This window comes from Paraburkholderia sp. SEWSISQ10-3 4 (assembly GCF_030464785.1).
In the GTDB taxonomy this organism is placed as follows: domain Bacteria; phylum Pseudomonadota; class Gammaproteobacteria; order Burkholderiales; family Burkholderiaceae; genus Paraburkholderia; species Paraburkholderia aspalathi.
Genome location: NZ_JALPRI010000005.1, coordinates 1 through 335,657, shown reverse-complemented (window position 1 = coordinate 335,657; position 335,657 = coordinate 1). Strand labels below are relative to the sequence as shown.

Below are 335,657 nucleotides of genomic sequence, written 5' to 3'. Positions count from 1 at the left end.
CCGCACAGGGGCAACGCTAATAGACCACTAACAAAACAAGGAAAGGCCAAAGCCCTAAGAACACAGACAACAAGCGCCGCGCAGGCAAAAAACCCAAACTAAACGCCAACGCCGCAAGCAAACAACCCCGCAGCGAAGGCGCAAATCAACCCCTAATCCCGCGGCGAAGAAGCCGCCCCATGACTTAACCAATCAAGCACAGCAGTAGCATCATCATCCGCCCCCTGTCGCGCCTTAGCGACCGTCTCAGCCACATCCGCGCTAGGCACAGCGCGCCGAATCGCCACCCCAACGGCAAGAATATCAATCATGACGAGATGCAGAATCCGCGAAATCATCGACAACTGCGACTCGCGAATCTCAATGTGATCGGTCTCCAAAGCGACAGTAGCCCGCTTGGCCAGCGCCGTATTGCTCGACGTAATGGCAATTACCTTCGCCCCCGCCTGCATGGCGACATCCAGCACGCGCAGCAACTCAGGCGCACGTCCCGACTTGGACACGGCGACAATCACATCGCCCTTGCCCAGCAACGCAGCAGACGCCGCCTGCATATACAGATCACCGTAGGCAATCGTCGGAATGCCAAACCGGAAGAACTTGTAATGCGCGTCCTGCGCGACGATGTTCGAATTGCCGAGCCCATAAAACTCAATCCGCCGCGCACCGTTCAACAGATCGATTGCCCGCTCGACCTGGTCAAAATTCAAATGCTCGCGCAACTGCAAAATCGCCGACACGGTGTTGTCCAGCACCTTCGCGCCAAAGTCCGTCGCGGTATCGCCCAGATGCACCTGGCTATGACTCACCGGAATCGTGCCGGTCAAACCCGTCGCCAGCTTCAGCTTGAAATCCGACAAACCCTGGCAGCCAAGCGAGCGGCAAAAGCGGATCACCGTCGGCTGGCTCACGTCGGCCTTGCGTGCGATGTCCACGATCGGATCGTTGATGATCGAACGCGGATGATTCAACGCGAGATCGGCCACACGTCGCTCGGCCGGCGTCAACGCGTCGCGCATCTGGCGAATCCGCTCGAACACGGCCGATGAACTGCCGCCCGCGCGGTTCGACAACTGCTCCGCGAGAATTGCCGACACACCCAGAAACGCCGGGTATTCAGCGGTAATCACATAGGTCGGCACGTTCTGCAAATACGCCTCGAAGCGACCCTTCGCCTCGAACCGTTTGCGAAACGACGAACGCGCGAAGAACTCGCCAAGCCTCGGCACGACGCCGCCGCCAATGTAAATGCCGCCCAATGCGCCGAGCGTCACCGCGATATTGCCGGCGAAGGTGCCAAGAATGCCGCAGAACACGTCGACGGATTCGGCCGCGAGCGGCTCGCCTTCCATCGCGCGCTTGACGATCTCGATCGTGTCGACGTTCGCCGCCACGCGTTTCTTGTCGCGACCCGCGAGCGCGCGGTAGATCACTTCGAGGCCGGGACCCGCCGCCACACGTTCGAACGAGACGTGCGACCACTTTTTGCGTGCGTACTGCAGCACGATGTCTTCGCGTTCGTCGGCCGGCGCGAAGGTCGCATGGCCGCCTTCGCTGCCGAGCGCGATCCAGCGGTCGTCGGCGGGAATCAGGCCGGACACGCCCATGCCGGTGCCCGGGCCGAGCAGGCCGATCACGCTGTTCGGACGGCGCGCGCCGCCGCCTACCTGTACGCGCTGCGCGTCGGTCAGGCCCGGCAGCGCCATGGCCAGCGCGGTAAAGTCGTTCACCACCAGCAACGTGTCGAAGCCCAGCGCACGGCGCGTGGCTTCGATCGAAAAGCTCCAGTCGTGATTGGTCATGCTGACCTGATCGCCGTCGACCGGATTCGCAATCGCAATCGCCGCGTGATTTACACGGCCGATCTTGGTGTCTTTCAGATACTTCTTGATGACTTCGGCAACGCCCGGATAGTCCGCGCACGGATAGACCTGCACCGAGCCGATTTCGCCCGGGCTGTATTCGAGCGCGAAACGCGCATTGGTGCCGCCGATGTCGGCGAGCAGCCTCGGTCCATCGGCGTGCTGGCCCGCGCCCGGAACAGCCTTAGTTTGCACACCAGTAGACATCGAGTCTCACTCCCTTGTCGTTTGCCAACTGCGAGATGGCATTTTTTTGTAGCGCAGCGGTGGCGGCATTCAGCACGTCCATCTTGCGCGGTCCTGCGATCAGCAAGAACAGATGCTTCACTTCTTTCAGAGCGGAGAGCGACCAGCTCACACGCGCATGCGGCGCGCTGCCGGGATGCACGGCAACGAAGCGCTCGGGAGTGGTGATCGCGTAGTCCCATTCGGGCGCATCCGCGAAAATCGACGCGGTGTGGCCGTCTTCGCCCATGCCGAGAATCGCGACGTCCGGCACGGCGCTAAAGCGCGGGTCGGCGTTCAGCGCGGCAACGTGCGCGTTCAGGTCTTGCGTGGCGTCGACCAGCGGCCAGAAAGCGGCATTTTTCGCGGCGTTCTGCAACAGCGTGTCGTGCACGAGTTGCGAATTGCTCGCGCTGTCCGTTTCCGGCACCCAGCGGTCGTCGACCAGCGTCACGGCAATGCGCGCCCAGTCGAAGGATTGCGTGGACAACGTCTGCAGGAACGGACGCGGGCTGCTGCCGCCGGACACTGCAAGCATGGCCGGGCGTGCGTTGTTGGTTGACGTAGCCGTCTGTGCGGCGAGCGACGCATGTAACGCGTCGCCAACCGCCTTCGCCAACGCGTCGGATTGGGCGCGTTGATCGTCGAAAGCGTGAAGCTCGATCACTTCTCCTCCGTGCTGCTTTCTTGTTAGATCTGCGGAATGTGCCGTCCTGCTCTCACGCGATGCCTGCAAGTGGGATGACTTGCAGGCGCCTTCGTGATACCGGCGCCATTCCGTTCAGTTCGTCGGTGGGTCTCGCCGGCGCCGTGCCGTGCTTCGATCGGGATCGCGCATGGTACGACGCCGTAATTCAGTTGATTCAATTCTCTTCTTCGAGCCAGCAGGTGCCGTGCTGCGCCAACATCGCGCTCGCCGCTGCCGGCCCCCACGTACCTGCTGCATACGGCTTGGGCGGCTTGTTGGCAGTGGCCCATTCGTTGAGGATCGGTTCGACCCAACGCCATGCCGCTTCCTGCTCGTCGCGCCGCACAAACAGCGCGAGGCGGCCGTTGATGACGTCGAGCAGCAGACGTTGATACGCCTCCATTTGCCCTTCGCGGAAGAAGCGGTCGAACGCGAGATCGAGGTGGACGCTGGCGAGGTTCATGCCTTCGCCTGGCTGCTTCGCGAGACAGTAGAGGCGAATGGTTTCGTTTGGCTGCAAACGGATCACGAGACGGTTCGCACCACCGCGCAACGCGGACGCGCCCAGTGCCGAGTGCGGCACCGCACGAAAATTCACCACGATCTCAGCGACGCGATCCGCGAGACGCTTGCCCGTGCGCAGGAAGAACGGCACACCGGCCCAGCGCCAGTTTTCGATTTCCACCTTCACCGCAACGAAGGTTTCGGTGTTGCTGTCCTGCTTCACGCCGGGCTCGGTTGCATACGCCGGCACCGCGCTGCCGCGGATCACGCCCGCATGATACTGGCCGCGCACGGCGACCTTGCCGATATCACGCGGATCGATCGGCTTCAACGCGCGCAGCACGCGCAGCTTTTCGTCACGGACCGAGTCGGAATCCATTGAATGCGGCGGTTCCATCGCGACGATGGAAAGCAGTTGCAGCAAATGGTTCTGCACCATGTCGCGCAAGGCGCCGGTGTTGTCATAGAAGTCGCCGCGCGCTTCCACGCCGAGTTCTTCCGCAATCGTGATCTGAATGCTTTCCACCCATTCGCGGCGCCACAGCGGTTCGAATAGCACATTGCCGAAGCGCAGCGCGAGCAGGTTCTGCACCGGCTCCTTACCGAGGTAGTGGTCGATCCGGTAGATCTGTTCTTCAGCGAAGATTTCACCGACTGCATCATTAATTGCGTTGGACGACTTGAGGTCGTAGCCGAGCGGCTTTTCCAGCACGATGCGCGAATTTTCGTTGAGCCCCACCGACGCCAGCGCGCGGCAGATCGGCACGAACAGCGACGGGCCTGTGGCCAGATAGAACACCCGAATGCCGGGCCGGCCGCTCAAGGCGTCGCGCAGCAGCGTGAAGTCTTCAGGATTGCCGAGATCGATCTTCACGAACTCGATACGGTCGAGGAAGCTCGCCCATGCTGTTTCATCCACACCGTTCTTCGACACGTGCGGTTTGACGTGCTCATTGACCCAGTCAATGTAGGCCGCACGATCCGCTATATGCCGCGCCACCGCGACGATCTTGCCACTGTCGGCCAGCATGCCGCCTGCACGGTGCGCTTCATACAGTGCCGGCAGGATCTTGCGCATCGACAGGTCGCCGGTTCCGCCGAAGAGAACGAAGGTGAAGCTTGAATCGGTTTGCATGTGTCTCCGTCGATATCCTGGGGCCGCCGTGGGGACCGAAAAAGGGCGACCGTAGTCCGATAAAATATTTTTTGACACTGAATTGTAGTTTAACTACAATCCAAATCAAGAGGTAGCGCTAATTCGATGAAAAAAGCGTGCGCTGTGAGGCTAGATGCGCGTTTTCCCGAATCGGCAGGCGTCCCCTGCATGTTAACGGACATTGCGTGCGAGCACGTGCCAGCATGCCCCCGGCGGCCCTTACGGAAGGCCGGAAAGCTGATCTGGCGTCAGGGTTAACGTGCAAGGCACCTCGAGTCTGCCGCGCGCGACGCGGGCAGGCAAAAATCAAAAGAGGAGACAGTCAGTTGCATCCCGAACCACTCATCTCTTGAGCTTCCAGCGGCCGGATATCGGTCCGCCGGCACATGCCTTAACGCATGCGCCCGACCGTGCTCGATCGCCCAGTGTTTTGCCTGTTTGAACCAACCACAGCACCCTGGCGACATCAGGGGCCATTTGTTTTTTGTTCAGGTGTCTGGAGGAGATAAGCAATGAAATTTCGCGCGATCATGGGCGCTTTGTGCGCCGCAGGTCTGATGTGTGGCGTCTCGGCTGTGCAAGCTGCCGAGTCGATCGAAGTGTTGCACTGGTGGACTTCGGGCGGCGAATCGAAAGCCGTCGGCGTCCTCAAGGACGACATGACGAAACAGGGTTACACGTGGAAGGACTTCGCGGTTGCTGGCGGCGCGGGTGCGGCTGCCATGACGGCACTGAAGACGCAGGTGATCTCGGGCAACGCGCCGAGCGCTGCGCAGATCAAGGGTCCGCTGATCCAGGACTGGGCTTCGCAAGGCGTGCTGGTGCCGATCGACTCGGCCGCAGCCGACTGGAAGAAGAACCTGCCGCCGGAAATCGACAAGATCATGCACGCGGACGGTCACTATGTGGCAGCACCGTTCTCGGTGCACCGTGTGAACTGGCTGTACATCAACAAGGCAGCGCTGGACAAGGCGGGCGGCAAGGTGCCGACCACGTGGCCTGAGTTCTTCGCGGTGGCCGACAAGATGAAGGCCGCGGGCATCCAGCCGATCGCGATGGGCGGTCAGCCGTGGCAAGACCTGACGCTGTGGGAAGACGTGGTGCTGTCGCAAGGCGCGGGCTTCTACAAGAAGGCGCTGGTTGATCTCGACGAGAAGACGCTGACGTCGGATCAGATGGTCGGCGTGTTCGACACGGTCCGCAAGATCCAGGGTTACTTCGACGCGGGCCGCACGGGCCGTGACTGGAACCTGGCAACGGCGATGGTCATCAACGGCAAGGCCGGCATGCAGTTCATGGGCGACTGGGCGAAGGGCGAGTTCGCCAACGCCAACAAGAAGGCGGGTTCGGACTACGTCTGCGCTGCGGTTCCGGGCACGGAAAAGTCGTACACGTTCAACGTCGACTCGTTCGTGTTCTTCCAGCAGAAGGGCGAGAAGACTGCAACGCCGGGTCAACTGGCGCTGGCCAAGACGATCATGTCGCCGGAATTCCAGGAACAGTTCAGCCTGAACAAGGGTTCGATCCCGGTTCGTCTGGGCGTGTCGATGGCCAAGTTCGACGACTGCGCGAAGAAGTCGTACGCGGATGAACAAGTGGCGATCAAGTCGGGCGGCTATGTGCCTTCGCTGGCACACGGCATGGCGCAACCGGATGCAGCAGCCGGCGCGATCTCGGACGTGGTCACGAAGTTCATGAACTCGCAGCAGGATTCGAAGACCGCGGTTGCCGCGCTCGCGAAGGCTGCGAAGACCAAGTAAGTAGCGTCAAGCGAAGTAGTGCGCCTGGTCGTTCCCTTCGGGGGCGCTGGGCGCGTTCTTCGGAATGCTTGCAGCCGTTGCGTTACTTAGGGCGAGACACTTCACCCCTGGTTTCATCGAGTCACACCTATGCCGTTCCGGTCTCGCGTCTTTCGTGAGCGAGCGCCCCGGCGGTACAGTTTCAGCAGGAGTCGAGTAGTGACTGCTTCTATCAGCGGAAACGGGAAAACGTCCACCGTGACCCGCCGCACGTCGCCGATGGCGGCCCTTGCCGATCGCTGGATTCCGAAGCTGGTGCTCGCACCCAGCGTCGTGATCAGCCTGATCTTCGTATATGGTTTCATCGCTATTACCGGCTATCTGTCGCTGTCGAATTCGCGGCTGATGCCTCGTTATGAATTTGTCGGTCTCGACCGTTATCGTGAACTGTTCGATAACGATGTGTTCTGGACGTCGGCTGCCAACCTCGGCTGGTTCGGCATTCCGTTTATCGGTATCTGTATCGGCCTCGGCCTGTTCCTCGCGATCCTGCTCGATCAGCAGATCCGCAATGAAGGCGCGCTGCGCGCCGTGTTCCTGTACCCGATGGCGCTTTCGTTCATCGTGACGGGTACGGCGTGGCAATGGATCATGACGCCGAGCGTCGGCCTTGAAAAGGTGTTCCACGACTGGGGCTGGACGAGCTTCTCGTTTAGCTGGCTCGGCGACCCTGATAAGGCGATTTTCTGCGTCGTGATCGCGGCCGTGTGGCAATCCACCGGCTTCGTGATGGCGCTGTTCCTTGCGGGCCTGCGCGGTGTCGACGGTGAAATCTTCAAGGCTGCGCAAATGGACGGCGCGGGCTTGCCCACCATCTATCGCAAGATCGTGATTCCGAGCATGCGCCCGGTGTTCTTCTCCGTGCTGCTGATTCTCTGCCACATCACGATCAAGACCTTCGACCTGGTTGTCGCGTTGACCGCGGGTGGTCCGGGTACGTCTTCATCGTTGCCGGCTATTTTCATGTACACGTTTTCGTTCAATCGCGGGCAGCTGGGCGTCGGCGCGGCATCGTCGATGATGATGCTCGCCACCGTTGTGGCCGTGCTCGTGCCGCTGATGTATCTGGAATCGAGGAGCACCCGCAATGCAGCCTAAGATGACGATCAGCCGTGCCGTCATTTATGCGGCCTTGATTCTGTTCGCCCTGTATTTCCTGTTTCCGCTGTACGTGATGCTGTCCACGTCGTTCAAGGATGTCGACCAGCTGCGCACCGGCAACCTGCTCACGCCGCCGACGCACTGGACCATCGACCCCTGGATCAAGGCATGGAGCGGTGCGTGTACGGGTGTGCGCTGCGACGGCATGCAGCCGTTCTTCATGAACTCCGTGCGCATGGTCATTCCGGCCGTGCTGATCTCGTCGATCATCGGCGCGTTCAACGGTTATGTGCTCACGCACTGGCGCTTCCGCGGCGCGGATCCGATCTTCACGATGATCCTGGTCGGCTGCTTCATTCCGTTCCAGGCGATCCTGCTGCCGATGGCGCGTTTCGAAGGCCTGCTCGGCCTGTCGAATTCGATCACCGGTCTGGTGGTGGTGCACGTGATCTACGGTATCGCCTTCACCACGATGTTCTTCCGCAACTTCTACGTGAGCATTCCGGCTGAACTCGTGAAGGCCGCGCGGATCGATGGCGCTGGTTTCTTCACGATCTTCACGAAGATTCTGATGCCGGTGTCGCTGCCGATTTTCATGGTGTGCCTGATCTGGCAATTCACGCAGATATGGAATGACTTCCTGTTCGGGATTGTGTTCTCCGGTGTCGATTCGATGCCGATCACGGTGGCGCTGAACAACCTCGTGAACACCTCGACCGGCGTGAAGGAATACAACGTGGACATGGCCGGCGCGATCATCGCGGCATTGCCGACCTTGCTCGTCTACATCGTCGCCGGCCGCTATTTCGTGCGCGGTCTGACGGCGGGCGCAGTCAAGGGTTAAGCCCGGGCTAACCATACGCATCGCGGCGGCGCTTCTTCGATAGTGCGCCGCCGTCACCCGACCAGAGTTTTCAAGCAGTACCAGAGACAAGAGGATTCACAGCATGGCAAGCCTTTCCATCCGTGACGTGTACAAGACTTACCCGAACGGGGTACCGGTTCTGAAGGGTGTCAACATCGACATCGAAGACGGCCAGTTCCTGATTCTCGTTGGCGGCTCGGGCTGCGGGAAATCGACGCTGCTCAACATGATCGCCGGCCTCGAAACCGTGACCAAGGGCGAGATCCAGATCGACGGCAAGACGGTGAACAACCTCTCGCCGAAAGATCGCGACATCGCGATGGTGTTCCAGTCGTACGCGCTGTATCCGTCCATGACGGTGCGCGAGAACATCTCGTTCGGCCTGGGCATTCGCAAGGTGCCGAAGCAGGAGCAGGCGCAGATCGTCGACCGCGTGTCGAACACGCTGCAGATCACGCACTTGCTGGACCGCAAGCCGGGTCAGCTCTCCGGTGGCCAGCGTCAGCGCGTTGCCATGGGCCGTGCGCTCGCGCGCGATCCGGTGATGTTCCTGTTCGACGAACCGCTGTCGAACCTCGACGCGAAGCTGCGCATTGAAATGCGCTCGGAAATCAAGCTGCTGCATCAGCGCCTCGGCACGACGATCGTCTACGTGACGCACGATCAGATCGAAGCCATGACGCTCGGCGACCGCATCGCGGTCATGAAAGACGGCATCGTCCAGCAGTTCGGCGCACCGCAGGAAATCTACGACTCGCCGGCGAATCTGTTCGTGGCCGGCTTTATCGGCGCGCCGCCGATGAACTTCATCCAGGGCAAGCTGGTGGAGCAGGGTTCGGGCGTGGGCATCGAACTGGATACGGGCACGGCGCGCAATGTGTTGAATCTGCCGTTCGATTCGGCGAAGGTGAAGTCGCACGTTGGGCGCGAAGTGATTCTCGGCTTGCGCCCTGAGCGGATCACCGACGCACGCGGTGCGCATGGCGACCACGCGAACCTGCAGGCGATCGACGTGAAGGTCGATGTGATCGAGCCGACCGGTCCGGATACGCTGGTGTTTGCGCAGGTGAACGGCAAGCGCATTGTGAGCCGCGTGCACCCGGCTTCGAATCCGCAGCCTTTGTCGACTACGACATTGTTGTTCGATGCGTCGAAGGCGGTGTTGTTCGATCCGACTAATGAAGAGCGGATTGCCTGAGGCGAATTATTCGCTGAGCTATCCGAGTTGAAAAAAGCCCCATGCGTTGCAAGACGCATGGGGCTTTTCTTCATGTGCCGGGTGCTGTTTGCATCGGCTTGCAGCGGGTCCGCAACATGTCGCCCCTGCGACGCGACGTCAAGCGTCCTTGATGCGCAAATCCGGATTGTTCCGAGCGAGCTCGGTGACCCACTCGGTGAAGGCGCGCAGCCGTGAACTCAGATTGCGGCGATGTGCGTACAGGATCGAAAGCGGCGTGCTGGGGCTCGTGTAGTTCGTGAGAATTTCCTTGAGCGCGCCTTGCGCAATCAGATCCGCGACCATGAAGCGCGACGGCTGGATGATGCCGTGGCCGAGGGCGCTCGCGCTGATGTAGACGCTGCCGTCATTCACCGCAAGCACGCTTTTCAGCGTGACCTTGACGATCTCGCCGTCCACCTCGTACTCGAACGGAAAGGTCTTGCCGCTGCGCGCGGAAACGTAGTTGACCGCGCGATGCTCGCTGAGCTCCTCGAGCGTGGTCGGCGTGCCGTATTGCTCCAGATAGGCGGGCGACGCGCAGGTCACGATCCGCGCCTCGCCGATGCGCCGCGCGACGAGACTCGACTCTTCCGGCGTGCCCATGCGGATCACGCAATCCACCCCGTCCTGAATCAGATCGATGTTGCGATCCGCCAGCCCAAGCCGCACGTCGATCTCGGGGTATTGCCGGTAGAAGTCGTCGAGCGCGGGCAGCAGCAGCGCACGGGCGAGCGTGCCGGACGTATCGACGCGAATCGTGCCGCTCGGATGTTCGCGCTTGTTCGACAGCGACGATTCGGCATCGGCGACTTCGGCGAGGATGCGCACGCACCGGTCGTAGAACAGCGCGCCGTCTTCGGTGACGCTGACCTGCCGCGTCGAACGGTTCAGAAGCCGCACGCCGACGTGTTCTTCCAGAGCCTGAATGGTCCGGCTGACTTTGGCGCGGGGCAGGTCGAGCGACTCGGATACTTTGGTGAAGCTGTTCGCCTCGACCACACGCGTAAATATCTCCATCGCTTCGAAACGGTCCATGTTTTGCCTTATGAGTGATGGGCGGAAGTGGGTTTCGAAGTGAAGTGTATCGCTTGGAAATAGTGTTGGCGCGCTCTCGTGGTTAAGTTGGCCCGTGCGGGGTCCGTACGATCAATCCCGATCAGGCGCGCCAAGCGGGAACAGCGGGCGATACGGGCGTGCTTCGTCGACCGCGCGAGCGAACGATGGCCGGGCCAGCAGCCGCTTCCGGTAGGCGAGCACGTGCTCAAAAGCCGGGCCGATGCGATGCGTCCAGTCGGCGTAGAACAGGAACGGCGCGGCGCCGCAATCGGCGAGGCTGAAGGTATCGCCGGCCGCCCATTCGCGCCCGGCCATCACTTTGTCGAGCCAGCCGTAGGCCGTGTCCAGCATGCTGCGGGCCTCCGCCACGGCGCGCGGGTCATGCTCCCCCTCGGCGCGCATGCTGTCGTAGACGATCTTTTGTTGCGGCGTGGAGATGTAGTTGTCGAAGAAGCGATCCATGCTGCGCACTTCCAGCGCGGCGCGGGCATCGGCCGGCAAAAGCGGCACCGGCCCCGGGTGATACAGGCCGAGATACTCGATGATGATGCTCGCCTCCATCACGGTCCGGCTGCCGTCGACCAGCACGGGAAAGCGCTTGATCGGCCACAGCGCGGCGAACTCCGCCATGACCTGCGGGTCGTCGTACGCGAGGAGGCGCAGTTCGAACGGCGTGCCGTTTTCGTAAAGCGCGGTCAGCACCTTCTGGCAGTAGGAGGAGAAGGGGTGGGCATAGAGCTTCAGGGTCATCGGGGTCACCTATTGCGGGTTGCGAGGCGCGCTGTGGCGCGATGACGGCCGGAGGGGCCGTTTACCTGACGACGAACGAGAGCGGTGGGAATCGACAACCTCGAGACAACCTCACGACGACCCAGAAAATTTTAGCCGGAAGCCGAATGTCCATCCGCATCCGGCAAAGACCGGACGCTAGAAAAAGCTTATGCGCCGCGATTTGTTACGACAAAACGTCACAAACTTTCAAGAAAGATCGTGTAACATTTGAAAAAATTGTAAGAAATCGACGTGACCGCGACGTAGCCGGTTTGCCGCCGTAGTCAGAAAGACCACCGGGGCGTCGCGCAATAAATAACGAATAACTCGACGCACGGAGCCTCTGCATGTCAACGATCACCACGTCTGTGAACAGCGCGACTGCTAACGCGCAGAACCAGGTGCAGCAAGCGGCGCAATCGATTATCAGCGGCTCCACCGGCAACTCGACAATGGACGTGGCGACTCTGGTCTCGGCCCTCGTGAATGCGAAGACGGCCGGCCAGACGGCGGCGCTGAAGGCCAAACAGACGAGCGATACCACGACCTTATCCGCGTACGGCGCCCTGAGTTCCGCGTTGAACGCCTTGCAGGCAGCGATCAAGAATCTCTCGGACGGAACCACCCTGTCGACCTTCGGTGCCACCGCGAGCGGCAAAGGCATGGACCCCAAGGCGGGTCCCGGCGCGGTCGCCGGCAGCTACTCGATCGATGTCAAGCAGATCGCTGCGTCGCAAAGTCTCTCGTCGGCGGCGTTCGATTCCACCGCCAAATTGGGCACCGGCAAGTTGACCATCGCGGTCGGCGGCAAGTCGATGGATGTCACGATCGACGGCACCAACAACACGCTGAGCGGTATCGCCAATGCGATCAACAAGGCGGGCAACAATCCGGGTGTCACGGCCACCATCGTGACCGGCACGGGTGGTGCCCACCTGGTATTGCGCTCGACCACCACCGGCGCGGCCAACACCATCAACGTGTCCACCAGCGACGTTCAGAACGACACCGGCCTGTCGAGCCTCGGCGTAACCTCCACGCCGGGTGCGAACGGCGCGGCGTCCACGATCGTGTCCTCGGATACCAGCAAGGCCTGGCAACAAAGCGAGGCCGCTCAGGACGCGAAGTTCACCATCGGCGGGATTGAGGCGAGCAGCTCCACGAACGCGGTTACGGCAGCGATTTCCGGCGTCACGCTGAATCTGTCGAGCGCCGCCGTCGGCACCACGCAGACACTGACAATCGCACCGGATACCACCGCGCAGAACACCGCCATCACCAACTTCGCCAATCTTTACAACACCGTCGTCACGACCATCAACTCGCTGTCCTCGTTTGACAAGTCCTCGAAAACCGGCGGCGCGTTGCTTGGCGATTCGACGCTGACGACGATCAAGAATACGTTGGCGTCGATCGTCGGCGGGGGCGTCGGCACGGGGTCGTCAGCGGTGGGGCTCGCTTCGATCGGCATTACGCTGAAGGGCGATCCGGCGGACGGCACGCTGGTCATCGACAGCAAGAAGCTGAGTACGTCGCTCACCAGCAGCCCGGCGCAGGTTGCCGCGTTGTTCAATCCGACCAACGGGATCGGCGCCAAGCTGAACAAGAGCATTACCGACTTCGTGAAGACGGGCGGCATCATCGACACCCGCAGCACGGCGTTGAATGCCGACCTGAAGAGCATCACCACGCAGCAGACCACGCTCGCCAATTACAGCGCGCAGTTGACGAAGCAGTACCAGAGTCAGTTCACCGCGCTCAACACGCTGATGGCGACGATGAACAACAACTCGCAGTACCTGACGGCGCTGTTTGGCGGCTCGAAGAGTGCGGGGGCGTTGGCGACCAACAAGTAAGACTGCTTTGGAGCGCGCCGCCTGATTCCGGGCGGCGTGCTTTTTATCAGAGCAGTTTGATGAAGCAAACTTAGTGAGGTAGCCGGACGTTGAGCCTGAACGTCGCCAGCCTCGCGAGCAGGATGAAGGCGGTGGCGATCAACACGCTATAAACCGTATCGAAGTTCATATAGTCCAGCAGCACGTACAGCCAGCACCCCACAAAAGCGCATGTCGCGTACGGCCGGGAATCACGCAAAATCAGCGGCACTTCGTTGCACAGTACGTCGCGAATCACACCGCCGAATACGCCGGCCAACACCCCCATCATCACCGACGTGAACCACGGCATCTGCGCGTCGTGCGCGATCGACGTGCCTGAAATGCTGAACAAGCCCAGCCCGATCGCATCGGCCACCAGCAGAACCCGCTCGGAAAGCAGCCGCGACGTCATCTTCAGGAGCGTTGGCGCGAACAACGACATCACGAAGATCGCGATCAGATAGCCTTGATGCTCGACCCAGTAAAAGGGCCGCCGCTCCAGCAGCACGTCGCGCAAGGTGCCGCCGCCGAAGGCCGTCGCGACGGCCACGAGGAAGGTGCCCACGGCGTCGAGCCGGCGGGTCCTCGCTTCGATAAAACCGGAAATCGCGTACGCGAAAATAGCCAGCGCTTCCATGATGGTCAGCGCCAGCGTCAGCCTCGGATGGATCACCGGGACTCCGTCAGGACTTGGGGGAAGCCGGCAATGCGCCCGGCTGCAATAGGACAACCACGGCACCCGCGCCGCCGTCATGCGGACGCGCCTGGCAGAACGCGATCACCTCGGACTTCTGCACGAGCCACGCGCGCACTTTGCCCTTCAGTACGGGTTCTTTTCCAATCGACCCGAGGCCCTTGCCGTGAATCACGCGCAAACACCGCAGGCCACGTTTTACCGACTCGCGAATGAATTCGGCCAGCGCCTCGCGCGCTTCCTCGCGACGCATGCCGTGCAGATCGATTTGTGCCTGCACGATCCAATCGCCGCGCCGCAGTTTGCGGACGACTTCCTGACTCACACCGGGACGGCAATAGGAGAGCGTTTCGTCGGTTTCGAGCAGAACCTCGGGGTCGAATTCGTCGGAGATCGCTTCGTGCAGCACGGCTTCTTCGTCGAGTTTCGTTTGCACCGGCAGCGGCGGAGGCGGATTGCGCGGCAAGCTGGCGCGCGGCGGGACCGCCAGCGGCGCAACCGCGCCGATCTCGCGGCGGAACAGATCGGCGTCCGCCGACGCTTCGCGTTGCGCTGCTGCGGCGGCTGCACGCTCGCGTTCACGCCGTTGCGTGTCGCCCTTTAACGCATCACGCAACGCGCCGAGGCCGGCCAGACCCGCGGCCGGCTCAATCTTCGGTGTGACTGCGGGTGCGGATACCTCCGGCGCGGGCTTGGCAACAGCGCGGGCGCGCTTCGGTTCGCTGGGGTGGGGCTGATTCTTCGGCATATCGGTAATACACAGAAAAGTAGATCGATCGCGCGAATCCGACGCGAACAGGACGCAAAAAAGGCCGCTGGCTTCTCAGCCGCGGCCTTCTATCAAGCAGGCGGCCGGGCCACGCCCAGCCGCCATTTTACCGTTGCACCTGGTGTTTCTCAGATCAGCGGTCGGCTTCCGCGCTCATCACGTGCTCGCCGATCTCGTCGAGCGTTTCCAGATAACGCTGCGCGTCGAGCGCGGCCATACAGCCCGTGCCCGCGCTGGTGATCGCCTGACGATAGACATGGTCCTGCACGTCGCCTGCTGCGAACACGCCCGGCACGCTGGTCGCCGTTGCGAAACCGTTCAGACCGCCCTTGGTGATGATGTAGCCGTTCTTCATCTCCACTTGGCCGGCGAAAATGTCCGTGTTCGGCTTGTGGCCGATCGCGACGAAGATGCCTTGCAGCGCGATATCCGTGGTGTCGCCGGTTTGCGTGTTCTTGATACGCAGGCCGGTCACGCCGGACTGGTCGCCCGTCACTTCGTCGAGCGTGCTGTTCCACTTGATCTCGACCAGGCCTTCCTTTTCCTTCGCCAGCAAGCGGTCGATCAGGATCGGTTCGGCGCGGAACTTGTCGCGGCGATGGATCACCGTCACCTTCTTGGCGATGCCGGAAAGATAGAGGGCTTCCTCGACTGCGGTATTGCCGCCGCCGATCACGGCCACATGTTGTTGCTTGTAGAAGAAACCGTCGCAGGTGGCGCAAGCCGACACACCCTTGCCCATGAACAATTCTTCAGACGGCAGGCCGAGGTACTGCGCCGATGCCCCGGTCGAGATGATCAGCGAGTCGCAGGTGTACTCACCCGAGTCGCCGATCAGGCGGATCGGCTTCTCATCCAGCTTGGCCGTATGGATGTGGTCGAAGATGATTTCGGTGTTGAAGCGCTCTGCGTGTTCCAGGAAGCGCCCCATCAGTTCCGGGCCTTGCACGCCGTTCGCATCGGCCGGCCAGTTTTCGACGTCGGTCGTGGTCATCAGCTGGCCGCCTTGGGCGAGACCCGTGACGAGCACCGGCGACAGGTTGGCGCGTGCCGCGTAGACCGCTGCCGTGTAGCCGGCGGGACCGGAACCGAGAATCAGAACTTTGGCGTGTTTCGTGGAAGTAGCGGGCATGATCGAAATCCTTTTACGGCGCCCGGCTCGCCCATGCGAGGCCGCGCGACTTGAGCTGAAACTATAGATGGGTATCAGAGCGGCATTATAAAGGGCGGCACGCCGGCCTGCTCCATGAAGCTTTCCGATCGTGGCGATAGCGTTGCCGCGGGCTTCGGTGGCCTTTCGTGTGGTCGATCGGCTAAGTTACCGTCATTTACAGCCTCGCGTGAGGCACTGCGTTTACAATAGGCCGCATCGATGGATCCGGCAGCCGGGACCGGGTCTGGAGCCGCCTTAAGCGCCGCTTCGGGCCGCGACTCCAGCGGCAATCGGCCACACAAGCAACAGGATCAATGGCAAAAGCTCCCTATTCCGCGAGCGCGCAGGCATTGCCGCACCGCATGTCGCGCCTTTTCACCGAAATCCGCTGGATCTTGCAGGTCGCGCTCGGCGTGTTCCTGCTCATGGCGCTCGTCAGCTACAGCCGGCACGATCCGAGCTGGACGCACGCTGCGCAGGTCGACCATATCGCCAACTGGGCGGGCCGCGTCGGTGCGTGGACGTCCGACATCCTGCTGCTGCTTTTCGGGCTGTCCGCCTACTGGTGGATCGTGCTGCTCGGCCGCCATATCTCCGCCAATTACCGCCGTATCACCCGTCACGAGGAACTGCAGGAAGACGCGCCGCGCGATGCCGGCTGGCTCGCGGACGCGTTCGCGTTCATGCTGGTGTTGCTTGCCTGCGACGGTATCGAAGCGTTGCGCATGTGGTCGCTGAAAGTGCAGTTGCCGCGCGCGCCGGGCGGCGTGATCGGCGAAGCGGTCGCGCGCGGCATATCGCATGCGCTCGGCTTCACCGGCGGCACACTGGCCCTACTTATCGTGCTTGGCATCGGGTTGTCGCTGTATTTCCGTTTTTCGTGGCTGTCGGTGTCGGAAAAGGTCGGCGAGTCGATCATTTCGGCGGTCACGTTCGCCAAGCTGCGCCGCGAGGCGGGCCGCGACCGTAAATTGGGCGAAGCCGCCGCCGTGAAGCGTGAAGGCAAGGTCGAAAAGGGCCGCGTGCGGATCGAGGAACACGAGCCGGTCATGATCGTGCCGCCCATCGTCACGCCCGCCAAATCGGAGCGCGTCGAGAAAGAACGGCAAGTGCCGCTGTTCACGGACCTGCCGGGCGACTCCACCTTGCCGCCGATCTCGCTGCTCGACGCAGCGCCGGCCGCGCAGGAAACCATTTCCGCCGACACGCTCGAATTCACCTCGCGCCTGATCGAGAAGAAGCTCAAGGACTTCGGCGTCGAAGTAAGCGTGGTCGCCGCCTATCCGGGCCCCGTTGTCACGCGTTATGAAATCGAGCCGGCTACTGGCGTGAAGGGCAGCCAGATCGTCGGTCTGGCGAAAGATCTCGCGCGTTCGCTGTCGCTGGTGTCGATTCGCGTGGTCGAAACGATTCCCGGCAAGAATTTCATGGCGCTGGAGTTGCCGAATCAGCGCCGTCAGACCGTGAGTCTCTCGGAGATTCTCGGCTCGGCGGTTTATGCGGATGCGGCTTCGCCGCTTACCATGGGTCTGGGCAAGGATATCGGCGGCAAGCCGGTGTGCGCCGACCTCGCAAAAATGCCGCACTTGCTGGTGGCCGGTACGACCGGCTCGGGCAAGTCGGTGGGTATCAACGCGATGATCCTCTCGCTGCTCTACAAGGCGAGCGCCGACCAGGTCCGTATGATCCTGATCGATCCGAAGATGCTCGAAATGAGCGTCTACGAAGGCATTCCGCATCTGCTGTGTCCGGTGGTCACGGATATGCGCCAGGCGGGTCACGCGCTCAATTGGGCGGTGGCCGAAATGGAGCGCCGCTACAAGCTGATGAGCAAGCTCGGCGTGCGTAACCTCGCCGGCTATAACAACAAGATCGACGAAGCCGCCAAGCGCGACGAGAAGCTGCCGAATCCGTTCAGCCTGACGCCGGACGATCCGGAGCCGCTGTCGCGCCTGCCGAACATCGTCGTCGTGATCGACGAACTGGCCGACCTGATGATGGTGGTCGGCAAGAAGGTCGAAGAGCTGATCGCGCGGATCGCGCAGAAGGCGCGCGCGGCCGGCATCCATCTGATTCTGGCCACGCAGCGTCCGTCGGTCGACGTGATTACCGGCCTGATCAAGGCCAACGTGCCGACACGCATGGCCTTCCAGGTGTCGTCGAAGATCGACTCGCGCACGATTCTCGACCAGCAGGGCGCGGAATCGCTGCTCGGTATGGGCGACATGCTGTACCTGCCGCCGGGCAGCGGTTTGCCGGTGCGGGTACACGGCGCGTTCGTGTCGGACGAAGAAGTGCATCGCGTCGTCGACAAGCTCAAGGAGCAGGGCGAGCCGAACTATATCGAGGGCATTCTCGAAGGCGGCGTGACGGGCGAGGGCGACGAAGGCTCCGCAGGCGCCGGTGGATCGGGCTCGAGCGACGGCGAGGCCGACCCGTTATACGACCAGGCGGTCGACGTGGTGCTGAAGAACCGCCGTGCGTCGATCTCGCTGGTGCAGCGGCATTTGCGCATCGGCTATAACCGCGCGGCGCGCCTGCTCGAGCAGATGGAGAACTCGGGCGTGGTGTCGGCGATGTCGTCGAACGGCAATCGAGAGATTCTTGCGCCGGCGCGGGAAGCGGAATAGGCGATCTACGCGGCTGGTCCACCGAACCAGCCGCAAAGCGCAGCGCACAAATGCCGTATAAGCCCCGCTTAAGGCTTCTTGCTTAAGCTGTGACCCAAGGCTGAGGGCTCGTCCCCCGGCTGCGCGGTTCAAGCTAGCCGCCACGGTCACCCGGCCGCTGTCCTCAACACCCGCCGGCGTGACCGCCCAACAAATTCAATCAAGGGAGAAAACACCATGCAGCTATTCGCGCAGCAGCACGCTCGACAGAGTGCTCAACCCAACCGTGTTGGCCAACTCGCTCGCAAGATCGCACGCGGCGTCGGCAGTGTGGCAATTGGCGCGTCGATGCTCGTCGCGTCGCAGGCATTCGCGAGCGGCACCGAGCAACTGAAGGCCTTCGTCGCGCAAGTGCATTCCGCGCGCGGTACCTTCGTGCAGCAGGAAGTGCGCGCGCCGAGTAAGGCGCAGGGTGCAAGCGGCGCGAGCGGTGTGCTGTCCACCACTGGCAAGACCGGCACGTCGAGCGGCACGTTCACGTTCGCGCGCCCCGGCAAGTTCATCTGGCAATACGAGAAGCCCTACGCACAACTGCTGCAAGCCGACGGCGACAAGCTGTACGTGTACGACAAGGATCTGAACCAGGTGACGGTGCGCAGTCTTGGCGGCGCACTCGGTGCGAGCCCGGCGGCGATCCTGTTCGGCAGCAACGATCTGGACAAGAACTTCACGCTGCATGATGCAGGCGTGAAGGCCGGCATCGACTGGCTCGAACTGACGCCCAAGGCAAAAGACACACAGTTTCAGCGCGTTGGCATCGGCTTCAAGGACGGCAATCTTGAAGCGATGGAACTGCACGATGTGTTCGGCAACGTGACACTGCTGACGTTCTCGAACATTCAGAAGAACCCGCCGCTGCCGGCCGATGCGTTCAAATTCACGGTGCCGAAGGGCGCGGATGTGATCAACGGTTAAGCTGCCGCAGTTTGCCTATGCAAAGAAAAAGCCGCGCATCGTTTGCGCGGCTTTTTTCTTGGCGGCGCGTGCAACGCCGAACCGCTACTCATCCACTTCCAGCACCTGCACCGGGTGCGCGGCCTTCATATCGTCGATAAACGCTTCAACGATATCCGTTCGATGCTGCCGCGCCCGCGTGACCATATGGAACGCCACGCGGTACTTCATCTGTGCGGGATTCAACGCGGCCAACAGGCCCTGCTTCACGAACGGCGCCGCGAAATGCCCCGGCAAATAGCCGAGATGATGCCCCGACAACACCAGCATCGCGACCGCTTCCATGTTGTCCGCGAGGGCGGTGACATTTTGCGGCGTCGTCGAACTTTCGGCTTCGGGCAGCGGATAACTGCGCCACGCCCATTCGTGCGCCGCGGCTTCGACGGGCGGCACTTCGCCGGCAGAAGCGAACAGCGGATGCCCCTTTGCGCAATACGCGAACTGATCTTCGGCGAACACCTCGGTGTACTCGAGCGACGGCACGCGATGCCAGAAATAGCCGATGCCGATCTGAATCCGGCCGTTTAGCAGCAGTTCTTCGAGTTCGCCCGGCGAGCGCACCAGAATAGAAAACCGCACTGACTGATCGCGGGCACGAAACCGGCCGATTGCGTCGCTGATGCGCGCGCTCGCCGATACCGGTGTGTGGCCGATCATGCCAATATCGAGTGTGCCGACCAGTTTGCGGCCGACATTGCGCGCCTGCATGCCGAAAGTATCGACGGCGGACAGTAGGGCGCGGGCTGCGTCGATAAATTGCTCGCCGCGCGCGGTCAGGCTGAAGCCGCCGCGGCCGCGCTCGCACAGCCGGTAGCCGAGGCGCGTTTCCAGTGTGGCGAGTTGCGTGCTGATGGTCGACTGGCCGACGTTCAGCGTGGCCTGGGCCGGCGAGACGCCGCCGGCGTCGACGATGGCGAGGAAGACGCGGATCAGCCGCAGGTCGAGATCGGTGAGTTGGGAGAACATACGGCAGGATACATCGCTACGAATCAATGTGAAGTTTATTCTGTTCGTATTTTAACTTGCGGGAAACTGCTCAAGAATCGAGATTCGCCCGGCAAGGTGCGCTTTTTCTATTGATCCCTCGGCCGGTTGCACGTATTTGCTTACTGCCCCTCTTTTCATTGCCGAGACACGATGAATACTTCCTCTTTCATTTCCCCCGACGCCGGTGAACGGCCGCAGCCGCTGTCCGGCAACGCAATGCCCCGCTGCGGCGGCATTGCGACGATGATGCGGCTGCCGAACGTCGGCTCGGCCGAAGGGTTCGACGCCTGCTTCGTCGGCGTGCCGTTCGATCTCGGCACCTCGAACCGCACCGGCGCGCGTTTCGGGCCGCGCCAGATCCGCAGCGAATCGGTGCTGCTGCGCCCGTACAACATGGCGACACGCGCCGCGCCGTTCGATTCGCTGCGCGTGGCCGATCTCGGCGATGTCGCGATCAATCCATACAACCTGCACGATTCGATCAAACGCATCGAAACCGCCTACGACGAAATCCTCCAGCACAACTGCAAGCCGATCACATTGGGCGGCGATCACACGATCGCGCTGCCGATCCTGCGCGCGATTCATCGCAAGCACGGCAAGGTTGGTCTGATTCACGTGGACGCGCATGCTGACGTCAACGACACGATGATGGGCGAGAAGATCGCACACGGCACGCCGTTCCGCCGCGCGGTGGAAGAGGGCTTGCTGGATTGCGACCGCGTCGTGCAGATCGGTCTGCGTGGCACGGGTTACGCGGCTGAAGACTTCGACTGGTGCCGCGATCAGGGCTTCGAAGTCGTGCAGGCAGAGGCGTGCTGGAACCAGTCGCTGGCGCCGCTGATGGCACGTGTGCGGGAACGCATGGGCGACGGTCCGGTGTACATCACGTTCGATATCGACGGTATCGATCCGGCGTTTGCGCCGGGTACGGGCACGCCGGAAATCGCTGGTTTGACGGTGCCGCAAGCGCTGGAAATCATTCGTGGCTCGCATGGCCTGAACATCGTCGGCTGCGATCTGGTTGAGGTCGCGCCGCCGTACGATCCGTTCGGGACGACCGCGTTGCTTGGTGCGAATCTCGCGTTTGAATTGCTGTGCGTGCTGCCGGGTGTCGAGTATCGGGCGTCGAAGCGGTGAGCTGACCACGATTGATGGTGTATGAAGAGAAAAGGCCTGCAAATGCAGGCCTTTTCTTCATTGCAGTGATGCTTCAACGACTCAAGCGTAGGCAGTCTTCCGAGTCGATACCAGCGCCAGATAACACACCGCGCCGATCACCAACGCGGGCAGCGTAGCGCCCAGATTCGGCAGCCATTGATTGATCGCCTGATACGCCACGATCCCGATTGCCCACGAGATAAACGCGCTCAGATGCCAGCCGCCTGAGAAGCCGTAACGGCCACGCACATCGCCGAGCACGGCGGCTTCAATGCGACGCTTGCGCACGATGAAGTGATCCACCAGCACCACGCCGAACAGCGGCGCGAACACCGAGCCGATCAACAGCAGGAAGTTCTGATACTTCGCCATCGGCACGAGCAAGGCGATCGCTGTGCACAGCGCACCGAACGCCGCCGACAACAACGGCACGCTGCCGCGCGTCCAGAACGTGCCGGTCGAGACCGCTGCCGAGTGGATGTCGGCGAACGCGTTGTCCACTTCGTCGATCAGGATCAGCAGCAGGGCGAGGCCGCCGCCTGCTTGAGCCAGCGCGCCGGTCAGCAGCGCATCGCCGCCGCCGGCCGCGAGACCGTAGATCGCGCCGAGCGCGTAAAACCAAATGTTTGCGATGCCATAGCCGAGCAGCGTGCCGCGGAAGGTCTCGCCGGGGCGTCGGCCGAAACGCGTGTAGTCGGCGATCAGCGGCAGCCACGAGAGCGGCATCGCGACCACCAGATCGATTGCGCCACCGAACGACATCTCGCCGGTGCCCGGACGGCGCATCAATTCGGCCAGATCGTGCTTGGCGAGCAGATTCCACGAGAGCCACGCAGCGCCCGCCAGCAGCAGCCAGATGCCCCACGTGCGCAGAAACCGGCGCACGAACGACAACGGGCCGCTGATGGCCAGCAGCGTCGCGAGCAAACCGAAGATCACGGTCCAGATCAGCGGCATCGAGAAACCGAAGGCCTGCTTGGCGAGCGCATCGGCGGAATCGCGCATCACGATCACCTCGAACGCGCCCCAGCCGACCAGTTGCACCGCGTTGAGCACAGCAGGCACCGAGGCGCCGCGCACACCAAGCGTCGGCCGCAGCGACGACATCGCCGCGAGCCCCGTATCCGTGCCGATCACGCCTGCCAGCGCCAGCAATACGACGCCGATCACGCTGCCGATCACGATCGCCAGCAACGCATGCGGCAGCGACAGCCCCGGCACCAGCAGTGCGCCCGCCTGCGCGACCAGGAGGCCGATGCCGAGCGAGAACCAGAGCGCGAAAGCGTCGCCGGTGCGGAACGCGCGGCGCGCGTCGGGCACCGGCGTGAGCGGTGCGTAGGTGGAGCCGGCGTCGCCGGCGAGTGGATCTTGTGCCATCTAATCTTGTCCCTGTTGGTGTTGCTTGTGCGTTCGGTGCTGCTTGTATGTTCGCGTGCGATGCCCGTGTTGCCGGCCAATCCGCGCGCGATGTTAGCCTGTCAGGCTGTCGGCGAGATTACTGGCTAACCGGCGTGGTCATCGCCCGAGCGCCGTCACTGTCATAATGCAGGACGTTGCCCGCACTCTTGCGTGCCGGCTTTGTTCATCCGGCAGCACGCCGCCTTCACACGGACCGCGTCCGGAAAAGCCGAGATTATCCCCAAAACGTCATGTTTGAAGAAACCCGTGCCAATGTTCCGCTCGCCGAACGCCTGCGGCCCCGCAATATCGACGAAGTGATCGGCCAGAAGCACCTGCTCGGCCCGAACAAGCCGTTGCGGGTCGCTTTCGAATCCGGTGAAGCCCATTCGATGATCCTCTGGGGCCCGCCCGGCGTCGGCAAAACCACGCTCGCGCGGCTCATGGCCGACGCGTTTCATGCCGAGTTCATCGCGTTGTCCGCGGTGCTTTCGGGCGTGAAGGATATCCGCGAAGCCGTCGAGACCGCACAGATTCATCGCGCGAACGGGCATCAGACGCTCGTGTTCGTCGACGAAGTGCATCGCTTCAACAAGAGCCAGCAGGACGCGTTCTTGCCGCACGTCGAGTCGGGGCTGTTCGTGTTCGTCGGCGCGACGACCGAGAATCCGTCGTTCGAGGTGAATAGCGCGTTGCTCTCGCGAGCCGCCGTCTACGTGCTGAAAAGCCTGACCGACGAAGAACAGCGCGAACTGCTCGACCGCGCGCAGAAAGAACTCGGCGGCCTCACGTTCACCGACGAAGCCCGCGACGCCCTGATCGGTTCCGCCGATGGCGACGGCCGCAAGTTGCTGAACAACCTGGAAATCGTCGCGCGCGCGGCGGCCCAGCAGAAGAGCACCGAAATCGACGGCGCTCTGCTCGGCAGCGCGCTCGCCGAGAATTTGCGCCGCTTCGACAAAGGCGGCGACGCATTTTACGACCAGATCAGCGCGTTGCATAAATCGGTGCGCGGCAGCAGCCCGGACGGCGCGCTGTACTGGTTCTGCCGCATGCTCGACGGCGGCGCGGACCCGCGTTATCTCGCGCGACGCATCGTGCGGATGGCATGGGAAGACATCGGCCTCGCCGACCCGCGTGCGGCCCGCATCGCGCTCGACGCCTCCGAAACCTACGAGCGCCTCGGCACGCCCGAAGGCGAACTGGCGCTGGCGCAGGCGATCATCTATCTGGCGGTCGCACCGAAGTCGAACGCGGGTTACAACGCGTACAACGAGGCTCGGCGGTTCGTGAGCAAAGACCAGTCGCGCGGCGTGCCGGTGCATCTGCGTAACGCGCCGACCAAGCTGATGAAGGAACTCGGCTACGGTCACGAATACCGCTACGCGCATGACGAACCCGATGCCTACGCGGCCGGCGAGACCTATCTGCCGGACAACATGCGCGACCCGCATTGGTACGAGCCGACGCCGCGCGGTCTCGAAGGCAAGATCGGCGACAAGATGGCGCGTCTGGCCGAGCTCGACGCGCAGTGGCGTAGCGAGAACAAGCCGAAGAAGGGCTGAGCCTTTTCGCCTGGGCTTCTGCGGCCGTTGCAGATGCCGTGTCGCCATTCCGCACGCCTTGACCATCTAACGCACCGGCCGCCCGCGCCGGTGCGCTAAAATCGCTGCTTCATACAACGAACACCTGCCCCATCCCATGCTCGACATCCAGCTGCTGCGCAAAGACCTCGACGGCGTCGCCAAACGCCTCGCCGACCGCGGCTATACCCTCGACGTGGCGGCCTTTGCCGCCCTCGAAGCGGAACGCCGCGACACCCAGACCCGTACCGAAGAGATGCAGGCGCGCCGCAACACCCTGTCGAAGCAGATCGGCGGGATGAAAGGGCGGGGCGAGGATACGTCGGCGCTGATGGCCGAAGTGGGCGGGATTGGCGACGAGATGAAGGCGTCGGCGGCCAAGCTCGACGATATCCAGAAGCGTTTGTCCGACCTGCTGCTCGGCGTGCCGAACCTGGCGCACGAAAGCGTGCCCGCAGGCAAGGACGAAACGGAGAACGTCGAAGTGCGCCGCTGGGGCACGCCGCGCCAGTTCGATTTCGAGGTGAAGGATCACGTCGACGTCGGTACGCCGCTAGGCCTCGATTTCGAGACCGGCGCGAAACTGTCGGGCGCGCGTTTCACGTTGCTGCGTGGACAGATTGCTCGGCTGCATCGCGCGCTGGCGCAGTTCATGATCGACACGCACACGCTGCATCACGGCTATACCGAGGTGTACACGCCGTATATCGTGAATCCGGAGATTCTGTACGGCACCGGCCAACTGCCGAAATTCGCCGACGACATGTTCCGCGTCGAGAAGGGCGGTGACGAGAACACGGTCACGCAATATCTGATTTCGACTTCGGAAATTTCGCTGACGAACACGGTGCGCGACAGCATCGTCGAGGCGGACACGTTGCCGATCAAGCTGACCGCGCATTCGCCGTGCTTCCGCTCGGAAGCGGGTTCGTATGGCCGCGACACGCGTGGGCTGATCCGCCAGCATCAGTTCGACAAGGTCGAGATGGTGCAGATCGTCGCGCCGGAAACGTCGTATGACGCGCTGGAGCAGATGGTCGGCCATGCTGAGGCGATTTTGCAGAAGCTTGAGCTGCCGTACCGCGTGATTACGCTGTGCACGGGCGACATGGGCTTCTCGGCAGCCAAGACGTATGACCTGGAGGTGTGGGTGCCTGCGCAGAATACGTATCGCGAGATCTCGAGCTGCTCGAACACGGAGTCGTTCCAGGCTCGCCGGATGCAGGCGCGCTTCCGCAATGCGCAGGGCAAGCCGGAGCTGGTGCATACGCTGAACGGTTCGGGTCTGGCGGTTGGCCGCACGCTCGTGGCAGTGCTGGAGAATTTCCAGAACGCGGATGGTTCGGTGACGGTGCCGGTGGCGCTGCGTCCTTACCTCGGTGGGGTGGAACGGCTGGAAGTGCCGGCGGCTTGATTGGCGCCGGGCTGAGGCCGCTGCCGATTGCCAAGTCCCTTTGAAATTTTTTGGCCGAGGGGCTTGGAAATCGGTTTCAGCTGTTCTATAATCTTTCTCTCCCAAGCAACGACCCGCTTGGATCTGACGAAATGGCCTTGTTGCTGTGAGTTGGAAGACCCGGAAAGGTGGCAGAGTGGTCGAATGCGCTGGACTCGAAATCCAGTGTACCTTTAGGGGTACCGTGAGTTCGAATCTCACCCTTTCCGCCAAATTTAAAAACCCCCGCTGAACGAAAGTTCAGCGGGGGTTTTGCTTTTGGGTCGTTCGAATCGCGTGCCCGAATCAGAAGCCATGCCAAACAGAAAGCGTCGCACCCGTATCATGCGAATGGAAAACTGCCACACGCGCAGTTCCAGAAAAAACCCAGTCGTTGACGGTCAACGACAGCCTTCGCTGCGGTTGCGCACCGAGCGTTAAAGTCGTGTTCGGCAACTGGGCTATCGAGAGTTGCGGCGCCATCGACGGACCCAGATTGAGATAACTCGACGTCTGCTGCGGTGTCGCCTCAGGCGTTGGCGTGACGCTCCCAGCGCCAAATCGGAATTCGCGGATCGCCTGCGTACTATAGAAATTATCGACTTGCGCGTAAAACGGCTTTCCCTGGTCCGACTGATATTCCATTTCATAGCGATGCAAATACCGCTGCGGTTCCGGAATGGGTGGAACAACCGTCTCGGGCAGAGGCGCGATGTTCGCAACGGTCATCGCTTCGGGCAGGTCGGTGGCAAGGCCACCCGCGAACGCATATCCGTTCAGAACAAGGAATATTGCGCCGACAATCCTTTCGTTCAGGCAGGTCATGGCCGTGCCTCCAATGAAGGAATTGAAACGTCACGCTACCGACTGCTATGCCTGAATTGACCGCCGACCGCCCCTGCAATCTCGCTTTTATCAATACATTGTAGTCAGCCCTTCGCGTCTGGCTAGCAATGTATGCAGCATCACCGTGCTCCGGAGATTGATGAGGGGCACAGTACGGCCTGGCGCGCGAGCCAGCCACGCCGGCACCTTGAACACTTTGGATATGAAACGTTAATTTGAATCGATCGTCATTCGTTCTCTTTATCCCGGCTGTCGCTGGCCAGGGGATCATTTGATCGTTGCGCCCCCCGCATTGCCCGTTTGATTGCGCTGCGAGGCCTTCTTCACCACCCAACTTTGCTTCGTCCAAAACGATGCAAAAAACGCGAGCACAGCACCGAATTTATGCGATTCACATAATGGACATGTGCGTTTTCAGGTCGCAAGAAAAAATTCACTTACCGCGGACGCGCGAATTGAAAGCAATTAGAAAATAATCCGATGCTTGTTTGTCGTAAATATTTCCGCCTGAATTCGACATGCGCAGCCATTGCCCACTCGGCCAAATCGATTTCGTGACCCGTCGAATTATGGTGAAAAAGAAGTGGCACTTCCCGAGTCGCCTGAGTGCCTGTAAAGTCATACAGCGTTTTCGCGTCGAGTCCAAAAACACAGACGCCAAACACATAGCCACAACGATGTCCCGAACAGTTTGCAAGACCAGTTTTGTAAAACAGGCTTCAAAAGGGGATTCACATGTCAGTCGGCAATTCGGTCGTTGACACGACCAAAAGCAGCACGAAATACAAAGTCATCAAGTGGTCGATTATCGGGCTGTGCATCGCCATCGGCGCGCCGCTGGCCATCCTGCTGGTCAAAGGCCTGGTCGGCCTGATCCTCGCGGCGGTGATCGGGCTTGCGGCGATCAACTTCGGTCCCGTTCTCGCCATGAAGTTCGCGAATCAGAAGGTCAAGATGTTCGTGAACGAAGCAAAGTCGAACCCGATCGAGACGCTCTACAACGAACTGGCCGAAAAGCAGGAAGGGGCCGAGCGGTTCAAGAAGAGCATCACGGATTTCCGCACAGAAGTGAAAAACTTCGAAGATAAAACCGCGCAGTTTAAAAAGCAGTATCCGGAAGACGCGGCGCGTTTCGAGACCCAACTCGCGACGATGAGAAAACTGCTCGCGTTTCGCGAGGGGCGCTATAAGCAGGTTCAGGACGAACTCAAGCGATTCTCCGACGCGATCGACCGGGCCAAAGCGCTGTGGGATATGTCGCAATCCGCGCAACGCATGAACAAGATCGCCGGCATGCAATCGAGCGACACGTTCGCGCAAATCAAAACCGACGCCGCGCTCGATTCGGTGATGAACTCGGTCAACAAAGCATTTTCCGAAATGGAAACGTCGCTGATGGAAAGCGCGGAAGTGCAGCAAGCCAAGGCCGCTACCGAGATAGGCGCTATCAGTCAGCCCGCCCAGCAACTCGGCTCGCCCGCGGCGCCCAAATAATCTGGCGCGCACCGCTCGACTACTCAACTCGATCAAAAAATAATGAAGAAAATTCTGGGTTCGGTTCTTTTCCTGATCTTGCTCGCTGCCGGTTGGTATATCCACGAAGGCGGCCTGAAAAATCCGCTTAACAGCAGCCAGAGCGCCGACAAGGACACCGTCGCGGTGAATGGTGGGGTGAACGGCGTAGACACCGGCAACCCCAGCAGCGCCGACGTCAAAACGCCAGCTCCGAGCAATCCGGACGGTTTCGTGCCTAACAAGGACACGCTGAAGTCGATCCTGAGCAACGGTGTCGTGCGCGTCAGCGTCGAAAATCCATCGCGGCCGTTTTACTCGGAAGACAACGGCAAGCCGCAAGGCTTCAACGTCGACTTCGCCAATCTGTTGTTCGCGCAGAAAGAGTTCACCTCGGGCGATCATCCGACCATCGCCGTCGACACGCACCACGGCGTGGACACGTATCCGGCAGTCCCCGATCAGCTGACGAAAACCGACAAGCAGGGCAACGCGGTCGTCGACGTCGCCATGGACGGCCTGACGTTCCCCGACAACACCCCGAGCGGCGTCGTCTATTCGATTCCCTACGTCGAGGACTTCGGCTATTCGTTGATCGTCGCCAAGGGTTCGCCGGTCCGCTCCGCCTCCGATCTGGCGGGCAAAACGGTCGGTGTGCTGCAGGGTGATCCGGACGTGAAAGCGTATGTCCAGAAAGCGTTCCCGAATAGCAAGATCGTCGAACTGTCGGATGCGAGCATCGAAGGTCAGCGGTCGTGGATGTCGCACTTCCTGGACGAGCATCAGGTCGACGCCATCGTCTACGACTATCCGTTCGGCGTATCGGAAATCAAGGGCACTGACCTGACCTTCGCTGTCACGAAGCTGGACGGCTCCAATCTCGCGTACAAAATCGGCGTACGCAAGGAAGACAGCGCGCTCCTGATCTACCTGAACTCCGCGATCGCGAAGGTCAAGCAGTCGCCGGCCTATCTGGACCTGTTGCGTAAATACTTCATCAGCGACCAGGTGCTCACCACCGCTGCGACCGGCGGCGAGAAGACGTACGTGGTCCGCTCGGGCGACACGCTGAATGCCATTGCCGCGAGCCAGTTGGGAAGCGGTGCGCGATTTGTTGAAGTGCAGAAGCGCAATAACCTGCCGAACCCCAACCTCATCCTTATCGGTCAGCACCTGATCATTCCGGTGCGCTGACGCGGTAGATTTTTCTGCCGGGCCCTCGCGGCCCGGCATGAACAACTCTCCCCGATTGCCAATGTGAGCACGCCGCACGTCGGCTAGCCCTGTCTCGCCGGGTCGCGTGCCCGTGTCTGCCGTCCAAAATCCGCCAGATTTGCATCCGTTTCAACCCCCGCTGCGTAAATCCCTTCAAGGACGCGCCACCCCGCCATACCCAACTAACCGACCGCGCGCCCCTGAAACCAGGAGACGCGCCCATGACCCATTCCGCACCGACCTCACCACTACCGCGCGGCTCGCGGGTCGCGGTTATCGGCGCCGGTATCTCGGGTTTGGCCAGCGCCTATCTGCTGGCGCGCAACCATCAGGTCACGCTGTTTGAATCGGCCGGCTACGTGGGCGGCCACACCAACACCGTGGACGTCACCCTCGAGGGCCACACACATCCCGTCGACACGGGCTTCCTGGTTTTCAACGACCGCACCTATCCGAACCTGATCGCGCTGTTCGCCGAACTGGGCGTCGAGTCGCACCCGAGTGAAATGACCTTCTCGGTCTCGCTCGACGAAGGCCGCCTTGAATGGGCCGGCACCAGCCTGAACACCGTGTTCGCGCAACGTCGCAACCTGTTCTCGCCGACCTTCATCGGCATGCTGCGCGACATCATGCGTTTCAACAGCAGTGCGCAGAGCAATCTCGATCTCGCGATAGAAACGCGCGCCTCGATGGGCGAACTGTTGATGGCCGGTGGCTATGGCGGCGCGTTCCAGCGTCACTACCTGCTGCCGATGGCTGCGGCGATCTGGTCGAGCGCGACTGCAGACATTCTCGCGTTCCCGGCCACCACGTTCCTGCGCTTTTGTCTGAACCATGCGTTGCTTCAGGTGAACCGCCGGCCGCAGTGGAAAACGGTGGTCGGAGGAGGGCGCGAATATGTACGGCGTATCGTCGACACGCTCGACGACGTGCGCATCGGTACCGCAGTCAAAGGTGTGCGACGCGATGCTGACGGCGTCGATGTCTTCACGGACAAGGGCACGGAGCGCTTCGACGCGCTGGTGCTCGCCACCCACGCGCCGACCTCGCTGCGTCTGCTGGACAACGACGCCGATCAGGACGAGCGCAGCGTACTGGGCGCCGTGCGCTACCAACCGAACGTTGCGGTCCTGCATACGGATACGAATCTGCTGCCGCGTCGTCAGCGTGTGTGGTCGGCGTGGAATTATCTGGGGAGCCGCGCGGTCGACGGCACGCATCCGGTGTGTGTCAGCTATCTGGTCAATCAACTGCAGCCGCTGCCGTTCAGAACGCCGCTCGTCGTTACGCTCAATCCGGTTACGCAGCCGGCGCCGGGCACCGAGTTGCGCCGCTTCGTCTACGACCATCCGTTGTTCGATCTGGCCGCTATCGATGCGCAACACCGTCTGCAGTCGGTGCAAGGCAAGCGCCGTACCTGGTTCGCGGGCGCATGGACTGGCTACGGTTTCCATGAGGACGGTCTGAAATCGGCACTGCGCGTGGCCGTCGATTTCGACGCGTCGCCGGCGTGGGCCAAACTATGAATCCCGCTTATGTCGAAGCCAACGTTGATCCGGCTGCCTGGCTTTTGACGGGCCGGGTGATGCACGAGCGTCTGCGGCCGAAGCATCATCGCTTCACGTATCCGGTGTTTTGCGTGCGCTGCGATCTGGATCGTCTTGCGTTGCTCGATAGCGGATGGTTTGGCGTCGATCGCTGGCGGCCGCTCAGCTTGCACCAACGCGATCACGGCCCACGCGACGGCAGCGATCTCGCCACATGGATGCGCGCGCAACTATCGGCGGCGGGTATTGAAGCAGCGGACGGCAAGATCTTGCTGCAAGCGTTCCCGCGTGTGTTCGGCTATGCATTTAATCCGGTCAGTTTCTGGTTTTGCCACGATCGAGACAGTCATCTGCGCGCGTTGCTGGCCGAAGTGCGCAACACTTTTGGCGATCGCCATAGCTACCTCTTGAGCGCTGCGGGCAACGCTCCGATCACGTCCGAAACACAACTCAAATGCCGAAAAGTGCTACACGTGTCGCCATTTTGCCGCGTCGAGGGGAGCTACGAATTTCGCGTCAGGGAGGCGCCAAACAGCGCGTTGGTCTCTATCGACTACCACGACGTTGACGGTTTGCTGATCCGCACGGCACTGGGTGGGCGATTGAAACCCTTAACGCGCTCGACAGCGCTCGCCGCGTTGCTCCGTCAACCATTGCTGACCGTCGGCGTCGTCGTACGAATTCATTGGCAGGCGTTGCGCCTCGTCATCAAGAAAGCGCCGTTCTACGGCAAACATCCTGCGCCGAACCGCACCGCTGACGCACCCACCGACCACGCCGCAGCCGGCCAACCGTCCGCCGCTGCGCGCCCCATTTCGTCCGATTGAGGAGATTCAGCCATGGCGCTTTCAAGAACCCTGAGCGAGCACCGAACCGTCCCCGCTTCGGGCCGTTTGTTTCTCTCTCTGCTCGAACGAATTCAGGTTGGGCATCTGGTGCTGATCACGCCCGACGGTCAGCAGCGCGTGTTCGGCGATTCGCACGCGGCACCGGGCGCGCGTCTGGAGCTGCGCGACTGGCGTGCGTGCGGCGCGATTCTGCGCAAAGGCGATATCGGTTTCGCCGACGCATGGCGCGCGTTCTGGGTCGACACGCCTGATCTGGCCGCCTTGCTGCGCGTCGCGATTCGCAACGAGCGCGCGCTGCAACGCACGGTCTACGGCGGCTGGCTCGCGCAGCTCTGGTACGGGCTGCGTCATAAGCTCAGGCCCAATACGCGTGCGGGCAGTCAGCGCAATATTCATGCGCACTACGATATCGGCAATGCGTTCTACGCGCAGTGGCTGGATCCGACGTTCACCTATTCGAGCGCTATGTTCGATGGCAATTTCTACCAACCGCTCGAAGCCGCACAACATGCGAAGTATCAACGCATCATCGATACGCTCGGTTTGCGCGAATGCATGCACATTCTGGAAATAGGCTGCGGGTGGGGCGGTTTTGCGATGCACGCGGCGCGCCAGGGGATCCACGTGCACGGCATCACGATCTCGCAGGCGCAGCTTGAATTCGCCCAGCAGCGTGTGAGCGAAGCAGGCCTGAGTGATCGGGTGCATCTTGAACTACGCGACTACCGCACGCTGACTGGTCAGTACGACAGCATCGTATCGATCGAAATGTTCGAAGCGGTCGGCGAAAAATTCTGGCCGACGTATTTCCGCATCTTGCGCGAACGTCTCCTGCCTGGTGCACGCGCGCTCGTGCAAACCATCACGATCGACGATTCACACTTCACCGCCTATCGCGCGACCAGTGACTTCATCCGCGAATTCATTTTTCCGGGCGGCATGTTGCCGAGTCCGCAGCGTTTCATCGAAGCGGCGCGGCGTGGCAAGCTCACGGCACGTACGTCGTTGGCATTCGGACACGACTATGCCGAGACCCTGCGCCGCTGGCGCAGCGCGTTCGAAGCACAACTCGATACGATCCATACGCAAGGCTTCGATGAGATTTTCGTGCGGACGTGGCGGCTGTATCTGGCGTACTGCGAAGCTGGCTTCGACGAAGGACGCACGGACGTGATGCAGTTCCTGCTCACCTCGGCGGACTGATATGCGTGTGCTCGCGGCGATCGTGCTGGTGTTGTGGGCGACGGCCGCCTGCGCCGATTGGCGCGGCGACATGCAGTCCGCGACACTCGTGGGCGAGGGCGATTTCAGCGTGTTCGGCTTCAAGCTCTACCGTGCGCAGATGTGGAGCGAACGCGTACCCATCGACTATGACGAACGCTTCGCGCTGCACATCATTTACGCTCGCGGCATCAAGCGCGAGCGGTTCGTCGATGCGGGTATCAGCGAGATCAAGCGTCTTGCCAGCGCGCCGATTCCAGCCGATACGTTGGAGCGCTGGCGTGCGGATATGATGCAGGCGTTTGTCGATGTCGGTCCCGGCGACCAGTTAAGCGCGGTCTATCTGCCGGACAAGGGCGTGCGTTTTTATGCGGGTGACCGTATGACCGGCGAGTTCGACGATCCTACATTCGCACGGGCCTTCTTCGGCATCTGGCTCGATCCGTCGACGCGCGCGCCGACCTTGCGCAGACAGTTGCTCGGTACCGCGCAGTGAAGCGTGCATGATGCGCATGGCGATGATTGCGCATCACCATCACGCTGCACCTCACGGCTCGTCTGTGCGTCGATAAACGCGCTGGTATCGTCGAGGACTGGCGCAAAGCCCCGCAACGGCCCGGCGATGGCGCCGACCAGCAGCGCGTGCCCAATCCGCGGATAGTGTTTCACTTCAACCGTGTCGCCGGCGGCGCGCAGCCTGGCCGCGAACCGGTCGGTGTTGCCCGGATCGACTGTCGTATCGCGCTCGCCCGCTGCGAGGAACACCGGTGGTTCGTCGCCTTCGACGAAGTTGATCGGCTGGCTCGCCGCGCGCAATGCAGGCGGGAAAATTTCTTCAAGCGTCGCGTCGTGCAGCGGCAGAAAATCATACGGGCCGGCAAGGCCGATCACGCCGCTCAAGTCGCGCTTGCTCATCTGTTGCGCTGCGAGATAGCGACCGTCGGTGGCCTGCAGCATCACGATATGCGCACCGGCCGAATGACCCATCAGAAAGATCCGTGACGGGTCACCGCCGAACTCGGCCGCGTGATCGCGTGCCCAGCGCACGGCTGCGGCCGCGTCGTCGACAAAGCCAGGGAAGGTGGTTTCCGGCCACGTCCGATAGTCGGGCACCACGGCCACAAAGCCACGCGAAGCCAGCGCCGCACCGACGAACAGATAGCTGTCGCGCGAACCGCTCTGCCAGCTGCCGCCGTAAAAGAACACGACGATCGGACGGCCGTGCGAACCGCTTTGCGGTGAATTGGCGGCGGGCATGTAGACATCGAGCGTCTGCAGTGGCGAGCGGCCGTACGCGAGACTGTGCTCAACCTGGAAGTTCTTGTGCGATACGGTGGCGTTGAGTACGCCCGCGGCGCTACAGCCGCCCAGAGCGGCGAGCGCCAGCGCGGCGGTCAAGGTAAGCAGGCGTCGAGGCATGAAAGTCGGGTCCGTCGAAAATCGTTCGTGAATAAGCGTTCGAACAATGTACGCGCCAACCCGATAACCGGATGCAGAAAGCTGCTTTGCCACCTTATCCCGCGTGGAACGGCGGCCATGGAGAAATGCCGGCCACTTGCAGCAACAGAATGAGATTGAGCGCCAGCACGGCGAATGTGCCCGCCACCGCGGCGATCGTGGTCGAGCGGCGATTCCGGTAGCGGCCCATCAAGTCGCCACGCGAGGTGAACCACACCAGCGCGATCATCGGCACCGGTAGTGCGATGCTTAATACCACCTGGCTCAGCACCAGCGCGCGCGTCGCGTCCACTCCGCAGGCAACCACCACGAACGCCGGCGCCATCGTAATCAGCCGCCGCGCCCATACGGGGATATGAAAGCCGACAAAGCCCTGCATGATCATCTGCCCGGCCATCGTGCCGACGACCGAACTCGACACACCGGACGCAATCAGCGCCGCAAGAAAGAGACCCGCCGCGGCGCCACCAAGCAGCGGCGTGAGCGTGCGCCATGCTGTTTCGATGCTGGCCATATCGGCATGCCCCGCATGAAACGCGCTCGACGCCATGATCACCATCGCCATGTTGATGAGTCCGGCCACGCCGAGCGCAACCACCACCTCGATATTCGAAAAGCGCAGCAGTTTGGCGCGCTCACCTTCATTGCGCGGCTTGACGCGATTCTGCGTGAGTCCCGAATGCAGGAACAGCACATGCGGCATGACCGTTGCGCCGATAATGCCGACGGAAATCGTCAGCGCGTTGCTATCGGGAATGCCCGGCGTGAACGTATGCTTGACAACCGATGACCAATGCACCGGCGCAATCAGCAACTCGGCGAGATACGACAGCCCGATCACACCGACGAGGGCCGCGATCGCCAGTTCGAGCGGGCGGAAGCCGCGCTTCTCGAACTGCAGCAAACCGTAGGTGACGGCGGCGGTGATCAGCATGCTCGGCATCATCGGTAGATGCGTGAGCAACGAAACGCCAATCGCACCGCCGACGAATTCTGCCAGGTCGGTCGCCATCGCCGCGATTTCGCTGATGCCCCACATCGCGAGCACGCAACGGCGCGGCAGGACCGAGCGGCATAGTTCGGCGAGATTGCTGCCGGTCACGATCCCGAGCTTGGCGGATAACGTCTGAAATAACATCGCCACGATGTTCGCCAACGCGACCACCCAGAGCAGGGTGTAGCCGTAACCGGCGCCCGCCTGAATATTGGTGGCGAAGTTGCCCGGGTCCATATACGCGATCGAAGCGACGACCGCCGGTCCAACGAACGGCAGCATCGTCCGCAAGCCGCGACGCCGTCCTGCCAGCGTTTCGCGGATATCGAAACAGGTCTGCTCGGTGAGGGTTTGAGGCACGGCGGCTTGGCTGATCGCTTTGTTCATGACTGCTCCTGTCCGTCTTCAAGCGTTCAAGGCAATCCAGATGAAGGCCGGCCAACGGGTGAGCGCGATCGTCATCGCGGCGACCCGTTGCCGGTGCATCCGGCACAGTACGTTGCGTGCTTCAGGCGCTCATGTTGAGCGTGCCATTCACGCCGTTCGGGAAGAAACCACCCTTGGTCGCCATCGAACTCGTCAGGTAGACGATGTTGAGTACGTTGCCATAGCCGCGGCTGAAGGCGAGCCCGTTGCTGTCGAGCGGCACGATGTTCGACGATCCAGACGTCGCGCCCGTGATGCCCTGATCGTCGTGGCCGTTCTGGTCGAGGCTGGCGCGCGCGGCGGAGATGGCGTTGGCGGCGGTGTAGATACTCGCCGTGTCGACGCCTTTTGCAAACAGCACTGTACGCACGAGCCCGGCGTGATACGCCTCAGCCGCGAGAATGCCGGCAGCCGCTTCGAGGAAGGTCTTGTTGGTGATGAGCGGAGAGGCGCCCTTGTAGGCCGTCACGCCGACGTCTTCGAAGATGAACGCACCGAGCAGGAAGTTGTTGTCGTTCGCATACGGATTGAAGGCGACGCCTGCGCCGACCAGACCCGCAGCGCGCGCCGCGTTCGAGAACGCTCCGTTCGGATTGGTCCCGCCAATGTCGATCGAGGGCATCGCGACTGCCGCCGAGCCCAACGCGCTGCGCAGGAAGGTGACGTGCTCGCGTTCGTCGTTGGCGATTTCGTTCGCATAGGCCTGAACGACCGGATCCTGGAACGGCACCTGCTGCCCTGGAATTACCGTGCCCAGCGTACCCAGACCGGACGTCATGCTGGCCGCGAGGCCCGCACCTGTTGTCGCATACGTATAGAACTGCGACTCCAGGTATTCCAGATTCAGCGCGAAGTTGAGAATCTCCGGATCGGTCGGTGCGCTGGCGGCCGAGGCACTCGAGCCGGAGCCACCGCCGCACGCACTGATCAGCGTGCCGCCGACCAGACCTAGGCCGAGTCCGCCAGCGTTGCGGAAAAACTGTCTGCGCTGCAGGCGCCGTTCAACCCGGCGGTCGAATACGTCGATAAGCTCTGCTGATTTATTGCTGGATTCCGACATGGCTATGCTCCTCCGATGGTACGACGCCAATGCCGCGGACTCGCGACGCATACGCGCGGACAACTGCTATCCACGCGATGCTCAAACGCAAATCGCGGACGCAAAGAGGCCCCGTTCTTCTGAGAAGAACTAAACGATGTGGGGAAGAAATCGAGTCCTCAACTTCTTTACGACGCGAATGCGCGGCCAGATGCAAGCCTCACAAAAGATTTCTCTGCGCGCTCGCAGCATGGGGCAGGCTGACACGGTTTTTCCGACTCCAGAAAGCCGATCGGCGTCGTGCGGAAAAAACGCCCGGCTAGCAGGTCCCGTCCGGCTCGCGGAGGCCCTCCGGCGATCCTCTGTACAATTGGCCGATCGTCAACATCGTTTCAGCCCCACCGAATTCATGGCTATTACCTACAAGACTCCTGACGACATCGCCAAGCTGCGCATTTCCGGCCGCCTCGCGGCCGACGTGCTGGCGATGATCGGCGAGCACGTCAAGGCCGGTGTCTCCACCGACGAGCTCGACGCACTGTGCAACGACTACATTGTCAATACACAAAAGTCGATTCCGGCAAATGTTGGCTATTTGGGTTTTCCGAAGACGGTTTGCACGTCCGTCAACCAGGTGGTGTGCCACGGCATTCCTAACCGCAGCGAAATCCTGAAAGACGGCGACATCATTAATATCGACGTCGCGATTATCAAAGACGGCTATTTCGGCGACACGAGCCGCATGTATTGCGTCGGCCAGCCGAGCACGGTGGCGCGCCAGCTGATCGACACGACCTATGAAGCGATGCTGGCCGGCATTCGCGAGGTCAAGCCAGGCGCCACGCTCGGCGACGTCGGCTACGCGATCCAGAAGATCGCGCAGCGCGACGGTTTCTCGATCGTGCGCGACTATTGTGGGCATGGCATCGGCAAGGTTTATCACGAAGACCCGCAAGTGCTGCACTACGGTCAGCCGGGGCAGGGCGTGCGTCTGAAGCCGGGCATGGTCTTCACGATCGAACCGATGATCAACGCGGGCCGCGCCAGCACCGCGGTGCAGCGTGACGGCTGGACCGTGGTCACCAAAGACCGTTCGCTGTCGGCGCAATGGGAGCACATGATCGCCGTGACCGAAGAGGGCTACGAGCTGCTGACGCCATGGCCGGACGGCACCGGCAATTACGAAGCGCCTTGAACGCAGTGACCAGCGCGCCTGACGAACCGGCTATCCGGACGGTGGGCGGGCGAATTGCTGCGCAGCGGGCGCGCGGCGCCTGCACCAGGAACCGCGGCTAAAGTTCGATCCGGCAAATAAGGATTTGACTCGCGCGCCGGTTCGGTTAAAGCTATGCCTTAGGGTTTCAAGGGGTTTTCGTCTGCATGAGTCCGTCATTGACCGTTCGCCGTATCGCCGCTGATCAGGGCGCTGTTTTCCGCGAACTCCGTACTGCGTCGCTGCGGGAGGCACCCTATGCCTTCGGCGAGACGCTAGAGGACGCGTTGTCGGCGGATGCCGCCACCTTCGACGCCACCGCTGCTGAACACGCTGTTTCGTTTATCTTCACCAGTTTCATCCTCTATACCGAGGGCCATCCGGCAGGACTAGTCGAAGCCTATTTCGACGACTCCGAGGCGCGCCGCGCGTTCGTCTGCGAGTTGTGGGTGGCGCCGGCCGTGCGTCATCTGCGAGGCGGCGAGTTGCTGGTCGACACCGCCAGCGCCTGGCTCGCCGGCGAAGGCGCCATGGAAATCTACGCGTGGGTCGCCGACGCCAACCGCAATGCGATGCGCTTTTACGAGGCGCTCGGCTTCGGTCCCACCGGCGAGCATCGCCGCGTCGCGCGTGCGCCCGAGCAGGCAGAAAGCCTGCTGGTGCGGCACGTGCCGACCACATCGCAGGTATTTCAGCAGTGATCTCGCGAGCGGCGCGTCAGCCTGCCGCTCACATCCCATCCGCGTCGCTACAGCGTTCATGGCCAAATGACCGGCCTGGACGCGGCCTGTATGGCCGAGACGTGGCTACGTCATGGGTATTCAGGCCGCCGTGCCGCGTTCTGTCGGCAAAAAAACTCGCTCCCCGCCTGGACGCCTGTAAAATACGCAAAATTTTTTGCCGAACGCTATGTCGCCCAAGAAATCGCCCTTTTTCGAACTCCGCAGCGGCTCTGTCGACACGCTCCTGTTCGTGGTCAAGACAACCGACCTCGACGCGATGCGTGCCGAACTGACCCGGCGCTTCGAGGCGACCCCCGAATTTTTCGCTAACGACGTCGTCGCGATCGACGTGCGCCGGCTCGCCGAGACCGAACGCGTGCCGCTCGCCGACATCGCGCAACTGCTCGACAGCGTGCGCATGCGCCCCGTCGGCGTGGTGGCCAATGCGCAGCAGGCGTGGGCGGCGGAATCCGCGCTGCCCTTGCTCGAAGCGCGCGACCGTCGCGGCGCATCCGCTAAATCCGCTGACGAAGAAGTCGCCAATGCACCCGCTTCGGCACCGGCTGCCACCGCAGCGACGGCCACGCCGCCGGCCGACCTGTTTTCGGCAGTAGAAGGCACACCGGCCACGGCCGCCGCGGTCGACCCTGCGCCGGCTGCCGAACCCGTGCGTCTCGCCACCTCGTCGCAAACCATGGTGGTCGATAAGCCGTTGCGCTCGGGCCAGCGCATCTACGCAAAGGGCGATCTGGTCGTGCTCGGTCTGGTGAGCTACGGCGCGGAAGTGATCGCGGAAGGCAACATCCATATTTACGCGCCGCTGCGCGGCCGGGCGTTGGCCGGCGTGCAGGGCAATCACGACGCGCGCATTTTCTGCACGTGTCTCGAGCCGGAACTCATCTCGATCGCGGGCATCTATCGTACGACCGAGAACCCGCTGCCGGCCGACGTGCTCGGCAAGCCGGTGCAGATCTGGCTCGAAGAAGAAAAACTGATGATCGAACCGTTGCGGCTCACTTGATCGGCGTGAAGCGCGTGCCGCCCTGAATGGTCACGGCACGCAGCGTTCCACGGCAAATATGGCCGCACATAATTGACGAATTTGACGAACACAAGGTAAGGGTAATGGCAAAAATCATTGTGGTGACTTCGGGCAAGGGTGGCGTGGGCAAGACGACCACGAGCGCGAGTTTTGCATCGGCCCTCGCATTGCGTGGCAGCAAAACCGCCGTGATCGACTTCGACGTCGGCCTGCGTAACCTCGACCTCATCATGGGCTGCGAGCGCCGTGTGGTGTACGACCTGATCAACGTGATCCAGGGCGAAGCCAACCTGAACCAGGCGCTGATCAAGGACAAGAAGTGCGAGAACCTGTTCATCCTGCCGGCCTCGCAGACGCGTGACAAGGACGCGCTGACGCTGGAAGGCGTCGAGAAGATCATCAACGACCTGATCGCGATGGACTTCGAATACATCGTCTGCGATTCGCCGGCGGGTATCGAATCGGGCGCGCTGCTCGCCATGCACTTCGCCGACGAAGCGCTGATCGTGACCAATCCCGAAGTCTCCTCGGTCCGTGACTCGGACCGTATCCTCGGCATTCTGTCGTCGAAGACCAAGCGCGCAATCGAAAGCAAGGAGCCGATCAAGGAACACCTGCTGATCACCCGCTACAACCCGAAGCGCGTGAGCGAAGGCGAAATGCTGTCGCTGACCGACATCCAGGAAATTCTGCGCATCGATCTGATCGGCGTGATTCCGGAATCGGAAGCGGTGCTGCATGCATCGAACCAGGGGCTGCCGGCTGTGCACCTCGACGGTACCGACGTTGCTGAAGCCTATAAAGATGTCGTGTCGCGTTTCCTCGGCGAGCAGAAATCGCTTCGCTTTACCGATTACCAGAAGCCAGGGCTGCTGCAGCGCCTCTTCGGCACCAAGTAAGGGGAGCGCACGTAATGTCGATTCTTTCGTTTTTGCTGGGCGAGAAGAAGAAATCCGCGTCGGTAGCGAAGGAACGCCTGCAGTTGATCATCGCGCATGAGCGCGCCGGCGGCCATGCGCCTGCCGATTATCTGCCTGCGTTGCAACGCGAACTGGTGGCCGTGATTTCAAAGTACGTGAAAATCTCCGATGACGATATTCGTGTGAGCCTGGAACGTCAGGACGATCTCGAAGTGCTCGAGGTCAAGATCGAAATACCGCAGGTGGGTTCCGCGTAACGTGTTGCGCGCTCTGTTTCGTTCCGTCGATGTGACGTGACGAGGTGGGGCGCGTAAGCGCTTTTGTTGTTTTGTTCCCTCGTCGTTTCCCTCCGCTGTTTTTCTCGTTGTCGTCCCCGCTACTTCTGTGTTCATGTGCGCTCGCACAGGCCTTCTCACGCGTGCTTTCTGCGTGGCGAAATAATCCGTTGCACTTCGGGGTGTGCCGTTACACGCCCACAGTCAGCGCTTTCGTCCCCTAGCGCATTAAACGGATAACGCCGCATTCGGTGTCCATCCAAAGAGGGAAAACATGAACAAGACCTTTCGCTTGCTGATCGCCAACGCTGTTCTGATCGCTGCTGGTGCATCCGCTGTGGCCTCCGCTTCGGCCGAGGAAGTCGTCGTGATCGCGCCGTCCGCACCGCCGGCCGTGCGTTACGAAGCCGTGCCGGCTCCGCGTGTCGGCTATGTGTGGGATCACGGTCACTGGCGTTGGGATCACGGCCGCTATGTGTGGGACGCGGGCCACTGGCAGGCCGAGCGCGTCGGTTACCACTGGGTGCCGGGTCATTGGGTCGAACACGGTCCGAACTATCGCTGGGTCCAAGGCCACTGGGCGTAAGTCCACCAGCAACAACCGCGTGCGGCACGGCGGAATCGACATCGTGCGTGCCGCTCCCTCCAGTTTGACGACACAGGCGCCACTCATGCGTCCGGTGTAGCGCTCGCCTGTGTTTCTGAGGAACACGTGATGAAAAAGAATCTGTTTCTGATCGCCGTTCTGGCGGTCATGCTGGCCGGTTGCGTAGTGGTGCCGGCACGGCCGGTTTATATGCGCGCGCCGGCGGTTGTTGTTTACTGACGCGGGGCGCCGTCTTCAGCAGGCGCATCACCCGTGATCTCATCGACGGCCGCTGGTTCGGGCACGTCGACTTCGGGGACTTCCGGCACCGGCGCGGGTGCCGGCTGCGGTAGCGGCGCCATATAGCGCTGGGCCAGCGATTCATACAGCGGTGGAGCGAAGAGACGCGCCACGCGGCTTGCGATCAACGCGGTGGCCATCAGCGAAATCACCAGCGCATGACCATCGATCATCTCCATCACGATCACGAACGACGTAATCGGTGATTGCGTGACGGCGGCCAGATAGCCCACCATCGCGAGCGCGATCAGCATCGGCAACTGCATCGAATCAAACACCATGTGCAGCAGATTGCCGAAGCCCGCGCCGATCGATAGCGACGGTGCGAAGATGCCGCCCGGAATGCCCGGCAGGTACGAGCCGACCATCGAGATCATCTTCAGAAACGGATAGAACAGGGACAGGTGCTCGTGCCCGTCGAGTAGGCCACGCGCTTCCGCATAGCCGCTGCCGAAGGTCGTGCCGCCGGAGATGAGGCCGACGACCGCGATCACGAAACCGCACAACGCGGCGAACGCGACCGGCCGCTCGCCGTGCAACTGACGCAGCGGCGCCGGAATCCAGCGCGCCGTGTTCAGCAGCAGCCAGCCGAACACGCCGCCCGCAATACCGGTGACGATTGCCGTGAGCACGACGGCCACCGCCAGCAGATCGGGGAAGTGCGCGCCGATCTGGATGGTGCCGAAATAGGTGTAGTTGCCGTTCAGCCCCAGCGCGATCACCCCGGCGATGATGATCGCCGTAATCAGCACGCCGCTCGCGCGGGCCTCGAAGCTGCGCGTGAGTTCCTCGATCGCGAACACGATCCCCGCCAGCGGCGTATTGAACGCCGCGGACAAACCCGCTGCCGCGCCCGCCAGCACCAGCTGCCGTTCGATCTGCGCGTTCGAGCGTGGATACAGACGCCGCAGATTGAACATCAGCGCCGCGCCGACCTGCACGGTCGGCCCTTCGCGCCCGATCGTAAAGCCGCCGAGAATCGCCAGAAACGACACCGCGATCTTGCCGACCAGGATCCGCCACGACAACAGCCGTGCGCCGTATTCGCCGGGCTTGGCATGCAGGGTGGCGATGACTTGTGGAATGCCGCTGCCTTCGGCGCCGCGGAAGAACTTGCGCGTGAGCCAGACCGCGAGCGCCGCGACCGCGGGCGTGACGATCAGCGGCGCCCACACGTGGTGCTGCTGCATGGTGCGGAATTCGCCGTAGCCCCAATCGATCAGCCTGGCGTACAGCACCGCCACGAGGCCGACCGCGATCGCGCCGAGCCAGAAGATGCCGTATTGACGCCACAGGCGTCTCGCGCGACGCACGATGCCGGAAGAGAGGGGAGGAAATGCCCGGGACATGAGGATGTGCTGGCGCAAAGGGTGAATTATAAAGCGCGCGCTATCGCTTCAACCGTATGAAAGTTGTTTGAAATGTAGTAAAAGGGCTGTTCGTAAGGCGCGCAATGTAACGCCCTGTATTAATGCCGGGACGGCGCACTGGAGCGTTCGGCGATGGTTAATCCAATCGTCGGCTAGAATGTTTTGATGTTCGAACAATTAACAGGTCCTCAATGAAGCGAGTCCTTATCGTCAAGGTCACTTCGCTCGGCGATATTGTGGAGGCGTTGCCAGTCGTCGCCGATATCAAACGCGCGTATCCCGGCGTAGAAGTCGACTGGGCGGCCGACGAAGCATTCGCCGAAGTGGTGCATTGGAGCCAGAGTGTGGACCGCGTGCTTTGCGCACCGCTGCGACGCTTCAAGAAGGCGCGCAGCTGGGGCGATTTCAAGGCAATCTGGGCGTCGATCGCCGAATTGCGCGCCTACCGCTACGACTTCATCATCGACATTCACGGCGTGTACAAGAGCGCGATCATCGCGTTTCTGGCGCGTTCGTCGAAGCGTATTGGCTACCAGTCCAAGGATCTGGGCGAACGGGGCGCCGCATTTGCCTATACGGGGCGTTTCGGCCCGCGTCCGCAGTGCGATGCATGGCATGGCATGCGCATCAGTGCGAGCGAGGCGCTGGGCTATGAGGTCGAAGGCCCGCCTGTCTACAATCTGCGTCTGCCCGAGCCGGCCACCCCACTGTTCGCGGCTGACAACAGGCCGGTCGCGGCGCTGTTTCACGCCACCTCCAAAGACGACAAGAAGTGGCCGGTGCCCCATTGGGTCGCAGTCGGTCGCGAGTTGGCGCAGCGCGGTTTTCACGTGGTGCTGCCGTGGGGCTCAGAACGCGAGCGCACGGAGGCGGAGCAGATTGCGTCGCAGGTGCCGGGCTCGACCGTCCTGCCGAAGCTGAACGTGACCGAAATCGCGCAGATGATCGACGCGTGCGCGCTGGTGGTCGGTACCGATACGGGTTTCGTTCACGTGGCGCATGGATTGCAGAAGCGCACGGTCATGATTTTTGTGGCGACTTCGCCATCGCATTTCGGCATCCAGGCGCCGTTCCGCTCGATTTCGATCGGCGACGGCCACTCAGTGCCGTCGATCGCCGAGGCACTGGAGGCGATCGATTACGTGCATGGCGACGTACACAGCGAGCCACGCGTCGCAGCCATGCAGCACGGATCGGCCGCAGCCTGAGCGCAGCTTTGCAGCGCTTTCGCGCAATCGTTTGGCTAAAAGAAAAGAGGCGCGACGCGCAGTCGCCCAATCAAACGAGCGCTGCCACGGAACGCCTCCGAAAAACGCCCGCGTCGGGGAACTACGGGCGGAGAGGAATCACTGCAATGAACAAACTGACTCAAGCGCTGAGTGGCGACGTCGAGTAGCCGACTCAGTTCTACAGAGACCGCCGGCCGGCGGCCGAGTTCAATGGCGCATTCACCAAGACATGCCGTGCGTGCGTCGGCAGATTCGTGCGCCGCTCATTGGCGTCTCGCGGGCGGCTACCCGCGGCCGCTCGCAGCGTTTGAATAAGCGCCGCGCATTACATACCTGTTAAATCTGTCGCTTTTCGTTGAGTGCCTAATTGGCTACACGTGCGCGCTTTTGCGTGGCTATTGGCTCAGCCATGGCGCATGGAAACGCGTACCCAATGCCTATAATCGGCGCCCCGACTCGCGCACCCGCCACGGGCAGGACTTGCGCGGTTTGTACATGTTCAAAGCAGTATAGGCGGTGTTTTTGTCTGATGTGTGTCTGTCGTCGTCGCGCTTCGGGTGCCGTGGGTTTCGGGGTCCGAAGGTGTAACACCTCAGTGATTTTCCCTTACAAATCGCAACGTTCGCGCGAGGCAGGGTCGTGTTCAATCGAGTCATTCGGGGTTTCGGCTCGAATGAATCTGACTCGAAGGAGAACAATATGAAACGCTTAATCCTGACCCTGATCGCCGGCACGCTACTCGCAACGGCGCTCGGCGGCTGCATCGTTGCACCGGCGCCTGGCTATTACTACGGTGGCGGCGGTTATTACCATCACGGCGGGTACTACTACCGGTAACGGCTAGCGGCGCGCGTTCGGCTTGAACGCAGCGCGAGGCGCTGACGGCTGCCGCTTGCCTGCATAGGCACGGGCAGCCGCTCAACCGCTTCTTCGGATCAGGTCAGACCGCTTTCGTCAGCCGCGCCCAGCCGGGTATCGCGGCTCTCGCCCGCTCAGGCGAGCAGCATTTCGAAAGCAATCACCGCAGTGATGGCAGCCGCGTTGGCGGCCAATGCTTCCACGACAATGCCTTTCCACGTCGCGGGACGAAAGCGCAAAGCCAGCAGCAGCGAGCATAGCAATGCCAGCGCGATGATCATCACGATGTCCGCGTTGTGAAGATGAATACTCATCAGAGCCTCCCTGCTTGCCTTAGGGTTATTTGAATCGAGTATAGGCAAGTCAAAAAGACGCGCAAGGCAGGGGATTTACCAGCGCGTCTTTACCCTGATTACATCAGCTGCGAATCGCGGGTTTCGCGCATGCACAGCACACCGATCATGCTGACGGCCGCCGCAATCGAAACGTAAGCACCTACCCATGGCAGCCCGCCGTGCGCGGCCAGCACCTGCGCGATATACGGTGCGACTGACGCACCGAGAATCCCGCCGAGGTTATACGACACGCCTGCGCCGGTATAACGCACGTTGGTCGGAAACAGCTCAGGCAGCAGCGCGCCCATCGGTGCGAAGGTCACGCCCATCAGGAACAGTTCGATCACGAGGAACAGCAGCACCAGCGGCGTCTGACCACTGCCGAGCAACGGCGCCATCGTGAAGCCGGAGAGGATCGCAGCGATGATGCCGACGATCAGCACCGGCTTGCGGCCATAACGATCGCTCGCCCAGGCCGACAGCGGTGTGGCGAGCGCCATGAACACGACCGCGATGCACAGCATGCCGAGGAACGTCGGCCGCGGAATATGCAGGACCGACACGCCGTACGACAGCGAAAACGTCGTGGCGTTGTAGAACAGCGTGTAGCAGACCACCATTGCCAGCGCGCCGAGCAGGGTCGGCAGCCCGTGCTGCGAAAACAGCGTGGCGATTGGCACCTTCACGCGTTCCTTGCGTTCGATGGCCGCCTGGAAGGCCGGCGTTTCGGCGATCTTCAAGCGCACATACAAGCCGAGCGCGACCAGCACCGCGCTGACGAGGAACGGCACGCGCCAGCCCCAGCTGCGGAATTGCTCGTCGCTCAAAGACAAGGCCAACGCGAAGAACAGACCGTTGGATGCCAGAAAACCGATCGACGGCCCCAGTTGCGGGAACATCCCGAACCAGCCGCGTTTGCCGGCCGGTGCGTTCTCGGTGGCGAGCAGCGCCGCGCCGCCCCATTCGCCGCCAAGGCCGATACCCTGGCCGAAGCGCAGCACGCACAGCAGGATCGGCGCGAGGCTGCCGATCGAGTCGTAGCCGGGCACGAAACCGATCAGCGTGGTCGACACACCCATCACCAGCAGCGAAGCCACCAGCGTCGATTTACGGCCGATCCGGTCGCCGAAGTGGCCGAACAGGAACGAGCCGATCGGCCGCGCGACGAAGGCGATACCGAAGGTAACGAAAGCCGACAAAGCCTGGGCGGTCGCCGAGCCATGCGGGAAAAACACCGGTCCGATGACGAGCGCCGCAGCGGTCGCATAGACATAGAAATCGTAGAACTCGATCGCGGTGCCGATAAAGCTCGCGAAGATGATCCGCGCGCTGCTGGTCTGCCCGGCCGCATTGGGCTGGGCCGCGGAAATCGGCGAAGTGGACATGCAGGGTCTCCTTATGTCGCGATGCCGTCGGGCGCCGTACTTCGATGGGCGGGCGGCGCGTGGTCAGGCGGCATCTTTGTTTAAGTTCGTGCGCATCGCGCGTCTTGCTGGCGGTTGAAGCCTTCTTCGGCACGGACGATGAAGCGACAGCTTACAACGGCGGACGCCAGCCGTCAGCCGTCAACGCTCGCGCGCGAAAGCGGCCATGCCAGGGGAACAGGCAGGTGAGGGGGGAGGCGTTGCGTTCAGTCGATGGTCTGCGCTTGCGGCGAGGCGAATTCGCGCAGCTGGAATTTGCCGTTGTCGTTGAACAGCCAGTCTTCGAACAGTTCGAGCTGGCCATGGCCGTTGAGCAATTTACCGGGCGGTTGCGGCAGCGGCGAGGCGCGCCGCAAGGAGGCGAGCGCGGTGCTTTCGGCTTCGTCGTCGCCATTGGTGCGATACACCGACGACTGCAGCACCCGGCCATCGCGATCCACCGTGAACGACACCACCACCAGCGAGCGCAGCATCGCTTGCGGCGTGCCGCGCAACACATAGGAAGGGCTGCGTTCGACGATGCGTTGCGCGACCGCGCTGCGGTACTGGTCGAGCGTCGCACTGTTGACGGCCGCCGGCGGCGTGATGACAAGCGGGCGATCAGGTGGCGTGAACGTGCAGCCCGCGAGTGCTGCGAGCGCCAAAAGCGAAGCCGTTGTCAACGCGGAAGCCGCGCGATGCGCAGGCGAAAAGGATGCGCTCACGCGTGAAGCGAAGCGTCCAGTCAAGCGGGGAAGGTGACGTGTGCAGGTGGACATCGTCGAGGTAAGCACTGTGACAGGATCTAACTTGATGGTAGTCAAAAAACGCCAGGATGCAATTGTCGTTGACCCGCTCCTTTACGATTCGACCGCTTGTAATAGGCTGAAATATGGCCGGATTTCTCTTCGGCCAAAACACGCCTACACTTCGATGGCCTCTTTCGAGAGGCATCGGTGGAAGTCTTTCATTTAGCCCGCTTCGCGCAATCAATCCAGCCGCGAAAATAAAAAGGCGAACTCGTTGGTGAGTTCGCCTTTTGTTTTCATGCTGCTTCGTGCTTGCGGTGATGCCAATGCAAGCCGTCATGCACGCATTGGCTCGACGCGCACGTGCGCGCCGGGCCTTACCTTACTTCAACGCTTCCCGCGCAGCCTTGACCGCCGCGAGCACCTGCTCAGGCGCGGTACCGCCCGGATGGTTGCGGCTCGCCACCGAACCTTCGAGCGTCAGATACGAGAACACGTCTTCGCCGATCAGATGCGCGACGTTCGGTAGTTCCTTACGCATTTCTTCCAGCGTCAGGTCGGCCAGATCGCAGCCGCGATCGGCACACACGCGAACTGCCAGCGCCACCGCTTCGTGCGCGTCGCGGAACGGCAGGCCGCGCTTGACGAGGTAGTCGGCGAGATCGGTTGCCGTGGAGAAACCTTGCAATGCGGCGTCGCGCATGGCTTGCGGCTTCACCGAGATGCCGGCGACCATTTCTGCGAAGATGCGCAGCGTGTCCGCGACCGTATCAACGGTGTCGAACAGCGGTTCCTTGTCTTCCTGATTGTCCTTGTTGTACGCGAGCGGCTGGCCCTTCATCAACGTGAGTAGCGCGATCAGATGGCCGTTCACGCGGCCCGTCTTGCCGCGCGCGAGTTCAGGCACGTCCGGGTTCTTCTTCTGCGGCATGATCGACGAACCGGTGCAGAAACGGTCGGCCAGATCGATGAAGCCGACGCGCGGGCTCATCCACAGCACGAGTTCTTCGGAGAAGCGCGACACGTGCGTCATGATCAATGCCGACGCTGCCGTGAACTCGATCGCGAAGTCACGATCGGACACCGCGTCCAGCGAGTTCGCGCAGATGCCGTCGAAGCCGAGCGTTTTCGCCACGGCATGACGGTCGATCGGATAGCTGGTGCCGGCGAGAGCAGCTGCGCCGAGCGGCAGGCGATTCACGCGCTTGCGGCAATCGACCATGCGTTCGGCGTCGCGCGAAAACATTTCGACGTAGGCGAGCAGGTGATGGCCGAACGTGACCGGCTGCGCGACTTGCAGGTGCGTGAAGCCCGGCATGATGGTCGACGCGTTCTTCTCCGCCATGTCGAGCAGGGCCGTGCGCAATTCCGTCAGCAGGCCGCCGATGCGGTCGATTTCGCCGCGCAGCCACAGGCGGATATCCGTCGCCACCTGGTCGTTACGCGAGCGGCCCGTGTGCAGGCGCTTGCCGGCGTCGCCGATCAGCGCGGTCAGGCGCGCTTCGATGTTCAGGTGGACGTCTTCCAGATCGAGTTGCCACTCGAACTCGCCTCGCTCAATCTCGCCCTTGATCTGCGCCATGCCGCGTTGGATCGCGGCGAGGTCGTCGGCGGCGATGATCTTCTGCGCGGCCAGCATCGAGGCGTGCGCAAGCGACCCTTCGATATCGACGAGCGCCAGACGCTTGTCGAAGAAAACCGACGACGTGTAGCGTTTGACGAGCTCCGACATCGGCTCCGAGAAGCGAGCCGACCAGGCTTCGCCTTTTTTGTGCAGTTGGGACGTCATGGTGTTGGGCAGTTAAGCGGCAGTTGAGCGAGCGGTGAAGAAGGCTGACGGCGTTCGCGGACGGTGCAGGCGCCATCGAAACGGGCGAAAGACAGGGATTTTAACACTGGGCTATTCCCGCACCAGCACCACCAGCTTCAGATCCTCGCGATGAGCGGGCTTGAACGTGATCTGGTCGTAGACGAGGCGGCCGTCGCGCGGATGGTTAAATTCGCGCCTGCCGCCTTCGCGGCCGCCGACGTCCTGCGACGCCCAGAAACGGGCGAACGCGTCGCTGGCGGCGGTGAGCGAGTCGATCAGCCCGCGGGTGGGGGCGTCGTTCAGATGGCGGATCGAGTCGGCGCGGAATTCGGCGGCGAGGCGCCGTGCGCGCGTTTCCCAGTCGACGATCAACTCGCGCGCGGCCGGTTCGGTGAAGGTGTAGCGCAGCAGATTGCGGTCGTGCGTGCCGTCCAGCCAGCCGACGAACAGGTCGGCGGCGCGTTCGTTCCAGGCGAGCGCATTCCACTGCCGGTCGAGCACGTACGCCGGTGCGTTCACAAGTTGTACGGTTTCGAGCAGGGTGGCGGGCGCGTCGGCGGCGGCCGGATCAGGCTCGGCCGGGTCGCGCTGCGCGGCCAGTTCGAACAGATACGCCCGCTCGGCGCGCGACAGTTGTAGCGCGACGGCGATCCGCGCCAGCGCATCGGCGGAAGCGGAGACGGGGCGGCCCTGTTCGATCCACGTGTACCAGGTCGGGCTGACGCCGCACAGCTGTGCGACTTCCTCGCGGCGCAAGCCGGGTGTGCGGCGGCGCGGGCCCGGCGGCAGACCGAGCGCTTGCGGCGAGAGCCGTTCGCGATGCGCACGGATGAAGTCGCCAAGTGCACGCGCGGGCGTGGCTTCGAGCGGCGGCGGATTGTCGGCGGAGGACGGCGTGGTCATTCTGATCGGGCGGCGCTTGGCGGGGGTGGTGTTATTGATACCAGAATAATTGCTTAACTTGTACTGGTACACGGCGGGCTCTATTGTAACGACTGGAACGACGCAGCGCCGTCCAGAGAGACCCGGGCTCAAGCCCGGCGCAACCCCACGTACATAACCGGAGCCTCCCATGAAGCATCACGATCAGGTCGCCGACGCCTTCGGCTCGACCGCCGCCGCGTATTTGACGAGTCAGACGCATGCCACCGGCGCCGATCTGCAGACGCTGGCGGAATCGATCGCCGCGACGCCGGACGCGAAGGTGCTCGATATGGGCTGCGGCGCAGGTCACGCGAGTTTCGCGGTCGCGCCGCATGCGAAAGAAGTGGTCGCGTACGACATCGCGCCGCAGATGCTGGCGACCGTCGACGGCGCAGCCAAAGATCGCGGCTTGACCAACATCCGCACGCAACAGGGCGCCGCTGAAACGCTGCCGTTTGAAGACGATTCGTTCGACTGGATCATCAGCCGGATGAGTGCGCATCACTGGCACGACGTGCCGCTTGCGTTGGCCGAAGTGCGTCGCGTGTTGAAGCCGGGCGGCAAGGTGCTGTTCATCGACATCGCCGGCGCCGATCATCCGCTGCTCGACACGCATATCCAGGCGGTGGAATTGCTGCGAGACGGCTCGCATATCCGCGACTACCGCGCCGACGAATGGATTGCATTGTTCGAAGCGGCCGGTTTCACGGCATCGATTCGCGAGCGCTGGCGCATTGAGATTGAGTTCAGCTCGTGGGTGGCGCGCATGCGCACGCCGGAGCCGCGCGTGGTGGCGATTCGCTCGCTGTGGAGCAACTCGCCCGATGAGGTGCGTCAGTATTTCGACGTGCAGGAAGACGGCTCGTTCAAGCTCGACGCGCTGATGATCGCGGCGCAGTAGGTCCACGCGGTAAGTCGAATCAACCGGGTGGTACTACCCACCCGGTTGATGTGGCTTCGATCAGCCCGTATTACGCAGCCCCGCCGCAATCCCGTTGATGCTCAAATGAATCCCGCGCCGCACACGTGCGTTGGTATCGCCCGCGCGGTGACGCTTGAGCAACTCGACCTGCAAGTGATTCAACGGATCGAGATACGGGAAGCGGTTCTTGATCGAACGCGCGAGCAGCGGATTCTCAGCAAGCCGTTCGCTCTTGCCGGTGATCTCCGACAACACCTTCGACGTCCGCTCCCATTCCGCGACGATCCGCTCGAACACATGCTTGCGCAGCTTCTTGTCCGACACGAGCTGTGCGTAGCGCGAGGCCACCGCGAGGTCGGTCTTCGCCAGCACCATGTCCATGTTGGAGAGCAGGTTCGCGAAGAACGGCCACGTCTTGTGCATTTTCTTGAGCAGCGCAAGACGGCGGGTGCGCTCGGCATCGCTCGGCGCGCTGTCCAGATGCGCGGCCACTGCGCTGCCGAAACCGTACCAGCCGGTCAGCAGCAAACGGCATTGGCCCCATGAGAAGCCCCACGGAATCGCGCGCAGGTCTTCGATCTTCCGTTGCTTCGGGTCCTGCAATTTGCGCGAGGCCGGACGGCTGCCGATGTTCAACTCGGCGATCTCGGAGATCGGCGTCGACTCGAAGAAATACTCCTTGAAGCCCGGCGTTTCGTAGACCAGCGCGCGATACGAGGCCATCGCCGCGTCGGACAATTGCTGCATGGTTTCTTCGAAGGCGGGCAATTGCGCGGGCGCAATGCCGTGCGGCAACAACGAGGCTTCGAGCGTTGCGGCCACCACCGTCTCCAGATTGCGTCGGCCGATTTCCGGATTGCCGAACTTGCTGGCGATCACTTCGCCTTGCTCGGTCAAGCGGATCTGACCGTCGACGGTGCCCGGCGGCTGCGACAGAATCGCCTGATACGTCGGACCACCGCCACGGCCTACCGTGCCTCCGCGTCCATGGAACAGGCGCAGGGTCACGCCGCGTTCATTGAACAGCGACACGAGCGCCAGTTCGGCGCGGTACAGCTCCCAGTTCGACGTCAGGAAGCCGCCGTCCTTGTTGCTGTCCGAATAGCCGAGCATCACTTCCTGCTCGTTGCCCTGATGTTCGATCAGTGCGTCGACGCCCGGCAGCGCGATCAGATCGCGCATGATGTGCGGCGCGTTGCGCAAGTCGGGGATCGTTTCGAACAGCGGGATCACCATCAGCCCCGCGCGCGCCGGATCGTGCGCGTCGCCGAGGCGGCCGTGCAGCAGGCCGGTTTCCTTCTGCAGCAACATCACTTCGACCAGATCGCTGACGGTCTCCGTGTGCGAAATGATGTAGTTGCGCACCGCGCGCGCACCGAACTTCTCGCGCGTGACGCGGGCTTCTTCGAGCACACCGAGTTCGCTCTTCACGAGATCGGAGTACTCGGCGAAGGGCAGGCGCAGCGGGCGCGGCTGCGACAGTTCGGCGAGCAGCACCTTGAGTTTGTCTTCTTCGGAGAGCGACGCGTAGTCGTCCTCGACGCCCGCACGCTTCATCAACTCGGCGATCACCGCTTCATGGATGTCGGAGCTTTGACGCAAGTCGATGCTCGCCAGATGGAAGCCGAACACTTCGGCGGCGCGCGCGAGCGGCGACAGGCGGGGTGCCGCGAGCGGCGCGCCATGATGCTCGGCGAGCGAATCGATCAGCACGTGCAGATCGCGCACGAATTCGGCGGAGTCGTCGTACGGCTTGGCGCGGATCGGCGCCGCACCGCGGCCCGCGCTGCGCACCGGCACGCTGCCTTCACCGAGACGCACGCGCGCGCTCGCCGCGAGTCGCGTGTACATGCCGATCAAGGCACGGCGATACGGTTCGTCGGTGCGGTGCGGCGACTGGTCGGGCGAGATGTCCGCGAGGTCTTTCAACGCGTCGCTTGCACCGGCCAGCAGGTTCGACACCGACAACTCGGCGCCCAACTTGTGCACCTGTTCCATATAGTGTTCGAAGATCACCGCCGCTTGGCGGGTGATCGCGTGCTCGAGCGTTTCGGCCGTGACGTTCGGATTGCCGTCGCGATCGCCGCCGATCCAGCTACCCATCTGGAAGAACGGCGGCAGGCGCGCCTCGAGGCCGTGCTCGGCGAGCGCTTCCTCGATGTCGGCGTAGAGCGCCGGAATTTCTTCGAGGAAGGTCGCGCGGTAGTACGACAGCGCGTTTTCGATTTCATCGGCGACCGTCAGGCGCGAATCGCGCAGCATCCGCGTTTGCCAGAGCGACGTGACGCTCGCACGCAGCATCGCTTCGTTGTGCGCGCGTTCGCGGTTGGTCAACTGCTGATCGCGTTCGGCGAGGAGACGCGCGACGTCGTGCTGCGCGTCGAGAATGCTCTTGCGCTGCACCTCGGTAGGGTGCGCGGTCAGGACCGGCACGATCAACGCATCATTGAAGAACTGCTGCAGGACCGGCGTCGCGGCGGCGCCTGCCTCGACGAGCCGTTCGAGCGCGTGCGCCATGGTGCCCGGCTGCGAGGTCGAGCCGGCCAGCGCGTGAATCCGATGACGGCGATTGCGGTGGCGATCTTCCGCGATATTCGCAAGATGCGAAAAGTAGCTGAACGCGCGCACCACGCTGACCGTTTGCTCCGGGCTCAGCGAACGGAGTTTCTTATCGAGCGTTTGTGCGGCGGCACTATCGTCTTCGCGGCGAAAACGCACGGCGGTCTGGCGGATCGTCTCCACGACGTCGAACACCTCGTCGCCTTCCTGTTCGCGCAGCACGTCGCCGAGAAGGCGCCCGAGATAGCGGATGTCCTGGAACAGCGGATGGTCCTTGTCCTCACGCGTGCGGCCGCTGCTTTTCGAGGCGGGCATAACCGTGTCCGGCGAAACGGCTTGCAGCTTGGGCGCCTGAGTGGCTTCTGGCGCGGCAACGCTCGCGACGGCCTTGGTCTTCGGGGACTTCGCCTTGGCCGGTTTCAGCGTCTGGGCGGCGTTCGCGGCTTGCGTCGCCTTACCTGCCCTGACGGCCTTCACCGTCTTGTCCGCCTTGGCGGGCGTAGAGGCTTTGGCGGATTTGGAGGCTTTGGCGACGTTAGCGGCCTGGCTTGCCTTAGCAGATTTGCCGGCGCGTTGGGCCGGTGTGGACTGGGCAGCCGTTGCGGCGTCAGCCGCTTGAGCGTTGGGCGATGCAGTGTTGCGGCGGGCAGGGCGCGCCGATCCGGAAGACGTCACGATGGGTTTCCTCAGGGAAGCCAGGGTCTGTTGAGTGATGAACTGCTACTGCGGAACTGCACTAAGAGTTGCAACGGGAACTGCGCGAAACCTGGACAAACCGGTATGCGGCGATGGCAATACGCCGGAGAGGGGAGCCGCGTGCCCATTTGCATGGAGCGCACGAGGTGTGTGACGTGCATTGCATGCACGACAGCCACGTTGCGCCGCATTGCATCATCCCGCATGCCGCGCCCCGGTGCGCGAACGACCGTGCTTGAACAGGCTGGGATGAGGCAGGCGTGCGCTCTACGAGGCCCGTCTCCTCCATCGATACCGCGCTAGCGCGGCGCTCCGCTGTGCCTTGAGACACAAGGGCGCGTGCTAACATTGATTGTTATTACATCCCGTCATTCGATCAGCAAGCTAATGAACACCGAGACGTTTTCTACGCCACCCCACACGCTTGTGATTGCGTCGCGAGAAAGCCGCCTTGCCATGTGGCAGGCGGAGCATGTGCAATGTGCGCTGCACAAATTATATCCATCTTGTGACGTAAAAATCCTCGGAATGACGACACGTGGGGATCAAATTCTCGATCGCACTTTGTCGAAGGTTGGTGGTAAGGGCCTCTTCGTCAAGGAACTGGAAGCGGCGCTGGCCGACGGCCGCGCCGATCTGGCCGTGCACTCGCTCAAAGACGTGCCCATGGAGCTGCCCGCGGGCTTTGCGCTCTCCACCATCATGGAGCGCGAAGATCCGCGCGACGCGCTGGTGTCGAACGAGTACGACTCGCTTGCCGCGCTGCCGGCCGGTGCGGTGGTCGGCACCTCCAGCCTGCGCCGCGAGGCGATGCTGCGCATGCGTTATCCGCACCTGGTGGTGCGGCCGTTGCGCGGCAATCTGGACACCCGTCTGTCGAAACTCGATCGCGGCGACTATGCGGCGATCATTCTGGCGGCTGCCGGTTTGAAGCGTTTGGGTCTGGGCGAGCGCATCCGCGCGAATCTGGATCCGGAAGACAGCTTGCCCGCAGCCGGTCAGGGCGCGCTCGGCATCGAGATTCGCGCCGATCGCGCGGACCTCGCGGCATGGCTCGCACCGTTGCATCACGAACATACGGCAGCGGCCGTCGAAGCAGAGCGGATGGTCTCGCGCGCCTTGGGCGGCAGTTGCGAAGTGCCGCTCGCGGCCTATGCACACTGGCACGACGGCGCGCTGCATCTGCGCGGCATCGTCGCTACGCCTGATGGTCAGCGTGTGTTGAGCGCGCAGGCATCGGCGCCGGCGCCCACGGTCGAACGCGCTGTGGCGCTCGGCAAGGAAGTGGCGGACGCGCTCGAGCAGCAAGGTGCGATGGAAATCGTCCGCGCGTTGAGCACGGCCAGCGGCCCCGCCGCCGGGTCGGCGGACAGCGCGGCGACCGGCGAGTGATGGCGGCCGATATCCCGGGCAACGCATCCTCATCCGTCGACAAGGCGGCGTTCACGGTCGTGATTACGCGACCGGCCGGTCAGTCGAACGAATTAATCGCGCAACTCGCGGCAGCGGGCGTTGCCGTGCTCGACTTTCCGCTGATCGACATCGCGCCTGTCACTGACGAAGCGCCGTTGCGCGCAGCGCTGGCCTCTCTGGAACGCTATGCACTGGTGGTGTTCGTCTCGCCCAACGCGGTCGATCACGCGTTTGCCAGGAGCGATGCGATCTGGCCGCACGCGCTGCCGATCGGCGTAGTCGGACCAGGCAGCGTGCAGGCGCTGGCGCGCCACGGCGTCGCGGCGCCGGCTTACACGATCATCAGCCCGCCGTCCGTAGCCGAAGACGATACGGCGCGCTTCGATTCCGAAGGCCTGTTCGCGGCGATCGATACCGCGCTCGGCGCGACGAGCCTCGAAGGCAAGCGCGTCCTGATCGTGCGTGGCGACGGCGGCCGCGAATGGCTTGCTGACCGCTTGCGAGAGGCGGGCGCCGAAGTCGAAACGGTCGCGGCCTATCGCCGTCTCGTGCCGGAACCGTCGATCGGAGGCTGGGCGCGCGTACACGCGCTGCTGGCCGGCGCGCCGCACGCCTGGCTGCTCACCAGCTCGGAGGGCGTGCGCAACCTGCATGAACTCGCGCAGGAGCATCTGACCGCCGAGGAAATCACGCAACTGAAGCACGCCAATCTGGTCGCGCCGCATCCCCGTATCGCGCAGACCGCGCGGGCATTGGGTTTTGATAGCATTACGGTGTCCGGTGCGGGCGATGAGCGTATTGCCCGCGCCTTGCTTGCCGCCGTCCCGACCGTTGTTCAACCGGTACCGTCCAACCCGGCTCATTCACCGGCTAAATCACGCATGACTGAAACGAACGCATCCACGAACGCTTCACCCCAGCCGGCCGCAACCACTGCGTTGCCGCCGAATCCACCCTTCACGCCCTACGAAGCGCAGGAAAAGCGCCGCAGCGCGAGCGGACCGCTGCTGTGGTTTGTCGTCGTGATCATTGCTTGTGCGGCGGGGGTAGGCGGCTACGCGCTCAATCGTAAAGTAGAGCGCACCGAGCAGCAGCTCGTGCAACGCCAGCAGGCGAACGACGCGCAGACCAACGACTTGCGCGTCAAGACCGATCAGGCGCTGGCCACGGTGCATCAGTCCGACTCGCAGGTCGCGCAACTCGAAGGCAAGCTTGCGGATGCGCAGACCGCGCAGCAGGCGCTGCAACAGCAATACTCCGATCTCGCCCGCAATCGCGACGACTGGACGATGGCTGAAGTCGGCCAGATGCTGTCGGCCGCGAGCCAGCAATTGCAGCTCACCGGCAATACGCAGCTCGCGCTGTTCGCGCTGCAAAGCGCGGACACGCGTCTCGCCGCGTCGGATAGCCCGCAGGCCGTGACCGTACGCAAGGCAATCGCGCAAGACATCGACAAGCTCAAGGCCGCGCCCTCCACGGATCTGACCGGTATGGCGATCAAGCTCGACAACGCGATCGACCAGGTCGACAGCCTGCCGCTCTCCGGCGAAGCCCCGATTGCTCACGCCACGCCAAAGGCCGCCACGTGGGCCGACACGGCGAAGGTGGCCGCGGCCACCGGCGAGCCGCGCTGGAAAGTGTGGTGGCGTGAAGTCACGACCGGCATCGGCCAGCAGCTCACCAGCCTCGTGCAGGTGCGCCGCATCGACAACGCCGACGCCATGCTCGTCACGCCCGATCAAGGCTACTTCGTGCGCGAGAATCTGAAGCTGCGTTTGCTGTCGGCGCGGCTCGCGCTGCTCTCGCGCAACCAGACCACGCTGAAGTCCGACCTGCAGGCGGCGCAGGCTGCTCTCACGCGTTACTTCGACAACACCTCGAAGAAAACGCAGACCGTGGTCGATCTGGTCAAGCAGGTGGATGCGGGTTCGGCCGCGGTTGAACTGCCGACTTTGAACACCAGTCTGCAGGCCGTCAATCAATACCGGAGCCGAGGTTAATCATGGCAATCCGGGGACTTCTATGGCTCGCGCTGCTGTTCGCCATCGCGGTAGTGCTGGCGGTGGTTGGACGCTTCGACATGGGGCAGGTGCTGCTGGTCTATCCGCCGTACCGCGTCGACATCTCGCTGAATCTGTTCGTGGTCGGGCTGGTGGTGCTGTTCATCCTGATGTATGCGCTGCTGCGCATCGTGCGCAATATCTGGCGTATGCCGCAGCGCGTGGCGGCATACCGTGCGCGCTCGCGTGTCGCGAAGGCGCACGCCGCCCTGCGTGACGCGATCGGCAATCTGTACGCCGGGCGTTTCTCGCGCGCGGAAAAAGCCGCGAAAGATTCGCTCACGAATGGCGACAACAAGGGCGCGGCCGGTTTGATCGCGGCCACCGCGGCGCACCGCATGCATGAATATGCACGGCGCGACGAATGGCTCGCCCAGATCGACGAAGCCGACTGGCAGGACGCTCGCCTGATGGCCACCGCGGACATGCGTGCCGACGGGCGCGACGCGGACGGTGCACTCGCCGCGCTGACTGAAATGCAGTCGCAGGGCGCACGGCGGATCCACGCGCAGCAGATCACGTTGCGTGCGCAACAGCAATTGAAGAACTGGGGCGAAGTGCTCAAGCTCGTCAAGACACTGGAAAAACGCGAGGCGATCCATCCAGCTGTGGCGGTGCGTTTGCGCCAGCTCGCGGCGGAAAACCTGCTGCGCGACCGGCGTCATAACGCCGATGCGCTGCTGGAGTTGTGGAATTCGCTATCGGCTACGGAACGTCATTCGCCGCGTCTCGCCGATCTCGCCGCCGAACTGCTGGTAGCGCTGAATCGTCCGCAGGAAGCCCGCAAGATCGTGGAAGAAGCGCTGGCGCAGAACTGGGACGCGCGTCTGCTGCGCCGTTATCCGGACACGACCGGCGGCGACGCGTTGCCGCTGATCCAGAAGGCCGAAGGCTGGCAGAAGGATCGCCCGGAAGACGCGGACTTGATGTTCGCATTGGGCCGTTTGTGCCTGCATCAGCAGTTGTGGGGCAAGGCGCAATCGTTCCTCGAGCGCGCGCTGAAACTTGCCGACAACGAGACGCTGAAAATTCGTTCGCATCGCGCGTTGGCGCGTTTGCATGAACAGATTGGCGATTCCGCCAAGGCGAGCGAGCATTATCGCGAGAGTGCGCTGGCGATGAATATCGTTTGATGCGTTGAGCGCTGCAGCGAGCAGTTGAGACGCGCCGCAGTAGACGCACATGAAAAAGCCCCGGCATTGGAAGATGCCGGGGCTTTTTCTTTGAAGCGTGGCGCGTTACGCGTAACTCAACACTGTTGGCGGCGGTTGCTGCGTTACGTCGTCCGCGAGATCGCTGGTCGGCCGCGCTTACTTATTGACCATCTTCGCCGGCACACTGATCGCCAGCAGACCGCCGAGGATCATGAACGCCGCCAGCATATACATGCCGGAGTCATTCGCGGCAGTCGCCTGCTTCAGCCAGCCGACCGCATACGGGCTGAGAAAGCCTGCGAGATTGCCGATCGAATTGATCATCGCGATGCCGGCGGCCGCGCCGGTGCCGGCGAGGATCGCCGTCGGCAAACTCCAGAACAGCGGCAGCGTGGTGAGGATGCCCATGGTTGCGAGCGTGAGCGAGGCCATCGCCAGCACCGTGTTGTGCGCCCACACCACGGAGAGCACGAGGCCGATCGCCCCGGCGAAGGCCGGCAAGGCGATATGCCAGCGCCGCTCGCGTTTGCGGTCCGCGCTGCGCGACACAAATACCATCGCGACCACCGCCGCGGCAAACGGAATCGCCGACAGGATGCCGATCATGAACGCATCCGTCACGCCGGTCGCCTTGATGATGGTTGGCAGCCAGAAGCTCACGCCATAGAGGCCCATCACGAACGAGAAGTACGTGAGGCTCAGCATCAGCACGCGGCCGCTCGAGAGCACCTGGCGTATCGGCATATCGTGTTTGGTCGCTTCTTCAGCCGACACCTGGCGCTCGAGCAGTTCCTTCTCTTCCGCCGTGAGCCACTTCGCCTTCGCAACGCGGTCGTCGAGCATCACGAACACCAGAACTCCGACGATCACCGACGGAATCCCTTCGAGCAGAAACAGCCACTGCCAGCCGTGCCAGCCGTTCATGCCGTTGAAGCTCTTCAGGATATAGCCCGACACCGGGCCGCCGATCACGCCGGACAATGCGATTGCCGTCATGAACCAGGTGGTCATGCGGCCACGGCGGTGCGCCGGATACCAGTACGTGAGATACAGGATGATGCCGGGGAAGAAACCCGCTTCGGCGAGACCGAGCAGGAAGCGCATCACGTAGAACATGGCCGGCGTGGTGACGAACATGGTCAGCATTGAGATCACGCCCCAAGACACCATGATTCGCGCGATCCACACCCGCGCACCCACTTTGTGCAGGATCACGTTGCTCGGAATTTCGAAGATGAAATAGCCGACGAAGAAAATCCCCGCACCGAAACCATAGACCGCGTCGCTCAAGCCCAGGTCGGTAGTCATCTGCAGCTTGGCGAAGCCGACGTTGACGCGGTCGAGATACGCGACCACGTAGCAGAGCATCAGGAGCGGCGCGAGCCGCCAGCTGACCTTGCGGTAGGTCGCCTCCTCGAACGTGGAAGGTGGCGCCCCCGCGCCGGGATGGTGGAGCGGATTTGCAGGACTAGCCATGGTGTCTCCTTTTTTCTTGTGGAAATGAAGTACCGCCGTCGATCGCGATTCTAGCCGTGCTGGACGGTTTGCCTGACATGGCGTTTACACGCAGCGCCCGCCGTCCACTTCGAGGCACACACCAGTGATGAACTCGGCCTCGTCCGAAGCGAGATAGAGCGCCGCGTTGGCGATATCCTGCGGCGTCGAAAAACGCCCGAGCGGAATGCCGGCGAGAAAGCGCTTGCGATTCTCCGGCGTATCTTCGACGCCCATGAATTCGGTCAGCAGCGCTGTCTCGCCCATCACAGGATTCACGCAGTTCACCCGAATGCGGTCCGGGCCCAGTTCGACGGCGAGCGACTTGCTGGCGATGATCACCGCGCCCTTGCTGCCGTTGTACCAGATGAGGCCCGGCCGTGGCCGCACACCGGCCGTCGATGCGATATTGATGAAAACGCCTCCGCCTTGCTGGCGGAAATACGGCACGAATTCCTGCACGCTCCAGTAGATGCTTTTGACGTTCACCGCATAGACGCGGTCGAACTCGGCTTCCGTCACGTCGAGCACCGGTTTGTTGCGATGCGTGGTGCCGGCGTTGTTGACGACGATCTGCACGCTGCCGAAGTCTTCGAGCGCGGCCTCGCGCAGTTTTTGCCAGTCTTCCCGTTGCGTGACGTTGCCGGCCACCGCGATCGCCTTGCCGCCGGCGATGGCGATTTCGCTCGCCACACGTTCAGCCGCGGCGCCGTTCAGATCGTTGACCACCACGTTCGCGCCTTCGCGCGCGTAGGTCTTCGCGATGCCTTCGCCGAAACCCGAGCCGCCACCCGTGACGATGGCCGTTTTACCTGTCAACCGCATGATGTCTCCGTTGTTTTGTTGTGGATGGTGCTGCTTTGACTAACTTCGCTGCGAATTCAACCGCATTCACTCAACCTGCCTAGCCGTGACGAATCGCGATGGTTTTTAACACCGTGAAGCCATACAGCGCTTCGAAACCCTTTTCACGGCCATGGCCCGAATGCTTCACGCCGCCGAACGGCAATTCGACGCCGCCGCCCGCGCCATAGTTGTTGATGAACACCTGGCCGGAGCGCAGACGCCGCGCGAGGCGCATCTGCCGGGCGCCGTCGCGCGTCCAGATGCCTGCGACCAGGCCGTACTGCGTGCCATTGGCGAGCGAGAGCGCTTCGTCTTCGTCGGCGAACGACATCGCGGCGAGGACCGGGCCAAACACTTCGTCGCGCGCGAGACGGTGGCTTGCGGGCACGTCGCGCAGCAGGGTGGGCGCCTGATAGAAGCCGCTTTCGGGCGCTTCGGGGATGACCTCGCCGTGCGCCGCCATCGGGATGCCGTCGTGTTGTGCGTCGGAGAGGAAGTCCCACACGCGCTGTTGCTGCTTGGCATTGATCAGCGGACCGCAATCGAGATCGGCGTGCGACGGTCCGACCCGCAGCGCATGGAACGCGCTGCTCAGCCGGTCGAGCAAGGGCTCGTAAATCGCCCGGTCGATCAGCACGCGGCTGCCTGCCGAGCAGGTTTGCCCGGCGTTCTGCACGATCGCCGATACGAGCACGGGCAGCGCCGCGTCGAGATCCGCATCGGCGAACACGATTTGAGGCGATTTACCGCCCAGTTCCAGCGTGACCGGCACGTGGTTCTCCGCGGCCATTTGCGTGACGAGCTTCCCAGTTTCGGGCGAGCCGGTGAATGAGATGTGATCGATGCCGGGATGACGCGCGAGCGCCGCGCCCGCTTCATGCCCGTAACCGGTGACGATATTCAGCGCGCCCGCGGGCAAACCCGCCTCGGCCGCCAGTTCGGCGACGCGCAAGACCGAGAGGCACGCGTCTTCCGCTGGTTTGACGACGCACGCATTGCCGGTGGCGAGCGCCGCGCCGACGCTGCGGCCGAAGATCTGCATCGGGTAGTTCCAAGGCACGATGTGGCCGGTCACGCCATGCGGCTCGCGGATCGTCAGCACCGTGTAGCCGGCCTGATAGGGCAGCGTTTCGCCGTGCAGCTTGTCCGCCGCGCCGGCGTAAAACTCGAAATAGCGCGTGAGCGCAGCGGAATCGGCGCGCGCCTGTTTGAGCGGCTTGCCGGTGTCGCGGGCTTCGAGTTGGGCGAGTTCTTCCTGATGGACGGCCACCAGCATCGACAGCCGGTACAGCACGCGGCCGCGTTCCGCGGCGCTCGCTGCGCCCCATGCGCCTTCGAAGGCGCGGCGGGCGGCATGGGCGGCGGCGTCGATATCCGCCGCGGTGCCGCGGGCCAGCCGGGTGAACGGCTGGCCGTCCGAGGGATCGAGCACGGCGATCGTTTCGCCGCCTGATGCAGCGGACCATTCGCCGCCGATGAAATGCAGGGCTTCTTCCATGCATGCTCCTTGAGGTGTCACCCAGCCATGATTCAAGCCGTGATTCAGGCCGAGGTCAGATACGCGGTGTTCACAAACGAGAGGCACAATCGAGCGACGCCAGACGATTATCGCGCCGATCCAACCAGAGGTGCCATCGGCCGATTGGCTATAATGGCGTATTCCGTACTGTCCGGCCGTAGCGCCTTGGGCTGGCGAGTTTCGCGCCGCTCGAGATCACGCGCCGCACGCCGTGTTCCGAATTCCATCTGATCAGAGAGCGCTCATGAGCTTCAATAACGTCCCCGCAGGCAAAGACCTTCCGCAAGATTTCAACGTCATCATCGAAATCCCGGCGCAAAGCGATCCGGTGAAGTACGAAGCTGACAAGGAAACGGGTCTGCTGCACGTCGACCGTTTCATCGGCACGGGCATGCGCTATCCGGCGAACTACGGCTACATTCCGCAAACGCTGTCGGGCGATGGCGATCCGGTCGACGTGCTGGTGATCACGCCGTTCCCGCTGCTGGCTGGCTCGGTGGTCCGCGCCCGCGCACTCGGCATGCTGCAAATGACTGACGAATCGGGCGTCGACGCCAAGCTGGTTGCCGTCGCGCACGACAAGGTCTGCCCGATGACCGCTGATCTCAAGTCGATCGACGACGTTCCGGCGTACCTGAAAGACCAGATCAAGCACTTCTTCGAGCAATACAAGGCGCTGGAAAAGGGCAAGTGGGTGAAGGTCGAGGGTTGGGCGGGCATCGAAGCCGCGCACAAGGAAATCACCGAAGGCGTGGCGAACTACAAGAAGTAAGCTGCGTTACATCGGTGCTTGATGAAAAAACCGCGTGAGCCTGCAAGGGCCACGCGGTTTTTTCATGGGCGGCGTTTTCAGGGATTCCGCGCCATGCGCAGCCGGTCTTGCAGTTAGTGCGCCTGTCTGGCCGGGCGTTGCAGCGCATAGACACAACGCATCGAATGAATGAACCGAATGCATTTTTATATATGAGTGTTAACCCTTATCATTCGGCGGCCGCGGCAGGTTTTCCACCGTCGGCGTATTAATGCGCTGAGGTAGCGCCAACGTGCGTTTTTTGGAAGCCCACCGTCCGGATGCTGAATCGCAAGTCCAACCCTTCGTCGTTGCGCTGGCCGAGCCGCCTGTATGCGAGCCTGTATGCGCTCGTCACCGCGATCTACCGCAAACGGCCGATATGGATGGTGTCGTTTTCGACGAGCGAGGCCAATCTGTCGGAAGGGCTGAGAGCTGCTTGCGCATCCACCGCCATGCTGGTGCTCGGCAATCTGCTGCACGACCCGGTATTTGCATGGGCTGCGATCGGCGCTTTCTGGACCTGTCTCGCGGATGCAGCCGGCTCGAATCGCGCGCGCTTCGCCTCGATGATGGGCTTCGCGCTGCTGTCCACCGTGTGCGGCGGCGTGACCGCCTTCGCGTCAGGCGAGGGGACGGTGTTCGCGGCGCTCGCCATTCTGATATTCACGACGCTCGGCGCGTTCGGCAGGATCTGGGGCGCCGCGACATCGCAGGTGACGATTCTAGCGGCGACCGCCTGCGTGGTGATGGTCGACCGGCCGATGCACAACGTTCGCGAAGGTGTGGCCTTTCTCGGCGTCTATCTGGCCGGATGCCTGTTCGCCGTCGTGCTGAGCTTGACCGTCTGGCGCATTCATCCGTTCGGCACAAGCCGCGCTTCGCTGCGTGCGGTGTATCTGCGTCTGGCTGATATCGCCTTGGACAGCGCGCGCCTGCTCGAAGCGCGCGCAGCACCTGGCGAGTGGGCCACGCATGCCGCGAAATTTCGCGCCGATGCACGCGCTGCGCTGGAGCGCTCGCGCAAGGCGCTGGCGAACGTGCCTGGCTCACGAACGGCCGGCCGGGAAGACTACGACAATCTGCTCGCGCTCCTGACTGAGAGTGAAGCGCTCTTTGCGTACCTGATTGCGGTCACCGGCGCCTGCGAAAAAACCCCGCAAGACGCACGTCGCACCAGACGCGCGGCGCGGTTGCTGATCGGGCTGGGCGAGGTTCTGCGAAGAATCGGCGTGGCCAGCAACGAAGCCCAATGGAACCGTCTCGCCGACCTGCAACTCCGTTTGCGACGCCTGGCGCGGCGACTCGAATCCGCGCTGATGGAACCTGTGACATTGAAGTTCGATTTCGAACTGGTCGATTTCGCGCCGACAGCTGCTCATCCGCTCGGGTGGCAGGACAGTGCCGCCAGACTGCTGACGCGGACGTGGTCGACGCTCAAGGCAAACTTTTCCGTTCAGTCGGTTGGCTTGCGTCACGCCGCTCGCGTCGGCGTCACGACCACGGCGGGCTTTCTGGTCATCCGGGCGCTCGGGCTGCCCTTCGGCTATTGGGCAACCATGGCGACGCTGCTGATTCTGCAACCGTCTATTGCTGCGACCTGGCCACGGAGTATCGAGCGCGCTGCCGGGAGCATCGTCGGCGGCCTGCTGGCGGCCGTGATCGGCTATGCGATTCATTCGCCTCTCGGCATTTCACTGGCGGTGTTTCCGCTGGTGGTGGCCACCATGGCGCTGCGTCCCGTCAGCTACAGCCTCTTCGTACTTTTCCTGACCCCGACCTTCGTGCTCGTGGCCGACTTCGCGACGCCCGGCGCCAGCGAATTCGCCTTCGCGTTGACGCGGCTCGGCAACAATGTGCTCGGTTGTGTATTGGCGCTGCTGGCGACGTTCTATCTGTGGCCGACGCGGGAAAAGGTCGACTATCGTGCCTATCTGAGCGACGCGGTGCGGGCCAATCTTGCGTATCTGAGGGCAGCATTGGAGTCGCCGGACCGAAGCGAGAAGGACATGGAACGCCTGCGCCGGGCCGCGGGTTTGGGCAGCAATAACGCCGAGGAGGCCATCGGCCGCATTCGCCTCGAAAAACTCGAGGACTCGATGGTCGACACGGTGACGCTGACGGTGCTGAGCGTGTTGCGAAAGATGGCGGGAACGGCGACGCAACTGCGCTTGAGTACGAACCGGCGCAGCATGCACGATGAACTCGGCGCGTGGATTGACACCACGAGTGCCGACATCGAGGCGGCTTTGAACCGGACGTTGCGGCCGATCCGGCACGACCTTCCTCCACGGGAGCGGTTGACGTCGCTGGAGGCGGACGCCGTGGGTGAAATCGCGCTGATGCGTCGGCTGCTGACTGAGCGGATGCGTGAAGCGAGGGGTTAGGTGGAGGGCGGCTCGTCTGCGGCAACCGGCTCTGGCTCTGGCTCTGGTTCGGGCACGGGCAACACCGATTCGAGCGTACGCAGTCCCGCGCCTAGCGCACGCTTTTCGGCCGGCGGCAAACGCTTGACCCAATACTCGGCGCGCGAAGCGCTTGACCGGTCGGCCAACTCAAACGACACCAGCACCTGCACCGGTTTGCGCGAACGCGTATAGCGCGCGCCTTCACCGCTCACATGTTTGTCGAAGCGCGCCTGCACATCGGTGGCAATGCCGGTATAGACGCTGCCGTCCGAGCATTCGAGCAGATACAGAAACCACGCCATGGGTACGCTTCAACCTTTGAACGGATTGTGTTCGCGCAGCTCGTCCACATACGCGTGGATGCTGTTCTTTTCGTTGTCGAGGAAGTGGCCGACCGCATCGGCGAAGGCCGGATGCGCGAGCCAATGCGCCGAGCGCGTCACGGTCGGCAAAAAACCACGCGCCATTTTATGCTCGCCCTGGGCGCCGCCTTCGAACGCGCCGAGCTTTTCTTCGATGCAGAATTCGAGCGGCTGGTAGTAGGCGGTTTCGAAGTGCAGGCAGGGCACGTGTTCCAACGCGCCCCAGTAACGGCCATAAAGCGTGCCGCCGGTTTTCGCGTCGCGCTGATAGACCACGAGCGAACTGGCAATCGGCTTGCCTTCGTATTCGGCGATTACCAGCAGCAGATTTTCCGGCATCGACGCGCCGATCATCCGGAAGAAATCGAGGTTCAGATACGGACTCGAAAAGTGCTCGCGGTAGGTTTGCCGATAACACTTGCTGAAGAATCGCCAATCGGCGTCCTGGATATCTTCGCCGCGAATCCGGCGCATCGTTACGCCGGCCTCCTGAACCTTGCGACGCTCCGCGCGGATGTTCTTGCGCTTCTTCTGTTCGAGCGTGGAGAGGAAATCGTCGAAGTCGCGATAGCCGTCGTTCAGCCAGTGGAACTGCACGCCTTCGCGCTGCATCATGCCCATGTCGGTCAGCGCGCCTGCTTCTGTTTCGGTCGGAAACAGCACATGCAGCGACGACACGTCGGCCTGCTCGGCGAACGCCATCAGCGTCGCGGCCAGATGCCTGAGCGCATGCGTATCCGCCGATAACAGCCGGTTGCCCTGCACCGGTGTGAACGGCACGGCGCACAGCAGCTTCGGGTAATACGGCAGACCGTTGCGTTTGTACGCGTCGGCCCATGCCCAATCGAAGACATATTCGCCGTACGAGTGCCCCTTCAGATACACGGGCGCCGCGGCCGCGAGCTTGTCCGTGCGCGGGTCGGTGAGCGTGACGAATTGCGGCGCCCAGCCAGTATCGGCGACCGCGCAACGGGTCGCGTGCAGTGCGCTCAAGAACTCGTGCCGCAGAAACGGCGTGGGCTGCGCTTGCTGGGCGAGGAGGGCATTCCATTCCGCGGCGTCCACCTCGGAGGGCGACGCCAGAATGCCCGTGCGATAATCAAAGCGTTCCTGGTTCAATCTGTGTGACTGTTCCCAATGAGCGACGCGCAGCATGTAGCGGTGCGTCGTTCGTTTATCCGATTTGTCCGTTGCCGTCGAGCTAACCAGCCGCGGTACTCGCAAGCCGTCTGGCTTGCCTGTCGATCCTGCCATGAAGACCCGAATCGCTCTTGCTCAAATCAATGTCACCGTCGGCGACTTCGCTGGCAACCTCGCGAAGATTGTCGCTGCCGCGCGCGCCGCGCACAACGATGGTGCGAAGCTGCTGATTGCGCCAGAACTCGCGCTATCCGGCTATCCGCCCGAAGATCTGCTGCTGCGTCCTGCGTTCTACACCGCGAGTGCGGCGGCGCTTGCCGATCTGGCCGCGCAACTGAAGCCCTTCGCCGGCTTGCATGTGATCGTCGGCCATCCGCTGCGCGATGTAGCGCACGGCCATGGTAATGCAAACGCGCCGATCGAGCGCGGCGTGCCGCCGGTTGATACCTTCAACGCGGCCTCGCTGATCGTCGACGGGGAAGTGGTCGGTACCTATCGCAAGCAGGATTTGCCCAATACCGAGGTGTTCGACGAGAAGCGCTACTTCGCGTCCGACCCGCAGCCGTTCGTGTTCGAACTGGACGGCGTGAAGTACGGCGTGGTGATTTGCGAGGACGCGTGGCATGCATCGGCTGCGCAAATGGCGAAAGCGGCGGGCGCACAAGTGCTGCTGATTCCGAACGGCTCGCCCTATCACCTGAACAAGGAAGCGGTGCGCTTCGACATTCTGCGCGCGCGGATTCGCGAGACCGGCTTGCCCATGGTCTACGTGAACATGGTCGGCGCGCAGGACGAACTGGTGTTCGACGGCGGCTCGTTCGTACTCGATGAAAAGGGCGATCTGGTCGCGAAGATGGCGCAATTCGAGGAAGGCAACGCGATTGTCGAATTCGACGGCGGCAAGCCGGTGCCCACGGCGATCGCGCCGGAGCGCTCGCTCGAAGCGCAGGTGTATGCCGCGCTCGTGATGGGCGTGCGCGACTACATCAACAAGAACGGCTTTCCGGGCGCGCTGATCGGACTGTCGGGCGGCGTGGATTCGGCGCTGGTGCTGGCCGTTGCGTGCGACGCGCTGGGCGCGGACCGTGTGCGGGCGGTGATGATGCCGTCGCGCTACACCGCCGACATTTCAACCACCGACGCCGCCGAGATGGCGCGCCGCGTCGGCGTGCGCTACGACGAAATCGCGATCGCGCCGATGTTCGACGCGTTCCGCGGCTCGCTCGCCGAGGAGTTCGCCGGCCGCGCCGAAGACGCCACCGAAGAAAACATTCAGGCGCGCATTCGCGGCACCTTGCTGATGGCGCTGTCGAACAAGTTCGGCTCGATCGTGCTGACCACCGGCAACAAGAGCGAGATGGCCGTGGGCTACTGTACGTTGTACGGCGACATGGCCGGCGGCTTTGCGGTGATCAAGGACATCGCCAAGACGCTGGTCTACAAGCTGTGTCACTACCGCAATCAGGCCACCACGTTCAGCAAGCAGGATGTGATTCCCGAGCGGATTCTGACGCGCGCGCCGTCGGCCGAACTGCGCGACAACCAGACCGATCAGGACAGCTTGCCGCCGTACGAAGTGCTCGACGCGATCATGCGCATGTATATGGAAGAGGATCGCTCGCTCGCCGAAATCATCGCGGCGGGTTACGCGGTCGACGACGTGAAACGCGTCACGCGCCTCATCAAGATCAACGAATACAAACGCCGTCAGGCGCCGATCGGCATTCGCGTCACGCATCGCGCGTTCGGCCGCGACTGGCGTTATCCGATTACGTCGCGCTACACCGAGCCGGTGGAGTGAGTCTCAGGCGAAAGACTGCGGACTTACTGACTTACCCCATAGCAGACCAGAAGCACGCGCCGGATTGCCGCAACGCATCCGGCGCGGCGTAGAATAAAAATCATCCATTTCCCTTTCAACCTTCCAATCACGAGATGAGGTCCGCCATGAAGCGCATCACTGCAGTCATCAAACCGTTCAAACTCGACGAAGTGCGCGAGGCGCTTGCTGAAGTCGGCCTCACGGGGTTGACCGTGACGGAAGTCAAAGGCTTCGGTCGGCAAAAAGGCCACACCGAGCTCTATCGTGGTGCAGAGTACGTGGTCGACTTTCTGCCGAAAGTGAAGATCGAAGTGGTAGTCGCGGACAACCAGTGCGATCAGGTGATCGACGCGATCATCGGCGCGGCGCGCACCGGCAAGATCGGCGACGGCAAGATTTTCGTCGCGGACGTGGAGCGGGTGATCCGGATTCGCACGGGTGAGGAGAACGAAGCGGCGGTTTGAGCGGTTCGACTCGTACTGTTGAAACGCAGAGTTAAAGCGCCGGTATTGACATCCGTGGCACGCACGCACCGATCAGGTGCGTCGGGGCAGTGGCAAAACCGTGCGCGCAAATAAAAAACGGTGCGATACCCTTTCGGACATCGCACCGATACGCGCCTCTCGCAGCAGCGTGAAAAAGATTCTCTTGAAGAACTTCTGACTACACCCCGAAGGAAATCCCCTCGGGGCACACTGTTCGATTAGAACGAGTGTTGAATACCTGCGTACACACCAGTTTGGCTATGACCCGGCAGCGGGTTGTCCGTTGAGGTCGCCGTGCCCGAGTTATTCGCATTCAGGCCGTAGTTAGCCGTCTTGCTGTTTTGCGTTGTTGCGATCTGCAGATCCAGCAGCGTGCGCTTGGACAGGTTGTACGAGCCGCCGATCGTGTAGATCGTCGCATTGCCTGCGCCATTGTTGCCGTTCACGTGATAGACCGCTGCGATCAGTGCTGCAGCCGGCGTTGCTTGCCACGTCACACCACCCCATTCGTGGTCGAGCGTGGTCGGCGTGCCCGGCAGAACACCCGTCGCACCCGCCGAACGGATAGCCTGGTAAGCGGCCTGAATCTTGAACTGGCCGAGGAACACGTTCACGAGAGCCGAGTATTCACGCGATGCCGCGAACACGCCAGTTCCGATGTTGGCCGTATTGACGCCGGTGGCGGTCGGGCCGTACAGGCTGCCGTTAGCCGGGTTGCGGATTTCGTCGTACAGGCCGCGAACCTGGAACAGCGAGTTCGTGTAGGTGACCTGTGCGCCTGCTTCGCGACCTTGAGCCGTCGTGCCGTTACCGTTCCAGCTCGTTGCGTTCGACAGAGCGTATTGACCGTAGAAGTCAAAGCCTGCGATCTTCGGCGACTGGTACGCGAAGTTGTTGCTCGATTGCGGCCAGTTGCGGCCACGCACCAGCGATGCCGACGACCAGTTCGATTGACCGAACGGGTCAAAGTCCCACACGCCGTTCGAGATATAGAGCATGCGGCCCATCGTGAACGTACCGTACTGGTCGTTCGACAAACCGACAGTTGCCCAACGATTGAAGAGACCGCCGCCGCCAGGGCCTGCACCCGTCATGGTGTTGAAGGAGCCTTCCAACTGGAACAGGACCTTGTTGCCGCCACCGATGTCCTCAACGCCCTTCAAACCCCACAGGCTCGTACCCCAGTCGCCGCTTTCCGCGCGCCAACGGTTCGTGCTGCCAGTTGCCTGGCCGTTTGCACCCGTGCCTTGCGGAACACCCGTCATGTATTCCAGGCCGGCGTCAAGGCGGCCGTACAGCGTTACGCTGCTTTGGGCGTGCGCAACTACACCGGCTGTCATCAACGCAGCGGCGAGCAAAGCTTTCTTCATCTTCTCCTCCATACCCTGTCAAAAAGTGAAACCCAGTACTGCGAATGGTGTTCGGACGCAAGCGCGCCGAACAGAAATCGGTACCAGGGAGATTAGCGGGTGGATTGGGTCTCCTGTCGTGACGGATAGCCTCAGCGGGCTATTCTTCGCGCCATGCCGATCCCTCGCCGACCGGTTCTCCTCTGTTGCTTTGAAGTGAAACTACTTTTAATGAACTTTGTTTTGCTACTTTGGTTACTAATTTATCAAAAATACCCTGGAGTGGGAGAAGAAATTAGTACCGGCTTGGGCCGGTGTCTCCAAATTGCAATACGAATGTGTGCAAGGAATCGTTGCGATATCCCCCAAAAGGCGGGAAACCCTTATGCCATAAGGGAATCACGGATTGGGACGGACCACGTCAAGGATTGCCACTATTGACGCTTCAAATGCGGCAGAGTAAGGCGGAAAGAGGGCGGTTCGAGGCAGGTTCGTGCACAGTTTCGAGGCCAGAATGACCAGAATGCACAGGTGAGCGAAGTAAAAAAGGCGCTCGTAAGCGCCTTGTAATGCTACTTTGACTACAGCCCAAATACCAGGCTTTACGGCAGTCTTATTTGAGGCTGCCAGAGAGGAACTGCTTGAGCCGTTCGCTCTTCGTGTTCTTGAAGACTTCGTCCGGATGGCCTTCTTCTTCGACCCGGCCTTGATGCAGGAACATCACGTGATTCGACACGTTGCGCGCGAACGCCATTTCGTGCGTGACGACGATCATCGTGCGGCCTTCTTCGGCGAGCGTCTGCATGACCTTGAGCACTTCGCCGACCAGCTCGGGATCGAGCGCCGAAGTCGGTTCGTCGAACAGCATGACGTCAGGGTGCATGGCCAGCGCGCGCGCAATCGCGACGCGTTGCTGCTGACCGCCCGACAGATGCGACGGGTACTGTTTCTCGAGACGAGGTGCGAGGCCCACTTTCTCGAGATATTCACGCGCGCGCTCTTCGGCTTCTTTGCGCTTTAAGCCCAGCACGTTGACCGGCGCCTCAATGATGTTCTCGAGCACGTTCATATGCGCCCACAGATTGAAGTGCTGGAACACCATCGACAGCCTGGTGCGCACGCGCTGCAACTGCTTCGGATCGGATACGCGCAAAGCGCCGTTCTTCGCGATCTGCGTGCGGACTTCTTCGCCGTCGACGAAGATGCGTCCGGAGTTCGGCTGCTCGAGGAAGTTGATGCAGCGGAGCATCGTGCTCTTGCCCGAACCGGATGAGCCGATCACGCTGATCACGTCGCCGGCGTTGGCCTTCAGCGACACGCCCTTGAGGACTTCGTTGTCGCCGTACTGTTTGTGAAGCTCGTCGACGAAGAGCTTTTGCTTCTTGGTGTTCATCGGGATCCTTGGCGGGCTTACTTGCTTGGGGGCGTAGCGCCCATCTTGTTTACTTGCCTTGCGGCCGCAGGTAAGCGAGCCAGCGGCGCTCGGCGCGGCGGAACAGCCACACGAGCGCAAAAGAAATCAACAGATAGAGCAGGGCGGCGATACCGAACGCGTTGAACGATTGATACGTGGCCGAGTTCACGTCGCGGGCGATCTTGAGGATGTCCGGCACGGTCGCGGTGAACGCGACGGTGGTGGCGTGCAGCATCAGGATCACTTCATTGCTGTAGTACGGCAACGCGCGGCGCAGCGCCGACGGCAGAATCACTCGCCGGTACAGCGTGAACGAAGACATGCCATACGCACGCGCCGCTTCGATCTCGCCATACGGCGTCGCCTTGATCGCGCCTGCAAAAATCTCGGTGGTGTACGCGCAGGTGTTCAGCGTGAATGCGAGCAGCGTGCAATGCATGCCGTCGCGGAAGAACGCGTTGGTCAGCTCGTGGTTGCGGATGATTTCGAGGCTGTACAGGCCGGTGTAGCAGAGCAGCAGCTGCACGTAGAGCGGCGTGCCGCGGAAGACATACGTATACAGCCAGACGAGGCCGGCGAGCCATTTCTTCTTCGACACGCGCGCGACCGCGAGGGGAATCGACAGGCAGAAACCGAGTCCGATCGATACCACCAGCAGCCACAGCGTGATCACGACACCGGTGAGGCGGTAGCCGTCGGTATACAGATAGTTGCGCCAGTATTCCTGAATGATCTCGATCATAGATCCGCCTTTCGCACGCCGGTCGAGTAACGCTTTTCGAGGTACATCAGCACGAAGTTGGACACTGTGGTGATGACGAGATAGATCGCCCCTGCGAACAGGGTGAAGAAGAAGAACCGTAATGTGCCTTTGCCCGCGTCCTGCGAAGCCTTGACGACATCGGCGAGACCGATGATCGACACCAGCGCCGTGGCTTTCACCATCACCTGCCAGTTGTTGCCGATGCCAGGGAGCGCGAAGCGCATCATCTGCGGGAACATGATCCGCGAGAACACCTGCCAGCCGGTCATGCCGTAGGCCGCGCCTGCTTCGAGCTGGCCGCGCGGCACCGCGAGGAACGCGCCGCGGAAGGTCTCGGTGAAGTACGCGCCGTAGATGAAGCCCAGCACCGCGACGCCGGCCACGAATGGGTCGATGTCGATCTGGTCCCAGCCGAGCAGGTCGGTCAGGTTATTCAGCCAGATCTGGATGCTGTAGAACAGCAGCAGCATCAGCACCAGGTCGGGCACGCCCCGCACGAGGGTCGTGTAGACGGTGCCGGCGCCATAGGAGAAGCGGTTTTTCGACAGCTTCGCCGCCGCGCCGAGCAGGCCCAGCACGAAAGCGAACGCCAGCGACAACACCGCCAGTTTGACGGTTTGCCAGGTGCCGTTAAGAAGCAGCGGGCCGTAGCCTTGAAGGAACATATGGGGTCCTTGACGATGCGCTTGTGGCGCACCGCGAAAGACGCGGCCAGCTCTGCACCGCGTTTGCCGCGAGCCTGAGCTCGCCGTTTCCTGCGGCGCACAGCGCACCGCTGTGCAAATCATGACTGCATGGCCGTTGCCGGTCTTGCAGCGCGCTTTTCGATTCTTGTTGTGAATCGGGGTTGAAGCTGCTTCTGAAACTGCTTTTTGAGGCTATCAGCGACTGTATTACGAAGCCTCGGGAAAGCCCATGCGGGCGAGCCCCGAGTTCATGCTCCACTCAACGACCTGGATAGATATCGACGTCGAAGTACTGCTTTTCCAGCTTTTTGAACGTACCGTCCTCGCGCACTTGCGCCAACGCCTGGTCGAACATCGCTTTCAGCGCGACGTCATCCTTGCGCATGCCGATGGCCGTGCCTTCGCCGATCGTCTTTGGGTCTTTCACTTCCGGGCCGGCCCACGCGAAGCCTTTGCCGCGCGGCGTCTTCAGGAACCCGGCGTCGGCTTGCAATTCATCCTGCAACGCTGCGTCAAGACGCCCCGATGCGATGTCGGCGTACACCTGATCCTGATTCTGATAGGACACGACGGTCACGCCTTTGGGCTCCCAGTAGGCCTTGGCGTAGGCTTCCTGAGTCGAGCCCTGCTCGACGCCGACATGCTTGCCCTTCAGCGATTCGGCCGTGGGCAGCAGCGGCGAGCCGGCTTTGGCGATCATGCGGGCCGGCGCGTCGAACAGCGTGTCGGAGAAATCGATCTGCGCGCGGCGCTGGTCCGTGACGGTCAGCGACGACACGATCGCGTCGAACTTCTTGCCCTTCAACGCGGGGATGATCCCATCCAGGTCCTGCTCGACCCACACGCACTTGACGTTCATTCTTGTGCACAGCGCTTTCGTCAAATCGACGTCGAAGCCGACGACCTGGCCGCTGGCCGCCTTCGATTCGAACGGCGGGTAGCTGGCGTCCACCCCGATGCGCACGGTTTTCCACTCTTTCGCCATGGCGCCGGTGGCCATGACCGCAAGCGCCACGCACAGTGCGGCCTTCTTCATGTTTCTCCTGGATCAAACTGATCGTCGTGGTGTGCCGATCTCGACGACCGCCGGCTCGTGGCCGGCCGTCGCTATTCTAGGCGGTCAAAATTGTCGCGCCGCGTGCGAGTGTGGCTTCGGGCCCGCCCGGCGCGCCTTTGGCGCCCACGCGTCTTGAAAAGGGCGGTATTTTACCCGATCAGGGGCAGCGCGCCAGTGCGGGACGCCGCCGGCGGCCGGTGGGCGGCGGCATGCGTTGTGCATGCGCGACGGTGCTGGGCCGTGATTGCACGGATTTATGGAACGATCCAGTGCATCGTTGCCGATTGTTTAGTGCGCTTCGCGCCCATACATTCTGGGCATCGCTATTTACTCACCGGGAGATCCCCCATGATCGAGATTCGCCGTTCCGACGAACGTGGCCACGCCAATCACGGCTGGCTCGACTCGTATCACAGCTTCTCGTTTGCCGACTACCGCGACCCGCAACACGTGCATTTCGGCCCGTTGCGGGTAATCAACGAAGACCGCATCGCCGGCGGCCAGGGCTTTGGCACGCACAGCCATCGGGATATGGAAATCGTCACCTATGTGCTCGAAGGCGCGCTCGCGCACCGCGACAGCATGGGCAACGGCTCGACCATCCGTCCCGGCGACGTGCAGCGCATGAGCGCCGGCACGGGCGTGCAGCACAGCGAGTTCAATGCATCGCAGGACGAATCTGCGCACCTCCTGCAGATCTGGGTGATCCCGCAACGTGCGGGTGACCAGCCCGGCTACGAGGAAAAGCGCTTCGAGGACGCCGACAAGCGCGGGCGTCTGCGCGTGGTCGCCTCGCCCGACGGCCGCGACGGCTCAGTGACGATTCATGCGGATGCATCGATTTACGCGGCGTTGATCGATGGCGCGGAACAGGCCACGTTTGCGTTGCCGAAAGGCCGGCTGGCGTATGTGCACGTGGCGCGGGGCGCGCTGACGGTGAATGGCCAGGCGCTGCAGGCCGGCGACGCCGCCAAGCTCAGCGAGACCGATACGGTGACGCTCGAAAAGGGCGACAACGCCGAAGTGCTGCTGTTCGATCTGGGTCAGCTCAACGGGTAAGTGCGCGGGTAAGTGCGGATCACCGGACGTTCTCATCGCCTGATGACTGCTGGTTGAGGGGGCTGGTTGCAAGCGCAACGAGTCCCGCCCCTTGAAGCGTGCGCCGCACACAAACAAAAACGCCACGGAAGTTTTTCCGTGGCGTTTTTGCATTCGGACGACGGCCGCGCGAGCCGTCTTCCACCTGCTTCGACCCGCTTACTGATTCGCAGCCGGCGCCGACGCTGCACCCTTATTATGGTGTTCCCAGCGGTCGCGCATCTTTTCGTGACGCGCTTCCATCTTCGCAAAACGCTGCTTCAGCGCCGTGCTGACGGTTGTCTTCTGCTGGTCGTTCAAGCCGTTATAGAACTTGAGCCACGCGTCCGAGGTTTGCTGACGCAGTTGCGCGTCTTTCTGCTCGACCTGCTGGTGCGCGGCAGCCATGGCGTTCAGATCCAGAATCGGCTGTTGCTGCGCGGCCTTCATCTGGTTCTTGATCTGTTCATGGTTGGCGCGCATGGCCTCATGGTTCTGTTTCATGGTGTCGAGCGCGGCCTGCCATTGCTTTTCCTGATCCGCGTTCAGCTTCAACTGGTCGTGCAGTTGCGTCAGTTCTTTCATGAAGTGGCCATGCCAGCCGCCGGGGCCGCCGTGATCGGCGGGTTGGGCGGCATAGGCAGCGCCCGCGCCGATGGCGAGGGCAGTGGCGGCAACGGCGAGAACGCGCGACATTTTTTTGGTGGACATGTAAGACTCCCTGTAATGGAATAGCCGACGATGCAACCGATAATGTGGACGGCCTGCATTCGGTAAGTCACAGCGTAGAGAACTGCGCCGAGCGCTGTGTTACGTGGCTTGATGCGGCTGTTACGGGTCATTACGTACGGCTTTCACCGTAACACCCGGTAACCCTTGCGGGCCGTCTGAAATCGAAAACCCTTCCTGCTGCGCGTTAAACTTCATCCCATGGCTACTCAAATACTGGTTGTCGACGACGACGTCGAATTGCGCGATCTGCTGCGCGACTATCTGGCCCGTCAGGGCATCGAAGTTTCGGTGCTGCACGACGCGGGCACGCTCGAGCGCAGGCTCGAACGCGAGCGTCCGGATCTGATCGTGCTCGATCTGATGATGCCGGGCGTAGATGGGCTGACCGCGCTGCGCAAGCTGCGCGCGTCGGGCGACGACATCCCGGTGATCATGCTGACCGCACGTGCTGACGACGTGGACCGCATCGTCGGGCTCGAACTCGGCGCGGACGACTATCTCGGCAAGCCGTTCAACCCGCGCGAGCTGTTGGCGCGCGTGCAGGCGGTGCTGCGGCGCCGCCGCACGCTGCCGTCGGCGGCAGCGCCGGAGCAGCGCGAGCCGTTCAACTTCGGCCGCTTCACGCTGGATTTCCAGTCGCGCACGCTGCATCTCGAAGACAAGCCGCTCACGCTGTCGGGCAGCGAATTCGCGCTGCTGAAGATTTTCGTCAATCACCCCATGCGCACGCTCACACGTGAGCGTCTGCTCGAACTGCTGCATGGCCCGGAATACGACGGCACCGATCGCGGCATCGACGTACAGGTCTGGCGTTTGCGTCGCATTCTCGAAACCGACCCGTCCACGCCGCGCTTTATTCAAACGGTGCGCGGACGCGGCTACGTGTTCGTGCCGGATGGCGAACAGCATGCGCCGGCCCATTGATTCGCTGTTCGGGCGCCTCGCGCTGCTAGTGATTGCGGTGCTGCTGCTGTCGCATTTCGCGTGGTACGCGCTTATGCGGCTCGAGCGCAGCCAGCTGCAAGCGCGCTATGCAGTCGAGGAAGCCACCTTCCTTGTCGACGCGGTGCGCCAGCACGTCGCCCGTACGCCGGACCAGCCCTTGCCGTCACGCGTCAGGCTGGTCGATCCGGCGAGCGCCGATGTGCCGCCGGATAGCACGGATCTGCCGCCGCCGCTCGAACGTTTCATCGAGGACGTGCGCGATCGCATGCCCACCGGTACGCTGGTGCGGATCGGCCAGCCTGGCCGTCCGCCCACGCTGTGGGTGCGCGGCACCGCGGACCGAAGTTGGATCGTCGTGCCGGTGCAGCCACTGCGCACGCCGCGTTCCCTCGATCGCACGGTGCTATGGCTCGCGATTATCTTTTCGTTCGCGGTGATGGCAGCGCTCTTTGCCGCGTGGGCGCTACAACAGCCGTTGCGCTCGCTCGCCCAGGCGGTGGCGCGCTTTGGCCGCGGCTTGCCGGTGCCGCCGGTGCCTGAACGCGGTCCGCGTGAGTTGCGGCAGCTGACGCACGGCTTCAACCAGATGGTTCAGGAAGTGGCGCGCACCGAAAACGATCGGGCCGTCATGCTGGCCGGCGTCGCGCACGATCTGAAAACGCCGCTGGCTCGCTTGCGGCTGCGCGCCGAAATGATGGAAGAAGTGAAGATGCGTGACGGCGTCGTGCGCGACGTCGATTCGATGACGCATATCGTCGAGCAGTTTCTGGTGTTCGCACACGACGGCGCCGATCGCAGCGAAGCGGTCGAAGTGGACGGGCAGTGCGAGCGCGTGGTCCGTAGTTATCGTGCAGTCGCGGCCGGCGGGCCCACGGTGCGAACCGAACTCAACGCAGGCCCGGGTTTTCTGCTGCCGGCGGCAACGCTCGACCGGATCCTGTCGAACCTGTTGGACAACGCACATGCCTACGGCGCGCCGCCGATCGTCGTCGCTACGGCGCGCACGGCGCAAGGCTTCACGCTTTCGGTGAGCGACAACGGCAGCGGTATCGCCGCGCAGGACCTGATCAATGCCAGCCGGCCGTTCGTCCGGCTCGACCCGGCGCGTGGCGGCAATGGTCATAGCGGGCTGGGGCTTGCGATCGTCGAGCGTCTGGTGCGGCGTGCAGGCGGGGAGTGGGAGATCGGCAACCACGACGGCCGTGGCTTACGGGTCTTGATGAGCTTTCCGTTCGACGTGGTGCCGCGTGTCGCGGTGGCCTCGGAAAACGCCTGGGGGTGAGCGGGGCAAGGGCGGCAAGCGCCTGCCCCGCTATATATATGCCGCAACGTGATGTCCGAGCGCGAGGTTCGGAATGAGCGTCCGGCAAGCTTTGCGCTAGTCTGAAAACAGCGTGTTCAACGCATTGGCCGCGTCACCATCCACCGTATTCCACGTGACCGTTTCGGCTTCGAAGATGTAGTGCGTGGTGTATTTGCCGAGGCGCGTGAGTATCTCTTCCTGAATCAGTTCCGGTGCGACCTCGAGCTTCAGATACCACGCGGTCGACGACAAGCGCGTCTGGAACGCGCCATATTCGGCCAGCAGATGGTCGAATGCGTCAGCATCCTGATCGCGACAGACGATGACCAAATTTCCCTTCATGCGAATCTCCCGTTAGAGCGGTAGCGGCAACCTCAATGTCAGGGTTGATGATACCTGCTTCGTTGCGGGATGCCCGAGGCCGGGACTTGCTTTGCATCAGCGGCCGCACGCATTGGGGTGCGCGCGGCGCATCGGATTGGACGGATGGTCGGGTGCAGTCACCAGGCGTCACCAGGCGTTGACCACCGTCCGCGCGGGCGGCGCGGTGTCGTCGGGTGGAAGGGCTTCGGTGCGGTCGCGGCCGCCCGTCTTTGCCGCATAAAGCGCGGTGTCGGCGCGGCTCATGATGCGCTCGGGCAGATCGTCGGATGAGAGTTCGGTGATGCCGATGCTCACGCTCAAGCCCACCGAGGCCGGCAGCTTCGGCGAAGGAATTGCCTTCAGACGCAGGCGCAAGCGTTCGACAACTTCACGGCCGCCCGCCAGATCCGTGGCCGGCAGCAGCAGGCCGAACTCTTCTCCACCCAGCCTGCCGATCGCATCGGTGCCGCGCAACTCGGCCCGGCAAGTGTCGACGAAATGTTCGAGCGCGCGGTCGCCGGCGGCGTGGCCAAAGCGGTCGTTGATCTGCTTGAAGTGGTCGAGGTCGGCGATCGCCATGCACAGCGGCTCATTGCCCGCATGCGCGCGCTCGATCTCGTGGCGCAGCAGGTCGAGGAAGTAGCGCCGCGACAGCGCGCCGGTCAGCGCATCGTGGCGCGCCTCAGCCGAGAGCAGCGTATTGGCCGATTGCAACTGTTCTGCAAGGTCACGCGTGGCGCGATGGTGGCGCCGCTCGCGCACGTACGACACGGTGATGACCCATGCGAGCGCGACGGTGCCGGCCAGCGTCAGAAACACCAGCAGATGATCTCGCTTGTGATTGCGCAGCAGTTCCGGCCAGGCCGCGAGCGGATCGACCAGATGCGCCGAGAGCCCCGAGTTGAGACCGTTGCGTGCCTGGTACAGCGATGGCGCCGGCTGCTCGCTCATGCCGAACAACTGTTCGGCGACACCGGCTGGCACCCAGGGCGCCTGTTCGCGCACCCGCGTGTCGACCTGAATCTGGATGTCGGGGAGGATTTCGCGGCGATAGATGGTCAGGCGCTCGGCGGCGCTCATCTTCGTGACGTGCGAGTTCGGCAGCGCGTGGCCTTCGAGTGCGCTGTTGTGCGCCATGATGATGACGCCGTTTTCATCGGCGACAAAGGTACCGGCATGCGCGACCCAGTGGCGTAGCCGCGCGATCCCCACCTTGGCTACGACAACCCCCACCAGCAGACCGTCGGCGTACACCGGCGCCGCGATGAAGATGCCCGGCTCGCCGCTCTGGCGGCCGACGCCATAAGCTTCCGAAAATGCACCGAGCAAGGCATTCGTCAGGTAGCCGCGCATGCGCATATCCGCGCCGACGAAGGTGTGCTCCGCTGCAAGCGGTCGATTGACGGAGTTGCTCGAAGCGACGCAGATGCCGTTGGCATTGACGAGCCAGACCTGGTCGAGCCCGGAGAAGCCTTGCGCGTCGTGCAGGAAATTGCTCACGGTGCGCATTTGCGGGTCTTTTAACAACGCGTCGCGCAGGGCGGGTTCCGCCGCTTCGCCGTTCGCGGCATAATTCTGCGATTGCACCAGCGCGTGCTGGACCACGTCCATTTCGGCCATGGTTGCGGGGATGGCTCGAGACATGGCGAGGTCGCTGGCGATCACCTCGGCCATGTTATCGACGATCGACGTGGACATCTGGCGTTGCGTGCGCAAAGCCGCGTCCAGCTCTTGCTGTACCATCCGGTCCGCGACCATGCCGGCCACGAACCAGCAAACGAGCACGATCAGCGCGAAGCTGATCGGTCCGGTTGCCTGGCGCAAGGTTGTCCTGTTCATCGACCCTCTGATTCGTCTGGCTGTGACATGCAACTAGCTCATTCGTGGCAGCGCCCCGGCGCTGTGCCGCCCCTGTGGAAACGGCTGGCGATACGCCCTCGGTGTGGGCCGCGTTGTGGGACGGCAAAACCGCAAAAAGGCATGCCGTCTCTTGATTTTAACCGTCATGGGGCCAGACGCCACCCTTATTGCGGGAATGCGAAGTACATCCGCTTTGCCCATCAGGTTCTTAACGGCAGCGCATCAGCTTTCTGAATGGCTGCACGGGTTTTACAGGTGTTTGAAACCCGATCCGCGCAGTGATCGCGATTGCCGGGAAAGTGGTTGGCCGATAGTAGATGCTTCGCTCTACATGCTTTAGCGGCGCCGGCCGGAGGCGGTTGCCGGGGTGTTCGACTCTATTTATTGCTATTTGCCGTGAAAGGTTGTGCCTGAAACATAGGATGGTGTAGTGTCGTGCCGTCCAAAACAAGGAAAGCCCGCCAGCCTTCGGGCGGCGCCTGCGGCGACAGGGGCCTGGCTTGACGGTTGCGGTCCCGGGCGGCGTGCCCACGGACCCGTCCGCGGCCGGCCCGCGTGTCTCCAACGCTAACGATTTACCGCGCACATGCGTTTTGCCATGCCTGATTTCCTCTGTCTGGACCGATCTACAGACTGCCGCGCCGAAGCCGCGGCCCCCTGCGAGCGTTTGAATACCTGTATGAATAGGGAGAGCGTCTGATGGATTTCAGCTTCAATCTGAAGCGCACTGCCAATGCGTCTGCATGGCGGGTGTTGCCTAACCGTTGGGACTTCGTTGCCTTTCCGCTGATCATCTGCATCATTGCGATGGCGGCGATCGGCTTTCACGAGACCCTGGCGCCGATGTCGACGCTCAAGACTCAGGCGATCTCGCTCGACCCGACGAATCTGCCCGAGTACGCCATGCGCACCACACTGCGCATGCTGGCGGCAATGGTCGCCTCGCTGACCTTCACGCTGGTGTATGGCACGCTGGCTGCCAAGAGCCGCCGCGCCGGCATGGTGCTGGTGCCGATTCTCGACATCCTGCAGTCGGTGCCGGTGCTTGGCTACATTTCGTTTACGGTCACGTTCTTCCTCGCACTGTTCCCGGGCCGCGTGCTCGGCGCTGAACTGGCGGCGATCTTTGCGATCTTCACGAGCCAGGCGTGGAACATGACGTTCAGCTTCTATCAGTCGCTGCGCACGGTGCCGCGCGATCTGGACGAGGTGTCGCGCGGCTTTCATCTGACTTCATGGCAGCGCTTCTGGAAACTGGAAGTGCCGTTCTCGATGCCGGGCCTCATCTGGAACATGATGATGTCGATGTCGGGCGGCTGGTTCTTCGTGGTCGCTTCCGAAGCCATCACGGTCGGCAACAACACGATCACGTTGCCGGGGATCGGCGCTTATCTCGCGCAGGCGATTTCCGACAAGAATCTGCACGCTATCGGCTGGGTGATTCTTGCCATGACGGTCGTGATTCTTGCGTACGACCAGTTCATGTTCCGCCCGCTCGTCGCATGGGCCGATAAATTCCGCATGGAAACCACCAGCTCAGGCAATGCGCCGGAATCGTGGCTGCTCGACCTGATCCGCCGCACCCATCTGATTCACCGTCTGCTGGTGCCGCTCGGCTGGATGTTCGCCAAGGCCGCGCGCGTCAACTTCACGTTGCCTGCGTTTGGCGGCCCGCGTTTCCATATTCCGCAGCGCGAGAAGACTTCGCGCATCGGCGACATTGTCTGGGCAGCTCTGGTGCTGCTTGCCACGGTCTATGTCGTGTACCGCGTCGTTGCCTACGTGCGGACCGGCGTGTCGCTCGACGAAGTCTGGCACGTGCTCGTACTCGGGCTCATCACGTTGCTGCGGGTGGTGGTGCTGATCGCGATTGCTTCGGTGATCTGGGTGCCGATCGGGGTGCTGATCGGCCTGCGGCCGGCGCTGGCCGAGAAGGTGCAGCCGATTGCGCAGTTCCTCGCCGCGTTCCCGGCGAATCTGCTGTTCCCGGTGTTCGTTATCGCCATCGTGCGCTTTCATCTGAACCCGGACATCTGGCTGTCGCCGCTGATCGTGCTCGGCACACAGTGGTATATCCTGTTCAACGTGATTGCCGGTGCGAGTTCGTATCCGAACGACTACCGGGAAGCGGCCAAGAACTTCCATATTCGCGGCTGGCAATGGTGGCGTCAGGCGATGCTGCCGGGCATTTTCCCTTATTACGTGACTGGCGCGATCACCGCGTCGGGCGGTGCGTGGAACGCCAGTATCGTCGCGGAATTCGTTCAGTGGGGCGACACCAAGGTTGCCGCGCATGGCTTGGGCGCGTACATCGCGCAGACCACCGCAGCAGGCGACTATCCGAAGATCATTGTGGGCATCGCCGTGATGTCCCTGTTCGTGACCCTGTTCAACCGCCTGCTGTGGCGTCCGATGTTCGCCTACGCCGAAGCGAAGCTCCGGCTAGATTGAGAATTAAAGGCTAAACGCGATGCAAAATCCTAAAGCTGCTATGACTGCCGCGCCGATCCAGACCCCGCCGATGCCGCCGCGCCTCGGTGAGGAGATCTTGCGCGTCAAGGACGTGTGCCGCGGGTTCAACAAGTCGCAGGGCGAGCTGCTCGTCCTCGACGACGCGAATCTGTCGTTGCGCGAAGGGGAGATCGTCGGGTTGCTGGGCCGCTCGGGCTCGGGCAAATCGACGCTGTTGCGCATCATCGCCGGTCTGATCGAGCCGACCGACGGCGAAGTCACATATATGGGCAAGCCGCTCGACGGCCCGGCCAAGGGCGTGGCGATGGTATTCCAGACCTTCGCGCTGTTCCCGTGGCTGACCGTGCTGCAAAACGTGGAAGCGGGACTCGAAGCACAAGGCGTCGGCGCGAGTGATCGCCGTACGCGCGCGTTGGCGGCGATCGACCTGATCGGTCTCGACGGTTTTGAAAACGCGTATCCGCGCGAGTTGTCGGGCGGCATGCGTCAGCGCGTCGGCTTTGCGCGCGCGCTGGTGGTCGACCCCACGTTGCTGCTGATGGACGAGCCGTTCTCCGCGCTCGACGTGCTGACCGCCGAAACGCTGCGTACCGACCTGCTCGACCTGTGGACGCAAGGCCGCATGCCGATCAAGGCCGTGCTGATCGTCACGCACAACATCGAGGAAGCGGTGTTCATGTGCGACCGGATTCTGGTGCTGTCGTCGAATCCGGGCCGTGTGATCGCTGAGATCAAGGTACCGTTCAAGCATCCGCGTAACCGTCTGGACCCGGCATTCCGCCGGTTGGTCGACGACATTTACGCGAAGATGACCGCGCGCCAGACGGATGAAAAGACCAAGAAGGGCCTCGAGTTGCACAGCTGGCTGCCGCATGTGTCGACCAACCTGATGGCCGGTCTGATCGAAACGCTGGCCGCCGCGCCGTATCACGGCCGTGCCGACATGCCGGAAATCGCCCGTTCGCTGCATCTGGAGGTGGACGATCTGTTCCCGGTCGCCGAAGTGCTGCAGCACCTGGGCTTTGCCGACATCCGCGAAGGGGATATTTTCCTGACGCCGCCGGCACGCGTGTTCTCTGAATTCGGCACCCAGGAGCGCAAGATGATGTTCGCGGAACATCTGCTGCGCCACGTGCCGCTCGCCGCGCGGATCAAGAAGGTGTTGAACGAACGGCCGGGGCATCGTGCGCCGCGCGTGCGTTTCGAGCAGGAGCTGGAGGATTTTCTGTCGGACAGCGCCGCGGAAGAGACGCTCGACGCAGTGATCAACTGGGGCCGTTATGGCGAGATCTTCTCGTACAACGACCAGACGGAAATTTTCAGTCTGGAAGACGTGGAGTCATAAACCCGGTTGAGTCGATTAAGACGCTTCAGGCAAAAAGCGGCAGGGAGCCCCTGCCGCTTTTTTTATTGCAGAGCGCCCCAGCGCTCGACTGCCGGTTCCGCCGACGCCCACTTCCAGCCCTTGTCCTGCCGGCATGCGCTCGCCGTGTACCAGTCTTCGTGCGCGTTCGGGCCGTCGCCGTCCTGAACCGAGAACACGAAATCCTTGCACAGCGCGAGCGCCGAGCTGAACGCGCGGGTCACGCGCACCTGGCCGTGGCCGTTCTCGATCGGCAGCGTGTGTTTGACCGCCCAGGGCCGCGTCTCGCCGACCGGCATGGCGCCCGCCAGCGCGGCGATCAAGTTCTGCTGATCGGTGTGCATGACGCGCATGTAATGGCCGACGGCTTCATCGGTCGCGGCCTGTACGGCGATGCCGACGCCGATACCGATTGCCGGGTTGGATGTGACGAGGCCTGACGCGACGCCGGCAGCGGCGCCGCTCGCCGCGCCGACCGACGAGCAGCCGCTTGTCAGCAGGCTGGCGCCGACGCAGAGCGCACCAGCCAGCATGAGCCGCAGCCGGTTGCCGGAGAGCGCCGCCGCAGGCGTGCTTGGAACCAAGGCAGTACTCGTGCCGTTGATGAGCCGCTGCTCAGTCAGCGCGTGTTCTTTCCGTGGACGTGGAAGCGTCAGCGCCTTCATTGCAGCGCGCCCCAGCGTTCAGTAGCGGGTTCGGCCGACGCCCATTTCCAGTTGTCGCCGTCGCGGCAGATCGACGCGACGTAGAATGCGCTGCTCGCCGGCACATTCTTGGTGGCGGTCTGATCGACCGAGAAGACGATTTCCTTGCAGTCGAGCGCGCCGGCGCTGATCGTGCGGCTGACGGTGACACGGCCGTGTTCGTCGTCTTCGATCGGCACCGAGTGGGTCACGCTCCACGGTGCGATTGCGCCGACGTCGAGCGGCCCGGCGATTTTGGCGATGCCGTCCTGCGTATTCTTGTGGACTACGCGTTCCGAGTACTGCACGCCGGCTCGGGCCGCGGCCACTGCGCCAAGACCGATGCCGGTGGCGACTGCCGCATTGCTGGTGACCTTGGCCGCGAGCGCTGCGCCCGCGATACCGGCGCCGGCGGTGGCGCCTTCCGAGTAGACCGAACTACAGCCGCTCAACGCCGACGTGATCGCCACGGCTAGTGCGACGAGCGCCGTTGTATTCGGACGTCCGCGCTTAGCTGCGTTGGACGCGTTGGCGGTTCGTTTCGCCCATTCGACCCACACCATACTTTTTTGCATTTCCCTGTCTCTGCTCCTGCAAGTGCCTTTCGCTCAAGCACTGTTCACACATGTGTTTCGCGTGTGTCGACGGTGTGTGAGCGAAAGGCACGTCTTCCTTATCGTTGCGCCGTACGCTGCCGCATTTTGCAGGATGCCATTTGTAATTGGCAGTGGGAAAGTGCAAGCAATTGCAAAAGATGGTGCGAGTCCGATCGGTTTCTGGTGAGAAAAGGCCGATTTACCTGGCGGTGCGAAGGGATTAATTATGAGATGAAAGGCCTGCGAAAAGGACCGTTTCAGTAGAGAGGGGATGCAAAGCAAGCACACAAGGAGCGTGCAAAAGAAGACAGCAAGCACGCAGAAAACACCGGCTCACGCGAACGAACCGCGTGAGCGCCTAGCACGGCTTATTGCTCGGTTTCTTCGTCCGAACCTTCTTCACCGCCGTATGCGCTCAGGCGGTTGTAGAGCGTTTTCAGACTCACGCCGAGCGCTTTGGCCGCGCGCCGTTTGTCGCCGCCGCAATACTTGAGCGTGCCGAGAATGATCTGCTTTTGCGCATCTGCGAGCGGCGTGCCGATCCACACGCTCATCGCATCGCCCTGCGTCACGGGCTTTTTCACGCGCGAGGCGAGATGCGGATGCGGCAGCTCGACTGTCTTCTCCGCGAGAATGAACGCGCGATACACCGCGTTCTTCAACTCGCGCACGTTGCCCGGCCACGACCAGGTTCGCAGTGTTTCGATCGACCGTTTGCTGAAGCTCTTGCTCGCGCTTTCCTGCTGATTGAGCAAGGCAAGGAAGTGTTGCGCGAGCAGTTCGCGATCGTTTTCACGCTCGCGCAAGGGCGGCGCGCGCAACGGGAAAACCGCGAGCCGGTACATCAGGTCTTCACGCAGACCGTTTTCCTTCACCGCTACCGCGGGGTCGCGATTCGTCGCTGCAATCACGCGTACGTCGCCACTAATCAGTTCGTTGCCACCGACCCGAAAAAACGTGCCGGTCTCGAGCGCGCGCAGGAGTTTGACCTGGCGCACCGGCGCCATTTCAGTGATTTCGTCGAGAAACAGCGTGCCGCCGTTCGCATGTTCGAAGTAGCCGACGCGGGCCTGGACCGCGCCGGTGAAGCTGCCTTTTTCGTGGCCGAACAATTCGGCTTCGATGAGTTCGTCCGGAATCGCGCCGCAGTTCACGGCGACGAACGGTGCGTCCTTGCGGCTGCTTTGATCGTGAATCGTGCGGGCGATCAGTTCCTTGCCCGTGCCGGATTCGCCGATGATCAGCGCGGTCGCGTCGGTGCTGGCGACGCGTTCGATCTGTTCGTACAGATCGAGCATCACCGGCGACGAGCCATATAGCAGCCCGTACGATTTCAGTCCCGCGATGCCGTCCGCGACGCGCTGCTTCGCCTGGGCCGAAGCGTTGCCGCCGGCGGAGACGGTGGGCGAGTCCAGCTCGATTGACGCCATAAACGGAAAGTCCTGTGCAAATTGGGGTTCGGTGTTGCGGCGCGCAGGCCTTGTAGCAAGACGGACCCGTGCGGCCACTATCTCACAGAAATTCGATTTAACCACTTTGACGCCGCTTCCGGCAATCCATGTGACGGTCGGCGAAATAGGCCGGCGCAGGCCCGGTCGAAAGTGCCTGAGCTCAGGTCTGTACCGAATGACAGCGGCAAATTTACCGGGCACGGCGTTTGCGCCGTGAATCCGATATGCGTGTGCTTTTGAGCGATTCTGTTCGACGCGCGCCGGCGGCGGATGCGGCTCTCCGATTGTCCGCGACGTGCCGGAAACAAGATGCAAACGCCGAATTCAGACATAGGAGTGAATGATGACTGACACCACGCAACAGCTTGCACTCGGCAAGCAGAAGATTGTCGATGATCTGAGAGTGCTGCTGACGGACTCGGAAGAGATGCTGCGGCTCGCTGCCACCGTGCCGGGCGAAGGCGTCGATGCGCTGCGCGAGCGGCTAGGCGCGCATGTCGAAACGCTGCAATCGGCGCTCGGCGATGCGCAGGAGAGCGCCCAACGGCGCTACCGGGTCGCGACCGTCAATGCGGAGCGCTACGTGCGGCGCAACCCGTGGCGCTCGATCGGCATTGCCGCGGGCGCCGGCTTCCTGCTTGGCGTCCTCAGCACGCGCTAACGCGGAGCGCCCGACGCCGATCCGCTTGACGACAACAAGGAGTTCACGATGGGACGACCCAAAATTGGTATCTTCGGCGCGCTGATGGCCCTTGGCGGTTTTCTGGCTGTGCGCTACGTGCAGCGAAACCGCGCCGCGCAGGTTCCTGCGGCGCGTGAACTGAGCCGCTGGGAAGGCGAGGGCGGCACAGTCGCCACGCCCTCGGTTGCGCCGTCCGGCAGCGTGACGGCGGCGATTGCCGGCCCGTCCACGCCAGATACCGCGCATGGCGCAAACGGCTCGGCGCATCCAAATGGCAAAGACGGCGCATGGCCGTTTCCGCGCAGTTGAGGGGCAAAAACAGGGCCTTGCGGACGCGGCGCGTCAGCGTGCAGCTTCCGCAAGCGGCACCCGGCGTACATTACAAACTTGTCCCGATAAAGCCGTATAATAGGTTTACAGACAACAATGCCGCACTTTCCTAGGTGTTTTTCCTATTGATTGTTGCGATATTGAGTCAAGTCAGAGGTCCGGCGCTGCTGCGAAACGTTAGCGTGTGCTCACATTCGGACGCACTCGCGGCGCGGCGGCAAGCTGCCGGCCGGCTTCCTATCATGCGGTTTTGCATGTCCCCCATTCACGCTTTCGGGCTTTCGAGACGCGATGCCACACGTACTGATTGTCGATGACGATGCCGGTACCCGCGAGGCGCTTTCCGCCATCATCGGGGAAGACGGTTTGACTACCGCCACTGCGGGCGATTTGCGCGAAGCGCGCATTCAACTGGTCCGGCAGATGCCGGACGTCGTCTTTACCGACCTGAAGCTGCCCGACGGCAGCGGAGTCGATCTGTTTGAAGATCTCGATCCGCGCTCCGGTGTGGAGGTGATCGTGATTACCGGTCACGCCACGGTGGAGTCGGCGGTCAACGCGCTGAAGATGGGCGCCACCGACTACCTGGTGAAGCCGATCAACATGCAGCGCGTGAAGGCGATCCTGTCGCGCTTGCCGCGCGCGGGCGACCTGAAGGCGGAAATCGGCACGTTGCGCGGCGAGTTGCGCCGCATGGGCCGCTTTGGTTTGATGCTCGGCAATTCGCCGGCTATGCAGGAGGTTTACGACCAGATCGGCCGGGTTGCGCCGACGGCGGCCTCGGTCATGCTGGTGGGCGAGTCGGGCACCGGCAAGGAAGTTGCCGCTCAAACGCTGCACCAGCTCAGCTTGCGCCGTAAGCATGCGTTCCTCGCGGTGAACTGCGGTGCGATCTCGCCGAACCTGATCGAATCGGAAATGTTCGGCCACGAGCGTGGCTCGTTTACCGGTGCGGACCGTCAGCACAAAGGCTATTTCGAACGTGCGAACGGCGGCACGCTGTTCCTCGATGAAATCACCGAAATGCCGATCGAGTTGCAGGTGAAGTTGCTGCGCGTGCTGGAAACCGGCATGTTCATGCGGGTTGGGACGACTAAGGAAATCGAAACGGATGTGCGGTTGATTGCGGCTACTAATCGGGATCCTGAGCAGGCTGTGCTGGAAGGTAAGTTGCGGCTCGATTTGTACCATCGTCTGAACGTGTTTCCGATCAGTCTGCCGCCGCTGCGCGATCGCGGTAAGGATGTTGATTTGCTTGCGCAGGCATTCCTCGATGAGCTCAATGAGCGGCACAGCACGAAGAAGCATTTTCCGGCTGCTGTGAAGGATATGTTGATGTCTTACCCGTGGCCGGGCAATGTGCGCGAGTTGAAGAACTATGTGCAGCGGGCGCACATTATGTCTGGTTCCGATTCGGATAGTACGGCTACCGTGCCGTTGCAGATTACTTTGTCCAAGCCTGCGGCTGGTACGGCGATTACGATTCCTTTTGGAACCTCGCTTGCTGAGGCTGATCGGCAGTTGATTCTGGCTACGCTTGAGCAATGTGGTGGTGTTAAGACGCGGGCCGCTGAGATTCTTGGGATTAGTTTGAAGACGCTTTATAACCGGCTTGTTGAGTATGGGAATGATGCTCGGGATGAGGGGGATGTTGCCGATGAGTCTCGAGTTGTTGGGGGCGCTGGCGCTTAAGGTTTGTCAGTGTTCTTGAGGTGTTGGCCTTTCCTTGTTTTGTTAGTGGTCTATTAGCGTTGCCCCTGTGCGGGGCGGCACCTACTTTTCTTTGCCGCCGCAAAGAAAAGTAGGCAAAAGAAAGCGGCTCACACCACGCCTGCTAAGTGGGCACCGTGGTTTACATAGGGTAGTGGTGCATCTGGAATCTGGGTTCGTGCCGCTGCATGCGCCAGTGACAAGGGTGTCATTCTTCCGGCGGCGCTGCGCGCGCCGAAGCGTAGGTCTTCGAACCATTTGTTGGTTTCTCTCTCCTTCCTTTTATTCGGCACGGGCCTTGCTGCGGTTCTCTTGAACGCAAAACGAGGTAACCGATATGCCGGAATACGCCGCCGCTTCTTCACTTCCCCTTCCGCAGTACGCTCATCGTCCTGAGCCTAACGAGCCGCCGAATCCTGCGGAGCCTGACACCGTTCCGAGTCCGACTCCGGATCCTATCGAACCGGTTGCGCCGCCCATTGGCGATCCGCCTTCGCAGCCCACGCAAACGCCACAAGCCAGTCGGTGTCCGCCGTTGCGAGCCTCCAGCATGCAACTCTGACGTGTTCTGTGCGCTGGACCGCAGTCCAGCGCATTGATTTTATGTACTTGTTACAAAGCCGGCGCATCTTTTACCGGCAATTTACCGTCGTGAACCCTACACTGAATTGACGCCGCTCCCGATGGCGGCGGGCTTCCCCGGAGGCATCAATCATGAGACACCCAGCACTGCGGCGTTCCGCGCGCCACTCGAAGCGCGACTCCCGGCCAAGCAGCAAGAACGCCCCAGAGGAGTCGCCGGACCCGGCTGCGCAGAACCGCGTCGCGCCCAATGCGCCGCCAGACGGCGAGCACAACCAGGGCGGCGTGCGTCAGGAAGGGTTGGAGTACCAGCGCGATCTCGGTTCGGAGCAGGACGCCTGAGTCCGTCCGACGGCCGGTAAGAAGGGTTCCGGTTTCGTCACGCAAAGCAGAAAAAAATTCCTCGCGGCGTTCTGATGCTGCGCGTTTCTGCTCGCTTGTCACATTTACATACATTTTTATTTTCAGCATCTCATAAAACGGCACGCGACTTGCGTGCACCTCTTTGGCACATATCCGTATGCAACGAAACAACTGACTAGGTGGAGCACCAATGAGCAGACTGATCGTGGTATCGAATCGTGTGGCGCCGACCCAGGAAGGCCGACCCGCGGCAGGTGGCCTCGCGATCGGCGTGCTGGACGCGTTGAAGGAAACCGGCGGAGTCTGGTTCGGCTGGAGCGGTGAAACGGTAAGCGAGCCGTCCGCGCCAGTGATCGAAAAGCAGGGCAATGTGACGTACGCGACGGTGGGCCTCACCAAGCGCGACTATGACCAGTACTATCGCGGCTTTTCCAACGCGACACTGTGGCCGACGTTCCACTATCGCAACGACCTGTCGCGCTATGACCGGCAGGAATACGCGGGCTATCAGCGCGTCAACGCGACGCTCGCGAAGCAGCTCAAGGAGTTGCTCAAACCCGATGACATCATCTGGGTGCACGACTATCACCTGCTGCCGTTCGCGCGCTGCCTGCGCGAGCTTGGCGTGAAGAATCCCATCGGCTTCTTCCTGCATATTCCGTTTCCGGTGCCGGAAGTACTCCGTACCATTCCGCCGCACGAGGAATTGGTCAAGGCGATGTGCAGCTACGACGTGGTCGGTTTCCAGACCGAAGCAGACCGCCAGTCGTTCGTCGACTTTATCGAGCGCGGTCAGCACGGCACCTCGAGCGAAGACGGCATGGTGCACGCCTACAATCGCTTCCTGAAAGTGGCCGCGTACCCGATCGGCATCTATCCGGACGCGATCGCCAAGGCCGCCGAGCAGTTCACTGACCGTAAGCCGGTGCGCAGCCTGCGTGACGGCATGCGTGGACGCAAGCTGATTATGAGCGTCGACCGGCTCGATTATTCGAAGGGTCTAGTGGAGCGCTTTCAGGCGTTCGAACGGCTGCTGCTGAATGCGCCGGGTTGGCACGGACGGGTATCGCTGGTACAGATCGCGCCGCCGACACGCGCGGATGTGCAGACATATCAGCGCATTCGTCAGACGCTGGAGGGCGAAGCCGGTCGCATCAATGGCCGTTTCGCGCAGCTCGACTGGACGCCGATCCAATACCTGAACCGCAAGTACGAGCGCAATCTGCTGATGGCGCTGTTCCGTCAATCGCAGGTCGGCTATGTGACGCCGCTGCGCGACGGGATGAACCTGGTCGCGAAGGAATACGTCGCATCTCAGGATCCGGCCGATCCGGGCGTACTCGTGTTGTCGCAATTCGCCGGCGCGGCTGAGCAGCTGCCGGGGGCGCTGGTCGTCAACCCGTTCGATCTGTCGCAGATGGCCGAGGCGCTGGAGCGTGCACTGTCGATGCCGCTCGCCGAGCGTCAGGCGCGTCACGCGGACATGATGGCGCCGATGCGCGAGAACAATCTGTCGGTCTGGCGCGATACGTTCCTCGGCGATCTGCGCAACGTTGCGACTGCCTCTTCGGTGACGGCCAAAGCGGTAAAGCTCGCTGACGTGACGGCATCGTCGTCGTAGTTGTTATCAACGGCGGCGCGGGGGTCTTCAGGAGCCGCGCGCGCTGGTCACGTCGAACTGTTTGTTTGGATAAAGCCGAAGCATTGAAAAAGGGCGCGGACCGCAATATGCGATTCGCGCCCTTTTTATATCCGGGTCAGGCGAACAACTCGAGCATGCGCATCATGCGCTTCGGTCTGCTACGTCGTCACGCCGTTTGCACGTTCACGCGCTGCCTCACGCGCATCATGCTGACCACGGCGGCGACCGCTGAAAAGCAGGCTGCCACATACAGCGTGATGGTCGGGCCATTCTGCGGTGCGATGCCGAAGATCAACGCGACCAGTGCCGCGCCGAGCGTCTGCCCAGTCAGGCGCGCAGTACCGAGCATCCCACTTGCGCCGCCGCTGCGCTCACGCGGCGCGGCGGACAACATGGTCCGATTGTTCGGCGACTGGAAGATCCCGAAGCCCGCCCCGCACAGCGCCATGCGCCACGCGATCTGCATGGGCTCGGGATGCGCGCCGAGGGTGGCGAGCAACAGCAGGCCCGCCGTCATCGTCACGAGTCCGACGCCGCCGAGCCAGCCGGACGATATCTTGTCCGACAGCACACCCGCAATCGGCGCGGCGATGATGATGACCGCCGGCCACGGCGTCATCAGCAAACCGGTTTCGACTTGCGACAAACCCAGCGTGTCCTGCAACAAAAACGGCAGCGACACGAAGGCCAGCATTTGCGCGCAGAACGAACACACCGAGGTGCCGATCGACAGGGCGAACACCGGAATCCTCAGCAAATCGATCGGCAACAGAGGCGCTGGTTGAGTCAACTGACGGCGCACGAAGAAGTAGCCGATCACAACCGCAACGAGCGCCTCAATAACGACCCAGCGGATGTGCTCGCCGTGACCGAGACCGTCGATTGCGAAGATCAGCAGACCGAACACGAACGCGTTCATCACCGCGCTCAGATAGTCGTACGGAGACTCGTGGCCGGGATTCATCGGCAGCGCCTTGAAGCCGCCGACAATCGCCGCGATCCCAATCGGCACATTGATCGCGAACAGCCACGGCCAGGAGGCGACGGCGAGCACGCCGGAGGCGACCGTTGGCCCGACCGCGGACGACACCGCAACGACCATCGCGTTGATCGCAACGCCGCGTCCAAGCTGCGTGGGCGGATAGATCATGCGCACGAGCGCGGTGTTCACGCTCATGACGCCCGCTGCGCCGAAGCCCTGGACCACGCGGGCGAGTGCGAGCGTCGGCAGTGACGTGGACAACGCGCAACCGAACGACGCCACCGTGAACAGGATCAGCCCGGCCAGATAAATACGCCGATAGCCGATGCGATCGCCGAGCGACGCAAGCGGCAGCAGTGAAATGGTGATGGCAAGCTGATAAGCGTTGACGACCCAGATCGAGCCGGCCGCGCTCGCATGCAGATTGCGCGCGATGGTCGGCAGCGCCACGTTGGCGATCGCGCTGTCGAGCACGGCCAAGGTGAGGGCGAGGGCGATAACCAGCATCGCCCAATAGCGTTGCGGAATCGGCAAGCCTTGTTCGGTGTTGTCCGCGAGCGGTGTGCCGGCGGCGAGTGGAGTGGCGGGGGCGGCATCGGCTGGCATCGAGCCGTCCTTGCGCGATGGTTGTACTTGCATCGTTCTTTTGATTTGGAAGGGGGCGGCACATCGATCCTACGATGAGCCACGCGCGTTGCGTGCCGCGCTGGAAAGGCAGGATGGCACGCAGCGACGATGCCGACGCTGAGACAGCGCACCGGCATCGCGTCTCACGCGTTATTTGAGTTCGTACAAACCGGTGTGGGTGGTCGAGTCGAGTTCGTTCAGATGCGTCATGAAGCGTGCAACTGCGTTGGTGGTCTCTGCATTGATCGGCAGATGCGGCACCTTCAGCGCATGCAGGCGGAAGATGTAGCGATGCGTTTTGTCGCCGCGCGGCGGCGCGGCGCCACCGAAGCCGACCGTGCCGTAGTCGTTGCGCAATTGCAGCGCGCCTTGCGGCAGCAGCGAGCCATCGGTTTTGCCCGCGTTGCGCGGCAGCGATCGCGCATCAGCCGGAATGTTGACGACGACCCAGTGCCAGAAGCCGCTGCCGGTAGGCGCGTCCGGATCGTGAACGGTGAGTGCGAAGCTTTGGGTATCGGCCGGCGGTGCATCCCACTGCAACGCGGGCGAAATGTTTTCGCCGTCTACGCCGAAGGCCTTGTCGTGGTATTCGTGGGCTTTCGGCATAAAGCCGTTGGTGGGGAAATCGTCGGACCAGAGACGGAAATCAGCCATCGTGTGCCTCCCTTCTTGGTGGTTCTGGGATGGTCGGAGCGTGCTGTTTTTGCTACCGGTTTGCCATTGAACTGCCGGCCAGTTGCTGCCTGATTTCTGCAGCGTCGGCACGCAAAAAATGCTCCGAGCTAGCCAATCGAGTGTATCACCAGCGGCTCTGGAGTTCCCTCCAGCCGGGCAGGCTACAAGCAGCTTTCAGCTGCGTTCCTCGAAGCTCGGTGCGTCGCTCTTCAACCAGTCGACGAGCCGCTGCAACACGCCCTCGATATCGCGATTTGCGCCACGCAAAGCGCATTCCCATACCACCCCGACGCGCCAGCCGCTGGCGAGCAGCGCCGCACGAACCTTCTCGTCATTGCTGCGATTGCGGCCGATCTTGTCGCGCCAGAACTCGGGCCGGGTTTGCGGCCATTTGAACAGATGGCAGTCGTGACCATGCCAGAAACAGCCGTGCACCAGCACGACGGCGCGATAGCGCGGCAGCACGATATCCGGCCGGCCCGGCAGATCGCGCGCGTCTAAACGGAAGCGAAAGCCCCGGCCATGCAGCAGGCTGCGGATCAGGATTTCCGGCTTCGTATTGCGGCCGCGAATGCCGGACATCATCCGGCTACGCGTTGCGCTGTCGACGATATCGACCATCGTTAGCGTCTGGGTAGCGGATCGGGCCGCTCAGGAATAGAGCGAAAGGGCTTGCTTCGAACCATTGTGCGTCTCCACGGCGAGCAGGGTTTGCACATGCGGCAGCATGATGCGCGCCACTTCTCGCATCACTGGCATAACGACACTGTTGCCGAATTGCCGGTAAGCCTGCGTGTCGCTGACCGGAATCCTGAAGGTGTCGGGAAAGCCCATCAGCCGTGCACATTCACGCGGCGTGAGGCGCCGCGGCCGCAATTGCTCGCCTTGATAGACCAGAATCTCCGACCCATCCTTGTGATAGCGCGCGGAAAGTGTGCGTGTGACGCTCTCGGGATAAGCCATGCCGAAACCGAAGCCATTGCCCGCCGCGCGATGCTTCGCCGCGTAGTTTTGCAGATAGGTCCAGAGATTCGGGGTGAGCGTGTACTTCGGCTGCACGCGTTTGCTCGCGTGGTCGAAGAAGCGATCGTGGTCCCACGGCAGCACAGGTTCGCTGCCGTCCGTGCGATGCAGGATCGAACCAAGGCGCGGGCCGCTTTCCGGTAGATGCAGATCGTCCCAGGAAAACGACGTCTTGCCGCGAAAGCCGACGATGATGATGCGCTCCCGGTGCTGCGGCGTGAAATGCTGGCCGTCGACCACGCGGTAGTGCACTTCGTAGCCGAGCTCGTCGCGCAGCGTCTGCAGGATCACGTCGAAGGTGCGGCCTTTGTCGTGCGAGAGCAGATTCTTCACGTTCTCCAGCAGGAATGCGGCGGGGCGCTTTGCCGCGATGATTCGCGCGACGTCGAAAAACAGCGTGCCCTGCGTCGTGCATTCGAAGCCGTGCGGGCGACCCAGCGCGTTTTTCTTGCTGACGCCGGCAATCGAGAACGGCTGGCACGGAAAGCCGCCGAGCAGCACGTCGTGGCTCGGCACTTCTTCGGCGGGAAAGGAGACGATGTCGCCGATCAGCGCGTGGTCGCCGCCGGGAGGGTAGTTCTCGCGATAGGTCTTGGTGGAGAAATCGTTCCACTCGCTCGTGAAGACGCAGTCGCCACCGTGCGCCTCGAAACCCATCCGAATGCCGCCGATGCCCGCAAACAGATCGATGAAGCGGAATTGGGCGTCACCGGTGGCTGAGCCGGCCTTCGTCCGGCCGCTGCTGTGCAGCAGATCGCGCAAGGCCGGTTCGAGCATCGACGGACACGGTGTTTCGCCTTTTTCCCAGCGACGTACCGTCTTGATGTCCTTACCGACGTGCGCGGCGATTTCGCGTTGAGTGAAGCGGGCGCGCGCCTGTTTGAGCAGGTCGAGCGGTGCGGCGAGGGTCACGGATGTCCTTGCTGGGAATTTTTGCGGACATTATGACCTAAGGTCGTCCCTTTTTCCTATTTTCACGGAGTGTGAGCAGAAAATTTCCGGTCGCACGAAGACCGTTTTGCCTAAATGCGAATGTCACAGTTGGACGTGTAGGCTTACAGCGTGACGCGAAATCCCCGCGTTGCGACGTGTTCAGGCCGCGACAGGGTTCGCGGCCTTTTTTTAGCTGGGTTTTAGCTGGGGAGAGTAGGGCTGAGCGGCGCGGAAGACCGGCTATCGAGCGTGCGGCGCGTCAGATCAGAGATGACGGCTGGCGGCGACGTGTACCGGCTGGAACGGGGCGGCGGTCGGTCCTGTCCATACTGGCGGGGGTTCGGCTTCGAACTGGTCCAACTGCAGCAGGAGGCTGTCGACCGCGCACAGTTGCGCGTGGGACAGATTGCCGGTGTCGAGCAATTGGTACAGGCGCTTGCGCCAGTAGGTAACCGGCAGAATCGGTCCAGCCAGATCGCCTTGTAAAGACGGTCGCATCACGCGCCCAATATGCGCGATATCCTGGTCGACTAGCGCCGCCTGGGATGACCCCGTCAGCATAATGAGTGTGCGTTCCATAGCCCCTCCATGGCACCTTTACGGCAGGCCGGGGCGGGACTTTAGGGCTTTTTTGAAATATTTTTCGCGGTTCGGTTCGTTGGGCAAAACGGCCGGCGGGCGGCGTGGGCACACCCGTTGCTGAATCGGGATACTGGCGTAATGACGCGCCGGCATTCCAGATATCGGAGCCAAACATGAACAAGGACCAGGTAAAGGGTGTGGGTGAGCAGATCAAGGGCAAGGTCAACGAAGCCGTCGGCAAGGCCACCAACAACCCCGGTAAGGAACTTAAGGGCGACCTTCAACAAGGCGCCGGCAAGGTGCAGAAGGCCTATGGCGACGCTAAGGAAGACGCCAAGGACAATGCAAAGCGCAACGCGCCGTAATTTGGTTCGCGGTGTTGTTTGACGGGGAAAGGCGCTTCGGCGCCTTTTTCTGTTTTTACGGGGCTTGGGTGCCGGGCTCTGGCTGTTGGGTGTTAGTGCTTTTCCGTCAGACGCGGGGTACGGCGCCGTTTTGGCCTGGGAGTAACCCGGGTTCGGCGCCGTGGACGTTCCGCACGCTGTGCGCCGCCTTTAGACTTGGCGCATCCAACACGTAGGAGGCGCCTATGACACCCGAAAAAGTGCTTTCGATGTTCGAGCGGCAGTACCTCGAGGGCAAGACGCCCGTCGACCTCGAAACCCTCTGTGCGAGTTTCGCCACGTGGCTGGCGGCGACGTGGGACCAACACGATGGCGAGCAGAAGACGCTGTTGCTGACAATCGGCGCGGCTTTGTGGCGCGAAGGGTATAACCTGCGCGCCGGTACGGCTACCAAGGATTTGTGGTGAACCTGAGTGCCTTTGTGCGGTTAGGCGGTGGGGAAACGCGTCGCGTGGCAATGTTCGCGTTGGTGTGATTCGAGGCGACCCGCACTGCGGCGCTCACGCACGCGTTCTGCCGAGTCGGTTTATATTTGGCGGTCGCGTGTTCGGGTCTCTGTTCTCGGTCTTTCGGCCGGTCGCTGATTCCCGATTCCCATTTTTAGCCGCAGCTTTCGCATAAGGGTTACACCATCCATGACCGATCTCTCCGCCTTCCCGATCACGAAGAAATGGCCTGCCGAGCATCCGGACCGGATTCAGCTGTATTCGCTGCCGACGCCCAATGGCGTGAAGGTTTCGATCATGCTCGAAGAGACCGGATTGCCCTATGAGCCGCACCTCGTGCGCTTCGATACGAACGACCAGATGTCGGCGGAGTTTCTGTCGCTGAATCCGAACAACAAGATTCCGGCGATCATCGATCCGAACGGTCCGGACGGCAAGCCGCTGCCGCTGTTCGAATCCGGCGCGATTCTGATTTACCTGGCGGACAAGGCCGGTCAATTGATTCCGAAGGATGCTGCTGGCCGTTATGAGGCGATCCAGTGGGTGATGTTCCAGATGGGCGGCATCGGCCCGATGTTTGGCCAGGTGGGCTTCTTCCACAAGTTCGCTGGAAAGGAATACGAAGACAAACGCCCGCGCGATCGTTATATCGGTGAGGCGAAGCGGTTGCTGGCGGTGCTGGATCAGCGGCTTGAAGGGCGTGACTGGATTTTGGGTGATCAGTATTCGATCGCTGATATCGCGACTTTCCCTTGGGTGCGTAATCTGGTCGGGTTCTATGAAGCCGGGGATCTGGTCGGGATTGATGAGTTTTCGAATGTGAAGCGAGTGCTGGCGGCGTTTGTTGCGCGTCCGGCGGTGGCCAGGGGATTGGATATTCCGAAGCGGCCTGCGTGATGGGGTGAGGGTGGTTTGTGCTGCGACTGCGATGTGGTGGCGAGACCCGTTGCGGCGGTCAGGGCAGTTCGGCCGGGTTGCCACCCATTGCTCGGTAAAGGTCACGCACAAACTCCTCGCTGACGACGTTCCACTCGGGTGAGGCATAGAGGACGTCTTCTGGATTCTTCTTGCCCCGTGCGTGACGCAGCGTGCGCACGGTCAATTCGAGAGCCATCGCTTCTTCATATAGAGGATGGCCAGGGCGGAGGCGGTCGTCGTTTTCCATGCCTGATTTTCGGCGGGCGCGGGGAATACTTTAGGTGTTGGTGGGTGGTGTGGGTTTATAGGCTGCGTGGATTTCGCGGATGTGGTCAGGCGGGTACGGTTGGCACGCAGGGCAGAGGAGAATTGGGCTTCAACCGTTCCGTATTCGGCAGACGCGTGGGTAATGACGGAGGCAAAAAAGCCCCGCCGGGCAATGCCGGGCGGGGCTTTTTGATGTGTCTGGATGTTGCTGATTGGTCCCCCCGACAGGAATCGAACCTGTATCTAGCGCTTAGGAGGCACTTGTTCTATCCATTGAACTACGGGGAGATAGATGTTTTCAATGGGACGACTGGGGCCTTGCTACTGTTGGCTTCAGCCTTGTCCCGTGGGCGTTTCCGGCCTTTCTGCTTCTTCCTAAATGAAGCGCCGTGACAGCCCGTGAACCCCAGTTTATAGCAGCCTCTGCTACACTTTTGCTACAAACTGACCTTGTAGCACCGAAAAGTGATCTGGCACTGCTACAGTTTTCGAACGGGGTAAAACATGGCTTCAATCCTGCCAGTCGGCAGTCGCTGGCGCGCCCAGGTGCGCAAGCGAGGGCAGAGTATAGCAAAAACGTTCAAAACGAAAGGTGCTGCCGAGGCTTGGGCACGGGCCAAGGAAGTCGAGATCGACAACGGCCAGAATGCCGTCGACTCGGCCACCGTCAAGGTCGGCGAGCTCGCGAGGAAATACCGCGAAGCGCGCGCCGAATCAGGGCGGCCGGTCAAGGAAAAGTCAAACGAGGACTACATCCTGAAGCGACTGGAAGATGCGTTCGAAAGTGACTTTGCAGCGAAACTCACGACACAACGTATCGTCAAGTTTGCGCAGGATCGTAGGAAAGCCGGCGCCGGTGGCTATACCGTCGACATGGATATCTCGAAGCTCGGCACTGTCCTGCGCCACATGGGGTCATTGCTCGAGTTGACGCTGCCCGATGCGATCGGTACGGCTCGCCCCACGCTCCACCATCTGCGCCTGATCGAAGCCGGCGGCAAGCGTGAGCGCCGACCAACACCGGAAGAAATCGAGAAAATCTTTGCGTGGTTCGCCGAGCATCCGGAGCGTCAACAGGCGATGCCGGATCTGTTACGCGTCGCCATGCAGTGTGCGTTCCGCCGTGGCGAGCTGTTCAACCTGCGCTGGGATGATATCGACGCCGAGAATCACCTCGCGCTGGTGCGCGATCGCAAGCATCCCCGGCAGAAGGTCGGCAACAATGAGTGGATCCCACTGATTGGCGACGCGTTCGAAGTCATCATGCGGCAACCGCGTTACCCGGTGCCGCCGGAATACGCTGAGAAGTGCAAGGTCGATCCGAAGACGCCGCCGCACAAGAATGAGTACATTTTCCGGTTCGACAAGGGCACTGCGAGCAAGTACTTCAAGCAGGCCTGCGATGCTAAGGGCATCGTCGATCTGCATTTTCATGATTTGCGGCATGAGGCAACTAGCGCGCTCTTCGAGGCGGGTTGGCAGATTCCGGAGGTTGCTGCGGTTACCGGCCATAAGGACTGGCGCAATCTTAAGCGCTATACGAACCTCGACCCTGCAACAGTTGCGAGGAAGGGGCGACTGGGGGTTGTGCGGGCAGCGTGACTGCCTTCAGGACGTGCTGTTGCTGCCGCGCAGCGACGGCAACAGCATGTCCAGCTGCAGGTGTTAGTATCGAACCCATAGCGTGCTCTGCACAGCGCGCGAGCGTATTAACTATAACCAAGGTGCGTAATGTCTGATCTATTTTCGATTCCGGAGCAAGGGTATGTTGGACTAAAGCTGATTAGCGCGTTGTCCGATGAAAGATACCAGGCACTTGCGGAAGCGTTAAAAGGATATCAGCCGAGTGTTTTTCACTCGCTTGCTTTGGCGAACTTGATTTCTGATTCCGCACAGATAGAGTTCAACCAAGCGAAGGAAATTCGCGAGACCATTGGTGGTTTGGCCCTCGTCTACTGGAAGATTTCCCCTAAAGTTGATGATTTTTGGGATGTTTTCTTTGAGGAGATAGCGCTTACAGGCAAGCAACACGGACTTGATGACGAAGATTCGGAAAGGCTTCAGGGACGTCTGCCCGCACTCATCGAACATGAAGGTTTGGCCTTGAGTGTCGTTTCGGCCTCGACTATGTCTGATCTGCCGAATTCATTTTCGCAAGTAGATAGCTTTGTGGACCTTCGGCCGGTATTCTTTCCAGAGTCTGACGAAGTAAAAGGTTTTGTGGTTTTTTCTTCGCTTAAGCTAACATCATTCGATGGTACGGAGTACATCGACAAAACGATCTCGTTGGATGAGATCGACGTCGATACACTGATCGTAGAACTGGAGAATATAAAGTCTAGATTCGCATCAATTAAGTCAGTGATACGCCAGTTGGATACGCCACTCATTCCGATTAGCGAAGCTAGGAGAGACGAATGACGGCTCACGCATACAGAGATTTTGAATCGGCGCGTCGGGCGAGCCAAGCTCTTGGCGAGACGAAAGGCGAGAACTGGATTAAGGTGAGGCGTCGGCCTGAGCCAACGCAGGAGATTTTCACGTCGCATTTTCGCGTCGGGCACGCAGCTGAGAAGGCGCTTGTTGTCGAGTTCAAGCGTTCGTCCGCTGAGTTTTCAATTCGTGCGAAAAGAATTTCTGCCGAGGGCGAAATTGGAAAGCATCGGTTTGCTCGGGATGAGCAGGTGAAAGTTGTATTTGAGCAGTTGCGAGATCTATGGAAGCGGGAGACTCAGTATGTCTCCTCGAATAGCGATTTAGTTTTGAATGAAAATTATCAAAAGATAATTGGATTAGGTCCGCAAGCGGTGCCGTGGATAATCGATGACCTGCGAGAGACTTCCGCTCAGTGGTTTTGGGCCCTTCGCGTCATTACTCGGAACGATCCTGTTCCTCAAAGAGATAGAGGCCGCGTCCGGAGAATGGTCGACGCGTGGTTGAATTGGGCTGGAGAAAACGGCATCGAATAATATGTACCATACCGGGGAGCAATTAGATCAGATCTGTGCAGCATTTCCAGCAATAAACCGGGATACGTTCGCGGTTACCAGTCCACAAGATCCGCACTATAACTGCATAGCGTGGGCAGCGGATGAGAACGACGTATGGTGGTGGCCAAGTCCCGACGCCTATTGGCCCGATGGTCTCCCGCTGCGGGACGAGTCGGTGCAAAATTTCACGGCGGCTTTCGAGACGATCGGATATTTGCCCTGTGACGACGGCTCGCTGGAAGAGGGTTACGAAAAGGTCGTCATCTATTCTGTTTCAGGGATGGCGAAACATATGGCGAGGCAACTGCCTGACGGCGCATGGACCAGCAAACTAGGAAAGGCATTCGACGTGCGGCACGGCGCGGACCTGGACGTGTCCGGTGAAGTTTATGGCGAATGCACGCATTACATGCGCCGGAGATCGGCATAGCTGACAAGTCGAGATCGAGCGACGGTCTGTTCTGCCGCCGCTTTCACCTTAGCAGTCCTCTAGGTTTCTGCCCGCTCTCTTGCCTTTTTTGACATCTCGTCCAAGTATTCCGCCACTGCATCGTAAGGGGCGTAACGAGCAGCGCCTTCCTTATAAGTTGCAATCGGAAACGTTTCTGCGCTGACCTGATTGCGGATGGTGCCTTCGGACATCGCGAGCAGGTTTGCTAGCTGCCCCATCGTCAGGCGCACGCCGAATTTTTCAAGGATATACGCGCGAGTCAATAGTCCCATCTCATTCGCTCCCGTTGGCGACCGGCAGCGGTCGCAACTGGCCGGTTTTCAGATTGACGAATGCGCCGCAGCCGACCAGTGCCATGTTCACGCTTTTCTCGAGAAAATGCGCGGGTGCAATGTGTGTCATGCATCCCTCCGCAAGAGAGGCGCGTTCTTCCACCAAAGCGGGCCGAAATCGCGGCCGATTAATGCAGCGCATTCAGTGACAGCGCGGCGCATCGCGCGACGCCGTTCAGCGCAATCCAGGTCGGGCAGCCTATCGACGTTGATATCTTCGTGCGTGAAGATTCGCATCGCACCAACGCCGGCCATCGCGGCGACATACGCGTCGTGATGACTGACGTCGACGCGGGCGGCGACTGCCAGTTTCTGCGAGTCGGAGTCGCGCTTCAACGGATTGAAGGGACGCCATGGTGCGGTAGCGTCGTGACGCGGCCGTACGTGAACCGCCTCGTGATATCGGCGCGTCTCAAGATTCGCTGCGCGCGCCGCGTAGTGAATGATGTCAAGTTCGTTCATGCCGGCTCCGGGACCAATCAGGGACATTTGCGTTTTCTCCGTGGAAGCTAAGGTTAGTGCTGTTTTGAGCGCCACTTGATGAACGGGCGACGCACCAGGTTATGGAAGCGCGTGGCGGCGACCTCGTCGGTTGCGAGCACGCGGCGGCTGTCGATCTTGCAGACCGTGCGGATGATTTCCGCGGCTTCGTCGGCAGTCAATTGCTCAACTTGCGTCTCTGACGAAAGCCACTCGCGAAACTTGGGATCGCGCGGCAGTATGCCGGCGAGCTGGGCAATGTTTGGCATGTTGATTTTTCAGGCCGCGAGGCCATCGTAGTTGCGATCGGCGAAGTCGTCATCGCGGAATGTGCGCTTGCCGCACGTGATGCGGCGCGGCAAGCGGTCGAAATGATCCGGATGTTTGCGCAGGCAACCGCGAGTGGCCCAGCAGTGGCAGCGGAAGTGGTATCGCGTCATGGTCAGTCGTCGTAGTCGCCGCTCGCGCGCCGCTTCACATCGCCTCGCTGTTGCTGCCGACGCAACTCGCGCGCTTCGCGTGCGCGCGCCGACGCCTCAAGCGTGCGGCGCACTTCGGCGCTGGCGATTGCCTCTTCGAAACTCCCGGACTTGTGAAGCAATTGCCATTCAACGCGCAGCAGGTGGGATGGAAGCGGGCTCCTTTCCATGGCGTACCTTAGATACGCTGAGCCGATACGGGTGCTGTCGTCTGCGGGTCGTCGTCCGGATTGACTGCTGAGATAGCGACGCACACGGCGGCGCTGATTAGGCAGATCAGCCACAAGGGCATGGGATTTTTCGCGCGGCTCATACTTCAGCCCTGCACGCGAATGACTTCGGTCACGCCGACGCAGCCGGTGACATTCATGGCCTGTTGAGCGGCGCTCACTGCGTCAGCGGCCTGTATCACGATGAACTGCGAGAGCGGGCTTGGCTCCTGGCCCTTCATGAGGTAGTAGCAGCGGTAGCTTTTCATCACGGATCTCTGTTTGGAAAACGTGATGAAGTCTAGAACACTAAACCTCTGTCGGTCAATAAAACTAAACGGTTCAGGACGCTTGACGAAAAAAAACCCGCGGGATGCGGGTTCTGGATATTTGTTGTGGCGATTTAGACTGGTCGCCAAGACGACTTTTTCACGATAGCGCCAACGTAATGCATCTTGCTGATGTTCTCTTTCGGGATGGCGATGGTTGCGTGGGCTTCGTTTGTTGAGAGCAGGTGTATGCGGCCTGCCCGTGAGTAAGCCAATTCCTTGATCATCACCCGACCATCCGTCGCCTTGACCAGAACCTCGTCGCCAGGTTCGACAACCCGATTCGGCTCGATGATCACGTACTCACCGTCCTTAATTCGCGGACGCATCGAGTCACCGGCGCACTTCAGCGCGTACGCATCAGGGTCCGACGTCGGGAAATCGACAAAGCCTTCGCCTTGTCCGACTGGGTATTCGATGTCGGCCCAGTATCCGTTGTCTCCCAGCTGCGCCATGCCTAAAACCGGTATGGCGCGACTAGGGGCAACCGGCAAAGGATTCCATTCGATTTCATTGTGCTCAACCCCCGGAGTTTTCTTGTTTCCTTTGCCCATGACGATCCATACCGGGTTGTAGCCGAGCGCATTCTGAATGCCGACGGCGTACTCGAGCTTGATGGACTTGATCTGACCAGATAGCCACTGGCTCACCGTGCCCTTAGAGACACCTGCGTGGCGGCCGAGTGTGACGCTGTCTACGCCGGTCTCGTCAAGGATGGTTTGGATACGTTCGCTGAGCGTCATAGTTTAAGAATCTAAACCAATTTCGGTTTAGAAAGCTTGTCATGGTTTAGTTTAGCGTTCTATACTGGCGCTTATGAACGCGACCAACATTATCGAAGCGATGGGCGGCCGGCGCCGGGTGATGGACATAACCGGGCTAAGTAAAGGCCGCATTTCGCAGTGGGTGAGCAGCAACCACATTCCAGAATCATGGATGGTCGCGTTTCGCGCGCTCAATCCGGACGCCGTCCGAAATGCTGAAGTGGTCCCGGATCCAGCACGGCGGCCATGAATTGTCTGAACGCACGTTCCGCGAAACGTTGGCGCATCTCTTTGTTGATCGCTTCCTTTGCTCTGCGCCGGAACGAGTGGTGGCGCATCTCTCGATCTCTTGATGTTTTAGGCACGGCGTGGAAGCCCGCCTTTTTCTCACGCTCGTGAGTGCTCTCTCTTTTGTTCATTTGTTTCACCGATGTGCTGTTGATGGATGAATCGTATGAAATCGAAGCGTGCGTAAACAGCATGAAAAATAGTTATCCACAAGGGGTTAGTGTGACCTGCCGATACAGCGACACAACATGGATCGATGTCCTTTATACGTCGGTACTCAAGACGCCAGGAAAGGTAGAGGACGCTGCGCGCTTTTTGACTGAGCGGCGTGGGATCCGCCTTACCGGCGAATCGCTTCGTCTGAAGCTGCGCGAAGTCGAGGGCGCCCGGATCTCGGGCGAAATGTTCGAGCTGATCGTCGAATGGATGCTCGAAAAGAACCAGCCGCATGCGCTCGACGCGGTGCATGCGTTCAACGCGCGTTTCGGATTGGTTGCCTCATTGGCCCCGCGCCCAGATGCCCGCAACGGCATAACCGCGCTCGTAACGGCCGCACTTGGCGTCAGCGACAAGACCGGCAAGCTTGCTGAGGAGGTGCGCCGTTCGGCAGAAGACGGTGTGATCGAGCCGCGCGAAGTCGAGGCAATCGAAAGAATCGGGCGCGATGGTCAGCGCCAGATCGAACAGACGATCACGATCGCGCGCGCAGCAGCAGCGCTGAATCGAGTTTAACTCGCACTTCGCATACCGGGGGACTACATGGGTGAAAATGACCCATTGGAAGCGCGCGACCCTATTGCGTCGATAGAGTCAGAGCAGGCCGTGCTCGGCGCGATCATGCTTGATAACGAAGCGTTTGATCGGATTGTGCACCTCGTCGGCGAAAAGGACTTCACGCTACCCGAGCATCGCTCTATCTTTCGTGCGATCTCGCGGATGCTGGCCACACAGCGCCAGGCCGATGCGATCACCATATACGAATTTCTGTCGGCCCATGGATCGAAGATCCGACAGCCGCTCCAATACCTCAACGAGATCGTTCAGTCGACGCCGAGTGCCGCGAACGTAGTTCGCTATGCGGAGATCGTGCGTGCTCGCTCGCTGTTGCGCGCGACGATGGCCGCGGCGCGACAGGTAATCGACCTTTGTCACAACACGGCCGGGCGCGAAGTGCTCGACATCATCGACCAGGCGCAGGCGTCTTTTATGCGGCTGTCTGACGTCGATCAACGTGCTGATGGTTTCACCGCAATCGTGCCCTCGCTCACGCGTGTGGTTGAGCGGGTAGATGAGCTTTATCACAAAGGGCCGGCTGCCGGCATAACCGGGACAGCGACAGGTTTCGATGATCTGGACCGCATGCTCGACGGAATGCACGGTGGCGAGTTGATCATCGTTGGTGGACGACCATCAATGGGCAAAACCTCATTCGCGATGAACATCGCGGAGCACGTGGCGATTCGCCTGGGTCTGCCTGCTGCCGTTGCGTCGCTTGAAATGCCAACTGAGCAGTTGACGCAGCGCATGCTCGCTTCGCAGGCACGCATCAACCAGCATCGTTTGCGTACCGGCAAGCTCGAGCAGGATGACTGGCCTCGCCTGACGCACGGCGTGCAGTTGATGGCCGATGCGCCAATCCATGTGTTCGAGGGTGCCGGCCTCACGCCGACCAGCCTCAAGGGCAAGTTGCGCCGGCTGAAACGCGAGGTTGGTCAACTCGGCGTAGTTGTGATCGATTACCTGCAGCTCATGAACGGCGACGGCTCGCACAACGACATGCGCGCCGCGGAACTGAGCGAAATCTCGCGCTCGCTGAAGCTGATTGCGAAAGAACTGAAAGTACCTGTGATCGCGCTTTCACAGCTAAATCGAGGTCTCGAGCAGCGGCCGAACAAACGTCCGGTGATGTCCGATCTGCGGGAGTCCGGCGCGATCGAGCAGGACGCCGACGTGATTCTCTTTATCTATCGCGACGAAGTCTATAACCCCGATAGCGCTGATCGCGGGACAGCGGAAATCATCTGCGCAAAGCAGCGCAACGGGCCGATCGGCACGGTGCGCCTTACCTTCCAGAACGCATTAACCCGGTTCGAGAATTTCGCCTCGCCGTGAAGTGAGCATTGATCTATGGCAACCGTAACACCATTTTTTACCTGGCGTCGCGCCATGACTTGCAGCGATCTGCCGTCGACTACGAAGCTGGTCCTGTTCGTCGTCGCGGAATACGCAAATGCAGTCGATGACATTGTCTGGCCGTCTATCGAATCTCTCGCAGAAAGAGCATCGTTATCCGAGCGGGCCGTTGCAAAGCACCTTGCGATAGCCGAGCGTGACGGCTGGCTGGCGCGCTGGAAATCGCGCCGGCCAAACCGCAAGTGGGCGCACTCGCATTACCGATTCTCGATTCCCGAAGCAGTCGCAAAGCAGCAGCGCGACGCGATCAATTTGGATCTCGCGGCTGCGTCAAACGCTGATGAAATTTTGAACAAGGATGAACGTCGTTCCACTCGTGCTCAAGAAGTGGGCGGTTCGGAACCACGTGCAGGTAACTGCGGCGAATTGAATGAACCATGTGCAGGTAACTCGGGCACATCGACCGAACGAGGTGCAGGTGACTTGGTTGGCACAGTCTCGCACGCACCGAATTCCGAAAGTTACCTGCACCACGTTCCTACTAAGTACCCAGTAAACGGAGATTGTATAAAACCCTCTCTCTCTCAACCCACAGTGGTAAACGAAGCCACAGGCGTTCAGAGAGAAGACCACGATGAATCGAGTTTGTCAATTGCGCGGTGGATGTTCGAACGACTGCAGGCCGATGATCCAGGAATTGCAAAGCCGGACATGGAGGCGTGGGCGCGCGAGGTGGACGCGATGATCGTGCTCGATGGCCGCGCGACCGATGCAATGGGAAAGCTGTTTGGCTACGCACGTCGCGACAGGTTTTGGGCGAAGGTCATCACGTCGCCGGCCCGTCTGCGAAAAAACTGGGATGAGCTCCGTGTTCGGCGAAACGGTTCGATCGCGGCGAAGCATGGGAAAGCGTCGACTCAACCGACAGCGAGTGCCCCGGACGACCGGGTCTGCGCTCACGTAGAAAACGGATGTCGTTGCACGCATGCCGCAAGCACGATTATTGGCGCCGGCTCAGCGCGGCGCGGCTATTGCCGACAGCACATCGGCCATTACGAAGATTGAACCGGGGAACCTTATGACACTCGATGAGCGTTTGAACAACTGGGCCCGCGCACAGCGTGGTGGTAGCGGCCGTGGCGATTCGATGATCGCGACGATTTACTTCCCCACAGTCCCGGGCGCCTCGGTCGACGCAACGCTCGATAGCGAAGATGCGCAGAAGGTCGAGCTGGCGTGTCGCCGGTTGATGCTCCTCGATCGCAAGGTGTTGCAGATGCATTTCGTCTGGCGCGCGCACCCTGCAGTCATCTGCCGCCGGCTCGGCCTGAAGGTTCGGCCGACGTCGATCTTCGATCTCGCGCTTGCTCATGCGAAGCGGGCCATCGAAGAGAAGCTCGCTGACGTGAAGCCGCAGTATGTGTCGATGCAGGCCATCATTGATCGAATGAAAGAGAAACCGCTTGCGGAAACAAAGTAGCTCTACTACACTTCGATCCACAATTTGATTCCGGTTCCTACCGAGTGACGCGGCCTTTTCCGGGCATGCGTTCGCCTGAAGGAATTCAAGGCCTCGCCGCTCACGCGTCGGGGCTTTTTGCATTGGGCAATCGAAATTCGCGGTCGTCAGTCTGAATAGACCGCCGTGCATGGTATTGGGCCGCATGCGACAGGATCGCGAGGCGGCCGGGGACCCTATAGGCTTTCTGGACACGGGGGCTCACACCCGCGTTTTTTCTCTACTGGTGATTCTCCAAGGGGGGTCATATTCATGCCAACCCAACAGCAGATCGCCGACCATCTCGACCTCGATCAGTCGGCCGTTTCGCGCCTTGTCGACAAGCTCGGCATCGACTACCGGCAGGCATCGATCGACGACATCCGGATCGAGTACATCCGGCACCTTCGCGGGATCGCGTCCGGTCGTGTAGGCGATGGCGGTTACGACCTCGCCACTGAGCGCGCGATGACCGAGCGTGTGGAACGCGAGATCAAGATTCTCACGCTCGCGGAGAAGAAGGGGCAGCTCGTCAATGCGGAACAGCTGGAGCGCGCTTATGGGCAGATGGTCGGCGCCTTCCAGTCGGACCTGCTGTCGCTGCCGGACAAGATCGCGCAAGAGCTGCGCACGCTCTATGGGGTCGACGTTGATGTCGAACTGTTGAATGAACACGTTAATGGATGTCTCGAGCAGTTGGCTCGATACGACCCAGACAGTCCGCACAGTGATCCGGCGCCTGGCGAAACTGCTGACGCCGGCCGAGAAGATCGGGACGACGGACTGGGCGAGGCGCTATCGCCGGTTGAGTGCCAAGGCGGCGGCGAGCCCAGGTAAATACAACCCGGACATCACGCCTTGGGTGCACGGCATGCACGCAGCGCTCGACGATCCGCGCGTGCAGAAGGTTGTGTGCATGAAGTCGGCGCAGGTGGCGTGGACCGACGGTGTTCTGTTGAACTACGTCGGGCGGCGAATCGATATCGATCCGTGCCCGATGATCATCATGTTCGCGAAGGAGAAGTCGGCCAAGAAATTCAACCTCGAGAAGTTTGAACCAATGGTCGAGGTCACGCCGCGTCTGTCGGCGAAACTGCCTGTGCATGCTGGCCGCGACAAGAACAATCTCTGGGACCACAAGACGTTCGCTCGTGGCTTTCTCAAGTTCATTACGTCCAATGCACCGGACGACGTGAAGTCGACGCCGGCTCCTGTGGTTGCAGTGGAGGAGCCGGACGATGCGAATCAGAACGTTCGCGAGCAGGGCGACTCGATCACGCTGCTTGAGGAGCGCAACAAGAGCTATTCCGACAGCCGTCGCAAGGTGATCTTCGGTGGCACGCCGACGATCGATGGTTTCTCACGCATCGCGCAGGCCTATGAATTGTCGGACCAGCGTCGATATCTGGTGCCGTGTCCCGATTGCGGCGAAGAGCACGAACTGGCCTGGGACAACGTCACGTGGTCCGAGAACGCTGCAATACCGCATGAGGTGTTTGGGCTGGCAACGCCAGCGTCGGCGCGCTACGCGTGCCCGTTCTGCGGCAGTTTGTGGGACGACACGGCCCGGTTTCGCGCGGTGCGCCGAGGCCGATGGGTCGCAACCGCAGCGTTTCATGGCGTCGCTGGCTTTCGTCTGAACGAGCTCGTGTCGCCGTTTCCTGGCTCGCGACTCGCGGAGCTAGTGAAGAAGCGGCTCGTCGCGGAGAAAGCGCTGCGCGCGGGCGACGATACGAAGATGCGATCGTTCGTCAACAACACCGAGGGACGACCGTACAAGTACGAGAGCGACATCCCTGAAATCGATCTGCTCGCCGAGCGTGCGCTCGACTATGGCGTCTTCACGGTGCCGGTCGGCGCGCTGGTGCTCACCGCCGGTATCGACGTGCAGCATGACCGGATTGCGATCGTGCTGCGCGCGTGGGGGAGAGGAGAGGAAAGCTGGCTTGTGCTGTGGGACGAACTGTACGGCAACGTCCTGGAGCAGGGCACGGATCCGATGGTGGGTGGCGTGTGGGGCGCGCTGACGGACATGTTGACGCAGGGCTATCGTCATGCGAATGGCTGGGTGTTGCGCGTAAGGGCGGCGTCAATCGATTCGTCGGACGGCTCGACGTCAGATGCGGTCTATCGCTATGTGCGCGTCGCGCAGAAGCGCGGCATCAACATCGTGGCGATCAAGGGCGCGAAGGATGTTGGTGCGGAAATATTCAGTGTGCCGAAGGCATCGGTCGACTCCGTACGCAACAACAGCAAAGCCGCGAAGTACGGTCTGCGCCCGTTTATGGTGGGCGTGAGCAAGGCCAAGGATCTGATCCTCGACAACCGGCTGAAACTCGAAGGGGACGGCCCCGGCCGCCTGCACTGGTACAAGGGCGTACGCGCGGACTATCTGCAGCAGGTCACCGCCGAAGTAAAGGTACCGGGGCGCATCGGCAGCAAGCGCGTCTGGCAGAAGAAGGCCGGCGCGCGTAACGAAGCCCTTGATTGCGAGGTGTACGCGTTGCACGCGGCGCGCAGCGCCAAGACGCACCTCATGACGGAGGCGCACTGGATGCTCGAGCAGCATCGCCTGTCACAGGTCTCGCTCTTCGACGCGGTGCCCGTTGCCACCGGCTTGCCGCAGGTGGCGGACATCGAGTCGCCAACGGATCCTCCCACGGCGACTGCCGTGCCCGGCAACACACACGAAACCCCGCCCCCGAGCGGGGTTTCGCGCATTCAGGGCCGTCGAACGGCACGGTCAACGTATCTGAAGCGCCGATAGAAGCATCTGACAGGAGCACGTTATGGCTTATACAGCGGCGGATCTCGCCCGCATCCAGTCCGCAATTGCCAAGGGCGAACTCGAGGTTCAGTACGCCGACCGCAAGGTCCGCTATCGCTCGATTGCAGAGTTGCGCGAGGCTCAGACCGAGATTGTGCGCGGACTCGATCGTGCGACTCCCCGATCGCGTGTGTTTCGCCTGCGTCATGGCGGCAAGGGGGTGCGATGAAGGGCTCCTATCCGTCACTCGCGCAGCGCGGGTTCGTCATGCCGACACGCCTGAAAGCCGCGGCGTACGAAGCCGCAAGCTCGGCAGGCGCGCGCGGGCGATCGTGGCAGACATCGAGTGCCGGGCCGAACGCTGCAGCGGTGCAGAACCTGCCACTGATTCGCAGCCGGGCGCGCGATGCGATTCGCAACGACCCGTGGGCGAAGACGGCGATCGCGCGGCTGGTATCGAACACGATCGGCACCGGCATCCAGCCGCATCCGCAACATCCGGACCCGGCAATCCGACGACACCAAAAGCAACTTTGGGACGACTGGGTCGGCGAGTCCGACGCAGATGGTCTGCTTGACTTTTACGGTCAGCAGACGCTCGCGGCACGTGCGTTCTTTGGCGACGGCGAGGTGCTGGTGCGGCGACGCATGCGTCATCCCGACGACGGGCTTTCGGTGCCGCTGCAACTTCAGGTGCTGGAGGGCGATCTGCTGCCGGTCGAAAAAAACGAACTGCGACCGAACGGTGGGGAAGTCATCAACGGTGTCGAGTACGACGCAGATGACCGCCGGGTTGCCTATCACCTGTTGCGTCGTCATCCGGGCGAATACAACCGGATGAAGATCGCCGGGCTGGTGACCGTGCGTGTGCCGGCTGACGACGTTGCGCATGTTTTCCAGCCGTTGCGAGCGGGGCAGGTACGCGGTGTCCCGGAATTGTCGACAGTGCTGCTGCGTTTGCACTCGCTCGACAACTTCGACGATGCCGTGCTGTTCCGGCAGGAGATCAGCAACCTGTTCGCGGGCTTCCTCGTCAAGCCGAACGCGGAGCCTGGTCTGGGCGGCGATCCGGTCACAGGTGAGGGGTTGGTTTTCGATTCGGACGGCTTCTCGCCGGTCGTGTCCCTTGAACCAGGGACCGTGCAGGAGCTGGCGCCAGGCGAAGACATGCGGTTCGCGACGCCGCCCGGAGCGGGAGCTGATTACGGTCCGTTCATGCGGCAGCAGCTCATGGCCGCAGCCGCATCAGTCGGCATGCCGTACGAGATTCTCACGGGCGATCTGCGCGAGGTTGGAGACCGCGTGCTGCGGGTGCTGCTGAACGAGTTTCGACGCGCGATCGAGCAGCTGCAGTGGAACATCTTCATTCACCAGTATTGCCGTCGTGCCTGGGCGTGGTGGGTAGACGCGTGCGCGCTGTCAGGCGCCATGCCGATGCCGGACTTTCATCGTACGCGCCGCGAATACCTGCGCGTGCGCTGGGTGCCGCAGGGCTGGCCGTATATCCACCCGGTGCAGGATGTGAACGCGCAGAAGCTGGCGATCCGCTCGGGGCTGACGAGTCGCTCGGCGTCGATCCTGAAGCAGGGTGAAGACCCGGAACAGGTCGACGGAGAAAACGCCGCTGATAACGCACGAGCCGATGCACTTGGCCTGCGTTACGACACCGATCCCCGCTCGCGCGACATCGCGGGTGACGGGGTGGCCAATACGCACATTCAAAGGCAGGAACCGTAGATGAAAAACCGTAAGTGGTGGGACATCAAGGCGATGACGAACGCGCAGGGCGCGGCCGTCGCCGAGATCCAGATCTATGACGAGATCGGATTCTGGGGCACCGATGCAAAGGCATTCATCGCCCAGCTCGATACCGCGGCGGCCAGCGCGACTGAATTGATTGTCGCTGTGAATTCACCGGGTGGTGACGTCTTCGACGCATTCGCGATCTATAACGCGCTGCGTCGATATGCCGGCAAGGTCAGGGCGCGCGTCGACGGTGTGGCCGCATCCGCTGCCGGGCTGGTGGTGATGGCAGGCGATCAGGTCGTGATGCCTGAAAACGCGATGCTGATGATCCACAACCCGTGGACGATCGCGCTTGGCACGGCGGCGGATCTTCGCAGCACGGCCGACATGATGGACAAGGCGCGCGATGGGATCCTCGCCGCGTACCGGCGCAAGAGTGGTCAGACGGACGAAGAGCTGACCGCGATGATGGATGCGGAGACGTGGCTCACGGCGCTGGAGGCGCAGTCGCTTGGCTTTTGCGACGTGATCGAAGAGCCCGTGAGACTCGCTGCGTCGACGAATGCGGCGGGCCTGCTCGCCCGCTTCAGGAATTCGCCCGAGCCCGTGCAGGCGCTCGTCGAGGCAGGCAGCGATGCGTCGTCGCCCACAGCCCCGGCGGGCGATGACCCTCCGGTCAATGATCCGCCGGTAGAAAACCCGCCTGCGCTCGCGCCACAGGATCCGGAGCCGGTTGTCGTGCGGGAAGAGCCGGGGGTGCTGGCGGCCCATGTGTTCAACGCTTGCCGTGCAGCAAACCTGTCCATGTGTGCGGAAAATATCGTGACGCTCACCGCGTTGAAGGACCGCCCAACGATCGACGCGGCGATCCGGAATGCGACAGACATTGCTGGGCTGTGCCTGGCTGCAAAGCTTCCTGAGCTGACCGCCCAGTTTGTGGGCGACGGGCTTGATCCCGATCAGGTGCGCGCGCGACTGTTTGATCGCGTCACGCAGGCGCAACCGCGTGTGAATAACCGGCAGCAGCCGGTGTCCGATGATGCCGGCCGATCCATGCACGGTGTGATGCCAGGGCCAAAGGCGTCGTCCATCTATGCCGCTCGTAAGGGCAATTCGAAATCACTTTGATAACGGCCCATTGGGGCGCAGACAAGGAGCTGCTGTATGACCACCATCAAAACCCAAGGCACATCCACCGGCGAGTTCCTTCTGTCGGAAGGCGAGGGTCGCATTTCACGTGAACAGATCATCGTTGCGAAGGGCGACGCGCTGCCGGCCGGGCAACTGCTCGGCACGACCGGCACCGGCGAATACGCGCCTTATAACAACGCCGCAGCAGACGGTTCCGAAATCGCGACTGCGATCCTGTACGCGCCACTTGCGGCGTCGACAGACCCACGTCCGGCCGTCGGCATTGTGCGGCTCGCGGAGGTCGCTGAGGCTCGTCTGACGGGGCTCGATGCAGCCGCGCGCAGCGATCTCGCTGCCCACTACGTGATCGTGCGCTAGAGCGCGCCATCGTTCTGACCATGCGGCCGTCGCTCAACTTCGACAGTTGCATCACATACACACTTCAGGAGAATCCTTATGGCGGATATCGCCCTTCTCAACGACGACGCGTTCTCGCTGTCGTCGCTTAGCGCCGCGATCAACGAGCAGCCGCAGGTCCCTAGCCGGCTTGCCACGCTCGGCCTTTTCGAGGAAGAGGGCATCACGACCACCGTGGTGCAGATCGAGCGCGACGGCGACACGCTGGCACTCGTCCCGACCGGGCAGCGTGGTGCCTCCGGCGCCATCGTCGTTGGCAGCAAGCGAAACATGATCCCATTTAACACCGTGCATTTGCCGCAGCGTGCGGCGATCGGCGCCGACGAAATCCAGAACCTGCGTGCATTCGGTTCCGAGACCGAGCTCGAAGCGATCCAGACCGTGATCAACAAGCGTCTTGCCAAGATGCGCCGCCAGCTCGACGCAACGCACGAGTTCCACCGCATCGGCGCGGTCAAGGGATTGATCCTCGATGCCGATGGAAAATCGGTTGTTGCGGACCTGCTCGATCGTTTTGGCATCAAACAGACGGTGATCAGTTTCGAGCTGGGCAAGGCCGACACCGAGATCCGCATCAAGTGTGCAGATCTGCTCGACACGATCGAGGACGCGCTCGGCAATACACCGTTCAGCGGCGTGCGCGTGCTGTGCGGTCGCAACTTCTGGAACCGTCTCATTGTGATGAAGGCGATCAAGGAAACCTATCTCAATACCGCGATGGCGTCGGCGCTGCGTGGCGATGCGCGCGACACGTTCGAATTTGGTGGCTGCACCTTCGAGCGCTATCGGGGCCGTGTCGGCGACATCGGCTATGTGGCTGACGACGAAGCGTGGGCGGTGCCGGAAGGCGTACCGGATCTCTTCATCACGCGCTTCGCCCCGGCGGACTATATGGAAACGGTCAACACGAACGGCCTGCCGTATTACGCGAAACAGGAGCTGATGGATTTCGGCAAGGGCGTTGAGCTCGAGGCGCAGTCCAATCCGATCCACTTGTGCACGCGTCCGAAGGCCGTCATCAAGCTGACGGTCTGACGTGGCGTTCCGTGATCTGGTCGCGGATCTCGACGACGCTGTGATCCGCGATCTGGCCGACGACGACATTACGGTCGATGGCGAACCGGTGCGAGGAATGTTCGCCGCGCCCTGGCTCGGACCTGATCTCGGACGGCAGCGCACACAGCTCGAGCATCCACAGGTGAGCGTGCGTGATGCCGACGCCGTTGCGATTCGCGAGGGCAGTATCGCGACGGTCGGCGTCGATGAATACGTCGTGTTCGAACTGCAACCTGACGGCACGGGCTGGACGGTCCTGCTGTTAAGACCTGGTTGATGAGGCGGCGCTGATGGACGCACTGAAAGTCGAGATTGACATCGGGGAGGTGACAGCTGCGCTACGGGGGTTGTCACCGTCTGCGATGCAGGCTGCGTGGCGCCGCACGCTGCGCAAGACCGCAGCATGGATCAGGAGTCAGACAGGCAAGGAGGTGTCTCGAGGCACACAGATCCCGCAGAAGGTAATCCGTAGCCGGCTGTACTTCTTCATGCGTTCGGCCGATACAGGCAAGGTCTGGCTCGGATTGAATCCTGTCGAAGCACACCGGCTTGGCTCGGTGCGTGAGACGAACAAGGGCATGCGCGCTGGACGATTCAGCTTCGATGGCGCGTGGCGGCAGACGAAGGCGAAACCCGATGGCCCGATCTACCAGCGAATCGGCAAGGCTCGCACGCCGTTCGAGGTCGTGACGGTGAACTGGTCGAAGACCGGTGATCCGGCGTTTCGCAGGGCGGCCCAGATGTGCGAGGCGCGATTGATGATCATCCTGCGGCAGGAAGTGAACTACGAAATCCAGAAGGCAATAGGAAGAGCAGGAGGTATCCGGCGTGCTCGATAACCTGAAAACGCTGCATGACGCGATGATCGCCGGTCTGCGTGCAAGACTGCCCGATATCTCGCACGTCGATGCCTATCCGCGCATCGGCAGAAAGATTCCAACGCCGAGCATTGCGGTCGAGCTGTCGGAAATGGAACCGGGACACGATCCCGGTACCGGTCAGACGTCGCTGATCGGACGCTTTCAGGCGCGTGCAATCTTCGATCCGCTCACACCACACGCGGATCTCGCGGTGCGCCAGCTGGCCGCGCGAATTGCCTGTGCCGTGCATGCGCAGACGTGGGACGTGCCGGTGACACCGGCAAAGCTGGTGCAGATCGGTGACGATCCGTTCAAGCCGGAGCTCGACGCGTATCTGGTCTGGCTCGTCGAGTGGACGCACGAGTTTGATCTCGGCGACGTGATGTCTCCGTTTCCGGCCGACGCGCCGGTGGTGCTGTGGGGCGTCGATCCGGACACGGGCGGTACGGATGGACGCTACTGGGACCCGGCGCGGGATCTGTCTGAAGGAGCGGGGCCGTGAGCGACTACGAGATTGGCGAGATCGATCGCCTGATCGCGAGCATTGTGCAGGCGGGTTTCATCGACAGCGTTCAGTACGATCCGCCGCGCTGCCGGGTCCGTAACGGCGAGTGGGTCAGTGCATTGTTGCCGTGGAAGACGTTGGCGGCCGGCCGGGTCCGCACCTGGTGTCCGCCATCTGTCGGCGAGCAGGCTGTCGTGCTGGCGCCATCCGGCACGCTTGCCGGCGCGTTCGTGCTGGCCGGTTTCTACAGCGACACGCACGGCGGTGCGAACGGTAATGTCGCGAACCTGACAGCGACGGACTATCCGGACGGCGGGCACGAGCACTATGACCACGAAGCGCACGAATACGTCATGTCGGTTCCATCCGGCGGCCGGATCGTTTTCCGCATTGGCGAAACGCAGATGGAACTGACGGCGGCTGGCATCACGCAGACCGCACCGAAGCTGATTGTCGATGCGCCTGATTCCACCTTCACCGGTAATAGCACGACGCAGAAGCGACTCACGTTCCAGGGAGGCATGACGGGCAGCAACGCGGCAGGCGGTCCCGCCTCGCAGATCGATGGGGATGCGGACTTTTCCGGCACCGTTACGTCGCGAGGAAAGTCGTTGCCGGACCATACGCATATGGACAAGGGCGATGGAGTCCCGGTCAGTCCCCCGCTGTAATCGCCAGGCCCGGAAGACAGGTGCCGGATGCATGGTCAGGCAGTGCGGAACGTTACATGACTCCTGATAGGACGAATGCATCATTTTTCTAGCTGTGCGGCCGGGCTATTGTCGTTTCACCCGCCGACTCTTTTGCATTGTGCAATGGGCGTAGAGATCCCGCACTGACGCGTCGGCTGGGTCATTACGTATCCCTCTCAATTCCTGGAGTGAAGTCATGTCCGATCTGAATACCCCTCACGACTATCACGGCGAGATCGCGAAAGGTTTGGTGCTTTTTCTCGACCCTGCAGAATTCGGTAACAGCGAGGTTTCACATGGTGCTGTGCCAGTTCAGGGTGGGCACTACTTTGTGTGTCTTGGACGTAGCGGCAGCACGCTGAGTCGCTGGTTTCCGGTGTTCAGCGCTACCGACGGGAAGAAGACGCTACTGCCGGGTGTCAAGTCCGGTATTGATCATTGGACTGCATCCTCAAGCTATTACTACCGCAATCAGGTATGGACCCTTGAGGACGCAGTCGTCAATGCCGCGGCACATGCTGACGTTGCCACCCAGCGTGGCGTGCGCAATTTGGTAGCGCTACCGCAGGATTTCGACAACATCTGATTCGGGTAACGCGGTGTTAGCTATGGTGGCTGACCATGTCGATGCTTCCGACGTAGCGGCACCGTAAAACAGTTTCCGACTTCGTGTGGTCACTCAGGCCTCGCCTCTTTGCGCGAGGCCTTTTTTATTGGAGTTGGGTATGCCGAAAGAGAACGAAATCCTGGCGCTGACAGAGGTTTCCAAACCGTTGCGTGCGTCGTGCCTTGTGCCGGTCACCTTTCGCGACATGGCATTCAGGATGCGCACACTGGTGTTTGCCGACGGCAGCACGCTCGCCGTTGAAAAGAGCCTGGTAATGGCTAGTACGCCGGAACACGTGGCCGCACTCGAGCGCCATCCCGAATTCGAGCGCGCCTCGGACGGATCCTGACGATGGGTGCGAGCACGGCGCTGGTTGGTATGGACCGGCAGACGGGTAAGCCGATTACCGGTCTCGCGCATCTGAAGCAGAGCATCGGCGACATCCTATCGACGCGCAAGGGTACGCGGCGCGAGCGCCCTGAATACGGTTCGGATATTCCCCGGATGGTCGATCTGCCGATATCCCGCGGCTGGATTTCGTCAGCGCAGGCCGAGGCTGCCCGTGCGGTCGGGCGCTGGGAGCCTCGCATCAAGGTGTCTCGTGTCGCGGTCGCATCGATCGTTGACGGCAAGGTGACATTCCTCATTCAGGGTGTCTACGAAGGGGACGACGTGGTTTTCGAGGTGACGACGTGACAACCATTGATCTGACTGCGATCGATCCACCGGATCTGGTCGAAACGCTCGACTTCGAGGATATCTATCAGGAGAAGCTAGAGCACTTCAAAAGTATTTACGCCGACTGGAGTGCGGCGCTGGAATCCGATCCCGTGGTGAAGCTCATCGAGCTTGCGGCCTACCGCGAGGTGAGATTCCGCGCGCGTGTCAACGATGCCGCACGGGCCGTCATGCTTGCTTTCTCGACCGGTGCCGACCTCGAACACCTGGCGGCACTGCTCGACATCGGACGGGCGACCATCGATCTGGGCGACGCAGACGCCAACCCGCCTGTCGATCCGACGCTCGAAGGCGACGACCGGTTGAAATTGCGCACGCAGATGTCGATCGAGCGCTCGACTGTTGCCGGTCCTTTCGGCAGCTACATCGCACTTGCAATGAACGCGTCGGCGGACGTGCTGGACGTCAAGGTGGATCGTCCGGAGGCGGGGATTGTTCGCGTGACACTGCTGTCGGCGGTTGGCGATGGCGTGCCGGTGAAGCAGCTGATCGACATGGTGAAAGCAGCACTGACACCGGAAGACGTTCGACCACTTAACGACGAAGTGCTGGTGACCGCCGGCGAGCGGATCGATTTTGCCGTCGAGGCAGACGTGTATGTCGGTAGTGGCCCCGGTGGAGAAGCTGTTTTCGAGGCGCGTCGCGCGGCACTCGACAAGGCAATTACCAATGCCCGCAAGCTGGGTGCCGGTATGTCACTGTCCGCAATCTACGGTGCGCTGCATCCGCCTGATTCCGGCGTGATCGATGTCGATCTGCGATCACCGCCTGCGCACGTCGTATGCACGCCGCGGCAGTTCGCCAATTGCACGTCGATCGTGCTGAACATGAAGGTGGACGATGCGTGATGCACTTTTACCGGCCAACCAGACGCCGCTTGAAACGGCGCTGGCGACTGTCATGGCGCCGCAAGTCGATTCCGAAGTCCTGCGCACGCTGTGGAGTGCGGACCGATGCCCGCTCGCATGGTTACCGTGGCTTGCGTGGGCGCTTGCCGTCGATGGATGGGAGCTCGCCGAATCTGAAGATGCAAAGCGCGCGCTGATCAAGGGCTCGCTCGCGCTGCACCGTAAGAAAGGCACACCGTGGGCGGTGCGCGAAGTTATCCGCAGGCTCGGCTTCGGCGAGGTGGAAATTGTCGAGGGACGGCTCGCAAGACGCCGCGACGGATCTATTACCCGCAATGGTGACTATGTGCACGGACGCAGCAATGCGTGGGCGGAATACATCGTCAAGCTTCGGCAGCCGGTCACGCGTGACCAGGCGGACAAACTGAAGGCGATGCTCGAGCGCTACGCACCGGCCCGTAGCCAGTTGGCGTCGCTCGACTACTCAGCTGTGCCGATCCGCCACAACGGTGTGGCCATTCGCAATGGACAATACAACAGAGGGAGTGTGGCCTGATGGCTGACCTTGTGGAACTCGCCCAGTGGGAAAAGGGCGTTTATCAACTGGAAACGTCGGACCCCGTCGTGGGTGGTCCGGACGGGATCGATAACCGGCAGGCAAAGCAACTTGCGAACCGTACCGGCTATCTGAAAGCGCAACAGGAAGCGCATGTGGCGGCCGTGGATCCGCACCCGCAGTACGCGACACTCACAGCCATGCAGGCCGCTATCAACGCTCTGGTCGCGGCCGCACCCGGCGCGCTCGACACGCTGAAGGAACTGGCGGCCGCACTCGGCGACGATCCGAATTTCGCGACGACGATGACGAATGCGCTCGCTCTGAAGGCTGCGCTCGACTCACCGATTTTCTCCGGCACACCTAGATCGACGACACCGGCGCAGTTCGACAACAGCACGAGGTTGACTACTTCCGAATGGGTCAATGGTCGCGGCGCTGCATATGGTGGGCAAACCGTTGTTAACGCCGTCACGGCTCTGACTGCGGCGGCGGCAGGGCGCTTTCATACGTTCTCCGCGGCTGTCGTTGCGACATTGCCCGCTGCCAGCAGCGTTTCTGTCGGTGCCTTACTGCATTTCCAGTCGATCGTGTCAGGCGCATCGGTAGTACGCAAAGGGACGGACGTAATTGCGATTGGAAATGGTGGGTCTACGCCGAACGTGTCGATTGGCGCAGGTGACACGCTGGTATTGATGAGCGACGGAGTTTCGAACTGGATTGCTGTTGGTGGATCGACGCAACTTGGCTCCGCTGCTTCGTTCGGCGCGTTGGTGACTGGCACCGGTTACCAGAAGCTACCTAGCGGGTTGATTCTCCAGTGGGGTAGTTCCGGTTCCAACGCTTCCGGCGTTGCCGCACTGACTCTACCGATTTCATTTCCGAATGCATTGATCTTGGCCAATTGCAACTACCTGCTTTCAGGCAATGCGCTCGGTGTTGCTGCGCAAATGTCGAGCCTTTCGACAAAGAGCGTCTTGTACGGGAACGTGTTCGCAACCCCAACCGGCGCGGCCGTGAATAACGGTCAAGTGTGGTTTATCGCAATCGGTTTCTGAGGAAAGTATGGGTCAAAAACTTGCTGCGTACGACACGCAAGGCGCGATTATCGCCTTCTACGATTCAATTGATAGCCCTGCCCCAGAAGGCGTCGCAGTTACCAGAATCACCGATGAGCAATGGCGCATGTTGCTGGCCGGCCAAAAGGACGGAAAGCGCCTCGCCGTCAATGAGTCGCGCGAGGCCGTGTTGCTCGACCCTTTGCCGCCGTCGCGTGCGGACCTGGCTGCGGCCGCGCGTGCAGCTCGTGACGTTGCCATGGCATCAACTGACTGGCTCGTGGCGCGGCATCAGGATGAAAAGCTGATCGGCGACGGCACGACGCTCACCACCGATCAGTTCACCGTGCTCCTGAAATACCGCCAGGCGCTGCGTGAGTTGAGCGGCGCCGTCGGCTGGCCGAACATCGACCTGCCCGCGGTGCCGGATTTCCTGACGTAGTAGGCAGGTTCCGGCGTGCTGCTGCATCGCAGACGTTCCATCACCCGAAGCCGCCGACCCTGGCGGCTTTTTCTTTGGCTCTTACTTTTTGGTTGTTTTCCTGGAGACCTTCATGGGTGCAACATCGTTTTTTCACGGCGTGACTGTGTCGCTGGTCGACACCGGGCCGCGCACTATCGCTGTGCCGAGCTCGTCGATCATCGGCATGGTCAATACCTACACACCGGGCGCAGATCGGGCCGCGCCGAATGTGCCGGTCCAGCTAACGAGCTATCGCGAGGCTGTCGCGGCGTTTGGCGAAACCAGTGCGATCGCGAAGGCTGCACGCGCGATCTATGCGCAGAGCAAGGCTGTGATCGTCGCGACCGGTATCGCGGCAGGTGGCGAAGCTGCTGCTCTCACCTCGGCGGTCATCGGCGGTGTCAGTGCCGGCGGTGCACGTACCGGTCTGCAGACGATGCTCGACGCGAAGTCGAAATACAACGTGCAGCCGCGTTTGCTGCTGGCGCCCGGTTTCTCGTCGACGCAGGCGGTCGCCACGGCGATGGATTCGCTTGCCGGCAAGCTGCGCGCGATCGGCATTATCGACGGACCCAATACCGATGACGAGGCGGCCATCGCCTACGCGCAGAACTTCGGCAGCAAGCGGCTGTATATGGTCGATCCCGGTGCGACGTTCTGGGACACGACCGCTAACGCCGACGTCGACGCGCCGGCTTCGTCGTTCGCGGCAGGCCTGTTCTGTCAGACCGACGCGAACATCGGTTTCTGGGCGTCGCCGTCGAACAAGGAAATCACCGACATCACGGGTACAAAGCGGCCGATCGAGTTTCTCGATGGCGACGAGACGTGCCGCGCGAATCTGCTCAATAACGCCAACATCGCGACGATCATTCGCGACGGCGGGTATCGCCTCTGGGGTAACCGCACGCTGTCGAGCGATTCGAAATGGAAGTTTGTCACGCGCGTGCGCACGCTCGACATCGTGATGGACGCGGTGCTGGCTGGACATAAATGGGCAGTTGACCGCGGCATCACGGCCACATATGTGACGGATGTCACCGAAGGGCTGCAGGCGTTCATGCGCGATCTTAAAAACAAGGGCGCCCTGATCAACTTCGAGGTGTACGCCGATCCGGAGCTCAACACGGCGACGCAGCTCGAAGACGGCAAGGTGTACTGGAACATCCGCTTCACTGACGTCCCGCCGGCAGAAAACCCCAACTTCCGCTTCGAGGTCACCAACCAGTGGCTGACCGAAGTGCTCGATACCAACCCCTGATACACATACCGAGAGGTGACGCGTGACTCCGGAAACACTTTATAACTTCAACGTATACAGCGACGGCAAGGGATTCGCCGGTCGCGCGACGCAGTGCACGCTGCCAAAACTGAAGATCAAGACCGACGACCATCGTGCCGGCGGGATGGACGCGCCGGTCAAGATCGATCTCGGCATGGAGGCGCTCGAGGCCGCGTTCCAGATGTCGACGATGGAGCGCGACGTGCTGAAGTTCTTCGGCCTCGCCGATGCGACGGCATTCAACGGCGTGTTTCGCGGTGCATTCCGCGATATCAAGGGAGCGACCAAGGCCGTCGCGGCGACGTTTCGCGGGATGCTCTCCGAGGTCGACGGCGGCGACTGGAAGCCGGGCGAGAAGGTCGATGCCAAATTCACTGTATCGCTGACCTATTACAAGCTTGAGATCGACGGCGCGGTCGTGCACGAGATCGATGTGCTCGGCATGGTGCGCATTATCGACGGCGTCGACCAGCTCGCCGAGATCCGCAAGGCCATTGGTATGTAACAGCGGCATGTAGCAGCAGGTCGGGCAACAAGGTTACTTTTTGACATGAACGGCGGGCCACGCGGCTCGCCGTTTCCATTTGGAGGTGGGATAGATGGACAGCAATACGGATAGCAACGTGGTTAGCAATGCGAGCGATCGTGTCGACAGCATCACGGTCCGGCTGGATTATCCGACGTCATTCGACGGCGTGGTGCGCGACATCCTGACGCTGCGGCGCCCCAAGGTGCGCGACATGCGCGCTGCGCAGAAGATCGCGCCGGGTGACGAGGAAGGGCAGGAACTGGCGATTTTCGCGGCGCTCGCGGGTGTGTCGCCGAACGACCTGGAGGGCATGGATCTCGGTGATTATCACCGCGTCCAGGATGCCTACTTTCGCCTCACATCCGCTGGCAAGAATCAGCCAGAAAACGCTCAAGGCGCTGGCAAAGCGGCTGCTTAAGGAGCACGGCGTGCAACCAGCCTCGATCGACGGGATGACGCTCGACGAGGTGATCTGGTGGCTGACGGATTAGCGGGGAAATGAGAGGGGAATCTGATGGCAAGCGACATTGCACTTGGGATCGTGATCGGCGGCGCCGTGTCGGCGACCTTCGGGCGCGCGATCACCAAGACCAGTTCGCGGATCGTCGGTCTGCGCAAGACCGCGAACGAGACGCGCTTGTGGCAGCGCACGATCGGCGAGACGGTGAAGCTGCAGGACGAGTTTCGCCGCTTGCACGCGGCTGGCGACCGTGCGGCGGACGGCATTCGCCGCAAGATTGAATCGAACCTGCGCACGCTGCGCGACAACGGCATCGAGGTTGACCGGCTCGACCGGGCGTATACGCGTCTCGGTCGCACCGTGCGCGGTCTGGAGCTGAAGGCATCCGGACAGGAGCGTATCGCCGCCGGCAGGGAGGGCGCGCGTGGCGCGATCGGCGACGCCGTGAAATTCTCTGCCGCGGTCGCAGTGCCAGCGACGATCTCCGCTGACTATCAGGCAATCATCCGCGACATCGCGATCAAGGCAGGTATTGCACGCTCGGCGCAGGAAGCGTCGATGGGCGAGCGTATCCGCCGCGACGCGCGTGATAACGGCATCGGCCGCAACGAGCTCGCCGACGCGGTCAACCAGATGGTCGCGGGCGGCATGGATGTCAGCCGCGCGCTCGACTTCGCGCCGCTTGCCGCGAAGTTCTCCATCGGCCAGGCGGCAACGACGGTCGAGACCGCGAGGATGATCCAGGCGCTGCAGCAGAACGCGAAGATCACAGACCCGAAGCAGATGGAAAAAGCATTGGAGGCGATCGCGTTTCTCGGCAAGGAAGGATCGTTCGAGTCGGCGGACATGGCCCGCTGGTTTCCGGTGCTGCTCGCCGAAATGCAGAAGATCGGCATCACCGGGCAGGACTCGGTCACGCAGCTCGGCGCGATGTTGCAGGTGCAGATGAAGACGGCCGGCAATGCAGACGAAGCGGCCAACAACCTGAAAAACTGGTTTTCGAAAATCGGATCCAATGAAACCGCGAGCAACTACAAAAAGGCCGGCGTCGACTACGAAGCAAAAATGCGTGAAGCGATCGGCAAGGGCTGGTCGACGCTCGAGGCTTCCTTCGTTCTGGCGCGCGCGTATATCGAGCGTACCGACCCGGCCAAAGCAAAGCAGCTCGCCGATGCCGCGAAGGGCATAAACGGCGAGTCCGATCCGGATAAGCGCCGCGCGCAGATCGCCGCCTTCGAAGACACGATGAAGACGGGGGACCTCTTCAACGACATGCAGGTGAAGGCTGCGCTCACTGCGTACCTGCAGAACGCGGATCTGTACCAGAAACTGAAGAAGGAGTCGTCGCAGGCGAGTGGTGAGATCGCGAAAGACCTGGCCGACCGGCGCGATGCGTCGAAGCAGATCTGGAGCGAAGTCGGGCAGCAATGGAACGATGCGATGCGCAGCATCGGCGACGCGTTGCGGCCGGTGACCGACGCTGTGGGGAGCGCGACGAAGACGGCGGGCCAGGGGTTGGCGAAGATTACGGACGCCGCTCCGAAAGCGACGATGGCGGTTGCGGGCGTTGCGGCCAGCCTGATCGCGTATCGCGGTGCAAAGTCACTTTTCCAGATCGGGCGCGGGGCGCTCGACATTGCGCGCGGTTCGATTCTGGTCGCGCGCGGCGGCGCACGTGGTGTGAAGGGTGGAGGCGCAGTCGGTCCCGTGGGGCGCGCGATGGAGGCGCTCGGTGGCGCCGCGGCGTCGGCGGGCGTGCAGCGCGTCTTTGTCGTCAATCTGCCAGGCGGCGGCATAGGTGGTGGCCTCGGCGGCGCTGCCGGTGCAGTTGCCGACGAGCTGGCGGCAACTGGCAAAGGCGGATCGGTCGGCAAGACGGCAGCACGGGGCGGCCGCTTTGCCCGTGTGTTCGGTGCGGCTCGCGGTGTACTGGGTCGCGTGATGCCCTACGCCGGCAAGCTGGCTCTTGCGGGCACCGTCCTGAAGTTCGGGCTGGCGGCAAACAATGCGTATGCCCTGGCGACTGGCGACGATACGCGCGCCGCGAAGGCGCAGGGATTTGCCGGGATCGCCGGCAGCCTTGCCGGCGGCATGCTGGGTGCGAAGGTCGGCGCCATGATCGGTGCGTTCGGCGGACCTATCGGCGCTGCAGTCGGCGGTCTCGCTGGTGGGGCGTTGGGGACGTTCGCAGGTGAGAAGGCGCTTGGGTCGATCGCGAAGCTCGTGTTCTCGCGCAATGACGCACAGCAACCTGCAGTGGCCGAAGCGCTCGCGAAGGCGAAGGCACTTGAAAGGGCGCCGGGTTCCGACAAACCGGTGGCGAAGATCGACCAGCAGAACACCTTTGCGCCGGTCTTTCACGTCACGTTCCAGGGCGAGCCGGGCAGCGACGCGGCGGACCGCTTCCTCGCGAAGGTGTCCCCGCAGTTGCAGCGCCTGATGAAAGACGAACTGGCGAAGAACAACCGCTCGGCGATGTTCGATAGCCCTCACCTGTAGCGCACCACTTTGGGAGGCAATGTGGATTTCACAAGACAGATCACGCAGGCCGCGACGCAGGCGAGCATTGCGACCGAACGCGTGCGCAACATGAACCGCGTCTATGAACGCAACCGGTCGGCGAGCGCGAACACGGTTGCGGTGCTGCAGAAGCTGGCAACCGGCAATCTGACGAACGCTGCCGAACTGCTCTCCGGAGCGGGCAGTGCGTTGTCGGTTGCGAGCGATCTGGATCCCAAGGTCGGCACGGTGATGCGCAGCTTCAACGCCGTGCAGTCGTCGGTCAACAGTGTCCTGAGGATTTCGACGGCGTCGAGCCATCCACTGGTGAAGTCGGCGGCCGACTCGGTGAACACGGCGCTGAAGGACGTCCGAACGAAGTTCAACGCGTGGGCGGGTATCAAGGAGACGCCGTCGCCCGCATCGCTTGCAACTTCGACAGGCGCCGGGGCGCTGCTATCGGGTCTGCTCGGCGGTGCATCGGGTGCCACGCCTCACCTCATGACGCTCACGTCCGACGCGGGTGACACGTTCCACTTCAACCTGTCGACTGCAGCCTTCGACAAACTGCGGCGCACCACGAAATACAAGGTCGCATCGCAGGAGCGTCTGAACCGGCAGGAGGCGCTGCAGGCGGTTAGTCAGGGTGGCGAGACCATCACGCTCTCAGGCGTTGTGTTCGCCGCGTTCGGAGCAGGAAGCAGTCCCGGCAATCCAGCTAATCCTGGTATGCGGCAGCTCGATGCACTGCGCGCGATTGGCGGGCGCATGGTGCCCGTGCAGCTCACGACCGGTTACGGCGAGGTGCTCGGTCGCTGGTATCTGCAGGTTGTCGACGAAGAGCAGGAGGCGCTGATGTCGGACGGTGCCCCGCGCAAACAGACCTTCAGCCTGGAGTTCGGCCGCTATGGCGAAGACTATAAGAACCTCTGATGGTGACGTGCTCGACGAGATCTGTTACGCGTTTTATGGGTCGCTCGCAGGCATTGTCGAAGCGGTATATGAGGCAAATCCTGGACTGGCGGCACGCACGCAGCCGTTTGCCGCAGGAATCATCATCGCGCTGCCCGATCTCGATGTGCAGCGCGATGAGCCGGTCCAGCTCTGGACATAGGAGGGAGCAATGCAGGCAATTTTCCAGATCGTCGCGAACGGCGACGACATCACGCGCGTGATCCAGGATCGGGTGCTGCGCATCCGGACGGTGGACAAGCCGGGGCTTGAGTCTGACGAGTGCGAGATCGAACTCGACGATCGAGACGGCAGGATCCAGTTTCCGCCGAAGGGTGCCACGCTGAAGATCTCGCTCGGCTGGAGCGGCAGGGGCCTGTCGTTTCTGGGTGAGTACGCGGTCGACGAGATCTCGCTCAAGGGACCGCCCGCATCCGTTGTGATCCGCGGCAAGCCAGCGAACATGCGCGCCACGGCGAAGACGCACCGGTACGGTAGCTGGGAGAACGTGAAGCTCGCCGATGTCGTTGGTGACATTGCCCGGCGCAACAGGTGGACGGCTGCATGCAGTGTCGACGCACAGGTGCCGCGTGTCGATCAGTTTGGTGAGAGCGATCTTCACTTCATTACGCGTCTCGCACGGCAGCATGGTGCAACGGCGACGGTGAAGGCGGGCAAGCTGATTGTGGTGGGCCGTGGCGCCGGCAGGAGCGCGAGTGGGAAATCGCTGCCCACGATCACGCTGACGCCTGACACGCTGCTCGATTACGAGATCACGTTTCCCGATCGCGCGAGCTTCGTCGCCGTGCGCACGAAGGTGCATGACGCGAAGAGCGGTAAGAAGATCGATCTCACGATCCCCAATCCTGATGCGCCGCCAGGTGCATCCGCGGTGCACACCGAGCGGCATGCGTTCGCGAGCCCCGAGGCAGCGAAAGCGGCTGCGCAGGCGCGGTTGCAGAAGCTCAATCACCACACCGCGAAGAGCACGATGACGATGACTGGCCGAGCCGATTTCGCGGCCGAGAAGACAGTCACGCTGAAGGGCTTCAAGAAGGAGGCGGACGGGGATTTCCTGATCGAGTCGGTGACGAACACCTACGCAGGCCGTAGCTGGGAAACACAGGTCGAGCTGAATGCCGGTAACAGGGGCAAGGCGAAGGTCGGGCACGAGAAAAAGAAGGGCAGGAAGATCAACCTCGTGGTGCCGGCGCCGCCGCACTGACGCAGTTGATACAGGACGACAACGAACCGCCCGCGCTCGCACAAGGCACATGGGGCGGTTTTTTTATTGAACGGACGGCCCGATGGGTGAACAGCACAACAACGATCTGGCTGTGCAGATCGCGCGTTTCGGCGAGCAGCTGCGCAGCGTTGCGGCAAGCCTTGAAGACATCAAGACATCGGTGCAGCCGGTCGCCGCGCTCGATCGTGCAATTGCGGAGATGGCGATCCACAACCAGAACGCACGCAAGGATATTGAGCTGCTGTGGGCGCGTGTGACGGAGGGAAAGAAGGACCGCGACGCGCTGGTGCAGCAGATCGGCGACGTCGACGACAGGGTGGCGGCAATGAAGAACACGGCGAAGGGCGCGATGTGGGTGCTCGGGATTGTGCTCGGCATCGTTCAAACCTTCCTGGTGGGCTCAATCGTCTGGGTGTTCACCCATATCAACGAAGGCGACATCCTCAACCGGTTACAGCAGCAGCGCCTCGAGGTGCTGGAACAGACCGTGACGAGGGGAACGAAATAAGGAACGAAGCAATGAAACTTGACGAAAAAATCGATGCGCTGATCGGCCGTGAGGGCCGGTATTCGAATAACGCGCTTGATGCGGGCGGCGAAACGATGTGGGGCATCACGGTCGCGGTCGCACGTGCATTCGGCTATACGGGCCCGATGCGCGACATGCCGCGGTCGACTGCCGCGCAGATCTATCGCAGCCGCTACTGGTTGCAACCGAAGTTCGATCTGGTCGATCTGGTCTCACCCGCGCTCGCGGACAAACTGTTCGACATCGGCGTGAACGCGGGGCAGGCGACGGGCGTGCGGTTCATGCAACGTGCACTTAATGTGCTGAACCAGAACCAGCGCGCGTTCGCAGATATCGCCGTCGACGGGGGCATTGGCGCCATGACGATCGCGGCGCTGAAGGCTTTCCTCGCCGCGCGCGGTGCGGACGGCCACCGGGTGCTGCTAGGCATGGTGACCGCGCAGCAGTCTGTCTATTACATCGAGTGTGCCGAAAAGCGCGTGGAGAACGAGACGTTCGAATACGGCTGGCAGCTCAATCGTGCATTTGGGGTGAGCGCATGATGAATTTCCTGAAAACCGTAGCACCGTGGCTCGTCACGGCCCTGACAGGCGGCGTACCTGGCATTGCCGCGATGGCCGCCTCGGCGATCGCCGGCAAGCTCGGTCTGTCCGATGGTTCCGTCGATGCAGTCAGGTCTGCACTGACCGGCCAGCAGATGACGCCCGAGCAACTGCTCGCACTGAAGCAGGCTGACGATGATTTCGCGCTGAAGATGCGGCAGGCGGGTTTCACGCATGCGGAGAATATGGCCGGCATTCAGGTGCAGGCCGACAGGGTGGCGGCCGATGATCGGGCGAGTGCACGCAACTTTGCGGCGGCCGAGCACGACCATACGGCACGCAATCTTGCGTATATGTATACGACGGCGCTGTTTGCTGTGATCGCGCTGGAGTTTCTGCTTGCGGCGCAGCAGATCCGGGTGGACGACAGTGTGATGCGCGCGCTCGATACGCTGTTCGGCATTCTGATCGCGATGGTGCTCGGCTCGAAGGAGTATTTCTTCGGCTCATCCTCGCGTGCTGACAGGCAGGCCGCAGCGATCACGCAGTTTGCGGTGTCGCCGGACACCGTCGTGTCGCGCTCTGATGCGGTCGATGAGACGTCCGCGCGGTACCAGACTAAAGCGGATTGAGCAGGTCGGGCCCGTCCGCGCCGGGCTATTGACCGTGCTTCGGTGGGCCTGCGACTCAGTTCTTTGCAGGCGTTCTGAGCGGCAGGTATTGCTCGTTGTCGTACGCGGTGGTGACGGTGTAGCCGTCGCGTTTGCGGATCTTCAGAAAGAACAGGGTAGGCGAGACACCGGCGGCACCGCCGCACGCCTCCGTGTGGTTTTCGCGTACCCGAACCAGAAAGTATTCGCCCTTGTCGGCGGTATCGAAGAGCAGGCACTCCGTCTTGTCTTTCGAGAGACCGTAGGTGCGCGTGATGTCGGCCGCACGGGTGGCTGCGATATCGTCATTCGTTACCGGCTGCTGGGCGGCGCACGCCTGCGTGCAGGCGATCAGCGCTGTAATGATGATCGCGCGCCGCATCATGGCTCGGCCCTGCGCGCGTCATATTGATCGAGCTTGTGCGCACGGATGATTGCGTTGAGTTTGACTGCGTAAGCCGGATCCGTCGCATAGCCGTTGCTGGCGAGCGCGTTGGCGAACTGTGAACTGCGGGTGTAGAGAAAGGACGACCGGAAGCGCGGGTTGTTTCGAAGCATCTGCGCATAGTCGTCGGCGGCATCGTCATAGCTGCCGTAGGCGCGGAACGCGTCGTCGATCTTGATGGCCTTGCCGTTGACCACTTCGTGCGTCGTGAACGTTGTACTGTCGCCGCTCGGGGCGCGGCCTTTGACGCCGAAATAGGCGTTGCCGACGACGGACCTTCCCCAGTTGCTTTCAAGTGCAGACTGGGCAATGACGACGCCTGCCGGCACCTGGTACTTGCGCTGGATCTCCTGCGCAGCGGCCAGATGGGTATCTATGAATTGCTGCACGTACGCCGGCGCCACGTGGGGCTTCGGCTTGTGCCGCGTCGCGGGGTGATGGTGCGTAGATGGCTGTGCCATGGCCAACCTTTCCTCGTACGAAACGGCGTCCAGCATGCCACACGGGCGTGTCACGGGCAATCAGCGACCAGATGCACGCAGCATAAAGTTACTTTGACCGTGCTTCGTAGGGCGGGAGAAGACAGGGCGACCGGGATGATGTTTGCGCATTTCCCCCGGCCGCCTTTCCACTGAGATAGCCAGTGAATTAGCCAAGGCCCTGACACCTACCGGTAGGCGGGGCGAATTCTAACAAATTCCCAACAAGGCAATCCACATATGGCAACACCCATCATTCCCTGGATCGGCGGCAAGCGTCGTCTGGCAGATCACATCATTCCGCGCTTTCCCGCGCATGAGTGCTACGTCGAGGTATTCGCGGGTGGGGCCGCGTTGTACTTCATGCGGCCGCCGGCAAAAGTCGAGGTCATTAACGATATCAACGGCGAGCTGGTGAACCTGTACCGCGTCGTGCAGCACCACCTCGAGGAGTTCGTGCGCCAGTTCAAATGGGCATTGTCGAGCCGGCAGGTGTTCAAGTGGTTGCAGGACACGATCCCGGAAACCCTCACCGATATCCAGCGCGCTGCACGGTTCTATTACCTGCAGCAGAACTGCTTCGGTGGAAAGATCGAAGGGCAGTCGTTTGGCACTGCGACGACCACACCGCCGGGACTGAACCTGCTGCGACTTGAGGAAACGCTATCGGCCGCTCACCTGCGTCTGTCCAACACGTTCGTCGAGCGGCTTGACTGGAAGACGTGTATCGACAAATACGATCGACCGCACACGCTGTTCTATCTCGATCCACCGTATTGGGAAACGGAGGGCTACGGCGTGCCGTTTCCGTATTCCGAGTATCTCGAGATGGCAGGTCGCCTGCGATCGCTGAGAGGCAGGGCGATCGTAAGCCTCAACGACCATCCGGATATCCGTCGGGCGTTCGAAGGTTTTCACGTGGAAACGGTGGACATTAAGTACACCGTGGGCGGTGGTGGCCGGGAGGCCGCGCGGAAGGAGGTGATTATTTTTAGCTGGAATGAGGCAAGTGAGCCGACCGGGCTCTTTTGATTGAATTTACGTTGCCGGCGTCTCAGTCTCTGCCTCCTCCTCCTCAACTTGCCCGCAATAGAACTGCAGCTGAGGCATTTCTCAACGCGCTGGGAACATACGATTATCTGGATGAATCTTCTGTAATGCACTGTGTTTTTATACAGTATATTTGTATAGCGGCGTCCGGCCAGCTTGAGTTCAAATTCAACTCATAGCACATCTGCCACGGGTAGAGGCTATCGGACGAAGGATCTGTTTGGCGGAGGATATGCTATTGCGGTGAGGGTACAATCCCGGCTGCTGTGCCATGTCTTCATGGCCCCCTAATTGCGAAGCCACATGACGTTTAATAACAACGGATCCTTGACGACCGAGACAAAACCTATGATTGAGACGGTCGAAGCTGCCTTGATCGATAGCAAGTCGGTAAACATCAGAACTCCGTTAGGGAGGCGCCGGGAGTTGGGAGCATTCTTTACTCCTCCAGACTTGACGAAGGTGATCAGTGAATGGGCAATCCGTTCACCGGGCGACCTAGTCTTGGAGCCGAGCTTTGGAGGATGCGGCTTCTTGGCAGCCGCGGTTGATAGACTGTCTGTCATGGGGACGCGGAATCCTGCCGCGCAGCTTTTTGGCTGCGACATCGATGTTGGGGCATTCGACAGCCTAGCCACACTTGGTCCCAAAGTCGCTGCCGAAAATTTTGTATTAGCAGATTTCCTGTCTGTTTTCCGGACGCCCTCCTGGCCTCCTGCATTTGACGTCGTTATCGGCAATCCCCCTTACATTGGGTATCACAACCTCAACGACGATCAACGGGCGGTCGCGATTGCAGCGGCAAACAATTCGCCGCTTGCCATTCGGTTGCAGAAGAACGCTAGTCTTTGGGCATACTTTCTATTGCACAGCATAAGTTTTGTGCGGGCAGGAGGAAGGCTGGCGTTCGTGTTACCAAAGAGTTTTTTGGACGCAGAATATGCGGCTGACCTTCGCGAGCTTGTCGGGCGCGAGTTTGCGCGCACCGCGGTCGTTGCAGTGCACCAGAAGCTTTTTAAGAGCGAGGGCACGGAAGAGCGGACGCTATGTTTGTTTGCCGAGGGCCGTGGTGCCGCCCAGTCCTCTCCAATGGTCATCGGGGAGGCCGCAAATGTTGTTGAGCTTGCGCTTTTGCTGGAAAAGTGGCGGACGCGCACTTGGGATGGAACAGCGGCTACCGGCCGGTCAATGTTGGCGTTGCTTCCTCCGAAGAGCCGCGCGCTGTATGACGGGCTGCTTGTCTCGCCACACTGTGAACTATTTGGCGACAATTGCACGATCCGCATCGGGGCGGTTACAGGGCGGAACGAATTCTTCGTGATGAACAGTTGTCGTTCAAAAGAACTTGAATTGCCAAAAAGCGCTTTGAAGCCGATTGTGGCGAAATTTGCTCAGGTCAAAGGCTTAAAGTTTGACGACGATGATCAGGCCGAGAATCTTGTGGCGGGCGCCCGCTGTCTTCTTTTTAGCCCAAATCCGCACAGAATGATGGCGCAGGCCACGCTTGCATATATCGCGACGTTATCGCAAGTGGACATTGATACTAATAGGACATTCGGAAAGCGGGACCATTGGTATCAGGCCGATGACGGTCGACGTCCCGATGCATTCTTGTCGTACTTGCATGACCTCGGACCGCGAATGAGTTTGAATGGTTCTCAAGCGAACTGTACGAACACAATTCATCGAGGCTATTTTAAAGCTGACATGAGCGAGCACCGAAAAAAATTGCTGGCAGTGTCATTGCTCTGCACGTTTTCTCAGTTGTCCGCTGAAATTGAAGGGCGCAGTTATGGATCTGGCGTCCTTAAACTAGAGCCCAGTGAGTTCGGTAGAGTGCGCATCTTGATGCCTCCAGTCACAGTGGCGCGGTTAGATGCAGCATTCAAACGAATTGACTTGCTATTGCGTGCCGGTGAGCACGATAACGCGAGAAAAGCAGCTGACGCATTGATTTTAGGACCGCATGGAGTCAACCTTGACGTTGCGGAAATCGAGATACTTCGCGGTGAACTCGAAAGACTGCGTAATACGCGTCGCTGGGGAGTCGCGCGTGTGGACGAAATAGGGCGGTAAAAGAGATGTCAAATGATGCAGACCAACTTGTTGCAGCCCTGAAAGGATCGCTGGCTGCGGAGACGTTAGATGCTGGCGCGATTTTTGAACTTGCTTCGCGGCTAGCACTTACAGAAAGTGATCGCGTTCGCTTTTCCGTCGATGCGGGTTTAATAAACCGTTTAGGACTTGAGCTCGTTTCTAAACAAGAAACCGCGGTGGCCGAACTTATTAAAAATGCATACGATGCAGACGCCGTTACGGTTGACTTGGTCTTTAAGAACACTGCGAAGGTTGGCGGTACCTTGGAGATTATTGATAACGGTCTCGGTATGACACGCGATCAGCTTATAAATGGTTTTATGCGTTTGTCAACAAATGACAAAGGAGTAAATCCAACCTCGGAAAAATATTTCCGCCGACGCGCGGGGAAAAAGGGTATTGGTCGATTTTCAGCTCAACGATTGGGGCGGAAATTGACGGTTCAGACGAGGAGGGATGGGGATTCGGCCGGTCTGCAAGTGACGATAGATTGGGATGTATTCGCACCCGGCACAGATCTCATCTTCATTGAAAACAAAATTGAAGTTATTAATAAGGCGTCGAGTGGAACTACTCTGATAATCGAAAACCTCCGCGATTCTTGGGGTGAAGATCAGGTTACGACGTCGTTCCGTTACGTCTCGACGCTACAGGCGCCGTTTCCGATAGCTCCGGTAGTTACTCATGTCGACGCGGATCCCGGGTTCAACGCAAGGTTTTTTTGGGATGACGGCGAGGATCTGGTTACTGCTGCTGACGCCCAAAAAGATATTTTGGATCATGCGCTCGCGACTGTAACAGGGAGGGTGGATGACAGTGGACATGCCTTTTATAGCATCAAATGCAGTCGCTTCGATATCAACATAGTTGATCGTCCAATCGGCCCAGATAGAGAAGATGGGAATCAACCATATAAATATTTAAAGAGCATTTCTTTTTCTGCGGCGTATTTCATCCTTGCAACCGAACTTTTGCCGCGTGGCATGTTCAGCAATATTAGGTCGGTGTTGGATAAGCAGGGTGGTATTCGCGTATATAGAAATGGTTTTCGTGTTTTGCCTTACGGTGAGCCCTTCGATGATTGGCTTCGTTTGGAGCGATCTTCTTCTCTACGGGAGATCTTGCCTCCGCATAGGAATAACAACTTTCTAGGATATGTTCGCATAGATGATGCAGATGGAAAGGTATTTGAAGAAACAGCCAGTCGCGAAGGTCTTGTTGAAAATGATGCATACAAGGAATTGCGTGATTTTGTTTTTGTCAGCCTGACGGCTTGTGCGAAAGCGATAGCGGAGAAACGGGGGAAAAAAATCTATGCCGGCGATCCGCGTCCAGTGCGTCCTCGGGAACCCGACGAGAGTCCTGCCGATCGTGTGCAGCGAGCGATGGGTGCTTTGCGTACGGAGGCAAGCGTCTTGCCGCCGCCGTTAGTCGATGACCTCGAGCAGGGCATAAATGAGCTTGTGTCGGAGCGTTCTGAATTGGTCAGTGAAGTAGAGATGCTTCGTGTTCTGGCAAGCTTAGGTCTTTCTATCGGCGAGTTTACTCATGAAATTCGACACAATCTTGTTGCTTTGTCGGCAGATGCTGCCTCTGTTGTCGCCGATCTTCCTGCCAACTCATCTGCTCATGTGGTAATGAAGAGGTTAACTGAGAACGTTGCCACCTTGAGAGGATATGCACGATATTTTGACGAGGCAATCGCTGAGAATGCGCAGCGAAATGTGACAATCCACGAGATTCGAGATGTTCTGAACTCTTTCGAAGAGAAGGTTGGGCCAACTGCGGAGCGCGCTGGCATCAAGCTTCAGATATCTGTCGAGGGATATGATCTATTTACCAAGCCGATGCATCATTCCGAGTGGGCATCAATTCTTCTGAACTTGTATTCAAATTCGATCAAGGCAATTAGGCGTGCTAGCGCCGACGGAATTATAGATATAAGAGCAGGGGCGCAGGATGGGAATATTTTCGTGGAATTTTCAGATAACGGTGATGGAATTCCGCTTGAAAATCGATCGCGAATTTTTGATGCTTTCTTTACCACTAGTTCGCCGCCGCCCGCTTTAGCCGGAGCAAACGAAGAGGCGCTGGGGGCGGGGCTCGGTTTAAAAATTACTAGAGATATTGTGCAGAGTCATCAGGGCAGTATTACGTTGGTGGCGCCGCCTCAAGGATATCAAACATGCTTTCGGATCGAGGTTCGTCAAGCGACAGAGGAGGAGTTTGAGAATGCAGACGAAGACGCTTAAGTTCGCGTGCACGGATGACGAGAAAAACGAGACGATCCGGCCGCTGCTTGATTCCCTCACGCGGAGCGTGCCAGAGCTAACGATCGAACGCGTTGGGCCGTACGAGTTCAGTGAGCTTGTGCGCGCGTTGGTGCAGGCGCGTCCGGATGGGATCATCCTTGACTTGCGTCTTGACGAGCTTGTTGGCCCCGAAGGGCATCGGGTCGATTTTCGAGGTTTGTCGGTCGCACAGGAATTGCGTACACGAATGACGGAACGAAAAATGAACAACGCTCCAATCGTGTTATGGTCAGTTCTGAGGAATTTCAATCGCTCCTATAGAGGCGACCTAACAGGTCATGATCTATTCGATGCGGTGTACGACAAGGAAGAGGACGTTCAGCAAGATCCGGGCCGTGTCGCTCGGGAACTCGTTTCTCTTCATGATGCATACACAAAGCTATCCACGGCCTCTCGGCCCGCGATATATGAGCTCTTGGGTCTTACGGTCGCCGAGAGGGATCTTCTTGACCCGCGGTACATAGATTACGTCCCGGATCCAAATGGATTGGCAGTCCATGAGCTTGCGCGGCGAATTCTCGCCACGCTCGTTGTTCCCCGAGGTCCATTAATCGATGAGCAGCTTCTAGCGGCGAAGCTAGGTGTGGACAGGGACGCGTCACGCGGCGACTGGGGCAAGTTGCTCGAGCGACTTCGTGAGCCATGTGCGTACACCGGCATTTTTGCCGGCGGTTGGCCGCGATGGTGGGCACATCGGTTGGCGACATGGTGGGATAGCGAACTGAATTCGCCTGATAAGCTTCAAAGAACTACTGCGGCTGATCGAGTGCGTCTTCTGAAGAAGAAATTTTCGCTTCGCCTTCTGAGAGCCAGTGAGCCGATTGAAGAAGGGTACAGCACGTGTTTTTCGACGGTTTGTCGGGTGTTTGAAAAACCACTTGACCCCATCGATGGGATTCGCATCGTGTCGGGACAATCGCATCCTTTTCAGGATTTTCAGTATATTTCACTGAAGGCTGCCTTGGAACGAAAATACAAACAAAAGAAATTTGTAATTGAATCATTGGAGCTTTCACGTCTAGAGCGAATTAAAGATGCGAAAAAATCAAAAAAATAAAGAATGGGCCGCTAAGTTTAGGTTGGATCGGAAAACGGAATTGTTACGTTTGGCAACTGTTCTTGAAAACGAGCGGGTCTGCGCCGACGTGTCTCCCTTAAAACAAGCTGCGAACGATTGTGCCCAAAATTTGCGTCGACGGGACGATGAGTGGGGCTATGAAATGTCCGATCTGCAATTCGAAATCGCGACTCCACGCGAGACCGAACCGTCAAACATCGGCAAACAACTTAGCGTACGAGTATCTGTGAACTTTCACGGGCAATGTGTGAATGAAACGTATGATCCGTTCTCATCACTAGAGCTTAACATTGAGGTGTTTGACGCTCCCCCGCCCGCATGCAGCAGCTATGTGTCGTGGCATTTTGATCGACATATCGCTGACGATCTTTCAAAAGATGTGGAGGCTCATCCGCTTTATCATTTCCAACATGGTGGGCACAAGATAAACACAAATATCGCGAATGAGATCGGTCGCCTGCTATTGCTCGCGCCTCCGCGTTTACCACATCCGCCCATGGATGGGATTTTGGCCATAGACTTTATCCTATCGAATTTTAGCGGGCACATATGGCGTAGCCTAAGAGCTGATTCCGCTGATTATCGAGCGCTTGTAGTGGGGGCGCAGATGAGGTTGTGGCGTCCATATATGGCGCTCTTGGGGCAGATCTATGAAACGGAGTCGTTTGAAGAAGGGGCTGCATTTGCGATATGGCCTCTCCTGGCGTCGGAACGAGCGAAGCATAATTCACTCATATCGAAGTCGAAAAAATAGGTCCATGCGACCGTATGTTGCCGGACGCAGTTTCTCTCGTCGGGGCCTTGCGGAGCAGCAGTACTTAAACGGCTGCTTTACGTGAAGGATCCGTCGTCCGCTCCGTTCAGTGGTCAGTAATTCATCGTCATTGAGCATCCGTGCTGTCGCACGCATAAGCCTTACACGAAGAATTCAAGAGGTGTAGTGCCGCTACTTCACTACGCCGAATATCCGCCGCGGGAAGGCAGCTATGCCGTTATTATGTTCGCAGCCGCCTAAGCCTTTAAACTACTGGGGGTATAACCGTGACAATCGACGAACTACTAAAGCAGATACTGGACTTCCGCGACGCCCGCGAATGGCAGCAATTCCATACCCTCCGCAACCTGATTGTCTCCACGAGCATTGAGGCTGGCGAGCTACTTGAGACGATTCAGTGGAAGAGCGATTCAGATATTGAATCGCTGCTTCTTGACCTCACACAAAGCCGAAACCTCAGGCACGAGTGCGCCGACGTATTTATCTATCTGATGCTGGTCGCGCATACCGCAGGGTTTGATCTCGTGGATGCGGCGGCAGAAAAGCTCAGGCTGAACGCAGAACGTTACCCAGTTGATAAGGCGCGAGGCTCGGCCACGAAATATTCCGACCTTTAATTTATCGGAAGCTGTCACGATGAAGCGCCAGAGCTTCGCTGGATGGATGCGCGGAAGTGTTTTCCGGAAGTGCCAGTTTCTTCCCTTGCAATCCTGCATACGAACTGTCTGCAAGTTGTGAGCTCACCATCAGAGTGAACTCGTCTGTGACGGCCAGCAACCCCTCGTCAAACAGTCGGTGTAGATCCACCCGAAGACAGAGCCCGTTCTGCGGATGGTTACTTTGCTCGTTGATGTAAGGCTGGATATGAGCGGCTTCGAGTAACTCGACTACCGATTCGCCGTAGACGCAACAGCGATAGCCATAGTTGCGCAGCACCTGCTGCCGAAACACAGGCTGCCTCTTTCTGTCCTTGCGTTGAGACGGCTTGCGATTCACGAAACCGATCACTAACTCAAACGGTCTGTTGACCCGACTCGTTCCAAGGTAACTGGCAAGGCCATCAGGTTCGCTAAAGTATTTGAGCTTCACGACTTCCCGTGGAAAGGAATGGCCAAACGGCTCCGGACTGATGAACTGGTCGTCGTCCAACATGACAATGTCTTCCAACTCAATGCACCCGATGACCGGGTTGACTGAGCTGACATATCGGCCCGCCCGTTTTCTGGCAAACCCTTCAACCTTTGAAACCAGGTCGGTCTGGCTGTCGACACCGTTTCCAAGTCCGTAGGTTCGCCAAGCCTCCGATGCCGTCATGTCAATATAGCGACGAAAGATGCCGTAGCCACCAATCTTGCGCACCGGCGCTTTTAACATGAAGTACAGGCGATTTCCTGCGCCAAGGCCTTTCACACCCCATGGTGTCGGAGTCCAGAAGTTGACGGAACGTCCCGTCGGCGCAGCTCTAAGCCGCTCAAACCAGTCCAAATCTGTCGGTGCAATCGCGAACATATATTTCCCGCGTGGAAGCGCCCTTTGCTATCCAGTTACGCCATCAAGCTTCCGCGTGCAACCAGACCGTGTCTGCGTACAACCATGTTGTCTTCGTGACGTGCAGAAGTCGTCTGACCGCGGTGAAGGCCATGGCAAGGACTAGCGGGTCTTTTCAAAGTCAAGGGCATGGGTAGATTTGTTGAGCCTTGAGCAAAATGGCAAGTGATAGCGGTGTGTCGGGTCGAAACGAGTCCGCACCGGCTCGGGCATAGTCGAGCAACCCTTCAAGCTCCCAGCCCGCTAGTTGTTTGTTCTTTTCCTTTAGGCAATACAGCTTTTTTTCATGGTGAAGTTCGAGCAGAGCATTGGCACTATTGAACGAAGACGCGATGCCGGCAATGTAAAGATCCAAAAGATCTCCTTGCATTTTTACTTTAGGGCCACCCGACGTGTAGTGATCTCTGTACTCGTTCCAAGTCTGCCAGGTATATTCGGCGTGCGCGATCGGCGTGTAAAGGCCGAAGAGTGCCGCGACAGCGGCAACGGTGTTCTTCATATTGCTCCCTGGAACCTCGTCTGAGTCCTGCTGCGCAGCTCGAAAGACGAGGCGATCTGTAATACTTGCGACCAAAGTCAGCGCTGGATTTCACAGGTGATCATCCCGGCGCTTTTCCATTCATATCCGCCGCCTGACCATCCTTAACACTACGTCACCCCTGATCGTCTTATGCTTGACGGATAAAGAATCGGGGATCCCATGGCTCACCCATACGACTTGATCTCAGGCGGATTGTGCCTGACTTTGGCGCTTGCATGTCTCGTTGCGCTGCTGGTTGCCTAAAGGGCTGTCCTACGGCCGAGTAGTAAGGTCGATCGGATCTGGCATTTGAATAAAGGCAGCTCTCGAAAAAGCTGCAATAACCTGCCGTTCGTCTAGCCCTGCGGGTCAAACTCGGGCTTAGCCCTGCTTCAACTCGTCTTTGCAAGCTGAATAAATCCGGCCAACCACCCGCGATCGATAGTCCATACGCCAGCCATCCGTAAACAGTTGCGCGAGTGACTCCGAATTTGCGAACCCCGGCAACTCGGCAAAGTCCATCGCTACCTTTTCCGACAGGGCTCCTAGCAACAGACGGTCGAGCCAGTTGGCTCTCGCTCCGTTGCCTGTGAGCCAGATGGTCAGCAACTCCACGACATGATCGGTTCGTAGCCAGCCGCCAGTTCCAGCACGCGTAACCAGTTGCCCTACGGCCAGATAGCACAGCAGCTCGGCGCGGGCTTCGTCGTCAAGATTGCTCGAGTCGTTCATCTCTCGTTTCTTGTCGAATTGAATGGATGCAGAGCCAACAGTCTATGGCATTGGGATGGGACGTAGATCGCCGATTCTCGTCCGATGAGCGCAAGCGGGCCGAACCTCCGCAATGGTCGGTGCGATGAGCCAAGAGGGGAGTTTCATGTGCTACAGATCTGCTACAGCAAGGGTGGCGGCCCATATCTGACGGGCCTTGCGCCTGTCATTCCACCCCCTGAACTACGGGGCGAGGACCAAACCAAAACAGCCGCTGCAATCCCGCCGACAACCAACTCCCGGCAAGGACCAGGCGAGTCCAAATTCGCCAACGAGCGCAGAGCGCATCAAACACGCCTATCCACGAGGAGCGCCGCAAACCCCGTCCCACAAAGCAAACGGCCCAGCGGGCATCACCCACTGGGCCGCACGAACCGCCCGGCGCGCTACATCAAGCAGCGCACCCCGGCTCAACCAAGCTCGCTCAGAATTCCACCACCGCAAACTCCGCCTTGCTGACATCGCACAGCGGGCAGCGCCAGTCGTCCGGAATCGCGGCGAAGCGCGTGCCCGGGGCGATACCTTCTTCCGGAAGGCCTTCTTCTTCGTTGTAGATCCAGCCGCAAATCAGGCAGACCCAGCTCTTATATTCAATCAGTTCAATTACTTCGCTCACGACGTACTCTTCTTTGGTTCGGTGCATTGATCCGCCAAATCTGCCCCTTTTTTGGGCATGGCGGCGATCCGCAATATTACCGGAATTTGTCAATTGGACAGATATTTACCCATGCGGCATCGCCGCAAAGTGCCTGAGACATGTCCGGGCCCGCGTGACGGACCCGTCATACACAGCGTGTATGCTTTGATCCGCAGCTAGTGGTTTGGACAGGCGCGCCGGGCGCCTGGCATGCATTGCGACGATCGGCCTCAGGTAACTGGAACCGCGATCGACGCCCGCATGGCCCGCGCATGACTCTTGTTTCCCAAAAAGGAGAAAAACGATGTTCAAAAACAAATGGTTGGCCGGAACTGTACTGGCCGGGTTGCTCGCGGTATCGGGCGCGGCGCAGGCCGCTGGCGTGTCTTTCGTGCAGCCGGCGGACGGCGCGACCGTCACCAATCCGGTGCACGTGGTGTTCGGCGTCGACGGCATGAAGATCGCGCCGGCCGGCACGATGACGGAAGGCACGGGCCATCATCATCTGTTGATCGACGGCAAGCCGCTTCCCAAGGGCGAAGTGATTCCCGCCACCGACAAATCGCTCCACTTCGGCAAAGGCCAGACCGAAACCGATCTGACGCTGCCGCCGGGCGACCACACGCTGACGCTGCAATTCGGTGACGGCGCGCATCGTTCGTATGGCCCCGAAATGAGCAAAACCATCACGGTGCACGTGAAGTAACGTGACAGGTGAGACGGCTGGGCGAGCGCGAGCGCCGTCCGGCCGCGTTGTTCTGTTTTATCTCCTGGCTCGCGCAGCGCTTGAACCCAGGCGGATCCGGTCTGCATCGGGCTTGCGTACGGTTCATCCCCATTTTGCAAGCCGGTCATTCGGCCTATCTCTTCCGGCAGACAGGCACCCGCCCGCGCGCCCGGTACAATGAGCAGTTCCGACTCATCGCTGTCTTCTCCAATTCTCCATGTCGCTTTACACCATTACCGGGGCCCAACTGGCGTTCGGTCACGTCGCGTTGCTCGATCACGCGGATTTCTCTCTCGAAGCGGGCGAGCGCGTTGGGCTGATCGGCCGTAACGGCGCGGGCAAGTCGTCGCTGCTGAAAATCGTCGCCGATCTGACCAAGCCGGACGATGGCCTCGTCACGCGCCAACAGGGCCTGACGTCGGTCTACGTGCCGCAGGAGCCGGAGTTCGATACGGACGACACGGTGTTCGAAGCGGTCGCTGCCGGCCTAACCCACGCCCGCGATCTGCTGGATCAATACGACGCGGTCGCCAATCAGCTTGCCGACGAGCCGGAAGGCCCGGAGCACGACGCGCTGATGTCGCGCATGAACACGCTGCAATCGGCGCTCGACCATTCGGACGCCTGGAACTGGAGCACGCGCGTGGCCACCACGCTGCAGCAGATCGGTCTGAATGGCGAGGCGCGAGTCGGGTCTCTGTCGGGCGGGATGCAAAAGCGCGTTGCGCTGGCGCGTGCGCTGGTCGTGCAGCCGGACGTGCTGCTGCTCGACGAGCCGACCAACCACCTGGATTTCGACGGCATCCGCTGGCTCGAGGAGCTGCTGGTTTCGCTGCGCGCGGGTCTGCTCTTTATTACCCACGATCGCGCGTTTCTCGACCGTGTGGCCACGTGCATCGTCGAACTGGATCGCGGGCGTCTGCTGTCGTATCCGGGCAATTTCAGCGCGTATCAGACCAGGAAGGCGCAGCAGCTTGAAGTCGAGCAAGTGGAAGCGGCCAAGTTCGACAAGCTGCTCGCACAAGAGGAAGTGTGGATTCGCAAGGGCGTGGAAGCACGCCGCACGCGCAGCGTCGGCCGGATCGCGCGGCTCGTGCAGATGCGCAACGAGCGCGCCGAACGCCGCAACGTTCAGGGCAACGTCAAGCTCGACGTGGGTCAGGGTGAGAAGTCCGGCAAGATCGTCGCCGAGCTGACCGACGTCACCAAGCGCTACGGTTCGCGCACGGTGGTCGATACGTTCACGGCCACGGTGATGCGCGGCGACAAGGTCGGCTTTGTCGGTCCGAACGGTGCGGGCAAGACCACTTTGCTGAAGATGATCCTCGGCGAGTTGCCGCCGGACGAAGGCACGGTGCGAATCGGCACCAATCTGCAGGTTGCATACTTTGACCAGATGCGCGCGCAGCTCGATCTGGACAAGAGCCTCGCCGATACGATCAGCCCGGGTAGCGAGTGGGTTGAAGTCAACGGCCAGAAGAAGCACGTGATGAGCTATCTCGGCGACTTCCTGTTCGCGCCGGAACGCGCGCGGTCGCCGGTTAAGTCGCTGTCGGGCGGCGAGCGCAATCGCCTGCTGCTCGCGCGCCTGTTCGCGCGGCCGGCCAACGTGCTGGTGCTCGACGAACCGACCAACGACCTCGACATCCCGACGCTCGAATTGCTCGAAGAATTGCTCACCGAATACGACGGCACCGTGCTGCTGGTCAGCCACGATCGCGCGTTCCTCGATAACGTCGCGACCTCGGTGATCGCGTCGGAAGGCGGCGGCAAGTGGCGCGAGTACGTCGGTGGCTTTACGGACTGGCAGATTCAGCGCGACCGTTCGCAACAGATGGCGCAGGACGCGCAGAAAGACGCGGCTAAAGAAGTGGCGTCGAAAGACAGCGGCGCAGCCAGCGCGGGCCGTAATACGCAGCGCGCGGCCAAGCTGTCGTTCAAGGACCAGCGCGAGCTCGAGGCGTTGCCGGCGAAAATTGCCGCGCTCGAAGCGGAGCAGAAAACCATTGGCGCCCAACTCGAAGACGGTTCGGTCTTCGCGAAAGATGCTCAGGAAGGTACGCGTCTGACCGAGCGCTACGCCGCGATCGACGAGGAACTGCTGATCGCGCTGGAACGCTGGGACGAGCTGGAAAACAAGCGCAAGTGATACAGGGGGGCGGCGTGATCCGAGGTTGCGCCGAATTCATGCAGAGGACGGGGGGCGCGGCTGCGCAGCGGGCCCGTCGCAGTTTTTTACGGTCCCGTAGCGGTTTCATCGCGGTCGCACAATTGGCCGAAGTCGTGCGTCGCGCCTTATCCAAACGGCCAATCCCGCACCACGTGAATTGCCGCCCGTATCGAAATCAGTAAAATACCCCGCGAACAGGCTTCCCCGGCGTTCGCACCGGCTGGCCGTTGCCGGGCTGTTGAGTAAGCCCGCATCGAGCCGCCGTCGAGCGCGCCCATGGGAAGCCAGGCGATAAAACACGTTGCCCGCACTGCGGGCACCCCACCTAACCCCGTTGTTTCGTTTCGCTTTTTTTGAAAACTCAACGCATTGTCCACGGACCTGCCTACAGGACCTGTGGACAACGATGAACCGACGCACCCGAGTCAACCATGTCTACGAAAAAGCCAAACGCCGCGTATAGCGAAGCGTCGATCAAGGTGTTGAAGGGCCTGGAGCCGGTCAAGCAACGGCCCGGGATGTACACCCGCACCGAAAATCCGCTGCACATCATTCAGGAAGTTATCGACAACGCGTCGGACGAGGCCCTTGGCGGCCACGGCCGGCAAATCACGGTCACGCTGCACACGGACCATTCGGTCTCGGTCGAAGACGACGGCCGCGGCATTCCGTTCGGCCTGCATCCGGAAGAAGGCGTGCCGGTTGTCGAAATCGTTTTCACGCGCCTGCACGCTGGCGGCAAGTTCGATAAAGCCGCCGGCGGCGCGTACACGTTCTCGGGCGGCCTGCACGGCGTCGGCGTGTCGGTCACCAACGCGCTGTCCACCCGCCTCGACGTCACCGTATGGCGCGACGGCAAAATCGCCGAGCTGAGTTTTGCCAACGGCGACGTCGCCAAGCAGCTTGAAGTACGCCCCGCGACCAAAGGCGACAAGAAGTCGGGCACGCGCGTTACCGCGTGGGCCAATCCGAAGTACTTCGATTCACCGAACCTGCCGCTGGGCGAATTGCAGCGTCTGCTGCGCTCGAAGGCGGTGCTGCTGCCGGGTGTCGAAGTCACGCTGATCAACGAGAAAACCGGCGAAACGCAAACCTGGAAATACGAAGACGGTCTGCGCGGCTATTTGCTCGAAGGCATGAACGGCAGCGATCTGCTGATCCCGCTGTTCGAAGGCGAGCGCTATGTCGAAAACTCGCGCGCCAGTGAAGAGACGTTTGCCGAAGGCGAGGGCGCCTCGTGGGTCGTCGCATGGAGCGAAGAAGGCACGCTGATGCGCGAGTCGTACGTCAATCTGATTCCGACGCCTGCGGGCGGCACGCACGAATCCGGTTTGCGCGACGGTCTGTTCCAGGCGGTGAAGAGCTTTGTCGAGCTGCATAACCTGCAGCCGAAGGGTGTGAAGCTGCTGGCGGAAGACGTGTTCGCGCGCGTGTCGTTCGTGCTGTCGGCGAAGGTGCTCGATCCGCAATTCCAAGGGCAGATCAAGGAGCGCCTGAATAGCCGTGATGCGGTCAAGCTGGTGTCGTCGTTTTCGCGGCCGGCTTTGGAGCTGTGGCTGAACCAGCACGTCGAGCACGGCAAGAAACTCGCTGACCTCGTCATCAAACAGGCGCAGGCGCGCACCCGTGCCGGCCAGAAGGTCGAGAAGCGCAAGAGCTCGGGCGTGGCCGTTCTGCCGGGCAAGCTGACCGATTGCGAATCGACGGAAATCGGCCGCAACGAATTGTTCCTCGTCGAGGGTGACTCGGCGGGCGGTTCGGCGAAAATGGGCCGCGACAAGGAATACCAGGCGATCCTGCCGCTGCGCGGCAAGGTGCTGAACACCTGGGAAACCGAGCGCGACCGCCTGTTCGCCAACAACGAAGTGCACGACATTTCGGTGGCGATCGGCGTCGATCCGCATAGCCCGGACGACAAGGTCGATCTGTCGAATCTGCGTTACGGCAAGATCTGCATCTTGTCGGACGCTGACGTCGACGGTTCGCACATCCAGGTGTTGCTGCTCACGCTGTTCTTCAAGCATTTCCCGCAACTGATCGAACGCGGGCATGTGTGCGTGGCGCGTCCGCCGCTGTTCCGGGTCGATGCGCCCGCGCGCGGCAAGAAGCCGGCGCAGAAGCTCTATGCGCTCGACGAAGGCGAACTCGAAGCGATCCTCGACAAGCTGCGCAAAGACGGCGTACGCGACACGCAATGGTCCATCAGCCGCTTCAAAGGCCTGGGCGAAATGAGCGCGGAGCAGTTGTGGGACACCACGATGAACCCTGACACGCGGCGACTGACGCCGGTGGCACTCGGCGAACTCGACTATGACGCCACGGTGGCGCGTATGACGATGCTGATGGGCAAGGGCGAAGCGGCGTCGCGGCGCAGCTGGCTGGAAGAAAAGGGCAACGAAGTGGAAGCGGATATCTGAGCGGGCGTTCTTAACAACGCTCTGCCTTCGCACGAAACTTCACGCCAAACACGGATACGGAATCTAGATGGACGACGATAACACTCTCGACCTTTTCACCGAGCCGCCGCCCCCGGAGGGCGACTTCCTGACGCTCGGCAACTACGCGGAACGCCAGTACCTCGACTACGCGGTGAGCGTGGTCAAGGGGCGCGCGCTGCCTGACGTATGCGACGGCCAGAAGCCGGTGCAGCGCCGCATCCTGTTCGCCATGAACGACATGGGCCTTGGCGATAACGCCAAGCCCGTCAAGTCGGCGCGCGTGGTCGGCGATGTGCTGGGTAAGTACCACCCGCACGGCGACCAGTCCGCGTATGACGCGCTGGTGCGTCTCGCGCAAGACTTTTCGATGCGCTATCCGCTGATCGACGGCCAGGGCAACTTCGGCTCGCGCGACGGCGACGGCGCAGCGGCCATGCGCTACACCGAAGCGCGCCTGACGCCGATCGCGAAGCTGCTGCTCGACGAGATCGACCAGGGCACGGTCGACTTCATGAAGAACTACGACGGCGAGTTCGAAGAGCCGAGGCTGTTGCCCGCGCGCTTGCCATTCGTGCTGCTGAATGGCGCATCCGGCATTGCAGTGGGTCTCGCCACGGAAATCCCGTCGCACAATCTGCGTGAAGTCGCAGCGGCTGCGGTCGCGATGATCCGCAATCCGAAGATCGAGCACGCCGAGTTGATGCAACACATCGCCGGGCCGGACTTCCCGGGCGGCGGCCAGATCATTTCGAGCGACGCCGAGATTTCCGCGGCCTACGAAACCGGCCGCGGCAGCCTGAAGGTGCGCGCCCGCTGGAAGATCGAAGAGCTCGCGCGCGGCCAGTGGCAGCTCGTGATTACCGAACTGCCGCCGAACACGGCCGCGCAGAAGGTGCTCGAAGAAATCGAAGAGCAGACCAACCCGAAGATCAAGCTCGGCAAGAAGGCGCTTACGCCCGAGCAGTTGCAGACCAAGCAGACCATGCTCGCGCTGCTCGATGCCGTGCGCGACGAGTCGGGCCGGGACTCACCGGTGCGTCTCGTGTTCGAGCCGAAGTCGAGCCGCATCGATCAAACCGACTTCGTCAACACGTTGCTCGCCCATACGAGTCTCGAGTCGAATGCATCGCTCAATATGGTGATGGTGGGCGGCGATGGCCGGCCGCGTCAGAAGGGCTTGAGCGAGATCATCCACGAGTGGATCGCGTTCCGCTTCGCGACGGTTACGCGCCGTACTCGTCATCGCTTGAGCAAGGTCGACGACCGGATCCATATTCTCGAAGGCCGGATGATCGTCTTCTTGAATATTGACGAAGTCATTCGCATCATCCGCGAATCGGATGAGCCGAAGGTCGCACTGATGGCCGCATTCGGCTTGTCGGACCGCCAGACCGAAGACATTCTCGAAATCCGCCTGCGTCAGTTGGCGCGTCTCGAGAAGATCAAGATCGAGAAGGAACTGTCCGAACTGCGCGACGAGAAGGCCAAGCTCGAAGAACTGCTCGGCAGCGAAACCGCGATGAAGCGTCTGCTCATCAAGGAAATCGAAGGCGACGCGAAGCAATACGGCGACGAGCGTCGCACGCTGATCCAGCAGGAAAAGCGCGCTACGTTCGAAGCACGAGTAGTCGACGAGCCGGTGACGGTGGTGGTGTCGCAGAAGGGCTGGGTCCGCGCGCTGAAGGGCCACGGCCTGGATGTGGCCGGTTTCACGTTCAAGGCCGGTGACGGCCTCTACGCGGCGTTCCAGTGCCGCACGCCGGACACGCTGGTCGCATGGGGCAGCAATGGCCGTGTCTATTCGGTGGCGGTGGCAATGCTGCCGGGCGGTCGAGGTGATGGCGTGCCGGTCACGTCACTGATCGAACTCGAGTCGGGCAGCCACCTGATGCATTACTACGCGGCGTCCGCGGATCAGGCATTGCTGCTTGCGTCGAGCAACGGCTTCGGCTTTGTCGCCAAGGTCGGCGATATGGTGAGCCGCGTGAAGGCCGGCAAGTCGTTCATGACGATCGACGCTGGCGCTGCGCCGCTCGCGCCGATGCCGATGCTGCCGGATGCGACGCATATCGCGTGTTTGTCTTCAGGTGGACGCCTGCTGGTGTTCGGCCTCGACGAAATGAAGACGCTCTCGGGCGGCGGACGCGGCGTTACGCTGATGGCGCTCGACGACAAGGAAACGCTGGTTCAGGCGCTGTCCATCAACAAGGCGGGCGTGGTGTTGATCGGCACGCGTCGAGGTGGCCGTGTCGACGAAGAGAAGCTGAGCGGCGCCACGCTCACGCCGCACATCGGCAAGCGGGCGCGCAAGGGGCGTGCGCCTGAGAGCAAGATGAAGCTTGACGGTATGCGTCCGGTACTCGCTGCTTAATCGTAGCTAGCAGGTAGTAGCTAGAAGTAGGTAGAACCAGGCATGAACGCGGCGTGTGCTTTAAAGCGCAAACAGCAACAACGCGCACCTTGAAGCACACGCCGCACGCAGCAAAATTCCGGGGTGCAGCACCGTCGCGGTATCGGGCGCGCTGCAATAACAACTACAAAGAATGTTAAGACGCAGCCAGTACATGGAACTGAGCGCATAGCGCGCGGTCGAATGCGCTCAATAGCCGCTACAAATATCATTCGTCATAAGCGGTGTGGCGTCATCGGGAGAGGAAAACAATTATGAACAAAGCTGTCGAACTCGCACTCTTTTTGCATCTGCTCGCAGTCGCCGTGTGGGTGGGTGGGATGGTATTCGCGCATTTCTGTCTGCGCCCGGCCATTGCCGATCTTTCGCCACAACTACGCTTGCCTTTGTGGGAATCGGTGTTCAGCCGCTTCTTCAACTGGGTCGCCGCAGCCGTGCTGGTGATTCTCCTCACGGGCGGCTTTCTGCTGATGCAATTCGGTGGTGGTCACGCCACGTGGCCGTTGCATGCCATGGCCGGCCTCGGCATCGTGATGATGCTGATCTTCGGGCACATTCGTTTCGCCGTGTTTCCGCGCATTCGCCGTGCGGTGCAGGCGCAGAAGTGGCCGGATGGCGCGCAGGCAGTCGGTACGATTCGGCGTCTGGTGCTGGTGAATATCGTGCTGGGCGTGGTGACGATCGGCGTAGCGGTGTTGTCACGCGGGTTCTGACGCCCGGCCCGCCTATTGCATGGCGCCGTAGGCAAGCCACAACCCACATGCGGCCGCCACGGTTCCGTACACCGCGTACACCGGCACCTTGAGCTTTGCGAAGCACATGCCGGAGAACAGCGCCGTCACCAGATACACAGGTTTAAACGGCACATGCACCGCGATGCGCAGCACGGCCACCGCCAGAAACGCGGTGGTGACCGCGCGCAAGATCCGCATGCCGTGCTCGAAACGTGGATTGGCCTTCAACTGATGCAGATGCCGCTGCGCCAGCACGACGAGGCAGCCCGACGGCACAAAGAGCGCGAGCGTAGCAATCAGCGCGCCCACCCAGCCATCCACCAGATAGCCGAAGAACGGCACCACATTCAGCAGCGGTCCCGGCGACAACGGGGAGAGCGAAAACGCCAAGGTGAAGTCGTTATCCGACACGCCGATCGCCGGCGTGACGAACAATGTCTTAAGTACCGGCAACGCCGAGAAGCCACCACCGAACAAGGTCATGCCGGCGCCGGCCAGCCGCGGCCACAGCAGCGCCAGTTCATAGCGATGCGGCAACGGCAGGGCGAACAACACCAGCAACACGCTCAATGCGGCCAGCATCTGCCAGTCGCCGCGACCGATCGACAGCACGATGCGAGTATTGCGAACCGGACTGACGAACCAACCGGTGCCGAAGGCTGCGCCGAGCATCAACACATAGGCCGCTGGACTGCGTGCATAGAAAAGCGCCACACAACCGAGCACCGCCGCGATCCATTCGAGCTTGCCGCGTACCAGCGCGCGCGTCTGTTTGTACCAGGTGATCGCGATCAGCGTGGCCAGCACCACGCTGAAGTGATTGAGCAGGGTTTGGGAAGCAGCGGCGCGCACGAGCGGCGTGCGATAGAAGATCGCGAATAGCGTCATCAGAATGAAAAAGGGCAGCACGCTGGCGACGCCCGCCACCCAGGCGCCGGTGCGTCCACGCAGCGCATGTCCCAGTTGCACGGCGACATTGCAGCCCACCGGTCCCGGCACCATCCAGGCAAGCGCGATCAGATCGGAAAACGCCACGCGCGAGAGCCGCCCCTCGCGTTCTACGTAGTGGTTTTCGAGTTGTGCCATCAGAGCGAGACCGCCCCACGACAGCGCTGACAGGCCGAACACGACCCGGAACAGCGTCCATAGCGGTTCCCGTTTCCCTCGCCTAGCGGCATCCTGGCTCGTGATCGACTGCATGGCGACGCGGGCCCCCGCATTCGGGCGGCCCGCCCTCTGAGATCATTGTTGTGTGTGTATTGGCGCGGCTCGCAGACGGCATCGCGCTGTGATGCATTACAGCGTGAATGTAGCCGGTTTTGCGAAGCAGCGGTTGGATAAGCGTGGGGCCGCGGCACATACGCTTACAGGCCGCACGCGGCGCGCTTGTGTGTGACTGGCGCGCCACCGCCGGGCCGCATTCAGCTATTGGTGCTCGTGCTGGACACGCTGCTGGTACTGTCGACATCGTGCACGTGGCGATGACCCTTCATACCGCATACGCCGAAGCGTTCGAGCAGCGCCGGAATCGCTTCGACCGGCACCGGACGCGAGAACAGGAAGCCCTGCGCCTCGATATGGCCGAGCGCGGCGAGCCACGCAATCTGCTCTTCGGTCTCCGTGCCTTCGACCACCACCGTGAGTCCGAGCGAACGCGCCAGGTTGACGATCGCGGTGACCATCACGCAGACACTGCGGTCGCCTGGAATCGCCTGGACGAACGAGCGGTCCACCTTCAGCGTGTCGACCGAGAAGCGATTCAGGTAGGACAGCGACGAATAGCCTGTGCCGAAGTCGTCGAGCGCGATGCGCACGCCGAGGCGCTTCAACGCGAAGATTTTCTCCGACACGAGCTCGGGATATTCCATCATCGCCGTCTCGGTGATTTCGAGTTCGAGGCGGCGCGCGGAGATGCCGCTTTCCTCGATCGCGTGTGAGATGGTTTCGTACAGATCGCCGCGCCAGAACTGCACCGCGGAGATGTTCACCGCGAGCGAGAGCGTGTCGTAGCCCTGTTGCTGCCACAACGCCAGTTGGCGGCACGCGGTCTCGATCACGAAGTCGCCGATGGGCACGATCAAACCGGTCGATTCGGCGACCGGAATGAATTCGTTGGCCGGGATCAAACCGTGTTGCGGATGGTTCCAGCGCACCAGCGCTTCGAAACCGGTGATGCAGCGGCGCGTCAGATCGATCTTCGGCTGATAGGCGAGGAACAACTGGCCTTCAGCGAGCGCGACGCGCAGTTGCTGCTCCCACTTCATCAAGTGGTCCGCGCGGTGCGACAACTGTGGCGAATAGAACTGGTAGCAGTTCTTGCCCGCATCTTTCGCGCTGTACATCGCGAGGTCGGCTTTTTTCAGCAGGTCGATCTCGCTTTCGTTGGCGACCGAGTAGAGCGCGATGCCGATGCTCGCGTGCAACACGAACGAGCTGCCGCGCACTTCGAAAGGCTTGGAGAATGCTTCGGCGGCCGCTTCGGCGAGCGTGACGGCGCGCTTCTCGACGTCATCGCCCTTGATCACCACAACGAACTCGTCACCGCCGATGCGGCTCAAGGCGCCGCCGTCGCCGACTGCGGTAGCGAGACGCGAGGCCGTCATTTGCAGCACGATGTCGCCGGCGTTGTGGCCTAGCGTGTCATTGACTGTCTTGAAGTTGTCCAGGTCAATGAAAAGAATCGCGAGGCGCCCGAGATTGGAATGCTGTGCCACGTCGTGCCGCAGTGTTTGCAACGTCGCATAGCGATTGCGCAGACCCGTCAGCAGATCGTACTCGACCAGATGCGTCATCTCGCGTTCGCGTCCGAGCAGCTTGCCGATCAAGCCGGTGGCCACCGCGAAGAAGCTCAGCATGGCGAGCGAGATGAAGCCCGCCATCAGCAGGTAGACGTTGCGCGTGTGGTTGTAGTCGGCGAATTCTTCGGCTTGCGACAGACCGACCAGCACGCCGAGCGGATAGCCGTCGATATGGCGGTAGGAGACGATACGCGTGACGTTGTCGATCGAATCGACGTAGGTGCCCGACACATGCTCTGAGGTTGGATACGAGCCGCTCGCCGAGAACGAACCGTTGGCGGTGTCGACGCTGCCCGTGCGGCGCGCCAGCACCGTGCCGTTGTCCGAGATCACCGCGATCACGCCTTCACGGCCGATGGCCGCGTTGTTGTAGAAGTCGCTGGTGAAATAGCTCGGGTCTTCGGAGACCACCACGACGCCCGCGAACGAGCCGTCGGGATGATTCAGACGCCGTGTCATCTGCAAGGTCCAATGGCCGGATACGCGGCCGAGTACCGGCTTGCTGATATACAACTGGTCATCGTTTTCGTGTTCGTGGACCTTGAAGTGTTCGCGGTCCGACAGGTCGATGTGTTTGGGATTGAGTTCAGCCGTGTTGGCGATCAGCGTGCCGTGCTCGTCGATCAGCGACACCTGCACGAGCGTCTCGCTTTGCACCACGCCTTTTTCCACCGTGCTGGAGAGATCGAAATGATTCGGCGTTTTTTCGAACTCGTATTTGACGAAGCGGGTGATCTGGTCGACCTGGTGAATTGCCTTGACCGTGTGCTGCTCCAGCGCCGCGGAGAGAATCGCGGCAGAGGCCATCGCCTCGCGATTCGTGGCTTCCTTTTCAACCGACAGGCGCGCGAAGATCACAGTCCAAAGCAGGATCAGCACCAGCACGCCGAGCGCCGGAATGGCGAGCAGGGCACGACGGCGCGACACAGCAGGGTCGCGGCGGGGTTTGGCTTCGCGCTGGTCGGAGAAGCGGAACTGGCTCATCGGGCGGCCCGTTCCCTGGTGCCGGCCAGTTGCAACTGCGCGAGCATTGACTGCGCTAATTTCATGGGTGGCTGCATGGTGACCAAGGTGCCGGGACTGCTGCGCAGGGGAAGGGAGCGTGGCGTCGTGCCTGACCATCCGCAGGTCATCGGGTACGTTTCGATATTACTTAATGCCACTGGATTAAGGAAGAGTCCTCGCATCGGGTATACGCGGGCGCGACAGGGCGTGCCGTCCGGCTGAATTCGCAGCCGGCGCAGCCAGCCATGGGGCTGCGGCCTGGCACTTGTTTTCGAATATTTCATCGGGATATGGAATTCAGGTGTGCCAGGCCTCTCGTCATGCATGGCGCATTAATCGCGCAAAAGGTGCGGCATTTTGTTGTTAAGCGTGGCTTGAAGCGGCAAAACACGGCCAGCGCTCAGCAGCAGACCGGCGCGCGCGAACCCGCAATCGAGCGCTGCGCCGTTCATGGCAAGCGGAACGTGCCGTCGACGATCGTCACTGACGGCCCACCGATCCACGTTTTGCCGGCGTCGTCGTCGTAGTGCACCGAAACGTTGCCGGCACGGCCCAACACGGTGCCTTGGCGGGCCGTGTAGTGTGCGCCGGGGCGCAATTGCTGGGCGCTCAGCAGGCCCGCGAGTGCGGCATTCGCGCTGCCCGTCACCGGATCTTCACCCACACCGAAGCGGCCGCCTGACATCAGGCACCGTACCTCGAAGGTGGCCGGGCCGTCAGCGTCGTGCGGTCCATAGACGGCAAGGCCGTGGGTGTCCATCGCATGGACGAGGTCGGCGAGCGCGGCGGCATCGGGCTCGAGCGCGAGGCAATCGCGCGCTGAATTGACGCGTACCACGAGCCATGGCGCACCATTGTCGACCGCGCAGGGCGTCGCGCTGAAGTCGATCGCATCGCTACGTAAAGCCATAGTGAGCGCCGCGTACCGATCCTGGGGAAGCGCTGTGACGCGCGCAGGCGGGGCGGCGAATGCCCATGTCTCCTGTGCTTCACCGGTCGATTCAGCCGGCGCCTTCAGCGCCTTCAATTCGATGAGACCCACGCCGCATTGCTGGATCAGCTTGCCAGCCTGTTTCGGCCGATACCCGCTTTCGAGCAGCGCATGCGCGGTGCCGAGTGTCGGATGACCAGCGAACGGCAACTCGCCATGCGTCGTGAAGATACGCACGCGATAGTCGGCAGCCGGGTCGGTCGGCTTCAGCAGGAAGGTCGTTTCGGAAAGATTGGTCCAGTGCGCGATGGCCTGCATCTGATCGGCATCGAGTGCATCGGCATCGAACACGACTGCAAGCGGATTGCCTTTGAACGGTACCGACGTGAACACGTCGACTTGTTTGAAACGAACGGTGTGAGCGGTCATCAGGCGCAGTCCGGCGAATCCGGCAGATTGATAGGGTTGGCGGATTCTATCTGGTGACAAAGGAACGATCTACCTCGCCACAAATGCAAAACGCGCCGCAGGTGACAGACACCTCGCGACGCGTTCAGGACGCTCGGTACGACCGGCCGGGCGAACCGGCGGCCGAACCTGTTGGCGGTTGTTATTCCACTTCGGCGATCATCTCGATCTCGACGCATGCGCCGAGCGGAATCTGCGCCACGCCGAACGCCGAGCGCGCATGCTTGCCGCGCTCGCCGAACACGTCTGCGATCAGTTCGGAGGCGCCGTTGGTCACCAGATGCTGCTCGGTGAACTCAAGCGTCGAGTTGACGAGGCTCATCAGCTTGACGATGCGCGTGACGCGGTTCAGGTCGCCCACATGCGCATGCAGCGTGGCGAGCAGGTCGATCGCGATGGAACGCGCTGCGGCCTTGCCTTCTTCGGTAGTGAGGGTGGCGCCGAGCTTGCCGGCCCATACCTTGCCGTCTTTCTTCGCGATGTGGCCCGACAGGTATACCGTGTTGCCGCTTTGCGCGCTCATCACATAGGCGGCTGCCGGCGCGCCTGCGCTCGGCAGTTCGATGCCCAGTTCCTTAAGCTTGTCGTACACGTTTGATTGAGCCATGGTGTGTCCTTGGTCGGTAGTGAACAGTAATGAAATTCGGTGGCGCGAGTTGGTCGGGACAGCTTAGACCTTCGCGCGGATCAGTGCCGCGAGACGCGACACGCCTTCGTCGATCTTGGCCGGCGGCACCGTGACGAACGACAGGCGCAGCGTGTTGTGCTGGGCTTCGCTCGCAAAGAACGGACCGCCCGGCACGAACGCCACATTCTGCGCGACGGCTTCTTCGAGCAGCTTCATGCTGTCGATCTGCGCGGGCAGATTCACCCACACGAACATGCCGCCTTCCGGCCGGTTCCAGCTTACGCCTTCCGGCATGTAGCGTTCGAGAGCAGCCAGCATCGCCGCGCATTGATCGCGGTACAGCTCGCGAATGGTCGGCACGTGCGTGTCGAGGAAGCCGTCCTTGATCACTTCGTACACGATGCGTTGTGTGAAGCTCGGCGTGTGCAGATCGGTGGCTTGCTTGGCCTGCACGAGCTTGAAGATCAACTCTTCGGGCGCAATGATGTAGCCGACCCGCAGGCCCGGCGCCAGCACCTTCGAGAACGAGCCGAGATGGACGATGTGATCCGGCGCCATCGACAGCATGGTGGGCAGCGGTTCGCCCGCGTAGTCGAGCGCGCCGTAGGGATCGTCTTCGATCACCGGGAACGGCGCGGTCTTCGCAAACGCGGCCAATGCGCGGCGGCGTTCGACCGGCAGGCGGCGGCCCGTCGGATTCTGGAAATTCGGTTGTGCGTACAGGAGGCGTGCGCCGGCTGTCAGCTCGGGCGTGAGCGCTTCGGGAATCAGGCCTTGCTCGTCGGTCGGCACCTGCACGTAGCGCGGTTCGTACATCGAGAACGATTGCAGCGCGCCGAGGTAGGTCGGCGTTTCGACCAGCACGGGGCTGTTCGGGCATACCAGCACTTTGCCGAGCAGATCGAGCGCTTGCTGCGAGCCGGTCGTGATGAGTACCTGCGAAGGACGAATCTGCGCGCCGTTCACCGAATAGCGTTGCGCGATCCATTCACGCAGCGGCAGATAGCCTTCGGTCGCGCTGTATTGCAAGGCCGCGGCGGGCGCGTCGCGCAGAATGCGGTCGGATGCTTCGCGCATGCGCTCGGCCGGGAAGGTTGCCGGCGAGGGCAGGCCGCCCGCGAACGAAATGACTTCGGGCCGTTCCGTGACTTTCAGGATCTCGCGAATCGCCGAGCTCGTGAGCTTGCGTGCGCGTTCGGACAGTTGCCACGTGGGGGCTTTCAAGTCGCTTTGGTCCATGGTCTCCTCTGCTGGTTTGTCTGGAACTGGTCAAAACTTCAATTATCGCGCGAGTCGACGGCCCACGCGCGCTGCTTATTTAAGGGTCCGTAGACCCTCGGGTGTCTCAAACTCGGCGACGAGCGCCGCCGCGCCGTCCGTGGACTCGAGTGCGATCAGGTGCGCCGCGCCCAGCCAGTGCAATTGCGCGGCAATTACGTCGGCCTGTGGATGGACTGCTTTCAAAGCTTTCAGTGCAATGCCCGTTTCATCCAATACCGCCGACGGGTGCTTCGGCGTGTCCCACTGGATCAGCGTCGGCAGTACGCCGTCGCCGGCGCCTTGCCACGCGGGGAAGGCGCCATCGTCAGGCACCGACAGGCTCCACGTGAAATCGCCGCGCGTCATCGGCACGATCGGTGCAATGCGCTGCGGATACTGCGTTTGCCATGCGCCGAGCTGCTTCGGCCGTTCAACTCGGGCAACCCAGTGCGACAGGTATGGGCCTTTTTTGAGCCGCGCTTGCGTCGCCGGATCGTCGAGGGCGAACAGGCGGGCACGAGGCGCCGCGCCATCCGCCGGTTCTGCCGCCTGCGGGTCGATCGCGATCACTTCCAGATACACGCCGCCCCACAGATTCAGCAGACGATTGTGCGTGCGCATCAGCGGATGCGCGCCGCCGCCGGCCGGTGCGACGCCGAGCGTGTCGGCAACGTACTGCGTGCCCTCGTCGAGGGTACGGGCGGAAATCACGAGGTGATCGAGACGGAGCGAATGGGCAGTCATGGCGGATCAGGAAAACGGTTTCTGCGGTAAGCCGGAACGCGCGCCGGGTGCGGCAGCAGCGTTGCCGGGGTCGTAAGCATAACCGTTTGCCAGGTCGGCGGGCCAGGCGGATGGCGTTTGGGCGGGTCCTGCCCGAGTTCGCTTGTGAGCGGCGGGATGCAACCCGGGCCGCTTTATCATCCGTTGCTTATCTTAAATGTAGCCTTAAATGTAGCGGCGGCGACCGGCACAGTAACGGTACAATCGATTCGATACCGTTCGGTACAGTTGGAGCCCGTTATGTCCGTCCCGCTTACCCAGATTCCCACGCCTCACGATACGACGTCGCTGACGCTGGTCGAGCAGCTCGTCCAGTGGGCGCGCCGCCGCATCGAGGAGCGGGTGTTCCGTCCCGGCATGCGCATGCCGTCGATCCGCAAGCTGGCGCTGGACAAAGGCGTGTCGCGCTTCACCGTGGTCGAGGCGTATGAGCGGCTGGTGGCGCAGGGCTACCTGGAGTCGCGGCGCGGCTCCGGCTTCTATGTGCGCGAACGCTTGGGCGCTGCGCCGACGGCCGAGATCCGCACGATCGCCGCAGCGGCGCCCGCGCCGGCCACGATCGATGTCGTCTGGCTGCTGCGCAATATGTTGCATACGGGCGCGCGCCCCGAGCGCAGTCCTGGCCTCGGCTACTTGCCGGGCCGCTGGCTCGACGGCGATCTGATCACCAACGCGCTGCGCACGCTCGGCCGGCAAAGCGGCGCGCAGATGCTCGGCATCGGCACGCCGCAAGGCTTTTTGCCGCTGCGCCAGCAGTTGCAGACGCGGCTTGAGGAGCTGGAAATCGGCGCTTCGCCGGATCAGATTGTGATGGTCTCCGGCATCACCCAGGCGATCGATCTGATTTCGCGGATTTACGTGAAGCCGGGCGATGCGGTGATCGTCGGCGATCCGGCCTGGTTTCAGATGTTCGGGCGCTTCGCGTCGCAGGGCGCGCGGCTGGTCGGCATGCCGTACACCCCGGATGGGCCGGACCTCGACGCGCTCGAGTCGCTGGTCGAGACCTGGCGGCCGAAAATGCTGGTGATCAATTCGGTGCTGCAGAATCCCACCGGCACCTCGCTCACGGCCGCGCAGGCGTTCCGCATTCTGCGTCTCGCCGAGGCCTACGATTTCATCGTCGTCGAAGACGATATTTACGGCGATCTGTGCCCGCCGAGCTATCCGGGCACGCGCCTCGCGAGCCTCGACCAGTTGAAGCGCGTGATCTACCTGAGCAGCTTTTCGAAGACGCTCGCGCCCAATCTGCGCGTGGGTTTTATCGCCGCCGCGCCTGAAGTGGCCACGGCCGTCAGCGATCAAAAAATGCTGGTCGGCATGACGAGCCCCGAACTGAACGAGCGCGTGCTCTACAAGATTCTCACCGAGGGCCATTACCGCCGGCACGTCGAGCGGCTGCGCGCGCGGCTCGACGGTGTGCGCGAAAAATCGGTGCGGATGCTCGAAAAGACCGGCATGAAGCTGTTTCTGACGCCCGCGGCGGGCATGTTCCTGTGGGCCGACACGGGCGTCGATGCGAGCGCGCTCGCGGCCGCCGGCCACGAAGAAGGCTTTCTGCTGACGCCGGGTAGCCTGTTTTCTCCGCAGCAATCGCCCACCACGTGGATGCGCTTTAACATCGCCAACTGCGGCGATCCTGAGCTGTCGACGTTCCTCTGCCGCTATCTCGACAGCGTCGCGCGGCGCGCCTCTTGAAACCGCGCCGGGCTGCCCCAACTTAGCGGCGACACGGCAATCCGGCCATCCGGCGGCACGGTCCCAGCGGCCAAAGAGGGCTCCAAGCGGGCCCAAGCGGTTCGCGGCCGTGCGCCACGCCTGACTAGAACCCCATTCGTAACAGAGAGGAAGTCCGACCATGGCACAAGAAACCATGAGCTTTCAGGCAGAAGTTAAACAACTTCTGCACCTGATGATCCATTCGCTGTACAGCAACAAGGAAATCTTTCTGCGCGAGCTGATTTCGAACGCGTCCGACGCGGCCGACAAGCTGCGCTTCGAAGCGATTGAAAACAGCGCGCTGTACGAAAACGACCCAAATCTGCGGATTCGCGTGTCGTACGACAAGGCCGCGCGCACCATCACGCTCGACGACAACGGCATCGGCATGAGCCGTGACGAAGCGATCGCCAACCTCGGCACGATCGCGCGCTCGGGCACCAAGGAATTCTTCGGCAAGCTCTCCGGCGACCAGCAGAAAGATGCGGCGCTGATCGGCCAGTTCGGCGTGGGCTTCTACTCAGGCTTCATCGTCGCGGACAAGATCACGGTCGAAACGCGCCGTGCCGGTTTGCCGGCCTCGGAAGGCGTGCGCTGGGAAAGCGCGGGCGAGGGCGATTTCGCAGTTGAGCAGATCGAACGCGCCGCGCGCGGCACGACCATCACGCTGCATCTGCGTGCCGATGAAGACGAGCTGCTGTCGTCGCATCGTCTGAAGTCGATCATCCAGAAGTACTCGGACCACGTCGCGCTGCCCATCCTGATGGCGAAGGAAGAGTGGGACGCTGAAAAGAGCGAGATGGTCACGAAGGAAGAAGACGAGACCGTCAACCAGGCGAGCGCGCTGTGGACTCGTTCGAAGAACGACATCACCGAAGAGCAGTACAAGCAGTTCTACCAGCACCTCTCGCACGATCATCAGGACCCGCTGACGTGGACGCATAACCGCGTTGAAGGTCGCAGCGAGTACACGCAACTGCTGTACGTGCCGACGCATGCGCCGTTCGACATGTTCAACCGCGATCATCGCGCCGGCCTGAAGCTGTACGTGAAGCGCGTGTTCATCATGGACGACGCCGAACAACTGCTGCCGGGCTATCTGCGTTTCGTGAAGGGCGTGGTCGATTCGGCTGATCTGCCGTTGAACGTATCGCGCGAAATCCTGCAGGAAAGCCGCGACGTGAAGGCGATCCGCGAAGGCGTGACCAAGCGTTCGCTGTCGATGCTCGAAGAGTTGGCCAACTCGGAGAACGACGCCGATAAGGAAAAGTACGCCGGCTTCTGGAAGGAATTCGGCCAGGTGCTGAAGGAAGGCATCGGCGAAGATTTCGCCAATCGCGAGCGTATTGCGAAGCTGGTGCGTTTCGCGTCGACGCATACGGAATCGCCGGAGCAAAACGTCTCGCTCGCCGATTACGTCGCGCGGATGAAGCCCGAGCAAACGAAGATCTACTACGTGACCGCCGACACCTGGCAAGCCGCGACCCACAGCCCACATCTCGAAGTGTTCCGCAAGAAGGGCGTGGAAGTGCTGCTGCTGACCGATCGCGTCGATGAATGGATGCTGTCGTTCCTGAACGAATTCGACGGCAAGCCGCTGCAAAGCGTTGCGCGCGGCGATCTCGATCTGGGCGCGCTGAATGACGAAGAAAAGCAGGCGCAGGAAAAGGTCGGCGAAAAGTTCAAGCCGCTTGTCGACAAGATGAAAGAAGCGCTGAAGGACAAGGCCAAGGACGTGCGTTTGACGTTCCGCCTGACCGATTCGCCGTCTTGTCTCGTAGCTGACGATGGCGAAATGAGCGGCTATTTGCAACGTATGCTGAAGGCCGCGGGTCAGGAAGCGCCGTCGTTCCACCCGATTCTCGAAGTGAATCCGGAGCATGCGCTGGTGAAGGGCCTGCATGCGGACAGCGCGAATTTCGACGACTGGTGTCATCTGTTGTTCGATCAGGCTTTGCTTGCTGAAGGCGGCGCGCTGGAAGATCCGGCTAGCTTTGTGAAGCGTACCAACGCGTTGTTGCTGGCGCGTGCGAGTTGAGTTTTCGAGTTTGATTTGAACCCGAGCTGGCGTCGGTTCGACGCTTGTGATTGAAAAATGCGCTGCCTTGGCAGCGCATTTTTTTTTGCCCTCCTGTAACCGATCAGATCTATTCAAAGCGCTAAATCGAGATTGATTTGTGAGATGTGAAAACGCGGCTCTGTTTTATGCTTGCGCGATCGAAATTCGGATGCTTAAGGGACTATCTGCGGTCTGCCAGCCGCTCACGCATCCGATCTCTTTTCTGCAATTGCGCATTGACGCGCCGCGCTAACTCTCTGTATCTCCATGCCCGATTCCGCACTGCCAACCCCCACCGATCCCGTGCATCTCCTGTGGTCGATCTTGCGCGAGCAAGGTTTCGACGCTGCCGAGCGACGGGCGCTTGAATTAACCGCGGAGGGCGTCACGCCGCAATTGCATGCAGATCTGTGCGCGGGTGCGGGGCGTTTCGAAGCTGCGTATCACAGTGCGTCGCAAGCACACACGCAGGCGGCAGAAAACGGCGCGCGTTACGCTCGGCTAGCCCTGTTCGCTGACGCACTAGGCCGTGCTGACGCCGCGCAGCGCAACAGCGAGTTGGCGGTAACCACCCAACCGTCGGCAGCGACGCTCGAATGGATCGTCTGGTTGATCAATCGCTGCGGCGCGCATTCGGCGGCAGTACACATGTTGCGCGCGTACGAGCAACACGAGCCACAGGATGCACGCGCCCCCTGGTGGTTGGCGATTGCGCTTGCGGCGCCGCCGGATGCGAGCGCGCGAGCCGAGCGTCGCGCGGCGCTGTTGCGGGCCTATGCGCTCGATCCGGTGATCCACCCCGCATTGCCGTTGCAGCTCGCGCTGGCTTTCCGAGAAATCCGCGATTGGTCCACCGTCGAACGCGTTTGTCGTGAGGTGCTGACACGCCATCCTGCCGATGCAGAAATTGCCTGGCAACTGAGCCATGCGCAGTGGCAGTGCAACGACGCTGCCGCGGCCGAAGCAACCATGCGCGCTGTCGATGCCGCCGCGCCCGGCAATGCCCAAGTGATGGGCGCGATCGGCATGTATCTGGCCGAGCAGGCGCGTTTTGCAGAAAGCGAAGCGGCACTGTATGCAGCGCTCACGCTCGACCCATCCGCATCGCAGGCGGCCGTCGATCTGGCCGATCTGAAGTTGCGGCGCGGCGACTGGTCGAGCGCATGGCCGCACTTCGCGGCGCGTCTGACGCGCGACGATCGCGAGCCCAACAACGTTGTGACGGTGATGGAAAGGCTGTGTCCGCGCTGGCAGGGTCAATCGCTGGCCGGCAAGACCTTGATCGTGCACAGCGAACAGGGCAACGGCGACGATATTCAGATGGTGCGATTCGTGCACGAGCTGGCGGCGCGCGTACGCGACGAAGGCGGTCGGCTGGTACTCGCAGTGCGCCGGGCGTTACAGCCGCTGTTCGCGCGCTTTTACGGGGATTGCGTCTCCATCGAGGACGGACCGCTCGGCAAGCCGCACTTTGGGCTGCCGATCATGAGCGTGCCGTCGGTGCTGGAGTTGCGGCCTGACCAGGTGCGCGGCGGTGCCTATCTAACCGCCGATGCAAGCCGCGTGGCGGCGTGGCGCGAGCGGATCGGCGCATGGGGCGGGGAGGCGGCGCGATTGCATATCGGCCTCGTCTGGTCAGGCAGCCCGACGCATCGCCGCGACGCGAAGCGGTCGATTCCGCTTGCGGCGCTGGCTCCCGTGCTCGCGCTACCCAATATCGTGTTCCATCCGCTGACGCCGGGCCGTGACGCCGATGTGGCAGCGCTGAGCGGAGCGGGGCATCGCGTGTGCGATCTGACTGCGCACTATCAGGCCGGTTTCGACGACGTGGCCGCGCACGTGAGCGCGCTCGATGCCGTGCTTACCATCGACAGTGCGCCTTTGCATCTGGGCGGTGCGCTGGGGCGCCCGGTGCTGGCGATGCTCGATCATGTGTCGCACTGGTGTTGGGGCAATGAAGAGACGCAACCGTGGTACGACTCTGTTGATCTGTTTCGCCAACCGCGGCCGGGCGCGTGGGAGCCGGTGGTCGAGCGCGTGGCGGCACGTCTGCAGGCGATGTAAGCGCTCGATAGTTGTTTGCGAGAGTCGCGCCGAAACTGCAAAGTCGCGTCTAAAAGACCGCACACGTAAAAACGCCCGCGTCATGCGGGCGTTTTTACGATCCTCACATCAGATGGCGAACACCTACTTCTGCCCCATCAGCGTATCCATCGTTTCACCGCGCACCACGATCTCGGTGCGTCGGTTCAGTGCGCGCCCTTCGGATGTATCGTTGCTGGCGACGGGGTTGTTGTACGCGTAGCCCTTCGTCCTGATCCGGTCCATCGCCACGCCGCGCGCCACGAGCGCATAACCCACCGCAGTGGCGCGCGATTCGGAAAGCTGCTGGTTGTAGTCGAGCGTGCCGACATTGTCGGTGTAGCCCTCGACCAGTATCGGCTTCTTGCTGCGCTTGAGCAGAACGGCTGAGCGATTGATGACCGCCGCTGCATCGCCGCGCACTTCGGATTTGCCGAACTCGAACAGCGCGGCTTCGGGGAGCTTGACTGAGACACCGTTGGCAACCGACGTCACCTCGATGCCGACGGCCTTATTCAACGATGTTTCCTTGTCGCGGTTCAGCGGTGCCGCGCAACCCGCCAGCAGCACGACAGACATTGCGCATGCAGAAGCGCCCAGGAACGTTTTCATGTTTCTTTATCTCCTTCAATATCCGATCACATGGCACGCCCTTCAATCACGGGCGGACCGTCGACTTGTTAAAGCACGAAGGTTGTATCGCGCGTCGCTGGACGAGGAGAATCGGAACTGTCTGAAATCGATACGCTGATTGAGGCGGTTCCGTCCGGCATGGTGATCGACGGACATTCCCGACGGGACGACAGGTTAGGGACTCACGATCTTCTGACAACTGCGCCGTTATAATCCGACACCATGCCTATCCGTTTCGATGCCGCCGACGCCCACTGGCGTGTCGCGCCCTTACCCGGTTTTAGCGCCGCCCAGAAAGACTGGTTGACCCGCGGTGGATCGCTGACCGCGCATCTGCGCACGCTCGGCGTGGTTGCGGTGCGCGTGACGCGCGAAGCCGTCGCGCTGCCGTGGGCCGACGAATACGCCGCGCTCGGTCTTGCGCCGCGTGCGCCGGTGTGGGTTCGGGAGGTAGTGTTGTCGGTTGACGGCGTGCCGTTTGTCGCGGCGCATAGTGTCGCGCCGCTGGCCGCGAGCGTCGGCGTATGGCAGGCCACGCGAAGGTTGCGCACGCGGCCGCTCGCCGAGCTGCTGTACAGCGATAGCAGCGTTGCGCGATCGTCGCTGGTAAGTCGCAGGCTGACGGCGCGTCATCCGTTGTATCGGTTGGCCGCGGTTGAGATCGGTGGCGTGCAACCGCATGCGCTAGTCGCGCGTCGTTCGGTGTTCGAGCGGCACGGTGCGCCGTTGATGGTCACCGAGTGCATGTTGCCGGCGTTGTGGGCGCATCTGGCGTCTCCTTGCCAAACACCGTCTGCGCATTCAGCGTCCAGCCACGTCCATGCTCCGCCGCGCACTCATGTGCGGGAACACGGCCGGCCGCTTGAGCACACGGCATCGCGCGCCGCCCATGGTGCACAGCGCGCAGAACCGGGACACCTTTCCGAACGGGACGCACATGAATCCGGGCACGCGCCGGCATCGGACCGAAAGGAAAAGCGCTGATGCTGCGCGGCTTTCCACCCGTCGTTGCGGCGGATACGCACACGCTGATTCTCGGCAGCTTTCCCGGCGAGGCGTCGCTGGCCGCGACGCAGTATTACGCGCATCCGCGCAACCAGTTCTGGCGCTTGCTCGGCACGGTGCTCGACGAACCGCTTCCCGAGCTCGCCTATGAAGAGCGGCTACGGCGTTTGCTGTCGCACGGCATCGGCGTGTGGGACGTGCTCGCCGCCTGCGAACGCGAAGGCAGTCTCGACGCCGCGATCCGCAATGCCAGCCCCAACGATTTTGCTTCTCTGCGCGCCCACGCGCCGCTGTTGAAGAAAGTCTGCTTCAACGGCAAGACGGCAGGCCGCTTTGCGCCGGTGATCGGCGAAGCGGGCTACGTCACCCTCGTATTGCCTTCGTCGAGTCCGGCGAATGCTATGCTCTCGTTCGACCAAAAATTGCGTCTCTGGCGCGACATCCTTACATGACGAAACTGATCAAGCGCGCCTCAGCTGAAGCCCGTGCTTTCCGCAATAAAGACGCTGACGCCGGCGACCACACGCTGAACAAACAGAAAGCAGTGCGCAATAAAAAACGCGCGCTGCACGACGACGATCTGCACGACGCGCCGCAAATCGAAGCGCCGCGCAAGCCGCGTTTCGCACCGGTTACGTTCTCGGAAGAGGGCGGTGTGCGTTTCCTGCACTTCGGCACGGAATGGGTGCAAGGCGCCATGCGTCTGCGCAAGCCGGATCACATCGAACTCGAATACGCGCAGCAGATGATGGCCTGGTTGCTGTTCATCGAAACGCCCAAGCGGATCGTCCAGCTCGGTCTCGGCGCCGCCGCACTGACCAAGTTTGCGCACCGCTTCCTGAAGCGCGCCAAAGTCGAAGCGGTCGAAGTGAACCCGGCGGTGGTCGTGGCCGCACGCACGATGTTCGAACTGTCGCACGACGACGCCCGTCTGACCGTGCACGAAATGGATGCATGGGACTTCGTCAACGATCGCGCCAACCACGGCACGATCGGCGCGTTGCAGATCGACGTCTACGATGCCACCGCGCGTGGCCCGGTGCTCGACAGCGTCGGCTTCTACCGCGCGGTGCGCGCGTGCCTGACCGAGGCGGGCGTGGTGACGGTGAATCTGTTCGGCGATCATCCGAGCTTCGTGCGCAACATGAAGCGTCTGAACGAAGCCTTCGACGGCCGTGTGGTCGCGCTGCCGGAAGTGCATGACGGCAACCGCATCGCCATCGCGTTCTCGGGCCCGGCACTCGACGTGCCGTTCACGACGCTGCAAGCGCGCGCGAAGCTGATCGAAGCGGAACTCGGCTTGCCGGCGCGCAAGTGGATCAAGGGTTTGCAGGAATCGACCGGTCAGAACGGTAGCTCGTTCTCGATCTGATGTGAGAATGGGTCGGGCCGCTTGAAGCCGCTTAAGGCCGCGTAAGGCTGGTTGAGGCTGGTCCGACCCAGGTCCCCGTTGCGCTCATGCGACGGTTTCCCAACCGCTTCCCCCGTGCATTGCCCGGCTGGTTCGATATCCCCGGATACCCAGGACGCATCGCTCCCATCGGCGCCCCGGCCCCCCGCGTCCGGCGCCCTCGCGGCCACCCCTCATCTCCGCTAAACCACCGCCCCGCGCGCCCCAGCAGCACATTTGCGCCTCGGGTCGTCCCTGCTTGACCGGACGTTCTCGGCTCCTATACTCTTTCGAAGCTTTCGGGGTACCCGTGGCCTACCTGCGACGGGACATCCACCACCCGTCCACACACGGGCCAACATTTCAATAATAGGGAAGAGGAGACGTCATGGCTCACGACGCCGACGCGAACAAGGCCAGCAAGCACTGGCTCTGGTTGCTGCTGTTGCCCTGGATCGCGATGATCTGGGTGCCGTCATATAACAAGGTCGAACCGCAGCTGTTCGATTTTCCGTTCTTCTACTGGTACCAGCTGCTGTGGGTGTTGATCAGCGCGATCATCACGGCGCTCGTGTACTTCAAGACCAAGACCCGCTCGACGGGCAGCTCGCAAGGGGGCGCACGATAATGAACGCCACCGCAACATTCGTCTTCGTCCTGTTCTTTATCGGCGTCACCATTCTCGGCTTTGTCGCGGCTCACTGGCGCAAGGGCGACCTCGCCCATCTGGAAGAGTGGGGCCTCGGCGGCCGGCGCTTCGGCACCATCGTCACCTGGTTCCTGCTGGGCGGCGACCTGTACACCGCTTACACCTTCATCGCCGTGCCGGCGCTGGTGTTCGGTGCGGGCGCAACGGGTTTCTTCGCGCTGCCGTACACGATCCTGATCTATCCATTCGCGTTCGTCGTGTTCCCGAAACTGTGGAGCATCGCCAAACGTCAGGGTTACGTGACATCGGCCGACTTCGTCTCGGCTCGCTATGGCAGCCGCATGCTGGCGTTGGCGATCGCCGTGACCGGCATTGTCGCGACGATGCCGTACATCGCGCTGCAGCTGGTCGGTATCGAAGTGGTGATCGGCGCACTGGGTTTCGACACCAAGGGCTTCGTCGGCGATCTGCCGCTGATCATCGCGTTCGCGATTCTGGCGGCCTACACGTACACGTCGGGCCTGCGCGCGCCGGCCATGATCGCGGTCGTCAAGGACGTGCTGATCTATATCGTGATCTTCGCAGCGATCATCGTGATTCCGCCGCAATTGGGCGGCTTCGGCCATATCTTCAGCGTGGTGCCGCCTGCCAAGCTGCTGCTGAAGGCACCGGACGTGTCGAGCCTGAATGGCTACAGCGCGTACGCGACGCTTGCAGTGGGTTCAGCGCTTGCGCTGTTCCTGTATCCGCACTCGATCACCGCGGTGCTGTCGTCGAAGTCGGGTAACACGATCCGCCGCAACATGGCGATGCTGCCGGCCTACTCGCTGGTGCTCGGCCTGCTCGCGCTGCTGGGCTTCATGGCGCTGGCTTCGGGTGTGAAGGACATGCCGGAATTCGCGCCGTACTTCAAGGCGTTCGGCCCGAACTTCGCGGTGCCGGCGCTGTTCCTGCACTTCTTCCCGTCGTGGTTCGTCGGCGTGGCCTTCGCGGCGATCGGTATCGGCGCGCTGGTGCCGGCGGCGATCATGTCGATTGCGGCAGCGAACCTGTACACGCGCAACATCCACAAGGAGTTCGTGAACCGCAACATGTCGCATGAGCAGGAGACTAACGTCGCGAAGCTGGTGTCGCTGATCGTCAAGGTCGGCGCGGTCGCGTTCATTCTCGGATTGCCGCTCACGTACGCGATCCAGCTGCAACTGCTGGGCGGTATCTGGATCATCCAGACGCTGCCGGCAATCGTGCTGGGTCTCTACACGCGCGTGCTTGACTACCGCGGCCTGCTGATCGGCTGGGCGGTCGGTATCGCAACCGGCACGTGGATGGCGATCTCGCTGAAGCTGGCGGGCTCGATCTTCACGATCCACCTGTTCGGCATGGCGATTCCGGGCTACGCGGCGGTGTGGTCGCTGATCGTCAACCTGATTGTGTCTGTCGTGGTGAGCCTGCTGGTGCGCGCGTTCGGCATGCAGCGCGCCGAGGACCGTACCCGTCCGGAAGATTATCTGGACGTGGTCGAAGGCTAAGCCAGCCGTTCCAGCTCGCCGGAAAAGCAACGCCCGCAGACAAAAGTTTGCGGGCGTTTGTCTTTCCAGGGCACTCCAGGGCAGGATAGCGGAACCGTCCTTCAAAGCGTCCGTCGCGCGAGCCATGGCTTCTGCCGATTCTCCCCGCGTCCTTGTCCGCCGCTCGGCCATCAGCCGCATGGTGCGCACGATCACGTCGCCGTACTACCGCTATCGCCACGCAAAGGTGTTGCATAGCTTGCGGGTCGGCGTCGCGATGCTGGTGTCGATTCTCGCAACCACCGGGATCGACATTCCCCACGGCATCTGGTCGTCGGTGACCTTGCTGGTCGTGATCGGCGGCTTGCAGCATCACGGCAACATCCGCAAAAAGGCCGCCGACCGGGCGGCGGGAACGCTGCTCGGCGCGGTGATCGGGCTTCTGCTCATCCTGACGCAGAACCTGACCGGGTCGCTGCCGCTCACCTATGTACTGATGTCGATCGTCGCGGGGATCTGCGCGTGGTTCGCGATCGGATCGTCGGGGTATATCGGCCTGCTGACGGCGATCACGATGTGCATTGTCGCGGGTCATGGCGACAATCTGATCGACGTCGGTCTATGGCGCACGCTGAACGTGCTGATCGGCATTGTGATCGCGCTGGCGTTTTCGTTCGCGTTGCCGTTGCACGCGACCTATTCATGGCGTTATGGGATCGCCGACAATCTGCGCGACTGTGCGCGGATCTACACCCGTTTGCTGGAAGGCGAAACGATCAGCGAAGAGGAACAGGTCAAACGCTTCCTCGCGATCAACAAGCGGCTGGTGCAGTTGCGCTCGCTGATGCCTTCGGTGGCAAAGGAGATCGACGTGCCGCAGGCGAAGCTCGAAGAGATCCAGCGCTTGCATCGGTCGGTGCTCAGTTCGCTGGAATTGCTGGCGACCGGCCCGCTGATGCGCGCGGACGCTGCAGCGCGCGCCGCGTATGCGCGGGAGTGCGGCGTCGAGGTGCACGCCGTGCGCGGCATGCTGTTGGCGATCGCGCGCGGGCTGCGTTTTGGCCGCGCGACGCACTTCGGCATTCCGGCTGCAACGCCGCTCACCGAGGTGTGCGGTGGCGCGGCGCTTGACTTGCCACCCGACTTGCAAGGGCCGTATTGGCTCGGGCAGCGCCTTGCCGAACAGGTGGACCGGCTGCGCGCTTTGCTGTTGGAGACTGAGCCGAACTGGAACATCGAACGGCATTCGCGCAGTTTGCTGAAGGTTTAGGGCGCAACGCTCAGGGCCGCGCGCCCCTTCCCGATCTGCCGCTCACGATTCATGCTCTTCCGGCACGCCCACCATCCAGGCGAGACCGAAGCGGTCCACCAGCATCCCGAACCCTTTGCTCCAGAAGGTGGGCTGAAACGGCATCATGACCTGTCCGCCGTCGGCGAGCGCATCGAAGTATTTTTTCGCCGAGGCGTCGTCGTCGGCCGTGAGCGACAGGCTGAAACCGTTCATCGAGCCTGCGTCGGGGTCGCAGTGGCCGTCGGACGCCATCCAGATCGTCGAGCCAAGCTTGATGGCCGCGTGCATGATCTTGTCCTCGATGCCGGGACGTATCCCCGCTTGCGCATCGGGCGGCGCGTCCTTGTAGCGCATCTGGAAGGTGATTTCGGCGCCGAGCTTCTCGCAGTAATACTTGAGCGCTTCTTCACAGCGGCCGTTGAAAAACACGTAAGGCTGAACGTACATGATCGTCTCCCGGGATATGGGTCAGCGGCGCCACGTTCCTTCGGCATATGGCAGCGAGGGTGCAGCGTGTAGACGATTGTAGTCGTCCGTTGGAGTAGCGATTGTGACGTTATTTCGTAAGGCGTTGCGGTGTGGGCAGGTGTCGGACGTGAGCCGGCGGTAAACGGCACGCGGCCCTGAACCGGAAGGCTCAGGGCCGCGTATTTGGACTAACTGTGCGGGACGATGTGCGCGGCCGCATACGCGACCACGGCCGCGCATTCAAGCCGCGAAGGCCCGGCTTAACGCAGCGCTTCGATCAACTTTTCCAGCTTGACGGCGTCTGCCGCGAACGCGCGGATGCCTTCAGCGAGCTTTTCGGTCGCCATTGCTTCGTCGTTGACGAGGAAGCGGAACGACGATTCGTCGACCGGCACGCGTTCGATGTCCACTCCCTTGCCCATTTCAGGCGACAGCTTGCGCTCGACCGTTTCGGTGCTCTCCTGCAGCTTTTGCAGCAGATCCGGGCTGATGGTCAGCAGATCGCAGCCAGCCAGTTCCAGAATCTGGCCCGGGGTGCGGAAGCTCGCGCCCATTACCTCGGTCTTGTAGCCGAACTTCTTGTAGTACGCGTAAATGCGGCGCACCGATTTGACGCCCGGATCGTTGGCCCCGCCGTCTTTCGCTTCGTCCCACGCGCTGCCGGCGTTCTTCTTGTACCAGTCGTAGATGCGGCCGACGAACGGCGAGATCAGTTGCGCGCCTGCTTCGGCACAGGCAGCGGCCTGCGCGAGCGAAAACAAGAGCGTCATGTTGCAGTGGATGCCTTCCTTTTGCAGCACTTCGGCGGCGCGGATGCCTTCCCACGTGGAGGCCAGCTTGATCAGCACGCGTTCGCGGCCGATGCCGTGGTCTTTGTACAGGGCGATCAGTTCGCGGCCCTTGGCGATCGACGCTTCGGTGTCGAACGACAGGCGTGCATCCACTTCGGTCGAAACGCGACCCGGGATGATCTTGAGAATTTCGGTGCCGAAGGCGATCAGCAACTGGTCGATGATGGCGCCGACCGGCTTCGACGCATGCGCCTTCACGGTCTTTTCGAGCAGCGGCTTGTAGTCGTCTTTCTGGACGGCTTTCAGAATCAGCGAGGGATTGGTGGTCGCGTCCTGTGGCTTGTACTGGGCAAGCTGCTGGAAGTCGCCGGTATCGGCCACGACGGTGGTGTATTGCTTGAGTTGGTCGAGTGCGGTTGTCATGTTCGAGCCTTCATGGCGCGCGTGCGCCGTGGTTCAGGAGAAATGAGATCGCCACCGGACGGAAAAGACAAACCGTTCCGGCGGCCGCGGGTCACGCTGCAGCGTCTGCCCGTCATATTGCCGGGGAATTTTGACGGAAAGCGCTGCCGGATGCTTCTATTCTATGGCGGATCGTCTGACGCAGTATTGACACTTGCTGCCGGCGATCCGTTCACAGGGATTTTTGCTGCCGATTTCCGCCGACGATTCAGGCGCGCCGGGCGTTCAGCACCAGTTGCGTCAGCACGCCCGCCACCAGCCCCCAGAACGCCGAGCCGATCGACAGCAAGGTGAGGCCGGAAGCCGTCACCATAAACGTCACCAGCGCCGCCTCGCGTTGCTTCAGGTCCTGCATGGCGTTGGCGAGCCCGCTCATGATCGAGCCGAACAGCGCCAGCGCCGCAACGGAGACCACCAGCGCCTTCGGCAAGGCGGCGAACAATGCGGCGATGGTCGCGCCGAAAATACCGGCAATCAGATAGAAAATACCGCACCAGACTGCCGCGGTGTAGCGTTTGTCGCGATTTTCGTGCGCTTCGGGGCCGGTACAGATCGCCGCCGTGATCGCCGCAAGATTGATGCCGTGCGAGCCGAAGGGCGCGAGCAGCAGCGAGGCGATGCCGGTTGTCGAAATCAGCGGCGCGGAGGGCGTGGTGTAGCCGTCCGCGCGCAGCACGGCGATGCCCGGCACGTTCTGCGAGGCCATCGCGACGACGAAAAGTGGAATGCCGATACTGATGCCCGCCGCGACCGAAAACACCGGCATCGTGAACACCGGGTGAGCGAGCGCGACGTGAAAGCGGCTGAAGTCGAGCAGCCCGAGCGCACCGGCGGCGATTGTGCCGACGATCAGCGTCGTCACGATCGCGTAGCGCGGCGCGAGGCGTTTGACGATCAGATAGGTGAAGAACATTGCCAGCACGAGCGCGGTCTGGAACTGTGCGGCGCGGAAAATCTCGATGCCGATCTCGAACAGAATGCCCGCCAGCAAAGCGGAAGCGATGCCTGCCGGGATTTTCTTCATCAGCGTGTCGAACCAGCCGGTCAGGCCGACCACCGTCAGCAACGCCGCGCAGACGATAAACGCGCCGATCGCCTCAGGGTAGGTCACATGCGGCAGCGACGACACCAGCAACGCCGCACCGGGCGTCGACCAGGCAATCACGATTGGGGTGCGAAAGCGCAGTGAAAGGCCGATCGTGCAGACGGCCATGCCGATCGACAACGCCCAGATCCACGACGAAATCTGCGCATCGCTGAGATGGGCGGCCTGGCCGGCCTGGAACATCAGCACGAGCGAACTGGTGTAGCCCGTCATCATCGCGACGAAGCCGGCGACGAGGGTGGACAGGGACGTATCGGCAAACGGTTTGAGCGGCCCGGGGTGCACGTCGGCAGGGGACAAATCGGGCGATGAAGACGGACTCATGCAGAAGCTTTCTTATAGTTGGAGAAAAACGTGATCTGATTACTGATTACTTGCTCAACATGCGCATCGCCGATTCGAGTCCGGCGAGGGTGAGCGGATACATGCGGTGGCCGAGCACTTCCCGGATCGCGCTGACCGACTGCCGGTACGCCCACAAACCTTCCGGCTCAGGATTGAGCCACGCGTAATGCGGGAAATGATCGGCGAGGCGGCGCAGCCACACGGCGCCGGCTTCCGCATTGTTGTACTCGACCGAGCCGCCCGGTTGCAGCACTTCGTACGGGCTCATGGTCGCGTCGCCGACAAAGATCAGCTTGTAGTCGGGCGTAAACTTGTGCAGCAGGTCCCACGTCGGCATGCGCTCGGCGTGACGACGGCGATTGTTCTTCCACAGGAAGTCGTACACACAGTTGTGGAAGTAGTAGAACTCGAGATGCTTGAATTCGGCCTTGGCGGCGGAAAAGAGCTCTTCAGTGCGCTTGATGTGATCGTCCATCGAGCCGCCCACGTCGAGCAGCATCAGCACTTTGACCTTGTTGTGCCGCTCCGGCACCATCTTCAGGTCGAGCCAGCCGGCGTTCGCCGCGGTGCTGCGGATCGTGTCGGGCAGATCGAGCTCTTCTGCCGCGCCTTCGCGGGCGAAACGGCGCAGGCGGCGCAGCGCGACCTTGATGTTGCGTGTGCCGATTTCGACCTGGTCGTCGTAGTCGCGATAGGCGCGCGCTTCCCACACCTTCACCGCCGTGCGTTGACCCGCCGCATCGCCGCCGATGCGCACACCCTCAGGGTTGTAGCCGCCGTTGCCGAACGGCGAGGTGCCGCCCGTGCCGATCCATTTGTTGCCGCCTTCGTGGCGCTCTTTCTGTTCGTCGAACAGTTCCTTCAGGCGCTCCATCAGCTTGTCGAGGCCGCCCATCGCTTCGATCTGCGCTTTTTCTTCGGGCGACAGATCGCGTTGCAGCTTCTTCTTCAGCCAGTCGAGCGGGACGTCGAAGGCGAGCTCCGAGGCTTGCGCGACGCCGTTGAAATACGCGCCGAACGCCTGGTCGAACTTGTCGAAATACTGCTCGTCCTTGACCAGCGTGATGCGTGCGAGATAGTAGAACTCGTCGAGAGACGGCGCGATCACATTGGCTTTGAGCGCTTCGAGCAGCGTCAGGTATTCCTTCACCGACACCGGCAGTTTGGCGGCGCGCAGCGAGTAGAAGAAGTCGATCAGCATGCTGTGTCCTCGGCGGCGGCGAGTGGGCGGTGCGCCGCGCTCATCAACGGGTATTCGCGATTAGTCAACGGTTCGTCAACGGTTAATCAGCGGTTGTTGCGGTTCATGAAGATCAGCCGCTCGAACAGGCTCACGTCCTGCTCGTTCTTCAGCAGCGCGCCGTGCAGCGGCGGGATGATCTGTTTCTGGTCGGACGAGCGCAGGGCTTCGGGCGGAATGTCCTCGGCAAGCAGCAGCTTCAGCCAGTCGAGCAGTTCCGATGTGGACGGTTTCTTCTTCAGACCGGCGACGTTGCGCAACTCGAAGAAGCTCTGCATCGCCGCGGCGAGCAGTTCCTTCTTGATGCCGGGGTAGTGCACCTCGACGATCTGCTGCATCGTCACCGGGTCGGGGAATTTGATGTAATGGAAAAAGCAGCGGCGCAGGAACGCGTCGGGCAGCTCCTTCTCGTTGTTCGACGTGATGATCACGAGCGGGCGCTGTTTCGCGCGGATCAGCTCGTGGGTCTCGTACACGTAGAACTCCATGCGGTCGAGTTCGCGCAGCAGGTCGTTCGGGAATTCGATGTCGGCCTTGTCGATCTCGTCGATCAGCAGCACCGTTTGCTCTTCCGACTCGAACGCCTGCCACAGCACACCCTTGACGATGTAGTTGCGGATGTCCTTGACGCGCTCGTCACCGAGTTGCGAATCGCGCAGGCGCGATACCGCGTCGTACTCGTACAGGCCTTGCTGAGCCTTGGTAGTGGACTTGATATGCCATTGCAGCAGCGGCATGCCGAGCGCGGCGGCGACCTCTTCCGCGAGCATGGTTTTGCCGGTGCCGGGTTCGCCCTTGATCAGCAACGGGCGCTTCAGCGTCATCGCGGCGTTGACCGCGAGCTTGAGGTCGTCGGTGGCGACGTACTGCGATGAGCCTTCAAAACGCATGGCGAGATGCTCTTTTCTGGGAAAAAACCCAGTATAAGTCAGAAGGCCTGTTGGGCTGAATCAGCCTGGCGTATGGTGTCACCCGCGGTGCTGGACGCTGGTTCAAGTGCTTACGCGGCGTTCGCGAGCAGTCCATTCGCCCGGCGTGCCCGGTGGGCGGGCGCGCCGGGCGTCGTGGGCGCAGCGGGCAGCACGAGGCCATGCGGAGCCGGTGCGGCGGAGCAAAATGGCGCCAGCCGCGGTTTTGCGGCGGCCGGATAGGCCTCTGGCCCCACGCGGTGGACGTTCGGCGCGGCGTCGCGGTACAATTAGCCCGATTTTTTTGGCCTGCGTGGCTACCCATAAGAATAACGGCGCGGGCCGTTGCCTTTTCGGGCGCCCGTTTCCCCTCAAGCCAGGTTACATGCTATGAATAAATTCGTTGGCAAACACGTCGTGATCGCAGCGCTGTCGGTGCTCGCGGGCTATGCGGCCAGTGCGCAGGCAGCGGATGTCGTCGGCAACGCGAAGGCGGGCCAAGGCAAGGTCGCGATGTGTATTGGCTGCCACGGCATCCCTGAATACCGCACGGCTTACCCTGAGGTCTACCGCGTGCCCATGCTCGGCGGCCAGAATCAGGCGTACCTCGAGAATGCCCTGCACGGCTACAAGAAGGGCGACCGCCATTTCGAAACGATGCGCGCGATCACCGCGTCGCTGTCTGATCAAGACATCGCCGACATCGCTGCCTACTACGCAGCGCAAAATTCCTCTTCGAAGAGCAATCCCGACAAGTGATCGGCTTCGGTCATCCAGGCGGTCACTCGGCTATTTATATTCGCGGGATAGGAGAATTCATGAATAAGCCCCAACAGGCACTCCACACGGTGTTCAAGGCTGCATGTGCGTCGGCGGCAGTTATCGGTCTGTTTGCTGCGAACGTCGCGCACGCCGCTGACGCCGGCAACGGCAAGGTGCTGGCTAACACCCACAACTGCGCGGCCTGCCACGGCGTCAACCTGAACAATCCGGTGAGCCCGGAATATCCGAAGCTCGCAGGTCAGCATTCCGACTACGTCTACTGGGCGCTGCGCCAGTACCAGATGGGCAACGGCAATCCGCACCTCGGTCGCAACAACGCGATCATGCAGGCGCAGGTGCAAAGCCTCTCGCCAAGCGACATGAAAGACATCGCGGCCTACATCGAATCGCTGGACGGCGCGCTGGTGCAGAAGAAGTAAGCGCGCAGCGCTGCTTTTGCACGGTTTCCAGATTGAACAACACCCCGCTTCGGCGGGGTGTTGTGCTTTGGGGCTAGGGTTTGTGCGGGGGTGGCGGGTTCGGCTGGCGTGCTAACGGGCGCTGGGTTGCCCGCGTGCCTCAGTCTCGTGTAGCGCGCTGTTCGATGCGCTGCAAATACGCGTCCGTGTCAGGCGGGGTGCCGGTGCGTTGCGCTTCCCAGATGGTTTCGCCGAGGCAATCCATGATCGCGTGCTGCGCTTCGTGGGTCGAGCCGAGCCGGGCGGCAAGCCGCTCGTGCGCCGCGCGGATGCCGGGCGGCTGGTCGATCGACAGCTGTTCGGTGATTGCCAGATGCATCGACAGATGCAGGAACGGGTTGGTCTGGCCGCGTTCGGGCGAGTAATCCTGAGCCTGGGCGGCTTCCGTGCTGGTGAGGTCGGCGTGATATTCCGGATGCTCGACGATCCAGTCGGCGGCGATCGCTTCGAGCGGCGTCAGAATCTCGCCTTGACGCTGCTTGCGCCAGGTGTCGGTGAAAAATTGGCGGACTTCGTCGCGGCTGGGATTGAACATCGTGGGGGCGGTGTGTTGAGTGTGAGGCGGCCTGGAAGGGGGTGATTTTACGCCGAGGCAGGGCGGCTTGCTGGCGGCGCGTTAGTGGACCGAGGTGAAGCGGCGGCCGCCGGCGCACTGAGTGCGCACCGCGTAGGCGCCGGACAAACGCGCTAACGCGATACGGCATCCGTTCGGGCGGCCGCCGAGCGGCACCGCGCTCAAAGATCCGGCGGCGGCGTCTTGGGCCGGAATTCGCAGAGTGGCTCGATCGCGCAGTGCCAGCATTCCGGACGGCGCGCTTTGCATACATAGCGGCCATGCAGAATCAGCCAGTGGTGGGCGTCCTGCTTGAACTCGGCGGGCGTGAATTTCTCCAGCGCCACTTCAACCGCGCGCACGTCTTTGCCAGGTGCGAGGCCTGTTCGATTCGCAACCCGAAAGATATGTGTATCGACAGCGATGGTCGGATGACCGAACGCCGTGTTCAGGATCACGTTCGCCGTTTTTCGGCCGACCCCCGGCAAGCTCTCGAGCGCTTCACGATCTTCCGGTACTTCGCCGCCGTACTGGTCGAGCAGAATGCGGCAGGTTGCGATCACATTCTTCGCTTTGGTCCGATAGAGGCCAATCGTCTTGATGTAGCCGGTCACCCCTTCTTCGCCGAGATCGAAGACCTTCTGCGGTGTGTTCGCGACCGGGAACATCTTGCGCATGGCCTTGTTCACCGACACGTCGGTAGCCTGCGCCGACAGCAGCACGGCAATCAGCAGTTCGAAGGGTGTGGTGTACTCGAGCTCGGTCGTGGGATGCGGATTGAGACTCTGAAGCGTCTCGTAGATGGCGCGGCGTTTGTTCGCGTTCATGCGCAGCGTAGAGTTAGAGGTTAGCGCTTCGTTGGCGGAAATTCAGTGTTACCCGCGGTGTTACCCCCGGAGTTACCCGCGGTGTTGTCCGCAGCGAGTCCGAGACGGCGGCGGCGAGCTTCGGCGGCGTCGATCTGCGCCTGCACGTCGGCGCTAACGCGCTCGGTGTTCTGCGGACCTTGGCCCTTGGCGGCCAACTCTTCTTTCTTCTGGCGTGCACGCTCGAGCGCGGCCTGGATGATGGCGCGTTTCCTCGCTTCGGCGGAGTCCGCTGCGGGTGCGGCGGGCGTTGCCGCAGCACCGGTTTCCATCACCTGAGCAGGCGCGCTGCTGACCGCTCGCCGCGCTGCAGCACGCGCCTCGGCCGCTTCGCGTTCGCGTGCGAGACGGGCTTCACGCCGGTTGTGACGCTCGCGCGCGGCGTCAGCCTGGCTCTGGCTCCATGCGTCCCAGCCGGTTGCTTCACCGGTGACCGGTGGCATCGCAATGCAGTCGACCGGGCAGGGCGGCACGCACAGGTCACAACCGGTACAGAACTCGGCGATCACCGTGTGCATCTGTTTCGGTGCACCAACTATTGCATCGACCGGACAAGCCTGCATGCACAGCGTGCAGCCGATGCAAACTTGTTCGTCGATAACCGCCAACGGGCGCGGCCGTTCGACGCCGTTGGCGGAATTGAGCGGGATCACCGGCTTGCCGAGCAGTGCGGCGAGGCGCGCGATGCCTTCGGCGCCACCCGGCGGGCACTGATTGTAGTTAGCCTCGCCATGGGCGACGGCTTCGGCATACGGACGGCATGCGGGATAACCGCACTTCGTGCATTGCGTTTGGGGTAGCAGATCTTCGATGCGATCTGCGAGTGTTCTGGAATCGGTCACGGTCACGACGTTGGGGCTTGCCTCGTGGCCGCACAGTTTGCCGAGCGCGGGTTAGGGAAAACACGCGGCAGACCGGGGCAACACAAAAGCGCTGCGAAAGCGGGCAAACACGCGCCAATATAGGCAAATACAGACACGAATAGAGGCGCGAATTTGTGCAACTAAGGCTGCAACTAAGCGCAAGCGCTGGGCTTGAACTAAATAGCACATTATCGCCGATTTCCCCAATTGCCATCCGCAATCCATGTGCCATAATCGAAGCGCTTTTTCGAAAGACCGCAGAAGGGTGTTCCCCCAACCAGCCCGTTCAGTGCTGTCGGTGCAAGGCCCGAGGAGAGGCCGGCGGCGCGATCCGGATAACGCGGCTCACGAAGACGATGCCACCATGAATCAGCCGAAAATCAAAAGAGATCCTGAAGGCACGCGGCGCCGCATTCTGCTTGCGGCGGCCGAAGAGTTTGCAAATGGAGGGTTGTTCGGCGCACGCGTCGATCAGATCGCCCGCCGCGCGGAAACTAATGAACGCATGCTCTATTACTACTTCGGTAGCAAGGAGCAGCTTTTCACGGCTGTACTCGAGCACGCATTTAGCGCGCTCAATGAAGCGGAGCGAACGCTCGAACTGAACGGTATCGCACCCGTCGAGGCTGTTACGCGTCTCGCGCATTTTGTTTGGGATTACTACCGCGATCATCCCGAGTTGCTGCGTCTCGTCAACAACGAGAATCTGCATGAGGCACGCTACATGCAGAAGTCGACGCGCATCCGCGAAATGATCTCACCGATCGTCGCCACGCTCGGCAGCATTCTGGAGCGGGGTCAACGCGCGGGCTTGTTTCGCACCAATGTCGATCCATTGCGCTTTTACGTGACGCTGTCCGGCATGGGCTACTACATCGTGTCGAACCGCTTCACGCTTGAAGCAACGCTCGGTCGCGATTTCAGCAGTGCGAGTGAGCGCAGCGAAGTCGTCCAGATGAACACCGAGTTGCTGCTGGCGTATCTGTTGCGGAAGTAAGCCGCAACGCGGCCGCGCATCGACGGCATAAGAAGCGACAAGAAAGCAGCAAAAGAAGCACCAGAAACGACAACGGCCTCTGAAGAAGAGGCCGTTGCTTATCTCTGCGTGCGGGGTGCTCAGGCTTCGACTTTTTCCTTCGCTACCTTCGGCGCCTTGTTGTGCTCGAGGATGAAGTCGCGCAACTGCGGATAGATGATGGTGCGCCAGCGGCGGCCCGAGAAAATGCCGTAGTGGCCGCATTTTTCCGCGGTGAAGTGGCGCTTGTTCTTCTCCGGAATGCCGCTGCACAACCCTTGCGCGGCGAACGTCTGACCGTCGCCGGAGATATCGTCCAGCTCGCCTTCGATCGTGAAGAGCGCGGTCTTCGTGATGTCCTGCGGGCGTACACGTTCGCCGGCGACATCCCACGTACCTTCGGCCAGACTGAATTCCTGGAACACCACGCGGATCGTGTCGAGGTAATAGTCCGCGTCCATGTCGAGCACAGCGTTGTACTCGTCGTAGAAGCGGCGATGTGCTTCCGCGTCGTCTTCGTCGCCGCGCAGCAGGCTCTGGTAGAAGTCCCAGTGCGAGGCTGCATGGCGCTCAGGATTCATTGCCACGAAGCCGGTGTGCTGCAGGAAGCCCGGGTAAACCTTGCGGCCCACGCCCGGATAGTTCGGCGGCACCGTGAAGATCACGTTGTTTTCGAACCATTCGTACGAGTGCTGCGTGGCGAGCGAGTTGACCGAGGTCGGGCTCTTACGCGCGTCGATCGGGCCGCCCATCATGGTCATGGTGCGCGGCGTGTCTTCGCCGCGGCTCGCCATCAGCGAAATGGCGGCGAGCACCGGAACGGTAGGCTGGCAGACCGAGATCACATGCAGATTCTTCGCGCCGATGTGGCGGATGAATTCCTGGATGTAGGCGATGTAATCGTCGAGATGAAACTCGCCTTCTTCGAGCGGCACCATGCGTGCATCGATCCAGTCGGTCAGGTAGACCTTGTGGTCTTGCAACAACGTGCGCACGGTATCGCGCAGCAGCGTGGCGTGGTGGCCCGACAACGGTGCGCACACCAGCACGACCGGCTCATCTTTCAATTGGGTAACAGCGTCGCTGTCGTCCGCGAAACGCTTGAAGCGCATCAGGCGGCAAAACGGTTTTTCGATGATCGTTTGTTCGATGATCGGAATGTTATGACCGTCTTTGACAATCTGATGAAGGTTGAACTCAGGCTTTTCGTAATCTTTGCCAAGCCGGTAGAGCAGTTCGTAACCGGCCGAGAGGCGTGTGGCACCGGGCACATAGGCTAGCGGGCTGGCGGGATTCGCGAACGATTTCGACGCGGCCTGGGCCCAGGCGGTGAGGGGGCTCAACATCGCCCGCTGGAATTCGTGCAATTGGTAGAGCATGGGTGCTCCGTTTAAGCGGTTCGCATGGGGCTTGGCAAACACGCGTGTGGCGTTGCGGCAGGCCGTATTGGTTGTAGGCGCATTGATTTTCGGCCAACAGTCTGCTGGATCATACTGAACAAAGCGTACTTGTGCAATGCAGCAATTTGCGCGCGGGCTGCGCGCAAACTGTCATTAAATCATGGTACTGACGATGCTGCCGCGCCGCTATCGGGGGTTGCCGCAGCCTCAAGTTCCTCAGCCAGCGTGCCGATATGGGGCGGCTGCCCGGTGGCCTGAGCCATGGCCTGTTCGTGCTTCATCAGGTTCAAACCGGTGTGCACCAGCGCCACATGGGAAAATGCTTGCGGAAAATTACCGACCAGGCGTTTCGCTGCCGGATCGTACTCTTCCGCCAGCAAACCGACGTCATTGCAGAGGCCGAGCAGCCGTTCGTACATCGCGACGGCTTCGTCGATGCGGCCTTGCAGCGCCAGGTTGTCCACCATCCAGAATGAGCACGCGAGGAAGGTGCCTTCGCCGGGCGGCAGACCGTCGTCGTATTCCGTGGTGCGGTAGCGCATCACGAAGCCGTCGTGCATCAGATCTTTTTCGATCGCGGACACAGTGCCTTTGACGCGCGGATCCGTCGGTGGGAGGAAGCCGACCAGCGGCATCAGTAGCACGCTCGCATCGAGCTGATCGCTGCCATACGATTGGGAGAACGCGTTGAGCGCCGGATTCCACGCCTTCGCGCAGACTTCCGCGTGGATTGTCGCCCGGGTTGCGCGCCATTCATCGAGCGGGCCTTCCAGCTTGAACATTTCGGCGGAGCGGATGGCGCGGTCGTAGGCGACCCACGCCATCACCTTGGAGAAGGTGAAGTGCTGGCGGCCGCCGCGCGTTTCCCAGATGCCTTCGTCCGGCTCTTGCCAGATCGTGTCGAGATGGCTGAGCAACGCGCGCTGCACGTTCCAGGCGGTGTCGTCCGCCTGCAAGCCGCCGACGCGCGCGAGATGCAGCGCGTTCATCACTTCGCCGTAGACGTCGAGCTGGCGCTGCCCGACCGCGTTGTTGCCGATCCGCACCGGTTTGGCGTCCTGATAACCCGGCAGCCAGTCGATTTCGAATTCGGGCAGGCGCCGTTCGCCGGCGATCCCGTACATGATCTGCAATTGATCCGGCGCGCCGGCCATCACGCGGCCGAGCCAGCTGCGCCAGGCACGCGCTTCGTCGTAATAGCCGCCGCGCATCATCGCGAGCAGCGTAATGGTGGCGTCGCGCAGCCAGCAATAGCGGTAGTCCCAGTTGCGCGTGCCGCCCAACTGTTCCGGCAGCGACGTGGTGGGCGCGGCGACGATGCCGCCGGTCGGCTCGTACGCCAGCGCCTTCAATGTAATCAGCGAGCGGCGGATCTGCGCGGCCCATTTGCCTTCGACGGTGCTGCGCGACGACCATTCGAGCCAATGGTTCTCGGTGCGGGCGAGCGACGTGTGCGGATCGCGTCCGGGCGGAATGCGCAGGTGCGAAGCCGCATAGGCCAGTGAAAACGGCACGCGCTCGCCTTCGCTCACGGTGAACTCCGCGACTGTCTTCATGTTCTCGCCGCGCAACTCGACCGGCGTGCGCAGCACAGCGGTGTCCGGGCCGACGATCGCCTTGATGCCGCTGTCGTGCTTCAGGCGATCCACCCACGGAATCGAAAAGCCATAGTCGAAGCGCAGCACCAGTTCCATCTGCATGCGCACCGTGCCGCGTTTGCCGACGACGATCCGCACCATCTCCGACCAGCCATTGCCCGGCGGCATGAAGTCGATCAGCGTGACCGCGCCTTCGGGCGTTTCGAAATCGGTTTCCAACACCAGCGTCTCGCCGCGATACCGGCGCGTGATCGTGGGCGGCGTATCGGAGACTGGCGAAATCAGCCAGCGGCCGTTGTCGGGCGTGCCGAGCAGGGCGGCGAAGCACGCGCCGGAGTCGAAGCGCGGCCAGCAGAGCCAGTCGACCGAACCCTCGCGGGAGACGAGCGCGGCCGTGTGGCCGTCGCCGATAAGCGCATAGTCTTCGATGAGTGCGGGCATGGGGGAGGGTGTCTGTTTTAGGCGAGGCGAAGGCCGCCTCGCTGGGGGTCACTGTGTTACCGGACTCGCGCGATGCGTTTTGGTTCAGCGCGCAATGCGGCAAAACGCGAGTTGGTAATTGTCAAATCACTGCCTACAATCAGATTTCAAGCCGACGCCCGGAGCCCTCCGGATCATGCAGCGGCCTTGCCCTGGCGAATGCAGACGCCGTTTTCGAGGATCCAAGCAATGCTGAACCCGTCGAAATCCGATTGCATCACAATTCTCTCCGCCGCCAGCGAACTCGCTGACGATTCGATGTTGCCGCTCGAACATGGCCAGTTGGGCCTGAGCCGCAACGGAATGCTGGCTGCGGCGGCCTTTCTGATCGAACGGGCCTGCTTCCGCCGTCATCAGGAAGGTGACGGCCATTATGCCGTCGGCGGATTGTCGTTGCAGGGGCGTTTGCGGCTGGATCAGCTTTCGAACGGCTGATCGTTTCTCCGTTTCTCTGTTGCGCGGGCTCGCTTCATGCGGGCTGTCCGCTGTTGTCGTGCATCTGGCGCCTGGCGTCCGATGCGAATCTGTCGCGTACGTACCGCTTCGCTGTGCCACGTGTTGCATTGCGGTAGCCGCCATCAGTACGCGTGCCCTATCCCGCACCAGTCCCCCTTTCGTGCGAGACATCGCCGGGCCGGCACTGCGCCCGGTCGTGCGTCCCTTCTTGCAGCTTCCGTGGCTGACTGTTGCCGCCTAGAAGTGCGACGACCCCACGCCGAAGATCCCAATGATGCCGATGATGATCAGATAGAGCGCGACGATGTAGTTCAACAGGCGCGGCATGACAAGAATCAGAATACCGGCGATCAACGAAACCAGCGGGCCCAGGCTGAGTGTGACGTTCATGAAAACTCCGTAGTGTGGGATGGGTGAGACGCGGTTGAAAAAACGCCCCGTCAGGCGGGACAATTGTTACTCATGCGCCGGCAGGCCAGTCAACTGAACGCGGCCTGGCCTACGTGGCCCGCCGGATTCGCTGCATGATCCGACGCAACGCTTTTATACTTGCCTCGATAAAACAATTCGACCGACGGCGCGGCAGACCAGAGACACCATTACAACCGGATAACCGAATAACTGATGTCCAGGAGGTCATATGCTTCGTAGTCACCGTGCCGTTGTGCGTGCCGTCTCAAGCTCTCCTTTGCCTTCTGCTGCTCGATCCACCTCATGGCGCGACGGCCGGCTAGTTCCTCTAAGCTCCGCCCGCTCGATAATAAAAGGTTTCGTGCTCATGGTCTCGATTGTTGCTTCGCATGCGTTTGCGCAAGATTCCGGCCCGGCTCCCGCCGATGGCGTCTATGACATGCTGGTCGGCACTTACACGGGGGGCAAGAGCGAAGGGATATACGTCTATCGCTTCGACACGAAGACGGGCGAAGCGACCCGCGTGTCGGTCGCGCAGACGGTCAATCCGTCGTATCTGGTGGTGAGCCGTGACCGGCGCTTCGTCTATGCGGTCAACGAATTGCCCGGCGACAACGGCCCGGCCACCCAACGCGGCGGGATCAGCGCGTTTCGCTTCGATGCCGCGAGCGGCCAGCTGAGCTTTCTCAACAAGGTCTCGGCCGACGGTAATGACCCGTGCTATCTGAGCCTGTCGCCGGACGGCAAATATCTGCTGACCGCGAACTACTCTGTGGCGGCCGATCCGGGCGGCAGCTTCGCGGTGTTCCCATTGCAGGCGGACGGCCAGGTGGGCGCGTCGGTGCTCACGGTGCATCATGAAGGCGGCGGTCCGGTGAAGGGACGTCAGGACAACTCGCACGTTCACTCCACCGTGTTTTCGCCGGACGGTCACTATCTGTTCGCTCAGGACCTGGGCGCCGACAAGCTGTACTCGTACCGCTACACGCCGGACGGTAGCCGCGGCCTGTTCGGCCCGACCGATTGGCGCTACACCCAGGAGAAAGCAGGCACGGGCCCACGTCACCTGGTGTTCGGCGCGGACGGCAAGCATGCGTATCTGACGAGCGAACTGGCCGCCACGGTCAGCACCTTCAACTATGCCGATGGCAAGCTCACGCAGGTGCAAACGAGTTCGCTGATCGAGCCCGGCTTCAAGGGCGCGGTAGGCGCCGCGGCCATTCATCTGTCGCCGGACGGACGCTTCCTGTACGCCACCAATCGCGGCGATGCGAACGAGATCGTGATCTTCTCAGTCGATCCGACCAACGGTCATCTGAAGAAGATCGGACACCAGTCGAGCCTCGGCAAGTCGCCGCGCGAATTCGCGATCGACCCGACCGGCAACTGGTTGATCGTCGGCAATCAGAACAGCGGCACGGTGTACGTGTTTAAGCGCGATCAGCAGAGTGGATTGCTCGAAGCGAATCCAAAACGTATCGAGATCGATTCGCCGGTGGACTTCAAGCTGGTGTCGCCGTCGTGAGGTGGGGTTGCTGGTGATCTGAATATCGCGCGTTGAATGGAAAACGGGTCGCTTCGAGCGACCCGTTTTTTTGTCTGGCTTGTGTTGGCTTTTGGTTGGCGGCTACCAGCCCGTGCCGTTTATTCCGCAGGTCCCGGCGCGAGCACTTCACGGCTGCCGTTGATGCCCATCGCGGACACCAGGCCCGCCGTCTCCATCTGCTCGACGAGGCGCGCCGCGCGGTTATAGCCGATGCGCAATTGCCGCTGCACCGACGAGATCGACGCGCGCCGCGTGCGCACCACGAAGGCAACGGCTTCGTCGTAAAGCGGATCGGCTTCGGCATCCGGCGTGTCGCCGAACAGATCGGGCGCCGCGCCTTCGGTGGCCGGGCCGTCGAGAATGCCTTCCTCATATTGCGGTTCGCCGAACTGCTTCAGATACTCGACGATCCGGTGCACTTCCTCGTCGGCGACGAACGCGCCGTGCACGCGCTGCGGGTAGCCCGTGCCTGGCGGCAGGAACAGCATGTCGCCCTGGCCGAGCAGCGATTCGGCTCCCATCTGATCGAGAATCGTGCGCGAGTCGATCTTCGACGACACCTGGAACGCCACGCGCGTCGGAATGTTCGCCTTGATGAGGCCGGTGATCACGTCCACCGACGGACGCTGCGTCGCCAGAATCAGGTGAATGCCGGCGGCGCGCGCCTTCTGCGCGAGGCGTGCGATCAGTTCTTCGATCTTCTTGCCGGCGACCATCATCAGGTCGGCCAACTCGTCGATCACCACGACGATCAGCGGGAGCGGCGCGAGCGGTTCGGGCGCGTCCGGGGTCAGCGAGAACGGGTTGCCGAGCTTCTTGCCCTTGGCTTCCGTATCGCGGATCTTCTGATTGAAGCCGGCCAGGTTGCGCACGCCGACCGCGGACATCAAACGGTAGCGCTTTTCCATTTCGCCGACACACCAGTTCAGCGCGTTGGCCGCCAGCTTCATATCCGTGACGACCGGCGCGAGCAGATGCGGAATGCCTTCGTACACCGACAGTTCCAGCATCTTCGGATCGATCATGATGAGCCGCACTTCTTCGGGCGTCGCCTTGTAAAGCAGCGAGCAGATCATCGCGTTGATCGCCACCGATTTGCCCGAACCCGTTGTGCCCGCAACCAGCATGTGCGGCGCTTTCGCCAGATCGGCGACCACCGGATGGCCGGTGATGTCCTTACCCATCGCCAGCGTCAATTGCGAATGCGAGTTCTGGTAGACGTTGGCTTCGAGGATTTCGGACAGGCGGATCGTCTGCCGCTTGGCGTTCGGCAACTCGAGGCCCATGCAGGTCTTGCCGGGAATCGTCTCGACCACGCGAATCGATGTGAGGCCGAGGCCGCGTGACAAGTCTTTCATCAGGCCGACGATCTGACTGCCGCGCACGCCGAGCGCCGGCTCGACTTCGAAGCGCGTGATGACCGGGCCAGCCGAATGGCCGACCACCGTGACCGGCACCTTGAATTCCTGCAGACGTTGCTCGATCAGCAGGCCGGTTTCGATGAGCTTTTCTTCCGAAACGGGTTCGACGTCAGTGTCGGCGCGTGCGAGCAGATCGAGTGTCGGCAATTCGACCATCGATGCTGCGGGTGCGTGGAATTCGAAACCGTTGGCGGGGGTGTGGCCGCGCAGCGGTGTGCGCTGGATTGTGGGTTCGGTGGGTTCTGCGAGCTCTGCGGATTCCGCAGGGTCGGTGCGCTCGGTCGAGGATTCGTCGACGATGGTGGCCGAGGTCGCTGGTGCTGCCTGAGCCGCGAAGCCAGGGAAACGAACCACGTTCGACGTGTGCGATACGGCGCTTTGCGGCTCTACTGCCGCAACGATGGCCGAAGCGTCCGAAGCGGCTGACGAGTTCAAATCGTCGGCTACGTCCACTGTTTCCAATGCGTCCGATACATCCGATAGGGCAGGGGTGTCCGTCTTTTCCACATCGACTGGAGCGACAGCATCGATTCGGGTTTCCCAGGGCGCGAGCGGTTTATCGATGACGACTTCGGCAATCGGCGCGTGCGTCGCAGTGTGCGCTTGCGTCGGTTCGTCTTCGACGAGTGGTGACACGTCCGTATGCGCGTCGCTGGCTTCCAGTTGGGCTGCGAAGATTTGAAACGGCGTGGGCGTGGGCACCGGTGTTTCATGCTGCGTGGCTGGTGTGTGTGCCGCAACCAACGGCGCCTGGATAACCGGCGGTTCAATCGGCCATTGCACGACGGGCTCGGTATCTTCCTCGAGCGGCGCTTCAGAAGCGGCTTCGATTCGCGGCGTTTCGACGGGTGATTGCGTCGCTGTGTGGTGGTCCGGCGCGGCCTCGACTACGTCCTGCAAAGGCGCGCTTACATCCGGTACCGCGGCAATTTCAACATCATCGTTCGCATGTGAAGACGAAGCTACGTCCGATTGCCCAGCCTCGACTGTCGGCTCGGCACCCGTCGGAGCGTCCGGAGTCGTAGTGACGAGCGCATTTTCCGCGCTGCTGCTGCGAGCGAGGCTGACGCCGGCGATGTCGGTCCAGCGCGCGGCGTTTTCCGCGATGCTGCGAAGGGTTTCCTGGACGCTGGCGGGCGGCGCTACCTTCTGTGCGGTCGCCATCGGCCGCGTATAACTCGGGGCCGGCGTGCTGAAAGAAGCCGGACTCCGCGTTGCCTGCGCCGGCGCGGCGTTGGTGTCTGCGCGCGGAGCAGGCGAGAACCGCTGCTGGGCAGTGGTGGAGCGACTTCCCGAGGATCCTGCATTGGCGGCTGAGCTCGGCATCGTCGACGGACGGCCTTCGCCAGCCGAGGCGTTCATCGCCGAACCGGCTGCCGAACCCGACGCCATCCGTGCTGCCGCCGTGGTGGGTGCCGCTTGCGCTGCAGCGGCCTGCGCTGCGACCGCTCCCGCGAAACCGGCCGCCCCCGCCGCCCCCGAGCCGGCGCCCGACGATCCCACCGGACGTTGCTCTCCAGCAGAACGCCGACCAACTTGCGATGCGCCATCACGAGCCGGAGTCGCCGCCGATCCTGATCCCGCTGTCGAACCAGCAGCAGATGCGGGCGCACGCGGCGCCGTTGTCGATTCACGCAACCATCCGGCCGGCGCGACCGGTTCAGCCGGCATCCATGCGCTCCGGTCCGCGTTCTGCAAGGGTGTCGGTGTCGGCGTCGTCGTCTGCATCGGCACTTGCCGTGGCGCCTGGCGCGGTGGCGTCGCGGCGGACGTGCGCAGCACCGGCTCCGCCTGCGTGGGCTGACTACGCGGCTTCACTGCGCCGGCACGCCAGTTCGCCCCGGCGCCACGTGCCGCCGCGTCCCTCGCCGCGGCTGCACCAGCCGCACCGGCAGCCGTCGCCGCGCTGCGGCCGTTCGCCGGTGGCCGCCAGACGGTCGGGCGCGCATAACGTCCATTGCTTTTGGGCGCCATCGTATTGGTCGACGTCGACATGTGCGACGGCAAACCGTCATCCACGCTGCGATGGCGGCGCGCTTCCTCGTCGCGCCTGGCGAGGCCGCGTGACAGGCCGAGGCCGAATGCACCGTCGGCCCATACGGCGACGTCGCGCCAGCGGAAATCGATCAGCCAGGGCAGGCTGATCAGGAGCAGGGCAAGCGCCGCGAGCGGCGTGCCGATATGGCCGAGCAGATGACCGAAGCCCGCCGCCAGCGCGTGGCCGAAGCCATTCGCGCCGGCCACGCCGATCAGCGACGCCTCCAGCGTGCAGCTTGCCACCAGGACGCAGACGAAGCCGAGCCAAAGGCGGATCGTGCCGGGGCCGCGCAAGCCTGCGCCGCCCGGCAGCACCGACTTCACGAGGCGCCAGAAAAGAGGAATGAACCAGACGGCCGACCCGCCGAACCAGCCGAAAACTACCGTGTGCATACTAGACATCAACGAATGACGGACGCGCAAGAACGCAATCCGTCGAGTTTAACCGGCGAAGCCCGATGCTTCGAAGGCAGACGCAAGTATGCTTGCGTCAAATGGGAAAGCAGGCCGGCGTGCGGCCCGCCGTCGGTGAAAAACAACGGCTGCTACGGCAACGTGTGCGCGCCATGCGGACCGTGTCGACCGCAAGCGCAAATCCGCTTGCCGGTCCGCCCGGCGGTCCACCGGCCGAACCGCTCAATGGTAAGCGTACCGATCACTTGGCGCTGCGGTCGAACGTGAGCGTGTCGCCGTTATCGAGCACCAGTTGCATCTGCTGCGGCGCGCGCATCTGCACGCCGGTACGGTCGATGTGGTTCAGCGCGTCGAGATACGGAGCTTCGATCTGCCCGCCCGGCGTCGCGCATGCCATGCGCGTGCCGCCTAGGGTGCCGAAGCTGAGCTTGCCGTCTTTCAGCGCATACGAGCCCATGTAACGATTGCAGCCGGAAAAGCCGCTGGCGTGGCGCTGGCCTTTGTCGGTAGAGAGCACGAGCGTGATCGGCGCGCCCTGATCCGCGGTCGGAATCGCGCGGGCCGTGCCGTCGGCCTGTTTCCAGCCGCTGAGCACCCAACTGGTGTCGTCGAGCAACTGGGTGGCGGCCGGGTTGAACGGATCGGGCGGTGCCGCTTCCGAGTCGGGATGCTTCGGCATGGCGCACGCGCTGCATAGCGCGGCGACGCTCAACGCGGCGATGGCCGTGCGCGCAAAAGGGATGAAGCGCGCAACACCTCGCGCGGAGGAGCTTTGGAGCATGACGTCGTTCCTCTTCAAACTGGCGAAGGCGTAAGGGTAACGCACTCGGCACGCCGCACGCGAGCGCTGCGTCGACGCAGCGGGTGCGGTGCGGGGTGCGCATCGGGGGACGCATGTTAACATCGTGTTCTACTCAATCCCACCCTCATCCGACTTTTATCTGGAGACCCCATGCAGATCGGCCAACGGATCGGCACGCCCCTTTCTGAATCCGCCACGCGCGTTATGCTGCTCGGCGCCGGCGAGCTCGGCAAGGAAGTGATCATCGCGCTGCAACGGCTGGGCGTCGAAGTGATCGCCGTCGACCGCTATCCGAATGCGCCGGGTCATCAGGTCGCGCATCGCTCGCACGTGATCGACATGACCGACCGCGCCGCCTTGCGCGCGCTGGTCGAACAGGAGCGTCCGCACCTGATCGTCCCCGAGATCGAAGCCATCGCGACCGACGCACTCGCCGCCATCGAAACCGACGGCCTCGCCGAGGTAATCCCGACCGCGCGCGCCACCCAGCTCACGATGAACCGCGAAGGCATCCGCCGTCTGGCCGCTGAAGAGCTCGGTCTGCCGACCTCGCCGTACGCGTTCGCCGATTCGCTTGAGGAACTGCGCGCGGGCATCGCCAAAGTCGGCTATCCGTGCGTCGTGAAGCCGGTGATGTCGTCGTCGGGCAAGGGGCAGTCGGTGCTGAAGAGCGACGCGGATGTAGAAACCGCCTGGCAATATGCGATGGCGGGTGGCCGCGTGAATCACGGCCGGGTGATCGTCGAAGGTTTTATCGACTTCGAATACGAAATCACGCAACTCACCGTGCGCGCGATCGATCCGGCGAGCGGCGAAGTCAGCACGTATTTCTGCGACCCGATCGGCCACGTGCAGGTGGCGGGCGACTACGTCGAATCGTGGCAGCCGCAGCCGATGAGCCCGCTCGCGCTGGAACGTTCGCGCGAAGTGGCGCACAAAGTCACTGCGGCATTGGGCGGCAGAGGCCTGTTCGGCGTGGAACTTTTCGTGCGTGGCGATGACGTATGGTTCTCGGAAGTGAGTCCGCGTCCACACGATACCGGTCTGGTCACGCTGTGCTCGCAACGCTTCTCGGAGTTCGAACTGCACGCGCGCGCGATTCTCGGTTTGCCGGTGGATACGTCGCTGCGGGCGCCGGGCGCGTCTGCGGTGATTTACGGCGGACTGGACGAAACGGCGATCGCGTTCGAAGGTGTCGCGGCGGCGTTGGCCGTGCCGAATGCGGATCTGCGGCTCTTCGGCAAGCCGGAGAGCTTCGTCAAGCGCCGTATGGGCGTGGCGCTGGCCACTGGCGAGACGACCGACGAAGCACGCTCGCGCGCGAAACAGGCCGCGGCGGCGGTGCGGCCGGTTTCCACGAAGTAAGGCGCGTTAAAGCGCTGCCTTGCGGCGCTGCAGCGTGTCGATGTGACGTGAAGTGGAGTACCCGCGCGCTGCGCAAACCCGCCGCGCGCGAAACCCGACTCATTGAAGTTCGTTGAAGTAGAGGTACGTATGCCCCTGGAAACCCGCAAGAACGTGCGGTCTGGAAGGTTCGGCCGTCTCGGCGCACTGGGTGTGATACTCGCGCTGTGTGCAGGGATGACAGGGTGCGGCCTCGCCGCTGCGCCGTGCCGGGTGGCGTCGGCGGGACTGAAGATCGTGCCGCTGGTCGGGCACGTTGCCGCCGCGCCGACCGACGCTTGCGCCGACGTGATCGATCCATAAGCGATCCACGACCGGTTCACGATGGGCTCATGAGCGTTCGTTCCGGGCATGCAACACAGCCGTAGCGCAAAGCGTGCCGCCAATGCTTGATGTGCAACAACAATCGAGGCTTCGAATGAAGAAATGGCTTGTTGCAGTCACCGCGGCAGCGGGTCTTGCGGCACTGTACGGCAATGCATGGGCCGCGCCATTGAACCTCGCCGACATTCAGGCGAAGAATCGCCAGACGCACAAATACACCTGCGCGACCGGCAAGATTCTGCAGGTGACCTACTGGAACACGGCGAACGGCCAGAGCTTCGCGCTCGTGCCCGTCAAGGGCCAGCAACTGCTGTTCGTCAACACAATCTCGGCTTCCGGCGCGAAGTATCAGGCCGGCAGCTACACCTGGTGGACCAAGGGCCCGCGCGCCGACCTGTACGACGCGACGGACGGCGAAAACGCCCCGCCGATGCTGTCCGACTGCGTCACCATCAATCGCTGAGCATGATGCGGCGTCTTTCTTCAGACACGCCGCCTGCCTCGCCTGACGTTTGTCTCTGCCTTGCGGCGCTGCCCGCCTGCGCACATCCTTTCCGTTCGAGTAGTAAGCTGTCCGGCATGGCATCCGCTGTGCCCGCTGCCATTGCTGTCGCCTGTGTCGTCGCTATCGCCGTTATGTCAGGCTGCGCTTGGCTCGCGCGGCTGTCGTCGTCTTCGATCGTCCGATATTGGACTTCAACGGGCGGGCTCATGGCCCGCGTCCGTTTCATCAAGCGAGACCCTCCATGAAAGCATCGGACCTGTTCGTCAAATCGCTGGAAGCCGAAGGTGTCGAGTACGTGTTCGGCATCCCCGGTGAAGAAAATCTCGATCTGCTCGAATCGCTGCGCCGCTCGAAAATTCGTCTGATTCTCACGCGTCACGAGCAGGCGGCCGGTTTCATGGCCGCCACATATGGACGCCTCACTGGACGCACCGGTGTGTGTCTGGCCACCCTCGGTCCGGGCGCGACCAACTTCGTGACCGCTGCCGCGTACGCGCAGTTAGGCGGCATGCCGATGCTGATGGTGACGGGGCAAAAGCCGATCAAATCGAGCAAGCAGGGCCATTTTCAGATTGTCGACGTGGTGCGGATGATGGAGCCGCTCACCAAGTACACGCGGCAGATCGTGTCGATCGCCAACATTCCGGCCGCGGTGCGCGAAGCGGTCCGTCAGGCAGAAGAAGAGCGGCCGGGCGCCACACACCTTGAATTGCCTGAAGACGTCGCGCACGAAGAAGGCGACGGCCATCCGATTCCGAAGAGCTTCAGCCGCCGCCCCGTTGCCGAAGAAAAGGCCGTGGCGCGCGCGGTCGAAGCGATCACGAAGGCGAAACATCCCTTGCTGATGATCGGCGCGGGCGGCAACCGCAAGACCACCACCAAGATGTTGCGTGAATTCGTCGACCAGATCGGCATTCCGTTCTTTACGACGCAGATGGGCAAGGGTGTAATCGACGAATCGCACCCGATGTGGCTAGGCAACGCCACCTTGTCCGACGGTGACTTCGTGCACCGCGCGATCGACCACGCGGATTGCATCATCAATGTCGGCCACGACGTGATCGAGAAGCCGCCGTTTTTCATGCGCAGCGGCGACGCCGGCGAGAAGACGGTGATTCACGTCAATTTTCTCGGCGCGGAAGTCGACACGGTGTATTTCCCGCAGATCGAGGTGGTCGGCGATATCGCCAACGCGGTGTGGCAGCTCAAGGAAAGCCTCAAGGAGCGTCAGGAACACTGGGATTTCACGCGTTTCAAGGAGATCAAGCAGCACTTCGAGGAGCATCTGGTCAAAGGCCAGCACGACGACCGTTTCCCGATGTACCCGGTGCGGATCGTCAACGACGTCTACGAGACCACGCCGGTGGACGGCATCGTGTGTCTGGACAACGGCATGTACAAGATCTGGTTCGCGCGCTACTACCGCGCACACGAACCGAATTCGCTGCTGCTCGATAACGCGTTGGCGTCGATGGGCGCCGGCCTGCCGTCGGCGATCGCGACCAAGATCGTGCATCCGGACCGCAAGGTCATGGCGGTGTGCGGCGATGGTGGCTTCATGATGAATTCGCAGGAACTGGAAACGGCGGTGCGTCTGAAGCTCGATCTGGTGGTCCTGATTTTGCGCGACGACGCGTTCGGCATGATCCGCTGGAAGCAGGAAAACATGAACTTCCCGGACTACGGCATGACGCTGCGCAACCCAGATTTCGTCGCGTATGCAGAGAGTTACGGCGCGAAGGGGCATCGCATTGAATCGGCCGCGGAATTCGCGCCGCTGCTGCGCGAATGTTTTACGACGCCGGGCGTGCATGTGATCGATCTGCCGATCGACTACTCGGACAACGAACGTGTGCTGAATCGCGAGATCAAGCGGCTAAGCGCCCAACTATGAATGGTGCGGCCATGCTCGGCAACGGGGCCTAGCCCTTGGCCGGCTCTATGGCTGATGTCAGGCATTGGATCAAGGAGAACGCGTCATGTTGAACAAAACTTACCCGTACTACCTCGCCAACGTTGCGGTGGCCGCCAACACGGACCTCGAAGTCACGGATAAATTCAGCGGCGAAGTGGCGACCCGTGTGGCGATGGCGGACGCGGCGGCGATCGACAAAGCGATCGGCTATGCCGTCGACGCGATGCCGGCAATGCGCGCGTTCCCGCCATTCAAGCGCCAGGCCGTGCTCGAACATTGCGTGAACCGGTTTCGCGAGCGTTACGACGAATTGGCGCTTGCGCTGTGTATCGAAGCCGGCAAGCCGATCAACGACTCGAAAGGCGAGGTCACGCGTCTGATCGACACGTTCAAGGTGGCGGCCGAAGAGTCGGTGCGCATCGACGGCGAGATCATCAATCTGGAGATTTCGCCGCGGGCGAAGGGCTATCACGGCTATGTGAAGCGTGTGCCGATCGGTCCGTGCTCGTTTATCTCGCCGTTCAATTTTCCGCTGAACCTGACTGCGCACAAGGTCGCGCCGGCGATCGCCGCAGGCGTGCCGTTCGTGTTGAAACCGGCGAGCCGCACGCCGGTCGGCGCGCTGATCATGGGCGAGATTCTGGCTGAAACCGACCTGCCGAAAGGCGCATTCTCGATTCTTCCCGCGCATCGCGACGGCGCCGATCTGTTCACCACCGATGAGCGTTTCAAGCTGCTTTCCTTTACCGGCTCGCCCGCGGTGGGCTGGGAACTGAAGAAAAAGGCCGGCAAGAAGAAGGTGATTCTGGAGCTGGGCGGCAACGCGGCGGCGATCGTCGACGGCGATCAGGGCGGCAAGCTCGACTACGTGGTCGACCGGCTGGCGTTCGGCGCGTTCTATCAGTCCGGGCAGAGTTGCATCGGCGTGCAGCGGATTCTGGTGCACGCGAAGATCTACGACGCCCTGCGCGAGAAGCTGATCGCGAAGACGAAGTCGCTGATCATGGGCGATCCGAAGGACGAAAAGACCTTTGTCGGGCCGATGATCTCCGAATCGGAGTCCAACCGTCTCGCCGGCTGGATGGAAAGCGCGGTGCAGGCGGGCGCGAAAATCGTCGCCGGCGGCAAGGTGGATGGCGCGATGTTCGAGGCCACGCTGCTCGAAGGCGTGAAGCGCGACACCGACCTCTATCGCAAGGAAGCCTTCGGCCCGGTGGCGATTCTGGAGCGTTTCGACGATTTCGACGCGGCGCTCGCTACTGTCAACGACAGCGACTTCGGCCTGCAAGCCGGCGTGTTCACTGATTCGCTCGCCCATGCGCATCGCGCGTGGGATCTGCTCGACGTGGGCGGCGTGGTGATCAACGACGTGCCGTCGTTCCGGGTCGACAACATGCCGTATGGCGGCGTGAAAGATTCAGGGCTCGGGCGCGAAGGCGTGCGCTACGCGATCGAGGATATGACCGAGATGCGCCTGATGGTGATGCGCGAGACGTGGTGACTGGCGGTGCGGCGGATCGGGTTTAGCCGGACTGTCATGCATCTGTCGCATGCGCGCACTACGCTGCCTGCGAAGCGTTCCGACCCTCGCAGGTCGCTTTCGGGGCCGGCACGGGCGGTCCGGCGAGCGGCTCGCCGCCCGGCTTTCGCCGTCGTAAGCAGAAAGCCGGCAGATGCGCCATGAGTGTTTTTGCTGAAGTGCTACAATACCGGCCTTTCCGGCGGGTGTTTCCGCCGGCCGGAGCCGGCCGCATTTTTCCCGTAATACTGACGGGTCCCGTGCGGAACGCCGTGGCTCCGCCTTCATCCTGATGCCCTCTGCGGTTCCGACCGCTGCCGCGCGCACCGCGCCAAGCGCATTTTTAGCGAAAGCCACCATGTCCGACACAGCCGTCACGCCCAGTACTGCGACTTTTGATCAATTCGGTCTCGCGCCCGACATCCTGAAAGCCGTCAAAGAATCGGGCTACACCATCCCTACGCCGATCCAGGAGCAGGCGATTCCCGTCGTGCTGGCCGGCCGGGACATGATGGGCGCCGCGCAAACCGGCACCGGCAAGACCGCGAGCTTCTCGCTGCCGATCATCCAGCGCTTGCTGCCGCAGGCCAGCACGAGTGCATCGCCCGCCCGCCATCCGGTGCGCGCGCTGATCCTCACGCCGACCCGCGAACTGGCCGACCAGGTGGCGGCGAACGTGCAGTCGTACGCGAAGCACACGGCGCTGCGCAGCGCCGTGGTGTTCGGCGGTGTCGACATGAATCCGCAGTCCGAGCAGCTGCGCCGCGGCGTCGAGATTCTGATCGCAACGCCAGGTCGTCTGCTCGATCACGTGCAACAGAAAACCGCCAATCTCGGCCAGGTGCAGATCCTCGTGCTCGACGAAGCCGACCGGATGCTCGACATGGGCTTCCTGCCGGATTTGCAGCGCATCCTGAACCTGCTGCCGAAGGAACGTCAGACGCTGCTGTTTTCGGCTACGTTCTCGGGCGAAATCAAGAAACTGGCCGCCACGTACCTGCGCGACCCGCAGACGATCGAAGTCGCGCGCAGCAATTCGACTGCGACTAATGTGACGCAGATCGTTTATGAAGTGGCCGAGGGCGACAAGACGGGCGCCGTCGTTAAGCTGATTCGCGACCGCGGCCTGAAGCAGGTAATCGTGTTCTGTAACAGCAAGATCGGCGCGAGCCGGCTGGCGCGGAGCCTGGAGCGCGACGGTGTGATCGCCACGGCGATTCACGGGGACCGGACGCAGAATGAGCGGATGCAGGCTCTGGATGCGTTCAAGCGTGGCGAGATCGAGGCCTTGGTGGCGACGGACGTCGCTGCGCGCGGTTTGGACATTGCCGAGCTGCCCGCTGTGATCAACTTCGATCTGCCGTTCAATGCGGAAGACTATGTACACCGGATTGGCCGTACCGGGCGTGCTGGGGCGTCCGGCGATGCGTTGTCGCTGTGCAGCCCGAATGAGCGCAAGCAGCTTGCCGATATCGAGAAGCTGATCAAGCGGCCTTTGGAAGTGCAACACCTGACTGTCGATACGCCGGTGCGGCACCACCATGAAGAGCGTCCGCCGCGGCGCGAGCGCGTGGATGGCCGTGCAGAGGGCCGTGACGAGCGGGGCGGTCGCCGGCGTTCGGGGGCTTCGTCCTCGGGATCGTTCGATCGGCCGCATCATCATCGTGCGCAGCCTGTGGATGATTTTTTCCTCAAGCCTTATGAGCCTTCGGCGGCTTCGGTGAGGAAGGTTGAGGAGGCGGCTGCCTCGTCTGCTGCGGCTCCGCAGAAGTCGACTTCCAAGCAGCCGTTGGCTGCGTTGCTCGGTGGGTTTGGGATGCCGAGGAAGTCGCCGTCGTCGACCTGATTGCTGACTCTTTGCTTGGGTTTGTTGTTTTTAGCGTTTCTCTTCTGAGCGGTTCACCGGCGCTGCCTCTGTTCGGGGCGGCCGCAACGGCCCGCCGCCATCACATCCGCATGCCCGTGCGCTTCGCCCATGCTGCCGTCGCGGCAGCATAAAAGCCCTCTAGCGTCGTATGCACAGTCCCGTCTAGCTCAAGACCCAGATGACGCGCGGCTGCGCTCAGCGCTTCAAGCGGTTTGTCATTGTCCAACGCGGTTGCGCCGTTTTGCTTGCTGAGCTTTTCGCCCTGATCGTTCGTGACCACCGGTACGTGCAGATACTCCGGCGTCGGCACGCCGAGGCAACGCTGCAGGTAGATCTGCCGGGCAGTTGAATCCATCAGGTCCGCGCCGCGCACGATGTGCGTAATCCCCGCGTCAGCATCGTCGACCACCACCGCCAGTTGGTACGCCCACTGATCGTCAGCGCGTCTCAGCACGAAGTCGCCGACCTCGGTGGCCAGGTTCTGCGTCTGCTTGCTCTGCCAGCGGTCCTCGAATGTGATCACCGCCGCATCGCCGTCGGGGACGCGCAGGCGCCATGCGCGCGCCGGTTTGCCATGCAGGCCGCTGCGGCAGGTGCCGGGGTAGGCAAGGGTGGTGTTGCGCGCGTGGACATGCAGCAGCGAGTCGGCAATTTCTTTGCGCGTGCAACCGCATGGATAGATCAGGCCGGCGGCCTTCAATTGCTCCAGGGCTTCCTGATAGCGCGCAATACGGTCGCTTTGCCAGATGGGTGGCTCGTCTGCGTGCATGCCGAAATGCTCGAGGGTCGACAGAATCTCTTCGGCCGCGCCTGGGACGGTGCGAGGTCCGTCGATGTCTTCAACGCGCACCAGCCACGCACCGCCATGCGCGCGCGCGTCCAGCCAGCTTGCAAGCGCGCTCACCAGTGAGCCGAAGTGCAAGGGCCCGGTAGGCGACGGCGCGAAGCGTCCACGATAGGTCATGGGGTCGATGAGTGTGCTGATGCGCAAAGACGAAGAGCAGATGAGGAACCCATGCCGCTCAGCCATGAATTCGTATAGGGGCGGCGGGCCGCAACTTGAAAGCGCACGCCCCCGCGGCGACCGCCCGCATCACGCGGCGTGTGCCGCCTTGCTGTCCGGATGGCATTCCGGACACGTCTTGCCCGCCACGTACATCGGCGATTGTTGCGCTTCGGGTGGCACCACCGCGCGGCAGCCGAAGCATTGCACGGTCGCGGTTGGCTCCAGTTGCGGATTCAGCGCGGTACGGTAGTCGAATACGAAACAGTCGCCGTGATAGTGCGCGCCGCCGACTTCCTCGAAATACTTCAGGATGCCGCCTTCGAGCTGGTACACGTTCTCGATGCCGACTTCCTTCATGTGGATCGCCGCCTTCTCGCAGCGAATCCCGCCTGTGCAGAACGACACGACCGTCTTGCCTTCGAGGTCGGCGCGGTTTTGTTCGATGACTTCGGGAAACTCGCTGAATTTCGTAATGCGGTAGTCGAGCGCGTCGTCGAACGTGCCGACGTCCACCTCGAACGCATTGCGTGTGTCCAGCATCACGACGGGGCGGCCTTCGTCGTCATGGCCGCGGTCGAGCCAGCTTTTCAGCGTGGGGGCGTCGACAAACGGCGCGCGGCCAAGCTCCGGCCGGATGGCCGGCTTTTTCATCGTGATGATCTCGCGCTTGAGCTTGACCAGCATGCGGGTGAACGGCTGCTTGTCCGACAGGCTTTCCTTGAACTGCAGATTGACGAATTTGCCATCAAACAGCGCGTCGTGACGGATGTAGTCGATGAACGCGTCTGTGGCTTCGCGCGTGCCGGCCACGAACAGGTTGATGCCTTCCGGCGCCAGCAGGATGGTGCCGCGCAAGCCGAGCGTATTACAGCGCTCCGTAACGAACGGGCGCCATGCGGCGGTGTCTTCGATGGTCGCGAAATGATACGCGGCGAGATTGACGATACTCATGTGTGTCCAGCGGTAAGAAGTGGCGGCGCGGAAAACAGGGCGCATTGAACGCCCGCATTCAAACTCCATGCGGCGCGGCCACGTCGAAAAGGGCGAAACCCGTATTATCCCTCAAGCTGGCGCTTTGGCCGACTCGGCCGAATGGCCAACCCTTTGTGGCAGCGCAAATCGCCTGCACAACGCCGGTGTACGGTGCGCTCGCGTTTCTGTCCTAAGCCGAACGGCTGACGCGTGGTTTTGGCCTGAAAACTCCGGAAGGGTGGAGTTACAATGTCGCCCATGTCAGATCCCCGCTTCGTTCATCTTCGCGTCCACTCCGAATTCTCGATTGCCGACGGCATCGTGCGTCTTGACGACATCGTCAAGGCCGCCGCCAAAGACGGTCAGGGTGCGCTCGCCCTCACCGACCTCGGCAACGCGTTCGGTCTCGTCCGTTTCTACAAGGAAGCCCGCGGCAAAGGGGTCAAACCCATTGCCGGCTGCGACGTCTGGATCACCAATCCTGACGACCGCGAAAAGCCTTCCCGTTTGCTGCTGCTGGTCAAGAACCGGCGCGGCTATCTGAATCTGTGCGAGCTGCTCAGCAAGGCATCGCTCACAAACCAGTATCGCGGCCGCGCGGAAATCGAAGCCGGCTGGCTCGAATCAGGTCTGGGTGAGGGCCTGCTCGCGTTGTCGGGTGCGCAACAGGGCGACATTGCCCTCGCGCTTGCCGCCGGTAACGAAGAAGCGGCCAAACGCAATGCATTGCATTGGGCGAAGGTGTTCCCTGGCGGCTTCTATATCGAACTGCAACGGTGCGGTCAGCCGGGCGGCGAGCAGTACGTGCAGCAGGCGGTTGCGCTCGCGGCATCGCTGAAATTGCCGGTGGTGGCCACCCACCCCATGCAGTTCATGACGCCGGACGACTTCACCGCGCACGAAGCGCGCGTGTGTATTTCCGAAGGCGACATCCTGGCGAATCCGCGCCGCTCTAAGCGCTTTACGTCCGAGCAGTATTTCCGCACGCAGGAAGAAATGGCGGAGCTGTTCGCGGACTTGCCGTCGGCGCTCGCCAATAGTGTCGAAATCGCCAAGCGCTGCAACCTGACGCTTGAACTCGGCAAACCGAAGCTGCCGCTCTTCCCGACGCCCGACGGCATGTCGCTCGACGACTACCTCGTGCAATTGTCAAAAGAAGGCCTCGAAAAGCGTCTCGAACAGTTGTACCCGGATGCGCCCGAGCGCGAGGCGCAGCGCGAAACGTATTACCAGCGCCTCGAATTCGAGTGCGGCACGATCATCAAGATGGGCTTTCCGGGCTACTTCCTGATCGTTGCGGACTTTATCAACTGGGCCAAGAACAACGGCGTGCCGGTCGGTCCGGGCCGGGGCTCGGGTGCAGGTTCGCTGGTCGCGTATGCACTCGGCGTGACCGACCTCGATCCGCTGCGCTACAACCTGCTGTTCGAACGTTTTCTGAATCCGGAACGCGTGTCGATGCCCGACTTCGACATCGACTTCTGCCAGCACGGCCGCGACCGTGTCATTCAGTACGTGAAGGAAAAATATGGCGCGGACGCCGTGTCGCAGATCGCCACCTTCGGCACGATGGCGGCGAAAGCGGCGGTGCGCGACATCGGCCGCGTGCTCGATCTCGGCTATATGTTCACGGACGGCATCGCCAAGCTGATTCCGTTCAAGCCGGGCAAGCACGTCACCATCGCCGACGCGATGAAGGAAGAGCCGCTGTTGCAGGAGCGCTTCGATAACGAAGACGAAGTGCATCAGCTGCTCGAACTCGCGCAGCGCGTGGAAGGCCTTACGCGCAACGTCGGTATGCACGCCGGCGGCGTGTTGATCGCGCCCGGCAAGCTGACCGATTTCTGCCCGCTCTATACACAGGGCGACGAAAGCGGCGTCGTGAGCCAGTACGACAAGGATGACGTCGAAGCCGTCGGCCTCGTGAAGTTCGACTTTTTGGGCCTCACCACGCTGACCATTCTGGACTGGGCCGAGCGCTATATCCGCCGTCTCGATCCGTCGAAGAAAGACTGGTCGCTCGCGCAGGTGCCGCTCGACGACGCGGCGTCGTTCTCGATCCTGAAGAAAGCGAATACGGTCGCCGTGTTCCAGCTGGAAAGCCGCGGCATGCAAGGCATGCTGAAAGACGCGCAGCCTGACCGCTTCGAGGACATCATCGCGCTGGTGGCGTTGTATCGTCCTGGCCCAATGGATCTGATCCCGAGCTTCTGTGCACGTAAGCACGGCCGCGAAGTGGTGGAGTATCCGGATCCGCGCGTTGAATCTGTTCTGAAAGAGACCTACGGCATCATGGTCTACCAGGAGCAGGTGATGCAGATGGCGCAGATCATCGGCGGCTACTCGCTCGGTGGCGCCGACTTGCTGCGTCGCGCGATGGGTAAGAAGAAGGCCGAGGAAATGGCCGAGCACCGCGAGTTGTTCCGCCAGGGCGCCGCGAAGAACGGGCTGGCCGGCGAGAAAGCGGACGAAATCTTCGACTTGATGGAGAAGTTCGCGGGCTACGGCTTCAACAAGTCGCACGCGGCGGCGTATGCGCTGCTTGCGTACTACACCGCATGGCTGAAGGCGCACCATCCGGCGGAATTTATGGCGGCGAATATGTCGCTCGCCATGGACGACACGGACAAGGTCAAGATTCTGTTCGAGGACTGCCTCACGAACAAGATGGCCGTGTTGCCGCCGGACGTCAATCTGTCGGCGTACCGGTTCGAGCCGGTCGCGGAAGCGGACGGCAAGCGCTCGAAAACGATCCGCTACGGTCTCGGCGCGATCAAGGGCAGCGGCCAGAACGCGATCGAAGAAATCATCCGCGCGCGTGAAGAAGGCCCGTTCATCGACATCTTCGACTTCTGCAACCGGGTCGATCGCCGGATCGTCAATCGCCGCACGGTGGAAGCATTGATCCGCGCCGGTGCGTTCGACACGCTGCATGCGAATCGCGCACAGCTGATCGCCTCGGTCTCGCTGGCCATGGAAGCCGCCGAGCAGGCAAGCGCCAATGCGATGCAGGCGGGCCTGTTCGATATGGGCGACGCGCCGTCGCAAGGTCACGAACTGGTCGACGAGCCGGAGTGGCCGGAAAAGAAGAAGCTGCAGGAAGAGAAGGCCGCGCTCGGCTTCTACCTGTCGGGCCATCTGTTCGATGCCTACAAAGATGAAGTGCGCCGTTTCGTGCGTCAGAAGATCGGCGAATTGAAGGAAGGGCGCGACAAGTTGGTCGCTGGCGTGATCGCGTCGCTGCGCACGCAGATGACCCAGCGCGGCAAGATGTTGATCGCGCTGCTCGACGACGGCACCGGTCAATGCGAAGTGACTGTCTTCAACGAGACCTTTGAAGCGCACAAACAGCTGTTCAAGGAAGACGAATTACTGGTGGTGCAGGGCCAGGCGCGTAACGACGCATTCACCGGCGGCATCCGTTTCACGGTCGACACGGTGATGGACCTCGGCCGCGCGCGTTGCCGTTACGCGGAAGCCGTAAAGGTGCAAATGAACGGCAATGCGGACGCGTTGGCGTTGCGGCGCGTGCTCGAAGCGCATAGCGCGGGTAAAGACGAGCCGCAAGCTGCGCCGGCGCCGGCGGCGTCATCGCGCGGTGGCAATGGCGGCGGTGGTGGCCGCAACGGCGGCGGTTATGGCGGCGGTGGCCAGCGTCAGGCTGTGCAGATTCCGAACGGCCTCGCCGTGCAGGTGGTCTATCGCAGCGAAAACGCGCAAGGCGAAATGCGTCTGGGCGACGCGTGGCGCGTGAAGCCGACAGACGAACTGCTCGCGGCATTGCGCGGCGAGTTTGCCGGAAGCTCGATCGAAATCGTCTATTGATGTCTGGTTGGCCCGCGCGGTTGCGTGGGCGTGGGCCAACCGTTGGCGAGCCGCGGCCGCTAGCGCCGGGTCTGCTCCCCCATCCGCGCCAGCTTCAAAAACCGGTAGTACACCGTTTCGGCATTGAACACCGCGATCATAAAACCCGCGCGGCCGTCGAGAAATCCACGCCGCAGCACATAGGTTCGCACGAACGCCCACGCGCCGCGCCCGAGCGCCATGCCAAAACTGCCGCGCTTGCCCGCTGCGTGACGTTGCTGCGCACCCGCTGTCGAATACGCGTCGAGCTTGCGCAATACGCCTTCGAAGTCCTCGTAGGAGTAGTGCATCAGCTTGCCGGTCAGGCGCTGCGACGGCGTGTCGAACACCAGGCGCTCGTGCACGAGGTCGTCGGAGAAACGCGCGGCGCCACGTTTGAACAGGCGTGGAATCCAGTCCGGATACCAGCCGCTGTGATGAATCCAGTGGCCGCAAAAGCTCGACAACCGGTCCACCGCGTAGACATCGGCGGTGGGCGCGGCCAGCGCCGCACGGATCGCCGCTGCCAGTTCCGGCGTGACGATTTCGTCGGCGTCGAGCGAAAGAATCCAGCTGGTGGTCAGCGCGTCCACGGCGCGGTTCTTTTGCGGACCGAAGCCCGGCCAGTCGGTTTCCTCCAGCACGCGCGCGCCATGTGCCCGGGCGATCTCGGCGGTACCGTCGGTGCTGCCGCCGTCGATCACGACGATCTGATCGGCGAAGGCCACGGCCTGCAGGCATTCGGCCAGTCGCGCCGCCGCGTTTTTGGTGATGATGGCGACGCCGAGGGTGGTTTCTTGCATACCTGAATTGCGTGGAGGGTGCAGGGTGGCGAAATGGGTCGCGCAAGTATACACAGCGCGCGGTGGCCGTGGCCGGACACGGCCGCCGGCGGCTGGCGACCCGTGAATCCGGTCGAATCTGGTCAATTCACACTACCGGCCGCGCAATCCGCAACCGTTTACAATGCCGTATTTAATTTTACGTGCAGCGGGCATTCCGCCCGCCGCACGGATGCTGTCCCGCATTCCCAGAGGATTCCTTGAGCGCGAAGCCTACGTTAAGCAAACCCATCGGTTCAGGTGAGGCATCGTCGCCTGCCGTCGTCTTCCGGCGTTTGTGGCCATATATCAAGCCGCTGTTGTGGGTGGTGGTCGGCGCGATCGTCGCAATGGCGGTAAGCGCCGGTACCGACGCGGCAATCCCCGCCTTGCTCAAACCGCTGCTGGACAAGGGTTTCGGCGCGCATGCCAACGACAACGCCAAGTGGTTTGTACCGGCCGCGGTGATCGGCCTCGCGCTGATTCGCGGCGTGTCGCAATACGCGTCGGGTTATCTGCTCGCCTACGTATCGAACAAAATCCTGCTCGATCTGCGCCTGAAGATGTTCGACCGCATGATCCACACGAGCGTGGCGTTCTTCCAGCGCGAAACCGCGAGCACGGTGATCAACGCGATCGTCTTCGAGGTCAACCAGATTCTCAACGTGTTGTTGAGCGTGCTGGTCACTCTGGTGCGCGATTCGCTGACAGTCGTGTTCCTGCTCGGCTACCTGTTTTATCTGAACTGGCGCCTGACACTGATCGTCGCGGTGTTGCTACCGGGGATCGGCTGGCTGGTGGGCAAGATCAACCGCCGTTTGCGGCGCCTGAACCGCGAGCATCAACTGCTGACCAACGAACTGTCGTACATCGTCGAAGAGACGGTGGGCGGCTACAAGGTCGTCAAGGTGCACAACGGCGAGCAGTACGAGACGGACCGCTTCACGGCGATGAGCAAGCGTCTGCGCGGCTACGCCATGCGCATGACGGTCTCCGGTGGCCTCGCGCAACCATTGACGCAGTTCCTCGCGTCGATTGCGCTCGCCGTGGTGATTACGATTGCCGTGGTGCAGTCGTCGTCGGATCAGACTACTGTCGGCGGCTTTGTGGCGTTCGTTACGTCGATGCTGCTGATCATCTCGCCGCTCAAGCACCTGATGGACGTGAACCAGCCGCTGCAACGCGGCATGACGGCGTGCGAGCTGATTTTTGGCCTGATCGACGAGCCCTCCGAACCGGAAGGCGGCGGCAAGCCGCTTGAGCGGGCTCACGGCGAAGTGGAATTCCGCGACGTGTCGTTCACCTACGGTAGCAACGCCACGCATGGCCGCCACACGCTCGACCAGGTGTCGTTCAAGGTGGCGCCGGGCGAAATGGTGGCGCTCGCGGGCCCGTCGGGCAGCGGCAAGACCACGCTGGTGAATCTGCTGCCGCGTTTTTTCGATCCGACCGGCGGCGAGATTCTGGTCGACGGCGTCGCGCTGCCGGAATACGGCCTGCACGCGCTGCGCAGCCAGATCGCAATGGTGAGCCAGGACGTGGTGCTGTTCAACGACACGGTGGCGAACAATGTCGCTTATGGCCAGCCGGCCGATCCGGACAAGGTCAAGGCGGCGCTGCGCGCGGCGAACCTGTGGGACACCGTCGAGGCGATGCCCAGCGGCATCGATACGCTGGTCGGCGACAACGGCATGATGCTCTCGGGCGGTCAACGCCAGCGTCTGGCGATCGCGCGCGCGATCTACAAGGACGCACCGATTCTGATTCTCGACGAGGCCACCTCCGCGCTGGATTCGGAATCCGAACGCCACGTGCAGGCGGCGTTGGAAACCTTGATGAAGGGCCGGACCACGCTCGTGATTGCGCACCGTTTGTCGACAATCGAACGCGCTGACCGGATTTTGGTGATGGATGCCGGGCGTATTGTCGAGCGCGGCAGCCATCGGGAACTGCTGGCGCAAGGCGGGCTGTACGCGCATTTGCATCGCATCCAGTTCCAGCAGGACGCAGCGTAAATCCTGACGAGTGCGCTGGCGTCGCAGACACCTGCGTCTGCGGCGCCACTCGCCGCCTAAGCGGAGTAAGCCCGATTGGCTACCGTGGCCAACTGTGTTTCGATGGCGCTCATGACGTCGGCCGGCGCGATCTCATCCACGTCGCCGCTGCTCTGAATACCGATCGAGTGGCATTGTTCGGTCAGGCGCAGATAGGGCGGTTCGCGGTCGGAAAACAGCGAGACGCTCGGCGTTGGCGTGGAGTGCGCGATGTGCATCAAGCCGCCGTCCGCCCCCACAAAGAGGCTAGCCTGCGCGATCATTTCGCGCGACTGCAGCAACGTCAGCTTGCCGACGTATGACGTGATCTTTAGCGTGCCGAATGCTCGGTTCAACAATTCATCCGCTATCGCGACCCCGTTGTCGGAGCCAAGCAGAACTATTTGCTTCGGCATGTTCCGGTCGTCCGAGCAATCGATGAGTTCGAACAGCTCTCCCCATTGCCGGTAGGTGCGGTTCGCATCGATCCCGCCGACCGCAAACGCCAGAAACCGGTTGCCCGGCAGGAGCGGGAGAACCGAATCGTGGGTGCGCGCCTTCGCCGCCAGATACGGTTTGCTCATCGAAACGATTTCGCCGTCGCTGTAGCCGAGCGAGAAGACGTGGTTGATCGCGGCATGGCTGAAGGTGGTCTGATTGCGGTCCGGACCATAGAAGTACTGGAATAGGCACGCGTACGGCAGCTTGTTGAAATGTTTCGTCTTCAGCTTGATCGACGGCAGGTTGTACTCCGACATCAGGATCGCATCGTACTGGCGGTTGGAAAGATCCGGTAAGTTGGAAAAGACGTTCTTGAAGACATCGTCCTCCCCGAACAGCTTGTGCAGGTTCGGCAATGTGAAAAGGTCGATTTCGAATTCGCTGCCCTTCAGCAGCGCCCGCCCGGACATGTCCATCGTCGCGTCGCCAAAATTGCGCTTGCCGGTGTAAATCCACAGCAAGCGCTTGACCCCGGCGGCGTTTCTGAGTTGCAGGCGCGTCTGCCCGTGCCATTTGAGCAGCAGATGCTTGTGTAAGTACTTTTTGACGATATTCGCCCGTGAAGTCTTCTGCAGGAACACGTCGGGCTCGTGCGCCACGCCCGCATACGGGATGCGGGTGGAGCGGCTGACGGCCGTGTCCACGAGTCTTTTCACGGCGGCGGGTGCGCTGCGATAGAGCGCGCGCATTAATCGTTTCATTGCTCGAATGCTGGGGAAAATTCGGGGTCTCTCTGCCGGTGGGACGTTGCGGTGCGGTGCACCAAGGCCGGCCACTCGCCGCGGCGGAGCGTGTGGACCGTATGGTACAGCACACTCTTGCACGCTCTCGGGCAAGAGTGCCTTACGGACGGCAACGCCTCGAAGCCAGCGTGATTGCCCACGGCAGGGGCGCCGGTGCTTAATAATCGGATAGGAGCGGGAACCCGGTACAATGGCGAGGCCAAAATGTCCGGTTGCGCGCGCCAGTTGTCGCAACGGCCGGCTAAATTCATCAGACATGTCGACGCCCGCAAAAAAATCTTCCCTGAGTGTCAACTCACGAAATCTGTTGCCAGCGTTCTTCCTGCTCACATATCCGTCGGCCACCCTGCTGATACACGGTGCCGGCAGTGCATTGTCGATCGCGGCCGCAGTCATTTCGCTTGCTTTGCTGGCCTCGCCGAAATCCTGGACCGGCCTGCCGCCGCTCCAGTGGGACCGTGTCGATATCGCGCTGTGCGTCGCCATGGCGTGTCCGTTTTTTGCCGTGCTGCTCGGCGGCGTGTCGCACGGCACGGTGGTGGCCAGTACACTCGATTCGCCTTCCCGTTTCTTTGCCGCCGCGCCGCTGTTCCTGGTGTTGCGCCGCTGTTTGCCGCACTTGCTCGCGTGGAGCGATCTGTCGTTTGCGCTCGCCGGTTTGATGTCGCTCGGCATCCTGTTGATCGCGCCACGTGACTGGGGCTTCGGGCGGCTCAGCAGCACTTTTCTGAACCCGATTCACTTCGGCGATATCGCGTTGGTGATGGGCGTGCTGTCCATCCTGTCGCTGAACTGGTGGCGCAAGGACCGGCTGGCTGTGCGCGTCGTCAAGGTGGCAGGCCTCTTTGCGGGATTGTCCGCGTCGCTGATCACCGGCTCGCGTGGCGGGTGGGTGGCGATCCCGGTGGTCGCCGCGATGATTCTTTACTTGCGCAGTCGCGGCAAGTCACGCAAGTGGAACGTGCTGTTGCCGCTTGCGATCGTCGCGATTCTGGTCGGCGTGTACGTGTTTTCGCCGACCGCCCGCGACCGCGTCGGGGATCTTTCGTCGGATCTGGTGCAATACACACATGGCAACAAGGACACGTCGCTCGGTATCCGTCTGCAGCTGTACGAGGCGGCGGCGCGCATCGTAGCGAGCCATCCGCTGCTCGGTCTCGGCGGTGACGGCTTTCGCAACAGCATGCAGTCATTTGCCAATTCGGGGCTGCTCACACCTGTCGCTGCGGAGTTGGGCAGAGGTGAAGCGCATAACCAGATGCTTGCTTACATGACCGACTACGGCGTCATCGGCGGTCTTGCTGTGCTGGCCGTCTACGTCGTGCCGGGCGCGCTGTTCTGGCGGCGGCTCGCCGCGCCGGCCGGCCCGGCGAGCCGGGCCGCGCTGATGGGACTGACGTTTATCGTGGCTTTCTGGATTTTCGGTCTGACGGTCGAAACCTTCGATCTGAAGATGACCGTATCTTTCTACGCCATGGTCATCGCGATCCTTGCGGCTGCCTCCGCGTATGCGGACAGGAATGGCGTCAGCGTCGCCCACTCCGGCCGGCAGGCGGACCGTGCCGCCGCCAGCGCGCCGCGCACTCCCATTCAATGAGAATCGTCATCACCTCATGTTCAGCATCCTGATCCCAAGCTGGAACAACCTGCCGTACCTGAAGCTGTGTATCGACAGTATCCGCCGTCATTCGGCGTTCGATCACGAAATCATCGTGCATGTGAACGATGGCAGCGACGGCACGCTCGAATGGGTCCGCTCGGAAGGCATCCTGCACACGTGGAGCACGGGTAACGTCGGCGTCTGTCTCGCATTGAACGATGTGGCGCGACTCGCCACGCGCGACTGGATCCTGTTCCTCAATGACGATATGTTTTGCACGCCGGGCTGGGACCGCGCCTTCGAAGCGAGCTTGCGCGGGCTTGGCCATTCGTGCGCGTATCTGTCCGCGGCACTGATCGAGCCGACCGGCAGTGCGAATGTGAGCACGGCCGACTTCGGCACGGGCCCCGAGAATTTCGACGAAGCAGGTCTACTCGCGTACAGCGCCGGAATGAGGGCGACCGACCTCGACGGCGTCGCTTTGCAGCCGATGCTGATCAGCCGCCAGTTGTGGCATGCGGTGGGCGGTTACAGCATCGAGTTTGGCCCGGGCATGAGCAGCGACAACGACTTCCTGATGAAGCTGTGGCTCGTCGGCTGCCGTGTGTTTCGCTCGGTCGGCGCGAGCCGCATCTATCACTTCGGCTGCAAATCGACCGGCCGGATTCGCCGTAACCGTGGTGGCCGCGAGTTCCTGATGAAGTGGGGCATCTCGCAGCGTGATTTCGATCGCGAGTATATTCGGCGGACAGCTTCCGCCGCGCCCGGCTCACTACCCAACGTGCCGCGCGCACCGTTCAAAAGCCGCGTGAAGCGTGTGCTGTATGCACTCGGCCGTTATCCGTTCGAGGACCTGGAAGGCTGGGAGCCGGATCTTCCCTCGAAGCTGACGTTCATGACGCCGTTCGCCAAGCAGCCGGACGACAAGGCCGACGGGCATTAATCCTGTCGCACGGGCAATATCGCCGCGGCGCGCGCTGTTCAAGTCGCGCGCATTAGACTCCGCCCGTCACCAGCGGCAGCACCGTCAAATCCGGGTGTGTGCCGTCGACAATGCTGCGACCCACATGCACCCCTTCGTAGAGCGCATCTTCCACGCTGGCGAAGCTCTCTTCGCCATCCGGATGGAACGCCACCGCGTGCCCGGGGATGGCCGGGTCGGCGCCCGGGTGGCACACGTAACCGACATACGTGCAGCGGTTATCCGGCGCGGCCGACGGCTTCGTTTCGTCGGGCGGGTTTTTCGGAAAGGGCGCCACGTGAATTTCGAAACCCTCGTATTCCACCATCTGCCAAGGTGCGGTTTCATCGGCCATGGCCGCCTCCGTCTTTGTCGTGCGCTTCCCAAAAAGTCTAGGTGATTTGAACGCAAAGCGCGCCTCAAGACTGATGAGGCTAAACCACTATGGTTTGCACACGTCGCGTTGTTCGCGCTGTTAGAGCCGTGTTGATAGTCGATCTGTCGCTTAATAGATTTTCCGGTTTTACTTGAAAATCCTCGTTGCAGTGGCGCTGTATCGGCGCCGAGCGTGCGGGTACGCGCCCGACCGCGCCATCTTCGCCGCGTCATATAGAATGACGCGCTTTGCCCATACAAGACCCCCGCCAATGTGGTTCAAAAACCTTCAACTTCACCGTCTTCCCGCTCCGTGGTCCGTCACCCCTGAACAAATGGAGAAATGGCTCGCGCCGCACGCATTTGCGCCCGGCAACAGCGTCGAGATGCAAAGCCATGGCTGGGCGTCGCCACGCGACAACGACTCGCTGGTGTATTCGCTCCATGGCCAGATGCTGCTGACGTTTCGCGCCGAAAAGAAACTGCTGCCGGCTTCGGTCGTCACGCAAGTAACCAAGGCACGTGCGCTCGAACTCGAAGAGCAGCAAGGCTTCAAACCTGGCCGCAAGCAGATGCGCGAACTCAAGGAGCAGGTGACCGACGAACTGCTGCCGCGCGCTTTCAGCATCCGCCGCGATACGCGCGTGTGGATCGATACCAGGAACGGCTGGCTCGTGATCGACGCGGGCTCGCAGGCGGTTGCCGACGAAGTGCGCGGCCTGCTGGTGAAGTCGATCGATCAACTGCCGCTCGGCACCGTGCGTGTCACGCAATCGCCGGTTGCGGCGATGACCGAATGGCTGCTTTCCGGTGAAGGTCCCGCGGGCTTCACGCTCGACCAGGACACCGAATTGCGCTCGCCGACGGAAGGCAACGCGACGGTACGCTACGTCGGACATACTTTGGATGCCGAAGATATGCGCCGTCATATCGAAGCCGGCAAGCAATGCATGCGTCTCGCGATGACGTGGAACGATCGCGTGTCGTTCGTGCTGACGCCTTCGTTGATCGTCAAGCGCATCGCGCCGCTCGACGTCCTCAAGGAAGCGAGCGACCCCACCGCGCAGAACGACGATGAGCGCTTCGATTCCGACGTCACGCTGATGACGGCCGAACTCGACCGCATGCTGTGCGATCTGCTCGACGCGTTGGGTGGCGAGCAGGGCATGGAAATGCCGCAAGCCGCGGCCGCCTGAATGACGTTTGCCTGAGTGACATTCGCCTGAGCTGCGTTTATCCGCTGCAGGCCGGCGCGTCGCGAATGCTGCGCGCCGGCGCTTATTAAGCCAGATTATGGCTATCTGAATCCGGCTTAATAAAATTTACCCTTCATGTCCCGGCCGTCACACTGCTTGTGCTGACGGTGCAAGCCGTCAGGAACCTTCCGAACCACTGACGCGCGCCACGCTTTCCATCATGCGGGTCGCGTCATCCTGACCAGGACTCGACATGAAAATCGCCCACTTGATGATCGCCCTCGGCTTTGCCTGCGCCGTCTCCATCACATCCGCTGCCATGGCTGCCAACGCGACGTATCCATCCACGCCGCTGCCCGCGTACGCGCAGGACGAATTGCAGAAGGTGATCGACGACGCAACGGGGCCGTTGCCCGCTGCACATTTATCGACTGCGCCACAAAGCGCGGCAACCCCGCAAAGCTCTACCGCGTTGCCGAACGGTCTCTATGCCACCCCGCGCGTCACGCCGCACGATGATGAACCGCATGCGGCCGCGAGTGCGAGCAAGCGCGACGCACGTCCGTCGAAGGCGCATCGGCATGAGCGTCACAAGTACGTCTGAGGATCTTGCCGCGATCGTGTGGTGTCGATGCGCGATGCATTCGCGAAGCGGCGCTGCGTGAATGCGCCACCACGCGCAGACTACCGCTACACCGGACCCGTCCCCGCCAGCGCCGTGAATATGGTTAAGATTGCGATCATCAAGGCATCGATCACGGAGAGCTCGCGATGGTTCGACTGGTTATGATCCTGCTGGGTGTCGATTACCTGCGCACGCGCTGGCGCTCGTTGCAGTTGATCGGCTGGGTGAGCCTCGTGCTCGGCGTGGTGGTGTTCATCGACGCACTCGATAGCGCGCTCTATTTCCCGATTACGCCGTTTGCGTTGTTGCTGCTGCTCGAAGGGCTCGCCACGCTGACCGTCGCCTGGACCGGCATGGGCGGGCAACGCACGCTGCGCTATGTGAAGGGCATCGCATTCTGCTTTGCGGCGACGCTGATTCTCGCCGGCCATCATCACGGCAACTTCATTCTGTCGATGATCTTCGGCACGCTCTTTCTCGCCGACGGTCTGCTGCAGATCGTCTCGGCGAAGGTCGTTCGTTATCGCACCTGGCGGCTCGCGATGATCGGCGGCGGCGTTGAAATCGCGCTGGCGGTTTTCTTCTATCAACCTTATCCGACGCACTATGTGGGCACCGTGCCGTACTGTCTCGGCCTCGGTCTGATATTCGGCGGCTGGAACATGATTTTGCTGAGTACGCGCGTGCGGCGTCTTGCGTCGAATCCTGCAGTGGCGTCGGATGATGCAAGCGCGGATGCAGCCAACTCCGCCGCGAGTGCTGTTGCTCCCGGCCGATTGAGCGCGGTGGAATGGGACGGCCCGCCCAGCGCCGATGAAGACGCGTTGACGGTGCACGTGTGGACGCCGGTCGGCTCGGCCAAGGGCGAGGCGCGGCGGCAGTTGATCGTCGATCGCTATATCGCGGCGGTGGATCGTAACGGCGTGATATCGACCGGGCACGCCGCGCTCGAATCGCCTGAAGGCATCTACATCAGCTTGTATCCGGGCGTCGAAATCGATCGTTCGCCCGACGATTTTGCGCGGTTGCTGCGCGCGACGCGCGAGAACGATGTGCCCGGCGTATTTCAGCCCGATTACCCGACCGAATCGAAAGCGTGGTGTCCGTCCACGGTTCAGGTGCGCATACGCAATTACGATCCCGCGCGCCTGCGCCGCTTCTGGGACACCTATCGTCAGGACACGACCTACAACCTGACACACCGCAATTGCTCGAGCAGCGTATCGCGCGCACTGGAAGCGGCGATCGAGGGCGCGTCGGCGCGCGTGTGGGGCAACCTCGGCGGCTGGCGGCCGTTTCTGCGGGTGATGACGACGCCGGAGTTGTGGGTGGCCGCGCAACTGCGCAAACGCGCCGCAACGATGGCGTGGACACCAGGCCTCACACTCGACTATGCCCGCGCGCTTAGCATGCTCGCCGACCCGCGTCCGTCGGGCTGGGTGAAGATGGCGCGGCTCGCCGTGCGCAGAATGGTGCGTTCGCGGCAGGAATGGCGCGAGGAAGAGCGTAGCGCGCCGGCCGCACAGGAAGCAGGGGCCGGTCACACCGCCAGTACCGTGCGCGATTGAGGCGCTTGCGCGCGTGATACCGACACGCCGCACGGCCTGCCCAACTTCGACGTCGCGGTAAAAACTGCATGTGTATCAAGCGCTTGCCGATTTTGCCGGGTAGTTATACACAGATTTGCGAACAGATTCTGTTGATAACTTCCGCGTGCATGGCACCTCCGCCCAAATGAGTGATTTCAACCAATATGGCGGGTGTATGCTCAAAGCGAAAGCTTGTCGATGACAGCACCTCACCACGCTGAACCTTGTTCGTGGCTCTTTCAGGATCAAACCGTGCCGGGCGCCCAGCGCCTGCTGCGGCAGCAGGTTTTACCAGCGTGAACGTGATGCTCAGGACGAATCCAGTTGCATCCATCGGCCTGTCAGATGACTGAGCCACAGCGTTTCACGGTGCGTCATGTCAGCGTCTACCGTTACTCGGAACCCGTGCGGTTCGGCGAACACCGGATGATGTTCCGCCCGCGCGCCAGCCACGACCTGCGCCTCGTCACGAGCCGGTTGGTGATTACGCCCACGCCGTCGCGGCTGCACTGGCTGCACGACGTATTCGACAACTCCGTGGCAGTCGCGAGTTTCACGGGCAAGGCGAGTGAATTGCGCTTCGACAGCGAGGCGACGCTCGAACACTTCGAAACGCCCATGCCTGATTACGCGCTTGAACCGTACGCGGTGAACTGGCCGTTTGCGTACACGAACGAGGAAGCGTCCGATCTCGTGAACGCGCGCAGCCGCCAATATCCAGACCGCGACGTCGACGAATGGGCACGGCGCTTCGTGCCCGTGCCGGGCAGCGGCGGTGCGAGCGGCACGGGCGGCAAAAATGGCACCGGCGGCACGATGGCGTTGCTGCGCGCGATGACGCTCGACATAAAAAGCACGTTTTTCTATGTGCGCCGCACGGAGAAGGGCGTGCACCGTCCTGGCGACACCTTGCGCAACCGCAGCGGCAGTTGCCGCGATTTCGCCGTGCTGATGATGGACGCGGTGCGCTCGCTCGGCCTCGCGGCGCGTTTTGTGAGCGGTTATCTGTTCGTGCCCGACGTGCCCGAGCATGACGCGGTGCAAGGCGGCGGTGCGACGCATGCGTGGCTGCAAATCTATCTGCCGGGCGCCGGCTGGGTCGACTTCGATCCGACCAATAGCATCGTCGGCAATCGCCATCTGATTCGGGTGGCGGTGGCGTGGAACTACTACCAGGCGTTGCCGTTGTGGGGTACATGGCATGGCGCGTCGCATTCGTTTCGCGGTTTGCAGGTCGATGTGAGCGTGACCGAAGGTAAGTGAGGAGCGAGCCGGATGACTGGGCTCGTACAAATCGAACGTGTTAGCTGGGAGTGTCAACTCAGGTTGCTCACCGGGCGCGTCAACTGAATGTTTCAACTGGAAGAGGGCGTCGCGATGAAATTGCGCGTTGGCTACGAGCTGGTCTATGAGTGTGTGCAACCGACGCCGATGATGCTGATGTTGAACACGCACTATTCGCACGCGAAGGAAGTGCTGAGTCCGGATTTGCTGGCGGTCAATCCGCCGGTGCCGATCAGCCAGTATCGCGACGGCTTCGGCAATCTGTGCAGCCGGATCGTGGCGCCGCAGGGGTTGATAGAGTTTTCGACGAGCGCGGTGCTCGAGGTGTCGTCCGAGCCTGAGCGGCGGCCGCCGCTGACCGAGCAGCATCCGGTAGAGGCATTGCCTGACGATACCTTGGTGTTTCTGCTGGGCAGCCGATATTGCGAAACTGATTTGCTATCCGAATTTGCGTGGCAGACCTTCGGCAAGATGCCGCTCGGGCGCGGGCGCGTGGATGCAATCTGCAACTACGTGCACGAGCATATTGTGTTTGGCTACGACTTCGCGCGGCCGACCAAGACCGCGTGGCAGGCGTGGCAAGAGAGGAAGGGCGTGTGCCGGGATTTCGCGCATCTGGCCGTGGCGCTGTGTCGGGCGATGAATATCCCCGCGCGCTATTGCACGGGCTATATCAGCGATGTCGGCACACCGCCGCCCTACGCGACGATGGATTTTGCCGCGTGGTTCGAAGCCTATGTTGGCGGCTGCTGGCAGACCTTCGATCCGCGGAATAATGTGCCGCGCACGGGGCGGGTGTTGATGGCTCGGGGAAGAGATGCGGCTGACGTCGCGATCAGTAATGCGTTTGGGGCGACGCAGTTAATGAAGTTCGATGTTGTCTGTGAGGCGCTATAGATTTTTCTGCCGCTAAAGGCCTAAAAAAGCCTAAAGTTTTTCGCGTGAAATGCCGAAAAAACCGGAATCTCTACTCGCGCCGCGAGCCGATTCCGGACCGATATGATGCCCCGCAACACAGCCACCACGTTAGCGGCAATCCTGCTGGCAGTGCCAGCGTCAAAAGCATGCCCAACGGAGCTGGCTTCGATCCCGGTCAGTCTGACCGTGCAGGAAACCTGCGTCATCCAGTCGGTGGACGCGGCCATTACCGTTGCGAATCAACCGGCGGTTTCCTGTCTGCACGGGGCGCCATTCCAGATATCCCAGGTCGCATTCGACCCCGCCGCGTCGGACGAAACAACGCGAAATCAGGCGCAGCCGGTTCAATTCGTCGCCGCCCACGGCGCCCGGCAAACGATCTGGACGATCAACTTCTAGAAATCGTCCTTCGCCCGTTACGCGGGCGATCCCTCGGCCGGCAGAGCCAGTGCCCAAAGATCAAAAGCTGATCGTCGCGGTAATCGTGTCGCTGTAATTGCCGGGCATCGGCGTTGTCTGCGCCGGCACGCGGCCGTACACCGTGATCGACACCGCATTGCCACTGCCCGTGCCCGTTGCCATCGTCGTGCCCGCGGTGCCGTCACCCCATGCGCTCGTGTGGGCGGCATCCGTGTAAAGCTGGTAGTTCACCGCGCCGCCACCGCCCGTGCGCTGCATCTGGCGTGCCGCGACGCTGCCGCTCAATCCGCTGCTGAGCGCGATCTGATACGCGTCGCCGTTCGTGCAGCGCGCCGTGATCGCACCGCTCGCGTTTAACGCCGAACTCAGCACGCCCGTCGATGTGAAAGCAACGTTGGTCGCGCTGATCAGGCAGTTGTTCACCACCGTCGCGCTGGCCGTGAAGCCGAAGCTGCCGGCGCTCGTTGTCAGCGCGGCGCAGCCTGGTGCGAGCAGCAAGAAAAAACCATAGGTGAGCGAAGTCTGGCTCAAGGTCTGCGAGTACGTGGTGCTGGCGTTGCCGGTCGTGGGTACAGTTGGCTGATTGGCGGTGATCTGGCCGTAGAAGTTCACCGATGTCGTCGCGGTATTGCCGGTGACCGGCTTGTTGAGAGTCACCGAAATCGGTGTGGTGCCGAGCGTCGTCGAGCCCCATGGGAGCGAAAGGGCGGCGTCCTGATACAGGTTGTATTGCAACTGGTTGGCGCCGATCGTCAGCGCACGCGGGGTCGTGCCGCCCATGTTCAGACACACCTGCACGCTCGGCGTCAGCGTAATCGCAGGCCACGTGCACGAAATGCTGACTGTGCCGGTCGCAGCCACGGCGCTCAAGCCGATCGGGCTGACGTTGCCGAAGCTCAACGCCGACGGGCTCGCTGTACAGGTTTGCGCACTCGCACGCTGCGGCAACACGCCGAGCAGCGCGCATAGGGCGAGGAGCAGGACGAGCCGTCTCATCGCGTTGCCGCCGTGCCGGCAGCGGCTGTGCTGCCGCAGGTCAACGGTCCGAGCGTCGGCAGCGAGCCGTCGGCCGGACGCTGGTAGGCGAACTCGACGCTGCAATGGGTGGAGCCGGTGTCGATCTCGAGATGATTGTCGCGCTGCAGATTCTCGATGAAGGTCAGGCCGTCGTAGCCGACGATCGTGTCGCCCCCGCTTTCGACGTGATGCACGCGCGTGCCCGGCGGTAGCAGCTTGCCGTCGGCGCTGCGCAGAATCACCGAAGCAGCGCTGTAGCGCGTCACGGGAAAATTCGCCAGCACTCCCGTGAGGGACTTCGGCACAAGATCCATGGAGGTCGTGGCGATGCGCGCATCGGCGGGCAGGTTCATGCTGTCGATCGCGACCTGGTTGTGCTGGTACGCGTTCAGGTCCGGTATCAGCAGATGGCCGTTGCGGTCGGTCGTGCCGATCACGCGGTTTTCGTGCAGCACCGGCACGCCCGCGACGCCGTCGGTGGAGACCAGCGCAAAGCCGTCGTCGATACGCCGCGCCGGCTGGATGCTGTGATCCATCAGCACGATCGCGCCGCTTACGTCGAGCGAGGCATTCGCATGCCGGTCGACGTCCTGCGCGAGCGCCGTCACCTCCCCGTAGTTGCCGAGATACTGCGCCTGCGCCTGGCGGTACGGCACCGCGCCCGAGCCGCCCGCCTGCACGCCCCAACCCCAGCCGCCGGCATAGTCGGGTGGGCGCTGCGCATTGAGGTTGTAGGTCGACTGGCCGTTCTGACGGCCGACACTGGCATTGATCGCGGTGTTGTTGCCGAGGCCGAAGCTCGCGGTCAGGAATACGCCTTGCGCGTTGTGCTGCAGAAAGTCCTTGTAAGTGCTGAGCGTGAGCGAGGCCAGATTGCCGAAGTTCAGCGTGTACGAGAGCGAGCCGATCCGCGAGGCAGGAATGCCCGGAAAACGGTAGCCGATATAGCTGACTGACACGGTCTGGCGGCTGAAGAAGGGCAGCGCCAGCGTCACGCGGTCGGTGGCGGTGGGCACCGGCGTGCCGTCGCGCGCGGCCAGGTCGCCGTAGTTGCCATAGGCGCGCAGCGTCTGCGCATCGATCGAGAAGTGCGGTTCGATCAGCTGATAGCCGAGACCGAGTTGGGTGCCGGTCAGCTTGCCGGCGCTCGCGGACAACGAGCCGTTGATCACGCCGGCCATACCCATGCGCACCAGTGCACCGGCGCCCGCATTGACGAGGCCACCGGTGGCTTCCGCATGTCCTTCGAGTGTCAGCGTGTCGCTCATGCCGCGCCGCGCGGTGGCGCTGACCGCCGGGCGCGGATCGTAGGAAAACGAATCGATGCCGTACGCGCGGCGCAGAAATCCCGCCTCGAACGAATAGCTCGACAGGCCCGCTGCCAGCATGCGCGTATCGACGTAGAGCGGCAGCGAAGTCGAAATGGTGCGGCCGAGCGCGTCGTGCGTAATGACCGTTGCCACGCCCGCGCCGGTGATGCCCGGCACGTTGTTGACGATGAACGGCCCGCTTGGCACATTGCCGCTGAATTGCCGCACGTTGTTGATGTACAGATCCACCGCAGACGGCACGACGGCCGTGCCCGAGAGCGCCGGCACCGGAAACGTCACGAGGTCGGGACGCAGCGCGAAGTTGCTGCGCCACTGGAAGCCGCCGATGCGGATCGAACGGCTCCAGTCGAGCGAGGACGAAATGGTGTCGCCGAACTGCGTGGTGCTGAGCGTGGCCGGATTCGAGGTGCTCCACGCGGTGTCGTAGCGCACGTAGCGATGCAGATCGCGGTATAGATACGCGATACCGGTATTGCTCAGTACACCGGACGGGTCGAAGTAGCGCTCCTCGCTCCACAGGGCGAACTGCGCATTGGTGTCCGTTTGCGCGAACGCGTCGTAGTTGATCAGAAAGCCGCGCGATGCGGCGGCGTTCGGCGTTTGCGCTAACTCGCGCGTATCGAAGGTGTACGGCTTGCGGATCGCGTCGGGCACCTGCAGATCGATGGTCTGGAGCGACGCGTCGTATTTGTAGCGCAGGCCCGGGATCTGGTCGAGTTCGATCGAAGCGGTGTCGGCGGCGCCGAGCTTGTCGGTGGCAATGCCGATTTCGCTCAGGTCTTTCCCCGTGGCGCTGAGCCGGCCGCCGACGTCGCGAAAGTGCGCGATCAACGAGGTGCGCTGGCCGTTGAGCATGACTTCAAGATACAGATCACGGCCTGCCGCGACGTCCGGCGCGGTCTTCGCCGCGATGCGTTCGGCAGAGGCCTGACCGGGGGCTGGCGGCGCCATCGCTTGCGCGCCCGCCCGATTCACGCTCAGCAAGTTCAGCGTTGCCGCGAGCGTGACGGCATGCAGTCTCCATCCATGGCGTATTCGCCGTCGTGTCATTCTCATTGATTGCGTGGCGGTGCATCATGTGTGTTCCTGGCGACCCCGGCGCGATCTTGATCGGCCTTGCGTGCCTTTCGTCAGCACGTGTGTCGGCCCTTGAACCCTCGTGTGTTCACTCGACATTCACCGTCGCTTCAGCCGGCAGCGAATTGACCGCGGCACGTACCTTCAGCGGACCGTTCTGGCCGGCGTTGTCCGGCAGCGTGACCGGCCAGTGGCGTTCGCGGCCGGCCAGCGCGTAGCCAAGCAATCCTTTGTTGATCACGTAGGCGTTTCCTGCGTTGTCGATCAATTGCACGGCGGCGATCTGCGCGCGCTTTTTGCCCGCGTTGTCGACGCGCAGCAGCCAGCCTTGCGCGCCGCGTGACAGATGCCACGACAGCTTCGGCTGACCGATGTCGACGGACGGCTCGACGAACACCGGCACCGAGTAGCGCAGACGGATCGTCACGCCGCTGGTGGGCGCGGCATCAGGCTCGGGCAACTCGTCGATCAGCACGCGGTAGCCCTGTTCAGCATTCGATGGCTTCGCAGTCGTGCGCACCAGCCTCACCAACTGATCGGCATGCGCGCCGATCTGGATCAGCGGTGGGCTTGCGACCAGATCCTGAGTGGGCGTGAGCGTGTCTTCGCCGCTTGCCTGATCCCAGCGGAACACGCGAACCTGGCCGAACAGCGGCTTCTCGCCGGGGTTCTTCAACGTGATGCCGGTCGCGTTGGCATCCGCCGACATGTCGACCATCACCGGCGAAATTTGCAGCGTCGCGGCCTGCGTGGGTGGGGCCGTCAGACACCATGCGAATGCGCTCGCCGTCAGCAGGCGAAGAGGTCCGTTTATGGCGCCCGCGCCACGCGTGTTTGCAGACCACGTCCTTGCGAATCGCGTCGGTGCAGACCGCGTCCTTACTGACCGTATCAAAAGTAGACCGTGGCAGTGATGGTGGTCTGATAGGTGTCAGGTTTCGGGGTAGTCTGCGCCGGCACCTGGCCGTACACGACAATCGATTGCGCCGAGCCAGTGCCGGTGCCGCTGGCTGTGTTGGTGCCTTGCGTGTTGCCCCACAGGGTCGTATGGCCCGCATCCTGATACAGCTGGAACCCGACGGTGGTGGCGGTATTGCCGGTGGCCGTGCCGGCCATCAAACGGCTCGTTACGGTGGAGCCGGTGACCGTACCGGCGTCGAGCCCGACGTTGTACGGCGTGGTGTTGGTGCAGGTCACGGCGACCGTGGTCTGCTGGTTGATCGCGGTGCCGAGCACACCGTTGCTGCCGAAGTTCAGCGGGTTGGCGCTGATCGAGCAGTTGGCGTTCAACGTGAGCGTGACGGTGAAGGTGGTGACGGCGGTGCCGTTCGAATAGGTGGCGGCGCGCGCGAGCTGTAGAGGCAAACCGAACATCAAAGCGACGATGAGGCTGGACGACAGCAGTTTTTGTTTCATTACGAGACCTCGCAAACCGACAGGACGCGGATTTTCCAATTGCGCGGGCAGTTTGAAATTTCACTGGCTAGATTGTCGGTCTATTTGCCGGATATTTCAGTGGAGCGTAATTGTGTTATGCAATGACCATCGCAATTGATGAAATTAAGTCTACACCAGACTTTCTTCATAATACAAATTGTTGTGTTGGGAAATTTATTCGAAATATCTGGCGTGGGCAGTGTGGGCGAAGCAGGGAAATTGAGGAATTAGGAAATTATTTCTATGTGCAGGTTCGGGAAAATACCTAATTCAGGTAGTTTTTTCTAATAAATGCGAATATTTTTTGATGTGCGGAATTTGCATGATTGTGTGCGTTGAGTGGCCTATTTAATGCCAATTGACTTATTTGAAATTCGCGCGATTAAATCTCCGGCTGGTGTAAATGTCACGCAATGTTAATTATTGCTTTCAGTCAGCGCGTGCGCGGCGTCATTCGCCAAGCGCGAGCACGCGCTTGCGCCGCAACAGCGCCGAGCCGATCGACACCGTCACGCCGATGCAGCCCATCGCGACCGAAAGCGCCACGATCAGCAGGCCGGTTTGTGCCCGTGCGGAAAACACACCGACCAGCAAGCCCGCGAGTGGTTGCGTCATGTTGTTCAACAGGATCACCACGCCGGTTGTCTTGCCGTAGTCCTCGGGCGGAATGATTTTCTGCCGTGCGCTGCGGATGTAGACGTTGAACATCTTGTCGAAGCCGACAATCAGCAGGAAGCCGAGCGCATAACCCCAGGGCGCGGCGCTCGCGCCGGCGATCACGCCGCCGGCACAGATTGAAATGAAGGCGACCCGGCCGAGTGTCTGCGCAGGCCAGGCGTTGCGTGCGATCGTCAGGAGAATCAACACCGTCGCCACGGCGCCCGCGGTTTGCAGGCCAGCATAGTAACGGTTCGATTGTGCGTGAAAGCCGGTCACCATCGCGGCGGATGTCGCGAGCGTCACGCCGATCACCAGGTTTTCGGCGGCGGCGAGCAGCACGACTTTTTTCAGACCGGGCAGCATCAGCACATGGCGCAACGCGGTGCGCAGGGGCATCGTCCAGTGACCGGGTGCAGCGCGAGGTGGATCGCCGGCGCGGAAACCGCTGGTGCGTTGCCACAGCAGCAGCGCCCCATCGGCAAACAGAAACAGCACGCCGGTTGCACCGACCACCCATTCCCAGCGCCACAAGCCGAGCAGCAGTGCGGCCAGCATCGGGCCGAGTACGAAACCCAACTGGTCGGCCAACTGCGAGTAGGCGAGGACACGCTGGAATTGCTGTGTGCTGAAGATTTGCGGCAGCATCACTTCGCGTGCGACCAATCCTTGGCTCGTGAGTACACCGCACAAGGCCGACAGCGCGATCAACCAGCCGATGCCGCCAAACAGCACATACGCCAGCACGCCACCGAAACACACCAGTGCCCGTACGGTCTGGCTCACGCGCATCAGCTTGAGCGGCGAGATGCGGTCGCACAAGGCGCCGAAGAAAGGAAAGACCAGGTAGCGCGGCAGGGTTTCGATAAAAAACGCGAGCCCCGACCACGAGACCTGGTGCGTCGTCTGAAACACGACGAGTGGAACGAGGAACAGCAGGACCTGATCGGCGAGACGCGCGACAAACAGCGAGCAGAAGAAAGCCTGATGGTTGACACGCACCGTTCATGTCCCGCCGTTTATGGGTCGAGACCGATCCTATCAAAGATCGAAGGGCCCCAACTTATTGCTTGCCGCACTCCGCGCCTTGCATCCCCTGCATGCCTTCCTGAATCTGTTCCGGCGTCAGGTCGCGCTTGTGCGTGGCGAGCGACCAGCTGTGGCCGAACGGGTCCTTCAACTGACCGTAGCGGTCGCCCCAGAACATGTCGGCAGGCGGCATGACGACGGTCGCGCCGGCCTCGACGGCCTGCTTGAAACTGGCGTCGACATCCTCGACGTAGTAGTGAATCGTGACCGGCGTGCCTTTCAGCGCGTTCGGGCCCAGCGCGTTGTGGTCGGGCCATTCGTCGGTCAGCATCAGCATGGAGTCGCCGATCTTCAGGCTGGCGTGCATCACTTTGCCGCCGGGACCGGGCAGACGGTGTTGCTCGACGGCGTTGAAAGCCTTGATGTAGAACGCGATGGCTTCCGCGGCGTTGGCGCAAATCAGATACGGGGTAAGCGAGTGCATCCCGTCCGGGATCGGTTTGACAGCAGGGCTGGACATGACGGCGACTCCTTGAATTAACAGGTTCGTGAGTTGAAAGACCGGCTGCGCGAGCCAGGCCTTCAACGTTACGACGAGTGGATCACCGTCGAATCGACACTCCGGGAAAAATATTTTTTGAGCACGCCCGTGCGGTGTGGTGCGATGAGTCAGCCGGCCGGATTGTCGTCGTCCGGCGGTGCGGCGGGTGAGGAAGGGGTCGCCGGCGTCGCCGCGCCGCCGCCCGGCGCGCCGAGAATGCTGATCTGGAACGTCGGCGTGGCCGCGAGCGATTGCAAGGTCGCGTCTTCCGGGATGTGCTCGAACAGCGGCAGGATCACCGAGCCGCCGATCACCGCGCGCCGGCTATTGTCGGCCGGACGCAAGCCCCACACGTCCTGGTAGACCACCGGCACGGCCATGCCGTTGCGGGTCGTGTTGCCGATGTACAGCATCACATGCCCTCCAATGTAAATCAGCGTGCGTAGCGGTTCACCATGCTGGGCGAGGTAGTCGAGCCGTTGCGCCGGCGTCGACGCGGATAGATCGATCATGCGTCCGGCGCTCATCTGCGTCGACGAATGGCGCGGCAGCCACACGCCGAACGCCGCGAAGATGCTTTGCAGTTCCGACGAACAGTCGTTGTAGAGGCCGCTATTGCCCCAGCCGTACGGCCGGCCGATCAGCGTTTTCATCAGCATTGCCAGATGCCGCGGGGTGGCGGCGAGTGGCGTCGGAGCGATCTGGGCATCGCTCAGTTGGGCGGTGCGGATGATCGCGTGGCCGTCCACATCGCGGGCCGGGACGAGGAGTTTGCGTGCGGCGGTGGCGCTGGCAGCTTCGCTCGCGGGTTTATTTGCCTGAGGTGCCAGCCGCATGGCGTTGTCCGGGGCGAGCGGCAGCAGCGTACCGGCGGGCGCGTCGAAACGGAACACACCGCGGCTGTCGCGCACCGGCGCTGAGGCGACTATCACGGCGCCCAGAGACTTCGCGGTGGCGGCGCGCCACGTGTCGACGAAGGCGTCGTCAGTCAGGCCGACGCCTTCTGTGCGCACCCAGCCTTGCATGTCGGGCGTCTGCACGTAGCGCCACGCGCCGTCGACGCTGCTGCCCAGCACATACAGCGGCGTGCCAGGGCGGACGGCGGAGATCTGCAGGTTGTCGAACGGATAGCCTTCGCCGGCGAGGTGGTGATCGTAGAACGACGGGTCCGTGGTTGGCAGTTCGCGCACCATCAGGTTGCCGGTGGCGATCGCGCGGCGCTCGGGCTGGTAGACGGCCTTCTGCGTGAACTGGCCGACGTCCATGTTTTGCGCAATGGCGTCGATCCATGCCTTATCGTGCGGACGGAAATTCTCGCCGTAGCCGAGCGCCGCACCGCTCTTGCCGGTGTTGTCGAACTTGTCGATGCGGCGCTGCTGCAGCGCGACAATGTCCGCGCCTTGCTGGCGATAGACGCGCATCGCCACGTAAGCGGAATTCCATGGCGACGGCGCGCTCGTGCCGGTGCCGAAATAGCGCGCGTAGAGGGCGCTGAAGTGTGCCTGCTGATCCGCGGGACTCAGGAACGGCTGGTCGTAGCCGGGGTTATCCGGTTCGAGCCAGTGGTCGACGTTCTGGTCGTAGTTGGCGATCGGGAACAGTGCGACGGTGTCGACGCTGGTATGGGCATCTCGGGTCGGCGCTGGATTGCTGCAGGCGGCGAAGGTAGCGGCGGCTGCGAGCGCGGCGCATAGCGTGGCGGCACGGCGGGCGTGCGGCAAGCGGGCGGCGAGGCGTGCGGCAAAGCGGGGCAGAACAGCGACAGGCATGGAGTTCGACGGTGATGGTCCAAGGGCCCGATGATACGGTGTCGCGCGGTGGCCGCGGCGCTATGAGTGTATTTACACAACGCTTATGTGGTTTCATTGGGGTTCGAATCGTCAATAGCGGCTGTGCCATACCGCACTTCACGTGCGAGCGACCACACATGCCGAGCGTTTCCTTACACTCGACACATTGCCTCGAAGCGTCTTTCACGAGGCTCCACAACCAGGAGAACAACATGCAAACCAGCGCACGCAATCAATTCGCCGGCGAAGTCGCCGAAGTCAAACACGGTGCCGTGAACGACGAAGTCACGTTGCGCACCCCGGACGGTCTCGAGATCGTCGCAATCATTACGCACGGCAGTGCGACGTCGCTCGGCCTCGCTGCCGGCAAGAAAGCTTTTGCGCTGGTCAAGGCGTCGTCGGTGATCGTGATGGTCGACGTCGCGAAGAGCCAGGTGTCGGCGCGCAATTGCATCGCCGGTACGGTGTCGGCAGTGACCAAGGGCGCGGTGAATTCGGAAGTGACCATCAGCGCGGGCGGCGCGCAGATCGCCGCGATCATCACCAATGAAAGCGTCGACCGCCTCGGCCTCGCGAGCGGTAAGGCGGCGACGGCGATCTTCAAGGCATCGAGCGTGATCATCGGCGTCGAATGACGATCGATGCATGGCGTTGTTTGCAGGCTTGACGTCTGGACAACGCTTTATCAGGGCGCTCGTGGATCGAACGGAAAGAGGGCAGCATGCGCAGCGCGGCGTGCCGTGAAGGAAACGGCGGCTTGATTTACACTGCACGCCTCGCTCTTCCTCTTTCCGCTTTCATTACGGACGCCGTCATGTTCGAAGTCTCCTCCGCCTCGCATCTCCCCAAAGCCGCGCAATACGAAGAACTGGTCGCCCAGGCGCGCGCGCTGCTCGCCGGCGAAACCGACTGGATCGCCAACGCCGCGAATTTCTCCGCGTTCGTGTTCCATTCCCTGAGCGATCTGAACTGGGCCGGCTTCTACTTCCACGACGGCCGCGAACTGGTGGTCGGACCTTTCCAGGGCAAGCCCGCTTGCGTGCGCATCGCGCTCGGCAAGGGCGTGTGCGGCACGGCGGCGCAAACCCGTCAGACGCAAGTGGTGCGCGACGTGCATGAATTCCCCGGTCATATCGCCTGCGATTCGGCGTCGCAATCGGAAATCGTCGTGCCGCTGGTGGCGGCGGATGGCACGCTGATTGGCGTGTGGGATGTCGACAGCCCGGTCGTCGCGCGCTTCGATGAAGAAGACGCGAAGGGCATGGAAGCACTGTGCGCAGTGTTTATCGAAGCCGCGCTGCCGCGCGCAGCATAGGCGTTTCAGGCGGCGCTGATCCAGTGGCGCGGTGGCACCCTATGCATTTTCATACATAGACTAGATGCATTTCAGGGGATGGGTCGGCGGACCTCATCCCGCTATCGTTCTCTCCACGCGCTCAGGAAAACACATGAGCGCGACGAACCCCCACCAGGTTTTGGAGACATGCATGAGTTCCGCCACCGCTACTGCCACCGCCGCCACCACCAGGCCGCTGACATTCCAACGTTCCCCCGCTTTACCCCGCAATTGCACCTTCGATAGCCACGACTGGGAGATTCTCAGCCGCTACTGGCATCCGGTGGTGTTCGCTGCCGAGGTGACTGACAAACCCATCAGTGTGACGCTGCTCGACGAGCCTCTGGTCGTATTCCGCTCGAACGGCCAGTTGGTAAGCGCGCGCGATATCTGTCCGCATCGCGGCGCGCCGCTCAGCCAGGGGTGGGTCGATAACGGCAATATCGTGTGCCCGTATCACGGCCTCGCGTACGGCAACGACGGCAAGTGCAAGCACATTCCGTCGCAAACGGACGGCCCGATTCCCGAGCGCCTGCATCTTGTCACGTATGCGACGCAGGAAGCGTACGGCCTCGTGTGGGTCTCGCTGGGTGGAGGCACCGAAGCGTTGCCCGCGTTTCCCAACTGGGACGATCCCGACTTCCAGCAGATCCTGCCGCCCTCTATCGATATCAACGCTTCGGCGGGACGTCAGACCGAAGGCTTCATCGACGTCGCGCATTTCGCGTGGATCCACCACGACAGTTTCGCAGACCGGCATAACCCGGTGGTACCGCAGTATTCGGTCGAGCGGCGCGAACGCGGCATGCACGCGGAGTACGTAAGCACGGTCAGCAACTTCCCGAAGTCGATGCAGCATCGCGCACCTGAGGGCTATCTGTGGCATCGCTTCTTCGACGTGGACGTGCCGTTCTTTGCGCGCCTGACCGTGCACTTTCCCGACAACGGCCGCCTGTCGATCCTGAATGCCGCGAGCCCGGTGTCGGCGCGCAAGACCCGTCTGTTCGTGCCGATCGTTCGCAACTTCGATAAGGATTTACCGCTCGAGGACGTCTACGCGTTCAACCGTCAGGTGTTCGAAGAAGACCGTGCGATCGTCGAACAGCAGCGCCCGGAAGATCTGCCGATCGATCGTGCGGCGGAAGCGCCGATTCTCGCCGACCGTTCGTCGGGTGCCTACCGTCGGGCGCTGGCCGAGATCGGCCTCGGCCAGGCCTATGTGCGCTAGTTCGCGGTGCGGGCTCGTGATGGGTGATTGGTGATTCGGGAGAGAAGTCATGAAAGTATGGGAATGCGTGATCTGCGGCTTTCGCTATGACGAAGCACTGGGTCTGCCGGAAGCGGGCATTGCGCCGGGCACGCGTTGGGAAGATGTACCGGACGACTGGTTGTGCCCCGACTGCGCGACCGGCAAACACGACTTTGAAATGCAGGTGATCGCATGACGGCCGCTCAGCATGAAGACAAAGGACAGCCGGTGGTGATCGTCGGTACGGGCATGGCGGGCTATACGGTTGCGCGCGAATTGCGCAAGCTCGATAGCACCGTGCCGATCGTGATGATCAGCCGCGACGACGGCAGCTTCTATTCGAAGCCGATGTTGTCGAATGCACTGGCGATGAAGAAAGAGCCGCAGGCGTTGGCGAGTTGCGACGCCATGGCGATGGCGGCGCAACTGGGCGCGTGGATTCGTGTCAATCAGCGTGTGGAGCGCATTTTGCCGGCCGAGCACACGCTGGTGGTCGACAACGCGTTGCTCGGCTACAGCAAGCTGGTGCTGGCCATGGGCGCGGACCCTCGGCGCCTGAAGGTGGCGGGTGATGGCGCGGCCGACGTGATGTCGATCAACGACCTTGGCGATTACGCGCGCTTCAGATTGGCGCTCACGCGTTGCCGCTCGGTGGCGATTCTGGGCGCGGGTCTGATCGGCTGCGAGTTTGCCAACGATCTGGCCGCCGCCGGTTATGCGGTCAACCTGATCGATCCGGCTTCCACGCCGCTGGCTCGCTTGCTTCCGCAAGATGTGGGTGAGATTTTCGCCCGCGCGCTTGACGATGGCGGCATCCGTTTTCATCCTGGCCGCAGTGTGGATCGTATCAATCGCTTGTCGGACGGTTATCGGCTGACGTTCGCCGACGGTGAGCCGATCGTTGCGGATCTGGTCGTGTCGGCAGTCGGCCTTGTGCCGCGTACGGCGTTGGCGGCTGCTGCGGGTCTCGAGATCGATCAGGGCATTCGAACCGATGCGTGGTGCCGCACCAGCGCACCGGATATCTACGCACTCGGCGACTGTGCCGCGATCGACGGCAAGGTGCAGCCGTATATCCTGCCGATCATGCACGCCGCGCGAGCGCTCGCGCGCACCCTGGCCGGGCAGCCGACCCGCGTCGCTTTTCCGGTGATGCCGATTACCGTGAAGACGCCCGCGAGTCCCGCCGTCGTCGTGACGCCCGAGGGCGAGGGCGCGTGGTCGATCGAAACCACCGGCGACGCCGTGAAACACGCGGCGCGCGCCGTGTGCCGGCATGCCACCAGCGAGCGTCCGTTGGGCTTCGCCTTGCTCGGCGCGGCGATCGAGGGCAAGGCCGCCCTGATCAAGGCCATGACAGAGGGGCCATTAGCGACTAGCTGACCCATAACAACGTTCCGTCTGACCGACCTCACTTTGTGATCGCTCGGTGTTTTAAGGGCCTGTCACCTGCAACACATCCGATGATCGCATTCGCGCCGCAAGCTCTGCTTGCGGCGTTTTTTTGTCTGCTCGAAAGAGGTGCGCGCCCTTGGCGAATGCTTAGGAAGCCAGATCTTTCGCGACGTTGGCGATCAGCCTGCGTAACCAGATCGCGGCGACGCTGCGATGCGTGCGGTCATGCCAGAGTTGATAGTAGGTGAGCGCCTGTGGTTCGCCGGGAATCGGCTCGATCCGCAGCGGCAGCATCCTGATGTAGTGCGTGGCGAGCGCACGCGTGGTAGTGAACAGCAGATTGGATCGCGCTAAAACGTAGGGCGCCATGCCGAAGTAGGGTAGCGTCGTAGTGACGGTGCGCGACAGACCATTGCGCGCGAGTTCGACGTCGACCGTGCCCCACGACGTCGTGTTGTACGTCATCACCGCCAGATGTTCGGCCTCTTCGTAGACAGGCTTGCTAAGCCGTCCCGGTTTGATGGGATGACCGTTGCGCATCAGGCACACCAGTTCGTCCTTGCACAGCGGCTGCAAATGCAGATGCTCAGGTGGCGTGCGCCAGTTGCCGATCACCAGATCGAGAAAGCCGCTTTCCAGGCCGTGTTCATAGCCGCCGTCCACCATCATCAGATGCCGGAACTCGAGCTTTGCACCCGGCGCTTCGCGATGAAACGCATCGACCACGGCGGGGACGAAGAATGCATCGAGATAATCGGGCGAACCGATCCGAAAGGTCTGGCTGGTGGTGGCCGGATTGAACGACGAGGTGGGATGCAGAATGGCCGCGATACTGTTTAGCGCCTGCGCCGTGGGTTCGATCAGCGTGAGTGCGTGCGCGGTGAGAACCATCCGGCTGCCGCTGCGCACCAGCAGCGGATCGCCGGTCATGTCGCGCAGTTTGCGCAGCGCCACGCTGACGGTCGGCTGCGATTGTCCGAGCAGCGTTGCGGCGCGCGAGACGCTCGATTCGGTCAGTAGCGTGTGCAGCACCTTGAGAAGGTGCGAATCGATGACTTCCTTGGACATGAAAAACGGGACCCTGTTTCGTGCGGATCCATGCAGTGGGGCAGCGGTTTTTATCTAAGGATCGCGAGCGAAATATATCTACGGATATAACGATCGTCAATCCGGCGAAGCCCTGTGCGAAGGCGTCGAAGGCCGGCGCACGTTGAGTCATAGGGCGCGGAGTATCCCGGTAATAGCCAGCGCTTTATGATGCACGCGATGACGGGCGTGCCGCTGCCCGAATCGGGGAATACACCAAGGGAAACGATTGCCGCGAAGAACGTGCGGCTGGTGCGGTGGACCCGGCCAGGAAAGCCGCTATCATACGAACGTTACCCGGCGGATCGGACCGAAACCGCCGGGTTTGCCGGTTGCGCGGTGCGCGTCAGGAGAGACGCTCATCCGCTTTCCTCATTCGCTTTTAATATCCAGGAAATTCAAAGGCCGGCGCGATGCAAGTTCACCCCTACGCCGAGACGCGCACACGCGACGCCGCGCTTGCGGCGGCGCCTTACGGCATGTTCATCTGCACAGCCGACGGCACGTTCGACTCCGTCAACGCAGCTTTCGAGAAGCTGACCGGTTTTACCGCCGAAGAATTGATCGGCCGGCGCACTTTTGAGTCCCTGCTCGACCCGGCCGAACTCGCGAGGCGGCGCGCCGAATTGCCGCCGCTGTCGGCGCTAGGCTCACGCTATGAAGACGAATGGTCCTATGTGCGGCGCAACGGCACCCCGATTCGCGTGGTGTTCGCGCTGGCGCCGCTCGTCGCCGAGCCCGCACATCCCGGTGGTGTAGACACGGGCCCGGCCCGTTATGTCGGCATTGCCATCGACATGACGCGCTACGCGCAGTCCGAGGCGCGCCTGTGGTACGTCTCGCATCACGACGGCGTGACCCGCCTGCCCAATCAGACGCTTTTCACCGAACGCCTCGAGTTGACGATCGCGCGCTGCCAGCGCAACGGCGATGGCTTTACCGTGTTGATTGCCGAACTCGATCATTTGCGCAAACTGCGCGATGCGCTCGGTTTGCATGCGGCTGAACTGGTGTTGCAGATCGTCGGCGAACGGCTGCGCGGTCTCTTTCCCAACGACGGTACGATCGCCTCGATCGGCGGCACGCAATTCGCGCTGCTGATCAACGAAACCGGCGCGGCGGCCGATGCTTTCGCCGCTGAGGCGCTGGGCCGCATTGCCGAATCGATCGACTACGCGGGCACCGCGCTGAACATCACGGCGAGTATCGGCGTCGTCGCCTATCCTGCGGACGGCGCCGATGCCCCGACGCTGATGCGTCGCGCGGGCGTGGCGTTGTCGGCGGCTTCGGCGGTGAACGGCAATGCGGTGCGGCGCTTTTCCACCGCGCTCGAAGGCCAGGCGGCGCGTCGCTTCGAACTGGAGACGATGCTGCGCGAAGCGCTCGAGCGTCAGCAATTGCACCTCGTGTATCAGCCGCAGGTGACGCTTTCCAATGGCCGCATCGCGCAGGTGGAGACGCTGCTGCGCTGGAATCATCCGCAGCGTGGGCTGATCAGTCCGGTCGAGTTCGTACCGGTTGCTGAAGAGTCGGGCCTGATCGAGCAGATCGGCGAGTGGGTGATCCGTACCGCGTGCCGCGACGCCGGCAAATTGTTGCGGCTCACCGGCACCTTGCCGCGGGTCGCGGTGAACGTGTCCCCGCAGCAGTTCCAGCGGCACAATCTGTTCGAGACGATCCGCGAGGCGCTCGAAGATGCCGCGCTCGACCCTTCGTACCTTGAAGTGGAAATCACCGAGGGCGTGCTGCTGGGCGACACCGAGCTGGCATTGCAGACACTGCATGCGTTGCGCGAATTGGGCGTTGAAGTCGCGGTGGATGACTTCGGCACCGGCTATTCAAGCCTTGCTTATCTCACGCGCTTTCCGCTGAATCGTCTGAAAATCGATCGCTCGTTTGTGATGCGCATGAGTACCGATCCGCAGTGCGCGGCGCTCGTTGGCGCCATTATCGCCATGGCTCATGCGTTGAAATTGCGGGTGACGGCTGAAGGTGTGGAGACAGCCGAACAGGCCGCGCAACTGGAAGCGCTCGGTTGCGACGAGGCGCAGGGATTCTGGTTCTCGCGACCCATTACCATCGCGGCGTTGCGCAACTTGCTGAAGCCGTTGGGCACGGGTTGACGATCGGTGGTTGATGTCGGCATCCCGTTGCCAACTTGAAGTCGGTCGCGGTCCTTCAGTCGCCGCAGCGCGTCGTGCTTCGCGCAAGACGCGTGTCGCCAAAGCTAACCGGAAAAGAGAAAGGGGCCGAATGGCCCCTTTCGTCTGCTCGCGTTACGACACGAGACTTATTTTGCTGCGTCGTCTGCGGTGGTGAGCGCTGTGCCGGCCATACCGGATGCGCGCTTGATGCTGTCCTGCACCACATTGCTCGAATGAATCATCGAGGCCATCACGGATTGCATTGCCCCGAATGCGCTATCCGAGCTGAACGGCGTGGTTTGGCCGAAGCCCGAACCGAGTTGCGCCACATTTGCGCCGAACTCTTCGCGCAGTGATTCGCCTGCCTTGGTCAACGCCGCGGTGAACTGCGCGTCAATTTCCTTGACGTGCTGCGCGTACGACAAGGTGCGTTGCACGAGTTGCTGCTGCAAATCGGACACGCCGGCGAACGGCGCGGCGTTGAACTGGCCGGCCGACAATGCGCTCTTGCTTTCGGTGACGGATGCCTTCAGTGCCGCGAGATTGAGTTCGCCGAGCTTTTGCAGACATGCCAGCCCATCGAGCTGCAGGTTGGTGAAGATGTCGAAAGTGCGTTGGCCGAAGGCTGCGCTATGTTCGATCGCGGGGCTGTGCATAAGTGATCTCCAAAGTGACCCGGGGCAGGCGCCCAAAGGATTTCGGAGGCCAGGTCTCACACGAGACAGCAGGTCGACGCGGCGCAGTGATTTTGCTGCGCTGCAACATGAGCCATGTTATACCTTTGCGGCAGGATGTACAGCGTTTTCGTCAAAATGATTCATCAGTCGAATGGCGCTTACTGTGCGCCTTATGTACGCGGATGCGCGAGGAAGAAGCGCAGCATTTCGGCCGTCGCATCGGGGCCGGATGGGTCCGTGTACGAGCCGCGCTGACTGCCGCCGGCCCATGCGTGGCCCGCGCCATGGATCGACCAGTACTCCGCTTCGGCTCCGTTCGCCGCGACGAACCGTTGCACCGTGCAAGCGCGCTGGCCGCTCGCCGTGCCTGCGGCGTGCGACAGCGGTTTGAGTGTCGTGACGCCGCCATCGAAGCCCGCTAAGAGCGCGGTGGCGTTCGAGGGATGCACTGTCGTGTCCGCGTCGCCATGAAACACGATGAGCGGGCGTTGCGGTTCGACGCGTGAGCGGCTGCGATGCGCTTTGCCGCCTTTCATCGCGGCGAGCGCCGAAGGCAGATCCTTCGCGCTTCCGTAGGCGAGGCCGGAATGCACACAGGCCGCGGCGTACAGATCGGGCGAGGTTTTGAGCATGACGTCCGCCATGGCGCCACCTGCCGACAGACCCGCCACATACACCCGCGCCGGATCGACGCGATAACGCGCCATCACCTCACGCGTGATGCCCGCGATCAACGACGGTTCGCCCAGATCGCGCTGCTGGTCGGCCGGCTTGAACCAGTTCCAGCAGGTCGACGGATTGGCGGCTTGTGACTGATTCGGATACACAACGATGAAGCCATGACGCTCGGCCATTTCGTTCATGCGCGTGCCGGCTGCGAAGTCGTCGGCGTTTTGCGTGCAGCCGTGCAGCATCACGATGAGCGGCAACGGTTCGCTCTTGTAGACGGCGGGTACGTAGAGCTTGTACTGGCGTTGGCCCGCGCTGTTGCTGAAGGTGTGGGTGCTGAAGGTGCCGGGGGTGTCGGCGTCGAAAGTGCGCTCGGCAGGGGCGTGCGGTGCGGCGTTGGCGTGGGATTGCGGCTGCGTCCACGCTTGTGCCCATTCGTTGACACTCTGCGGCATGGGCGGAGTTTGCGCATTGCCGGCGTTGGCCTTGTTGCCTGCGAGTGCACGCTGGACCGCGGCGGTCGCTTCCTTCGGCCCCTTTGTGCGCAGCAGGTCGAAGGCTTCTTTCATCGACTTCAGGAAATCTTCATTCATTTTCATGATCGGCAGTGACTGCGTTGACTTACATTGCGCGTGACGGAGTCAGGCGATGAGTTTCACGGCCTCAGCATGGCTTCAACCAACGAACCAGCCATGCCGGGCACGCCTACCTGATGCGTCCGGCGAGCGCCGCCTTGACCGCGGGCGACGCGTGAAACGCGCCGAGCACCATCACCGATGCGATCGTGGCCGCCGCAAGTTCCGGCGGCACATCGGCTGCGATGCTGGCGAGGCCGAGCACGTGAATGTCCAGCCGCTCGTTGGCGGCTTGAGCGGCTTCGAGGTCCTGTTTCGAGAAGTGTTGCAGGCCGAGCACCAGCGCGCGCCGGGTCACCGTTTCCGTGACGACCTGCGCGTGGATGGCGAGCTGGTTGCGGATCGCTGTACGGATCAGGTCGGTGCGGTTCGAGTAAAAGCCTTCTTCGACGAGCAGGTCGATCTGGCCCAGGTCGATTGGGCCGAGATTGATGGTGATCTTTTCGGTCTCGCCGCCTTTGGGGCGGGAGGTGTCGATGAGTTTGAGGTTGGCCATTTCTATTCCGTTCGGCGTTCGTTCAACATCCATACGCCATCCAATTAACATCCAATGGGATGGTTATACGCGACTCGTTCGAACGGCGTCAATGAGGAAATTGAGGGCCGGGAGAGATGGGGGAACAGAAATCCGAGGCTGTTTGCGCGGCAGGCACCGTTTGCAGAAGGGCGTGAGCAAAACCTCAGCCCCCAACGACCCGCGGTGACTGCCGGCTTCGAAGTGACGTGCAGACTATTTCGCCTACTCAAGCAACGTCGACGAGCGGCTGCTTTTGTGGATCGGGTGGGCCTCTGAACGGCAGATCTCGGGGAAGCGGTTTTGCCGGCGGCTCCAGCGGCGGTTCTGGAGGCGTGCTCGAGATGGGCCCGATAGGCGAATCGTCCTTGGCCGGATTGAACCTGACTTGCATGGCAACCTCCATGTGTATCGGAACGTTCTAGGCGCTCAAAGGCGCTTATTTACTATGCCCCTTGCTGGTCCGGGACCCGTGCAGGTATTCCGTGGGCGGAAACCAGAAGAAGCATTGGTTTTGCTGGGTAGAAGGCATGCTGCGTATATCGATCGGTGCTGTTATTTTTATATCCTGGGTTTTCGGGAGGTCTGCCTTATTCAGACCGCCTAAATAGAAGATCGAGAAAGCGGCTGCGGTTAGCAGGGCCTCAACTACGACTAGGAGATTGATGTTGGAAATATTCTTCGCGCGTTCGTCGTTGATTTTTGCGTTGGTTTCCTGGCGCGCGAGATAATTTTCTATTAATAGTTTTTTAAGCTCGTCTGCCGATGTTATCCCTTGCGCCTGTGCCGCCTGTGCCGCCTGGGGCGATCTGGCTATCGTAGCGTCCCATCCGCGCTTGTATCTATCCAGCTCCGTCGACACTGGAAGGGTTTTGTACGTGTTTCTGTGGAAGAGCGAACCCACTGAGGATCTGAAAAAGTAAAACCCGGATAAAAACAGTAACGCAAAGGTGATCGCTAGAAGCATAAAAAACAAATAGTCTGCGAGACCATGCGTGTGCCCGATATCGACGTTAGTCAGCAGAAAACTAAGCGCGCCAATAATCGCAGTAACAAGCGTGAGGGATGACTGCAGTCGCGAGTCGATCTTGTCGCGTAAGTCGAGTTCGCGCCAGTGCTGGCTTTCGTAGAGATCTTCCGCGTTCAACATGCTGCGCCCCCTAAATCCGGCGAGTTATGACGTTCTTTCCAGGCGATCAAGCAGCAGTGCAACGTTCATTGTAGTGAGGGGTTTTCGGTTTTAAATGAACCAAAACCCGGAGAAAGTGCCGCGCCGGACGTTGAGTATCTGCGCGGAAGCTGGACGAACGTCGCGAGACTCCTTTAAGAAGTCTCGCGAGTGGAGGGGGTTAAATCATTGAGCCGGGAGGCTTCGATCAGGTGGGCTATGAGGCGCCACGGAGCGCCTCGAGCGACGTCACATCAACACGATGTCGTACTGCTCCTGGCTCAAATTAGACTCCACCTGCAACGACACGGGCTTGCCGATGAAATCGATCAGCATCGCCAGATGCTGCGATTCTTCCTCGAGGAAAAGATCGATTACCTGCTGCGACGCCACCACGCGAAACTCGCGCGGATTGAACTGCCGCGACTCGCGCAGAATCTCGCGCAGCACGTCGTAGCACACCGTGCGCGAGGTCTTGACCTGCCCCTTGCCCTGGCAAACCGGGCAGGGCTCGCACAGCACATGCGCCAACGATTCACGCGTGCGCTTGCGTGTCATCTCCACGAGTCCGAGTTGCGAGAAACCGTTCACGGTCACGCGCGTGCGATCGCGCGAGAGTGCCTTCTTCAACTCACCAAGCACCTGATCGCGATGCTCGATGTTCTCCATATCGATGAAGTCGATGATGATCACGCCGCCCAGATTGCGCAGCCGCAATTGCCGCGCGATGGTGTGCGCGGCTTCGAGGTTGGTCTTGAAGATCGTATCGTCGAAGTTGCGCGCGCCGACGTAGCCGCCGGTGTTCACGTCGATCGTGGTCATCGCTTCGGTCTGGTCGATCACCAGATAGCCGCCCGACTTCAGATCGACCCGGCGTGACAATGCGCGCTGGATTTCCGCCTCGATGTTGTACAGATCGAAGAGCGGCCGCTCGCCGGTGTAGTGATGCAGCTTCGACGACACCGCCGGCGTGAACTCCGCTGCGAAGTCCGCGAGCATCTGATAGGTCTCGCGCGAGTCGACCTGAATGCGCGAGGTCTCGTCGTTGACGAAATCGCGCAGCACACGTTGTGCGAGATTCAGGTCCTGATATAGCAGGCTGGTCGGCGGCATGCGCTGACCTTGCGAGATGATGGTCGCCCACGTCTTGCGCAGATACGCGACGTCTCCGGCCAATTCTTCGCTGGTTGCATCTTCAGCGATGGTGCGCACGATGTAGCCGCCCTTTTCGTCGGCGGGCAGCACGGCGGTCAAACGCGCACGCACGGCCTCGCGTTCGGCTTCGCTCTCGATCTTCTGCGAGATGCCGATGTGCGGCTCCTGCGGCAGATACACGAGCGTGCGCCCGGCGATACTCACTTGCGTGGACAGCCTTGCACCCTTGGTGCCGATGGGATCCTTCACGACCTGCACCATCAGCGTCTGACCTTCGAAGACGATTTTCTCGATGGGCTGATGCGGCGTTTGATGCTGCGGTTCGCCCGCAATGCGCGGATGCCAGATATCCGCTACGTGGAGGAACGCGGCGCGTTCCAGACCGATGTCGATGAAGGCGGATTGCATGCCCGGCAACACGCGGACGACTTTGCCGAGATAGACATTGCCGACGCGTCCTCGCGACAGCGTTCGTTCGACGTGAAGTTCCTGGACGGCGCCTTGCTGGACGAGCGCGACGCGCGTTTCCTGCGGCGTGACATTGATCAGGATTTCTTCATTCATGGTGTTATTTTAGAAGTCGATGCGCGCTGCACGCAGGAGGGCAGCGGTTTCAAAAAGCGGCAAACCCATGATACCTGAATAGGACCCGTCGATATGTTCGATAAACTCCGCGGCGCGTCCCTGCACGCCGTACGCGCCCGCCTTGCCGAGCGGCTCGCCGCTTGCGGCATAGCGGCGCACGGCGTCCGCTTGCAGTGCAGCAAAACGCACCTTCGATACCGATAGCGCGGCGGGCAGCAACCTGCCCTCCGCGTCGACCACCGCGATGGCCGTCAGCACTTCGTGATCGCGGCCCGCGAGACGCGTGAGCATCGCGACGGCATCGTCGGCATCGACGGGCTTGCCGAGGATCGCGTCGTCGATCGTGACGGTTGTGTCGGCAACCAGGATCGGCCGTGCCGCATGGCCGCCTGCCACGAGACGTGCGCGTGCTGCGTGCGCCTTCGCGATGCACACGCGCTGCACGTAGTCGCGCGCCCGCTCGCCGGGTAGCTCGACTTCGAGCGCTTCGGCATCTTCATCGGGACGCGGCAGGAGCAATTCAAAACGCACGCCGAGTTGTTGCAGCAACTCCTGGCGGCGCGGACTTTGGGAAGCGAGGTAAACGAATGGATGCAGCGAAGGGGCGGACGTGGGCATGAACAGGTCTCGATGAGGCGGGTTGCGTCAATGCGCGAGGCGCGCGCGATGAGCGTATCAGTCAGGCGACGACGAACGAGCCAAAGGACACGATGAAAAGCGCGTCGATCAGCGTATCGATGAACGCGCCTGCAAATGCGCCCACAAGCACGTCCACAAGCGCGTCAATCAGCGCAGGCAACAGGACCGGCAAACACGCGATCCGTCAGCCGCCTCGTTCGCTCACACGCGGTGATAGGGGTGATTTTGCGTGATGGTCCACGCGCGGTAAAGCTGTTCGGCGAGCAGCACGCGCACCATGGCGTGCGGCAGCGTCAGGCTGGAGACACGCAGCAGCATATCGGCGCGTGCTTTCAGATCGGGATCGAGCCCGTCGGCGCCGCCGATCAGAAACGCCACGTCGCGGCCGTCCTGCTGCCAGCCGGGGAGGGCGCCGGCGAGCTGCATCGTGGTCCAATCCTTGCCGCGTTCATCGAGCGCGACGATGCGCGCGTTCTTCGGCAACGCGGCTTCGATTTTCTGCCGCTCGGCCGCCATCACACTTTCGGCCGGACGCCCCGACGAACGCTGCTCGGGCTTGATCTCGCGCAGCTCGATACGCAGCTCGGGCGGCATGCGCTTCGCGTATTCGTCGAAGCCGGTGGCGATCCAGTCCGGCATCTTGTGGCCGACGGCGAGGATGTGCAGTTTCATGACGGATGTAATCGGGGGCGCAAGCGCTGCAATCGCTTCAATCGCGCACGCATGCTCTGACTTTGCGTCGCGGACTTCAGCGGTTTGCCCGCCGCGTACTTACTTGCGGCGTACCGGCGTCTTGCGTGCAGGCTTTTTGACAGCCGGCGCTTCGTCTTCTTCGTCCTCGTCATCCGGCTCGCTTGAGCGCGCGCCGCCGAACGGATCCGGCGTGGACAGCTTGAGGCGCACCGGCTTGTCGCCCCAGATTTCTTCGAGGTTGTAGTACTGGCGCAGCGCCGGTTGCAGGATGTGCACGATCGCGTCGCCGCAATCGACCAGCACCCATTCGCCGACGTCGTCACCTTCGGTGCTGATGACGTCGCCGCCGTTTTCCTTGACGCTCTCGCGCACGCTCGAAGCGAGCGCCTTGGTCTGGCGGTTCGAGGTGCCGGAGGCGACGATCACGCGATCGAACAGCGCGGTCAGGTGGCTGGTGTTGAACACCTTGATGTCTTGCGCTTTGACGTCTTCGAGAGCGTCGACAATCACGCGTTGCAGTTTGCGAATATCCATGGGGTTACCGGTGGTACAGATGATGTTGAAGAATATAGTCCCACACCGCAGTGGGGACATGGCTTGCGGCCCGGGCCTGGTTCCTGTCTTGCGGTTCGCCGCCTGCGAGGGCGAGCCGCTGGGTCACCTGTTCGCGCAGATGCGCGCGAATGTCGGTGGCCGAGACGTTGAACGCAAGCGTCGTATCGATCAGCAAGTGCCCGCAGGGGGTGGCTTGCAGAACGTCGGCGCGGGCACGGCGCGCGTCGATTTCTTTAGCGACCACGGGCGGAATCGATGCGAGGTCGAAACCGGGGCGCGTGGCCGCGCAGATGTGAGCAAACTCGAACAGGCGCCGCCAGTCGCGCCATGTGTCGAGATGCACCAGTTGATCCGCACCGATCAGAAGCGCAATCGACGCATTCGGACCTTCGCGTTCACGCCATAACTGCAGCGTGTTGATCGTGTATGTCGGACCGTCGTGTTCGATCTCGTCGGTCGCCACCCGCACGGTCACGCCCGGCAGCACCAACGCAGTGGCGGCGGCGCGGGTCATGGCCAGCCTGTGAACAGCCGCTGACACGTCTGTTTTCTGCCAGGGCTGTCCGGCCGGCAGCAGCACCAGCTCGGTCAGGTTCAGCACCTCGGCGAAACGCCGCGCGAGCGCGAGGTGGCCGTCGTGGATCGGATCGAAAGTGCCGCCGAGCAGTCCAATCCGGCGAGGCAGGGCGACAGGATGAGCGTTCGGCTTCAGGTGAAGATCCTTTGTCGTGGTCACGTGGTGTGCGGTGTGGGCTTAAAGCCTCACACCCACTCGCGCGGCACGAGAAAATCGGTGTAAAGACGCGCTTCCGGCGTGCCCGGTTCGGGATGCCAGTTGTAGCGCCAGTTCACCACAGGCGGCATCGACATCAGTATCGATTCGGTGCGTCCGCCGCTCTGCAGCCCAAACAGTGTGCCACGGTCGAAGACCAGATTGAACTCGACGTAGCGGCCGCGCCGGTATGCCTGGAAGTCGCGCTCGGCTTCGCCGTACGGAATGTTGCGGCGCTTTTCGATGATCGGCATGTACGCTTTGAGGAATCCTTCGCCGACGCTTTTCAGCATCGCGAACGATTGATCGAAGCCTGGCGCCGAGAAATCGTCGAAGAAAATCCCGCCGATGCCACGCGGTTCATTGCGGTGCTTGAGGAAGAAGTATTCGTCGCACCAACGCTTGAAACTCGGGTAGAGGTCGGCGCCATAAGGCTGCAGCGCGTCGCGGCACACCCGATGGAAATGCTGCGCGTCTTCCTCGTAGCCGTAGTACGGCGTCAGATCCATGCCGCCGCCGAACCAGAACACCGGCTCTTCGCCGGCCTTGGTCGCGATCAGCAGACGCACGTTCATATGCACGGTCGGGCAGTGCGGATTGTGCGGGTGCAGCACGAGCGAAACGCCCATGGCTTCGAAACCACGGCCGGCCAGTTGCGGGCGTGCGGCGCTTGCCGAACCCGGCAACGCGTCGCCTGCTACGTCCGAAAAGCCGATGCCGGCCCGCTCGAAGAAGTTGCCGCCTTCCAGAATCCGTGTGTAGCCGCCGCCGCGCAGCTTTTCGCCGGGGGCGCGCTGCCATGCGTCGGTCGCGAACGGCTTACCGTCGAACGCGCCGAGCGTGTCCGCGATATGCGTTTGCAGGCCTTGCAGCCAGCTGCGCACGGCCTGTGCGTCATAGCTCGAATCGGTCATGAATGCAGATGCAGAGGGCGGCACGCCTGTCGTGCCGCGGGTTCTTCGTGAAGGGCGAGCGCCGGGCCTTCGTCAGGATAGTCCCGCGAAGGCGCGGTGCTACGGTCGTTCGCGCCGGGTGAAATGCCGCTCAACCGGGGTGAGCCCACATGGAGCGGTGGGCGCCGTGATGACCGCGATGGCCGCGAAAACCCGCAGTGTAGCGCCGTTGGCGCCGCACGCGGGCGAGTGGGGCGGGCTTAGTGCTTGCCTTCGGTCTTGGCGTCGTGCTTGCGGTTCAATGCGCGGTAGCCGATGTCGCGGCGATATTGCATGCCGTCGAACGAAATCTGGTTGATCGTCTCGTACGCGACCGACTGTGCGCTGCGCACCGAATCCGCCAGACCGACCACACACAGCACGCGGCCGCCCGAGGTGGTCAGCTTGCCGTCCGACAGCGTCGTGCCGGCGTGGAACGTGACCGAATCGCCGGTTTCCGCCGGGATATCGCTAATCCGGTCACCCTTGCGCGGCGTGTCCGGATAGTTGTACGCGGCGAGCACCACGCCGAGCGCGGTACGGCGGTCCCATTCGAGTTCAATCGTATCGAGCGTGCCGGCGATGGCCTGTTCGACCACCTTCGAAAAGTCGCCTTTCAGACGCGCCATGATCGGCTGCGTTTCCGGGTCGCCCATCCGGCAGTTGAATTCGAGCGTCTTCGGGTTGCCTTGCGCGTCGATCATCAGGCCGGCGTACAGGAAGCCCGTGAAACGGATGCCTTCTTTCTCCATGCCGCGCACGGTCGGCTGGATGATTTCGCGCATCACGCGTGCATGCAGTTGCGGCGTGACGATCGGCGCGGGCGAATAGGCGCCCATGCCGCCAGTGTTCGGACCCTGGTCGGCGTCGAGCAGGCGCTTGTGATCCTGGCTCGAAGCAAGCGCCAGCACATGCTTACCGTCCACCATCACGATGAAGCTGGCTTCTTCGCCGGCGAGGAATTCCTCGATCACGACGCGCGCGCCGGCATCGCCCAGCTTGTTGTCCGACAGCATCATGTCGACGGCGGCGTGCGCTTCTTCCAGCGTTTGCGCAACCACGACGCCCTTGCCGGCGGCGAGGCCGTCGGCCTTGATCACGATCGGCGCGCCCTTGGCGTCCAGATACGCGTGCGCGGCGGCGACGTCGGCGAAGGTTTCGTACTCGGCGGTCGGGATCGCGTGGCGCTTCATGAACGCCTTGGCAAAATCTTTCGAGCTTTCGAGCTGCGCGGCTTCCTTGCTCGGCCCGAAAATCTTCAGACCGCGCGAGCGGAACAGATTGACGATGCCCGCGGCGAGCGGCCCTTCCGGTCCGACCAGCGTGAACGCGATCTGTTCTTTCTCGACGAAATCGGCGAGTTCGGCCGGATCGGTGATGTCGATATTGCGCAGACGCTCGTCCTGGGCGGTGCCGCCATTGCCGGGCGCAACGTAGACGAGCTGAACCCGCGGCGATTGCGCGAGCTTCCATGCCAGCGCATGTTCGCGACCGCCGGAACCGACGACGAGTAACTTCATGTGAATCCCCGAGACTTAAAAACCATAAACGGCTGAAGCATCACGCCCAGCCGTGGAAAAACAGCGAGGTTTGCAATGGGCCCGCAGCCAGGCAGCGGCGCAGGGCACATAGCGAACCCGGGTGGTGGCGGTGCGGAAGGCCCCAACCAACGCCCGCTCTGCAGCAACGCGAGTGCTAACCGGCGGCGCGGGCGTGTGGTTCGCTGCAGAGCCACGCGCCATGTGCCGCCGGGACACGCTCATTCGTCGGCGATCGCGGCGTTTGTATAGACTTCCTGCACGTCGTCCAGACTCTCCAGCGCGTCGAGCAGCTTCTGCATCTTCACCGCGTCGTCGCCCGTGAATTCGACTTCCGTCTGAGGTTTCATCGTCACCTCGGCCAACTCGGCCTTGAAGCCCGCGGCTTCGAGCGCGGTCTTCACCTTCGGGAAATCGTTCGGCGGGCACAGCACTTCGATACTGCCGTCTTCGTTCGTGACAACGTCTTCAGCGCCGGCTTCGAGCGCGGCTTCCATCAGCTTGTCTTCCGGCGTGCCGGGCGCGAACAGGAACTGGCCGACGTGATCGAACATGAACGACACCGAGCCGTCCGTGCCCATGTTGCCGCCGTTCTTCGAGAACGCGTGACGCACGTCCGCCACCGTACGGGTGCGGTTGTCGGTCATGGTGTCCACGATCACTGCCGCGCCGCCGATGCCATAGCCTTCGTAGCGGATTTCTTCGTAGTTTGCGCCATCGACACCGCCCACACCGCGCTGGATCGCACGGTTGACGTTATCTTTCGGCATGTTGGCGTCGTACGCCTTTTCGACGGCGAGCCGCAGACGCGGATTCGAGTCGATGTCGCCGCCACCCATGCGGGCCGCTACCTGAATTTCCTTGATGAGCCGCGTCCAGACCTTGCCGCGCTTGGCGTCTGCCGCTGCTTTTTTATGCTTGATGTTGGCCCATTTCGAATGACCCGCCATACTTTTCTCCGTCGCGCGCGCCAGTGGGGCGCACGCATAGTGCAATTGTCGTTGCGATGTCGGGCGCGCGGCGCTGCTGATTGCGGCCATGCGCCTCGATGTCAAACCGCTCGGCGCCGGACTGCCCGGTGTCAGGCTTTCCTCAGCTTGATCACGCCCGGCCGGACCCGGCTAGCGGGACCAAAGGTCGGCAGCGCGGTTGGGGCGGGGCAGGACGGTCAGCGGGCGGCTCAGCGGCGCCCCAGGTGCGCCGGTCCCGGCAGACCCGGCGTAAAGGCGTGATGCACCGCGTGGCAGTGCAAGTCGAGCCGCTCTTTGAGCGGATTCGAATTTTATCACGGCGCAGGGGTGCGGCAGAGGAGAGCGTAGTCGGAAATCAGGGGGGAACTGCGCGGTGGCGGCGCGTTGCGCGCGCCGCCCGCTGCTTTCTTCAATCCGCTGTCAGTTTTTCGTGCCGAACAGGCGGTCGCCGGCGTCGCCGAGACCCGGCACGATATACGCGTGTTCGTTCAGGTGCGAATCGAGCGACGCCACGTACAGCTTGACGTCCGGATGCGCGTCCTGGAACACCTGCACGCCTTCCGGCGCGGCCACCAGCGCGAGGAACATGATGTTCTCGCCGGCCACGTTGCGGCGCTTGAGCACGTCCACTGCGTGCACGGCCGAGTAGCCGGTCGCGACCATCGGATCGCACAGAATGAACACGCGGTCTTCCAGATCCGGTAGGCGCACCAGATACTCGACCGGGCGATGGTCTTCGGCGCGATACACGCCGATGTGGCCCACGCGCGCCGACGGCACCAGTTCCAGCAGGCCGTCCGACATGCCGATGCCGGCACGCAGCACCGGCACGATCGCCAGTTTCTTGCCGGCGATCACCGGTGCGTCGATCTCGACCAGCGGCGTGGTGAGGCGGCGCGTGGTCATTGGCAGATTGCGGGTGATCTCGTAGCCCATCAGCAGCGTGATCTCGCGCAGCAGTTCGCGGAACGTGCGAGTCGAGGTGTCCCGGTCGCGCATATGCGACAGCTTGTGCTGGATCAGCGGGTGATCGAGGATGAAAAGATTGGGAAAACGGCTGTCCTGGGTCATGGCGGGGGCGCAAGCGGCGGCTAGAGGGATCGGTTTGGCGCTCCGCACGGCCTGAAACCGGCAGGCGGGCGCGCCACGGCGCAAGTTTACCGAAAGAGTGGCGCCGGAAGATACCGGAGATTGCAGTGGCCCGGCGCAGTCCGGCACCGATTCTTCTAGAATCGGGGGATTCTTTGCCACGATTGGGCAACCGCGGGACCATCCCCGCGCCACGAGTACGTCATGAGGATAGGCACATGGACATGGGAATCGCAGGACGCACCGCGCTGGTTTGCGCGGCCAGCAAGGGTCTGGGGCGCGGCTGCGCGGAAGCGCTGGCAGCCGAAGGCGTCAACCTGACGATCGTCGCGCGCACGGCGGAGACGCTGGAGGCGACCGCCGCCGAGATTCGCAAGCAGAGCGGTGTCGAGGTAAAAACGGTGGCGTGCGACATCACCACCCCCGAAGGGCGCGCCGCGGCGCTCGCCGCCTGTCCGCAGCCGGATATTCTGGTCAACAACGCGGGCGGCCCGCCGCCGGGCGACTTCCGCAACTTCACGCACGAAGACTGGATTCGCGCGCTGGAGAGCAACATGCTGACGCCGATCGAGCTGATCCGCGCGACCATCGACGGGATGAGCGAGCGTGGCTTTGGGCGCATCGTCAACATCACGAGCTCGGCGGTCAAGGCGCCGATCGACGTGCTCGGTCTCTCTAACGGTGCGCGCTCGGGGCTGACCGGTTTCATTGCGGGACTGGCGCGCAGCAAGGTAGCCGCCTCGGGCGTGACGATCAACAGCCTGCTGCCGGGCCTGTTCGACACCGACCGCATCGCCACCACCTTTGCGGCGCAAGCCAACGCGCAACACATTTCCGTCGATGATGCGCGCAAGCAGCGCATGAAGACGATCCCCGCCGGCCGTTTCGGCACGCGCGAGGAATTTGGCCGCGCCTGTGCGTTCCTGTGCAGCGTGCATGCCGGCTACATCACCGGGCAGAACTGGCTGATGGACGGCGGCGCTTACCCCGGTACGTTCTGAGCGCGTACGTTCTGACGCACCAGCAGCACCTTCACTACAACAACGACAATCACAACGGTTTCAGGAGTCTTACGTCATGAGCACCCGCATCGCGCTGATCGCGCACGATCACAAGAAAGACGACATCGTCAAACTGGCCGGCGAATACGTCGATACGCTCAGGCGCTGCGAGATCGTCGCGACCGGTACGACCGGCACGCGCATTGGCGACGCGCATGGTCTCACGGTCGAGCGCATGTTGTCCGGCCCGCACGGCGGCGACCTGCAGATCGGCGCGCAGCTTGCGGAAGGGCGGGTGGACATGGTGATCTTCCTGCGCGACCCGATGACGCCGCAGCCGCACGAACCGGATATCAATGCGCTGGTGCGTGCCTGCGACGTTCACAACATTCCATGCGCCACCAATATTTCGACCGCGCGAATGATTCTCGACGTGCTGACCTTGCGACTCACGCAGCGGGTCTAGGCGAACGCGGTGGTGTTTCAAGATCGAACGAAACCACAAACCAGGGAGACATGATGGTCAAAGCAATCCGATTCGACAAAACCGGCGGCCCGGAGGTGATGAAATGGGTCGACGTCGAAGTGGGCGAGCCGGTCGCGGGCGAGATCCGCATCAAACAGACTGCGGTCGGGCTGAACTATATCGACGTGTATTTCCGCAAGGGCTTGTACCCACTGCCGTTGCCGGGTGGACTCGGGATGGAAGCGGCGGGTGAAGTCACGGCGGTCGGCCCTGGCGTGACCGGCTTCAAAACGGGCGATCGCGTAGCCTACGTGGCGCGCCCGCCTGGCGCATACGCCCAGGAGCGTGTGTTGCCGTCGGCGCTAGCCGTCAAGGTGCCGGACGCGTTGAGCGACGAGCAGGCAGCCTCCGTGATGCTGCAAGGGCTGACCGCGCAATACCTGCTGCGCCGCACGTATCCGGTGAAGGCCGGCGACACGATCCTGATTCAGGCCGCGGCCGGTGGCGTTGGCCTGCTGGTTTGCCAGTGGGCGAAGGCGCTCGGCGCCACGGTGATCGGCACGGTCGGTTCCGACGAGAAAGCCGAAATCGCCAAAGCACACGGTTGCGATCACCCCATCGTCTATACGCGCGAAAACTTCACCAAGCGCGTGCGCGAGATCACCAATGGCGCGGGGGTGCCGGTGGTGTACGACTCGATCGGCAACGACACATTTACGGCTTCGCTCGATTGCCTCGCACCGCTTGGCATGTTCGTGAGCTTCGGCAATGCCTCGGGACCGTTGCCGCCGATCGATTCGTCGGAATTCGCCGGACGCGGTTCGCTGTTCTTTACGCGCCCTACGCTCTTCACGTATATCGCCAAACGCAGCGATTACGAGGCGATGTCCTCGGAGCTGTTCGACGTACTGGTGTCGGGCAAGGTGAAGGCGAGCATCAATCAGCGCTATGCGCTGGCTGATGTCGGGCAGGCGCATGCGGATCTCGAAGGGCGCCGCACCACCGGTTCAACGGTTCTGCTGCCGTAAACGCGAAAGACCTCAAACCCATACCCAGCGGGTCAAGGCCGTTCCATCTCCCGATGGAACGGCCTTTTCCGTTTACGCGATTTTTACATCCCATCTCAGATCTTTGACCAGCCCTTTACGCGGATCGGCATAACGTTGCACCTATCCAAAGTCCGTGAATGGGGAATAGAAATGGATGTGCTGTATGTCGGGGGGATGGTGCTGTTTTTCGCGCTGACCTTTGGGTTGATTGCCGGCTGCGAGAAGTTGATGCAGTTCCGGCGTGGCCAGGGAGCTCGCTCATGACCTGGATTCTCTGGTTGTCTGGTGCGGCGACCGCGCTGCTGTTTGTGTACCTGGTCTATGCGCTGTTGCGCGCGGAGGACATTGAATGAACTCGAACAATGTCCTGCAAGCGGGTTTCTTCATCGTCGTGCTGCTGGCTGCCGCGGTGCCGATGTCCCGTTATCTGAGCAATGTGATGGACGGCAGCTCGCGCGTGGTCCACTTCGGCGGTCCTATCGAACGTTTGCTGTATCGCATCGCGGGCGTCGATCCGTCGGCGGAAATGGGCTGGAAGCACTACGCCATCGCCACGATCGCGTTCAACGCGCTCGGCACGCTGTTTCTTTACCTGTTGCTGCGCGTACAAGGCTGGTTGCCGGGCAACCCGCAGCAGTTCGGCCCGATGACGGTCGACGGCGCGTTCAATACAGCTGTCAGCTTCGTGACCAACACGAACTGGCAGGATTACACGCCTGAGCAAACCGTTGGCTATCTCGCGCAGATGCTCGGCTTCACCGTGCAGAATTTCTTCTCGGCCGCCACCGGCATCGTGGTGGTGATCGCGCTGATTCGCGGCTTTGCTCGTCACACTGCGCAAACCATCGGCAACTTCTGGGTCGACCTGACGCGCGTGACTCTCTACGTGTTGCTGCCGATGTCGGCGATCATCGCAGCGTTGCTGATGAGCCAGGGCGTGATCCAGAACTTCAAGTCGTATCAGGACGTGCCGACGTTGCAAACCACGACGTACGCCGCCCCGAAGCTCGATGCACAAGGCAATCCGGTGAAGGACGCCAAGGGCAATCCGGTGACGGTCGATACGCCGGTGAAGACGCAGACCATCGCGATGGGCCCGGTTGCTTCGCAGGAAGCGATCAAGATGCTCGGCACCAACGGTGGCGGCTTCTTTAACGGCAACTCGGCGCATCCGTACGAAAACCCGACGCCGTTCTCGAACTTCGTCCAGATCTTCTCGATCCTGATCATTCCGGCGGCATTGGCACTCGTATTCGGCCGCATGATCATGGACCGCAAGCAGGGCGTGGCCGTGCTCGCGGCAATGACGATCGCTTTCGGCGTATGCGTGTTCGGTGAAATCGGCGCGGAACAATCGGGTAATCCGGCGTTGACCGCGTTGCACGTCGATCAATCGGCGAATGCGATGCAGTCGGGCGGTAACGCGGAAGGCAAGGAAACGCGCTTCGGTATCGCGCAGTCGGGCATCTTCACGGTGGCGACCACGGCGGCTTCGTGCGGCGCGGTAGCGAATACGCACGACTCGCTGACGCCGATCGGCGGCCTCTATCCGATGCTGCTGATGCAACTCGGCGAAGTGATCTTCGGCGGCGTGGGTTCCGGTATGTACGGCATGCTCGTGTTCGCACTGCTGGCCGTGTTCGTGGCAGGCCTGATGATCGGCCGTACGCCTGAATACGTCGGCAAGAAGATCGAAGCGTACGAGATGAAGATGGTGTCGATCGTGGTGCTGCTCACGCCGCTGCTGGTGCTGGTGGGCACGTCGATCGCGGTGCTCAGCGACGCGGGCAAGGCCGGCATTCTGAACCCCGGCGCGCACGGCTTCTCCGAAATCCTCTACGCGTTCAGCTCGGCTGCGAATAACAACGGCAGCGCATTTGCCGGCCTGACGGTCAGCACGCCGTTCTACAACTGGCTCACGGCTATTGCGATGTGGTTCGGCCGCTTCGGCACGATCATTCCGGTGCTGGCAATTGCCGGTTCGCTGGCTTCGAAAAAGCGCATCGGTGTGACCGGCGGCACGCTGCCGACTCATGGCCCGCTGTTCGTCGTGCTGCTGCTCGGCACGGTGCTGCTGGTCGGCGCGCTGACTTATGTGCCTGCGCTTGCGCTCGGACCTGGTGTCGAACATCTGATGATGATGGGCGCCCATTGAGGCGGCCCATTGAGATGACACCAGCGACCAATGAGTGAACAGGCGCAAACGGGAAATTCGAGGATTCAATGACTGAACATAATGCAACCAGGTCCATGTTCGACCCGGCGCTGCTGCGCCCGGCGATCGTGGACTCCTTCAAGAAGCTCACGCCGCGCACGCAGTTCCGTAACCCGGTGATGTTCTGCGTGTACGTCGGCAGTATTCTGACGACCATTCTGTGGATCGCCGCGCTCGGCGGTCAGGCCGAGGCGCCCGCGGGCTTCATTCTCGCGGTCACCTTGTGGCTGTGGTTCACGGTGCTGTTCGCGAACTTCGCGGAAGCGCTTGCCGAAGGCCGCTCCAAGGCCCAGGCAGCGTCGCTGCGCAGCGCGAAGAAAGACGTGATGGCCAAGAAGCTCAACGAGCCGCATCCGAAGTCGCCGATCCGTATTCTGACGGCGTCCGATCTGCGTAAAGGCGACGTCGTGCTGGTCGAAACCGGCGACGTGATTCCGGCTGACGGCGAAGTGATCGACGGTGTTGCGTCGGTCGACGAATCGGCGATCACGGGTGAATCCGCACCGGTGATTCGCGAGTCGGGCGGCGATTTTTCGTCGGTGACGGGCGGCACGCGCGTGCTGTCGGACTGGATCGTCGTGCGTGTCACGGCCAATCCTGGCGAGGCCTTCCTCGACCGCATGATCGCGATGGTCGAAGGCGCGAAGCGTCAGAAGACGCCGAACGAAATCGCCCTGACGATTCTGCTGGTCGCGCTGACCATCGTGATGTTGCTGGCTACCGCCACGCTGCTGCCGTTCTCGATGTTTTCGGTCGAAGCTGCAAAAGCGGGTCACGTGGTCACGATTACCGCGCTGGTCGCGCTGCTGGTGTGTCTGATTCCGACCACCATCGGCGGGCTGTTGTCGGCGATCGGTGTGGCCGGTATGAGCCGCATGATGCAGGCCAACGTGATCGCCACCTCAGGCCGTGCTGTTGAAGCCGCAGGTGACGTCGACGTGCTGTTGCTCGACAAGACCGGCACGATCACGCTCGGTAACCGCCAGGCATCGCAGTTCGTGCCGGCGCCGGGCTTGACTGAAGAAGCACTGGCCGACGCTGCCCAGCTTTCGTCGCTCGCCGACGAAACGCCGGAAGGCCGCAGCATCGTCGTGCTGGCGAAGCAGCGCTTCAATATCCGTCAACGCGATATGGCTTCGCTGAAGGCAGAATTCCTCGCCTTCACCGCGCAAACGCGGATGAGCGGTGTCGATCTGCCGGGCCGTGAAATCCGCAAGGGCGCGGCCGACGCAGTGAAGAACTACGTCGAAGCAAACGGCGGCCGTTTCCCGAACGAAGTCAGCACGGCCGTGGCCGAAGTCGCACGCCGCGGCAGCACGCCGCTGGTGGTCGCCGAGAAAGGCGAGCAGGGCGCACGCGTGCTCGGCGTGATCGAGTTGAAGGACGTGGTGAAGGGCGGCATCAAGGAGCGCTTTGCCGAACTGCGCAAGATGGGTATCAAGACCATCATGGTGACGGGCGACAACCGCCTGACGGCAGCAGCGATCGCAGCAGAAGCAGGCGTCGACGATTTCCTCGCCGAAGCCACGCCGGAAGCGAAGCTCGCCACGATCCGCTCGCACCAGGCTGAAGGCCGTCTGGTGGCGATGACCGGCGACGGCACCAACGACGCCCCGGCGCTGGCACAGGCCGATGTCGCCGTGGCGATGAACACCGGCACGCAGGCAGCGAAAGAAGCCGGCAACATGGTCGACCTCGATTCGAATCCGACCAAGCTGATCGAGATCGTCGAAATCGGCAAACAGATGTTGATGACGCGCGGCTCGCTCACCACGTTCTCGATTGCGAACGACGTGGCGAAGTACTTCGCGATCATCCCGGCGGCGTTCGCGACCACGTATCCGGCACTGAACGCGCTGAACGTGATGCATCTGGCTACGCCGGCCTCGGCGATCATGTCCGCGGTGATTTTCAACGCGCTGATCATCGTGCTGTTGATTCCGCTGGCGCTCAAGGGCGTGCGTTATCGCGCGCTGGGTGCGGCGATTCTGCTGCGCCGCAATCTGCTGATCTATGGTTTGGGCGGGATCATCGTGCCGTTCATCGGCATCAAGCTGATCGATATGGTGCTGGCCGCGTTCGGCTGGGTTTGAGCAGCGGCTGTTTAAGAGGAATTACTCATCATGAAAAATCTGTTCCGTCCGTTAATCGTGATCTTCGCGGTGCTGACCGCGGTCACCGGCCTCGCTTATCCCGCCGTGATGACCGCGGTCGGTCAGGCGGCCTTCAACAACCAGGCCAACGGCAGCATGCTCGAGAAGGACGGCAAGGCGGTCGGCTCGAAGCTGATCGGCCAGCAGTTCGATGCGCCGCAGTACTTCTGGGGCCGTCTGTCGGCCACCAGCCCGATGCCGTACAACCCGCAGGGCTCGAGCGGTTCGAATCTCGGACCGACCAACCCGGCGCTGCTCGATGAGGTCAAAGGCCGCATCGACGCGTTGAAGGCTGCCGGCACGGATATGTCGAAGCCGGTGCCGGTCGATCTGGTGACGTCCTCGGGCAGCGGTCTCGATCCTGAGATCAGCCCGGCCGCTGCCGCATATCAGATCGAACGCGTCGCCAAAGCGCGCAAGCTCGCAGCCAACGATGTGCAGGCACTGGTCGATCGTTATACGAGCGGCCGCCAGTTCGGCATTTTCGGTGAACCGCGCGTGAACGTGCTGCAACTGAATCTGGCGCTCGATGAGATGAAACAAGGTTGAGCGTCGCTGACGTCGATACGCGTCGATGATGGCTATGATTCGAGGAGGCGGCGTCCATGCGGGGCCGCCTTCGCCATTTGCGGCGCGGCCGCTGCCGTGCCACCATGCAGGCACTATCGCTCGCCTTACTATGAAAACCATTGAGCATGAACCGCCCCGATCCTGATGAACTGCTCGACAAGCTGCAACGTGACGAAGAAAAGCGTCAGCGGGGCAGGCTGAAGATTTTCTTCGGCGCGTCGGCGGGCGTCGGCAAAACTTATGCGATGTTGCAGGCCGCGCGGCGCCGCGCCGATGAAGGCGCGGACGTGGTGGTCGGCATCGCCGAAACGCATGGCCGCAGCGAAACCGCTGCGCTGCTCGAAGGCCTCGACGTGCTGCCACTCGCGCATATCGAGTATCGCGGCCGCAAGCTCGGCGAGTTCGATCTCGACGCCGCGCTCGCCCGCAAGCCGCAACTGATTCTCGTTGACGAACTCGCGCATTCGAATGTGCAGGGCGCCCGGCATCTGAAGCGCTGGCAGGACGTCTACGAACTGCTCGATGCGGGCATCGACGTCTACACCACGGTCAATGTCCAGCACCTCGAAAGCCTGAACGACGTGGTCGGCCAGATCACCGGCATCCGCGTCTGGGAGACGGTGCCCGACCGCGTGTTCGATCGCGCTGACGAAGTCACGCTGGTCGACCTGCCCGCCGAAGAACTGCTCGACCGGATGCGCGACGGTAAGGTGTATTTGCCGCAGCAGGCCGAGCGCGCGGTGCGCAACTTCTTTCGCAAGGGCAACCTGATCGCGCTGCGCGAGCTGGCATTGCGCCGCACCGCCGACCGCGTCGATGCGCAGATGCGGGAATATCGCGCCGATCGTTCGATCCAGCGGATCTGGCAGGCGCGTGAGCGCTTGCTGGTGTGCGTCGGCCCTGGCCCGGAAGCACCGATGCTGGTGCGCGCGGCGGCGCGTCTCGCTGCCAGCCTGAAGGCCGACTGGATCGCCGTTTATGTGGAAACGCCCGCGCTGCAGCGCTTGCCCGACGCGCGCCGCGAACGCACGCTGAATGCCTTGAAGCTCGCCGCCGAACTCGGCGCTGAAACTGCGACGCTCGCTGGCACCGATGCGGTTGCGGCGCTGATCGGTTACGCGCAGGCTCGCAACGTCTCGAAGCTGGTGGCCGGCGCATCGGCGCGCACCGGTCTCAAGCGCTGGCTGCGCCGGCCGCTCGGTGAACGTATCGCCGAACGCGCGGGCGATCTCGATCTCACGCTGATTCGCGCGTCGTCGGAACGTGATGGCGCTGAACATCGGCGCTTACTGAACACTACCGCCAACGCGTGGCGCGAGGCGTTGAGCACGGCGCGCGAACGCCGTTCGCCGCCGCGCGCCTACGGCATCGCGCTGGCGATTTGTGCGGCCATTACGCTGCTGTCGAGCCAGTTGATCGACCATATCGATCTGACCAACCTCGTCATGCTGTATCTGCTCGGCGTGATCTTCACGGCCGTGAAGCTGGGGCGCGGGCCGGGCGTCGTGCTGTCGTTCATGAGCGTGGCTGCGTTCGATTTCTTCTTCGTGCCGCCGCGCATGTCGTTGTCGGTGTCCGATACGCAGTATCTGCTGACCTTCTTCGGCATGCTGCTGACGTCGCTCGTCATCAGCCATCTCACGTCGAGCTTGCGCCGCGAGGCGAGTGTTGCGCGGCGTCGGGAGCAACGCACCGGCGCGATGTATGCGATGGCGCGTGAGCTGGCGGCGGCGCTCACCATGGAGCAGATCGTCGGCATCGGCAGCCGGCACGTGAGCGAAGTGTTCGGCGCGCGCGTCGCGATTCTGTTGCCGGACAGCGCCGATCAGGTGAAGCAGAAGATCGAGGACCCGGACGCTACGATCACGCTCGAAGGCGAGATGCTCGATATCGACGTCGGCCAATGGGTCTACGACCAGCAGAAGCCTGCCGGACAAGGAACCGATACGCTGCCGGCTGCCGCCGCGCTGTATCTGCCGCTGAAGGCGCCGATGCGCACGCGTGGCGTGCTCGCCGTCGTGATGCGCGATGAGCGCGAGCTGGACGTGCCCGAGCAGCAGCGCATGCTCGACGCGTTCGCCGCGCAAATCGCGCTGGCCCTTGAGCGTGTGCACTACGTCGACATCGCACGCGATGCGCTCGTCAATATGGAATCGGAGCGTTTGCGCAATTCGCTGCTGTCGGCGATTTCGCACGACCTGCGTACGCCGTTGACGACGATCGTCGGCTTCTCGTCGATGCTGGCGCAATCGCGCGAGGCGCATCCTGATGCGCAACCGGGCGACGATCTCGTCGAAGCCATTCACGAAGAAGCGCTACGCATGACCGGCATCGTCACCAACCTGCTCGACATGGCGCGCTTGCAGGCCGGCAGCCTGCAGTTGAATCAGCAGTGGACGCTCCTCGAAGAAACGGTGGGCGCCGCGTTGCGGGCCTGCAAGCGCGTGCTGGCCAATCATCCCGTGCAGGTGAAGTTGCCTGCGGATTTGCCGTTGCTGCATCTCGATGCGGTGCTGATGGAGCGGCTCTTCTCGAACTTGTTCGAGAACGCGGCCAAATACACGTCGCCGGACACACCCCTGACAATCAGCGCGCAACGTCTCGACGCGGACGGCAAATCGTTCGTACGCGTCGCGGTCGACGATAACGGACCGGGTCTGCCGGCCGGCATGGAAGCGCGTGTATTCGAGAAATTCACGCGCGGCGAGAAAGAGTCGGCCAAGCCGGGCATCGGCCTTGGCCTCGCGATTTGCCGCGCAATCGTGGAAGCGCACGGCGGTACAATCGGCGCGCTCAATCGGATGTCCGCGGACGGCCGTGTCGAAGGCGCGCGCTTCTGGTTCACGCTGCCGGTGGAAACGCCGCCCGAGGCACCGGATGCGCTGGAAGACGAAGGCGCCGATGCCTTGCCGGACCACGATTTAACTCTTAACCCGCGTTCCAAGCCTAGCCATGAGTGACCCGAGCATCACAGTCGTCCTGATTGAAGACGAAAAGCAGATTCGCCGCTTCGTGCGAACCGCGCTGGAAGGCGAGGGCATCGTTGTGCACGACGCCGAGACCGGCAAGCAAGGTCTCGTCGAAGCCGCGACGCGTAAGCCCGATCTCGTCATCGTCGATCTCGGCCTGCCCGACACCGACGGTCTCGACGTGATTCGCGAGCTGCGTGGCTGGAGCGAGTTGCCGGTCATCGTGCTGTCGGCGCGCACCCAGGAAACCGAGAAAGTCGCCGCGCTCGATGCCGGTGCGGATGACTACCTCACCAAGCCGTTCGGCGTTTCGGAACTGCTGGCGCGGATCCGAGCGCATATGCGGAGGCGCAATCAGGGCGGCGCGAATGAATCGCCGGTGGTGCGCTTCGGCGCGGTGACGGTCGATCTGGCCTTGCGCCAGGTGAGCCGCGACGGCGTGGCCGTCCATCTCACGCCGATCGAATACCGCCTGCTCGCGACACTAGTGCGCCACGCCGGCCGCGTCTTGACGCACCGGCAATTGCTGCGCGACGTGTGGGGGCCGTCACATGTGGAGAGCCATCACTATTTGCGTATCTACATGGCGCATCTGCGCGGGAAACTGGAGCGCGACCCAGCGCAGCCGGAGCATATCGTGACGGAAACGGGCGTGGGATATCGGCTGGTGGGCGCGGTTTGAGCCTGCCCGAGGCGTCCGCCGCGGCCCTTGCGCGTCCTTGCGGCTTGTCGCCGCAGTAAGGCGGCGGCCTATTTTGATATAATTACAGTTCGTAAGGACGACCTTGCGCACTGCTACAAACGGGGACGGCCCCATCTGACCATGGAGCTGTCTCATGTCCTGGATTCTTCTGTTGATTGCCGGTTTGCTTGAAGTCGCATGGGCGGCCGGTCTCAAAACCTCCGAAGGTTTCACCCGGCTCTGGCCGTCCGTGTTCACGATCGTGACCGCGCTCGGCAGCTTCGTTCTGCTCGCCATGGCGATGCGCCAACTGCCGCTCGGCACGGCCTACGCCGTGTGGACGGGGATCGGCGCGGTCGGCGCATTCATCTTCGGCATCGTCATGATGGGCGAGGCCCTGACGGTCGCGCGGGTCGCGAGCGCTGCGCTGATCGTGATCGGATTGATCGGTTTGAAGCTGTCATCGGGGCATTGAGCCCTGTTGGCGGGCCCGAATATCGTGTCCGCGTGCGCTCGAACCGTGCCCCCATACCCTGCCGTTAGAGTCCGCCATTTGTTAGTCACTCTGCGTTCTGCGAATTAACGTGGCTATAATGAGATCGAATCCAACCTGAATTTGCCCGCGGCCTATTTGGCGCGGCCGGCTTGGCGCGGGTCTGACGACTTCGGTGCGGCTGCTCCCTTTCCAATGCCCGTCGAAGCGCCCGGCACGCACAGCGCGCCTGGAGGCGGCCATGCTTGAATCACTTTCGCTCGCTGCGGGCCTCTCATGGGGCAGCGGTCTGCGCCTCTATCTGACAGTCCTGCTGGCCGGCGTGTTCGCACGTCTCGGCTTCATCCATCTCCCCGACACGCTGTCCGCGCTGTCTTCACCGTGGGTCATCGGTGTCGCCGGCGTGCTGACGGTCACCGAATTTCTCGCCGACAAAATTCCCGCGTTCGATTCCCTATGGGACGCGGTCCATACCTTTATCCGCATTCCCGCTGGCGCCGTGCTGGCGGCCGGCGCGCTCGGCCATGCCGATCCCGCGCTGCTGACGGTCGCTGCATTGGCAGGCGGCACGCTGGCGGGCACTGCGCATCTGGCCAAAGCGGGCACACGCGCGCTGATCAATCTGTCGCCGGAACCGGTGTCGAATGTCGTGACCTCGACCGCTGAAGACGGTCTCGTGTTCGGCGGCATGCTGCTCGCGCTGTTCGTGCCGCTTGTGTTCCTTGTGTTGATGGTGGGCTTCCTGATGCTGGCCGCCTGGGCGTTGCCGCGTCTGTGGCGCGGGGTGCAGGGCGGTTTTCGCGGGATGGCGACGCACATGGTGTCGCGCTTTGCCAGGAGCAGGCACGATTGAGCGATACGGGACGCGGGGTAACGGCGCACGCCAAGGCAGCGCGCCGGTTGGGCAGTATGGATCTGTTGCGCCAGGCTATCCGCATGACGGCACGCGACTGGCGCGCCGGCGAATTGACGATGCTGCTGCTGGCGCTGGTGCTGGCCGTCGCGGCGCTGTCGAGTGTCGGCTTTCTGGCTGACCGTTTGCATCAGGGGCTCGAGCGCGATGCGCGGCGCATGATCGCTGCTGATTTCATCGTTCGCGCCGATCATCCGGTCGATCCGCAGTTCGCGCAGCAAGCCGGCGCGCTCGGTCTGAATACCGCCAGCACGGCGATCTTTCCCAGCATGATCAATTCGACCGGCGCGCAGCCGGTCTCGCGGCTGGCCGCTATCAAGGCGGTGTCGCCGGGTTATCCGTTGCGCGGCGCGTTGCGGATTGCTTCGGCGCCGGGCGCAGCGGACCATCCCACCCAATCGATTCCTGCTCCTGGCACGGTATGGGTCGATCAGGCATTGCTCGACGCGCTGAAGCTGCACGTCGGCGATACCGTGAAGGTCGGGTCCCGCAGCTTCGCGATCGCTGCAGTGATTACGCGCGAACTCGACCGCGGCTTCTCGTTCGTCAATTTTTCTCCGCGCTTGATGCTGCGTGCCGACGATGTCCCGTCGACCGGCCTCATCACCTTCGGCAGCCGCGTGACTTATCGCTTGCTGGTGGCGGGTTCGGATGCGTCGGTGGCGCGCTTCGCGCAATTCGCGCATGACAAGGTGGACGGCGGCAAGATGCGCGGCGTTGCGCTCGAGTCGTTGCAGGACGGCCAGCCGCAAGTGCGTCAGACGCTCGACCGCGCGAGCCACTTTCTCACGCTGGTCTCGCTGCTCACCGCGTTGCTCGCAGCGGTGGCGATCGCCATGGCCGCGCATCGGTATATGCGCCGGCATCTGGATGGCTGCGCGGCGATGCGTTGTCTGGGTGTCAGTCAGGCCACGCTGCGCACGCTGTTCACGCTTGAATTCGTAGGGCTGGGTTTAATCGGTGGCGCGCTTGGCGTGGCGCTCGGTTACTTGGGCCACATGGCGTTGCTGACGTGGCTCGGCAGTCTGATCGACGTCGTGCTGCCGTATCCAACCGCATGGCCCGCGCTCGAAGGTATCGCGGCCGGTCTCGTGTTGTTGCTTGGGTTTGCTTTGCCGCCGCTGTTGCCGCTGACGCGCGTGCCGCCGGTGCGCGTGCTGCGCCGCGAATGGGGCGAAGCGGGGCGCACTGCCTGGGCCGCCTACGCGCTCGGCATCGTGCTGTTCGCCGCACTCCTGATCGTCGCCGCGGGCGAGTTGAAGCTTGGTGGCATTGTGGCGGGCGGCTTCGCCGGCGGACTGCTGGTATTCGCGTGCATCGCGCGGCTGGCGCTGTGGGGCGCGTCGCGTGTTGTGCGCAGCGAGCGCGTGAATGCGGGTATCGGCTGGCGCTACGCGCTGGCGTCGCTGGAACGGCGCAGCGGCGCGAGTGCGCTGCAGATCACCGCGCTCGGCATCGGCCTGATGTGCCTGTTGCTGATTGCGATGACGCGTAACGACCTGGTGGCCGGCTGGCGCAAATCGACGCCGCCCGATGCGCCGAATGAATTCATCATCGATATCCAGCCCGACCAGCGCGACGCCGTCACGCAGTATCTGGGCGCGCACGGCGTGCCCGGCACGGTGCTCGCGCCGATGGTGCGCGGCCGCTTGATTGCGATCAACGGCAAGCCGGTCAATCCGGATTCGTTCAAGGGCGACGATGCGAGGCGTCTCGTCGACCGCGAATTCAATCTGTCGTACACCACCGAGCTGCCCGACGATAACCGTCTCTCTGCCGGCACATGGTATGGCGACACGAAGACGCCGCAGATTTCGATCGAGCAGGGGCTCGCGAAGCTGATCAACGTGAAGCCCGGCGATACGCTGCGCTTCGACGTGACGGGTCTGCAGATCGATGCGCCGGTGACGAGTGTGCGCAAGCTCGACTGGGGTTCGTTCAAGGTCAACTTTTTCGTGCTGATGCCGCCGGCCGCCTTGCAGGATTTCCCGGCGACGTTCATCACGAGCTTCCATTTACCGCCCGACAAGCAATCGACCATCGACGGTTTGATCGCCGCCTATCCGAACCTCACGGCAATCGACACCGGTCCGATTCTGGCGCAGGTGCAGCGTGTCCTGCAGCAGGTGATCGGCGCGGTGCAGTTCCTGTTCGCGTTCACGCTGGCGGCCGGCGTGCTGGTGCTCTACGCGGCGCTTGCCGGCACCCGCGACGAGCGTATGCGAGAATCCGCGCTGCTGCGCGCGCTGGGGGCCTCGCATCGCCAGGTGCGCGCGGTGCAGGTCGCCGAGTTCGTGGCGGTTGGTGCGCTCGCCGGCTTGATGGCGGCGCTCGGTGCACAGGTGATCGGCTGGCAACTGGCGACGCGCGTGTTCGAGTTTTATCTGGCGTTCGATCCGTGGTTGTTGCCGGCGGGTATCGCAGCCGGCATCGCTTGCGCGGGCGTGGGTGGCTGGCTCAGCTTGCGGCACGTGCTGGCACGGCCCGCGTTGCAATCGCTGCGAGACGCGTGATTTTTCTTTTCTGTTTTTGTGATTGGGTATGAGCGATCTTAACGACGAAGTGTCCGCGGCACAGCCGACGGCCTTCGAACTGGTGGGCGGTGAAGCGCGCGTGCGCGAACTGGTCGACCGGTTTTATGACTTAATGGATCTCGAAGCGGAATTCGCCGGGATTCGCGCCTTGCATCCCGAGTCGCTCGATGGCTCGCGCGACAAGTTCTTCTGGTTTTTGTGCGGATGGATGGGCGGCCCCGATCATTACATCAGCCGCTTCGGCCATCCACGGCTGCGCGCCAGACATATGCCGTTTCCGATCGCGTCCAGCGAGCGGGATCAGTGGCTTCGCTGCATGGCATGGGCGATGGAAGACGTTGGGCTTTCGGAGTCGTTGAGGGAGCGCTTGCTGGCGTCGTTCTTCGAGACCGCGGACTGGATGCGCAATCGCAATGGTTGAGCGGGTAGCGGAGCCGGAAGCAGCAGAGGCGCGGGCGGTCCTGGAGTGCTGGTTCGGCGCTCCGAATACGCCCACCTTCGGTGAGGCGCGCAAGCTCTGGTTCTCCCGCGACGCAGCCTTTGACGCGATGCTGCTGGAACGCTTCGGGTCACTAATCGATGCGGCGCGCGCAGGGTCCCTCGACAGCTGGACGGAGACTCCGCTCGGCGCGTTAGCGCTGGTTATCGTGCTGGATCAGTTTTCGCGCAATTGCCACCGCAACACACCGCGCGCTTTCGCCGCCGATCATCACGCGCTGCGCATCGCGCAACAGATGATTGCAAGCGGCGCCGATCTCCTGTTGCCGACCGTGCATCACCGCGCATTCGCGTACCTGCCGTTCGAACACGACGAAACGCTTGCCAGCCAGCACGAATCGCTGCGCCTGTTCAAGCAGCTGAAGGCGGAGCCGGGTGGTGCGTCCTACTATTCCTCCGCGGTCAGGCACGCCAGAATCATCGAACGTTTCGGACGCTTTCCCCATCGCAATGCGGTTCTTGAGCGCCAGTCGACGGATGAAGAAAAGGCCTTCCTGAAAGAGCCCGGCTCGTCGTTCTAGGCGTGACGACAACGCGCAGGCGCAGTTCGGGCGCGCCATGCGCTGCCACGTGCTACTCGCCGCGCGTGGGTATTGCCGGCGTTCGCACGAATACTCGCAACAGCTCGTCGGTGTCGCCTGGGCGCGCGCCCGACCAGAACAGTCGCCAATCTCCACCTGGCGCGCGCGGATTGTCACGGCGGCCCTGCTGGATCAGCCACGTACACTCGGTCGCCGCGGGATTCGAGGTCGGTTGATGCTCGATGCCGGTGTAGTAGTACAGCATCGGCGCTTCCGATTCGCCGAGGTCCATACTGGCCATGCAATCCCCATCGTTCCACTCGATATTCATTCTGGCGCCGAGGTTTTCGAACACGGAGCGGTAGCTCTTCCCGTAGTCGAGCCACGGCAGCAGCAGTGTGCTCACCAAGCCCCACGCGAGAGTCGCACCTGCACACCAGCTCAACACACCGCGCCATTTGCCGGTGTATTTGAAGACCGGCAGGAGCCACAGCCAGCCGAGCGTCATCAGCAGCGCGGCTGCGATCAGCCCGGGCTTGACGGGCAGCACCCAGTCGAGCGGTAACCAACGGCCGAGCCGGTGCAGCGACGCATGCGTGTTGGCAGGATCGCTCATGATCGACCAGATGATCCACGCCAGCGCGGCCGTGCTGCCGAACAGCACGCGGCTTGCCATGTCCCAGCTTGCGTGCAGACGCCGCGGCAGCTTTTCGATGCCTTGCATCGCCACCAGGGCGAGCGGGGCGATGAACGGCAGGATGTACAGTTCGCGCACCGTTGCCGAGCTTTGCAGTACGGCGAAACCGGTGCCCGCGAAAATCACCGGCAGAGCGACCCGCGGATCGCGCCAGCGGCGCCATCCGCCGCCGGCGAGCGCGGCCAAGGCAAGCGGTACGACCGGAAAGCCGACGCTCAGCACGGTGCGCAGCACGAACCAACGGCTTTCGTTTTCAGAGCCGAGTTCCGCCACCGAAAAACCGAAGAAGCGGCCGACGTTGTTGTCCCACAGCCAGACCTTGAAGAGCGCTTCGGAGCGCAGATAGAAACAGATCGGCCAGATCAGCGCGAGGGGTGCGCAGACCAGCGCGGCGATACCGAGCGCGCCCGCAAAGCTGCGCTTGCGGCAGGCGGGATACAGCACCAGTACTGCGACGGTGGTTGCGCCGAACACGAGCGGCACGAACAGGCCCTTGGCCAGCAACGACACGCCCACGCCCGCACCGAACATCGCCGCGCCGCTCAGAATCGCGTGGCGCCGGCGGCGTGCATCGCCCCGTAGCAGGCGCGCTTCATCGCGCAGATGCACGAGGACGAGTTCGAATAGTCCGCAAAAGCCGATCGCGGCGCCGGCCATCAGCGCGACGTCGGTCATCATGTCGTGCACGTGTTTGATGACGACGAGCGTGCTGGCGAACAAGGCCAGCGTGCCGATCACGCGGATATCGAACCAGCTCGAGGCAGCCACCGCACGCCGGGCGACGCGTGCCGTGTAGTAGACGGTCAGTCCGGCGAAGAGCGCGCTCGCGAGGCGTGCGGCGTCATGCAAGGGCAGGTAGCGTCCGAACATCCACGCGAGGCCGGCGGCGACCCAGTCGTAGATCGGCGGCTTTTCGACGAACGGCTGGCCGGCGTTGGTCGGCACGACCAGATCGCCGGTGTCGAGCATGTGCTGAATGATCCCGAACGTGTAGGTCTCGTCCTGCTTCCAGGGCTCGTGGCCCAGGGTGCCAGGCAGAAGCCATGCGCACAGGATCGCCAGCGCGACCAGCCACTTCAACGGACGAGCCGCCGTGAGCGCGCGCAAGCGCCGGGCGCCGCGCGAAGCGGGAGACGGGGCGGCCGGATCCGTGGGGCCGGCAGGGGCGGGCCTCGCGGGCGCTGCGGCTTCGGTCGCGTGTGCCGGGCCGGGATGCGAGTCCGGAGCGCCGTCGGCAGGGCCTGCCGGCGCTGGCGTCGCAATCGCGACCTTCCCCGCGCGCCAGGGCGCGGATGGCTTTTCGAACATTGGAATCTCTGATCGCGGTACGCGGCGACGTGGGCCGCGAACTTATGCTTTGGCTATGCGTCGCATGCGGTTGCATACGAACGCTGCGATTGTAGTCCCAGTTTATTACGGCCGATTACAGAAAAGGTGTGGAATAGGGTGTTCAGCCGAACGAATTGAGCCGATTCCTCGTCAGATTGACGGGAATGGAATGTGGGGAAAGGGGATTGCGGCCGTGCGAAGCCGCCGGCCGCGGGAACAGAAGGGCGGTATTCAGCGTCCGCCGGCGACGTCGAGCAATGCGCCCGTCACGTACGAGGCAGCGTCGCTCAGCAGCCAGACGATCGATTCGGCGACTTCGTCGGCGCGGCCGGGGCGGCCTAGCGGCGTGGTTGCGCCGAGCTGGGCTGCGCGCTCGGGCTTGCCGCCGCTGGCGTGGATTTCGGTATCGATCAGGCCCGGGCGCACTGCGTTCACGCGCACGCCCTGCGGGCCGAGTTCCTTGGCGAGGCCGATCGTCATGGTGTCGACGGCGCCTTTCGAGCCGGCATAGTCGACGTATTCGTTCGGCGAACCCAAACGCGAGGCCGCCGACGAGATGTTCACGATCACGCCACCCGCGCCGCCGCGCGTGGTCGACATGCGGCGCGCGGCTTCGCGTGCGCACAGATACGCGCCCAGCACATTGACGTCGAACATGCGCTTCAGGCGCGCGAGGTCCATATCCGCGAGCTGGCTCGAAGGCGCGACGATCCCGGCATTGTTGACGAGCGCATCGAGCCGGCCGAACTTTTGCTGGAGCGCGTCGAACATCGCGATCACATCGGCTTCACTGGCGACGTCGCCGGCAATCGGGAGTGCTTGGCCGCCGGCGCGTTCCACTTCAGCAGCGGTGTCCTGCGCGGCCGCGAGATTCCGCGCGTAATTCACGCCGACCGACCAGCCACGTGCGCCCAGCAAACGCGCGGTTGCGCGGCCAATGCCGCGGCTCCCACCGGTGATCAGAACGGTTTTCGTCATTTCAACCTCATCGTTCGGGCAGGGGCCGTGGGAGCGTGCGGCGGGTGTTCGTTCAGACAGTCGGAGAAGCGTGGCAGGCGATGATCAAACAGCGTCGCGTTTGACAGCCCATTTGTCGCTGATGGGCGGCTTGTAGCGTTGCAGCTTGTCGATCAGCGCGACCGGATCGGACTCCCTTTGCAGGATGTCGAAATAGGTCTGCCGCATGAAGCCTTCGTCTACCGTGTGCTTGAGGAGGGCGATCAGCGGATCGTAGAAGCCGTCGATGTTCAGCACTGCCACCGGCTTCTGGTGATAGCCGAGCTGCGCCCACGTATAGACCTCGAAGAGCTCTTCGAGCGTACCCACGCCGCCCGGCATCGCGACGAACGCGTCGGACAGGTCGGCCATCATCTTCTTGCGATGATGCATGTCGGGCACCACATGCAACTCGGTCAGCCCGTTATGGCCGACTTCCTTGTTGACCAGCAACTCCGGAATCACGCCGATTGCGCGGCCGCCTTCGGCCATCACCGTATCGGCGATCACGCCCATCAGGCCGACCTTGCCGCCGCCATAGACCAGCGCGAGATCGGCCTGCACCAGCGCACGGCCGAAGGCGCGCGCGGCTTCGGCGTACAAGGGTCTGGCTCCGTCGGAGGAGCCGCAATACACACACACCGACTTCATACTCAAACGTCCTTCGGTTCGTTGCGGGGCGCGGCGCCTTCCTTGGGCGGCAGGTAGTCGTAGAACTCGCGCTTGGGCAGCTTGCCCGAGACGAGATCGTCGAAAATCTGCCGCGAGCGGCCGCGCAGATAAGGCGCCATCAGCGAGACGATCTGCACGCTCACCTGATGCAGTTCCGCGCGAATCGTTTCCTGCTCGTTGTACTTGCGCGGGTTCATCACGAACTGATACGACAGCCAGTACGTGCCGATTACGCCGACGTTGGTGGCGATCACGTGCAGTTCTTCGGGCGTGGCGACCATTTCGCCGTCGGCCACGAGTTGCTCGCAGAACTGGCTTGCAAAGCGCACCTTGTGGCTGATGATCTGCTTGAAGTGCGTCTCGAGCGTGCGGTTGCGCGCCAGCAGATCGTTCAGGTCGCGATACAGGAAGCGATAGCGCCACGTGAAATCGACCATGTACTGCAGGTACGACCACATCTCGTCGATCGTCGCGCGGTGGTCGTCGGGAAAGCGCAGACGCTTTTCGATCTCCTGCTCGAACTGACTGAAGATGCTGTTGATGATGTCGTCTTTGTTGCGGAAGTGGTAGTACAGATTGCCTGGACTGATTTCCATTTCCTCGGCGATCGTCGTTGTTGTGACGTTCGGCTCGCCGATTTCGTTGAACAGCTTCAACGATAGTTCGAGTATCCGTTCGCGGGTGCGGCGGGGAGGTTTGGCTTCCATGTCGTCCGGCCCTGGTTACGCCGGGCTGGGCGCGTGGCGGCTTGCCGCTCTAGCGTGATCCACCCGGACGTGGTTGGTATTTTTGATTGAGCGTCTCAACGGTTTCCCGAGAAGACTATCGGACGATTATAAACCGACCGTTCTTATACCAAACGGATACTCAGGGTTTTCATTCTTTGGGACACCGGGAAAGGGCATCAGGCGGTGCTTCGGGGTGAATTCCACAGCCACGCTCAGAGCCACGCTTTGACCCAATGAACGACAAGCGGCCCGACGATCAGTCCCCATGTCATTACACACATGCCGAGCGCGACCATGACCGCCGCGCTGCCGAGATCCTTGGCACGACGCGACAACTCGTGGCGCTCGAGCGAAATCCGGTCGATGGCCGCCTCGACGCTCGAATTGAGTAATTCGACGATCAGTACCAGCAGTACCGAGCCGAGCAACAACACGCGCGACACGGGATCGACCGGCACCAGCACGCCGCACGGAATCAGAATCGCGGCGAGCGTGAGCTCCTGGCGAAACGCGCTTTCCTCGCGGATTGCCACGCGAAATCCGGCCAGCGAATTTTTCATCGCGTGCCACGCGCGGGTCACGCCACGATTGCCCTTGTATGGATTGAAGGGGAGCGGTGCGAATGGATCGTCGGGGCTGAGCGGCTCGTTGTGCGGCTCGCTCTCGGGGTTCGCGAGACCCTCACGGCTTGCACCGTTCATGCCGTGAAAACCATTCGCGTGATCGACATGATTCGGCGTGCCGTGCTCGCTCACGTCGTCGAACGGCTCGATGCCGGCGGCCTCGGTGTCGACAGCGCGCAGCGCGCCTTTCGACGCGCGTGCGGCGGTGGAGTTTCGGGTTCGCATAAACGGCTCGGCGCGTCGCTTCACGCGGCGGCGCTTTCCTCGCTATACGACGTGCGCGGCAGCGGCTTCAAATGTGCCGCGAACTGCTCCGACGCGGCTGCCCACGAGAAGCGTTCGGCCCAGGCGCGCGCATGGCTGCGCTCGATCTTCAGCGCTTCGAGGCAAGCCTCGCGCAAGTCCTCATGCATGGCGCCCGCGCCGCCGTCGCCGAGCACGTCGATCGGACCGGTCACCGGATACGCCGCGACCGGCGTGCCGCAGGCCAGCGCTTCGAGCAGCACGAGCCCGAAGGTATCGGTGCGGCTCGGGAACACGAATACGTCGGCGGCCGCGTAGACCTTGGCCAGTTCGGCTTGCGTCAGCACGCCCAGGTAATTCGCTTGCGGATAGCGCGATTTCAGTTCGGCGAGCGCCGGGCCTTCGCCGGCCACCCACTTCGAGCCGGGCAGATCGAGCTTGAGAAACGCCTCGACGTTCTTCTCGACTGCTACACGTCCCACGTACAGAAAGATCGGCCGCGCGGTGTTGAGCACCTTCGAGTCCATCTGGTGAAAGATGTCGAGGTCGACGCCGCGAGTCCACAAGACCACATTGGTGAAACCGAATTTTTCGAGGTCGGCCTTGACCACGGGCGTGGGCGCCATCACGGCCAGTGACGGCTTGTGGAACCAGTGCAGAAACCTGTAGGTGGCCGCGATCGGAATGCCGAAGCGCGCCTGCACGTATTCGGGAAAGCGCGTGTGATAAGCGGTTGTGAACGGCAGCTTGTGCTTGATCGCGTAGGAGCGTGCGGCCATGCCGAGCGGGCCTTCGGTGGCGATGTGCAGCGCGTCGGGCGCGAATTCGTCAATGCGCTGATGGAGCTTGCGACGCGGCAGCAGCGACAGGCGAATCTCCGGATAGGTCGGGCACGGAATCGTCTTGAATTCGAGCGGCGTCAGCAGATCGACCTGGTGGCCGAGCGCGGTGAGTTCGCGCGTGGTGTTCTTCAGCGTGCGCACGACGCCATTGACCTGCGGTTCCCATGCATCGGTGACGATCATGATCTTCATCGGTTTAGGCCCAATAGAAGTGGAGAGGGACTACGCGGTCGCCCGGGCCTTTTGCACGCCGACTTCCGGTGCGCGCATCACGGTCCAGTAGATCACCTTGAGTTCGCCTTCATACGTCTCGACGAGTGCGGACAGGCTTTCGACCCAATCGCCGTCGTTGCAATACAGCACACCGTCGATGTCGCGGATTTCGGCTTTGTGAATGTGCCCGCAGACCACGCCGTCGCAACCGCGGCGGCGCGCTTCGTCGGTCATCACGCGCTCGAACGACGAAATGAAATTCACCGCGTTCTTCACCTGATGCTTCAGGTATTGCGACAGCGACCAGTACGGAAAGCCGAGCCGGCTGCGGATCCGGTTGAACCAGCGGTTCAGGATCAGGATCATCGTGTAGAGCGTGTCGCCGAGATAGGCGAGCCACTTCGCGTGCTGGATCACGCCGTCGAACAGATCGCCGTGCACGATCCACAGGCGCTTGCCGGCGAGCGTCGTGTGGAACGCTTCGCCGCGCACGTGGATGTCGCCGAACGCGAGGTCGCAGAACTGGCGCGCGGCTTCGTCGTGATTGCCCGGCACGTAGATGACCTGGGTGCCTTTGCGTGCTTTGCGCAGCACCTTCTGCACGACGTCGTTGTGCGCCTGTGGCCAGTACCAGCCTTTTTTCAACTGCCAGCCGTCGATGATGTCGCCCACGAGGTACAGGTATTCCGACTCGTTGTGACGCAAGAAGTCGAGCAGATACGGCGCCTGGCAACCGCTCGAGCCGAGGTGGATATCGGACAGCCAGATGGTGCGATAGCGGTGTGGTTCGGCGTGGTCGTCGTCGTGATGGCCGGCTTGCGCGTCGAGCGGCAGCGACGGTACAGGCAACGGCAAGCCGTGGCTAGGGTTGGGTTCCGGGCGGAACGCGACAGGGTCGACGCTCGGGCCGGTCTGGCGGAACAGGGAAGTCGCGGACGTTTTGGGGTCCATGGCTCACGCGTCGAGTTGCGGTGCCCGTATTGCGCCAGTCGCGCGTGACCGTGCCGTGACAGTCACGAGAAGTTCTTATTACTGTGGCGGGAGAGGGAGGGTCAGCGCTCGACGCTGATCACGCGTGTACCGGCGAGGCGGTCGTGCAGGAATTGACGTTGCGAATCGAAACGGCCGGTGGCGGCCCACAGCACGAACCAGATCGCGGCGATCACCAGCGTCTGTGGTACAGAGAGGCCCAGCAACGGATGCAGCGCGAGCGGCGGCAAAAACCACAGCCACGCCAGCACGTAACGAACGATCGCCCGGCCTGTGGACAGCGGCGCGCCGTTAGCGGCGACGACGCGCAGGCGCCAGGTTTTCATCGGCAGCGTCTGGCCGCTGTGGGTCCAGAACCAGACGAAATACAGACCGACCACGAAGCCGATCCACGCGGCGAGCAGGTTGTGATGGGTGAGACCGTTGCGCTGCTGCGTCAACGTGCTGAACAGATAGCCGGCGATGAACACGACGCCGAATAGGATCACCGCTTCGTAGAGCAGTGCGGCAAGGCGCCGGCGAACGGTGGGCGCGGTGCCGGATGATTCGGCGGGCAGTGTCGAGGTGGCGAGCGGCTGGGACACGGTGGGGCGCGGATCAGGAGCCGTTGAAGATCGACGGCGCCTCGGCCGGCGAAACCGGCACCGGCGTGGCGGGCACGAAGCTGCCCGCAGCGGGAATCGCCGGCGTGACGGTCGGGCTCGGCAATGCAGCTGCCGCCGCGGCACTCGCCGCTGCGGCACCGCTCGCGCCGTGCTCGCGGGCATTGACCAGACGGTCGAGGCCCTTGATCTCGGTCTTGCCGGACGGCGGTGCGCTCACGACGCTCGGGCGCCGCTTACGCTCGCTCGCGGCGAGCCGCTCCTTCTGCTCTTCCGGCAATTGCTGATAAGTCTTCCACGCGTTCTGGCGGGTTTCGCGCGGCAACTCCTTCGACACCTGGTAGTTTTCGCGGGCAACGCGCCGCTGATCGGGTGTCATGCGCACCCATTCAGTCATTCGGTCATGCAGGCGTTTTTGCGCATCAGGCGATAACTTCGGATAACGCGCGGCGATCTTGATCCATTTTCGCTTGCGTTCGTCGCTGAAGGAATCCCATACGCCCGCGAACGGCGCGAGCGCAAGGTGCTCGGCCGAGCTCAGGCGCGACCATGCCAACGGGCTATTGTTGCCGGACAGGCCCGGCAGTTCGACGGCGAGCGTTGGCGCGGGCGCCTTGGCGGTTGCGTTGCCGCCCGCGGCAGGCGCACTGGCGGTCGACGGGCTCGGATAAAAGCGCGGATACGTCGCGGCAAACGACACGAGGGCCGCGATCGCGCATCCGAAAACAACGGCCAAGCCGCGCTTGTAACTCACCCGAAGAATCTCCCGCTCAGTGGGCGCGTGATAGGTACGCGTTGAAACCGTGATCGAGATAGGCATTGAGCGGCAAGTCGTCGCTTAGCATGGCTGCATCGATATCGGCGAGTTCGGCGGTGCGTTGCTGGTCTTCCCAGTAGGCGATGCCCACGAGGCTGACGACCAGCGCGACGAGCGGCCACGCGAGCGCAAAGCGGCGCAGCGGCGAGCGGCGGCGCTGCGGCATCTCGACCTGCGGCATCCCGGAGGGCATGCCGGCACCGGCGAAGGCGGGTACGAACACCGGCGCGCTCACGGTCTCGGGCTTCTTGCGAGCGAGCGCGGCACGGCGCGCCACAGCGAGCCGGTCGACGGTGGCGGGCGGAATACTGGCGGCGGTTTCGTCGAGCGCGCGGCGCACCTGGCGGGCGAACTCGAGTTCTTTGGTTTCTAGGGAGCTCATAGCGTGATTCCTTTAGCCTTGAGCGCTTGCGCCAGCGTGTGGGTGGCCCGCGAGCAGTGTGTTTTCACACTGCCTTCGGAGCAGCCCATCGCGGCGGCAGTCTCGGCGACATCCATATCTTCCCAATAACGCATGAGAAACGCCTCCCGTTGACGTGCCGGTAACTTTTGGATCTCGTCGTCGATTAACTGTAAGACTTGTTCGCGTTCGAGTTTCTGTTCGTTGCTTTCTGAGCCCGCTGAACCTTGCTGCGCCTCGAATGTTTCGAGTGGGTCGAATTCGTCGTCGTCGGCGTTGCCGAGCGAGGAGAACAGACTAACCCAAGTATTGCGCACTTTGGCACGACGGAAATAGTCGTGCATCGCATTCTGGAGAATACGCTGAAACAGGAGCGGAAGTTCGGCGGCCGGACGGTCGCCGTATTTTTCGGCGAGCTTGATCATCGCGTCCTGCACGATATCGAGCGAGGCGTCGTCGTCCCGCACGGCGTAGACCGTCTGCTTGAATGCGCGCCTTTCGACGCCCGCCAGAAAATCGGCGAGTTCCTTGTCTGATGCCATCCGTTTGGGGGTCGGCGCAGCGTGCGTGCGCGTAATCGGTCGAAAAATGTCGTAAAACTCGCGGATGCTAACAAACTTTCGCTCCGCTGGGGCAAAACCTGTCCTACCTTGCATCTCTATAACACGGTCTCGGTCGTTTTTGACCCATTGTGGGATTCAGCGGCAGGCCGCTAGGGCAATATTTGCTTGACCGCGCGAACATCTGCAGATATCTTCGCTGGTTCGCAACATAAGTGACTTGTCTCAATTGAGGTGTGGCCCAAGAAGCTCACCTGTCAACTGGACGCGCCGCTTGAACCCGAGCCACAAGCCCGGCAGAGAGCACCCGATCAATTTTTTGCCGAAAATTCGAAAGGTGAATAAATGAATATGCCCAGCGCGGAATTCTCCACGTCGGATACGACCCCCCATCCTGAAGCTGACTCTATCGGCGCCACCGTGCTCATGCGCGCTTTGGCCGACGAAGACGTCGAGTTTGTATGGGGCTATCCAGGCGGCTCGGTACTCTACATTTACGACGAGCTGTACAAGCAGGACAAATTCCAGCACATCCTCGTGCGCCACGAACAAGCCGCAGTCCACGCCGCCGACGCCTATGCGCGTTCCACCGGCAAAGTGGGTGTGTGCCTCGTGACCTCCGGCCCCGGCGTTACCAATGCGGTGACCGGCATCGCCACGGCCTACATGGATTCGATCCCGATGGTGATCATCAGCGGCCAGGTGCCGACTGCTGCGATCGGTCAGGATGCGTTCCAGGAGTGCGATACGGTGGGCATCACGCGTCCCTGCGTGAAGCACAACTTCCTCGTGAAGGACGTGCGCGACCTCGCCGCTACCGTCAAGAAAGCTTTCTACATCGCCCGTACCGGCCGTCCCGGCCCGGTGCTGATCGACATTCCGAAAGACGTGTCGAAGATGCCGTGCCAGTACGAACCGCTCAAGACCGTTTCGCTGCGCTCGTACAACCCGGTCACGAAAGGTCACTCCGGCCAGATCCGCAAGGCCGTGGCCTTGTTGCTGTCGGCCAAGCGTCCGTATATCTACACCGGCGGCGGCATCATCCTCGCGGATGCGTCGCGTGAGCTGAACCAGTTTGCCGATCTGCTCGGCTATCCGATCACCAACACGTTGATGGGTCTGGGCGGCTACCGCGCGAGCGACAAGAAATTCCTCGGCATGCTCGGCATGCACGGCACGTACGAAGCCAACATGGCGATGCAGCACTGCGACGTGCTGATCGCGATCGGCGCGCGCTTCGACGACCGTGTGATCGGCGACCCGGCGCACTTCGCATCGCGCCCGCGCAAGATCATCCATATCGACATCGATCCTTCTTCCATCTCCAAGCGCGTCAAGGTCGACATTCCGATCGTCGGCGACGTGAAGGAAGTGTTGAAGGAGCTGATCGAGCAGTTGCAAACCGCCGAACATGGCCCGGACACCGCGGCGCTCGCCGACTGGTGGAAGGACATCGAAGCCTGGCGCGCCAAAGACTGCCTGAAGTTCGATCGCAAGAGCGACATCATCAAGCCGCAGTACGTGGTGGAAAAGGCGTGGGAACTGACCGACGGCAATGCCTTCGTGTGTTCCGACGTCGGCCAGCACCAGATGTGGGCGGCGCAGTTCTATCGCTTCAACAAGCCGCGCCGCTGGATCAATTCCGGTGGCCTCGGCACGATGGGCTTCGGCCTGCCGGCGGCGATGGGCGTGAAGATGGCGCACCCGGACGACGACGTGCTCTGTATCACGGGCGAAGGCTCGATCCAGATGTGTATCCAGGAACTCTCGACCTGCAAGCAGTACGAGACGCCCATCAAGATCATTTCGCTGAACAACCGCTATCTGGGCATGGTGCGCCAGTGGCAGCAGATCGAATACAGCAAGCGCTATTCGCATTCGTACATGGATGCGCTGCCGGATTTCGTGAAGCTCGCCGAAGCGTACGGCCATGTCGGCATGCGTATCGAACGCACTGCCGATGTCGAGCCGGCGCTGAAGGAAGCGCTGCGCCTGAAAGATCGCACGGTGTTTCTCGATTTCCAGACCGATCCGACCGAAAACGTCTGGCCGATGGTCCAGGCCGGCAAGGGCATCACTGAGATGCTCATGGGTTCGGAAGATCTATAACGACGGTTTTTAGCGTTGGCTTCGTCATGCGCGCCTTCAAAAAGGGCGAAGGCGGACGAAGCGGCGCGAAACCGCTCGCATACATCGACAAAACATCTGGAAGAAGCGAAACATGAGACACATTATTTCTGTCCTGCTGGAAAACGAACCGGGCGCGTTATCACGCGTGGTGGGGCTGTTCTCGGCACGCGGCTACAACATTGAAACCTTGACGGTGGCTCCGACCGAAGACCGTTCGCTGTCGCGCATGACCATCGTCTCCATTGGCTCGGACGACGTGATCGAACAGATCACGAAGCATCTGAACCGCCTGATCGAGGTGGTGAAAGTGGTCGACCTTACCGAGGGCGCCCACATCGAACGCGAGCTGATGTTGATCAAGGTAAGGGCGGTCGGCAAGGAACGTGAGGAAATGAAACGGATGTCGGATATTTTCCGCGGCCGGATCATCGACGTCACAGAAAAGACCTACACGATCGAACTGACGGGCGCGAGCGACAAGCTCGATGCCTTCATTGAAGGGATCGACGCGACTGCGATTCTCGAAACCGTCCGTACGGGCAGTTCGGGCATCGGCCGCGGCGAGCGCATTCTGAAGGTTTGACGCGCGCTTATCGACGATTCGCTAACGTTTCGATCGGGGCCGGGCAGTGCCTTCAAGAGCCCGGCCAAGCAACACACCATTCGCAGTATTTGTATTTCACTGATTTCACCGAATTTAGCCAAGGAACCGACATGAAAGTTTTCTACGACAAGGACGCCGACCTCTCCCTCATCAAGGGTAAGCAAGTCACCATCATCGGCTATGGCTCGCAAGGCCATGCTCACGCGCTGAACCTGAAGGAAAGCGGCGTGAATATCACGGTCGGTCTGCGCAAGGGCGGCGCATCGTGGAGCAAGGCTGAGAACGCCGGCCTGCAAGTCAAGGAAGTGGCGGAAGCCGTCAAGGGCGCGGACGTCGTCATGATGCTGCTGCCGGACGAGCAGATCGCTGAAGTCTACGCAAAGGAAGTGCACGCCAACATCAAGCAAGGCGCAGCGCTCGCCTTCGCACACGGCTTCAACGTGCACTACGGTCAGGTGATCCCGCGTGCTGACCTCGACGTGATCATGATCGCGCCGAAGGCACCGGGCCACACGGTTCGCGGTACGTACTCGCAAGGTGGCGGCGTGCCCCACCTGATCGCCGTTGCACAAGACAAGTCGGGCGCAGCACGTGACATCGCGCTGTCGTACGCAGCAGCGAACGGCGGCGGCCGTGCCGGTATCATCGAAACGAACTTCCGCGAAGAAACGGAAACCGACCTGTTCGGCGAACAAGCCGTGCTGTGCGGCGGTACGGTCGACCTGATCAAGGCCGGCTTCGAAACGCTGGTGGAAGCGGGTTACGCGCCGGAAATGGCGTACTTCGAGTGCCTGCACGAACTGAAGCTGATCGTCGACCTGATCTACGAAGGCGGCATCGCGAACATGAACTACTCGATCTCGAACAACGCCGAATACGGCGAGTACGTGACGGGTCCGCGTATCGTGACGGCTGAAACGAAGAAGGCGATGAAGGCCGTGCTGACGGACATTCAGACCGGCGAGTACGCAAAGAGCTTCATCATCGAAAACAAGGCCGGCGCACCGACGCTGCAATCGCGCCGCCGTCTGACGGCCGAGCACCAGATCGAAACGGTGGGTGCCAAGCTGCGTTCGATGATGCCGTGGATCGCCGCGAACAAGCTGGTCGACCAGTCGAAGAACTAAGAAGCCAGTTTTATCGCATGTGACCGGCGCGGCGCCTCGTCGCAGCAGCCGGTAATGCAAAAAGCCGTCCAAGGGTGCTGAACCCTGGGCGGCTTTTGCTATCCTACGGTTTTACAAAAATACAGAAGCCATCCATGAATTACCCTCATCCGATCATCGCGCGAGAAGGCTGGCCGTTCATCGCCATCGCGGCCGTCGTTGCATTACTGGTTCATGCCTTCGCGGGATTCGGCTTTGCATGGCTGTTCTGGCTGATCCTGATCTTCGTCGTGCAGTTTTTCCGTGATCCGGCACGCCCGATTCCGACTCAGGCGAACGCCGTACTGTGCCCGGCCGACGGCCGTATCGTCGCAGTCGAGACAGCGCATGATCCGTATGCCAACCGTGAAGCGCTGAAGATCAGCGTGTTCATGAACGTTTTCAATGTCCATTCGCAGCGCTCACCGGTGGACGGTGCGATCTCCAAGGTCGAATATTTCCCGGGCGCGTATCTGAATGCCGCTGTGGATAAGGCTTCGCTCGAAAACGAGCGCAATGCCGTGGTGATCCAAATGGCCGGCGGCCAGACGGTGACGTCGGTGCAGATCGCCGGTCTGATTGCGCGGCGCATTCTTTGCTACGTACGCTCAGGTGAGCCGCTCACGCGTGGCCAGCGTTATGGATTTATCCGTTTTGGCTCGCGTGTCGACGTGTACCTGCCGGTTGGCAGCCGTCCGCGTGTGTCGATCGGTGAGAAGGTTTCCGCGTCGTCCACGATCCTCGCTGAACTATAAAGCGGCACCAAGGAGGTTTTCCGAATGGCCGCATTCAAACCGCGTCGACCCCGCAACAGCGGGCAGCTCCCGCGCCCGTTCCGCCGTAACAAGCCGATCGTTGCGGAGACAGGCGCAGTCGAGAGCCGGCGCGCTCAGCGTCAGCAGTTCCTGAGGAAACGCGGCATTTACCTGCTGCCGAACGCGTTTACCACCGCCGCGCTCTTTTGCGGCTTCTTCGCCGTGGTGCAGGCGATGAACGTGCGCTTCGAAATCGCGGCAATCGCGATCTTCGTGGCGATGGTGCTGGACGGCATGGACGGACGGGTCGCCCGCATGACGCATACGCAAAGCGCGTTCGGCGAACAGTTCGACAGCCTCTCGGACATGGTCTCGTTCGGTGTGGCGCCGGCGCTTGTGATGTACGAGTGGATTCTGAAGGATCTCGGCCGCTGGGGCTGGCTCGCGGCGTTCGTCTACTGTTCGGGGGCGGCGTTGCGTCTCGCGCGCTTCAACGCGAACATCGGTGTGGTCGACAAGCGCTTCTTCCAGGGCATGCCGAGCCCGGCGGCCGCGGCGCTGATCGCCGGCTTCGTGTGGCTCGCCACCGACAACCGTGTGCCGCTCAAGCTGGTGTGGCTACCGTGGGTCGCCTTTGTGCTGACCATCTACGCCGGTGTGACGATGGTGTCGAACGCGCCGTTCTACAGCGGCAAGGCGCTCGATGTGCGGCACCGCGTGCCGTTCGGCGTGATTCTGCTCGTGGTGGTGGCGTTCGTGCTGGTGTCGTCCGATCCGCCGCTGATGCTGTTCGGCCTGTTCGTGCTGTACGGTCTGTCGGGCTATGTGTTCTGGGGCTACCAGGCGCTGCGGGGCAGGGCGAATCCGGCTCGGTCCGTGGCGCGGGACAGGTAATGGCGCAGCTTCGTTACATGAACGTGACATGAGAAAACGGCAGCCTTCGCGGGCTGCCGTTTTTCGTTGTCGAGCCCGTCCGGCGGCGCGCGGCAGGGAGGTCCGACGCCAATTGCACGGCGACGGGAATGCCGCTATAGTCGTTGGATAAATGCGTTCAGGTTCCCATTTGAGCTGCAGCACGAGCCTCAACAAGCTGGTGCGCCGCGGGTGCGCTAGTGCTGGCGCATCTAGCGCGCTGATCGCTTATCGTTTTCCGCCCTCCGTCTGCCTCGTCTGCGGTTTATAGCGTCGCCAACGGTGGCGCAAAACGCCCGAATTCCAATATCCGATCCCCACAATTGAACGACTCCTCAGGAGACCCGACATGGCCGACAAACTGATCATATTCGACACCACGTTGCGTGACGGCGAGCAATCGCCGGGCGCGTCGATGACGAAGGAAGAAAAAATCCGTATCGCGAAGCAACTCGAACGGATGAAGGTGGACGTGATCGAAGCGGGCTTCGCGGCCAGTTCGAATGGCGACTTCGATTCGATCCACACCATCGCGGGTCTGATCAAGGACAGCACGATCTGCTCGCTGGCCCGAGCAAACGACAAAGACATTCAACGCGCTGCTGACGCACTCAAGCCGGCCGATCATTTCCGCATCCACACGTTCATCGCAACGTCGCCGCTGCATATGGAAAAGAAGCTGCGCATGACGCCGGATCAGGTGTTCGAACAGGCGAAGCTGGCGGTGCGTTTCGCACGCAAGTTCACGGACGACGTCGAGTTTTCGCCGGAAGACGGCAGCCGTTCGGACATGGATTTCCTGTGCCGCGTGCTGGAAGCGGTTATCGCCGAAGGCGCCACTACCATCAACATTGCGGACACGGTCGGCTATGGCGTGCCGGAGTTGTACGGCCAGCTCGTGAAGACGCTGCGCGAGCGGATTCCGAACTCGCATAAGGCGGTGTTCTCGGTGCATTGCCATAACGACCTCGGCATGGCGGTGGCGAACTCGCTGGCCGGTGTGCAGATCGGCGGCGCGCGTCAGGTCGAGTGCACGATCAACGGTCTCGGCGAGCGTGCGGGTAATACGTCGCTCGAGGAAATCGTGATGGCGGTGAAGACGCGCAAGGATTACTTCGGCCTTGAAATCGGTCTCGATACGACCCAGATCGTGCCGGCTTCGAAGCTGGTGTCGCAGATCACCGGTTTCGTCGTGCAGCCGAACAAGGCGGTGGTTGGCGCGAACGCATTTGCGCACGCATCCGGCATTCACCAGGACGGCGTGCTGAAAGCGCGCGACACGTACGAAATCATGCGTGCCGAAGATGTGGGCTGGAGCGCGAACAAGATCGTGCTCGGCAAGTTGTCGGGCCGCAATGCATTCAAGCAGCGTCTGCAGGAACTGGGTATCGCGCTCGATAGCGAAGGCGAATTGAACACCGCGTTCGCGCGCTTCAAGGAATTGGCCGACCGCAAGTCGGAAATCTTCGACGAAGACATCATCGCGATTGTCACCGAGGAATCGGCGGAAGCGCAGGAGAAGGAGCACTACAAGTTCCTGTCGTTGTCGCAGCATTCGGAAACCGGTGAGCAACCGCACGCGAAGATCGTGTTCTCGGTCGAAGGCAAGGAAGTGACCGGGGAAGCACGTGGCAACGGTCCCGTGGATGCCACGCTCAATGCGATCGAAACGGAAGTGGGCAGCGGTTCGGAGTTGCTGCTGTACTCGGTGAACGCCATTACCACCGGTACGCAAGCGCAAGGCGAAGTGACCGTGCGGCTGTCCAGGAGCGGGCGCATCGTCAACGGTGTGGGCACCGATCCGGATATCGTCGCGGCTTCCGCGAAGGCGTATATCTCGGCGCTGAACAAGCTGCATTCGAACTTCGATAAGTTGAATCCGCAACGTTCGGAGTGATGGAAGCAGGCGCGCTGATTGCGTGCCCGCTGAACCGGATTGTCGAGAAGCCCTGTGCCCTGCAAAGCACAGGGCTTCTTGCTTTTGTGGTGTCTCCTCCTCGTGAATACCGCGCTGAAGTGCCGCGCGCTGAAACTACTCCGTAGCCGCGCGCCGCATCGACCACCCGCGCGCCGCGCGTGCCTGCGCCTGGACCTGATGTCGCACTTCGACTGCGATCTCACGGCGCGGCGCATCGGCGACAAATGTATCCAGCAGTTCGCGCACATCGTGATCGACGAAATCGGCACGCGTTGCGTCGACGATCAAGGTCGCGCCGTCGGGAATCTGCTGCAGGTAGTGCTTGAGCGGCACCTTGCCGAGAAACGACACGTCCTTGCGAAACGACAGCAGATAGTGATCGCCGTGCTGCGCGAGCACGATTGGGCTCCGCAGGTTCGCATACAGCGCGAGCAGCACGCTGCACAGAATGCCGAGCACGATGCCGATCAGCAGATCGGTGGCGAGTACGCCGACCAGCGTGACGATGAACGGCGCAAACGGCGCGAAACCCTGCTTGGCGATGGCGACGAACAACGACGGTTTGGCGAGCTTCACGCCGGTGAAGATAAGAATCGCCGCGAGGCACGCAAGCGGAATCAGGTTGATGACGCTGGTGAGCGCGAACACGCTGACCAGCAGCAACATGCCATGAATGATCGCGGACAGCCGGCTTTGAGCGCCCGCATGCACATTGGCGGAGCTGCGCACGATGACCGAGGTGATCGGCAGGCCGCCGATCGCGCCGGCGATCAGGTTACCCACGCCCTGTGCCTTCAATTCGCGATCCGGTGGTGCGGCACGTCGGGCGGGATCGATCTGCTCGACCGCTTCGAGGCTCAGCAGCGTTTCGAGACTTGCGACGATTGCCAATGTGATGGCGACACGCCAGACATCGGGATTGACCAGTTGCGCGAAGTGCGGCCCGAAGTCGGCCCATTGGAGAGCAACCTGCAAGGCGGCGAACGATTCGAGCGACGGCAGCGCGACGCGATGCTCGGCAGGCGGCGCGAACGCCGGGGCGAGCAGGCTGAGCAGCAGCGTCGCGCCGATGCCCAGCAGCACCACCGCGAGCGGCGCGGGTACAAGGCGCACCAGCGCAAAGCGGCGTAACGCGCGCGTTTCCCAGCCCACCAGAATCGCCAGCGAGAGCAAGGTGATCACGCAGGCCGCGAGCGATATCGAGCCGAACGGCGTCATTACGCTACCGGCTATCTGGGCGGCAGCGTGCGATCCGGCCGACGCATTCGCGCTGGATAGCCCAAGCGCGAGCGGAAACTGCTTGACGATCAGCAGCACGCCGATCGCCGCGAGCATGCCCTTGATCACGGGCGATGGCACATAGGCCGCAAATCTGCCGGCCTTCAGCATGCCGAAGCCGAACTGAATCGCGCCGGACAGCAAGACGGCCAGCAGGAACGCGGAGAAGCTGCCGAGTTGCGCGATTCCGTCGACGACGATCACGACGAGGCCCGCCGCGGGCCCGCTGACGCTCAGCCGCGAACCGCTCAGCACGGCCACCACCAGGCCGCCGACGATGCCCGATACAAGCCCGGCAAATGGCTCGACGCCCGAGGCGTTGGCGATGCCCAGACATAGCGGCAGCGCCACCAGAAAAACGACCGTGCCTGCCAGCAGATCGCGCTGAAACGTGGAAAAGAAAGCTCGTAGGTTCATGGTGTCGGTGCAGTAGTGGGTGGAGCCCTGTGTGCGGCGAAGGCAAAGGCGAAGGCCATGCTGCGGCCGGTTTCATAAAAGCTGCGCACTAGGCGGCGCTATGGGCGGCTGTTGTGCAGGTCATCGCGTCGTCGGCTTCGTAGCCGGACGTGAGTACCTTGATGCGCCCGTCCTCGAGCGCGAAGATCCAGCCGTGAACGAGGGGTGCCGGGTCAGCATCGCGCACGATCGCACTCGCGCGTAACTGGCGCACTTGCTCGAGCACGTTCAACTCTGCGAGGCGGTCGATACGCTCACGCTCGCTTGCGTGACTCCGGAGTTCGTTGCCATGCGCCTTTGCCAACGCGCACAGAGGTGCGATGCGTCGATTCACATGCGGCAACGTCGGTTCCGGCGGCAGCAGGGCGGCGCGCACACCACCGCAGCCATAGTGCCCGCAGACGATCACGTGCCCCACCTTCAGCACGCGCACCGCGTATTCGAGGACGCTCGCGGTGTTGTCGTCGTCGGGATGAAAAAGGTTGGCGATGTTGCGGTGAACGAACAGATCGCCGGGCTCGCAATGCGTGATGGTTTCTGCGGGCACGCGGCTGTCCGAGCAGCCGACCCACAGCACATGCGGATTCTGGCCTCGCACCAGATCACGGAAAAATTCGGGGTTGCGCGCGGCGGTTTCATGCGCCCAAGCGACGTTGGCGACCAGCAGGCGTTTCGGACGGTTCATCGATAGTGGCTCCGTAAGTAGGGCGCACAGACTCGTCGCCGACACCACGGCTGTGCCCGGACGGCGCAGCGGGTGCAATCGGTACTGAATCAATGCTTACGAAAACCTTTCTATCAAAAAATAAATCTGCTGTGCGCGAAATAAAATTCGCGGGCATGCGCAATAAATAAAAAAAAGCCGCCTGAAGAGGCGGCTTTGCAGATCCATGCGCAATGGGTTCGAGCGAGCGCTCAGAACAGGCTGCGGCGATCCGGGTCGTGCAAGGGATCAGGCGTTTTTTGCGTGAGCCGCACGATGCCCTGGTCGTCGAAATAGAAGCTGTACATCATGTACCAGACGTTGTCTTCCAGATAGCGATACGTCCAGACCTCGCGCTTCATCAACGGGAAGTACGACGTTTCGACGGGGCGGCCGAAGTTCACCAGCACGTCGCTCTTCGTCCACTTGCCGATTTCCGCCCGGTAGAACTCGTTGGGCTGAAGCACCTGACGCACGGTGACGATCTTGCCGGATGCGTCGATGTCGGCGGCGGTAGTGGTTTCGCCCATTGGCTGGGTCGGCCACATCAGCCGCTTGCCGCCGTTGGGCAGATCGTAGCTTTCACGCGGCGCGCCAAGGCGGGCGACGATGGTCGATTCGTCCGCGCCTTGTTGGTATTGCTGCCATGGCTGCACGCAGCCGGCGAGCGTAGCCGTGAGCGCGAGTGCGCTCACGCAGACGAGCGCGGCGCGGCGCAGGCGTGCTGCGGGCGGCGCTTCGATCGAGGCCGCCGTGGATGGGTGGCGGTTGAACATGAATTCCTCCGATGGCATTTGTGTAGCGGTTTTTATCATCGAGACACAATATTTTGACACGGGCGGCGGCAAAAGATTTGCGCGTCGTACAGGCCCTCGCTGTTATTACGATAACGGCTTTGCCGGCTTGCTTATTCCATCTGGAACGCCCTATGATCCGCGCTTCGACGAATCCAGCGGGGCAATGACGATGGCGAAGTGGCAACGGGCGGCAGCAGCGGCAGTCGTGGCGCTGGCGGCGATTTCGATGGCCGCGGCGGCGCTCGCCGCGGGAGAAACGGTGCCGGGTCCGGCAAGCAAGCCGGTCAATAAGCCGATGGGTGCACCGATCCAGTTGGCGCTGATCGAAGGCATGTCCGGCCCCTTCGCGAATGCGGGCGCGGCGGTGGAGCGCAATCTGCGCTTCGGTGTCGAGCAGGTGAATGCGGAAGGCGGCGTCAAGCTCGCCGACGGCGCGCATCCGCTCGAACTGCTTGTGCTCGACAGCAAGGGCAGCGCCGAGGAGGCGCTCGTGCAACTGCGCGCGGCCGCTGACCGCCATATCGGCTACATCATGCAGGGCAATAGCTCGGCGGTCGCCGCGGCGCTGATCGGCGCGATCGAGAAACAGAACAGCCGCGAGCCGGGCAACCGCGAACTGTTCCTCAATTATTCCGCCGACGATCCCGCCCTGACCAACGTCAGTTGCAGTTTCTGGCACTTCCGTTTCGATGCGCACGCGGGCATGCGCATGTATGCACTGGCGGACGTGATCCAGCGCGACAAAGCGGTGAAGAAGGTCTATCTGCTGAACCAGGACTACAGCTTCGGCCACGACGTCAGCAGCCTCGCGCGTTCGACCCTGGCGACCAAGCGCCCTGATATTGCGGTTGTCGGCGACGAATTTCATCCGATCGGCCGCGTGAAGGACTTCGCGCCGTACATTGCGAAGATCCGCGCGAGCGGCGCGGATGCGGTGATCACCGGCAACTGGGGCAACGACCTGACGCTTCTGGTCAAGGCGGCGCGAGAGCAGGGCCTGGACACCCGGTTTTACACTTTCTACGGCAACAGCCTTGGGGCGCCTGCCGCGTTGGGCGACGCCGGCGTCAAACACGTGATCGCGGTGGCCGACTGGCACCCGAACGCCGGCGGCGCGGCCTCCGACGCGTGGTATGCGGCGTTTCGCGCCCGTTTCCCGGCTGCACAAGACGACTACCCGGTGCTGCGCATGCCGCTGATGATCGAGACCTTGGCCGTGGCGATGAACCGCGCCGGCAGTGCGGACCCGACAGCGGTCGCCCGGACGTTGGAGGGCATCAAGTTCGACAACGGCTTCCACGCCTCCTGGATGCGTGCCGACGACCATCAGCTGATCCAGCCCCTTTACGTGATGGAAATGGACAAGGCCGGCACGCCGGGCGTCAAGTTCGACAACGAAGGTTCAGGCTATGGTTTCCGCACGGTGCTGGCTTTGCCGCCCGAGCGGACTGTGCCGCCGACTGTATGCAAGATGAAACGGCCGTAAAACAGCCCCTGAACAAACCCGGGCCGGCCACGATCCCGCCCGGCACAGCAGGGTTCGCGGCCGGATCGGGCTGTGCTACAATACGCGTCCCGTTGTGAGGCATGGCTGCAAGTGATTGCGGATATGCGCCCACGGGTAACCCACGGCACGGCCTTTCTTCCGTGACCGCCTGTCTAGTTCTCAAGGAAATCGACATGTCCGCAGTTGAAACAAGCAAGAAGTCCGAAGTCGTTGCGCAATTCGCACGCGCAGCTAACGACACCGGCTCCCCCGAAGTTCAGGTCGCGCTGCTCACGACCCGCATCAACGAACTGACCGTTCACTTCAAGGCACACACGAAGGATCACCACAGCCGCCGCGGTCTGCTGCGCATGGTGAGCCGCCGTCGTAAGCTGCTCGACTACCTGAAGGGTAAGGACGCGGATCGTTACCGCGCACTGATCGAGAAGCTGGGTCTGCGTAAGTAATCGGCCAGTCGTTCAGCAAGATGCCTGTGTCAGTTCCACTGATACAGGCATTTTGTTTTTGCACGGTGCGCTTCATGTGATGTGCACCGCCTGCCGGTCGCGGTAGCGTGACGATTCATGCGGCGCCTAGCAGGAAAACAGCAGTAAAAAAAGCAGCAAAAAGCAGAAATACGGCCGGGCTTCAGGGCAGAGCTTTGTGTCATTCCAGCGGTTCGCGCGCGTACATAACGTAGGGCGTGGTTCTCTGGAATGGCATAACACTACTCTTCCCCTGTGGCGCCGGTCCTGGCGTTGCCGCGCCGCTTCTGGTCCGCGCGGCATAACGAAGAGGAAAAGCAATGACTATGTTCAATAAGATCGTCAAAGAATTTCAGTGGGGCCAACATAAGGTTCGCCTCGAAACGGGCGAAATCGCTCGTCAGGCGAGCGGTGCGGTGATCGTCGATGTCGAAGACACCGTCGTGCTGGCTACTGTGGTCGGCGCCAAGACCGCCAAGCCGGGCCAGGACTTCTTCCCGCTGACCGTCGATTACCTCGAAAAGACCTACGCTGCAGGCAAGATCCCCGGTGGTTTCTTCCGCCGCGAAGGCCGTCCGTCGGAAGGCGAAACGCTGATCTCGCGCCTGATCGATCGTCCGCTGCGTCCGCTGTTCCCGGAAGGCTTCTACAACGAAGTCCAGGTCGTGATCCACGTCCTGTCGCTGAACCCCGAAATTCCCGCTGACATCCCCGCGCTGATCGGCGCGTCGGCGGCGCTCGCTATTTCCGGTCTGCCGTTCAACGGCCCGGTCGGCGCAGCACGCGTGGCCTACATCAACAACGAATACGTGTTGAACCCGACGCGTCCGCAAATGAAGGAATCGGCGCTCGACCTGATCGTTGCGGGTACGGAACGCGCGGTGCTGATGGTGGAATCGGAAGCACAACAACTGACCGAAGAAGTGATGCTCGGTGCAGTGGTGTTCGGTCACGAACAAATGCAGGTCGCGATCGACGTGATCCACGAGCTGGTTCGCGAAGGCGGCAAGCCGGAATGGGACTGGAAGCCGGCCGCCAAGAATGAGCCGCTGATCGCACGCGTGTCGGAACTGGCGCAAGCCGATCTGCTCGCCGCTTATCAGATCCGCGACAAGCAAGCCCGTTCGACCAAGCTGAAGGAAGTCTATGCAGCGACGTCGGCCAAGCTGGAAGAAGAAGCAGCGGCAGCCGGCACGGTTGCAGCAGACAAGGCTAGCGTCGGCAATGTGCTGTTCGACATCGAAGCGAAGATCGTCCGTACCCAGATCCTGAACGGCGAGCCGCGTATCGACGGCCGTGACACGCGCACCGTGCGCCCGATCGAAATCCGTACCGGCGTGCTGCCGCGTACGCACGGCTCGGCACTGTTCACGCGTGGCGAAACGCAGGCTATGGTTGTCGCAACGCTGGGCACCAAGGGCGACGAGCAGAACATCGACGCGCTCGAAGGCGAGTACCGCGAACGCTTCATGCTCCACTACAACATGCCTCCGTTCGCGACCGGCGAAACGGGCCGCGTCGGTTCGCCGAAGCGCCGTGAAATCGGTCACGGCCGCCTGGCCAAGCGCGCGCTGGCTGCATGCCTGCCGAGCGCCGACGAATTCGGCTACTCGATCCGCGTCGTGTCGGAAATCACCGAATCGAACGGTTCGTCGTCGATGGCATCGGTGTGCGGCGGCTGCCTCGCACTGATGGACGCCGGCGTGCCGATGAAGGCGCACGTCGCCGGCATCGCGATGGGCCTGATCCTGGAAGGCAACAAGTTTGCCGTGCTGACCGACATCCTCGGCGACGAAGATCACCTCGGCGACATGGACTTCAAGGTGGCGGGTACCGAGCAAGGCGTGACTGCGCTGCAGATGGACATCAAGATCCAGGGCATCACCAAGGAAATCATGCAGGTGGCCCTCGCGCAAGCGAAGGAAGGCCGTATGCACATCCTCGGCAAGATGACCTCGGCTGTGTCGGGCGCGAACACGGTGCTGTCGGACTACGCACCGCGCATGATCACCATCAAGATCAATCCGGAAAAGATCCGCGACGTGATCGGCAAGGGTGGTTCGGTGATCCGCGCGCTGACGGAAGAAACCGGCACGACGATCGATATTTCGGACGACGGCGTCGTCACCATAGCCAGCACCAGCAGCGAAGGGATGGCCGAAGCGAAGAAGCGTATCGAGAACATCACGCTGGAAGTCGAAGTGGGCCAAGTGTACGAAGGCACCGTGCTCAAGCTGCTGGACTTCGGTGCGATCGTGAACATCCTGCCGGGCAAGGATGGTCTGCTGCACATCTCCGAAATCGCTAATGAGCGTATCAAGGACATCAACGACTACCTGAAGGATGGCCAGCAAGTGAAGGTCAAGGTCATCCAGACGGACGAAAAGGGCCGCGTGCGTTTGTCGGCCAAGGCGTTGCTGAACGACGCCGCAAACGGCGCGCCGCAAGGCGAACCGACGCCGCAGTAATGCGGTAGCAGGGCGACGGCCGGCAGCGCGAACGCGCGCCGGCCGTTTTTCATGAAGGGTGCAGGGTGGATTGCGTTGTCGGCAAGCAGGTGCGAACCGGCGCAAACGGGTACTCTGTCTGAGCGGGGCAAGTCGCCTCGGTTCAGACGATTTCCGACGGTAGGCAACGCAATCCAATCTTGGAGTTGACGCAGATGAAAGCGATCGAAATCACCGAATTTGGCGCGCCGGAAGTCCTCAAGCTGGCGGAGCGGCCCACGCCGCAGCCGAAAGCGGGCGAGGTGCTGATCAAGGTGGCGGCATCAGGCATCAACCGTCCGGACGTGTTTCAGCGCAAGGGTGGCTATGCGCCGCCACCGGGTGCGTCGGACCTGCCGGGGCTGGAAGTGGCGGGTGAGATCGTCGGCGGCACTATCGACGAGAAGAACAACCCGTTCGGTCTGAAAATCGGCGATCGCGTGTGCGCGTTGCTTGCGGGCGGTGGCTATGCGGAATATGCGACCGCGCCGCTGTTGCAGTGCTTGCCGGTGCCCGCTGGCTTGTCGGATGTCGAGGCGGCTTCGCTGCCGGAAACATTCTTCACGGTGTGGAGCAATGTGTTCGATCGTGCGCAGCTCGGCAAGGGCGAGGGCGCCCCGAACGAGACGCTGCTGGTGCAGGGCGGCTCGAGCGGCATCGGCGTGACGGCGATCCAGATCGCGCATGCGCTGGGTTTTCGTGTGTTCGCCACGGCCGGGTCGGACGAAAAGTGCCGCGCCTGCGAAGCGCTCGGCGCCGAACGGGCGATCAACTACAAGACTGAGGATTTCGTCGAAGTCATCAAGTCGCTGACGAACGATCGTGGTGTCGACGTCGTTCTCGACATGGTGGCGGGCAGTTATGTGCCGCGCGAGCTGACCGCGCTGGCCGACGGCGGCCGCATCGTGCTGATCGCCTTGCTGGGCGGCGCGAAGGCCGAGCTGAATCTGAACGAAGTGCTGCGCCGCCGTCTGACGGTGACGGGTTCGACGTTGCGTCCGCGGCCGATCGAGTTCAAGGCGAAGATCGCCGCGCAGTTGAAAGAGCGCGTGTGGCCGCACCTCGAAGATGGCCGCATTAAGCCAGTGGTGCATCGTGTGTTTCCGGCAGCGCAAGCCGCCGAAGCGCACGCGCTGATGGAAAGCAGCACGCACGTCGGCAAGATCGTGCTGACTTGGGGTCAGGACGCTTGACACGGTCGGTTTGACCCGATCCACCCCACGCAGTAAAATTGCGCGTTTTGCGCACGCCGCATGAATACGAAAGGCGGGCTGTAAGCGCAAACCAAGTCCGCCGCCAATACACGAGACGACGAGACGATGTCGAAACAACGAGCCAAGCTGGTAGTCGGTAACTGGAAGATGCACGGGCGCCTCGCCGAGAATGCAACGCTGTTGCAGGCCGTGACGCAAGGCGCGGGAGAATTGCCGGCTGATGTGCGCGTCGGTGTCTGTGTGCCGAGCCCTTACCTCGCGCAGACTCAATCGTTGCTGGAAGGCAGCAAGGTCGTGTGGGGCGTGCAGGATGTCTCCGCGTTCACGCATGGCGCTTATACCGGCGAAGTGGCCGCGCAGATGGTGGTGGATTTCGGCGCCACGCTTGCGATCGTCGGGCACTCGGAGCGCCGTGCTTACCATCGCGAAAGCGCAGAGCTGGTCGCGGTGAAGACACAGCGCGCACTGGAAGCAGGTTTGACCCCGATCGTGTGTGTCGGCGAAACGCTTGAAGAGCGTGAGGCTGGTTCGACGGAGCAGGTGGTCGGCGCGCAGCTGGATGAGGTGCTGGCGAAGCTGTCGGTAGCGGATGCGGCACGCATCGTCGTCGCGTACGAACCGGTCTGGGCGATTGGCACCGGCAAGAGCGCTACATCGGATCAGGCGCAGGCAGTGCATGCTTTCCTGCGTTCGCGTCTGGCGGCAAAGGGCGCGGCAGTGGCGGATGTGCCGGTGTTGTACGGCGGCAGTGTGAAGCCGGAGAACGCGGAAGAATTGTTCCGCGAGCCGGATATCGACGGTGGCCTGATCGGCGGCGCGTCGTTGAAAGACCAGGATTTCCTGGCGATCTGCAAAGCGGCGGCCGCGACGAGCGTTGCCGGTTAAGCAGGGCGCCTTGGCGAGGATGACCCAATCCCGCGCGGCACACTTTGTGTGGTGCGGTTAAATAAAGACTCAGGTGAGTGTGATGCTGTATTTGAAAACATTGATTATCGTCGTTCAGCTGTTGTCGGCACTCGGGGTCATTGGCCTTGTCTTGCTGCAGCACGGCAAAGGCGCCGATATGGGCGCTGCTTTCGGTAGCGGCGCATCGGGCAGCCTGTTCGGCGCGACCGGTTCGGCAAACTTTTTGTCGCGTACCACGGCCGTCCTCGCAGCCGTGTTTTTTGTAACGACATTGACGCTGACGTACCTCGGCGCGTATCGTGCGAAACCGTCCGCAGGCTTGCTGGGCGCGGCTGTGACCGCGCCGGTCGCGGCCTCTGCTGCGGCCGCGCCGGCTGGTGGTTCGGCAGTGTTGCCGGCGTCGGCTGCGTCCGTCCCGGCTACGGATGTGCCGAAATAAATTTTTCGTTCAAAGTGCTTTTGTGCGTTGAACAAACTGTTTAGACCAGTTACAATCTAAGTCTTGAAGCGATTCGCGGGTTTTATAAGTTGTTTTCCCGGATTGCAGTTAGTGCCGACGTGGTGAAATTGGTAGACACGCTATCTTGAGGGGGTAGTGGCGAAAGCTGTGCGAGTTCGAGTCTCGCCGTCGGCACCAAATGTTATCTAATGCCAGCCGCTTGCTTCGCTTCGGCTGGCATTTTCACTTCTGACGCGCGGCTTGCGTTGGGCTTGCGGCATGTACGTTGCCGAAGTGATTTCGCGTCAGGAGTGCTATGCTCTTGGCGGCATTCAGAACCAACCGATAGAGGATAGTCTTGAACCTCGCAGCCTATTTCCCCGTCTTGTTGTTCCTCATTGTGGGCACCGGTTTAGGCGTAGCACTGGTCAGCATTGGCAAGATCCTCGGTCCCAACAAGCCCGATACCGAGAAAAACGCACCATACGAGTGCGGCTTCGAAGCATTCGAAGATGCGCGCATGAAGTTCGATGTGCGTTACTACCTCGTCGCCATTCTCTTCATCATTTTCGACCTTGAAACCGCGTTCCTGTTCCCGTGGGGTGTAGCCCTGCGCGACATCGGCTGGCCTGGCTTCATGGCGATGATGATTTTCCTGCTCGAATTCCTGTTGGGCTTTGCCTATATCTGGAAGAAGGGCGGCCTCGACTGGGAATGATGGATTAATCGCCGGTTTGCGTGGGTGGCCAAGGCTTGCCGCCCCGTCTGGAGTGGAAAGCAAATGAGTATCGAAGGGGTCTTGAAGGAAGGGTTTGTCACCACGACGGCTGACAAACTGATCAACTGGACGCGCACCGGCTCGTTGTGGCCGATGACGTTCGGTCTCGCGTGCTGCGCGGTCGAGATGATGCATGCGGGCGCTGCCCGTTATGACCTTGACCGTTTCGGCGTGGTGTTTCGTCCGAGTCCGCGTCAGTCGGACGTGATGATCGTCGCCGGCACGCTGTGCAACAAGATGGCGCCGGCTCTGCGCAAGGTCTACGATCAGATGGCCGAGCCGCGCTGGGTGATTTCGATGGGCTCGTGCGCGAACGGCGGCGGCTACTACCACTATTCCTATTCGGTGGTGCGCGGCTGCGATCGGATCGTGCCGGTCGACGTCTACGTGCCAGGTTGTCCGCCTACGGCGGAAGCGCTGGTGTATGGCGTGATCCAGCTGCAGGCCAAGATCCGCCGCACCAACACAATCGCCCGTCAATAAGGCCAACGCCTCCCCCACAATATGGCAAGCAAACTCGAGACCCTGAAAGCGAACCTCGAGGCGGCCTTTGGCGGCCTCCTGTTGAGCACCACCGAGGCAATCGGTGAGTTGACGATCGTCGTGAAGGCGAGCGACTACATCAATGTGGCAACGCGTCTGCGCGACGACCGCTCGCTCGGTTTCGAGCAATTGGTCGATCTATGCGGCGTCGACTATCAGACCTACGCCGATGGCGCCTATGACGGCCCGCGTTTTGCGGCCGTTCTGCATTTGTTGTCGGTGCAGAACAACTGGCGTCTGCGTCTGCGTGTATTCGCACCAGACGACGAAATGCCGATCGTCGCGTCAGTCGTCGATATCTGGAGTTCGGCCAACTGGTACGAACGCGAAGCATTCGACCTGTACGGCATCGTCTTCGAGGGTCACCCGGACCTGCGCCGCATCCTGACCGACTACGGTTTCATTGGTCACCCGTTCCGTAAAGATTTTCCTGTCTCCGGCTACGTCGAAATGCGTTACGACCCGGAAGAGAAGCGCGTCGTCTATCAGCCTGTGACGATCGAGCCGCGGGAAATCACGCCGCGCGTGATCCGCGAAGATCGCTATGGCGGTCTGAAACACTAAGAGAACGCCATGGCAGAGATCAAGAACTACACGCTCAACTTCGGTCCTCAGCATCCGGCCGCGCACGGTGTGCTGCGCCTCGTGCTCGAACTCGACGGCGAAGTCATCCAGCGCGCCGATCCGCACATCGGCCTCCTGCATCGCGCGACTGAAAAGCTCGCGGAAACCAAAACTTTCATCCAGTCCGTGCCGTATATGGACCGCCTCGACTACGTGTCGATGATGGTCAACGAGCACGGCTACGTGATGGCGATCGAAAAGCTGCTCGGCATCGAAGTGCCGATTCGCGCGCAGTACATCCGCGTGATGTTCGACGAAGTCACGCGAGTGCTGAACCACCTGATGTGGATCGGCGCACACGCACTCGACGTCGGCGCGATGGCGGTCTTCCTGTACGCGTTCCGCGAACGCGAAGACCTGATGGACGTGTACGAAGCGGTGTCCGGCGCACGGATGCATGCGGCTTACTACCGTCCGGGTGGTGTGTACCGCGACCTGCCTGACGCAATGCCGCAATACAAAGCGTCGAAGATCCGCAATGCGAAGGCATTGTCGAGGATGAACGAGAACCGTCAAGGTTCGCTGCTCGACTTCATTGACGATTTCTTCACGCGGTTCCCGAAGTGCGTCGACGAATACGAAACGCTGCTCACCGACAACCGGATCTGGAAGCAACGTCTGGTCGGTATCGGCGTGGTTAGCCCGGAACGCGCGCTGAACCTTGGTATGACCGGCGCGATGCTGCGCGGCTCGGGTATCGAGTGGGATCTGCGCAAGAAGCAGCCGTACGAAGTCTACGACAAGCTCGATTTCGACATTCCGGTCGGCGTGAATGGCGACTGCTATGACAGATATCTGGTTCGCGTCGAAGAAATGCGCCAATCCACGCGGATCGTGAAACAGTGCATTGAGTGGTTGCGCAAGAATCCAGGTCCGGTGATGGTCGACAATCACAAGGTTGCGCCGCCGTCGCGAGTCGGCATGAAGTCGAACATGGAAGATCTGATTCACCACTTCAAGCTCTTCACGGAAGGCTTCCATGTGCCGGAAGGCGAGGCATATGCCGCGGTCGAGCACCCGAAGGGCGAGTTCGGTATCTACCTGATCTCGGACGGCGCGAACAAGCCGTATCGCCTGAAAATTCGGGCGCCGGGCTACGCGCACTTGTCCACGCTCGACGAAATGGCGCGCGGTCACATGATCGCCGACGCTGTGACGATCATCGGTACGCAGGACATCGTGTTCGGCGAAGTCGATCGCTAGGACGTATTCATCAGCGCGCGTCTTCAGATTGCACCGAAGCGCGCGTCAAGCAAAGGAACGCCGGGTCTGTCGCAACATGCAACGCGCGACGGGTTTTCGTTCGGTAGGAATTGAAAGAGTCGTGTCTGAAAATGATCTCAGCTGAAGGCCTGAAAGAAATCGATCGTGCGATCGCGAAGTATCCCGCCGATCAGAAACAGTCCGCCGTGATGTCGGCGCTGGCTACTGCTCAGGAAGAGCATGGCTGGCTGTCGCCCGAACTCATGCAGTTCGTCGCGGACTATCTCGGCATGCCGGCGGTCGCCGTGCAGGAGGTGGCTACCTTCTACACGATGTATGAGACCTCGCCGGTCGGCAAATACAAGATCACGCTCTGCACGAACCTGCCGTGCCAGCTCGGCCCGGACGGCGGCTCAGACAGCGCCGCTGAATATCTGAAGCAGAAGCTCGGCATCGACTTCGGCGAAACCACGGCTGACGGCAAGTTCACCTTGAAAGAAGGTGAGTGCATGGGCTCGTGCGGCGATGCGCCGGTGATGCTGGTGAACAACCATCGCATGTGCAGCTTCATGAGCCGCGCGAAGATCGACCAGCTGCTCGAGGAACTTTCGAAATGACGTCTTTACACGATCGTCACATCAAACCGCTGATTCTTGCCGGCCTGAACGGCGACAACTGGCATCTCGAAGACTATGTGGCGCGCGGCGGTTACGCCCAGCTGCGCCGCATTCTGGAAGAAAAGATTCCGCCCGAGCAGGTGATCGCCGACGTCAAGGCGTCGGGTCTGCGCGGCCGTGGCGGTGCTGGCTTCCCGACCGGTCTGAAGTGGAGCTTCATGCCGCGTCAATTCCCGGGGCAAAAGTACCTCGTCTGCAATTCGGACGAAGGCGAACCGGGCACGTTCAAAGACCGCGACATTCTGCGTTTCAATCCGCACTCGCTGATTGAAGGCATGGCCATCGGCGCATACGCGATGGGCATCACGGTCGGCTACAACTATATCCACGGCGAGATCTGGGAAGTCTACAAGCTCTTCGAAGAAGCGCTGGAAGAAGCCCGTCGCGCCGGATTCCTTGGCGACAACATCATGGGTTCGGGCTTCTCGTTCGAACTGCATGCGCACCACGGTTACGGCGCCTACATTTGCGGCGAAGAGACAGCGCTGCTCGAATCGCTCGAAGGCAAGAAAGGCCAGCCGCGCTTCAAGCCGCCGTTCCCGGCGAGCTTCGGCGTGTACGGCAAGCCGACCACGATCAACAACACCGAGACGTTCGCTGCGGTGCCGTTCCTGCTCGCGATCGGTCCGCAGAATTACCTCGAAATCGGCAAGCCGAACAACGGCGGCACGAAGATCTTCTCGGTTGCAGGCGACGTCGAGCGTCCAGGCAACTATGAAGTCCCACTCGGCACGCCGTTCGCCACGTTGATGGAACTGGCTGGCGGCATGCGCGGCGGCAAGAAGATCAAAGCTGTGATTCCTGGCGGCTCGTCGGCGCCGGTGATTCCGGGCGACATCATGATGCAGACCGACATGGACTACGACTCGATCGCCAAGGCTGGCTCGATGCTCGGCTCCGGTGCGGTCATCGTGATGGACGAGACGCGTTGCATGGTCCGTTCGCTGCTGCGTCTGTCGTACTTCTATTACGAAGAGTCGTGCGGTCAGTGCACGCCTTGCCGCGAAGGCACCGGCTGGCTGTATCGCGTCGTGCATCGTATCGAACACGGGCTCGGCCGTCCGGAAGATCTGGATCTGCTGAACTCGGTCGCCGAGAACATCATGGGCCGCACGATTTGCGCGCTCGGCGATGCAGCGGCCATGCCGGTCCGCGGCATGCTCAAGCACTACTGGGACGAATTCGAATACCACGTCGCCCACAAGCATTGCCTCGTCGGCGGTCACGCCGGTGCGGCAGCGGCGTCAGAAACAGTGGCTGCCTAAGTACGCGAAATAGCGCACCAGAACACGTCATCCGCGGGATTCATCGCCTGAAACGGGCGCTGAACAGGGCGAACGATTGAGCGGTAACAGGTTAAGGAAGATTGACCATCATGGTTGAACTTGAAATAGACGGCAAGAAAGTAGAGGTGCCTGAAGGCAGCATGGTGATCCAGGCTGCGCATAAGGTCGACACGTACATTCCTCACTTCTGCTATCACAAGAAGCTGTCGATTGCGGCCAACTGCCGGATGTGTCTGGTCGATGTCGAAAAGATGCCGAAGGCCGTGCCTGCATGCGCCACGCCGGTGTCGGCAGGCATGATCGTGCGCACCAAGTCGGACAAGGCCGTGAAGGGCCAGCAAGCCGTGATGGAATTCCTGCTGATCAATCATCCGCTGGATTGCCCGATCTGTGATCAGGGCGGTGAGTGTCAGCTGCAGGATCTGGCGGTGGGTTACGGCAAGTCGTCGTCGCGCTATAGCGAAGAAAAGCGTGTCGTGTTCCACAAGAACGTCGGCCCGCTGATCTCGATGGAAGAAATGTCGCGTTGCATTCACTGCACGCGTTGCGTCCGCTTCGGTCAGGAAGTTGCCGGCGTGATGGAACTCGGCATGCTGGGCCGCGGCGAGCATTCGGAAATCACGTCGTTTGTCGGCAAGACGGTCGACTCCGAACTGTCGGGCAACATGATCGATCTGTGCCCGGTGGGCGCGCTGACCAGCAAGCCGTTCCGCTACAGCGCCCGCACATGGGAACTGTCGCGCCGCAAGTCGGTGAGCCCGCACGATTCCGTCGGCGCAAACCTTGTGGTGCAAGTGAAGAACAATCGCGTGATGCGTGTTCTGCCGTTCGAAAACGAATCCATCAACGAATGCTGGATTTCGGACAAGGACCGCTTCTCGTACGAAGGTCTGAACAGCCCGGAACGTCTCACGCAGCCGATGCTCAAGCAAGGTGGCAAGTGGGTCGAGACCGACTGGCAATCCGCGCTTGAATACGTGGTCAAGGGTCTGAAGGGCATCAAGGGCGACCACGGCGCGAACGCGCTGGCCGCACTCGGCAGCGCCCACAGCACCGTTGAAGAACTGTTCCTGTTGAAGCAGCTGGCCCAGGCGGTCGGCACGCCTAACGTCGACTTCCGTCTGCGTCAGTCGGATTTCTCCGCACCTGCCAACGGTGCGCCGTGGCTCGGTACGGCGATCGCCGACCTCTCGAACCTCGACGCCGCATTGGTGATCGGTTCGGACCTGCGCCGCGATCATCCGCTGTTTGCCGCGCGTCTGCGTCAAGCCGCCAAGAGCGGCACGAAGCTGACGTTGGTGCAGGCCACCAACGACGATGCGCTGATTCCGCAAGCGCAACGCGTGGTTGCCGCGCCGTCGGCATGGCTCGACGCACTGGCTGGCATCGCGGGCGCGGTGTCGGAAGCAAACGGCGTTGCACTGCCGGAAGCCTTCGCCGGAGCGCAGCCGACGGACGCCAACAAACAAATCGCGAAGTCGCTCGTCACCGGCGAACAGCGTGTGGTGTTGCTCGGCAACGGCGCGGTCCGTCATCCGGACTTCGCTGCGATTCACGCCGCGGCGCAATGGATTGCAGACGCGACCGGCGCAACGCTGGGTTTCCTCACAGAAGCCGCCAACACGGTCGGCGCGCATCTCGTGAACGCTTTGCCGGGCGAGGGTGGTTTGAATGCTCGCGAAGTGTTCGAGCAACCGCGCAAAGGCTATGTGTTGCTGAACGTCGAACCGGAATTCGACACGGCCAATCCGGCGCAGGCTTTGGCCGCGCTGAAGCAGGCTGAAATGGTTGTCGTGATGTCGCCGTTCCAGATGGGCGCTGAATACGCTGACGTCCTGCTGCCGATCGCACCGTTCACGGAAACGGCCGGCACGTTCGTCAACGCCGAAGGTACCGTGCAGACGTTCAACGGCGTCGTGCGCCCGCTCGGCGACACGCGTCCGGCATGGAAGGTCTTGCGCGTCCTCGGCAGCCTGCTCGGCGTGCCGGGCTTCGAATTCGACACCTCGGAAGAAGTGCGCACGGCCGCTCTTGGCGATGGCGAGATCAAGTCGCGCCTGTCGAACAAGACGGGCGCCACGGTTGCACGCGGCAAGGCAGCGAAGGCGGCAGAAGGCAAGTTTGAGCGTATCGCCGATGTGCCGATCTACCACGCGGACTCGCTGGTGCGTCGCGCCGAATCGTTGCATCTGACGGCAGCGGCACGTGCAGCGAATTCGGCTGGTCTGCCGGCTGTGCTGTTCGACAAACTGGGTTTGAAGGAAGGCGACGCAGTGCGCGTGCGCCAGGGCGAGCAATCGGTGCAGTTGCCGGCCGTGCGCGACGCAAATCTTGCGGAGACGGTCGTCCGCGTATCGGCGGCTACGCCTGCCGGTGCAGCGCTGGGCAGCCTGTTCGGTGAACTGGTGGTGGAGAAGGCGTAAATGAGCTTGTTCGATACGATCAACTCGGGCGGCACCCAGCTTCTCGGTGTGGCATGGCCCACGGTGTGGGCACTGGTGCGCATCTTGGTGGTGGCCGTCGTGATCCTGCTGTGCGTGGCTTACCTGATTCTGTGGGAGCGCAAGCTGATCGGCTGGATGCACGTGCGTCTCGGTCCGAACCGCGTGGGCCCGGCAGGTTTGCTGCAGCCAATCGCCGACGTGCTAAAGCTGTTATTGAAAGAAGTGATTCAGCCGGCTCAGGCGAGCCGCTGGATCTACATGATCGCGCCGATCATGGTGGTGGTGCCGGCGTTCGCGGTCTGGGCGGTGATTCCGTTCCAGGCGGGCGCGGTTCTCGGCGACATCAACGCAGGTCTGCTTTACGCGATGGCGATCTCGTCGGTCGGCGTGTACGGCGTGATTCTGGCGGGCTGGGCGTCGAACTCGAAATACGCGTTCCTCGGAGCGATGCGCGCGGCCGCTCAAATGGTCTCGTACGAAATTTCGATGGGCTTCGCGCTCGTCGTCGTGCTGATGACGGCGGGCAGTCTGAATCTGTCGGAGATCGTCGGTTCGCAGGAACGCGGCATTTTCGCCAGCTACGGCCTGAACTTCCTGTCGTGGAACTGGCTGCCGCTCCTGCCGATGTTCGTCGTGTACTTCATCTCGGGCATCGCCGAAACGAACCGTCACCCGTTCGACGTGGTGGAAGGTGAGTCGGAAATCGTCGCGGGCCACATGATCGATTACTCGGGGATGGCGTTCGCGCTGTTCTTCCTCGCCGAGTACATCAACATGATCGTGATCTCGGCATTGGCTGCAACACTGTTCCTCGGCGGCTGGAGCGCACCGTTCGGCTTCCTGTCGTTTGTCCCGGGCATCGTATGGCTCGTCGCCAAGGTTTTCTTCCTGCTGTCGGTATTCATCTGGGCGCGTGCCACGTTCCCGCGCTATCGCTACGACCAGATCATGCGTCTGGGCTGGAAAATTTTCATTCCGGTTTGCGTGGTGTGGCTTATCGTGGTCGGCTTCTGGATCATGTCGCCGTTAAATATCTGGAAATAAAGGGCGGATGAACCCATGACCGCAATCCAAAACTTTTTCAAGACCTTCTTCCTGACGGAGCTGCTCAAAGGCCTCGCGCTGACCGGACGTTACACGTTCCAGCGCAAGGTGACCGTGCAGTTCCCGGAAGAGAAGACCCCGATTTCGCCGCGTTTCCGGGGCCTGCACGCGCTGCGCCGCTATGAAAACGGCGAAGAACGCTGCATCGCCTGCAAGCTGTGCGAAGCGGTGTGCCCGGCACTCGCTATCACGATCGAATCGGAAACCCGTGCGGATAACACGCGCCGCACGACGCGTTACGACATCGACCTGACCAAGTGCATCTTCTGCGGTTTCTGTGAAGAGAGCTGCCCGGTCGATTCGATCGTCGAGACGCACATTCTCGAATATCACGGCGAAAAGCGCGGCGATCTGTATTTCACGAAAGACATGCTGCTGGCGGTGGGCGATCGCTACGAAGCGGAGATCGCTGCGAGCAAGGCAGCCGACGCACCGTATCGTTGAAGCACTTCAGTTGAAGCGGTAATTGCGGCAAAAAGCGCGGCAATAAACGCGGCAGTAAATGCAGCAGTAACACGGCCTGTTGTCGGGCCGAGCGCCGCGGCCTGAGCGCCGCGGCACGGCGCACCTGTGCGGATGTTCTGGCGGTTTCGGCCGCTTTATCCGCCACGTGCCAAAGAACAATGCCTGACGATGGCCTAACGATGAACCGGTAATCATGGAATTCACGACCGTACTGTTCTACATCTTCGCGCTGCTCCTGGTGGTTTCAGGGCTGAAGGTGATCACCTCGCGCAACCCGGTTTCGTCCGCACTGTTTCTGGTGCTGGCGTTCTTCAACGCAGCCGCGATCTGGATGCTGCTGCAGGCCGAGTTCCTCGCGATTCTGCTGGTGCTGGTGTATGTCGGCGCGGTGATGGTGCTGTTCCTGTTCGTCGTGATGATGCTGGACATCAACATCGACGTGCTGCGCAAAGACTTCAAACGCTTCGTGCCAATGGCCACGCTGGTGGGCGCAATCATCGTGATCGAGACTGCGCTGATCCTGTGGCACGGCTACGGCGCGACCGCCACAGCGCTGCGCGACACCACGGCTGCCGCGAACGGTATGGCCGACTGGTCGAACACGCGTCTGATCGGCAAGGTCATCTACACCGACTACATCTTCGCGTTCGAAGTCGCCGGCCTCGTGCTGCTGGTGGCGATCATCGCAGCGATTGCGCTGACCACGAGCCACAAGAAAGACAGCAAGCGCCAGAACGTCAGCGAGCAGGTCAAGGTGCGTGCCCAGGACCGTGTGCGTATCGTGAAGATGGCATCTGAAAAGACCGCGGCAACTGTCGCGGCAGAAGAAGCCGCCGCAGCGGCAGCCGCAGCGGCCGACTCGGCACCTGCTAAAAACAGCTGAGCGGACAGGAGATAGAAATCATGTTGACCCTTGCTCATTACCTTGTCCTCGGCGCGATCCTGTTTGCGATCAGCGTCGTGGGCATTTTCCTGAACCGCCGCAACGTCATCATCATCCTGATGGCGATCGAACTGATGCTGCTGGCGGTGAACACCAATTTCGTCGCGTTCTCGCATTACCTCGGCGACGTGCATGGTCAGATCTTCGTCTTCTTCGTGCTGACGGTTGCAGCAGCTGAAGCGGCGATCGGCCTCGCAATTCTGGTGACCCTGTTCCGTAGCCTCGACACGATCAATGTCGAGGACCTCGATCAGCTCAAAGGTTAATTTCAGGTAAAGCGGTTATGTCAACGACACTCAATGAAAACCTGCTGCTGGCGATCCCGCTGGCACCGCTGGCCGGCTCCCTGATTGCGGGGCTGTTTGGGAAAGCGGTAGGGCGAGCGGGCGCGCATTCGGTCACGATCCTCGGCGTCGCGATCTCCTTCATCCTTTCGGCCATCGTCTTCTTCCAGGTAATGGACGGCGCGAGTTTCAACGCGACGGTCTATGACTGGATGCAGATCGGCCAGACGAAGTTCGAGATCGGCTTCCTGGTCGACTCGCTGACGGCAATGATGATGTGCGTGGTGACCTTCGTGTCGCTCATGGTGCACATCTACACGATCGGCTACATGGCCGACGACGACGGCTACCAGCGCTTCTTCTCGTACATCTCGCTGTTCACGTTCTCGATGTTGATGCTCGTGATGAGCAACAACTTCCTGCAGCTGTTCTTCGGCTGGGAGGCGGTGGGTCTGGTGTCGTACCTGCTGATCGGCTTCTACTTCACGCGTCCGACGGCGATCTACGCGAACATGAAGGCGTTCATCGTGAACCGCATCGGCGACTTCGGGTTCCTGCTCGGTATCGGCCTGCTGTTCGCATTCGCTGGTTCGATGAACTACGGCGACGTTTTCGCGAAGCGCACCGAACTTGCAGCATTGAGCTTCCCGGGTACGGACTGGGGTCTGCTGACGGTCGCCTGTATTTGCCTCTTCATCGGCGCGATGGGTAAGTCGGCGCAGTTCCCGCTGCACGTCTGGCTGCCGGATTCGATGGAAGGCCCGACGCCGATCTCCGCACTGATTCACGCGGCAACCATGGTGACGGCCGGTATCTTCATGGTCACGCGCATGTCGCCGCTGTTCGAACTGTCGGATACGGCGCTGTCGTTTGTGATGGTGATCGGTGCGATCACGGCGCTGTTCATGGGCTTCCTCGGGATCGTCCAGAACGACATCAAGCGTGTGGTGGCTTACTCGACGCTGTCGCAGCTCGGTTACATGACGGTCGCACTCGGCGCATCGGCCTACTCGGTCGCCGTGTTCCACCTGATGACGCACGCGTTCTTCAAGGCGCTGCTGTTCCTCGGCGCGGGTTCCGTGATCATCGGCATGCACCACGATCAGGACATCCGCAACATGGGCGGCCTGCGCAAGTACATGCCGATCACGTGGATCACGTCGCTGGTCGGTTCGCTCGCGCTGATCGGCACGCCGTTCTTCTCCGGCTTCTACTCGAAAGACTCGATCATCGACGCAGTGAAGCTGTCGCATCTGCCGGGTTCGGGTTTCGCCTACTTCGCAGTGGTGGCGAGCGTGTTCGTCACCGCGCTGTACTCGTTCCGTATGTACTTCCTGGTATTCCACGGCAAGGAGCGCTTCCGCGATCCGAAGCATCCGGAATCGCCGATGGGCATCGAAGCGGCAGCGCACGCGCATGACGGTCACGGCCATGACGCACACGGCCATGGCCACGGTCACGACGACCACGCGCATGAGCCGCATGAAACGCCGTGGGTGGTGTGGGTGCCGCTGGTGCTGCTGGCGATTCCGTCGGTGGTGATCGGTGCGATCGGTGTCGGTCCGATGCTGTTCGGCGACTTCTTCCAGCACGGTGTGGCGTTCGACAAGGTGATCTTCATCGGCGAAAACCATCCGGCGCTGCATGAGATGGCGGAAGAATTCCAGGGCTGGGCGTCGATGGGTCTGCACTCGGTTTCGGGTCTGCCGGTGTGGCTGGCACTCGCGGGTGTCGTGGTCGCGTGGTTCCTGTACCTGGTTCGTCCTGATCTGCCGGCTGTCATCAAGCGCGCGTTCGGTCCGATCTACACGCTGCTCGACAACAAGTACTACATGGACAAGATCAATGACGTCGTGTTTGCGCGGGGCGCGGTGGCGATTGGCCGTGGTCTCTGGAAGGAAGGCGACGTCGTGGTTATCGACGGCATCGTCAACGGCAGCGCACGCTTTATCGGCTGGTTTGCCGGCGTGATCCGCTTCCTCCAATCCGGCTACATCTACCACTACGCGTTTGCCATGATTATCGGCATGTTGGGGCTCCTGACCCTGTTTGTAACGCTCGGCGGCAAATAAGGCGAGGGACACTAATGCACGCTTATCCGATTCTCAGTATCGCGATCTGGTTACCGATCCTCGTAGGTCTACTGGTCCTGGCTATTGGTTCCGACCGGAACCCGGCTCCGGCGCGCTGGATAGCGCTGATCGGCTCGGTCGTCAGTTTCATCGTGACGATCCCGCTGATTACGGGTTTTGATTCGAGCACCGCCGATCTGCAGTTCGTCGAAAAGGCGAACTGGATCGAGCGCTTCAACATCACGTACCACCTGGGTGTCGACGGCATCTCGATGTGGTTCGTCGTGTTGACCGCATTGATTACGGTGATCGTCGTGATCGCCGCGTGGGAAGTCATCACGAAGAACGTGGCGCAGTACCTCGCTGCATTCCTGATCCTCTCCGGCATCATGGTCGGCGTGTTCAGTTCAGCGGACGGCATGCTGTTCTACGTGTTCTTCGAAGCGACGCTGATTCCGATGTACATCATCATCGGCGTGTGGGGTGGGGCGAACCGGGTGTATGCGGCGTTCAAGTTCTTCCTGTACACGCTGATGGGTTCGCTGTTGATGCTGGTTGCGTTGCTGTACCTGTACATCCAGACCGGCACGTTCGATCTGGCTACCTGGCAGAACGCGCAGATCGGCATGACCCCGCAGATATTGTTGTTTATCGCGTTCTTCATGGCCTTCGCCGTGAAGGTGCCGATGTGGCCGGTTCACACGTGGTTGCCTGACGCCCACGTGGAAGCGCCGACTGGCGGCTCGGTCGTGCTGGCCGCGATCATGCTGAAGCTCGGTGCCTACGGTTTCGTGCGCTTCTCGCTGCCGATCGCACCGGACGCAAGCCACTTCCTCGCGCCGGTCGTCATTACGCTGTCGCTGATCGCGGTGATCTACATCGGTCTGGTCGCGATGGTGCAGACCGACATGAAGAAGCTGGTCGCGTATTCGTCGATCGCGCACATGGGTTTCGTGACGCTCGGCTTCTTCATCTTCAATCAGCTCGGCGTGGAAGGCGCGATCGTACAGATGATCTCGCACGGCTTCGTGTCGGGCGCAATGTTCCTGAGCATCGGCGTGCTGTACGACCGCATGCACTCGCGTCAGATCGCCGATTACGGCGGCGTCGTCAACGTGATGCCGAAGTTCGCGGCGTTCGTGATGCTGTTCTCGATGGCGAATTGCGGCTTGCCGGGTACTTCCGGTTTCGTCGGCGAGTTCATGGTGATTCTGGCTGCTGTCCAGTACAACTTCTGGATCGCAGGCGGTGCGGCTGTCACGCTGATTCTCGGCGCGGCCTACACGCTGTGGATGTACAAGCGCGTGTACTTCGGCGCGATCGCTAACGATCACGTGAAGGGCCTCGTCGACATCAACCGTCGCGAATTTTTCATGCTGGCAGTGCTCGCCGCACTGACGCTGTTCATGGGCCTGTATCCGAAGCCCTTTACCGATGTGATGCACGTATCCGTGGAAAACCTCCTCTCCCACGTCGCGCAGTCCAAACTGCCGTTGCCACAGTAATGCAGAGCGGAGGAATTTAAAGATCATGCAAAACGCCCCTATGACTGCCCTGTTGCCCGACGCACTGGTGATGCTCGCCGTTGTGGTCGCGTGGCTCAACGACACGTTCGTCGGCCAGGCCGGTCGCCGTACCACGTATTTCATCGCGTTCTTCTCGACGCTGATTGCCGGCATCTGGTTCGCGGTGAACGCGTTCGATCCGCAGGTTCACTACTTCTTCGGTCACATGTATGTGGTGGATTCGTTCGCCAGCGTGATGAAGGCGGTGGTGACGCTCGGCTATGCCGTGTCGATCGTTTATTCGCGCCGGTACCTCGAGGATCGCGGGTTGTTCCGCGGTGAGTTCTTCCTGTTGGGCATGTTCTCGTTGCTCGGTCAGCTCGTGATGATCTCGGGCAACAACTTCCTGACGCTGTACCTCGGTCTGGAATTGATGTCGCTGTCGCTGTACGGTGCGATCGCACTGCGCCGTGATGCGGCGCCTTCGAACGAAGCCGCAATGAAGTACTACGTGCTCGGCGCGCTGGCTTCCGGCTTCCTGCTGTACGGTATTTCCATGCTGTACGGTGCAACCGGTTCGCTCGACCTGAACGAAGTGTTCAAGGCGATCGGCACGAGCCACTACGATCCGAGCGTGCTGCTGTTCGGCGTGATCTTCATCGTGGCAGGCGTGGCGTTCAAGATGGGCGCAGTGCCGTTCCACATGTGGGTGCCTGACGTGTATCAGGGCGCTCCAACGGCCATGACGCTGATGGTCGGTGGTGGCCCGAAGGTGGCGGCATTCGCGTGGGGCCTGCGCTTCCTCGTGATGGGTCTGCTGCCGCTGGCGGTCGAATGGCAGGAAATGCTGGTGATCCTGGCAGCGCTATCGCTGATCGTCGGCAACATCACCGGTATCGTGCAACGCAACGTCAAGCGGATGCTCGCGTATTCGGCGATCTCGAACATGGGCTTCGTGCTGCTGGGCCTGCTGGCCGGTGTGGTCGACCACAAGACCACGGGCGCCGCCAACGCGTACGGCTCGGCGATGTACTACAGCATCGTCTACCTGATCACGACGATGGGCACCTTCGGCATCATCATGCTGCTGGCGCGCCGCGATTTCGAAGCGGATACGCTCGAGGACTTCAAGGGCCTGAATCAACGTAGCCCGGTGTTTGCGTTCGTCATGATGGTGATGATGTTCTCGCTCGCCGGTATCCCGCCCGCGGTCGGCTTCTACGCCAAGCTCGCGGTGCTGCAGGCAACCATGAATGCCGGCTTGACCTGGCTGACCGTGCTGGCCGTGATCACTTCGTTGTTCGGTGCCTTCTACTACCTGCGTATCGTCAAGCTGATGTACTTCGACGAACCGCAAGACAAGTCGCCGATTCTCGCCGACACGAGCACGCGTGCTCTGCTGGCGCTGAACGGTGTTGCCGTGCTGGTGCTCGGTATCGTGCCGGATCCGCTGTTGAAGGCCTGCCTGCAGGCTATCCAGCACACGCTGCTGCTCTGATGTCGGCTGCGGGTTGGTTTATCGTGTTGTTGGCGCTGGTCGGCGCCAACCTGCCGTTCCTGAATCAGCGCCTCTTCGCCGCCGTGCCGTTGAAAGCGGTGAAGAAGAGCGCCTGGATCCGGATTGCCGAGTTGATCGTGCTGTACTTTGTGGTCGGCGCGCTCGGTTTCCTGCTGGAAGCGCGCGCGGGTAACCGCTTCGAACAGGGGTGGCAGTTCTACGCGATCACGTTCGCGCTGTTCGTCGTATTCGCATTTCCCGGCTTTACCTTTCAGTATCTCGTCAAACGTCGCTGACGGCGTCTCGCCGTCGCGCACCACGCTGTCCAGAGGTCGCATATGGCTGAACTTCCCGATCACGACGCTGCGCTCACCGAGACCTGTCTCGAGAGCAAAACGATCCATCAAGGGCCATTCCTGACGCTCAAGTGCGATACGGTCCGCTTGCCCGACGGTAAGCAGGCCACGCGCGAGTATGTCCAGCATCCGGGCGCCGTGATGGTGATTCCGCTATTTGACGACGGCCGCGTGTTGCTGGAAAGCCAGTATCGCTATCCGATGGGCAAGGTCATGGTCGAGTATCCTGCGGGCAAGCTCGATCCGAACGAAGGCGCGCTGGCCTGCGCGAAACGCGAGTTGCAGGAAGAGACCGGCTATACGGCGCGCGAGTATGTTTATCTGACGCGCATTCATCCGATCATTTCCTACTCGACCGAATTCATCGATATTTACCTGGCGCGCGGGCTCACTGCCGGCGAGCGCAAACTCGACGACGGCGAATTCCTCGAACTGTTCACGGCCAGCGTCACCGATATGCTGGAATGGGTACGCACGGGCAAGGTGACGGACGTGAAAACCATCATTGGCACGTTCTGGCTGGAAAAAGTTTTGGCGGGTACCTGGCCAATGGCCGAGCCGCAATAGCGCGCACGGTTCAGAACGCAAGAACGCTAAACGGGCGCGGCTCACACGCCGGTTAGAAAATCCGCAAAAAGCCCCTGTTGGTCTACGACCGGCAGGGGCTTTGTCATTGTGGGCACGATATCGACTCAATGCGTAACCCCCCGTGTCTGAAAAACGGGCTCCAGTCCTATGCCATTTGACAGTCTCGCCCCGTAGCCGTTGTCACTCTAGTATCGACATCTGGCAACGAGGTTTGTTATCGCACTTATTTTGGATAACGAAGGGTGTGGGACATATTTGGTTATGACCGTGCCCGCATGGTTGTCACTTGACAACCATGCGGGCACGGGCTAAATTGGAGGGTATAGATGGTTCGTGGAGTCCATTCAAAGAAAGAGGTCGAGGCCGCGCTGGTTTACGCTGAAAGAAACGGCTGGCGCGTGCAAGGTGGCGGCAAAGGTCACGCGTGGGGAAAGATTTACTGTCCGTACAACGACGCGGAATGCCGTTGCGGCGAGTTTTGCATCTCGAGTGTGTGGAGTACGCCAAAGAATCCCGGCAATCACGCAAAGCACCTCAGGCGCATTGTCGACAATTGCACGACACGTCGGCAGTAAAAGTGTTCGAAGGGCAAAGGCCCGCAGTTGAATGAAGGTAGGAGTAGCTTATGGAATATGTGTTCACCTTGAAGTACCGGCTCTCGGCCGAAGACTGCGATCTTGACGAGATCGTCGAACGGCTGGGCGAAGCTGGATGCGATGACGCTACGATCGGCGTGGGGCAACCGGGGCGCATGGCACTGGTTTTTGCTCGTGAAGGCACGTCGGCATTCGAAGCGCTCGTCAGCGCACTCAAAGATATCAAGCAGGCAGTGCCGTCTGCGCGCCTTGTCGAGGCGGGGCCGGATTTCGTCGGCCTGACGGATGTCGCTGAGGTCGCGGGCGTGTCACGGCAAAACATGCGCAAGCTCATGCTGAGCCACGCAATCGACTTTCCGCCGCCGGTTCACGAGGGCAGTGCGTCGGTGTGGCATCTGTCGGACATCCTGGGTTGGCTGACCGAGCGTGGCGGGTATGACATCAAGGCGGACGTATTCGATGTCGCGAAATCGGCCAAACAGATCAACCTTGCCAAAGAGGCGCGTGAACTCGAACCGCAACTTAACCGCCGGCTCGAATTTCTGGTGGCTTAAAAGGTGCGCAGCGGCCAGCTGCGCGAACCTATGAACTCCATACAACCAGCGTGCCTTTTTTATTGACGGGTTCGGTGTGCCGCTCACCGATTGAGCGACCTTCGGCAGCCCACTGCGCAAAGCGTTAAAATCGCGCACCGCGTTCGATTTGTCAGCGACGCCTGGCGTCAACGCGCCGTCCGTAAAAATTTACGAACGACCGTTCACAAATGTCCATTTTGCGCTAAACTGGCACGCAAGCCCTGATTCCACATGAAGGTCCTCGATTTACAGTGTCCGCATGGCCATCGGTTCGAAGGCTGGTTTGCTTCGGCTGATGACTTCGAGTCGCAGCAGTCCCGCAAGCTCGTCGAATGTCCGATCTGCGGTGCGAACGAAGTGAGCCGTCTGCCATCGGCGCCCCGACTGAATCTGTCGGGAGCGACCGAAGCGAAAGTCCCTGCGGATACGGGAGAAATGCAGGCGCGCGTCATGCGTGCCTTGCGCGAGGTACTGGAAAAGACTGAGAACGTGGGTGACCGCTTCGCCGAGGAAGCACGGCGCATTCACTACAACGAAGCGCCTGCACGCAATATTCGCGGTGTCACGACACCGGAAGACGCGAAAGCTTTGGTCGAAGAAGGCATCGAAGTGATGCCGTTGCCGGTCCCGGCTGCCTTGAAGGAACCGCTGCAATAGCGCAGTGGCTCACTGGCGGCGGGCGGTTGCGGCCAGGAGACACGACGCATGAATCTGGACTATTCCCCCGCTGACGACGCATTCCGCGCCGACATCCGCGCCTGGCTCGAAGCGAATCTGCCTCGCGAGCTGAGCGACAAAGTACTCAACCATAAGCGTCTGAACCGCGAAGACTTCGCGGATTGGCACAAGCTGCTCGGCACGCGCGGCTGGTCGGTCGTCGCGTGGCCGAAAGAATACGGCGGCCCGGGCTGGGACGCGACCCAACGGCATATCTGGGACGAAGAGTGCGCGCGTATCGGCGCGCCGTCCGTGCTGCCGTTCGGCGTCTCCATGGTGGCACCCGTGCTGATGAAGTACGGCAATGAGGCGCAGAAACGCCACTATTTGCCGCGCATTCTCGACGGCACGGACTGGTGGTGTCAGGGCTATTCCGAACCGGGCTCCGGTTCCGACCTGGCCTCGCTGCGCACCCGCGCCGAGCGCGTTGGCGATCACTACGTGGTCAACGGCCAGAAAACCTGGACCACGCTCGGCCAGTACGCCGACATGATGTTCTGCCTCGTGCGCACCGATAGCGGCGCGAAAAAACAGGAGGGCATCTCGTTCCTGCTGATCGACATGAAAACGCCCGGTATTACCGTGCGCCCGATCATCACGCTGGACGAAGAGCACGAAGTCAACGAAGTCTTTTTCGAAGACGTGAAAGTGCCGGTCGAGAATCTGGTCGGCGAAGAGAATCGTGGCTGGACCTACGCGAAGTACCTCCTCGGGCACGAGCGCACCGGCATTGCGCGCGTCGGGCAATCGAAGCGCGAACTGGTATTCCTGAAACGCCTCGCGCTGGCTCAGAAGAAGAACGGCAAGCCGCTGCTGCAAGATCCTGTGTTCGCCGCGAAAGTCGCAAGCCTCGAGATCGAAATGATGGCGCTCGAAGTCACCGTGCAACGCGTGGTCGCCAATGAAACGGGCGGGCGTGGGCCGGGTCCGGAAGCCTCGATGCTCAAGATCAAGGGCACGGAAGTGCAGCAGGCGTTGACCGAACTGATGTTCGAAGCGGTCGGGCCGCTCGCCGCGCCATTCGACGTGCCGTTCCTTGAAGGCGAACGCGAACATAGCCTCGCCGGCGACGATGACGCCGCGCCGCTGGCCGCGTACTACTTCAACTTCCGCAAGACGTCGATTTACGGCGGCTCGAACGAAATTCAAAAGAACATCATCGCGCAGATGATTCTTGGACTCTGAGGAGCGGCGCATGGACTTCACTTTCAACGACGAACAACAGCAATTCGCTGACGCGCTGCGCCGCTACCTTGACAAGAGCTACGGGTTCGAGGCGCGCCAGGCGATCGTGCGAACGGAAGCCGGTGTGTCGGACGCGCACTGGACAGCTTTCACCGAACTGGGCTTGACTGCGTTGCCGGTGCCGGAAGCGCAGGGTGGCTTCAACGGCAGCCCGATCGACATGCTGGTGGTCATGCAGGAGCTCGGGCGCGCTCTGGTGGTCGAGCCGTACTGGGCGACCGCTGTGGGTATCGAGGCGCTGCGGCTGGCGGGCACCGGGCAGGGCGAAGACGCATCGCTGCTCGAACGTGCGGCCCAGGGCGAGATCAAGCTGGCAGTGGCATTTCACGAGCCGCACGCTCGCTATGATCTGTTCGAGGTCGACACGGTTGCGAACGGCCAAGACAATCAGCAGACGTTGACCGGCACGAAATCGGTTGTGCTGCACGGTGCGCAAGCGGATTACTGGATCGTGCCGGCTCGGCTGAATGGCGAGATCGCGCTTTTTGTCGTCGCCCGCGATGCGGCCGGCGTCAAAGTCACCGACTACCGCACAATCGACGGCCAGCGCGCCGCGACGCTCGAGTTCGATGGCACGCCTGCACGCCAGCTCGCCGGCAAACACTCGGGTGCCGCAGCGCTCGAGCACATTGCAGACTACGGCACGGTGTTGCTGTGCGCGGAAGCGGTCGGCGCGCTCGACGCACTGAACCATGCAACGGGCGAGTACACCAAGACGCGCCAGCAGTTCGGCCAGCCGATCGCACGTTTCCAGGCGCTACAGCATCGCATGGTCGAGATGTTGATTCACGCCGAGCAGGCGCGTTCGATCACTTATCTCGCGGCCGTGCGTTACACCAGCGCAGACGCCGACGAACGTCGCCGCGCCGTCTCCGCAGCGAAGACGCGGGTCGGGCAGGCCGCCCGTTTCGTCGGTCAGCAGGCGGTGCAGTTGCACGGCGGCATGGGCGTCACGAACGAGGTCGCCGCGGCGCATCTGTTCAAACGCCTTGCTATCATCGAAACCACATTGGGCGATGTCGATCACCATCTCGCGCGCTTCGCCGCGCTGCCCGGTTTTGTCTCGACCGAAGCCTGATCAGCCGGTCGAATCGGATAAGAAAGAGGTGTGCGATGGGTCTGAGTTACGAGGACATGGTAGTCGGCACGACTACAGAAATCGGCAAGCATACTTTCACGCGTGAAGAGATCGTCGAGTTCGCGGAGAAGTTCGATCCGCAGCCATTCCACGTGGACGACGCTGCAGCCGCAGCATCGCCGTTTCGCGGACTGGTCGCAAGCGGCTGGCATACCTGTTCGGTCATGATGGGCATGCTGGTGCGCAACGCGATCGCGGGTTCCACCTCGATGGGCTCGCCCGGTATCGACGAGATTCGCTGGCTGAAGCCGGTACGTGTCGGCGACACGATCACGATGATGAACGCGGTACTCGACAAACGTGTTTCGGAGAGTAAGCCGGATCGCGGCATCGTTTCGACGCAGTGGGAAGGCATCAACCAGCACGGCGAAACCGTGATTACGGTGCGTTCGAAAGGTTTGTTCGGACTGCGCAATCCGGGCGCCGCGTCATGACGGGCGGCAACGCGGTAGCCGCCGTAACGTTTGGAGACGCAGCGGCGTTGCGTGCGTTGATTGGCGCTGAGCCGCTCGTTAGCGACTGGCTGACGGTCGATCAGGCAAGCGTCGATCGTTTCGCTGAGGCCACCGGCGATCATCAGTGGATTCACGTCGACCCCGAACGGGCGCGGCGTGAGTCACCGTTTGGTGGGCCGGTCGCGCATGGGTTCATGACACTGTCGTTGATTCCGGCGTTGCTCGGCAAGACGGTGGCGCTTAAGCAGCGTATGGGCGTCAACTACGGATTGAATCGTGTGCGGTTCACGTCGCCGGTGCTGGTCGGCTCGCAGTTGCGCGCCCGGTTTGCGGTGGAATCCGTTACCGACGTCGACAACAGCGGTGTGCAGGTCGAGTGGAGTGTGACGCTGGAGCGGCAGGGCAGCGAGCGGCCGGTCTGCGTCGCGGAGTTCATTACGCGACACTATTTCTAACCGTTCACAGCCGACCGGGTGGCAAAAAAGCGCGAGTGGCAGTGATGCCGCCTCGCGCTTTTTTATTTCGATGCCTCAACAGATGGCAATGCCGCAGTCGTTGTCAATGCGAACGAGCGCGCCGATGCTATGGATCGGCGGCACGACGACTACCGCTTCGCGTACTGCGTCGCGCCGAACAGCATCTCCTTAGCCTTGTCGTCCATGAGCGGCTTGCGGGCTGACGCCAGCACCTCGACACCGCGTACCACCGCCGGACGCGCGGCAATTTCTTCATGCCACCGCTTCACATTCGGGAGCGTATCCAGCTCGATGCCCTGGTTTTGCCACGAGCGCGTCCACGGAAATGCGGCGATGTCAGCGATCGTGTAGTCGTTGCCGGCCAGATATCGAGTCTTGCCGAGCTGCGTATCCATCACGCCATAGAGACGCCGCGTTTCGTTCGTGTAGCGATTGATTGCGTATTCGATCGGCTCCGGCGCGTAGATGCGGAAATGATGCGTTTGCCCAAGCATCGGACCGATGCCGCCCATCTGGAACATCAGCCACTGCAGGGTGGCATAGCGTGCGGCCGGATCAGTCGGCAGGAATTTGCCGGTTTTCTCCGCCAGATAAATCAGAATGGCACCCGATTCGAATAGCGCGAACGGCTTGCCGTCAGCGTCTTTAGGACCTTCGGAATCAGTGATTGCCGGAATCTTGTTGTTCGGGCTAATCGCGAGGAACTCGGGTTTGAACTGGTCGCCCGCGCCGATATCGACGCCGTGCGCCGTGTACGCGAGGCCCGTTTCCTCGAGCATGATGTGAACCTTATGGCCGTTCGGGGTTGCCCAGCTATAGACGTCGATCATCCTGGCTCCTTCGTTTCGTGAAAGCGGCGCCACAATGGGCGCCGCTGTTGACGAAAATTAGAGCATAGATCGGCCAATGCTGCTGGCGGTGAACCCGCGCGCGGTCGGCTGCCGCCCCGACCTCGATCTCAAACCCGCGTAATCGGCGTTTCCACTTGGGCCGCAGCACCCGCATCCATATAACGCGCCAGTTCGAGCTTTGCGATCGCGTTGCGGTGCACTTCGTCGGGGCCATCGGCGAAGCGCAACGTTCGCGCGTTGGCGTACGCATACGCCAATGGGAAATCGTCGCTGACGCCGCCACCGCCGTGCGCCTGAATCGCCCAGTCGATCACCTGGCATGCCATATTCGGCGCGACCACCTTGATCATGGCGATCTCGCCGCGCGCGCCCTTGTTGCCGACCGTGTCCATCATGTACGCGGTCTTCAACGTCAGCAGGCGCGCCTGTTCGATCATGCAGCGCGCTTCGGCCATGCGCTCCTGCGTGACGCCTTGTGCGGAAACCGGCTTGCCGAAAGCGACGCGTTGCATGGAACGTTTGGCCATGAGTTCGAGCGCGCGCTCGGCGAGACCGATCAGGCGCATGCAGTGATGGATGCGTCCCGGTCCGAGGCGCCCTTGGGCGATTTCGAAGCCGCGCCCTTCGCCAAGCAGCATGTTGGTAGCCGGCACGCGCACGTTTTCGAGCGTGATTTCCATGTGGCCGTGTGGCGCGTCGTCATAGCCGAATACGGTGAGCGGGCGGTGCACGGTGATGCCTGTGGCATCGGCGGGAACGAGGATCATCGACTGCTGTGCATGACGCGGCGCCTCAGGATCGGTCTTGCCCATCACGATGTAGACCTTGCAGCGCGGGTCCCCAGCACCGGACGACCACCACTTGTGGCCATTGATCACGTAGGTGTCGCCATCGCGCACGATGCTCGTCTGGATATTGGTCGCGTCCGACGACGCCACCTCTGGCTCGGTCATCAGAAACGCCGAGCGGATCTGCCCTTGCAGCAGCGGTTCGAGCCATTCGCGCTTGTTGTCGTCGCTGCCGTAGCGCTCGATCGTTTCCATGTTGCCGGTGTCGGGCGCATTGCAGTTGAACACTTCCGGCGCCCAGGGCACACGGCCCATTATCTCGCAGAGCGGTGCGTATTCAAGATTTGTCAGACCGGCGCCGCGTACCGATTCAGGCAGGAACAGGTTCCACAAACCGGCGTCGCGCGCTTTCTGTTTTAGTTGTTCGATCAGTTCGGTCGGCAGCCACGCGTTTCCGTTCTGACGATTGCGCGCGATCTCGGCATAAAACGCCTGCTCATTCGGATAGATGTGTTCGTCGAAGAAGGCGAGCAGTTTCTCGCGCAGCGCCTGCACCTTCGGGGTGTAATCGAAATTCATGTATGACCTCGCGGATGACGAATGACGTTTGTTCAGGAACGCAATCTGGTGCGCTGATTTGGCTAACGTACTTTCTGTGCGTAGCGCCAGGCGAGTTCTGCCATCGGCTTCGCACGACGGCCGGCATCGAGCGCCTGAGCGCTGGCCGCGGTGCCGTCGACTACACGCTTCATGATCCCTTGCAGGATCGCCGCGATGCGGAACATGTTGTACGCGAGATAGAAATTCCAGTCGCCGTGGATCTCGAAGCCGGTGCGCTTGCAATAGCGCTCGACGTACTGCGCTTCGTCGGGAATGCCGAGTGCCGCCCAGTCGAGGCCCGCAATGCCGCGGAATTGCGCCGGGTCGACGTGCCACGCCATGCAGTGATAGGCGAAATCGGCGAGCGGATCGCCGAGCGTCGATAGTTCCCAGTCGAGTACGGCCAGTACGCGCGGCTCGGTGGGATGGAAGATCAGGTTGTCGAGCCGGTAGTCGCCATGCACGACCGAGGCGCGCTCGCCCGTTTCCGCCGGCATGTGTTGCGGCAGCCATTCGATCAGACGCTGCATCGCGTCGATCGGCTCGGTTTCGGACGCGACGTACTGCTTGCTCCAACGGCCGATCTGGCGTGCGAAGTAATTGCCCGGTTTGCCGTAGTCGGCAAGACCGATTGCCGTGACGTCGACGCTATGCAGCGCGGCGATCACGCGATTCATTTCGTCGTAAATCGCGGCGCGCTCAGCGGGTGTCATGCCGGGGAGAGACTGGTCCCACAGCACGCGGCCTTCGACGAACTCCATCACGTAGAACGCCCGGCCGATCACACTTTCGTCTTCGCACAAGGCGAGCATGTTCGCGACCGGCACGTCAGTGGCGGCGAGCCCATGCATCACGCGGTATTCGCGTTCGACAGCGTGCGCCGAGGGCAGTAACTTCGCGGCTGGCCCGGGCTTCGCGCGCATCACGTACGAGCGCGACGGCGTGACGAGTTTGAAGGTGGGGTTCGACTGGCCGCCGGCGAATTGCTCCAACGTGAGTGGCCCGGCAAAGCCGTCGACATGCTGGCTTAGCCACGCGGCGAGCGCGTCGCCGTCGAAACGTTGCCGCTCGTTGACCGGACGCGTGCCCTCGAAGGCCGAGTAATCCGGTTGCTGTTCTGGTTCGCCGGTCTGTGTGCCTTGCACCATGTGTCTCCTCCAGTTCGGGTTCAGCTACGCTTGTATTGAATGAATTGTGCGTAGAGCATTTCCATAGTGGTATTGCGAACGTCGCGATGGAGCGGCGACGGCGGTGAATAGTTGATCTCGCGCAGTACCCAGTCGCGCGGCTTGGCACCGACGTCGAGCGCGTTGATGCAACCGGTGGCCTGCGCCAGATGGCCGAAGAAAGTACGGCCGCCGGCGGTGAGCGCGTGCGACAGAATCGCGCGATTTACGCCGCCGTGCAGTACCAGCAACACGGTGTCCCACGATGTGTCCTCGCGCAACGCCTCTACCGCGGGCAACACGCGGTCGAACAACGCGCCGATGGTTTCGCCGTCGAGAAAGCGTGTGCTTTCCGGCACGACACCATCGAACACGCCGAGAAATGCCGATTCGATATCCTGCGGCGGAATGTTGCTGAGCTTGCCGCCGCGAATTTCCTGCCATGCCGGCTCGATGTCGAGTTCGATCTGCTGACCGGTCTCGGCCAATACGCGCTGCGCCGTTTCGACCGTGCGCGGCAAGCCGCTCACGATCACCCGATCGAACCGGACCTGCTGCTCGGCGAATACGCGGCCTGCCGCGCTGGCCTGTTCGCGGCCATTCGTATTCAACGGCACCGTTTCCGGATCGATCGCGCGGCCGCTGTCGTCGAAGTAGGTTACGTCGCCGTGACGCATCAGGAAGATGCGGCGGCGTTTGGGGAGTTGATAGTCAGGCATCGTCCCTTCGTTCGCTTATGTTTACCTGTAGACCGGAGCGCGTTTTTCGAGGAACGCTGAAATGCCTTCGAGACCGTCGCGATGGTGCAGTGAGGCGACGAAGCTGTCGCGTTCAGCGACCAGATGTTCAGCAAGCGGTTGTGCACCGGCCGCGCCGATGAGCCCTTTGATGCGCGCGACCGAATTCGGCGAAATCTTGCCGATCTCGTCGGCCCAGGCGACAGCGGTGTCGCGCACGGCGCCGGTCTTCGCTAGCTTGTTGACGACACCGAGATCGTAGAGACGCGAGGCGCCGATCGGTTTGCCTTCGATCAGCACTTCGGTTGCCAGTTGACGTGGCAGGGCTTGCGCGAGAAACCACGAGCCGCCGCCATCGGGCGTGAGACCGACGCGCGCATACGACATCACGAACTTGGCGTCTTCCGCGGCGACGATCAGATCGCACGCGAGTGCTAATGAAAATCCCGCGCCGGCAGCGGCGCCATCGACGGCGGCGATCACCGGCTTCGACGATAAACGCAGTGCCGAAATCCATTCGCCGAGCAGATCGATGCTTTCGGCCTGCACCGACGGATCTTTCGCGCGGTTTTCCAGCAGACGGTTCAGATTGCCGCCGGCACAAAAGAAGTTGTCGGCGCCGGTAATCACAACAGCGCGGATCGACGGATCGCGCTCCACCGATTCGAGCGCCTCGATGCCCGCGGCGTACATGTCCGGATGCAGCGCATTGCGTGCGCCGGGGTTCGACAGCGTGAGGACCAGCGTCGATTCGCTTTCGGTCGGGCGTGAGGTCAGCAGTTCGGCGCTCATTGTTGGGTCTCCGTTTGAGTGTCGGCAGCGTCGCGCTGCGTCAGCGACAGGCCAAGTTGCGCGCGCCGTGCAAGCCAGGGCGACGGACGATAGCGTGGATCGCCGAGCACGCTGAAGATATTGCGCAGGATGGTAAGGATCGTTTTCGAGCCGAGTGCATCGCCGAGTGCGAGCGGTCCGCGCGGGTAGCCGAGGCCTAGCGTCACCGCGAGGTCGATGTCCTCCGGCGTCGCGATCTGTTTTTGCGCGATGTCGCAGCCGATGTTGACGATGGTCGCCACGACGCGTTGCGCGACGAAGCCGGTCGAATCGCGAATCACGGTGACGGGAACGCCATCCGCGGCGAATAGTGCGTGCGCGGTCTCGCGTGCAGCGTGGCTGGTGGCGGGTGTGGTCATCAGGGTGCGGCGCTGCGCGGCGGCCAACGGGAAGAGGGCGTCGATAGCGACAACGCGAGTTGCATCGAGGGCTTCGTCGACGGCGGCGGTAGTCGCGTCATGACCGAACGGTGTCACGACGATCAGCGAGTCCGCTGCGGGTGTAGCGCCTTCGTCGAGCTTTACGCCGGCCTTGGCGATGAGTTGCACGACGGCTTCATGCGCCTCCGGATAGCGCTTGCTGACCCACACGCTGTGCGGCAGTTCAGTGGGTGCGGGCGCTTCTGCTGGCACTTGCTGCTTGCCGTCTTCGTAGCGATAGAAGCCTTCGCCCGTTTTGCGGCCGATCAGTCCGCCCGCGAGCCGCGTGCCCGTGATCGGCGAGGGCGTGAAACGCGGTTCTTCATAGAACTGGTGGTAGATCGATTCCATCACCGGATGCGATACATCGAGCGCAGTCAGGTCGAGCAGTTCGAACGGCCCGAGACGAAAGCCTGCCTGCTCGCGCATGATGCGGTCGATGTCGGCGAAACTCGCCACGCCTTCACCCGCTACGCGCAGGCCTTCGGTATTCATGCCCCGACCGGCGTGATTGACGATGAAGCCAGGCATGTCTTTCGCACGCACCGGCGTATGGCCCATGCGTCGCGCGAGTTCCATCAGCGCGTCGCCGACGGCGGGATCGCTGCGCAGGCCGTCGATCACTTCGATGACCTTCATCAACGGAACCGGATTGAAGAAGTGATAACCGGCTACGCGCGACGGATTCGTGCAGCCCGCCGCGATCGCGGTAATCGACAACGACGACGTGTTCGACGCCAGCACGCAACGGCCGCTCACCACTGTTTCGAGTTCGCGAAAGAGCGCTTGCTTCACATCGAGCTTTTCGACGATCGCCTCGACGACCAGATCGCAATCGGCCAGATCGCCGACGACCTGCGCGCCGCTCACGTTCGCCAGTGCGGCGAGCGAGCGTGCCTGGTCGAGCTTGCCTTTGGCAGTCAATTTGGCGAAAGTCTCGGCAACGTAGTCGCGCGCGGCGCCGATCGCAGCAGGGTTCGTGTCGTACAGACGCACGGTAAGGCCCGCCAGCGCGGCAATCTGGGCGATGCCACGGCCCATTGCACCGGTTCCGACAATGCCGATAGTCTCGATGCTGAAATTGCGAGAGGTCATTGTGATGCTCGACTCCATGGTTATTTTAGAATAGCACGATCGTGCAATTTACTGGATGATTGATCGAAGGCCGTTGCGTTGATTTTGACGGGCGGTCTCAAACAACCCGAAGAAAGGAGACACCCGATGATCAAGCTGTGCGGTTTCGCGCTCTCTAACTATTACAACAAGGTCAAGTTCGTGCTTCTCGAACACGGCATTGCGTTCGAGGAGGTGTTCGTGCTGCCGAGCCAGGAAGAAACCATGCTCGAGCATTCTCCGCTCGGCAAGGTGCCCTATATCCAGACCGAACACGGCGATCTGTGCGAATCGCAAGGCATCGTCGAGTACCTGGCCGCGCGCTTTCCCGACAAGGCAATTTTCTCCGCGGACCCGTGGGAAGCGGCCAAGGAGCGCGAACTGATCATGTTCGTGGACGTACATCTCGAACTGACCGCGCGCAATCTCTACAAGGAAGCATTCTTCGGTGGCACCGTGACTGACGCGACCAAGGGGCGCGTCGAGAAGCTGCTCGAGCACCACATTGCCGGTTTCAAGCGGATCGCGAAGTTTGGGCCGTATTTGCGCGGCGAGCACTTCAGTGTCGCCGACGCTGCGGGTTTTGTGAGCTTGCCGTTGGTGGGCATGGCGACGCAGACCATCTACGGCCGCGATTTTCTGCTCGATGCCGGCGTGGACTGGAAAAGCTATGTGAAGGCGATCAACGCCCGGCCGGCCGCGCAGCGCGTGACCGACGATCGCAAGGCGTATATCGCGGCCTCGCGTCCGGTCTGAGGCGTGGCGGTGTTGCGCTTGAAATGAACCCGGGCGTGCAACGCACGCGTGGGCCGCTGCGCGCGATGGCGAGGAACGTGGGTTCGTTCGCAGCATCGCGCGGGGCGTCCTAGAGCCGCGCCAGCCGGTCGAGCGCCGTAGCGAGGGTGGCTTCCTGTTTGGCAAAGCAGAAGCGCACCACGCCCGATTCATGCGCCTCGTGATAGAACGCCGAAACGGGAATTGCCGCGACACCGATCTCGCCCGTCAGCCATTGCGCGAATTCGGCTTCGGGCAAATCGCTGATTGCGGAATAGTCGACGCACTGAAAGTAGGTGCCCGTGCAAGGCAGCAGCCTGAAGCGTGAATTCGCGAGGCCGGCGCGGAAGTAGTCACGTTTCTTCTGATAAAACGCGGGGAGATCCAGATACGGCGCCGGATCCTTCATGTATTCCGCGAGGCCGACCTGCATCGGCGTGTTGACCGTAAACACGTTGAACTGGTGCACTTTGCGGAATTCAGCCGTGAGCGCGGCGGGAGCCGCTACGTAGCCGATCTTCCAGCCGGTGACGTGATAGGTCTTGCCGAAGCTCGACACCACGAAACTGCGCTGCGCCAGGTCCGGATAACGCGCCACGCTCTCGTGCGGTGCGCCGTCGTACACCATGTGTTCGTAGACTTCGTCGGACAGAATCAGTACGTTGGTGCCACGCACGATTTCTTCGAGCTTGCGCATGTCTTCCGCGCGCCAGACCGTACCGGTCGGGTTATGCGGTGTGTTGATCAGCAGGAGCCGCGTTTTCGGCGTGATCGCGGCGGCGAGCTTGTCGAACGGGATTGCGTAGTCAGGTGCGTCGAGCGTGACGAATACCGGCTTGCCGCCGGCCAGCTCGATCGACGGCAGGTAACTGTCGTAGGTCGGCTCGACCACGATTACTTCGTCGCCCGGATGCACGGTACAGAGAATCGCGGTCAGCAGCGCCTGCGTGGCGCCTGCCGTCACGGTGATCTCGCTTGTGGCGTCGTAGCGGCGGCCGTACAGGTTGGCGATCTTGTCCGAAATCGCCTGACGCAGCGGCGCGGCGCCCGCCATCGGCGGATATTGGTTGTGGCCGTCGCGCATGGCGTTTGCAACCGCGTCGACAATGCGGGGGTCGCAGCCGAAGTCGGGAAAGCCCTGGCCGAGGTTCACCGCGCCTTTTTCGGCGGCGAGCGCGCTCATCACGGTGAAAATCGTCGTGCCGACGTCCGGCAGGCGGGACGGGAACGAGGGACTCATGGGCGTGTCGTGCGGTGCATTCATGGCGCTGTCCTGAGCGTGGTCGAGTGAGTTGGCGAAAGACGTCGTTCGAAAAGGACGAAGCCTGATTGTAGGGAATCGCGGCCCTGCGTGCGCGCAGTCGGCCCGACGTTGGCCATCTGGCCAGGGGTCATACCGATGCGGGCTCGTCCGCGATTGCCATACAGGCGCTAACGAACGGCGCCGGCTGCGCAATCTGGAAACCGAAGTCACGCGCAATCCGCTTGGCCAGTTTCAGCACCGCGCGGTCTTTCGACACCAGCCAGTCGGCCTGTGCGGAGTGCGCGAGTTCGAGGAATTTCTGGTCGTCGCGGTCTTTGCATTTCGGCAACGGCCTGGCATTTTCCGCGGGTGCAGCGGGTTCGACCAACTGCGCGAGGCGTGCAACGACGGCAAGCGCCGCCGCCTTGTCCACATTGCGATGCACGAATTGCGGGTAGTCGAGCACGTAGGTGAGTTCGGCGAGGCAGCGCGCGTCGATCAGCGCGGCGAGCGCGCCACTTTCGAGCGCGGCGCGAATCGGCCGCGTGTGCGGATCGTCGAACACGAGAATATCGATCCAGACATTGGAATCGAGGACGACGCGCAAAGCGCCGTGTGAGGCATGGGAACCGGGCATTCGTTACAATCTGGCTTTCGTCTTTGACCGCCAGGCACGGCGTGCCTGCAAGCCTCTATGATAATCGTTCTGTCGCCGGCGAAATCGCTCGACTACGAAACCCCTCCGCACGTCAAAAAGCACACGATCCCCGATTTCGTCGACGATGCGGCCGAATTGATCGGCGGATTGCGCCTTTTGTCGCCGCAGCAGATCGGTTCGTTGATGAGCATTTCCGACCAGCTCGCGCACCTCAATTTCCAGCGTTACGCGCAATGGTCGCCCAGTTTCGGCACGCACAACGCCAAGCAGGCCGTGCTCGCGTTCAACGGTGATGTGTACGAAGGCTTCAATGCCAGAACGTTGTCGTCGGCCGATCTGGATTACGCGCAGAATCACGTGCGCGTGCTTTCCGGCCTGTACGGATTGCTGCGCCCACTCGATCTGCTGCAACCGTACCGCCTCGAAATGGGGACGCGCTTTGCCAATACGCGCGGCAAGGATCTGTACGCGTTCTGGGGCGAACGGATCACGCAGGCTTTGAACGCACAATTGAAGAAGCGCGCTGCCGCCTCGCGCGTGCTGGTCAACTGCGCGTCGGGTGAGTACTTCAAGTCGGTCAAACCCAAGGTGCTCGAAGCGCCGATCATCACGCCGGTGTTCGAAGACTGGAAGGGCGGCCGCTACAAGATCATCAGTTTTCACGCAAAGCGCGCGCGCGGCCTGATGGCGCGCTACGCGGTCGAAAACCGTCTCGACAAGCCCGAGCAACTGAAGTCCTTCAACGTCGAAGGCTATGCGTTCGACGCCGAAGCCTCGAACGATTCCACCTACGTATTCCGCCGCCGCATCGCTGACTGAGCGATTGCCGCGCACACAAGCAGGGAAGAACATCATGACGTTATCGATTACGAGCAACTTCGACGCGGGCGCGATCGAAGTGCTGGCCTGTGAAGACGCCGGCAACATCCGTTTGCGCGTGCGGCCCGACAGTCACGCCGAGTTCGCGCAATGGTTTTACTTCCGGTTGTCCGGCGCGGCCGGCGAGCGCTCCGTAATGACCTTCGAAAATGCTGCAGCGTGCGCGTTCGCCGAAGGCTGGCGCGACTACCAGGCGGTAGCAAGCTATGACCGCGTGAACTGGTTCCGCGTGCCGACTTCCTACGACGGCCGCGTGTTGACGATCGACCACACGCCGGATTTCGACCGTATTTACTACGCTTATTTCGAGCCGTATAGCGAGGAACGTCACTCGGAGTTTCTCGGCGCGATTCAGCAGATGCCGCAGGCCACGCTCACGGAGTTGGGCAAGACCGTCGAAGGCCGGCCGATGTCGCTGCTGACGCTTGGCACGCCGCAAACCGGCGGCACGCCCAAGAAGAAGATCTGGCTGATCGCGCGTCAGCATCCTGGCGAGACGATGGCCGAATGGTTTATCGAAGGTCTCGTCAAGCGTCTCGCGGGTTGGGGCGATTGGGCGGGCGATCCGGTGGCGCGCAAGCTTTACGACCACGCAGTGTTCTACATCGTGCCGAACATGAATCCGGACGGCAGCGTGCACGGCAATCTGCGCACCAACGCGACGGGCGCGAACCTGAACCGCGAATGGATGGAGCCGGACGCAGCGCGCAGTCCCGAGGTGCTCGTGGTGCGTGATGCGATTCACGCGACCGGTTGTGACCTCTTTTTCGATATCCACGGCGACGAGGCGCTGCCGTATGTGTTCGTGGCCGGCTCCGAAATGCTGCCGGGTTTCACCGAGCGGCAGGGCGAGGAGCAGAAAGCGTTCATCGAAGCATTCAAGCATGCGAGCCCGGATTTCCAGAACAAGTACGGCTATGCCGCGAGCAAGTATCGTGAGGACGCGCTCAAGCTGGCTTCGAAGTACATCGGCAACGAATTCGGCTGTCTGTCGTTGACGCTGGAGATGCCGTTCAAGGACAACGCCAATCTTCCGGACGAGCGGGTGGGTTGGAACGGTGAACGTAGCGCGTCGCTGGGCGCCGCCATGCTGCAGGCTATTTTGCGACACGTGGAGACGTTCGCGTAACTGGACGCCGCATAGAGAAACGGGGCATACACTCTGGAAGTGTGTGCCCCGTTTTTTTGCTGGGTGCGAGCCCGGTCAGTAGTGCGGACTCGTTGACGCGGCCTTCGCTCTTGTCCGCTATTGAGTCTTCTTCGCTGGGGACTTCTTCGCGGTCGATTTGCTCGAAGACTTGCTGGAAGTTGCTCGCGAAGATTTTCCCGAGCTTGCTTTCGAGGACTTACCGGTCGCTTTCTTCGTAGTTTTACCGCTGGCGGAGTGCTTGCCCTTCACACTCTTGTGCTTGCCCGAGGACGCTCGCGAGCCCGTTGACCCGGTGCTGTGCGCGCGGGCCGGCGGCACCGGATCGTTCCAGCTGAACGCCAGCATCTGGGCGCCCACATAGCCGCAACGGAATTTGAGATCGGCTGGATCTCCACCGCCGCTCTGGCGGATACCCAGGCCCTCGACGGTAACGATGTTGTCCACCTTGACGCGCTGCTTGCCCTCGTCGAACGAATCGTTCCAGGGCGTGACCGCGGCATGGGCGCTGTCGAAGGAGCTGGGTGGAAATTCGACATGGTCGAAGGCGGTCGATGTGCTCGCAACAAAATTGCCATGGGCAGCGCAGTCCGCGACTAGCGGGTCCGCATGCATGTCATTGACAAATTTGTTGACGAGATCGTTGTGCTGTTCGAGTTGATCGGCGTATGCGGGAGCAGAGCAAATGAGCGAGAGACTCGCTGCAAATGTTGCTAACCGGCCGACCAACCGCAGCAATCGGCGCGGTACGTTGGTGCGATCCATCTAGTTCGTTAGACGCTAATAAGACATGAGGCACGTAAGATGCCTGGCGAGAGGGATGAGTTCAATCCTGACACAAATATTTTGTCCTGTCGTGGTGCGTGGACTCAGGCGCTTTATGTGCCGGGATGGCAGATTGCCGTCGATACGTGCTCGATGCCGCGCTCGTGTCAGGTGCGTGGTCCGCCCAAGCGATACCGACGCACATCATAAGTGGTAACCCACGCCGGGCGGTAGACCGCGATCAACGCCGTCGACATGCCCGTGAACCAGGCTTCGCCAGTGGCGAGCAGAAGCACGCTGAACGCGTAGCCGACCGGCACCACGGTCATCGAACCGTCTGCGAGTGTGATGTGAACGCCGAGCGCCGCGGCCGCGGTAAGCGACACGGCAATGGCGGGTGAGACAAAACCCTGGCCGAAGATGAACATGAAGAGGTTGCGCGGCAGCCAGGCGATGCTGGCACGCTGGATGAGGGTGGAGATACCGACAGGCAACGCACCGAACACGAGGAAGGTCAGCGCAATACCCTGCCAGGGGGCGTCGAAGACGACAGCGGCGAGACCGGTGACGATCGCCATTGCGATCAGCGCCAGCGCCCAATCGAATAATGTGACGACCAGCGTGGCGCCGAGCAGATGCATGACAGTACCGTCGTCGAGCCACGCGTTGCTCGCCCACAGCACGGACACCGCGACGATGATCGCGAGCCAGACATGCTGGAGTGTGCCGTCTTGAAGTCGTTTGAAAGGATTTTTCCACAGCGCGAGCGCGACCACTATCGCAGTGGCGATCCAGCCACCGACAGCGACCCAGAACGGAAGCGGTGTGTAGAGGAAACCCATGTATTCCATATTACTCGTTGGACGAGAAAAGGTGTGAGCGGATTCCATGCCAGCCGGCGCGAACGCTGTGAGAAAACGCGCGTTTCGATTCTGGCGCGCGCGCCGGCTGACGTTATGCCGAACCCTGCGTGACCTGTTCCGCCGTCAATTCGGCGGGCGCATCGCCGTACGGCGTGGTCGGTTCGGCCGCCATTGGCAGCGCGTCGGCCGTGTCGTTCGCGGGCAACGGATACTGGAAGCGCCGCAGGGTGCGGCGCCGCAATGGCACCACTCCGGCTTGCCCCATTACCGGACGAACCTGACCTCCTCCATCGTTGCGCAGTACTTGCAAATGAGCCGACAGCCAGCCGTTGTACAGCGCGACTGCGGCGGCGCGGTTAGGCGCTCCGAGTTGCTGAAATATGCTGGTCAGATGAATCTTGACGGTGCCTTCACTGATGCCGAGCGTGCGCGCGATCATCTTGTTAGTGCTGCCCATGTGGACGCAGCGCATGATCTGCTCCTGGCGGGGCGACAGGCCATTGGAAAGTTTGGCCCGGCGCGGTGGTGGACTCTTTTCATCGAACGGTCGGATGGTGGCATCCGGCGGTAGCGGAGGATTGAGCGCCAACGCGCCGGGCGGCACATAGTGACCGCCCAGCAGAACCATCTCGAAAGCGCGCACGATCAGGCATGGGTCGGTTTCGCGCGGGATCACGCCGAGCACGCCTTCGTCCATGAGGTCCCGTACGACAGTTGGAGAGACCTTGTCGGTCAGCACTGCAATGCGCAGGTCCGGGTAGTGGCTGAGCAGATGACGGGTGTCGTCAACCGACATCCAGTCCTGCCAGTCGATCACGAGCAGGTCGGGTAGCAGACGCTTGAGCGTACGCTCAACCTGACGCCAATCCTGTGCTTCGTTAAAGCGCGCTAGCCGGTCGATTTGCCGCAGCAGTGCTTTGAGTCCATCGCGTCGTTCCGCGTCTGTGTTGAGTATTGAGAATCGCATGCCGTGTCTCCAGATGAATCGGGCGAGGTGGCGCGATGCGCGCGGGCCGGCGAAGGTGCCGGGCGCATTGCGATGCACCACCGGCACTATGATGACAAATTCCCTTCGGTTTGACCCCCTGTCCAAAAGGCATAGGAGGAATGACATCAAAAAGCCCCGCGCGTGGCGGGGCTTTTTGATGTCGACTGCGGCGCAATGACGCCGACGCTGGCGGCTCAGTGGAAATGCGGTTGCGCGGGCTCCGCGTCCTCCGGCATTTCGGCGTGGACGATTTCGCCGAGCGGGTCCGCATAGAGCGGCACACCGCAGTCATCGCAATATTCCGGCTCGAAGCGGCCCGAGTGGCGGCGCACGTCTGTCACGCCGGTTTCCTTGAGCAATGCGACGATTTCTTCGAGCGGGTCATCCGACGCAGCAGTCTCTTGCGGTTCTTCATCGATGCCGGGCTCACCGTTCTCGCGGCCGTAAAGCGGCCATACAACGCCGTAGATCACATCATTGCTGCCGCGGCGTGTGAAGCCGACGCGGTATTCGTCGATACGGCGCTCCCCGAAGCCTGCGACAACCGCGCGCAATTCCTGTGGCGCCGCGCCGATTGTGTCGAACAGGTAGCGCACGGCAGTGCGTACCGTATGCGGGCGCACGCGTTCGTCGGCGTCGCGGCAGGCCGAATAATAGGCATCCGGCAGCAGACACTCGAACTCACATCCGGGCAGCACCAGCGAAAGATTGGCGCCGCCTTGCGTTGCCCATTGTTCAAGACATTGACCACGCTCAATCCGGCTGCCGTTTTCTTCTTCCTGCCAGCGAAACGCCGGCTCGCCCACCGGCGCCGCCACCACAGCCAGCAGAAAGCGCGGGTCGGCCAGGATGGGCGAGGTTTCCGGCAGTTCGCCGAAATTGAGTTTGACGTTGCCACCCGCCATGGCTGCTTGAGCGAGTTGCTGGGCGATACGCCAGGTCTCGACGTGGTGACGCGGCAGCTGGTCGATGCTGTACAGGAACGGCACCATGGCCACACGCGTATTGGCCGCGAGCACGTGCGCCTGCAGGTGCGCGCGCAGCGCGTCGGCCGCGTCCACTTTGAGCGGGCCGGAAGGAATCATGTAGCGAGTCCAGGCCAGCACGGGCGCGGCAATCAGCAGCGCTTCATAAGGAGCGCCTTCATGGTCGATGATGAACGACTCGCTGTGCGTTTCCGCCATGTCGGCGAGTGCGCCGTAAGCATCGGGATGATTCTGCTGCAGATGATCGAGTGCGGCGTCCAGCGTAGTCTGGTTGGCGTTACGGACGATCTTGGTCAGCAGCGCATCGAGCTTCGCTTCCCAGAAGCGGTCTTCGGTGCGGCTGCCCGACGCGAAAAGCGCGAGCGAGAGACCGACAAGCTTGTCGGCATCGGGGGGGAGACGTTTGGCGATTCGCGAGCGCATAAATCCGGAAATTGGGAGGCACAGAACCTTATATTCTAGTCTTTTCTATGCCGCCATATTATTTGGCTGACTATGCCGGATGGATTGGGACGTTTCCACATTAAAAATAAGCCCGCTGCAGGGGGCGCCGGATGCGTTGCGCGGCGTCCTGGCCGGATGATATAAGACATGCCCAGGGGCGCGGCCCGCTTCTATACTGCCCACCGTCGGTCGGCGCCTGGCAAGCGTATGTCTATTCGTCGCTGTGGTCTGGCACAACAGGAGATGCATAGTGAAATCGGACCAACTGATTGAACGTCTCGCCGCAGTGTTCGCGTTGATCATATTGGTAGGTGGCTCCCTGCTGGTGCTTGCGCCTTTTACGACCGCGCTGTTGTGGGGCGCCATTCTCAGTTATAGCTCGTGGGGCTTGTACCGGCGGCTCACTGCGGCAGTCGGTGGGCGCCGAAAGCTCGCCGCGACGTTGATCGTGCTCATCATCCTGATTGTGGTGCTCGGTCCGTTCGTCTATGCGGGCTTTGCCTTTGGCGCGCACGTTCACGACATCGTCGCGTTGGTACAAAGACTCTTCGAGGCTGGCTTGCCGGATTTGCCGCCGTGGGTCGGACGAATCCCGCTGGTTGGCTCGAACATCGAGACGTTCTGGGCGAATGTAACGAGTAGCAACTCTGAACTGATCGCGCAAATGCGTGCGCTGGCGGCGCCGGCCGGCAAGTGGATTCTGGCGGCTGCGATTGCCGTTACGCACGGTCTGGGTTTGTTGGCGCTGAGCATCGTGCTCGCGTTCTTCTTCTATACCGGAGGAGAGGGCGCGGCGGCGTGGCTGAGGGCGGGCATGCGCCGCATCGCCGGCGAACGCGCTGATTACTTGCTGGCGCTGGCGGGCAGTACGGTGAAGGGCGTGGTCTACGGGATTCTCGGCACGGCGCTTGTGCAAGGCATTCTTGCCGGCTTCGGTTGCTGGATTGCGGGCGTCCCGGCGCCGGCGCTGCTCGGGCTGGCGACGTTCTTCCTGTCGGTGATACCGGGCGGCCCGGTGGTCGTTTGGTTGCCTGCGGCAATCTGGCTGTATCACGGCGACTCAACTGGCTGGGCGATCTTTCTGGTTGTGTGGGGCGTGTTGGTCGTCGGCATGTCCGACAACGTTATCAAGCCGATCCTGATCGGCAAGAGTAGTGATATGCCGCTGATCCTGGTGATGCTGGGTATCCTGGGTGGTGCGTTTGCTTTTGGCTTCCTTGGTGTATTCATCGGCCCGACATTGCTGGCGGTTGCCTATACCGTGCTGCACGATTGGACGATCGGCGCCCCGGCAGCGGACGCTTTGGCGCCCGACGTGAAAGTGCCGGTTGTCGATGAGCCGGGGCGCATAGAAAAGGCGCCTTGAAATAAATTCCAGATATGGCTTGCAAGGGGTCGTGCGGCTCGCTAGAATCTCGCTCTTTCGTGCTTCGGACCGGAGCACGGGAAGCGGGAGAGCCAGCAGTGGCAAGGCTTTGCGCGATGCGGGCAGGTTCAGGAAGTTAGAAAAACCTGTTGACGGCGTAGCGAAAGTTCTCCATAATCTCGTTTCTCTGCTGCTGATGCAGCGACGCAGAACGAAGCGGTGCCGGGTAGTTGAAGTGGGGCGCTGTTCCGGTAGTGAATGCGGACTCGATCTTTAAAAATTAACAGCCGATAAGTGTGGGCGCTTGATGCGCGACGCGAGCTGGGCTCTTCGGGGTCTGGCATAAGCGAAAGTATCAAGTCTCACACTAGTATTAAGGAAGGTTTTCCCGTCTTCGGACGGGATGATCATTCGTCAGTACGTTGAGTGAGCGACCGGTTCGTAACAGAACCGAAAAACAGTAACAGGTTTGAACTGAAGAGTTTGATCCTGGCTCAGATTGAACGCTGGCGGCATGCCTTACACATGCAAGTCGAACGGCAGCACGGGGGCAACCCTGGTGGCGAGTGGCGAACGGGTGAGTAATACATCGGAACGTGTCCTGTAGTGGGGGATAGCCCGGCGAAAGCCGGATTAATACCGCATACGCTCTACGGAGGAAAGGGGGGGATCTCAGGACCTCCCGCTACAGGGGCGGCCGATGGCAGATTAGCTAGTTGGTGGGGTAAAGGCCTACCAAGGCGACGATCTGTAGCTGGTCTGAGAGGACGACCAGCCACACTGGGACTGAGACACGGCCCAGACTCCTACGGGAGGCAGCAGTGGGGAATTTTGGACAATGGGCGAAAGCCTGATCCAGCAATGCCGCGTGTGTGAAGAAGGCCTTCGGGTTGTAAAGCACTTTTGTCCGGAAAGAAAACCTCCGCCCTAATATGGTGGGGGGATGACGGTACCGGAAGAATAAGCACCGGCTAACTACGTGCCAGCAGCCGCGGTAATACGTAGGGTGCAAGCGTTAATCGGAATTACTGGGCGTAAAGCGTGCGCAGGCGGTCCGCTAAGACAGATGTGAAATCCCCGGGCTTAACCTGGGAACTGCATTTGTGACTGGCGGGCTAGAGTATGGCAGAGGGGGGTAGAATTCCACGTGTAGCAGTGAAATGCGTAGAGATGTGGAGGAATACCGATGGCGAAGGCAGCCCCCTGGGCCAATACTGACGCTCATGCACGAAAGCGTGGGGAGCAAACAGGATTAGATACCCTGGTAGTCCACGCCCTAAACGATGTCAACTAGTTGTTGGGGATTCATTTCCTTAGTAACGTAGCTAACGCGTGAAGTTGACCGCCTGGGGAGTACGGTCGCAAGATTAAAACTCAAAGGAATTGACGGGGACCCGCACAAGCGGTGGATGATGTGGATTAATTCGATGCAACGCGAAAAACCTTACCTACCCTTGACATGTATGGAATCCTGCTGAGAGGTGGGAGTGCCCGAAAGGGAGCCATAACACAGGTGCTGCATGGCTGTCGTCAGCTCGTGTCGTGAGATGTTGGGTTAAGTCCCGCAACGAGCGCAACCCTTGTCCCTAGTTGCTACGCAAGAGCACTCTAGGGAGACTGCCGGTGACAAACCGGAGGAAGGTGGGGATGACGTCAAGTCCTCATGGCCCTTATGGGTAGGGCTTCACACGTCATACAATGGTCGGAACAGAGGGTCGCCAACCCGCGAGGGGGAGCCAATCCCAGAAAACCGATCGTAGTCCGGATCGCACTCTGCAACTCGAGTGCGTGAAGCTGGAATCGCTAGTAATCGCGGATCAGCATGCCGCGGTGAATACGTTCCCGGGTCTTGTACACACCGCCCGTCACACCATGGGAGTGGGTTTTACCAGAAGTGGCTAGTCTAACCGCAAGGAGGACGGTCACCACGGTAGGATTCATGACTGGGGTGAAGTCGTAACAAGGTAGCCGTATCGGAAGGTGCGGCTGGATCACCTCCTTTCTCGAGCTAACGTGTCGATCGCATTGGCGATTGAGCCAGTCAGAGTGATACGCGGTTATAGCAACTGCGATATCGGCTGTCGTTCTTTAACAATCAGGAAGAAGTAGTAAAGAGATTCACGAAAGATCACTTAGAGATGGGTGATCGAGTAGGTGAATCAGGGTTGTGATTGTATCAATGTATGAAAAGGTGATCGAAAGATCGCCTTGGAATACGGCGCAACACGAATACTCAACCTGTAGCGCGTGTGGCGAGCGTGTGATTCCGAGTGAATGACACATGAGACACACCCGTTATAGGGTCAAGCGAACAAGTGCATGTGGTGGATGCCTTGGCGATCACAGGCGATGAAGGACGCGGTAGCCTGCGAAAAGCGGGGGGGAGCTGGCAAACGAGCTTTGATCCCCCGATATCCGAATGGGGAAACCCACTCCTTATGGAGTATCCGTAACTGAATACATAGGTTACGTGAAGCGAACGCGGTGAACTGAAACATCTAAGTAACCGCAGGAAAAGAAATCAACCGAGATTCCCAGAGTAGTGGCGAGCGAAATGGGACCAGCCTGTACTCTTTATCTTCATTGTTAGTCGAAGGCTCTGGAAAGTGCCGCCATAGCAGGTGATAGCCCTGTAGACGAAAACAGCGAGGAAGAACTGGGTGTACGACAAGTAGGGCGGGACACGTGAAATCCTGTCTGAAGATGGGGGGACCATCCTCCAAGGCTAAATACTCGTGATCGACCGATAGTGAACCAGTACCGTGAGGGAAAGGCGAAAAGAACCCCGGGAGGGGAGTGAAATAGATCCTGAAACCGCATGCATACAAACAGTCGGAGCCTCGCAAGGGGTGACGGCGTACCTTTTGTATAATGGGTCAGCGACTTACATTCAGTGGCAAGCTTAACCGATTAGGGCAGGCGTAGCGAAAGCGAGTCCGAACAGGGCGTTCAGTCGCTGGGTGTAGACCCGAAACCAGGTGATCTATCCATGGCCAGGATGAAGGTGCGGTAACACGTACTGGAGGTCCGAACCCACTAACGTTGAAAAGTTAGGGGATGAGCTGTGGATAGGGGTGAAAGGCTAAACAAACCTGGAAATAGCTGGTTCTCTCCGAAAACTATTTAGGTAGTGCCTCGTGTATCACCTTCGGGGGTAGAGCACTGTCATGGTTGTGGGGTCCATTGCGGATTACTACGCCATAGCAAACTCCGAATACCGAAGAGTGCAATCACGGGAGACAGACATCGGGTGCTAACGTCCGGTGTCAAGAGGGAAACAACCCAGACCGCCAGCTAAGGTCCCCAAATATTGCTAAGTGGGAAACGAAGTGGGAAGGCTAAAACAGTCAGGAGGTTGGCTTAGAAGCAGCCATCCTTTAAAGAAAGCGTAATAGCTCACTGATCGAGTCGTCCTGCGCGGAAGATGTAACGGGGCTAAGCAATATACCGAAGCTGCGGATGCACATTTATGTGCATGGTAGGAGAGCGTTCCGTAAGCCTGCGAAGGTGCATTGAAAAGTGCGCTGGATATGCATGGTAGGAGAGCGTTCCGTAAGCCTGCGAAGGTGCATTGAAAAGTGCGCTGGAGGTATCGGAAGTGCGAATGCTGACATGAGTAGCGATAAAGGGGGTGAAAGGCCCCCTCGCCGTAAGCCCAAGGTTTCCTACGCAACGTTCATCGGCGTAGGGTGAGTCGGCCCCTAAGGCGAGGCAGAAATGCGTAGCTGATGGGAAGCAGGTTAATATTCCTGCACCATTGTTAAATGCGATGGGGGGACGGATCGCGGAAGGTTGTCCGGGTGTTGGAAGTCCCGGTCCTTGCATTGGAGAAGGCGCTTAGGCAAATCCGGGCGCGGAATTCAAGGGTGCGAGGCCATTCACTTCGGTGAAGAAGCAACTGGAAGTGGTTCCAAGAAAAGCCTCTAAGCTTCAGTTTAACAAGACCGTACCGCAAACCGACACAGGTGGGCGAGATGAGTATTCTAAGGCGCTTGAGAGAACTCGGGAGAAGGAACTCGGCAAATTGGTACCGTAACTTCGGGATAAGGTACGCCCCTGTAGCTTGACTGGCCTGCGCCAGGAGGGTGAAGGGGTTGCAATAAACTGGTGGCTGCGACTGTTTAATAAAAACACAGCACTCTGCAAACACGAAAGTGGACGTATAGGGTGTGACGCCTGCCCGGTGCCGGAAGATTAAATGATGGGGTGCAAGCTCTTGATTGAAGTCCCGGTAAACGGCGGCCGTAACTATAACGGTCCTAAGGTAGCGAAATTCCTTGTCGGGTAAGTTCCGACCTGCACGAATGGCGTAACGATGGCCACACTGTCTCCTCCCGAGACTCAGCGAAGTTGAAGTGTTTGTGATGATGCAATCTCCCCGCGGCTAGACGGAAAGACCCCATGAACCTTTACTGTAGCTTTGCATTGGACTTTGAACCGATCTGTGTAGGATAGGTGGGAGGCTATGAAGCGTGGACGCCAGTCTGCGTGGAGCCGTCCTTGAAATACCACCCTGGTTTGTTTGAGGTTCTAACCTTGGTCCGTTATCCGGACTGGGGACAGTGCATGGTAGGCAGTTTGACTGGGGCGGTCTCCTCCCAAAGTGTAACGGAGGAGTACGAAGGTACGCTAGGTACGGTCGGAAATCGTGCTGATAGTGCAATGGCATAAGCGTGCTTAACTGCGAGACCGACAAGTCGAGCAGGTGCGAAAGCAGGTCATAGTGATCCGGTGGTTCTGTATGGAAGGGCCATCGCTCAACGGATAAAAGGTACTCTGGGGATAACAGGCTGATACCGCCCAAGAGTTCATATCGACGGCGGTGTTTGGCACCTCGATGTCGGCTCATCTCATCCTGGGGCTGTAGCCGGTCCCAAGGGTATGGCTGTTCGCCATTTAAAGAGGTACGTGAGCTGGGTTTAAAACGTCGTGAGACAGTTTGGTCCCTATCTGCCGTGGGCGCTGGATATTTGAAGGGGGCTGCTCCTAGTACGAGAGGACCGGAGTGGACGAACCTCTGGTGTACCGGTTGTCACGCCAGTGGCATCGCCGGGTAGCTATGTTCGGAAGAGATAACCGCTGAAAGCATCTAAGCGGGAAACTCGCCTTAAGATGAGATATCCCCGGGGCTTCGAGCCCCTTGAAGGGTCGTTCAAGACCAGGACGTTGATAGGTCAGGTGTGGAAGCGCAGTAATGCGTTAAGCTAACTGATACTAATTGCCCGTAAGGCTTGATCCTATAACAGGTGTGTTTCG

General features: G+C 61.7%; 314 protein-coding genes, 3 tRNA genes, 2 rRNA genes and 1 pseudogene. 187 read left to right on the top strand and 133 right to left on the bottom strand.

What is annotated here, in order from left to right; translation table 11 throughout:
* Nucleotides 1–152: 152 nt before the first annotated feature.
* From M0D68_RS14910 to zwf, 3 genes are all read right to left on the bottom strand, one after another.
* Nucleotides 153–2,069, bottom strand: a complete 1,917-nt coding sequence (locus M0D68_RS14910) for a bifunctional transcriptional regulator/glucokinase (protein WP_093643975.1) — start codon at nucleotides 2,067–2,069, stop codon at nucleotides 153–155.
* Nucleotides 2,047–2,754, bottom strand: coding sequence for a 6-phosphogluconolactonase (pgl, locus tag M0D68_RS14905; RefSeq protein ID WP_200650736.1), 708 nt, complete (start codon nucleotides 2,752–2,754; stop codon nucleotides 2,047–2,049). The genes M0D68_RS14910 and pgl overlap by 23 nt, the downstream gene beginning before the upstream one ends.
* Before the next feature lie 196 nt (nucleotides 2,755–2,950).
* Nucleotides 2,951–4,414 (bottom strand): glucose-6-phosphate dehydrogenase, encoded by a 1,464-nt coding sequence (zwf, locus tag M0D68_RS14900; RefSeq protein ID WP_093643971.1) that lies wholly within the window; start codon nucleotides 4,412–4,414, stop codon nucleotides 2,951–2,953.
* Nucleotides 4,415–4,947: 533 nt separating this feature from the next.
* Between zwf and M0D68_RS14895 the strand changes: the two genes are divergently transcribed.
* From M0D68_RS14895 to M0D68_RS14880, 4 genes are all read left to right on the top strand, one after another.
* On the top strand, nucleotides 4,948–6,195 hold the full coding sequence (locus M0D68_RS14895; RefSeq protein WP_054035098.1) for an ABC transporter substrate-binding protein: 1,248 nt from the start codon (nucleotides 4,948–4,950) through the stop codon (nucleotides 6,193–6,195).
* A gap of 198 nt (nucleotides 6,196–6,393) precedes the next feature.
* The gene (locus M0D68_RS14890) at nucleotides 6,394–7,332 is read left to right on the top strand and encodes a carbohydrate ABC transporter permease (RefSeq protein WP_093643969.1); all 939 of its coding nucleotides are present in this window, start codon (nucleotides 6,394–6,396) and stop codon (nucleotides 7,330–7,332) included.
* Nucleotides 7,322–8,179, top strand: a complete 858-nt coding sequence (locus M0D68_RS14885) for a carbohydrate ABC transporter permease (protein ID WP_093643967.1) — start codon at nucleotides 7,322–7,324, stop codon at nucleotides 8,177–8,179. The genes M0D68_RS14890 and M0D68_RS14885 overlap by 11 nt, the downstream gene beginning before the upstream one ends.
* 103 nt (nucleotides 8,180–8,282) lie before the next feature.
* The gene (locus M0D68_RS14880; protein WP_093643965.1) at nucleotides 8,283–9,398 is read left to right on the top strand and encodes an ABC transporter ATP-binding protein; all 1,116 of its coding nucleotides are present in this window, start codon (nucleotides 8,283–8,285) and stop codon (nucleotides 9,396–9,398) included.
* Nucleotides 9,399–9,536: 138 nt separating this feature from the next.
* Here M0D68_RS14880 and M0D68_RS14875 read toward each other — a convergent pair whose 3' ends face one another.
* Nucleotides 9,537–10,454: a LysR family transcriptional regulator gene (locus M0D68_RS14875; protein ID WP_093643963.1), complete on the bottom strand. Its 918-nt coding sequence runs from the start codon at nucleotides 10,452–10,454 to the stop codon at nucleotides 9,537–9,539.
* Nucleotides 10,455–10,565: 111 nt separating this feature from the next.
* On the bottom strand, nucleotides 10,566–11,225 hold the full coding sequence (locus M0D68_RS14870; RefSeq protein WP_093643961.1) for a glutathione S-transferase family protein: 660 nt from the start codon (nucleotides 11,223–11,225) through the stop codon (nucleotides 10,566–10,568).
* Between the two features lie 368 nt (nucleotides 11,226–11,593).
* Here M0D68_RS14870 and fliD point away from each other — a divergent pair, with 368 nt between their 5' ends.
* Nucleotides 11,594–13,102, top strand: a complete 1,509-nt coding sequence (fliD, locus tag M0D68_RS14865; RefSeq protein WP_211705771.1) for a flagellar filament capping protein FliD — start codon at nucleotides 11,594–11,596, stop codon at nucleotides 13,100–13,102.
* Nucleotides 13,103–13,172: 70 nt separating this feature from the next.
* On the opposite strand, the gene M0D68_RS14860 is transcribed toward fliD, so the two are convergent.
* From M0D68_RS14860 to trxB, 3 genes are all read right to left on the bottom strand, one after another.
* Nucleotides 13,173–13,793: a trimeric intracellular cation channel family protein gene (locus M0D68_RS14860; RefSeq protein ID WP_211705808.1), complete on the bottom strand. Its 621-nt coding sequence runs from the start codon at nucleotides 13,791–13,793 to the stop codon at nucleotides 13,173–13,175.
* A gap of 13 nt (nucleotides 13,794–13,806) precedes the next feature.
* Nucleotides 13,807–14,565 carry a Smr/MutS family protein gene (locus M0D68_RS14855; RefSeq protein ID WP_266212602.1) on the bottom strand — a complete coding sequence of 253 codons (759 nt, stop codon included), beginning with the start codon at nucleotides 14,563–14,565 and terminating at the stop codon, nucleotides 13,807–13,809.
* A 154-nt stretch (nucleotides 14,566–14,719) separates the two neighbouring features.
* A complete protein-coding gene (gene trxB / locus M0D68_RS14850) occupies nucleotides 14,720–15,718 on the bottom strand; it encodes a thioredoxin-disulfide reductase (RefSeq protein WP_054035091.1) in 999 nt (332 codons plus the stop codon).
* 335 nt (nucleotides 15,719–16,053) lie between these two features.
* Between trxB and M0D68_RS14845 the strand changes: the two genes are divergently transcribed.
* Both M0D68_RS14845 and lolA read left to right on the top strand, forming a co-directional pair.
* Nucleotides 16,054–18,369 (top strand): DNA translocase FtsK, encoded by a 2,316-nt coding sequence (locus tag M0D68_RS14845; protein WP_093643953.1) that lies wholly within the window; start codon nucleotides 16,054–16,056, stop codon nucleotides 18,367–18,369.
* Nucleotides 18,370–18,585: 216 nt separating this feature from the next.
* Nucleotides 18,586–19,323, top strand: coding sequence for an outer membrane lipoprotein chaperone LolA (gene lolA / locus M0D68_RS14840; protein ID WP_093643951.1), 738 nt, complete (start codon nucleotides 18,586–18,588; stop codon nucleotides 19,321–19,323).
* 84 nt (nucleotides 19,324–19,407) lie between these two features.
* On the opposite strand, the gene M0D68_RS14835 is transcribed toward lolA, so the two are convergent.
* Nucleotides 19,408–20,328 carry a LysR family transcriptional regulator gene (locus tag M0D68_RS14835; RefSeq protein ID WP_054035090.1) on the bottom strand — a complete coding sequence of 307 codons (921 nt, stop codon included), beginning with the start codon at nucleotides 20,326–20,328 and terminating at the stop codon, nucleotides 19,408–19,410.
* 171 nt (nucleotides 20,329–20,499) lie between these two features.
* Here M0D68_RS14835 and speB point away from each other — a divergent pair, with 171 nt between their 5' ends.
* The gene (gene speB, locus M0D68_RS14830) at nucleotides 20,500–21,489 is read left to right on the top strand and encodes an agmatinase (protein WP_054035089.1); all 990 of its coding nucleotides are present in this window, start codon (nucleotides 20,500–20,502) and stop codon (nucleotides 21,487–21,489) included.
* An 81-nt stretch (nucleotides 21,490–21,570) separates the two neighbouring features.
* Here the strand turns inward: speB and cytX are convergent, their stop codons facing one another.
* Nucleotides 21,571–22,887 carry a putative hydroxymethylpyrimidine transporter CytX gene (gene cytX, locus M0D68_RS14825; protein ID WP_266224699.1) on the bottom strand — a complete coding sequence of 439 codons (1,317 nt, stop codon included), beginning with the start codon at nucleotides 22,885–22,887 and terminating at the stop codon, nucleotides 21,571–21,573.
* 272 nt (nucleotides 22,888–23,159) lie between these two features.
* Between cytX and M0D68_RS14820 the strand changes: the two genes are divergently transcribed.
* From M0D68_RS14820 to M0D68_RS14810, 3 genes are all read left to right on the top strand, one after another.
* The gene (locus M0D68_RS14820; protein WP_054035088.1) at nucleotides 23,160–24,473 is read left to right on the top strand and encodes a replication-associated recombination protein A; all 1,314 of its coding nucleotides are present in this window, start codon (nucleotides 23,160–23,162) and stop codon (nucleotides 24,471–24,473) included.
* A gap of 136 nt (nucleotides 24,474–24,609) precedes the next feature.
* On the top strand, nucleotides 24,610–25,905 hold the full coding sequence (serS, locus tag M0D68_RS14815) for a serine--tRNA ligase (protein WP_200564354.1): 1,296 nt from the start codon (nucleotides 24,610–24,612) through the stop codon (nucleotides 25,903–25,905).
* Between the two features lie 161 nt (nucleotides 25,906–26,066).
* Nucleotides 26,067–26,156: transfer RNA gene (locus M0D68_RS14810), tRNA-Ser, on the top strand.
* 73 nt (nucleotides 26,157–26,229) lie between these two features.
* On the opposite strand, the gene M0D68_RS14805 is transcribed toward M0D68_RS14810, so the two are convergent.
* Nucleotides 26,230–26,748, bottom strand: a complete 519-nt coding sequence (locus tag M0D68_RS14805) for a hypothetical protein (RefSeq protein ID WP_054035084.1) — start codon at nucleotides 26,746–26,748, stop codon at nucleotides 26,230–26,232.
* A 756-nt stretch (nucleotides 26,749–27,504) separates the two neighbouring features.
* Here M0D68_RS14805 and M0D68_RS14800 point away from each other — a divergent pair.
* From M0D68_RS14800 to M0D68_RS14775, 6 genes and pseudogenes are all read left to right on the top strand, one after another.
* Nucleotides 27,505–28,263, top strand: coding sequence for a hypothetical protein (locus tag M0D68_RS14800; RefSeq protein WP_093643920.1), 759 nt, complete (start codon nucleotides 27,505–27,507; stop codon nucleotides 28,261–28,263).
* 42 nt (nucleotides 28,264–28,305) lie between these two features.
* Nucleotides 28,306–29,475 (top strand): transporter substrate-binding domain-containing protein, encoded by a 1,170-nt coding sequence (locus M0D68_RS14795; protein WP_256456182.1) that lies wholly within the window; start codon nucleotides 28,306–28,308, stop codon nucleotides 29,473–29,475.
* 242 nt (nucleotides 29,476–29,717) lie between these two features.
* Nucleotides 29,718–31,022 (top strand): NAD(P)/FAD-dependent oxidoreductase, encoded by a 1,305-nt coding sequence (locus M0D68_RS14790; protein WP_256456183.1) that lies wholly within the window; start codon nucleotides 29,718–29,720, stop codon nucleotides 31,020–31,022.
* Nucleotides 31,019–31,870 (top strand): DUF1365 domain-containing protein, encoded by an 852-nt coding sequence (locus M0D68_RS14785; RefSeq protein ID WP_266224697.1) that lies wholly within the window; start codon nucleotides 31,019–31,021, stop codon nucleotides 31,868–31,870. Before M0D68_RS14790 ends, M0D68_RS14785 begins: the two co-directional genes overlap by 4 nt.
* Before the next feature lie 12 nt (nucleotides 31,871–31,882).
* On the top strand, nucleotides 31,883–33,094 hold the full coding sequence (locus M0D68_RS14780) for a cyclopropane-fatty-acyl-phospholipid synthase family protein (RefSeq protein ID WP_266224696.1): 1,212 nt from the start codon (nucleotides 31,883–31,885) through the stop codon (nucleotides 33,092–33,094).
* Nucleotide 33,095: 1 nt separating this feature from the next.
* A pseudogene (locus M0D68_RS14775) lies at nucleotides 33,096–33,536 on the top strand (chalcone isomerase family protein); the annotation flags it as partial.
* Here M0D68_RS14775 and M0D68_RS14770 read toward each other — a convergent pair.
* The 3 genes from M0D68_RS14770 to M0D68_RS14760 form a co-directional block, all read right to left on the bottom strand.
* Complete coding sequence (locus M0D68_RS14770) at nucleotides 33,479–34,531, bottom strand: alpha/beta hydrolase (RefSeq protein WP_266224694.1); 1,053 nt, start codon at nucleotides 34,529–34,531, stop codon at nucleotides 33,479–33,481. The pseudogene M0D68_RS14775 and the gene M0D68_RS14770 sit on opposite strands and share 58 nt — an antisense overlap.
* 94 nt (nucleotides 34,532–34,625) lie before the next feature.
* Nucleotides 34,626–35,951 carry an Nramp family divalent metal transporter gene (locus tag M0D68_RS14765; protein ID WP_266224692.1) on the bottom strand — a complete coding sequence of 442 codons (1,326 nt, stop codon included), beginning with the start codon at nucleotides 35,949–35,951 and terminating at the stop codon, nucleotides 34,626–34,628.
* A gap of 121 nt (nucleotides 35,952–36,072) precedes the next feature.
* Nucleotides 36,073–37,050: a ferritin-like domain-containing protein gene (locus M0D68_RS14760; protein ID WP_256456188.1), complete on the bottom strand. Its 978-nt coding sequence runs from the start codon at nucleotides 37,048–37,050 to the stop codon at nucleotides 36,073–36,075.
* A gap of 388 nt (nucleotides 37,051–37,438) precedes the next feature.
* On the opposite strand from M0D68_RS14760, the gene map reads away from it, so the two are divergent.
* From map to M0D68_RS14730, 6 genes are all read left to right on the top strand, one after another.
* Nucleotides 37,439–38,224, top strand: a complete 786-nt coding sequence (map, locus tag M0D68_RS14755) for a type I methionyl aminopeptidase (protein ID WP_093643903.1) — start codon at nucleotides 37,439–37,441, stop codon at nucleotides 38,222–38,224.
* Between the two features lie 185 nt (nucleotides 38,225–38,409).
* Nucleotides 38,410–38,943 (top strand): GNAT family N-acetyltransferase, encoded by a 534-nt coding sequence (locus M0D68_RS14750; protein ID WP_200620212.1) that lies wholly within the window; start codon nucleotides 38,410–38,412, stop codon nucleotides 38,941–38,943.
* Between the two features lie 208 nt (nucleotides 38,944–39,151).
* The gene (gene minC, locus M0D68_RS14745; protein WP_266224690.1) at nucleotides 39,152–39,985 is read left to right on the top strand and encodes a septum site-determining protein MinC; all 834 of its coding nucleotides are present in this window, start codon (nucleotides 39,152–39,154) and stop codon (nucleotides 39,983–39,985) included.
* A 104-nt stretch (nucleotides 39,986–40,089) separates the two neighbouring features.
* A complete protein-coding gene (minD, locus tag M0D68_RS14740) occupies nucleotides 40,090–40,905 on the top strand; it encodes a septum site-determining protein MinD (protein ID WP_054035077.1) in 816 nt (271 codons plus the stop codon).
* Nucleotides 40,906–40,919: 14 nt separating this feature from the next.
* Nucleotides 40,920–41,183: a cell division topological specificity factor MinE gene (gene minE, locus M0D68_RS14735; protein ID WP_054035076.1), complete on the top strand. Its 264-nt coding sequence runs from the start codon at nucleotides 40,920–40,922 to the stop codon at nucleotides 41,181–41,183.
* Between the two features lie 292 nt (nucleotides 41,184–41,475).
* Nucleotides 41,476–41,787, top strand: coding sequence for a YXWGXW repeat-containing protein (locus tag M0D68_RS14730; protein ID WP_093643897.1), 312 nt, complete (start codon nucleotides 41,476–41,478; stop codon nucleotides 41,785–41,787).
* A 233-nt stretch (nucleotides 41,788–42,020) separates the two neighbouring features.
* Here the strand turns inward: M0D68_RS14730 and M0D68_RS14725 are convergent, their stop codons facing one another.
* Entirely contained in the window at nucleotides 42,021–43,436 is a 1,416-nt protein-coding gene (locus M0D68_RS14725) for a chloride channel protein (protein ID WP_266224688.1), read from the bottom strand.
* Nucleotides 43,437–43,648: 212 nt separating this feature from the next.
* Here M0D68_RS14725 and waaC point away from each other — a divergent pair, with 212 nt between their 5' ends.
* Nucleotides 43,649–44,665 carry a lipopolysaccharide heptosyltransferase I gene (waaC, locus tag M0D68_RS14720; RefSeq protein WP_093643891.1) on the top strand — a complete coding sequence of 339 codons (1,017 nt, stop codon included), beginning with the start codon at nucleotides 43,649–43,651 and terminating at the stop codon, nucleotides 44,663–44,665.
* A gap of 720 nt (nucleotides 44,666–45,385) precedes the next feature.
* Nucleotides 45,386–45,523: a hypothetical protein gene (locus tag M0D68_RS14715; RefSeq protein WP_167363299.1), complete on the top strand. Its 138-nt coding sequence runs from the start codon at nucleotides 45,386–45,388 to the stop codon at nucleotides 45,521–45,523.
* Between the two features lie 155 nt (nucleotides 45,524–45,678).
* On the opposite strand, the gene M0D68_RS14710 is transcribed toward M0D68_RS14715, so the two are convergent.
* The 5 genes from M0D68_RS14710 to M0D68_RS14690 form a co-directional block, all read right to left on the bottom strand.
* Nucleotides 45,679–45,858, bottom strand: a complete 180-nt coding sequence (locus M0D68_RS14710) for a hypothetical protein (RefSeq protein WP_093643889.1) — start codon at nucleotides 45,856–45,858, stop codon at nucleotides 45,679–45,681.
* A 98-nt stretch (nucleotides 45,859–45,956) separates the two neighbouring features.
* Nucleotides 45,957–47,264 carry an MFS transporter gene (locus tag M0D68_RS14705; protein ID WP_093643887.1) on the bottom strand — a complete coding sequence of 436 codons (1,308 nt, stop codon included), beginning with the start codon at nucleotides 47,262–47,264 and terminating at the stop codon, nucleotides 45,957–45,959.
* A 245-nt stretch (nucleotides 47,265–47,509) separates the two neighbouring features.
* Nucleotides 47,510–48,061: an energy transducer TonB gene (locus tag M0D68_RS14700; RefSeq protein WP_093643885.1), complete on the bottom strand. Its 552-nt coding sequence runs from the start codon at nucleotides 48,059–48,061 to the stop codon at nucleotides 47,510–47,512.
* A gap of 352 nt (nucleotides 48,062–48,413) precedes the next feature.
* Nucleotides 48,414–49,820 carry an argininosuccinate lyase gene (gene argH / locus M0D68_RS14695; protein WP_175052721.1) on the bottom strand — a complete coding sequence of 469 codons (1,407 nt, stop codon included), beginning with the start codon at nucleotides 49,818–49,820 and terminating at the stop codon, nucleotides 48,414–48,416.
* A 111-nt stretch (nucleotides 49,821–49,931) separates the two neighbouring features.
* Entirely contained in the window at nucleotides 49,932–50,744 is an 813-nt protein-coding gene (locus M0D68_RS14690) for a helix-turn-helix transcriptional regulator (RefSeq protein ID WP_093643881.1), read from the bottom strand.
* A 169-nt stretch (nucleotides 50,745–50,913) separates the two neighbouring features.
* On the opposite strand from M0D68_RS14690, the gene M0D68_RS14685 reads away from it, so the two are divergent.
* Complete coding sequence (locus tag M0D68_RS14685; RefSeq protein WP_256456190.1) at nucleotides 50,914–51,666, top strand: class I SAM-dependent methyltransferase; 753 nt, start codon at nucleotides 50,914–50,916, stop codon at nucleotides 51,664–51,666.
* A 60-nt stretch (nucleotides 51,667–51,726) separates the two neighbouring features.
* Here the strand turns inward: M0D68_RS14685 and ppc are convergent, their stop codons facing one another.
* The gene (ppc, locus tag M0D68_RS14680) at nucleotides 51,727–54,921 is read right to left on the bottom strand and encodes a phosphoenolpyruvate carboxylase (protein WP_266224682.1); all 3,195 of its coding nucleotides are present in this window, start codon (nucleotides 54,919–54,921) and stop codon (nucleotides 51,727–51,729) included.
* A gap of 408 nt (nucleotides 54,922–55,329) precedes the next feature.
* On the opposite strand from ppc, the gene hemC reads away from it, so the two are divergent.
* The 3 genes from hemC to M0D68_RS14665 are packed head-to-tail and all read left to right on the top strand — an operon-like array spanning nucleotide 55,330 to nucleotide 59,548.
* The gene (gene hemC, locus M0D68_RS14675) at nucleotides 55,330–56,334 is read left to right on the top strand and encodes a hydroxymethylbilane synthase (RefSeq protein ID WP_093643875.1); all 1,005 of its coding nucleotides are present in this window, start codon (nucleotides 55,330–55,332) and stop codon (nucleotides 56,332–56,334) included.
* On the top strand, nucleotides 56,334–58,355 hold the full coding sequence (hemDX, locus tag M0D68_RS14670) for a fused uroporphyrinogen-III synthase HemD/membrane protein HemX (protein ID WP_256456192.1): 2,022 nt from the start codon (nucleotides 56,334–56,336) through the stop codon (nucleotides 58,353–58,355). The genes hemC and hemDX overlap by 1 nt, the downstream gene beginning before the upstream one ends.
* Before the next feature lie 2 nt (nucleotides 58,356–58,357).
* Nucleotides 58,358–59,548, top strand: a complete 1,191-nt coding sequence (locus M0D68_RS14665; RefSeq protein ID WP_093643871.1) for a heme biosynthesis protein HemY — start codon at nucleotides 58,358–58,360, stop codon at nucleotides 59,546–59,548.
* A gap of 177 nt (nucleotides 59,549–59,725) precedes the next feature.
* Here the strand turns inward: M0D68_RS14665 and M0D68_RS14660 are convergent, their stop codons facing one another.
* The 3 genes from M0D68_RS14660 to M0D68_RS14650 form a co-directional block, all read right to left on the bottom strand.
* Nucleotides 59,726–61,045, bottom strand: coding sequence for an MFS transporter (locus M0D68_RS14660; protein WP_211703348.1), 1,320 nt, complete (start codon nucleotides 61,043–61,045; stop codon nucleotides 59,726–59,728).
* Between the two features lie 84 nt (nucleotides 61,046–61,129).
* Complete coding sequence (locus tag M0D68_RS14655) at nucleotides 61,130–61,888, bottom strand: SDR family oxidoreductase (RefSeq protein ID WP_093643867.1); 759 nt, start codon at nucleotides 61,886–61,888, stop codon at nucleotides 61,130–61,132.
* Nucleotides 61,889–61,967: 79 nt separating this feature from the next.
* On the bottom strand, nucleotides 61,968–63,407 hold the full coding sequence (locus M0D68_RS14650; RefSeq protein WP_266224679.1) for an aldehyde dehydrogenase family protein: 1,440 nt from the start codon (nucleotides 63,405–63,407) through the stop codon (nucleotides 61,968–61,970).
* Between the two features lie 265 nt (nucleotides 63,408–63,672).
* Here M0D68_RS14650 and ppa point away from each other — a divergent pair, with 265 nt between their 5' ends.
* Together ppa and M0D68_RS14640 are read left to right on the top strand one after the other, a co-directional pair.
* Nucleotides 63,673–64,200, top strand: a complete 528-nt coding sequence (ppa, locus tag M0D68_RS14645) for an inorganic diphosphatase (protein WP_093643862.1) — start codon at nucleotides 63,673–63,675, stop codon at nucleotides 64,198–64,200.
* Nucleotides 64,201–64,499: 299 nt separating this feature from the next.
* Nucleotides 64,500–66,605: an FUSC family protein gene (locus M0D68_RS14640; protein ID WP_256456193.1), complete on the top strand. Its 2,106-nt coding sequence runs from the start codon at nucleotides 64,500–64,502 to the stop codon at nucleotides 66,603–66,605.
* On the opposite strand, the gene M0D68_RS14635 is transcribed toward M0D68_RS14640, so the two are convergent.
* Nucleotides 66,602–66,928: a GIY-YIG nuclease family protein gene (locus tag M0D68_RS14635; protein WP_256456194.1), complete on the bottom strand. Its 327-nt coding sequence runs from the start codon at nucleotides 66,926–66,928 to the stop codon at nucleotides 66,602–66,604. The two genes, M0D68_RS14640 and M0D68_RS14635, sit on opposite strands and share 4 nt — an antisense overlap.
* 9 nt (nucleotides 66,929–66,937) lie before the next feature.
* Complete coding sequence (locus M0D68_RS14630) at nucleotides 66,938–68,107, bottom strand: GNAT family N-acetyltransferase (RefSeq protein WP_200650761.1); 1,170 nt, start codon at nucleotides 68,105–68,107, stop codon at nucleotides 66,938–66,940.
* Nucleotides 68,108–68,240: 133 nt separating this feature from the next.
* On the opposite strand from M0D68_RS14630, the gene M0D68_RS14625 reads away from it, so the two are divergent.
* The gene (locus tag M0D68_RS14625; protein WP_266224676.1) at nucleotides 68,241–69,929 is read left to right on the top strand and encodes an NAD+ synthase; all 1,689 of its coding nucleotides are present in this window, start codon (nucleotides 68,241–68,243) and stop codon (nucleotides 69,927–69,929) included.
* Between the two features lie 146 nt (nucleotides 69,930–70,075).
* Nucleotides 70,076–70,414, top strand: a complete 339-nt coding sequence (gene glnK, locus M0D68_RS14620; protein ID WP_006048444.1) for a P-II family nitrogen regulator — start codon at nucleotides 70,076–70,078, stop codon at nucleotides 70,412–70,414.
* A gap of 239 nt (nucleotides 70,415–70,653) precedes the next feature.
* Here glnK and M0D68_RS14615 read toward each other — a convergent pair whose 3' ends face one another.
* The 5 genes from M0D68_RS14615 to M0D68_RS14595 all read right to left on the bottom strand — a co-directional run bounded on the left by M0D68_RS14615 (nucleotide 70,654) and on the right by M0D68_RS14595 (nucleotide 75,683).
* Nucleotides 70,654–71,805: a porin gene (locus tag M0D68_RS14615; protein ID WP_093643852.1), complete on the bottom strand. Its 1,152-nt coding sequence runs from the start codon at nucleotides 71,803–71,805 to the stop codon at nucleotides 70,654–70,656.
* Between the two features lie 592 nt (nucleotides 71,806–72,397).
* Nucleotides 72,398–73,177: an ABC transporter ATP-binding protein gene (locus M0D68_RS14610; RefSeq protein WP_093643850.1), complete on the bottom strand. Its 780-nt coding sequence runs from the start codon at nucleotides 73,175–73,177 to the stop codon at nucleotides 72,398–72,400.
* 49 nt (nucleotides 73,178–73,226) lie between these two features.
* Nucleotides 73,227–73,940: an ABC transporter permease gene (locus tag M0D68_RS14605; RefSeq protein ID WP_200650752.1), complete on the bottom strand. Its 714-nt coding sequence runs from the start codon at nucleotides 73,938–73,940 to the stop codon at nucleotides 73,227–73,229.
* Entirely contained in the window at nucleotides 73,937–74,626 is a 690-nt protein-coding gene (locus M0D68_RS14600) for an ABC transporter permease (RefSeq protein ID WP_115782181.1), read from the bottom strand. The genes M0D68_RS14605 and M0D68_RS14600 overlap by 4 nt, the downstream gene beginning before the upstream one ends.
* Nucleotides 74,627–74,906: 280 nt before the next feature.
* A complete protein-coding gene (locus M0D68_RS14595; protein ID WP_266224669.1) occupies nucleotides 74,907–75,683 on the bottom strand; it encodes an ABC transporter substrate-binding protein in 777 nt (258 codons plus the stop codon).
* A 369-nt stretch (nucleotides 75,684–76,052) separates the two neighbouring features.
* Between M0D68_RS14595 and M0D68_RS14590 the strand changes: the two genes are divergently transcribed.
* Nucleotides 76,053–76,763, top strand: coding sequence for a pirin family protein (locus M0D68_RS14590; RefSeq protein WP_266224667.1), 711 nt, complete (start codon nucleotides 76,053–76,055; stop codon nucleotides 76,761–76,763).
* A 198-nt stretch (nucleotides 76,764–76,961) separates the two neighbouring features.
* Here M0D68_RS14590 and M0D68_RS14585 read toward each other — a convergent pair whose 3' ends face one another.
* A complete protein-coding gene (locus M0D68_RS14585; RefSeq protein WP_054035059.1) occupies nucleotides 76,962–77,492 on the bottom strand; it encodes a periplasmic heavy metal sensor in 531 nt (176 codons plus the stop codon).
* 219 nt (nucleotides 77,493–77,711) lie between these two features.
* Between M0D68_RS14585 and M0D68_RS14580 the strand changes: the two genes are divergently transcribed.
* Together M0D68_RS14580 and M0D68_RS14575 are read left to right on the top strand one after the other, a co-directional pair.
* Nucleotides 77,712–78,437 (top strand): response regulator, encoded by a 726-nt coding sequence (locus tag M0D68_RS14580; protein ID WP_054035058.1) that lies wholly within the window; start codon nucleotides 77,712–77,714, stop codon nucleotides 78,435–78,437.
* A complete protein-coding gene (locus tag M0D68_RS14575; RefSeq protein WP_093643841.1) occupies nucleotides 78,421–79,740 on the top strand; it encodes an ATP-binding protein in 1,320 nt (439 codons plus the stop codon). The genes M0D68_RS14580 and M0D68_RS14575 overlap by 17 nt, the downstream gene beginning before the upstream one ends.
* 96 nt (nucleotides 79,741–79,836) lie before the next feature.
* On the opposite strand, the gene M0D68_RS14570 is transcribed toward M0D68_RS14575, so the two are convergent.
* On the bottom strand, nucleotides 79,837–80,103 hold the full coding sequence (locus tag M0D68_RS14570) for a hypothetical protein (protein WP_054035057.1): 267 nt from the start codon (nucleotides 80,101–80,103) through the stop codon (nucleotides 79,837–79,839).
* Nucleotides 80,104–80,271: 168 nt separating this feature from the next.
* Nucleotides 80,272–81,963, bottom strand: a complete 1,692-nt coding sequence (locus M0D68_RS14565) for a sensor domain-containing diguanylate cyclase (protein ID WP_266224665.1) — start codon at nucleotides 81,961–81,963, stop codon at nucleotides 80,272–80,274.
* 720 nt (nucleotides 81,964–82,683) lie between these two features.
* Between M0D68_RS14565 and M0D68_RS14560 the strand changes: the two genes are divergently transcribed.
* Together M0D68_RS14560 and M0D68_RS14555 are read left to right on the top strand one after the other, a co-directional pair.
* The gene (locus M0D68_RS14560) at nucleotides 82,684–84,435 is read left to right on the top strand and encodes an ABC transporter permease subunit (RefSeq protein WP_093643837.1); all 1,752 of its coding nucleotides are present in this window, start codon (nucleotides 82,684–82,686) and stop codon (nucleotides 84,433–84,435) included.
* Between the two features lie 19 nt (nucleotides 84,436–84,454).
* A complete protein-coding gene (locus M0D68_RS14555) occupies nucleotides 84,455–85,801 on the top strand; it encodes an AAA-associated domain-containing protein (RefSeq protein ID WP_093643836.1) in 1,347 nt (448 codons plus the stop codon).
* Nucleotides 85,802–85,863: 62 nt separating this feature from the next.
* Here M0D68_RS14555 and M0D68_RS14550 read toward each other — a convergent pair whose 3' ends face one another.
* The 3 genes from M0D68_RS14550 to M0D68_RS14540 form a co-directional block, all read right to left on the bottom strand.
* The gene (locus M0D68_RS14550) at nucleotides 85,864–86,352 is read right to left on the bottom strand and encodes a hypothetical protein (RefSeq protein WP_093643983.1); all 489 of its coding nucleotides are present in this window, start codon (nucleotides 86,350–86,352) and stop codon (nucleotides 85,864–85,866) included.
* 128 nt (nucleotides 86,353–86,480) lie between these two features.
* Entirely contained in the window at nucleotides 86,481–87,077 is a 597-nt protein-coding gene (locus M0D68_RS14545; RefSeq protein ID WP_211705795.1) for a hypothetical protein, read from the bottom strand.
* 389 nt (nucleotides 87,078–87,466) lie between these two features.
* Entirely contained in the window at nucleotides 87,467–88,528 is a 1,062-nt protein-coding gene (locus M0D68_RS14540; RefSeq protein WP_200650756.1) for a sigma-54-dependent Fis family transcriptional regulator, read from the bottom strand.
* Between the two features lie 364 nt (nucleotides 88,529–88,892).
* On the opposite strand from M0D68_RS14540, the gene M0D68_RS14535 reads away from it, so the two are divergent.
* From M0D68_RS14535 to otsA, 6 genes are all read left to right on the top strand, one after another.
* Nucleotides 88,893–89,210, top strand: a complete 318-nt coding sequence (locus M0D68_RS14535; protein ID WP_093643834.1) for a YqjD family protein — start codon at nucleotides 88,893–88,895, stop codon at nucleotides 89,208–89,210.
* Between the two features lie 48 nt (nucleotides 89,211–89,258).
* Nucleotides 89,259–89,540, top strand: coding sequence for a hypothetical protein (locus M0D68_RS14530; protein WP_093643831.1), 282 nt, complete (start codon nucleotides 89,259–89,261; stop codon nucleotides 89,538–89,540).
* 312 nt (nucleotides 89,541–89,852) lie between these two features.
* Nucleotides 89,853–91,253 carry a sigma-54 dependent transcriptional regulator gene (locus M0D68_RS14525; RefSeq protein ID WP_093643829.1) on the top strand — a complete coding sequence of 467 codons (1,401 nt, stop codon included), beginning with the start codon at nucleotides 89,853–89,855 and terminating at the stop codon, nucleotides 91,251–91,253.
* A 355-nt stretch (nucleotides 91,254–91,608) separates the two neighbouring features.
* Nucleotides 91,609–91,833: a hypothetical protein gene (locus M0D68_RS14520; RefSeq protein WP_093643827.1), complete on the top strand. Its 225-nt coding sequence runs from the start codon at nucleotides 91,609–91,611 to the stop codon at nucleotides 91,831–91,833.
* 152 nt (nucleotides 91,834–91,985) lie between these two features.
* A complete protein-coding gene (locus tag M0D68_RS14515; protein WP_093643824.1) occupies nucleotides 91,986–92,195 on the top strand; it encodes a hypothetical protein in 210 nt (69 codons plus the stop codon).
* A 211-nt stretch (nucleotides 92,196–92,406) separates the two neighbouring features.
* The gene (gene otsA / locus M0D68_RS14510) at nucleotides 92,407–93,837 is read left to right on the top strand and encodes an alpha,alpha-trehalose-phosphate synthase (UDP-forming) (protein ID WP_093643822.1); all 1,431 of its coding nucleotides are present in this window, start codon (nucleotides 92,407–92,409) and stop codon (nucleotides 93,835–93,837) included.
* A 187-nt stretch (nucleotides 93,838–94,024) separates the two neighbouring features.
* Here the strand turns inward: otsA and M0D68_RS14505 are convergent, their stop codons facing one another.
* From M0D68_RS14505 to M0D68_RS14485, 5 genes are all read right to left on the bottom strand, one after another.
* Nucleotides 94,025–95,479: an MFS transporter gene (locus M0D68_RS14505; RefSeq protein WP_266224663.1), complete on the bottom strand. Its 1,455-nt coding sequence runs from the start codon at nucleotides 95,477–95,479 to the stop codon at nucleotides 94,025–94,027.
* 138 nt (nucleotides 95,480–95,617) lie between these two features.
* Nucleotides 95,618–96,121, bottom strand: a complete 504-nt coding sequence (locus tag M0D68_RS14500; RefSeq protein WP_054035050.1) for a YbhB/YbcL family Raf kinase inhibitor-like protein — start codon at nucleotides 96,119–96,121, stop codon at nucleotides 95,618–95,620.
* A 195-nt stretch (nucleotides 96,122–96,316) separates the two neighbouring features.
* Nucleotides 96,317–96,763, bottom strand: coding sequence for a very short patch repair endonuclease (locus M0D68_RS14495; RefSeq protein ID WP_054035049.1), 447 nt, complete (start codon nucleotides 96,761–96,763; stop codon nucleotides 96,317–96,319).
* 30 nt (nucleotides 96,764–96,793) lie between these two features.
* Nucleotides 96,794–98,077 (bottom strand): DNA (cytosine-5-)-methyltransferase, encoded by a 1,284-nt coding sequence (gene dcm / locus M0D68_RS14490; protein WP_266224661.1) that lies wholly within the window; start codon nucleotides 98,075–98,077, stop codon nucleotides 96,794–96,796.
* 285 nt (nucleotides 98,078–98,362) lie between these two features.
* The gene (locus M0D68_RS14485; RefSeq protein WP_093643815.1) at nucleotides 98,363–98,677 is read right to left on the bottom strand and encodes a hypothetical protein; all 315 of its coding nucleotides are present in this window, start codon (nucleotides 98,675–98,677) and stop codon (nucleotides 98,363–98,365) included.
* Nucleotides 98,678–98,853: 176 nt separating this feature from the next.
* Here M0D68_RS14485 and M0D68_RS14480 point away from each other — a divergent pair, with 176 nt between their 5' ends.
* The 3 genes from M0D68_RS14480 (at nucleotide 98,854) to M0D68_RS14470 (ending at nucleotide 100,427) form a co-directional block, all read left to right on the top strand.
* Nucleotides 98,854–99,045 carry a CsbD family protein gene (locus M0D68_RS14480; protein ID WP_035552219.1) on the top strand — a complete coding sequence of 64 codons (192 nt, stop codon included), beginning with the start codon at nucleotides 98,854–98,856 and terminating at the stop codon, nucleotides 99,043–99,045.
* Nucleotides 99,046–99,269: 224 nt separating this feature from the next.
* Nucleotides 99,270–99,491 carry a hypothetical protein gene (locus M0D68_RS14475; protein WP_054035047.1) on the top strand — a complete coding sequence of 74 codons (222 nt, stop codon included), beginning with the start codon at nucleotides 99,270–99,272 and terminating at the stop codon, nucleotides 99,489–99,491.
* Nucleotides 99,492–99,719: 228 nt separating this feature from the next.
* A complete protein-coding gene (locus M0D68_RS14470) occupies nucleotides 99,720–100,427 on the top strand; it encodes a glutathione S-transferase C-terminal domain-containing protein (protein WP_093643812.1) in 708 nt (235 codons plus the stop codon).
* A 58-nt stretch (nucleotides 100,428–100,485) separates the two neighbouring features.
* Here M0D68_RS14470 and M0D68_RS14465 read toward each other — a convergent pair whose 3' ends face one another.
* Nucleotides 100,486–100,695 carry a hypothetical protein gene (locus M0D68_RS14465; protein WP_093643810.1) on the bottom strand — a complete coding sequence of 70 codons (210 nt, stop codon included), beginning with the start codon at nucleotides 100,693–100,695 and terminating at the stop codon, nucleotides 100,486–100,488.
* A 233-nt stretch (nucleotides 100,696–100,928) separates the two neighbouring features.
* Nucleotides 100,929–101,003: transfer RNA gene (locus tag M0D68_RS14460), tRNA-Arg, on the bottom strand.
* A gap of 216 nt (nucleotides 101,004–101,219) precedes the next feature.
* On the opposite strand from M0D68_RS14460, the gene M0D68_RS14455 reads away from it, so the two are divergent.
* From M0D68_RS14455 to M0D68_RS14440, 4 genes are all read left to right on the top strand, one after another.
* Entirely contained in the window at nucleotides 101,220–102,317 is a 1,098-nt protein-coding gene (locus tag M0D68_RS14455; protein ID WP_266224660.1) for a site-specific integrase, read from the top strand.
* A gap of 129 nt (nucleotides 102,318–102,446) precedes the next feature.
* On the top strand, nucleotides 102,447–103,136 hold the full coding sequence (locus M0D68_RS14450; protein WP_266224659.1) for a hypothetical protein: 690 nt from the start codon (nucleotides 102,447–102,449) through the stop codon (nucleotides 103,134–103,136).
* Complete coding sequence (locus M0D68_RS14445; RefSeq protein WP_266224658.1) at nucleotides 103,133–103,684, top strand: hypothetical protein; 552 nt, start codon at nucleotides 103,133–103,135, stop codon at nucleotides 103,682–103,684. Before M0D68_RS14450 ends, M0D68_RS14445 begins: the two co-directional genes overlap by 4 nt.
* 1 nt (nucleotide 103,685) lies before the next feature.
* A complete protein-coding gene (locus M0D68_RS14440) occupies nucleotides 103,686–104,135 on the top strand; it encodes a hypothetical protein (RefSeq protein WP_266224657.1) in 450 nt (149 codons plus the stop codon).
* A gap of 59 nt (nucleotides 104,136–104,194) precedes the next feature.
* On the opposite strand, the gene M0D68_RS14435 is transcribed toward M0D68_RS14440, so the two are convergent.
* From M0D68_RS14435 to M0D68_RS14395, 9 genes are all read right to left on the bottom strand, one after another.
* Nucleotides 104,195–104,428: a hypothetical protein gene (locus M0D68_RS14435; RefSeq protein ID WP_266224655.1), complete on the bottom strand. Its 234-nt coding sequence runs from the start codon at nucleotides 104,426–104,428 to the stop codon at nucleotides 104,195–104,197.
* Nucleotide 104,429: 1 nt separating this feature from the next.
* Complete coding sequence (locus M0D68_RS14430; protein WP_266224654.1) at nucleotides 104,430–104,558, bottom strand: hypothetical protein; 129 nt, start codon at nucleotides 104,556–104,558, stop codon at nucleotides 104,430–104,432.
* Nucleotides 104,555–104,950, bottom strand: a complete 396-nt coding sequence (locus M0D68_RS14425; protein ID WP_266224652.1) for a hypothetical protein — start codon at nucleotides 104,948–104,950, stop codon at nucleotides 104,555–104,557. The genes M0D68_RS14430 and M0D68_RS14425 overlap by 4 nt, the downstream gene beginning before the upstream one ends.
* A 53-nt stretch (nucleotides 104,951–105,003) precedes the next feature.
* Nucleotides 105,004–105,237: a hypothetical protein gene (locus tag M0D68_RS14420; RefSeq protein WP_266224650.1), complete on the bottom strand. Its 234-nt coding sequence runs from the start codon at nucleotides 105,235–105,237 to the stop codon at nucleotides 105,004–105,006.
* Nucleotides 105,238–105,246: 9 nt separating this feature from the next.
* Complete coding sequence (locus M0D68_RS14415) at nucleotides 105,247–105,408, bottom strand: hypothetical protein (protein WP_266224649.1); 162 nt, start codon at nucleotides 105,406–105,408, stop codon at nucleotides 105,247–105,249.
* Nucleotides 105,409–105,410: 2 nt separating this feature from the next.
* Nucleotides 105,411–105,617: a hypothetical protein gene (locus M0D68_RS14410; RefSeq protein WP_266224647.1), complete on the bottom strand. Its 207-nt coding sequence runs from the start codon at nucleotides 105,615–105,617 to the stop codon at nucleotides 105,411–105,413.
* Between the two features lie 146 nt (nucleotides 105,618–105,763).
* Nucleotides 105,764–105,925, bottom strand: a complete 162-nt coding sequence (locus tag M0D68_RS14405) for a hypothetical protein (RefSeq protein ID WP_266224646.1) — start codon at nucleotides 105,923–105,925, stop codon at nucleotides 105,764–105,766.
* Nucleotides 105,926–106,059: 134 nt separating this feature from the next.
* Nucleotides 106,060–106,728, bottom strand: coding sequence for a helix-turn-helix transcriptional regulator (locus M0D68_RS14400; protein ID WP_266224644.1), 669 nt, complete (start codon nucleotides 106,726–106,728; stop codon nucleotides 106,060–106,062).
* 212 nt (nucleotides 106,729–106,940) lie between these two features.
* Nucleotides 106,941–107,231, bottom strand: coding sequence for a hypothetical protein (locus tag M0D68_RS14395; RefSeq protein WP_266224643.1), 291 nt, complete (start codon nucleotides 107,229–107,231; stop codon nucleotides 106,941–106,943).
* 28 nt (nucleotides 107,232–107,259) lie between these two features.
* Between M0D68_RS14395 and M0D68_RS14390 the strand changes: the two genes are divergently transcribed.
* The 32 genes from M0D68_RS14390 (at nucleotide 107,260) to M0D68_RS14235 (ending at nucleotide 132,782) form a co-directional block, all read left to right on the top strand.
* Nucleotides 107,260–107,769: a phage regulatory CII family protein gene (locus M0D68_RS14390; RefSeq protein WP_266224642.1), complete on the top strand. Its 510-nt coding sequence runs from the start codon at nucleotides 107,260–107,262 to the stop codon at nucleotides 107,767–107,769.
* 27 nt (nucleotides 107,770–107,796) lie between these two features.
* Complete coding sequence (gene dnaB / locus M0D68_RS14385) at nucleotides 107,797–109,149, top strand: replicative DNA helicase (protein ID WP_266224641.1); 1,353 nt, start codon at nucleotides 107,797–107,799, stop codon at nucleotides 109,147–109,149.
* Nucleotides 109,150–109,164: 15 nt separating this feature from the next.
* Nucleotides 109,165–110,235: a helix-turn-helix domain-containing protein gene (locus tag M0D68_RS14380; protein ID WP_266224639.1), complete on the top strand. Its 1,071-nt coding sequence runs from the start codon at nucleotides 109,165–109,167 to the stop codon at nucleotides 110,233–110,235.
* A 13-nt stretch (nucleotides 110,236–110,248) separates the two neighbouring features.
* The gene (locus M0D68_RS14375) at nucleotides 110,249–110,650 is read left to right on the top strand and encodes a hypothetical protein (protein WP_266224638.1); all 402 of its coding nucleotides are present in this window, start codon (nucleotides 110,249–110,251) and stop codon (nucleotides 110,648–110,650) included.
* Between the two features lie 291 nt (nucleotides 110,651–110,941).
* On the top strand, nucleotides 110,942–111,505 hold the full coding sequence (locus tag M0D68_RS14370) for a MarR family transcriptional regulator (protein ID WP_266224637.1): 564 nt from the start codon (nucleotides 110,942–110,944) through the stop codon (nucleotides 111,503–111,505).
* Nucleotides 111,396–113,435 (top strand): terminase gpA endonuclease subunit, encoded by a 2,040-nt coding sequence (locus tag M0D68_RS14365; RefSeq protein ID WP_323137232.1) that lies wholly within the window; start codon nucleotides 111,396–111,398, stop codon nucleotides 113,433–113,435. Before M0D68_RS14370 ends, M0D68_RS14365 begins: the two co-directional genes overlap by 110 nt.
* A gap of 22 nt (nucleotides 113,436–113,457) precedes the next feature.
* Complete coding sequence (locus M0D68_RS14360; RefSeq protein ID WP_120347878.1) at nucleotides 113,458–113,664, top strand: phage head-tail joining protein; 207 nt, start codon at nucleotides 113,458–113,460, stop codon at nucleotides 113,662–113,664.
* Complete coding sequence (locus M0D68_RS14355; RefSeq protein ID WP_266224634.1) at nucleotides 113,661–115,172, top strand: phage portal protein; 1,512 nt, start codon at nucleotides 113,661–113,663, stop codon at nucleotides 115,170–115,172. The genes M0D68_RS14360 and M0D68_RS14355 overlap by 4 nt, the downstream gene beginning before the upstream one ends.
* Nucleotides 115,173–116,309 carry a head maturation protease, ClpP-related gene (locus M0D68_RS14350; RefSeq protein ID WP_266224632.1) on the top strand — a complete coding sequence of 379 codons (1,137 nt, stop codon included), beginning with the start codon at nucleotides 115,173–115,175 and terminating at the stop codon, nucleotides 116,307–116,309.
* Nucleotides 116,310–116,345: 36 nt separating this feature from the next.
* Nucleotides 116,346–116,690 carry a head decoration protein gene (locus M0D68_RS14345; protein ID WP_266224631.1) on the top strand — a complete coding sequence of 115 codons (345 nt, stop codon included), beginning with the start codon at nucleotides 116,346–116,348 and terminating at the stop codon, nucleotides 116,688–116,690.
* Nucleotides 116,691–116,768: 78 nt separating this feature from the next.
* Nucleotides 116,769–117,764: a major capsid protein gene (locus tag M0D68_RS14340; RefSeq protein ID WP_266224629.1), complete on the top strand. Its 996-nt coding sequence runs from the start codon at nucleotides 116,769–116,771 to the stop codon at nucleotides 117,762–117,764.
* A 1-nt stretch (nucleotide 117,765) separates the two neighbouring features.
* Complete coding sequence (locus M0D68_RS14335) at nucleotides 117,766–118,062, top strand: hypothetical protein (RefSeq protein WP_266224627.1); 297 nt, start codon at nucleotides 117,766–117,768, stop codon at nucleotides 118,060–118,062.
* 13 nt (nucleotides 118,063–118,075) lie between these two features.
* Nucleotides 118,076–118,624 (top strand): phage tail protein, encoded by a 549-nt coding sequence (locus tag M0D68_RS14330; protein ID WP_266224626.1) that lies wholly within the window; start codon nucleotides 118,076–118,078, stop codon nucleotides 118,622–118,624.
* On the top strand, nucleotides 118,614–119,147 hold the full coding sequence (locus M0D68_RS14325) for a hypothetical protein (protein WP_266224624.1): 534 nt from the start codon (nucleotides 118,614–118,616) through the stop codon (nucleotides 119,145–119,147). The genes M0D68_RS14330 and M0D68_RS14325 overlap by 11 nt, the downstream gene beginning before the upstream one ends.
* Nucleotides 119,144–119,821, top strand: coding sequence for a phage baseplate assembly protein V (locus M0D68_RS14320; RefSeq protein ID WP_266224622.1), 678 nt, complete (start codon nucleotides 119,144–119,146; stop codon nucleotides 119,819–119,821). The genes M0D68_RS14325 and M0D68_RS14320 overlap by 4 nt, the downstream gene beginning before the upstream one ends.
* Nucleotides 119,822–120,038: 217 nt before the next feature.
* Nucleotides 120,039–120,428, top strand: coding sequence for a hypothetical protein (locus tag M0D68_RS14315; protein ID WP_266224621.1), 390 nt, complete (start codon nucleotides 120,039–120,041; stop codon nucleotides 120,426–120,428).
* Between the two features lie 139 nt (nucleotides 120,429–120,567).
* Nucleotides 120,568–120,798 carry a hypothetical protein gene (locus M0D68_RS14310; protein ID WP_266224620.1) on the top strand — a complete coding sequence of 77 codons (231 nt, stop codon included), beginning with the start codon at nucleotides 120,568–120,570 and terminating at the stop codon, nucleotides 120,796–120,798.
* Nucleotides 120,799–120,800: 2 nt separating this feature from the next.
* The gene (locus tag M0D68_RS14305) at nucleotides 120,801–121,145 is read left to right on the top strand and encodes a GPW/gp25 family protein (RefSeq protein ID WP_266224619.1); all 345 of its coding nucleotides are present in this window, start codon (nucleotides 120,801–120,803) and stop codon (nucleotides 121,143–121,145) included.
* Nucleotides 121,142–122,035, top strand: a complete 894-nt coding sequence (locus M0D68_RS14300; RefSeq protein WP_266224617.1) for a baseplate J/gp47 family protein — start codon at nucleotides 121,142–121,144, stop codon at nucleotides 122,033–122,035. Before M0D68_RS14305 ends, M0D68_RS14300 begins: the two co-directional genes overlap by 4 nt.
* Complete coding sequence (locus M0D68_RS14295) at nucleotides 122,028–122,591, top strand: phage tail protein I (protein WP_266224616.1); 564 nt, start codon at nucleotides 122,028–122,030, stop codon at nucleotides 122,589–122,591. Before M0D68_RS14300 ends, M0D68_RS14295 begins: the two co-directional genes overlap by 8 nt.
* Nucleotides 122,591–123,649, top strand: a complete 1,059-nt coding sequence (locus tag M0D68_RS14290; RefSeq protein WP_266224614.1) for a hypothetical protein — start codon at nucleotides 122,591–122,593, stop codon at nucleotides 123,647–123,649. Before M0D68_RS14295 ends, M0D68_RS14290 begins: the two co-directional genes overlap by 1 nt.
* 7 nt (nucleotides 123,650–123,656) lie before the next feature.
* Nucleotides 123,657–124,091 carry a phage tail assembly chaperone gene (locus M0D68_RS14285; RefSeq protein ID WP_266224613.1) on the top strand — a complete coding sequence of 145 codons (435 nt, stop codon included), beginning with the start codon at nucleotides 123,657–123,659 and terminating at the stop codon, nucleotides 124,089–124,091.
* Between the two features lie 112 nt (nucleotides 124,092–124,203).
* On the top strand, nucleotides 124,204–125,373 hold the full coding sequence (locus M0D68_RS14280; protein ID WP_266224612.1) for a phage tail sheath family protein: 1,170 nt from the start codon (nucleotides 124,204–124,206) through the stop codon (nucleotides 125,371–125,373).
* A 22-nt stretch (nucleotides 125,374–125,395) separates the two neighbouring features.
* A complete protein-coding gene (locus M0D68_RS14275; protein WP_266224611.1) occupies nucleotides 125,396–125,899 on the top strand; it encodes a phage major tail tube protein in 504 nt (167 codons plus the stop codon).
* Nucleotides 125,900–125,993: 94 nt separating this feature from the next.
* Entirely contained in the window at nucleotides 125,994–126,341 is a 348-nt protein-coding gene (locus tag M0D68_RS14270) for a phage tail assembly protein (protein WP_266224610.1), read from the top strand.
* A gap of 96 nt (nucleotides 126,342–126,437) precedes the next feature.
* Nucleotides 126,438–128,882: a phage tail tape measure protein gene (locus tag M0D68_RS14265; protein WP_266224608.1), complete on the top strand. Its 2,445-nt coding sequence runs from the start codon at nucleotides 126,438–126,440 to the stop codon at nucleotides 128,880–128,882.
* A gap of 21 nt (nucleotides 128,883–128,903) precedes the next feature.
* Nucleotides 128,904–129,815: a phage tail protein gene (locus tag M0D68_RS14260; protein ID WP_266224607.1), complete on the top strand. Its 912-nt coding sequence runs from the start codon at nucleotides 128,904–128,906 to the stop codon at nucleotides 129,813–129,815.
* Nucleotides 129,790–129,996 (top strand): tail protein X, encoded by a 207-nt coding sequence (locus M0D68_RS14255; protein WP_200653455.1) that lies wholly within the window; start codon nucleotides 129,790–129,792, stop codon nucleotides 129,994–129,996. Before M0D68_RS14260 ends, M0D68_RS14255 begins: the two co-directional genes overlap by 26 nt.
* 9 nt (nucleotides 129,997–130,005) lie before the next feature.
* Nucleotides 130,006–131,058, top strand: a complete 1,053-nt coding sequence (locus tag M0D68_RS14250; RefSeq protein WP_266224606.1) for a phage late control D family protein — start codon at nucleotides 130,006–130,008, stop codon at nucleotides 131,056–131,058.
* 112 nt (nucleotides 131,059–131,170) lie between these two features.
* Entirely contained in the window at nucleotides 131,171–131,587 is a 417-nt protein-coding gene (locus M0D68_RS14245) for a hypothetical protein (protein WP_266224605.1), read from the top strand.
* Nucleotides 131,588–131,598: 11 nt separating this feature from the next.
* Nucleotides 131,599–132,150, top strand: a complete 552-nt coding sequence (locus tag M0D68_RS14240; protein ID WP_266224604.1) for a glycoside hydrolase family 108 protein — start codon at nucleotides 131,599–131,601, stop codon at nucleotides 132,148–132,150.
* Nucleotides 132,147–132,782, top strand: a complete 636-nt coding sequence (locus M0D68_RS14235) for a hypothetical protein (RefSeq protein ID WP_266224602.1) — start codon at nucleotides 132,147–132,149, stop codon at nucleotides 132,780–132,782. The genes M0D68_RS14240 and M0D68_RS14235 overlap by 4 nt, the downstream gene beginning before the upstream one ends.
* A 55-nt stretch (nucleotides 132,783–132,837) precedes the next feature.
* On the opposite strand, the gene M0D68_RS14230 is transcribed toward M0D68_RS14235, so the two are convergent.
* Together M0D68_RS14230 and M0D68_RS14225 are read right to left on the bottom strand one after the other, a co-directional pair.
* Nucleotides 132,838–133,185, bottom strand: a complete 348-nt coding sequence (locus M0D68_RS14230) for a hypothetical protein (protein WP_266224601.1) — start codon at nucleotides 133,183–133,185, stop codon at nucleotides 132,838–132,840.
* Nucleotides 133,182–133,742, bottom strand: a complete 561-nt coding sequence (locus M0D68_RS14225) for a glycoside hydrolase family 73 protein (protein WP_266224599.1) — start codon at nucleotides 133,740–133,742, stop codon at nucleotides 133,182–133,184. Before M0D68_RS14225 ends, M0D68_RS14230 begins: the two co-directional genes overlap by 4 nt.
* A gap of 222 nt (nucleotides 133,743–133,964) precedes the next feature.
* Here M0D68_RS14225 and M0D68_RS14220 point away from each other — a divergent pair, with 222 nt between their 5' ends.
* From M0D68_RS14220 to M0D68_RS14195, 6 genes are all read left to right on the top strand, one after another.
* On the top strand, nucleotides 133,965–134,756 hold the full coding sequence (locus tag M0D68_RS14220; RefSeq protein WP_266224598.1) for a DNA adenine methylase: 792 nt from the start codon (nucleotides 133,965–133,967) through the stop codon (nucleotides 134,754–134,756).
* Nucleotides 134,757–135,122: 366 nt separating this feature from the next.
* Nucleotides 135,123–136,850, top strand: a complete 1,728-nt coding sequence (locus tag M0D68_RS14215; protein WP_266224597.1) for a class I SAM-dependent DNA methyltransferase — start codon at nucleotides 135,123–135,125, stop codon at nucleotides 136,848–136,850.
* 5 nt (nucleotides 136,851–136,855) lie between these two features.
* The gene (locus M0D68_RS14210) at nucleotides 136,856–139,123 is read left to right on the top strand and encodes an ATP-binding protein (RefSeq protein ID WP_266224596.1); all 2,268 of its coding nucleotides are present in this window, start codon (nucleotides 136,856–136,858) and stop codon (nucleotides 139,121–139,123) included.
* Nucleotides 139,104–140,240: a hypothetical protein gene (locus M0D68_RS14205; RefSeq protein WP_266224594.1), complete on the top strand. Its 1,137-nt coding sequence runs from the start codon at nucleotides 139,104–139,106 to the stop codon at nucleotides 140,238–140,240. The genes M0D68_RS14210 and M0D68_RS14205 overlap by 20 nt, the downstream gene beginning before the upstream one ends.
* Nucleotides 140,218–141,015, top strand: coding sequence for a hypothetical protein (locus M0D68_RS14200; protein WP_266224593.1), 798 nt, complete (start codon nucleotides 140,218–140,220; stop codon nucleotides 141,013–141,015). Before M0D68_RS14205 ends, M0D68_RS14200 begins: the two co-directional genes overlap by 23 nt.
* 287 nt (nucleotides 141,016–141,302) lie before the next feature.
* Nucleotides 141,303–141,653, top strand: coding sequence for a nucleotide pyrophosphohydrolase (locus M0D68_RS14195; RefSeq protein ID WP_266224591.1), 351 nt, complete (start codon nucleotides 141,303–141,305; stop codon nucleotides 141,651–141,653).
* 1 nt (nucleotide 141,654) lies between these two features.
* On the opposite strand, the gene M0D68_RS14190 is transcribed toward M0D68_RS14195, so the two are convergent.
* The 4 genes from M0D68_RS14190 to M0D68_RS14175 all read right to left on the bottom strand — a co-directional run bounded on the left by M0D68_RS14190 (nucleotide 141,655) and on the right by M0D68_RS14175 (nucleotide 144,491).
* Entirely contained in the window at nucleotides 141,655–142,545 is an 891-nt protein-coding gene (locus M0D68_RS14190) for an HNH endonuclease (protein WP_266224589.1), read from the bottom strand.
* Nucleotides 142,546–142,705: 160 nt separating this feature from the next.
* The gene (locus M0D68_RS14185) at nucleotides 142,706–143,083 is read right to left on the bottom strand and encodes a hypothetical protein (RefSeq protein ID WP_266224588.1); all 378 of its coding nucleotides are present in this window, start codon (nucleotides 143,081–143,083) and stop codon (nucleotides 142,706–142,708) included.
* Between the two features lie 402 nt (nucleotides 143,084–143,485).
* Entirely contained in the window at nucleotides 143,486–143,836 is a 351-nt protein-coding gene (locus M0D68_RS14180) for a hypothetical protein (RefSeq protein WP_266224586.1), read from the bottom strand.
* 463 nt (nucleotides 143,837–144,299) lie between these two features.
* The gene (locus tag M0D68_RS14175; protein ID WP_093639713.1) at nucleotides 144,300–144,491 is read right to left on the bottom strand and encodes a rubredoxin; all 192 of its coding nucleotides are present in this window, start codon (nucleotides 144,489–144,491) and stop codon (nucleotides 144,300–144,302) included.
* Nucleotides 144,492–144,816: 325 nt separating this feature from the next.
* On the opposite strand from M0D68_RS14175, the gene M0D68_RS14170 reads away from it, so the two are divergent.
* The 5 genes from M0D68_RS14170 to M0D68_RS14150 all read left to right on the top strand — a co-directional run bounded on the left by M0D68_RS14170 (nucleotide 144,817) and on the right by M0D68_RS14150 (nucleotide 152,970).
* On the top strand, nucleotides 144,817–145,218 hold the full coding sequence (locus M0D68_RS14170; RefSeq protein WP_054035043.1) for a DUF4399 domain-containing protein: 402 nt from the start codon (nucleotides 144,817–144,819) through the stop codon (nucleotides 145,216–145,218).
* Between the two features lie 238 nt (nucleotides 145,219–145,456).
* Complete coding sequence (locus M0D68_RS14165; RefSeq protein WP_266224584.1) at nucleotides 145,457–147,388, top strand: ATP-binding cassette domain-containing protein; 1,932 nt, start codon at nucleotides 145,457–145,459, stop codon at nucleotides 147,386–147,388.
* A gap of 452 nt (nucleotides 147,389–147,840) precedes the next feature.
* Nucleotides 147,841–149,826, top strand: coding sequence for a DNA topoisomerase IV subunit B (locus M0D68_RS14160; RefSeq protein WP_093639326.1), 1,986 nt, complete (start codon nucleotides 147,841–147,843; stop codon nucleotides 149,824–149,826).
* A gap of 67 nt (nucleotides 149,827–149,893) precedes the next feature.
* Entirely contained in the window at nucleotides 149,894–152,218 is a 2,325-nt protein-coding gene (gene parC, locus M0D68_RS14155; RefSeq protein WP_093639329.1) for a DNA topoisomerase IV subunit A, read from the top strand.
* Nucleotides 152,219–152,511: 293 nt separating this feature from the next.
* Nucleotides 152,512–152,970, top strand: coding sequence for a CopD family protein (locus M0D68_RS14150; protein WP_054035038.1), 459 nt, complete (start codon nucleotides 152,512–152,514; stop codon nucleotides 152,968–152,970).
* Nucleotides 152,971–152,982: 12 nt separating this feature from the next.
* On the opposite strand, the gene M0D68_RS14145 is transcribed toward M0D68_RS14150, so the two are convergent.
* The 6 genes from M0D68_RS14145 to M0D68_RS14120 form a co-directional block, all read right to left on the bottom strand.
* Nucleotides 152,983–154,191 (bottom strand): chromate transporter, encoded by a 1,209-nt coding sequence (locus M0D68_RS14145; protein ID WP_200619806.1) that lies wholly within the window; start codon nucleotides 154,189–154,191, stop codon nucleotides 152,983–152,985.
* A 221-nt stretch (nucleotides 154,192–154,412) separates the two neighbouring features.
* Nucleotides 154,413–156,773 carry an EAL domain-containing protein gene (locus tag M0D68_RS14140; RefSeq protein WP_256456204.1) on the bottom strand — a complete coding sequence of 787 codons (2,361 nt, stop codon included), beginning with the start codon at nucleotides 156,771–156,773 and terminating at the stop codon, nucleotides 154,413–154,415.
* A gap of 469 nt (nucleotides 156,774–157,242) precedes the next feature.
* Entirely contained in the window at nucleotides 157,243–158,154 is a 912-nt protein-coding gene (locus M0D68_RS14135) for a PhzF family phenazine biosynthesis protein (RefSeq protein WP_093639338.1), read from the bottom strand.
* A 181-nt stretch (nucleotides 158,155–158,335) separates the two neighbouring features.
* Nucleotides 158,336–158,800, bottom strand: coding sequence for a RidA family protein (locus M0D68_RS14130; RefSeq protein ID WP_093639341.1), 465 nt, complete (start codon nucleotides 158,798–158,800; stop codon nucleotides 158,336–158,338).
* Nucleotides 158,801–158,863: 63 nt separating this feature from the next.
* Nucleotides 158,864–160,060 carry a PLP-dependent aminotransferase family protein gene (locus M0D68_RS14125; protein ID WP_211706069.1) on the bottom strand — a complete coding sequence of 399 codons (1,197 nt, stop codon included), beginning with the start codon at nucleotides 160,058–160,060 and terminating at the stop codon, nucleotides 158,864–158,866.
* A gap of 75 nt (nucleotides 160,061–160,135) precedes the next feature.
* Nucleotides 160,136–160,825 (bottom strand): VOC family protein, encoded by a 690-nt coding sequence (locus M0D68_RS14120; protein WP_266224582.1) that lies wholly within the window; start codon nucleotides 160,823–160,825, stop codon nucleotides 160,136–160,138.
* Between the two features lie 279 nt (nucleotides 160,826–161,104).
* On the opposite strand from M0D68_RS14120, the gene M0D68_RS14115 reads away from it, so the two are divergent.
* The 3 genes from M0D68_RS14115 to M0D68_RS14105 all read left to right on the top strand — a co-directional run bounded on the left by M0D68_RS14115 (nucleotide 161,105) and on the right by M0D68_RS14105 (nucleotide 166,703).
* Nucleotides 161,105–162,559, top strand: a complete 1,455-nt coding sequence (locus tag M0D68_RS14115; RefSeq protein ID WP_266211110.1) for a PLP-dependent aminotransferase family protein — start codon at nucleotides 161,105–161,107, stop codon at nucleotides 162,557–162,559.
* 160 nt (nucleotides 162,560–162,719) lie between these two features.
* On the top strand, nucleotides 162,720–164,618 hold the full coding sequence (gene htpG / locus M0D68_RS14110) for a molecular chaperone HtpG (protein ID WP_266224580.1): 1,899 nt from the start codon (nucleotides 162,720–162,722) through the stop codon (nucleotides 164,616–164,618).
* A 288-nt stretch (nucleotides 164,619–164,906) separates the two neighbouring features.
* The gene (locus M0D68_RS14105) at nucleotides 164,907–166,703 is read left to right on the top strand and encodes a hypothetical protein (protein ID WP_266224578.1); all 1,797 of its coding nucleotides are present in this window, start codon (nucleotides 164,907–164,909) and stop codon (nucleotides 166,701–166,703) included.
* Nucleotides 166,704–166,826: 123 nt separating this feature from the next.
* Here the strand turns inward: M0D68_RS14105 and M0D68_RS14100 are convergent, their stop codons facing one another.
* Nucleotides 166,827–167,333 carry an OmpA family protein gene (locus tag M0D68_RS14100; RefSeq protein WP_266224576.1) on the bottom strand — a complete coding sequence of 169 codons (507 nt, stop codon included), beginning with the start codon at nucleotides 167,331–167,333 and terminating at the stop codon, nucleotides 166,827–166,829.
* A gap of 243 nt (nucleotides 167,334–167,576) precedes the next feature.
* On the opposite strand from M0D68_RS14100, the gene M0D68_RS14095 reads away from it, so the two are divergent.
* The 6 genes from M0D68_RS14095 to M0D68_RS14070 all read left to right on the top strand — a co-directional run bounded on the left by M0D68_RS14095 (nucleotide 167,577) and on the right by M0D68_RS14070 (nucleotide 173,176).
* Nucleotides 167,577–168,338 carry a chorismate lyase gene (locus M0D68_RS14095; protein WP_266224574.1) on the top strand — a complete coding sequence of 254 codons (762 nt, stop codon included), beginning with the start codon at nucleotides 167,577–167,579 and terminating at the stop codon, nucleotides 168,336–168,338.
* Nucleotides 168,338–168,811 carry a DNA-deoxyinosine glycosylase gene (locus M0D68_RS14090; RefSeq protein ID WP_256456211.1) on the top strand — a complete coding sequence of 158 codons (474 nt, stop codon included), beginning with the start codon at nucleotides 168,338–168,340 and terminating at the stop codon, nucleotides 168,809–168,811. The genes M0D68_RS14095 and M0D68_RS14090 overlap by 1 nt, the downstream gene beginning before the upstream one ends.
* Entirely contained in the window at nucleotides 168,808–169,731 is a 924-nt protein-coding gene (locus tag M0D68_RS14085; RefSeq protein ID WP_200619797.1) for a spermidine synthase, read from the top strand. The genes M0D68_RS14090 and M0D68_RS14085 overlap by 4 nt, the downstream gene beginning before the upstream one ends.
* 406 nt (nucleotides 169,732–170,137) lie before the next feature.
* The gene (locus M0D68_RS14080) at nucleotides 170,138–170,377 is read left to right on the top strand and encodes a DUF3311 domain-containing protein (RefSeq protein ID WP_054035028.1); all 240 of its coding nucleotides are present in this window, start codon (nucleotides 170,138–170,140) and stop codon (nucleotides 170,375–170,377) included.
* Entirely contained in the window at nucleotides 170,377–171,927 is a 1,551-nt protein-coding gene (gene mctP / locus M0D68_RS14075) for a monocarboxylate uptake permease MctP (RefSeq protein WP_093639374.1), read from the top strand. Before M0D68_RS14080 ends, mctP begins: the two co-directional genes overlap by 1 nt.
* Nucleotides 171,928–172,051: 124 nt before the next feature.
* Nucleotides 172,052–173,176 carry an FUSC family protein gene (locus M0D68_RS14070; protein WP_200619796.1) on the top strand — a complete coding sequence of 375 codons (1,125 nt, stop codon included), beginning with the start codon at nucleotides 172,052–172,054 and terminating at the stop codon, nucleotides 173,174–173,176.
* A gap of 42 nt (nucleotides 173,177–173,218) precedes the next feature.
* Here M0D68_RS14070 and M0D68_RS14065 read toward each other — a convergent pair whose 3' ends face one another.
* The 5 genes from M0D68_RS14065 to M0D68_RS14045 form a co-directional block, all read right to left on the bottom strand.
* Entirely contained in the window at nucleotides 173,219–173,644 is a 426-nt protein-coding gene (locus M0D68_RS14065) for a VOC family protein (protein WP_093639380.1), read from the bottom strand.
* A gap of 281 nt (nucleotides 173,645–173,925) precedes the next feature.
* Entirely contained in the window at nucleotides 173,926–174,879 is a 954-nt protein-coding gene (gene tal / locus M0D68_RS14060; RefSeq protein WP_093639383.1) for a transaldolase, read from the bottom strand.
* A 247-nt stretch (nucleotides 174,880–175,126) separates the two neighbouring features.
* On the bottom strand, nucleotides 175,127–176,347 hold the full coding sequence (locus M0D68_RS14055) for a benzoate/H(+) symporter BenE family transporter (RefSeq protein WP_266224573.1): 1,221 nt from the start codon (nucleotides 176,345–176,347) through the stop codon (nucleotides 175,127–175,129).
* 46 nt (nucleotides 176,348–176,393) lie between these two features.
* Nucleotides 176,394–177,569 (bottom strand): VWA domain-containing protein, encoded by a 1,176-nt coding sequence (locus tag M0D68_RS14050; RefSeq protein ID WP_054035024.1) that lies wholly within the window; start codon nucleotides 177,567–177,569, stop codon nucleotides 176,394–176,396.
* Between the two features lie 86 nt (nucleotides 177,570–177,655).
* Complete coding sequence (locus tag M0D68_RS14045) at nucleotides 177,656–178,498, bottom strand: MoxR family ATPase (RefSeq protein WP_093639389.1); 843 nt, start codon at nucleotides 178,496–178,498, stop codon at nucleotides 177,656–177,658.
* Nucleotides 178,499–178,906: 408 nt separating this feature from the next.
* On the opposite strand from M0D68_RS14045, the gene M0D68_RS14040 reads away from it, so the two are divergent.
* Nucleotides 178,907–179,275 (top strand): c-type cytochrome, encoded by a 369-nt coding sequence (locus M0D68_RS14040; RefSeq protein ID WP_007175710.1) that lies wholly within the window; start codon nucleotides 178,907–178,909, stop codon nucleotides 179,273–179,275.
* Nucleotides 179,276–179,334: 59 nt separating this feature from the next.
* Nucleotides 179,335–179,718 carry a c-type cytochrome gene (locus tag M0D68_RS14035; RefSeq protein WP_093639391.1) on the top strand — a complete coding sequence of 128 codons (384 nt, stop codon included), beginning with the start codon at nucleotides 179,335–179,337 and terminating at the stop codon, nucleotides 179,716–179,718.
* Between the two features lie 139 nt (nucleotides 179,719–179,857).
* Here the strand turns inward: M0D68_RS14035 and M0D68_RS14030 are convergent, their stop codons facing one another.
* The 3 genes from M0D68_RS14030 to rsxB all read right to left on the bottom strand — a co-directional run bounded on the left by M0D68_RS14030 (nucleotide 179,858) and on the right by rsxB (nucleotide 182,018).
* On the bottom strand, nucleotides 179,858–180,292 hold the full coding sequence (locus M0D68_RS14030) for a DUF1841 family protein (RefSeq protein ID WP_054035021.1): 435 nt from the start codon (nucleotides 180,290–180,292) through the stop codon (nucleotides 179,858–179,860).
* A gap of 200 nt (nucleotides 180,293–180,492) precedes the next feature.
* Complete coding sequence (nth, locus tag M0D68_RS14025) at nucleotides 180,493–181,137, bottom strand: endonuclease III (RefSeq protein ID WP_093639394.1); 645 nt, start codon at nucleotides 181,135–181,137, stop codon at nucleotides 180,493–180,495.
* Nucleotides 181,138–181,157: 20 nt separating this feature from the next.
* On the bottom strand, nucleotides 181,158–182,018 hold the full coding sequence (gene rsxB / locus M0D68_RS14020; RefSeq protein WP_266224571.1) for an electron transport complex subunit RsxB: 861 nt from the start codon (nucleotides 182,016–182,018) through the stop codon (nucleotides 181,158–181,160).
* A gap of 385 nt (nucleotides 182,019–182,403) precedes the next feature.
* Here rsxB and M0D68_RS14015 point away from each other — a divergent pair, with 385 nt between their 5' ends.
* On the top strand, nucleotides 182,404–183,036 hold the full coding sequence (locus M0D68_RS14015) for a TetR/AcrR family transcriptional regulator (protein ID WP_093639400.1): 633 nt from the start codon (nucleotides 182,404–182,406) through the stop codon (nucleotides 183,034–183,036).
* Nucleotides 183,037–183,155: 119 nt separating this feature from the next.
* Here the strand turns inward: M0D68_RS14015 and M0D68_RS14010 are convergent, their stop codons facing one another.
* Together M0D68_RS14010 and M0D68_RS14005 are read right to left on the bottom strand one after the other, a co-directional pair.
* Nucleotides 183,156–184,433, bottom strand: a complete 1,278-nt coding sequence (locus M0D68_RS14010) for a polyhydroxyalkanoate depolymerase (protein WP_093639403.1) — start codon at nucleotides 184,431–184,433, stop codon at nucleotides 183,156–183,158.
* A 179-nt stretch (nucleotides 184,434–184,612) separates the two neighbouring features.
* Nucleotides 184,613–186,493, bottom strand: coding sequence for a glycoside hydrolase family 15 protein (locus M0D68_RS14005; RefSeq protein ID WP_200619792.1), 1,881 nt, complete (start codon nucleotides 186,491–186,493; stop codon nucleotides 184,613–184,615).
* Nucleotides 186,494–186,721: 228 nt separating this feature from the next.
* Between M0D68_RS14005 and M0D68_RS14000 the strand changes: the two genes are divergently transcribed.
* Nucleotides 186,722–186,967 (top strand): hypothetical protein, encoded by a 246-nt coding sequence (locus tag M0D68_RS14000; protein WP_200619791.1) that lies wholly within the window; start codon nucleotides 186,722–186,724, stop codon nucleotides 186,965–186,967.
* Between the two features lie 258 nt (nucleotides 186,968–187,225).
* On the opposite strand, the gene M0D68_RS13995 is transcribed toward M0D68_RS14000, so the two are convergent.
* Entirely contained in the window at nucleotides 187,226–187,378 is a 153-nt protein-coding gene (locus M0D68_RS13995; RefSeq protein WP_007175701.1) for a DUF3096 domain-containing protein, read from the bottom strand.
* A gap of 388 nt (nucleotides 187,379–187,766) precedes the next feature.
* On the opposite strand from M0D68_RS13995, the gene M0D68_RS13990 reads away from it, so the two are divergent.
* Nucleotides 187,767–188,924 carry a lactonase family protein gene (locus tag M0D68_RS13990; RefSeq protein ID WP_234486754.1) on the top strand — a complete coding sequence of 386 codons (1,158 nt, stop codon included), beginning with the start codon at nucleotides 187,767–187,769 and terminating at the stop codon, nucleotides 188,922–188,924.
* A 119-nt stretch (nucleotides 188,925–189,043) separates the two neighbouring features.
* Here the strand turns inward: M0D68_RS13990 and M0D68_RS13985 are convergent, their stop codons facing one another.
* Complete coding sequence (locus tag M0D68_RS13985) at nucleotides 189,044–192,796, bottom strand: DNA translocase FtsK (protein WP_266224568.1); 3,753 nt, start codon at nucleotides 192,794–192,796, stop codon at nucleotides 189,044–189,046.
* 262 nt (nucleotides 192,797–193,058) lie between these two features.
* A complete protein-coding gene (locus M0D68_RS13980) occupies nucleotides 193,059–193,598 on the bottom strand; it encodes an META domain-containing protein (RefSeq protein WP_093639415.1) in 540 nt (179 codons plus the stop codon).
* A 171-nt stretch (nucleotides 193,599–193,769) separates the two neighbouring features.
* Between M0D68_RS13980 and purT the strand changes: the two genes are divergently transcribed.
* The 3 genes from purT to M0D68_RS13965 all read left to right on the top strand — a co-directional run bounded on the left by purT (nucleotide 193,770) and on the right by M0D68_RS13965 (nucleotide 195,810).
* Entirely contained in the window at nucleotides 193,770–194,984 is a 1,215-nt protein-coding gene (purT, locus tag M0D68_RS13975; RefSeq protein ID WP_093639418.1) for a formate-dependent phosphoribosylglycinamide formyltransferase, read from the top strand.
* A gap of 129 nt (nucleotides 194,985–195,113) precedes the next feature.
* Complete coding sequence (locus M0D68_RS13970; protein WP_093639421.1) at nucleotides 195,114–195,326, top strand: DUF6726 family protein; 213 nt, start codon at nucleotides 195,114–195,116, stop codon at nucleotides 195,324–195,326.
* A gap of 115 nt (nucleotides 195,327–195,441) precedes the next feature.
* On the top strand, nucleotides 195,442–195,810 hold the full coding sequence (locus tag M0D68_RS13965; RefSeq protein ID WP_097391805.1) for an MliC family protein: 369 nt from the start codon (nucleotides 195,442–195,444) through the stop codon (nucleotides 195,808–195,810).
* Here the strand turns inward: M0D68_RS13965 and M0D68_RS13960 are convergent.
* Nucleotides 195,800–196,060, bottom strand: a complete 261-nt coding sequence (locus M0D68_RS13960; RefSeq protein ID WP_266224566.1) for a hypothetical protein — start codon at nucleotides 196,058–196,060, stop codon at nucleotides 195,800–195,802. The genes M0D68_RS13965 and M0D68_RS13960 overlap by 11 nt on opposite strands.
* A 33-nt stretch (nucleotides 196,061–196,093) precedes the next feature.
* Between M0D68_RS13960 and M0D68_RS13955 the strand changes: the two genes are divergently transcribed.
* From M0D68_RS13955 to M0D68_RS13945, 3 genes are all read left to right on the top strand, one after another.
* Complete coding sequence (locus M0D68_RS13955) at nucleotides 196,094–197,746, top strand: acetolactate synthase large subunit (RefSeq protein ID WP_093639430.1); 1,653 nt, start codon at nucleotides 196,094–196,096, stop codon at nucleotides 197,744–197,746.
* An 85-nt stretch (nucleotides 197,747–197,831) separates the two neighbouring features.
* Nucleotides 197,832–199,268 carry an aldehyde dehydrogenase family protein gene (locus M0D68_RS13950; protein WP_266224564.1) on the top strand — a complete coding sequence of 479 codons (1,437 nt, stop codon included), beginning with the start codon at nucleotides 197,832–197,834 and terminating at the stop codon, nucleotides 199,266–199,268.
* A 376-nt stretch (nucleotides 199,269–199,644) separates the two neighbouring features.
* The gene (locus M0D68_RS13945) at nucleotides 199,645–201,132 is read left to right on the top strand and encodes a DEAD/DEAH box helicase (RefSeq protein ID WP_097393560.1); all 1,488 of its coding nucleotides are present in this window, start codon (nucleotides 199,645–199,647) and stop codon (nucleotides 201,130–201,132) included.
* A gap of 100 nt (nucleotides 201,133–201,232) precedes the next feature.
* Here M0D68_RS13945 and gluQRS read toward each other — a convergent pair whose 3' ends face one another.
* Nucleotides 201,233–202,117, bottom strand: coding sequence for a tRNA glutamyl-Q(34) synthetase GluQRS (gene gluQRS, locus M0D68_RS13940; RefSeq protein WP_266224563.1), 885 nt, complete (start codon nucleotides 202,115–202,117; stop codon nucleotides 201,233–201,235).
* A gap of 129 nt (nucleotides 202,118–202,246) precedes the next feature.
* The gene (locus M0D68_RS13935) at nucleotides 202,247–203,110 is read right to left on the bottom strand and encodes a sulfurtransferase (protein ID WP_266224562.1); all 864 of its coding nucleotides are present in this window, start codon (nucleotides 203,108–203,110) and stop codon (nucleotides 202,247–202,249) included.
* A gap of 270 nt (nucleotides 203,111–203,380) precedes the next feature.
* Between M0D68_RS13935 and dnaE the strand changes: the two genes are divergently transcribed.
* The gene (gene dnaE, locus M0D68_RS13930; protein ID WP_200619785.1) at nucleotides 203,381–206,956 is read left to right on the top strand and encodes a DNA polymerase III subunit alpha; all 3,576 of its coding nucleotides are present in this window, start codon (nucleotides 203,381–203,383) and stop codon (nucleotides 206,954–206,956) included.
* 59 nt (nucleotides 206,957–207,015) lie between these two features.
* Here the strand turns inward: dnaE and M0D68_RS13925 are convergent, their stop codons facing one another.
* The gene (locus M0D68_RS13925; RefSeq protein WP_200619784.1) at nucleotides 207,016–207,777 is read right to left on the bottom strand and encodes a glycosyltransferase family 2 protein; all 762 of its coding nucleotides are present in this window, start codon (nucleotides 207,775–207,777) and stop codon (nucleotides 207,016–207,018) included.
* A 239-nt stretch (nucleotides 207,778–208,016) separates the two neighbouring features.
* Between M0D68_RS13925 and msbA the strand changes: the two genes are divergently transcribed.
* A complete protein-coding gene (msbA, locus tag M0D68_RS13920; protein ID WP_200619783.1) occupies nucleotides 208,017–209,810 on the top strand; it encodes a lipid A export permease/ATP-binding protein MsbA in 1,794 nt (597 codons plus the stop codon).
* Between the two features lie 56 nt (nucleotides 209,811–209,866).
* Here msbA and M0D68_RS13915 read toward each other — a convergent pair whose 3' ends face one another.
* Complete coding sequence (locus M0D68_RS13915; RefSeq protein WP_266224560.1) at nucleotides 209,867–211,330, bottom strand: glycosyltransferase family 9 protein; 1,464 nt, start codon at nucleotides 211,328–211,330, stop codon at nucleotides 209,867–209,869.
* 49 nt (nucleotides 211,331–211,379) lie between these two features.
* Between M0D68_RS13915 and M0D68_RS13910 the strand changes: the two genes are divergently transcribed.
* Together M0D68_RS13910 and M0D68_RS13905 are read left to right on the top strand one after the other, a co-directional pair.
* Complete coding sequence (locus tag M0D68_RS13910) at nucleotides 211,380–212,669, top strand: O-antigen ligase (RefSeq protein ID WP_266224558.1); 1,290 nt, start codon at nucleotides 211,380–211,382, stop codon at nucleotides 212,667–212,669.
* A 16-nt stretch (nucleotides 212,670–212,685) separates the two neighbouring features.
* Complete coding sequence (locus M0D68_RS13905; protein ID WP_200619782.1) at nucleotides 212,686–213,615, top strand: glycosyltransferase family 2 protein; 930 nt, start codon at nucleotides 212,686–212,688, stop codon at nucleotides 213,613–213,615.
* Nucleotides 213,616–213,667: 52 nt separating this feature from the next.
* On the opposite strand, the gene M0D68_RS13900 is transcribed toward M0D68_RS13905, so the two are convergent.
* Nucleotides 213,668–213,988: a hypothetical protein gene (locus M0D68_RS13900; protein WP_200651599.1), complete on the bottom strand. Its 321-nt coding sequence runs from the start codon at nucleotides 213,986–213,988 to the stop codon at nucleotides 213,668–213,670.
* Nucleotides 213,989–214,280: 292 nt separating this feature from the next.
* Between M0D68_RS13900 and M0D68_RS13895 the strand changes: the two genes are divergently transcribed.
* The 6 genes from M0D68_RS13895 to M0D68_RS13870 all read left to right on the top strand — a co-directional run bounded on the left by M0D68_RS13895 (nucleotide 214,281) and on the right by M0D68_RS13870 (nucleotide 220,019).
* On the top strand, nucleotides 214,281–215,204 hold the full coding sequence (locus M0D68_RS13895; protein ID WP_266224556.1) for a recombination-associated protein RdgC: 924 nt from the start codon (nucleotides 214,281–214,283) through the stop codon (nucleotides 215,202–215,204).
* 253 nt (nucleotides 215,205–215,457) lie between these two features.
* Entirely contained in the window at nucleotides 215,458–215,808 is a 351-nt protein-coding gene (locus tag M0D68_RS13890; protein ID WP_093639468.1) for a hypothetical protein, read from the top strand.
* A 167-nt stretch (nucleotides 215,809–215,975) separates the two neighbouring features.
* Complete coding sequence (locus tag M0D68_RS13885) at nucleotides 215,976–217,397, top strand: HdeD family acid-resistance protein (RefSeq protein ID WP_200651602.1); 1,422 nt, start codon at nucleotides 215,976–215,978, stop codon at nucleotides 217,395–217,397.
* Between the two features lie 366 nt (nucleotides 217,398–217,763).
* Nucleotides 217,764–218,681 (top strand): transglutaminase family protein, encoded by a 918-nt coding sequence (locus M0D68_RS13880; protein ID WP_200651603.1) that lies wholly within the window; start codon nucleotides 217,764–217,766, stop codon nucleotides 218,679–218,681.
* Nucleotides 218,682–218,795: 114 nt separating this feature from the next.
* A complete protein-coding gene (locus M0D68_RS13875) occupies nucleotides 218,796–219,599 on the top strand; it encodes a transglutaminase family protein (RefSeq protein WP_093639725.1) in 804 nt (267 codons plus the stop codon).
* 102 nt (nucleotides 219,600–219,701) lie between these two features.
* Complete coding sequence (locus M0D68_RS13870; RefSeq protein WP_200651604.1) at nucleotides 219,702–220,019, top strand: hypothetical protein; 318 nt, start codon at nucleotides 219,702–219,704, stop codon at nucleotides 220,017–220,019.
* A 60-nt stretch (nucleotides 220,020–220,079) separates the two neighbouring features.
* Here the strand turns inward: M0D68_RS13870 and M0D68_RS13865 are convergent, their stop codons facing one another.
* From M0D68_RS13865 to M0D68_RS13835, 7 genes are all read right to left on the bottom strand, one after another.
* Nucleotides 220,080–221,036 (bottom strand): spore coat U domain-containing protein, encoded by a 957-nt coding sequence (locus tag M0D68_RS13865; protein WP_211703261.1) that lies wholly within the window; start codon nucleotides 221,034–221,036, stop codon nucleotides 220,080–220,082.
* Nucleotides 221,033–223,438: a fimbria/pilus outer membrane usher protein gene (locus M0D68_RS13860; RefSeq protein WP_266224553.1), complete on the bottom strand. Its 2,406-nt coding sequence runs from the start codon at nucleotides 223,436–223,438 to the stop codon at nucleotides 221,033–221,035. The genes M0D68_RS13865 and M0D68_RS13860 overlap by 4 nt, the downstream gene beginning before the upstream one ends.
* A gap of 115 nt (nucleotides 223,439–223,553) precedes the next feature.
* Nucleotides 223,554–224,231 (bottom strand): fimbria/pilus periplasmic chaperone, encoded by a 678-nt coding sequence (locus M0D68_RS13855; protein ID WP_308187590.1) that lies wholly within the window; start codon nucleotides 224,229–224,231, stop codon nucleotides 223,554–223,556.
* Between the two features lie 125 nt (nucleotides 224,232–224,356).
* Nucleotides 224,357–224,839: a spore coat U domain-containing protein gene (locus tag M0D68_RS13850; protein ID WP_093639731.1), complete on the bottom strand. Its 483-nt coding sequence runs from the start codon at nucleotides 224,837–224,839 to the stop codon at nucleotides 224,357–224,359.
* A gap of 513 nt (nucleotides 224,840–225,352) precedes the next feature.
* The gene (locus M0D68_RS13845; RefSeq protein WP_200651606.1) at nucleotides 225,353–226,561 is read right to left on the bottom strand and encodes an MFS transporter; all 1,209 of its coding nucleotides are present in this window, start codon (nucleotides 226,559–226,561) and stop codon (nucleotides 225,353–225,355) included.
* A 61-nt stretch (nucleotides 226,562–226,622) separates the two neighbouring features.
* The gene (locus tag M0D68_RS13840; protein ID WP_093639737.1) at nucleotides 226,623–227,108 is read right to left on the bottom strand and encodes a VOC family protein; all 486 of its coding nucleotides are present in this window, start codon (nucleotides 227,106–227,108) and stop codon (nucleotides 226,623–226,625) included.
* A gap of 149 nt (nucleotides 227,109–227,257) precedes the next feature.
* Nucleotides 227,258–228,898, bottom strand: coding sequence for an SH3 domain-containing C40 family peptidase (locus M0D68_RS13835; RefSeq protein WP_266224551.1), 1,641 nt, complete (start codon nucleotides 228,896–228,898; stop codon nucleotides 227,258–227,260).
* Between the two features lie 233 nt (nucleotides 228,899–229,131).
* Here M0D68_RS13835 and M0D68_RS13830 point away from each other — a divergent pair, with 233 nt between their 5' ends.
* The 5 genes from M0D68_RS13830 to M0D68_RS13810 all read left to right on the top strand — a co-directional run bounded on the left by M0D68_RS13830 (nucleotide 229,132) and on the right by M0D68_RS13810 (nucleotide 232,887).
* Nucleotides 229,132–229,554, top strand: a complete 423-nt coding sequence (locus M0D68_RS13830; protein ID WP_093639496.1) for a molybdopterin-binding protein — start codon at nucleotides 229,132–229,134, stop codon at nucleotides 229,552–229,554.
* Nucleotides 229,555–229,733: 179 nt separating this feature from the next.
* Entirely contained in the window at nucleotides 229,734–230,234 is a 501-nt protein-coding gene (locus M0D68_RS13825) for a GAF domain-containing protein (RefSeq protein WP_200651608.1), read from the top strand.
* 172 nt (nucleotides 230,235–230,406) lie between these two features.
* Nucleotides 230,407–231,483, top strand: coding sequence for an aromatic ring-hydroxylating dioxygenase subunit alpha (locus M0D68_RS13820; RefSeq protein WP_200651609.1), 1,077 nt, complete (start codon nucleotides 230,407–230,409; stop codon nucleotides 231,481–231,483).
* A gap of 49 nt (nucleotides 231,484–231,532) precedes the next feature.
* Complete coding sequence (locus tag M0D68_RS13815; RefSeq protein ID WP_093639504.1) at nucleotides 231,533–231,700, top strand: rubredoxin; 168 nt, start codon at nucleotides 231,533–231,535, stop codon at nucleotides 231,698–231,700.
* A complete protein-coding gene (locus M0D68_RS13810) occupies nucleotides 231,697–232,887 on the top strand; it encodes an NAD(P)/FAD-dependent oxidoreductase (protein WP_266211100.1) in 1,191 nt (396 codons plus the stop codon). The genes M0D68_RS13815 and M0D68_RS13810 overlap by 4 nt, the downstream gene beginning before the upstream one ends.
* Before the next feature lie 159 nt (nucleotides 232,888–233,046).
* On the opposite strand, the gene M0D68_RS13805 is transcribed toward M0D68_RS13810, so the two are convergent.
* Nucleotides 233,047–233,967: a LysR family transcriptional regulator gene (locus M0D68_RS13805; RefSeq protein ID WP_266224550.1), complete on the bottom strand. Its 921-nt coding sequence runs from the start codon at nucleotides 233,965–233,967 to the stop codon at nucleotides 233,047–233,049.
* A gap of 431 nt (nucleotides 233,968–234,398) precedes the next feature.
* Here M0D68_RS13805 and M0D68_RS13800 point away from each other — a divergent pair, with 431 nt between their 5' ends.
* On the top strand, nucleotides 234,399–236,108 hold the full coding sequence (locus M0D68_RS13800) for a bifunctional diguanylate cyclase/phosphodiesterase (RefSeq protein ID WP_093639513.1): 1,710 nt from the start codon (nucleotides 234,399–234,401) through the stop codon (nucleotides 236,106–236,108).
* A gap of 167 nt (nucleotides 236,109–236,275) precedes the next feature.
* Here M0D68_RS13800 and M0D68_RS13795 read toward each other — a convergent pair whose 3' ends face one another.
* The 14 genes from M0D68_RS13795 to upp all read right to left on the bottom strand — a co-directional run bounded on the left by M0D68_RS13795 (nucleotide 236,276) and on the right by upp (nucleotide 248,703).
* Nucleotides 236,276–236,785: a phasin family protein gene (locus M0D68_RS13795; protein WP_266224548.1), complete on the bottom strand. Its 510-nt coding sequence runs from the start codon at nucleotides 236,783–236,785 to the stop codon at nucleotides 236,276–236,278.
* Nucleotides 236,786–236,976: 191 nt separating this feature from the next.
* Nucleotides 236,977–238,074: a PHB depolymerase family esterase gene (locus M0D68_RS13790; protein ID WP_266224547.1), complete on the bottom strand. Its 1,098-nt coding sequence runs from the start codon at nucleotides 238,072–238,074 to the stop codon at nucleotides 236,977–236,979.
* Between the two features lie 106 nt (nucleotides 238,075–238,180).
* Nucleotides 238,181–238,606: a CopG family transcriptional regulator gene (locus tag M0D68_RS13785; protein WP_093639522.1), complete on the bottom strand. Its 426-nt coding sequence runs from the start codon at nucleotides 238,604–238,606 to the stop codon at nucleotides 238,181–238,183.
* Between the two features lie 457 nt (nucleotides 238,607–239,063).
* Nucleotides 239,064–239,774, bottom strand: a complete 711-nt coding sequence (locus M0D68_RS13780) for a hypothetical protein (protein ID WP_266224545.1) — start codon at nucleotides 239,772–239,774, stop codon at nucleotides 239,064–239,066.
* 267 nt (nucleotides 239,775–240,041) lie between these two features.
* The gene (gene rng, locus M0D68_RS13775) at nucleotides 240,042–241,511 is read right to left on the bottom strand and encodes a ribonuclease G (protein WP_093639528.1); all 1,470 of its coding nucleotides are present in this window, start codon (nucleotides 241,509–241,511) and stop codon (nucleotides 240,042–240,044) included.
* A gap of 9 nt (nucleotides 241,512–241,520) precedes the next feature.
* On the bottom strand, nucleotides 241,521–242,150 hold the full coding sequence (locus M0D68_RS13770; protein WP_266224543.1) for a nucleoside triphosphate pyrophosphatase: 630 nt from the start codon (nucleotides 242,148–242,150) through the stop codon (nucleotides 241,521–241,523).
* 61 nt (nucleotides 242,151–242,211) lie between these two features.
* Nucleotides 242,212–242,343 carry a hypothetical protein gene (locus tag M0D68_RS13765; protein ID WP_266224541.1) on the bottom strand — a complete coding sequence of 44 codons (132 nt, stop codon included), beginning with the start codon at nucleotides 242,341–242,343 and terminating at the stop codon, nucleotides 242,212–242,214.
* 29 nt (nucleotides 242,344–242,372) lie between these two features.
* Nucleotides 242,373–242,843, bottom strand: a complete 471-nt coding sequence (rlmH, locus tag M0D68_RS13760) for a 23S rRNA (pseudouridine(1915)-N(3))-methyltransferase RlmH (protein ID WP_093639533.1) — start codon at nucleotides 242,841–242,843, stop codon at nucleotides 242,373–242,375.
* A gap of 99 nt (nucleotides 242,844–242,942) precedes the next feature.
* Complete coding sequence (gene rsfS / locus M0D68_RS13755; protein WP_200564433.1) at nucleotides 242,943–243,398, bottom strand: ribosome silencing factor; 456 nt, start codon at nucleotides 243,396–243,398, stop codon at nucleotides 242,943–242,945.
* A 4-nt stretch (nucleotides 243,399–243,402) separates the two neighbouring features.
* Nucleotides 243,403–244,155, bottom strand: a complete 753-nt coding sequence (locus M0D68_RS13750) for a nicotinate-nucleotide adenylyltransferase (RefSeq protein ID WP_200620048.1) — start codon at nucleotides 244,153–244,155, stop codon at nucleotides 243,403–243,405.
* A 26-nt stretch (nucleotides 244,156–244,181) separates the two neighbouring features.
* Nucleotides 244,182–245,105, bottom strand: coding sequence for an oxygen-dependent coproporphyrinogen oxidase (hemF, locus tag M0D68_RS13745; RefSeq protein WP_093639540.1), 924 nt, complete (start codon nucleotides 245,103–245,105; stop codon nucleotides 244,182–244,184).
* A gap of 239 nt (nucleotides 245,106–245,344) precedes the next feature.
* Nucleotides 245,345–246,643, bottom strand: a complete 1,299-nt coding sequence (gene purD, locus M0D68_RS13740; RefSeq protein WP_211703253.1) for a phosphoribosylamine--glycine ligase — start codon at nucleotides 246,641–246,643, stop codon at nucleotides 245,345–245,347.
* Nucleotides 246,644–246,882: 239 nt separating this feature from the next.
* Nucleotides 246,883–247,611 carry a YebC/PmpR family DNA-binding transcriptional regulator gene (locus tag M0D68_RS13735; protein ID WP_054035139.1) on the bottom strand — a complete coding sequence of 243 codons (729 nt, stop codon included), beginning with the start codon at nucleotides 247,609–247,611 and terminating at the stop codon, nucleotides 246,883–246,885.
* 441 nt (nucleotides 247,612–248,052) lie between these two features.
* Nucleotides 248,053–248,703 carry a uracil phosphoribosyltransferase gene (upp, locus tag M0D68_RS13730; protein ID WP_012432337.1) on the bottom strand — a complete coding sequence of 217 codons (651 nt, stop codon included), beginning with the start codon at nucleotides 248,701–248,703 and terminating at the stop codon, nucleotides 248,053–248,055.
* Between the two features lie 236 nt (nucleotides 248,704–248,939).
* On the opposite strand from upp, the gene M0D68_RS13725 reads away from it, so the two are divergent.
* The 15 genes from M0D68_RS13725 (at nucleotide 248,940) to M0D68_RS13655 (ending at nucleotide 264,785) form a co-directional block, all read left to right on the top strand.
* Entirely contained in the window at nucleotides 248,940–249,722 is a 783-nt protein-coding gene (locus tag M0D68_RS13725; protein WP_200620050.1) for an SDR family oxidoreductase, read from the top strand.
* Nucleotides 249,723–249,798: 76 nt separating this feature from the next.
* The gene (locus M0D68_RS13720) at nucleotides 249,799–250,188 is read left to right on the top strand and encodes a methylglyoxal synthase (RefSeq protein ID WP_093639549.1); all 390 of its coding nucleotides are present in this window, start codon (nucleotides 249,799–249,801) and stop codon (nucleotides 250,186–250,188) included.
* Between the two features lie 53 nt (nucleotides 250,189–250,241).
* Nucleotides 250,242–251,216, top strand: coding sequence for a quinone oxidoreductase (locus M0D68_RS13715; RefSeq protein WP_200620068.1), 975 nt, complete (start codon nucleotides 250,242–250,244; stop codon nucleotides 251,214–251,216).
* 171 nt (nucleotides 251,217–251,387) lie between these two features.
* Nucleotides 251,388–251,501, top strand: coding sequence for a potassium ABC transporter ATPase (locus M0D68_RS13710; RefSeq protein ID WP_093639552.1), 114 nt, complete (start codon nucleotides 251,388–251,390; stop codon nucleotides 251,499–251,501).
* On the top strand, nucleotides 251,498–251,590 hold the full coding sequence (gene kdpF, locus M0D68_RS13705) for a K(+)-transporting ATPase subunit F (protein ID WP_007175651.1): 93 nt from the start codon (nucleotides 251,498–251,500) through the stop codon (nucleotides 251,588–251,590). The genes M0D68_RS13710 and kdpF overlap by 4 nt, the downstream gene beginning before the upstream one ends.
* Nucleotides 251,587–253,392, top strand: coding sequence for a potassium-transporting ATPase subunit KdpA (gene kdpA, locus M0D68_RS13700; protein WP_266224540.1), 1,806 nt, complete (start codon nucleotides 251,587–251,589; stop codon nucleotides 253,390–253,392). Before kdpF ends, kdpA begins: the two co-directional genes overlap by 4 nt.
* Nucleotides 253,393–253,460: 68 nt before the next feature.
* Nucleotides 253,461–255,545: a potassium-transporting ATPase subunit KdpB gene (gene kdpB / locus M0D68_RS13695; protein ID WP_054034985.1), complete on the top strand. Its 2,085-nt coding sequence runs from the start codon at nucleotides 253,461–253,463 to the stop codon at nucleotides 255,543–255,545.
* A gap of 30 nt (nucleotides 255,546–255,575) precedes the next feature.
* Nucleotides 255,576–256,154, top strand: a complete 579-nt coding sequence (gene kdpC / locus M0D68_RS13690; protein WP_211703248.1) for a potassium-transporting ATPase subunit KdpC — start codon at nucleotides 255,576–255,578, stop codon at nucleotides 256,152–256,154.
* A gap of 146 nt (nucleotides 256,155–256,300) precedes the next feature.
* Nucleotides 256,301–259,135, top strand: a complete 2,835-nt coding sequence (locus tag M0D68_RS13685; protein WP_200620053.1) for a DUF4118 domain-containing protein — start codon at nucleotides 256,301–256,303, stop codon at nucleotides 259,133–259,135.
* The gene (kdpE, locus tag M0D68_RS13680) at nucleotides 259,128–259,826 is read left to right on the top strand and encodes a two-component system response regulator KdpE (protein ID WP_093639564.1); all 699 of its coding nucleotides are present in this window, start codon (nucleotides 259,128–259,130) and stop codon (nucleotides 259,824–259,826) included. The genes M0D68_RS13685 and kdpE overlap by 8 nt, the downstream gene beginning before the upstream one ends.
* A 154-nt stretch (nucleotides 259,827–259,980) precedes the next feature.
* Nucleotides 259,981–260,301: a quaternary ammonium compound efflux SMR transporter SugE gene (sugE, locus tag M0D68_RS13675; protein WP_054034983.1), complete on the top strand. Its 321-nt coding sequence runs from the start codon at nucleotides 259,981–259,983 to the stop codon at nucleotides 260,299–260,301.
* 259 nt (nucleotides 260,302–260,560) lie between these two features.
* Nucleotides 260,561–261,172, top strand: coding sequence for a DUF4126 domain-containing protein (locus tag M0D68_RS13670; protein WP_093639570.1), 612 nt, complete (start codon nucleotides 260,561–260,563; stop codon nucleotides 261,170–261,172).
* A 56-nt stretch (nucleotides 261,173–261,228) separates the two neighbouring features.
* Nucleotides 261,229–263,745, top strand: coding sequence for an ABC transporter permease (locus M0D68_RS13665; RefSeq protein ID WP_244864188.1), 2,517 nt, complete (start codon nucleotides 261,229–261,231; stop codon nucleotides 263,743–263,745).
* Between the two features lie 28 nt (nucleotides 263,746–263,773).
* Complete coding sequence (locus M0D68_RS13660) at nucleotides 263,774–264,187, top strand: group II truncated hemoglobin (protein WP_171925024.1); 414 nt, start codon at nucleotides 263,774–263,776, stop codon at nucleotides 264,185–264,187.
* Nucleotides 264,180–264,785 (top strand): DUF924 family protein, encoded by a 606-nt coding sequence (locus M0D68_RS13655; protein ID WP_266224539.1) that lies wholly within the window; start codon nucleotides 264,180–264,182, stop codon nucleotides 264,783–264,785. Before M0D68_RS13660 ends, M0D68_RS13655 begins: the two co-directional genes overlap by 8 nt.
* Nucleotides 264,786–264,837: 52 nt before the next feature.
* Here M0D68_RS13655 and M0D68_RS13650 read toward each other — a convergent pair whose 3' ends face one another.
* The 11 genes from M0D68_RS13650 to M0D68_RS13600 form a co-directional block, all read right to left on the bottom strand.
* On the bottom strand, nucleotides 264,838–266,790 hold the full coding sequence (locus M0D68_RS13650) for a glycosyltransferase family 39 protein (protein WP_266224537.1): 1,953 nt from the start codon (nucleotides 266,788–266,790) through the stop codon (nucleotides 264,838–264,840).
* 252 nt (nucleotides 266,791–267,042) lie between these two features.
* Nucleotides 267,043–267,789 carry an SDR family oxidoreductase gene (locus tag M0D68_RS13645; RefSeq protein WP_266224535.1) on the bottom strand — a complete coding sequence of 249 codons (747 nt, stop codon included), beginning with the start codon at nucleotides 267,787–267,789 and terminating at the stop codon, nucleotides 267,043–267,045.
* Nucleotides 267,790–267,873: 84 nt separating this feature from the next.
* Complete coding sequence (locus M0D68_RS13640; protein WP_266224533.1) at nucleotides 267,874–268,458, bottom strand: TIGR00730 family Rossman fold protein; 585 nt, start codon at nucleotides 268,456–268,458, stop codon at nucleotides 267,874–267,876.
* 2 nt (nucleotides 268,459–268,460) lie between these two features.
* Nucleotides 268,461–269,186, bottom strand: coding sequence for a TetR/AcrR family transcriptional regulator (locus M0D68_RS13635; RefSeq protein WP_054034977.1), 726 nt, complete (start codon nucleotides 269,184–269,186; stop codon nucleotides 268,461–268,463).
* Nucleotides 269,187–269,419: 233 nt separating this feature from the next.
* On the bottom strand, nucleotides 269,420–270,055 hold the full coding sequence (locus tag M0D68_RS13630; protein WP_093639750.1) for a diacylglycerol kinase: 636 nt from the start codon (nucleotides 270,053–270,055) through the stop codon (nucleotides 269,420–269,422).
* Nucleotides 270,056–270,075: 20 nt separating this feature from the next.
* Complete coding sequence (locus tag M0D68_RS13625; protein WP_266224531.1) at nucleotides 270,076–271,107, bottom strand: glycosyltransferase family 1 protein; 1,032 nt, start codon at nucleotides 271,105–271,107, stop codon at nucleotides 270,076–270,078.
* Between the two features lie 30 nt (nucleotides 271,108–271,137).
* A complete protein-coding gene (locus M0D68_RS13620) occupies nucleotides 271,138–272,079 on the bottom strand; it encodes a UDP-2,3-diacylglucosamine diphosphatase (protein WP_154562269.1) in 942 nt (313 codons plus the stop codon).
* A 101-nt stretch (nucleotides 272,080–272,180) separates the two neighbouring features.
* Complete coding sequence (locus M0D68_RS13615; protein ID WP_266224530.1) at nucleotides 272,181–272,702, bottom strand: RDD family protein; 522 nt, start codon at nucleotides 272,700–272,702, stop codon at nucleotides 272,181–272,183.
* 13 nt (nucleotides 272,703–272,715) lie between these two features.
* Nucleotides 272,716–273,474 (bottom strand): DUF3106 domain-containing protein, encoded by a 759-nt coding sequence (locus M0D68_RS13610; RefSeq protein ID WP_266224702.1) that lies wholly within the window; start codon nucleotides 273,472–273,474, stop codon nucleotides 272,716–272,718.
* 16 nt (nucleotides 273,475–273,490) lie between these two features.
* On the bottom strand, nucleotides 273,491–273,919 hold the full coding sequence (locus M0D68_RS13605; protein WP_054034972.1) for a DUF3619 family protein: 429 nt from the start codon (nucleotides 273,917–273,919) through the stop codon (nucleotides 273,491–273,493).
* Nucleotides 273,916–274,479: an RNA polymerase sigma factor gene (locus M0D68_RS13600; RefSeq protein WP_054034971.1), complete on the bottom strand. Its 564-nt coding sequence runs from the start codon at nucleotides 274,477–274,479 to the stop codon at nucleotides 273,916–273,918. The genes M0D68_RS13605 and M0D68_RS13600 overlap by 4 nt, the downstream gene beginning before the upstream one ends.
* Nucleotides 274,480–274,842: 363 nt before the next feature.
* Between M0D68_RS13600 and M0D68_RS13595 the strand changes: the two genes are divergently transcribed.
* From M0D68_RS13595 to M0D68_RS13570, 6 genes are all read left to right on the top strand, one after another.
* Nucleotides 274,843–276,606, top strand: a complete 1,764-nt coding sequence (locus tag M0D68_RS13595; RefSeq protein WP_054034970.1) for an acetolactate synthase 3 catalytic subunit — start codon at nucleotides 274,843–274,845, stop codon at nucleotides 276,604–276,606.
* A 112-nt stretch (nucleotides 276,607–276,718) separates the two neighbouring features.
* The gene (gene ilvN, locus M0D68_RS13590; RefSeq protein WP_011487482.1) at nucleotides 276,719–277,210 is read left to right on the top strand and encodes an acetolactate synthase small subunit; all 492 of its coding nucleotides are present in this window, start codon (nucleotides 276,719–276,721) and stop codon (nucleotides 277,208–277,210) included.
* A 131-nt stretch (nucleotides 277,211–277,341) separates the two neighbouring features.
* Nucleotides 277,342–278,358, top strand: a complete 1,017-nt coding sequence (gene ilvC, locus M0D68_RS13585) for a ketol-acid reductoisomerase (RefSeq protein ID WP_012432364.1) — start codon at nucleotides 277,342–277,344, stop codon at nucleotides 278,356–278,358.
* A 134-nt stretch (nucleotides 278,359–278,492) separates the two neighbouring features.
* The gene (locus tag M0D68_RS13580; RefSeq protein ID WP_093639600.1) at nucleotides 278,493–279,131 is read left to right on the top strand and encodes a phosphatidylserine decarboxylase; all 639 of its coding nucleotides are present in this window, start codon (nucleotides 278,493–278,495) and stop codon (nucleotides 279,129–279,131) included.
* Between the two features lie 24 nt (nucleotides 279,132–279,155).
* A complete protein-coding gene (gene pssA / locus M0D68_RS13575) occupies nucleotides 279,156–280,025 on the top strand; it encodes a CDP-diacylglycerol--serine O-phosphatidyltransferase (protein WP_093639603.1) in 870 nt (289 codons plus the stop codon).
* 367 nt (nucleotides 280,026–280,392) lie between these two features.
* Nucleotides 280,393–281,940: a 2-isopropylmalate synthase gene (locus M0D68_RS13570; protein WP_054034966.1), complete on the top strand. Its 1,548-nt coding sequence runs from the start codon at nucleotides 280,393–280,395 to the stop codon at nucleotides 281,938–281,940.
* Nucleotides 281,941–282,075: 135 nt separating this feature from the next.
* On the opposite strand, the gene M0D68_RS13565 is transcribed toward M0D68_RS13570, so the two are convergent.
* From M0D68_RS13565 to M0D68_RS13555, 3 genes are all read right to left on the bottom strand, one after another.
* Entirely contained in the window at nucleotides 282,076–283,656 is a 1,581-nt protein-coding gene (locus M0D68_RS13565; protein WP_266224528.1) for a SulP family inorganic anion transporter, read from the bottom strand.
* Between the two features lie 88 nt (nucleotides 283,657–283,744).
* On the bottom strand, nucleotides 283,745–284,380 hold the full coding sequence (locus M0D68_RS13560; RefSeq protein ID WP_200620062.1) for a carbonic anhydrase: 636 nt from the start codon (nucleotides 284,378–284,380) through the stop codon (nucleotides 283,745–283,747).
* A gap of 230 nt (nucleotides 284,381–284,610) precedes the next feature.
* A complete protein-coding gene (locus tag M0D68_RS13555) occupies nucleotides 284,611–285,174 on the bottom strand; it encodes a hypothetical protein (protein WP_054034964.1) in 564 nt (187 codons plus the stop codon).
* 184 nt (nucleotides 285,175–285,358) lie between these two features.
* Here M0D68_RS13555 and M0D68_RS13550 point away from each other — a divergent pair, with 184 nt between their 5' ends.
* From M0D68_RS13550 to M0D68_RS13405, 30 genes are all read left to right on the top strand, one after another.
* Nucleotides 285,359–286,681, top strand: coding sequence for a branched-chain amino acid ABC transporter substrate-binding protein (locus M0D68_RS13550; RefSeq protein ID WP_266224526.1), 1,323 nt, complete (start codon nucleotides 285,359–285,361; stop codon nucleotides 286,679–286,681).
* Nucleotides 286,682–286,875: 194 nt separating this feature from the next.
* Nucleotides 286,876–287,148 carry a 30S ribosomal protein S15 gene (rpsO, locus tag M0D68_RS13545; protein ID WP_011487489.1) on the top strand — a complete coding sequence of 91 codons (273 nt, stop codon included), beginning with the start codon at nucleotides 286,876–286,878 and terminating at the stop codon, nucleotides 287,146–287,148.
* Nucleotides 287,149–287,486: 338 nt separating this feature from the next.
* Nucleotides 287,487–289,634 (top strand): polyribonucleotide nucleotidyltransferase, encoded by a 2,148-nt coding sequence (gene pnp, locus M0D68_RS13540; RefSeq protein ID WP_171925034.1) that lies wholly within the window; start codon nucleotides 287,487–287,489, stop codon nucleotides 289,632–289,634.
* Between the two features lie 194 nt (nucleotides 289,635–289,828).
* A complete protein-coding gene (locus M0D68_RS13535; protein ID WP_154567532.1) occupies nucleotides 289,829–290,845 on the top strand; it encodes an NAD(P)H-quinone oxidoreductase in 1,017 nt (338 codons plus the stop codon).
* Nucleotides 290,846–290,971: 126 nt separating this feature from the next.
* Nucleotides 290,972–291,751, top strand: a complete 780-nt coding sequence (tpiA, locus tag M0D68_RS13530; RefSeq protein ID WP_266224525.1) for a triose-phosphate isomerase — start codon at nucleotides 290,972–290,974, stop codon at nucleotides 291,749–291,751.
* An 82-nt stretch (nucleotides 291,752–291,833) separates the two neighbouring features.
* Nucleotides 291,834–292,211, top strand: a complete 378-nt coding sequence (secG, locus tag M0D68_RS13525; RefSeq protein WP_054034962.1) for a preprotein translocase subunit SecG — start codon at nucleotides 291,834–291,836, stop codon at nucleotides 292,209–292,211.
* A gap of 113 nt (nucleotides 292,212–292,324) precedes the next feature.
* Nucleotides 292,325–292,409: transfer RNA gene (locus M0D68_RS13520), tRNA-Leu, on the top strand.
* Nucleotides 292,410–292,569: 160 nt separating this feature from the next.
* Nucleotides 292,570–292,929, top strand: coding sequence for an NADH-quinone oxidoreductase subunit A (locus M0D68_RS13515; RefSeq protein ID WP_007175615.1), 360 nt, complete (start codon nucleotides 292,570–292,572; stop codon nucleotides 292,927–292,929).
* Nucleotides 292,930–292,992: 63 nt separating this feature from the next.
* Complete coding sequence (locus tag M0D68_RS13510; protein ID WP_006052903.1) at nucleotides 292,993–293,472, top strand: NADH-quinone oxidoreductase subunit B family protein; 480 nt, start codon at nucleotides 292,993–292,995, stop codon at nucleotides 293,470–293,472.
* 21 nt (nucleotides 293,473–293,493) lie between these two features.
* Nucleotides 293,494–294,096: an NADH-quinone oxidoreductase subunit C gene (locus M0D68_RS13505; protein WP_093639627.1), complete on the top strand. Its 603-nt coding sequence runs from the start codon at nucleotides 293,494–293,496 to the stop codon at nucleotides 294,094–294,096.
* Nucleotides 294,097–294,105: 9 nt separating this feature from the next.
* The gene (locus M0D68_RS13500; protein WP_093639630.1) at nucleotides 294,106–295,359 is read left to right on the top strand and encodes an NADH-quinone oxidoreductase subunit D; all 1,254 of its coding nucleotides are present in this window, start codon (nucleotides 294,106–294,108) and stop codon (nucleotides 295,357–295,359) included.
* 131 nt (nucleotides 295,360–295,490) lie between these two features.
* Complete coding sequence (nuoE, locus tag M0D68_RS13495; RefSeq protein WP_054034960.1) at nucleotides 295,491–295,976, top strand: NADH-quinone oxidoreductase subunit NuoE; 486 nt, start codon at nucleotides 295,491–295,493, stop codon at nucleotides 295,974–295,976.
* Nucleotides 295,973–297,301, top strand: coding sequence for an NADH-quinone oxidoreductase subunit NuoF (nuoF, locus tag M0D68_RS13490; RefSeq protein ID WP_093639633.1), 1,329 nt, complete (start codon nucleotides 295,973–295,975; stop codon nucleotides 297,299–297,301). Before nuoE ends, nuoF begins: the two co-directional genes overlap by 4 nt.
* A 110-nt stretch (nucleotides 297,302–297,411) precedes the next feature.
* Nucleotides 297,412–299,745 (top strand): NADH-quinone oxidoreductase subunit NuoG, encoded by a 2,334-nt coding sequence (gene nuoG / locus M0D68_RS13485; RefSeq protein WP_266224523.1) that lies wholly within the window; start codon nucleotides 297,412–297,414, stop codon nucleotides 299,743–299,745.
* Nucleotides 299,746–300,810: an NADH-quinone oxidoreductase subunit NuoH gene (gene nuoH, locus M0D68_RS13480; RefSeq protein WP_054034958.1), complete on the top strand. Its 1,065-nt coding sequence runs from the start codon at nucleotides 299,746–299,748 to the stop codon at nucleotides 300,808–300,810. It begins immediately after the preceding gene.
* Between the two features lie 15 nt (nucleotides 300,811–300,825).
* Complete coding sequence (nuoI, locus tag M0D68_RS13475; RefSeq protein ID WP_054034957.1) at nucleotides 300,826–301,314, top strand: NADH-quinone oxidoreductase subunit NuoI; 489 nt, start codon at nucleotides 300,826–300,828, stop codon at nucleotides 301,312–301,314.
* A gap of 214 nt (nucleotides 301,315–301,528) precedes the next feature.
* The gene (locus tag M0D68_RS13470) at nucleotides 301,529–302,218 is read left to right on the top strand and encodes an NADH-quinone oxidoreductase subunit J (RefSeq protein ID WP_054034956.1); all 690 of its coding nucleotides are present in this window, start codon (nucleotides 301,529–301,531) and stop codon (nucleotides 302,216–302,218) included.
* A 20-nt stretch (nucleotides 302,219–302,238) separates the two neighbouring features.
* Nucleotides 302,239–302,544, top strand: a complete 306-nt coding sequence (nuoK, locus tag M0D68_RS13465) for an NADH-quinone oxidoreductase subunit NuoK (RefSeq protein ID WP_013339863.1) — start codon at nucleotides 302,239–302,241, stop codon at nucleotides 302,542–302,544.
* 17 nt (nucleotides 302,545–302,561) lie between these two features.
* Nucleotides 302,562–304,634, top strand: a complete 2,073-nt coding sequence (nuoL, locus tag M0D68_RS13460; protein WP_093639643.1) for an NADH-quinone oxidoreductase subunit L — start codon at nucleotides 302,562–302,564, stop codon at nucleotides 304,632–304,634.
* Nucleotides 304,635–304,648: 14 nt separating this feature from the next.
* Nucleotides 304,649–306,139 (top strand): NADH-quinone oxidoreductase subunit M, encoded by a 1,491-nt coding sequence (locus tag M0D68_RS13455; RefSeq protein ID WP_054034954.1) that lies wholly within the window; start codon nucleotides 304,649–304,651, stop codon nucleotides 306,137–306,139.
* Nucleotides 306,140–306,164: 25 nt separating this feature from the next.
* Nucleotides 306,165–307,637, top strand: a complete 1,473-nt coding sequence (nuoN, locus tag M0D68_RS13450; protein ID WP_093639649.1) for an NADH-quinone oxidoreductase subunit NuoN — start codon at nucleotides 306,165–306,167, stop codon at nucleotides 307,635–307,637.
* Nucleotides 307,637–307,933: a DUF2818 family protein gene (locus tag M0D68_RS13445; RefSeq protein ID WP_054034952.1), complete on the top strand. Its 297-nt coding sequence runs from the start codon at nucleotides 307,637–307,639 to the stop codon at nucleotides 307,931–307,933. Before nuoN ends, M0D68_RS13445 begins: the two co-directional genes overlap by 1 nt.
* Before the next feature lie 42 nt (nucleotides 307,934–307,975).
* Nucleotides 307,976–308,560 carry an NUDIX domain-containing protein gene (locus M0D68_RS13440; protein ID WP_266224522.1) on the top strand — a complete coding sequence of 195 codons (585 nt, stop codon included), beginning with the start codon at nucleotides 307,976–307,978 and terminating at the stop codon, nucleotides 308,558–308,560.
* 347 nt (nucleotides 308,561–308,907) lie between these two features.
* The gene (locus M0D68_RS13435) at nucleotides 308,908–309,156 is read left to right on the top strand and encodes a hypothetical protein (RefSeq protein WP_234487091.1); all 249 of its coding nucleotides are present in this window, start codon (nucleotides 308,908–308,910) and stop codon (nucleotides 309,154–309,156) included.
* 50 nt (nucleotides 309,157–309,206) lie between these two features.
* Nucleotides 309,207–309,731, top strand: coding sequence for an AlpA family transcriptional regulator (locus M0D68_RS13430; RefSeq protein WP_200621915.1), 525 nt, complete (start codon nucleotides 309,207–309,209; stop codon nucleotides 309,729–309,731).
* A gap of 252 nt (nucleotides 309,732–309,983) precedes the next feature.
* Nucleotides 309,984–310,409, top strand: a complete 426-nt coding sequence (locus M0D68_RS13425; RefSeq protein ID WP_093639658.1) for a DUF1178 family protein — start codon at nucleotides 309,984–309,986, stop codon at nucleotides 310,407–310,409.
* A gap of 48 nt (nucleotides 310,410–310,457) precedes the next feature.
* A complete protein-coding gene (locus M0D68_RS13420) occupies nucleotides 310,458–311,654 on the top strand; it encodes an acyl-CoA dehydrogenase family protein (RefSeq protein WP_200621917.1) in 1,197 nt (398 codons plus the stop codon).
* Nucleotides 311,655–311,664: 10 nt separating this feature from the next.
* Nucleotides 311,665–312,792 carry an acyl-CoA dehydrogenase family protein gene (locus tag M0D68_RS13415; RefSeq protein ID WP_200621918.1) on the top strand — a complete coding sequence of 376 codons (1,128 nt, stop codon included), beginning with the start codon at nucleotides 311,665–311,667 and terminating at the stop codon, nucleotides 312,790–312,792.
* Between the two features lie 35 nt (nucleotides 312,793–312,827).
* Nucleotides 312,828–313,286 carry a MaoC family dehydratase gene (locus M0D68_RS13410; protein ID WP_093639668.1) on the top strand — a complete coding sequence of 153 codons (459 nt, stop codon included), beginning with the start codon at nucleotides 312,828–312,830 and terminating at the stop codon, nucleotides 313,284–313,286.
* Nucleotides 313,283–313,762 (top strand): MaoC family dehydratase, encoded by a 480-nt coding sequence (locus tag M0D68_RS13405; protein WP_266224521.1) that lies wholly within the window; start codon nucleotides 313,283–313,285, stop codon nucleotides 313,760–313,762. Before M0D68_RS13410 ends, M0D68_RS13405 begins: the two co-directional genes overlap by 4 nt.
* Nucleotides 313,763–313,911: 149 nt before the next feature.
* Here the strand turns inward: M0D68_RS13405 and M0D68_RS13400 are convergent, their stop codons facing one another.
* The 6 genes from M0D68_RS13400 to M0D68_RS13375 all read right to left on the bottom strand — a co-directional run bounded on the left by M0D68_RS13400 (nucleotide 313,912) and on the right by M0D68_RS13375 (nucleotide 320,270).
* A complete protein-coding gene (locus M0D68_RS13400) occupies nucleotides 313,912–314,613 on the bottom strand; it encodes a glutathione binding-like protein (RefSeq protein ID WP_093639674.1) in 702 nt (233 codons plus the stop codon).
* A gap of 128 nt (nucleotides 314,614–314,741) precedes the next feature.
* The gene (locus M0D68_RS13395; RefSeq protein WP_175052875.1) at nucleotides 314,742–316,001 is read right to left on the bottom strand and encodes an acyl-CoA dehydrogenase family protein; all 1,260 of its coding nucleotides are present in this window, start codon (nucleotides 315,999–316,001) and stop codon (nucleotides 314,742–314,744) included.
* A gap of 62 nt (nucleotides 316,002–316,063) precedes the next feature.
* Nucleotides 316,064–317,170 carry a phosphotransferase gene (locus M0D68_RS13390; protein ID WP_200621919.1) on the bottom strand — a complete coding sequence of 369 codons (1,107 nt, stop codon included), beginning with the start codon at nucleotides 317,168–317,170 and terminating at the stop codon, nucleotides 316,064–316,066.
* Nucleotides 317,171–317,190: 20 nt separating this feature from the next.
* Nucleotides 317,191–317,907: a histidine phosphatase family protein gene (locus M0D68_RS13385; RefSeq protein ID WP_266224520.1), complete on the bottom strand. Its 717-nt coding sequence runs from the start codon at nucleotides 317,905–317,907 to the stop codon at nucleotides 317,191–317,193.
* Nucleotides 317,908–317,928: 21 nt separating this feature from the next.
* A complete protein-coding gene (locus M0D68_RS13380; protein ID WP_266224518.1) occupies nucleotides 317,929–318,717 on the bottom strand; it encodes an oxepin-CoA hydrolase, alternative type in 789 nt (262 codons plus the stop codon).
* Nucleotides 318,714–320,270 (bottom strand): 3-hydroxyacyl-CoA dehydrogenase, encoded by a 1,557-nt coding sequence (locus tag M0D68_RS13375; RefSeq protein ID WP_266224517.1) that lies wholly within the window; start codon nucleotides 320,268–320,270, stop codon nucleotides 318,714–318,716. The genes M0D68_RS13380 and M0D68_RS13375 overlap by 4 nt, the downstream gene beginning before the upstream one ends.
* Nucleotides 320,271–320,396: 126 nt before the next feature.
* Here M0D68_RS13375 and M0D68_RS13370 point away from each other — a divergent pair, with 126 nt between their 5' ends.
* Nucleotides 320,397–321,044: a glutathione S-transferase gene (locus M0D68_RS13370; protein ID WP_266224515.1), complete on the top strand. Its 648-nt coding sequence runs from the start codon at nucleotides 320,397–320,399 to the stop codon at nucleotides 321,042–321,044.
* 109 nt (nucleotides 321,045–321,153) lie between these two features.
* Here M0D68_RS13370 and M0D68_RS13365 read toward each other — a convergent pair whose 3' ends face one another.
* Entirely contained in the window at nucleotides 321,154–322,326 is a 1,173-nt protein-coding gene (locus M0D68_RS13365) for a pyridoxal phosphate-dependent aminotransferase (protein WP_266224513.1), read from the bottom strand.
* Between the two features lie 127 nt (nucleotides 322,327–322,453).
* Nucleotides 322,454–322,942, bottom strand: a complete 489-nt coding sequence (locus M0D68_RS13360) for a putative toxin-antitoxin system toxin component, PIN family (RefSeq protein WP_266224512.1) — start codon at nucleotides 322,940–322,942, stop codon at nucleotides 322,454–322,456.
* A 57-nt stretch (nucleotides 322,943–322,999) separates the two neighbouring features.
* On the opposite strand from M0D68_RS13360, the gene yaaA reads away from it, so the two are divergent.
* Nucleotides 323,000–323,782, top strand: a complete 783-nt coding sequence (gene yaaA, locus M0D68_RS13355) for a peroxide stress protein YaaA (protein ID WP_093639703.1) — start codon at nucleotides 323,000–323,002, stop codon at nucleotides 323,780–323,782.
* Nucleotides 323,783–323,816: 34 nt separating this feature from the next.
* Nucleotides 323,817–324,971: a M14-type cytosolic carboxypeptidase gene (locus tag M0D68_RS13350; RefSeq protein ID WP_266224511.1), complete on the top strand. Its 1,155-nt coding sequence runs from the start codon at nucleotides 323,817–323,819 to the stop codon at nucleotides 324,969–324,971.
* Nucleotides 324,972–325,088: 117 nt separating this feature from the next.
* Here M0D68_RS13350 and M0D68_RS13345 read toward each other — a convergent pair whose 3' ends face one another.
* The 4 genes from M0D68_RS13345 to M0D68_RS13330 all read right to left on the bottom strand — a co-directional run bounded on the left by M0D68_RS13345 (nucleotide 325,089) and on the right by M0D68_RS13330 (nucleotide 329,014).
* A complete protein-coding gene (locus tag M0D68_RS13345; RefSeq protein ID WP_266224510.1) occupies nucleotides 325,089–325,754 on the bottom strand; it encodes a hypothetical protein in 666 nt (221 codons plus the stop codon).
* A 167-nt stretch (nucleotides 325,755–325,921) separates the two neighbouring features.
* The gene (locus M0D68_RS13340) at nucleotides 325,922–326,596 is read right to left on the bottom strand and encodes an energy-coupling factor ABC transporter permease (protein ID WP_093639753.1); all 675 of its coding nucleotides are present in this window, start codon (nucleotides 326,594–326,596) and stop codon (nucleotides 325,922–325,924) included.
* Between the two features lie 112 nt (nucleotides 326,597–326,708).
* Nucleotides 326,709–327,584 carry a response regulator transcription factor gene (locus M0D68_RS13335; protein WP_093639756.1) on the bottom strand — a complete coding sequence of 292 codons (876 nt, stop codon included), beginning with the start codon at nucleotides 327,582–327,584 and terminating at the stop codon, nucleotides 326,709–326,711.
* A 215-nt stretch (nucleotides 327,585–327,799) separates the two neighbouring features.
* Complete coding sequence (locus tag M0D68_RS13330) at nucleotides 327,800–329,014, bottom strand: DUF2863 family protein (RefSeq protein ID WP_054034941.1); 1,215 nt, start codon at nucleotides 329,012–329,014, stop codon at nucleotides 327,800–327,802.
* Nucleotides 329,015–329,285: 271 nt separating this feature from the next.
* Between M0D68_RS13330 and M0D68_RS13325 the strand changes: the two genes are divergently transcribed.
* From M0D68_RS13325 to M0D68_RS13315, 3 genes are all read left to right on the top strand, one after another.
* Nucleotides 329,286–330,401 (top strand): AI-2E family transporter, encoded by a 1,116-nt coding sequence (locus M0D68_RS13325; RefSeq protein ID WP_200621926.1) that lies wholly within the window; start codon nucleotides 329,286–329,288, stop codon nucleotides 330,399–330,401.
* Nucleotides 330,402–330,872: 471 nt separating this feature from the next.
* A 16S ribosomal RNA gene (locus M0D68_RS13320) occupies nucleotides 330,873–332,403 on the top strand.
* 299 nt (nucleotides 332,404–332,702) lie between these two features.
* Nucleotides 332,703–335,640: ribosomal RNA gene (locus M0D68_RS13315) — 23S ribosomal RNA — on the top strand.
* The 16S and 23S rRNA genes sit together here, the layout of an rRNA operon.
* The last annotated feature ends 17 nt before the right edge of the window (nucleotides 335,641–335,657 follow it).

Bases quoted from the DNA above. Each gene is read 5' to 3' on its own strand.
- M0D68_RS13605 (WP_054034972.1), bottom strand. From the start codon at position 273,919: ATGAGCTCCCTAGAAACCAAAGAACTCGAGTTCGCCCGCCAGGTGCGC.
- M0D68_RS13435 (WP_234487091.1), top strand. From the start codon at position 308,908: ATGGTTCGTGGAGTCCATTCAAAGAAAGAGGTCGAGGCCGCGCTGGTT.
- M0D68_RS13625 (WP_266224531.1), bottom strand. From the start codon at position 271,107: ATGAAGATCATGATCGTCACCGATGCATGGGAACCGCAGGTCAATGGC.
- M0D68_RS14500 (WP_054035050.1), bottom strand. From the start codon at position 96,121: ATGGCTGATTTCCGTCTCTGGTCCGACGATTTCCCCACCAACGGCTTT.
- M0D68_RS13955 (WP_093639430.1), top strand. From the start codon at position 196,094: ATGAAAGCATCGGACCTGTTCGTCAAATCGCTGGAAGCCGAAGGTGTC.
- M0D68_RS13780 (WP_266224545.1), bottom strand. From the start codon at position 239,774: ATGTTGAACGCGGAAGATCTCTACGAAAGCCAGCACTGGCGCGAACTC.
- M0D68_RS14770 (WP_266224694.1), bottom strand. From the start codon at position 34,531: ATGCCTCGACGCCTGCTTACCTTGACCGCCGCGCTGGCGCTCGCCGCT.
- nuoH (WP_054034958.1), top strand. From the start codon at position 299,746: ATGAGCTTGTTCGATACGATCAACTCGGGCGGCACCCAGCTTCTCGGT.
- trxB (WP_054035091.1), bottom strand. From the start codon at position 15,718: ATGCCCGCTACTTCCACGAAACACGCCAAAGTTCTGATTCTCGGTTCC.
- M0D68_RS14880 (WP_093643965.1), top strand. From the start codon at position 8,283: ATGGCAAGCCTTTCCATCCGTGACGTGTACAAGACTTACCCGAACGGG.
- M0D68_RS14355 (WP_266224634.1), top strand. From the start codon at position 113,661: ATGAAGGGCTCCTATCCGTCACTCGCGCAGCGCGGGTTCGTCATGCCG.
- M0D68_RS14540 (WP_200650756.1), bottom strand. From the start codon at position 88,528: ATGGCGTCAATCGAGCTGGACTCGCCCACCGTCTCCGCCGGCGGCAAC.
- M0D68_RS14420 (WP_266224650.1), bottom strand. From the start codon at position 105,237: ATGCCAAACATTGCCCAGCTCGCCGGCATACTGCCGCGCGATCCCAAG.
- M0D68_RS13535 (WP_154567532.1), top strand. From the start codon at position 289,829: ATGAAAGCGATCGAAATCACCGAATTTGGCGCGCCGGAAGTCCTCAAG.
- M0D68_RS14410 (WP_266224647.1), bottom strand. From the start codon at position 105,617: ATGGAAAGGAGCCCGCTTCCATCCCACCTGCTGCGCGTTGAATGGCAA.
- minC (WP_266224690.1), top strand. From the start codon at position 39,152: ATGTCGCCCAAGAAATCGCCCTTTTTCGAACTCCGCAGCGGCTCTGTC.
- M0D68_RS13360 (WP_266224512.1), bottom strand. From the start codon at position 322,942: ATGCCCGGTTCCCATGCCTCACACGGCGCTTTGCGCGTCGTCCTCGAT.
- M0D68_RS14045 (WP_093639389.1), bottom strand. From the start codon at position 178,498: ATGCGTTTTGAAGGCTCATCGCAGTACGTCGCCACCGACGACCTCAAG.
- M0D68_RS14270 (WP_266224610.1), top strand. From the start codon at position 125,994: ATGGACAGCAATACGGATAGCAACGTGGTTAGCAATGCGAGCGATCGT.
- M0D68_RS14380 (WP_266224639.1), top strand. From the start codon at position 109,165: ATGGCAACCGTAACACCATTTTTTACCTGGCGTCGCGCCATGACTTGC.
- M0D68_RS13370 (WP_266224515.1), top strand. From the start codon at position 320,397: ATGATCAAGCTGTGCGGTTTCGCGCTCTCTAACTATTACAACAAGGTC.
- M0D68_RS14910 (WP_093643975.1), bottom strand. From the start codon at position 2,069: ATGTCTACTGGTGTGCAAACTAAGGCTGTTCCGGGCGCGGGCCAGCAC.
- M0D68_RS13595 (WP_054034970.1), top strand. From the start codon at position 274,843: ATGAATATGCCCAGCGCGGAATTCTCCACGTCGGATACGACCCCCCAT.
- M0D68_RS14845 (WP_093643953.1), top strand. From the start codon at position 16,054: ATGGCAAAAGCTCCCTATTCCGCGAGCGCGCAGGCATTGCCGCACCGC.
- M0D68_RS14605 (WP_200650752.1), bottom strand. From the start codon at position 73,940: ATGATCGAGATCATTCAGGAATACTGGCGCAACTATCTGTATACCGAC.
- M0D68_RS14415 (WP_266224649.1), bottom strand. From the start codon at position 105,408: ATGACGCGATACCACTTCCGCTGCCACTGCTGGGCCACTCGCGGTTGC.
- M0D68_RS13560 (WP_200620062.1), bottom strand. From the start codon at position 284,380: ATGAACCGTCCGAAACGCCTGCTGGTCGCCAACGTCGCTTGGGCGCAT.
- M0D68_RS14150 (WP_054035038.1), top strand. From the start codon at position 152,512: ATGAACAAAGCTGTCGAACTCGCACTCTTTTTGCATCTGCTCGCAGTC.
- speB (WP_054035089.1), top strand. From the start codon at position 20,500: ATGAATACTTCCTCTTTCATTTCCCCCGACGCCGGTGAACGGCCGCAG.
- M0D68_RS14805 (WP_054035084.1), bottom strand. From the start codon at position 26,748: ATGACCTGCCTGAACGAAAGGATTGTCGGCGCAATATTCCTTGTTCTG.
- pnp (WP_171925034.1), top strand. From the start codon at position 287,487: ATGACTATGTTCAATAAGATCGTCAAAGAATTTCAGTGGGGCCAACAT.
- M0D68_RS14660 (WP_211703348.1), bottom strand. From the start codon at position 61,045: ATGGCTAGTCCTGCAAATCCGCTCCACCATCCCGGCGCGGGGGCGCCA.
- nuoK (WP_013339863.1), top strand. From the start codon at position 302,239: ATGTTGACCCTTGCTCATTACCTTGTCCTCGGCGCGATCCTGTTTGCG.
- M0D68_RS13900 (WP_200651599.1), bottom strand. From the start codon at position 213,988: ATGGCCGATGAAACCGCACCTTGGCAGATGGTGGAATACGAGGGTTTC.
- M0D68_RS13645 (WP_266224535.1), bottom strand. From the start codon at position 267,789: ATGACGAAAACCGTTCTGATCACCGGTGGGAGCCGCGGCATTGGCCGC.
- M0D68_RS13505 (WP_093639627.1), top strand. From the start codon at position 293,494: ATGGCAAGCAAACTCGAGACCCTGAAAGCGAACCTCGAGGCGGCCTTT.
- M0D68_RS14210 (WP_266224596.1), top strand. From the start codon at position 136,856: ATGTCAAATGATGCAGACCAACTTGTTGCAGCCCTGAAAGGATCGCTG.
- M0D68_RS13810 (WP_266211100.1), top strand. From the start codon at position 231,697: ATGACGGCCGCTCAGCATGAAGACAAAGGACAGCCGGTGGTGATCGTC.
- M0D68_RS14650 (WP_266224679.1), bottom strand. From the start codon at position 63,407: ATGGAAGAAGCCCTGCATTTCATCGGCGGCGAATGGTCCGCTGCATCA.
- M0D68_RS13440 (WP_266224522.1), top strand. From the start codon at position 307,976: ATGGCTGAACTTCCCGATCACGACGCTGCGCTCACCGAGACCTGTCTC.
- M0D68_RS13970 (WP_093639421.1), top strand. From the start codon at position 195,114: ATGCCCCTGGAAACCCGCAAGAACGTGCGGTCTGGAAGGTTCGGCCGT.
- M0D68_RS13345 (WP_266224510.1), bottom strand. From the start codon at position 325,754: ATGGATCGCACCAACGTACCGCGCCGATTGCTGCGGTTGGTCGGCCGG.
- M0D68_RS14230 (WP_266224601.1), bottom strand. From the start codon at position 133,185: ATGATGCGGCGCGCGATCATCATTACAGCGCTGATCGCCTGCACGCAG.
- M0D68_RS14185 (WP_266224588.1), bottom strand. From the start codon at position 143,083: ATGAAGAACACCGTTGCCGCTGTCGCGGCACTCTTCGGCCTTTACACG.
- M0D68_RS13685 (WP_200620053.1), top strand. From the start codon at position 256,301: ATGAACCGCCCCGATCCTGATGAACTGCTCGACAAGCTGCAACGTGAC.
- M0D68_RS14100 (WP_266224576.1), bottom strand. From the start codon at position 167,333: ATGAAAACGTTCCTGGGCGCTTCTGCATGCGCAATGTCTGTCGTGCTG.
- M0D68_RS14625 (WP_266224676.1), top strand. From the start codon at position 68,241: ATGAAGACCCGAATCGCTCTTGCTCAAATCAATGTCACCGTCGGCGAC.
- fliD (WP_211705771.1), top strand. From the start codon at position 11,594: ATGTCAACGATCACCACGTCTGTGAACAGCGCGACTGCTAACGCGCAG.
- ilvN (WP_011487482.1), top strand. From the start codon at position 276,719: ATGAGACACATTATTTCTGTCCTGCTGGAAAACGAACCGGGCGCGTTA.
- M0D68_RS14610 (WP_093643850.1), bottom strand. From the start codon at position 73,177: ATGAACACCAAGAAGCAAAAGCTCTTCGTCGACGAGCTTCACAAACAG.
- M0D68_RS14085 (WP_200619797.1), top strand. From the start codon at position 168,808: ATGACGAAACTGATCAAGCGCGCCTCAGCTGAAGCCCGTGCTTTCCGC.
- M0D68_RS13425 (WP_093639658.1), top strand. From the start codon at position 309,984: ATGAAGGTCCTCGATTTACAGTGTCCGCATGGCCATCGGTTCGAAGGC.
- nuoL (WP_093639643.1), top strand. From the start codon at position 302,562: ATGTCAACGACACTCAATGAAAACCTGCTGCTGGCGATCCCGCTGGCA.
- M0D68_RS14530 (WP_093643831.1), top strand. From the start codon at position 89,259: ATGGGACGACCCAAAATTGGTATCTTCGGCGCGCTGATGGCCCTTGGC.
- zwf (WP_093643971.1), bottom strand. From the start codon at position 4,414: ATGCAAACCGATTCAAGCTTCACCTTCGTTCTCTTCGGCGGAACCGGC.
- M0D68_RS14580 (WP_054035058.1), top strand. From the start codon at position 77,712: ATGGCTACTCAAATACTGGTTGTCGACGACGACGTCGAATTGCGCGAT.
- M0D68_RS13735 (WP_054035139.1), bottom strand. From the start codon at position 247,611: ATGGCGGGTCATTCGAAATGGGCCAACATCAAGCATAAAAAAGCAGCG.
- M0D68_RS13885 (WP_200651602.1), top strand. From the start codon at position 215,976: ATGGTTCGACTGGTTATGATCCTGCTGGGTGTCGATTACCTGCGCACG.
- parC (WP_093639329.1), top strand. From the start codon at position 149,894: ATGGACGACGATAACACTCTCGACCTTTTCACCGAGCCGCCGCCCCCG.
- tpiA (WP_266224525.1), top strand. From the start codon at position 290,972: ATGTCGAAACAACGAGCCAAGCTGGTAGTCGGTAACTGGAAGATGCAC.
- map (WP_093643903.1), top strand. From the start codon at position 37,439: ATGGCTATTACCTACAAGACTCCTGACGACATCGCCAAGCTGCGCATT.
- tal (WP_093639383.1), bottom strand. From the start codon at position 174,879: ATGACAACCGCACTCGACCAACTCAAGCAATACACCACCGTCGTGGCC.
- M0D68_RS14405 (WP_266224646.1), bottom strand. From the start codon at position 105,925: ATGAAAAGCTACCGCTGCTACTACCTCATGAAGGGCCAGGAGCCAAGC.
- rpsO (WP_011487489.1), top strand. From the start codon at position 286,876: ATGTCCGCAGTTGAAACAAGCAAGAAGTCCGAAGTCGTTGCGCAATTC.
- M0D68_RS14345 (WP_266224631.1), top strand. From the start codon at position 116,346: ATGACCACCATCAAAACCCAAGGCACATCCACCGGCGAGTTCCTTCTG.
- nuoN (WP_093639649.1), top strand. From the start codon at position 306,165: ATGCAAAACGCCCCTATGACTGCCCTGTTGCCCGACGCACTGGTGATG.
- M0D68_RS13350 (WP_266224511.1), top strand. From the start codon at position 323,817: ATGACGTTATCGATTACGAGCAACTTCGACGCGGGCGCGATCGAAGTG.
- M0D68_RS13770 (WP_266224543.1), bottom strand. From the start codon at position 242,150: ATGCCCACGTCCGCCCCTTCGCTGCATCCATTCGTTTACCTCGCTTCC.
- M0D68_RS14445 (WP_266224658.1), top strand. From the start codon at position 103,133: ATGACGGCTCACGCATACAGAGATTTTGAATCGGCGCGTCGGGCGAGC.
- M0D68_RS14545 (WP_211705795.1), bottom strand. From the start codon at position 87,077: ATGCAAAAAAGTATGGTGTGGGTCGAATGGGCGAAACGAACCGCCAAC.
- M0D68_RS13820 (WP_200651609.1), top strand. From the start codon at position 230,407: ATGAGTTCCGCCACCGCTACTGCCACCGCCGCCACCACCAGGCCGCTG.
- M0D68_RS14765 (WP_266224692.1), bottom strand. From the start codon at position 35,951: ATGAACAAAGCGATCAGCCAAGCCGCCGTGCCTCAAACCCTCACCGAG.
- M0D68_RS14470 (WP_093643812.1), top strand. From the start codon at position 99,720: ATGACCGATCTCTCCGCCTTCCCGATCACGAAGAAATGGCCTGCCGAG.
- M0D68_RS14600 (WP_115782181.1), bottom strand. From the start codon at position 74,626: ATGTTCCTTCAAGGCTACGGCCCGCTGCTTCTTAACGGCACCTGGCAA.
- dnaB (WP_266224641.1), top strand. From the start codon at position 107,797: ATGGGTGAAAATGACCCATTGGAAGCGCGCGACCCTATTGCGTCGATA.
- M0D68_RS14520 (WP_093643827.1), top strand. From the start codon at position 91,609: ATGCCGGAATACGCCGCCGCTTCTTCACTTCCCCTTCCGCAGTACGCT.
- M0D68_RS13715 (WP_200620068.1), top strand. From the start codon at position 250,242: ATGGTCAAAGCAATCCGATTCGACAAAACCGGCGGCCCGGAGGTGATG.
- M0D68_RS13330 (WP_054034941.1), bottom strand. From the start codon at position 329,014: ATGCGCTCGCGAATCGCCAAACGTCTCCCCCCCGATGCCGACAAGCTT.
- M0D68_RS13340 (WP_093639753.1), bottom strand. From the start codon at position 326,596: ATGGGTTTCCTCTACACACCGCTTCCGTTCTGGGTCGCTGTCGGTGGC.
- M0D68_RS14480 (WP_035552219.1), top strand. From the start codon at position 98,854: ATGAACAAGGACCAGGTAAAGGGTGTGGGTGAGCAGATCAAGGGCAAG.
- M0D68_RS14000 (WP_200619791.1), top strand. From the start codon at position 186,722: ATGCTGAACCCGTCGAAATCCGATTGCATCACAATTCTCTCCGCCGCC.
- M0D68_RS14285 (WP_266224613.1), top strand. From the start codon at position 123,657: ATGGGTCAAAAACTTGCTGCGTACGACACGCAAGGCGCGATTATCGCC.
- M0D68_RS14640 (WP_256456193.1), top strand. From the start codon at position 64,500: ATGCTGAATCGCAAGTCCAACCCTTCGTCGTTGCGCTGGCCGAGCCGC.
- M0D68_RS14350 (WP_266224632.1), top strand. From the start codon at position 115,173: ATGAAAAACCGTAAGTGGTGGGACATCAAGGCGATGACGAACGCGCAG.
- kdpE (WP_093639564.1), top strand. From the start codon at position 259,128: ATGAGTGACCCGAGCATCACAGTCGTCCTGATTGAAGACGAAAAGCAG.
- M0D68_RS13650 (WP_266224537.1), bottom strand. From the start codon at position 266,790: ATGTTCGAAAAGCCATCCGCGCCCTGGCGCGCGGGGAAGGTCGCGATT.
- M0D68_RS13880 (WP_200651603.1), top strand. From the start codon at position 217,764: ATGACTGAGCCACAGCGTTTCACGGTGCGTCATGTCAGCGTCTACCGT.
- M0D68_RS14435 (WP_266224655.1), bottom strand. From the start codon at position 104,428: ATGGGACTATTGACTCGCGCGTATATCCTTGAAAAATTCGGCGTGCGC.
- M0D68_RS14700 (WP_093643885.1), bottom strand. From the start codon at position 48,061: ATGTCCACCTGCACACGTCACCTTCCCCGCTTGACTGGACGCTTCGCT.
- M0D68_RS14515 (WP_093643824.1), top strand. From the start codon at position 91,986: ATGAGACACCCAGCACTGCGGCGTTCCGCGCGCCACTCGAAGCGCGAC.
- M0D68_RS14235 (WP_266224602.1), top strand. From the start codon at position 132,147: ATGATGAATTTCCTGAAAACCGTAGCACCGTGGCTCGTCACGGCCCTG.
- M0D68_RS13725 (WP_200620050.1), top strand. From the start codon at position 248,940: ATGGACATGGGAATCGCAGGACGCACCGCGCTGGTTTGCGCGGCCAGC.
- gluQRS (WP_266224563.1), bottom strand. From the start codon at position 202,117: ATGACCTATCGTGGACGCTTCGCGCCGTCGCCTACCGGGCCCTTGCAC.
- nuoG (WP_266224523.1), top strand. From the start codon at position 297,412: ATGGTTGAACTTGAAATAGACGGCAAGAAAGTAGAGGTGCCTGAAGGC.
- M0D68_RS14855 (WP_266212602.1), bottom strand. From the start codon at position 14,565: ATGCCGAAGAATCAGCCCCACCCCAGCGAACCGAAGCGCGCCCGCGCT.
- M0D68_RS13850 (WP_093639731.1), bottom strand. From the start codon at position 224,839: ATGTTCGGTTTGCCTCTACAGCTCGCGCGCGCCGCCACCTATTCGAAC.
- M0D68_RS14040 (WP_007175710.1), top strand. From the start codon at position 178,907: ATGAATAAATTCGTTGGCAAACACGTCGTGATCGCAGCGCTGTCGGTG.
- M0D68_RS14290 (WP_266224614.1), top strand. From the start codon at position 122,591: ATGGCTGACCTTGTGGAACTCGCCCAGTGGGAAAAGGGCGTTTATCAA.
- M0D68_RS14870 (WP_093643961.1), bottom strand. From the start codon at position 11,225: ATGACCCTGAAGCTCTATGCCCACCCCTTCTCCTCCTACTGCCAGAAG.
- M0D68_RS13950 (WP_266224564.1), top strand. From the start codon at position 197,832: ATGTTGAACAAAACTTACCCGTACTACCTCGCCAACGTTGCGGTGGCC.
- M0D68_RS14430 (WP_266224654.1), bottom strand. From the start codon at position 104,558: ATGACACACATTGCACCCGCGCATTTTCTCGAGAAAAGCGTGAACATG.
- M0D68_RS13630 (WP_093639750.1), bottom strand. From the start codon at position 270,055: ATGCGAACCCGAAACTCCACCGCCGCACGCGCGTCGAAAGGCGCGCTG.
- M0D68_RS14570 (WP_054035057.1), bottom strand. From the start codon at position 80,103: ATGAAGGGAAATTTGGTCATCGTCTGTCGCGATCAGGATGCTGACGCA.
- M0D68_RS14485 (WP_093643815.1), bottom strand. From the start codon at position 98,677: ATGGAACGCACACTCATTATGCTGACGGGGTCATCCCAGGCGGCGCTA.
- M0D68_RS13550 (WP_266224526.1), top strand. From the start codon at position 285,359: ATGACGATGGCGAAGTGGCAACGGGCGGCAGCAGCGGCAGTCGTGGCG.
- M0D68_RS13620 (WP_154562269.1), bottom strand. From the start codon at position 272,079: ATGGACCCCAAAACGTCCGCGACTTCCCTGTTCCGCCAGACCGGCCCG.
- M0D68_RS13865 (WP_211703261.1), bottom strand. From the start codon at position 221,036: ATGAGACGGCTCGTCCTGCTCCTCGCCCTATGCGCGCTGCTCGGCGTG.
- M0D68_RS13860 (WP_266224553.1), bottom strand. From the start codon at position 223,438: ATGACACGACGGCGAATACGCCATGGATGGAGACTGCATGCCGTCACG.
- kdpA (WP_266224540.1), top strand. From the start codon at position 251,587: ATGAACTCGAACAATGTCCTGCAAGCGGGTTTCTTCATCGTCGTGCTG.
- M0D68_RS14465 (WP_093643810.1), bottom strand. From the start codon at position 100,695: ATGGAAAACGACGACCGCCTCCGCCCTGGCCATCCTCTATATGAAGAA.
- M0D68_RS13915 (WP_266224560.1), bottom strand. From the start codon at position 211,330: ATGTCTGATGAATTTAGCCGGCCGTTGCGACAACTGGCGCGCGCAACC.
- M0D68_RS14315 (WP_266224621.1), top strand. From the start codon at position 120,039: ATGTCCGATCTGAATACCCCTCACGACTATCACGGCGAGATCGCGAAA.
- M0D68_RS14555 (WP_093643836.1), top strand. From the start codon at position 84,455: ATGCAAAATCCTAAAGCTGCTATGACTGCCGCGCCGATCCAGACCCCG.
- M0D68_RS14160 (WP_093639326.1), top strand. From the start codon at position 147,841: ATGTCTACGAAAAAGCCAAACGCCGCGTATAGCGAAGCGTCGATCAAG.
- M0D68_RS13570 (WP_054034966.1), top strand. From the start codon at position 280,393: ATGGCCGACAAACTGATCATATTCGACACCACGTTGCGTGACGGCGAG.
- M0D68_RS13945 (WP_097393560.1), top strand. From the start codon at position 199,645: ATGTCCGACACAGCCGTCACGCCCAGTACTGCGACTTTTGATCAATTC.
- M0D68_RS14035 (WP_093639391.1), top strand. From the start codon at position 179,335: ATGAATAAGCCCCAACAGGCACTCCACACGGTGTTCAAGGCTGCATGT.
- M0D68_RS13335 (WP_093639756.1), bottom strand. From the start codon at position 327,584: ATGCGATTCTCAATACTCAACACAGACGCGGAACGACGCGATGGACTC.
- minE (WP_054035076.1), top strand. From the start codon at position 40,920: ATGTCGATTCTTTCGTTTTTGCTGGGCGAGAAGAAGAAATCCGCGTCG.
- M0D68_RS14360 (WP_120347878.1), top strand. From the start codon at position 113,458: ATGGCTTATACAGCGGCGGATCTCGCCCGCATCCAGTCCGCAATTGCC.
- M0D68_RS13380 (WP_266224518.1), bottom strand. From the start codon at position 318,717: ATGAGCGCCGAACTGCTGACCTCACGCCCGACCGAAAGCGAATCGACG.
- M0D68_RS14710 (WP_093643889.1), bottom strand. From the start codon at position 45,858: ATGAGTATTCATCTTCACAACGCGGACATCGTGATGATCATCGCGCTG.
- serS (WP_200564354.1), top strand. From the start codon at position 24,610: ATGCTCGACATCCAGCTGCTGCGCAAAGACCTCGACGGCGTCGCCAAA.
- M0D68_RS13390 (WP_200621919.1), bottom strand. From the start codon at position 317,170: ATGGTGCAAGGCACACAGACCGGCGAACCAGAACAGCAACCGGATTAC.
- M0D68_RS14375 (WP_266224638.1), top strand. From the start codon at position 110,249: ATGACACTCGATGAGCGTTTGAACAACTGGGCCCGCGCACAGCGTGGT.
- M0D68_RS14595 (WP_266224669.1), bottom strand. From the start codon at position 75,683: ATGAAGAAGGCCGCACTGTGCGTGGCGCTTGCGGTCATGGCCACCGGC.
- M0D68_RS14130 (WP_093639341.1), bottom strand. From the start codon at position 158,800: ATGGCTCAATCAAACGTGTACGACAAGCTTAAGGAACTGGGCATCGAA.
- M0D68_RS13905 (WP_200619782.1), top strand. From the start codon at position 212,686: ATGTTCAGCATCCTGATCCCAAGCTGGAACAACCTGCCGTACCTGAAG.
- M0D68_RS14395 (WP_266224643.1), bottom strand. From the start codon at position 107,231: ATGCTGTTTACGCACGCTTCGATTTCATACGATTCATCCATCAACAGC.
- M0D68_RS13995 (WP_007175701.1), bottom strand. From the start codon at position 187,378: ATGAACGTCACACTCAGCCTGGGCCCGCTGGTTTCGTTGATCGCCGGT.
- M0D68_RS13980 (WP_093639415.1), bottom strand. From the start codon at position 193,598: ATGCTCCAAAGCTCCTCCGCGCGAGGTGTTGCGCGCTTCATCCCTTTT.
- M0D68_RS14010 (WP_093639403.1), bottom strand. From the start codon at position 184,433: ATGCTCTACCAATTGCACGAATTCCAGCGGGCGATGTTGAGCCCCCTC.
- M0D68_RS14790 (WP_256456183.1), top strand. From the start codon at position 29,718: ATGACCCATTCCGCACCGACCTCACCACTACCGCGCGGCTCGCGGGTC.
- M0D68_RS13805 (WP_266224550.1), bottom strand. From the start codon at position 233,967: ATGTCCAAGGAAGTCATCGATTCGCACCTTCTCAAGGTGCTGCACACG.
- M0D68_RS13635 (WP_054034977.1), bottom strand. From the start codon at position 269,186: ATGGAAGCCAAACCTCCCCGCCGCACCCGCGAACGGATACTCGAACTA.
- M0D68_RS13815 (WP_093639504.1), top strand. From the start codon at position 231,533: ATGAAAGTATGGGAATGCGTGATCTGCGGCTTTCGCTATGACGAAGCA.
- M0D68_RS14190 (WP_266224589.1), bottom strand. From the start codon at position 142,545: ATGTTCGCGATTGCACCGACAGATTTGGACTGGTTTGAGCGGCTTAGA.
- M0D68_RS14875 (WP_093643963.1), bottom strand. From the start codon at position 10,454: ATGGACCGTTTCGAAGCGATGGAGATATTTACGCGTGTGGTCGAGGCG.
- M0D68_RS14780 (WP_266224696.1), top strand. From the start codon at position 31,883: ATGGCGCTTTCAAGAACCCTGAGCGAGCACCGAACCGTCCCCGCTTCG.
- M0D68_RS13420 (WP_200621917.1), top strand. From the start codon at position 310,458: ATGAATCTGGACTATTCCCCCGCTGACGACGCATTCCGCGCCGACATC.
- nuoI (WP_054034957.1), top strand. From the start codon at position 300,826: ATGACCGCAATCCAAAACTTTTTCAAGACCTTCTTCCTGACGGAGCTG.
- M0D68_RS14265 (WP_266224608.1), top strand. From the start codon at position 126,438: ATGGCAAGCGACATTGCACTTGGGATCGTGATCGGCGGCGCCGTGTCG.
- M0D68_RS13825 (WP_200651608.1), top strand. From the start codon at position 229,734: ATGTTCGAAGTCTCCTCCGCCTCGCATCTCCCCAAAGCCGCGCAATAC.
- M0D68_RS14455 (WP_266224660.1), top strand. From the start codon at position 101,220: ATGGCTTCAATCCTGCCAGTCGGCAGTCGCTGGCGCGCCCAGGTGCGC.
- rng (WP_093639528.1), bottom strand. From the start codon at position 241,511: ATGAATGAAGAAATCCTGATCAATGTCACGCCGCAGGAAACGCGCGTC.
- M0D68_RS14280 (WP_266224612.1), top strand. From the start codon at position 124,204: ATGGGTGCAACATCGTTTTTTCACGGCGTGACTGTGTCGCTGGTCGAC.
- mctP (WP_093639374.1), top strand. From the start codon at position 170,377: ATGAACGCCACCGCAACATTCGTCTTCGTCCTGTTCTTTATCGGCGTC.
- M0D68_RS13500 (WP_093639630.1), top strand. From the start codon at position 294,106: ATGGCAGAGATCAAGAACTACACGCTCAACTTCGGTCCTCAGCATCCG.
- M0D68_RS13375 (WP_266224517.1), bottom strand. From the start codon at position 320,270: ATGACCTCTCGCAATTTCAGCATCGAGACTATCGGCATTGTCGGAACC.
- M0D68_RS14590 (WP_266224667.1), top strand. From the start codon at position 76,053: ATGATCGAGATTCGCCGTTCCGACGAACGTGGCCACGCCAATCACGGC.
- M0D68_RS14090 (WP_256456211.1), top strand. From the start codon at position 168,338: ATGCTGCGCGGCTTTCCACCCGTCGTTGCGGCGGATACGCACACGCTG.
- M0D68_RS14205 (WP_266224594.1), top strand. From the start codon at position 139,104: ATGCAGACGAAGACGCTTAAGTTCGCGTGCACGGATGACGAGAAAAAC.
- M0D68_RS13555 (WP_054034964.1), bottom strand. From the start codon at position 285,174: ATGTTCAACCGCCACCCATCCACGGCGGCCTCGATCGAAGCGCCGCCC.
- M0D68_RS14425 (WP_266224652.1), bottom strand. From the start codon at position 104,950: ATGAACGAACTTGACATCATTCACTACGCGGCGCGCGCAGCGAATCTT.
- M0D68_RS14565 (WP_266224665.1), bottom strand. From the start codon at position 81,963: ATGAACAGGACAACCTTGCGCCAGGCAACCGGACCGATCAGCTTCGCG.
- M0D68_RS14730 (WP_093643897.1), top strand. From the start codon at position 41,476: ATGAACAAGACCTTTCGCTTGCTGATCGCCAACGCTGTTCTGATCGCT.
- M0D68_RS14800 (WP_093643920.1), top strand. From the start codon at position 27,505: ATGTCAGTCGGCAATTCGGTCGTTGACACGACCAAAAGCAGCACGAAA.
- M0D68_RS14705 (WP_093643887.1), bottom strand. From the start codon at position 47,264: ATGTCCACTTCGCCGATTTCCGCGGCCCAGCCCAATGCGGCCGGGCAG.
- kdpC (WP_211703248.1), top strand. From the start codon at position 255,576: ATGAAAAATCTGTTCCGTCCGTTAATCGTGATCTTCGCGGTGCTGACC.
- M0D68_RS14250 (WP_266224606.1), top strand. From the start codon at position 130,006: ATGCAGGCAATTTTCCAGATCGTCGCGAACGGCGACGACATCACGCGC.
- cytX (WP_266224699.1), bottom strand. From the start codon at position 22,887: ATGGCACAAGATCCACTCGCCGGCGACGCCGGCTCCACCTACGCACCG.
- M0D68_RS13410 (WP_093639668.1), top strand. From the start codon at position 312,828: ATGGGTCTGAGTTACGAGGACATGGTAGTCGGCACGACTACAGAAATC.
- nuoF (WP_093639633.1), top strand. From the start codon at position 295,973: ATGACGTCTTTACACGATCGTCACATCAAACCGCTGATTCTTGCCGGC.
- M0D68_RS14220 (WP_266224598.1), top strand. From the start codon at position 133,965: ATGGCAACACCCATCATTCCCTGGATCGGCGGCAAGCGTCGTCTGGCA.
- M0D68_RS13785 (WP_093639522.1), bottom strand. From the start codon at position 238,606: ATGGCCAACCTCAAACTCATCGACACCTCCCGCCCCAAAGGCGGCGAG.
- M0D68_RS13870 (WP_200651604.1), top strand. From the start codon at position 219,702: ATGATGCCCCGCAACACAGCCACCACGTTAGCGGCAATCCTGCTGGCA.
- otsA (WP_093643822.1), top strand. From the start codon at position 92,407: ATGAGCAGACTGATCGTGGTATCGAATCGTGTGGCGCCGACCCAGGAA.
- M0D68_RS14180 (WP_266224586.1), bottom strand. From the start codon at position 143,836: ATGAACGACTCGAGCAATCTTGACGACGAAGCCCGCGCCGAGCTGCTG.
- M0D68_RS14895 (WP_054035098.1), top strand. From the start codon at position 4,948: ATGAAATTTCGCGCGATCATGGGCGCTTTGTGCGCCGCAGGTCTGATG.
- M0D68_RS14475 (WP_054035047.1), top strand. From the start codon at position 99,270: ATGACACCCGAAAAAGTGCTTTCGATGTTCGAGCGGCAGTACCTCGAG.
- M0D68_RS14760 (WP_256456188.1), bottom strand. From the start codon at position 37,050: ATGTCGGAATCCAGCAATAAATCAGCAGAGCTTATCGACGTATTCGAC.
- pssA (WP_093639603.1), top strand. From the start codon at position 279,156: ATGGCCGCATTCAAACCGCGTCGACCCCGCAACAGCGGGCAGCTCCCG.
- M0D68_RS13925 (WP_200619784.1), bottom strand. From the start codon at position 207,777: ATGCAAGAAACCACCCTCGGCGTCGCCATCATCACCAAAAACGCGGCG.
- M0D68_RS13840 (WP_093639737.1), bottom strand. From the start codon at position 227,108: ATGTCCAGCCCTGCTGTCAAACCGATCCCGGACGGGATGCACTCGCTT.
- M0D68_RS13790 (WP_266224547.1), bottom strand. From the start codon at position 238,074: ATGAAAATGAATGAAGATTTCCTGAAGTCGATGAAAGAAGCCTTCGAC.
- M0D68_RS13890 (WP_093639468.1), top strand. From the start codon at position 215,458: ATGAAAATCGCCCACTTGATGATCGCCCTCGGCTTTGCCTGCGCCGTC.
- M0D68_RS14690 (WP_093643881.1), bottom strand. From the start codon at position 50,744: ATGACCACGCCGTCCTCCGCCGACAATCCGCCGCCGCTCGAAGCCACG.
- M0D68_RS13640 (WP_266224533.1), bottom strand. From the start codon at position 268,458: ATGAAGTCGGTGTGTGTGTATTGCGGCTCCTCCGACGGAGCCAGACCC.
- M0D68_RS13965 (WP_097391805.1), top strand. From the start codon at position 195,442: ATGAAGAAATGGCTTGTTGCAGTCACCGCGGCAGCGGGTCTTGCGGCA.
- M0D68_RS13655 (WP_266224539.1), top strand. From the start codon at position 264,180: ATGGTTGAGCGGGTAGCGGAGCCGGAAGCAGCAGAGGCGCGGGCGGTC.
- ppa (WP_093643862.1), top strand. From the start codon at position 63,673: ATGAGCTTCAATAACGTCCCCGCAGGCAAAGACCTTCCGCAAGATTTC.
- M0D68_RS13710 (WP_093639552.1), top strand. From the start codon at position 251,388: ATGGATGTGCTGTATGTCGGGGGGATGGTGCTGTTTTTCGCGCTGACC.
- M0D68_RS14080 (WP_054035028.1), top strand. From the start codon at position 170,138: ATGGCTCACGACGCCGACGCGAACAAGGCCAGCAAGCACTGGCTCTGG.
- M0D68_RS14785 (WP_266224697.1), top strand. From the start codon at position 31,019: ATGAATCCCGCTTATGTCGAAGCCAACGTTGATCCGGCTGCCTGGCTT.
- M0D68_RS14135 (WP_093639338.1), bottom strand. From the start codon at position 158,154: ATGACCGCTCACACCGTTCGTTTCAAACAAGTCGACGTGTTCACGTCG.
- hemF (WP_093639540.1), bottom strand. From the start codon at position 245,105: ATGACCGATTCGAGCTATGACGCACAGGCCGTGCGCAGCTGGCTGCAA.
- M0D68_RS14535 (WP_093643834.1), top strand. From the start codon at position 88,893: ATGACTGACACCACGCAACAGCTTGCACTCGGCAAGCAGAAGATTGTC.
- kdpF (WP_007175651.1), top strand. From the start codon at position 251,498: ATGACCTGGATTCTCTGGTTGTCTGGTGCGGCGACCGCGCTGCTGTTT.
- M0D68_RS14370 (WP_266224637.1), top strand. From the start codon at position 110,942: ATGCCAACCCAACAGCAGATCGCCGACCATCTCGACCTCGATCAGTCG.
- sugE (WP_054034983.1), top strand. From the start codon at position 259,981: ATGTCCTGGATTCTTCTGTTGATTGCCGGTTTGCTTGAAGTCGCATGG.
- M0D68_RS14525 (WP_093643829.1), top strand. From the start codon at position 89,853: ATGCCACACGTACTGATTGTCGATGACGATGCCGGTACCCGCGAGGCG.
- M0D68_RS14615 (WP_093643852.1), bottom strand. From the start codon at position 71,805: ATGAAGAAAGCTTTGCTCGCCGCTGCGTTGATGACAGCCGGTGTAGTT.
- M0D68_RS13660 (WP_171925024.1), top strand. From the start codon at position 263,774: ATGAGCGATCTTAACGACGAAGTGTCCGCGGCACAGCCGACGGCCTTC.
- M0D68_RS13455 (WP_054034954.1), top strand. From the start codon at position 304,649: ATGCACGCTTATCCGATTCTCAGTATCGCGATCTGGTTACCGATCCTC.
- dnaE (WP_200619785.1), top strand. From the start codon at position 203,381: ATGTCGCCCATGTCAGATCCCCGCTTCGTTCATCTTCGCGTCCACTCC.
- M0D68_RS14070 (WP_200619796.1), top strand. From the start codon at position 172,052: ATGGCTTCTGCCGATTCTCCCCGCGTCCTTGTCCGCCGCTCGGCCATC.
- M0D68_RS13895 (WP_266224556.1), top strand. From the start codon at position 214,281: ATGTGGTTCAAAAACCTTCAACTTCACCGTCTTCCCGCTCCGTGGTCC.
- M0D68_RS14505 (WP_266224663.1), bottom strand. From the start codon at position 95,479: ATGCAAGTACAACCATCGCGCAAGGACGGCTCGATGCCAGCCGATGCC.
- M0D68_RS13665 (WP_244864188.1), top strand. From the start codon at position 261,229: ATGGATCTGTTGCGCCAGGCTATCCGCATGACGGCACGCGACTGGCGC.
- M0D68_RS13795 (WP_266224548.1), bottom strand. From the start codon at position 236,785: ATGCACAGCCCCGCGATCGAACATAGCGCAGCCTTCGGCCAACGCACT.
- nth (WP_093639394.1), bottom strand. From the start codon at position 181,137: ATGAACGCGAACAAACGCCGCGCCATCTACGAGACGCTTCAGAGTCTC.
- M0D68_RS14665 (WP_093643871.1), top strand. From the start codon at position 58,358: ATGGCAATCCGGGGACTTCTATGGCTCGCGCTGCTGTTCGCCATCGCG.
- M0D68_RS14015 (WP_093639400.1), top strand. From the start codon at position 182,404: ATGAATCAGCCGAAAATCAAAAGAGATCCTGAAGGCACGCGGCGCCGC.
- M0D68_RS14200 (WP_266224593.1), top strand. From the start codon at position 140,218: ATGCGAAAAAATCAAAAAAATAAAGAATGGGCCGCTAAGTTTAGGTTG.
- M0D68_RS14330 (WP_266224626.1), top strand. From the start codon at position 118,076: ATGGACGCACTGAAAGTCGAGATTGACATCGGGGAGGTGACAGCTGCG.
- M0D68_RS14225 (WP_266224599.1), bottom strand. From the start codon at position 133,742: ATGCTGGACGCCGTTTCGTACGAGGAAAGGTTGGCCATGGCACAGCCA.
- M0D68_RS14575 (WP_093643841.1), top strand. From the start codon at position 78,421: ATGCGCCGGCCCATTGATTCGCTGTTCGGGCGCCTCGCGCTGCTAGTG.
- M0D68_RS13875 (WP_093639725.1), top strand. From the start codon at position 218,796: ATGAAATTGCGCGTTGGCTACGAGCTGGTCTATGAGTGTGTGCAACCG.
- M0D68_RS13405 (WP_266224521.1), top strand. From the start codon at position 313,283: ATGACGGGCGGCAACGCGGTAGCCGCCGTAACGTTTGGAGACGCAGCG.
- M0D68_RS14255 (WP_200653455.1), top strand. From the start codon at position 129,790: ATGGCGAAGACTATAAGAACCTCTGATGGTGACGTGCTCGACGAGATC.
- argH (WP_175052721.1), bottom strand. From the start codon at position 49,820: ATGACGTCCCAACTGCACAAAAAAGGCGAAGCCTGGTCGGCTCGCTTC.
- M0D68_RS14115 (WP_266211110.1), top strand. From the start codon at position 161,105: ATGTCCGTCCCGCTTACCCAGATTCCCACGCCTCACGATACGACGTCG.
- M0D68_RS13990 (WP_234486754.1), top strand. From the start codon at position 187,767: ATGGTCTCGATTGTTGCTTCGCATGCGTTTGCGCAAGATTCCGGCCCG.
- M0D68_RS14655 (WP_093643867.1), bottom strand. From the start codon at position 61,888: ATGCGGTTGACAGGTAAAACGGCCATCGTCACGGGTGGCGGCTCGGGT.
- M0D68_RS13445 (WP_054034952.1), top strand. From the start codon at position 307,637: ATGTCGGCTGCGGGTTGGTTTATCGTGTTGTTGGCGCTGGTCGGCGCC.
- M0D68_RS14215 (WP_266224597.1), top strand. From the start codon at position 135,123: ATGATTGAGACGGTCGAAGCTGCCTTGATCGATAGCAAGTCGGTAAAC.
- purT (WP_093639418.1), top strand. From the start codon at position 193,770: ATGCAGATCGGCCAACGGATCGGCACGCCCCTTTCTGAATCCGCCACG.
- secG (WP_054034962.1), top strand. From the start codon at position 291,834: ATGCTGTATTTGAAAACATTGATTATCGTCGTTCAGCTGTTGTCGGCA.
- M0D68_RS14120 (WP_266224582.1), bottom strand. From the start codon at position 160,825: ATGACTGCCCATTCGCTCCGTCTCGATCACCTCGTGATTTCCGCCCGT.
- M0D68_RS14835 (WP_054035090.1), bottom strand. From the start codon at position 20,328: ATGTTCTCCCAACTCACCGATCTCGACCTGCGGCTGATCCGCGTCTTC.
- M0D68_RS13935 (WP_266224562.1), bottom strand. From the start codon at position 203,110: ATGAGTATCGTCAATCTCGCCGCGTATCATTTCGCGACCATCGAAGAC.
- M0D68_RS14495 (WP_054035049.1), bottom strand. From the start codon at position 96,763: ATGGTCGATATCGTCGACAGCGCAACGCGTAGCCGGATGATGTCCGGC.
- M0D68_RS13985 (WP_266224568.1), bottom strand. From the start codon at position 192,796: ATGCACACGGTAGTTTTCGGCTGGTTCGGCGGGTCGGCCGTCTGGTTC.
- lolA (WP_093643951.1), top strand. From the start codon at position 18,586: ATGCAGCTATTCGCGCAGCAGCACGCTCGACAGAGTGCTCAACCCAAC.
- M0D68_RS13835 (WP_266224551.1), bottom strand. From the start codon at position 228,898: ATGCCTGTCGCTGTTCTGCCCCGCTTTGCCGCACGCCTCGCCGCCCGC.
- M0D68_RS14240 (WP_266224604.1), top strand. From the start codon at position 131,599: ATGAAACTTGACGAAAAAATCGATGCGCTGATCGGCCGTGAGGGCCGG.
- M0D68_RS14635 (WP_256456194.1), bottom strand. From the start codon at position 66,928: ATGGCGTGGTTTCTGTATCTGCTCGAATGCTCGGACGGCAGCGTCTAT.
- M0D68_RS14560 (WP_093643837.1), top strand. From the start codon at position 82,684: ATGGATTTCAGCTTCAATCTGAAGCGCACTGCCAATGCGTCTGCATGG.
- ilvC (WP_012432364.1), top strand. From the start codon at position 277,342: ATGAAAGTTTTCTACGACAAGGACGCCGACCTCTCCCTCATCAAGGGT.
- upp (WP_012432337.1), bottom strand. From the start codon at position 248,703: ATGACCCAGGACAGCCGTTTTCCCAATCTTTTCATCCTCGATCACCCG.
- M0D68_RS13415 (WP_200621918.1), top strand. From the start codon at position 311,665: ATGGACTTCACTTTCAACGACGAACAACAGCAATTCGCTGACGCGCTG.
- M0D68_RS13960 (WP_266224566.1), bottom strand. From the start codon at position 196,060: ATGAGCCCGCCCGTTGAAGTCCAATATCGGACGATCGAAGACGACGAC.
- M0D68_RS13565 (WP_266224528.1), bottom strand. From the start codon at position 283,656: ATGAACCTACGAGCTTTCTTTTCCACGTTTCAGCGCGATCTGCTGGCA.
- M0D68_RS14165 (WP_266224584.1), top strand. From the start codon at position 145,457: ATGTCGCTTTACACCATTACCGGGGCCCAACTGGCGTTCGGTCACGTC.
- M0D68_RS14795 (WP_256456182.1), top strand. From the start codon at position 28,306: ATGAAGAAAATTCTGGGTTCGGTTCTTTTCCTGATCTTGCTCGCTGCC.
- minD (WP_054035077.1), top strand. From the start codon at position 40,090: ATGGCAAAAATCATTGTGGTGACTTCGGGCAAGGGTGGCGTGGGCAAG.
- rlmH (WP_093639533.1), bottom strand. From the start codon at position 242,843: ATGAAACTGCACATCCTCGCCGTCGGCCACAAGATGCCGGACTGGATC.
- yaaA (WP_093639703.1), top strand. From the start codon at position 323,000: ATGATAATCGTTCTGTCGCCGGCGAAATCGCTCGACTACGAAACCCCT.
- M0D68_RS13580 (WP_093639600.1), top strand. From the start codon at position 278,493: ATGAATTACCCTCATCCGATCATCGCGCGAGAAGGCTGGCCGTTCATC.
- M0D68_RS14145 (WP_200619806.1), bottom strand. From the start codon at position 154,191: ATGCAGTCGATCACGAGCCAGGATGCCGCTAGGCGAGGGAAACGGGAA.
- nuoE (WP_054034960.1), top strand. From the start codon at position 295,491: ATGATCTCAGCTGAAGGCCTGAAAGAAATCGATCGTGCGATCGCGAAG.
- M0D68_RS14400 (WP_266224644.1), bottom strand. From the start codon at position 106,728: ATGACGCTCAGCGAACGTATCCAAACCATCCTTGACGAGACCGGCGTA.
- M0D68_RS13430 (WP_200621915.1), top strand. From the start codon at position 309,207: ATGGAATATGTGTTCACCTTGAAGTACCGGCTCTCGGCCGAAGACTGC.
- htpG (WP_266224580.1), top strand. From the start codon at position 162,720: ATGGCACAAGAAACCATGAGCTTTCAGGCAGAAGTTAAACAACTTCTG.
- M0D68_RS14340 (WP_266224629.1), top strand. From the start codon at position 116,769: ATGGCGGATATCGCCCTTCTCAACGACGACGCGTTCTCGCTGTCGTCG.
- M0D68_RS14725 (WP_266224688.1), bottom strand. From the start codon at position 43,436: ATGTCCCGGGCATTTCCTCCCCTCTCTTCCGGCATCGTGCGTCGCGCG.
- M0D68_RS13395 (WP_175052875.1), bottom strand. From the start codon at position 316,001: ATGAATTTCGATTACACCCCGAAGGTGCAGGCGCTGCGCGAGAAACTG.
- M0D68_RS14820 (WP_054035088.1), top strand. From the start codon at position 23,160: ATGTTTGAAGAAACCCGTGCCAATGTTCCGCTCGCCGAACGCCTGCGG.
- M0D68_RS13365 (WP_266224513.1), bottom strand. From the start codon at position 322,326: ATGAATGCACCGCACGACACGCCCATGAGTCCCTCGTTCCCGTCCCGC.
- M0D68_RS14125 (WP_211706069.1), bottom strand. From the start codon at position 160,060: ATGGACCAAAGCGACTTGAAAGCCCCCACGTGGCAACTGTCCGAACGC.
- M0D68_RS14440 (WP_266224657.1), top strand. From the start codon at position 103,686: ATGTACCATACCGGGGAGCAATTAGATCAGATCTGTGCAGCATTTCCA.
- hemC (WP_093643875.1), top strand. From the start codon at position 55,330: ATGAACACCGAGACGTTTTCTACGCCACCCCACACGCTTGTGATTGCG.
- hemDX (WP_256456192.1), top strand. From the start codon at position 56,334: ATGGCGGCCGATATCCCGGGCAACGCATCCTCATCCGTCGACAAGGCG.
- M0D68_RS14065 (WP_093639380.1), bottom strand. From the start codon at position 173,644: ATGTACGTTCAGCCTTACGTGTTTTTCAACGGCCGCTGTGAAGAAGCG.
- M0D68_RS14715 (WP_167363299.1), top strand. From the start codon at position 45,386: ATGAAACGCTTAATCCTGACCCTGATCGCCGGCACGCTACTCGCAACG.
- kdpB (WP_054034985.1), top strand. From the start codon at position 253,461: ATGACTGAACATAATGCAACCAGGTCCATGTTCGACCCGGCGCTGCTG.
- M0D68_RS14585 (WP_054035059.1), bottom strand. From the start codon at position 77,492: ATGTCCACCAAAAAAATGTCGCGCGTTCTCGCCGTTGCCGCCACTGCC.
- waaC (WP_093643891.1), top strand. From the start codon at position 43,649: ATGAAGCGAGTCCTTATCGTCAAGGTCACTTCGCTCGGCGATATTGTG.
- M0D68_RS13720 (WP_093639549.1), top strand. From the start codon at position 249,799: ATGAGCACCCGCATCGCGCTGATCGCGCACGATCACAAGAAAGACGAC.
- glnK (WP_006048444.1), top strand. From the start codon at position 70,076: ATGAAGCGCATCACTGCAGTCATCAAACCGTTCAAACTCGACGAAGTG.
- M0D68_RS13400 (WP_093639674.1), bottom strand. From the start codon at position 314,613: ATGATCGACGTCTATAGCTGGGCAACCCCGAACGGCCATAAGGTTCAC.
- rsfS (WP_200564433.1), bottom strand. From the start codon at position 243,398: ATGGATATTCGCAAACTGCAACGCGTGATTGTCGACGCTCTCGAAGAC.
- M0D68_RS14450 (WP_266224659.1), top strand. From the start codon at position 102,447: ATGTCTGATCTATTTTCGATTCCGGAGCAAGGGTATGTTGGACTAAAG.
- M0D68_RS14140 (WP_256456204.1), bottom strand. From the start codon at position 156,773: ATGAGCCAGTTCCGCTTCTCCGACCAGCGCGAAGCCAAACCCCGCCGC.
- M0D68_RS13800 (WP_093639513.1), top strand. From the start codon at position 234,399: ATGCAAGTTCACCCCTACGCCGAGACGCGCACACGCGACGCCGCGCTT.
- M0D68_RS14055 (WP_266224573.1), bottom strand. From the start codon at position 176,347: ATGAGTCCGTCTTCATCGCCCGATTTGTCCCCTGCCGACGTGCACCCC.
- M0D68_RS13385 (WP_266224520.1), bottom strand. From the start codon at position 317,907: ATGCCTGACTATCAACTCCCCAAACGCCGCCGCATCTTCCTGATGCGT.
- M0D68_RS14310 (WP_266224620.1), top strand. From the start codon at position 120,568: ATGCCGAAAGAGAACGAAATCCTGGCGCTGACAGAGGTTTCCAAACCG.
- M0D68_RS14550 (WP_093643983.1), bottom strand. From the start codon at position 86,352: ATGCTGGCTGGTGCGCTCTGCGTCGGCGCCAGCCTGCTGACAAGCGGC.
- M0D68_RS14750 (WP_200620212.1), top strand. From the start codon at position 38,410: ATGAGTCCGTCATTGACCGTTCGCCGTATCGCCGCTGATCAGGGCGCT.
- M0D68_RS13470 (WP_054034956.1), top strand. From the start codon at position 301,529: ATGGAATTCACGACCGTACTGTTCTACATCTTCGCGCTGCTCCTGGTG.
- M0D68_RS13510 (WP_006052903.1), top strand. From the start codon at position 292,993: ATGAGTATCGAAGGGGTCTTGAAGGAAGGGTTTGTCACCACGACGGCT.
- M0D68_RS14305 (WP_266224619.1), top strand. From the start codon at position 120,801: ATGGGTGCGAGCACGGCGCTGGTTGGTATGGACCGGCAGACGGGTAAG.
- M0D68_RS14885 (WP_093643967.1), top strand. From the start codon at position 7,322: ATGCAGCCTAAGATGACGATCAGCCGTGCCGTCATTTATGCGGCCTTG.
- M0D68_RS14105 (WP_266224578.1), top strand. From the start codon at position 164,907: ATGCCCGATTCCGCACTGCCAACCCCCACCGATCCCGTGCATCTCCTG.
- M0D68_RS14030 (WP_054035021.1), bottom strand. From the start codon at position 180,292: ATGTTCAATCCCAGCCGCGACGAAGTCCGCCAATTTTTCACCGACACC.
- purD (WP_211703253.1), bottom strand. From the start codon at position 246,643: ATGAAGTTACTCGTCGTCGGTTCCGGCGGTCGCGAACATGCGCTGGCA.
- M0D68_RS13600 (WP_054034971.1), bottom strand. From the start codon at position 274,479: ATGGCATCAGACAAGGAACTCGCCGATTTTCTGGCGGGCGTCGAAAGG.
- M0D68_RS13670 (WP_093639570.1), top strand. From the start codon at position 260,561: ATGCTTGAATCACTTTCGCTCGCTGCGGGCCTCTCATGGGGCAGCGGT.
- M0D68_RS13830 (WP_093639496.1), top strand. From the start codon at position 229,132: ATGCAAACCAGCGCACGCAATCAATTCGCCGGCGAAGTCGCCGAAGTC.
- M0D68_RS14170 (WP_054035043.1), top strand. From the start codon at position 144,817: ATGTTCAAAAACAAATGGTTGGCCGGAACTGTACTGGCCGGGTTGCTC.
- M0D68_RS14050 (WP_054035024.1), bottom strand. From the start codon at position 177,569: ATGCTGATCGACTTCTTCTACTCGCTGCGCGCCGCCAAACTGCCGGTG.
- M0D68_RS14685 (WP_256456190.1), top strand. From the start codon at position 50,914: ATGAAGCATCACGATCAGGTCGCCGACGCCTTCGGCTCGACCGCCGCC.
- M0D68_RS14295 (WP_266224616.1), top strand. From the start codon at position 122,028: ATGCGTGATGCACTTTTACCGGCCAACCAGACGCCGCTTGAAACGGCG.
- M0D68_RS14095 (WP_266224574.1), top strand. From the start codon at position 167,577: ATGCCTATCCGTTTCGATGCCGCCGACGCCCACTGGCGTGTCGCGCCC.
- M0D68_RS14005 (WP_200619792.1), bottom strand. From the start codon at position 186,493: ATGCCCGCACTCATCGAAGACTATGCGCTTATCGGCGACGGCCACACG.